415 protein-coding genes, 7 tRNA genes and 5 pseudogenes (2 of these 427 cut by a window edge) are annotated in these 452,403 nt (G+C 70.3%); 210 read left to right on the top strand and 217 right to left on the bottom strand.

The window, feature by feature from the left end:
• Nucleotides 1–187: the end of an ornithine carbamoyltransferase gene (gene argF / locus H4281_RS03855; RefSeq protein ID WP_182889457.1), read on the top strand. It extends 809 nt beyond the left edge of the window; 187 of the gene's 996 nt are visible here — the last part of the coding sequence; its start codon lies off the left edge, out of view; it ends in the stop codon at nt 185–187.
• Nucleotides 184–1,101 (top strand): carbamate kinase, encoded by a 918-nt coding sequence (locus tag H4281_RS03850; RefSeq protein ID WP_182889456.1) that lies wholly within the window; start codon nt 184–186, stop codon nt 1,099–1,101. Before argF ends, H4281_RS03850 begins: the two co-directional genes overlap by 4 nt.
• Here the strand turns inward: H4281_RS03850 and H4281_RS03845 are convergent.
• Nucleotides 1,094–1,837, bottom strand: coding sequence for a CPBP family intramembrane glutamic endopeptidase (locus H4281_RS03845; protein WP_182889455.1), 744 nt, complete (start codon nt 1,835–1,837; stop codon nt 1,094–1,096). The genes H4281_RS03850 and H4281_RS03845 overlap by 8 nt on opposite strands.
• A gap of 31 nt (nt 1,838–1,868) precedes the next feature.
• On the opposite strand from H4281_RS03845, the gene H4281_RS03840 reads away from it, so the two are divergent.
• Nucleotides 1,869–2,963: an acyltransferase family protein gene (locus H4281_RS03840; protein ID WP_182889454.1), complete on the top strand. Its 1,095-nt coding sequence runs from the start codon at nt 1,869–1,871 to the stop codon at nt 2,961–2,963.
• A 65-nt stretch (nt 2,964–3,028) separates the two neighbouring features.
• Here the strand turns inward: H4281_RS03840 and H4281_RS03835 are convergent, their stop codons facing one another.
• The 4 genes from H4281_RS03835 to H4281_RS03825 form a co-directional block, all read right to left on the bottom strand.
• Nucleotides 3,029–4,504: a multicopper oxidase family protein gene (locus H4281_RS03835; RefSeq protein WP_182889453.1), complete on the bottom strand. Its 1,476-nt coding sequence runs from the start codon at nt 4,502–4,504 to the stop codon at nt 3,029–3,031.
• Between the two features lie 348 nt (nt 4,505–4,852).
• Entirely contained in the window at nt 4,853–5,257 is a 405-nt protein-coding gene (locus H4281_RS46115) for a terpene synthase family protein (RefSeq protein ID WP_220506608.1), read from the bottom strand.
• Nucleotides 5,254–5,754, bottom strand: coding sequence for a terpene synthase family protein (locus H4281_RS46110; RefSeq protein WP_220506607.1), 501 nt, complete (start codon nt 5,752–5,754; stop codon nt 5,254–5,256). The genes H4281_RS46115 and H4281_RS46110 overlap by 4 nt, the downstream gene beginning before the upstream one ends.
• Before the next feature lie 327 nt (nt 5,755–6,081).
• Nucleotides 6,082–8,064 carry an APC family permease gene (locus H4281_RS03825; protein ID WP_220506734.1) on the bottom strand — a complete coding sequence of 661 codons (1,983 nt, stop codon included), beginning with the start codon at nt 8,062–8,064 and terminating at the stop codon, nt 6,082–6,084.
• Nucleotides 8,065–8,221: 157 nt separating this feature from the next.
• Here H4281_RS03825 and H4281_RS03820 point away from each other — a divergent pair, with 157 nt between their 5' ends.
• The 5 genes from H4281_RS03820 to H4281_RS03800 all read left to right on the top strand — a co-directional run bounded on the left by H4281_RS03820 (nt 8,222) and on the right by H4281_RS03800 (nt 13,882).
• Complete coding sequence (locus tag H4281_RS03820; RefSeq protein ID WP_182889451.1) at nt 8,222–8,530, top strand: hypothetical protein; 309 nt, start codon at nt 8,222–8,224, stop codon at nt 8,528–8,530.
• A 159-nt stretch (nt 8,531–8,689) separates the two neighbouring features.
• Entirely contained in the window at nt 8,690–9,916 is a 1,227-nt protein-coding gene (locus H4281_RS03815) for a cation:proton antiporter (protein WP_182889450.1), read from the top strand.
• A 39-nt stretch (nt 9,917–9,955) separates the two neighbouring features.
• Complete coding sequence (locus H4281_RS03810) at nt 9,956–10,402, top strand: CBS domain-containing protein (protein WP_182889449.1); 447 nt, start codon at nt 9,956–9,958, stop codon at nt 10,400–10,402.
• 16 nt (nt 10,403–10,418) lie between these two features.
• On the top strand, nt 10,419–11,708 hold the full coding sequence (locus H4281_RS03805) for an ArsB/NhaD family transporter (protein ID WP_182889448.1): 1,290 nt from the start codon (nt 10,419–10,421) through the stop codon (nt 11,706–11,708).
• A gap of 377 nt (nt 11,709–12,085) precedes the next feature.
• Complete coding sequence (locus H4281_RS03800; protein WP_182889447.1) at nt 12,086–13,882, top strand: chloride channel protein; 1,797 nt, start codon at nt 12,086–12,088, stop codon at nt 13,880–13,882.
• On the opposite strand, the gene H4281_RS03795 is transcribed toward H4281_RS03800, so the two are convergent.
• Nucleotides 13,879–14,445, bottom strand: a complete 567-nt coding sequence (locus tag H4281_RS03795) for a TetR/AcrR family transcriptional regulator (RefSeq protein WP_182889446.1) — start codon at nt 14,443–14,445, stop codon at nt 13,879–13,881. The two genes, H4281_RS03800 and H4281_RS03795, sit on opposite strands and share 4 nt — an antisense overlap.
• A gap of 78 nt (nt 14,446–14,523) precedes the next feature.
• Here H4281_RS03795 and H4281_RS03790 point away from each other — a divergent pair, with 78 nt between their 5' ends.
• On the top strand, nt 14,524–15,465 hold the full coding sequence (locus tag H4281_RS03790) for an NADP-dependent oxidoreductase (RefSeq protein WP_182889445.1): 942 nt from the start codon (nt 14,524–14,526) through the stop codon (nt 15,463–15,465).
• Between the two features lie 184 nt (nt 15,466–15,649).
• Here H4281_RS03790 and H4281_RS03785 read toward each other — a convergent pair whose 3' ends face one another.
• Both H4281_RS03785 and H4281_RS03780 read right to left on the bottom strand, forming a co-directional pair.
• A complete protein-coding gene (locus H4281_RS03785) occupies nt 15,650–16,660 on the bottom strand; it encodes an FAD-binding oxidoreductase (protein WP_182889444.1) in 1,011 nt (336 codons plus the stop codon).
• 1 nt (nt 16,661) lies between these two features.
• A complete protein-coding gene (locus H4281_RS03780; RefSeq protein WP_182889443.1) occupies nt 16,662–17,891 on the bottom strand; it encodes a cytochrome P450 in 1,230 nt (409 codons plus the stop codon).
• A gap of 135 nt (nt 17,892–18,026) precedes the next feature.
• On the opposite strand from H4281_RS03780, the gene H4281_RS03775 reads away from it, so the two are divergent.
• Nucleotides 18,027–18,962, top strand: a complete 936-nt coding sequence (locus H4281_RS03775; protein WP_182889442.1) for an AraC family transcriptional regulator — start codon at nt 18,027–18,029, stop codon at nt 18,960–18,962.
• Here H4281_RS03775 and H4281_RS03770 read toward each other — a convergent pair.
• The 11 genes from H4281_RS03770 to H4281_RS03720 form a co-directional block, all read right to left on the bottom strand.
• A complete protein-coding gene (locus tag H4281_RS03770; protein ID WP_182889441.1) occupies nt 18,948–21,224 on the bottom strand; it encodes a hypothetical protein in 2,277 nt (758 codons plus the stop codon). The genes H4281_RS03775 and H4281_RS03770 overlap by 15 nt on opposite strands.
• A 23-nt stretch (nt 21,225–21,247) precedes the next feature.
• A tRNA-Asn gene (locus H4281_RS03765) sits at nt 21,248–21,320 on the bottom strand.
• A 10-nt stretch (nt 21,321–21,330) separates the two neighbouring features.
• Nucleotides 21,331–21,405: transfer RNA gene (locus tag H4281_RS03760), tRNA-Pro, on the bottom strand.
• A 141-nt stretch (nt 21,406–21,546) separates the two neighbouring features.
• Nucleotides 21,547–22,782: a multiple monosaccharide ABC transporter permease gene (gene mmsB, locus H4281_RS03755; protein WP_182889440.1), complete on the bottom strand. Its 1,236-nt coding sequence runs from the start codon at nt 22,780–22,782 to the stop codon at nt 21,547–21,549.
• Nucleotides 22,779–24,299, bottom strand: coding sequence for a multiple monosaccharide ABC transporter ATP-binding protein (mmsA, locus tag H4281_RS03750; protein WP_182889439.1), 1,521 nt, complete (start codon nt 24,297–24,299; stop codon nt 22,779–22,781). The genes mmsB and mmsA overlap by 4 nt, the downstream gene beginning before the upstream one ends.
• Complete coding sequence (chvE, locus tag H4281_RS03745) at nt 24,296–25,402, bottom strand: multiple monosaccharide ABC transporter substrate-binding protein (protein ID WP_182889438.1); 1,107 nt, start codon at nt 25,400–25,402, stop codon at nt 24,296–24,298. Before chvE ends, mmsA begins: the two co-directional genes overlap by 4 nt.
• A 17-nt stretch (nt 25,403–25,419) precedes the next feature.
• Nucleotides 25,420–26,925: an L-arabinose isomerase gene (araA, locus tag H4281_RS03740; RefSeq protein WP_182889437.1), complete on the bottom strand. Its 1,506-nt coding sequence runs from the start codon at nt 26,923–26,925 to the stop codon at nt 25,420–25,422.
• Between the two features lie 26 nt (nt 26,926–26,951).
• Nucleotides 26,952–27,629, bottom strand: coding sequence for an L-ribulose-5-phosphate 4-epimerase (locus H4281_RS03735; protein ID WP_182889436.1), 678 nt, complete (start codon nt 27,627–27,629; stop codon nt 26,952–26,954).
• Nucleotides 27,629–29,308: a ribulokinase gene (gene araB / locus H4281_RS03730; RefSeq protein ID WP_182889435.1), complete on the bottom strand. Its 1,680-nt coding sequence runs from the start codon at nt 29,306–29,308 to the stop codon at nt 27,629–27,631. The genes H4281_RS03735 and araB overlap by 1 nt, the downstream gene beginning before the upstream one ends.
• 101 nt (nt 29,309–29,409) lie before the next feature.
• Nucleotides 29,410–30,426 (bottom strand): LacI family DNA-binding transcriptional regulator, encoded by a 1,017-nt coding sequence (locus tag H4281_RS03725; RefSeq protein ID WP_182889434.1) that lies wholly within the window; start codon nt 30,424–30,426, stop codon nt 29,410–29,412.
• A 154-nt stretch (nt 30,427–30,580) separates the two neighbouring features.
• Nucleotides 30,581–31,567, bottom strand: a complete 987-nt coding sequence (locus H4281_RS03720; RefSeq protein WP_182889433.1) for a LuxR C-terminal-related transcriptional regulator — start codon at nt 31,565–31,567, stop codon at nt 30,581–30,583.
• A gap of 182 nt (nt 31,568–31,749) precedes the next feature.
• Here H4281_RS03720 and H4281_RS03715 point away from each other — a divergent pair, with 182 nt between their 5' ends.
• Nucleotides 31,750–32,916: a glycosyltransferase gene (locus tag H4281_RS03715; protein WP_182889432.1), complete on the top strand. Its 1,167-nt coding sequence runs from the start codon at nt 31,750–31,752 to the stop codon at nt 32,914–32,916.
• 6 nt (nt 32,917–32,922) lie between these two features.
• Here the strand turns inward: H4281_RS03715 and H4281_RS03710 are convergent, their stop codons facing one another.
• Nucleotides 32,923–33,717: an IclR family transcriptional regulator gene (locus H4281_RS03710; protein ID WP_182889431.1), complete on the bottom strand. Its 795-nt coding sequence runs from the start codon at nt 33,715–33,717 to the stop codon at nt 32,923–32,925.
• A gap of 104 nt (nt 33,718–33,821) precedes the next feature.
• On the opposite strand from H4281_RS03710, the gene H4281_RS03705 reads away from it, so the two are divergent.
• From H4281_RS03705 to H4281_RS03680, 6 genes are all read left to right on the top strand, one after another.
• Nucleotides 33,822–34,772 (top strand): DUF1177 domain-containing protein, encoded by a 951-nt coding sequence (locus H4281_RS03705; protein WP_182889430.1) that lies wholly within the window; start codon nt 33,822–33,824, stop codon nt 34,770–34,772.
• Nucleotides 34,769–36,109 carry a cytosine permease gene (locus H4281_RS03700; protein ID WP_182889429.1) on the top strand — a complete coding sequence of 447 codons (1,341 nt, stop codon included), beginning with the start codon at nt 34,769–34,771 and terminating at the stop codon, nt 36,107–36,109. The genes H4281_RS03705 and H4281_RS03700 overlap by 4 nt, the downstream gene beginning before the upstream one ends.
• Nucleotides 36,106–37,395: a M20/M25/M40 family metallo-hydrolase gene (locus H4281_RS03695; protein WP_182889428.1), complete on the top strand. Its 1,290-nt coding sequence runs from the start codon at nt 36,106–36,108 to the stop codon at nt 37,393–37,395. The genes H4281_RS03700 and H4281_RS03695 overlap by 4 nt, the downstream gene beginning before the upstream one ends.
• A gap of 29 nt (nt 37,396–37,424) precedes the next feature.
• A complete protein-coding gene (gene pepE, locus H4281_RS03690; protein WP_182889427.1) occupies nt 37,425–38,159 on the top strand; it encodes a dipeptidase PepE in 735 nt (244 codons plus the stop codon).
• Nucleotides 38,160–38,404: 245 nt separating this feature from the next.
• Nucleotides 38,405–39,685 carry an MFS transporter gene (locus H4281_RS03685; protein ID WP_312872046.1) on the top strand — a complete coding sequence of 427 codons (1,281 nt, stop codon included), beginning with the start codon at nt 38,405–38,407 and terminating at the stop codon, nt 39,683–39,685.
• A 22-nt stretch (nt 39,686–39,707) separates the two neighbouring features.
• A complete protein-coding gene (locus H4281_RS03680; RefSeq protein ID WP_237599713.1) occupies nt 39,708–40,226 on the top strand; it encodes a MarR family winged helix-turn-helix transcriptional regulator in 519 nt (172 codons plus the stop codon).
• Nucleotides 40,227–40,330: 104 nt separating this feature from the next.
• On the opposite strand, the gene tcuA is transcribed toward H4281_RS03680, so the two are convergent.
• From tcuA to H4281_RS03665, 3 genes are all read right to left on the bottom strand, one after another.
• Nucleotides 40,331–41,824 carry an FAD-dependent tricarballylate dehydrogenase TcuA gene (gene tcuA / locus H4281_RS03675; RefSeq protein ID WP_182889426.1) on the bottom strand — a complete coding sequence of 498 codons (1,494 nt, stop codon included), beginning with the start codon at nt 41,822–41,824 and terminating at the stop codon, nt 40,331–40,333.
• Nucleotides 41,821–43,224 (bottom strand): MFS transporter, encoded by a 1,404-nt coding sequence (locus H4281_RS03670; RefSeq protein WP_182889425.1) that lies wholly within the window; start codon nt 43,222–43,224, stop codon nt 41,821–41,823. The genes tcuA and H4281_RS03670 overlap by 4 nt, the downstream gene beginning before the upstream one ends.
• 71 nt (nt 43,225–43,295) lie before the next feature.
• On the bottom strand, nt 43,296–44,471 hold the full coding sequence (locus tag H4281_RS03665; RefSeq protein ID WP_312872045.1) for a PrpF domain-containing protein: 1,176 nt from the start codon (nt 44,469–44,471) through the stop codon (nt 43,296–43,298).
• 108 nt (nt 44,472–44,579) lie between these two features.
• Here H4281_RS03665 and H4281_RS03660 point away from each other — a divergent pair, with 108 nt between their 5' ends.
• A complete protein-coding gene (locus tag H4281_RS03660; RefSeq protein WP_182889424.1) occupies nt 44,580–45,494 on the top strand; it encodes a LysR family transcriptional regulator in 915 nt (304 codons plus the stop codon).
• Between the two features lie 67 nt (nt 45,495–45,561).
• Here H4281_RS03660 and H4281_RS03655 read toward each other — a convergent pair whose 3' ends face one another.
• The 5 genes from H4281_RS03655 to H4281_RS03635 all read right to left on the bottom strand — a co-directional run bounded on the left by H4281_RS03655 (nt 45,562) and on the right by H4281_RS03635 (nt 51,055).
• Nucleotides 45,562–46,767, bottom strand: a complete 1,206-nt coding sequence (locus H4281_RS03655; RefSeq protein ID WP_182889423.1) for a PucR family transcriptional regulator — start codon at nt 46,765–46,767, stop codon at nt 45,562–45,564.
• Nucleotides 46,768–46,920: 153 nt separating this feature from the next.
• Nucleotides 46,921–47,286, bottom strand: a complete 366-nt coding sequence (locus tag H4281_RS03650) for a RidA family protein (protein WP_182889422.1) — start codon at nt 47,284–47,286, stop codon at nt 46,921–46,923.
• A gap of 108 nt (nt 47,287–47,394) precedes the next feature.
• The gene (locus H4281_RS03645) at nt 47,395–48,618 is read right to left on the bottom strand and encodes an NAD(P)/FAD-dependent oxidoreductase (protein WP_182889523.1); all 1,224 of its coding nucleotides are present in this window, start codon (nt 48,616–48,618) and stop codon (nt 47,395–47,397) included.
• 5 nt (nt 48,619–48,623) lie between these two features.
• Nucleotides 48,624–49,610 (bottom strand): dipeptidase, encoded by a 987-nt coding sequence (locus H4281_RS03640; protein ID WP_182889421.1) that lies wholly within the window; start codon nt 49,608–49,610, stop codon nt 48,624–48,626.
• Complete coding sequence (locus H4281_RS03635) at nt 49,607–51,055, bottom strand: amidohydrolase family protein (RefSeq protein WP_182889420.1); 1,449 nt, start codon at nt 51,053–51,055, stop codon at nt 49,607–49,609. The genes H4281_RS03640 and H4281_RS03635 overlap by 4 nt, the downstream gene beginning before the upstream one ends.
• Before the next feature lie 224 nt (nt 51,056–51,279).
• Between H4281_RS03635 and H4281_RS03630 the strand changes: the two genes are divergently transcribed.
• A complete protein-coding gene (locus H4281_RS03630; RefSeq protein ID WP_182889419.1) occupies nt 51,280–52,674 on the top strand; it encodes a serine hydrolase domain-containing protein in 1,395 nt (464 codons plus the stop codon).
• A 37-nt stretch (nt 52,675–52,711) separates the two neighbouring features.
• Here H4281_RS03630 and H4281_RS03625 read toward each other — a convergent pair whose 3' ends face one another.
• Complete coding sequence (locus tag H4281_RS03625) at nt 52,712–54,088, bottom strand: sensor histidine kinase (RefSeq protein WP_182889418.1); 1,377 nt, start codon at nt 54,086–54,088, stop codon at nt 52,712–52,714.
• Nucleotides 54,085–54,765, bottom strand: a complete 681-nt coding sequence (locus H4281_RS03620) for a response regulator transcription factor (protein WP_182889417.1) — start codon at nt 54,763–54,765, stop codon at nt 54,085–54,087. Before H4281_RS03620 ends, H4281_RS03625 begins: the two co-directional genes overlap by 4 nt.
• A gap of 214 nt (nt 54,766–54,979) precedes the next feature.
• Between H4281_RS03620 and H4281_RS03615 the strand changes: the two genes are divergently transcribed.
• Nucleotides 54,980–55,537, top strand: coding sequence for a DUF4232 domain-containing protein (locus tag H4281_RS03615; protein WP_182889416.1), 558 nt, complete (start codon nt 54,980–54,982; stop codon nt 55,535–55,537).
• A 40-nt stretch (nt 55,538–55,577) separates the two neighbouring features.
• On the opposite strand, the gene H4281_RS03610 is transcribed toward H4281_RS03615, so the two are convergent.
• The 6 genes from H4281_RS03610 to H4281_RS03585 are packed head-to-tail and all read right to left on the bottom strand — an operon-like array spanning nt 55,578 to nt 62,887.
• Nucleotides 55,578–56,261 carry a class II aldolase/adducin family protein gene (locus H4281_RS03610; RefSeq protein WP_182889415.1) on the bottom strand — a complete coding sequence of 228 codons (684 nt, stop codon included), beginning with the start codon at nt 56,259–56,261 and terminating at the stop codon, nt 55,578–55,580.
• Entirely contained in the window at nt 56,258–57,019 is a 762-nt protein-coding gene (locus H4281_RS03605) for an SDR family NAD(P)-dependent oxidoreductase (RefSeq protein WP_182889414.1), read from the bottom strand. The genes H4281_RS03610 and H4281_RS03605 overlap by 4 nt, the downstream gene beginning before the upstream one ends.
• Nucleotides 57,016–57,300, bottom strand: a complete 285-nt coding sequence (locus tag H4281_RS45415; protein WP_182889413.1) for an acetone carboxylase subunit gamma — start codon at nt 57,298–57,300, stop codon at nt 57,016–57,018. Before H4281_RS45415 ends, H4281_RS03605 begins: the two co-directional genes overlap by 4 nt.
• Complete coding sequence (locus tag H4281_RS03595; RefSeq protein WP_182889412.1) at nt 57,297–59,270, bottom strand: hydantoinase B/oxoprolinase family protein; 1,974 nt, start codon at nt 59,268–59,270, stop codon at nt 57,297–57,299. Before H4281_RS03595 ends, H4281_RS45415 begins: the two co-directional genes overlap by 4 nt.
• On the bottom strand, nt 59,270–61,381 hold the full coding sequence (locus H4281_RS03590) for a hydantoinase/oxoprolinase family protein (protein ID WP_182889411.1): 2,112 nt from the start codon (nt 61,379–61,381) through the stop codon (nt 59,270–59,272). Before H4281_RS03590 ends, H4281_RS03595 begins: the two co-directional genes overlap by 1 nt.
• A gap of 24 nt (nt 61,382–61,405) precedes the next feature.
• A complete protein-coding gene (locus H4281_RS03585) occupies nt 61,406–62,887 on the bottom strand; it encodes an aldehyde dehydrogenase family protein (protein WP_182889410.1) in 1,482 nt (493 codons plus the stop codon).
• Nucleotides 62,888–63,070: 183 nt separating this feature from the next.
• Here H4281_RS03585 and H4281_RS03580 point away from each other — a divergent pair, with 183 nt between their 5' ends.
• A complete protein-coding gene (locus H4281_RS03580) occupies nt 63,071–63,862 on the top strand; it encodes an IclR family transcriptional regulator (protein ID WP_182889409.1) in 792 nt (263 codons plus the stop codon).
• A 45-nt stretch (nt 63,863–63,907) separates the two neighbouring features.
• Here the strand turns inward: H4281_RS03580 and H4281_RS03575 are convergent, their stop codons facing one another.
• Genes H4281_RS03575 through H4281_RS03560 form a run of 4 tightly spaced genes read right to left on the bottom strand, consistent with a single transcriptional unit; the run spans nt 63,908 to nt 67,715 of the window.
• Nucleotides 63,908–65,134, bottom strand: a complete 1,227-nt coding sequence (locus H4281_RS03575; protein WP_182889408.1) for an FAD-dependent oxidoreductase — start codon at nt 65,132–65,134, stop codon at nt 63,908–63,910.
• Between the two features lie 9 nt (nt 65,135–65,143).
• A complete protein-coding gene (locus H4281_RS03570) occupies nt 65,144–65,746 on the bottom strand; it encodes a maleylpyruvate isomerase family mycothiol-dependent enzyme (protein WP_182889407.1) in 603 nt (200 codons plus the stop codon).
• Nucleotides 65,746–66,576, bottom strand: coding sequence for a fumarylacetoacetate hydrolase family protein (locus H4281_RS03565; RefSeq protein WP_182889406.1), 831 nt, complete (start codon nt 66,574–66,576; stop codon nt 65,746–65,748). Before H4281_RS03565 ends, H4281_RS03570 begins: the two co-directional genes overlap by 1 nt.
• Nucleotides 66,573–67,715 carry a cupin domain-containing protein gene (locus H4281_RS03560; protein WP_182889405.1) on the bottom strand — a complete coding sequence of 381 codons (1,143 nt, stop codon included), beginning with the start codon at nt 67,713–67,715 and terminating at the stop codon, nt 66,573–66,575. Before H4281_RS03560 ends, H4281_RS03565 begins: the two co-directional genes overlap by 4 nt.
• Before the next feature lie 65 nt (nt 67,716–67,780).
• Here H4281_RS03560 and H4281_RS03555 point away from each other — a divergent pair, with 65 nt between their 5' ends.
• Nucleotides 67,781–68,539: an IclR family transcriptional regulator gene (locus H4281_RS03555; protein ID WP_182889404.1), complete on the top strand. Its 759-nt coding sequence runs from the start codon at nt 67,781–67,783 to the stop codon at nt 68,537–68,539.
• Here H4281_RS03555 and H4281_RS03550 read toward each other — a convergent pair.
• The 5 genes from H4281_RS03550 to H4281_RS03530 all read right to left on the bottom strand — a co-directional run bounded on the left by H4281_RS03550 (nt 68,536) and on the right by H4281_RS03530 (nt 72,478).
• Nucleotides 68,536–68,793, bottom strand: coding sequence for a hypothetical protein (locus H4281_RS03550; protein ID WP_237599725.1), 258 nt, complete (start codon nt 68,791–68,793; stop codon nt 68,536–68,538). The genes H4281_RS03555 and H4281_RS03550 overlap by 4 nt on opposite strands.
• Before the next feature lie 106 nt (nt 68,794–68,899).
• Entirely contained in the window at nt 68,900–70,117 is a 1,218-nt protein-coding gene (locus H4281_RS03545; protein WP_182889402.1) for an AI-2E family transporter, read from the bottom strand.
• A complete protein-coding gene (locus H4281_RS03540; protein ID WP_312872044.1) occupies nt 70,114–71,544 on the bottom strand; it encodes an MFS transporter in 1,431 nt (476 codons plus the stop codon). The genes H4281_RS03545 and H4281_RS03540 overlap by 4 nt, the downstream gene beginning before the upstream one ends.
• A gap of 90 nt (nt 71,545–71,634) precedes the next feature.
• On the bottom strand, nt 71,635–72,165 hold the full coding sequence (cpt, locus tag H4281_RS03535; RefSeq protein ID WP_220506729.1) for a chloramphenicol phosphotransferase CPT: 531 nt from the start codon (nt 72,163–72,165) through the stop codon (nt 71,635–71,637).
• A 91-nt stretch (nt 72,166–72,256) separates the two neighbouring features.
• Nucleotides 72,257–72,478, bottom strand: coding sequence for a DUF6480 family protein (locus tag H4281_RS03530; RefSeq protein WP_182889400.1), 222 nt, complete (start codon nt 72,476–72,478; stop codon nt 72,257–72,259).
• Nucleotides 72,479–72,596: 118 nt separating this feature from the next.
• On the opposite strand from H4281_RS03530, the gene H4281_RS03525 reads away from it, so the two are divergent.
• Nucleotides 72,597–72,788 carry a DUF2795 domain-containing protein gene (locus H4281_RS03525; RefSeq protein WP_182889399.1) on the top strand — a complete coding sequence of 64 codons (192 nt, stop codon included), beginning with the start codon at nt 72,597–72,599 and terminating at the stop codon, nt 72,786–72,788.
• Nucleotides 72,789–72,915: 127 nt separating this feature from the next.
• Here H4281_RS03525 and H4281_RS03520 read toward each other — a convergent pair whose 3' ends face one another.
• From H4281_RS03520 to H4281_RS03475, 10 genes are read right to left on the bottom strand one after another with little or no spacing between them, the layout of a single operon-like run.
• The gene (locus H4281_RS03520) at nt 72,916–74,064 is read right to left on the bottom strand and encodes a CoA transferase (protein ID WP_182889398.1); all 1,149 of its coding nucleotides are present in this window, start codon (nt 74,062–74,064) and stop codon (nt 72,916–72,918) included.
• The gene (locus H4281_RS03515; protein WP_182889397.1) at nt 74,061–74,873 is read right to left on the bottom strand and encodes an enoyl-CoA hydratase/isomerase family protein; all 813 of its coding nucleotides are present in this window, start codon (nt 74,871–74,873) and stop codon (nt 74,061–74,063) included. Before H4281_RS03515 ends, H4281_RS03520 begins: the two co-directional genes overlap by 4 nt.
• Entirely contained in the window at nt 74,870–76,558 is a 1,689-nt protein-coding gene (locus tag H4281_RS03510) for a CoA-transferase (protein ID WP_182889396.1), read from the bottom strand. The genes H4281_RS03515 and H4281_RS03510 overlap by 4 nt, the downstream gene beginning before the upstream one ends.
• Entirely contained in the window at nt 76,558–77,010 is a 453-nt protein-coding gene (locus H4281_RS03505) for a MaoC family dehydratase (protein WP_182889395.1), read from the bottom strand. Before H4281_RS03505 ends, H4281_RS03510 begins: the two co-directional genes overlap by 1 nt.
• Nucleotides 77,007–78,221: an acetyl-CoA C-acetyltransferase gene (locus H4281_RS03500; RefSeq protein WP_182889394.1), complete on the bottom strand. Its 1,215-nt coding sequence runs from the start codon at nt 78,219–78,221 to the stop codon at nt 77,007–77,009. Before H4281_RS03500 ends, H4281_RS03505 begins: the two co-directional genes overlap by 4 nt.
• Nucleotides 78,214–79,080, bottom strand: coding sequence for an HTD2 family dehydratase (locus H4281_RS03495; RefSeq protein ID WP_182889393.1), 867 nt, complete (start codon nt 79,078–79,080; stop codon nt 78,214–78,216). The genes H4281_RS03500 and H4281_RS03495 overlap by 8 nt, the downstream gene beginning before the upstream one ends.
• Nucleotides 79,077–79,811 carry a 3-oxoacyl-ACP reductase FabG gene (gene fabG, locus H4281_RS03490; protein ID WP_182889392.1) on the bottom strand — a complete coding sequence of 245 codons (735 nt, stop codon included), beginning with the start codon at nt 79,809–79,811 and terminating at the stop codon, nt 79,077–79,079. Before fabG ends, H4281_RS03495 begins: the two co-directional genes overlap by 4 nt.
• A 9-nt stretch (nt 79,812–79,820) precedes the next feature.
• The gene (locus tag H4281_RS03485; RefSeq protein ID WP_182889391.1) at nt 79,821–80,969 is read right to left on the bottom strand and encodes an acyl-CoA dehydrogenase family protein; all 1,149 of its coding nucleotides are present in this window, start codon (nt 80,967–80,969) and stop codon (nt 79,821–79,823) included.
• Nucleotides 80,966–81,793 (bottom strand): HpcH/HpaI aldolase/citrate lyase family protein, encoded by an 828-nt coding sequence (locus H4281_RS03480; RefSeq protein ID WP_182889390.1) that lies wholly within the window; start codon nt 81,791–81,793, stop codon nt 80,966–80,968. Before H4281_RS03480 ends, H4281_RS03485 begins: the two co-directional genes overlap by 4 nt.
• On the bottom strand, nt 81,790–82,959 hold the full coding sequence (locus H4281_RS03475; RefSeq protein WP_182889389.1) for an acyl-CoA dehydrogenase family protein: 1,170 nt from the start codon (nt 82,957–82,959) through the stop codon (nt 81,790–81,792). The genes H4281_RS03480 and H4281_RS03475 overlap by 4 nt, the downstream gene beginning before the upstream one ends.
• A 230-nt stretch (nt 82,960–83,189) precedes the next feature.
• Here H4281_RS03475 and H4281_RS03470 point away from each other — a divergent pair, with 230 nt between their 5' ends.
• Both H4281_RS03470 and H4281_RS03465 read left to right on the top strand, forming a co-directional pair.
• Complete coding sequence (locus tag H4281_RS03470) at nt 83,190–83,867, top strand: GntR family transcriptional regulator (protein WP_182889388.1); 678 nt, start codon at nt 83,190–83,192, stop codon at nt 83,865–83,867.
• A gap of 112 nt (nt 83,868–83,979) precedes the next feature.
• Nucleotides 83,980–85,431 (top strand): amidase, encoded by a 1,452-nt coding sequence (locus H4281_RS03465; RefSeq protein ID WP_182889387.1) that lies wholly within the window; start codon nt 83,980–83,982, stop codon nt 85,429–85,431.
• Nucleotides 85,432–85,478: 47 nt separating this feature from the next.
• Here H4281_RS03465 and H4281_RS03460 read toward each other — a convergent pair whose 3' ends face one another.
• Nucleotides 85,479–86,417 (bottom strand): Lrp/AsnC family transcriptional regulator, encoded by a 939-nt coding sequence (locus tag H4281_RS03460; protein WP_237599738.1) that lies wholly within the window; start codon nt 86,415–86,417, stop codon nt 85,479–85,481.
• 180 nt (nt 86,418–86,597) lie between these two features.
• Here H4281_RS03460 and H4281_RS03455 point away from each other — a divergent pair, with 180 nt between their 5' ends.
• The 5 genes from H4281_RS03455 (at nt 86,598) to H4281_RS03435 (ending at nt 92,553) form a co-directional block, all read left to right on the top strand.
• Nucleotides 86,598–88,091: a peptide MFS transporter gene (locus tag H4281_RS03455; protein WP_182889385.1), complete on the top strand. Its 1,494-nt coding sequence runs from the start codon at nt 86,598–86,600 to the stop codon at nt 88,089–88,091.
• The gene (locus H4281_RS03450; protein ID WP_182889384.1) at nt 88,088–89,293 is read left to right on the top strand and encodes a metal-dependent hydrolase family protein; all 1,206 of its coding nucleotides are present in this window, start codon (nt 88,088–88,090) and stop codon (nt 89,291–89,293) included. Before H4281_RS03455 ends, H4281_RS03450 begins: the two co-directional genes overlap by 4 nt.
• 96 nt (nt 89,294–89,389) lie before the next feature.
• Nucleotides 89,390–90,844 carry an FAD-dependent oxidoreductase gene (locus tag H4281_RS03445; RefSeq protein WP_182889383.1) on the top strand — a complete coding sequence of 485 codons (1,455 nt, stop codon included), beginning with the start codon at nt 89,390–89,392 and terminating at the stop codon, nt 90,842–90,844.
• Nucleotides 90,841–91,923, top strand: coding sequence for a hypothetical protein (locus H4281_RS03440; protein ID WP_182889382.1), 1,083 nt, complete (start codon nt 90,841–90,843; stop codon nt 91,921–91,923). The genes H4281_RS03445 and H4281_RS03440 overlap by 4 nt, the downstream gene beginning before the upstream one ends.
• Nucleotides 91,924–91,953: 30 nt before the next feature.
• Complete coding sequence (locus H4281_RS03435; RefSeq protein WP_182889381.1) at nt 91,954–92,553, top strand: TetR/AcrR family transcriptional regulator; 600 nt, start codon at nt 91,954–91,956, stop codon at nt 92,551–92,553.
• A gap of 64 nt (nt 92,554–92,617) precedes the next feature.
• Here H4281_RS03435 and H4281_RS03430 read toward each other — a convergent pair whose 3' ends face one another.
• The 4 genes from H4281_RS03430 to H4281_RS03415 form a co-directional block, all read right to left on the bottom strand.
• Entirely contained in the window at nt 92,618–93,832 is a 1,215-nt protein-coding gene (locus H4281_RS03430; RefSeq protein WP_182889380.1) for a cytochrome P450, read from the bottom strand.
• An 82-nt stretch (nt 93,833–93,914) separates the two neighbouring features.
• The gene (locus tag H4281_RS03425) at nt 93,915–96,980 is read right to left on the bottom strand and encodes an ATP-binding protein (RefSeq protein WP_182889379.1); all 3,066 of its coding nucleotides are present in this window, start codon (nt 96,978–96,980) and stop codon (nt 93,915–93,917) included.
• A 29-nt stretch (nt 96,981–97,009) separates the two neighbouring features.
• Entirely contained in the window at nt 97,010–97,834 is an 825-nt protein-coding gene (locus H4281_RS03420; RefSeq protein ID WP_182889378.1) for a DUF4097 family beta strand repeat-containing protein, read from the bottom strand.
• 174 nt (nt 97,835–98,008) lie between these two features.
• Nucleotides 98,009–98,794, bottom strand: a complete 786-nt coding sequence (locus tag H4281_RS03415; RefSeq protein ID WP_182889377.1) for a zeta toxin family protein — start codon at nt 98,792–98,794, stop codon at nt 98,009–98,011.
• Nucleotides 98,795–98,997: 203 nt separating this feature from the next.
• Here H4281_RS03415 and H4281_RS03410 point away from each other — a divergent pair, with 203 nt between their 5' ends.
• A complete protein-coding gene (locus tag H4281_RS03410) occupies nt 98,998–99,747 on the top strand; it encodes a M50 family metallopeptidase (protein ID WP_237599747.1) in 750 nt (249 codons plus the stop codon).
• A 151-nt stretch (nt 99,748–99,898) separates the two neighbouring features.
• On the opposite strand, the gene uppS is transcribed toward H4281_RS03410, so the two are convergent.
• Together uppS and H4281_RS03400 are read right to left on the bottom strand one after the other, a co-directional pair.
• On the bottom strand, nt 99,899–100,693 hold the full coding sequence (gene uppS / locus H4281_RS03405; protein WP_312872043.1) for a polyprenyl diphosphate synthase: 795 nt from the start codon (nt 100,691–100,693) through the stop codon (nt 99,899–99,901).
• 239 nt (nt 100,694–100,932) lie between these two features.
• A complete protein-coding gene (locus H4281_RS03400) occupies nt 100,933–101,229 on the bottom strand; it encodes a DUF1905 domain-containing protein (RefSeq protein WP_182889376.1) in 297 nt (98 codons plus the stop codon).
• Nucleotides 101,230–101,547: 318 nt separating this feature from the next.
• On the opposite strand from H4281_RS03400, the gene H4281_RS03395 reads away from it, so the two are divergent.
• Entirely contained in the window at nt 101,548–101,775 is a 228-nt protein-coding gene (locus H4281_RS03395) for a LuxR C-terminal-related transcriptional regulator (RefSeq protein WP_376771809.1), read from the top strand.
• Between the two features lie 163 nt (nt 101,776–101,938).
• Here H4281_RS03395 and H4281_RS03390 read toward each other — a convergent pair whose 3' ends face one another.
• Nucleotides 101,939–103,072: a TolB family protein gene (locus H4281_RS03390; protein WP_182889375.1), complete on the bottom strand. Its 1,134-nt coding sequence runs from the start codon at nt 103,070–103,072 to the stop codon at nt 101,939–101,941.
• Nucleotides 103,073–103,283: 211 nt separating this feature from the next.
• Between H4281_RS03390 and H4281_RS03385 the strand changes: the two genes are divergently transcribed.
• Genes H4281_RS03385 through H4281_RS45140 form a run of 3 tightly spaced genes read left to right on the top strand, consistent with a single transcriptional unit; the run spans nt 103,284 to nt 104,788 of the window.
• Complete coding sequence (locus H4281_RS03385; RefSeq protein WP_182889374.1) at nt 103,284–103,544, top strand: hypothetical protein; 261 nt, start codon at nt 103,284–103,286, stop codon at nt 103,542–103,544.
• Nucleotides 103,545–103,574: 30 nt separating this feature from the next.
• Nucleotides 103,575–104,330: a helix-turn-helix domain-containing protein gene (locus H4281_RS03380; RefSeq protein WP_237599750.1), complete on the top strand. Its 756-nt coding sequence runs from the start codon at nt 103,575–103,577 to the stop codon at nt 104,328–104,330.
• 47 nt (nt 104,331–104,377) lie between these two features.
• A complete protein-coding gene (locus tag H4281_RS45140; RefSeq protein WP_220506724.1) occupies nt 104,378–104,788 on the top strand; it encodes a VOC family protein in 411 nt (136 codons plus the stop codon).
• Nucleotides 104,789–105,013: 225 nt separating this feature from the next.
• Here H4281_RS45140 and H4281_RS45410 read toward each other — a convergent pair.
• Nucleotides 105,014–106,135 (bottom strand): annotated as a pseudogene (locus tag H4281_RS45410) (beta-propeller fold lactonase family protein); the annotation flags it as partial.
• A 360-nt stretch (nt 106,136–106,495) separates the two neighbouring features.
• The gene (locus tag H4281_RS03370; RefSeq protein WP_182889371.1) at nt 106,496–107,842 is read right to left on the bottom strand and encodes an MFS transporter; all 1,347 of its coding nucleotides are present in this window, start codon (nt 107,840–107,842) and stop codon (nt 106,496–106,498) included.
• Nucleotides 107,843–108,019: 177 nt separating this feature from the next.
• On the opposite strand from H4281_RS03370, the gene H4281_RS03365 reads away from it, so the two are divergent.
• From H4281_RS03365 to H4281_RS03300, 14 genes are all read left to right on the top strand, one after another.
• On the top strand, nt 108,020–109,225 hold the full coding sequence (locus tag H4281_RS03365) for a CaiB/BaiF CoA transferase family protein (protein ID WP_182889370.1): 1,206 nt from the start codon (nt 108,020–108,022) through the stop codon (nt 109,223–109,225).
• Between the two features lie 32 nt (nt 109,226–109,257).
• A complete protein-coding gene (locus H4281_RS03360; RefSeq protein ID WP_182889369.1) occupies nt 109,258–110,409 on the top strand; it encodes an acyl-CoA dehydrogenase family protein in 1,152 nt (383 codons plus the stop codon).
• A gap of 25 nt (nt 110,410–110,434) precedes the next feature.
• A complete protein-coding gene (locus tag H4281_RS03355; RefSeq protein WP_182889368.1) occupies nt 110,435–110,941 on the top strand; it encodes a MaoC family dehydratase in 507 nt (168 codons plus the stop codon).
• On the top strand, nt 110,938–112,164 hold the full coding sequence (locus tag H4281_RS03350; protein ID WP_220506604.1) for a thiolase family protein: 1,227 nt from the start codon (nt 110,938–110,940) through the stop codon (nt 112,162–112,164). Before H4281_RS03355 ends, H4281_RS03350 begins: the two co-directional genes overlap by 4 nt.
• Nucleotides 112,164–112,571, top strand: coding sequence for a Zn-ribbon domain-containing OB-fold protein (locus H4281_RS03345; protein ID WP_182889366.1), 408 nt, complete (start codon nt 112,164–112,166; stop codon nt 112,569–112,571). The genes H4281_RS03350 and H4281_RS03345 overlap by 1 nt, the downstream gene beginning before the upstream one ends.
• Nucleotide 112,572: 1 nt before the next feature.
• Entirely contained in the window at nt 112,573–113,781 is a 1,209-nt protein-coding gene (locus H4281_RS03340) for a CaiB/BaiF CoA transferase family protein (RefSeq protein WP_182889365.1), read from the top strand.
• Entirely contained in the window at nt 113,771–114,919 is a 1,149-nt protein-coding gene (locus H4281_RS03335) for a CaiB/BaiF CoA transferase family protein (protein ID WP_182889364.1), read from the top strand. The genes H4281_RS03340 and H4281_RS03335 overlap by 11 nt, the downstream gene beginning before the upstream one ends.
• Before the next feature lie 30 nt (nt 114,920–114,949).
• The gene (locus H4281_RS03330) at nt 114,950–116,302 is read left to right on the top strand and encodes a phenylacetate--CoA ligase family protein (protein ID WP_182889363.1); all 1,353 of its coding nucleotides are present in this window, start codon (nt 114,950–114,952) and stop codon (nt 116,300–116,302) included.
• A 12-nt stretch (nt 116,303–116,314) separates the two neighbouring features.
• The gene (locus tag H4281_RS03325) at nt 116,315–117,247 is read left to right on the top strand and encodes a LysR family transcriptional regulator (RefSeq protein WP_182889362.1); all 933 of its coding nucleotides are present in this window, start codon (nt 116,315–116,317) and stop codon (nt 117,245–117,247) included.
• A 240-nt stretch (nt 117,248–117,487) separates the two neighbouring features.
• Nucleotides 117,488–118,609 carry an NDMA-dependent alcohol dehydrogenase gene (locus H4281_RS03320; protein WP_182889361.1) on the top strand — a complete coding sequence of 374 codons (1,122 nt, stop codon included), beginning with the start codon at nt 117,488–117,490 and terminating at the stop codon, nt 118,607–118,609.
• 17 nt (nt 118,610–118,626) lie between these two features.
• On the top strand, nt 118,627–119,502 hold the full coding sequence (locus tag H4281_RS03315) for an MBL fold metallo-hydrolase (protein WP_182889360.1): 876 nt from the start codon (nt 118,627–118,629) through the stop codon (nt 119,500–119,502).
• A 2-nt stretch (nt 119,503–119,504) separates the two neighbouring features.
• Nucleotides 119,505–120,365 carry an alpha/beta hydrolase gene (locus H4281_RS03310; protein WP_246411397.1) on the top strand — a complete coding sequence of 287 codons (861 nt, stop codon included), beginning with the start codon at nt 119,505–119,507 and terminating at the stop codon, nt 120,363–120,365.
• Nucleotides 120,362–121,495, top strand: coding sequence for an NDMA-dependent alcohol dehydrogenase (locus tag H4281_RS03305; protein WP_182889358.1), 1,134 nt, complete (start codon nt 120,362–120,364; stop codon nt 121,493–121,495). Before H4281_RS03310 ends, H4281_RS03305 begins: the two co-directional genes overlap by 4 nt.
• Nucleotides 121,492–122,283 carry an SDR family NAD(P)-dependent oxidoreductase gene (locus H4281_RS03300; RefSeq protein WP_182889357.1) on the top strand — a complete coding sequence of 264 codons (792 nt, stop codon included), beginning with the start codon at nt 121,492–121,494 and terminating at the stop codon, nt 122,281–122,283. The genes H4281_RS03305 and H4281_RS03300 overlap by 4 nt, the downstream gene beginning before the upstream one ends.
• Nucleotides 122,284–122,467: 184 nt before the next feature.
• Here H4281_RS03300 and H4281_RS03295 read toward each other — a convergent pair whose 3' ends face one another.
• Complete coding sequence (locus tag H4281_RS03295) at nt 122,468–123,340, bottom strand: helix-turn-helix domain-containing protein (RefSeq protein ID WP_182889356.1); 873 nt, start codon at nt 123,338–123,340, stop codon at nt 122,468–122,470.
• Nucleotides 123,341–123,475: 135 nt separating this feature from the next.
• Here H4281_RS03295 and H4281_RS03290 point away from each other — a divergent pair, with 135 nt between their 5' ends.
• From H4281_RS03290 to H4281_RS03190, 21 genes are all read left to right on the top strand, one after another.
• Nucleotides 123,476–124,399, top strand: coding sequence for an alpha/beta hydrolase (locus H4281_RS03290; protein WP_182889355.1), 924 nt, complete (start codon nt 123,476–123,478; stop codon nt 124,397–124,399).
• A 125-nt stretch (nt 124,400–124,524) separates the two neighbouring features.
• Nucleotides 124,525–125,616 carry a LuxR C-terminal-related transcriptional regulator gene (locus H4281_RS45405; protein ID WP_182889354.1) on the top strand — a complete coding sequence of 364 codons (1,092 nt, stop codon included), beginning with the start codon at nt 124,525–124,527 and terminating at the stop codon, nt 125,614–125,616.
• 92 nt (nt 125,617–125,708) lie between these two features.
• Entirely contained in the window at nt 125,709–127,775 is a 2,067-nt protein-coding gene (locus H4281_RS03280) for a hydantoinase/oxoprolinase family protein (protein ID WP_182889353.1), read from the top strand.
• Between the two features lie 11 nt (nt 127,776–127,786).
• On the top strand, nt 127,787–129,712 hold the full coding sequence (locus H4281_RS03275; RefSeq protein WP_182889352.1) for a hydantoinase B/oxoprolinase family protein: 1,926 nt from the start codon (nt 127,787–127,789) through the stop codon (nt 129,710–129,712).
• 8 nt (nt 129,713–129,720) lie between these two features.
• On the top strand, nt 129,721–129,981 hold the full coding sequence (locus tag H4281_RS03270; RefSeq protein WP_182889351.1) for a hypothetical protein: 261 nt from the start codon (nt 129,721–129,723) through the stop codon (nt 129,979–129,981).
• A 5-nt stretch (nt 129,982–129,986) separates the two neighbouring features.
• Complete coding sequence (locus tag H4281_RS03265) at nt 129,987–131,549, top strand: class I adenylate-forming enzyme family protein (RefSeq protein WP_182889350.1); 1,563 nt, start codon at nt 129,987–129,989, stop codon at nt 131,547–131,549.
• Nucleotides 131,550–131,577: 28 nt separating this feature from the next.
• Nucleotides 131,578–132,297 carry a hypothetical protein gene (locus H4281_RS03260; protein WP_182889349.1) on the top strand — a complete coding sequence of 240 codons (720 nt, stop codon included), beginning with the start codon at nt 131,578–131,580 and terminating at the stop codon, nt 132,295–132,297.
• Nucleotides 132,298–132,310: 13 nt separating this feature from the next.
• Nucleotides 132,311–133,114, top strand: a complete 804-nt coding sequence (locus H4281_RS03255) for an SDR family NAD(P)-dependent oxidoreductase (RefSeq protein WP_182889348.1) — start codon at nt 132,311–132,313, stop codon at nt 133,112–133,114.
• Between the two features lie 54 nt (nt 133,115–133,168).
• Nucleotides 133,169–133,510 (top strand): hypothetical protein, encoded by a 342-nt coding sequence (locus H4281_RS03250; RefSeq protein ID WP_182889347.1) that lies wholly within the window; start codon nt 133,169–133,171, stop codon nt 133,508–133,510.
• A 19-nt stretch (nt 133,511–133,529) separates the two neighbouring features.
• Complete coding sequence (locus tag H4281_RS03245) at nt 133,530–134,030, top strand: SDR family NAD(P)-dependent oxidoreductase (RefSeq protein ID WP_182889346.1); 501 nt, start codon at nt 133,530–133,532, stop codon at nt 134,028–134,030.
• Nucleotides 134,031–134,082: 52 nt separating this feature from the next.
• On the top strand, nt 134,083–135,537 hold the full coding sequence (locus H4281_RS03240) for a helix-turn-helix domain-containing protein (RefSeq protein WP_182889345.1): 1,455 nt from the start codon (nt 134,083–134,085) through the stop codon (nt 135,535–135,537).
• A 105-nt stretch (nt 135,538–135,642) separates the two neighbouring features.
• A complete protein-coding gene (locus H4281_RS03235) occupies nt 135,643–137,058 on the top strand; it encodes an MmgE/PrpD family protein (protein WP_182889344.1) in 1,416 nt (471 codons plus the stop codon).
• Nucleotides 137,055–138,413 carry an aldehyde dehydrogenase gene (locus H4281_RS03230; RefSeq protein WP_182889343.1) on the top strand — a complete coding sequence of 453 codons (1,359 nt, stop codon included), beginning with the start codon at nt 137,055–137,057 and terminating at the stop codon, nt 138,411–138,413. Before H4281_RS03235 ends, H4281_RS03230 begins: the two co-directional genes overlap by 4 nt.
• A 176-nt stretch (nt 138,414–138,589) precedes the next feature.
• Entirely contained in the window at nt 138,590–138,856 is a 267-nt protein-coding gene (locus H4281_RS03225) for a hypothetical protein (RefSeq protein ID WP_182889342.1), read from the top strand.
• Nucleotides 138,857–139,062: 206 nt separating this feature from the next.
• On the top strand, nt 139,063–139,272 hold the full coding sequence (locus tag H4281_RS03220) for a hypothetical protein (RefSeq protein WP_182889341.1): 210 nt from the start codon (nt 139,063–139,065) through the stop codon (nt 139,270–139,272).
• Nucleotides 139,273–139,287: 15 nt separating this feature from the next.
• Nucleotides 139,288–141,318 carry a hydantoinase/oxoprolinase family protein gene (locus H4281_RS03215; RefSeq protein WP_182889340.1) on the top strand — a complete coding sequence of 677 codons (2,031 nt, stop codon included), beginning with the start codon at nt 139,288–139,290 and terminating at the stop codon, nt 141,316–141,318.
• 5 nt (nt 141,319–141,323) lie between these two features.
• Nucleotides 141,324–143,285: a hydantoinase B/oxoprolinase family protein gene (locus tag H4281_RS03210; RefSeq protein ID WP_182889339.1), complete on the top strand. Its 1,962-nt coding sequence runs from the start codon at nt 141,324–141,326 to the stop codon at nt 143,283–143,285.
• Complete coding sequence (locus H4281_RS03205) at nt 143,285–144,019, top strand: hypothetical protein (protein WP_182889338.1); 735 nt, start codon at nt 143,285–143,287, stop codon at nt 144,017–144,019. Before H4281_RS03210 ends, H4281_RS03205 begins: the two co-directional genes overlap by 1 nt.
• A complete protein-coding gene (locus tag H4281_RS03200; RefSeq protein ID WP_182889337.1) occupies nt 144,019–145,476 on the top strand; it encodes an aldehyde dehydrogenase family protein in 1,458 nt (485 codons plus the stop codon). The genes H4281_RS03205 and H4281_RS03200 overlap by 1 nt, the downstream gene beginning before the upstream one ends.
• 16 nt (nt 145,477–145,492) lie before the next feature.
• Nucleotides 145,493–147,091 (top strand): class I adenylate-forming enzyme family protein, encoded by a 1,599-nt coding sequence (locus H4281_RS03195; protein WP_182889336.1) that lies wholly within the window; start codon nt 145,493–145,495, stop codon nt 147,089–147,091.
• Nucleotides 147,088–147,894, top strand: a complete 807-nt coding sequence (locus H4281_RS03190) for an SDR family NAD(P)-dependent oxidoreductase (protein WP_182889335.1) — start codon at nt 147,088–147,090, stop codon at nt 147,892–147,894. Before H4281_RS03195 ends, H4281_RS03190 begins: the two co-directional genes overlap by 4 nt.
• Before the next feature lie 222 nt (nt 147,895–148,116).
• Here H4281_RS03190 and H4281_RS03185 read toward each other — a convergent pair whose 3' ends face one another.
• The 4 genes from H4281_RS03185 to H4281_RS03170 all read right to left on the bottom strand — a co-directional run bounded on the left by H4281_RS03185 (nt 148,117) and on the right by H4281_RS03170 (nt 151,217).
• Nucleotides 148,117–148,605: a DinB family protein gene (locus H4281_RS03185; protein WP_182889334.1), complete on the bottom strand. Its 489-nt coding sequence runs from the start codon at nt 148,603–148,605 to the stop codon at nt 148,117–148,119.
• Nucleotides 148,606–148,788: 183 nt separating this feature from the next.
• Entirely contained in the window at nt 148,789–149,859 is a 1,071-nt protein-coding gene (locus H4281_RS03180; RefSeq protein ID WP_246411257.1) for a hypothetical protein, read from the bottom strand.
• 231 nt (nt 149,860–150,090) lie between these two features.
• Entirely contained in the window at nt 150,091–150,426 is a 336-nt protein-coding gene (locus tag H4281_RS03175) for an SH3 domain-containing protein (RefSeq protein ID WP_182889333.1), read from the bottom strand.
• Between the two features lie 152 nt (nt 150,427–150,578).
• Entirely contained in the window at nt 150,579–151,217 is a 639-nt protein-coding gene (locus H4281_RS03170) for a helix-turn-helix domain-containing protein (protein WP_182889332.1), read from the bottom strand.
• Between the two features lie 163 nt (nt 151,218–151,380).
• Between H4281_RS03170 and H4281_RS03165 the strand changes: the two genes are divergently transcribed.
• Nucleotides 151,381–151,881: a hypothetical protein gene (locus H4281_RS03165; RefSeq protein WP_182889331.1), complete on the top strand. Its 501-nt coding sequence runs from the start codon at nt 151,381–151,383 to the stop codon at nt 151,879–151,881.
• Between the two features lie 4 nt (nt 151,882–151,885).
• Here H4281_RS03165 and H4281_RS03160 read toward each other — a convergent pair whose 3' ends face one another.
• Both H4281_RS03160 and H4281_RS46510 read right to left on the bottom strand, forming a co-directional pair.
• Entirely contained in the window at nt 151,886–152,866 is a 981-nt protein-coding gene (locus H4281_RS03160; protein WP_182889330.1) for a GNAT family N-acetyltransferase, read from the bottom strand.
• 38 nt (nt 152,867–152,904) lie between these two features.
• Nucleotides 152,905–154,176, bottom strand: a complete 1,272-nt coding sequence (locus H4281_RS46510) for a cytochrome P450 (protein WP_220506603.1) — start codon at nt 154,174–154,176, stop codon at nt 152,905–152,907.
• 245 nt (nt 154,177–154,421) lie between these two features.
• On the opposite strand from H4281_RS46510, the gene H4281_RS03150 reads away from it, so the two are divergent.
• The gene (locus tag H4281_RS03150; RefSeq protein WP_182889329.1) at nt 154,422–155,165 is read left to right on the top strand and encodes an AfsR/SARP family transcriptional regulator; all 744 of its coding nucleotides are present in this window, start codon (nt 154,422–154,424) and stop codon (nt 155,163–155,165) included.
• Here H4281_RS03150 and H4281_RS46100 read toward each other — a convergent pair.
• Entirely contained in the window at nt 155,162–156,052 is an 891-nt protein-coding gene (locus H4281_RS46100; RefSeq protein ID WP_182889328.1) for a LysR family transcriptional regulator, read from the bottom strand. The genes H4281_RS03150 and H4281_RS46100 overlap by 4 nt on opposite strands.
• A 132-nt stretch (nt 156,053–156,184) precedes the next feature.
• Here H4281_RS46100 and H4281_RS03140 point away from each other — a divergent pair, with 132 nt between their 5' ends.
• Complete coding sequence (locus tag H4281_RS03140) at nt 156,185–156,886, top strand: flavodoxin family protein (RefSeq protein ID WP_182889327.1); 702 nt, start codon at nt 156,185–156,187, stop codon at nt 156,884–156,886.
• Between the two features lie 84 nt (nt 156,887–156,970).
• Here the strand turns inward: H4281_RS03140 and H4281_RS03135 are convergent, their stop codons facing one another.
• Entirely contained in the window at nt 156,971–158,092 is a 1,122-nt protein-coding gene (locus tag H4281_RS03135; RefSeq protein WP_182889326.1) for an FAD-dependent oxidoreductase, read from the bottom strand.
• 78 nt (nt 158,093–158,170) lie between these two features.
• Between H4281_RS03135 and H4281_RS03130 the strand changes: the two genes are divergently transcribed.
• Nucleotides 158,171–158,866, top strand: coding sequence for a TetR/AcrR family transcriptional regulator (locus H4281_RS03130; RefSeq protein ID WP_182889325.1), 696 nt, complete (start codon nt 158,171–158,173; stop codon nt 158,864–158,866).
• Nucleotides 158,863–160,026 carry a tyrosine-type recombinase/integrase gene (locus tag H4281_RS03125; RefSeq protein ID WP_182889324.1) on the top strand — a complete coding sequence of 388 codons (1,164 nt, stop codon included), beginning with the start codon at nt 158,863–158,865 and terminating at the stop codon, nt 160,024–160,026. The genes H4281_RS03130 and H4281_RS03125 overlap by 4 nt, the downstream gene beginning before the upstream one ends.
• On the opposite strand, the gene H4281_RS03120 is transcribed toward H4281_RS03125, so the two are convergent.
• The 3 genes from H4281_RS03120 to H4281_RS03110 form a co-directional block, all read right to left on the bottom strand.
• Nucleotides 160,027–160,821: an MBL fold metallo-hydrolase gene (locus H4281_RS03120; RefSeq protein WP_182889323.1), complete on the bottom strand. Its 795-nt coding sequence runs from the start codon at nt 160,819–160,821 to the stop codon at nt 160,027–160,029.
• Nucleotides 160,822–160,902: 81 nt separating this feature from the next.
• On the bottom strand, nt 160,903–161,646 hold the full coding sequence (locus H4281_RS03115; RefSeq protein ID WP_182889322.1) for a hypothetical protein: 744 nt from the start codon (nt 161,644–161,646) through the stop codon (nt 160,903–160,905).
• Between the two features lie 27 nt (nt 161,647–161,673).
• Nucleotides 161,674–162,360 carry a TetR/AcrR family transcriptional regulator gene (locus H4281_RS03110; protein ID WP_182889321.1) on the bottom strand — a complete coding sequence of 229 codons (687 nt, stop codon included), beginning with the start codon at nt 162,358–162,360 and terminating at the stop codon, nt 161,674–161,676.
• An 83-nt stretch (nt 162,361–162,443) separates the two neighbouring features.
• On the opposite strand from H4281_RS03110, the gene H4281_RS03105 reads away from it, so the two are divergent.
• Nucleotides 162,444–163,580, top strand: coding sequence for an FAD-dependent oxidoreductase (locus H4281_RS03105; protein WP_182889320.1), 1,137 nt, complete (start codon nt 162,444–162,446; stop codon nt 163,578–163,580).
• A 21-nt stretch (nt 163,581–163,601) separates the two neighbouring features.
• On the opposite strand, the gene H4281_RS03100 is transcribed toward H4281_RS03105, so the two are convergent.
• Nucleotides 163,602–164,537: an AraC family transcriptional regulator gene (locus H4281_RS03100; protein ID WP_182889319.1), complete on the bottom strand. Its 936-nt coding sequence runs from the start codon at nt 164,535–164,537 to the stop codon at nt 163,602–163,604.
• 205 nt (nt 164,538–164,742) lie between these two features.
• Nucleotides 164,743–165,582, bottom strand: a complete 840-nt coding sequence (locus H4281_RS03095; protein WP_182889318.1) for an alpha/beta fold hydrolase — start codon at nt 165,580–165,582, stop codon at nt 164,743–164,745.
• A 113-nt stretch (nt 165,583–165,695) separates the two neighbouring features.
• Between H4281_RS03095 and H4281_RS03090 the strand changes: the two genes are divergently transcribed.
• Complete coding sequence (locus tag H4281_RS03090; protein WP_182889317.1) at nt 165,696–166,172, top strand: anthrone oxygenase family protein; 477 nt, start codon at nt 165,696–165,698, stop codon at nt 166,170–166,172.
• A gap of 16 nt (nt 166,173–166,188) precedes the next feature.
• On the opposite strand, the gene H4281_RS03085 is transcribed toward H4281_RS03090, so the two are convergent.
• From H4281_RS03085 to H4281_RS03065, 5 genes and pseudogenes are all read right to left on the bottom strand, one after another.
• Complete coding sequence (locus H4281_RS03085) at nt 166,189–166,677, bottom strand: GyrI-like domain-containing protein (RefSeq protein ID WP_182889316.1); 489 nt, start codon at nt 166,675–166,677, stop codon at nt 166,189–166,191.
• 31 nt (nt 166,678–166,708) lie between these two features.
• Nucleotides 166,709–167,032: a YciI family protein gene (locus H4281_RS03080; protein ID WP_182889315.1), complete on the bottom strand. Its 324-nt coding sequence runs from the start codon at nt 167,030–167,032 to the stop codon at nt 166,709–166,711.
• A pseudogene (locus H4281_RS03075) lies at nt 167,032–167,760 on the bottom strand (alpha/beta fold hydrolase); the annotation flags it as partial. The gene H4281_RS03080 and the pseudogene H4281_RS03075, both read right to left, overlap by 1 nt.
• 144 nt (nt 167,761–167,904) lie before the next feature.
• Nucleotides 167,905–169,155: pseudogene (locus tag H4281_RS03070) on the bottom strand (RNA polymerase sigma factor); the annotation flags it as partial.
• 86 nt (nt 169,156–169,241) lie between these two features.
• A complete protein-coding gene (locus H4281_RS03065; RefSeq protein ID WP_182889314.1) occupies nt 169,242–169,991 on the bottom strand; it encodes a TetR/AcrR family transcriptional regulator in 750 nt (249 codons plus the stop codon).
• Nucleotides 169,992–170,199: 208 nt separating this feature from the next.
• On the opposite strand from H4281_RS03065, the gene H4281_RS03060 reads away from it, so the two are divergent.
• From H4281_RS03060 to H4281_RS03050, 3 genes are all read left to right on the top strand, one after another.
• Nucleotides 170,200–172,566, top strand: coding sequence for a DEAD/DEAH box helicase (locus H4281_RS03060; RefSeq protein ID WP_446680380.1), 2,367 nt, complete (start codon nt 170,200–170,202; stop codon nt 172,564–172,566).
• Nucleotides 172,563–173,210: an SWIM zinc finger family protein gene (locus tag H4281_RS03055; protein ID WP_182889312.1), complete on the top strand. Its 648-nt coding sequence runs from the start codon at nt 172,563–172,565 to the stop codon at nt 173,208–173,210. The genes H4281_RS03060 and H4281_RS03055 overlap by 4 nt, the downstream gene beginning before the upstream one ends.
• Nucleotides 173,211–173,523: 313 nt before the next feature.
• Entirely contained in the window at nt 173,524–174,003 is a 480-nt protein-coding gene (locus tag H4281_RS03050; protein WP_182889311.1) for a hypothetical protein, read from the top strand.
• A 36-nt stretch (nt 174,004–174,039) separates the two neighbouring features.
• Here H4281_RS03050 and H4281_RS03045 read toward each other — a convergent pair whose 3' ends face one another.
• The 3 genes from H4281_RS03045 to H4281_RS03035 all read right to left on the bottom strand — a co-directional run bounded on the left by H4281_RS03045 (nt 174,040) and on the right by H4281_RS03035 (nt 176,125).
• Complete coding sequence (locus H4281_RS03045) at nt 174,040–174,774, bottom strand: SDR family NAD(P)-dependent oxidoreductase (RefSeq protein WP_182889310.1); 735 nt, start codon at nt 174,772–174,774, stop codon at nt 174,040–174,042.
• A gap of 121 nt (nt 174,775–174,895) precedes the next feature.
• On the bottom strand, nt 174,896–175,492 hold the full coding sequence (locus tag H4281_RS03040) for a TetR/AcrR family transcriptional regulator (RefSeq protein ID WP_182889309.1): 597 nt from the start codon (nt 175,490–175,492) through the stop codon (nt 174,896–174,898).
• 45 nt (nt 175,493–175,537) lie between these two features.
• Nucleotides 175,538–176,125, bottom strand: a complete 588-nt coding sequence (locus H4281_RS03035; protein ID WP_182889308.1) for a TetR-like C-terminal domain-containing protein — start codon at nt 176,123–176,125, stop codon at nt 175,538–175,540.
• A 103-nt stretch (nt 176,126–176,228) separates the two neighbouring features.
• On the opposite strand from H4281_RS03035, the gene H4281_RS03030 reads away from it, so the two are divergent.
• From H4281_RS03030 to H4281_RS03015, 4 genes are all read left to right on the top strand, one after another.
• The gene (locus H4281_RS03030; RefSeq protein ID WP_182889307.1) at nt 176,229–177,743 is read left to right on the top strand and encodes a CocE/NonD family hydrolase; all 1,515 of its coding nucleotides are present in this window, start codon (nt 176,229–176,231) and stop codon (nt 177,741–177,743) included.
• 9 nt (nt 177,744–177,752) lie between these two features.
• On the top strand, nt 177,753–178,535 hold the full coding sequence (locus H4281_RS03025) for a cyclase family protein (RefSeq protein WP_182889306.1): 783 nt from the start codon (nt 177,753–177,755) through the stop codon (nt 178,533–178,535).
• Nucleotides 178,532–179,467 carry a fumarylacetoacetate hydrolase family protein gene (locus H4281_RS03020; RefSeq protein WP_182889305.1) on the top strand — a complete coding sequence of 312 codons (936 nt, stop codon included), beginning with the start codon at nt 178,532–178,534 and terminating at the stop codon, nt 179,465–179,467. Before H4281_RS03025 ends, H4281_RS03020 begins: the two co-directional genes overlap by 4 nt.
• A 180-nt stretch (nt 179,468–179,647) precedes the next feature.
• Entirely contained in the window at nt 179,648–180,424 is a 777-nt protein-coding gene (locus tag H4281_RS03015) for a PE-PPE domain-containing protein (RefSeq protein WP_220506602.1), read from the top strand.
• Between the two features lie 66 nt (nt 180,425–180,490).
• Here the strand turns inward: H4281_RS03015 and rox are convergent, their stop codons facing one another.
• The 4 genes from rox to H4281_RS02995 form a co-directional block, all read right to left on the bottom strand.
• Complete coding sequence (rox, locus tag H4281_RS03010) at nt 180,491–181,918, bottom strand: rifampin monooxygenase (protein ID WP_182889303.1); 1,428 nt, start codon at nt 181,916–181,918, stop codon at nt 180,491–180,493.
• Nucleotides 181,919–182,094: 176 nt separating this feature from the next.
• On the bottom strand, nt 182,095–182,739 hold the full coding sequence (locus tag H4281_RS03005) for a class I SAM-dependent DNA methyltransferase (protein WP_182889302.1): 645 nt from the start codon (nt 182,737–182,739) through the stop codon (nt 182,095–182,097).
• 52 nt (nt 182,740–182,791) lie between these two features.
• A complete protein-coding gene (locus H4281_RS03000; protein WP_182889301.1) occupies nt 182,792–184,408 on the bottom strand; it encodes an acyl-CoA dehydrogenase family protein in 1,617 nt (538 codons plus the stop codon).
• Complete coding sequence (locus H4281_RS02995; protein WP_182889300.1) at nt 184,392–184,997, bottom strand: TetR/AcrR family transcriptional regulator; 606 nt, start codon at nt 184,995–184,997, stop codon at nt 184,392–184,394. The genes H4281_RS03000 and H4281_RS02995 overlap by 17 nt, the downstream gene beginning before the upstream one ends.
• A gap of 122 nt (nt 184,998–185,119) precedes the next feature.
• On the opposite strand from H4281_RS02995, the gene H4281_RS02990 reads away from it, so the two are divergent.
• Both H4281_RS02990 and H4281_RS02985 read left to right on the top strand, forming a co-directional pair.
• Nucleotides 185,120–186,118 carry a DMT family transporter gene (locus tag H4281_RS02990; RefSeq protein ID WP_312872041.1) on the top strand — a complete coding sequence of 333 codons (999 nt, stop codon included), beginning with the start codon at nt 185,120–185,122 and terminating at the stop codon, nt 186,116–186,118.
• 84 nt (nt 186,119–186,202) lie between these two features.
• On the top strand, nt 186,203–187,069 hold the full coding sequence (locus H4281_RS02985) for an LLM class flavin-dependent oxidoreductase (RefSeq protein ID WP_182889299.1): 867 nt from the start codon (nt 186,203–186,205) through the stop codon (nt 187,067–187,069).
• On the opposite strand, the gene H4281_RS02980 is transcribed toward H4281_RS02985, so the two are convergent.
• Nucleotides 187,066–187,659, bottom strand: a complete 594-nt coding sequence (locus H4281_RS02980; protein ID WP_246411255.1) for a hypothetical protein — start codon at nt 187,657–187,659, stop codon at nt 187,066–187,068. The two genes, H4281_RS02985 and H4281_RS02980, sit on opposite strands and share 4 nt — an antisense overlap.
• Nucleotides 187,660–187,719: 60 nt before the next feature.
• Between H4281_RS02980 and H4281_RS02975 the strand changes: the two genes are divergently transcribed.
• The 4 genes from H4281_RS02975 to H4281_RS02960 all read left to right on the top strand — a co-directional run bounded on the left by H4281_RS02975 (nt 187,720) and on the right by H4281_RS02960 (nt 190,904).
• A complete protein-coding gene (locus H4281_RS02975) occupies nt 187,720–188,430 on the top strand; it encodes an SDR family NAD(P)-dependent oxidoreductase (protein WP_182889297.1) in 711 nt (236 codons plus the stop codon).
• Nucleotides 188,431–188,449: 19 nt separating this feature from the next.
• The gene (locus H4281_RS45125) at nt 188,450–188,746 is read left to right on the top strand and encodes a S1 domain-containing protein (RefSeq protein WP_220506600.1); all 297 of its coding nucleotides are present in this window, start codon (nt 188,450–188,452) and stop codon (nt 188,744–188,746) included.
• A gap of 663 nt (nt 188,747–189,409) precedes the next feature.
• Nucleotides 189,410–190,435, top strand: a complete 1,026-nt coding sequence (locus H4281_RS02965; protein ID WP_182889296.1) for a tyrosine-type recombinase/integrase — start codon at nt 189,410–189,412, stop codon at nt 190,433–190,435.
• 4 nt (nt 190,436–190,439) lie between these two features.
• Nucleotides 190,440–190,904 carry an SRPBCC family protein gene (locus H4281_RS02960; protein ID WP_312872040.1) on the top strand — a complete coding sequence of 155 codons (465 nt, stop codon included), beginning with the start codon at nt 190,440–190,442 and terminating at the stop codon, nt 190,902–190,904.
• Between the two features lie 299 nt (nt 190,905–191,203).
• Here H4281_RS02960 and H4281_RS02955 read toward each other — a convergent pair whose 3' ends face one another.
• From H4281_RS02955 to H4281_RS02945, 3 genes are all read right to left on the bottom strand, one after another.
• Nucleotides 191,204–192,028 carry a helix-turn-helix domain-containing protein gene (locus H4281_RS02955; protein WP_220506599.1) on the bottom strand — a complete coding sequence of 275 codons (825 nt, stop codon included), beginning with the start codon at nt 192,026–192,028 and terminating at the stop codon, nt 191,204–191,206.
• Nucleotides 192,029–192,072: 44 nt separating this feature from the next.
• Entirely contained in the window at nt 192,073–192,894 is an 822-nt protein-coding gene (locus H4281_RS02950) for an RNA ligase family protein (RefSeq protein ID WP_182889294.1), read from the bottom strand.
• 92 nt (nt 192,895–192,986) lie between these two features.
• Nucleotides 192,987–193,367, bottom strand: a complete 381-nt coding sequence (locus tag H4281_RS02945) for a hypothetical protein (protein WP_182889293.1) — start codon at nt 193,365–193,367, stop codon at nt 192,987–192,989.
• A gap of 66 nt (nt 193,368–193,433) precedes the next feature.
• Here H4281_RS02945 and H4281_RS02940 point away from each other — a divergent pair, with 66 nt between their 5' ends.
• Together H4281_RS02940 and H4281_RS02935 are read left to right on the top strand one after the other, a co-directional pair.
• Complete coding sequence (locus tag H4281_RS02940) at nt 193,434–194,210, top strand: glycerophosphodiester phosphodiesterase family protein (protein ID WP_182889292.1); 777 nt, start codon at nt 193,434–193,436, stop codon at nt 194,208–194,210.
• Between the two features lie 40 nt (nt 194,211–194,250).
• Nucleotides 194,251–195,249 carry a helix-turn-helix transcriptional regulator gene (locus H4281_RS02935; protein ID WP_182889291.1) on the top strand — a complete coding sequence of 333 codons (999 nt, stop codon included), beginning with the start codon at nt 194,251–194,253 and terminating at the stop codon, nt 195,247–195,249.
• Here H4281_RS02935 and H4281_RS02930 read toward each other — a convergent pair.
• Entirely contained in the window at nt 195,182–195,886 is a 705-nt protein-coding gene (locus tag H4281_RS02930) for a transglycosylase family protein (RefSeq protein WP_182889290.1), read from the bottom strand. The two genes, H4281_RS02935 and H4281_RS02930, sit on opposite strands and share 68 nt — an antisense overlap.
• A 250-nt stretch (nt 195,887–196,136) precedes the next feature.
• On the opposite strand from H4281_RS02930, the gene H4281_RS02925 reads away from it, so the two are divergent.
• From H4281_RS02925 to H4281_RS02915, 3 genes are all read left to right on the top strand, one after another.
• Nucleotides 196,137–197,537 (top strand): MFS transporter, encoded by a 1,401-nt coding sequence (locus H4281_RS02925; protein WP_182889289.1) that lies wholly within the window; start codon nt 196,137–196,139, stop codon nt 197,535–197,537.
• Nucleotides 197,538–197,559: 22 nt separating this feature from the next.
• Complete coding sequence (locus H4281_RS02920) at nt 197,560–198,321, top strand: thymidine kinase (RefSeq protein WP_182889288.1); 762 nt, start codon at nt 197,560–197,562, stop codon at nt 198,319–198,321.
• A 226-nt stretch (nt 198,322–198,547) separates the two neighbouring features.
• Nucleotides 198,548–198,895 carry an RNA polymerase-binding protein RbpA gene (locus H4281_RS02915; protein WP_009078445.1) on the top strand — a complete coding sequence of 116 codons (348 nt, stop codon included), beginning with the start codon at nt 198,548–198,550 and terminating at the stop codon, nt 198,893–198,895.
• A 137-nt stretch (nt 198,896–199,032) separates the two neighbouring features.
• Here the strand turns inward: H4281_RS02915 and H4281_RS02910 are convergent, their stop codons facing one another.
• Nucleotides 199,033–200,232, bottom strand: coding sequence for an MFS transporter (locus H4281_RS02910; protein ID WP_182889287.1), 1,200 nt, complete (start codon nt 200,230–200,232; stop codon nt 199,033–199,035).
• Nucleotides 200,233–200,281: 49 nt separating this feature from the next.
• Between H4281_RS02910 and H4281_RS02905 the strand changes: the two genes are divergently transcribed.
• The 3 genes from H4281_RS02905 to H4281_RS02895 all read left to right on the top strand — a co-directional run bounded on the left by H4281_RS02905 (nt 200,282) and on the right by H4281_RS02895 (nt 202,261).
• Nucleotides 200,282–200,758 (top strand): winged helix-turn-helix transcriptional regulator, encoded by a 477-nt coding sequence (locus H4281_RS02905; protein ID WP_182889286.1) that lies wholly within the window; start codon nt 200,282–200,284, stop codon nt 200,756–200,758.
• Between the two features lie 79 nt (nt 200,759–200,837).
• Complete coding sequence (locus tag H4281_RS02900) at nt 200,838–201,182, top strand: ArsR/SmtB family transcription factor (protein WP_182889285.1); 345 nt, start codon at nt 200,838–200,840, stop codon at nt 201,180–201,182.
• Nucleotides 201,179–202,261, top strand: a complete 1,083-nt coding sequence (locus H4281_RS02895; protein WP_182889284.1) for an SRPBCC domain-containing protein — start codon at nt 201,179–201,181, stop codon at nt 202,259–202,261. The genes H4281_RS02900 and H4281_RS02895 overlap by 4 nt, the downstream gene beginning before the upstream one ends.
• A gap of 3 nt (nt 202,262–202,264) precedes the next feature.
• Here the strand turns inward: H4281_RS02895 and H4281_RS02890 are convergent, their stop codons facing one another.
• From H4281_RS02890 to H4281_RS02880, 3 genes are read right to left on the bottom strand one after another with little or no spacing between them, the layout of a single operon-like run.
• Nucleotides 202,265–203,032, bottom strand: coding sequence for a polyprenol monophosphomannose synthase (locus tag H4281_RS02890; protein WP_037806192.1), 768 nt, complete (start codon nt 203,030–203,032; stop codon nt 202,265–202,267).
• Nucleotides 203,033–203,055: 23 nt separating this feature from the next.
• Complete coding sequence (gene lnt, locus H4281_RS02885) at nt 203,056–204,681, bottom strand: apolipoprotein N-acyltransferase (protein ID WP_182889283.1); 1,626 nt, start codon at nt 204,679–204,681, stop codon at nt 203,056–203,058.
• A 10-nt stretch (nt 204,682–204,691) separates the two neighbouring features.
• Entirely contained in the window at nt 204,692–206,293 is a 1,602-nt protein-coding gene (locus H4281_RS02880; protein ID WP_182889282.1) for an amidohydrolase, read from the bottom strand.
• A 121-nt stretch (nt 206,294–206,414) separates the two neighbouring features.
• Between H4281_RS02880 and H4281_RS02875 the strand changes: the two genes are divergently transcribed.
• Nucleotides 206,415–207,806 carry a KamA family radical SAM protein gene (locus tag H4281_RS02875; protein ID WP_182889281.1) on the top strand — a complete coding sequence of 464 codons (1,392 nt, stop codon included), beginning with the start codon at nt 206,415–206,417 and terminating at the stop codon, nt 207,804–207,806.
• Nucleotides 207,807–207,865: 59 nt separating this feature from the next.
• Here the strand turns inward: H4281_RS02875 and H4281_RS46745 are convergent, their stop codons facing one another.
• From H4281_RS46745 to H4281_RS02855, 4 genes are all read right to left on the bottom strand, one after another.
• The gene (locus H4281_RS46745) at nt 207,866–208,423 is read right to left on the bottom strand and encodes an aldehyde dehydrogenase family protein (RefSeq protein ID WP_376771807.1); all 558 of its coding nucleotides are present in this window, start codon (nt 208,421–208,423) and stop codon (nt 207,866–207,868) included.
• Nucleotides 208,351–208,803 (bottom strand): nuclear transport factor 2 family protein, encoded by a 453-nt coding sequence (locus tag H4281_RS02865; RefSeq protein WP_182889279.1) that lies wholly within the window; start codon nt 208,801–208,803, stop codon nt 208,351–208,353. Before H4281_RS02865 ends, H4281_RS46745 begins: the two co-directional genes overlap by 73 nt.
• 124 nt (nt 208,804–208,927) lie before the next feature.
• The gene (locus H4281_RS02860) at nt 208,928–209,791 is read right to left on the bottom strand and encodes a helix-turn-helix transcriptional regulator (RefSeq protein WP_182889278.1); all 864 of its coding nucleotides are present in this window, start codon (nt 209,789–209,791) and stop codon (nt 208,928–208,930) included.
• Nucleotides 209,792–209,933: 142 nt separating this feature from the next.
• Nucleotides 209,934–210,878, bottom strand: a complete 945-nt coding sequence (locus H4281_RS02855) for an alpha/beta hydrolase (RefSeq protein ID WP_182889277.1) — start codon at nt 210,876–210,878, stop codon at nt 209,934–209,936.
• 338 nt (nt 210,879–211,216) lie between these two features.
• Between H4281_RS02855 and H4281_RS02850 the strand changes: the two genes are divergently transcribed.
• Nucleotides 211,217–212,557, top strand: a complete 1,341-nt coding sequence (locus H4281_RS02850; RefSeq protein WP_182889276.1) for an MFS transporter — start codon at nt 211,217–211,219, stop codon at nt 212,555–212,557.
• 132 nt (nt 212,558–212,689) lie between these two features.
• Here the strand turns inward: H4281_RS02850 and H4281_RS02845 are convergent, their stop codons facing one another.
• Genes H4281_RS02845 through H4281_RS02835 form a run of 3 tightly spaced genes read right to left on the bottom strand, consistent with a single transcriptional unit; the run spans nt 212,690 to nt 216,290 of the window.
• Nucleotides 212,690–213,850, bottom strand: a complete 1,161-nt coding sequence (locus H4281_RS02845) for an acyl-CoA dehydrogenase family protein (RefSeq protein ID WP_182889275.1) — start codon at nt 213,848–213,850, stop codon at nt 212,690–212,692.
• Nucleotides 213,847–215,796, bottom strand: coding sequence for an AMP-binding protein (locus H4281_RS02840; protein WP_182889274.1), 1,950 nt, complete (start codon nt 215,794–215,796; stop codon nt 213,847–213,849). Before H4281_RS02840 ends, H4281_RS02845 begins: the two co-directional genes overlap by 4 nt.
• A 17-nt stretch (nt 215,797–215,813) precedes the next feature.
• Nucleotides 215,814–216,290, bottom strand: a complete 477-nt coding sequence (locus H4281_RS02835; RefSeq protein WP_182889273.1) for a MaoC family dehydratase — start codon at nt 216,288–216,290, stop codon at nt 215,814–215,816.
• Between the two features lie 199 nt (nt 216,291–216,489).
• Here H4281_RS02835 and H4281_RS02830 point away from each other — a divergent pair, with 199 nt between their 5' ends.
• Nucleotides 216,490–217,476, top strand: coding sequence for an AraC family transcriptional regulator (locus H4281_RS02830; protein ID WP_182889272.1), 987 nt, complete (start codon nt 216,490–216,492; stop codon nt 217,474–217,476).
• A 16-nt stretch (nt 217,477–217,492) separates the two neighbouring features.
• On the opposite strand, the gene H4281_RS02825 is transcribed toward H4281_RS02830, so the two are convergent.
• A complete protein-coding gene (locus H4281_RS02825; protein ID WP_182889271.1) occupies nt 217,493–218,644 on the bottom strand; it encodes a CaiB/BaiF CoA transferase family protein in 1,152 nt (383 codons plus the stop codon).
• A 163-nt stretch (nt 218,645–218,807) separates the two neighbouring features.
• On the opposite strand from H4281_RS02825, the gene H4281_RS02820 reads away from it, so the two are divergent.
• Nucleotides 218,808–219,638: a thioesterase family protein gene (locus H4281_RS02820; protein ID WP_246411372.1), complete on the top strand. Its 831-nt coding sequence runs from the start codon at nt 218,808–218,810 to the stop codon at nt 219,636–219,638.
• 79 nt (nt 219,639–219,717) lie between these two features.
• Entirely contained in the window at nt 219,718–220,413 is a 696-nt protein-coding gene (locus H4281_RS02815; RefSeq protein ID WP_220506598.1) for a GntR family transcriptional regulator, read from the top strand.
• 140 nt (nt 220,414–220,553) lie between these two features.
• Here the strand turns inward: H4281_RS02815 and H4281_RS02810 are convergent, their stop codons facing one another.
• Both H4281_RS02810 and H4281_RS02805 read right to left on the bottom strand, forming a co-directional pair.
• Nucleotides 220,554–221,447 carry an HpcH/HpaI aldolase/citrate lyase family protein gene (locus H4281_RS02810; protein WP_182889269.1) on the bottom strand — a complete coding sequence of 298 codons (894 nt, stop codon included), beginning with the start codon at nt 221,445–221,447 and terminating at the stop codon, nt 220,554–220,556.
• Between the two features lie 20 nt (nt 221,448–221,467).
• Nucleotides 221,468–222,637 (bottom strand): CaiB/BaiF CoA transferase family protein, encoded by a 1,170-nt coding sequence (locus H4281_RS02805; protein ID WP_182889268.1) that lies wholly within the window; start codon nt 222,635–222,637, stop codon nt 221,468–221,470.
• 162 nt (nt 222,638–222,799) lie between these two features.
• Between H4281_RS02805 and H4281_RS02800 the strand changes: the two genes are divergently transcribed.
• Both H4281_RS02800 and H4281_RS02795 read left to right on the top strand, forming a co-directional pair.
• On the top strand, nt 222,800–224,263 hold the full coding sequence (locus tag H4281_RS02800; protein WP_182889267.1) for an aldehyde dehydrogenase: 1,464 nt from the start codon (nt 222,800–222,802) through the stop codon (nt 224,261–224,263).
• 12 nt (nt 224,264–224,275) lie between these two features.
• A complete protein-coding gene (locus H4281_RS02795; RefSeq protein WP_182889266.1) occupies nt 224,276–225,670 on the top strand; it encodes an MmgE/PrpD family protein in 1,395 nt (464 codons plus the stop codon).
• Between the two features lie 61 nt (nt 225,671–225,731).
• Here H4281_RS02795 and H4281_RS02790 read toward each other — a convergent pair whose 3' ends face one another.
• Genes H4281_RS02790 through H4281_RS02765 form a run of 6 tightly spaced genes read right to left on the bottom strand, consistent with a single transcriptional unit; the run spans nt 225,732 to nt 233,643 of the window.
• Nucleotides 225,732–226,781 (bottom strand): zinc-dependent alcohol dehydrogenase family protein, encoded by a 1,050-nt coding sequence (locus tag H4281_RS02790; RefSeq protein ID WP_182889265.1) that lies wholly within the window; start codon nt 226,779–226,781, stop codon nt 225,732–225,734.
• Nucleotides 226,782–226,798: 17 nt separating this feature from the next.
• Nucleotides 226,799–228,286 carry a sugar ABC transporter ATP-binding protein gene (locus tag H4281_RS02785; RefSeq protein WP_182889264.1) on the bottom strand — a complete coding sequence of 496 codons (1,488 nt, stop codon included), beginning with the start codon at nt 228,284–228,286 and terminating at the stop codon, nt 226,799–226,801.
• Nucleotides 228,283–229,341 (bottom strand): hypothetical protein, encoded by a 1,059-nt coding sequence (locus H4281_RS02780; protein WP_182889263.1) that lies wholly within the window; start codon nt 229,339–229,341, stop codon nt 228,283–228,285. The genes H4281_RS02785 and H4281_RS02780 overlap by 4 nt, the downstream gene beginning before the upstream one ends.
• A complete protein-coding gene (locus H4281_RS02775) occupies nt 229,338–231,530 on the bottom strand; it encodes an ABC transporter permease (protein ID WP_182889262.1) in 2,193 nt (730 codons plus the stop codon). The genes H4281_RS02780 and H4281_RS02775 overlap by 4 nt, the downstream gene beginning before the upstream one ends.
• A gap of 16 nt (nt 231,531–231,546) precedes the next feature.
• A complete protein-coding gene (locus H4281_RS02770; RefSeq protein WP_182889261.1) occupies nt 231,547–232,623 on the bottom strand; it encodes a sugar ABC transporter substrate-binding protein in 1,077 nt (358 codons plus the stop codon).
• Nucleotides 232,624–232,659: 36 nt separating this feature from the next.
• Nucleotides 232,660–233,643 (bottom strand): ABC transporter permease, encoded by a 984-nt coding sequence (locus tag H4281_RS02765; RefSeq protein ID WP_182889260.1) that lies wholly within the window; start codon nt 233,641–233,643, stop codon nt 232,660–232,662.
• Nucleotides 233,644–233,856: 213 nt separating this feature from the next.
• Between H4281_RS02765 and H4281_RS02760 the strand changes: the two genes are divergently transcribed.
• Together H4281_RS02760 and H4281_RS02755 are read left to right on the top strand one after the other, a co-directional pair.
• On the top strand, nt 233,857–234,927 hold the full coding sequence (locus H4281_RS02760; RefSeq protein WP_182889259.1) for a LuxR C-terminal-related transcriptional regulator: 1,071 nt from the start codon (nt 233,857–233,859) through the stop codon (nt 234,925–234,927).
• A 37-nt stretch (nt 234,928–234,964) separates the two neighbouring features.
• Nucleotides 234,965–235,639 carry a nitroreductase gene (locus H4281_RS02755; protein ID WP_182889258.1) on the top strand — a complete coding sequence of 225 codons (675 nt, stop codon included), beginning with the start codon at nt 234,965–234,967 and terminating at the stop codon, nt 235,637–235,639.
• A gap of 272 nt (nt 235,640–235,911) precedes the next feature.
• Here H4281_RS02755 and H4281_RS45120 read toward each other — a convergent pair whose 3' ends face one another.
• From H4281_RS45120 to H4281_RS02740, 4 genes are all read right to left on the bottom strand, one after another.
• Nucleotides 235,912–236,274, bottom strand: a complete 363-nt coding sequence (locus tag H4281_RS45120) for an alpha/beta fold hydrolase (RefSeq protein ID WP_220506597.1) — start codon at nt 236,272–236,274, stop codon at nt 235,912–235,914.
• Nucleotides 236,252–236,581, bottom strand: a complete 330-nt coding sequence (locus H4281_RS45115; RefSeq protein ID WP_237599888.1) for an alpha/beta fold hydrolase — start codon at nt 236,579–236,581, stop codon at nt 236,252–236,254. The genes H4281_RS45120 and H4281_RS45115 overlap by 23 nt, the downstream gene beginning before the upstream one ends.
• Nucleotides 236,582–237,156: 575 nt before the next feature.
• Nucleotides 237,157–237,762 carry a response regulator transcription factor gene (locus H4281_RS02745; protein ID WP_182889257.1) on the bottom strand — a complete coding sequence of 202 codons (606 nt, stop codon included), beginning with the start codon at nt 237,760–237,762 and terminating at the stop codon, nt 237,157–237,159.
• Nucleotides 237,759–238,931: a sensor histidine kinase gene (locus tag H4281_RS02740; protein WP_220506596.1), complete on the bottom strand. Its 1,173-nt coding sequence runs from the start codon at nt 238,929–238,931 to the stop codon at nt 237,759–237,761. Before H4281_RS02740 ends, H4281_RS02745 begins: the two co-directional genes overlap by 4 nt.
• A gap of 86 nt (nt 238,932–239,017) precedes the next feature.
• On the opposite strand from H4281_RS02740, the gene H4281_RS02735 reads away from it, so the two are divergent.
• The 3 genes from H4281_RS02735 to H4281_RS02725 all read left to right on the top strand — a co-directional run bounded on the left by H4281_RS02735 (nt 239,018) and on the right by H4281_RS02725 (nt 241,217).
• Nucleotides 239,018–239,434 (top strand): hypothetical protein, encoded by a 417-nt coding sequence (locus H4281_RS02735; protein ID WP_182889255.1) that lies wholly within the window; start codon nt 239,018–239,020, stop codon nt 239,432–239,434.
• Between the two features lie 46 nt (nt 239,435–239,480).
• Nucleotides 239,481–240,299 carry a pentapeptide repeat-containing protein gene (locus H4281_RS02730; RefSeq protein WP_182889254.1) on the top strand — a complete coding sequence of 273 codons (819 nt, stop codon included), beginning with the start codon at nt 239,481–239,483 and terminating at the stop codon, nt 240,297–240,299.
• A 423-nt stretch (nt 240,300–240,722) separates the two neighbouring features.
• Nucleotides 240,723–241,217: an SRPBCC family protein gene (locus H4281_RS02725; RefSeq protein WP_182889253.1), complete on the top strand. Its 495-nt coding sequence runs from the start codon at nt 240,723–240,725 to the stop codon at nt 241,215–241,217.
• 767 nt (nt 241,218–241,984) lie between these two features.
• Here H4281_RS02725 and H4281_RS46740 read toward each other — a convergent pair.
• On the bottom strand, nt 241,985–242,389 hold the full coding sequence (locus H4281_RS46740; RefSeq protein ID WP_182889251.1) for a peptidase inhibitor family I36 protein: 405 nt from the start codon (nt 242,387–242,389) through the stop codon (nt 241,985–241,987).
• 427 nt (nt 242,390–242,816) lie between these two features.
• Here H4281_RS46740 and H4281_RS02710 point away from each other — a divergent pair, with 427 nt between their 5' ends.
• Nucleotides 242,817–245,393 (top strand): nSTAND1 domain-containing NTPase, encoded by a 2,577-nt coding sequence (locus tag H4281_RS02710; RefSeq protein WP_182889250.1) that lies wholly within the window; start codon nt 242,817–242,819, stop codon nt 245,391–245,393.
• Between the two features lie 266 nt (nt 245,394–245,659).
• On the opposite strand, the gene H4281_RS02705 is transcribed toward H4281_RS02710, so the two are convergent.
• The 5 genes from H4281_RS02705 to H4281_RS02685 form a co-directional block, all read right to left on the bottom strand.
• Nucleotides 245,660–245,733, bottom strand: a tRNA-Lys gene (locus H4281_RS02705).
• Between the two features lie 16 nt (nt 245,734–245,749).
• Nucleotides 245,750–245,821: transfer RNA gene (locus H4281_RS02700), tRNA-Gln, on the bottom strand.
• Between the two features lie 4 nt (nt 245,822–245,825).
• Nucleotides 245,826–245,897 (bottom strand) — tRNA-Gln (locus H4281_RS02695).
• Between the two features lie 142 nt (nt 245,898–246,039).
• A tRNA-Arg gene (locus tag H4281_RS02690) sits at nt 246,040–246,113 on the bottom strand.
• Nucleotides 246,114–246,141: 28 nt separating this feature from the next.
• A tRNA-Gly gene (locus tag H4281_RS02685) sits at nt 246,142–246,214 on the bottom strand.
• Between the two features lie 611 nt (nt 246,215–246,825).
• Here H4281_RS02685 and H4281_RS02680 point away from each other — a divergent pair.
• A complete protein-coding gene (locus H4281_RS02680) occupies nt 246,826–247,353 on the top strand; it encodes a CGNR zinc finger domain-containing protein (protein WP_182889249.1) in 528 nt (175 codons plus the stop codon).
• Here H4281_RS02680 and H4281_RS02675 read toward each other — a convergent pair.
• Both H4281_RS02675 and H4281_RS02670 read right to left on the bottom strand, forming a co-directional pair.
• A complete protein-coding gene (locus H4281_RS02675; protein WP_182889248.1) occupies nt 247,350–248,117 on the bottom strand; it encodes an SGNH/GDSL hydrolase family protein in 768 nt (255 codons plus the stop codon). The two genes, H4281_RS02680 and H4281_RS02675, sit on opposite strands and share 4 nt — an antisense overlap.
• 56 nt (nt 248,118–248,173) lie before the next feature.
• Nucleotides 248,174–248,743, bottom strand: coding sequence for a TetR/AcrR family transcriptional regulator (locus H4281_RS02670; protein WP_182889247.1), 570 nt, complete (start codon nt 248,741–248,743; stop codon nt 248,174–248,176).
• Between the two features lie 166 nt (nt 248,744–248,909).
• On the opposite strand from H4281_RS02670, the gene H4281_RS02665 reads away from it, so the two are divergent.
• Nucleotides 248,910–250,253, top strand: coding sequence for an MFS transporter (locus H4281_RS02665; RefSeq protein WP_182889246.1), 1,344 nt, complete (start codon nt 248,910–248,912; stop codon nt 250,251–250,253).
• Nucleotides 250,254–250,275: 22 nt separating this feature from the next.
• Here the strand turns inward: H4281_RS02665 and H4281_RS02660 are convergent, their stop codons facing one another.
• The 5 genes from H4281_RS02660 to H4281_RS02640 form a co-directional block, all read right to left on the bottom strand.
• On the bottom strand, nt 250,276–250,857 hold the full coding sequence (locus tag H4281_RS02660) for a dihydrofolate reductase family protein (protein ID WP_312872039.1): 582 nt from the start codon (nt 250,855–250,857) through the stop codon (nt 250,276–250,278).
• Entirely contained in the window at nt 250,854–251,276 is a 423-nt protein-coding gene (locus tag H4281_RS02655) for a VOC family protein (protein WP_182889245.1), read from the bottom strand. The genes H4281_RS02660 and H4281_RS02655 overlap by 4 nt, the downstream gene beginning before the upstream one ends.
• A 187-nt stretch (nt 251,277–251,463) precedes the next feature.
• Nucleotides 251,464–252,810 carry an SPFH domain-containing protein gene (locus H4281_RS02650; protein WP_246411364.1) on the bottom strand — a complete coding sequence of 449 codons (1,347 nt, stop codon included), beginning with the start codon at nt 252,808–252,810 and terminating at the stop codon, nt 251,464–251,466.
• A gap of 116 nt (nt 252,811–252,926) precedes the next feature.
• Entirely contained in the window at nt 252,927–253,361 is a 435-nt protein-coding gene (locus H4281_RS02645) for an NfeD family protein (RefSeq protein ID WP_182889244.1), read from the bottom strand.
• Between the two features lie 92 nt (nt 253,362–253,453).
• A complete protein-coding gene (locus tag H4281_RS02640; RefSeq protein ID WP_182889243.1) occupies nt 253,454–254,260 on the bottom strand; it encodes a DUF3097 domain-containing protein in 807 nt (268 codons plus the stop codon).
• 162 nt (nt 254,261–254,422) lie between these two features.
• Here H4281_RS02640 and H4281_RS02635 point away from each other — a divergent pair, with 162 nt between their 5' ends.
• The gene (locus H4281_RS02635; RefSeq protein WP_182889242.1) at nt 254,423–255,415 is read left to right on the top strand and encodes an aldo/keto reductase; all 993 of its coding nucleotides are present in this window, start codon (nt 254,423–254,425) and stop codon (nt 255,413–255,415) included.
• A 127-nt stretch (nt 255,416–255,542) separates the two neighbouring features.
• Here the strand turns inward: H4281_RS02635 and H4281_RS02630 are convergent, their stop codons facing one another.
• Genes H4281_RS02630 through H4281_RS02620 form a run of 3 tightly spaced genes read right to left on the bottom strand, consistent with a single transcriptional unit; the run spans nt 255,543 to nt 257,826 of the window.
• Nucleotides 255,543–256,421, bottom strand: a complete 879-nt coding sequence (locus tag H4281_RS02630; protein WP_182889241.1) for a phosphotransferase — start codon at nt 256,419–256,421, stop codon at nt 255,543–255,545.
• 11 nt (nt 256,422–256,432) lie between these two features.
• Complete coding sequence (locus H4281_RS02625; protein WP_182889240.1) at nt 256,433–257,242, bottom strand: Rv2133c family protein; 810 nt, start codon at nt 257,240–257,242, stop codon at nt 256,433–256,435.
• 8 nt (nt 257,243–257,250) lie between these two features.
• Nucleotides 257,251–257,826: an Rv2134c family protein gene (locus H4281_RS02620; protein ID WP_009078616.1), complete on the bottom strand. Its 576-nt coding sequence runs from the start codon at nt 257,824–257,826 to the stop codon at nt 257,251–257,253.
• 130 nt (nt 257,827–257,956) lie between these two features.
• Here H4281_RS02620 and H4281_RS02615 point away from each other — a divergent pair, with 130 nt between their 5' ends.
• The 6 genes from H4281_RS02615 to H4281_RS02590 are packed head-to-tail and all read left to right on the top strand — an operon-like array spanning nt 257,957 to nt 262,722.
• Complete coding sequence (locus H4281_RS02615) at nt 257,957–259,897, top strand: S9 family peptidase (RefSeq protein ID WP_182889239.1); 1,941 nt, start codon at nt 257,957–257,959, stop codon at nt 259,895–259,897.
• Nucleotides 259,894–260,793, top strand: coding sequence for a S66 peptidase family protein (locus tag H4281_RS02610; RefSeq protein ID WP_182889238.1), 900 nt, complete (start codon nt 259,894–259,896; stop codon nt 260,791–260,793). Before H4281_RS02615 ends, H4281_RS02610 begins: the two co-directional genes overlap by 4 nt.
• Before the next feature lie 6 nt (nt 260,794–260,799).
• Entirely contained in the window at nt 260,800–261,213 is a 414-nt protein-coding gene (locus H4281_RS02605) for a TIGR03668 family PPOX class F420-dependent oxidoreductase (protein ID WP_182889237.1), read from the top strand.
• 46 nt (nt 261,214–261,259) lie between these two features.
• Complete coding sequence (locus H4281_RS02600) at nt 261,260–261,934, top strand: hypothetical protein (protein ID WP_182889236.1); 675 nt, start codon at nt 261,260–261,262, stop codon at nt 261,932–261,934.
• 6 nt (nt 261,935–261,940) lie between these two features.
• A complete protein-coding gene (locus H4281_RS02595) occupies nt 261,941–262,531 on the top strand; it encodes a hypothetical protein (protein WP_182889235.1) in 591 nt (196 codons plus the stop codon).
• Nucleotides 262,532–262,533: 2 nt separating this feature from the next.
• On the top strand, nt 262,534–262,722 hold the full coding sequence (locus tag H4281_RS02590; RefSeq protein WP_182889234.1) for a hypothetical protein: 189 nt from the start codon (nt 262,534–262,536) through the stop codon (nt 262,720–262,722).
• A 2-nt stretch (nt 262,723–262,724) separates the two neighbouring features.
• Here H4281_RS02590 and H4281_RS02585 read toward each other — a convergent pair whose 3' ends face one another.
• Nucleotides 262,725–263,195: a nuclear transport factor 2 family protein gene (locus H4281_RS02585; protein WP_182889233.1), complete on the bottom strand. Its 471-nt coding sequence runs from the start codon at nt 263,193–263,195 to the stop codon at nt 262,725–262,727.
• A gap of 127 nt (nt 263,196–263,322) precedes the next feature.
• Here H4281_RS02585 and H4281_RS02580 point away from each other — a divergent pair, with 127 nt between their 5' ends.
• The 4 genes from H4281_RS02580 (at nt 263,323) to H4281_RS02565 (ending at nt 267,302) form a co-directional block, all read left to right on the top strand.
• Nucleotides 263,323–264,855 (top strand): hypothetical protein, encoded by a 1,533-nt coding sequence (locus tag H4281_RS02580; protein ID WP_182889232.1) that lies wholly within the window; start codon nt 263,323–263,325, stop codon nt 264,853–264,855.
• Nucleotides 264,856–264,916: 61 nt separating this feature from the next.
• A complete protein-coding gene (locus H4281_RS02575; RefSeq protein ID WP_182889231.1) occupies nt 264,917–265,786 on the top strand; it encodes a helix-turn-helix domain-containing protein in 870 nt (289 codons plus the stop codon).
• On the top strand, nt 265,783–266,388 hold the full coding sequence (locus tag H4281_RS02570; RefSeq protein WP_182889230.1) for a short chain dehydrogenase: 606 nt from the start codon (nt 265,783–265,785) through the stop codon (nt 266,386–266,388). Before H4281_RS02575 ends, H4281_RS02570 begins: the two co-directional genes overlap by 4 nt.
• A 104-nt stretch (nt 266,389–266,492) precedes the next feature.
• Nucleotides 266,493–267,302: a hypothetical protein gene (locus H4281_RS02565; RefSeq protein WP_182889229.1), complete on the top strand. Its 810-nt coding sequence runs from the start codon at nt 266,493–266,495 to the stop codon at nt 267,300–267,302.
• A gap of 42 nt (nt 267,303–267,344) precedes the next feature.
• Here H4281_RS02565 and mptB read toward each other — a convergent pair whose 3' ends face one another.
• The 5 genes from mptB to H4281_RS02540 form a co-directional block, all read right to left on the bottom strand.
• A complete protein-coding gene (gene mptB / locus H4281_RS02560; protein WP_182889228.1) occupies nt 267,345–268,895 on the bottom strand; it encodes a polyprenol phosphomannose-dependent alpha 1,6 mannosyltransferase MptB in 1,551 nt (516 codons plus the stop codon).
• Nucleotides 268,896–268,985: 90 nt separating this feature from the next.
• On the bottom strand, nt 268,986–270,641 hold the full coding sequence (locus tag H4281_RS02555; RefSeq protein WP_182889227.1) for an ABC transporter ATP-binding protein: 1,656 nt from the start codon (nt 270,639–270,641) through the stop codon (nt 268,986–268,988).
• On the bottom strand, nt 270,638–271,558 hold the full coding sequence (locus H4281_RS02550; RefSeq protein WP_182889226.1) for an ABC transporter permease: 921 nt from the start codon (nt 271,556–271,558) through the stop codon (nt 270,638–270,640). The genes H4281_RS02555 and H4281_RS02550 overlap by 4 nt, the downstream gene beginning before the upstream one ends.
• Nucleotides 271,555–272,583, bottom strand: a complete 1,029-nt coding sequence (locus tag H4281_RS02545) for an ABC transporter permease (RefSeq protein ID WP_182889225.1) — start codon at nt 272,581–272,583, stop codon at nt 271,555–271,557. Before H4281_RS02545 ends, H4281_RS02550 begins: the two co-directional genes overlap by 4 nt.
• 142 nt (nt 272,584–272,725) lie before the next feature.
• Nucleotides 272,726–274,510: an ABC transporter substrate-binding protein gene (locus H4281_RS02540; RefSeq protein ID WP_182889224.1), complete on the bottom strand. Its 1,785-nt coding sequence runs from the start codon at nt 274,508–274,510 to the stop codon at nt 272,726–272,728.
• A gap of 188 nt (nt 274,511–274,698) precedes the next feature.
• Between H4281_RS02540 and H4281_RS02535 the strand changes: the two genes are divergently transcribed.
• Entirely contained in the window at nt 274,699–275,526 is an 828-nt protein-coding gene (locus H4281_RS02535; protein WP_182889223.1) for a M55 family metallopeptidase, read from the top strand.
• A complete protein-coding gene (locus tag H4281_RS02530) occupies nt 275,519–276,823 on the top strand; it encodes a M20/M25/M40 family metallo-hydrolase (protein WP_182889222.1) in 1,305 nt (434 codons plus the stop codon). Before H4281_RS02535 ends, H4281_RS02530 begins: the two co-directional genes overlap by 8 nt.
• 3 nt (nt 276,824–276,826) lie before the next feature.
• Here the strand turns inward: H4281_RS02530 and H4281_RS02525 are convergent, their stop codons facing one another.
• Nucleotides 276,827–277,459: a class I SAM-dependent methyltransferase gene (locus tag H4281_RS02525; protein WP_182889221.1), complete on the bottom strand. Its 633-nt coding sequence runs from the start codon at nt 277,457–277,459 to the stop codon at nt 276,827–276,829.
• On the bottom strand, nt 277,459–278,115 hold the full coding sequence (locus H4281_RS02520; protein ID WP_182889220.1) for a class I SAM-dependent methyltransferase: 657 nt from the start codon (nt 278,113–278,115) through the stop codon (nt 277,459–277,461). The genes H4281_RS02525 and H4281_RS02520 overlap by 1 nt, the downstream gene beginning before the upstream one ends.
• Before the next feature lie 328 nt (nt 278,116–278,443).
• On the opposite strand from H4281_RS02520, the gene H4281_RS02515 reads away from it, so the two are divergent.
• Nucleotides 278,444–282,751 carry a GH92 family glycosyl hydrolase gene (locus H4281_RS02515; protein WP_182889219.1) on the top strand — a complete coding sequence of 1,436 codons (4,308 nt, stop codon included), beginning with the start codon at nt 278,444–278,446 and terminating at the stop codon, nt 282,749–282,751.
• A gap of 75 nt (nt 282,752–282,826) precedes the next feature.
• Here H4281_RS02515 and H4281_RS02510 read toward each other — a convergent pair whose 3' ends face one another.
• Complete coding sequence (locus H4281_RS02510; RefSeq protein ID WP_182889218.1) at nt 282,827–283,285, bottom strand: hypothetical protein; 459 nt, start codon at nt 283,283–283,285, stop codon at nt 282,827–282,829.
• 56 nt (nt 283,286–283,341) lie between these two features.
• On the opposite strand from H4281_RS02510, the gene H4281_RS02505 reads away from it, so the two are divergent.
• Genes H4281_RS02505 through H4281_RS02495 form a run of 3 tightly spaced genes read left to right on the top strand, consistent with a single transcriptional unit; the run spans nt 283,342 to nt 288,962 of the window.
• The gene (locus tag H4281_RS02505; RefSeq protein ID WP_182889217.1) at nt 283,342–283,740 is read left to right on the top strand and encodes a GNAT family N-acetyltransferase; all 399 of its coding nucleotides are present in this window, start codon (nt 283,342–283,344) and stop codon (nt 283,738–283,740) included.
• Between the two features lie 39 nt (nt 283,741–283,779).
• Nucleotides 283,780–286,878, top strand: a complete 3,099-nt coding sequence (locus tag H4281_RS02500; protein ID WP_182889216.1) for a GH92 family glycosyl hydrolase — start codon at nt 283,780–283,782, stop codon at nt 286,876–286,878.
• Nucleotides 286,875–288,962: an FUSC family protein gene (locus H4281_RS02495; RefSeq protein ID WP_182889215.1), complete on the top strand. Its 2,088-nt coding sequence runs from the start codon at nt 286,875–286,877 to the stop codon at nt 288,960–288,962. Before H4281_RS02500 ends, H4281_RS02495 begins: the two co-directional genes overlap by 4 nt.
• A gap of 1 nt (nt 288,963) precedes the next feature.
• Here the strand turns inward: H4281_RS02495 and H4281_RS02490 are convergent, their stop codons facing one another.
• Nucleotides 288,964–289,914 (bottom strand): aldo/keto reductase, encoded by a 951-nt coding sequence (locus H4281_RS02490; RefSeq protein ID WP_182889214.1) that lies wholly within the window; start codon nt 289,912–289,914, stop codon nt 288,964–288,966.
• A gap of 129 nt (nt 289,915–290,043) precedes the next feature.
• Here H4281_RS02490 and H4281_RS02485 point away from each other — a divergent pair, with 129 nt between their 5' ends.
• Nucleotides 290,044–291,810, top strand: coding sequence for a WD40 repeat domain-containing protein kinase family protein (locus tag H4281_RS02485; RefSeq protein WP_182889213.1), 1,767 nt, complete (start codon nt 290,044–290,046; stop codon nt 291,808–291,810).
• Nucleotides 291,811–291,937: 127 nt separating this feature from the next.
• On the opposite strand, the gene H4281_RS02480 is transcribed toward H4281_RS02485, so the two are convergent.
• Nucleotides 291,938–292,357 carry a nuclear transport factor 2 family protein gene (locus H4281_RS02480; protein WP_376771806.1) on the bottom strand — a complete coding sequence of 140 codons (420 nt, stop codon included), beginning with the start codon at nt 292,355–292,357 and terminating at the stop codon, nt 291,938–291,940.
• Nucleotides 292,358–292,427: 70 nt separating this feature from the next.
• Here H4281_RS02480 and H4281_RS02475 point away from each other — a divergent pair, with 70 nt between their 5' ends.
• The gene (locus H4281_RS02475; RefSeq protein ID WP_182889212.1) at nt 292,428–292,865 is read left to right on the top strand and encodes a MarR family winged helix-turn-helix transcriptional regulator; all 438 of its coding nucleotides are present in this window, start codon (nt 292,428–292,430) and stop codon (nt 292,863–292,865) included.
• A gap of 37 nt (nt 292,866–292,902) precedes the next feature.
• Here the strand turns inward: H4281_RS02475 and H4281_RS02470 are convergent, their stop codons facing one another.
• Entirely contained in the window at nt 292,903–293,541 is a 639-nt protein-coding gene (locus tag H4281_RS02470) for a DUF4360 domain-containing protein (protein WP_182889211.1), read from the bottom strand.
• A 556-nt stretch (nt 293,542–294,097) separates the two neighbouring features.
• Here H4281_RS02470 and H4281_RS02465 point away from each other — a divergent pair.
• Entirely contained in the window at nt 294,098–295,087 is a 990-nt protein-coding gene (locus tag H4281_RS02465; RefSeq protein WP_067588822.1) for a malate dehydrogenase, read from the top strand.
• Nucleotides 295,088–295,226: 139 nt separating this feature from the next.
• Here H4281_RS02465 and H4281_RS02460 read toward each other — a convergent pair whose 3' ends face one another.
• Nucleotides 295,227–296,315 carry a Gfo/Idh/MocA family protein gene (locus H4281_RS02460; RefSeq protein WP_237599922.1) on the bottom strand — a complete coding sequence of 363 codons (1,089 nt, stop codon included), beginning with the start codon at nt 296,313–296,315 and terminating at the stop codon, nt 295,227–295,229.
• A gap of 66 nt (nt 296,316–296,381) precedes the next feature.
• On the opposite strand from H4281_RS02460, the gene H4281_RS02455 reads away from it, so the two are divergent.
• On the top strand, nt 296,382–297,020 hold the full coding sequence (locus tag H4281_RS02455; RefSeq protein ID WP_182889210.1) for a TetR/AcrR family transcriptional regulator: 639 nt from the start codon (nt 296,382–296,384) through the stop codon (nt 297,018–297,020).
• On the opposite strand, the gene H4281_RS02450 is transcribed toward H4281_RS02455, so the two are convergent.
• On the bottom strand, nt 296,944–297,378 hold the full coding sequence (locus H4281_RS02450) for a MarR family winged helix-turn-helix transcriptional regulator (protein WP_182889209.1): 435 nt from the start codon (nt 297,376–297,378) through the stop codon (nt 296,944–296,946). The two genes, H4281_RS02455 and H4281_RS02450, sit on opposite strands and share 77 nt — an antisense overlap.
• 101 nt (nt 297,379–297,479) lie before the next feature.
• On the opposite strand from H4281_RS02450, the gene H4281_RS02445 reads away from it, so the two are divergent.
• From H4281_RS02445 to H4281_RS02430, 4 genes are all read left to right on the top strand, one after another.
• A complete protein-coding gene (locus H4281_RS02445; RefSeq protein WP_182889208.1) occupies nt 297,480–298,298 on the top strand; it encodes an MBL fold metallo-hydrolase in 819 nt (272 codons plus the stop codon).
• Nucleotides 298,299–298,898: a P-loop nucleotide/nucleoside kinase family protein gene (locus H4281_RS02440; RefSeq protein ID WP_182889207.1), complete on the top strand. Its 600-nt coding sequence runs from the start codon at nt 298,299–298,301 to the stop codon at nt 298,896–298,898. It abuts the gene before it with no gap.
• Between the two features lie 277 nt (nt 298,899–299,175).
• On the top strand, nt 299,176–300,804 hold the full coding sequence (locus H4281_RS02435) for a beta-ketoacyl reductase (RefSeq protein WP_182889206.1): 1,629 nt from the start codon (nt 299,176–299,178) through the stop codon (nt 300,802–300,804).
• A 46-nt stretch (nt 300,805–300,850) separates the two neighbouring features.
• Nucleotides 300,851–301,849: a hypothetical protein gene (locus H4281_RS02430; RefSeq protein ID WP_182889205.1), complete on the top strand. Its 999-nt coding sequence runs from the start codon at nt 300,851–300,853 to the stop codon at nt 301,847–301,849.
• Nucleotides 301,850–301,929: 80 nt separating this feature from the next.
• Here H4281_RS02430 and H4281_RS02425 read toward each other — a convergent pair whose 3' ends face one another.
• The 3 genes from H4281_RS02425 to H4281_RS02415 form a co-directional block, all read right to left on the bottom strand.
• Nucleotides 301,930–303,648: a glycosyl hydrolase family 18 protein gene (locus tag H4281_RS02425; RefSeq protein ID WP_237599926.1), complete on the bottom strand. Its 1,719-nt coding sequence runs from the start codon at nt 303,646–303,648 to the stop codon at nt 301,930–301,932.
• Between the two features lie 201 nt (nt 303,649–303,849).
• A complete protein-coding gene (locus tag H4281_RS02420; RefSeq protein ID WP_237599927.1) occupies nt 303,850–305,103 on the bottom strand; it encodes an MFS transporter in 1,254 nt (417 codons plus the stop codon).
• Nucleotides 305,104–305,321: 218 nt separating this feature from the next.
• A complete protein-coding gene (locus H4281_RS02415) occupies nt 305,322–306,719 on the bottom strand; it encodes an FAD-dependent monooxygenase (protein ID WP_220506594.1) in 1,398 nt (465 codons plus the stop codon).
• Between the two features lie 115 nt (nt 306,720–306,834).
• Here H4281_RS02415 and H4281_RS02410 point away from each other — a divergent pair, with 115 nt between their 5' ends.
• The gene (locus tag H4281_RS02410) at nt 306,835–307,251 is read left to right on the top strand and encodes a winged helix-turn-helix transcriptional regulator (protein WP_182889201.1); all 417 of its coding nucleotides are present in this window, start codon (nt 306,835–306,837) and stop codon (nt 307,249–307,251) included.
• A gap of 17 nt (nt 307,252–307,268) precedes the next feature.
• Here the strand turns inward: H4281_RS02410 and H4281_RS02405 are convergent, their stop codons facing one another.
• The 4 genes from H4281_RS02405 to H4281_RS02390 form a co-directional block, all read right to left on the bottom strand.
• Nucleotides 307,269–307,421 (bottom strand): hypothetical protein, encoded by a 153-nt coding sequence (locus H4281_RS02405; RefSeq protein WP_182889200.1) that lies wholly within the window; start codon nt 307,419–307,421, stop codon nt 307,269–307,271.
• A 215-nt stretch (nt 307,422–307,636) separates the two neighbouring features.
• The gene (locus H4281_RS02400) at nt 307,637–309,688 is read right to left on the bottom strand and encodes a M3 family metallopeptidase (protein WP_182889199.1); all 2,052 of its coding nucleotides are present in this window, start codon (nt 309,686–309,688) and stop codon (nt 307,637–307,639) included.
• A 79-nt stretch (nt 309,689–309,767) separates the two neighbouring features.
• Nucleotides 309,768–310,472, bottom strand: coding sequence for a histidine phosphatase family protein (locus tag H4281_RS02395; RefSeq protein ID WP_182889198.1), 705 nt, complete (start codon nt 310,470–310,472; stop codon nt 309,768–309,770).
• A gap of 29 nt (nt 310,473–310,501) precedes the next feature.
• The gene (locus H4281_RS02390) at nt 310,502–311,344 is read right to left on the bottom strand and encodes an undecaprenyl-diphosphate phosphatase (RefSeq protein WP_182889197.1); all 843 of its coding nucleotides are present in this window, start codon (nt 311,342–311,344) and stop codon (nt 310,502–310,504) included.
• Between the two features lie 162 nt (nt 311,345–311,506).
• Here H4281_RS02390 and H4281_RS02385 point away from each other — a divergent pair, with 162 nt between their 5' ends.
• The 6 genes from H4281_RS02385 (at nt 311,507) to H4281_RS02360 (ending at nt 316,043) form a co-directional block, all read left to right on the top strand.
• Nucleotides 311,507–312,469 carry an aldo/keto reductase gene (locus H4281_RS02385; RefSeq protein ID WP_182889196.1) on the top strand — a complete coding sequence of 321 codons (963 nt, stop codon included), beginning with the start codon at nt 311,507–311,509 and terminating at the stop codon, nt 312,467–312,469.
• A 98-nt stretch (nt 312,470–312,567) separates the two neighbouring features.
• A complete protein-coding gene (locus H4281_RS02380) occupies nt 312,568–313,581 on the top strand; it encodes a YncE family protein (protein ID WP_182889195.1) in 1,014 nt (337 codons plus the stop codon).
• Nucleotides 313,578–313,802 carry a DUF5703 family protein gene (locus tag H4281_RS02375; protein WP_182889194.1) on the top strand — a complete coding sequence of 75 codons (225 nt, stop codon included), beginning with the start codon at nt 313,578–313,580 and terminating at the stop codon, nt 313,800–313,802. Before H4281_RS02380 ends, H4281_RS02375 begins: the two co-directional genes overlap by 4 nt.
• Before the next feature lie 18 nt (nt 313,803–313,820).
• A complete protein-coding gene (locus tag H4281_RS02370; protein ID WP_182889193.1) occupies nt 313,821–314,402 on the top strand; it encodes a dihydrofolate reductase family protein in 582 nt (193 codons plus the stop codon).
• 14 nt (nt 314,403–314,416) lie between these two features.
• A complete protein-coding gene (locus H4281_RS02365; RefSeq protein ID WP_312872038.1) occupies nt 314,417–315,619 on the top strand; it encodes an RNA polymerase sigma factor in 1,203 nt (400 codons plus the stop codon).
• A 10-nt stretch (nt 315,620–315,629) separates the two neighbouring features.
• Nucleotides 315,630–316,043 carry a VOC family protein gene (locus H4281_RS02360; protein WP_182889192.1) on the top strand — a complete coding sequence of 138 codons (414 nt, stop codon included), beginning with the start codon at nt 315,630–315,632 and terminating at the stop codon, nt 316,041–316,043.
• Between the two features lie 194 nt (nt 316,044–316,237).
• On the opposite strand, the gene H4281_RS02355 is transcribed toward H4281_RS02360, so the two are convergent.
• From H4281_RS02355 to H4281_RS02335, 5 genes are all read right to left on the bottom strand, one after another.
• The gene (locus H4281_RS02355) at nt 316,238–316,600 is read right to left on the bottom strand and encodes a YciI family protein (RefSeq protein WP_182889191.1); all 363 of its coding nucleotides are present in this window, start codon (nt 316,598–316,600) and stop codon (nt 316,238–316,240) included.
• A 70-nt stretch (nt 316,601–316,670) separates the two neighbouring features.
• Nucleotides 316,671–317,399, bottom strand: coding sequence for an SRPBCC family protein (locus H4281_RS02350; RefSeq protein ID WP_182889190.1), 729 nt, complete (start codon nt 317,397–317,399; stop codon nt 316,671–316,673).
• A complete protein-coding gene (locus tag H4281_RS02345; RefSeq protein WP_182889189.1) occupies nt 317,392–317,994 on the bottom strand; it encodes an ArsR/SmtB family transcription factor in 603 nt (200 codons plus the stop codon). Before H4281_RS02345 ends, H4281_RS02350 begins: the two co-directional genes overlap by 8 nt.
• A 33-nt stretch (nt 317,995–318,027) precedes the next feature.
• Entirely contained in the window at nt 318,028–318,921 is an 894-nt protein-coding gene (locus H4281_RS02340; protein ID WP_182889188.1) for an alpha/beta fold hydrolase, read from the bottom strand.
• Complete coding sequence (locus tag H4281_RS02335; RefSeq protein WP_182889187.1) at nt 318,921–320,243, bottom strand: M20/M25/M40 family metallo-hydrolase; 1,323 nt, start codon at nt 320,241–320,243, stop codon at nt 318,921–318,923. The genes H4281_RS02340 and H4281_RS02335 overlap by 1 nt, the downstream gene beginning before the upstream one ends.
• A 266-nt stretch (nt 320,244–320,509) precedes the next feature.
• Here H4281_RS02335 and H4281_RS02330 point away from each other — a divergent pair, with 266 nt between their 5' ends.
• From H4281_RS02330 to H4281_RS02270, 13 genes are all read left to right on the top strand, one after another.
• On the top strand, nt 320,510–321,370 hold the full coding sequence (locus H4281_RS02330; RefSeq protein WP_182889186.1) for a TetR/AcrR family transcriptional regulator: 861 nt from the start codon (nt 320,510–320,512) through the stop codon (nt 321,368–321,370).
• Nucleotides 321,370–322,263, top strand: a complete 894-nt coding sequence (locus tag H4281_RS02325) for a beta-keto acid cleavage family enzyme (RefSeq protein ID WP_182889185.1) — start codon at nt 321,370–321,372, stop codon at nt 322,261–322,263. Before H4281_RS02330 ends, H4281_RS02325 begins: the two co-directional genes overlap by 1 nt.
• Nucleotides 322,256–323,197, top strand: coding sequence for a 3-hydroxyacyl-CoA dehydrogenase NAD-binding domain-containing protein (locus tag H4281_RS02320; protein WP_182889184.1), 942 nt, complete (start codon nt 322,256–322,258; stop codon nt 323,195–323,197). The genes H4281_RS02325 and H4281_RS02320 overlap by 8 nt, the downstream gene beginning before the upstream one ends.
• Nucleotides 323,190–323,615, top strand: coding sequence for a thioesterase family protein (locus H4281_RS02315; RefSeq protein WP_182889183.1), 426 nt, complete (start codon nt 323,190–323,192; stop codon nt 323,613–323,615). Before H4281_RS02320 ends, H4281_RS02315 begins: the two co-directional genes overlap by 8 nt.
• 82 nt (nt 323,616–323,697) lie before the next feature.
• Nucleotides 323,698–325,290 carry an ABC transporter substrate-binding protein gene (locus H4281_RS02310; protein ID WP_182889182.1) on the top strand — a complete coding sequence of 531 codons (1,593 nt, stop codon included), beginning with the start codon at nt 323,698–323,700 and terminating at the stop codon, nt 325,288–325,290.
• A complete protein-coding gene (locus H4281_RS02305; protein ID WP_037805897.1) occupies nt 325,287–326,243 on the top strand; it encodes an ABC transporter permease in 957 nt (318 codons plus the stop codon). The genes H4281_RS02310 and H4281_RS02305 overlap by 4 nt, the downstream gene beginning before the upstream one ends.
• Nucleotides 326,240–327,136 (top strand): ABC transporter permease, encoded by an 897-nt coding sequence (locus H4281_RS02300; protein WP_182889181.1) that lies wholly within the window; start codon nt 326,240–326,242, stop codon nt 327,134–327,136. The genes H4281_RS02305 and H4281_RS02300 overlap by 4 nt, the downstream gene beginning before the upstream one ends.
• Nucleotides 327,133–328,698 carry an ATP-binding cassette domain-containing protein gene (locus H4281_RS02295; RefSeq protein WP_182889180.1) on the top strand — a complete coding sequence of 522 codons (1,566 nt, stop codon included), beginning with the start codon at nt 327,133–327,135 and terminating at the stop codon, nt 328,696–328,698. The genes H4281_RS02300 and H4281_RS02295 overlap by 4 nt, the downstream gene beginning before the upstream one ends.
• A gap of 8 nt (nt 328,699–328,706) precedes the next feature.
• On the top strand, nt 328,707–329,807 hold the full coding sequence (locus H4281_RS02290; RefSeq protein WP_182889179.1) for a serine hydrolase domain-containing protein: 1,101 nt from the start codon (nt 328,707–328,709) through the stop codon (nt 329,805–329,807).
• Nucleotides 329,808–329,821: 14 nt separating this feature from the next.
• Nucleotides 329,822–330,727: a cobalamin-binding protein gene (locus H4281_RS02285; protein ID WP_182889178.1), complete on the top strand. Its 906-nt coding sequence runs from the start codon at nt 329,822–329,824 to the stop codon at nt 330,725–330,727.
• 136 nt (nt 330,728–330,863) lie between these two features.
• A complete protein-coding gene (locus tag H4281_RS02280) occupies nt 330,864–331,454 on the top strand; it encodes a hypothetical protein (protein ID WP_182889177.1) in 591 nt (196 codons plus the stop codon).
• Entirely contained in the window at nt 331,451–331,654 is a 204-nt protein-coding gene (locus tag H4281_RS02275) for a DUF6186 family protein (protein ID WP_182889176.1), read from the top strand. Before H4281_RS02280 ends, H4281_RS02275 begins: the two co-directional genes overlap by 4 nt.
• Before the next feature lie 48 nt (nt 331,655–331,702).
• Nucleotides 331,703–332,176 carry an SRPBCC family protein gene (locus H4281_RS02270; protein ID WP_182889175.1) on the top strand — a complete coding sequence of 158 codons (474 nt, stop codon included), beginning with the start codon at nt 331,703–331,705 and terminating at the stop codon, nt 332,174–332,176.
• Here the strand turns inward: H4281_RS02270 and H4281_RS02265 are convergent.
• The 5 genes from H4281_RS02265 to H4281_RS02245 form a co-directional block, all read right to left on the bottom strand.
• Complete coding sequence (locus tag H4281_RS02265; RefSeq protein WP_182889174.1) at nt 332,173–332,949, bottom strand: SDR family oxidoreductase; 777 nt, start codon at nt 332,947–332,949, stop codon at nt 332,173–332,175. The genes H4281_RS02270 and H4281_RS02265 overlap by 4 nt on opposite strands.
• A gap of 77 nt (nt 332,950–333,026) precedes the next feature.
• Complete coding sequence (locus tag H4281_RS02260; protein ID WP_237599947.1) at nt 333,027–333,377, bottom strand: hypothetical protein; 351 nt, start codon at nt 333,375–333,377, stop codon at nt 333,027–333,029.
• A 77-nt stretch (nt 333,378–333,454) separates the two neighbouring features.
• Entirely contained in the window at nt 333,455–334,396 is a 942-nt protein-coding gene (gene ligD / locus H4281_RS02255; RefSeq protein ID WP_182889172.1) for a non-homologous end-joining DNA ligase, read from the bottom strand.
• Between the two features lie 102 nt (nt 334,397–334,498).
• Nucleotides 334,499–336,601 (bottom strand): DUF6541 family protein, encoded by a 2,103-nt coding sequence (locus H4281_RS02250; protein WP_182889171.1) that lies wholly within the window; start codon nt 336,599–336,601, stop codon nt 334,499–334,501.
• A 241-nt stretch (nt 336,602–336,842) separates the two neighbouring features.
• Nucleotides 336,843–339,827 (bottom strand): arabinosyltransferase domain-containing protein, encoded by a 2,985-nt coding sequence (locus H4281_RS02245; protein WP_182889170.1) that lies wholly within the window; start codon nt 339,825–339,827, stop codon nt 336,843–336,845.
• Between the two features lie 378 nt (nt 339,828–340,205).
• On the opposite strand from H4281_RS02245, the gene H4281_RS02240 reads away from it, so the two are divergent.
• Nucleotides 340,206–341,597 carry an amino acid permease gene (locus tag H4281_RS02240; RefSeq protein ID WP_182889169.1) on the top strand — a complete coding sequence of 464 codons (1,392 nt, stop codon included), beginning with the start codon at nt 340,206–340,208 and terminating at the stop codon, nt 341,595–341,597.
• Nucleotides 341,598–341,687: 90 nt separating this feature from the next.
• Here the strand turns inward: H4281_RS02240 and H4281_RS02235 are convergent, their stop codons facing one another.
• Both H4281_RS02235 and H4281_RS02230 read right to left on the bottom strand, forming a co-directional pair.
• Nucleotides 341,688–342,149: a nuclear transport factor 2 family protein gene (locus H4281_RS02235; protein WP_182889168.1), complete on the bottom strand. Its 462-nt coding sequence runs from the start codon at nt 342,147–342,149 to the stop codon at nt 341,688–341,690.
• A gap of 13 nt (nt 342,150–342,162) precedes the next feature.
• Nucleotides 342,163–343,074 (bottom strand): pyridoxamine 5'-phosphate oxidase family protein, encoded by a 912-nt coding sequence (locus H4281_RS02230; protein ID WP_182889167.1) that lies wholly within the window; start codon nt 343,072–343,074, stop codon nt 342,163–342,165.
• Between the two features lie 104 nt (nt 343,075–343,178).
• Between H4281_RS02230 and H4281_RS02225 the strand changes: the two genes are divergently transcribed.
• Entirely contained in the window at nt 343,179–343,742 is a 564-nt protein-coding gene (locus H4281_RS02225) for a CGNR zinc finger domain-containing protein (protein ID WP_182889166.1), read from the top strand.
• Between the two features lie 4 nt (nt 343,743–343,746).
• On the opposite strand, the gene H4281_RS02220 is transcribed toward H4281_RS02225, so the two are convergent.
• Complete coding sequence (locus H4281_RS02220; protein WP_182889165.1) at nt 343,747–344,307, bottom strand: TetR/AcrR family transcriptional regulator; 561 nt, start codon at nt 344,305–344,307, stop codon at nt 343,747–343,749.
• 36 nt (nt 344,308–344,343) lie between these two features.
• Between H4281_RS02220 and H4281_RS45110 the strand changes: the two are divergent.
• Nucleotides 344,344–345,165: pseudogene (locus H4281_RS45110) on the top strand (DMT family transporter); the annotation flags it as partial.
• A gap of 22 nt (nt 345,166–345,187) precedes the next feature.
• Here H4281_RS45110 and H4281_RS02215 read toward each other — a convergent pair.
• Nucleotides 345,188–347,443 carry a glycoside hydrolase family 15 protein gene (locus H4281_RS02215; protein WP_182889164.1) on the bottom strand — a complete coding sequence of 752 codons (2,256 nt, stop codon included), beginning with the start codon at nt 347,441–347,443 and terminating at the stop codon, nt 345,188–345,190.
• Between the two features lie 445 nt (nt 347,444–347,888).
• Here H4281_RS02215 and H4281_RS02210 point away from each other — a divergent pair, with 445 nt between their 5' ends.
• Nucleotides 347,889–348,347 (top strand): single-stranded DNA-binding protein, encoded by a 459-nt coding sequence (locus H4281_RS02210; protein WP_182889163.1) that lies wholly within the window; start codon nt 347,889–347,891, stop codon nt 348,345–348,347.
• Nucleotides 348,348–349,188: 841 nt separating this feature from the next.
• Nucleotides 349,189–349,833: a hypothetical protein gene (locus tag H4281_RS02205; protein ID WP_182889162.1), complete on the top strand. Its 645-nt coding sequence runs from the start codon at nt 349,189–349,191 to the stop codon at nt 349,831–349,833.
• 10 nt (nt 349,834–349,843) lie between these two features.
• Here H4281_RS02205 and H4281_RS02200 read toward each other — a convergent pair whose 3' ends face one another.
• From H4281_RS02200 to cmtR, 3 genes are all read right to left on the bottom strand, one after another.
• Entirely contained in the window at nt 349,844–350,584 is a 741-nt protein-coding gene (locus H4281_RS02200) for an SDR family oxidoreductase (protein WP_182889161.1), read from the bottom strand.
• A gap of 275 nt (nt 350,585–350,859) precedes the next feature.
• Nucleotides 350,860–351,531 (bottom strand): cation efflux transmembrane domain-containing protein, encoded by a 672-nt coding sequence (locus H4281_RS02195; protein ID WP_220506590.1) that lies wholly within the window; start codon nt 351,529–351,531, stop codon nt 350,860–350,862.
• The gene (gene cmtR / locus H4281_RS02190; protein WP_182889160.1) at nt 351,528–351,860 is read right to left on the bottom strand and encodes a Cd(II)/Pb(II)-sensing metalloregulatory transcriptional regulator CmtR; all 333 of its coding nucleotides are present in this window, start codon (nt 351,858–351,860) and stop codon (nt 351,528–351,530) included. The genes H4281_RS02195 and cmtR overlap by 4 nt, the downstream gene beginning before the upstream one ends.
• Before the next feature lie 44 nt (nt 351,861–351,904).
• On the opposite strand from cmtR, the gene H4281_RS02185 reads away from it, so the two are divergent.
• Complete coding sequence (locus H4281_RS02185; protein WP_182889159.1) at nt 351,905–352,711, top strand: helix-turn-helix transcriptional regulator; 807 nt, start codon at nt 351,905–351,907, stop codon at nt 352,709–352,711.
• 48 nt (nt 352,712–352,759) lie between these two features.
• Here the strand turns inward: H4281_RS02185 and gcl are convergent, their stop codons facing one another.
• The 7 genes from gcl to H4281_RS02150 all read right to left on the bottom strand — a co-directional run bounded on the left by gcl (nt 352,760) and on the right by H4281_RS02150 (nt 361,683).
• A complete protein-coding gene (gene gcl, locus H4281_RS02180; RefSeq protein ID WP_182889158.1) occupies nt 352,760–354,454 on the bottom strand; it encodes a glyoxylate carboligase in 1,695 nt (564 codons plus the stop codon).
• A 2-nt stretch (nt 354,455–354,456) separates the two neighbouring features.
• Nucleotides 354,457–355,347, bottom strand: a complete 891-nt coding sequence (locus H4281_RS02175; RefSeq protein WP_182889157.1) for a 2-hydroxy-3-oxopropionate reductase — start codon at nt 355,345–355,347, stop codon at nt 354,457–354,459.
• Nucleotides 355,347–356,171: a hydroxypyruvate isomerase family protein gene (locus H4281_RS02170; protein ID WP_182889156.1), complete on the bottom strand. Its 825-nt coding sequence runs from the start codon at nt 356,169–356,171 to the stop codon at nt 355,347–355,349. Before H4281_RS02170 ends, H4281_RS02175 begins: the two co-directional genes overlap by 1 nt.
• Nucleotides 356,172–356,437: 266 nt before the next feature.
• Nucleotides 356,438–357,418 carry a 2-dehydropantoate 2-reductase gene (locus tag H4281_RS02165; RefSeq protein WP_182889155.1) on the bottom strand — a complete coding sequence of 327 codons (981 nt, stop codon included), beginning with the start codon at nt 357,416–357,418 and terminating at the stop codon, nt 356,438–356,440.
• 585 nt (nt 357,419–358,003) lie between these two features.
• Nucleotides 358,004–358,951 carry a ferredoxin family protein gene (locus H4281_RS02160; RefSeq protein WP_220506589.1) on the bottom strand — a complete coding sequence of 316 codons (948 nt, stop codon included), beginning with the start codon at nt 358,949–358,951 and terminating at the stop codon, nt 358,004–358,006.
• 269 nt (nt 358,952–359,220) lie between these two features.
• Nucleotides 359,221–360,408 carry a cupin domain-containing protein gene (locus H4281_RS02155; RefSeq protein ID WP_182889154.1) on the bottom strand — a complete coding sequence of 396 codons (1,188 nt, stop codon included), beginning with the start codon at nt 360,406–360,408 and terminating at the stop codon, nt 359,221–359,223.
• Nucleotides 360,409–360,678: 270 nt separating this feature from the next.
• On the bottom strand, nt 360,679–361,683 hold the full coding sequence (locus H4281_RS02150) for a pyridoxamine 5'-phosphate oxidase family protein (protein WP_182889153.1): 1,005 nt from the start codon (nt 361,681–361,683) through the stop codon (nt 360,679–360,681).
• Between the two features lie 426 nt (nt 361,684–362,109).
• Here H4281_RS02150 and H4281_RS02145 point away from each other — a divergent pair, with 426 nt between their 5' ends.
• Entirely contained in the window at nt 362,110–362,844 is a 735-nt protein-coding gene (locus H4281_RS02145) for a GntR family transcriptional regulator (protein ID WP_182889152.1), read from the top strand.
• Between the two features lie 135 nt (nt 362,845–362,979).
• On the opposite strand, the gene H4281_RS02140 is transcribed toward H4281_RS02145, so the two are convergent.
• From H4281_RS02140 to H4281_RS02125, 4 genes are all read right to left on the bottom strand, one after another.
• A complete protein-coding gene (locus tag H4281_RS02140; protein ID WP_182889151.1) occupies nt 362,980–364,374 on the bottom strand; it encodes an OFA family MFS transporter in 1,395 nt (464 codons plus the stop codon).
• A gap of 162 nt (nt 364,375–364,536) precedes the next feature.
• Nucleotides 364,537–366,675, bottom strand: a complete 2,139-nt coding sequence (locus H4281_RS02135) for an acetate--CoA ligase family protein (RefSeq protein ID WP_182889150.1) — start codon at nt 366,673–366,675, stop codon at nt 364,537–364,539.
• A gap of 2 nt (nt 366,676–366,677) precedes the next feature.
• Entirely contained in the window at nt 366,678–367,907 is a 1,230-nt protein-coding gene (gene frc, locus H4281_RS02130; protein ID WP_182889149.1) for a formyl-CoA transferase, read from the bottom strand.
• A 16-nt stretch (nt 367,908–367,923) separates the two neighbouring features.
• A complete protein-coding gene (locus H4281_RS02125; protein ID WP_246411248.1) occupies nt 367,924–369,894 on the bottom strand; it encodes a thiamine pyrophosphate-binding protein in 1,971 nt (656 codons plus the stop codon).
• Nucleotides 369,895–370,755: 861 nt separating this feature from the next.
• Between H4281_RS02125 and sucC the strand changes: the two genes are divergently transcribed.
• The 3 genes from sucC (at nt 370,756) to H4281_RS02110 (ending at nt 373,720) form a co-directional block, all read left to right on the top strand.
• Nucleotides 370,756–371,916, top strand: a complete 1,161-nt coding sequence (gene sucC, locus H4281_RS02120; protein ID WP_182889148.1) for an ADP-forming succinate--CoA ligase subunit beta — start codon at nt 370,756–370,758, stop codon at nt 371,914–371,916.
• Nucleotides 371,917–371,919: 3 nt separating this feature from the next.
• Nucleotides 371,920–372,804 carry a succinate--CoA ligase subunit alpha gene (gene sucD, locus H4281_RS02115; protein ID WP_182889147.1) on the top strand — a complete coding sequence of 295 codons (885 nt, stop codon included), beginning with the start codon at nt 371,920–371,922 and terminating at the stop codon, nt 372,802–372,804.
• Nucleotides 372,805–372,865: 61 nt separating this feature from the next.
• Entirely contained in the window at nt 372,866–373,720 is an 855-nt protein-coding gene (locus H4281_RS02110; protein ID WP_182889146.1) for a LysR family transcriptional regulator, read from the top strand.
• A 21-nt stretch (nt 373,721–373,741) separates the two neighbouring features.
• On the opposite strand, the gene H4281_RS02105 is transcribed toward H4281_RS02110, so the two are convergent.
• Entirely contained in the window at nt 373,742–374,383 is a 642-nt protein-coding gene (locus tag H4281_RS02105) for a GntR family transcriptional regulator (protein WP_312872036.1), read from the bottom strand.
• A gap of 93 nt (nt 374,384–374,476) precedes the next feature.
• On the opposite strand from H4281_RS02105, the gene H4281_RS02100 reads away from it, so the two are divergent.
• Nucleotides 374,477–377,812: a molybdopterin-dependent oxidoreductase gene (locus H4281_RS02100; RefSeq protein ID WP_182889145.1), complete on the top strand. Its 3,336-nt coding sequence runs from the start codon at nt 374,477–374,479 to the stop codon at nt 377,810–377,812.
• A gap of 72 nt (nt 377,813–377,884) precedes the next feature.
• Entirely contained in the window at nt 377,885–379,228 is a 1,344-nt protein-coding gene (gene gdhA, locus H4281_RS02095) for an NADP-specific glutamate dehydrogenase (RefSeq protein ID WP_182889144.1), read from the top strand.
• A gap of 473 nt (nt 379,229–379,701) precedes the next feature.
• Here the strand turns inward: gdhA and H4281_RS02090 are convergent, their stop codons facing one another.
• Nucleotides 379,702–379,923, bottom strand: coding sequence for a hypothetical protein (locus H4281_RS02090; protein ID WP_182889143.1), 222 nt, complete (start codon nt 379,921–379,923; stop codon nt 379,702–379,704).
• Nucleotides 379,924–380,139: 216 nt separating this feature from the next.
• On the opposite strand from H4281_RS02090, the gene H4281_RS02085 reads away from it, so the two are divergent.
• The 4 genes from H4281_RS02085 (at nt 380,140) to H4281_RS02070 (ending at nt 383,376) form a co-directional block, all read left to right on the top strand.
• The gene (locus H4281_RS02085) at nt 380,140–380,973 is read left to right on the top strand and encodes a DUF6597 domain-containing transcriptional factor (RefSeq protein WP_182889142.1); all 834 of its coding nucleotides are present in this window, start codon (nt 380,140–380,142) and stop codon (nt 380,971–380,973) included.
• A 155-nt stretch (nt 380,974–381,128) separates the two neighbouring features.
• Complete coding sequence (locus H4281_RS02080) at nt 381,129–382,361, top strand: FAD-binding oxidoreductase (RefSeq protein ID WP_312872035.1); 1,233 nt, start codon at nt 381,129–381,131, stop codon at nt 382,359–382,361.
• Nucleotides 382,362–382,380: 19 nt separating this feature from the next.
• Nucleotides 382,381–382,983, top strand: coding sequence for a dihydrofolate reductase family protein (locus H4281_RS02075; protein ID WP_182889140.1), 603 nt, complete (start codon nt 382,381–382,383; stop codon nt 382,981–382,983).
• Between the two features lie 12 nt (nt 382,984–382,995).
• Nucleotides 382,996–383,376 carry a PPOX class F420-dependent oxidoreductase gene (locus H4281_RS02070; protein WP_182889139.1) on the top strand — a complete coding sequence of 127 codons (381 nt, stop codon included), beginning with the start codon at nt 382,996–382,998 and terminating at the stop codon, nt 383,374–383,376.
• Here H4281_RS02070 and H4281_RS02065 read toward each other — a convergent pair whose 3' ends face one another.
• A complete protein-coding gene (locus H4281_RS02065) occupies nt 383,377–384,189 on the bottom strand; it encodes an SDR family NAD(P)-dependent oxidoreductase (RefSeq protein WP_182889138.1) in 813 nt (270 codons plus the stop codon).
• 89 nt (nt 384,190–384,278) lie between these two features.
• Here H4281_RS02065 and H4281_RS02060 point away from each other — a divergent pair, with 89 nt between their 5' ends.
• On the top strand, nt 384,279–384,875 hold the full coding sequence (locus tag H4281_RS02060) for a TetR/AcrR family transcriptional regulator (protein ID WP_182889137.1): 597 nt from the start codon (nt 384,279–384,281) through the stop codon (nt 384,873–384,875).
• Here H4281_RS02060 and H4281_RS02055 read toward each other — a convergent pair.
• Complete coding sequence (locus H4281_RS02055) at nt 384,836–385,759, bottom strand: LysR family transcriptional regulator (protein ID WP_182889136.1); 924 nt, start codon at nt 385,757–385,759, stop codon at nt 384,836–384,838. The genes H4281_RS02060 and H4281_RS02055 overlap by 40 nt on opposite strands.
• An 83-nt stretch (nt 385,760–385,842) precedes the next feature.
• On the opposite strand from H4281_RS02055, the gene H4281_RS02050 reads away from it, so the two are divergent.
• Genes H4281_RS02050 through H4281_RS02040 form a run of 3 tightly spaced genes read left to right on the top strand, consistent with a single transcriptional unit; the run spans nt 385,843 to nt 389,220 of the window.
• Entirely contained in the window at nt 385,843–386,550 is a 708-nt protein-coding gene (locus H4281_RS02050; RefSeq protein ID WP_312872034.1) for a succinate dehydrogenase cytochrome b subunit, read from the top strand.
• A gap of 1 nt (nt 386,551) precedes the next feature.
• Nucleotides 386,552–388,480 (top strand): fumarate reductase/succinate dehydrogenase flavoprotein subunit, encoded by a 1,929-nt coding sequence (locus H4281_RS02045; protein ID WP_182889135.1) that lies wholly within the window; start codon nt 386,552–386,554, stop codon nt 388,478–388,480.
• Nucleotides 388,477–389,220, top strand: coding sequence for a succinate dehydrogenase/fumarate reductase iron-sulfur subunit (locus H4281_RS02040; protein WP_182889134.1), 744 nt, complete (start codon nt 388,477–388,479; stop codon nt 389,218–389,220). Before H4281_RS02045 ends, H4281_RS02040 begins: the two co-directional genes overlap by 4 nt.
• 66 nt (nt 389,221–389,286) lie before the next feature.
• Here H4281_RS02040 and H4281_RS02035 read toward each other — a convergent pair whose 3' ends face one another.
• Nucleotides 389,287–390,159: a DUF2382 domain-containing protein gene (locus tag H4281_RS02035; protein WP_182889133.1), complete on the bottom strand. Its 873-nt coding sequence runs from the start codon at nt 390,157–390,159 to the stop codon at nt 389,287–389,289.
• A 459-nt stretch (nt 390,160–390,618) separates the two neighbouring features.
• Between H4281_RS02035 and erm the strand changes: the two genes are divergently transcribed.
• Both erm and H4281_RS02025 read left to right on the top strand, forming a co-directional pair.
• On the top strand, nt 390,619–391,380 hold the full coding sequence (gene erm / locus H4281_RS02030) for a 23S ribosomal RNA methyltransferase Erm (protein WP_182889132.1): 762 nt from the start codon (nt 390,619–390,621) through the stop codon (nt 391,378–391,380).
• Nucleotides 391,381–391,482: 102 nt separating this feature from the next.
• A complete protein-coding gene (locus tag H4281_RS02025; RefSeq protein ID WP_182889131.1) occupies nt 391,483–392,943 on the top strand; it encodes an aldehyde dehydrogenase family protein in 1,461 nt (486 codons plus the stop codon).
• Here the strand turns inward: H4281_RS02025 and H4281_RS02020 are convergent.
• The gene (locus tag H4281_RS02020) at nt 392,934–393,542 is read right to left on the bottom strand and encodes a TetR/AcrR family transcriptional regulator (protein WP_237599975.1); all 609 of its coding nucleotides are present in this window, start codon (nt 393,540–393,542) and stop codon (nt 392,934–392,936) included. The two genes, H4281_RS02025 and H4281_RS02020, sit on opposite strands and share 10 nt — an antisense overlap.
• A gap of 126 nt (nt 393,543–393,668) precedes the next feature.
• Here H4281_RS02020 and H4281_RS02015 point away from each other — a divergent pair.
• Together H4281_RS02015 and H4281_RS02010 are read left to right on the top strand one after the other, a co-directional pair.
• Nucleotides 393,669–395,576, top strand: a pseudogene (locus H4281_RS02015) (primary-amine oxidase); the annotation flags it as partial.
• 14 nt (nt 395,577–395,590) lie between these two features.
• Entirely contained in the window at nt 395,591–396,502 is a 912-nt protein-coding gene (locus H4281_RS02010) for a LysR substrate-binding domain-containing protein (protein WP_182889128.1), read from the top strand.
• A gap of 13 nt (nt 396,503–396,515) precedes the next feature.
• Here the strand turns inward: H4281_RS02010 and H4281_RS02005 are convergent, their stop codons facing one another.
• A complete protein-coding gene (locus H4281_RS02005) occupies nt 396,516–397,109 on the bottom strand; it encodes a TetR/AcrR family transcriptional regulator (protein ID WP_182889127.1) in 594 nt (197 codons plus the stop codon).
• Nucleotides 397,110–397,173: 64 nt separating this feature from the next.
• On the opposite strand from H4281_RS02005, the gene H4281_RS02000 reads away from it, so the two are divergent.
• Nucleotides 397,174–398,112 carry a beta-ketoacyl-ACP synthase III gene (locus tag H4281_RS02000; RefSeq protein WP_182889126.1) on the top strand — a complete coding sequence of 313 codons (939 nt, stop codon included), beginning with the start codon at nt 397,174–397,176 and terminating at the stop codon, nt 398,110–398,112.
• Between the two features lie 261 nt (nt 398,113–398,373).
• Here the strand turns inward: H4281_RS02000 and H4281_RS01995 are convergent, their stop codons facing one another.
• Complete coding sequence (locus tag H4281_RS01995) at nt 398,374–399,654, bottom strand: flavin-containing monooxygenase (protein WP_182889125.1); 1,281 nt, start codon at nt 399,652–399,654, stop codon at nt 398,374–398,376.
• A 226-nt stretch (nt 399,655–399,880) separates the two neighbouring features.
• Here H4281_RS01995 and H4281_RS01990 point away from each other — a divergent pair, with 226 nt between their 5' ends.
• From H4281_RS01990 to H4281_RS01965, 6 genes are all read left to right on the top strand, one after another.
• Complete coding sequence (locus H4281_RS01990) at nt 399,881–400,303, top strand: RidA family protein (RefSeq protein ID WP_182889124.1); 423 nt, start codon at nt 399,881–399,883, stop codon at nt 400,301–400,303.
• The gene (locus H4281_RS01985; RefSeq protein WP_182889123.1) at nt 400,300–400,977 is read left to right on the top strand and encodes a DUF1028 domain-containing protein; all 678 of its coding nucleotides are present in this window, start codon (nt 400,300–400,302) and stop codon (nt 400,975–400,977) included. The genes H4281_RS01990 and H4281_RS01985 overlap by 4 nt, the downstream gene beginning before the upstream one ends.
• Complete coding sequence (locus H4281_RS01980) at nt 400,977–402,101, top strand: M20 family metallopeptidase (protein WP_182889122.1); 1,125 nt, start codon at nt 400,977–400,979, stop codon at nt 402,099–402,101. Before H4281_RS01985 ends, H4281_RS01980 begins: the two co-directional genes overlap by 1 nt.
• Before the next feature lie 25 nt (nt 402,102–402,126).
• Nucleotides 402,127–403,533: an aspartate ammonia-lyase gene (locus H4281_RS01975; protein ID WP_182889121.1), complete on the top strand. Its 1,407-nt coding sequence runs from the start codon at nt 402,127–402,129 to the stop codon at nt 403,531–403,533.
• A 154-nt stretch (nt 403,534–403,687) separates the two neighbouring features.
• Nucleotides 403,688–405,031, top strand: a complete 1,344-nt coding sequence (locus H4281_RS01970) for an MFS transporter (RefSeq protein WP_182889120.1) — start codon at nt 403,688–403,690, stop codon at nt 405,029–405,031.
• 31 nt (nt 405,032–405,062) lie between these two features.
• Nucleotides 405,063–406,544 carry an APC family permease gene (locus tag H4281_RS01965; RefSeq protein ID WP_182889119.1) on the top strand — a complete coding sequence of 494 codons (1,482 nt, stop codon included), beginning with the start codon at nt 405,063–405,065 and terminating at the stop codon, nt 406,542–406,544.
• Here the strand turns inward: H4281_RS01965 and H4281_RS01960 are convergent, their stop codons facing one another.
• Nucleotides 406,545–407,399 (bottom strand): SAM-dependent methyltransferase, encoded by an 855-nt coding sequence (locus tag H4281_RS01960; RefSeq protein ID WP_037805777.1) that lies wholly within the window; start codon nt 407,397–407,399, stop codon nt 406,545–406,547. It abuts the gene before it with no gap.
• A gap of 58 nt (nt 407,400–407,457) precedes the next feature.
• On the bottom strand, nt 407,458–408,126 hold the full coding sequence (locus H4281_RS01955; protein ID WP_220506586.1) for a hypothetical protein: 669 nt from the start codon (nt 408,124–408,126) through the stop codon (nt 407,458–407,460).
• Nucleotides 408,127–408,269: 143 nt separating this feature from the next.
• Between H4281_RS01955 and pip the strand changes: the two genes are divergently transcribed.
• Entirely contained in the window at nt 408,270–409,214 is a 945-nt protein-coding gene (pip, locus tag H4281_RS01950; protein ID WP_182889117.1) for a prolyl aminopeptidase, read from the top strand.
• A gap of 112 nt (nt 409,215–409,326) precedes the next feature.
• On the opposite strand, the gene H4281_RS01945 is transcribed toward pip, so the two are convergent.
• Genes H4281_RS01945 through H4281_RS01925 form a run of 5 tightly spaced genes read right to left on the bottom strand, consistent with a single transcriptional unit; the run spans nt 409,327 to nt 415,170 of the window.
• Complete coding sequence (locus H4281_RS01945) at nt 409,327–409,848, bottom strand: dihydrofolate reductase family protein (RefSeq protein WP_182889116.1); 522 nt, start codon at nt 409,846–409,848, stop codon at nt 409,327–409,329.
• 53 nt (nt 409,849–409,901) lie between these two features.
• Nucleotides 409,902–411,518, bottom strand: a complete 1,617-nt coding sequence (locus H4281_RS01940) for a dipeptide ABC transporter ATP-binding protein (RefSeq protein ID WP_182889115.1) — start codon at nt 411,516–411,518, stop codon at nt 409,902–409,904.
• A gap of 4 nt (nt 411,519–411,522) precedes the next feature.
• Nucleotides 411,523–413,211 (bottom strand): ABC transporter substrate-binding protein, encoded by a 1,689-nt coding sequence (locus H4281_RS01935; protein WP_182889114.1) that lies wholly within the window; start codon nt 413,209–413,211, stop codon nt 411,523–411,525.
• A 19-nt stretch (nt 413,212–413,230) separates the two neighbouring features.
• Nucleotides 413,231–414,232, bottom strand: a complete 1,002-nt coding sequence (locus H4281_RS01930) for an ABC transporter permease (protein WP_182889113.1) — start codon at nt 414,230–414,232, stop codon at nt 413,231–413,233.
• The gene (locus H4281_RS01925) at nt 414,229–415,170 is read right to left on the bottom strand and encodes an ABC transporter permease (protein WP_182889112.1); all 942 of its coding nucleotides are present in this window, start codon (nt 415,168–415,170) and stop codon (nt 414,229–414,231) included. Before H4281_RS01925 ends, H4281_RS01930 begins: the two co-directional genes overlap by 4 nt.
• A 321-nt stretch (nt 415,171–415,491) precedes the next feature.
• Here H4281_RS01925 and H4281_RS01920 point away from each other — a divergent pair, with 321 nt between their 5' ends.
• Nucleotides 415,492–416,136, top strand: a complete 645-nt coding sequence (locus H4281_RS01920) for a S1 family peptidase (RefSeq protein WP_182889111.1) — start codon at nt 415,492–415,494, stop codon at nt 416,134–416,136.
• A 105-nt stretch (nt 416,137–416,241) separates the two neighbouring features.
• On the opposite strand, the gene H4281_RS01915 is transcribed toward H4281_RS01920, so the two are convergent.
• Complete coding sequence (locus H4281_RS01915) at nt 416,242–418,527, bottom strand: FUSC family protein (RefSeq protein ID WP_182889110.1); 2,286 nt, start codon at nt 418,525–418,527, stop codon at nt 416,242–416,244.
• Nucleotides 418,528–418,582: 55 nt separating this feature from the next.
• Between H4281_RS01915 and H4281_RS01910 the strand changes: the two genes are divergently transcribed.
• Entirely contained in the window at nt 418,583–419,032 is a 450-nt protein-coding gene (locus H4281_RS01910) for a MarR family winged helix-turn-helix transcriptional regulator (protein ID WP_182889109.1), read from the top strand.
• A gap of 34 nt (nt 419,033–419,066) precedes the next feature.
• Here the strand turns inward: H4281_RS01910 and H4281_RS01905 are convergent, their stop codons facing one another.
• On the bottom strand, nt 419,067–419,582 hold the full coding sequence (locus tag H4281_RS01905) for a GNAT family N-acetyltransferase (protein WP_182889108.1): 516 nt from the start codon (nt 419,580–419,582) through the stop codon (nt 419,067–419,069).
• Nucleotides 419,583–419,637: 55 nt separating this feature from the next.
• The gene (locus tag H4281_RS01900; RefSeq protein WP_182889107.1) at nt 419,638–421,227 is read right to left on the bottom strand and encodes an acyl-CoA synthetase; all 1,590 of its coding nucleotides are present in this window, start codon (nt 421,225–421,227) and stop codon (nt 419,638–419,640) included.
• A 90-nt stretch (nt 421,228–421,317) separates the two neighbouring features.
• Here H4281_RS01900 and H4281_RS01895 point away from each other — a divergent pair, with 90 nt between their 5' ends.
• Nucleotides 421,318–423,525, top strand: coding sequence for a serine/threonine-protein kinase (locus H4281_RS01895; RefSeq protein ID WP_220506585.1), 2,208 nt, complete (start codon nt 421,318–421,320; stop codon nt 423,523–423,525).
• Between the two features lie 4 nt (nt 423,526–423,529).
• Here the strand turns inward: H4281_RS01895 and H4281_RS01890 are convergent, their stop codons facing one another.
• From H4281_RS01890 to H4281_RS46505, 3 genes are read right to left on the bottom strand one after another with little or no spacing between them, the layout of a single operon-like run.
• Nucleotides 423,530–423,979, bottom strand: coding sequence for a hypothetical protein (locus tag H4281_RS01890; RefSeq protein WP_182889105.1), 450 nt, complete (start codon nt 423,977–423,979; stop codon nt 423,530–423,532).
• A 53-nt stretch (nt 423,980–424,032) separates the two neighbouring features.
• Nucleotides 424,033–424,398, bottom strand: coding sequence for a YrdB family protein (locus H4281_RS01885; RefSeq protein WP_182889104.1), 366 nt, complete (start codon nt 424,396–424,398; stop codon nt 424,033–424,035).
• A 59-nt stretch (nt 424,399–424,457) separates the two neighbouring features.
• Entirely contained in the window at nt 424,458–425,750 is a 1,293-nt protein-coding gene (locus tag H4281_RS46505; protein ID WP_182889103.1) for a GH25 family lysozyme, read from the bottom strand.
• A gap of 652 nt (nt 425,751–426,402) precedes the next feature.
• Here H4281_RS46505 and H4281_RS01875 point away from each other — a divergent pair.
• The 4 genes from H4281_RS01875 to H4281_RS01860 are packed head-to-tail and all read left to right on the top strand — an operon-like array spanning nt 426,403 to nt 430,953.
• A complete protein-coding gene (locus tag H4281_RS01875) occupies nt 426,403–427,695 on the top strand; it encodes a sugar ABC transporter substrate-binding protein (protein ID WP_182889102.1) in 1,293 nt (430 codons plus the stop codon).
• A complete protein-coding gene (locus tag H4281_RS01870) occupies nt 427,692–428,678 on the top strand; it encodes a carbohydrate ABC transporter permease (RefSeq protein WP_182889101.1) in 987 nt (328 codons plus the stop codon). Before H4281_RS01875 ends, H4281_RS01870 begins: the two co-directional genes overlap by 4 nt.
• The gene (locus tag H4281_RS01865; RefSeq protein ID WP_182889100.1) at nt 428,675–429,505 is read left to right on the top strand and encodes a carbohydrate ABC transporter permease; all 831 of its coding nucleotides are present in this window, start codon (nt 428,675–428,677) and stop codon (nt 429,503–429,505) included. Before H4281_RS01870 ends, H4281_RS01865 begins: the two co-directional genes overlap by 4 nt.
• 2 nt (nt 429,506–429,507) lie before the next feature.
• Nucleotides 429,508–430,953, top strand: a complete 1,446-nt coding sequence (locus tag H4281_RS01860; protein WP_446680378.1) for a glycoside hydrolase family 3 protein — start codon at nt 429,508–429,510, stop codon at nt 430,951–430,953.
• A 48-nt stretch (nt 430,954–431,001) separates the two neighbouring features.
• Here H4281_RS01860 and H4281_RS01855 read toward each other — a convergent pair whose 3' ends face one another.
• Nucleotides 431,002–431,964, bottom strand: a complete 963-nt coding sequence (locus H4281_RS01855; protein WP_182889098.1) for an SDR family oxidoreductase — start codon at nt 431,962–431,964, stop codon at nt 431,002–431,004.
• 180 nt (nt 431,965–432,144) lie between these two features.
• Between H4281_RS01855 and H4281_RS01850 the strand changes: the two genes are divergently transcribed.
• A complete protein-coding gene (locus H4281_RS01850; protein ID WP_220506583.1) occupies nt 432,145–432,792 on the top strand; it encodes a TetR/AcrR family transcriptional regulator in 648 nt (215 codons plus the stop codon).
• Between the two features lie 120 nt (nt 432,793–432,912).
• Here H4281_RS01850 and H4281_RS01845 read toward each other — a convergent pair whose 3' ends face one another.
• From H4281_RS01845 to H4281_RS01820, 6 genes are all read right to left on the bottom strand, one after another.
• Nucleotides 432,913–433,251 (bottom strand): P-II family nitrogen regulator, encoded by a 339-nt coding sequence (locus tag H4281_RS01845; protein WP_182889096.1) that lies wholly within the window; start codon nt 433,249–433,251, stop codon nt 432,913–432,915.
• Nucleotides 433,248–434,555: an ammonium transporter gene (locus tag H4281_RS01840; protein ID WP_182889095.1), complete on the bottom strand. Its 1,308-nt coding sequence runs from the start codon at nt 434,553–434,555 to the stop codon at nt 433,248–433,250. The genes H4281_RS01845 and H4281_RS01840 overlap by 4 nt, the downstream gene beginning before the upstream one ends.
• 226 nt (nt 434,556–434,781) lie before the next feature.
• A complete protein-coding gene (locus H4281_RS01835; RefSeq protein ID WP_182889094.1) occupies nt 434,782–434,982 on the bottom strand; it encodes a ferredoxin in 201 nt (66 codons plus the stop codon).
• The gene (locus H4281_RS01830; protein WP_182889093.1) at nt 434,979–435,659 is read right to left on the bottom strand and encodes a TetR/AcrR family transcriptional regulator; all 681 of its coding nucleotides are present in this window, start codon (nt 435,657–435,659) and stop codon (nt 434,979–434,981) included. The genes H4281_RS01835 and H4281_RS01830 overlap by 4 nt, the downstream gene beginning before the upstream one ends.
• 5 nt (nt 435,660–435,664) lie before the next feature.
• Nucleotides 435,665–436,885, bottom strand: coding sequence for a cytochrome P450 (locus H4281_RS01825; protein ID WP_182889092.1), 1,221 nt, complete (start codon nt 436,883–436,885; stop codon nt 435,665–435,667).
• 229 nt (nt 436,886–437,114) lie between these two features.
• Complete coding sequence (locus tag H4281_RS01820; protein WP_237599996.1) at nt 437,115–437,567, bottom strand: ATP-binding protein; 453 nt, start codon at nt 437,565–437,567, stop codon at nt 437,115–437,117.
• A 325-nt stretch (nt 437,568–437,892) separates the two neighbouring features.
• Here H4281_RS01820 and H4281_RS01815 point away from each other — a divergent pair, with 325 nt between their 5' ends.
• The 5 genes from H4281_RS01815 (at nt 437,893) to H4281_RS01795 (ending at nt 442,380) form a co-directional block, all read left to right on the top strand.
• Nucleotides 437,893–438,069, top strand: a complete 177-nt coding sequence (locus H4281_RS01815) for a CsbD family protein (RefSeq protein WP_182889091.1) — start codon at nt 437,893–437,895, stop codon at nt 438,067–438,069.
• Between the two features lie 170 nt (nt 438,070–438,239).
• Nucleotides 438,240–439,061 carry a GAF and ANTAR domain-containing protein gene (locus H4281_RS01810; protein ID WP_182889090.1) on the top strand — a complete coding sequence of 274 codons (822 nt, stop codon included), beginning with the start codon at nt 438,240–438,242 and terminating at the stop codon, nt 439,059–439,061.
• Nucleotides 439,062–439,334: 273 nt separating this feature from the next.
• On the top strand, nt 439,335–440,948 hold the full coding sequence (locus H4281_RS01805; RefSeq protein ID WP_312872033.1) for a SpoIIE family protein phosphatase: 1,614 nt from the start codon (nt 439,335–439,337) through the stop codon (nt 440,946–440,948).
• Nucleotides 440,945–442,021, top strand: a complete 1,077-nt coding sequence (locus H4281_RS01800) for a cobalamin B12-binding domain-containing protein (RefSeq protein WP_182889089.1) — start codon at nt 440,945–440,947, stop codon at nt 442,019–442,021. Before H4281_RS01805 ends, H4281_RS01800 begins: the two co-directional genes overlap by 4 nt.
• Entirely contained in the window at nt 442,018–442,380 is a 363-nt protein-coding gene (locus tag H4281_RS01795; protein WP_182889088.1) for an STAS domain-containing protein, read from the top strand. Before H4281_RS01800 ends, H4281_RS01795 begins: the two co-directional genes overlap by 4 nt.
• Before the next feature lie 9 nt (nt 442,381–442,389).
• Here the strand turns inward: H4281_RS01795 and H4281_RS45380 are convergent, their stop codons facing one another.
• The 4 genes from H4281_RS45380 to H4281_RS01770 form a co-directional block, all read right to left on the bottom strand.
• Nucleotides 442,390–444,525: an ANTAR domain-containing protein gene (locus H4281_RS45380; protein ID WP_312872032.1), complete on the bottom strand. Its 2,136-nt coding sequence runs from the start codon at nt 444,523–444,525 to the stop codon at nt 442,390–442,392.
• 276 nt (nt 444,526–444,801) lie between these two features.
• Complete coding sequence (locus H4281_RS01780) at nt 444,802–445,773, bottom strand: L-threonylcarbamoyladenylate synthase (protein WP_182889087.1); 972 nt, start codon at nt 445,771–445,773, stop codon at nt 444,802–444,804.
• A gap of 70 nt (nt 445,774–445,843) precedes the next feature.
• The gene (locus H4281_RS01775; RefSeq protein ID WP_312872031.1) at nt 445,844–446,773 is read right to left on the bottom strand and encodes an anti-sigma factor RsbA family regulatory protein; all 930 of its coding nucleotides are present in this window, start codon (nt 446,771–446,773) and stop codon (nt 445,844–445,846) included.
• Nucleotides 446,774–446,959: 186 nt separating this feature from the next.
• Nucleotides 446,960–447,910, bottom strand: coding sequence for a zinc-binding dehydrogenase (locus tag H4281_RS01770; RefSeq protein ID WP_220506582.1), 951 nt, complete (start codon nt 447,908–447,910; stop codon nt 446,960–446,962).
• Between the two features lie 107 nt (nt 447,911–448,017).
• Here H4281_RS01770 and H4281_RS01765 point away from each other — a divergent pair, with 107 nt between their 5' ends.
• From H4281_RS01765 to H4281_RS01735, 7 genes are all read left to right on the top strand, one after another.
• Complete coding sequence (locus H4281_RS01765; protein ID WP_182889085.1) at nt 448,018–449,478, top strand: aldehyde dehydrogenase family protein; 1,461 nt, start codon at nt 448,018–448,020, stop codon at nt 449,476–449,478.
• A 24-nt stretch (nt 449,479–449,502) separates the two neighbouring features.
• On the top strand, nt 449,503–449,913 hold the full coding sequence (locus tag H4281_RS01760) for a four-helix bundle copper-binding protein (RefSeq protein WP_182889084.1): 411 nt from the start codon (nt 449,503–449,505) through the stop codon (nt 449,911–449,913).
• A 6-nt stretch (nt 449,914–449,919) separates the two neighbouring features.
• Nucleotides 449,920–450,321 carry an SRPBCC family protein gene (locus tag H4281_RS01755; RefSeq protein WP_182889083.1) on the top strand — a complete coding sequence of 134 codons (402 nt, stop codon included), beginning with the start codon at nt 449,920–449,922 and terminating at the stop codon, nt 450,319–450,321.
• 44 nt (nt 450,322–450,365) lie between these two features.
• Entirely contained in the window at nt 450,366–450,851 is a 486-nt protein-coding gene (locus H4281_RS01750; RefSeq protein ID WP_182889082.1) for a hypothetical protein, read from the top strand.
• Nucleotides 450,852–451,028: 177 nt separating this feature from the next.
• Nucleotides 451,029–451,412, top strand: coding sequence for an STAS domain-containing protein (locus tag H4281_RS01745; RefSeq protein ID WP_182889081.1), 384 nt, complete (start codon nt 451,029–451,031; stop codon nt 451,410–451,412).
• A gap of 80 nt (nt 451,413–451,492) precedes the next feature.
• A complete protein-coding gene (locus tag H4281_RS01740) occupies nt 451,493–451,933 on the top strand; it encodes an SRPBCC family protein (RefSeq protein WP_182889080.1) in 441 nt (146 codons plus the stop codon).
• Between the two features lie 226 nt (nt 451,934–452,159).
• Nucleotides 452,160–452,403, top strand: the 5' portion of a protein-coding gene (locus tag H4281_RS01735; RefSeq protein WP_182889079.1) for a LysM peptidoglycan-binding domain-containing protein. Its footprint extends 251 nt past the window's final position; 244 of the gene's 495 nt are visible here — the first part of the coding sequence; it begins with the start codon at nt 452,160–452,162; the stop codon falls past the right edge of the window.

Genomic DNA, 452,403 nt, shown 5'->3' with positions numbered 1-452,403 from the left:
GCACTGCCTGCCCGCGCTGCACGGACGGGACACCGAAATCGGGAAGCGGCTCGGCGACCGGTACGGGCTCGACGCCCTCGAAGTCACCGACGAGGTTTTCGAATCGGCGGCGTCGGTCGTGTTCGACCAGGCGGAGAACCGGATGCACACCATCAAAGCCGTCATGGTCGCGACGGTGGGAGCATGAGGATCGTCGCCGCGCTCGGCGGCAACGCCCTGCTGGAACGCGGGGAACCGGCCGAGTCCGACATTCAGGAGCACCACGTCCTCGCCGCCGCCGAAGCGCTCGCCGCGGTGGCCCGCGAGCACGAACTCGTCCTGACCCACGGCAACGGCCCGCAGGTCGGGCTGCTGGCGCTGGAGAGCGAACGCGATCCGGCGCTGCGCAGGCCTTATCCGTTCGATGTGCTCGGCGCGCAGACCCAGGGGATGATCGGCTACTGGCTCGCGCAGGCACTGCAGAACGCCACCGGCCGCCCGGCGGCGGGGCTGGTGAGCCGCACGCTGGTGCGTGCCGACGACCCGGCTTTCGCTGTCCCGGCCAAGTTCGTGGGCCCGGTGTACGACCGCGCGACCGCCGAGCGGCTCGCCGCGGAACGGGGGTGGGAGGTCCGGCCGGACGGCGCGGCGTGGCGGCGGGTGGTGCCGTCGCCGGAACCGGTCGAGCTGATCGAGTTGCCCTTCGTGAAAGCCCTGATGGAATCGGGCGCGATCGTGGTGTGCGGGGGAGGCGGCGGGATCCCGGTGGCCGCCGCCTCCCCGGGGTTGCGGGGCGTCGAAGCGGTCGTGGACAAGGATCTGACCGCCGCGCTGATCGCGCGCGAGATCGGGGCCGACGCTCTGGTGCTGCTGACCGACGTCGAGGCGGTGCAGGACGATTACGGCACGCCGCGGGCACGGCCGATCCGGGACGTCGGCAGCCGCGAACTGCGGTCCCGGGATTTCCCCGCCGGTTCGATGGGGCCGAAGGTCGAGGCCGCCTGCCGGTTCGTGGAGAACGGCGGGAAGTTCGCCGCGATCGGCAGGCTGACCGCGGCGGCCGGACTGGTGGCGGGCACAGCGGGAACGATCGTCCGCGCGTGCGGCCCTGGCTTCAGCTGACGAGCGCCCAGGCCAGCACCAGCCCGCCGGAGTTGGTGGCCAGGTGCACCAGCATCGGGGCGAGCAGCCCTCGCCCGGTGTAGCGCCACCAGCACAGGAACACGCCCGCTCCGGCGGCAGCGGCCATCGCCAGCACCGAAACCATCGCGAGCGGCAGCCCGCCGACCGTCTGGTGCACGGCCGCGTTCTGGGTGAGTGCGAGCGACGGCAGCAGATGCCAGAGCCCGAACAGCGCGGACGCGCCGAGCACCGGCCACCATCGCCACCGCTCGCCTGCTCCGAGCAGCGCCGGGAGCACGCCGCGGAACGCGACCTCTTCGACGAGCACGGTGCCGAGCGGAATCCGCACCAGCGCGAGCCACATGAGCTGGCCGAAGCCCGGCGAACCGATCCGGCCGTCGTGGAACAGCACGCGCAACGACGGAATCGCGGCCGCGAGGCCGAACCCGAGCGCTACGGCCGCGAACCCGCCCAGCCCGAACCACAGCATCCGGCGCGCGTGCGCGCGGCCGAATCCGATCTCGGCCCAGCGGACCCCGGCGAAGCGAGCGAGGACCAGGAGCACGGCGGCGGTGACCGCGCCGCAGACGGGGTAGGCCCAGCCGGGCAGCACCCGGTTGGCCAGCACAGTCGCCGCCGCGAGCAGCAGGACGGCGGGAACCACAGTGAGAGCACGACGCCGGAGATCGGTGACTTCCGGCAGTTTCGGGACAACGGCGGAGACAGACATCGTCATTCCAGTGTGCCTGCCGAAAGGGACAATGGCGATGACGACCATGGAACGCGAACCGTATCTGGACTTTCTGCGTGCGGTCAGCCTGGTCGTGGTCGTGCTGTGGCACTGGGCGTTCACGATCCTGCACTGGACGCCGACCGGGCCGCAGCCCACGAATCCGCTCGCGTACTTCCGGGGCCTGTGGGTGCTCACCTGGTTCCTGCAGGTCCTGCCGGTGTTCTTCTACGTCGGCGGGTCGGTGCACCTCGCGTCGTGGGAGCGTGCCCGGGCCAGGGGCCAGTCACGGCGCTCGTACGTCTGGCTCCATGTAAAGGAACTGGTCGCGCCGGCCGGGATGCTGGTCCTTTTCTGGACCACAGCCGGGATCGTGCTGGCCGAGGCGTTCGGCGTACGGTGGATCGGCGGCGCGGTAATGCTGATTCTGAGCCCCCTGTGGTTCCTCGCGGTTTACGTCGGCCTGCTTCTGCTGCTGCCGCTCATGGCGTGGCTGCACGAGCGCTTCGACATCCTGGTCCTGGTGTGGCTCGCCGGGGCCGCCCTGCTGATCGACGTCCTGCGGCTGCGCTTCGGCTGGGACGCGGTGAGCTGGGTCAACGTCGCCGCGGTGTGGGGCTTGGCCTACCAGGCGGGTTTCTTCCATCGGCGCATCGTCGCGGCCTCGCGACACGTCGCCGGAACGCTGCTGTGGGCGGGCTTGTTCGCTCTCGCCGGACTGGTGCTGTCGGGCTTGTATCCCGGTTCGATGGTCGGAGTTCCGGGGGAGCGGATGTCGAACATGTCGCCGCCGACGTTCGTCATCGTCGCGCTGCTGGCCTTCCAGATCGGGCTGTGCGAGATGCTGCGCCCGGCCGTCGAGCGTGCTTTGGCCAAGCCACGCCGGCAGCGCGCGACCGCAGTCTTCACCCGATACGCGCTGCCGCTGTTTCTCTTTCACACCACGGGAATGGCCCTGGCCCGCGCAGTCGTGTACTTCGGCTTCGACCGGCACCTGGCCGACGACCGGGCGCCGGACTGGATCTGGTGGGCTGAGCGCCCGCTGGCGATTCTCGGTCCGCTGCTTTTCACCGTGCCGCTGATCGCCCTCTTCCGGCAGCGACATGCCGTGCACCAAGCGGCGCACGAGTAGGGCCGCGGCTTTCCGCGCCACTGGCTGCCCGACGTGGAGCGTGTCCGGGCGGCGCGGCGCCGGGATCAGGTGCAGTTGAACAGGGTCATGAAGCCGTAGTCCATGTGCAGTTGCTGGTGGCAGTGCAGCAGCGAGAGGCCCGGTTGGTCGGCGACGAAGTCGAGGTCGAGTTTCTGGTAGCCGCCGAGCATGACGACGTCCTTGAACAGCCCCGCGGTGGGAGTGCCGGCGACGGCGGCGACCTCGACGGTGTGCCGGTGCAGGTGCACGGGGTGCACGTCGTCGGTGGCATTGCGCAGCCGCAGCCGGTACCGCTTGCCGCGCTGGACCGGGATCACCGGCTGGTTGAGGGCCGTTGAGTAGGACTGGCCGTTGAGGGTCCAGGCGTTGAAGCCGCCGACGGCGGCGTTGCGCTTCTCCACCAGCAGGTCGATCGTCTGGTCCGGGGCCGCGGCGGCGGCTCCGGCGCGGGCGAAAGTCCGGTAGTCCCAGGTGAACGGGCCGGGTGCGGTCCACTGCGGGGGACCGGCGCGGCCGGCGTATTCGACGGCGATGCCCATCCCGGCGCCGCGGTCGCTGTCGGCCAGGTCGCCGAGGACCCACACTCCGGGACGGTTCATCTCCACCACCGCGGAGACGCGTTCCGCCGTGCCGATCCACAGCACCGGAACCCGCGCCGGGGCGGGCACCGGATTGCCGTCCAGCGCGACGACGCGGAAGACATGGCCGGGCAAGGCGAGGCTGCGGATCTCGGTGGCGCTGCCGTTGAGCACGTGCAGCAGCATCCGCTGCCCGGCCCGGACCTTGATCGGTTCGCCTTGGCCGAGCTTGCGGCCGTTGACGCTGAACGCGCCGTAGCCGACCTCGTAGCCGCGCGGCATCCCTCGGCCGAGCGAATCGGCCATCGCTTTCTCGCCCCGCTCCTTGAGTTCCGGATCGGGCGCACCGGCCAGGAAATCGGCGGCCATGTCCCCGGCGCGGCTGAACGTGGGCGCGAATTCCTTCAATACCAGGAAAACTTCCTGGTCGTAGGCGCCGGGATTGAGCTTCGGCTCGATGTAGACCGGTCCGACGAGCCCACCGTACTGGCCCTTCGCCAGATCGCTCCCGGCGATCAGATGGCTGTGGTAGAAACGGAATCCCGCCGGTCCGGGCGTGAACGAGACACGTCGCATGCCGTGCGCGGGAACGAACGGAGTGCCCTCCTCCGCGGATCCGTCGACGTCCGCGGGCACCTGCTGGCCGTGCCAGTGCACCTGCTCCGGGACGTCGGTGTCGTTGTGAACGTCCACCACCGCGGGGCGGCCCTCGGCGAACCGCAGCAACGGACCCGGGAACTGCCCGTTGTAGGTCGTGGTGGAGAAGATCGCGTCCGGAGCGAGTTCGACCAGTCCGCTGCCGATCCGCAGCGTATAGTCGGCTTTTCCTTCCGGCAGGGGCGCGGAGGGCGACGTGTCGCAGCCCGCGACAGTGTCGCCTGCGCTGGCGGTGGCCGCGGCCCCCACGGTGATCTTCAACAGGTCACGGCGATTGATCGGCATCGAGCACACGCTCCCTTGGGTGAGCACGTCCAGCCGTCAGCGGAGAGACCCGAGGCCGCGATCTGTGCGGCACGGCCGCGAGTCTCAAGCATCGTACTCCGATGACGGCACCCGAAAATGGGCTCGAACACGGGAAACCGGGTACCCGGCCCGGGTGCCCACAGGGTCGGCGAACCTCGCCGGAGTCCGGTTCGGTCAAGGGTGGACGGTGCGTCCTGCTTTGCTGAGAGCAGGCATTCCGCGGCGGACAGGACGTTCGATGAAGGACTAACGCGGGCGGCGCCGACCGGCTGAGGGCCAGCGGGTGCGGTGCGCGGGCCGGGACGGACGAGTTCCGGCGGATCCTGCTCAGGGTTTCCAGTCTGAAGGGACGACGGTGCGGTCGTCGGCATCGTGCTCGGCGTGCGCGGTGGCGTAGCGCTGTGTGTCGTGGTCGTACCAATCCTGATAGCCGCGCATCCAATCCTGCATTCCCTCGATGTACCCGGCCAATGCCGGGCTGGCCCAGTCGCGGGTCGCTCGCGCCAGACTGCTGAACGCGACGATCTCCGCGCGCACTCGTCCGGCGGTCGCTTCGACAGCCTCGGTCAGGGTGCGGCCTTGGGAGGCGTAGAGGGTGACCATATTGCGGAACTGCCCGGGCTGCCGCGCCTCGACCGGCAGGCTCTGGATGTCGTTGGCCCAGCACACCACGTTGTTGGCGTGCATGCGCAATTGGTGGACAGCCGGATGGTGGTATTCGTCGGCGGTCACGGGTGCGCAGCCTGCAGTCCGGCGGTGGACGCCCAGAGCCGCATGCCGGTGGCGAACCGGTCGAAGTGCTCAGGCGACAGCCGGGCACGCAGCCGGCGGCACACGTCCAGCCACGCCGTTTCGCCGTAGACCGGGCACGCCCGGGTCCGGTCGTGATCGAGAACGTCGATCATCGCGGTGAGGTTGGCCAAGGTGTCAGGCGTGTCGGTGTCGACGCGGTCCACGAAGAGGTCGTCGGCGAGGAAAAACCACAGAAAATAATCGGCGATGATCTGCAGCAACGCCGTATCGGCGCGGGGATAGCACCGGGCGGCGAGGTAACTGTAACGGGTACGGGCCACCCGATCGCGGTAATCGGCGGTCGGAATGAGCCCGTTGTCTTGTCCCCAGCCGATCATGGTCTGTTCCACCGCGGCGGCCTCGGGATGGCAGGCGCCAGGCCAGGGGAACTGAAAACCGGGAACCTCGATCGCGGCGAATTCGGTGGCGTCGTCCATGGCTGCCTTCCGGTCGTGCGCGGAACTCAGGGGGTCCGGCTCTCGATCGCGGAGTCCCTGGCCGCGAACGCCGGTTTCCTGCGGTGACTCGCCTCGTCGTGATCGAGCCATCTTAGCTCTCGAGGACGCCTGCCGCGCGGGTCGGGGCGAGAGCGCCGACGATGCGCGGTATGCAAGATTTCCTGATATAGCTCGGCATACGATGCCGCGCGCGGGTGTCCGGCATCAGCTGATCGGCCACGGCGGCGGAGATGCGTCCCGATCTGCTCGACGGCGCACCTGTCGACGACCCAGCTCTCCTGCTCGGACCTGAGGGCACCGACGCCATCAGCTGCGCCGAGCGGTGACCCCCCTGCGGAGATCGCCCGGCAACGGACGGACGCGCTGGAGATCGCGGCGTCTGCTCGACCGCAGCTGCCACGGGACGCTGGTGACCATGACGCCGGGTTCGAACAGCAGTCGTCCCTTGAGCCGCAGGGAGCTCTGGTTGTGCAGGATGTTCTCCCACCAGCGGCCGACGACGTACTCCGGGATGTAGATGCACACGACGTCGCGTGGGCTGGACCGGGCGAAGTTCTTCACGTAGGCGACGACCGGGCGGGTGATTTCGCGGTAGGGCGATTCCACGACCTTCAACGGGATTTTGATGCCGCGGCGTTCCCATTGCCGTTGCAGCTCGCGGGTTTCGGCGTCGTCGACGTTCACGGTGATCGCGGTGAGCGTGTCGGGCCGGGTGGCGCGGGCGAAGGCGATCGCACGCTGGCTCGGTTTGTGCAAAGTGGACACGAGCACGATGGCGTGGACGCGACTGGGCAGCAGTTCGCTTTCCTCGTCGGGAAGCAGTTCTTCGCGGACGTGGGTGTAGTGCCGGTGAACGGCGCGCATCATCACGTACAGCGCGGGGATGGCGATGACGACGAGGTAGGCCCCGTGGGTGAACTTGGTGACCAGCACGACCGCGAGGACGATCGCGGTGAGGGTCGCGCCGAGGGCGTTGATGGCGCGGGAGCGCTGGATCGCGTGCCGGCTTCCGGTGCCCGCGGCCAGTTCGCGGTTCCAGTGCCGCACCATGCCCGCCTGGCACAGCGTGAACGAGGTGAACACGCCGAGGATGTAGAGCTGGATGAGCCGGGTGGTCGAGCCGTCGAACGCGTAGATCAGGACGGCGGCGATGAGCGCGAGCGCGATGATGCCGTTGGAGAACGCCAGCCGGTCGCCGCGCGTGTGCAGTTGGCGGGGGAGATAGCGGTCCTTGGCGAGGATCGAGGCCAGCAGCGGGAAGCCGTTGAACGCGGTGTTCGCGGCGAGGATCAGGATCAGCGCGGTCGTGGCCTGGAGGAAATAGAACAGGACGGCGTGGTCGCCGCCGAAGACCGCGGCGCCGATCTGGCTGATCACCGTGCGCTGCGGGTCGGTCGCGCACTGGCCGGCGAACCCGGCCAGATCGCAGGCGTTCTCGGCGATGTGCACCTTCGCGATCAGCGCGAGCGCGGTGATGCCGCCGAACATGACGACCGCGATGACGCCCATCGCGGTCATCGTGCGGGCCGCGTTGACGGCTTTCGGCTTGCGGAACGCGGGCACGCCGTTGGAGATGGCTTCGACGCCGGTGAGCGCGGTGCAGCCGGACGAGAACGACCGCAGCAGCAGGAAAATCAGGGCGAATCCGGTCAATCCCACTTGTTCGGGACGGATCGCGTAGCCCGCGCTCTCGGCGACCGGTGCGTGCCCGGCGAGCGTGCGGGAGAAGCCGACGGCGATCATCAGCAGCACCGCGACCACGAAGAGGTAGGTCGGCGCGGCGAACGCGCGCCCGGATTCGCGGAGGCCGCGCAGGTTCATCGCGGTCAGGACGACGATGAAGCCGATGTCGAGTGCGATCCGGTAGCCGTTGAGGCCGGGCACGGCGGAGATGATGTTGTCGACGCCGGAGGCGACCGACACCGCCACGGTCATGATGTAGTCGACCATCAGCGCGCCGGCGACGACAAGCCCGGCGTGGCTGCCGAGGTTGCGCGAGGCGACCTCGTACGAGCCGCCCCCGCTGGGATAGGCCTTCACCACCTGCCGGTAGGACACGACCACCACGCTGAGCAGGACCGCGACCGCGAGTCCGACCCACGGGGCGAGCACCAGATACGTCAGCCCGCCGATCGAGAGGATCAGCAGGATCTCCTGGGTGGCGTAGGCGACCGAGGACAGCGGGTCGCTGGCGAAAATGGGCAGGGCGAGCCACTTGGGCAACAGCGTTTCGCCGAGGGTGTCGCTCCGGAACGGCCGCCCGAGCACCAGCCGTTTGAGCCATGACATAGGTGCTGGCACGTACCGCAGCGTCCCTCGGGGACCGGTGCGGCAGCGTATGGATCTCGTCAGGATCCCGGCCTGGCCGTAGAGATTCCGTTAACGCGCGTCAGAAATCCGTCAAAGTCGGACCGGCGGGTTCGGCGGGTGCTTACTCTCCCGCGCCATGGTCGACGACCGCGTCGTGCGGATCCTTCGCCGCACTGGCGCGGCGGAGGTGATCGACGCGCTTCTCACCGGTCCGGCGTGCCTGTCCCGCCTGCGCCGCACGGTGCCGCGCCGGACGCTGGAGCGGTCGGTCCGCGCGCTGGCGGCGGAGGGCGCGCTCGTCCGGGCCGACGCGGGCAGCTGGGACACCGGTCTCCGTGCGGACACGGAGTTGCGGCTTACCGCGAGCGGCCTGGCGGTCGCGGCCGTTTTGTCCGATTGGGACGTCTGGGTCCGGGTGTACGAGGACTATCTCCGCGATCGGTAGCTCCGCGTGTCCCGTCGTCGGCGGACGCGCGCGAGGGGACCTCGGTTTGCCCGGGGCGGGTCTTTGCGGCATCTTTACGCGTGGAGTGCCGGGAAGTCTGGTCGGCCTGCCCGTGCCCAGCCGGGCGACGGGCGGTCGAGCCGACCCCCGGGGAGTCCGATGGCGCTGGTGCTGGCGTTCGGCGTGGTGCTGCTGGTCAGCGTGTCGCTGTCCGGCGTGGCCGCGCGGACGGTGCTGTCGACGGCGTTGCTGTTCCTGCTCGCGGGCGCTCTGCTGGGCGACGGCGGGTTCGGCCTGATCCACATCGCGCCCCGGGATCCGCTGGTCACGTCGCTCGCCGACATCGCGTTGTTCACGGTGCTGTTCACCGACGGCCAGCGGGCGAGCGTGCCCGCGCTGCGGGAGAACTGGCGGCTGTCCGGGCGGGCGCTCGGGCTGGGGATGCCGTTGACGATGGTGGGCATCGCGGTGCCCGCGCATTTCCTGGTCGGACTGGACTGGCCGACGTCGTTGCTGCTGGGCGCGATCCTCTCGCCGACCGACCCGGTGTTCGCGGCGGCGATCGTGGGCCGCGACGACGTGCCGTTGCGGCTGCGGCGGCTGCTGAACGTGGAGTCCGGGCTGAACGACGGGCTCGCGCTGCCGTTCGTGCTGATCTTCCTGGCGACCGCGACGCACACGTCGTCGGATCTGGGCACGGTCGTGTTCGAGCTGGTGCTGGGATTGGTGCTGGGGATAGCGATTCCCGCGCTGGTCGCTCTCGCGTGGCGGCTGCGGGTGCTGACCGCCGAGCCGCGGCTGCAGGCGCTCGGTCCGCTGGCGGTCGCGGTGCTGCTTTACGCGGCGTGCCACCTGACCGACGCGAATCCTTATCTGGCGGCGTTCGCGGCCGGCTCCACACTGGCCACTGTGGACAAGACAGCGGCCGAGCACTTCGAGCCGCTGGGGGACCTGCTTTCGGAGATCACGAAGTTCGCCGCGCTGCTGGTGTTCGGCGCGCTGATCACGCCGGACCGGCTCTCGCACTTGAGCGTCGGCGCGTGGGTGCTCGCGGTGCTGGCCATCGTTCTGGTGCGGCCCGCGGCGCTGGCGCTGTCGCTGCTGCGGACTCCGATGTCGGGACGCGAACGCGCGACCGCCGCGTGGTTCGGGCCGAAAGGGTTCGCGTCGGTGGTGTACGGGCTGCTGGCGCTGCAGTCCGGGATCGCCGACAGCGAGCTGGTGTTCGATCTGGTCGCGGTGACGATCGCGCTCTCGATCGTGCTGCATTCCTCCACCGACGTGCCGATCGCGAGACTGCTGCGGATCGAGCCGCCGGACAAGCTGCCTACCGGCCGTCCGGCGAGCGCGGGCGGCGACCGCAAAGAGAAAGGAAAGAAATCATGAGTTCCGGCGGAGCCGCCCGGCTCGTCGTAGCCTGGGGGCATGCGCGCAGCGGAGCTGGCCGAGGAGTTCCCGGTCGTCGACCTCGATTCGGACGCGCTGGCGGCCGCGCGCCTGCTCGCCGAGCACCGGTTGCCCGGGCTGGTGGTGACGGAAGCGTCCGGGTGTCCGCACACGGTGCTGCCCGCCTCCGACGTCGTGCAGTTCCTGGTTCCGCCTTATGTGCGCGACGATCCGTCGCTGGCCGGGGTGCTCAGCGAGTCGATGGCGGACCGGGTCGCGGACAAACTCGGCGGGCGGACCGTGCGCGAGCTGCTGCCCGGCGAACCGCGCGAGCTGCCGAGGGTGGACGCGGACGACACGATCGTGGAGGTCGCCGCGACGATGGCCCGGCTGCGGTGTCCGCTCGTGGCGGTCATGCGGGACCGGACGCTGCTGGGCGTGGTGTCCGCGTCGCGGCTGCTGGAGCACGCGTTGACGCCTCGCTGATCCCGGCGGTCCGCCGATGAGCACGGTCATCGCGGTCGTCGTGTTCGTGGTGGCCTACGTTTTCATCGCGACCGAGAAGATCCCGAAAATGACGGCCGCGCTGGCCGGGGCGGGCGTGGTGCTCGCGACCGGGGTCAGCGGGTCGGCCGACGCGTTCTTCTCCGAGGACACCGGCGTCGACTGGAACGTGCTGTTCCTGCTGCTCGGCATGATGATCATTGTCGGGATCCTGCGCCGCACCGGAGTGTTCGAGTTCGTCGCGATCTGGGCGGCCAAGCGCGCCAAGGGGTCGCCGCTGCGGATCATGCTGCTGCTGGTGCTGATCACCGCGGTCGCCTCGGCGTTCCTGGACAACGTGACCACGGTGCTGCTGATCGCGCCGGTGACGCTGCTGGTGTGCGACCGGCTCGACATCAGCCCGGTGCCCTTCCTGATCGCCGAGGTGCTGGCTTCCAACATCGGCGGCACCGCGACCCTGATCGGCGACCCGCCGAACATCATCATCGGCAGCCGCGCGGGCCTGGCGTTCAACGACTTCCTGCTCAACCTCGCGCCGATCGTCGCGCTCGAACTCGTCGTGCTGGGGCTGGTGCTGCCGTGGCTGTTCCGCGGTTCGTTCACCGTCGACCCGCAGCGGGTCGCCGACGTCATGGCGCTGAACGAACGCGAAGCGATCCGGCAGCCGAAGCTGCTGATCAAGTCCGGCGCCGTGCTGCTGCTGGTGTTCGCGGGGTTCGTGCTGCATTCGGTGGTGCACCTGGACCCGTCGGTGGTCGCGCTGCTCGGCGCGGGCCTGCTCGTGCTGCTGTCGGGCACGCCGCCGAAGCAGTACCTGGACGGCGTCGAATGGGAAACCCTGCTGTTCTTCGCCGGCCTGTTCATCATGATCGGGGCGCTGGTCAAGACCGGTGTGATCGACTGGCTCGCGAAGCTCACCGCTGGCGCCACCGGCGGGAACGCGCTGCTGGCGGTGTTCCTGATCCTCGGGGTGTCCGCGCTGCTGTCCGGCGTCATCGACAACATCCCTTACGTGGCAACGATGAGCCCGCTCGTGCTCGCGCTCACCCACGACATCCCGGACCCCGCGCATTCCGAGGCGCTGTGGTGGTCCCTGGCGCTGGGCGCGGACTTCGGCGGCAACATGACCGCGGTCGGGGCCAGTGCGAACGTGGTCGTGCTGGGTCTCGCCGCCCGGACGGGCGCGCCGATCTCGTTCTGGGAGTTCACGAAGAAGGGCGCGGTCGTCACGGTGATCACCGTGCTCGTCGCCGCGCCGTACCTGTGGTTGCGCTACTTCGTCTTCTGATCCGCCGTCCGCGGGCGCGAGCGCTGTTCGCTGTGAGGCGTGGCTGTCCAGCTCGCAGGGCCTGTCGGGACCGCGGTGGCTCGGCGAAGTATGTGAAGGGAACCCTGAGGAACTCTGAGTACGCAAGGATTCCCCTCACGTCTCTACTAAGCCGGATATACGGGCGGATCGGGCATTTCGCCGACCATTTGGGGCCGTTGTGGACGGTAGTCGAGCGGAAACGCCGCGGCTTAAGTTCCGGGCGCAGGGATCAGGCGCCCTCGCGGACTTCTGCGGACAGGGAGCCGCGCACCGCTGCCGAAAAATGTCCTTGCCGCCCGGTCCGGTGTGAGCGATCCCGCAACCATGTCCGTGCGCAATTGTTGCATACTGCATCAATGTCGTCGGGTGAGAGTGCGGGGAAACGCGGGCTGGTCGTGCCGGTGCGCCAGCCGGTGGGCCGGTGGGTGCGGGAGAGCCGGGCCGGGCTGGTCGGGCTGGCGGTGCTGATCGGGGCGGGCGCGGGTTTGGGCGCGGTGGTGTTCCGGTGGTTGATCACCACGTTCACGCACGTGTTCTCCGGGCATGCGGACTATTCGGACGCCGGGCGTGCGGCGCATTCGTGGTTCCCGGCGCTGGGCCCCTGGTTCCTGCTGCTGGCCCCGGTGATCGCGGGCTTGGTTTACGGGCCGCTGGTCTACCGGTTCGCCCCGGAGGCGCGCGGGCACGGGGTGCCGGAGGTGATGTACGCCGTGGCCGAGCGGGGCGGGCGGATTCCGGTGCAGGTGAGCGTGGTGAAGGCGCTGGCGTCGGCGTTGACGATCGGGTCCGGCGGTTCGGTGGGCCGGGAAGGCCCGATCGTGCAGATCGGGTCCGCGCTGGGCTCGGCGCTGGGACGGGCGGCGCGGCTGCCGGAGTCGCGGCTGCGGGTGCTGGTGGCGTGCGGTGCGGCGGGCGGGATCGCGGCGACGTTCAACGCGCCGCTGGCCGGTCCGTTCTTCGCGATGGAACTGATTCTCCGCGATTTCGCGGCGGAGTCGTTCGGTGCGGTGGTGCTCGCGAGCGTGACGGCGAGCGTCGTCGGGCGTGCGGTGCTGGGGAACGCGCCGTTTTTGGATCTGCCGCCGTTCACGCTGCGGAATCCGGTGGAGTATCTGCTGTTCGTGGCGCTCGGCTTGGTGGTCGGTGCGTGCGGAGTGCTGTTCACCAGGGTGTTGTACTGGATCGAGGATCTGTGCGACCGGCTGTGGCGGGGCCCGGAGTGGCTGCGCCCGGCGGTGGGCGGGGTGTTCCTCGGCGGGTTGCTGCTTCTGCTGCCGCAGATGTACGGGGTGGGCTATCCGGTGCTGCAGAACGCGGTCGAGGGCAAGTACGTCCTCGGGTTCCTGCTGGTTCTGATGCTGGGGAAGATCGTGGCGACCAGTCTGACGATCGGGATCGGCGGCTCGGGCGGGGTGTTCGCGCCGTCGCTGTTCATCGGCGCGATGGCCGGCACCGCGTTCGGGATCGCTGTGCATACGTGGTTTCCGTCGGTGACGGCGTCGCCGGGGGTGTACGGGCTGATCGGGATGGGTGCGGCGTTCGCGGGTTCGGCGCGGGCCCCGATCACGGCGGTGATCGTGCTGTTCGAGCTGACCGGCCAGTATTCGGTGATCCTGCCGATGCTGACCGCCATCGTGATCGCGACCGCCGTGAGCCGCGCGCTGAGCCGGGACACGATCTACACGCTGAAACTGCGCCGCCGCGGCATCGACCTGGACAAACACCCCTCCGCGCAACGGCTGGCGGGCACGAAGGTCGCCGCGGTCACCGAACCGCTGCCGGAGCCGCTGAGCGCGGACCTGCCGCTGGAACTGGCCGCGCACGCACTCGCATTGTCCGGCCACGGAATCCTCCCGGTGATCGACGAGGAGGGCCGCTACCAGGGCTGCGCCACCGCCCGCGCGGTCGCCGAGGCGGTCGCCGAGGACCAGTCGGGCCAGGTGGGAGACCTCGCCGAGTTGCCGCCGCTGGTGACGAGCGATTCCACGCTCGCCGACGCGCTGGACGCACTCGCCCAAGCTCCGGGAACCGGTCTTCCGGTGCTGACCGGCGGCGATGAGCTGACCGGGTGGATCACGCACCAGTCGGTGCTGAGCGCGCTGGAGCCGGCGGCGGTGAGCGCGACCGGCCGGACCTCGGCGGGGCTGCCCTAGGCGGAAACGCGGAGTCCGTCCAGCAGAAGGTCCAGCAGCCGGGCCGCCATTGCCTTGTGTTCGGCGGAACCGGCCACGGTGAAGATGCCGATGAGCGCTGCCGCGATGTCTTCGGCAGGGACATCGCCGCGGAGTTCGCCACTGCTGCGGCCTGCTTCGAGGAGGCCGTCGATGGCCGCGAGCAGTTCGGTTCGGGTGCGGGCGTGGGCGATCTCGCCCGACTCGACCATCGCGAGCAGCGTCTCGAGCATTCCGTTCTTGGTCGCGATCCAGTCCCCGAACAAGTCCATCCAGCGGCGCAGCGCCGCGGCCGGGCCGAGTTCCGCGAGCAGGTCCTTGGCTCCGGCGGTGAGGCGCGAGACCTGGTCTTGGTAGACCGCGTCGACGAGCGACTCGCGGGTGGGGAAGTGCCGGTAGAGGGTGGCGATGCCGACTCCGGCCTCGGCGGCGATCGCGCGCATCGAGGGCTCGGTCCCGGCCGCTGCGAACAAGCGGGTCGCGACGTCCAGCAACTGCTGGCGGTTGCGGGTCGCGTCTGCCCGGGGGGTCTTCGCGGCGGCCAAAACGGATCACGCTCCACTTGTGCTAGCTTCGAGGATGTAAACGGAGCATAGTCCGTTTACCTGACCCCGAGGAGACAGATGAGCGGGAAAGAAGCGAGCCGGGCGGTGCGATTCGAGGCGTTCGGCGGTCCGGAGTCGTTGCGCGTCCGCGAAGTGCCGGTGCCGCAGGCTGGTCCGGGGCAGATTCGCGTACGGGTGGCCGCGGCTGGGCTGAACCCGATGGACTGGTTCATGACCTCGGACTCGGAGACCGCCGCGCGGTTCGGGCTCAGCCTGCCGTGCGGATTCGGGACCGACTACGCCGGGACCGTCGACCAGATCGGCGACGGAGTAAGCGAGTTCGCGGTCGGCGACCGCGTCTTCGGCGGCGCGCTGTCCCGTGCGGTGGCTGACTATGTCGTCGTGGACGTCGCCGGGACCATCGCGGTGGGCGGCGAGGCGCACCGCACTCCGGACGGTGTCGACGACCGCACCGCAGCCGCGCTTGCGATCGCGGGCTGCACGGCGGCTGCGGCGCTGGCGGTGGTCAGTCCGGGCCCGGGCGACACGGTGCTCGTCGGCGGCGCCGGAGGCGGGGTCGGCGTGTTCGCGGTCCAGCTCGCACGCCTTGCCGGTGCGCGAGTGATCGGGACGGGGTCGGCGTCCTCGGCCGAGGCGCTGCAAGCGCTGGGGGCTGAGCCGGTCGCGTATGGCGAGGGCCTGGTCGACCGGGTCCGTGCGTTGGCTCCCGCCGGCGTCACCGCCGCGATGGATCTGCACGGGGCGGAAACGGCGCAGGCGGCCCGCGAACTCGGCGTGCCGGACGGACGCATCACCACCATTGCGGGCCAGATCGACGGGATCACTCCGGCGAACGGCGCCAACGCAGCGCCCGGAGCCATCGAGGAGATCGCCGGTCTGGTGGCGGCGGGACAGCTCCGGGTGCCGATCGCGGCGAGCTTTCCGGTCGAGGAGATCCAGACCGCGGTCGAGCTTCAGGCGGGGCGGCACGTGCACGGCAAGGTCGTCATCGACCTCTAGGCGGCCGGGGTGGTTCGCGACCAGGGGTAGCGACCGGCGTCCGCGTCGCCGTAGTCCGGGGCGAGAAGATGTGCAGGCGCTGGCGGCCGAACGGCTTCGCGACCACATCGCGCACACGGCGCAGCTGCTGATCAGCTGCGCCGAGGACGAACCGAACCGGCCGTTGCAGTCCCGACCGCGCCGGTCAGGGCGCGGCCGGGGTGAAGTTCTCCCGGTGGATCATGCGCGGCGCCATGCGGCGGCGTTTGAACGCCTTCACCCCGGCGTCGACCATCGGCGGCGGCCCGCAGAGCCAGCCCGACCAGCCGCGGGCGCTGGGGACGTCGTCGAGGAACCGGTCGGTCGGGAAACCGGTGCGGTGCTTGCTGTTCCCGGGTTCGTGCGACAGCACCGGAAGGAACGAGAAACCCGGGTAGCTGTCGGCGAGTTCGGCCATCAGGTCGAGGTCGTAGAGATCGGCCGCGCCGCGAACCCCGTGATACAGCACCACTTTCCGGTTCGGATCCCGGGAAAGCGCGGTGCGGGCGAGGCCGATCAGCGGGGCGAGCCCGGTGCCGCCGCCGATGAGCGCCATCGGGCCGCCGTCGTCCTCCTCGGCAGGCGGCAGGAAGAAGTCGCCGAGCGGGCCGGTGACCTGAACCTGCTCTCCGACGGCGAGCCCAGCGAAGATCCACTGCTCGGTCGCCGCCCCGCCGGGCACCAAACGGACGTGCAGCTCCAGGACTTTGTCCTCGTCGGCGGTGTTGACCAGCGAGTACTGGCGGCGCACGCCGGTGCCGGGCACGGTGAGCTCGACGTACTGGCCCGCGTTGAACGCCAGCGGTTCGGGCAGGCCGAGCCGCAATCGCCGGGTGTCGCGGGCGATGTCCTGGATTTCGCGGACGGTCGCGGTGAGGTCGCGCAGCGGGTGCGTGGCCCGGCCGCCGCCGCTCGCGGTTTCGACGACGACGTTCGAGCGGAGCCGGGCCTGGCAGGCCAGTGCGAGGCCCGCCGCCCGCTCGTCCTCGGTCAGGGTGTCGGCGGGGGAGTCGCAGTGGTCGACAGCGCCGTCGACCACGCGCAGTTTGCAGGTGCCGCAGGTGCCCTGGTTGCACGAGTTCGGCATCCAGACGCCGGCGCGGAGGAAGGCGTCGAGCATCGGCTGGTCTTGCCCGCACGGCACTTCCCGGCCGCCGACGGTCGCGGTGAACGACATGTCAGGCCTCCCAGGCGACGTGCAGCGACGTCGGCCCGCGGAAGCCCCAGCCCCAGAACTCGACGTCCGAGGAGGTGTCGCGCTCGAGATTCGGAATCGACTCGAACAGTTCCTCCAGCGCGATCCGCATGACGTGGTTGGCGAAGTAGATCCCGGCGCAGGCGTGGTTCCCGGCGCCGAACGCCAGGTGCGGCAGCGGAGGACGGTGCAGGTCGTAGCGGGTCGGGGCCTCGTAGACGCCGGTGTCGTGGTTGGCCGATCCGTAGGACAGGATCACCGGCGTGCCCGCGGGCAGGCCGACCCCGGCGACGGTGACCGCCTTGGTCGAGATGCGCGCGGTGGCCGACCAGATCGGCGAGGTCCAGCGCATCCCCTCGGAGATCGCGCGGGGGATCAGCGCCGGGTCGTCCACCGCCTGCTCGAGCTGGTCGGGTTCGCTGAACAGGCCGGTCAGGGTCGAGGCCATGCCGTGGCCCGGTTCCTGCATCGCGCCGAGCAAGTACACGTAGATCGTCGGGTAGATGTACTCGCGGTCGCGGGTTTTGCCCGGCGGCATCCCGTCGTGCAGCCAGTGCGAGATCGCGGTGTCGGCGGGCTCGACGATCCACTTGTCGATCAGCGGGTCGACGGTCGCCTGGATCTCGGCCTTCGCCTCGTCGCCCTGGACGAAGCCTTCCGGGTTGGCGAATTCGCCGTCCTCGGTCATGGCCGCGTTGGTGAAGGACCGGCTCAGTTTCGCGAACCATTCGCGCAGTTTGTCCGAGCTGACGTCCTGCAGCCCCAGAAGATCGCCGAGAGAGCGGACGCTGACCGGCTCGCAGTACTGGGACACGAGTTCCGCGCGGCCGTCGTTCTCGAACTTCTCGAGGTAGCGGCGGGCGATGGGGCGGACGAGGTCGTCGATCCACCGGTCGACCTCGACGGGCTGCAGCGCGGGCTCGACCATCGAACGCAGGTCGGCGTGGATGTCGCCGTTGACCCCGATGATCGCCGGATGGCCGAAGGTGCGCCCGCCCGCCGGGGTGATGACGGCTTCGAAATCGGGGCTGGTGGCGATCTCGCGGCAGATCTCCGCTGTCGTCGCCACATATGAGCCGAGCACCGGCACGTACGCCAGCGGGGCCTCGCGGCGCAGCCGTTCGTAGGGCTCGTACGGATTGCGTTCCAGCTGGGCCATGGTGATGTCGCCGATCCAGGAAAGGTCCGGGACGGTGGTGCTGTTCGTCGTCATTGACGCGGCCTCCTTCGTGCGTGGTGGGGCGAAGGTAGGTCCGCGCCGGCCGGGCCCACGACACGCTAAGCGCGGATCCGGTACGGATCGCGCGACGAATCCGGCACGTCGCCGCTGATCAGCTAGCATGCGTCCATGTCCGCACGCCGTGGTGCGGCGCCGCGGGACTGGGAGCGAGTCTCGAAGTCGGTGGCCGACGCCTACTTTCCGCATCAGCTGACGCCGCTGCGCGCCGGCCGCGAACCGCGGCTGACCCTGCGGACGCTCGACCTCGGCCCGGTGCTGATCGGATACGTCGGATGGGGAGCCGACGTCGAGATCGCCTGCGACTACCCCTCCGCGTACGAGGTCAATCTGCCGCTGACCGGCCACCTCGCCAGCCGCGCCAGGCACGGGTCGGTGACGTCGGTGCCGGGGCAGGCGACGGTCTTCCGGGCCGACACGCCGTCGCTGATCACCCACTGGGACGCGACCTGCACCGTGCTGGGCGTCAAATTCGACCGGGACTGGCTGGACCGCGAGGCCGAACGGGTGCTCGGCGCCGGGACCGTCCGGGTGGCCGGTGCGCTTCCGGACCAGTTACCTCTTGAGCACGGTCCGGCGCGCGACTGGCGGCATCTCGTCGCCGGGCTGTCGTCGCAGATGCGCGACGGCTCGTTGTTCAGCGACCAGCCGATCGTGCGGGAACAACTGGCCGGCGCGGTCGCGGCCGGGTTTCTCCTGGCCGGCTGCCCGGATTCCGGCCGCGTCCCGGCGCCGCGGCCGCGGGCGATCACGCGGGTGGTCGAGGCCGTCCGCGCCGATCCGGCCCGGGCGTGGACGGCGGCGGAAATGGCGGCCGTCGCCGGGACGACGGTCCGCCGGTTGCAGGAGAGCTTCCGGGACTGGGTCGGATGCACGCCTACCGAGCATCTCGTCGGGGTGCGGTTGCAGCATGCCCGCGCGGATCTCGAAGCGCACCACGAGCTGTCGGTCAGCGAGATCGCGGCCCGGTGGGGATTCTCGAGCGCCAGCCGGTTCGCTGCGGCGTTCAGGAATCGCTACGGGCACCCGCCGTCACAGGCCCGCTGAACCCTTCTTCCGGACCACGGGCAGGCACCAGTGCTTGCCCGTGGTCCAGCCGAGGAAACGCCGTCCTGCTCCGTCGTCCGTCCGGCCGTCCGCCGTGAACCGGCCGCCTTCCACGACGTGCGCCAAGCCGTTCACTGCCGGGGCGAACCGTTCGGCCAGGCCCGCGCGGGCCACCTGCTCGGCGAGCCGGCGGACGGTCGCGCGCTGAGCGTCTTCGTCGCAGAAGCTCAAAAAGAACAGCGCCTGCCGCCAGGCGTAGGCGGCGTTCTTGACCGCTTGCAGGGCTGCGTGGTGATGGTCGGTGCGGGTCGCCAGCCGGGTCACCGTCCACGTCAACGACTGTGCGGCCAGTTCGGGCGCCGCTGCCTGGAGCCGGTCCCGCAGATCGAGCGTGTGCACCAGGACTGCCAGATTCTGCGTGGTGAGAATCTGGCTCTGTTCCAGCACGGTGCCGTTCACGGCGACCGAACGGAAGCGCCACGACGGCCGCGCTCCGCCGGCTCGGGCCACGCACACGTCGGCGAAGTCGTCGGCGGTGCGCTTGGCGAGCGCGCGGAACGGGCGCGGGCGTGGTGCCGACGCCCAGGACTCCGGCAGGTCGTAGTAGCGGGCGTAGACCGTGCCCGCCATCGTGCGGCTCGCGAATTCTGCTGCCGTGCGCCATTTCGCGGTGAACGTACCCATGAAGATGTCCGCGGCGACCTCCTCCACCAGCGGCATCGGCATCCCGGCCTGTTTCGCCAGCGCGCCGAGTTCGCGCACCAGCGTGTTCGGCAGGATCGCCTGCGGGAACGCGGTGAGCGCGAGCAAGACTGTCTGGTCGAGGGTCTGGCGGGCCGCCCGGGTGGCGTCTGGACGCCGCGCTCGCAGCGGGTCGATCGCGTGGACCCAGGGCAGTTCCTCGATCCGGACCTGGTTTTCCAGGTCGAGCAGCAGCAAGCCGCGCCGGCGGCGGAAGGCCGCGTAGGTCTGGGCGTAGAGCGTCGAAAGCTGCTCGTCGTCGAAGTTCGCGGCCAGCAGTTGCGCGGTGATCTGCGGCAGGACCGTCGCGAGGACGTCGGCCGAAGTGATCACCTTCCGCGCGACCAGCTCCTCGATCGGCGCCTCCAGCGCGCGGGCGACCTTGGCGACCAGGTGCGCCGGAGCGTCCTCCGCGACCGGCTCGATCGACGGCAGCCCGCCGTCGGCCGGGAAGCGGTCCAGCCGTTCGACCATCGCGGCGGCGAGTTCGGCGTGGATGGGCCGTGCGGCGACCGAGGCTTGCAGCGCCCGGAGTGCTGCGCGCGGTTCCGAGTCCGGCTCGCCGTGCTTGGTGATCGTGTTCGCCAGGGCACGGCGGATCCAGCCGACGTCCCGGCCGGTCAGTTCCGTGCTGTCGTGCTCGCACGCCAGCAACGCGCGATGCAGCCGGGCGAAGTTGCTCTTCGGGTGCGCGTGCGCGGTCGACGCGGTGTGCTGGGCGCTCGCGCTCGCATAGTCCGCGAGCCATTCGCCGCGGCGCTGCTGCCAGTCCCGCGGCCAGGTGCGGCACGGCCAGCCGCCGGTGACGCCGGTTTCGTCCAGCCGCGGCAGGTCGCCTTCGACGGTGTCGCACCACAGCGCGACCAGCCGGTCGAACAGCGGATGCCAGACCTTGAGCGTTTCGAGCATTGCCGCGACCGCGGGCGGGGTGCTCGCCGACCGCAGCGATTCCCGGACTTCGCCGACGGTGCTCAGCCGAACCGACGCGCCAGCCGGTCGCGGCGCCGCGCCGGGCAGCGGGGCGAGGCGCAAGCGATGGAAGTACGGACGAAGCTCCTCGATCAAGTCGAGCGCGGATTCGGCGTGCCCGTGCTCCAGCAGCCACGCCACGGTCGGCAGCGCGGCGTCCTCCGGAACTTCGATCCGGTAGGACTCGGTGGCGAGCATGCCCCGCAGCGTGGCGAGCCCGCCGTCGGTGAGGTACCAGAGGTTGAGCCGCTCGCGGTCGTTCGTGCCCGACAGCGCTGCTTCCTCCGGAGACAGCGGGACCTCGGCCAGGAACCGCCCGGTGGCGAACCCGCCGTGCACGACCTCGAGGGTGATCCATGCCGGAGTGTCCGCGACCGGAGTCCGCGAGCCGATCCGCAGGGAACCGGCGGCCATGCCGGTGAGGACGTCCTGCCACTGGCTGGCTTTCGCCTGCGCCCGCTTGCGGGTCGCGCCGTCCTTCGCGGACAGGGCGGTGCGGACGGCTCGCTGGAGCTGCCCGTAGGCGTACGTCGGCGACGCGGTGTGTCCCATGTGGATTCCCCCCGGTGGTCAAGACTTGGAGGCAGGATTCGAACCTGCGCCTTCCCGGGGAACAGCCGGGTGTTCTGCCTGCTGAACTACTCCAAGAGGCGGGGGATGGACATGGAGGCGGGACTCGAACCCGCGCCTTCCCGGTCCCGAGCCAGGCGATCTGCCGCTGATCTACTCCATGTCGTTCCCCGCGCCGGAATCCTATGCTGCCGGGGGATGCTGCTGCTACTGATATAGCGCTTTGGCTGTGGGGCAGGGAAAATCCCGCGGGCAGGCAAGACCGCCGAAGCGGCTGGCGGGTCGCCCGCCAGCCAGCCCCGGGTCAGCGAGCCGCGGCGCGGCGCTTGGTCCAGATGTCGTACGCGACCGCGGCGAGCAGGACGGTGCCTTTGACCAGCATGACGCGTTCGCTGGGCGCCCCGATCAAGGACATTCCGTTGTTGATGACCGCCATGATCAGGCCGCCGGTGATGGCTCCGACCACCTTGCCGACCCCGCCCTGGACCGCCGCGCCGCCGATGAACGCGGCGGCGATGGCGTCGAGTTCGAAGTTGACGCCCGCGGTGGGCCCCGCCTGGTTGAGCCGTCCGGCGAAGATGATGCCGGCGAGCGCGGCGAGGACGCCCATGTTGACGAAGACCCAGAACGTCACGGATTTGACCTTGACCCCGGACAGGGTCGCGGCCTGGAGGTTCCCGCCGATGGCGTAGACGTGCCTGCCGAACACCGATTTCCCGGCGACGAGGGAGTAGCCGAGCACAAGCACCGCGAGCAGGACGAGGACCCAGGGCAGATTGCGGAACCGGGCCAGCTGCACGACCACGGCGAGCACCAGCGCGGCGGCGACGGCGATCTTCAGCACGAACAGCGGGAACGGATCGACTTCCTGGCCGTAGCCGAGCCGTGCGGCGCGTTTGCGCCATTGCGTCAGCACGATTCCGGCGACCACGACGACCCCGGCGAGCAGGCTGACGAGGTCGGCGCCGCCGAGCGGACCGAGTCCGATGTTGCCGAGGTAACCGCCGGTGAAGCCGTTGGACAGGGTGCGGATCGCGTCGGGGAAGGGACCGATGCCCTGGTTGCCGAGCACGGTGAGAGTGAGCGCGCGGAAGGCGAGCATCCCGGCCAGCGTCACGATGAACGCGGGGATGCCGAAGTACGCGACCCAGTATCCCTGCCAGGCCCCGATCACCGCGCCGACGACGAGGGTCAGCACGACCGCGAGCGGCCAGGGCAGCCCGAGATTGACCGTGAGGACCGCGGCGACCGCGCCGGTCATCGCCACGACCGAGCCCGCGGACAGGTCGATGTGCCCGGAGATGATCACCAGGATCATCCCGATGGCGAGGATCAGCACGTAGGAGTTCTGCACGATGATGTTCGAGATGTTCTGCGGTTCGAGCAGCGCGCCGCCGGTGATCACCTCGAACAGGACCACGATCAGCGCGAAGGCGACGTAGATGCCGCTCTGGCGGAGGTTGATCGAGATCCGCCGGGGGCTGCGCCCGGCGGGCGGGGCGGCCGGATCGGCCGGCCGCACGGGGTTGGCGGTGGTCATGGCCATTCCTTCGTCATGTGTCGCATGAGCAGTTCCTGGGTGGCGTCGGCGCGGGCGACCTCGCCGGTGATCCGGCCCGCGGAAAGCGTGTAGATGCGGTCGCAGAGGCCGAGCAGTTCGGGCAGTTCCGACGAGATGACGAGGACCGCTTTCCCTTGCGCGGCCATCTCGTTGACGATCGTGTAGATCTCGTATTTCGCGCCGACGTCGATGCCGCGGGTGGGCTCGTCGAGGATGAGCACGTCCGGGTCGGTGAAGATCCACTTGGCCAGCACGACCTTCTGCTGGTTGCCGCCGGACAGCTTGCCGGTGACGCTGCGCACCGACGGCGCCTTGATCCGGAGGTCGCGGTGGAACCGGGTCGCGACGTCGTGTTCGGTGTGCTCGTTCACCCAGCCGCGGCGCGAGAGCGCGGGCAGCCCGGCCGCGGAGGTGTTGCGCTGGATGTCGTCGATCAGGTTGAGCCCGTACAGCTTCCGGTCTTCGGTGGCGTAGGCGATGCCGTTGCGGATGGCGTCGCGGACGGACCGCAGCGTGACCTCCTTGCCGTCCTTGACCAGCCGGCCCGAGATGTTCGTGCCGTAGGACCGGCCGAAGACGCTCATCGCGAGTTCGGTGCGGCCCGCGCCCATCAGCCCGGCGAGCCCGACGATCTCGCCGCGGCGCAACGTCAGGTTCGCCCCGTCCACCACGATCCGGCCGGGCTGGCTCGGGCTGTGCACGGTCCAGTCCTCGATCCGGAGCACCTCGTCGCCGATGTCCGGTTCCCGCGGCGGGAACCGGTGTTCGAGGTCGCGCCCGACCATTCCGGTGATGATGCGTTCCTCGCTCAGCCCGGCCGCGTTGAGCGTTTCGATGGTCTTGCCGTCGCGCAGGATCGTGACGGTGTCGGCGATCGCGGTGACCTCGCCGAGCTTGTGCGAGATGATCACACAGGTGACGCCGTCGTCGCGCAATTCGCGCAGCAACCCGAGCAGATGCGCCGAATCGTCGTCGTTGAGCGCCGCGGTCGGCTCGTCGAGAATGAGCAGTTTGACGCGCTTGGACAGAGCTTTGGCGATTTCGACCAGTTGCTGTTTGCCCACGCCGAGTTCGCGCACCGGCGTGACGGCGTTCTCCCGCAGGCCGACCCGGCGCAGCAGGTCGGCGGCCTCGTGATTGGTCCGGTTCCAGTCGACCCAGCCGCGCTTGGCCCGCTCGTTGCCAAGGAAGATGTTCTCGGCGATCGAAAGCTGCGCGCACAGCGCGAGTTCCTGGTGGATGATCACGATCCCGCGGCGTTCGCTGTCGCGGATGGACCCGAACGCGCAGGCCTGACCGTCGAAGGTGATCTCGCCGTCGTAGCTGCCGTGCGGGTGGACGCCGGACAGGATCTTCATCAGAGTGGATTTCCCGGCGCCGTTCTCGCCGCAGACGGCGTGGATCTCCCCGCGCCGCACCGAGAGCGTGACGTCGGACAGCGCGGTGACGCCGGGGAAGGTCTTGGTGATCCCGCGCATGCCGAGCAGTTCGGTCATTTCAGCTGGCCCGCCGTGTAGTAGCCGGATTCGAGCAGTTCCTTCCGATAGTTGGACTTGTCCACGACGACCGGCTGCAGCAGCTGGGCCGGGACGACCTTCTTGCCGTTGTCGTAGTCGGTGGTGTTGTTGACCGCGGGCTTCTGTCCTTTGAGGACGGAGTCGGCCATTTTCACCGTGACGTCGGCGAGTTTGCGGGTGTCCTTGAACACGGTGGAGTACTGCTCGCCCGCGATGATGGACTTGACCGACGCGACTTCGGCGTCCTGTCCGGTGACCACCGGGTAGGGCTGTCCGGCGGTGCCGTAGCCGTTGCTCTTGAGCGCGGACAGGATCCCGATCGACAGGCCGTCGTACGGGGAGAGCACGCCCTGGACCTTCGCGCCGCCGGTGTAGGTCTTGGTGAGCAGGTCTTCCATCCGGCGCTGCGCGGTCGCCGGGTCCCAGCGCAGGATCGCGGTCGGCGCGAAGTCGACCTGGCCGCTCTTCACAACCAGCTTCTTGCTGGCGATCAGCGGCTTGAGCACCGACATGGCGCCGTTGTAGAAGAAGGTCGCGTTGTTGTCGTCCGGCGATCCGCCGAACAGTTCGATGTTGAACGGACCGGGTCCGTCGCCGAGGCCCTTGAGCAGCGAGTTCGCCTGTTCGACACCGACCTTGAAGTTGTCGAAGGTGGCGTAGTAGTCGACCGCGGGGGAGTTGCGGATGAGCCGGTCGTAGGCGATCACCGGGACCTTGCGGTCGGCGGCCTCCTGCAGTTGCGTGGTGAGCGCGGTGCCGTCGATCGAGGCGACGACCAGCAGTTTCGCGCCCTTGGTCAGCTGGTTCTCGATCTGGTTGACCTGGGTGGGGATGTCGTTCTCGGCGTACTGCAGGTCGACCTGGTAGCCGAGCTTCTCCAGCGCGGCCTTGATGTTGTCCCCGTCGTGGATCCAGCGTTCGGACGATTTCGTCGGCATCGTCACGCCGACCAGCGCGCCGGCGGACCCGCCCGCCTGCTGGTCGACGGTCTTCGCACTGGACCCGCAGGCGGCGGCGCCGAACGCGAGCACGGCGGCCCCGGCCGTCGCGGCGACGGTGCGGATTCCTCGAATGAACCTCATTGTTCGTTCTCCTTCTTTCAGAAACCCTGGGCGAGCCGGTGGTAGGCCTGGTTCCAGCGGATGCGGTCGCTGAAGTCCGCGGTGGTGGTGGTTTCGTCGATGACCAGCAGTTCGACGTCGAGCATCCGGGCGAAGTCCCGCACGGTCTCGGTGCCGACCGCCTGGGTGAGCACGGTGTGGTGCGGTCCGCCCGCGGTGATCCACGCTTCCGCGGACGTGGCGAGCGACGGCGCGGGCTTCCACACGGCGCGGGCCACCGGCAGGTTGGGCAGCGGCTCGTCGGGCGGGACGACGTCGATCTCGTTGGCTACCAAGCGGAATCGGTCGCCGAGGTCGATCAGGCCGAGCACCGCGCCGCGACCGGGCGCGGCGTCGAAGACCAGCCGCACCGGGTCTTCGCGGCCGCCGATGCCGAGCGGGTGGATCTCGCACGACGGGCGGTCCGCGGCGATGCTGGGGCACACTTCGAGCATGTGCGCGCCGAGGATTTTGGGTTCGCCGGGGCCGAAATGATAGGTGTAATCCTCCATAAAGGACGTTCCGCGGTCCGAGTCGCGGCCCATCGCTTTCACCGACGCCAGCAGCGCGGAGGTCTTCCAGTCGCCCTCGCCGCCGAAACCGTAGCCGTCGGCCATCAGCCGCTGCACCGCCAGTCCCGGCAGCTGGCGAAGTCCGCCGAGATCCTCGAAGTTCGTGGTGAACGCGCCGAATCCGCCTTCGGCGAGAAAGGACCGCAAGCCGAGTTCGATTCGCGCGGCGTAGCGCAGCGACTCGTGCCGTTCACCGTCGCGCTCCAGTTTCGGAGCGAGCGCGTACTCGTCGGCGTATTGCGCGACCAGGCTGTCGACGTCGGCGTCAGCGGCCGCGGCGACCCGCTCGGCGAGTTCGGTGACGCCGTAGGTGTTGACCGACACCCCGAACCGCAGCTCGGCCTCGACCTTGTCGCCTTCGGTGACCGCGACGTCGCGCATGTTGTCGCCGAACCGGGCCAGTTTCAAGGTCCGCAGATGCGCGGTGCCGATCGCCGCGCGCGCCCAGGCGTCGATGCGGGCGATCACCGCCGGATCGGCCGCGTGCCCGGCGACGGTCTTGCGCGGGATCCCGAGCCGGGTCTGGACGAACCCGAACTCCCGGTCGCCGTGCGCGGCCTGGTTGAGGTTCATGTAGTCCATGTCAAGAGTGGCCCACGGCAGCGCCGCGTCGAGCTGGGTGTGCAGGTGCAGCAACGGTTTGCGCAGCGCGTCCAGTCCGCTGATCCACATCTTCGCCGGGCTGAACGTGTGCATCCACGCGATCACTCCGACGCACGCGGGGTCGGCGTTGGCCTCTTGCAGCACTTGCCGGATCCCGGCGGATTCGGTCAGCACCGGTTTTCCGGCCAGCTCGCACGGGAGCCCGCCGGAATCGGCCAGCAGCTGCCGGATCCGCAGCGACTGCCCGGCGACCTGGTCGAGGGTCTCCTCGCCGTAGAGCGCCTGGCTGCCGGTGAGGAACCACACCTGCGGCTTGGTCGCGGAAATCATCTGTTCTCCTTGCTGGCTCAGCGGGTTCAGCGCTGGCCGTAGACGTTCTGGTAGCGCGCGTGCAGCCGGTCGACGTCGGTTCGCGACAGCGGGACGGGCGTGCCGAGCTGGTGTGCGATGTGGACGGTGCGGGCCACGTCCTCGACCATCACCGCGGCCTTCACCGCGTCCCGGGCACTGCGGCCGACGGTGAACGGGCCGTGGTTGCGCATCAGGACCGCGGGGGAGCGGGTGGCGCGCAGGGTTTCCACGAGGCCGCGGCCGATCGAGTCGTCGCCGATCAACGCGAACGGGCCGACCGGGATCTCGCCGCCGAACTCGTCGGCGATCATCGTGAGCACGCACGGGATCGGCTCGCCGCGCGCGGCCCAGGCCGTGGCGTAGGTCGAATGCGTGTGCACGACCCCGCCGACCCCGGGCAGATGCCGGTAGACGTAGGCGTGCGCGGCGGTGTCGGAGGACGGGGCGAGTTCGCCGTGCACGAGCTTGCCGTGCAGGTCGGTGACGACCATGGTGTCGGCGCTCAGGTCGTCATAGGACACTCCGGACGGCTTGATCACCATCAGGTCCTCGCCGGGCACCCGCGCCGATACGTTGCCCGCGGTCCAGACGACCAGCTCGTTGCGCGTCAGCTCGCTGTGCAGCCGCGCGACGGATTCCCTCAGCTCCGCGATCGTCCCGCGCGCCTGAGCGGTCAGCGTCATCAGTTCTGTCCTTTCGCGACAGTGGCCAGTTCGCGGCGGCGCGCGGCGAGACGGTGCAGCACGTCGTTGCCGCCGCGGCCGAAATAGTCGTGCAGCGCGGTGTATTCCGCGTACAGCTCGTCGTAGGCGGACACATTCGCCAGCACCGGTTGGTGTGCCATCCGCTGGACCGAGCCCATCGCCGCGGCGGCTGCGCGCACGTCGGGGTAAGCGCCGGCGGCGACCGCGGCGTGGATCGCCGAGCCGAGCGCGGGTCCTTGCGCCGAGCCGATCACCGAGAGCGGGAGGCCGGTGACGTCGGCGTAGATCTGCATCAGCAGCGGGTTCTTGGTCAGGCCGCCCGCGACGATCAGCTCGGTGACCGGAACTCCCGCGGCCTCGAAGGTCTCGATGATCTTGCGCGTGCCGAACGCGGTGGCTTCCAGCAGCGCCCGGTAGACGTGCTCGGGCCGGGTGCTCAGGGTCTGCCCGACGAGCACGCCGGACAGCTCGTGGTCGACCAGGACCGACCGGTTGCCGCTGTGCCAGTCGAGTGCGACCAGGCCGTGCTCGCCGATCTCCTGCTGAGCCGCGAGCCGGGTCAGGAATGCGTGGAGTCCTTCCGATCCCGCGGCATCCGAACAGGACTGGGGGACGCAATGCTCGACGAACCAGCCGAAGATGTCGCCGACCCCGCTCTGGCCCGCTTCGTAGCCCCAGAGCCCGGGGACGATGCCGCCGTCGACGACCCCGCACATGCCCGGGACCTCGCGCAGGTCGGCGCCGTTCATGACGTGGCAGGTCGACGTGCCCATGATCGCGACCATCTGGCCCGGCTCGACCGCCTGCGCGGCCGGCGCGGTGACGTGCGCGTCGACGTTCCCGACCGCTACCGCGATCCCGGCGGGCAGCCCGGTCCAGGCCGCGGCCTCCGGGCTGAGCTTCCCGGCGAGCGAGCCGAGCCGGCCGACCGGACGGTCGAGCTTGTCGTGCACAAAGGACTCGAAGCCGGGGTTGAGGCTTCGGAGGAATTCCCGGCTCGGATAGCAGCCGTCCTGGTAGATCCCCTTGTATCCGGCCGTGCAGGCGTTGCGGACGTAGGTACCGGTGAGCTGCCAGACGATCCAGTCCGCCGCCTCGACCCAATGCCGCATGGCCCGGTAAACCTCGGGGGCTTCCTCGAACAGCTGCAGCGCCTTGGCGAACTCCCATTCCGACGAGATCAGCCCGCCGTACCGCGGCAGCCACCGTTCGGCGCGTTCGCGGGCGAGGGTGTTGATGCGATCGGCCTGCGGTTGCGCGGCGTGATGCCGCCACAGTTTCACGTAGGCGTGCGGATTGCCCGCGAACTCCGGCAGTTCGGACAAGGGAGTGCCGTCCGCGGTGGCCGGGATCATCGTGCAGGCCGTGAAATCGGTGCCGATGCCGATCACGTCGTGCGGATCGGCGCCCGCTTCGGCCAGCGCGGCGGGCACGGCCGTGCGCAGGACGTCCACGTAATCCGACGGAACCTGCAACGCCCAGCCCGGCGGCAACTCCTCGGCCGTGGCGGGAAGCCGGTCGTCGACGACCCCGTGCCGGTACTCGGTCACGGCGGTCCCCAGTTCGGCGCCGTCGCGCACCCGGACGACCACCGCGCGTCCGGACAGGGTGCCGAAGTCGATGCCGACGACGAGGGAATCTGCTGGCACTGGAGGCATTTCCTTCCGGATTCCACGCCGCGCGACGAGTTGCCGCCCGGCTGTTAGCGCTAACATTCGGAGGTGCCGACCGGTTGTCCAGAGGCGGTCGTGCAGTGCTGCTACCGGGGCCCGGTGCTGTCCCGGACGATCAGATCGGGTGCGACGAGATGGCGGACGCCGGGGTCGCCGCCGTCCATGCGTTCGACGAGCAGCTTGAACGTCCGTCGTCCGACCTCGATGAAGTCCTGCCGGACGGTGGTCAGCGGCGGGCTGAAGTACGCCGCCTCCGGCACGTCGTCGAACCCGGCCACGCGAACCTGGCCCGGTACCGAGAGGCCCGCCTCGGCGAACGCGCGCAGCACGCCGAGCGCCATCTGGTCGTTCGCGACGAACACCGCGTCCGGCGATCCTTCGGCGACCAGCCGACGTCCCGCGTCGTAGCCGGACCGAGGACTCCAGTCCCCGCGCAACGGCGGCGGCACCCGCGCCCCGCGCCGCTCGAGCGCTTCCCGCCAGCCGCGCTCGCGCTCCAGCGATTCCAGCCAGTCCTCCGGCCCCGCGACGTGCCACACCGTTTCGTGCCCGAGCGACAGCAGATGCTCGGTCACCCGGCGGGCCCCGTCGTACTGGTCGACCGAGATCACCGGCACCGGAACCGATTCGCCGCCGCCGACCGCGACCATCGGAATGTCGCCGGTCACCTGCCGCAACGCCTCGCCTGCCGCGACGTGCGGCGCGATCACCACGATCCCGCCGACCGCCTGCCGCCGCAGATTGTCCACCGCCTCGGCGAAAGTCGACCGCCGCGGCCGGCTGACGCTGGAGATCGTGACGCCGTAGCCCTCCTCGCGGGCGGCGTGCTCGATCCCGTACAGCGTGCTCGCCGGACCGTACAAATTGGACTCCAGCGCCACGACGCCGAGCACGCTCGACCGCCCGGTGGCCAACGTCCTGGCCGCCGAGTTCGGCCGATACCCCAACTCCTCGACCGCGGCGAGCACCCGAGCCCGCGTCTCCGCGCGAACCGGCCCGGTGTCGTTGACGACCCGGGAGACGGTCATGTGCGAAACACCCGCCATCGCCGCCACTTCGGCAAGCCCGGGCTGGCGTTTGGCTGAAGACCCGTCGGCGGGCATGTCCGCACCTCCTCGCTGAAGTCCGCGGCGTGAGCATGGCAATGTTAGCGATAACACGCGGCTGGTCAAGGCTTTGTTTCGGAACTGGTGCGAGCAAGGGCGGGGCTGACGGGTGACCTCGCGCGCGGCGTGCCGACGTCTGCCGGCGGCTTCGTCAGCTGGTGATCGCCGCGACGAGTTCGTCCCGGCCACCGGCGGCTGTCTTGCGGAAGACTGCCTTCAGGTGCTCGTTCACGGTGTGCACCGACAGGCCGAGACTCCGAGCGATGTGCTTGGCTGCCGCGCCCTCGCACAGCTGGTGGACTATCTGGCGCTCGCGGGGAGTGAGGCTGTACCAGTCGCAGAACGACGGCAGCAGCCGCTTGCCGGTAAGCGCTTCGATCACTACGGCCACGTCGCCGGAGTCATCGTCGAGAGGTTGTGCGTGGCAGCCGACCCACCGGCCGTGGCTGGCGGCGGGCGCGGCCAGCACGGGGCGGCGGGCGTGCGGGTCGTTCAGGCGCCGACGGGTTTGCAACGACAACCCGGCCAAGTGCGCGGCATCGGTGAAGTCCGGTGTGCGGCGGCTGGTTCGCAGATGTTCCCGCCAGGCGTAGGCCTCGGGTGTGGCCGCGCGCATCCGGTGGTCCGGGCCCACGAGGATCACTCCAGGAGCCAGCATCGGCGCCCGCGGCGCCAGCGGCCCCGCAGTGACGTACTGGCGCAGAACGCGCGCCAGCGCCGGGCCCAGCCGGACTGCGCGGCGTGCGTCCTCGGCGTCGAATTGCCTGCCGCCGTGGGAGCGCAGCAACTCCAGCGTGCCCCAGGCACCCCGGCGGTCCCGGATCGGGACCAGCAGTTCACTGCCGACGCCGTACGCGCGGTACAAGTCGTCGCCCGGCACCTGCGGCGCGCTCTGGTTGCCGCAGGCGTACGCACGGTGCAGCAGCGCCAACCCGAGGCCAGGGTCGAACTTGTGCCAGAAGCTGAAGGCCGCCGGTCCGAACTCGGCTGCTGGGTTCGTCGCGGCTACGCGCAACGCGTCGTGCGCTACCAGCGGCACCAGAGCGCGGGACAACGCTTCTGCCACCGCGTCCGAGCTCGCGCCCTGCTCGACCGCCTCGTGCACGGTGCCCAGCGAACACTCCGCCACCTCGCCCATGCGACCAAGCGTGGTCGCCTCGCACCGGACCGGCAACAAAGTTTTCCGCGGACCTCTCTCGAAACAACCGAACGTGTTGGCACCCCCTAATTCTTGGTATGCCGCGGCGCGCCGGAACTGTGCCAGCCTGACGAGCTGGGCCGCCTTCGTTGAAGGCGACTGAACTCTGGAGGAGTCTTCCGATGCGTGTCCTGCTGACCGGTTTGCCGATCCGCTCGCATCTCGTACCGGCCCTCGTCCCGATGGCGAACGCGCTGCGCCGGGCCGGGCACGAGGTCGCGATCGCCACCGGCGGCGCGATGCGTGCGGAACTCGAACGGCTCGGCGTTCCGGTGCTGGTGCTGCCGGAGGTCCTGGCACCCGAAGAGATCCAGCCGGAAACGATAGGCATGCCTCAAGAACAGCTGCGCGGGTGGTGCCCCGAGCTATCCGGTCCGATCAGCGTTCCGCTGTTCCACGAAGGCATGACCGCGACCTTCACCGCGAACCTGCTCGACGTCGCGGAGCCGTGGCGCCCGGACGTGATCGTCCGGGAGACCAACGAGTACGGCGGCTTCCTTGCCGCCGAGATACTCGGCGCCGAACTGGCGGTGCTCGACATCGCGCCGCTGATCGTGCGACTGGTGCCGGATCTCGTCAAACGGCTCAACGTCGTGCGCGCGAAGTTCGGCCTCCCCGCGATCGCGTCCCTGGCTCCGGCGTACGGGAGGATCGTCGCGGGCCTGCTGCCCGAATCGTGGTACCCGCAAGGGTCGCGGACCTCCCGGCACCGCTGCTACCGCTTGCCCGACCAGTCCGGCGATCCGCTCGACGCCTCAATCGCGGAGTTGCCCGCCGACGCGCCGCTGGTGCTGATGAGCCTTGGCTCCAACGTGCGCACGCTGCTGTCCGCCGAATCGCGCCTGCTGACGATCGCAGCCGAAGCACTGGGCAGGTTGCCGATCCGCGCCGTCGTCGCGCTCGGCCACGACCCGGCGGCCTGGACTGGCCCGCGCCCGGCGAACGTGTGCTTCGTGCCATACGTGCAGCAACAATTGCTGCTGGGCGCGTGCGACGTCTTCCTCACCCACGCTGGGTTCAGCGGGATCCGGGAAGCGCTCTCCCGCGGCGTGCCGATGACGGCCTTGCCGCTATTCGCCGACCAGCCCGCCAACGCCGCCCGCGTCGAAGAGCTGGGAGCGGGCATCCAGGTGGACACTGCGGGGCTGACCCCGGACAAGCTGGCCTCCGCGCTCAGCCAGGTCATGGACAAACCGTCCTGCCGGCTCGCCGCGCGCGGACTGCAACGCCAGATCCTCGCCCTGCCTTCGCTCGACCGATTCGCTGCTGACCTTGAAGGACTGCGCTGAGGCGGTTCACCGCCGAGGAACCGGCCGGGAGAGCCGCAGTTCGATCAAATCCGCGCCGCGCCGCAAAAGCTCCACCCACTGCTCCGGATCGTGCTCAAAGCGCGAGGAAGACCACCCCACGGACAAGCTCCCGTACGGTTCCCCGCGCAAGAACACCGGCACCGCGAGCGTCGCCACCCCGGTGTCGTACTCGCCGGTCGTGAACGCCCAGCCTCGCTGAGCGACCTCGGCCAGCTGCTCCCGCAGGACGGCGAGGTCGGTGACCGTATCCGGGGTGAACCGGGCCATCGGGCGGTCGGCGAACAGGCGGTCGCGCTCTTCCTCGGGCAGGAACGCGAAGTACGCCTTGCTGGTCGCGCCCGCGTGCGCCGGGTACAGCTCGCCGACCAGCGAATAGCCGCGCAGGCGGCCGTCCGCGCCTTCGGCGGCCAGCATGCACCGGGTGTGCGCGCCGTCGGGCAGGGACAGCAGGGCGGCGTGTCCGGTCTGGGCGGCGAGATCCGACAGGACCGGGATCACCAGCAGGTCCAGCGCCCCGGCCCGGTCCCACAAGCGGCCAAGGTGGAGAGCGGCCGGGCCGATCCGGTACTTGCGGGTGCTGTCGTCGCGGACGAGGAAACCGCGGTGGGCCAGCACGGCCAGGAGCCGCTGGGCGATCGACGTGTGCAGCCCGAACTCGCGGGCCACCGCGGTGACGCCCCATTCCGGGCGGGTGCGGTCGAACGCGAGCAGCACTTGCAGCGCGCGGTCCGCGGTCTGCGGCAGGCCGGGCGGGGTGGCGCGGTCGTCGGGGTCCGGCATCCGGCCATTGTGCGAATAACGGGAAATGTTTGTAAAGCCGGGGCGCCCGGACGGAATCTGGTCGGACCAATCCCCGGCGGCCTTGAACTCTCCAGAGGAACCACATGCTCAAACACGTCCTGGAACTGCTCGAAATCCTCGACGACCCGGCGGTGACCGGGAAAGAGGTCGTCGCCTACCTCGACGCCGTCGCCGGCGCGGACGGCAGCGGCGCGGAGATCACGACGGTGCCCGGCCCCGCCGGGAAGACCGATTTCGTCCGGGTGCGCGTGTCCGGCAGCCGCGGCCGCACGGCGGGCGGCGACGCGCCCACGCTCGGTGTGGTGGGGCGGCTCGGCGGGGTCGGCGCCCGGCCGGAGGTGACCGGGTTCGTGTCCGACGGGGACGGCGCCGCCGCGGCGCTCGCCGCTGCCGCCAAACTGCTGTCGATGCGGGCGCGCGGGGACGTGCTGGCCGGCGACGTGCTGATCGGGACGCACATCTGCCCGGACGCGCCGACCCTGCCGCACGATCCGGTGCCGTTCATGAACTCGCCGGTCGACATCGCCACGATGAACAGCTACGAGCTGTCCGACGAGATGGCCGCCGTGCTGTCGATCGACACCACCAAGGGCAACCGGGTGATCAACCACCGCGGGCTCGCCCTTTCCCCGACCGTGCGCAGCGGCTACATCCTGCGGGTCTCCGAGGGCCTCGGCGAACTGCTGGAAGCGGTGACCGGTGCGCCGCTGGTGACCTACCCGATCACCACGCAGGACATCACGCCCTACGGCAACGGCGTCTACCACCTGAACTCGATCCTGCAGCCGGCGACCGCGACGGACGCGCCGGTCGCCGGGCTGGCGATCACCTCGGCGGCGACGGTGGCGGGCTGCGCGACCGGGGCCAGCCACGAGACGGACATCGCGGCCGCCGCGCGCTACGCGGTCGAGGTCGCCAAGCAGTTCGGCGCGGGCGCGCTGCACTTCCACGACGAGACGGAATTCGCCAATCTGCAAGCCCGCTACGGCTCGATGGCGCACCTGCAGACGCTGGGCACGGAGGTGGCCGGATGAGCACCGCGACGACAACCGCGAAGCACGCGAAGAAGCGGATCGGCAACGACGACTACTCGCTGCGCCGCGTCCCCGAAAGCGCCCGTTACGGGTTCGGTTCGATGCTGCTGCAGTGGCTCGCGCAGTCCGGCTCGCTGTCGCAGTTCGTGCTCGGCGCGACGCTCGGCGTGGGAATGCGGTTCTCCGACGCGTTCTGGGCGTTCACCCTCGGCGCGGTGATCCTGGAGGTGGTGATCTTCCTGATCGGCCTCGCCGGCCAGCGCGAGGGGCTCACCATGACCATGCTGACCCGGTTCACCGGATTCGGCCGCAACGGCTCCGCGCTGGTGAGCCTGGTGATCGCGATCAGCCTGGTGGGCTGGTTCGGCGTGCAGAACGGCATCTTCGGCAAGAGCATGCACGCCCTCGTCGGCGGGCCGCCGTGGCTGTGGTGCGCGGTGTCCGGCGTGGTCCTGACGCTGCTGGTGATCTACGGCTTCAAGTACATGATGTGGCTGGCGAAGATCGCGGTGCCGCTGTTCTTCGGCCTCGTCGCGTGGAGCGTCGTCTCGACCCTGTCCGACCACTCGGTGGGCGCGCTGATGTCGGCCGCGCCGACCGCGACGGCGATCTCCATCCCGGCCGCGGCGACGATCATCGCGGGCGGCTACATGACCGGCGCCGTCGTCGCCCCGGACATGACCCGGTTCAACCGCAAGGGCTGGCACGTCCTGCTGCAGAGTTCCGCGTCGATCGTGCTGTCGGAGTACATCGTCGGCATGACCGGCGTGCTGCTCGGGCACCTCGTCGGCAGTTCCGACGTCACGCACATCGTGCTGTCCACGTCGGGCTTCGTCGGGCTGATCGTGGTGGTGCTGGCGACCGCGAAGATCAACGACTGGAACCTCTACGGCTCTTCGCTGGGCGTGGTCAACTTCGTGCGGACCGTGTTCGGCCGCCCGCTGCACCGCGGCGTCGTCACGCTGGTGATCGGGATCGCCGGGACGGTGCTGTCCGCGATCGGGTTCCTGCAGCACTTCACCGCGTTCCTGTCGGTGCTGGGCGTCGCGATCCCGCCGGTGGGCGGGATCATCGTGGCCGAGTACTTCCTGGTACGCCGGCTTTCCACGCCGCTCCGAGAGACGCGCGCCGCCGGACGGGTCCCAGCGACGATGCCGGTGTGGGTGCCCGCGACGATCGCGGTGTGGGCAGTGGCGTTCTGCGTCGGCGAGTTCGTGCACTGGGGCATCCCCGCGCTGAACTCGCTGCTGACCGCCGCGATCCTGTACACGGTGCTGGGCAAGGCCGGGCTGATCCGGCCGGTGGGCTCGGCGGAACTGGAGGAGGTGGCCCGGTGACCGGTGCGCAGGACGAGGTGGTCGACCTCTGCCGGGACCTGATCCGGATCGACACGTCCAACCCGGGCGCGGCCGAGCGGCCGGCCGCCGAGTACGTCGCGGAGAAACTCTCCGACGCCGGGCTGGAACCGACGTTGGTGGAAAGCGCGCCCGGCCGGGCCAGCGTGTTCGCCCGGCTGTCCGGAGTGGACTCGTCGCGGCCCGCGCTGCTCCTGCACGGACATCTGGACGTGGTGCCCGCCGACGCCGACGAGTGGAGCGTCCCGCCGTTCTCCGGCGAGATCGCCGACGGCATGCTGTGGGGCCGCGGCGCGATCGACATGAAGGACTTCGACGCGGCGATTCTCGCGCTGGCGCGGCAGTTCGGCCGCACCGGCGAGAAACCCGCGCGCGACATCGTGTTCGGCTTCCTCGCCGACGAGGAGGGCGGCGGGAAATTCGGCTCGCACTGGCTGGCCGAGAACCGCCCGGACCTGTTCGACGGCGTGGGCGAGGCGATCACCGAGGGCGGCGGGGTGTCGTTCGACCTCGGCAACGGCAGCAGGCTGTACCCGGTCGAGTGCGCGCAGCGCGGGCAGGCATGGCTGCGGCTGACCGCCGCCGGCCGGGCCGGGCACGGTTCCTCGCCGAACGACGAAAACGCGGTCACCGATCTCGCCGAATCGCTCGCCCGGATCGGGCGGCACCGGTTCCCGGTCCGGCTGATCGAACCGGTGCGGGCGCTGCTGGAGCGCGCGGCGGAGCTGCTCGGCGTCCCGTTCGATCCCTCCGATGTGGACGGAAGCCTGGCGCGGATGGGCCGGGTGGGGGAGCTGGTGAACGTGATCCTGCGCAATTCGGCGAACCCGACCATGATCTCCGGCGGGTACCAGGTCAACGTCATCCCCGGCCGGGCCACCGCCGCGGTCGACGGCCGGTTCCTGCCCGGGTACGAGCAGGAGCTGCTGGACACGATCGACGAGCTGCTCCTGCCGTCGGTGCGCCGCGAGTTCATCCATCGCGACATCGCCATGGAGAGCGGCTTCGACGGCCCCCTGGTGGACGCCATGTGCGCGGCCGTCACCGCGGAGGATCCGGACGGCCACCCCACGCCGTACTGCAACGCGGGCGGCACCGACAACAAGGCGCTGTCCGGGCTCGGCATCCGCGGCTTCGGGTTCAAGGCGCTGCGCGTCCCGCCGGAACTGCCCTACAACCGGCTGTTCCACGGCGTGGACGAACGGGTGCCGGTGGAGTCGCTGCGGTTCTCCGTGCGGGTCTTGGACCGGCTGCTGCGGACTTGCTGAACAATGGCGGGCGAACCGAGGAGAACCGCGTGACTGACTTGCTGTTACTGTCCAATTCGACCAACCACGGCCGCGCTCCGCTGGAGCACGCGCTGGACGCGGTGGCCGAGGTGCTGGACGGGCGTGCCGAGTTGCTGTTCGTGCCGTTCGCGCTGGCCGACCACGACGGCTACACCGAGCGCATCGCCGCGGCGGTGGCACCGCTCGGGGTGCGGGTGCGCGGGCTGCACACCGCCGACGACCCGGTCGCCGCGGTGCGCTCGGCCCAGGCGGTGTTCACCGGCGGCGGCAACACGTTCCGCCTGCTGGCCGAGCTGTACCGGCGCGGGTTGCTGGCACCGTTGCGGGACCGGGTGTCCGGGGGAATGCCGTACCTCGGCGCCAGCGCGGGCACCAACATCGCCGGGCCCACCGTGCGCACCACCAACGACATGCCGATCGTGGAGCCGCCGAGCCTGACGTCGCTGGGCCTGGTGCCGTTCCAGCTCAACCCGCATTACGTCGACCCCGACCCGGGCAGCACGCACATGGGCGAGACCCGGGAGAAACGGCTCGCGGAATTCCACGAGTGCAACGACATTCCGGTGCTCGGCCTGCGCGAGGGCACGTGGCTGCGGGTCCGGGGCGGCTGGGCGGAGCTGGCGGGGGTGTCGACGAGCGGCGGTGCGCCCGGGCGGTTGTTCCGGCGCGGTGTGCCCGGGGAGGATCTTTCCGGTGATGTGAGCGATCTGCTCGCGCCGGCGAGCGAACCGGTGTGGGGCTGATCGCCCCGCTCCCGCAAACGTACGTGAGGGGACCTTGACGGAATCTGATTCCGTCAAGGTCCCCTCACGTACGTTCACCGCGTTGGGCACGGGGGAGAGGACCCTGCCGAGATAGCTTGACATAAGCATCTTAGGACAAAGATACTTCCGGACGACCCCGCCGGCCGAGGCGGCCGGTCTGGCGGCGCGGCGGGTCCGCGCGGTCCGGGCCGCCTCGCGATGGTCCGGCCCGGAAAGGAACCGCGGTGACCGTGCCGACCGAAGACCGGCGTCCCGGCGCGCCGATGACCGCGTGGCTGGGTGTGCTGGCGCTGCTCGTGGTGGTGGCGATCTCGTACATCGACCGGGTCAACGTGTCCGTGCTGATCACCGATCCGGCTTTCGCCCAGCACTTCGGGATCGCGGGCAACCGGGCGGCGCAAGGCGCTCTGATGACGCTTTTCCTGGCCGGCTACGGAATCGCGGCCATGCTGATCACGCCGTGGTACGAAGCGGTGTTCGGGGTGCGGCGCGGGTTGCTGGTCAGCCTGGCGTGCTGGGCGTTGTTCACCCTCGTGTCCCCGTACGCCGGCAGCGCGCTGCTGCTGCTGACGCTGCGGTTCCTGCTCGGGGCCAGCGAGGGCCCGCTGTTCTCGCTGAAAACCATGTACGTCAAGGACAATTTCGCCGAAGGCGCGTGGGGCAAGCCCAACGCGGTCAGCTCGATGGGCGTTTCCCTTGGCACGGCGCTGGGCATTCCGGTGATCACCTTCGCTCTCGTGCACTTCGGCTGGCACGGCTCGTTCCTCCTGCTCGCGGCGCTCAACCTGGTGGTCGGGCTGCCGCTGGTCGCCGTGTTCGTCCGAGCCTCGCGACGCCGGACGACCGTCCGCGAGCCGGCCTTGCGGCGGTACGCGGGAGCGCTGCGCACGCCCAAGCTCGGCTGGATCCTGCTGATCGAGGTGGCGACGCTCGGCTATCTGTGGGGCAGCACGTCCTGGCTGCCGTCGTATTTGCTGCAAGCACGGCATTTCTCGCTGGCGCAGATGAGCGCGCTGTCCGCGCTGCCGTTCGTGGTCAGCCTCGGGTCCGGGTTCCTCGGCGGATGGCTCATCGACCGGATGCCGGGCCGCCGGGCACCGCTCGTGCTCGTGATCGGGAGCATCGGCACCGCACTGTGCGCGACGACCGTGACGTTCGCCGATTCGCGCTGGCTCGCGGCGGCGACCCTGATCCTCGCCAACGCGTTCTGGGGCCTGCAAGGACCCGCGATCCCGACGCTGGTGCAGCAATACGCACCGGCGGGCTCGGTAGGCAGTGCCTACGGAATGATCAACGGGGTCGGCAACCTGGTGTCCGCGCTGCTTCCGGCCTTGATGGGCGTGGCGATCGCGGCGGGCGGCGACCACGGGTTCGCCGCCGGGTACGCACTGCTCGCCGCGACGCAGCTGCTCACGCTGCTCGGTGCCGTCGTGCTGCTCCGCGGTCGCGCTCCGGCCGGGAAACAACCCGCTGCCGCCGATCAGCCCGCGGCGCAGTCCGGTTAGGACGCGGATAGGCTCCGTCCGCATGCCGCGGAACGAGGAGCCGATGACGATGGACCCGGTCGACCAGGTGGTGGCGGACTGGGCACGGCAGCGCCCGGACCTGGACGCCTCTCCGATCGCGATCTTCGGCCGGGTCCGGCGGATCGCCGACCTCGCCGCAGGCGGCCTGCGCGCGTACCTGGCCCCGTACGGCCTGACCCCGGGCGCGTTCGACATCCTGTGCAACCTGCGCCGGGCCGGCCGTCCCTACCGGAAGACGCCGTCCGAACTGGCTGCCTCCTCGTTAGTCACCTCCGGCGCTCTCACCGGACGGCTGGACGCCCTCGAACGCGACGGCCTGATCCGCCGCCGCGACCACCGAGGCGACCGCAGGGTCAGCTACGCCGAACTGACCGCCGCGGGCCGCAAGCTGATCGACCGGGTCCTCGAAGGACATCTCGACCGGGAAGAAGCCCTCCTCGCCAACCTGGACGAAGCGGACCGCAAGGACATCGAACGGGCGCTCGCCCTGCTGGAAAACGCGGTCCGGCGCGGTAGCTGACCGGCCGGACGGCGGGACACCTCCGGTGCCCGCCCCCGCCGACGCCGTTGACGCGGTGAGCCGAGCTGCTGATCGAGCTGGCCTAGGCGAGAACTGTCCGGATGTCAGGCCAGCGAACCCGCGCGGCGGCCGAAGACGACCCCGGCCGCCAGGCCCGAGCCGCCGGGATAGTTGCCGGAGAAGAGGCCGCCGAGCATCTCGCCGCACGCGTACAGCCCGGGGAGCGCGCGGCCGCGCTCGTCGAGGACCCGGCCGTGCGGGTCGCAGTTCAGGCCGCCGAAGGTGAAGGTGATGCCGCAGGTGACCGCATACGCGTAGAAGGGCCCGTCGCTGAGGGGAATCGCCCAGTTGCTTTTCGGCGGCGTCGTGCCGGCTCGGCGGCCGTCTTTGACGTTGGGGTCGAACGGGATCGAAACGTCGATCGAGCGGTTGTAGTCGTTGACGGTCTTGGCGAGGCGTTCGGGGTCGACCCCGATCCGCTCGGCCAGCTCCTCGACGCTGCCGGCGCTTTCGACGGAAACGCCCGGCATGTCGTATTCCTCGGCGCGCAGCATCGGACGGAGGCCCGCGTCGAAGATCTGGTAGGCGACCGAGCCGGGCTGTTCGAGGATTTCCTTGCCGTACTTGGCATAGGTGTAGTTCCGGAAGTCCGCTCCCTCGTCGAGGAACCGTTCGCCGGCGCGGTTGACGATGATTCCGAGCGGATAGCTTTGCCGGGTGAGCCGGTTGGTCAGTTCCCGGTTGGATTCGTTGCCGGGCGTGAAGGCGTCCCACTGGGTGGAGTGACACGACTGCCAGTCGCCGCCCTTGGCCGCGCCGAGCGCGAGCGCGGCGGTGATCATCTGGCCGGTATTGAACGGGGTTCCCCGGACTTTCGCGTTTTCCCAGCCCGGGCCGAGGTGTGCTCGCCGCAGCTCCCGGTTCGCTTCGAAGCCGCCCGCGGCGAGGACGACCGACTCCGCGCGCAGCTCCTGGACGATCCCGTTGTCCTGCCGGACTTTCACTCCGGTCACGGTGCCGTTCTCGGTCAGCAGATCGAAGACGTCCTGTCCGTACCGGACTTCGGTGCCGAGCCGGTCCGCGACCCGGAGGTGGTCATGCATCAGACCCGCCCCGCCGCCGACGTTTCCGACGTGCAGGCCGCCCCAGAACAGGTAAGTGCCGTCGGCGCGTTCGTAAGCTTGCCGTTCGTACATCAGCCGGTACTTCAGGCCGAGGGAGTGCAGCCAGCGCAGGCCGGGCGCCGCCTCGTTGACGAGTGCTTCGGTGAGACCGGGGTCGTTGCGGCCGTTCGTGACTTTCGCCAGGTCCCGGGCGTAATCGGCGGGCGAGTACGGCGGCACGTGCGTGGCGGCATGGCGCTCGTCCGGCTCGATGAAATCGAGGAGATCCGCTAGACCGCGGTGGGCGATCCGCGTGGCTCCGGCGGTGTAGTAGCTGTTTCCGCCGAACTGCGCGCGCGGAGCCTTTTCGAGAAGCACCACTCGGCGGCCGCGCACCGCGGCGGCGTGTGCGGCGGTGAATGCCGCGTTGCCGCCGCCGACGACGATGACGTCAGCGGCTTTTCCGGGAGCAGCGGTTTCGGCAGAGGTGTTCAACGAAGTGTCCCTTCGGCGTTATTGGCGGTGTGCACCGGATTTGCCGCTTCGGCTTGGGCTCCGGTCCGCGCGGACAGCGATTCCAGCGAGCGTTTTCCGGTGCGCGGCCCGAAGAACGCGATCGCCAGCGCGACGATGAGCCAGCAGGCCGCGATGTACACGAACACCGCTTGGTACCCGAGTCCGGCGAAGATCGACGCGACGAGCATCGGGCCGAAGATGTTGGCGAGCCGTCCGGTTCCGTACACCAGCCCGTGTCCGGCGTTGCGCAGCCCGGTGGGGAAAAGTTCCGGGCTGTAGGCGTAGAGCAGGGTCGCGAAGGTCTGGATCAGGAGGTTGACGCAGAACCCGAAGACCACGATGGCGACCGGGTTGAAGGTCAGGCCGTAGGCCAGCCCGCTCGCCGCGGTGGCGAGTGCGGCGACCACGAGCGGAAGCTTGCGGCCGAGCCGGTCGGTCACCGGCCAGGCGAGCAGCGCACCGGGGACCGCGCCGATGGTGGTGAGGGCGGAGAACCCGAGGGATTTGGCGACGCTGAAGCCGTGCTGCGTCAGGAGGGTCGGCACCCAGGCGACGAAACCGTAGAAGCCGAGGGTCTGGAAGATCCATACGACCGCGAGGAAGAGGGTGGTGCGGCCGTACGGGCTGGCGAACAGCTGCCGGTAGCCGCTGGGGCCCGCCGGAGCGGCCGGTGCGGACGGGACGTCGGCGATCGGGGGCAACGGCCCGGCCCGCCGCTCCAGCTGGGAGAGGACGGCCTCGGCCGCGGGCAGCCGGTCCTTGTGGACGAGCCAGCGCGGGCTTTCGGGCAAGGCCGCGAGCGCGGGAAGGGCCAGCAGCGCCGCGGAGCCGAGCACGAAGACCAGCCGCCAGGCTCCGGAGCCGAGCGGGACGATGCCGCGCGCCGAGAACGACATGAACGGGATGCCCGCGAGACCGACGGCCATCACGGCCGATTGCATCCGCCCGCGGCGCGCGGCAGGCATGACCTCGGAAATGTAGGTGGTCGCCGCGACCACCATCGCCGACAGGCCGACTCCGGTCAGGAACCGGAACACGACGAACGTCGGCACGTTGACCCCGGCCGCGTTGACCAAGGAGAACAGCGAGAACAACGAAGTCGAGCAGAGCAGGGCCCGTTTGCGGCCGATGAGGTCCGAGACCCGTCCGCCGAACGCCGCGCCCACCGCCATGCCCAGGAACGCGGCCGAGGTGACGACCGCGATGTCCCCGACGGAGAATCCGAGGTGCTTGACCAGCGCCGGCGCGACGTAGGCGAAGGTGTTCAGGTCGCCGAATTCGAACAGGAACACGAAGGCCAGGGTGGCCAGTGCGAATTTGTGGGCTCTGGTGATCGGGAGACGGTCCAGTCGGGCGGCCGTCGTGAAGGGCGTGAGCACTTCTATCCTCCTTGATAGACGTGGCGTCCCGGCGCCGGGGGAGAGCGGGCTGGCGGCTGCGGGCGCGCAGTTCAGCGTGACACCGCGAGTGCGGCGGCGACAGCGGGACGTTTTTCCGGTTGGTGCTGCGGGCGGCCCGAGAACGGGATGTGCACGACGGCGGTTGCGAGCCTTCGAGCCGCCCGGCGCAAGGAGACCGCCTCGACCGCCCCGTCGGGGGAACGGGTCCAGCGGACCTCGACCACGCCGGCGAGGGTCCCGATTCGCAGCGACTGGCGGCCGTCGCCGACGAGGGAGTGCACGACGCTGCCGTGCGTCGCGGCTGCGGTCGCCACAGCCACCGCTGAGGTCAGTCCGATCGCGGGGTGCGCGGCGTGCATCGAAAGCATGCGGACCGACATGTCGTAGTCCTGTGCGCGGATCAGCTTTCCGTTGGCTGTCCGGTAATCCGCCGCGGGTCCGGCTACTCCGGTCTTGGGCACCGCGTTGGGCGCCGGGCGGCCCGGCGGCACCAACCCGTGCAGGACGGCGCCTGCCGCGCGGAAGGCGGTGAGCATCGGCAGCCGCTCGGCGACCGCTTCGGCGGATTCGGTCGCGGTCATCGCGACGCTGTGCGCGTCGAGAAGGATCGCGGGCGCTCCGGCGTTGACGAGGGTGGCGTCGGCGGTCGTTCCACCGGCGTCGACGACCTGGCTCGGGCGGCGAGTGGGGAACGAACGGTCGAGATCGAACGGGCCGCGGAAGGTCAGTTCCACCGGCACCCCGCCCGATTCGACGCCTGGCACGAGAGTTTTCCCGCTCCGCGGCGCGCGGCCGCCCGGGGTGGCGATCGCGGTCTGCAGCACTGCGCCGGTGTTGAGGTTGCGGAGCCGCACGGTCGTCACCTCGCCCTCGACGGCGACAAGACCTTCCTGCACCGCGTAGAGCCCGACCGCGGTGGCGCAGTTTCCGCAGTTGCTGCCCCATTCGACGATCCGTTCGGCGATCCCGACCTGGCCGAAGAGGTACTCGACGTCGGCGCCGGGTCCGGTCGCACGGGAGACGACCGCTGCTTTCGACGTGGTCGACGTCGCTCCGCCCACGCCGTCGATCTGCCGGAGATCGCCGGAGCCGAGCGCGCTGGCGAGCACGACGTCGAGATCGAGCGGCAGGGCCGTCACCGCGTCCGCGGCGAAGATCCAGCACTTGCTCGTGCCTCCGCGCATCCACGCACCCGCCAGATCGACCGTGCTCGCTTGGGGATTCACCTCGAACTCCTTCGGTTGGCGGCTTCCCGAGCAAGCGTGCGGCACCGCCTCGGTTCAAACCAGCTAAAGTTGCTCAAGGTGCCTTTAGCTGAGCTGTAGGCTGCGGGGATGAGGATGGACATCCGGCGGATGCTCGTGCTGGTCGAGGTTTCCCGCACGGGCTCGCTGACCGCGGCGGCGGAGAGCCTCAGCTACACGGTTTCCGCGGTTTCGCAGCAGATCGGGCAGCTGGAGGACGAGGCAGGGCAGCCGCTGATCGAGCGACGGCCGCGGGGCGTGACGCTCACCGAGGCAGGCCGCGCCGTGGTGCGCCACGCGGAGAAGATCGAGCGGATCGTGTCGGCGGCGCACGAGGAACTGCGCGACCTCGCCGGGCTGAACACCGGGACGTTGCGGCTCGGCACGGTCCCGACGGTGACCGAATCGTTCCTGCCCGCGGCGATCTCCGCGTTCCGCGCGCACCATCCGGGAGTCGACCTGCGGATCCACAGCGCCCAGCTGTCCGGCCTCGAGCATCTCCTCGAATCGCGCGAAATCGAACTGGCCATCACCTGGGACCGCGAGCGGCCCGCCGACGGACCCGGGAAAAGCCTGACCAGCGAACTGATCTTCCGCGATCCGAGCGTGCTGCTGGTGCCCTCCAGCCACCGCCTGGCCGCCCGGTCGTCGGTCCGGATGGAAGAACTCCGGCACGAGCCGTGGATCATCCGCACCTCGCCGAACGTCCTCGCGCTGCTCAACGCTGCCTGCGAAGCTGCGGGCTTCGAACCCATCGTCACCTTCGAAGCGCGCAGCTACCAGGAAGCACAGGCGATGGTCGCGGTCGGCATGGGCATCGCGTTGGTGCCCCGGCTGTCGCTCTACAGCCTCCGCGACGACATCCGGGTCCTGACCGCGGTCTCGCCGCGCCCGCCGAGCCGCCGGATCGTGCTCGCCCATCGACGCGGGGAACGGCTTTCTCCCGCCGGATCGGCAATGCGGAAGCTGCTGATCGAGACCGGCCGCGCCTGGGCGCCCGCGTAGCCAGGGTTTCAGCGGCGGCGGATCCGACTGCGCACGGGATGCGGGCTCGCTTCTCCGCCGGGAGTGGTCAACCGTCGCCGAGGAGCCGTGCCGCCTTGATGCCGAGGTGCAGGACGAGGCGGCGTTCCCCGTCGCTCAGGTTGAAGCCGGTGAGTTCCTCGATTCGGCGCAGCCGGTAGTAGACCGTCGCCCGGTGCACGCCGAGCCGCTCGGCCACCGCGCGAGTGTCGCCCGCGCGGTCGAGGAACGTCTCCGCGGTGAGGAGGAGTTCGGGATCGGCGCCGACGAGCGCGGCGATCGCCTGTTCAGCCCCCATGCCGCGGAGCTGTTCGCGCGGCTGGGCGGCCAGCAAGGAGTAGATCCCGAGCGCGTCGTGGCGGGCGACCGGCCGGAACCGGGGGATGACGTCGGCGACCCGGATCGCGTCGAGCGCCTGCCGATACGAGGTCGCGGTGTCGGCCAGCCGCGCGACCGGACGCCCTACCCCGGCGACCACAGCCCGCCAACGGCTGGCGCGTCCCAGCCGCCGCGCCGCTGACTCGCACAGATCGTCCGCGAGCCGGGGGATCCGTTCCATCGCGCGTTGCGTCACGACGAGCAATCCGTGGGCAGGGCGGATGAGGATCATGCTTTCGCGGACCGGTGCCGCGGCGGCCGCCGCGCGCAGTGCTGCGCCGAGCGCCAAGCGGTCGCCGTTGCCGACTTCCTGACTGGCTGCCGGCAACGGCGCGACGACGACGGCGACGACTTCGCCGCGTGCCGCGAAGAGGTCTGATTCGACGAGTCCGTCGGCAGCGAGGACGCGGGCCGCGTGGTCCTCGGACAGCAGGTCCCGGAGGAACTCCCCGACGCGGGCGTCGTGCAGCTCGCCGAGAGCCCGCTCGCGGAAAAGCACCTCAGCGGCTTCGTCCGCCGCGGCGCCGGCGAGAGCGAGCCCGGCGTCGTTCACTGGTTCGCCCGCGTCGATGAGCCACAGATAGCCGAACTGCACGCCCTGGAACCGGATCGGGATGGCGACCCGCGGCAGCAGGTCGAACTCCGCGGCCGCGGGTAGGCGTACCGGTCCGTCAGCGCGGGGAAGCCGAAACCGCCGCAGCCAGGCGACGGCCTCCGGCGGAGCCTCGCGGTCCAGAATCACCCGCGCCCGCATGTCGTCGATCGGACCGGCCTGCGCGCTGTAGGCGAGCAACCGGAAATGGACGTCGTCGACCGCGACCGCCCGGCCCAGCTGCCGAGCGAGCGCGTCCACGACCCGCTGCAGGTCCTCGCTCACCGAACCGCGTTCAGCCGCATCGCGCGCCGTACCTTCCTTGTCCGCGGCGCCGCTCCGGCACCATCGGGTTCGCCGCTGAATGTAACCCGGCCGGGCCCGTCGCTCAGCTCGCTCCGCCGGTCAATGACAAAACCGGCGGCAAGGCGTTGCCGGTCACGGGGTACCGTCGAGCCAAGCGACCACATCGAGCTCGACGCGAAAGGGTGCGACCAGTTGCGCGCCGATGGTCGTGCGGGCAGGGCGCGTGCCGGGGAACTCTCCGGTCCAGACCTCGTTGTAGCGGGGGTAGTCCTCGAGATCGGCGAGATACGCGGTGACCTTGAGGACGTCGTCGGGCCGCGCGCCCGCCTCGGCGAGCACCCGCCGGACGTTCGCGAAGGCGGCGCGGGCCTCGTCGTGGAACGTCCCGGACACCGGACGCCAGTTCTCGTCGACCCCGACCTGGCCGGACAGCAACAGCAGATTGCCCTGCCTGCGGAACGCCGGCGCGGGCGGCGGGGTGAACGCGTCATGACTCATCGAAGCCTCCTGGCGAGCGGCGGATCGCCGCTGTGATCGTCTGCTGGCGCAGGCCCGGGGCGAGCGCTCGACCGAGCATTCCGGGTCGGCGGCTCCGGCCCAAGCCGTTCAACTGCGGCGGAGCGGATCGAACGGGACGAGCTCGGGCGCGCCGGCGCCGGTCATGATCTGCCTTGCGAGCAGCTTCCCGGTGATCGGACCCAGCGTCAGGCCCCACATGCCGTGGCCGCCCGCGACCTGGACGCCGGGGATCTTGGCCGCGCCGATCACCGGAAGTCCGCAGGGCGTCAGCGGCCGGGACCCGGACCAAGGTTCGCGCACGTCGTCCCAATCCGCGTCGAGCAGGGGGCGGATCGAGCGCAGGACGGCGTCGAGGCGGCTGCCGTCGAAGGGCGCGTCCCGGGCGGCGATCTCCATGACGCCGGTGATCCGGACCCGGTCCCCGTACGGCGTGAGCGTCGCTCGGGCACCGGGCAGGTAGACCGGACCCGCGAGCGGTTCGGCCAGCCGCACGCTGCACGAGTAGCCGCGTCCGGCCTGCACTGGCATCCGCACCCCCGACCGGCGTCCGAGTTCCGGCAACCACGCCCCCGTCGCGAGCACGACAGCGTCGGCCCGGTGCGGCGGCCCCGCCCAGGTATCCGCCTGCAGCCCGCGCGGCCCGAATCCGATCGCCCGCACGCGGGCGCCCTCGACGATCTCGCCGCCCCGCTCGCGCACTGACGCGGCGAGCGCGTCAAGAAACGTGCCCGGTGCGAGGAACCGCTGCCCTTCCAGATGCAGCACCTGCGCGATCCGGCCGGAGAACGGAGCCTCGTGCCCCGTCGTGGTCCGGTAGGACATCTCCTGTCCGGAGGCACGGGCGAGGGCCAGTTCATGCTCGAGCCCGGCGGTGTCCTGTCCCGCGGTGAACCCGATCCGAATTGTCTGCTCGTGGATTTCTGCGGCGACCCCGCCCTTGGCCAGTTCGTCGAAAGCGCTGAGGCTGCGTGCCGCCAATGGTCCGAGCGCGGCCATTCCCCGCCGCCATCGAGCGGCTGTCGCGTTCCGGGCGAACCCGGTCAGGAATGCCATGGTCGCCGCCGACAGCCGTGCGCTCACCGAGACCGGCGAGCCGGGAGTGAGCAAGCTTCGCACGCCCTCGCGCAGCAGCGCCGGCTCCGCGAGCGGTGCCACCATGGCAGGCACAAGGTAGCCGGCATTGCCCCAAGAGGCGCCCGCCCCCACTTCCGACCGCTCCAGGACAGTGACCTCCGCGCCGTGCTTCTGCAAAAACCACGCGCACGAAAGCCCGACGACGCCGGCGCCCACGACCACCACGCGCCGAGGCATCCGGTTCACTGCCACACCTTCTCCGCCACCCGAAGGAAGTTCCCGCCGAGAATCCCCGCGACGGCCCCCGGCGCGTGGCCGCGGTCCAGCAGAGCCGCGGCGATGGCGGGCAGCCGCTCGGGCTCGACGAACTCCAGCCGTTCCCACCGCGAGTAGCTCGGCGGGAACAGTTCGGGATTCGCGGCCAGTTCGGCGTTGAGATCGTCTTCGGCGAAGCAGTAGTCCAGCCCGAGGCCTACGTGTTCCCAGCCGACCAGCTCCACGGCGTGGTCGATGTGGCGGACGAGTGTCTCGGTGCTCGCGTCGTTGGCCCCCAGGAACATCCCGACGCCGTTGATCCCGACGACGCCGCCGGTGGCCGCGCAGGCGAGCATCTGGTCGTCCCATACGTTCCGCTCGTGATCGTGCACCGCGCGAGCGGCCGTATGGGACAACACCACCGGTGCCGTCGACGCGGCGAAGAGGTCCATCGACGTCCGGTACGAGCAGTGCGCGGCATCGACCGTCATTCCCACCCGGTTCATCTCGGCCACCACCTCGCTGCCGAACCTCGTCAGGCCGCCGTCGGACTCGTCGTGGCAGCCCGAACCGGCGGCGTTGCGGTGGTTGTAGGTCAGCACCATGGTGCGCACCCCCAGGTCGTAATAGGTCTGCACCAGCTCGATCCGCTCGTCCAGCGGACGGGTGTCTTCCAGGTCGAACGCGACCGCGAGCCGTCCGGTGGCCTTGGCCGCGCGCACGTCCCCGGCCGTGCGGGCCAGGAGGTAGCGGTCGGGCCTGGCAAGCAACTGGCGGCGGAACCCGGACAGCACTCGGATCGTGTCCGCTATGCCGTGCGGAGCGTAACCGGCGTTCACCGACACGAACGACGCTCCCGCCTCGGCGTACCGCCACAGGGCGTCGACGTCGGCGTCCGGGTCGAGAGGAAGACAGCAGTGCTGTTCCCATACCGGTGCCTTGGCGTGGCACGCGGCGGAGTTCGACTGGGTCATCGGTGGTTTCCGTTCGCGCAAGCGGGGCAGCCAGGCATGCGTGCGCCGTGCTGGAGGGCTTTCTTGTAGCGGGTTTCTTCTTCAAGCGGCGGAGAAAGTTCCGCGGTCAGCAACGGCCGCTGCGGCAGCGCGTCGAGATCGACGATGGCGCCGTCCTTGATGACGGCGTGAATGGTCTGGTAGTTCTTGGCGCTGCGCAAGGGATCCTCGTCGAGCACGACCAGGTCGGCGATCTTGCCTGCTTCGATGGTCCCGAGGTCGTCGTCGACCCGGTAGGCCTCGGCGATGTTGCGGGTCGCCGCGTGCAGCAGCGCCATCGGCGACATGCCCTTTTCCTCCATCGCCCGGAGCCAGACGAAATGACCGGTCGCCAGGCGGCCCAGCGCTTCGTCTTCGGGCAGCCCGTTCCAAGTGCCCTTGATCATCGGCTCGTTCATGACTTCCGGGGCGAAAATGCCGCCGTCGTTGGCGAGCAGGATCGACGCCCCCGAGCCGACGAGGTTGCGGGCGTTGACGTCCGAGGCTTTCCACATCGTCCATTCGTGGTCCGAAACGGACTCGCGGAGAACCTTGAAACCGTTGTCAGTCAACGGGAAGACGACCGCACCGCAGTTCTTCTCGGCGAACAGTTCGAGGGTAGCCCGCGGGATTTCGGCGGGACCCGTCGCGTTGGCGTGCTGCACGAGGTCGCAGCCCGCCTCGATCGCCATCCGCAGGCCCTCGACCGTCGAGGTATGCGACTGCGCGGTCAACCCGGCTCGGTGAGCTTCTTCGACGATGACGCGCTGCGTGCGCTCCGAGAACTGGATGAAGGCCCCGGCAGCGGCCCCGCCGTGCTCGTTCGACGCGTACTTGACGAAGTCCACGCCGCGCCTGAGGTAGGCGCGGACCTCGTTGCCGACCTCCTCGGCCGTCAGCCACATCAGGTGCCGCCCGACGTTCTCCACCCACGCCGCGTTCACCCGGTCGACGAAACGGGAGCTCCCGACACCGGGGATGCGCCGGTCGAAGTCGTCGGAGAACGGTCCGTCGAATCCGATGATGTTGCCCGCACAGCGGATACGGCTGCCGGGCGTCGCGCCCCGGTCGATCCGGTCACGAGCCGCCGTCAGCGCGCGGCGCGGCCCCCAGGTGTCGAACACCGTCGTCAATCCGTTTTTCAGCGCGACCTGCGCGGCCTCGACGATCAAGTCCTCGTAGCGGCCTTCGTATCGGACGAGCGTCTCGAAGAGAACGTTGACGAGGAGATGCACGTTCGCGTTCATCAGCCCGGGGATGAGGAACTTCCCGCTGAAGTCGACGGTCTCGGTTCCCGCGGCGACCGCCAGTTCGTCCGGGCGGCCGATCGCCGCGATGCGGCCGTTCTCGATCAGGATCGCGTGCCCGTCGATGCCCTTGTCGGAAACGCCGTCGATGACGGTCGCACCAGTCAGCAGGAGTGACATCGTCGTCTTCCTTCCGTGGTCCAGCACGCCGTGCTCTCACGCCGTCCCTTGACGGTAGGTCCCGCAGGCGCGGTCACGGTATGGACAGGAGTCGCGCGGCTGAGAGGGGCCGTTCGACAATGTTCGCATCCGGTTCCGCCGTCCTGAGACGAGTGACGATGGCCGGCACCGGACCGCGCCTGACAGCATCGGAGCATCGAGCACCTGCGGAGAGGGCATGACCGATGATCACCTCGAACGAACTCGCCGATCGTCTTTCGCGGCTGGCCGAGAAGTTCACCGTGACCGGCGCGTCGGCCGCGCTGTGGCACGACGGCACGCTCGTCCGGGCCGAGACCGGAACGGTCAACGCGGCGACCGGCGCTCCGGTGCTGCCGGACACGCTGTTCGCCGCCGGATCCGTCACGAAGACGCTCACCGCTTCCCTGGCGATGACCCTCGTGGACGAAGGGCGGCTCGACCTCGACACGCCCGTCGTGCGGTACCTGCCCGGCTTCACCGCAGCGAACCCCGCCCGCTCTGCGACGATCACCGTGCGGATGCTGCTCAACCACTCGTCCGGCCTGCCCGGCAACTACCTGCCGAACCTCGCCCCGGGCGACGACGTGCTCGAGCGATTGCTTCGAGAGCTCGCGGCGCTGGACGTCACGGGCGTCCCCGGCCGGCGGTTCTCTTACAGCAACATGGGAATGAGCACACTCGGCCGGCTGGCGGAGGTGCTCACCGGCGAACGCTTCGACGTCGCACTGAGCAAGCGCGTTCTCGAGCCGCTCGGCATGAACGCGAGCTCGGACGCCGAGGAACTGCTGCTCCGCTCAACCGCCGTCGGACATGTCGTCGACCCGGCGAGCGGGGCCGTCTCCCGGGTACCGCGCCTGCGCGTGTGGCCTGAGTACGGTCCCGCCGGCTCGCGCTTGTGGGTCGACGTCGAATCACTGATCCGCTTCGGTCGGATGCACCTCGACGGCAGGACACCCGGCGGACACCGGCTCCTGTCGAAGGCGGCCCTGGAACAGATGCGCACGCCCCAGTACGCCGACTTTTGGGGCTGTCTCCGCGGATGCGCGAACTTCGGACTCGGCTGGGGCATCTTCCGGGAGGGCGACGACCCAGTTCTTACCCACTCCGGCGCCAACCTCGGCATGCATTCGACCCTTTACGTCATTCCCCGGCAGAATGTCGTGCTCGCGGTGCTTACCAACAGCACTACCGGAGCGATGCTGCATTCCACGCTGTGCGCTGAGCTGCTCGAAAAGTGCTTCGATGTTCCGGGACCGGCCGCCATCGACCCGCCGAAGGGGAGCGCGGAGGTCGAGATCGAACGGTTCACCGGGCTCTACCGTGCCCCGGACGGCGAGGTGTCGGTCGAGGCGCTCGGCGGACAGCTCCACGCCCGGCTGACACCCGACCCCGGGCTGGCGGAATGGGACCGCCTGATGGGCAGCGCCGCGGGCGGAGGGCAGGCCATGCCGCTCGCGTGCGTCGACAGTGCGCGGAGCCGATTCGTCATGGACGCCGGCGCTCCGGGGGGTCTGCTGGCGGTGCAGTTCTACGAACCGGGCCCGGACGGACGTCCCACCCTGGTGCGGCTGGGGACGCTCTACGAACGGAGACCGTGAGAGAGCCCGTGATGCCGAAACCGGGTCCCTGACCGCGTCACCCGTGCGCTTGCGGGAGTTCGACGACGAACCGCGCCCCGCCGCCCGGGCGGCCCTCCGCCCACACACGTCCCTCGTGGCGGTACACGTGGTCGGCGACGATCGCCAATCCCAGGCCGGTCCCCGAGCCGGGGTCCCGTCGTCCGGCGTGCACGCCGCGGGAGAACCGTTCGAAAATACGTTCCCGGAGTTCGGCGGGCACCCCGTCGCCGGCGTCGTCGACTTCCAACCGGACGACGCCGTGGCACGCGTGCGCGGCCACGCGGACCGCGCCGCCGCCGTAGCGGGCCGCGTTGTCGAGCAGGTTCGCGAGGACGCGGTCGAGGCGGCGGCGGTCCGCTGCCACCAGCAAGGGTTCCGAAGGGAGTTCCAGGGCCGGGCGCGGGGCGGGGCTGCTCGCGACGCCGCTGCGGACGAGCGAGCCCAGATCGACCAGTTCGCGTTCCTCGCCGTTGTCGGCTTGGTCGACGGCTGAGATCTCCAGCAGGTCGAGCACCATGCCGCGGAACCGGTGGAGTTCGGCCAGCAAGAGCTGCAACGCCTTCTGCGCGGGCGCGGGCATGGCGTCGCGACGGCGTTCGAGGACTTCCGCGACGGTCGTCATCGTGGTGAGCGGCGAGCGCAGTTCGTGACTGACGTCGGCGGCGAAACGCGCGTCACGGCGGACGCGTCGTTCCAGGGCATCGGCGGTGGCGTTGAACGTCGCGGCGAGGGGAGCGAGGTCGGGTCCGGCTTGTTCGGGCAGTCGCGCGCGCATGTCGCCGCGGGCGATCCGGGCTGCGGTTTCGGTGAACGCGGCCAGCGGACGGAGCGCGCGCCGGGCCGCCCACGCGCCGAGGACGACGCCGAACAGCCCGCACGTCACGGTGCCCGCGACGAGGATCATGCGCAGCTTGCGGAAGGTCCGTTCGAGGCCGAGCAGCGGATGGAGTTCGACGTAATAGCCCTTCGACTTGGCGAGTTGCTGCGCGACCACGAGGACCGGGACCCCGTCGGCGGTGAACCGGTCGTGCGCGGGCGCGCCGGGGCGGGTGCGGGAGAGCAGGCCGGGCGGGAGGTCCGCGGGGCCGATCGGGCGTCCGGCGGTGTGCCAGCCGCCGGGAAGCGACACGAGGATCGTCGAATTCGGTCCGGACGTGAGGCCGGACAGCAGTTCGCCGAGACCGTCGGTCCGGTCGCGGACCTCGTTCTCGACCAGCCGCGCGTTGATCCGGGCATGCCGGTCGGCGCTCTGCTGGCGCTGGTTGAGCAGGTAGTCGGTGGCGAGGTGCCAGGTCGCCGCCGACAGCACGCTGACCACCACCAGCAGGCCGAGCCCGAACGCGGCGGAAACCCGGAAGCGCAAGGAAAGGCGGGACACGGAAGCGGCGCTCACGGGCGGGGCTCGGCGCGGTAGCCGATGCCCCGGACGGTGAGCACGAGACGCGGACAATCGGGATTAGGCTCGACTTTGCGGCGCAATCGCCGGATGTGGACATCGAGCAGGCGCGTGCCGCCGAAGTAGTCGCGTCCCCAGATCCGGTGCAGCAACTGCTCCCGGGTGACGACCTCGCCCTCGGCGGCGGCCAATTCGGCCAGGAGACGGAATTCGGTACGGGTAAGGCGAATGGGGACGCCTTCGCGCGAGACCGTCTCGTCGTGCGTGCTCAGCAACAGGTCGCCGACCTGGAGACAGCATCGGCGGACCGGCGCCGCGCGGCGCAACAGCGCGCGGATGCGGGCCGCCAGTTCGCCGGCGACCAGCGGCTTGGTCACGTAGTCGTCGGCACCGGCTTCCAGACCGGCGATGACATCCTGGCTGTCGGCCCGTGCGGTGATGACGATGACCGGCAGCTCGCCGCGCACGCGCAACTCGTGGCAGACGGCGAGCCCGTCCATGCCCGGCAGCATCAGGTCGAGCAGGACGACGTCCACGCTCACCGATCCCAGCATCGCCAACGCGTCTTCGCCGCACGCGGCCTGCAGCACCGTGCAGCCCTGGTCAGCCAGCGCGAGGGAAAGCGCTTCGCTGATCAGGGCGTCGTCCTCGACCAGCAAGACTCGGACCGTCATCGAGCCGCCCCTCCGCCGCGGAACCTGCCCTAGAAATTGTTCCCTATCGCGGCAAGTCCGCGGCGGGTGCGGATTCCGGCGCGCATCTGGGCGGACAATGGGGTTTCCGGCGGAATGGACCGGTACCGGCGGCCGGCCGCCGACGCGCCGGTGACGCAAAGCCCTGCCGCACAGGGTCCTTGGCCTCTCGGGCCGCGGGCAGCGGCTTGCCAGGATGAGAAGCATCGACGGAATCTCGGACGACGGGAGAACGACAGTGATCTCGGCCCGGTACCTCATGATCGGCGGCGTCGCGGCCGCACTCGCCGGCACCGCCTGGGTTCCCCAGCCGGCTGCCCGGGCAACCGCGCCATGCCGGACCAGTGGACTGGATGTCGCGCTGGGCCAAGGAGAAGGGGCGGCCGGGCATTACTACGTGCCGATCGTCTTCACCAACTCCGGCGGCGACGCCTGCGCGCTGCGCGGGTATCCGGGCGTTTCCTACGTCGTGGACCGGCGTCAGGTGGGCGATGCCGCGAAACGGGAACCCGGCCCGGTGCCTGCCTTGACACTGGCGCCCGGCCAGTCGGCCACGGCGTGGCTCGACCAGGTCAACGTCGATGTCTACGATCCGGCAAGCTGCGCGCCCACTCCCGTCGACGGGCTGCGGGTGTATCCGCCGGACAACACCAAGCCGGTGTTCTTGGCCGAGCCCAACGCTCGCGCGTGCGCGAAGCACATGCCGGACCAGCATCCGCTCGTTGTCCGCGCCGTGCAGGACGGCAACGGCTGAAGGTGCGCTGCCCACGCATCCGGACAGCGCACCCGTCGCCTCAAGGCAGCTGCCGCACCAAGTAGTCCCACACCGCCCGCACCGCGCGCGGGTGATAGATGTGCTCGCGCTTCGCGTGCGATTCCTCCGGCGGCGACCAAGCAGGCCACCCGCCGAACGACTGCGTCAGCAACTGCTGCTCGCACGCCCGCTCCAGCACCACCGCGGCTACGGTCGCGCTTTCCACCGAATCGCCGACGGCGACGATCCCGTGGTTCACCAGGAACACTGCCCGGGCATCGCCGAGTTCCGCCGCCAGGGACTTGCCCAATTCCGGCGTCAGGATCAAATCGGCGGTCTCGGTGTAGCGCGGCACCTCGGGCGGCACGAACAGGTTCGCGGCGTGGCTCACCGGCCGCAGCTCCTGTCCCGTCGCGGCGAGGGCGACGGCGTGCGGGGCATGGGTGTGCACCACCGCGTTGACGTCCGGCCGTGCGGCGATGACCTCGGTGTGGATCGGGTATTCGCTGTGCCGCGGCCCGGTTCCGGAGACGACCTCGCCGTCCGCGTCGACCAGGTGGACCCGCTCCGGCGTTACCTCCTCCATGCCCCATTCCGCCGACTTGATCCACACGCCCCGCCCGTCGGCGTCACGGCACGAGACGTGGCCCCAGATGAGGTCGCCTTGTCCGGCGGCGGCCAGGATCCGGGACGACAGCGCGACGAGTTCCTGGTGCGTGCTCATCGGTGCACCAGCCCGCCGTTGACGCTGAGGGTCTGGCCGGTCAGGTAGCCCGCGTCGTCGCTGAGCAGGAACGCGGCCAGTCCGGTCATGTCGTCGGCCCCGGCCGGGCGGTGCAGCGATTGGGCTCGCAGCATGGCCTCGCGTTGTTCCGGCGTCACGGTTTCCCGCGCGACTTCGGTGTAGACCGGCCCCGGCGACAGCGTGTTGACCCGGATGCCGAACTCGCCGAGTTCCCGCGCCATCGAGAACGTCATGCCGTGCACGCCGCCCTTGCTGGCCACGTAATGCAGGTAGCCGGGGCGGCCGAGCTGCACCGCGTCGGAGCCGATGTTGACGACACTGGCCGACGGCGAAGCCTGCAGCAGCGGCAGCAGCGCCGACACGAGCAGCCACGGACCGCGGAGGTTGACCGCCATCAGGCGATCCCATTCCTCGTCGGTGATCTCCCAGAACGGTTTCATCTTGATGGTGGAGAAGATCGCGGCGTTGTTGACCAGGCCGTCGACCCGGCGGTGCGCCTCGGTCAATGCCGCGGCGAACTCGGCGCAGCTGGTGCGGCTGGAGACGTCGAGTGCGTACGCGCTGGCTTTGCCAGGGCCGTCGAAAGACGCGGCGGTGGCTTGGACGCCTTCGAGGTTGAGGTCGGCGAGCGCCACGGTCGCGCCTTCGGAAACCAGGCGGCGGGCGTAAGCCGCGCCGATGCCTTGGGCCGCGCCGGTCACGACGACGACCTTTCCGGCGAGTCCGTTGAGGGTCATGTGAGGCTCCAGCTTCGGTAGGAGGGTTCGCCGTCCGGGACGATCTCGGTGGCCAGCAAAGTCAGGCAGCCGGGGCAGAATGCCTGGCGCAACAGGACTTCCCGGTCGACGAACGCGGCCGGGTCGGCGTGGACGCCCGGTCCGGCTTCGGTCGAGGGGCGTTCGTGGCGCAGCGCGTGCGCCATCGGTTCGGCGGTGGTGTCTCCGATCCGGGCCGCGCAGTGGCGGCAGACGACCGCGCCGGTGGCTTCGTCCACGCGGAGGTTGAGGTCGAGGTTCACTGGTGCGCTCCTTCCGGCGGCGTGAGCCCGGCGCGCTGGTACCGCAGCCGCTCGCGTTGTGCCGCGGTGGCAGCGCGGTCCGGTTCGCCGTCAGCCAGCACGACGCCGTAAACGTCGAGCGCAGCGAGAGCGGACACCTTGCCGTCGCGGACATCGGCGGCGACGCGGTCGGGTTCGCGGTGCAGCGGATCGCCGATTCCGCCGCCGCCCTGCCAATGGGTGAAGTAGACGTCCGCTTCGGCGAGGTCGGTTTCCAGGTGCGGCGGGAGGGTGTCCGCGCGGCCGTGCAGGTCGTCGATCGTCTGCGGGATCCGGCCGCTTGCGAGCTGGTCGCGCACGGTGGTGTCGCGGACGAGGACGTCCCATTGCGTGGCCGCGGGATAGCCGCCCGAGATGCCGGGAGCCTGCGGCACCGCCTTGCCGTTCGCGGAGACGACGAGATGCACGCTGCGCGTGGGGGAGTCGTAGGGAATGAAGCAGCTCGACGCTCCGACGCCGCCGCGCCACCGGCCCGGTCCGCCGGAATCGACCTCCTCGCGCCGCCACAGGTAGAGCATCGGGAAGCTGAACTCGTTGATCTCGATGTCGGCGATGCGGCCCATCGGAATGCAGTTCTCGCCGCCGGTGTCGACGCCGTCGCCGTCCACCTTCGCGCCGAGGCCGCCGGACATCGCGTCGCACAGCATCGTGGCGAAACCGCCGCCGCGCTGGTCCACGCCGGCCAGCAAGGTGAGGTCCCAGGTGCCGCAGCAGACGCTCATCGCCGACCGGCTCAGTTCGGCGTGCGTGCTCAGCATCTGCGCGACGGTTTCGGAGACCGCGTTCTGCGTGGACCAGGCCGAGTTGACCGACGCCTTCCCGATGCCCGCCGGGAAGGTGCAGTTGTTGATCGTCCCGGGTTCGCTGACGATCTCGACGCACCGGTAGATCCCGCCGGGCGACCAGGAGATGTCCGGGCACAGCATGGTCAGCAGGATCGGCAGGATGCCGCCGCGCAATCCGGCGAGGGTGCAGTTGATGATCCCGTCGACCTGGGGGTCGGTGCCGGTGAAATCGAAGGTGAGCGTGTCGTCCTGTTTGGACATCGCCACCACGATCTTGTGGATGTCCCGGTCGCCCGCCCGCGCCCCGTCCTGGTGCGCGACCGCCGACCACGTTCCGTCCGGCAGCGCGCGGAGTTTCGTGCGCAGCTGGGATTCCGCGTCGCCCATCATCTTCTTCATCACCGCCTTGACGGTGTCCGGGCCGTACTTGTCGATGAGCGCGGTGAGCCGGTCCTGTGCGACGTTGTTCGCGCCGATCTTGGCGCGCAGGTCCAGTCCGACGAGCCGCGGCACGCGGGACCGCCGCAGGTACATGTCCTCCATGTCCGAGCGCAGCCGACCGCCTTCGACGATCTTCACCGGCGGGATCGGCAGCGCCTCCCAGAAGACGTCGTGTCCCTCGACCGACCAACTGCCCGGCGACACGCCGCCGAGGTCGACCTGGTGCGCGACCGCGCCGGTCCAGCAGAACAGCTGACCGTCGTAGAACAACGGCGCGAGGACGGTGACGTCGTTCTGGTGCAGACCGCCGCCGATCCACGGGTCATTGAGCAGGAACTGGTCGCCCGGCGCGATTCCCGGGTTCTCGGCGCGGTGCTCCAGCGTCCAGCGCACCGCCATGTCCAAAGCGGACCCGAGCTGCATGTTGTACAGCCCGACCTGGACGGTTTCGCCGGTCTCGTCCATGATGCCCGCGCCGAAGTCGTTGCAGTCGGTCACGACGACCGAACCGGACATGCGCTTGATCGCGTCGCCCATGTCGTCGGTGATGGCGACCAGCCGGTGCCGGACCACCTCGTAGGTGAGCGCGTCCACGGCGCCGGAGCTGACGCGGTGCAGTTTCAGGTCGCCGAACCGGGCTTCCGGGTCGAGGGGAGCGCCGGACTGGACGAATCGCTCGGATCCGGCGACGGGGATGACAGCCATCAGGAGTGTTCCTTCCGTTCGGGGAAACGGATCACGAGGTTGCCGAGACGGTCCACAGTGGCCTGAGTGCCCGGCGGCAGGGCGACGGTGGTGGTCGGCGCTTCGACTACGGCCGGGCCTTCGATCTCGTGGCCCGCGCCGAGTGCGCGGTAGTCGTAGATCGCGGCGGGCTGGCGGCCGGTGCGGACGTCGAGCAGGACCTCCCGTTCGCCGCTCGTGGCGGGATTGCCGGGCAGGGTGCCGTGTTCGGGCAGTTCCGGCTGGATCTGCAGGATCCCGGTCGCGCGGACGCGGTAGGTGATCAGCTGCAGCCCGGCGTCGGGGAAGCCGGATCCCTTGCCGTACAACGCTTCGTAGCTCGCTTCGAAGTCTCGGCCGAGCTGCTCCACCGACTCGTCGGACAGTTCGCCGCCCGGTACGGGAGTGGCGACTTCCGCGAGTTGCATGGTGTAGCGGATGTCGGCTTCGCGTTCGTAGCTGATCGCGGAGAAGGTCAGGCCTTGTTCGGCCAACCGGCGTTCCAGTTCCCGTTCCAGGCCGGTGAACACCTCGTTCGCGGTCTCCGCCGCGACCGGCATCGCGACCGGCTGCGACTGTTCGGCGGTCAGCACGATGTCCGAGGCGGCCAGGCCGTAGGCGGAGAAGACCGCTGCCGTGGACCCGAGCGGGACCACGACCTCCTTGACACCGAGGTCGGCCGAGTAGCTCGCGCAGTGCATCGGGCCCGCGCCGCCGAACGCGTAGAGCGTGAAGTCTCGCGGGTCTTGGCCGGAGTTCACCACGACCTTGCGGACGAGGTCGGCGGTCTGGGCGTTCTGGATCGCGTAGATCGCCGCCGCGGCGTCCTCGACGGACATGCCGAGCGGGGTCGCGACCACCTTGTCGATGGCGTCCCGCGACAGCTGGACGTCCAGTTTCTTGCGCCCGCCCAGGAAGTTGTCCGGGTTGATGATGCCGAGGACGAGATCCGCGTCGGTGACCGTCGGCTCCCAGCCGCCCTCGCCGTAACAGGCCGGGCCCGGGCGGGCGCCCGCGCTGCGCGGCCCGACGCGGAGGTTGCCGCCCAGGTCGACCCAGGCGATCGCGCCGCCGCCGGCCCCGATCGTGTGCACGTCGACCATGGGCGTGCTGATCGTGTACTGGTTGAGGATCGTGCTGGTGGTGGTCACCGGTTTGCCGTCGACGACCAGCCCGACCAGGAACGTCGTGCCGCCCATGTCGGTCGAGATCACCTTGTCGTGGCCCAGTGACGCGGCCATTCGCGTGCAGCCGACGACGCCGCCGGTGAGCACCGAACCGATGGTGGTGATCGCGTGCGCCGGAGCGTCCGCAGCGGTGACGCAGCCGCCGGAACCCTGCATCACCAGCAGTGCGCCGGTGAGCCCGCGTTCCCGCAGTTCGGCTTCGAGCGGCCGCAGATAGCTGCCCAGCCGCGGGCCGACCTGGGTGTTCATGATCGTCGTGACGTTGCGCGGGTACTCCCGGATGCGCGGGCTGACCTCGCTGGACAGCGCCACGTACACCTCCGGTGCTTCCTCCCGCACGATCGCGCGCACCCGCTGCTCGTGCGCCGGATTGCGGAACGACCACAGCAACGACACCGCGATAGCTTCGGCACCGTCGGCGAGCAGGTCGCGCACTGCGGTCCGGACGCCGTCTTCGTCGAGCGGGACGACGACGCGGCCCTGGTAGTCCACGCGTTCGTCGATCTCGCGGATCCGGTGCCGGGGCACCAACGACGCGGGTTTCGCGGTCCGCGCCATGTGCTGGATGTCGTCGCTGCCCAGACCGGCGTAGCGGCCTTCGAGGTTCATGATGCTGATCGAGTCCGCATGGCCTCGGGTGGTGAGGAAGCCGACCTGCGCGACGTCCCCGGTCACGAGCGCGTTGAGCGTCGAGGTGGTGCCGTGCACGAGATAGTCGGTGTTGGCGAGCAGTTCGCGGACCGGGATGCCGAGTTCCGCGGCGAGTTCGTCGATCGCGGTGAGGAAGCCGGTCGCGAAATCCGGGGGAGTGGACGGGGTTTTGGCCGCGGCGAGCCGGTTGTGCTGGTCGGCGACGAACGCGTCGGTGAACGTTCCGCCGGTGTCGATGCCGATGACGTACGCCATGAGGGCCCCTTTGCCTTCGGATCGTCAGAACATGACGTTGATGGATTTGGTTTCGGTGTAGCTGAGCAGTTCCTCGAGGCTTTCCTCGCGGCCGACGCCGGAGCCCTTGACGCCGCCGAAGGGCACGTTGGGGAAATGCCGGGACGAGCCGTTGATCCAGACGAACCCGGCCTCGAACGCGCGGGCGACGCGGTGCGCGCGGGTGACGTCGGAGGTCCAGACGCTCGCGGTCAGCCCGTAGTCGACGCTGTTGGCGATGCGGACCGCTTCCGGCTCGTCGGCGAACGGGATGACCGACAGCAGCGGCCCGAACACCTCCTCGCGGGCGATCCGCATGTCCGGGCGCACGCCGGTGAACACCGTCGGGGCCACGAACAAGCCGTGGCCGACGCCAGCCGGACGACCGCCGCCGGTCGCGATCCGGGCGCCCTCGGAGACCGCGATGTCGATGTAGGACAACGACTTCTCGTACTGCGCCTGGTTGATCATCGTGCCCTGTTCGGTCCGCTCGTCGAACGGATCGCCGATCCGGCGCGCCTCGATCGACTCGACGACGCGGGCGACGAGCGCGTCGTGGACGTCCTGGTGCACGAGCAGCCGCGAGTTCGATCCGCAGGACTGCCCGGACCAGGTGAAGTTCATGCCGAACACCGCTCCGGCGGCCGCGGCTTCGAGGTCCGCGTCGGGGAACACCACCATCGCGTTCTTGCCGCCGAGTTCGAGGCTGACGTCCTTGACGCCGCTCTCGGCCGCGGCGCGCTGGATGGCGCGTCCGGTCGGTTCGGACCCGATGAACCCGATCCGCCGCACGTGGCGGTGCCGCACCAGCGCGTCCGGCACCGCCGGTCCGTCGCCGACGATCACCGACAGCACACCGGGCGGGAAGATGTCCTTCGCCAGTTCGGCCAGGCGCAGCGCGGACAGCGGCGCGGCCTCCGGCGGCTTCAGGATCGTCGGATTGCCCGCGACCAGCGGCGCGGCGACCTTGCCCGCGAACATCAGCGGATGGTTGTAGGGCACGATCCGCGCCACCACGCCGACCGGTTCGCGCGTGGTCACGTGCAGTGCGGTGCTGGCGGGCACCGTGGTGCCTTTGAGTTCCAGCGCTTGCCCGGCGAACATGCGCAGCTGCGCCACCGTCACGCCGACGTCGACGCGCGAGTTCGAGATCGGCGAGCCGGCGTCCACGGTGTCGAGCAGGGCCAGCTCTTCGCCGTGGCTCTCGATCGCGTCAGCCAGTTCCGCGACCAGCTTCGCCCGCTCGACGGGCAGGGTGTCCCGCCAGACCGCCCTCGCGTCGTTCGCGGCGCGCACTGCCTCGTCGACGTCGTCGGGTCCGGCGTCGGGAACCTCGGCGATCACCGTGCCGGTGTAAGGCGACACCCGGGAGAAGGCGGCGCCGGACCGCGCCGGGACGAGTTTGCCGTCGATGAGCAGGCGCCACTCGCGGTCGAGAAGTTCGGCGACCCGGGTCGGGATTTCCGGGCCGGAATGTGCTTCGAGCATCGTCGCTCCTGCGCTTCCTGAGTCCCGCGGGGACCTGGAGCCCCGCGTGCCGTCGGCTCATGCTAACCCCGCGACCCGGCTCGAAGTCTAGCTTGCAGACTCCAATTCTGTTCTCAAGAAACTTTGCCAACTCTTGTCCTGGAAAGAGCCCGCGAACACCCTGGTCCAGATACCATGTCTGCTATGCAGACATCCGCTGCCGAAGCCGGTCCCGCGCGGCCCGCTCCCCAGTACCCGATCGAATCCGTGGACCGTGCGCTGCGGCTGCTGCGGATGTTCAGCGCCACGAGGGAGCTTCGGCTGTCCGACGCCCGGGACGCGCTGGGCGTGGGCCAGTCGACCGCGCACCGGCTGATGGCGATGCTCGTCCACCACGGGTTCGTCGACCAGGACCCGGCCAGCCGCGTCTACCGCGCCGGGCCCGCGCTGGTCGAGATCGGACTGTCCGTGGTGAACCAGATGGACCTGCGCGCGGTCGCGCGGCCGGTGCTGCAATGGCTGTCCGAAACCACCGGCGAAACCGTGCACCTCGGTTCCCTGGAAGGCAACCAGGTGCGCTTCCTGGACGTGATCGAGAGCGACCGGGCGCTGCGGGTGTCCGGCCGCGTCGGCCGCACCCTTCCCGCGCACGCGACGAGCCTGGGCAAGGCGATGCTCGCCCGCCTGCCCGACGACCAGATCGCGCAACGCTACCCGGACGAGGTCCTCGGCCAGGTCACCACGAAGACCATGACGAGCCGCAGCACGCTGCTGGCGGAGATCGAACGCATCCGGCGGCGGGGTTACGCGCTCAACGCGGGCGAAAGCGAGGACGGCGTCAGCTCGATCGGCTGCGCGGTCGCCCGGCCCGACGGTCCGCTGCTGGGCGGGCTGAGCGTCGCCGCGCCGACCGGCCGGATGACGAAAGCCCAGCGGGACGACCACGCGGTCGCGCTGGTGGAGGGCTGCCGGCGGCTTGCGGAGAAACTGGTCTGATCAAGAAAACCGGCGGTGAACGGGTTGTTCACCGCCGGTTTCGGGTTATCGGGTGGCAGTCAGATCGTCCGCTGTGGACAGCGGGACCGGCTCGAACATCGCCGGTTCGTCCTCCGGGAACAAGGCCGTCGGACCGTACAGCCAGTCGGTGAACGAATAGTCCTCCGTCGCACGGGCGCGCAGCAGGGTGTTGCGTTGCTCGCGCTCGACACCGCCCAGATGCCACAGGTTTCCCCAGGACCGGGCGGTCAGCACGACTCGGCGGCAGTGTTCCGTGCGGACCGCCTCGTACGCGGCGAGCGCCCTGTCCCAATCTCCCCATCGTTTCCGGTGTTCGGCCAGGACCCAACCGTCCTCGATGGCCATGATCGCGCCCTGCGCCAGATACTGCAGCGGCGGGTGCGCGGCGTCGCCGAGCAGGGCGAGGCGGCCGTCGACCCACGTGGAGATCGGGTCGCGGTCGTACATCCGCCACCACTTGTCCCGCCACATCCGCGGGATCCCGGCCTGCACCTCTTCGCAGGTCGCGGCGAAGGCGGTGTCCAATTCGTCCGGCGTGCCCCAGTCGTCCAGGCCGGCCACGGCCTTCGGCGACTCGAAAACGGCTACCTGATTGAGCAGATCGCCACCGCGGAGTCCATAGTGGACAAAGTGGCACCGCGGGCCGACATAAACCACGACCTCGGACAGATCGACCGGACGGCCGACCTCGGCGATCGGCACGGTGCCGCGGTAGGCCACGTAGGCCGACGAGACCGGCTGGTCGTCCGCGAAATGCTTCCGGGCGACCGAGTGCAGGCCGTCGGCGGCGATCACGACTGGCGCGGTGTGCACGGTGCCGTCGTCGGTCACCGCGGTCGCGGGGTCCGGTGTGTACGACACGATCCGTTGCTCGGTGCGGAGTTCGACGCCCGCGTCGCGGCAGGCGCCGAGGAACAGCCGGTGCAGGTCGCTGCGGTGGATGACCAGGTACGGGAAACCGTAGCGCCGTTCGAGGTCGCGCAGGTCGAGCGCGGTGAGATCGCGGCCGTCGACGGCGTCGCGCATGACCATCCGGTCCGGGACGACGCCGCGCGCCTTCGCGCTGTCCAGCAGGCCGTAGGCGTCGAGGATCCGGGTGCAGTTGGGTGCGAGCTGGATGCCGGCCCCGACCTCGCCGAATTCCTTCGCCTGGTCCAGGACCCGGACCCGCAGGCCGAGCCGGGACAGCGCGAACGCGGTGCTCAGCCCGCCGATCCCGCCGCCGACGACGAGCACGTCAGGGGTGTCCATGGGATCTCCTCACAGCCAGGGGCCGAGGTCGGGGACCCCGGTCAGCGAATGCGGCCGTCCGGCCAGGTACGCCGCGACGTCGGGCAGCGGACCGTCCGGCAGCGTGCCGAGACCGCGTTTGGCCCGGATTTCGGCGACGAGCGCGGACAGGAACCCTTCCGGCAGGTCAGCGAACGACAGTCCGGTGCCGAGGTCGACCGCGTGCACGCACACCTCGCGCGCCCGCAGCCACGGGATCTCGGTGGCGGCAACCGTCCGGCCCTGCGCGGTGACCACCTCGGCCCGCCACTGCTCCGGAGCCAGCGCGGCCATCGCGGAGTCCAGCGAGCCCGCCGAATCCCGCAGCCGCGAGGTGAGCTCGGCTTCGGACAGCTGCGAGCCCGCTTCGATATCGGCGTTCCGCTGATCCGGCGACGCGTACATCGGGGTGCGTTCGCCGGTCCGCGCCCAGTGCACGAGGTTGCCGAGGGCGTCCGCGTTCGCCGCGACGTGCGCCGCGAGGTGCTTGCGGGTCCAGCCGGGCAGCGCGCTCGGTCCGGACAGTTCTTTCGCGTGGGTCAGGAAAAGCTCGGTCCCGAACGAGACCCAGTTCCGTGCGTCGCCGGGCGCCATCAGGATTCCTTCACGATCTGGTTCACGCACGCACCGATCCCGGCCACCTCGGTGACGACGGTTTCGCCGCCGGTCAGGTAGACCTTCGGATCGCGGGCGTGGCCGACCCCGGCGGGCGTGCCGGTCGCGATCAGGTCGCCGGGGTTGAGCTGGACGATGGTGGAGATGTACTGCACCAGGTACACCGGGTCGAACAGCAGCGTGCCGGTGTCGTCCTGCTGCATGACGCGACCGTCCACAGTGGTCTTCACCTCGAGCGCGGGCCGGACGCCGCCGACCTCGTCCGGCGTGACGACGTACGGGCCGACCGGGGTCGAGGACTGCCAGATCTTGCCCTGAGTCCACTCGATGGTGCGGAACTGCCAGTCGCGGACCGAGACGTCGTTCATGACGGTGAACCCGGCGATCGCCGCAACAGCCTCGTCCTCGCTGGCCCGCCGGACGGGCTTGCCGACCACGACGACGAGTTCGACCTCCCAGTCGAGCGCGTCGGTCTCGGCCGGCTTCACGATCGGGTCGGCCGGGCCGGTCAGGGTGTCCGCGAACTTCGGGAACAGCGTTGGGTGCGAAGGCAGCTCGCGGCCCATTTCCTTGATGTGGTTGGTGTAGTTGTGCCCGACGCAGACCACTTTGGACGGACGGGGCACGACCGGGGCGAGGTCCGCGCCCTCGGCGGGCCAGGTCTGGCCGGCCGCCTCGGCGGCGCGCGCTTCCCAGCCGTCCTGGGCGAAGAGCGCGCCGAGGTCGGGGGAGCCGAGGTCGACCAGGACATCGCCGTCGAGGCGGACGGCGCGCGTGCCGCCGTCGACGCGGAGGGTGACGAGCTTCATCGGAGGGTCTCCTGACGGTCGAGGTGGAGCGCCTCGAACACGGGCGCGTCCGAGAAACGGAACAGGTCAAGGGCACCGGAGTCGGAATCCGCGGCACCGGACTCCGACTTCACGGAGAACGGCTGCCACGACGGGACGACGAACAGGTCCCCGCGCGAAACCGCCCACGACGTGTCGCCGACGGTCACCGTGCCGGAGCCGTCGAACACCTGGCAGACCGACGAGCCGGTCTCGCGCACCGGTGCGGTCTCGGTGCCCCGGGCCACGCGGTGGAACTCGGCGCGGATGGTCGGCAGCACGTCGGAACCGTTGTGCGGATTGGAGAACCGGACGGCCGCGTGACCCGGCTCGACCGTCCCGCCGTACCCTTCTTTCTCCAGTTGCAGCTGGTCGCGGAGGGCGGCGTCGGTGTGCTCCCACTTGTACGCCAGCAACGGCGAACCCGGCGCGACAGTGCCGACGGACAGCGGCCGCAGACCCGGATGCGCCCACAGGCGTTCCGAACGGGACCGCTCGGGCGTGATCCGCTCGTCGGCGCTGAGCTGTTCGCGGCCGAACTCGAAGAACTGCGCGTCGATGCCGTACTGGAACGGGATGTCGAGGCCGTCGAGCCAGGCCATCGGCTCGCGGGTGGCGTTGTGGTGCGCGTGCCAGTTCCAGCCCGCCTGCGGCAGAAAATCGCCGCGGCGCATCGCGACCGCGTCGCCGCCGACGACCGTCCACACGCCCGAGCCTTCGACGACGAACCGGAACGCGTTCTGCGTGTGCCGGTGCTCGGGCGCGTCCTCGCCGGGCATCAGGTACTGGATCGCCGCCCACAGCGTCGGGGTCGCGAACGGACGGCCGCCGAGCCCGGGGTTGGCGAGCGCGATGGCCCGTCGTTCCCCGCCGCGCCCGACCGGCACGATCTCGCCCGCCTGCTCGGCGAGCCGGAGCAGGTTCGCCCACTGCCATCGGTGCGCCGACGCGCGCGAGCGCGGATGCGCGGGCATCAGGTCCCCGATCTCCGTCCACAACGGAACGAGCAGCTCCTGTTCGAAGCCGCGGTAAAGGTTCCGCAGGGCGGGCGTGACCGCGGGCTGGCCCGGAGCGTCGACCGCGGCGAGCTGAACGGGAGTTCGCGCTGGAGTGCTGGTCATGGGGTTATGGTGGGCGCGTCCCGGTCTGCGGAAAACGGGATTCTGGTGTGCGGAAAGGCAGCCCGATGGAGAAACGGTTCAAGGCCCCGCCGCCGTACGCGGTGGCCAGCGTCGACAACGCCCTGCGGATCGCGGCGATGCTGCAGCTCGAAGGCCCGTTGACGGTCTCCGAGGTGGCCGAGCGGATCGGCGTCGCGCCCTCGACCGCGCACCGGCTGCTCGCGATGCTCGTCTACCGCGACTTCGCCGTTCAGGACGCCAACCGCGCCTACCGGGTCGGTCCGGTGCTGGAGCTCGCCGCGCATTCGCAGTCGGCCGCGTCGAAGCTGCGCGCGGCGGCGCTTCCGCACCTGCGGCGGCTGGTGGACCTGCTGGACGAGTCGGTGAACCTGACCGTCCGGACCGGGGACACCGCCCGGTTCATCGCGAGCGTCGAATGCTCGCAGGCATTGCGGGTAGGTTCACGCGAAGGGATGGTTTTCCCGGCGCATCAGACGACGGCCGGCCTGCTGCTGCTCGCCGAACTGCCACCGGAACAGGTGGCGGAACTGTATGCGGCCGACAAGCCCGGGGAGCGGCCGGATCCGGCGGAATTGCGGGCTGAGCTGGCTCGGGTGCGGCGCAGCGGTTTCGCGCTCAACCAGGGCCGGTCGGAACGGGGAGTGGCCGCCGTCGGCGTGCCGGTGCACGGAGCGGACGGGGTGGTCGTCGCCGGGTTGTCGGTGTCGATGCCGAGTGTGCGCTACCGGAAAGACCAGCTGCCGAGACTAGTGGCGTCGCTGCGCGCGACCGCGGCCGCGCTTGAGGCGGACCTGCGCGGTTAACGCCGGTCTTCTCCGGCGAGTGCCGCTGCGAAAGCGGCGTGCACGCTGAGGAATTGCTGCACCGGCAGTTCCGCCGCGACCCCGGGATGCTGCGGGGCCAGCCGTTTCGCCGCCCAATCGCCCCACCGCACGTGTGCTTCCTCGACGCTCAGGTGAGCCGCTTCGGCAGCATGGCGCGCGTTCACGCCGTCCAGGATCGCTTGGTGCATCAACGCGGGAGTCGAGCGTTGTTCCCACGCGCGCAAGGACGCCATCGAGGAAAGCCTGTGCAGCGTCGCGGAAACCGTCGGCGGTGCCGGCCGGGGTAGCGGAAACCCGCGTTCGAGCGGTCCCCTTCGCGGTGCTGCGCCATCGGCGTTGTCAGTGATCAAGCTCGTCATCAGAGTCCCTCCGACGTGCGGTTACCCGCCTCCGCACGGCCGAAACCCTTGATCGTCCGGCGGTGCGGGCGTTGGCGGGCAGCAGTGGGTCGATGTCGACCGGATCCAGCCGCGGGTCGCGCAGCAACGACCCGAACGCGGCTTTCGCGACGGCCAGGATCGGCACCGCGAGCAGGGCCCCGACGATCCCGGCGACCTCCAGGCCGAGCGCGATGCCCAGCACCACGGCCAGCGGATGCAGCCGGACCGCGCGGCCGAGCAGGAACGGCTGCAGCACATGGCTTTCCAGCTGCATCACCGCGACGACGACCGCGAGCACGATGCCCGCCGCGACGAATCCGTTGGCGACCAGTGCGATCAGCACGGCGACCGCGCCGGTCACCACTGCGCCGAGGATCGGCACGAACGCCCCGATGAAGATCAGCGCCGCCAGCGGCACCGCGAGCGGGACCCCGACCAGCCAGATGCCGAGTCCGATGCAGACCGCGTCCACACAGGCCACCGCGACGGTCGCGCGCACGTAGCTGACCAGCGAGGCGAATCCGCGGCGCCCGGCGACGTCGATCTCGTCGCGGGAGGAGGCGGGCACGATCCGCAGCAGGAAGCGCCAGACCTGATTGCCGCTGTACAAAAAGAAAACGAGCACGAACAACGTCAGCAGCATCTCGGTCAGCACGCCGCCGACGGTCGCCGCGGTGGAGAGCACCCGCGAGGTGAGTTCGGCGGTGTTGCCCTGGATCGTGTTGACCGCCTTGTCGAGGAGCTGCTGCACCTGCGGCAGGTGCAGCGGTCCGTGCTGCAGCCAGTTGTTGATGCGCGCGAGGCTCGCTCCGACCTGGCTGCCCAGCTGCGGAAGGCTCGCGGTGACCGTGGTGATCACCAGCGCGAGAACCCCGCCGAGGACGGCAAGCCCGACGACGATCGCGATGAGCGTCGCCAGCGCGCGGGGCACGTGCCAGCGCACCAGCCGCTCGACCAGCGGCGCGAACAACGCCGACAGGAGCAGGGCGATCCCGATCGGGACAGTGACCTGCGCGAGATAGCCGAGCGTCCACGCGACGACCCCGAGCATCGTCAGGACGACCAGGAACCGCCAGCTCGCTGCCGCCGCGACCCGAAGCGACCACGGCACCGCGTCGGCAGCGTCCCGGCGTCGATGGCGGTTCGCTCCCGCGATCTTGCGGCCCGGGGCGGTCATCCGGTCGCTGCCTTGGCCGACAACGGTTCGGCGACCGATTCGAGCGAACGCCGCTCAGCCCGGATCCCCAGCACCGCCTCGGCCAGGCCGCCAGCGATCATCATGCCCGCGCCCAGGTAGTAGCCGAAGGCCACGTTCGCCACGACGCCGCTTTCGACCAGGCTGCCGAACAGCACCGGCCCGATGATCCCGCCGAGCCCGGTGCCGACGGAGTAGAAGATCGCGATCGCCAGCGCGCGCACCTCCAGCGGGAAGATCTCCGACACCGTGAGATACGCCGAGCTGGCACCGGCCGAAGCCAGGAAAAACACCGCGCACCAGGCGATCGTCAGGGTGAGCGCGGACAGCACGCCGGCTTGGAACAGCAGCCCCGTCCCGACGAGCAGCACGCCTGAGCCGAGGTAGCTGGTGATGATCATCGGACGGCGGCCGATCGAGTCGAAAAACCGCGCGAGAACCAGCGGCCCGACGAAACTGCCCGCTGCGAGCGGTACCAGGTAGAGCCCGACGGATCCGCTGGAAACGCCGAAGAACCGGCTCAGCACCAGACCCTGGGTGAAGTAGACGGCGTTGTACAGGAACGCCTGCCCGACGAAGAGGGCGAGCCCGAGCAGCGTCCGTCTCGGGTAGCTGCGCACGAGGGTCACCGCGACTTCGGTCAGGCTGGTGCGCGTGCGTTCCTCGACCTCGATGGTGTCGTCGACCGGTTCGAGCTGTTCCCCGGTCGCTTCGCGGACGTGCTCTTCGATCCCGGTGACCACTCGGTCCGCTTCTTCGGCTCGGCCGTGCGTGAACAACCAGCGCGGACTTTCCGGGACGGTGCGGCGGACGATCAGGATGAACAGGCCGAGCACCGCGCCCAGCCCGAACGCCAGCCGCCAGCCCAGCCACGCCGGGATCAAGCCGACGTCGAGCAGAACCAGGCTGAGCGCCGCACCGCCGGCCGCGCCGAACCAGTACGAGCCGTTGACCGCGAGACTGACCGTCGCGCGCCAACGGGCAGGCACGAGCTCGTCGATCGCGGAGTTGATCGCCGCGTACTCGCCGCCGATGCCCGCGCCGGTGAGGAACCGCATGACGAAAAACCACCATGGGGCAAAGGAAAACGCGGTCAGGACGGTGGCGAGCAGGTAGAGCGCGAGGGTCAGCAGGAACAGGCGTTTCCGGCCCCAGCGGTCGGTCAGGTAACCGAAGAACAGCGAACCGCAGACCGCGCCGGTGACGTAGCACGAGGTCGCGAGCCCGACCTGGGTTTCGGACAGGACCAGCCCGCTGCCCGGTTCAGTCAGCCGATCCGACAGGGCACTGACGATGGTCACCTCGAGCCCGTCGAGGATCCATACCGTGCCCAGCCCGACGAGCATCAGCCAATGCCACGAAGACCAGGGCAGCCGATCCATCCGCGCCGGCACATCGGTTCGCACCACGTCGATCACCTCGTGGCGCGAATTCCCGGCGGAGATCACTCGCAAACGGCTCGGTCGGTCGCGCTCGCCGGAAGTTCGCCGGGTCACCGATCAGCTGACGTGTGCGGCGATGGTCCGCGCGCACTCCAACGATTCGGTACGCGTGGTGTCCACCTCCAGGTCATAGACCATGCCCCGGTGGACCACCTCCGCCTGGGCCGCCGCCATGCCGACGACCCGGTCACCTCGTGCGATCTCGCGGCCCGCGGCAACCGCGCTGTCGCAGCGGACGCCGACCCACAGCACCCGCAGGTCGCCAAGGGCCTTCTGCCATCGCTTCCGCGAGTCCGTTCCGCCGAGGAAGACCTCGTCGACGATGACCCGGGCACCCGCGCGGGCCATCGCGGCGACCCCCTCGATCCATGCCGCTTCCAGCGTCCGGAACTCCGGCCCGACGCTCACCTGTCCGTCCGGAGCGAATTCGATCCCGGCGTTCGACGCCCGCACGGACGCGGGCATCGCCTCAACGAAGGTATCCGTCCCGAAGGCCAGCCACGGATCAGGCAGGAGTGCCTGCAGACACCGGACGATCCCGGACTTCCCCGAACTGGAACCACCGTTGAGAAGGATCACCTGCGTCATCACCACGCCACGGTAAAGCCACCGCGGCACCGCTTGAAACGGATTTCCGCGAACGCCGCGCCGCTTGCCTGAGGCCTGCGAACCTTGCTCGTCAGAACCAGTCGACGGCGCGGAGCACGAAGAACGCGGCCACTCCGAGCACGATGATCGCGACCACGACGAGCCAGAGAACAGGCAGTTTGCGCGACGGCATCGGTTGCGGATGCGAGAGTCCCGAAGTCTGCCCGGCGTCGGGCGGGGTGTCGCCGGGCGGCACGGAACCGCCGGGTTCGAGACCCGGCGCGTCGTCCGGTTCGGGCCCGGGTGCGGTCATGTCCGGTCTCCTCGTCGTCGGTGCGGTCACTGGCGGGATTTCCGCCTCAGACGGGGATAAACCTGGGCGCTTTGCCGCGCGGGCGTTTGTTCCCGATCGGCAGGGGTAGGCGGACGCCATGGCTGACATCAACCCCATCCAGTTGCAGAAGGACCTCGCCGGCGTCGACTACCCGGCCAACCGGGACGACCTGGTCTCCGCCGCCGAGCGCAACGACGCGGATTCCGGCACGCTCGACGTGCTGCGCGGCCTGCCCGACCGCACGTACGACGGACCGAGCGGCGTCAGCAAAGAAGCCGCACAGAAGTAAGTACCTGCCACGGCTCGAGGCGGACCCGCTGCCTCGAGCCGGTTCGGGTGCGTCGTGGATTTCCAGCGCCCGGCGTGCACCCGTTCCGCGATCACGATCACGGCTTCGGTCTGCGAGCCCGACGCCGTCAGCCCGCAGACCCGCCCAGCACCTCGTCATTGTGCTGGCCGACCTCCGGCGCGGGCCGTGGATCGAGCCGGCCGCCGTCCACCTGCACCGGCGACTTCGGCGCCCAATGCGCCCCGGCCCCCGGCTGATCCACCTTCCCGAACAGCGCCAGATCCCGCAGCGCCGCGCCGCCGTCCCGGCCGAGTTCGGCGAAGCTGCGGTACCGTTCCCACAAAATCCGGTGCCGGGCAAGCACTTCCGCCACCTCGTCGTACGGTGTCTGCCCGAACCACCGGGCCAGCAGCGGCGTGATCACGTCCCGATGCCGGTACCGGTCGGACTCGGTGGCGAACGAGATCCCCAGCGCCTCGCTCAGCCCGGCGAAGGCGCCGGCCAGTCCGGTCGCGGCGAGCATCTTGTGCCAGTGCCGTTCGGTGAGCAGCACGATCATCACCCGGACACCGTCGGCGGTCTCGAAATCGTCGCCGTAGGTGCCGTAGATCTCGTTGCCGGACTTGGTGCGCGAGTGGTCGGTCAGCTGCGCTTCGGCGAGATAACCGAGGTTCCCGGCGGTGGCGAGGGCGACGTCCTCCAGCGCTACCCGGATCGACCGGCCCTCGCCGGTGACCTGCCGGTGCCGTTCGGCAGCGAGCAGGCCCACCGCGAGGTACAGTCCGGCGCACACGTCCCAGGCGGGCACCACGTGGTTGACCGGCTCGGTTCCGGTGCCGGTGAGCAGCGGGAAGCCGGTCGCGGCTTGGACGGTGTAGTCGACCGCGGCACCGCCGTCGGCTCGGCCGTCCAGCAGCACGTGGATGAGATCCGGCCGCCGCGCGCTCAGTGCCTCGTACCCGAGATCGGCGTGCCGGGAAGTGTTCGTCACGACCGCGCACGGGCCGCCGTCGACAATCAGCTCGGCCACCCGGCGGCGGTCCGCTTCGGACTCCAGGTCGACCGCGACGGCCCGCTTTCCTTTGTTCAGCCCGGACCAGTAGAGGCTGGTCCCGGAGTCGGACAAGGGCCAACGCGTGCGGTCCGCGGCGCCGCCGAGCGGTTCGACGCGCACGACGTCCGCGCCGAGCTGGGCGAGCGTGAGCCCGCACAACGGCGTCGCGACGTATGCGGACAGCTCGACCACCCGCAATCCGTCCAGCAGTGCGGGGTTCATGCGTCGTGCACCCGGGAGAAGTCCGGCTTGCGGCGTTCGCGGTGGGAAGCGAGGCCTTCGTGCACTTCAGGACCGCCGAACCCGTAGAACTCCAGTGCCAGCGAGGAATCGAAGATCGCGCCGGCGAGCTGGCGGTACCAGAGGTTGAGGCTCTGTTTGGTCCAGCGGATCGCGGTGGGCGCGCCGTTCGCCAGTTCGTGCGCGATCTCGCGGGCGGTGGGCAGCAGGTCGGCTTCTTCCTCGACGCACAGCGACACCAGGCCGATCCGCTCGGCTTCGGCGCCGTTCAGCGGGCGGCAGGTCATCAGGTAGTACTTGGCTTTCGCCATCCCGCACAGCAGCGGCCAGCACACCGCCGCGTGGTCGCCCGCGGCGACGCCCAGCCGGGTGTGGCCGTCGATGATCTTCGCGTTCGCGGTGACCACGGAGACGTCCGCGAGCACTCCGGCGACGAGTCCGGCGCCGACGGCGGGGCCGTGGATCGCCGAGACGATCGGCTTCGAGCAGTCGATCACGTTGTAGACGAGGTCGCGCGCCTCGCGCATGGTGCGGGAGCGGGCCTCGAAGTCGGTGGCCAGCTTTTCGACCAGGTCGAACGACCCGCCCGCGGAGAAGCCCTTGCCTTCGCCGCGCAGCAGGACGGCTTTCACCGAAGGATCGCGGTCGAACTCGCGCCAGATGTCGGCGAGCTCGGCGTGCGCGGCTTCGCTGACCGCGTTGAGGTTCGGGGCGTCGAGGACGAGTTCGATGACGCCGTCCTCGTCCGGCCCGTCCACTCGCAGGTTCTCGAATCGTGCGTAGCGACTCATGCCGCTCCCTTCTTGCCGTCGCGGAGGAACAAGCCTTCGCGGTCGTATTTGCGCAGCTGTTGTGCGTCGTCCGCGGTCACCTCGGGCAATTCGCGCAGATCGTCGGCGACAGCGAGGTCCCAGCCGCAGCGCGACCGGACCTGCGCGACGCGTTCGGCCAGCGGCTCCGGCCCGGGAGCGATCGCGGTGAGCACGAGTTCGCCGTCGCGCTGGGCGAGGATGCCGAGGTCGGTGACCACTGCCCGGACCCGCGCGCCGGGACTGGTGATGTAGCTGCACTTTTCGATGAACCGCCGCGGGCTCATCGTGCCGACGACGTACGTCTCGTCGGCGCCGGTCACGACGTCGTTGCCGCCGCCCGAACCGACGAGATACGGACCGCCGGCGACGCGGGTGGTGTTGATGTTGCCGTGCCGGTCGATTTCCGCGGCTCCGACGCAGGCGATCGACCGCGTGGCCGGGCCGTTCACGAGATTTCCCAGCGCCTGTTCGGTGTCGAGCAGCATCGAGGACGACGGGAAATTGGCGAAGCTGAAGATGAACGGGTCGCCGGGGGTCGGCGAGTAGTCCCAGAGGCCGAGTTCGGCCGCCAGCGCGACTTCGTGTCCCTCCGCCTTCGCCTGTTCGACGGCTGCCCAGGCGGCGAGGTTCGCCAGTCCGGCTCCGGCCAGCACCCCGTCGGCGCCGGTTTCGGCGATCCGCGCCCGGACGAGCGCGGCGAGCCACGTCGCCGCGCGTTCCGGACGGGTCACCGGCCCGGTGTGCTCGCCGCGGCCGGTGGGCGGCGTCGGCTGCCCGAGGGTCCGGGTCAGCGCGTTGAGCCGCGCTTCGCCGAGTTTGGCCAGGTAAGCGTCGTGATCCAGGAGGATCCACTCGCGGATCCAGTCGTCGAAGTCCGCCGAACGGCTGGCTTCCCGTGCCGCGATCCAGAACTCGACGTCCTCGGCGTAGCCGTCCACCGGCAGCCGCGCGCCGTCCGTACCGGGGAAGACTCCGCCGGGATGCGCGCCGAAGGGAGCCTCCGCCACGGCCAGCACCCGGTGCGCCGGAATCCGGACGAACGATGCCCACGGCCGCAGGTCGTCGACGACTTTCTCCACCGTCGCCAGCACCCCGCGACGCGCGGCGAACGCGCCGATCGAGCCCTCGAACATCGGCGGGGCGACGGCCAGATTGCCGTGCCGGTCGGCGACCGCCGCGTGCAGGATCGCGACGTCGGGGGTGAGCGGCGCGACCAGGCCGATGCGGCCGAACGGCGTGTCGACCTCCGCGTAGCCGGGGTTCTCGGCCATCGAGGAGTCGCGCACCGAGCCGGTGACCACTGCGGGCACGCCGGTCGCCGCGGCGCGCAGACCCTGGATGTAGCTCAGGAAAGACCAGTTCTCGACCTCGACCGAGCCGTCCGCGTAGGCCTGCTGGAACACCGGATTCGGGGTGAACACGGGAAACGAATCTCCCGAGTAGACAGTCACGACCTTCTCCAGGCACCCGGAACGGAACAGCACCGCGCCGAGCGACGACAGGCTCGCCATGATCAGCGTGAACCGCGACGGCTGCTGCCAGTGCTGCCGCGCGATCTCGCGTACCAGCGCGCTCCACCGGCTGTGGCCCAGGATGACGTGCAGCGCGTCGCCCTCGCGGACGTGGCGGGAGACGGCTTCGTCGAGACGGCAGAAATCGGTCATCAGGCCACGACCACCAAGGTTTCGGCGACGCACGCCGGTTTCCCGGCGCCTTCCAGCTCCACCGTGTACCGCGTGGTCACGGTGACTCCAGCGGCGCCTTCTTTCACCTCGGCGAACGACGCGCTGGCGCGCAGCCGCGAGCCGACCGGAACCGGCGCCGGGAAGCGGACCTTGCCCAGCCCGTAGTTGATCCGCGCGGACCCGAAGTCGAGCCGGACCAGCTGCGCGCTGAAGTACGGGATCAGCGACAGGGTGAGGAAACCGTGCGCGATCGTCGACCCGAACGGCCCGTTCGCGGCCCGCTCGGGATCGGTGTGGATCCACTGCCGGTCGCCGGTGGCCTCGGCGAACGCGTCGATCCGCGCCTGGTCGACGGCGAACCACCCGGTCGGCCCGATTTCCTCGCCGAGCGCGGCCCGTACCTCGTCCGCCGAGCCGAAAACCCGGGTCACTCCGACACCCGCTCGAAGACCGCGGCCAGCCCCTGCCCGCCGCCGATGCACATGGTTTCCAGCCCGTAGCGGGCTTCGCGGCGCTGCATTTCCCGCGCCATCGTGGCGAGGATCCGGGTCCCGGTCGCGCCGACCGGGTGGCCCAGCGAGATCCCGGAGCCGTGCACGTTGAGCCGGTCGAAGTCGGACTCGCCGAAACCCCATTCGCGGGTGCACGCCAGCGCCTGCGCGGCGAACGCCTCGTTGAGCTCGATCAGGTCGATGTCCGCGATCTTCAGCCCGGCACGTTCCAGCGCGAGCGCCGAAGCGGGCACCGGCCCGATGCCCATCACCTTCGGCTCGACCCCGGCGACGCCGTGCGAGACCAGCCGGACGAGCGGGCGCAGCCCCAGTTCCGCGGCGCGTTCGCGGGTGGTCACGACGCACACGGCGGCGGCGTCGTTCTGGCCGCTGGCGTTGCCCGCGGTGACCGTCGCCTCCGGATCCTGCTTGCCCAGCACCGGCCGGAGCTTGGCGAGGGTTTCGACGGTCGTGTCCGGACGCGGGTGCTCGTCGGTGTCCACGACGACGGTGCCCTTCCGCGTCTCGACCGGCACCGGGATGATCTCCTCGGCGAACACCCCGGACTGCTGCGCGGCGACGGCCCGCTGATGCGAGGCGGCGGCGAGCCGGTCCTGCTCTTCGCGGCTGATGCCGTACTGCCGCCGCAGGTTCTCCGCGGTCTCCAGCATCCCGCCGGGCACCGGGTAGTGCTTGCCGCCGGGCGTCTGACGGCCGCGCGTGAGCGAGTCGTGCAGGTGGACGCCCGCGCCGCTCGCGCCCCACCGCAGGTCGTTGGCGTAAAAGACGGTGTTGGACATGCTTTCCGCGCCGCCGGCGACGATGAGGTCGCTCGCACCCGCCTGCACTTGCAAGGCGGCGAGCAGCACCGACTGCAGTCCGGATCCGCAGCGCCGGTCGACCTGCATGCCGGGGACAGTGACCGGCAGCCCGGCGTCGAGGGCGACGACGCGGCCGATCGCGGGGGCTTCGGCGCTGGGGTAGCAGTGGCCGAGGATGACGTCGTCGATCGCGTCGGCGGGCAGGCCGGTGCGTTCCAGCAAGCCCTTGAGCGCGATCGTGCCGAGGTCGGCGGCGGGGACGCTCTTCAGCGCTCCGCCGAAGCGGCCGATCGGCGTGCGGACAGGTTCGCAGATGACGGCGTCACGCATGGGAAGTGCCTTCCTCGTGATAGTCGGCTTCGAGGCTGGTGCGCGGTCCGGCGTCCCCGACGAGGGTCAGGGTCGCGCCGCCGGGACGCGGTTCGGTGCGCAGGTGCGCGGGCTGGCCGCAGAACAGCGGGGCCAGGTTGCGGTGCGCCAGCCGGGTCACCCGCGCACCGGGGGAGTCCAGCCGCAGCACCTCGGCCAGCGCGAGGGACATCAACGGGCCGTGCACGACCAGGCCGGGATAGCCCTCGGTCCGGGTCGCGTAGGGCCAGTCGTAGTGGATGCGGTGCGCGTTCGCGGTGGCTGCGGAGAAACGCATCAGCAGGGCGGGATCGGTGGCGAAGCCCCAGCCGTCGTCGCCGCGGCGGAACGGGGCTCCCGCCAGTTCCGCAGGTTCCCCGGGCGCCGCTTCGGAGGCGGTCGCGCCCGCTTCGCGGTAGATGATGTCCTGTCGTTCTTCGACCAGCGGTGAACCGTCCACACCGGACAGAACGGTCCGCACCACGACGATCACCAGCTTCCCGGAGCGACCGGATTTCTCCGTCACCGAGTCCACAATGGAGCGGCGGGTCACCGTCTCGCCGATCTTCGGGGCCCGGCGCAGCAGGACTTCCCCTCCGGCGAACATCCGCCGCGGCAGGTCGATCGGCGGCAGGAACGTGCCGCGCGCGGGGTGTCCGTCGGGGCCGAGTCCGGAAGAGACCGGCCAGCGGGGGAGTGCGACCCAGTGCCACAGCGGCGGCAGGTCGTCGCCCGGCCGCGGCGCCGGCAGCCCGTTGTCGAACAGCGCGGCCAGGGCCGCGACCGGGGCCGGGTCCACCAGCTCAGCGGTCGTGACCGCGTGCGGTTCCCATCCGGTCACATGAACCGCCCGCCGGTCACCTCGAGCACCGTGCCGGTCATGTAGGAGGACAGATCGGACGCGAGGAACAGCGCCACCGAAGCGATTTCGCCGACCTCGCCCGCACGGTGCATCGGGATCTCGGCCATCTTCTGGTCCCACGCCTTCTGCGGCATGGCCTCGGTCATCGCGGTGCGGATCAGGCCGGGCTGGATCGCGTTGACCCGGACGCCGTGGTGCGCCATCTCCTTCGCGGCGGCCTTGGTCAGCCCGACGATCCCGGCCTTGGCGGCGGAGTAGTTGGTCTGCCCGACCATGCCGACCTTGCCCGACAGCGAGGACAGGTTCACGATCGCGCCGCTCTTGCGTTCGCGCATGATCGCGGCGGCCTTGCGGGTGCCGTTCCAGGTTCCCTTGAGGTGTACGGAAATCACCTGGTCGAACTCGTCCTCGGTCATGGTCCGCATCGTCGCGTCGCGGGTGATGCCCGCGTTGTTGACGAACACGTCGACCGGGGAGAACGCCTTGTCCGCGGCGGCGAGCAAAGCGTCCACATCGGATGCTTTGGTGACGTCGCAGGCGACGCCGACGGCTTCCCCGTCCAGGCTCTCGGCGGCTTTCGCGGCCGCTGCGCCGTCGATGTCGCCGAGCACCACGCGGGCGCCCTGGGCGACGAACAGCTGGGCGATGGCGAGTCCGATGCCTTGCGCGCCGCCGGTGACGACAGCGGTCCGGCCGTTGAGCAGAGTCATGGGATTCCCTCAGATCTTGTTGCGCGCGACGAGTTGCGCGGCGATGACGTTGCGCTGGATTTCGTTGGTGCCTTCGCCGACGATCATCAGCGGCGCGTCGCGGAAGTAGCGTTCGACGTCGTATTCCCGGGAGTAGCCGTAGCCGCCGTGGACGCGGATGGCGTCAAGCGCGACCTGCATCGCGGTTTCCGACGCGAACAGCTTCGCCATCCCGGCTTCCATGTCCGCGCGTTCGCCCGCGTCGAGCTTCTCCGCGGCGTCCAAAGTGAGCAGTCGCGCCGCGCGCATCTTCGTGGCCATATCGGCGAGAAGGTTGCCGACGGACTGGTGTTTCCAGATCGGCTTGCCGAACGACTCGCGTTCCTGGGCATAGCGGACGGCGTCGTTCAACGCGGCCTGCCCGACGCCCAACGCGCGCGAAGCGACCTGAATCCGGCCGACTTCCAGCCCGCGCATCATGTGCGACCAGCCCTGGTTCGGCGTGCCGCCGAGGACCGCGTCCGCAGGCACCTGCTGGCCGTCGAAGACCAGTTCGCAGGCTTCGACGCCGCGGTAGCCGAGTTTCGGGAGCTTCTTCGAGATGGTGAGCCCGTCGCCGGGTTCGACCAGCAGCACGCTCATCCCGCGATGGGCGGGGGAAGCGGCGCGATCGGTGATGCACAGCAGGCCGATCAGGCCGGAGTGCGCGGCGTTGGAGATCCAGGTTTTCGACCCGGTGACGGTGTAGCCCTTTTCGCCCGGCACCGCCTGGGTGCGCATCGCCTGGAGGTCGCTGCCGCCGCCGGGTTCGGTCAGCGCCATTGTCGCGCGGATCCGTCCCTCGGCCATGGCGGGCAGGTACTTCTCGCGCTGCTCCGGCGTGCCGAACGTCTTGATCAGATAAGTGATGACGGAGTGCCCGCCGATCGCGCCCGCCAGGCTCATCCAGCCGCGCGCGAGTTCCTCGGTGACGCGGGCGAAACACGCGGTGCTGACGTCCACGCCGCCGTATTCGGCCGGGGCGAGCAGCCCGAAGAAGCCGAGTTTCTTCATCTCGTCGATGAACTCGGCGGGGTAGATGTCGTCGGCCTCGAATTCGCGGACCCGGGGCCGGACCCGTTCGTCCACGAACTCCGCGACCAGGGCGACCATCTGCTGTTCGTCGTCGGTGAGCGTCATCGCCCGTTCCCTTCTCGTGCCTGCCGGAGCACCCGCTGGGCGCGCTCCAGCACCGGCTTGTCGACCATCTGCCCGTTCACCGCGACCGCGCCGTCCGCGCCGGCGTCGAGGATCGACTGTGCCCAGCGGACTTCCTCGCGCGTCGGCCGCAGCGCCGCGGCGGCGACAGGTACCTGTTTCGGGTGCACGCACAGCTTTCCGGCGAACCCGAGCCGCCGCACGTAGTGGACCTCGTCGGTGAGGTGCGGCTCGTTGTCCAGCTCCGCGGTGACGCCGTCGATCGGTCCGGGCAATCCCGCTGCGGCGGAGGCGAGGACGAGCGCACCGCGCGCGGCGACGAACGCGTCCCGGTCAGCTGGATCGGCGCCGAGCTCCGCGGCCAGATCGAAGCTGCCGAACGCGAGGCGCTGCACGTTCGGCACGGTCGCGGTCTCGCGCGCGTCCAGGACGCCGCGCGCGGTCTCGACCAGCGCGATCAGGACCGGCAGGACGCCGAGCTGCTCGGCCGCCGCGCGCGTCGTCGCCGGCTCGGCCTTCGGCAGCATCACGGTGCACCGGCGCCGCCTGAGCACGGCGAGGTCTTCGTCGTGCCAGGCGGTGCCGGCGGCGTTTACCCGCACCGCGCACTCGGGGTTCTCCTCGAGCCACGCGACGACTTGTTCCCGCGCGTACGCCTTGCGGTCGGGTGCGACGGCGTCCTCCAGATCGAGCACGACCAAGCTCGGCCCAGCCGCCATCGCCTTGCCGAACCGCTCCGGCCGGTCGCCCGGGACGAACAGGAGCGTCGTGGCCTCCCGCGCCCGCGTGGCCGCGCGGCTGGTCATTTCTGCGCCTTCTTCGCCTGCCGGACCAGGCCGCCGCCGATGATGAGACGCTGGATTTCGCTGGTGCCCTCGTAGAGCCGCAGCAGCCGGATGTCGCGGTAGATCCGCTCGACCGGCACGTCTCGCATGTACCCGGTGCCGCCGTGGACCTGCACCGCGAGGTCGGCGACCTTGCCCGCCATCTCGGTGCAGTACAGCTTCGCGGCCGAGGGCCCGATCCGGCGGTCTTCGCCGGACACGTAGCGCGCCGCGGTCTCCCGCACCAGCGCACGTCCGGCCAGCACGCCGGTCTGCTGATCCGCCAGCATCGCTTGCACCAGCTGGAAATCGCCGATCGGCTGACCGCCCTGCGTCGCCGAAGCGGCGTACGCGACGGATTCGTCCAACGCCCGCTGCGCGGAACCCACGGCGAGCGCGGCGATGTGCACGCGACCCCGCGCGAGAGAGGTCATCGCGGCGCGGTACCCGTCGTCTTCGTTGCCGCCGACGAGCGCGGAGGCAGGCACTCGGACGTTGCTGAAGGTGACGTCCGCGGTCCAGGCGCCCTCCTGGCCCATCTTCTTGTCCTTAGGCCCGACCTCCAGCCCCGGCGTGTCCGCGGGCACGAGGAACACCGCGATGCCCGGCCCGGAGTCGTCGGCGGGACGGGTGCGCGCGAAGACGACGAACAGATCCGCGATCGGTGCGTTGGTGATGAACCGCTTCTGCCCGTCGATGACCCAGTCGTCCCCGTCGCGCACCGCCTTGGTGCGCAGCCCGGCGGGATTGGACCCTGCGCCGGGCTCGGTCAGCGCGAACGACGCGACGACCTCGCCCGAGGCGATGCGCTCCAGCCACTGGCTCTTCTGCTCGTCGGTGCCGAAGCCGACCAGCACCTGCCCGGCGATGCCGTTGTTGGTGCCGAACATCGACCGCAGCGCCAGCGACGTGTAGCCGAACTCCATCGCCAGTTCGACGTCCTGGGTCAGGTCGAGCCCGAGACCGCCCCATTCCTGGGGGATCGCGTAGCCGAACAGGCCCATCTCCGCGGCCTGCGCGCGCAGATCGTCCGGGATGGCGTTGCCGTCCATGATCTCCTGCTCGCGCGGGACGACCTTGGTCCGGACGAAGTCGCGCACCAGCTCCAGGATGGGCCGGAAGTCCTCGGGGGTAACCGCTGCTGCCATGCCGCCCACTATGACCCAGATCGCCCGCTGAGAAAATACTTTATCAGAAATCATCGAATGTCTCACACTGCCGGGCGACGCAGGCTGCCGGTGAGTGCGCAGGTCAGCGGCAGTTTTTGGAAGCGAAGGGCGCTCCCGGCGGAGGCGGCTCACCCGCCTGAGCGAGCCCCTGCCGTGTAATACTTCATCCGATACCGCCGCCGACGCAGGGATGGGAGAAGGTCGTGGCGATGCCCGAAACCACGAGTGCCGGACCGCGCCGCACCGGTCCGGGGAATCTCAAGGCGATGGCCGCCCAGGAGATCCGGCGCCGCGTCTTCTCCGGCCAGTTGCGCGCCGGCGCGAAGATCGACCAGGAAGCGCTGGCCGACGAACTCGGCATCAGCAAACTGCCGATCCGCGAAGCCCTGATCACCCTCGACCACGAAGGCGTGGTCGAGCACATCGCCCGCCGCGGCGCATTCGTCGCCCGGATGACGCGCGACGACATCCGGGACCATTACCGCGTGTTCGGCGTCGTGTCCGGACTGGCCGCGGAGCGCGCGGCGAAAAACCTCTCTCCGGAAAGCCTCCAGGCGCTGCACGATCTCGCGGACCGGATGGAGTCCGCGGTGGACCGGACCGAACAGGAACGGCTGAACTACGAGTTCCACCGGAGAATCAATTACGCCGCCGACTCGCGGCGGCTCCTGTCGCTTCTCGGCATTCTGGCCAAAACCGTGTCGCACGGTTTTTACGAGGCACACGAGGACTGGCCGGTCAAGGCCCGGGGCGACCACCGGCTGATCCTGGACGCGCTGTCCGCCCGCTCGGCCGCCCGGGCGCGCACGCTGGTGGAGAAACACCTCGCCGACGCGGGCGAGCGCGCGGTGGCTTTGCTGGAACAGCAAGGATTCTGGGACCGCTGACCGGTTCGCGCGGCTCATCTCGCAGCGGCCGGACTGCGTCCGTCGACGAAAGGTCGTCGTTGCGGAAAATAATGTTTTATGGCTCCACCGGGTGCCCGTTACGGTCGAATTCATGGAGCGGAACTTTCACTCGGCCGAAGAACTCACGGCCGCCATGCGGGCAGGCGAAGCGACCTCGGCGGAGCTGACCGACGAGGCGATCGCCCGCATCGAGCGGGAAGACAAAGCACTCAATGCGATGTGCGTCCCGGACTTCGACCGTGCCCGCGCCGCCGCGCAGGAGGCCGACCGGGCGCGTGCCCGCGGCGAAGACCGGCCGCTGCTCGGAATCCCGGTGACCGTCAAGGAGTGCTACAACGTCGCCGGTCTGCCCACGACCTGGGGCATGCCGCAGCACCGGGACTTCCTGCCCGCCGAAGACGCGGTCCAGGTCTCGCGGCTCAAGTCCGCAGGCGCGGTCATCCTCGGCAAAACCAATGTGCCCCTTGGTCTTCAGGGCTTGCAGAGCTCCAACCCGGTTTACGGCACCACCAACAACCCGTGGGACCACGACCGCACGCCAGGCGGTTCTTCCGGCGGGTCGTCGGCGGCACTGGCGGCGGGTTTCGGCACCCTGTCCATCGGCTCCGACATCGGCGGCTCGCTGCGCACCCCCGCGCATTTCTGCGGTGTCTACGGGCACAAGCCGTCGCGGGGCCTGGTGGCGAACCGCGGCATGGTGTTGCCGAACGAACTGCCGTTGCCGCACGACCTGGATCTCGCCGTCGTCGGCCCGATGGCGCGCACCGCCCGCGACCTGGCGCTGCTGCTCGACGTCATGGCCGGACCGGACCCGCTGACCTACGGCGTGGCGCACGACCTGGCCCTGCCGCCCGCACGCCACGAGCAGCTGGGCGACTTCCGAGTTTTGCTCCTCGAAGACCACCCCCTCATCCCGACCGGCAGCGCAGTACGAGCCGGAGTGAACCGGGTAGCCGACGCACTCGCCGACGCCGGCGCCCGGGTCGAACGACACAGCCCGCTGCTGCCCGACCTGACCGAAGCCGCGACGCTCTACACGCAACTGCTGTTCTCCGGCTCCGTCGCGCGCTTCCCAGTCGACGCCTACGAACAACTGCAGGCCCGTGCCGCCGGACTGAGCGCGGACGACGAGAGCCTGGACGCGGCGCGACTGCGGGGAATGGTGCTCACCCACCGCGACTGGCTCGGAGTGAACCACCGCCGAGAACTGCACCGTTACGGCTGGCGACAGTTCTTCGCCGAGTTCGACGCCGTGGTGTGCCCGGTGACGCCGACGCCCGCGTTCCCGCACGACCACAACCCGGATCTGCTGGCCTGCCGGATCGACATCGACGGCGTCGAGTACCCGTTCTTCGACCAGCTCGTCTGGGCCGGCGTGGCCACCATGCCCGGTCTGCCCGCCACGGCGATGCCCGCGGGCTTCTCGCCGGAGGGGCTGCCGGTGGGGGTGCAGGTCGTCGGCCCGATGTTCGAGGACCGGACGCCGCTGCGGCTGGCGGAGCTGCTGGAGGAGCGGATCGGCGGGTTCCAGCCCCCGCTCTGAGCGAGCGGCAGCGGTTCCGGAACGTCCGCTGTGGATAGACCGCCCGCTCAGCCCTGTCCGGGGTCGACGGCGGTGAGCGGGCGGTCATTCTCCTCCTTGACCGCCCGCAGATGGCTCCAGGACTCGACAGTGCGCACGCCGGGCAGCTCCCGCAGCCGTTCGAGCGTGTCCAGCACCTCGTCGGGGGACTGTGCCTGAATGCTGCCGATTCCGTTGCACCAGCCCACTCCGGTCGCGAAACAGTCGATGTTCTCGAACTCCGCGATCCGGCGGGCCACCGGTTCGGCATCGCCGGTCACGTGCACCGCGAAACCGATGGTGCGGGTGCGCGTCGAGCGGCTGAGCCGCACCAGCGCGCCGATGTGGACGACGCCGGACTCCAGCAGCCGGAGCACCCGGGCCCGCGCGGCCCCGGGAGAAAGGCCGGTCGCTTTCGCCAGTTCGGCGAACGACGCGCGCCCGTCGTCGCGCAGCTGCGCGAGCAGCGTGTGATCGACGTCGTCCAGTTCGAGGTCCGCGAGCGGCCCCGGGCTCTCCAGCGGTCCCGGCGGGAAATAGGGGTCCTTCCAGACCCGCAGATACGTGATCGCCTGCACCGCCCGGACGCCGGGGACGGCCTGTACGCGGGCCAGTCCCGCCGCGAAGGCCTCCAGGTCGGCGGCTCGCAGCTCGGCCGTCACCGCGAACCGGCCCGCGGTGGTGGTGACGAACGAGGTTTCGCCGAGCGCCGCGATCCGCTCGGCGACCGGACGGGCGGCGCCCTCGGTCTCGACTATCACGTGCCCGAGCTGGTGGAGACCGAACACCGCCGGGTGGATCGCACCGACCAGCCGGAGCCCGCCCTCCTCGATCAGCCGCTGCACCCGCGCCTTGGTGGTCGAGCGGGCGAGCCCGACCAGGCGGGCCAGCGTCTCGAACGACGCGCGCCCGTCCTGTTGCAGTGCACGGACGAGCAGCTCGTCGACGTCGTCGGAGGTTCCTGGCACGGGGAAGAACCTAGCCGATCTCCCCGAACTCGGCGAATATTCTGCACTTAAGGCATGTCGAAAGACGATGCGGCGGCTCAGGTAATACCAGGCCGACGAATCGGCTATTGATTGGCGCATCTGGCAGATGTACCGTCTGCTCCCATCGGAGCGGCGGTCGACGCGGAAGGTGCGGTGGGCATGGGGAAAGAACGGGCGTTCTTCGGTCAGCCCCGCGGCCTGGTGGGGCTGTTCTTCGCCGAGGCGTGGGAGCGGTTCTCCTACTACGGCATGCGCGCGCTGCTGCTTTACTACATGACCGACCGGCTCTCCGACGGCGGCCTCGGCCTCCGCCCGGAGAGCGCGAAGCCGCTGATCGCGGTCTACGGTTCGGCCATCTACCTGGCGGCGATCCTCGGCGGCTGGATCAGCGACCGGCTGCTCGGCGATCGCAGGACCACTCTCGTCGGCGGGTTCCTGATCATGTGCGGGCACATCTGCCTGGCCGTCCCGGCGGGCGCCGGAGCGCTGTTCGCCTCGATGGTCTTCATCGCCGTCGGAACGGGACTGCTGAAACCGGCGATTTCGTCCTCTGTCGGCGATCTGTACCCGGCCGACGATCCGCGGCGCGACTCCGGGTTCAGCATCTACTACATGGGCATCAGCGTCGGAGCGGTGGCCGCCCCGCTGGTCGTCGGCACTGTGGGCCAGGATTACGACTACCACGCCGGTTTCGGGATCGCCGCGGCGGGAATGGCGGCCGGCCTGCTGGTCTATCTCCGGTCGCGGCGGCGCCTCAACCCGGTGGGCAATCGCCCGAAGAACCCGTTGCGGCCGGCCGAGATCCCGCGGGCGCGGCTTGTCGCGGCCGTCGCCGGAATCGCTGTTCTGGCCGTGTTGGCGGTGCTGACGGTCAGCACCGGAATCCTCGACGCCGACGGCGCGGTCAACCTCATCAGCGTGCTGGCGATCGCGCTTCCCATCGGCTACTTCACGGTCATGCTGCGCAGTTCGCGCACCACCCGGGCCGAGCGCGCCAGGGTGCGCGCCTACATTCCGATGTTCGTCGCGGCGGTCGCGTTCTGGTGCATCCAGGAACAGGGCGCGACGGTCATCGCGCAGTACGCGGGCGAAAGCACCGATCTCGACGCGTTCGGGTTCGCGATCCCGGCGTCGTGGTTCCAGTCGGTCGGCTCGCTGGTGCTGATCGTGCTGACTCCGCTGTTCGCGATGCTGTGGCTGCGGCTGGACCGCTCGCCCCGTTCGCCTTCGACCGCGCACAAATTCGCCGCGGGACTGGCGATCGCCGGTCTGTCGTACCTGCTGATGGTGGTGCCCGCGGCGCATCCGGGGCAGGCCAACCCGCTGTGGCTGGCCGGCAGCCTCGCGGTGGTCACCGTCGGCGAGATGTGCCTCTCGCCGATCGGGCTGTCCGCGACGACGAGGCTGGCGCCCGCGGCGTTCGCGACGCAGACGATGGGGTTGTGGCTGTCGTCGAACGCGGCCGGGCAAGGCATCGGCGCCCAGCTGGTGAAGTTCTACGACGCCCGTTCGGCGGCAGGCTACTTCGGCGCGCTCGGCGCGGGCGCGGTCGTGCTGGCTTTGCTTTTGTTCGCACTGGCTCCGCTCATCCGGCGGCAAGCGACGAAAAGGGGGTCCACAATGGACCGCAACCAGGCGGCGGTGAGCCGGTGAAGCGGGTCGTTTTCCGGGGCGGAACTCTGTTCGACGCGGAGTCCCGGTGCGCGGACCCGGCGGACGTAGCGGTGGAAGACGGCCGGATCGTCGAAGTCGGAACCGGCCTCGACGGAGACGAGGAAGTCGACTGCGCCGGCAGGGGAGTGCTGCCCGGCCTGATCGACTGCCACGTGCACGTCACGATGACCAGTTCGGATCTCTTCGAGAGCGTGCAACAGCCGTTTTCGCTCCAGTTCTACGAAGGCGCGCGGAACATGGCGCGGACGCTGGCCGCGGGCGTCACGACCGTCCGGGACGCCGCGGGCGCCGACCTCGGGATGCGCGTGGCGCAGGAGCGCGGCCTGATCGCCGGGCCCCGTATGCAGATCTCGCTGAACATGCTGAGCCAGACGGGCGGGCACGGCGACCCGTGGTGGCCCTCGACGTGCGTGGTGGACCTGCTGCCGCCGCACCCGGGCCGCCCGCCCGTGGTGGTGGACGGCCCGGAGGAGATCCGTCGCAAGGTCCGGGAACTGGTCCGCGCGGGCGCCGACGTCATCAAAGCCGCGACCAGCGGCGGCGTCGTGTCCGGCGGCGCCGGGCCGAAGATCGCGCACTTCCGCGACGACGAGATCGCCATGATGGTGAACGAGGCCGCGGCGGCGGGACTGCCCGTGATGGCCCACGCCCACGGCGACGGCGCGAAGGCGGCCGTCCGCAACGGAGTCCGCTCCATCGAACACGGCCATTTCCTGGACGACGAGACACTCGAGATGATGGCCGCGCGCGGCACCTGGCTGGTCCCGACCCTCAGCGCCGGAGTCGGTCTGCGGCAAGCGGTCGAAGCCGGAGCCGGGTATCCCGAGCACATCGTCGAGAAGATCAAGGAACGCACCGAGAGCAGCGTCCGGCGCGCGGTCGAGGCAGGCGTCCCGATCGCGATGGGCACCGACGCGCCGCTGTACCCGCACGGGGAGAACCTGCTGGAGCTGGAGCTCCTCGTCGAACAGGGCATGCGTCCGGCCGACGCCTTGCACGCCGCGACACTGTCCGCGGCGAACCTGATGGGCCTCGGCTCGTCGCTGGGCTCGCTGGCTCCCGGCAAGCGCGCGGATCTCGTCGTCGTCGACGGCGATCCTCTCGACGTGCGGGATCTGGGCAAGCGGGTCCTCGCGGTGTACCAGGACGGACGGCTGGTGCACGCGGCCGACCGCGGGTAACCCCGGGCTGGTCGCCGACCGGGCCGATTGACACACCGGGCCGCCATTCATACATTGTCTCGAAAGTTGTATGAATGACGAGCGGAGCTGGTTCGGATGAATCTCGGCAAGACCGCTGTCGTCCTCGGCGGAAGCGTCGCGGGCCTGTGTGCCGCCGGGGCGCTGTCCCCGTATTTCGATCAGGTGCTCGTGCTGGAGCGCGACGAGCTGCCGGAGGAGGCCGAGCACCGGCGCGGGGTGCCGCAGAGCAAGCACCCGCATTTTCTGCTGAACTCGGGCCGCCGGGCGATCACCGCGCTCTTCCCCGGTTTCGAGGACGACCTCGTCGCGGCGGGCGGGCTGCACCTGATGCCCTCGATGGACGCCGCCTACCTGGACCGCGAGGGCTGGTCGGCGCGCAAACGCAGTGCGATGACGATGGTCTACAGCTCGCGCGTCCTCATCGAGCGCGTGCTGCGGGACAAGGTGCGTGCACTGTCTAATGTGGACCTCCGGGAGCGCGTGGCGGTGCGTGGCCTTGCCACTGCGGCCGGGGCGGTCACCGGCGTGGAAATCGCCGCGCCCGGGGGAGAGGAGCATCTCGACGCCGACTTCGTCGTGGACGCGATGGGCCGCGGCTCGCCCGTCGCGAACTGGCTGGTGGCGGCGGGCTGGCCGGAGCCGGAAGTGCGGACCCTCGACGCCAAGGTCACCTACACCTCGCGCTGGTACGAACTTCCCGCACGCCGTCCGGCGTCCTGGTGGTGGCAGCACCTGGTGCTCATGCCGACCCAGGACCGCGGCGAGCACCCCGCGGAGCACGAGTTCCTGGTGAACTTCTTCCCGATCGAGGGCGACCGGGTCATCGCCTGCATGGGTTCGTGGGGCCGGGAGATGCCGCGGACGGCCGAGGACTTCGTCGCATCGGCACGCCGGACGCGGACGCCGCTGTTCGCCGCCGCGATGGACCGGTGCACGCCGTCCTCGGAGGTGCACCTGACCCGGTCCACCGGCAACCGGTGGCGGCGCTACGACCGCTGGCCGAGCCCGCCGCGCGGCCTGGCGTTCGTCGGCGACTCGATCTGCGCGTTCAATCCGTTCTACGCCCAAGGCATCAGTTCCGCGTCGAGTTCGGCGCTGCTGCTTCGCGAACACCTGGCCCGCGCGCGCGATCTCGACGCGAGCTTCGGCGCTCGATTCCTTGCCGCGCAACGCGACTTGCTCAAGGTGCCCTGGACTCTGGCGATGGCCCGGGACCGGGGTTACGAGTGCGCGGAGGGCACCGAACGGCTGCCCGGGTGGCAACGTCGCCTGCTGGCGGCCGTCTCCGCTCCCGCGTTCAGCCTGATCGTCGGCGCCGCCCGGGAGGACGACGTCGTCGACGAGCATTTCGCGAAGGTCTTCAACCTCGACGAGTCGCTGGGCGACATGATGCGCACCCCGCGCGTGCTCGCCGGGCTCGCCCGCTACTGCGTCCGCTCCATGCTGGGCAGGCACCGGGTGCCCTTCGGCTTCGATCCCCAGGCCGAGCCGCCGGCCACCGACTACTCGCCGCCCGCGGTCGCCGGATGAGCGCCGGCTGCGGACCGGAGGCGGAGGACGTCTCCCGGCGGCTCGGTTTCGACTGCCACGACGCCAGCCCGGTGGTCTCGGTCCGCGCGCCGTGGGACCTCGCGCACTGGACGATGCCGCTGCTGGAGGTGCTGATCGTCGGCGGCGCCGTGTTCGCGCTCTGGCACGCCGTGCGCCGCTATCGCGCGGGCGACCCGGTCAACCTGGCGCTGTGGTGGGCCTCGCTGGTCTATCTCGTCGTCACCGAACCGCCGCCGTACTTCCCCGAATGGTTCGGCCTCGACCGGCTGTACGGATTCATCTTCGCGCACAACCGGTTCACCGTGCAGTTCATGGGGGACCGGCTGCCGCTCTACATCGTGGCGTTCTATCCGGTGATCAGCCAGCTCGCGTACGAACTCGTGCGGTCGCTGGGGGTTTTCCGCCGCCGCGGCCCGCTGACCGGAGCCGTCGCCGTCGCGTTCGCCTGCCAGGTCTTCTACGAGGTCTTCGACCAGGTGGGCCCGCAACTGAAGTGGTGGGCCTGGAACCCGGCCAACCAGGTCGTCAACCAGCCTGCGCTCGCCTCGGTTCCGATGACCAGCATGCTGCTGTTCGCCTCGGTGTCGATGGCGGCCATGACCTACCTCGTGGTGCGCTTCACCGGCGGCCGGCCGCACCGGGGCCGGCGGCTGGTTCCGCGCATTCTCGCGGCGGGCGTCCTCACCCCGTTCACCATGGCGGTCGCCGGGCTCCCGGCGAGCCTGTTCGGCGGCGACCATCCCAACCAGGTCGCGCAAGCCTGGATACTCGGCGCGGAACTGGGCTTGGTGTGGCTCGCCGGCGCGTGGATCGTCGTCGCACAGCTGCGCTCCGGCGAACGCGGCACCGGCGAGCCGCCGTCGGCTTTCGGCCGGTACTACCCCGCGATCTACCTGGGCGGCATGGCGGTGTGCTGGATCGGCGCGCTGCCCGCCTACCTCGGCGCCCGGGACGGCGTCACCAGCGACGGGTCCCCGATCGGGAGCGGACCGTACGCGCTCGCGTGCTTCATCGCCGCCGGTTCGCTGGTGGCCGCCGCGCGCCCCGCCCGTCGGTGACCTGCGGTCTCGTCTGGAACGATGAGCGCCATGGGGTACCACGGATGGCAGGGCGACCCGCCCGGCGCCGAAGACGAGGCACGCCGCCGGATCGTGCAGGCGGCGATCGCGTGCATCGACCGCGCCGGGCTGGCCAAGACCAACCTCTCCCACATCGCCGCCGAAGCCGGAGTCACCCGGCAGACCGTCTACCGCTACTTCCCCAGCCTGGCCGAAATCCTGCGTGCCGTCGCCCACGCGGGCGCCGAGGAGTTCGCCGAACGGATGCGGCGGCACCTGTCCGCGTTCGACAGCCCGGTCGAGGTCGCCGTCGAGTCCGTCGTGTTCGCCGTCCGCAGCCTGCCCGACGAGCCCTATCTCGGTTTGCTCCTGCGGGCCGGGGAAGCCGACTACTTCACGGCCGGGACCGCCACGCCGCCGTCCTTTTCCCTCGGCGCGCGAATCCTGCGCGACACCGAGGTCGACTGGTTCGCCGCCGGGGTGCGCACCGACGCTGAACTCGAGGAACTCGCCGAAATCCTGATGCGGCTGTTCATGTCGTTCCTGCAGTACCCGTCGACGCCGCCGGCGACCGACGACGAACTGCGAGAGATGGTTCGCCGCTGGATCGGCCCGGCACTGCGGGGCTGATTCCCGGGAGTCCGCGAAGGACGCCCGGTCCTCGTCTTTCCGCCTGGAGTTCTTGAGCGGACGCTCAGGACCAGGTGATCGGAAGCTCGTGCACCCCGTAGATGTTCATGTTGGTCCGCAACGGCACCTCCGCGGCCGGAACCGCCAGCCGCAAGTCCGGGAAACGGCGCAGCAGCCCCTCGAACCCGGCCCGCATCTCGATCCGCGCCAGCTGCTGTCCCAGGCACTGATGAATCCCATGCCCGAACGCGACCTGCCCGCGAACCTTGCGGTGCACGTCAAGCACATCAGGGTTCTCGAAGCGGCCCGGATCGCGGTTGGCCGCGAGCAGCGAAACCACCACAGTCGAACCGGCCGGGATCGTCTCGCCGCCGAGTTCGACGTCCTCCGTCGCGTAGCGGTAGAAGATGTCGGCCACCGACAGGTAGCGCATCAGCTCTTCCACCGCGTTGGCGAACAGTGTCGGGTCGGCGCGCAGTTCGGCCAGTTGGGTCGGGTGTTCAAGCAGCGCGAAGGCGCCCAGCGACAGCATGTTGGCGGTGGTCTCGTGCCCGGCCAGCAACAGCAGGAACGCCATGCCGGTCAGTTCTTCGATGCTGAGGTCCTCGTCGCGGGCGAGGTCGGAGAGGATGTCCTCGCCCGGCTCGGCACGCTTGTCCGTGCACAGCTGGCCGAGGTAGCCCATCATGGCGCCGAACGCGGCCATTTTGTCTTCGAGGTTGACGTCGCGTTCCATGAACTTCGACGAGTTCGCCTGGAAGGTTTCGCGGTCGGCGTAGGGAACCCCGAGCAGTTCGCAGATCACCAGCGACGGCACCGGAAGCGCGAACTCCCGCACGAGATCGATCGGCGGCGCGAGCTGCGCGACCGCGTCCAGTCGCTGTTCGGTGATCGCGATGATGCCGTCTTCGAGCTGCTTCATCCGCTTGACGGTGAACGCGCCGGTGAGCTTGCGCCGCAGCCGGGTGTGGTCGGGGGCGTCCATGCTGATGAACAGGCCGGGGATCTGCGGCGACGGTTCGGTGGCGACCGGCATGCCCGGCGTCTCGTACGGCACGTGGACCACGCCGATGTCCTGGCGGCTGCTGAACCGGGCGTCGGACATGACGTGGCGGACCGCGTCGTACCCGGTGACCAGCCAGCCCTCGTGGCCGTCCGGGAAGAGCATCGGGCTGACCGGGCGGGTCTCGCGCAGCGCGGTGATCGCCGACGGCGGGTCGAACGGGCCGGCGTCGCGGTCCATCGGCAGGCCGTTGACCGGGGAAAGCTGCTGGCTCATCGGGAAATCCTCTCGTGGTGGCTTGATGTCACCACGATCTCCGAGAGGCCAGACACCGAGCCGTCACGGCGCTGACACGGGATCAGGCCCGCGTCAGCGGCACCGCCACCAGCTCGGTCCACACGCCCGCGGCGCCTTCCTGAGCGGCTTGGTCGAACGCGGCGTCCCCGAGGCGGTCGCGCGCCTCCTGCTCGATTCGCGTTACGTCCGGGTTCGCCAGGTCTTTTCGGCCGAGCACCTGCGCGCTGGCGGCCAGCAGCCGTGCGGCGTGGTCGTACTGCGCGCGCCGCAGTGCCAGGTCAGCGACTCCGACGACCGCTTGGGCGATCTCGGGAGCCCGTCCGGTTTCCGCCGCCGCGTCGCAGGCCGCGGCACGGTGTTCGCGTGCCTCGTCGAGGTCGGCGGCGAACCAGGCGTGCAGGTCGTGGGCCGCGGCTCGCAGATGTGGTTGCCGCGCTTCGTCGCCGAGCAGGCTCATCGCGTGGCCGAACTGGCCGAAGGCGTCTTGCTCGTCGCCGTTCCACCGGGCCAGTTCTGCCCGGACGAGCGCGAGCGACGCCAGGGTCCCGGGCCAGGTGACGCCTTCCGCGAGTCTTTCCGCTTCGGCGACCGCGGCGGCGCAGGCGTCCTTGTCTCCCGCGAGCCAGTGCAGTCGTGCCTGCCGCATGCGCAGCTGGACGACGTCGTCGAGGGCGTCCAGTTCTGCGACGACGGCGATCGCCTGGTCGAAATGCTCGCTGGCCTCGGCGAATTCGCCGCGCATGGCCAGACAGCCGGCCAGTTCGGTCTGCGCGAACGAGATGCCGAACCGTTCGCCGAGCACCCGGAACTCGACCAGAGATTCGTCGAACCAGGATTCGCAGTCCTGGCCGAGCATCATCCGCAGCTTGCCGATGTGCAGCCGGGACAACGCTCGCACCCACGGATCCTCGTCGTCCAGCAGCGACTCCCACGCGGGCAGCAGCGCGTCCGTGTCGCGCAGCATCATTTCCAGCGGCACCACCAGACGCAACGCCGCATGGCGGTGCCTCCCGTGCTTGCCGAACTCGTACGCCTTGTGGATCCACTGCGCGGCTTCCGGCATGTCGCCGGGCCCGGACGTGACGAACATCGAGGTCAGGGCGTACACGATCGCCCTGGTCTCGTCGGGGACCTCGCCGGGAATCGCGATCGCGGCGGTGATCAGCTCCATGCCCTCGGCCTTGCGGCCCACGAGCCACCAGTACCAGCCGCAGGCGGCCGCGAGCCGCATCGCCGCGTGCGCGTCGCCGGACGCGAGCGCGCCGCGCATCGCCGAGACGAGATTGTCGTTCTCTGCCTTGAGAACGGTGAGCCACTCCAGCTGCTCGCCGCGGCGCAGGCGCGGTTCCGCGGTTTCGGCCAGCTCCGTGAAGTACGCGAGATGCGCTTGCCGGGCCGGCTCGGTCTCCCCGGCCTCGGCGAGGCGTGCGGCGCTGTACTCCTTGATCGTGCCGAGCATCCGGTACCGCGGCGCGCCTTCGCCGAACGCGACGAGCAGGGACTTGTCGCTGAGCGCGGTGAGCAGGTCCAGCACCTCGTACTCGTCGACCAGCTCTCCCGCGCAGACCCGTTCCGCCGCCTCCAGGCTCGCGCCGCCGGCGAACACCGACAGCCTGCTCAGCACGAGCCGTTCGCCGTCGCTGAGCAGTTCCCAGCTCCAGTCGACCATCGCGCGCAGCGTCCGGTGCCGGGGGAGAGCGGTCCGGCTGCCGCCGGTCAGCAGCCGGAACCGGTCGTCGAGGCGGTCCGCGAGCTGCTCGGCGGACATCGTGCGGAGCCGGACGGCGGCCAGCTCGATCGCGAGCGGCATCCCGTCGAGCGCGGTGCAGATGCGGGCCAGCGTCCGGTCGTCGGCGAGGTCCTGGTTCCGCGTCGTCGCCCGGTCGCGCAGCAGCTGGACGGCCTCGGCGCGCGCGAGCGGCTCGACCGGCCACAACGCCTCGCCGGTGATTCCCAGCGGTTCCCGGCTCGTCGCGAGGATCCGCAATCCGCGGCACTCGCCGAGCAGCCGGTGCGCGAGAGCGGCCGCGGACTCGATGACGTGCTCGCAGTTGTCGAGCACCAGCAACGTTTCGCGGTCGCGGATCGCGGAGACCAGCCGGTCCACCGGATCCGCGGAGGACGCTTCGCCGAGCAGCGCGTCGCGGAGGCCGAGCCCGGACAGCGTGGCCTGCGCGACGTCGTCCCCGCTCCCGACGGCGGCGAGTTCGACCAGCCAGGCGCCGTGGTGCAGGTCGCCGACCAACGTGCGGGCGGTTTCCGTCGCCAGCCGGGTCTTTCCCGATCCGCCGGGCCCGGTGAGGGTGGTGAGCCGATGCCGCGACACCAGGTCGCGGACCGCGGCTACGTCGGCTTCTTTCCCGACGTAGCTGGTGAACTCGGCGCGCAGATTGGTCTTGCGGCTTTCCTCGCGCCGCCCCACCTCGCCGCGCAGCAACGCGACGTGCAACGCGGACAGTTCGGGCGAGGGGTCGGCGCCCAGTTCGTCGGCCAGTGTTTCCCTGATGCGCTGGAACGCTTGCAACGCCTCGGTGTTGCGGCCCGCGGCGGCGAGCGCGCGCATCAACGCGGCGACGAGCCGCTCCCGCACCGGGTGCGCGGCCACCAGGTCGGTCAGTTCCGCGACGAGATCCGCGCCGCGGCCGAGGTCGAGCTCGGCTTCGAACCGATCCTCCATCGCCGCCAGCCGCAGGGCTTCCAGCCGCGTGGCCGCCGCGTCGAACGCGTCGCTGTCCTGCAAGCCGACGTCCTGCATCGCCGGACCGCGCCACAGCTCCAGTGCCTCGCGCAGTCGCCCGGACCCGTGGTCCCGGGCCTGGGCGGCTAACCGTTCGAAGCGCACCGCGTCGACGGCGTCCGGGTCGATCGCCAGCCGGTAGCCGTCGGTCAGCCCTTCGACCACTGCGCCCGGGAGCGCCTTGCGCAGCCGGGAAACCAGGCGTTGCAAGGCGTTCGCGGCGTCGGCGGGCGGCTGCTCGCCCCAGATCCAGTCGATCAGCGACGCCTTCGGGACGACCTGGCCCGGCCGGAGCGCGAGGGCGACGAGCAGGCCGCGCAACCGAGCGCCCGGCACCTCGGCTGCCTCGCCGTCGCGGACCTCGAACGGGCCGAGGATCTTGATCTGCACCCGTCCGATCCTGCCATCCGATCGGGTGGTCAGGCAGCGGAATGGACGACGATGTCGTCGAGCCGCGTGCGGGCGTGGACCTTGATCGTGTCGCGCGGGCTCTCCGGTGTGCCGAGGGTGTTGCGCACGGCGCCCTTCGTGCTCTTCGCGTCCACGTCGGCGGCGGTGCCCGCGCTGACGCCGACCTCGATCCCGCCGGCCGCGTTCGACAGCTCCACCTGGCCGCGCGTGACCCGCCCGATCCGGATCGGGCAGTCGGCCGCCTTGGCGACGACACTACCGTCCGCGGTGCCGATCTCGAAGCTGCCGTTGGACCCGCCGAGGTCGACGTCGGACCGGGCGTGGCCGATCCAGACCTTGCCGCTGGTGCCCTGGTAGCGGATCTCGCCGTCGGCCTCGCCGATCCGCAGGCCCGCCGCGCTGCCCTCGACGACCGCGTCGCCGGCGACGTGCCCGACCGCGAGCCCGCCCGCGCCGAGGTTGGCGCGCAGTGCGGCGACCCGGTCGAGCCGGACCTCGCCCGAACCGATGTTGACCTCGCAGTCGCCGAGGGCGCCGTCCGCCCGCACCTCGGTCCAGGCCGTGTTCAGGACCAGCTTCGACCCGGCGGGCAGGTCGATCGCGATGTCGACCGAGCCGGTCTGGCGGCCGGACTTGGTCGTCTTGACCGCGAGGACGCCGTCGGCGAACTCGACCTTGGTCTTCTCCGCGACCTTCACGTCGGTCGAGTTCGCCGCGTCGACGGGCAGCACCCGAACGACGGTCTCGGCTCGCTCGCCCGCGGTGATCCGGACGCGAGCGCCGGCGGTGGTCAGCGCGGCGGTGATGGGGTTGGGGGTGGTGAACGTGGACATTTCCGGTCTCCCTAGCTGGCTTGGCGGTTCGTTGTGACCACATTCGCCTGCCCGGCGGACACGCCTCTGTCACGGCTCAGACGCAGGGGAAGGCGCCCGTGTCAGTGCCGGTGTCAGCGGGACAGCTTGTCGCGGTGTCGATCGGCGAGAGCTTCGGCAATGGGCGCGACAGTTTCACCGGGGCGGGCGGGGCGGCGGAGTGCCGAGGGGGCTGCGGTCGATGCAGCCGCTTGCTCCGCATTCGCAGGCCCATCGGTAGGGAACCGTGGTGCTGCCGGGGAGCACGTCGCGATTGGTGGCCGAGGCCCAGAGCCGTCCTTGACGGGCGGCGGTGTCGTTCTCGAACGCGCGCTGCGCGGCGAGTTCGCGCCCAGCGGGGAGGCGGGCAGTGACCGCGGATGCGAGGGCGGCCTGCACGGCATCGTAAGTCGCTGGCCAGTCCGGGTTTTCGGGCACTTCGATGACGAGATGGCCGGTGTCGGTGGCCTGGCTGCGGATCAGCCCGGCGATGACGGTGTCGCGAGCGACGAGGCGTTCGAGGCGCTGCGGATCCGCGTCCGGCCGGGAGGCACGCGCCGCCCGTGTCCGTTCTGGCGTGGGAAGGAGAAACACCGCGTTGCCCGTCGGCAGGGGATCGGCCATCGAGGGCAGGAGTTGCGGCCCTTCGACGAGGACGGGCACGGGTTCGGTGGCCCGGGCGCGGACGTCGGCGATCACGAGCGGCAGCCGAGCGTGCGCAGTGGCGACGAACGCGGCGGCGGCGTGCTCCGGGCCTTGGGCGAGTTCGTCGTCGAGTGTCGCGGTCGCTGGGGGCAGCCGTTCGCGGTGGTCGTAGGTCCACAGGTCGACCGGGTGGAGCGGGAGGTCGAGCTGCCTGCTGAGCATCCACGCGATGGTCGATTTGCCGGATCCGGGTGCGCCGCCGAGCCAGATCATGGCCGGCCAGGACGTTTCGTCCACCAACCCGACGATACCGGCGACCTGTCGGGGGTACGAAATTGTCGTACCCCTGTGTGATCGTAGGGGGGCCCGTTGTTCCTCGGGGGAGGAGAACCGACGATGCCCGCAGCGTGGGTGAAGCAGGAGGCCGCGGCAGAGGTGTTCCGCCGTGGCGACCATCTGGGGCTCGACGAGCACTCCGGTTTCGCCGCGGGAGCGGTCCGGTGAGGCTCGCAAGCGGCGGTGTGTTCAGCGTCCTCAACGAACAGCTCGCCCCGCCCAGCCTCGGGCTGGTGCTGGCGGCAGGCGGATTCGCGGTCGCGGTGTCGGCGGCGACGTTCGCGCTGATGCTCGCCGGTCCCGCGCGGTGGCGGTCGCTGAGCCGGGCCAACGTCCTGAGCACCGTCGTGCACGAGGGCGGCCACGCGCTGCTGAGCATCGTGACCGGCGGCGGCGTGTTCCAGATCGAGGTCACCAGCGCCGAAACCGGGCTCGCCCACACCTGGAGCACGTCGCGCTGGTCGCGGGTGCTGACCCTGGCCGCCGGATACGCGACGCCGCCGCTGGCCGGGCTCGGGGCGGCCGCATTGCTGCACCGGGGGCTAGCTCCGGCGGTGCTCGCGCTGACCGTGCTGGCGATGGCTCTCGTGCTGCTCGCGACCCGGGACCTGCTCACCCTCGCGATCGTGGTGACGCTGGGCGCGGCCGCGTTCGCGACGCTGAAGTGGGCGCCGGGCTGGCTGCAGAACACCGTCGCCTACCTGGAAGCGTGGCTGCTGCTGACCAGTGAACTCGGCGGCGTCGCGGCGCTCGTGGTCGCCCGGGTCCGCCACGGTTACTACAGCCTCGAAGACGACGCCGCCGGGCTCGCCGAAGCGAGCGGAATCCCGGCGTTCGCGTGGATCCTGGGCTGGGCCGCGCTGATCGGCTGGACGGCTTGGACCGCGGTGCCGATGCTCTGGCCGGACGCCTGAACACCGCGAGCGGGCGGCAAAATCGGCGGGCATCTTCTCCCGAAGACCTCGAAGGAGCTGGCCCCGCAGTGAGGGCGACCGTCGAAAGCGTTCCCGGCGGCCGAGCTGCCTCTCTGCCTGACCGTCGAACGCGACCCTCCGCCGTCGACGGTCAGCGGCCGTAGCGGCGGTTCCGTCGCGCGTAACTGCGCAGCGCCCGGAGAAAGTCGACCTCGCGGAAGGCGGGCCAGAAGGTGTCGCAGAAGTACAGTTCGGAGTAAGCGCTCTGCCAGACCAGGAAGTTGGAGAGGCGTTGTTCCCCGCTGGTGCGGATGACCAGGTCGGGGTCGGGTTGCCCGGCGGTGTAGAGGTGCCGGGACACGTCTTCCATGGTGATGGTGTCGGCGAGTTCGTCCAGCGTCCCGGCGGCGGCGTGTTCGGTGAGCAGCGAGCGCAGCGCGTCGACGACCTCCTGGCGGCCGCCGTAGCCGATGGCCAGCGTGATGTGGTAGCCGGTGTCGCAGTCGCGGGTGACTTCGACCGCGTTCTTCAGTGCGTGCGCGGTGGTGTCCGGCAGGGCGTCGAGGCTGCCCGCGACGTGGACCTGCCAGCCGGCGTCGGGCTGCGCGAGCTTGTCGGTGATGACTTGCTCGATCAGGTGCATCAAATAGGACACTTCGGCGTCGTCGCGGCGTGCGAGGTTCTCTGTCGAGCACAGGTAGATCGTCACGTGCTGCACGCCCGCGCGTTCGCACCAGGACAGCACGGTTTCGACGTGCTCGGCACCCCGTTTGTGACCGATGCTGAGATCGGCCATGCCCATCTGCCGTGCCCAGCGGCGGTTGCCGTCCATGATGATCCCGATGTGCCCCGGCAATTCGGCGCCCACGAGCTGCTTTCGCAGCCGGTGCGTGTAAACGCCGTAGATGATTCGCTGGACCGGGCCGGGCAGCAGCACGATGTGCACTCCGTTCGCCGTTGTGTCACGCGGGTTCCCGGCGAGCCTATCCGACCTCGTTTCCCTGCTGCGGGCGGTGTTTGAATTCTCCGGAAATGTTCGAAAGGCGGCCTGTCGTCTCCGTGTTTTGCGCCGTGCGTGCGAAATCCGCTGTTTCCGCGCGAATAAGGGAGACTTGCGATGTTCGGACGGCGAGCTGGGAACCGTGCCCGGTCTGACGAGTCGCGGGCGGACCGGCTTCGCTGGGGTCAGAGTTCGAGGATCGTGACGGTCACCCGGGCGACGTCGCCGGGATCGAGCTTCTCGGCTTTGCGCACCGCGCGTTTGACCGGCAGCACGTAGCCGCGCTTGCTGTCCGGGAAGATCGAGGTCCGCCAGATGGTGGCGCCGACCCGGGCCTGCACGCGCAGCGATCCGAACCCCCGGCGCGGTCCGCCCAGCTCGCGGATTTCGTCCGAGATGTCGGAAGGCAGGCTCACGAAGGTCCAGGTCTCGGTCCGCCGTGCGTCCCAGATCCACAGTTCTGCGTCGAAGTGCACTTCCACGCGATCAGCTTCGCACGCGGCACCGACAGTTTCCGGGAGCGGAGCAGCGATCAACCGCCCGATTGCCAGCCAGGCGAGCGAGGGCCTTCCTCCGGGGCCCAGAACGGCACGACCCGAACGTGCCGACGCAGGATTCCTTCGCCGAGCTTCCCTGCCAGAGCTTCACGTGATCCGCGGTGAAGAAACCGACCACGACGTACCGGCCGTAACGGATGCCGGCGAACGCCTTGCGGTACTCGAAAGCCAGATCGCGGATGATCCGCACCGCGACGTCGGCGGGCGCCGCGGCGATGGCGCGTTGGGCGCGGAGGCGCGGCCTTGGACCGCGTCCGGCAAACCCTCGCCCGCCGCGAACTCGAAGTGCTCGGCGAGATCGCCGCAGGCCTGTCGCACGCGGAGATCGCCGAGAAGCTCAGCATCACCACGGAAACCGAGAAGACCTATGTCTCCTGGATCCTGACCAAACTCGACCTGCGCGACCCGGTGCGGGCGGTGGTGCTCGCCTACCGGGCAGGGCTGGTCGCCGCCGACCGTCCCCTGGCGTAGAACAACGGCGCCTTTTTCAGCTGCAGCGCCGCTCGGCATGTCAGCTCGTGGACTTGTTCTTCCGCTGACCCGGCGGGGCGCGGCCAGCCCGGTCAGTGTCGCGGACCTTTTCCGGCCCGATGGTCGTGTCCCGCACGGCACGCCGCGGCAGGAACGCCGAGTCCTACTTGGCGGTCCAGCCGAGCACCTTCGTGGCCTCGCTCCACGGCCCGTCCAGCCGGCGGGCACCGCCGGTGGTCAGGTCCGCGACGACCAGCTCGTGCGTGTTGTCGTCCGCGTAGGCCGCGGCGAGCGCGCCTGGCACCGGTGACGGGACGAACGAGTTGCTGCCGGCGGGTTCGCGGATGCCGCTGTCGCCGCCCAGCGCCATCGGCAATGTCCGGGAGTTGCGTTGCTGCCCGGTGACCGGGTCGAACAGCTTGACGGTGTAGTCGTAGCTGTCCTCGTCGCCGGGGTACGAAACGACCACGAGCGCGCAGGTTCCCGGCTGGAAGAACCACGCGACGTCGCCGGCACCCAGCGGCACTTCGGTGGTGTGCGACAGATCGGAGGCGTCCGCGAGGAGCGTCGGGCCGGTCACGATCGGATCGGGCGACCGGTGCAGCAGCACGTGCCCCTGGCAGGCGTGCAGGAGGTTCTCCTCCTCGGGAAGGTCCTGGACAGTGCCCGCGGCGACGTGGCCGACGACTGTCGTGTTCGGCGCGAGGCCGCCGCCGGCGGACGGGATCGCCGAAGGCAGATCGCCGTTGTAGCGGCTGAGGATCACCGTGTCCGGGTCGGTCCAGCGGGCGCACGTCATCCCGGACACGACTTCCCGGTACTGGCCCGAGGAGCCGGGTCCGGTGTCGCGGTAGTTGCCGCTGGGCCGGGTGACGAGGCCAGCCACGGCGCCCTTGCGGTCGGCTGTGTAGACCCCTTGTTCGGAGGTGAACGCGACGTGCGCGCTGTCGGGCGCCCAGGACGCGCACAGCGCACCGGTCACCGAGGCTTGGGCGACGATCTCCGTGCCGGCGCCGACATCGTGCAGCACGATCCGGCCGGAGCCGTTGACGTAGGCGAGCGTGCGACCGTCCGGTGACAGCGCCACGGCGGGCAGCTTCGGCGCCGTGTTCCCGGTCAGCAACGGCGTCGCGGCGCCTTCGGTCACCCGCCACACCGCGGGCTGCCCCGCCTTGTCCTTGCCGGCCACCACCAGCGATCCGCCGACCACCGGCGGGGCGATCTCGGGCGACGACGAACACCCGGCGACGAGAACAGCGAGGGCGCCCAGCAGGACGGCGGTCTGGCGGCATGACATGAAACGATCATCGTCAGATCGGCGCGGTCCGGTGACGGCGGAAATGCCGACCGCCGCGGATCAGGTTGCTCCGGGACCGCGCCGCGTACCGACACGGTTCCAGGTCGGCGCGAACGTGCCCGCTCCGTCCTCGACAGCACGGTCCGCGACTCATGCCATGGACACCGCAGGATCCATTCGCCGCGATGGAGATCGCGCAGCGCCAGGAGGCATGGAGGAAACCGCACGGCCTTCGCCGGAGTCCGAGCGCTGGCAGGCGCGCCGGTCTGTCCCTCGTGAAGGGAAGACGGTCTGGAGCAAGACCCGGCCCCTGCCGGTCCGCCAAGCCTTGCCGGTGTGCGTCAATCCCGGCGCGCTGGGGGAGTCGTATCCGGTGGAGAAGACCAGCCGGGGCATGCTGGGGTGTTCGTTCGTCGTCATGGCCGCGTTCTGCCCCGGCTCGTTCTTCCTGCGGATGCTCGTCGCGAGCTGACCGCGCAGGCTGCGCGCTACGATGCCGGGCGTGTCGCTCGACCGGGTTGAGGGGATTCCAGGGCTGGAGTACCGGGTGTCGGACTCGCCCTATGTCGAGGGCGTGTATCGGGTGGGGCCGCATGGCGGCTCCGTGCCGGAACGCATGGTGTCGGTCGTGAACTCGAACTGGGAACTGCTGGTGTGGGCGTCGGCCGGGGTGACCGCCGTGTCGGTCCGCGGTCCCGAAACGCGGCCCACCGTGGTTTCGTTGGGCGAGGGGCTGGGCAGCGCCTTCGGCGTGATCTTCCGGCACGGCGCCTTCCTGCGGAATCTGCCGGTGGGCGGCCTGGTGGACGGCACCGTGTCGAGCCCGTTCACGACGCCGCGCTCGTTCGTGCTGCAAAACACCGAGTGGGAGATCCCCACGTACGAGAACGCGGAGACGTTCGTGGACCGCCTGGTCCGGGCGGGGCTGCTGGTGCGGGACCCGCTGGTTGCCGACGTCCTCGCCGGGGAGCGGCCGGTGCTGGTCACCCCGCGCTCGGTGCAGCGCCGGGTCGCCGCGGCCACGGGCCTGACGCAGAGCATGATCCGGCAGATCGAGCGGGCCCGGCAGGCCACGATGCTGCTGCGCCAGGGCGTGGCCGCGACCGAGGTCGTGCATCTGGTCGGGTATCACGATCAGCCGCATCTGGCGCGGTCGCTGACCCGGTTCGTCGGCCGGACGGCGACGCAGCTGCGTCGTCCGGACGCCGGCGAGGTGGTGTCGCTCCTGTACAAGACTGACGCCGAGGTCGCTCCGTAGGTTCTCAGTCAGCCGGAACGACCGGCTGCCAGAACCGAGGAGCACCGATGGCTTTCACGCAGATCTATGTCAACCTGCCGGTCGCCGACCTGGACGCGAGCACGGCGTTCTACGTGGCGCTGGGCGGTGTGGTCAACCCGCAGTTCACCGACGAGACTTCCGCGCAGGTCGCCCTCGGCGAGACGGTGGCCGTGCAGATCATGACGCACGAGCAGTTCAGCCAGTTCACCTCGCGGCCGGTCGCCTCCGGTGCGATCGAGTCGATCCTCGCGTTGCCCGCGGAGTCGAAGGAGGAGGTCGACCGGCTGGCCGACGCCGCCGTCAAAGCGGGCGGGTCCGAACCGCGTCCGCCGCAGGACATGGGCTGGCTCTACAACCGTGCGGTGGACGACCCGGACGGCCACAGCTGGGAGCTGCTTTCGTTCGACGCTTCGGCGATGCCCGGCACGCCGGAATGACGGCGGGTGCGGGCGGGCGGATTCGCTTTGCCCGCACCGGGCCTGGCCAATCGTCGAGAAGCGAGTGACGCTCTGGGACCGAGAAGGGGCGGGGCCGGAACCGATGTGGTTTCGACCCCGCTTCAGCGGACTTCCGATCGCTACGTCGTGATCGTCGTTCGTGCCCGCGCGCGGGCCGCCGCCGCAAGCGACCGACGTGCCCTCGTAAATCAAGCTGGTGGAACAACCTTCGTCATCGGTGACGGTCACCGTAACGGTCCAGGTTCCGGGCTTGGCGTACGTGTGCGAGACGTCGGGTGTGGTGGTCAGCAGCCGCTGGCCGTCGCCGAAATCCCAGGCGTACTGGGCCACCGTTCCGTCCGGGTCGGAGGAAGCCGCCGCGGAGAATCCGCGGGTTGCGCCGAACGTGGACCCGGTTTCGGCCAGTGCGGCCAGCGGGCCTTGGTTCGGGGTGAGGAACGCGTTCGAACCGTCGTGCCAGACGAGGCCGGTGTCGGCGGGCGGGAGGCCGCTGGGGACTGGCTGGCCGTCCGGCTGCAGCAGATAGCTGTACACCTGACTGTGCAGCGTCGGGTTGTTCACCGCGATCGCCTGGATGACGAACAGGTGCTTGCCGTCCGCGCTGAGCGTGACCCGGCCCGGCATGACCGGCATCTGATACGGCGAACCGGGCAGCGGAGTCAGCCGGCCACCGGTGCTGATGCTCCAGCCGGTTACCGTGTTGGCGGTGGTGTTGGGCACGTAGAGCCGGTGCGAGTCCGGCGTGCTGACGGCACCGTGCGTGGTTCCGCCGCTGGGATACGGCGATCCGGGGACCGCCGTCAGCGAACCGTCCCGGCCGACCGCGTAGGCCGAGAGGTCACCGCTGCCTTCGTTGCTGACGTAAAGGTATTTGCCGTCCGGCGTGAACGCGGGGATGACCGGCTTGTTCCCGGCGGGTGCCGGTGTGCCGACCTGGGCCAGCGTCGCGTCCGGGGCGATCGCGAAGGACGTCACGCTGTTCGCGAGGTAGTTCGTGACGATGAGGTGGCTGGCGTCCGGCGCTATCGCGATCTGGCTGATCGGGCTGTCGATCGGTGCGTCGGGAGCGCCGGTCCGGCTGAGCGTGCCCGACGGCGAGATCGCATACGAGCGTACTGATCCAAGGCTGGTCGTGCCGCCTCCCAACGTGACGAAGAGCCGGGAGCCGTCCGGAGTGACGGCCGCCCCGACGACTGGGAGACCCACGAGGACGATGCCGCCGTCGATCGGGGTCAACGTGCCGTCCGAGCCGATGCGGTAGCCGATGATGGCGCCCGATCCGCTGTCGACGGAATACACCTTCTGCGCGTCGGGCGTGATCGCCATGCCCAGCGAGCCGAGGCCCGCGGCGAAGGGGGATCCGGGCACGGTGGTCAGCGCGCCGTCCCGGGTGACGCTGACCGAACTGATCCCGGGCGAGGCGAACCCGCCGACCAGGAGGTAATGCCGAGGGGGGAGTGGGGTGTCCGCTCGCGACTGCGGTGCCGTCGGCCCCAGCAGGAGCGCCGTGACACATCCAGCGGCGGCCAGGGCGGCGGATGTGCGCTTACGTCGTGCTGACTGGGCCTTGTCCGTCACCATCGTCGGTTTCCCTTCCGCCAGACCAGATTGCCCGCAGTCGCAATCTAGGCCGGTCCAGGGGGCCTGACTGTCCAGCTTCCCGGACAGTCAGGCCCCCTGGACCGCTCAAACGGCCTGCGGGGCGGAATCGGACTGTGCCGCCGACGTGGTGGTGCTCAGCCGGGGAAGTTCCCGCAGCGCCAACCCGGCCACAACGGAAATCAGCGCCGCACCGCCGTTGTAGATCGCGACGGTCGTCCAGCTGCCGCTCGACTTGAACAGGGCGGCGGAGATCAGCGGGGCGAACGAGCCGCCGAGCACCGCGCCCAGGCCGTAGGACACCGCGAGCCCGCTGTACCGGATCGAAGGCGGGAAGGACAGCGCGAAGAAGGTCGGCTCGGCGGCGGAGTTCGCGCTGACCGCCATGAACAGCAGCACGAAACCGGCGACCATCGGCAGGTAGCTGCCGCTGCCCAGCAGCGGGTAGAACGCGAACGGGGTCAGCACCAGAGCGATCGCCGAGACCACGAAGACCTGTTTGCGGCCGAAGCGGTCGGACAGCAATCCGAACAGCGGCGTGGTGACCATGTACATCGCGGTCACGATGAGCAGCATCGACAGCAGCGTGGTCTTCGGCTGGTGCAGCACCGAAGTGCCGTAGGTCAGCGAATACACCGTCACCACATAGAAATTGACGTGCGTGCCGAGGCAGCACAGCATCACCAGGATCATCGGACGCCAGCCGCGCTTGATCGCGTCCGCCAGCGGGACTCGTTTCACCGCTTGGGCGTTTTCCACGCGGACGAACTCGGGGCTTTCGTCGAGTTTGACCCGGATGTAGAGGCCGACGAGGACAAGCACCGCGCTGAGCAGGAACGGGATGCGCCAGCCCCAGGCGAGGAAGGCGTCGCCGGGGAGTTCGTTCAGCACCAGGAACAGCAGGTTCGCCAGGAGCAGGCCCCAGCCCGCGCCGGAATTGACGAACGCGCCGGCCAGGCCTCGGCGTCGGTCGCCGGAGCTTTCCACGCTCATGACGAAACCGCCGGCTTGTTCGCCGCCGAGGGCGAGGCCCTGGACCAAGCGGCAGAGCACGAGCAGGATGGGCGCGAAGATGCCGATCGTGCGGTAGGTCGGCAGCAGTCCGATCGCGAAGGTGCCCACGCCCATCAGCATCATGGTCAGGAACAGGACGCGTTTGCGGCCGACGCGGTCGCCGAGGTTGCCGAAGACGGCCGCGCCGATCGGGCGCATCACGAAGGCGATCGCGAAGGTGGACAGCGAAAGCAGGACCCCGGCGGCCGGGTCGACCTGCGGGAAGAACAGCTTTCCGAAGACCAGCGAGGCGGCGACCCCGTAGACCAGGAAGTCGTAGTACTCGACGGTGGTGCCGACCATGCTCGCCACGACGGCGCGACGGCCGGAGCGGGCGCGGGCGGCGGGTTCCGGTGCGGACGGGGATTTCGGCGTCGTCATTGAACGCCCCTCTCCGAATGGGGTGCGGCGGACCGGGGAATGTGGTCGAAATAGGGCCCCGAGCGGGGTCGCCGTAGCGTAAGCAGGACGTTCGGGGTAATCAATTCGGAGTTCTCGAAGTGCGGCTTCGGGTTTGCGAAATAGGTTTCGCTCGCCCGCGCGCGTAGCGTCGCGAGGATGGAAGACACGCATTCCGGACCGCTGGCCGGGGTACGGATCGTCGAGCTCGGCGGGGTCGGGCCGACGCCGTTCGCCTGCATGCTGCTGGCCGATCTCGGCGCCGAGGTGCTGCGGATCGAACGCCCGCCCGGCTACGACGGCGGCGCGCCGATCGAACCGCGCTTCAACCTGATGCATCGCGGCCGCCGGGGCGTGCCGCTGGATCTCAAGGCTCCGGAAGCGGTCGCGGCCGTGCTGCGGATGGTCGGACAGGCCGATGCGCTGGTCGAGGGGTTCCGTCCCGGTGTCGCGGAGAAGCTGGGACTCGGACCGGACGAATGTCTCGCGGCGAACCCGGCGCTGGTCTACGGCCGGATGACCGGCTGGGGCCAGGACGGTCCGCTCGCGAAAGCCGCGGGACACGACGTCAACTACGTGTCGCTGACCGGCGTCGTGCACTCGATCGGCGAGGCAGGAGGCCCGCCGGTGATCCCGCTGAATCTGACAGGCGACTTCGGCGGCGGATCGCTGTACCTGGCTCTCGGCTTGGTGTCCGCGCTGCTGGAAAGCCGCAGGTCAGGCGAGGGTCAGGTGGTGGACGCGGCGATGGTCGACGGTTCGGCGTCGCTGATGACGGCGTTCTACGGGTTCCGCGCGGCGGGCTACTGGACCGACGAACGCGGCACGAACCGGCTCGATTCCGGCGCGCCCTGGTACCAGGTCTACGAGACCGCGGACGGCGGCTGGATCAGCCTCGCCGCGAACGAGACCCGGTTCTGGCGCAACACCCTGCGGATGCTCGGCCTCGCCGAGGACGACCTGCCCGGCCAGCATGACCGGCGGCATTGGCCGGAAATGAAAAAGCGCTTCGCCGAGGTGTTCCGCACCCGGACGCGCGACGATTGGTGCGCGCTCGCCGAAGGACAGGACGTGTGCCTCGCGCCGGTGCTGTCGATGGCGGAGGCCCCGGACCATCCGCATCTGCGGGCTCGCGGCACGTTCGTCGAGGTCGACGGCGTCGTGCAGCCCGCTCCCGCGCCGCGGTTCAGCCGAACGCCGGGAGCGATTCAGCGGCCGCCGGCCGCGCCGGGGGAGCACGCGGACGAGGCGCTGGCCGACTGGGGCTTTTCCGCCGAAGAGGCCGCGGCCCTGCGCGCCGGGTTCGGAAAACCCGAATCCCGGCTTCGGGAATCGTCAATTGGCTTTCCGGGCCGGTCGCATTAATCTGATGGAAACCGCGATGGGAGTACGAGAAAATGTGCGCGAATTTCCTGGACGAGGCGCAGTCGGAGTGGCTGAAAACCGTCAATGACTTCATGGACAACGAGGTCACCGTCGAATATGTGCGCAAGTGCGATTTCGAACGGCAGTACCCGTACGAGGCGTATGCCAAGATCGCGAAGCAGGGCTGGCTCGGCATCCTGATCCCGGAGTCGGAGGGCGGCTCGGGCGGGGACATCTTCGACTACTCCCTGATGGCCGAGGGGCTCGGCAAGTTCGGCTTCGACTTCGCCTGCTCGGTGCTGGTGCCCACGTTCACCGCGATGAACATCATCAAGTACGGCACCGCGGAGCAGAAAGCCCGCTACGTCAAGCCGTTCATCGACGGCGAGATCCGGTTCTCCGTGTCGATCTCCGAGCCGGACGCGGGGTCGGACGCGGCCAACACGAAGACCCACGCGCGCCAGGACGAGAACGGCGACTGGATCGTCAGCGGCTCGAAGCTGTGGTGCAGCGGCGCCGCGGCCAAGGACACCGTCATCGCGATGCTCGTCCGCACCGACAAGAACGACAAGCACAACGGCCTGTCCGTCTTGCTGATCCCGAACGACACCCCGGGCCTGGACATCCGCAAGCTGCCGACGCTGTCCCGGCACGCCACCGGCACGACCGAGATCTTCCTCGACGAGGTCCGGGTGCCCGCGGACGCGCTGCTCGGCGAGGTCGGCCAGGGCTGGAAGATCATCACCGAACACCTGGAGCTGGAACGCTGCGCGGTCGCGGCGGCCTACGTCGGCAACGCGCAGGAGGCGGTCGAGAACGCCAACCGCTACGCCCACCAGCGCACGCAGTTCGGCAAGCCGATCCGCGATTTCCAGGTGCTCAAGCACATGCTGGCGGAGAACCAGACGCGCGTCGATGCGGCTCGGCTGCTGTGCTACCGCGCGGCGCAGATGAAGGCGGACAACCTGCCGGCCGCCCGCGAGACGTCGATGGCCAAGCTGTATGGCTCGGAAACCCTGAAGCAGTGCGCGCTCGACGGCATGCAGATCCTCGGCGGCTACGCGAACCTTCCCGAGGGCGACATGGAGCGGTACCTGCGCGAAAGCATCCAGTCGACGATCGGCGGCGGCACGTCCCAGATCCAGCGCACGATCATCGCGAAGTCGATGCGCCTGCCTGCCTGAATCCTGTTCTGAGGAGAGAAGATCAATGGGGATCAACAACCGGATCGACATGCCTTGCGACGAGCTGGAGGTCGGCCAGACCTTCCGTTCGGGCGGGCGGACGATCACCGAGGCCGACGTCGTCAATTACTGCGCGCTCACCGGCAACTGGATCGAGATCCACTCCAACAAGCACTACGCCGAGCAGACCCGGTTCGGGAAGCGGCTGGTGCAGGGCTCGCTGACGTACTCGATCATGACCGGGCTGATCCAGTTCGGCCCGTCGATCCAGGCGAACTACGGGATCGACAACCTGCGCTACCTCAAGCCGGTCGCGATCGACGACACGATCTACGTGACCGCCGAAGTCACCGCGAAGAAGGAAAAAGACGAGAAGTACGGCGTCACCACGTTCCTGATGAAGGCGCTCAACCAGGACGGGTACGTGGTGCAGCGCAGCGAATGGAGCCTGCTGATGCTGCGCCGCCGCGAGGACCTCGAAGCGCTGCTCGCGGCGTCGCTGCCCACGGAGAAGCAGCCGGAGCGCAAGTGACCGCGGGCGAGCCGGTCGCCGCGATCGTCGGGATGGGCGACGCGTACGCGTCGAAGGCCGACCGGAAAGACCCGCTGCAGCTGGCCACCGAGGCGACGATGGCCGCGCTGGCCGACGCCGGAATCGGCAAACACCAGGTGGACGCGGTGTTCACCGGGCGCTCGCCGTGGGCGGACAAGCGGTCCCAGTGGAGCAACATCTTCATCTCCCACCTGCAGATGCCGGTGACGCTCAACAGCGAGATCACCCTGCACGGCGCCGGACTGACGTCCACCATCGCGGTGGCGTCGCAGATGATCGCGGCCGGTGCGGCGGAGTACGTGCTGTGCGTGCAGAGCGACGCGACCGAACTGTTCGTGGACGCGGTGGCGATGGGCTCGGAGGCCGATTCGGACCCGCAGTACGAAGTGCCGTACGGGCCGACCATCCCGTCGCTGTACGGGCAGGCCGCGCGCCGGTACTTCCACGAATACGGGCTGACCGAGGAAGACCTCGCCGACGTCGCCATCGCCAGCCAGCGGTGGGGCGCGCGGCATCCGCACGCGGCGAAGCGCAAACACGGCGAGATCGACCGGGAGAAGGTGCTGTCCTCGCCGTACGTCGCCACGCCGCTGCGCCGGTGGATGTGCTCCACCTGGGGCGGCGGCACGGGCGGGGCGCTTGTAGTCACCTCCCCGGAGCGCGCGAAGGAAGCCCGCGATCCGGTGTGGGTGCGCGGTTACGGTTCGGCGACCACGCACGAGTACCTCACCGACCGGATGAACATGCGGTCGGGCCGGTTCGCCGGACTGGGCGAGTTCCCGAACCTCACGCACACCGCGACGGTCGAGGCCGCCCGGCAGGCGTTCGCCCGGTCCGGGCTCACTCCGTCCGATGTGGACATGCTGCAGCTGTCGGTGAACTTCGCGCACATGGGTCCGATCATCATGGAGGACCTGGGTTTCGCGAAGAAGGGCCACGGCATCGACGTGTACCGCGAAGGCCGCACCGGCGTCGACGGCGACCTGCCGACCGACACCAACGGCGGCTGGCTTTCCTTCGGGCAGCCGGGGATCTCGTGCAATATGGACAGTCTGGTCGAGGCGGTCCGGCAGTTGCGCGGGACCGCGCTGGGGCTGGCGCCGAAGCGGAAACCGCGCACGGTGCTGGTGCAGGGGGCGGGCGGAATGCTCGCCGCGGCGGGCGTGCTGGTGTTGTCCGGCGACGAAGCGGGGAGGCCGTGATGAGCGAGGACTGGCCGCAGCCGTACCGGCTGCCGGACGCCGAACCGTACTGGGCGGCGCTCGACGAGGAACGGCTCACTTACCAGCGCTGCGATTCGTGCAGCGAGGTCGTGTGGCCCGCGCACTCGTACTGTCCGCACTGCTCCGCCCGCTCGCTGGGCTGGGAACAGTCCCAGGGGCGCGGCACAGTGTGGTCCTACAGCACGATCATGCGCGGTCCGACGCCGGTGTGGGCCGCGATCGTGCCCTATACGGTCGGGTTCGTCGAGCTCGCCGAGGGCTACCGGCTGTTTACCCAGATCGAAGCGGAACCGGACGCGATCGAGATCGGCATGCCGGTCGAGGTCCGCTTCGTGCGGCGCGGGGAGCAGACGCTCCCGGTGTTCGCCCCGGCAACGGAGGGATGACATGGCAGGCCCGCTCGACGGGGTGCGGATCCTGGACCTGACCTCGAACTTCATGGGGCCGTACGCGTCCCTGTTGCTCGCGGATCTCGGTGCCGACGTCGCGAAGGTGGAGTCCCCCGAAGGCGACACCACCCGCGGCGTCGGCCCCCGGCGAAATCCCGGGATGGCCGCGATTTTCCTGCACCTCAACCGGAACAAACGCAGCCTCGTGCTCGATCTGAAGCATCCGGACGGCCGGGACGCGCTCGTCCGCATGCTGCGCTCGGCCGACGTGCTGCTGCACAGTCTGCGCCCGGCGGCGATGCGGCGGCTCGGACTGTCCTATGCGGACGTGCGCGAGATCAATCCGCGGCTGGTGTACTGCGGCTGCTTCGGGTTCGGCCAGAACGGTCCCTACGCGGACAAACCGGCTTACGACGACCTGATCCAGGCGGCGGTCGGGATGCCGGTGCTGCAGAGCCGCGGACAGGGCGAACCCGCGTACGTCGCGACCGCGATCGCGGACCGCGTGGTCGGCATGGCGGCCTCGTCGGCGGTCGCCGCCGCGTTGTACTACCGGGAACGCACCGGGCACGGGCAGGAGGTACAGGTGCCGATGTTCGAGACGTTCGCGCATTTCGCGATGGGCGACCACCTCTACGGGCACACCTTCGTACCGCCGATCGGGGAGTGGGGCTACGCGCGGATGCTGAACGCGGACCGCCGCCCGTACCGGACCCTGGACGGCTACCTGGGCGTCAACATCTACACCACCCGGCACTGGCAGCGGTTCTTCGCCGCGGTCGGCCGGGCGGACCTGGCGCGGGACCCGAGGTTCGCCGACATCCACGGCCGGACGGAGAACATCGGCGAGCTGTACGCGTTCCTGGCCGAGGTGTTCGCCACCCGGTCCACCGACGAGTGGCTGAAGGTGCTCGCCGAGGCGGACATCCCGGTCATCCGGATGAACACGCCGGAGACGCTGCTGAGCGATCCGCACATGAGCGACATCGGGTTCTTCGCCGAACAGGACCATCCGTCGGAGGGACGGCTGCGCACCATCGGCATTCCGCAGCAGTGGAGCGAAAGCTCTCCTGAGCTGCGGCGCCCCGCGCCTCGGCTGGGCGAGCATTCGGCGGAGCTGCTGGGGGAATTCGGGTTCGGCGAGGACGAGATCGGTGCGCTGGTCGCTTCGGGCGCTGCCGGGATTGGAGTGCGCGATGACGCGTGAGCTGCCCCTGAGCGGGATCGTCGTGGTGGAGCTGAGCGACAGCGCGTCGGCGCCGTTCGCGGGCAAGATCCTGGCCGAACTCGGCGCCGAGGTGTGGAAGGTGGAGCGGCCGACCGGCGACTCCGCGCGCGGCTGGGGGCCGAGCCAGTGGAAAGGCGACGGGGCCGCGTTCCACGCGCTCAACCGCGGCCGCCGCTACCTCAGCCTCGACATCAAAGACCGCGAGCAGCTGGCGACGCTGCACCGGCTCATCGCTGAGCGAGCCGACGTCTTCCTGCACAACCTGCGGCCCGGCAGCGCGGCGAAGTACGGCCTCGACGCGGACAACCTGCGGGTGACCAAACCGGAGCTGGTGCACTGCGAGATCGGCGCGTTCGGCAAGGCCGGGCCGCTGCGCGAACTGCCCGGTTACGACCCGCTGATGCAGGCGTTCTCCGGGATCATGGACATCACCGGCGAACACGACGGCGGGCCGGTGCGTGCCGGGGTGTCCATTGTGGACTTCGGCACCGGGATGTGGGCGGTGATCGGCATCCTCGCGGCTTTGAATCGGCGCCACGTGAAGCACACCGGGGCCGCGGTGGACGCGTCGCTGCTCGAGACGGCGATCGCGTGGAACTCGGTCGGCATCGCCGGCTACGCGGCCGACGGCTACCCCGGCAGCAGGCACGGTTCCGGCGTGGCGTTCATCGTCCCGCACCGCGCGTTCGCGGCTTCGGACGGCGCGCTGATCATCAGCTGCGCCAACGACGCGCTGTTCGCCCGGCTGTCCGCCGCGCTTGGACACCCGGAATGGGCGGACGACCCGAGGTTCGCGGCGAATGCCGCGCGGCTGGAGAACCGCGCCGAAATCGACCGGCTGATCGGCGAGCGGATCGCGACCGGCACTCGCGCCCAGTGGCAGGACCGGCTGCAGGCGGCCGGGATCCCGTGCGCGCCGGTGCAGACGACCCCGGAGCTGGTCGGCCACGAGCAGACCCGGGAACTCGGCATCATCGGTTCCGCCGACGAGGGCGAGATCGGCGTGGTCGGGCTGCCGCTCTCGTTCGACGGCAGGCGCCCGCCGCCGCTGCCCGCGGTCCGCCCGATCGGCGCGGACAACGACCTGCTCGGCTCGGTGCTCCCGACCCGGGCCTGACCCCGTCCCCGGACAGAAGTGGAAAGTGTCATGGCTGCGCCGTATTCGGAAAAGCAGTGGAGCGCGATCGAGTCCGCGCCGGCGAGCGACGCCCGGGCGGTTCAAGAGGACCGGTTGCGGGAGCAGTTGGCGTACGTGGCCGCGAACAGTGTCTTCTATCAGGAGAAGTTCGCGGGGATCGACCTGGCGAAGGTGCGGACGGTCGAGGACCTGGCCGGATTGCCGTTCACGGAGAAGCAGGAGTTGCGCGAGAGCCTGGCCGCGGCACCGCCGCTGGGCGCGCACGCGGCGGCGAACCCGGACGAGATCGTGCAGATCCAGGCCTCCTCGGGGACCACGGGCAGCCCGTCCTACGTCGGGCTGACCCGCGGCGACATCGCAACGTGGTGCGAACTGGGCGCGCGGGCCCTGTACGCGAACGGGTTCCGGCCGGGCGACCGGCTGCTGCACGCGTTCGGCATGAGCAAGGGATTCGTCGGCGGGCTGCCGGTGGTGCAGATCCTGCAGCACATGGGAATCGTCGACATCCCGATCGGCGCCGAGGCGGGCGCGGAGCGGCTCCTGCGGGTGCAAGCGGACCAGCGGCCGAACGCGCTCATCGGGACGCCGTACTTCCTTGCCTATCTCGCCGAGCAGGCCCCGTCGATCGTCGGCCTGGACGCCCGCGACCTGGGTGTTCGCGCGATCAGCGTCGGCGGCGAACCCGGCGGCGGGCTGCCCGCGGTGCGCGAGAAGCTGGAATCGCTGTGGGGCGCGACCTCGCGGGAGATGCTCGGCGGCACCGACATCGCGTGCACGTACTGGGGCGAATGCGAGGCCGCGAACGGGATGCACTTCCTGTCGCCGGACCTGATGGTCGCCGAGCTGATCGACCCGGACACCGGCGAGCAGATCGCTCCGGCGGAGGGCGCCCAGGGCGAGCTGGTGTACACCGCGCTGCGGCGGCAGGCCTCGCCGCTGGTGCGGTTCCGGACGCGGGACCACGTGATCGTCACCGGCACGGACTGCGCGTGCGGGCGGACCGGGTACACGGTGCGGTGCATCGGCCGGACCGACGACATGCTGATCGTGCGGGGGATCAACGTGTTCCCGTCGGCGATCAAGCAATTGGTGGCGGAGCTGGCCCCGGTCACCACCGGGGAGATGCGGATCCGCGCGGACTTCGAGGGGCATTCGACGCAGCGGCCGCTGCCGCTCGTGGTGGAGCACGCGGCCGGGCTGGCCCCGGAGAAACAGGCTGATCTCCGGACGTCCCTGGAAAGCCGCATCCGGTCCGCGCTCAACGTGAAAACAGCCGTCACGCTGGTCCCGGACGGCACTTTGAAACGTCCTGACCACGTGAAAGTCAACCTCGTGGAACGGGTGCCCGCGCAGGCGACGTGATAGAGGTTATGCGTGAGCGCGTTCAACAGGCTGCACCTGATCCGGCAGGTCGACCTCCTGACCCTGCGGCTGTTCCTGTCCGCGGTCGAGGAGAAGCAGATCGGGCTGGCCGCGATCCGGGAGAACGTCTCGGCGTCGACGGCGACGAAACGGATCCACGATCTGGAGGCCATCGCCGGCATCGAACTGCTGGACCGCGGCCCGCGCGGCGTGGCGCCGACTCCCGCGGGCGCGGTGCTGGCGCGGCACGTGCGCAAGATCTTCGGCAGCCTCGAGGACATCCGGTCGGAAATCGCGGCGTTCACCGAGGGAATGCAGGGAGATCTGACGATCGCGTCGGCCCGGTCGATCTTCGCGCCGTTTCTCGCCCGGGAACTCGGTGAATTCTACCGGCAATATCCGCAAGTCCGGTTGATCGTCCACGAAATCGAAAACAAGGAAATCCTGCACGAGATCGCGCGCGGCGAAGCGGACCTCGGCGTGTTCGCCGCCGCGCACGAGCTCGACCTGACCGGCGTGGACGTCACGCCGTACCGCCGCGACCGGATCGTGGTGGCCTTGCCGCGCGGGCACCGGTTCGCCGACCGGCTGAGCGTGACGTTCGCGGAGCTGCTGCCGGAGCCCCTGATCGCGGTGGGTCCGATGGCGGGCGCGTTCCGGGCCGCGGCGCGCCGGCTGGGCGAGGAGTTCGAGCCCGCGTTCAGCGTGCGCAGCGGAGAGGTCGCGCTGAGCCTGGTCCAGGCCGGGCTCGGGGTCGCGGCACAGCCGGAGTGCATGGTGCCGCGGGAGTTCCTCGACCGGGTCGCGGTGGTCGAACTCGCCGAACCGTGGGCGGAGCGGAAGATTCACCTCGCCACCGCCGCGGGCCGCCGTCCGGGTCCGGCGTGCCGGGCGCTGATCGAGCAGTTGCTGGACCGGCCGGTGGACGAGCCCCCGGTCTCGTGACAGCTCGCCTGCCTTGGCGCGCGGCTGTCGGGCCGGAGTCGCCGACGGTCTGGGTTTCCGTTCCTCGAAATGCCGCTTCGGAGATTCCGAATTGATTCTCGCCGGACGACCTGCCTAACATCGAAACCGCAGCGAGAAATCCGTTGACTTTGCATTTCACAGCGCTCACGAGTGCTGTTTTGTGCTGCCGGAAAGAAGGAGGCCGAAAACGATGGACGCACAGCGGGGTGCGGTGGTCGGGTGCTGACCCGCGCAGCGGTGCTGCGGGAAACACCCGGCCGGTACGAGGTCGTCGAACTGGAAGTCGAGGACCCGCGGCCGGGCGAGCTGCGGGTGCGGATGGTCGCGAGCGGCCTGTGCCACTCCGACGACCACTTCGCCACCGGCGACCAGATCCCGCCGATCCTTCCGTTCGCGGGCGGGCACGAAGGCGCCGGCATCGTCGAGGCGGTCGGGCCCGGCACGCCGGGATTCGCCGAGGGCGACCACGTCGTGTTCTCGTTCCTCCCGGTCTGCGGCCGGTGCCGGTTCTGCGCCCGCGGCCTGCAGAACCTCTGCGACCTCGGCGCCTCGCTCGGCACCGGCGCGCGCCCGGGCGATCCGACGTCGTTCCGGCTGTCGCTCGACGGGCAGCCGGTCGGCCAGATGGCCGGCCTCTCGACCTACTGCGAGCACACCACCGTCTCCACCGCGTCGGTGATCAAGATCGACTCGGACATCCCGCTCGACGTCGCGTGCCTGACCGGCTGCGGCGTCGGCACCGGATGGGGCGCGGCGGTCAACTCGGCTGCTGTCCGGCCCGGGCACGTCGTGATCGTGATGGGCATCGGCGGCATCGGCATCAACGCCGTCCAGGGCGCCGCGCACGCCGGAGCGGCCGCGGTGATCGCGGTCGATCCCGTTGCGTTCAAACGGGAATCCGCGCTGAAGCTCGGCGCGACCCACGCGGTCGCGGACATGGCCGAGGCCACCGAGCTGGCGCGCTCGATGACCAACGGGCAGGGCGCCGATGCGGCGATCGTGACCGTCGGTGTCGTGACCGGGCGGCACCTCGGCCAGGGACTCGAAGCGGTCCGCAAGGCGGGCACGTGCGTCGTGGTCGGGCTGGGGGAGAGCTTCGTCCGCGACGGCGACTTCAACCTGCACGAGCTGGTCCTCTACCAAAAGCGCCTGCAAGGTTCGCTGTTCGGCGCGAGCTCGCCGACCGCGGACATCCCGGCCCAGCTCGAGATGTACCGCCAGGGCGCGTTGAAGCTCGACGAACTGATCACCGCCCGGTACGCCCTTGACGACATCGCCGCCGGGTTCGACGACCTGAAAGCGGGCCGCAACATCCGCGGCGTCGTCCGCCACGACTCCTGACCGCAGGAAGGACAACGATGTCCGCACAAGCATCGCCCCGGGAAACGGTCTCCGTCGGCGACATCAGCATCAGCTATCTGCCCGACGGCGAGGCCAGCGTCTCCGCGGCCGCGCTGTTCCCGGCAGGCACCCCCGAACTCTGGAGCGCACACCCGGAACTGTTCGGCGCCGACGGCAAACTCGTGCTGTCGCTGGGCACCTTCCTCATCCGCACCGGCGACCGCAAGATTCTCGTCGACCTCGGTTTCGGCGATCGCACCGTCGCCTTCCCTGCCGCCGACGGCGAGTTCCGGTCCGGCCGGCTGCTCACGAGCCTCCGCGAGGAAGGCTTGGCTCCCGAGGACATCGACACGGTTTTCTTCACGCACCTGCACATCGACCACGTCGGCTGGACCGCGCGGAACGACGTCCTCACCTTCGGCAACGCCCGGCACCTCGCCGGCGAAGGCGAAGTCGAGTACTGGCAGTCCCTCGGCGACCATCCGCTGGCCGCGGTCGGTCCCGACCCGCACGGCGTGCTGGCTCCGCTGGAAGGCCGGGTCGACGCGGTCGCGGACGGCACCGTGATCGCGCCCGGCGTCTCGGTCGTCGCGACACCCGGACACACGCCGGGGCACTGCTCGCTGGTGGTCTCGTCCGGACCGGACCGCGCGCTGATCCTCGGCGACGTCCTGCACTGTCCGGCGCAACTCACCGACAACGAGGTCGCGCTGGCCTTCGAAGTGGACGCCGAACTGGGCAAGAAGACTCGCGCCCGGATCATGGGCGAACTGGAGGGCGATCCGAACACCGTTGCCGCGCAATGCCATCTCACCGGATCAGCGTTCGGCCGGGTGGTGCGCGGCCGCTCCCGCCGGACGTGGACCTCGCTCGCGTCCCAGGGGGCGTCGTGACGATGCCCGCCGAGTACTTCGAGATCGACTCGGTCGCGGTCGGCGCCAGGTTCGCAGTGAGTGTCTTCCTCCCCCGCGGTTACGACCGCGGCGGAGATTGGCCGCTGGTATACGCCACGGACGGCAATATCGTCGGGCCGCTCACCGACGGCCTGCGCGGCGCACTCACCGACCGGCAGCAGGCGTCCCCGGTCGAGCCGTACGTCCAGGTGAACGTCGGCTATGTCGCGGCAGACGCACCGAACCAGCTGGTCTTGCGCAACCGCGACCTGGTTCCTCCAGGCGAGGGCGTGCCGGACTTCATGCGTGCGCACATCCGTGGTCGGCTCGGCGTGGACTCGGGCGCGGCGCCGGAGTCGGTGTGCGACGAGTTCTTCGCTCAGCAGAAGAACGCTCGCGCGGACAACTTCCTCGCCTTCCTGGAGACCGAACTGCATCCGGAGATCAAGTCCCGCTATCGGTTCCGTGCCGACGACGTCGGGTTGTTCGGCTACTCCTACGGCGGCCTGTTCACCCTGTTCGCCTTGACCTCGGGTTCCGCCCTCTTCACCCGGTTCGGCGCCAGCAGCCCCGGAATCGTCGTGCCGGACAGCCGGATCTACGAACGCTACGAAAACCTCGACCGGCTGCCCCGGGAAACGTTCCTGCACCTGACCGTCAACGCGTACGAAATGCTCGGCCCGAGCAAGTTCTACCGGCACCTGGCGCTCGAGTTCCTGCGCTTCCTCGACGTGGTGACCGAGCGCCCGCTGCCAGGTCTGCGAGTCAGCACCGCCCTGATCCCGGCCGAATCGCACAGCAGCGGTATGACCGACGCGTACCGGAGTTTCCTGCGTGCCTGCTACCCCGGAGGTGCTTCATGAAAACAACCGCCGCGCTGCTGTGGGAGACGCCGGGCGCCTGGGACGTGCGCGAAGTGGACCTGGATCCGCCCAAGGCGGGCGAAGTCCTCGTGCAGGTGATGGCGTCCGGTCTGTGCCACTCCGACGACCACTTCGCCCAGGGCGACATCCCGTTCCACTCTTATCCGGCCTGCGGCGGCCACGAGGGAGCCGGCATCGTCCGCGAAGTCGGGCCGGGCGTCACCCGGGTCGCGCCGGGCGACCACATCGTCACGTCGTTCATCCCGGCGTGCGGGCACTGCCGGATGTGCGTGGCCGGTCGGCAGAACCTGTGCGACAACGGGGCGCTGATCACCGTCGGCACCCAACTCGACGGCACGTTCCGGATGCACGCCGACGGTCGCGGCGTCGCGCAGAACGCGTGCATCTCCACGTTTTCCGAGTGGACGGTCATCCCCGAAGTCTCCGCGACGCCGATCCGCCGCGACGTCCCGTTCGAGGTCGCCGCGATCGTCGGGTGCGCAGTCCCGACCGGCTGGGGCTCCGCGGTGCGCGCGGCCGGGATCGATCCCGGGGACGTGGTGATCGTGATGGGCGCCGGCGGCATCGGAATGAACGCGGTACAGGGCGCGCGCTACGTCGGGGCCGAGCACGTCCTCGCCGTCGACCCGGTGGCGATGAAGCGCGAACTCGCGGTGAAACTCGGGGCTACGGAGGCGTTCGCGGACATGGCCGAGGCAACCGAACGAGCCCGTTCGCTGACCAACGGCCAAGGCGCGGACGCGGCGATCGTGTGCGTCGGCGTGCTCGCCGCCGACCACCTCGCGCAGGGACACGCGGCGATCCGCAAGGGCGGCACGCTCGTGGTGACCAGCGCGGCGAAGCACGACCTCGCCGGGATTCCGGTGCCGCTGCTCGAATTCACCATGTCGGAAAAGCGGATTCAGGGCGCGCTCTACGGAATGGGCGGCCCGGCCCGGGAAATCCCGCTCATGTTGGATCTCTACCGGAACGGCTCGCTGAAACTGGAAGAGCTGATCACCCGGACCTACGACCTCGAACAGGTCAACGAGGCGTACGCGGACCTGCACGCCGGGCTGAACATCCGGGGCGTGGTGAGTTTCGCGGACCGGCACGGAGGATCCCGATGACCGCATCGGCCGGAAAAGTCGCCCTGATCACCGGCGGCACCGGCGGGATCGGCCTGGGCGCGGCGCGTCGTTTGGCCGCCGCCGGGGCGACGGTGGTGCTGAACGGCCGGGACGAACGCAAAGCCGAAGCCGCGCTGGCCGAATTGGGCGGCAAAGGGCATTTCGTGGCAGGAGACGTCCGGTCCGCCAAGGACATGGCCGCGGTGGCCGCGGAAACGGCGGAGCGGTTCGGCGGCATCGACATCGTCGTGCCCAGTGCGGGCGGCAACGACGACGAGGCCCGCACTACCGCGGTGCGCGGGCCGTTCGCGGAGATCGACCTGGCGCGCGTGACGGGGTTCATCGGTTCGGCTGTCGCGGCGAAGCTCAACGTCGTGCAGGCGGCCCTGCCTTACCTTCGGGCGCGCGGCGGCGGAAGCGTCGTCTTCGTGACGTCTGAGGGCGGCCGGGTCCCGACTCCCGGCCAGACCGCCATCGCGACCTTCTCCGGCGGCCTGATCATGGCGAGCAAGGTGCTGTCGAAAGAGCTTGCGCCCGACCGGATCCGGGTGAACTGCGTCTGCGTCACCGTGGTCCGCGACTCTCCATCGTGGACTGCCGCCTTCGAGTCGGAAGACGCGGTGAGCGACCGGCACCGCAGGCAGTACGAGAAAATCCTCGAACGCAGCCCGCTGGGCGTCGCGGCCCCGGAAGACATCGGCGACGTCGTCGCGTTTCTGGCTTCCGGCGCGTCCCAGTACCTCACCGGCCTGGTCGCCAGCCCGACCGGCGGACTCACCGTCCACTGAGGAGCCCGCGTGCCGCTGCCGGACGCGCACGGCGGTGGTGCCTGTGCGTTAAGGCGGCTCGCAAGGAGCGGTCAGGCACCCCTGCTCAGGTCGAGAGTTCGGCGAGTCCAGCCGACGGCACGAGCCGGGGGTCCCCTCACAGACCTCGGTCAACGGACATCACCGCGCCGCTTCGCCCGCCGCGTCAGCCGCCCAGCCGGTTGCTGTCGAGGTGGGTCTCCGATTCGGGCGCGGTGATCCAGCTCGACAGCAACCGCAGCGCCTCCGCCGAAGCCGATCCCGCCTCCGCGGTGTAGCCGATCATCGTGAGCCCCGGCGCGCTGGTGACCGCCAGGCCTTCGAAGCGCAAAGTCAGCTCGCCGACGACCGGGTGGCAGAAGCGTTTCGTGCCGCGCTGGTGGGCTTTGACGTCGTGGGCCGCCCATCGGGTGCGGAACGCCTCGCTGCGGGTCGCGAGATCGCCGATCAGGCTCGTGACCGCCTTCGCATACGGCGACCGGGCGGCTTCGACGTGCAGCAGCGCGACCGCGTCGTCGGCTGCCTTCGCCCAGTTCGGAAAGATTTCTTCGGCGTGGCCGTCGAGGAAGATGAACCGCGCGAGGTTAGGCGGGGTGTGTTCGTAGACGGGGGCGTACAGCGCACGGCCGAGCGCGTTGGCCGCGACGAGGTCGAGGTGTCCGTTCTGGACGATCGCGGGGGCGTTGACCATCGAGTCGAGCAGGGCCTGGACGCCTTCGGGGACCGGATGGCGGACCGTGCGGCCCGGTCCGGCGCGCTTCCCGGCGGCACGGGCGAGGTCGAACAGGTGCGTGGTCTCGGTGTCGTCCAGCTGCAGCGCGGTGGCGATGGCGTGCAGGACTTCGTCGGAAACACCGGACACGCGGCCGCGTTCGATCTGCACGTAGTACTCGGTGCTGACCCCGGCCAGCCGCGCGACTTCCTCACGGCGCAGACCGCTCACCCGCCGCCGTCCGCCCGCGATCAGCCCGGCCTGTTCCGGAGTGACCTTCGCGCGCCGGGTCATCAGGAAGTCCCGGAGGTCGTTCGCGATCGCCATGTCTCGAGGGTAAACGGGTTCCGCGCCGGGAAGGAGGGGCTGCCGGTACCCCCGATAGACGGCATCTGCCACGGCCGCGCGGACCGCTCCAGAGTGGGTCGCAGGACTTCAGAACTTCTCAAAGGAGTGACTGCGATGCAGACGGTGACCTTCCCCAACGGCTCGATCGCCATGGCGGGCAACCTGTACTTGCCTGAGGGCTTCGACCCGAACGGCAGCTACCCGGCGGTCGTGGCCGTGCACCCCGGCGGCGGCGTGAAGGAGCAGACCGCGGGGCTGTACGCGGGCAAGCTGGCCGAGCAAGGGTTCGTCGCGCTCGCGTTCGACGCGTCCTTCCAGGGCGACAGCGGCGGCGAGCCGCACCACCTGGAGGACCCGGCCGCGCGGGTCGAGGACGTGCGCGCGGCAGTGGACTACCTACAGACCCTCGGTTATGTCGATGCCGAGCGGATCGGCGGCCTCGGCGTCTGCGCGGGCGGCGGCTACCTGGTGAACGCGGCGCTGACCGACTACCGGATCAAGGCCCTGACCACGATCAGTGCGGTGAACATCGGCACCTCGTTCCGGCGCGGCTGGTACGGCACGGACTCCGACGCGGCCGCCGTGCCGACGCTCCGAGCGCTGGCGCAGCAGCGCACCGCCGAGTCGAACGGCGCCGACGCGGCGTACCTGCCGTATGTGCCCGCCGAACCGGACGAGGACACCCCGCGCGACCTGGTCGAGGCGAACGACTACTACCTGACCCCGCGCGCCCAGCACCCGAACGCGAAGAACAAGTTCCTGTTCACCAAGAGCGTGTCGCGGATCTTCACCTTCGACGCGTTCCACCTGGTGGAGGACCTGCTCACGCAGCCGGCCCTGATCGTCGCGGGCAGCGAGGCCGGTTCGCTGTGGATGTCCACCGAACTGCACGGCCGGGTGCGCGGCCCGAAGAAGCTCGTCGTGGTCGAGGGCGGGACGCACATGGACTTCTACGACGTGCCGGAGTACGTGGACCGCGCGGTGGCCGAAGCGGTTCCGTTCTTCCGGGAAAATCTCGCCGCGACCGCGGCGGAGTGACCGGGAGGGCCCGCAGGCGATCCCGGCGGGCCCTCCCGGCCGCGTTTGAATCCACCTCCGGTGGCGCATATATTGTGCATGAACACGGCGAGGACGCCGTGCCTCGGAAGTACCAGAGGTGGCCGATGGACGTGGAGAACACCGTCTCGGGGGCCGCCGGGCTGGGCGCGCGGTACCGGGACCTGTGCGTGGACGTCGGGGCCGCACTGGGGCTCGACGTGCCGGTGCCGCGGCTCGACGGCCCGTGGGCCGACGAGGCGGCGAGTGTGCTCGGGCGGCTGTGGAACGCGGTGCTGGCCGAAACCCTGCACGCCGCCGACGAAACGGAGATCCCCGGTGCGCGGCGGCGCGAACTTGCCGAACTGCTCGGCCGGATCCGCGCGGCCGAGGCCGAACTCGCGGAAGCACGCCTTGCCGACCGGCACGTGTTGCTGCGCCGGGTGGCCGCTTCGCTGGCGTCGGTCCGGGAGGCGAAAACGGTCGACGAATTCCTCGGCCGGGTCCCCGAAGCGGGTTGCCGGCTGGGGTTCGACCGGGTCCTGGCCTCCCGCGTGGTGGATTCCGTGTGGCGGCTGCACACGATGTGCGTGGTGCACGAGCCCCGGTGGGCGGACGAGATCGTCGCCGTCGGGAAAGCGTCGCCGCCCGAGTTGCGCGGCGGGCTGATCGAGGCCGACGTGGTCGACCGGGGCGAAACCCGGCTGATTTTCGACACACAGCACAGCCAGCGGGTGGACCGCGACCTGATCCGCGTCACGAAGTCCACTTCGTACGGAATCGCGCCGCTGACGGTGCACGGCGAGGTGGTCGGCCTGCTGCACGGGGATCGCTACCACCAGGGCCGCGACGTCGACGAGACCGACCGTGCCCTGCTCACGCTGATGGCCGAGGCGTTGAGCCATTCGCTCGGCCGCCTCACGATGCTGGAGGGCCTGGCGTTCCTGCGCGACACCGCGGACGGCCTGATGACGCGTCCGGCGGCCCTGCCCGCACCGGCCGCGCCGCCCGCACCGAGCCCGCGGATCCCGTTGACCGCAAGGGAAAACGAGGTGATGGAGCTGCTCGCGGCCGGACGGTCCAACCGGCACATCGCGCGCGAGCTGGCGATCACCGAGCGCACCGCGAAGTCTCACGTCACGCAGATCCTGCGCAAGCTCGGCGTGGCCAGCCGGACGGAGGCGATCGCGCTCTGGCTGCGCGGCGGGGGACTGTCCTAAGGTCCCATTCCGTCTCGGACCCTTGGCCGATGTGACCGCGGTCGCACCGCGCACAGAATCACCTCACACACCACGACCCGTGGAGGCAAGAGGTGACTGAGCAACGAGGCTCGGCAGGCTGGCTGGTCGGCATCGACGTCGGCGGGACCTTCACCGACATCATCGGCCTTGACCGCGCCACCGGGGAAATCCGGGACGGCAAAGTGCTGTCCACCAAGGAACAGGAGCACGGCGTCCTCGAGGCGCTCGCCGCGATCGGCGTCGAACCGGCCGAGGTCGCGGAGATCGTGCACGGGCACACCGTCGGCATCAACGCGCTGCTGAGCCGGGCGGGCGCGAAGACCGCGCTGCTGGCCACGCGCGGCCACCGCGACCTGCTCGACATCGGCCGGATGCACCGCGAGTTCGGCGACCGGTTCTACGACCCGACCTGGCTGCGCCCGCACCAGGAACGGCCGATCGTGCACCGCCGGGACCGGATCGGCATCCCGGAGCGCATCGGCTACGACGGCACGGAGTTGCTGGCGCTGGACGAGGACGCAGTCCGCACAGCGGCCCGCGAGTTCGCCGCGCAGGGTGTCCAGGCGGTCGCCGTGTGCTTCATGAACTCTTACCGGGAACGCGGCCACGAGCGGCGCGCGGCGGAGATCCTCGCCGAGGAGATTCCGCACGCCTACGTGCAGACCTCGGACTTGTATCCGGTCACGAAGGAGCACGAGCGGACCACGACGGTCGCGCTGGACGCGTACGTCGGCCCAGCCGTGGTCGGCTATCTTCAGCGGCTCACTGTCGCGCTGGAGGAGCGGCGGTTCGGCGGCACGCTCTGGATCATGACGACGAACGGCGGCGTCGCGACCGTGCAGGACGCGGGCAAGGCTCCGGTCTTCCAGCTCGTGTCCGGGCCGGTCGGCGGCGTGACCGGCAGTCTTCAGCTGGCGCGCGAATCGGGCAAGCGGAACCTGCTGACCATGGATGTGGGCGGCACGAGCACCGACGTCGCGGCGATCGTCGACGCACAGACCCCGCTCACCGACCTGTGGACCTTGGAAACCGGCCTGACGCTCACCCTGCCGCTGGTCGACGTGGAAAGCGTCGGTTCGGGCGCGGGCAGCATCATCGGCCCGAACGCGCTCGGGCAGGTGGCGGTCGGCCCGAAATCGGCGGGTTCCAACCCCGGCCCAGCCTGTTACGGCCGCGGCGGCGCCGAGGCAACGCTCACCGACGCCTGCCTGCTGCTCGGCGTGCTGCAACCGGACCTGTTCGCGAACGGCCGGATCTCTCTCGACGTCGAGGCCGCGCGCACCGCGCTGGCCCGGACCGGCGAACAGTGGGGGCTTTCCGCGCTGGAGCTCGCCGAAGCGGCCTACCAGATCGCGTGCGAGGACATCGCGGCGAAGATCCGCACCATCTCGGTCTACCGCGGGCTGGACGTCCGCGAGTTCGCGTTGCTGCCGTTCGGTTCGGCTGGCCCGATGCTCGCCGATCGCGTCGCGCGGATCCTCGGGCTGGACACGGTCGTCGTGCCGTCGACGCCGGGCCAGTTCTCCGCGCTGGGGCTGTTGCAAAGCGACCTGCGGACCACGCGGGCACAGTCGCTGATGGTCCCGCTCACCGCCGATAACGCCGAGACGGTCGAAGCGGAATTCGCCGCCATGGAACGGAGCCTCGCCGAGGAACTGGCCGCGCAGGGCGTGGAACTGGACGGGCTGGCCTTCGACCGCGCGGTGTTCGCCATGTACCGCGGGCAGACCTGGGACAACCGGCTCCCGCTCGCGCCCGGCCCGATGTCCGAGGAGCGCGTGCCCGGCGTGGTCGCCGACTTCCACGCGTTCTACCAGGATTCCTACGGGTTCTCCGCGGCCGAGATTCCCGTTGTCGTTTCCACGCTCGAAGTGACGGCGGTGATCCCGAGGCCGAACAAGGTGCCGTCCATCGCCGCGGAAACCGGCGAGTCCCTGCTCGGGGAGCGCGATCTGCGCGTACCCGGTTCCGGAGAAACCGTGCGCGTCCCGGTGCACGTCCGCGAACGGCTCGCCGCGGGCGAGGTGGTCGACGGACCGGCGATCGTCTCGGAGAAGTTCGCCACCACGGTCGTGCTCCCGGGCCGTCGCGCCCGTGTGGACCCCGACCGCCTCCTGATCATCGAGAACCAGGACTGAGGAGCACCGACATGACTCTTTCCGCGGAACCCGCCGCCGGGACAGCCGAGTTCGAGCTGGACATCCTGCGCTACGGCCTGATCGAGGTCGCCCGCGAGATGAACGAGGCGCTGATGCGCAGCGCGTTCTCCCCGGTGTGCCGCGACATCCTTGACTGCACCACCGCCATCCACGTCCGCAGCGGCGACGGGTGGGAAACCGCCGCGCAGTGGGAGGGGTGCATGCAGCACGCCTTCACCTCGCCGCACATCGTCAACTTCGTGATGGACGAGTTCGACCTGGACACGCTGCAGCCCGGCGACGTCATCTTCGTCAACGACCCGTGGCGCGGCACCATCCACCAGTCCGACGTCAACCTGCTCCGGCCGGTGTTCGTGGACGGCCGGATCGAATTCATGCTGCATTCGACCTCGCATCTGGTCGACCTCGGCGGTCCGATCCCCGGCGGCTTCTCCAACGGCACGCAGACGTCGTTCGAGGAACAGATCAAGCTGCCGCCGTCGCTGCTGTACGCGAACGACGTGCCGGTGCGGCCGTTGTTCAACTTCATCCTGGAGAACAACCGGGTGCCGCACCTCGTCCTCGGCGACCTGCGCGCGTTGCACGGCTGCCTGGTCGTGGGGGAGCGGCAACTGCAGGCGCTCGTCGCGCGCGGCGGTCTGGAGAAGGTGCAGGAAGCCGGTCGCTACGCGATCGAGGCCACTGAGGCGAGCATGCGCCGCGGCATCGCGGGCATCCCGGACGGCGACTACACCGTGGAGGACTTCCTCGACGAGGACGGCGTCACCGACGAACCAATCCCGGTGCGCGTGACGGTGAAAGTGCGCGGCGACAGCATGGAGATCGACTTCTCCGGTTCCGGCCGGCAGCCGCTCGGCAACTGCGGGACGGCCTGGTGCGAGGCGGTCCGCTGCATCGAAGCGGTCAAGCTGATGGTCGACCCGGGCACGCCGGTCAACAGCGGCACCCTCCGTCCTATTGAGACACTCCTGCCGCAGGGCAGCGTGGTGTGCGTGCTGCCGCCGTCGAGCTGCTCGAACCACGCGGACATCGGCGCCCGCGGCATCAACGCCGTCGCTAGCGCACTGAGCCAGGCTGTCGGAGACCGCGCCATCGCCTGCGACACCGGTACCGCGCTGGTGGTCAGTCTTGGCGGGATCGACACTCGCGCCGGGCACGAGGGCATGCCGTGGGGCGCGTTCGCGCTCGCCGGCGGCGGGTGGGGCGGAACGTGGAAGGAAGACGGGATTTCCTTCTGCGTCACGCCGATCGGCAACTGCCGGACTTCGGTGCAGGAGCACGTCGAGATCGAAAGCCCGTTGATCGTCGCGCAGCACGAGATGGTGCTCGACACCGCCGGAGCCGGCGAGTACCGCGGCGGGCTCGGCTCGGTGTACACGCTCACCGCGCAGTCGGACACGATGGTCACGATCACTTGCGACCGGGTGCGCGTCGGTGCGCCGGGCGCCGCCGGAGCCGGTCCGGGTGCGCCCGCATTCGGCTGGTACATCGAGAATTTCGACCTGGCGCGGCACGCGGATCCGCTCGACCTGCGCGGCGCCGAACCGCTGTTCGGCATGTTCGACGCCGACGGCCGGCCGGACCCGAACGACGGCGGGTTCTGCCAGGGCGCGCGGTACCGGACCGGCAAGTTCTCCGGCCTGGTGCTCAAAGCGGGCGACGCGGTCCGCTTCGTGATCGGAGGAGGCGGCGGCTGGGGCGATCCGCTCGCCCGGGACCTCGACCGGCTCGGCCGAGACCTCGCCGATGGGCTCTACAGCGAGGACTTCGCCGCGAAGGCGTTCGGCGCCGTGGTGCGCGACGGCCGGATCGACGAAGCCGCGACCGGGCAGCGCCGTGCCGAACTGGCCGCCCAGCGCGACGCGGGCGCCTGGTCGGTGCCGGTCGCCACGCCCGTCAACTGGATCCTGGGATAGGAGCACCCATGTCTGTCGACCGCCTTCTCTTCCCCCGTCCGGAAACCCCGCGCGTGTCCGTCGAGCGGACCCCGGTGGACGCCACCTGCCCGTCGTGCGGGAGCACGGACGTCAAGCGGTACCCGGTGGCCAACTATCTCGGCCCGCGCATGGTCGTGAAGTGCCAGGACTGCTTCACGCACCTGTCAGTGACCCGCCCGGAGCCCGAGGACCACTGGCCCGCGCGGCGCTCGCCGACGCGCGACTGGGCGCCCTCGCGGCTGGGGTGACGCGCATGTCCCCGACCCCACTGGCCCGGCTGTACACCCAGGCGTACGCCGAGTTCGCCGACCGGCCCGCGATCCGCGACTCCCGGCGCGAGCTGACTTACCGCGAACTCGGCAGCCGCGCCCGGCGGATCGCCCAAGCGTTCCGGGCGCTGGGCGCGGAACGCGGCACCCGCGCGGTGCTGCTCGGACCGAACAGCTGTGAATGGGCCGAGGCGTACCACGGGCTCGTGCTCGGCGGCGGGGTGCGCGTGGGGCTGCTGCCCCGGCTGCACCCCGCTGAACTGGCGCAGATCGCCGCGGACGCGGAACCGGCGTTCGTGCTCGTCGACGGCGCGTGGCTCGCTGAGCACGGGACGGCGTGGATCCCGCCGCTGGTCAAAGAGATCATCGTGCTCGGCGAAGGCGCCGAGGGTATCCCGTTCGAGGAGTTCGTCGCGTCCGGGACCGACGAGGAGCTGCCGCCGCCGGCCGCCGAGGACGACGCGTGGCTGCTTTACACCTCGGGTTCGACCGGGTTGCCGAAGGGCGTGCGGGTGCCGCACCGGACGGTCGGCGCGCTCGTGCGCAATGCCCGCGAGGTCCTGCCGCCGCTCGGCCTGGGCGACGCGGCCCTGCACACCGCGCCGATCAGCCACTTCAGCGGCGGGATCGCCGACGTCGTCACCGCCAGCGGCGGGCTGAATATTTACGCGCCGAAGTTCGACGCGGCCGAGGCCGCGGACGCGGCGGCCGGCGGCGAGGTGACGGTGCTGCCGCTGGTCCCGACGATGATCACGATGCTGCTGGAGGAACTCGCCAGGCGCGGAGAGCCGTCCGGCCGGGTCGGCAACGTCCGGATCCTGCCGTACGCGGGTTCGGCGATCCAGCCGGACCGGGCGGCCAAGGCCCGCGCGTACTTCGGCGAGGCGATGCAGCAGCTCTACGGTGCGAGCGAAGCCCAGCTGCCGATCGCGACGCTTCGTCCGGAGGACCACGTCGAGACGCTCAACGAGCGCGGTCTGCCCCGGCTGGCTTCCGCGGGCCGGGTGACCGCGCACGTCGAGGTCGAGATCGTGGACGCGGACCGTCGGCCGGTCCCGCGCGGGACGACCGGGGAGATCCGTACTCGCGGCGCACACGTGAGCGCCGGGTACTGGCGGAAGCCGGAAGCGACAGCCGAGACCTTTGCGGACGGCTGGGTGCACACCGGCGACGTCGGCTGCCTCGACGAGCACGGGTACTTGTTCATCCTCGACCGGCGCAAGGACATGATCATCACCGGCGGGTTCAACGTGTACCCGCGGGAGATCGAGAACGTCGTCTCCGAACTGCCCGGGATCCGGGAAGTCGCCGTGGTCGGCGCTCCGGACGAGCGCTGGGGCGAGGCGATCACCGCGTTCGTCTCGGCGGAACCCGGGAACGCCGTGTCCGCCGACGGAGTGCTCGCGCATTGCCGGGCCCGGCTCGGCGGCTACAAGGTGCCGAAGAGGGTGGTCTTCGTCGAGGACCTGCCGAAAACCGGCACCGGGAAGATCCAGAAACAGATCCTGCGCGAGAAATTGTGGACCGGCCTGCGACGCCGGGTCTGAATTCCGCGCGACACAAGGGAGAAAACACATGGCGGTGCCGACTTTCGACAGCCGGAGCCTGTTCTTCGCGTGGAGCACGTACAGCACGGACTACGACACCTACGCGAAGTGGTACGACGAGGAGCACATCCCGCAGGTGATGGACGTGCCGGGAATGGTGGGAGCGCAACGGTTCCTGCTCGCGGACACCAAACCGCTGCCGGGTGTGCGCGCGCTCGATTTCGGGCACCTCGCGATCTACGAGACGGAGGGTTCGCCGCAGCCGTTCCGGGAGGAGGTCAAGCGGAAGCTGATCTCCGGCGAGATGGTGCTGCCGGACTTCATGAACCAGCCGTTCCAGGCGCTTTTCCTCGACGCGGTGAGCGAGCCGTTCCGGTCCGACCGGTTCGCGAAGGAGGAAAACCTGGACAACCGCCATCTGTTCTTCGCGTGGAGCCGCCACACCGGCGACGACGCGACGTTCGCGAAGTGGTACGACGAGGAGCACATCCCGCAGATCATGTCCGCGCCGGGAATGCTTCGCGCACAACGGTTCGAGGTCTCCGCCGTCAAACCGCTGCCCGGCGTCGAAACCCCGGATCTCGGTCATCTCGCGATCTACGAGGTCGCCGGGGATCTCGAAGGTTTCCGCGCTGAGGTGAAGCGGCAGCTGATCTCCGGGGAAATGGTGCTGCCGGACTTCATGATCCCGCCGTTCGCGGCGATGTTCCTGAAACCGGTCAGCCCGTTCTTCCCGGCCGCGAACTGACAGGGAGTTGTTCATGAGCTATCCACCACGGCGCGCGAAGCCGGAACTCGCGCTGATCACCGGCGCCGCGGGCGGGGTCGGCTCGGCGACCGCACGACGGCTCGCGGAAGGCGGTGCCAAGCTGGTCGTCACCGATATCAACGAGGAGCGGCTGGCCAAGGTCGCGAGCGACACAGGCGCGCTCGCTGTCCCGGCCGACGGCTCCGATCGCGAAGCCATCCACGCCCTGGTCGCGAGAGCGGTCGAAGAACTGGGCGGCCTGGACACGGTGATCGCGACCCAGGGCGCGGCGATCGGCGGGGGAGCGAACCCCAAACACGTCGACTCGTACCACCGGGCGCTCGACGTCAATCTGCACGGCTGCTTTTACCTGGCCGGCGAAGTGCTCCCGCACCTGGCGGCCAGCGAAGGCTCCCTGGTCTTGTTCGCCTCGACCGCGGGACTGATCGCCGGACCGCCCGGAGCGGCGGGCTACACCGCGGCGAAAGCAGCGATCATCGGCCTGACCCGCTGGCTCGCCCGCGATTACGGGCCGAAAGGCGTGCGCGTCAACGCGGTGTGCCCGGGGTTCGTCCGGACCGCGCTCGCCGAGGGCAGCATGGCCCACCTCGCCGAGCGCGAAGGCATCAGCCTGGAAGAGGCTTACGCGCTGAGCGCGGCGCACGTTCCGCTGCGCCGGGTCGCGGAGCCGGAGGAGATCGCGGCCTGCTGCGCGTTCCTGGCCTCGGGCGACGCCTCGATGGTCACCGGCCATGTGCTGGTCGCCGACGGCGGCGGCGCGGCGGTGGACGCCTCGACGGTGGCCTTCGACGGCTGAAATGTCCAAGTATCCGGACAGTCGCGCGGTCAGCGGGCGCTTAGCGTTCTCCGCATGTCAACGAAGACCAATGAAGAACTGGCCAAAGGCTGGATCCGCGCGCTTTCGGACGTCGATCTCTTCTACACGCTGTGCGCGGACGACTGCAAGGTCTGGCACAGCGCCGACGACAAGTGGATGTCGGTCAAGGAAGCAGTCGACGCCGTCCACGAACGCGGCGGGCTGCCGGAGTTCGAGAACTCCCGCTACACCCTGACCGAGAAGGGTTTCTTCGTGCAGACCTCGGCCACCCTGCCGGCCGCGCGGGTGCACCTGATCCAGCTGGTGACGGTCAAGGACGGCAAGGCGGTCTCGGCCGAGGAGTACATCGGCCCCGAGATGGACATCGCCGTCTGAGGTGGGAACGGATCTTTCGATGAGCCCCATTTCGGGACGCTCGATCATCGTCACCGGCGGTGCCAGCGGAATCGGCGAAACGGCCGCGCGGCTCTTCGCCGAAAACGACGCGCTGGTGACCATCGCGGACATCAGCACCGAAGCCGGCGAAGCGCTGGCGGAGGAACTGTCGGGCAAGGGCTGCGAGGTCCAGTTCGTCACCACCGACGTCGCCGACGAGGCCCAGGTCGCGGCAATGGTGGATGCGGCGTCGGTCGGGTCGTTCGTCTGCATTCCGCTGGCGGCCGAGTACGGCGAGCACGGCATCCGGGTCAACGCGATCGGCCCGTCCACCGCGCGGACGCCGATGTACCTGAAGCTCAATCCGGAGTACGAGAAGACCGTCGCCGCGACGCCCGCCCTGCGGCGCGGCAGCGAACCGGTCAAACAGGCGCAGGCGGCGATGTGGCTGCTCTCGGACGCGGCTTCGTTCGTCACCGGCGTGACGGTTCCGGTCGACGGCGGCTGCCTCCTGTACTGAACGGGGCCCGCCGCATTGACCTGGTTTACGGAAACATGAAATATTATGTGGCATGAGTGCGGTGCTGACCCGCGGCGCGCTGGCCCGCGCCGCGGGGCCGGTGCTCGACCGCGTGCAGACGGAGCTGCGGGGCAGTTCGGTCGCCGTGCTGCTGGCCGACCACCGGGCCAAGGTGGTGGACATCCGCTACGGCGAGCGCGCTTTCGGGCGCGAGGTCACCTCCCTTGGAGTGGTGCTGGGCGTGCGGCTGGGCGAGGACGAGGTCGGCGTGAACGCGATCGGCACGCCGCTGGAAACCCGCCGGAGCCTGCTGCTGCGCGGAGCCGAGCACGCGATGCCCGCGTTCCACGGCTTCACCTGCTTCGGGCACCCGATCGTCCATCCGGGCACCCGGCGGCTCGCCGGCGTGCTCGACTTCGCGGTGCCGGTGAGCCGGGACGAGCGGCTGGCCCCGGCGCTGGTGCGCCATCTGGTCACGGAGATCGAGAGCAGGCTGCGCACGGACGCCGCGGAGGCGCAGCAGCGGCTGCTCGCCGCGTTCCAGTCCGCGGCCCGGCGGCGGGACCGGCGGGTGCTGGTCGTCGGGCACGGCCTCGTGCTGGCCACCCAGCCCGCGCTCGACCTGCTGGCGCCGGCCGACCACGCCGCGGTGCAAGCCTGCATCGAGGACGACCGCGAGAACGCGCGGATCACGTTGGCGTCCGGCCAGCCGGTGCGGCTTTCCTGGGCGCCGGTGGACGGCACCGAGGGGACGATGGTCGACCTCGTCGTCGAGCCGCGTCCCCGCCGTCCGCGCGCCGCGGTCCCCGTGCGATGGCCGTTGCTGGTGGCGGGGGAGCCGGGCACGGGCAAGACGACCGTCGCGCGGGCGGCCGCCGGAGACCAGGCGGCGGTGCTGGACGGGGCGGAAACGGTCCGGGTCGGCGACGCCGAATGGGCCGAGCAGGCCAGCCGGCTGCTGGACGGCGCCGGTCCGGCCCTGATCGTCGAAAACGTCCAGCTGCTGTCGGAGCCGCTGGCCGCGTTGGTCGCGGCGCGGATGCGGACGTCGCGGCGGAACCTGGTGCTGACCTCGACCCCGGGGGAACGCGATCCGTCGATCGAGGCGTGCTGCGGCGAGCGGCGGGACCTGGTCCCGTTGCGCGTCCGCCGCCACGAGGTTCCGCGGCTGGCACAGCGAATGCTGACCGAGGAGTGCGCTGCCCGGTTCACGCCGGAGTCCTTGCGGTTGTTGGCGGCTCAGCCGTGGCCGGGGAATCTGGCCGAACTGCGCCGGGTGGTCCGTGCGGTGGCGGAGCGGCGTTCGACCGGCGACGTCGTCCCGGCCGACCTTCCGTCCTCGCACCGGAACGGATCGGTGCTCGCCTCGCCGTTCGACCGGGCCGAGCGCGAGGTGATCGTCGCGGCCATCGCCGCGGCGGGCGGCAACAAGCTCGAAGCCGCCCGGGCGCTCGGGATCAGCCGCTCGACGCTGTACAACCGGATGAACGCGTTGCGCATCCGCTGATTCCGGCGGTTTCCCGCCTGCTTGACGCGAGTTCTCGGCTAGATATTATATATTTAATGTGGTCTGCGGTGCGGCGGGCCGACCTGACATCAACGAGGAGCAGGCATGGCGACGATCATCGACCAGCTCGCGGCATTCGCCGCGGGCGCGGACGCCCGGGAACTCCCCGACGAGGTGATCCGGGAATCCCAGCGCATCCTGCTCGACTCGCTGGGCTGCGCGGTGGCGTCCCTCGGCGACGAAGGAGCGCAGCGCGGCGTCGACTACGCGCGCTACCTCGGCGGCTCAGCCGGCCAGGCGTCGATCCTCGGCACCGGCACCAAGACTTCGGTCCCCGCCGCCGCGTTCGCCAACGCCGAACTGATCAACGCGCTCGACCAGGACGCCGTTCTCCCGCCCGGCCACGTCACGCCCTACGTGCTGCCCGGTGCGCTGGCCACCGCGGAATCGCTGCGCGTGTCCGGCACGAAGCTGCTCGAAGCGATCGCGGTGGCGCACGAAATGTCGTATCGGATCGGGAACGCGACCGACTACCTGCGCGACATCAAGGACGGTGTCGTCACCATCCCCGACATCATCGGTTACAGCAGCACGCTTTTCGGCGCCGCGGCCGCGGTCGGCGTCGTGAAGGGCCTCGACGGCGAAACCCTGGCCGACGCGCTCGGCATCATGGGCTCCACCGTGCCGACCAACACCCAGCGCGCGTGGATGATGCATGCCCCGTCGACAACGATCAAATACCAGCTCGCCGGAGGAATGGCGCTGTCCGCGGTCACCGCCGCCAACCTCGCCGAACGCGGCCACACCGGCGACCGGCAGCTGCTCGACGACCGCGAGTACGGCTTCCCGCGCTTCATCGGCACCTCCCGCTGGGAACCCGCGCCGATCACCGCGGGCCTCGGCGCGGAGTGGACGTTCACGCCGTTCCAGTCCTTCAAGCCGTATCCGCATTGCCGGGTCATGCACGCGCTGTTCGACGCGCTGACCGAGATCGTCGAAACAAACGACCTCCGCCCGGACGAGATCGACGCGATCACCGCGTACGGCGAGAGCTTCGTCATGCAGCCGGTGTGGGTGAACGAAACCATCCGCAACCCGCGCGACGCCCAGTTCAGCATGACGCACGGCCTGGCCCTCGCCGCGCACCGGATCCCGCCGGGCAAGGACTGGCAGACCCCGGAAGCGGTGCTGGACCCGTCGGTGCTCGACCTGACGAAGAAGGCCGAGTTCAAGGCGCACCCGGACTACACGGAGGCGCTCAAGAACAACCCGGCCGCTCGCCGTTCGCTGGTCGAGGTCGAGGCTCGCGGCACCACCTACCGCGGCGAGCGGGCCTACCCGAAGGGCAGCCCGTCGCCCGACCCGGCCACGTATCTGACTGACGACGAACTCGTCGCGAAGTTCCGGCACAATGTCGAGGGCGTCGTGGCCGACCCGGATGCGATCGTCCAGGCAGTCTTCGATCTGCAGAATGTCGAGGACGTCTCGGCGCTGCTGAACCAGGTCGGAGGTGCGGCGTGATCGACGTCGTCAACCCGGCCACCGAGGAAGTGATCGGGTCCATTGTGGACAGCGACGCGGCGGCCGTCGATGCCGCCGTGTCCGCCGCCAATGCGGCCCTCGGCCCGTGGTCGGCTCTGTCGCCAGCCACGCGCGCCGGGTACTTGCGCGCTCTGGCCGACGAATTCGAGAAGCGGTCCGACGAGATCTCGGAACTGGTCACCCGGCAGAACGGCACTCCGATCAGCATCACCCGCGCGATGCAGAGCCAGGTGCCGGTCTGCTACCGGTACTTCGCTTCACTGGCGGAGAAACTCTCGGTCGAGCAACACGTCGAGACGGCCAGCGGCGACGCGATCGTGCTGCGGGAACCGGTCGGCGTGGTCGGCGCCATCACCCCGTGGAACGGCCCGCAGCCGCTCATCGCGTGGAAGCTGGGCCCGGCTCTGGCGGCGGGCTGCACCGCGGTGATCAAACCGGCGCCGGAGACCTCGCTGGACGCGTTCGTCTTCGCGGAAATCGTTGCCGCGGCCGGAATCCCCGAGGGTGTCGTGAACATCGTGACCGGCGGACGCGAGACCGGCGCGGCGCTGGTCGCGCACCCTGGCGTGCACAAGGTGGCGTTCACCGGTTCGACCGTGGCGGGCAAGGCGATCGCCGCCGAGTGCGCGAAGCAGTTGAAGCACGTCACGCTGGAGCTGGGCGGCAAATCGGCGGGCATCCTGCTCGACGACGTCGACCTCGACGCGTTCCGGCCGCTGGTGCTTTCGGCCTGCTCGCCGAACACCGGGCAGACCTGCCGGGCACTGACCCGGGTGCTGGCTCCGGCATCGCGCTACGACGAGGTCGTTGACCTGCTCGCGGACACGATGGCCGGGATCCCGCAAGGGGATCCGCTCGACCCGGCGGTGTTCTTCGGCCCGCTGGTGAACGCGACGCAGCGGGAGCGGGTGGAGTCCTACATCGAACTCGGCAAGGCAGAGGGCGCCGAGATGGTGCTCGGCGGCGGCCGCCCGTTCGACCGCGGGTACTACGTGGCGCCGACGATCTTCCGCGGGGTCACGAACGACATGCGCATCGCCCGCGAGGAGATCTTCGGCCCGGTGCTCACCGTGATGCCGTACCGCACGGTGGACGAAGCGGTGGCCATCGCGAACGACTCGGAGTACGGCCTCGGCGGGGGAGTGTTCTCCCCGGACCGCGAGCGCGCGACCGAGGTGGCTCGCCGGATCGTGACCGGAAGCGTCGGGGTGAACACGTCCACGCTGCCGATCGAGACACCGTTCGGCGGGGTGAAGAACAGCGGGATCGGCCGGGAACTCGGGCCGCAGAGCGTGGACGCGTACCTGGAATACAAGACGATCTTCCGCGCGTAGCACCGCCGGTTCGCGGGGCTTGTCGTCCGTGAGGGGAACCTTGAGGAAATCTGATTCCCTCAAGGTTCCCCTCACGGACATTTGTCGGTCTCGCTCGCGCTGCGGGGCCGCTGAGCCTTGACTTCCTGCACCACCGAAGGATAATATAAAATATTATCTACCTCAGGAGGTGCGCGATGGCGCCTCGAACGGATTCCGAACTGAGCAGCCGGGCGCTGGCCCTCCTCCGGGTCGTGGCGGCCGGGCGGGCCGAGATCACCTGCAGCAGCGAGCCGGACATGTTCATCGACGGCGTGCCTTGCTGCGACCAGTACGCCGCGCACGCGCTCGCCCGCCGGGGCCTGATCGTCCAAACCGGACCTGCGGAACTCGGCAAGCGGGTGCGCGCGCGCCTCACCCCGGCCGGCGCCGCGGTGTTGGGCGTTGTCGGCGAGGCGGCCTGAAACAAAGAGCAACGGGCGGTGCGACGGCCGAAGAGGCTGCCGCACCGCCCGTGACCATTTCGGGCCCCGGCACGTTCGCTGTCCTTCGTTTTGCGGACTCGACCGTGCGGTGAGCGGCTGTTGCCCCGGTCTCGTCCGGCTTACCGTTCGAGGAGCGGCGGCGCACCAGCGCCGGCCGGATCAGCCAACGACGGAGTTGTGCCGAGATGAGCCAGGAACCGACCCCGCCCTCCCTCGAGCGGGAACCTGTCGAGGGAAACTGCCCGCGCTGCGGCGCCGCCGAATTGTCCCGCTATCCGGTGAATTCCGAGGGCGGCTGGTTCGACGTCGTGAAGTGCCAGGCGTGCCTGTTCTCAGCCAGCCGGGACCGCGGCCCGCGCCTCGGGCCGGTCCAGCTGCTCTCCGACCTCCTGTAGCGAAAAGGATCAACGATGATCGCAGTCGACGTGGGCGGCACCTTCACCGACGTGGTCGCCCTGCAAGACGGGGAAATCCGCACCGCGAAGGTCTCCACCGACTACACCGACGTGACCCGTCCGGTGCTCGAGGGCGCCGCGCTGCTCGGCGTCGCGGGCGCCCCGGTGTTCAACCACGCCAGCACGCACGGGCTGAACGCGGTGATCACCCGCGACGTGCCGAAGATCGGGTTTCTCGCCACCGAGGGGCATCGCGACATCCTGGACATGGGCCGGGTGTGGCGGCCCGCGGAGGCCATTTTGGACCCGGGCTGGCGGCGAAGCTTCGGCGACGCCGCACGGCCGCTGGTGCCGCGGTACCTGCGCCGGGGAATCCGGGAACGGCTCACCGCTTCGGGCGATGTCCTGTTCGAATTGGACGAAGCGCAGGCGCGGGCCGAACTCGAGGTGCTGCGCAAGTGCGGCGTGGCCGGGGTGGCCATCTGCCTGATCAACGCTTACGTGAACCCGGCGCACGAACTCCGCCTGCGCGAACTGGTCCGCGAGGTGCTCGGCGACGTGCCGTGCTCGCTGTCGAGCGAAGTGTCGCCGCTGGCAAAGGAGTACGCGCGGGCCTCGACGACGATGGTCGACGCGCTGATGAAGCTGATTTATGCCGACTACACCGCGCGGCTGGAGAAGGGCCTGGCCGAACTCGGGTTCACCGGGCAGCTGAACTTCGCCGACTGCGCGGCGACCCTGGTGCCGTCGCACCGGGCGATGGAACAGCCGTTCCGCATCGTGTTCTCCGGACCGGCGGCGGGCACCGTCGCCAGCGCGCATTTCGGCTCGCTGATCGGGGAATCGCAGCTGCTGTGCGCGGACGTCGGCGGCACGTCGTGCGACATCAGCGTCGTCACCGGCGGCGAGCCGTTCGTGGACACGACCTTCGAACTGGAGCACGACCTCGTCGTGAACGCGTTGGCGAACGACGTCAGCGCGATCGGGGCCGGGGGCGGGAGCCTGGTGACGATCGGCGCCACCGGCGAGATCCAGGTGGGTCCCGGCAGTGCCGGTTCGACGCCCGGCCCGGCCTGCTACGGCCGCGGCGGCACGCAGCCGACCACAACGGACACTTGCCTGCTGATCGGCATCATCGACCCGGGCACCTTCGCCGGCGGCGAGCTGGCCCTGGACCCGGCTCTGGCCCGCCAGGCGTTCGAGAACCTCGAATCGGACTTCAGCCTCGCCCAGCGCGTCCGGTACGCGTACGAGATGGCGGTGCACAACATCGCCGAGGGCGTGTTCAACGTGGCGATCAAAAACGGCGTCGACCCGCGCGACTACAGCCTGATCGCGTACGGCGCCGCCGGGCCGATGCTGCTGCCCGCGGCCATGGATGCGGTGCACTGCAAGCAGGTCGTCGTGCCGCCGAACCCGGGTTTGTTCTCCGCGCTGGGCCTGCTCTCGGCGGATCAGGTGTTCACCGTGAACCGCAGCGCCTACACCGTGCTCACGCCGGACGTCGCGGAGCGGATCGACACGCTGTTCACCGAGATGGAGGCGCAGCTTCGCGAGCGGCTGAGCGCGGACGCCTCGGTGACTTTCGAGCGCAGCTACGACGGGCACCTGGTCGGCCAGAGCTGGGACACGCCGTTCGTGCCCGTCCCGGACGGGACCCTCGACGAGTCGGCGGTCGCGGCGATGATCGTGTCGTTCCACGACACCTACCAGGAACGTTCGGGCAACCGCTTCGAGATGGTCCCGGTCGAGGGCGTCACGTTCCGGGTCCGCGCGGTGCTGGACACGCCGAAGGTCGAGTACCCGCAGCTGCCCGCGCGCGCCGAGGACGAGCCGCTCGCTCCGGTTCGCACCACGATCCTGCGGTACCTGGGCGAAGGGGCCGAAGGCCAGGAAGCGCCGGTGTACGACCGCACCGCGCTCCGGGCGGGCGACGAGTTCGACGGCCCGGCGATCGTCCACGAAGGACTGTCCACGACTCACGTCGGCGCCGGCCAGCACCTGGTCGTCGGCCGCTACGGCGAGCTCGTCATCCGGAAGAAGTGAGCGCCATGACTACCCTTGACACTCCGTCCGAGCGCATCCGGAACCGCACCGACGAGCAGTTCCAGGCGGCCTACCACGCCGACCGGTTCACCGGTTCGGTGATCGTGAACCGGCTGAAGTACGCGGTGGGGCACATGAGCACCGCGTTCCTGCGGGAAGCGTTCTCGCCGATCATCCGCGACTGGTACGACTTCGCCTGCACGATCAGCGGCCCACCGGCCCAGGACTACCGGATGGCCGTGGTCAGCAACAGCCTGACGCCGTTCCTCGGCACGATGCCCGACGCGACCCGCAACGCGGTCGAGGAGTTCGGTCCGGAGAACCTTTCCCCGGGCGACGTGCTGATCTGCAACGACCCGTACCGCGGCGGCCGGCACGTGAACGACGTGCTCTTCACCCGGCCGGTGTTCGTGGACGGCGAGATCGTCTCGTTCGTGACGATGTGCGCGCACCAGCTGGACATGGGCGGCACCGTGCCCGGCGGGTTCTCCGCGACCAAGACCAACGTCTACGAGAACGGCCTCGTGCTGCCGCCGATGCTGCTGTGGGCCAAGGACAAGCCGGTGCGGTCGACGTTCAGCCTGATCTTCGACAACACCCGCTGGGGCGGCCTGCTGCTGCCGGACTTCCACAGCATGCACCAGCAGTTGCAGCTCGGCGAGCGGCTGGTGCGGGAGAACATCGAGCGCTACGGCCTCGACGCCTTCCTCGGCTCGCTCGCCTACGCGTGCGACACGTCCGCCGAGCAGATGCGCGAAGCGATCGCCCGCATCCCGGACGGGGACTACTCCGGCAGCGCGCTGATCGACGCCGACGGGCTCGACGACACCGTCGACTACCGGGTGCACGTGACGCTGCGCAAACGCGGGCACGACATCGAGGCCGACCTCTCCGGCACCTCGGCGCAGGCGCGGACCTGCATCAACTGCGGTGTCCTCGACGCGAAAACCGCGCTGGGCGTGGCGCTGACGATGCTGCTCGACCCGGCGATCCCGTTCACCTCCGGCACCTGGCGCAACGTCGACCTGGTCGCGCCGCCGGGAACGCTGCTGAGCGCGTTGCCGCCGGAGGGCGCGCCGATGATGTTCTGGGAGCCGTCCGGCGCGCTGATCTCCGCGATCTTCGCCGCGCTGAACCCGGTCCTCGGCGAACGCGCGATCGGCGGCGACTACGGCTCCACCAACACGCACAACGCCAGCGGAGTACGGGACGACGGCACCCCGTGGACGAGCGCGACCCAGTGCGGCGGCGAGCACGGGCCGTGGGGCGCGACCAAAGAGGGCGACGGCGACAGCTACACCGTGCTGTACAACCTCAACAACCTCGATCCCGCGACCGAGACGATCGAGCACGATTCGCCGGTCGTGATGCTGCGCAAGGAACACGCGGTCGACACCGGCGGGCCGGGCAAGCACCGCGGCGGCGCGGCGAACCTCAAGGACACGCTGTGGCTGACCGCCGCCGCCCAGCACTTGTCGCCGTTCCGGACCAAGGAGCCCAGCGGGGTCGGAGCCGACGGCGGGCGGCCGGGCCCGACCGGGGCGATGTGGATTTTCCCGCCGGAGGAAGGGACTTCCGGGCCGGGCGGGCTGCTGGGCGTTTCGAGCGACGTCTACGCCCGAAGCACCCCGGTGGCCGGCGTGCTGGACCCGGAGACCAAGGCGCTGGACCCGGAAACGGGCGTATACCACTACTTCGCGAGTCAGAAGGCGTGGCTGACCGAGGCAGGTTCGGTCCTGCGCTGCCTGACGAACGGCGGCGGGGGATGGGGCTCGCCGTTCGAGCGCGAACCGGCCAAGGTGCTCGCCGATGTGCGCGACGAGTACGTGAGCGTCGAAGGGGCGGCGCGGGATTACGGAGTGGTCGTCGTCGGCGACCCGCACTTCGATCCCGAAGGCCTGCGGGTCGACGAAGAAGCAACAACCCGGCTGCGTTCCGGCCGGTCGGACGAACAAGGAGTGAGCTGATGGTTTCCGCCGCAGTCCCGGCTTTCGGGGACCGCAACCTGTTTTTCGCGTGGAGCACTTACACCACCGACTACGGGACCTACGCGAAATGGTACGACGAGGAGCACATCCCGCAGGTGATGGACGCGCCCGGGATGGTCGGCGCGCAGCGCTTCCTCATCGCGGACACCAAGCCGCTGCCCGGCGTGCGCTCGCTGGATTTCGGGCATCTCGCACTGTACGAAATGGACGGAAGCGCGCAGGGCTTCCGGGAAGAGGTCAAGCGGAAGCTGATCTCCGGGGAAATGGTGCTGCCCGACTACATGGTGCAGCCGTTCCAGGCGCTGTTCCTCAAGCCGGTCAGCGAGCCGTTCCACTCGGACCTCTTCGCCGACGCGGAAAACCTGGACGACCGGCATCTGTTCTTCGCGTGGAGCCGGCACACCGGCGATGACGCGACGTTCGGGAAATGGTACGACGAGGAGCACATCCCGCAGATCATGTCGGCTCCGGGAATGCTTCGGGCGCAACGGTTCGAGGTCTCCGACGTCAAGCCGCTGCCCGGGGTGAAGCCGGTCGACGAGGGGCATCTGGCGATCTACGAGACGGCGGGCGGCCTGGAAGGTTTCCGCGCTGAGGTGAAGCGGCAGCTGATCTCCGGGGAGATGGTGTTGCCGGACTTCATGATCCCGCCGTTCGCGACGATGTTCCTCAAGCCCGCCAGCCCGTTCTTTCTCTCGGATCGCGGGGCGTGATGCGCGAGATCGAGATCGCCGGAGTCACGGTGCCGCACCTCGGCTCGGTCTACGTGGCCGGGGAATGGCTCCCGGCGACCGGACCCGCTTACGAGGTCGTCTCCCCGTCGACCGAACAGACCGTCGCCGAGGTGACGCTGCCGTCGGCGAAGGAAGCGGACGCGGCCCTGGCGGCGGCGACGGACACCGGCTGGGGACGGCTGCCGGTCGAGCAGCGGGTCGAGATCTGCGCACGGTTCTGCTCGGCACTGGAGGCGCGGTTCCCCGAGCTGGGCACGGTCTGGGCCGCGGAAGCGGGCATGCCGGTGCGCTACAGCGCGACGCTGCACAAGTACGGCGCGGCCGGAGCGTGGAACTCCGTTCTGGAGTGCGCGGCGGACGCGCTGCGCGACGACCACCGCAGTTCGCTGCTCGGCGACGTCGTGGTGCGGCGCGAACCAGCTGGCGTCGTGGTCGCGATCCTGGCCTACAACGGCCCGGTGGTCACGATGGCCACGAAGGTCGTCCCGGCGTTGCTCGCGGGCTGCCCGGTAGTGGTGAAGGCGGCGCCCGAGTCACAGCTGATCATGCGGCTGGTCGCCGACTCCGCCGCGACGGCAGGCTTCCCGGCCGGTGCGCTGAGCATCCTGTGCAGCGACGTCGAGGTGGCTCGGCAGCTGACCGCGGACCCGCGCGCCGACCTCGTTTCGCTGACCGGCGGCCGGGTCGCCGCGCAGCAGATCATCGAGTCGACGCGGGACCGGTTCGCCCGCACGCACCTCGAACTCGGCGGCAAGTCCCCGGCGCTGATCCTCGACGACGCCCCGCTCGACCGGGTGCTGAAGTCGCTGGTGCCCGGAGCGACCGGCGGCGCCGGGCAGGTGTGCGCCGCGCTGTCGCGGGTGCTGATTTCGCGGCAGCGCCACGATGAACTGGTCGACCGGCTGCGCGCTGCTTGGCAGGGAATGCGGATCGGGGACCCGTTCGACCGGGAGACGCAGATCGGTCCGGTGGTGAACCCGGCCGCGTTGCGGCGGACCGAGGGCTTCGTGGACCGCGCGCTCGCCGCCGGGGGAGAGGTCGTCACCGGAGGCAAGCGGCCGGAAGGCTCCTCCGCGGGCTACTACTACGAGCCGACGCTGATCACCGGCGTCGCCCGGGACGCGGATCTGGCCCAGAACGAGGTGTTCGGCCCGGTCACCGTCGTACAGGCCTACGAGGACTTCGCCGACGGCCTGCGGCTGGCGAACGACACGAGCTTCGGCCTCGCCGCGAGCGTCTACACCACCGACCGGGACCTCGCGTTGGCGGCCGCGTCCGCCATTTCCGCGGGTTCGGTCGCGATCAACACTTTCGGGCCCGCGGTGAGCGCCCCGTTCGGCGGGGTGAAGGGCTCAGGATGGGGTCGCGAGTCGGGGCCGGAGGGCGTCCACGAGTTCACCGAACTGAAGCAGATCGTCGTCGGACCGGGCGTATGAGACAGGAGGGCAGGCCATGACGTTCACCAGGCTGCTCGACGCGGTGGCCGACCAGCTTCCGCCGCCCGGCGGCGACCGGATCGCGGTCAGCTTCGACGGCCGCGAACGGCTGACCTATCCGGAGCTGCGGGACAAATCGCTGCGCTACGCGACGGCGTTGCGCGAACTCGGCCTCGGCAAGGGCGACCGGCTCGGTCTGATGCTGTTCAATGACGCCGAGTACGTGCCGCTGTGCTTCGCCGCGATGCGGCTCGGCGTCGTCGCGGTCCGGCTCAACTTCCGGCTCGCGCCCGCCGAGCTGAAGTTCATCCTCGCCGATTCGGGCAGCAAAGCGGTGATCGTGCACAGCAGCCTGCTCGACCGGGTCGAGCCGGTGCGCGCGGAAACCGGGGTCGAGACCTTCGTGGTCCGTCCGGATTCCGCCGATCCGATCCCGGATTGGGCGCTTCCGTTCGAGGTGCTGCTCGGCCGCGAACCACTGGCCGACGCGCCGGAGGTGACCGATGCGGACCCGATGTCGCTGCTCTACACCTCGGGCACGACCGGCCTGCCCAAAGGCGCGGTGTGGACGCACGCCAACACGGTCAGCACGGCCACCGCGCAGGCGCTGCGCTGGCGGTTCTCGCCGGAGACCGTCGCGCTGGTGCCGGGCCCGCTCTACCACGCGGGCGGCTTCGAGGCGGTGACCGCGCCGGCGTTCCTGATGCACGGCACCGTCGTGTGCCTGCGGTCCGGCAACTTCACCGTCGACCGGTTGCTGGAGGTGCTCGAAACCGAGCAGGTGACCGACTGCCTGCTGTTCTCCTTCATGCTGCACGACCTGCTGCGCGTGGACGGGATCGAAGACCGGCTGCCGAAATCGGTCACGCACTTCATCATCGGCGGCGACACGATGATGCCGTGGGTCGTCGAAGAAGTGCGGCGGAAGCTGCCGTGGGTGCGGCTGACGCAGGTCTACGGCCTCACCGAAGGCGGAGCGATCGCGACGACGCTGGACGACGCGGACTTCGACGCCCAGCCGAAAAGCGTCGGCCGCCCGGTGCCGCTCACCGAGGTCCGGGTCGCCGGCCTCGGGCTCGAACCGGCGGAGCCCGGCGAAGTCGGCGAGATTCTGGTCCGCGGCCCCTCGGTATGCGGCGGGTACTGGAACCGGCCGGACGCGAACCGGGACACCTTCGTGGACGGCTGGTGCCGCACCGGGGACCTGGGCTTCGTCAACCCGGACGGCTTCCTCGTGCTCGCCGGCCGGGCGAAGGACATGATCCGCAGCGGCGGGGAGAACGTGTACCCGGCCGAGATCGAACGGGTGCTGACGCAGCATCCGGCGGTGCTGGACGCGGCCGTTGTCGCGGTGCCGGACCCGAAGTACCTCGAAGCCGGCTGCGCGGTGCTGGTGCTGGCCGAGGGGACCGCGCTCGACGAAGCGGAGTTGCGGGCGTATTGCCGGGAGAACCTGGCGACCTACAAGGTTCCCCGGTATTTCGTGGCGCAGCCGGAATTGCCGCGCAACGCGTCCGGGAAGATTCTCAAGTTCACCCTGCGCGACAAGTACGAAAAGCTCGGCACCACCACGGAGTCCGGGGTCACCCGGCCGGGAGAGGAAGGCACCCGATGAACCACCCGGTGCGGCGGCGCAAGCCCGAACTGGCTCTCGTGACCGGCGCGGCGGGCGGGGTCGGCTCGGCCACCGCGCGGCGGCTGGTCGAGGACGGCGCGAAAGTCGCCCTCACCGACCTGAACGCCGAACGGCTCACGGAGCTGGCGGACGAACTCGGCGCGGTCGCCTTGCCCGCGGACGGCACCGACCGCGCGGCGATCCACGACGTGGTGGAGCAGGCCGTCGAGCGGCTGGGCGGGCTCGACACCGTGATCGCGGCTCAGGGCGCGGCAGTATCGGGCACCGCGCGGCCTCAGCACGTCGAGGCGTATCAGCGGGCGCTGGACGTCAACCTGCACGGTTCGTACTACCTGGCCGGGGAAGTGCTGCCGCATCTGGAACGGCGGCAAGGCTCACTGGTGCTGTTCGCGTCGACGGCCGGGCTGATCGCGGGGCCGCCCGGAACCGTCGGCTACACGGCGGCCAAGGCGGGGATCATCGGCATCACCCGGTGGCTCGCGCGGGACTACGGGCCGAAGGGCGTGCGAGTGAACGCGGTCTGCCCAGGCTGGGTCCGCACCCCGCTCGGCGAGGGCGCGATGGCCTATCTGGCGAAGCGCGAGGGCATCACGCTCGACGAGGCATATGCGCTGACCACGAAGCACGTGCCGCTCCGCCGTGCCGCGGAACCGGAGGAGATCGCGTCGGTGTGCGCGTTCCTCGCCTCGGGCGACGCGTCCATGGTCACCGGCCACGTGCTGGTCGCGGACGGCGGCGGCGCGGCGGTGGATTCGTCCACTTTGGTCTTCGACGAGCTGTGAGCCGGGCGGCGGCGGGTCGTGAGGGCGGCCTTCCCGGACTCTGATTCCCGCAGAGTCCCGCTCGCCTACGGTGCTCACCGGCCGGACCGGCGGGCGATGTTCGTCGACGCCGAGCGGAATCGGCAAGCGGCGCAACGGAAACTGGAGAGCCCCGTCCTCGCGCTCGGCGGATGGCGCGACGCGCTCCTTCCCTTCCTCGCCAAGCACCAGTGACCGCCGAGGTCAGGGGAGCGGCTGGTCGATCTGCTCGCGCAGGATGTCCCCGTGTCCCGCGTGCCGGGCGAATTCCTGGATCATCGCGAGCAGCGTCCATCGCATGCTGACGGTGCCCTCGCCGGGGAACTCCTTGGTGTCGTCGAGTTCGAAGCGCGCGGCGATCTCCCTTGACCGCTGGCTGGCGCGTTCGTATTCGGCGATCACGTCGGCCACGGTCTCGTCGTCGGCGACGGCGAAGGTGCCGACGTCTCGCTTCGAGTACCCGTCGCATTCGGACTCGTCGAGCCCCGCCCAGAACCGTTGAAACCAGATCCGTTCCGCCGCGGCGGCGTGCTTGACCACGGAAATCGGCGTCGACAGCGACGCGACGAGCCGTCGCCGGGCGTCGGCCTCGGACAGGCCGCGGAGGGTCTCGGCCAGTGCTTCGCGGTTGCGGTCGAGCGTGTTCTCGAGCAGTGCTCGTTCGGCGCCGTTGGTGATGCGTTCGGTGGGCATGGTTCTGCTCCGTTCTCGGGCATGACGGGGGACGGCCTGGCGAGGCCGGGATCGCTGAGGTGCTGCGCCTGCGCGGGCCAGGAAAAGCACCGCGGGCGATGACGGTCAGCCGGTCGAACCCGGCGACGGGAGGTATTCAACCACAACCCGGCCGGGTGCGGTGGCCGCTGCCACCGCACCCGGCTACTCGGTTTCCTCCGGTTCCTTCGCCTTCTCCGCCTCGCGAAGCCGCTGCAATTCCTCAAGTTCCGCCTGCTGCGCACTCACACGAGCACGCAGTTCCCCCAGCTCAGCATGCAGCGGTGCCAGCGTTTCGGCGTACGCCTTGGTCGCCTGGCTCAACTGCGCAGCGGACTCCGCGACCCGCTGATCAGCCGCCGACTGAACGCCACGCACACGTTCGTCCGCCTCCGCGGCCTGCTCGCGCAACCGCTGCTCCTGCTCCCGCATCCGGGTCTCGTGCTCGCCGGTCAGCGCTGCCCGAAGTTCCTCCTGCGCTTCCGCCGCCACACGACGCGCCTGTTCCAGATCCTCGACCGCCGTCGCCCGCAACGCGGAGATCTCGCGCTGCAACGCCGTGACCCGGTCATGCGCGCCTGCCGCCTGCTCGAGCGCACGCTGCCGGTTGTTCGCGGCTTCATCACGGACCGCCAGCGCGGCTTCCTGCGCTTTCCGCGCCGCAGCGGCGTTCGCGAGCGCAGCGTCACGCTCTTCCCGGTCCACTTCGGACTGTTTCCTGGCCGCTGCCTCGGCCGCACGCGCTTCCTCCGCCTCGGCTAACGCGTGCGCGCGCTCCGCGTTCGCCGCCCGGGCCTCCGCCAACGCCTCGTCGCGGGCGGCTTCGGCCTCTTCCCGCGCTTTGAGGGCGGCCGCGGTCTGGTCGGTGACGTGCGTGCGCAGCGCCGACAGCTCCGCGTGCAGCGGGTCCAACGCCGACAACGCCGACCCGAGCTGCTCGTCGAGCGCCCGGGTGTCGAGCTGGGTCATCGGCTGGTCGGGGCCGTAGACGGTCACCCAGATCTCGCGCTGCTCGTCGAGCATCGCGCACGTGACGACCTTCGCGCCCCACCTTCCGTACCGCTCCGGATCGGCCGGGCAGTACGGCGTCGGCCGCCCGCCTTGCCGGGGGATCGGCGGCAGCGGCCGGCCGCAGTACGCGCATCCCGCCTCGTCCCCGGCGGCCAGCGCGCGCACGGTCGCCTCCCGGCGTTCCTCGCGGCTTCCGCGCCGGATCGGCGGCCCCATCGTCTCCATCAGTGCCCCTTTCCGCAGGTGACACCCACTCTACAGTTATGGTTTACATACCGAAACACGAGGTAAGACTTGAATAACTTAAACCGGGAGACAGGAGCGAGAAGCTAGAACTATATGGATAACTGAGATTATTCATATAACTGTGCCACAGGCGGCTTCGAGAACGATCAGGGCGGCGATCCGCAGCGGTGCCCCGCCTGTCCGAGCCAGGCGGGGCACCTCGAGAAGACGTCAGCCGCACTGGGTCCCGACGCCGCCGGTCACTCCGCCCTTCAGGTAGTAGGCGGCCACGTAGCCCTGCTTGTAGGTGTCGCCCAGCTGGCGGACCCAGATGTCGTTGCCTTCGATGTTCTCGCCGTGGGTCCAGCAGTAGGCGTCGTAGCCGTTGTCGGCGGTCACGTAGTCGACCTGCTGGCTGTGGGTGGTCGGCAGCTGGCGGACCCGCGCGTCGTGCCACGGCGTGACGCGGTAGGGGGCCAGCGCGGGTGCGGCGAGCGCCGGGCTGATCGTCGCGGCGGCGGCCGCGAGGGTCAGTGCGGCCGCGGTCAGCGTCTTCGAGATCCTCATCGTGTTCCTCCCTGGTGATGGCTTTCCCCGGTCGCCACGGGTGGTGGCCGATCGAGAACAGCACCGGGGCGGGGAGCGCGGCCAGATCGACGGGTGTCCTGCCGTGTCCCGTTCTGCGCCGGACACGCTGAGCTGGGGGAACCCGGGCTCGGTCAGCTGTGCCGGTAGGACCGGACGGAGGTCGAGCGTTCCGTGCCGCCGAGGTGGTTGAGCACGGTGTGCCATCCCGTGCAGTCCGGGGCGGGGAAGCCGAGCTGGCGTTCTTTGCTGCTGTTCATCTCCGAGCGGGCCTCGAACGGCAGGGCGGCGCAGTGGTTCGCACTGGCCCAGACCGGGTCGAGGGTGATCTTGTGCCCGCCGAATTCCGGTTCGCTCCAGAAGCACACGAAGCCGGGCGCGCACTCGGCGACGGTCGCGGACGGACGGTCAAGCGCCCAGAACGTCGCGGTCGCGGCAGCCAGCAGCACCGCGGCGGCCAGGGCGCCGATCGCGGCGAACTGCCACCGGCGTCCTGGCCCGGCCGGTTCCCCCGACGCCGGACCGGACTCGCACAGCCGCTTGCGGACCGCGTCGAGTTCGTCGAACAGGTCCGCCCGGTCGCACCCGCGCAGGTAGCAGCGAAGCTGACCGGCGGTCGGCACCTGGCCGTTCTCGAGGTAGGAGACGCGCTGCCTGGTCAGCGCCTCGGAGCCGATCGCCGAACGCCGGGCGAGCGCGTGCTGGGTTATCGGCCCGCGCAGTTCGCGCAGGCGTTCGCCGAAGGTTTTCGCGTCCGAACCGCGCTCCGCCATGCTTCGCCCCTCGCCAAGCCGTCCGGACCGCGGATCAGCGTAGCGAGCGAAACGCCCAGGTCCCGGCGGCGAACTCGGCGATCAGCCGATCCGGGGACTCCGGAGCGGGGGAACTGCCGTGCCAGGATCAGCCGGCACGGCGTCGGAAACACGGGGGACACTGATGGCTCAGAGCGGGCTGCGAGGCTTTGCCTTCTCTCTGCGGCCCGCCACGCGCGCACCTGGCAGGGTCGCGCCGGCGCCGGACGGCGATCCCGGCTTCGACGCCCTGGTCATCGAGGCCTGCCAGGTCCTCGCCGCGACGGATTGCGCGTTCACCGTCCGCGGTTTCGGCGGGAGCTGGCCGGTGGACGTCGCCTATGACCTGTCGACCCTGGTCGAACAGCTTCCCCGACTGCTGCGAGACCTGCGCGCCCGCCGCGACGGCCAGATCGGCTTCTACGGCCAGGGCATCGAGCGGACCGTGCACTTCAGCCCGTGCGGGGAGCGACTGCGGCTCACCTGCACGTCCAGGACTTCCTGGACTCCGGATCCCGCCGTCGAGATCGCCGGCGCCGCCAGCCTGGAAGAGATGATCCTCCGGTTGATGTCCGCGTTCAGCAGTTCGCTGGAGACCGCGCGCTCGCCGCTGGCCGACGCGTCCCCGTTTTCCTCGTGGCGATGAATCCTCACAACTCCCGGCTCACCACGCTGCCCGCCTGCACCGTCGCGAACCCCAGCCGGTGGTTGACCGCGATCATGTGCGTGTTTCCCGCACCCGTGGCGGTCCAGACTTGCGCCACGCCAGGTCGGTCCGCTGTGAACCACCGCAGCATCGCCGACTTCATCGCCAGTCCGAGACCGTGCCCGCGATGCGCGGCGAGCACCGCGGTGTCGCCCTGGTGCAACCTATCCGGCAGCAGCGGCCGCGATTCCATCTCCGTCAGGCCGACCACCTCGCCCCCGGAAGAAACCGCTGCCACCGTCCGGTGCTCGATGCCCCGCTCGCGATACGAGGCTTCGATCCGCCGGACCCGGTCCGCCGACCAATCCGGCGCGCCGAACTCGGACTCGCCCAACGGTGCGTCGCCAATAGCCGCGCGAGCCTTCGCGTACTCGGAGACGAGCGGCTCCGGAGCAGCGCCGGCCCACCGCATCAGCCGGTATCCGGGAGGCGGCGCGACGTCCCACCGCGCGCGGTCGGCCTCGCTCAGCTCCATGATCTGCAGGACCGCCGAGTGCACGATCCGGAACCCGAGATCTTGAGCCCAGCGCTCGCCCGGGCCGCCGAGGGCGAGGTTCCACGCCTCCACCCGCGTCCGCCCGAGTGCCCGCAGCTTCGGCTCCAACGTGTGCAGCAGCTCCGTCCCGATGCCTTGGCGCCGCACGTCCGGGTGGACGTGGAGCCGCACGAGTGCGAGGTGTTCGTTCCCGTCGGCGGGCAGGGTCGCGATCGCCCTGGCGACGAGCCGGTCGTCCCGGTGGGCGGTCCACACCAGCTGCTCGCCCGCCTGGATCTGCGGCGCGCGCACGCCGGAGATCGTCTCCTCCCGCGTCATCGGCGGACGCTCCGGGAAATCCAGCCGGTAGGCGGAAAACTGCAGCTCGTGCAGTGCGTCCCAGTCCGCGTCGCTCGCCCGGTCGGCGTCGAAAAGCCGCACGTCCAGCACGGTCGCCCCCCTGATCGAAACCAGCCCCTCCTCGCAACCTACCGCCAGTGCAGCGAGGTTTTCCGCCGAATCGAGACCTGGACCGGAAGCGACGTCAGCCCGCGCAGGGTCGCGGTGTCCTCCCAGACCGGGCAGCCGGCCAAGGTCAACGTGATTCCGTTGTCCCGCAGGCAATCGAAGAGGGTCCTCAGCTGGAGGTTGACCAGCGCGGCGCCGAGGCAGGAGTGCGCGCCGCGGCCGAATCCGAGGTGCAGGCCGCGCCGGGGCCGCGGATTCACCTCGTCCGGGCAAGGAAATACCGCGGGATCGCGATTCGCGGCCGCCAGCAGCACGATCACCACGTCGCCGCGCCGGACGCGCTGGCCGCCCAGTTCCCCGTCGGCGACGCACATCCGGCCGTCGGCTTGCACGGATCCGTCGAGGCGGACCAGTTCGTCGGCGAGATCGTCCGCGCCGTCCAATCCGGACAGCAGATCCAGCAGACCGGGCCGGCGCGCCAGGCGCAGCAGAGCGGCGCCGAGCAGGCGGCTGGACGACTCGTACCCGGCGTGCAGGACCGCGCGGAGCGAGTTCGCCAGCAGGTCCGCGGAAATGCCGGGGCGGGCGCGGCGGGCGGCGGCGACGAAACCGGTCTGGTTCTCCGAGGCCAGCCAGCCCGCGACGAGTTCGCTGAGCTGGGCCCTGGCCTCGTTCCCGGCTTCCGCGCGGGACGGGTCGAGACCGGCGTCCATGCTGCGCACGATGGCATTGGAGTAACGCTCGAACTCTTCGCCGCCCGGCGGTTGCACGCCGAGATACCGGCAGATCGCGTCGAGCGCGACCGGACGCGCGAAGCCCCGGACGAGGTCGGCCGGGCACGAATCGGCCAGTCCGAGGAGCCGGGAAGCCATGCTCGCGCGCAGGTGCCCGGCCATGGCGCGCTGCGGCGTCTGGTGCAGCGCGGAGATCAGCAACCGGCGGATCCCGGTGTGCTCCGGCGGGTCGAGCCGCTGCAGGCTGACCGACGCGGCGGGGACGTCGAGCCCGGCCCGGCGGAAGTCCGAGGCGTAGCGGGCGGGATCGGCGAGCACCTGACGTCCGGCGGCGTGCTCGGTGACGACCCAGGAGTCCAGCATTCCGTGCCAGTACACCGGATGCGCCTCGCGCAGCGCGCGGTAGACCGGGTGCGGATCGGCGGGCACGCGCGGGTCGAGCGGCTCGTAGTACGGGTCGTCGTGCGGCTTGTCGTGCGCGGCCAAAACGTCCTCCGGTTCCCCGGCGAGCACGCCGCGGTCGGGTCGGAGCAGGAGCGTCGCGGCCGGTCCGGTCACGACGCTCCCGCGGTGCGGCTTGCCGGGTCAGTGGACGTACAGCATGGGCATTCACCTCCCGAATCCCGTTCGCAGCAGCGGGAAATCCGTGCCGGGGGCGAAAGCGGGCCGGCGCGTTTCCGGTGACGGAGCGGCGCTGCCCGGGCTGTGGCCCATCGTGGCCGGGGCGCCTTGTCGAAACCTTGCAGCGACCTTGAACCCTCGGCGGCGGGACTGGTATCCCGGAAAGGACCCAGGGAGGTTCCGTGTGCGGCACCGAGGTCAGGGTTCTCGGAGAGGTCGAAATACGGGTCGGCGGGCGGATTCTCGCCTTGGGCCCGCCGCGGCAGCGCAGGCTTCTCGCGGCGCTGCTCATCCAGCCGAACGTCCAGATCTCGACCGGCGAGCTGATCAGCCGGGTCTGGAACGGCTCCCCGCCCGCGCGCGTGCACAACGCGCTCTACAGCTACGTTTCCCGGCTTCGCGGGGTGCTCCAGGGCAGTGATCGGCTGGTCCTGACGCGCGGGCACCGCGGATACGTGCTGCTGGTCGACGAGGACGACATCGACCTGTGCCGGTTCCGCGGCCTGGTGGCGCGGGCGAGGCAGTCCGGCACCGACCGGCGGCGGGCGAAACAAACCTACGAGAAGGCGTTGTCGCTGTGCCGCGGCGTTCCGTTCGTGGACGTCGACGCCGCGTGGCTGGTCGACCTGCGCGCCCGGTTCGCCGCCGAGCGGCTGGGCGCGGAACTGGACCTGTTCGACATCTGCCTGCGCGAAGGCAAGTCTTCGGAACTGCTCGGCCCGCTGAACCATTACGCGGCCGAGCATCCGCTGGACGAACGGATCGCCGCGCAGCTGATGACGGTGCTGTGCCGGCACGGCCGCCAGGCGGACGCGCTGCGCAGGTACGCCGGGCTGAGCCGCCGTCTCCGCAACGAGCTGGGCGTCGACCCGGGAGCGCGGCTGGTGGAACTGCACGGCCGGATCCTCTCCGGCGCGTGCCCCTAGCCCGGCACGGAAGCGCGCAGCAGGAGCTCCCGCAGCGCGAGCGCGGCGTCCGAAGGGTTTTCGGGCAGGAGGACGACCTGGTCGGCGGTGGTCGACGGACCGGTCAGCGGGATGATCCGCAGCCCCGGCGGCTGGTGGTCCAGTGCCGACTCGACGGTGATCCCGATTCCCGTCCCGGCCGCGACATGGGCGGCGATCGCCTGGACGCTGTCGGCGGTCCGGATGATCCGCAGGTCCGCGCCGCTGATCCGGAACGCCGACAGCAGCCGGTCGCAGAGCCCGCTGTTGATCTGGTGCGGCCAGGTCAGCAACGCGGTCGAGGACAGTTCGGCGGCGCTCAGTTCCGCGTGTCCGGCAAGGGAATGCGCCGCGGGCACCAGCGCGACGAACCGTTCGGCGGACAGCACCCGCGCCCGCACGCCGTCGATCCCGCCGGTCGCCCAGCCGATGCCGAGCCCGACGGTTTCCGCGCGCAGGGCGGCGAGCTGCGCGGTGGTCGGCATCGGCTCGGGCACGATCGTGACGTCGGGGAACTGCTCGCGCAGCAGAGGCAGGCAGCGCAGCAGCACCTGGTGGGCGGTGTATTCGGCGTGGGCGACGACGAGCGTGCCGCGCTTCGGGTCGCCGCCCGCCAGAGAGCGACCGCGTTGCCGGAAGCGGCGCAGCTGGGCGAGGGTGGCGTGCGCGTCGGGCAGGAGGGCTTCGCCGAGGCCGGTCAGCGAGACGCGGCGGCTGGTGCGGTGGAACAGCTTGCCGCCCAAGGTTTTCTCCAGGCGCCGGACGGCGTCGCTGACGGTCGGCTGCCCGCGGTGCAGGCGCTCGGCGGCGCGGCCGAAATGCAGTTCCTCCGCGACCGTGACGAACGCTTCCAGTTCGATCCTGTCCACCGGATCAGGCTAGCTCGATCGATCGGTTTCACCGATCGCTGGGTGGTGGAGAACGGCGTTGATGGTGCCCGGGGATCGGGATGAGATGGGGAGCAAGCAGGGGATTCCCCCACGAACGGAAGAAGATTTCGCATGACAGCCACTGCCGTTGACGGCATCCCGCAGGCCACGGTCGCCGTGGTCTGCCATTCGGTCCACGGGCACACCCGCCTCCTGGCCGATCATCTCGCCGAAGGGGCGCGACAGGTGCCGGGCGTGCGGGTGCACCTCGTCGACATCCGGGCCGAGGACGTCTCGGCGGGCCGTTGGCACGACAGCGAGGTTATGGCGCTGCTGGGCCGTTCCGACGCGATCGTCATGGGCTGCCCGACGCTGATGGGCAGCGTGTCCGCGGTGTTCAAGGCGTTCATGGAGGCCGCGTTCACGCCGTTCACCACACAGGCGTGGAAGGACAAACTGGCCGGCGGGTTCACCATGTCCGCGTCGCAGAGCGGCGACAAGCTGGCGGTGCTGCAGCAGTTGTCGGTGTTCGCCGCGCAGTTGGGCATGCAGTGGATCGGCGTGGGCGACATGCCGGGCAACAACTGGAGCGGCGGGTCCCGCGACGATGTCAACCGGCTCGGCTCGTGGCTGGGGCTGATGAGCCAGAGCCACGCCGACCTCGGCCCGGAGGAGGCCGGATCGCACGGCGACCGCGCCACCGCCCAGCGGTACGGCGAGCGGATCGCGCGGCTGACGCAGCGCTGGGTCAACGGCGTGCCTTACGAAACCGGCCGGATGACCGAGCACGAGGCCCGCGCGCTGTCCGCCTCCCTCCGCGACGCTGCGTCCTGACGCAGGTGAGTTTGCGGTCTGTGAAGGGTTCCTTGAGGGGATCAGGTTCCCTCAAGGGCTCCTTCACAGACCTGCCGAACTGTCCTACGTTCCGGCGACGAACTCGGCGAGCAGCCCGTGCGGTGCGTCGGGGCCGAACATCTGCCGTTGCAGGTGCGCGCCCTCGGCGGCGGTTTCCGCGCCGCGCGGGAACATCGCCTGCTCGTACTCGGCGAGGGCGCCCTCGACGTCGCCGGGATGGGCGGCGAGCGCGAGCCCGAGTTCGGCGCCGTCGAGCATGGCCAGGTTCGCGCCTTCGCCGTTCGGCGGCGCGAGGTGCGCGGCGTCGCCGATCAAGGTCACGCCCGGCACCCGCTCCCACCGATGCTCGATCGGCAAGCCGTAGTGCGGCCGCAAGACGGGTGCGGTGGCGCTTTCGGTGATCAGCGTGGTCAACGCCGTCGACCAGCCCTCGTACTCCGCCGCGATCCGCGCGGTCGCGGCCGCCGGGGCAGTGAAATCGATGCCGTCGAACCATTCCAGCGGCCGTTGCAGCCCGATGTAGGCGTGCAGGATTCCGTCTCGCTCGCGGTGCGCGGTGATCCCGTGCCCCGGCGCGAGCACCAGCAGCATCCCGCCGCCGACCGCTTCGGCCGTGGCCGGGAACAGGCGGTCGGAGTCGTGGAGGAAGGTCTCGACCGAGGACACCCCGCTGTACTCGGGTTTCGCCGAGGACAGCAGCGGCCGGACCTTCGACCAGGCGCCGTCCGCGCCGACCAGCAGATCTGTGGTCACCGTGCCCCCGTCGGCGAACGCGACTTCGCAGCCCTGCGCCAGGGCGCGCACGCCGCTGACCTTGTGTCCCCAGTGGACAGTGCCCTCCGGCAGCGAGTCGATCAGCAGCTGCCGCAGCTCGCCGCGGTGAACTTCGGGACGGCCGCCGGTGCCGTCGTCGGGTTGTTTGAACAGCACGGTCCCGTCATGGGACACCAGCCGCAGCTCTTGTCTCCCTTCCAGGATCAGGCTGCGGAATTCGGCGGTCAGCCCGGCGGCTTCGACGGCGAGCTGACCGTTGTAGTCGTGGATGTCGAGCAGGCCGCCCTGGGCGCGCGAGGCCGGGGACGGCTCGGCCTCGTACACGGCGGCGGGGATTCCGTGGACGTGCAGGACGCGGGCGAGCGTGAGTCCGCCGAGCCCGGCGCCGACGATCGTGACGGACGTGTTCATGGCACAGCTCCTACTGGTGACAGTTCTGGTACGCCATTCCATATTGGAACGGCGTACCAGATGTGTCAAGATGAGCGCATGGCTACGGGGACGCGCCGGGCACAGCGGCGCACGGAGGCACTCTCTCGGGAGCGCATCGTCGAGGCGGCGGTGGAACTGCTGGACGCGGCGGGCGAGAGCGGCCTGACGTTCCGGGTGCTCACCGAGCGGCTCGCGACCGGGCCCGGGGCGATCTACTGGCACGTCGCGAACAAGGGCGAGCTGCTGGTCGCCGCGACCGACGCGGTGGTGGCCGACGCGCTGGCAGCGGAGCCGGCCGGCTCGCCGCGCGATGAGGTGCACGCGGTCGCGCTCGGCCTGTTCTCCGCGATCGACGCGCATCCGTGGCTGGCCGCGCAGCTGCTGCTCCAGTTGTCCCGCAGCCCGGGCGGGCCGGTGACGCCGCGGATCCTCGAAAGCCTCGGCCGCCGGGTCCGCGCGCTGGGCGTGCCCGAGGAGCACTGGTTCACCGCGACGTCGGTGCTGATGCACTACGTGCTGGGCGCGGCCGGGCAGAACGCGGCCAACAGCCGGGTCGCCGAGCCGGACGCGGACCGGGCGGAATTCCTCGCCGCCACCGCGGAAGCGTGGGAGGACCTCGACCCGGAGGAGTACGAGACGACCCGGTTGATGGCGAGCCAGATGCGCGAGCACGACGACCGCGCGCAGTTCCTCGCCGGGATCGATCTCGTGCTCGCCGGGGTCGCCGCGCTGTATCCGGGCGGGCGCGCATGACCCTCGCGCTCACCGATGCCGGGGGAGCGGGCAAGGACGCGCGGGAGCGGTTCGGGGAATTCCTGCGCGTGTACGCGTCGCTCAACACCCGGGTCGCGTACGCGACCGATCTGGGCATTCCGCTTGACTGGGTGCCCGGCTACCAGCCGCCCGATCCGGGACGCCGCCGCGGCCGTGCGCGGCGGGCCGATCCGGACGCGCTCGCGTGGCTGCCGTGGTGCCTGCGCAACGGGTTCACGTCGTTCGCCGACGTCCGGGTGGAGCACGTCGAGCAGTGGCTGGACGAGCTGGCGCGGGCCGGGTACCGCGACGCGACGCGCGGCCGGATGCTGTCGGCGGTGTCCGCGTTCTACCGCAAGTACCTGTTGCGCGAAGGTCTGGCCGGGCACAATCCCGCCGCGCTCGTGGACCGGCGGGCGCAGCATCTCAACCGGCCTTCCGGCGTCCCGTCGCAGACCGCGCGCTGGTCGTTCGACGCGTGCCGGGCGTTGCTGCTCGCGGCGTGGCTGCTGGCCGGCCACAGCCGAAACGGGCTGCGCGACCGGGCGATGGTCGAGATCCTGATCGGCACCGGGGTGCGCGCGGAGGAACTCGTGGGCGTCGATCTGGGCGACTACCGGCGGCCGGCCGCGGGCGGCTTCGGCGTGCTTCGCGTGCACGGCAAGGGATCCAAGGACCGCGAGGTCGCGCTGGCCGCGCCGGTGGCCGACGCGCTAGACGCCTATCTGGCCGAGCGGGTCACGCCGCAGGTCCCGGCGCTGCGCAGCCAGGTCGGCGCGAAGCGGGCGGAGCCGTTGTTCGTCACCAGCACCGGTGCGCGCGTGCACGTTTCGCACGTGACGGCGTTGCTGCGCCGGTTGTGCGCGACGTTCTGCCAGCCGGCCAGGACCGCGCGGCTGCAGGAGGTGCTCGACACCGCCGAGGCCCGGTTCGTCGCGACGCACCTGCAGCCGTTGTGCGACACGATCCATCCGCATTCGGCGCGCCACTCCTACGCGACGCACGCGATCGAGCGAGGGGTCCCGCCGCGCCAGGTGCAGCGCGACCTCGGGCACGCCGCGTTGTCGACCACCGAGGGGTATCTGCACGACGAGAACGCCGTCCGGGACTCGGCCGCGCACGAGCTGGCTCCGGCGCTGCATCGCGGCTGGCTCGGCTGATCAGCCGAGTTTGGCGGCCTGTGCCCGGTGCAGATCGCCGACCCATTCCCAGCCGGGCTTGGCCGACGGGCCGATCCGCGGGTCGTCGGGTTCGCGACCGTCGCGCAAGGCCTGCACGTACGCGCGGTCGAGTTTGATTCGCGCGCGCACCTGACCGGCTGCGACGGACCCGTGGCCGGGGATGACGACGTCGGCTTCGTCCGCCGCGGCTTCCAGCAGCCGCAGCCCGGTCAAGTAGTCCTCGATCGGATCGGCGGTGGTGTCGAACATCGGGACCAGGACGTCGGAAAGCATGTCGCCCGCGACGAGAACCCCGCGTTCCTCGATCAGCAGCGCGGCGTGGCCAGGGGCGTGCGCCGGGTGTTCGATGATCCGGGTTCGCGGGCCGACCCAGGGGAGATACGCGGTTCCGGCGGGCAGCGCGGTGACGCGGCCGAACAGGTCCAGCGGCACGTCGCCGGCGATCTCCGGCGGCAATCCTTCTGCGACAAGGGATTTCCAGTCCGGCTTCGCGAGCAGATCCTGCAAATAGGCGGCGCACCGGGCAGTTCCGTAGCGGGGGACGTCGCCGAATTCGGCGTGCCAGAGCGCGTGATCCCAATCCGGGTGCGTCGCGAAGCCCGCCGCGACCGGCTGGCCGAGTTCGCGGAGATCGCGGGCCAGGCAGGCGAGTTCTCCGTTCGTGAGCCCGGGGTCGACGAGCAGCACGCCGTCCCGGCCCTGCACGACGACCGCGTTGTTCTCGAGCACCTCGCTCTGGTGGACCAGCACGCCTTCCGCTGCCTGGCTCAGCATGGCACCCCCTTCGCTCGTGGAGCGCGACAGTAGCCCGAAGTGATAGCAAAGTGCAAGCACTAAGTGCACCCGGAGCAGCGGTCAAGCCTCGATGAACGGCTCGGAACACAGCGTGCAGGTGATCGGCCCCAGTTCCAGGATCGACCGGGCCGCGCGGATCCGGCGCGGGGGTTCGCAGCGGCAGATCGCCGCGACGTAGTTCGGCCCGCCGCGGTGCGCGCCGCGCCCGTCGACCGGGGCGATCACCACAGGCGGCGCGGGCGGTTCGGCCACCTCGTCCGGCCCCTCCGGGTCGTCCGGCGGGGCAGCGACGGCGCGTCGGGCGACCTCCTGCTCGGTGTGCCGCCACACGGTCAGAGCGGCTTCGAGCCGGGAGAGTTCTCCAAGGTAGGCCTCGAGAGTCGCGGGGAGCGCGGTGGTGGAGGACCAGCCGATCCGGTCCGCCTGTTCGGCGCGCAGGCCGAGTTCGGCGGCGAGCGCGGCGAAGCGTTTGTTGTGATAGCGGCCGTCGCTGACATCGACGATGTCGCGCGTGGCGGCGAGTCCGTGCGCGGCCTCGTGGAGCGTGGTGGAGAGGATCTCGGCCGCGCTGCGCCGGAGGCCTTCGGCGCCGAGGAAGAACTCGGCGCGGGGTTCGACGCCGTCTCCGACGTGCCAGCGGGACCGCGCGAAGTGGCCGTGGATCTCGGTGGTGGTGCCCATCGTTCCCGACGCCAGCACGAGGATCGCCTCGGGAACGTCCGCGTGCCGCCTCCGGATCTCGGCCCAGAGCTGTTCCATCGCGTGCATGACACGGGTCGTGGGCCCCAGTGCGGCGGTGTCCATGCGCCTATCTTGCCGCTTAAGCGGTAACTAGCTCAGCGAGAGTCCGGAAAGCACCCGCTCGAGACCGGCGGCGAAGACGGCGTCGCCATCCGGGTGGACGGCGTCGCGGGCGGTGCGGAAAAGGGTGGGGTAGCGGCCGGTGTCGAACATCCGCTTGAGGTAGGGCGCGGCGGCGCGGTGCCAGCCTTCCTCGTCGAGGCCGGTGTCGCTGATGAGCCGCCGTTCGCGGATCTCGCTGCGCACCGCGCCGGTGACGTAGGAGTGCACGGTGAACACCGTGATCATGGCGTCCTCGATCGGGCCCGGACCGGCCGCGGCGGCAAGGGAGGCCTCCAGGTACGCGAGCGCGTTCGGGCCTAGGCCGGGCCGTCCGCCGATCAGGTCCGCGAACCATTCGTGCCGCTGGACGGCGGCGCGGCAGCCGTGGGCGAGCGCGCGCAGGGCGGCCACGCCTTCGGTGTCCGGGTCCGGCAGCGGGATCTCGCCGTAGACGGCGTCGGTCATCAGGTCGAGCAGTTCTTCTTTGGTGTCGAGGTAGCCGTAAAGCCGCATCGGCCCGGCACCGAGCGCGGCCGCGACTTTGCGCAGCGACACTGCCTCCAGTCCGCCTTCGTCGGCGAGCGCGCAAGCCGTCTCGACGATGCGGGCGCGGCTCAACGGCACCGGCGTCGCGCGCGCCGGCGGTTCGGGCCGTTCCCACACCAGTTCGTCCATGCTCGCTCCTTTTCGGGTGACAGTACCGGGGCGGTTCCGATACGGTGTATTTCGCCTATACACTGTATCGAGGGGATGTCATCATGCGAATCGTGATCGCCGGGGGCGGGCTCGGCGGGCTCACCTGCGCGCGGGTGCTGCACGCGCACGGCGTCGAGGCCGTGGTCTGCGAACGCGACGCCAGCCGAGAAGCGCGGGTTCAGGGCGGCACGCTGGACCTGACGGTCGACGAGGGCCAGTGGGCGCTGCGCGAGGCCGGCCTGGAGGCGGGTTACCGCGCGATCGCCCGTCCGGAGGGCCAGGACATGGTCCTGTACGACTCCGCGGGAACCCCGCTGCGGCGGGAAATCACCCCGGACGAGGGAGAAGAACGCTGGGGCCGTCCCGAGGCGGACCGTCCGGCGCTGCGGAAACTGCTGCTCGACGCGCTTCCGGAGGAGACCGTCCGCTGGGGGCACGCGGTGACCGGGGCGGAGCCGCTCGGCGACGGACGCCATCGCGTGCACCTCTCCGGCGGCGAAACCCTGGACTGCGATTTCCTGATCGGCGCGGACGGCGCCCGGTCGAGGATCCGGCCGTTGCTCGCCGACGCGGAACCGGCGTACTGCGGGGTGCACGGGATGGAGCTGGTCATCCATGACGCGGACCGGGCGCACCCGGCGGCTTCGGCGCTCGTGGGCCGCGGCAGCTTCTCCGCGATCGGGGATCAGCAGACGCTTTCCGCGCAACGCAACGGGGACGGCACGATCCGCGTCCATCTGACCCTGCGGTGCGCCGAGGATTGGACGGAGACGTCGGGGATTCCGTTCGACGATCCGGATCGCGCTCGTGCCGCGTTGAAGGAGCTCTACGCCGGGTGGCCGGCGGAATTCCTGGCATTGGTGGACGCCACGTCCGGGCCGATGCTGGTGTATCCGTTGACCGCGTTGCCGGTCGGGGTGCGCTGGGACAGCACGCCGGGTGTGACGCTGATCGGGGACGCGGCGCACTTGATGTCGCCGTTCGCCGGGCAGGGCGCGAACCTCGCGATGCGCGACGGCGCCGAACTCGCCCTGGTTCTGGCTGAGGGCGGCGACGTGGCGAAGTTCGAGCAGGCGATGCTCGAACGCGCTGAACCGGCGGCGCGGATGTCGGCGGACAACCTGGAGCTGTTCCTGTCCGACGGCGCGGCGGAGAAGGTGCGGCACCTGTTCGCGAAGATGTCCGGGGAGGAGGATTGACGCTGTCGGCGGGCCGGGCGGTCAGGCAGGTTCGCGCAGCCGGTAGTGCTGCGGACTGCGCCCGTACTCCCGTTTGAACGCGGCGCTCAGCGTGAAGGGGCTGCGGTAGCCGACCTGGCGGGCGATCGCGGTGAGCGTCGCGTCCGGGTGCTGGCGCAGCAGGTCGGCGGCGAGGGCGAGCCGCCAGGTGGCGAGGTAGGTCATCGGCGGTTCGCCGACCGCGTCGGTGAACCGCCTCGCGAGCGCGGCACGGGAGACGCCGGTCGCGCTCGCGAGGCCGGCGACGGTCCACGGGTGCTCGGGCTGGTCCTGCAGCAGCCGCAGGGCGTGCCCGGCCACCGGATCGCCGTGCGCGCGGTACCAGGCGGGCGCGGCCGGGCGGTCGAGCCATTCCCGCAGGACGCGGACGAGCAGGAGGTCCAGCACCCGGTCCAGGACGGCTTCCTGACCGGGGACGTCGCGGTCGATTTCGTCGGCGAGCATCGCGACGAGCGGATCCGGGCTGGTCCCGGCGCGAGCGGTGACGACGTTCGGCACGGCGGCGAGCAGGCGGCGCGAAACCTCGCCGACTGTCGGGTAGGTGCCGGTGAGCAGCACGGTCGGGCCGTCGGGGTCGTCGCCCCAGGTGCGGACGCCGAACTCGGTCAGGTCGGTGAGATGCCCGCCGTCGGGCGTGCCGCACTCCTGTCCCGGGCGGATCACGGCCTGCGGCGGCGTTTCCGGATCGTCAGCGACGAGATACGGATCCGGTCCCCGGACGACGGCCACGTCGCCCCTCTCAAGGCGGACGGCTTCGGCGTTGGCGGGCACCAGCCAGGCGTCGCCGCGCACGACGGCGAGCACGGTCAGCGGCGCTTCGTCCTCGATCCGCAGCGACCACGGCGGGCGCAGCACGGACCGGAGCAGGAACGCGCCGTGCGCGCGGGGTCCTTCGAGCAACGCGGTGAGCGGATCCACCCGGCCGAGACTAGCGCCGCGGCAAGGGAAATCCTGGTGTTTTCCGGGGGTTCCCTTGCCGCGGTCCGCTTCCCTCCGCCCGAGCCGAGCGCTGGCCCGCCGCCGAGGAGCCAGCTATTTCCGCGTTGCCAAGCAAATCCCGCGAGCAACCGTCTGCTGCCCCTGTCGCGCCTCAGCCGGGCAGGGCGAAAACCGGCGCTTGGTGTCAGACGGCGAGCATCGCCGCGGCGACCTCGTCGGCCGCAGCGTCCGGGATCGCGCTCGCGGCGTCTTCCAGGACGACCAGCCGCGCACCGGGGATCTCGCGGGCGAGGGCTTCGCCGTTGCCCACCGGGAAAAACACGTCCCGGCGGCCGTGCAGCACCACTGTCGGGATCGCGAGCTCCGGCAGGCGTTCGCGCCAGCGCGGCGTGCAGTCGAGTTTGGAGAACACCATGCCGAGATGGTTGGCCATCTGCACGACCGGTTCCGTGCTGGCGGCACGGTCGAAGACGCGGGCCGCGACGGTTCGGGCCGTGTCGGGGTCGTTGCCGAGGACTTCGGCGATGGCGGCGGCCCGGTCGGCGACGGAGGAGCGGTCCGACCAGTCCGGCATCGGCAGCGCGAACAGTGCGCGCATGGCTTTCGCGTCGTGATCGGGCAGGTCCGCGTCGACGGGCCCCGGGGCGACGGGGCGGGTCCCGCAGAGCGTGAGGGCGGAGAACGCCTCGGGATGGTCGAGGGCGGCGACTTGGGCGACCATCCCGCCGACGCCGATCCCGGCCAGGTGAGCGGGCCGGTCGTCGAGTTCGCGGGCGAGCGCGGCCGCGTCGGCGGCGAGGTCGCGCAAGGTGTAGGCCGGTGCGTCCGGGTCGAGCGTGGTCGAGGCGCCCGCGTCGCGGAGGTCGTAGCGCACGACATGCCGTCCGCCGCGGGAAAGGGCTTCGCACAAGGCGTCGGGCCAGGAAAGCATCGTGGTGCCGCCGGCGAGCAGGACCAGCGGCGCGGCCGGATCGCCGAAGTGCTCGGCGCCGAGCGTGACGCCGCTGGGGAGCGTGTGCTGCATGGGGTCTCCTAGCGAGACGATGACGCATGGCTCCGAGCGGCTAAGCGATGGATCGTCTCGCGGTCTGCGGGTTGACTGGGGCGCGTTGGGGGACAAGACGAAAGGCAAGAGCGATGGTGATCGTTTCCAAGGCGGTGCTCGTGGCCGCGGTGGTCGCGGCCGGGCTGATCGCGGGGTTGTTCTACGCGTACACGGTTTCGGTGATGCCGGGCCTCGCCCATGCCGACGACCACACGTTCGTGACCGCGATGCGCCGCATCAACGAGGCGATCCTCAACGGCTGGTTCATGCTGTCGTTCCTGGGTGCGCCGCTGCTCGCCGTCGCGGCCGTGGTTCTGCACTTCACCAGCGGAGCGCAGGGCGGATTGCCCTGGCTCATCGCGGGCGCCGTGCTTCTGGTGGCGACGGTGGTGGTGACCGGCGCGGTCAACGTGCCGATGAACAACGCCCTCACCGCCGACACGGTCGACTTCGCCGCGCTGCGCGCCCGGTTCGAGGAACCGTGGGTGCGGTGGAACCTGGTGCGGACGGTGGTGTCCGCGGCCGGATTCGGGTGCCTGGTCGGCGCCGTGGTGTCCCGGGGCGCGTGACCCCGGGACACCACGGTCAGCCGGCGAGCCGGAAGCAGAGGTCGGTGTCCCAGTTGTTCGCGTCCGGCTCGAACTGCGGGTTGGTGCGGTAGATCTCGAGCCGCGCGGCCCAGTGCTCGCCGTCGGCCTCGACGGTGCGGTCCCAGCGCACGCCTTCCTTTTCGCCCCAGGCGAGCAGGTCGGCGGTCGCGGCGAAAAGACCGCTCGGCGCGCCGTGGTGGGTGGCCTGTGCGTATTTCCCGGCGGGCAGGACGTCGTTGAAGTACTCGTCGCCGAGGTCGAGGGGCTCCTTGACCGGGACGCCGGCCTCGACGGTGACGGTCTCCCTGTCCGTGCCGAGCACCAGGTACCGGAAGAACGGCGCGCAGGCGGGTTCGAGGCCGCGTTGGGCGAGGGCTCCGATGATCGCGGCGATCCGGTGCGCGACCTCGGCCATGCCGTCGGGCCCGACCGTCGCGCGGTAGCCGACGTAGCGCTGTTCGTTTCTGTCCACGATGGTGGGCAAGGGGGGTTCCTTTCCTGGACGGATGCGGGAGTCAGCCGAGCAGCGGGCGGACTTCAATGGTGCCGTAGGCGGCGGCCGGATGCCGGGACGCGTGGTCGACGGCCTCGTCGAGGTCGGCGCATTCGAGCACGGCGTAGCCGCCGATCTGGTCTTTGGTTTCGGCGAACGGCCCGTCGGTGAGCAGGACTTCGCCGTCGCGCACGCGCACCGTGGTGGCCGTCGCGGGCGGGTGCAGTCCGCCGCCCCCGACGAGGACGCCGCGTTCGACCAGGTCCTCGGACCAGCCGCCGCAGCCGAGCGCGAGCTGTTCGGCGGTCGGCTCTTCGGAGCCGGCGATCATCAACAGGTAGCGCATCAGTTCTCCTCGGTGAGAATTTCGGCGAGGCGGGAGGCGAACGCCTCGGGTTCGCCGGCGAAGCCCCCGTGGTCGCCCGGGAACCGGACCGGCTCGCCGCCGAGCGCGCGGGCCAGGCCGGCGCCCGCCTCGTACGCCGGCGTCCCGACGGCGTCTCCGACCGCGACGACGATCCGGGTGTCCGCGGCGGCGAGCGCTTCGAGATCGGGCTCCCATGCTCCGACGGCGCCCATCAGCTTGCCGAAGAACACCTCGAAGTTGCCGCGCATCTGCTTGCCCTGCTCGATCTGCTCGGCGGTGGGGTGCTCGGGCGGCGGCGGGATCTCGAATCCGCTGGCGGCCATGAACGCGCCGACCGCCGCGTCGACGCCCTGCTCCCGGTAGATCGCCGGGATGTCCGGGAAATCGGCCAGCAGGGCGCCGAGGTAGCGGCTGACCGGCGGTTCGTGCGCGACGAGCGTCCGCACCGCGCCCGGATAGCGCGTGGCGTGTTCGAGCATGGTGATCGCGCCGCCGCTGTTGGCCAGCACCGAGACCGGTCCGGCGGCCAGTTCGGTCAGCAGCCGCTGGACGTCTTCGGCGTGCTGGCCGACCAGGTCGTCGTCGAGGTCGGTGGTCCGGCTGCGGGAGATGCCGCGCGGGTCGAAGGTGACGACGGTGTAGCGGTCGGCCAGGCACGGGCGCAGCGCGGCGAACGCGGTGGCGTCCGCGGGCCCGCCGGGCACCAGGAGCAGCAGCGGTCCGGATCCGGCGACGTCGTAGTGGATCTGGGCGCCGGGCGCGCGGAGGGTTTTGGTGATCATGGCGGTCCTTCCGGAGTCGGTTGTGCCTACCCGACGAACGGACGAGACGCAGACAGACACCTCCGGCGAAGAAATTTCCGAAAGTCTCCTGCGGAGGTAGCCGCGCTCGGCTCCGGTGGGGGCCAACGCGAGTGCTTCGGTGTACGCGACCTGGGCTTCTTCGGTGCGGCCGAGCCTGCGGAGGAAGTCCGCGCGGGTGGCGGGCAGCAGGTGGTAGCCGGCGAGGTCTCCGGCCAGCCGGTCGGCGAGAGCGAGCCCGGCTTCCGGCCCGGCGGCCATGCCGACCGCGACCGCTCGGTTCAGTTCGACCACCGGACCCGGCCGGAAACGCCGCAGCTGGAGATAGAGCCCGGCGATCTGCGCCCAATCGGTGTCCCCGGCGCGGGCGGCACCGGCGTGGCACGCGGCGATCGCGGCCTGCACTTGGTACGGGCCGGGGCTGCGCCGCCGCAACGCTCCTTCCAGCAGCGCGGTGCCTTCGGCGATCGCCGTGCGGTCCCATTGGCCGCGGTCCTGTTCCTCGAGCGGGACCAACTCGCCGCCGGGACCGTTTCGCGTACTGCGGCGGGCATGGTGGAGCAGGAGCAGCGCGAGCAGTCCGGTGGCCTCTGCTTCGTCCGGCATCAAGGAATGCAGCAGCCGGGCCAGCCGGATCGCTTCGGCCGCCAGATCGGGACGCTGGAGTTCGTCGCCCTCGCTGGCCGAGTAGCCCTCGTTGAACAGCAGGTACAGCACGCCGAGCACGGCGGCGGTGCGCTCGGGCAGCAGATGCGCGGGCGGCACCCGGTACGGGATCGCGGCGGCGCGGATCTTGCGTTTCACCCGGACGAGGCGCTGCGACATGGCCGATTCGGAAACCAGGAACGCGCGGGCGATCTCCGCGGTGCTGAGCCCGGCGAGCGTGCGCAGCGCGAGCGCCACCTGTGCTTCGAACGCGAGCGCGGGATGGCAGCAGGTGAAGATGAGCCGGAGCCGGTCGTCCTCGACCCCGCTGTCTTCGCTGTGTCCACTGTGGACGGCTGTTGGTTCGTCCGGGACCGCCAGCCGCGCCGCTTCCCGGAGTTTGCCCGCTCCCGCGGAGGCGCGCCGGATCCGGTCGACGGCACGGTTGCGGGCGGCGGTGGTGAGCCATGCTCCGGGGCGCTCGGGCACGCCGTCGCGCGGCCAGGTGCGCACGGCGAGCGCGAATGCGTCCTGGGCGCATTCCTCGGCCAGGTCCCAGTCGCCGGTGACGCGGATGAGGGTGGCCACGACGGAGCCCCACTCGTCGCGGAACGCCTGCGCGACCGCGGTTTCGGCCGCGTCGTGCTGCCCGGTCACTGCGTGTCCCTCCCTGTTCGCGCCTGCGGGCGGGTTCCGCCCGCACTCTCCGCACGGTAGACCGGGGGACTGACAAGTTCGCGCGGTCAGGCTCCGGCGAGCTGGCCGATCCCGTCGAGGATGCGGGCGAGCCCGAACCGGAAATGGTGCTCGGGATCCGCGGGTCCGCCGTAGGTCTGCCCGGCGGTGGCGCCGACCCGGCTCGCGCGCGGGAAGCGGACCGGGTCGGCCGCCGGGATCTCGGCCAGTACCGGCGCGGAGCGGTTCCACCAGTCGGCGTCGGTCATCCCGCTGCGCCGCGCGGCGCGGGTCGCGTCCACCGAACCGCGCGCCGCGCCGGCGACCAGTCCGTTGAGCAGGCTGACGATCGCGTCGAGCTGGACGTCGTCGAGGTCGAGTCCGTCCATCGCGGCCAGTTCGCGCTCGTATTTGGCGAAGGTGTGCGGGCCCAGCGTCGGGCGGCCGACGCGGATCTCCAGCAGCCACGGATGCCGGTGGTAGAGCCGCCACAGGTCCTCGGCGACCGCGGTGAGCCCGGCCCGCCATCCGTCCGGCAGTTCGCCGGGGAGTTCGCCGTGCGCGTGGTCGAGCATCAGCTCCAGCAGTTCGTCGCGGCCGGGCACGTAGGTGTAGAGCGACATCGTCGCGACGCCCAGTTCGTCGGCGATCCGGCGCATGGTGACCGCGTCCAGCCCTTCCGCGTCTGCGACCCGGATCCCGGCGAACACCACGTGCTCGACCGAGAGCTTCGGTTTCGGGCCGCGGCGCGGGGGACCGGGCACGCCCCACAGCAGCTCGATGGTCCGCCGCGGATCGCCCGGTTCCTCGGTCTCCATTTCGCTCCTCGTACGCAGTACAGAGTTTTCCGGTAGACTATCCCGCAGAGGCCAGCCAGGGGAGGGCGGAGCACTGAATTCAGTGGTGGTGGAGCCGGGCCGGGTCGTGTTCTGGAGACCGGACGGATCAGAGCCGGACGGTCCCGGGGCGCCCGGCACCGTCGAGGTCGTGCTGCCGGGCGGGGTGCGCACGGTGCCCGCGCTGCGGGTGCCGGCCGCGGACGCGGTGCCGGTGCTGCGGACGCTGACCGATCCGTCGGCGCGGTTCTGGGCGCTGGCCGCCGAAGCCGCGGAACGGCTCGCGTCGGCCGGGTGGACCGGAGCGCTGGACCCCGACGAGGAAGCCTGGCTGCGCCGCCTCGCCGACGCGATGCCGCCGCACGCCCACGCGACGCCGATCCCGGGCGACCCGACGCGGTTGCCGGAGCCGTATCCGCTGCTGATGCGGTTCCTCGGCGACGTCGCCGGGGTGGAGCCCGCGCTGCGGGTGTCGCTGCGGATCGAGTCCGACGACCTTGCGGGCGGCCGGTTCCGCGCGGTCGTCCAGGTGCACGGCGGGGCCGAGCCGCTGGTCGACGCGGAAGAGCTGTGGCGCACCGGCAGCCAGGAGGCGCGGCACGAGGTCCTGCTGACTTTGCGGCACGGCGCCGAGGTGTGGCCCGCGCTGGCACCGCTGCTGTCGGCGGCGGTTCCCTCGTCCGTCGCGCTGGGAGACCGCGAGATCGCCGAGCTGCTCGCCGGCGCGCTCGACGCCGCGGAGCTGGCGGTGCACTGGCCCGCGGAGCTGACCGGGCTGGCCGCGCGAGCGGTCGTCCGGCCGGGCGACGCGCCGTCCGACGCGCGGTCGTTCTTCGGCGGCGACCGGGTGCTGCAGTTCGACTGGCAGCTCGCGCTCGGCGACAGCGAGCTGAGCGTCGCGGAACTCGACGCGCTCGCCGAGGCCCAGCGTCCGGTCGTCCGGCTGCGGGACCGGTGGGTGCTGCTGGACCGCAAGACCGCCGACCGCGCGCGGGATCGCACGCTCAAGCCGCTGACCGCGATCGAGGCGCTGGGCGTCGCGCTCACCGGCCGCACCGAGGTCGACGGCGACCAGGTGGAGGTCCGCACCGACGGCTGGCTGGAGGACCTGCGCGAGCGGCTGTCGGCCGATCCCGCCCCGGTGCCGCAGCCGGAGGGGCTGGCCGCGACCCTGCGCGACTATCAGCTGCGCGGCCTGCACTGGCTCGACACCGTCACCGGCCTCGGGCTCGGCGGCTGTCTCGCCGACGACATGGGGCTCGGCAAAACCGTCACGCTCATCGCCCTGCACCTGCATCGCGGCGCCGGCCCGACGCTGGTCGTGTGCCCCGCTTCGCTGCTGGGCACGTGGGAAACCGAGATTCGCCGGTTCGCTCCCGCGACGCCGGTGCGGCGGTTCCACGGCACGGCGCGGTCGCTGGACGAGCTCGGCGGCGGGTTCGTCCTGACCACCTACGGCACGCTGCGCACCGATCCCGCGCCGCTGGCCGAGGTGAACTGGGATCTGCTGGTCGCCGACGAGGCCCAGCACGTGAAGAACCACCGCTCGGACACGGCGAAAGCGTTGCGGCTGCTGCCTTCCTCGGCGAAGGTGGCGCTCACCGGCACGCCGGTGGAGAACACGCTGACCGAACTGTGGGCGATCCTCGACTGGACCACGCCCGGTCTGCTCGGCCCGCTCGCCGATTTCCGCAGGCGCTGGGGGAAGCCGGTCGAATCCGGAGCCGACCCCGCGGTCGCCGAGCAGTTGTCCCGGCTGCTGCGGCCGTTCCTGTTGCGCCGCCGCAAATCCGACCCGGGGATCGCGCCCGAGCTGCCCGCCAAGACCGAGACCGACCGGCCGGTGTCGCTCACCGCCGAGCAGGCGGCGTTGTACGAGGCGACCGTGCGCGAGCTGATGGCGGACATCGCCGCGAGCGACGGGATGGCCCGCCGCGGCCGCGTGGTCAAGCTGCTCACCGCGCTCAAGCAGATCTGCAACCATCCCGCGCAGTTCCTCGGCGAGCCCGAGAACAGTACGCTCGCCGGCCGGTCCGGGAAGCTCGAGCTGCTCGACGAACTGCTCGACACGATCCTCGCCGAGGACGGCGCGGTGCTGGTGTTCACCCAGTACGTGGTGATGGCGCGCCTGCTCGAACGGCACCTCGCCGCGCGCGGCGTCCCGTCGCAGCTGCTGCACGGCGGCACCCCGGTCGCCCGGCGCGAGGAGCTGGTCCGCGGTTTCCAGAACGGCGACGTGCCGGTGTTCCTGTTGTCGCTCAAGGCCGCGGGCACCGGGCTCACCCTCACGCGCGCCGATCACGTCGTGCACTACGACCGGTGGTGGAATCCGGCGGTCGAGGACCAGGCGACCGACCGCGCGTACCGGATCGGGCAGACCCGGCCGGTGCAGGTTCACCGGCTGGTCGCGGAGGGCACGGTCGAGGACCGGATCGCGGCGATGCTGCGGGAGAAACGCGCGCTCGCCGACGCGGTGCTCGCCTCGGGCGAGGCCGCGCTCACCGAACTGACCGACGCCGAGCTGGCCGAGCTCGTCACCCTCCGGAGGCAGCGATGACCGACCGGGTCCGCGGATTCCCCGCGTTCCCCGCCCGCCCCGGACGCGGCCCGTTCGCCCGCACCTGGTGGGGCCGCGCCTGGCTGCAGGCGATGGAGGACACCGCGCTCGACCTGCGGCAGCTGAAGAAGGGCCGGAGCTATGCCGCGGCGGGCCTGGTCGGCCCGATCACGGTCAGCCCCGGCCTGATCACCGCGACCACCGAGGACGCCGACGACGGCCCGTACCGCACCGGCGTGCACCTGGCCGAACTGTCCACAACGGACTGGGAGCTGCTGCTCGACCGCGCCGCCGACCACTCCGGCCACCTCGCGGCACTGCTCGACCGGCACTTGCCGCCGGAGCTCGCCGAGGTCGTCCCGCTGCTGCCCGGCATCGGCGACCTCGACCCGGACTGCGACTGCCCCGGCTGGGAACTCCCGTGCCGGCACGCCGCCGCGCTGTCGTTCCAGGTCGCGTGGCTGCTCGACGCAGACCCGTTCCTGCTCCTGCTCGCCCGCGGCCGGACCGAGCAGGAAATCCTCGACGAACTCGGCCGCCGCACCGCCACCCGGGTCACCACCGGGGTGCCGGCCGCCGACGCGTATGCCAGGGAGGTGCCGCCGCTGCCGGATCTCGCGGAGTTCACGCCGCGCGTCCGCTGACCCGCACGCTCGCATGGCCGGGTCCCCGACCGGGGCGAGCGTCTGTTCACCTGTCACGAGTTCCCCGAGGTTGCGAAGGTGAGCGACCACGGGACGGTTTCCGGTATTGCCTGCTTTCGCGGCGAGCTTTGTGCTCGGGTTGCGGTGGCAGCCGCAGGCTTCGGCGACGAGCTGGGCACGCGAGTGCGGCAAGTACCGTCCGATCGTTGCGCGGCGGGTGGCACCGGAACGAAGCCAACGCTGCGTGTTTCGGGCGATGGGCTCTCGTTGTCGTCCGGGACCGGTCCCATGCCGATCGGATTAGCGTCCCCGCATGCGAAAGATGATGGTCAGGACGGCCCTCACGGCATTCGGAGCGGCCGGGGCCACCGCCGCGTGCGGCGGCACGGCGACCGCGCCCCCGGCTGCGCCGCCGTCGTCTCCGGCCGCGGCGAGCACCAGCGCGAGCGCGGCGCCGAGCAGCACCGCGCCCACGACCAGTTCGGCGCCCAAACCGTTCCCCGCGGCGGCGGACGGGACCAACCTGCGCGCCTGCGCCGACGGCGACTGCGAAATCCTGGTGACCGGGCCGGTGACCATCCGCTTCGACAAAAGCCTCGGGATGAGTTCGCTGGACATCACCGCGGTCTCGCCCGCCGGCGTCGACTTCCAGTCCGTTTCGCCGTCCGGGACGGTGGTGTCGGCGATGGGGCAGACCCCGAGCCAGGGCGGGGCGTCCACTATCAACAGGCTGTCGTTCGAGGTGGTCGCGCTCGAGGGATCGAAGGCGGTCGTGAGGTTCACGCACACCTGACCGAGCGCCCGGTCCGGCGGCTGCGGACGAGAGCGCTCACACCTGCGCGAAACCACCGTCGGCGAACACCTCGGCGCCGTTGACGTAGCTCGACGCGTCCGAGGCGAGAAACGTCGTGACGGCGGCGATCTCCTCGGGTTCGGCGAGCCTGCCGAGCGGGACTTCGCCTTCGGACCGCTTGAGCGCCTCGGGCGGGACCAGTTCGAGGAGACCGGGGGTCCGGGTGCCGCCAGGGGACACGACATTGACCCGGAAACCGTGCGCACGCGAACTGAGCGCCCAGCCTCGGGCCAGGTTGCGGATCGCGGCCTTCGATGCCGCGTAGACCTCGAGTCCCCGGCTGGGCCGGGTCGTGGCGGTCGAACCGGTGAGGATCACCGAGGCGTTCGCGCTGAGCAGCGGCAGCGCTTGCTGCACGGTGAAGATCGTTCCCTTGACGTTGGTGGCGAACACCGAGTCGACCAAGTCCTCCGTCACTTCGCCGAGGGAAGCCATGATGCCGATGCCCGCGTTGGCGACCAGAACGTCGACGCGACCGGCCTGCTCGCGCACGATTCCGTAGAACGCGTCGAGTTCCGCGGGCACCGAAACGTCACAGACCACGCCAGTCACGGCGGGTCCGAGTTCGGCGACCGCCGCGTCGAGCGCGTCCTTGCGGCGGCCGGTGACGAAAACCTGGGCGCCCTCGTCGCGGAACGCGCGTGCGGTCGCGAATCCGATGCCGCTTCCGCCGCCGGTGACCACGGCGATTTTGCCTGCCAAGACGGGCATGCCGTTCTCCTTCAATGTTATTGACCGTTAGGTCCATAACCCTCGCAGATCTGGACCGTACGGTCAATAACATTGCGGCAGCGGGGAAGACGGCTTCTCGACGTGAAGGACGGAGTTGCCGCTACCGCGCCGGGACGGGCAAGAGCCGCGCCAGGGCGGACTGGGCGGCCTGGACGAGCACGTCGATGTCCACGCCGGTGCGCCCGAGCGCGATCAGGCCGAGCTGCGAGACGAGGACCGCGCGGGCGGTCTCGGCGGGGTCGGCGTCAGGGGAGAGGTCGCCTTCGCGCTGGGCGCGTTCCAGTGCCTCGGCGAGAATCCCCGCGATCGCGTCATAGCTGCGCCGTGCCTCGGCAGCCACGTCCGGAGTGCTCGTCGCCAGTTCGGCGTTGCTGTTGGCCAGCAAGCACCCTCGGCGCGCGACCGCTCCGGTCGGGTCGGCGGTCGGGCCGAGCAGGAACGTGCGCACCAGGTCTGTCCCGCGCGCCGCGGACGCCAGGCCTTCGCGCAGCGTCCGCAGGTTCGCGTCGTCGTAGTCGCGCAGCACTCGCAGGAACAGGCTTCGCTTGTCGCCGAACGCCCCGTACAGGCTGCCTTTGCCGAGACCGCTCACGCGCAGCAGGTCGTCCAGCGACGTCGCCGCGTAGCCCTTGTCCCAGAACTCGTCGCGGACAGCGAGCAGCACGCGATCTTCGTCGAACTCGCGAGGCCGGGCCATGCGCCGACCCTACTGGTTCTGGACCGCACGGGCCACAATGGCGGCTCAGGAGAGCGCGAGCCCGTGGAGGAGCGCGTCGACCACGCGGGCGGGCAAGTCCGGTTCGAGCGGCTCGCGGGTGAGCACGATCCGGAAATGCAGCGGCGCGACAAGCATCTCCAGGACGAAGCGCGGATCGGTGTCCTCGGGCAGTTCTCCGCGTTCGACCGCCCGCTCGGCGATCCGGCCGGACTGGGCGTAGCGGGCCTCCCAGTACCGGTCGCGCAGCTGCCGGGTGATCGGGTCGTCGCCGGCCGAGGCCAGGGTGCGGTCGAGGGCGTTGCCCGCGGGCGAGGTCAGGTATTTCGCGAGCGAGGCGGCGTAGGCGATCAGGTCGTCGCGCACATTTCCGTTGTCGGGCACCGGAAGCTGTTCGGCGGCGTCGGCGAGCAGGGCGTCGATGACGAGGTTCTCGCGGTTGCCCCACCGCCGGAAGATCGACGTCTCGTTCACCTGCGCGCGCCGCGCCACCTCGGACACTTTCAGACCCGTCAGGCCCTGGTCCCGCAGGAGCTCGTTGGTCGCCTCGATGACCGCGGCGCGCACCCGGGCCGCCCGTCCGCCGGGCCGTCGCCGGACTTCCGAATCGCTCACCGGCAGCACTCTAATACAAGTCCACTTGCTTTAGCGTGTGCCAGTCGCCATACTCCCTGACGCAAGCTGACTTGCTTTAACGGTGACCCCCTGGAGTACTGAGATGCGCATCGAACGGGACATCGAGGTCCCCGCCCGCACCGGCTCGCCGATCCTGGCCGACCTGTTCCTCCCCGACGAGCCCGGCGGCGCGGTCCCCGTGCTGGCCTCGATCAGCCCGTACGGCAAGGACGTGCACTGGCCGGACCGCTATCCGCTCTACGACCTCGTGCCGCAGAGCGAGCACATGGTGTGGGAGACGCCGGATCCGGAGTGGTGGACGGCCCGCGGCTACGCGGTGCTGCGCGCCGACACCCGGGGCACCGGCAAGACGCGCGGCAGGATGGACCTGATGAGCCCGGGCGATTCCGAGGACTTCTACGACGTCGTCGAGTGGGCGGCCGGACAGCCGTGGTCCAACGGCAAGGTGGCTTCCAGCGGCATCTCGTGGCTCGCGATGATGGGCTGGCGGGTGGCGGAGCTCCAGCCGCCGCATCTCGCCGCGATCGTGGCCTGGGAAGGCGCGACCGACTTCTACCGCGACTTCGTCTACCAGGGCGGCCTGTACGCCCACGGGTTCGTCGAATTCTGGTGGAACCGCCAGATCACCCCGCAGCGCAACGGAGAAGACGGAGACGACTGGCGCGAGGTGCTCCCGCAGCGCCTCCTGCTCGACGACTACCACCAAGCGCACATCGTCGACCTCGACCGGGTCACGGTGCCGGTGCTGTCGGCAGGCAACTGGGGCGCCCTGCACGTCCACCTGCGCGGCAATATCGAAGGCTGGGCCCGCGCGGCGTCGCGGGACAAGTGGCTGGTGGTGCACACCGGCACCCACATCGATCCCTACTACGCCGACTGGGCGCTGGATCTGCAACTGCGCTTCCTCGACCGTTTCCTCAAGGACCAGCCCGACCGGATGGACGGCGTGGCCCCGGTGCAACTGGCGATCCGGCACGGCCGAGAGGTCGAATGGCGAGACGCCACGGATTTCCCGCTCCCGCAGACGCAGTGGCGCGAGCTTCACCTCGGCGAAGGCGTTCTCGACTGGGACCCGCCCGCGCACGCCGCGACGGTGGCGTATCCCGCCAGCTTCGACACCGCCCCCGTGACCGAGCCGCTCGAGCTGACCGGTCCGGTCGCGCTGCGCCTGTGGCTCAGCGCCGAGCAGGACGACCTCGACGTCTTCGCGCGGGTGCAGCACATCGGCGCGGACGGCGAGCCGATCCCGGGTGTCGGCCCCCAGGGCGATCCGGTCCCGATGACCATGGGCTGGCTCAAGGCTTCGCACCGCGAGACCGATCCCGAGCGGTCGCTGCCGCACCGGCCGTGGCACCCCCATGCCCGCGAGATTCCCCTCGTGCCCGGCGAGCCGACCCTGCTGGAGGTCGAGATCTGGCCCACCAGCATCACTCTCGCGCCGGGCGAGCGGCTGCGCCTCGAACTGGTCACCGGGGACAGCGACCTCGGTTTCCTGACCCACGACCATCCCGGTCTCCGCCGTCCGGCGACCGGCGCTGTCGTCCATCTCGGCGGCGACCACGCCTCCAGCCTGCTCGTCCCCGTCATCCCGCGATAAGGAACCGCCATGCGACAGCTCGTGGACATCTCGGTTCCGCTGCGGGGCGGGATCGCGTCCGACCCGCCCGGCCACCGGCCCTCGATCACCTACGTCGACCACCAGGAGTCGGTCCCGGACCTGCTCGCCTTCTTCCCGGGCGCGACGGCCGCGGACCTGCCCGACGGCGAAGGCTGGGCGATCGAGCGGATCGAGGCCACCACCCACACCGGCACCCATCTCGACGCCCCGTACCACTACGCGTCCACTATGGACGGAGGCCGCCGGGCGATGACGATCGACGAGGTGCCGCTGCACTGGTGCTTCCAGGAGGGAGTCAAGCTGGACTTCCGGCACCTGCCCGACGGCCACGTCGTCACGCCCGCCGACATCGACGCCGAACTGGGCCGGATCGGCCACCGGCTGCGCCCGCTCGACATCGTGGTGGTCAACACCCGGGCCGGGACCCGCTACGGCCAGGACGACTACGTCGCTTCCGGCTGCGGAGTCGGCCGCGCCGCCACGCTGCACCTGCTCGAACAAGGGGTGCGGGTGACCGGAACCGACGCCTGGAGCTGGGACGCCCCGTTCCGCTACACCGCCGAGCGCTACGCCCGCGACCACGACCCCTCGATCATCTGGGAAGGCCACCGGGCCGGCCGCGAGATCGGCTACTGCCACCTCGAAAAGCTGCACAACCTGGAAAGCCTCCCGGCCACCGGATTCCAGATCGCCTGCTTCCCGGTCAAGATCCACGCGGCCTCGGCGGGCTGGACCCGCGCGGTGGCGATCTTCGACGAGGAGGCGGCATGAGAATCGGTTCCGTGCACGTCGACGGGGTGCGCCGGTACGGCGTTGTCGACGGCGACCGCATCGGGCTGCTTCCCGAGACTGCGGACGTCTTCGAGGTGCTCGCCGCCGGGGATGCCGCGGCGGCGAGCGAGTCGGTCTGGGACGAAACCGCATCGATCGGCGTCCCGGTGCCGGTCGCCAGCATCCGCGACTTCATCGCCTTCGAACAGCACACGGCAGGCTCGCTGCGCGCGATCACCGGAAACAGCGAGGTCCCGGACGCCTGGTACGAAGCCCCCGCCTTCTACTTCACCAACCCGCACGCGGCGATCGGCTCCGGCTCCCCGGTCCCGATGCCGCCCGGGTGCGAAGTGCTGGACTTCGAACTCGAAGTCGCGGCTGTGATCGGCAAAGCGGGCTTCAACCTGTCCGTCGCCGAGGCCGCGGACCACATCGCCGGGTTCACCATCCTCAACGACTGGTCGGCCCGCGATCTGCAGAGCCGCGAAATGCGCGTCGGGCTCGGACCGGCCAAGGGCAAGGACACCGCCACCACCCTCGGCCCCGTGCTGGTCACCCCGGACGAACTGGCCGACGGCGAAAGCGGCGGCCGGTACGACCTCGCCATGGAGGTCTTCGTCAACGACACCCCCATCGGCGGCGACACGCTCGCCAACATGGCCTGGACCTTCGCCGAACTGATCGCCTACGCCAGCCGCGGCGCGTGGGTCCGGCCCGGCGACGTACTCGGCTCCGGAACCTGCGGCAGCGGCTGCCTGGCCGAACTGTGGGGATGGCACGGCGAGCGGCAACCGCCGCCCCTGCGCGTCGGCGACACCGTCCGCATGACCGTGCAAGGGATCGGCACCGTCCACAACACCGTCGTCGCCGGACCGCCCCTGCACGACGTTCCCCCTGCCCGGCGCACACGTCGGGGGAGAAACCCGGCCTGACCTCGCCGCGGGTCACCCGATCCGGTGGACCCGGATTCGGCGCCGATGCCGCCTGACCAGCGGCATCGGCGGACGCACCGGCCTGGCGGCGATCATGCTTTCAGCAGGATTTCATGGCTTCTCCGTAGCTTTCCGGACGCGTTCAGTAACGTGCTGACCATTCGACGCGGAGGGGACCCGATGGGGAAGAAAGCCAGGAGGATCGCGCTGACCGGCGCCGTCGTCGCCACGCTCGGCGCGGGATTCGCCAGCGCCGCACCGGCGCATGCCGACGACGCGCACTACTACATCCTGATCGGCGGCACCTGCGACGGGAAGGCGTCGGTCTACCGTCCGGAGTGGCTGCGAGGCGGCATCGCGCGGGTCGTGGACTATCCCGCCGGAGCCGCCGGCGCGCCCAACTGCGACCAGACCCCGATGGACCAGAGCGTCGCGATCGGACACGACCGCGGCCGCCAGGTCGTCCAGGACGCCTACCACGAGAACCCGAACGCCGAGTTCACCGTCGTCGGATACTCCCAGGGCGCGATCGTCGCGAACATGGTCCTCAACGACATCGCCGACGACCAGCTCGGCGTCGACAAGACCAGGTTCAGCGCCAAGCTGTTCGCCGACCCGATGCAGCCGCCCGGCCCGGCCGGGACCGGGATCAGCGCGACGCTCCCGCCGGGCACCGGCCTGCCCTCGCCGTTCGGCGGCTACGTGTCGTTCGGCGCGGGCCGACCGGACTTCAACGGCGTCCGGTCCATCCGCTACTGCATCCAGACCGACGGCATCTGCGACTTCGACCCGATCCAGGCGGCGGGCGGCTACTTCGCCCAGCACTGGTGCTACCAGTGGCCGCGCCCGACGGACCAGCGGTCGATCATGGGCGACACGATCGCCGACGGCGTCTACACCAACACGTCCGTGCGGCTGGGCAAGCAGGACTGCTGGGGCGGTCCGGTGCATCCCTGACCGCCCGAGCGGGTTTCCCGGCACCCCCAGCGAAGCCGGGAAACCCGCTCCGCCCCCGCTACGACCTCATCGCTTCGCGCCGAACCAGCGCGACAAGTGCTTCTCCAGGTCTTGCTGATCCTCGCCGGTCCAGACCACGTGCCCGTCCGGCCGCAGCAACGCGGCGGGCACGTCGAGGTCCTCGCTGACGTCCACGACGCGGTCGACCCGGTCCGCCCAGCCTTCCGCCGACAGCTGCCCGTTCTGGTCCAGCAGCAGCCCGCGGCCCTGGTGCATCAGCTCGTACAGCCGTCCTCGCTTGAGCGCCAGGTCCCGCATCCGCCGCCCGAGCAGCGGATGCCCCTCGCCGAAGTCGTAGCGGATGTCGAGCGCGAGCACCTTCTCCAGCAGCAGCTGGTTGACCTCCTCGAACGCCATCAGCTCGGTCAGCAGCCGCCGCATCGCGCGCCCGTCCGGATCGGGCGACATCACCACGCCCTGCGCGCGGACGTTGTCCAGCACGGCGTCCGCGACCGGGTGCCGTTCGGTCTCGTAGGTGTCGAGCAGCCCCTCCGGAGCCCAGCCGTTGACCTCCGCGGCAAGCTTCCAGCCGAGGTTGAACGCGTCCTGGATCCCGAGGTTGAGCCCCTGCCCGCCCAGCGGCGGGTGGACGTGCGCCGCGTCCCCGGCGAGCAGCACCCGGCCGACCCGGTAGTGCTCGGCCTGGCGGGTCGCGTCCCCGAAGCGCGAGAGCCAGCGAGGGGAGTGGACGCCGAAGTCCGTCCCGGCGTACTCGCGCAACTGCTGTTTGACCTCGTCCAGCGTCGGCGTCCGCGCTTCCCGGTCGTCGATCACTCCGGCCGCGGGCACGACCACGCGGAACATCCCGTCGCGCAACGGCCCGACCCCGAACCACAGCTGGGTTTTGCGGATTTCCATCACCCGCGCGGTGATCTCGGCGGGATCCGCGGTCGCCTCCATCTCGCCCAGCAGCACTTCGCGCCGGGCGGGCTCACCCGGGAACGCGACGCCGAGCGCCTTGCGCACCGTGCTCCGCCCGCCGTCGCAGCCGACCAGATAGCGCGCCCGCAGCTCGCTGCCGTCGGCCAACGAGACACTGACCCCCTCGTCGTCCTGGCTCAGCCCGACGACCTCGCATCCGCGCCGGATCTCCGCGCCCGCCTTGACCGCGTGCTCGGCCAGCAGCCGGTCGGTGATGGGCTGCGGAAGCCCCAGCACGTACGGATGCGAGGTGTCCAGCCGCTCCGGCGCGGGCCGCGCGATGCCCGCGAAGAAACCCCCGACCGGGTGCGTCGAACCCTCGGCGAGGAACGGCTCCAGCATTCCCCGCTGGTCCAGGACCTCCATGCTGCGCGAGTGCATCCCCAGCGCGCGCACGTACTTCGGCGGTTCCGCGTCCTTTTCCAGCACGACCACGCGCACTCCGTGCAGCCGCAGCTCCGCGGCCAGCATGACGCCCGCCGGCCCGGCCCCCACCACGATCACGTCCACCATGAACTCTTCGTCCCCTGTACCGGAGCCGATTCCCGCCCGCGGTATTTCCGCAGGCAGTGGCTCCGGCGGACGATTGTGGAGCACCACCCGGGCCTTGCCGCAAGCCCCGGGGTGCGCTATATGTTGAAGGGGGGCAGGGAAAAGTCCCGCCCCTTTCTGTCCCCAGCGGACCTCCCTCAGCCCTCCTTGCGGGCCATCAAGTACGCCTGCCGAGTCGCTTCGAAGCTCGGTCCCGGTTCGCGCACCAGACGCGCGTCCACCACGAAACCGGCGTCGGCGAGCAGTTGCGCGATGAAGTCCGGATCCAGCCGGTACGCATCAGCCGCGATGTCGTGCCCGTAAGCGTTCTCGATGCGGCGGCGCTGGTTGTCGCCCACCTGGAACGCGGTCAGCAGCCAGCCGCCCGGCCGCAGCACCCGCGCGAGTTCCTTGGCCAGCACCGGAAGCTCCTCGGGCGGCGTGTGGATCAGCGAGTACCACGCGAGCGCCCCGGCGAGCGAGCCGTCGGCAAGGTCGAGCGCGGCCATCGAGCCCACCTCGAAGCGCAGGTGCGGATGCGTCCTGCGAGCCACCTCGACCATCGCGGGGGACAGGTCGACGCCGAACACGTCGAGTCCGAGCGACTTGAGATACCCGGTCAGCCGTCCGGGGCCGCAGCCCAGGTCGCCGACCGGCCCTTCGCCGACGAGTTCGGCGAAGGCGGTGAGCGCCGCGCGGTCCCAGATGGCGTCCTGAAGGAAGTCCTTCAGCAACTCGGCGTAATTCTCGGCAACAGTGTCGTACGCGGTCCGCGTCTCGGTCACGTAAACAGGTTCGGTCACGGGCAGGGACAGTAGCGCCCGCCGCCGCGCCCTGTCCGGCGAAACGCGCGGACTAGACGCGGGCGCGGGCGATGATCGCGGAAGTGTCGGTTCCAGCGGGCAAAGTACCGAAAGCCAGGCCCCAGTCGCCGCCGAACCGCGTGCCGCAGAACGCGTCCGCCACCGCGCGCGGCGCGTGCCGCACCAGCAGCGAACCCTGCAGCACCAACGCCATCGACTCGACCACCCGCCGCGCCCTGAACTCCAGATCGTCCACATCGGACAGATCCTTCTTGAGCCGGTCGACCGCGTCGTCGAGCCGCGCGTCCCCGCCCGCGGCCTGGCCGACCTCTGCGAAGAACGCGGCCACCGATTCCGGCTGCCGCCCCATCGCGCGCAACGCGTCGAGCGCCGCGACGTTGCCCGACCCCTCCCAGATCGACATCAGCGGCGCTTCCCGGTACAGCCGCGGCATGCCCGATTCCTCGACATACCCGTTGCCGCCAAAGCACTCCAGCGCCTCGGCCGCGTGCATCGGAGCCCGCTTGCAGACCCAGTACTTGGTCACCGCGAGCCCGAGACGGCGGAACGCCTGCTCCTGCTCGTCGTCGCGCCGGTCGCCCGCGGCCGCCAGCCGCATCGACGCCGCCACCGCAGCTTCCGCCTCGAGCACCAGGTCCGCCAGCACATTCGCCATCAGCGGCTGGTCCACGAGCGCCTTGCCGAACGCGTACCGATGCGTCGCGTGGTGCACCGCGCGGACCGCGCCCAGCCGCATCCCCGACGAACTGCCGAGCGCGCAGTCGAGCCGGGTGTTGTTGACCATCTCGATGATCGTCCGGACCCCGCGGCCCTCCTCGCCGACGAGCCAGCCCACCGCGTCGTCGTACTCGATCTCCGACGACGCGTTCGACCGGTTGCCGAGCTTGTCCTTCAAGCGCTGCAACCGGATCGGGTTCCGGCTGCCGTCCGGGAGCACCCGGGGGAGCAGGAAGCAGGACAGCCCGCCGGGCGCCTGCGCGAGCGTGAGGAACATGTCCGACATCGGCGCGCTGGTGAACCACTTGTGCCCGACCAGCCGGTAAGTGCCGTCGCCGGCGGGCCGCGCCGCGGTGGTGTTGGCGCGGACGTCCGAACCGCCCTGCTTCTCGGTCATCGACATGCCCGCGATCAGCCCGCGCTTCGCGCCCGGCTCGCGCAACCCGAAGTCGTACTCGGTCGACGCCAGCAGCGGCTCGTACTTCTCGGTCAGCTCAGAATTCGCGCGCAACGCCGGAACCGCCGCGTACGTCATCGAGATCGGGCAGGTGTGCCCGGCCTCGGACTGGCTCCACACATAGAACTTCGCCGCCCGCGCCGCATGCGCCCCCGGCCGCTCGTCCCGCCACGGCGCGGCCTGCAACCCGTGCGACACCGCGACGTTCATCAGGTCGTGCCAATGCGGATGGAACTCGACCTCGTCGATCCGGTGCCCGAACCGGTCGTGCGTGCGCAGCACCGGCTCGTTCTCGTTGACCAGCCTGCTCCATTCCTGCACCTGCTCGCTGCCGGCCAGCCGCCCCAGCTCGTGCAACTCGTCGCCGACCCACGTCGCGTCGGTGCGCCCGACCGCCTCCGCCAGCGCCGGATCGGCCGCGACGTCGTGCTCCAGCGGCGGAACCTGATTGACGACCTCATGCGTTGCGGGCATCCGAACCTCCCAGTGACCGCACGACGAACGTGCTCAACTCGCTGACCTCCGCCGACCCGCCGCTGGTCAGCGGACCGATCAACACCTCAGCCGCAGCGCCGACCAACGCCGCCGCGGTCACCGCCGCGTCCTGCGCGGGCAACACCCCGGTCCGCACGCCCTCGGCGACGTGCTCGGCCACGACGTCCCGGAACACCCGCCGGAACTCGAGCCGCTCCGCGTCGATCACCGCGTCCACCGGCTCGGCCAGCAGCGCGTACGCCAGCCGCGGCGCCTTCAACGCCCGCATCGCGAACGTCTCGAACACCGCCACGACCCGCGCCACCGGGTCGACCGGCCCGGCCGCAGCCGACCGCACCGCCTCCACCTCGCGCGACACGACCTGCCGGAAGACCCGCACGACCAGATCGGCCTTGGTGGGGAAGTGGCGGTACACCGTCCCGACCGCGACACCGGCCCGCTCAGCGACGGCGGCTACCGAACAACCGGAATAGCCGTGCTCGGCGAGCTGCCGCACCGTGGCGTCCAGGATGGTCTCCCGGAGCGCGTCGAGGCGCTCCTGGACTTTGGGCGTTCTGCGGTAGGCCACGGGAAGAAGTGAACCATCGATTCACAACTTGCGTCAACGGTCGCTTCCCTAATCGGCTTGCCAAGCCCAGGACACTTTCCTTGACCGCATCCGACAAGCAGTCCAGCCCGGGGGACCCTGCCGTGCCCGAAACTCCCAGAACGCGGCTGGTGCGGGGGCTCGCACCGCTGACCGGCTTCGCGTTCCTCACCGCCGCGCTGGATGTCTTCGCGGGCAATCAGCTCCAAGCGCAGGACCCGGCGACGGTCGCGGCCATCTCGTTCACCCTCGCCGCCCTGTTTTTCCTCGGCGGCGACATGCTCAGACGTGGCCCGGCGGCGACCTTCCGGCCACTGCGGGACCACCGCTACGACGTGCTGATGATCAACGTGACGACCGCAGTGACGTGGCTGTCGATGCTGTACGCGCTGAAGTTCCTGGAACCGGCGATCGTGAACGTAGTGGGGCTCGCGCTCGGTCCGTTGCTGACCGTGCTGGTCAGCCCCGTGCTCCGGCCCGGGACAAAGCTCCTGCGCACCGAGGTCGTCATCTCGCTGTTCATCGGCGTGATGATCGCGATGCTGGTCTGGGGATCGTTCACCGGGCACAGCGCCGTAGGCGAACGGTCCACCGCGGACACAGCGATCGGCATCGCGCTCACCCTGCTCACCGGCCTGGGCTCGGTGACGAACGTGATCTACTCCAAACGGCTCAGCGACGCGGGACTGAAGCCCCAATCGGTGCTGGCGGTGCGCTTCTTCCTGATGCTGGCCCTCACCTGGACGCTCGTCGCGGTCAACGATCATCCGGCCGTGGGAACAGCATTCCTCCCGTCGCTGATGATCGCCGTCGTCGGCGTCGCGGCCCCGCTCTACCTGCTGCAGGTCGGCATCAAGCACACCGAGCCGATCACCGCGTCGATCCTGCTCACGCTCTCGCCCCTGTTCGCGTTCTTCCTCCAGCTGCCAGACCAGCGGCTCACCCCGTCCGCGCTCACCTTCGCCGGCGTGGCAGGGATCGTCGCGCTCGTCGCGATCAGCACGGTCGTCCGCACCAAGCACGATGCCGCGGCCCGCGCCGCGGAGGAAGCAGAGCCAGCCGAGGCCCCAGTCCGCCAGCAGGTCCGGCCCTGCACCGGATGACCGCGGCGGCGTGCCGCCCGGCGACGAGACCGGATCCGGCAATTCATTTGCCGCGCCGCCTCGGCTGCCGGGACCATGCCCGGTATGCGCTTCTCGATCAACATCCCGAACTTCGGCGACTTCGCCGACGCCCGGACCGTGGCGAGAGTGGCGGCAGCGGCCGAACAAGAAGGCTGGGACGCGCTGTTCCTCTGGGACCACGTCGTGCACGACAAGGAAATCCGCCGCGGCCAGCCGTTCGGCGATCCCTGGATGCTGCTGACCGCGGCCGCGCTCGCGACCTCCACGCTCAAGATCGGCACGCTGGTCACCGCCGTGCCCCGCCGCCGCCCCGAACACCTCGCCCGCCAGGTCGCCACCCTCGACGCCCTCAGCGGCGGACGCGTCATCTTCGGCGCCGGCCTGGGCGGACCGATCGAGGACGAGTTCGGCAGCTTCGGCGAACCCACCGACCCGGTCGTCCTCGCCGAACATCTCGACGAAAGCCTCCGCCTCCTCGACCGCTACTGGTCCGGAAACCCCGTCGACCACGACGGCAAGCACTACCAAGTCCGCGACGTCACCCTCCGGCCCGCCACTGTCCAGCAACCGCGCCCGCCGGTCTGGCTCGCCGCAGTCTGGCCCAACCGCAGGCCAGTCCGCCGCGCCGCACGCTGGGACGGCATCGCGCCGCTGTTCAAAAACGCCACCCACGGCGTCGCCCCGGCCGCGCAAGACGTCCGCGACGTCGTGTCCTACGCCCGAAAACACGGCGCGGGGGAGAAGTTCGAGTTCGTCGTCGGCGGAGCCACCCCCGCCGACCCGGCCCGAGCCCGCGACCTGATCGCCCCGCTCGCCGAAGCCGGCGCGACCTGGTGGGACGAACGGCAGCTCATCACCACCAGCGACCTCGACCGCCTCGAACCCACCCTGCGCCGCATCAGCCAAGGCCCGCCAAGGGGAGTGGACTAGACCTCGACCACCAGCACCTCGCTCAACCGTTCGGCCAACGGCCGCACCGACTCCGCGGACACCTCGCCGCCCAGCCCTTCCGCCGGAAGAAAACGCACAGTCGTCCCGGTCGTCCCGTCTGACGGCACCGAAACCAGCTCGTCAGCCGGGACACCGTGACGATAAGGCTGCGTCCACGCGCCCTCGGCCCGCCGGTTCGTGTGTACCAGCCACTCGCTCAACGCCGCGACCACCGACATCCCGTACCGCGGATGGCCATCGGGGAGGGGAGCGGCGGGCGGAGAATCGAAGTACCGGAAGTCTTTCGTCGCCATCACCGGCTTCCGCACCGGCCGCCCGTCGTCGCCGACCGCCATCTGCGTCCCGCGCCCGTCGTCCGACACCGAAACCGAACCGTCCGGGTGAAATTCGACGACCGCCCGGCCCGCGCCCCGATCCTCGGCCTCGTCCGCGGCGTAAGCGAGCACCTCCAGGATCAGATGACACATTCCGGTCGGCGCGTACCGCTGCGGGTTCTCCCGGATCAACCGCAAGTGCTCAGGATCGTGATCACGGCACCAGTCGTGCGTCGTCGGCTCAGGCAGCGGCATCCACCCATCCTGCCACCGACGCTTGACCTGGTCCGCGCTCCAGCACATACGTTCGCCGCCATGACCACAACGCTCATCACCGGTGCCACCAAAGGACTCGGCTACGAAACCGCCCGCCGCTTGGCCGCTGCCGGACACACCGTCTACATCGGCGCCCGCGACGCCGCCCGCGGTCAGCGAGCCGCGGAGGAACTCGGCGCACGGACCGTTCAACTCGACGTCACCGACGAAGCATCGGTTCTCGCCGCGGCGAAAACCGTCGAGGCCGAAGGGGGACTGGACGTCCTCGTCAACAACGCAGGCATCGCCGTCGAACTGAAGAGCGACGGGGAATCGGTCGACGCAGCCGAAACCACTGCCGACCTGATGCGGGAAACGTTCGATACCAACGTCTTCGGCGTCGTGCGGGTGCTGCACGCGTTTCTGCCGCTCCTGCAACGATCGTCCGAGCCGGTGGTGGTGAACGTCAGCAGCGCGCTCGGATCGCTGGGCAGGATGACCGACCCGGCGACCCACCAATACGCGTACCGCGGCGTCGCATACCCGGCGTCGAAGGCCGCGGTGAACCTGGTGACCGTGCAGTACGCCAAGGCGTTTCCGGGGATTCGCATCAACGCCGTCGAGCCCGGCTACACGCGAACGGACATCAACGGACGTCGCGGGGGACAGTCGGTCGAGCAGGGCGCGGAGATCATCGTCCGGATGGCCCAGATCGGAACCAGCGGACCGACCGGCACCTACACCGACATCGACGGCCCGCTGGCGTGGTGAGTGCTGCCATGATCGGTTCATGAACGAGTACCGCTGGCCGGACGACCAAGGCCTCGCGGATCGGGCTCGCCAGGCATGGGCGGCGACAACCGGGGCATTGCCGCCCGGGACGCCCGTCACGGGCAAGGTGATCGGACCGCAGCCATTCGGAGTATTCGTGCGGATCGACGGCACGCCTGATGCGGTCGGCCTGGCCGAGGTGACGACCATGCCTCGCGACACATCGATGCCAGCTGTCAGGGCCGCGGTCGCGGGCGAGGTCATCGGGCATGCCATCCAGAACCACCAGATCAGGCTCCGGCTGTCCGAGCGCTGAGTCTGTAGGCAGACGGCCGGGCGAGTGGGTCCGGGCGTGGTCTCACCGCTTACTTGACATAATGTACATTATCGGCGTTTTGCTGACCTGCTGATAGACAGGTTGAGGAGAGGCTCCCTGAGGGCCCAGATGCAGTCAGGCGACTCGTCTCCGCGCGCCTCGCCATGCGAGGCGCGCGACTCAGTCGGCCGCGTTCTTCTGAGGGCACGTCGTCAGCTGAGCTCTCTGGATGAGCCTTGAGGTTGGTTCCCGTCGGAAAGCAACCCAAGATCCCCGACGGGAACCGCCGTCCCAGTCGTGCTTAATTCGTCACCGTGACGAATTAAGCACGACTGGGAGGACATCGAGGTTGGAGCACAACAACTTTTCCGAACGTGCTGACGCTGGCTCAGGCACCTGAAGATCCACTCGACCAGATGAACGCGTCGCAGATCCAGCCCGTCGCCAGGCAGGCTCAAGCTGCTGAAGCCAGCCGGAACACTGACTTTCCGGGCCGCACAGGGCGTCCCGGGACACGAGCGGGCCAGTCGGAAAGCGCTGTCCCCCAAGGGGATTCAGCCCCTCCTCAAGCCTGGCGGAACCCCTCCCGCGGCCATGTTTCATGCATAATCGCTATTATGCATCATATATCAGACAACGGGTAGCGTCGAAATTGTCGGTGCCGTGCGGTACAAGATCACTATGCTCGTTTCCGAGGCACAGCAAGCGTTCTTCGCGGCACGGCGGCCGCGCAAGGACTCGCCGCACACCACTGCCGCCTATCGGCGCGACCTCGCCGGGATCACCGCTCTCCTGCTGGCGGAGCTGGGTCGCGACGAGGTGGACGTCGAAGAGCTGACAGCGCCGGTGCTGCGGGCTGCCTTCGGCGCGTTTGCCGACAACCACGCGAAAAGCTCCGTGCTGCGCGCGTGGTCGACGTGGAATCAGTTCCTCACCTTCTGCGTCTCGGACGGACTGCTCCCCGGCAATCCGATGGGAGCCGTCGCGCGGCCCAAGACTCCCCCGCTTACCCCGAAACCGTTGCGGGGCGAGGAAACGCCCGAGCAACTGCTCACCGCGGCGGCCGACGGCGCCCGGCGCGCGCGGGATCCCTGGCCGGAGCGCGACGTGCTGGTCCTGGCGCTGGGACTGGTCGCGGGCCTGCGGGCAGCGGAAATGCGCGCCCTCACGCCGCGGTCGGTGGTCGGCCGAGACGGCGAGTTGCGGTTGCACGTCCACGGCAAGGGCAGCCGGGACCGGTCGATCCCGGTGCAACCGGCGATGGCGAAACTGATCGAGGACTATCAGGCTTCGTGCCGCCGGCGGTTCCCCCGGCAACGCTTCCCGGCGAGCGAACCTCTGCTGCGGGACCGAGCGGGCGATCCGATCGGCCGCGGTGCACTGGAGTACCTGGTGAAGTCGTGCTACCGATGGGCGGGCTTGCACGACCGGGTGCCGACGGGCGCGAATCTCCACGCTCTGCGGCACACCTTCGCCACGCGGCTGGCCGAAGACGGCGCCACCGCGTCGGAGATCATGTCCTTGCTGGGTCACGCGAGCTTGGCGACGAGCCAGAACTACATCGAAGCCACCGGCCGGGAGCAGCGAGCGGCCGCCGCGAGCAACCGGACCTATCGGGCGCTCAACGGATTGGCTCGGGACGATGCTCCGCAAGAGGGCACTGCGCGGGAGGCCGATGTGATTGCATGAGCGTGTGACTGACGAACCCTCGCGCGTCGTGCGCGCCAGCCGTGAGATCGAGGCCCCCGCCGAGCGGATTTTCGAGCTGATCGCCGACCCGTCGCAGCAGCCCAGATGGGACGGCAACGACAACCTGGCCGAGTCCAAGCCGGGCCAGCGCGTCCACGCCGTCGGCGACGTGTTCGCCACGACGCTCACGAACGGCTGGGTGCGGGAGAACCACATCGTGGAGTTCGAGGAGGCGCGCCGGGTGGCGTGGCGTCCGGCGGAACAGGGTCAGCAGCCTCCGGGGCATTTGTGGCGCTGGGAGCTGAACCCGCTCAGCGCGACGCGCACGGAGGTGACGCACACCTACGACTGGTCGGATCTCGACCCGAACGACACGATGCGGAACACCCGTGCCCGCTCCATGACGACGGAGAACCTGGCGGCGTCGCTGGAGAACCTGGCGAAGGCGGCGGAGCGTCCGCAGTCGTAGGCGGATTCGCGCGGCGTCCGAGTGCTGGCTCGCTCCGCAGGCGAGCTTGACGTCCGTGGCTCGTCGGCAGTGAGTCGGGCAGACGCCGGCGCGGCTCACTGCCGAGAGAGCAATGGCCGGGAGGCCAATGTCAGCCTCTCCCCTACGTCCGGCACCGCCGAGCAGGAGATTCGGCGAGCACCGAGAGTTCTCGCATCGCGGTGAGGGTGCGGTGCGCTATCGGTGTGCACGCAAGGCCGCCGCAACCCAAGCGAAAGCGGGCACGCTCCGCGCTTCCGGCGGGCGATTGTTGATCAGGCTCACCAGCTCCCAATAGCGTTCGACGCGCGGTTCGGCGACCAGGTCGAGCCATTCGAGCAGCGCCCGCGACTCGTTGTCGCCGAGATCGGCGGGCACGATGCGGTCGAGGATCGCCCGTCCGGGCGCTGACTCCGCCGCGATTCCCTTCTTGACCGCCGGGCCAGCGTGCTGGAGAACCAGCGGCCGGACGGTGAGGCCGAACTCGATGCGGTTGTCGGCTTCTCCGCGGAGCCCATCTCCCGCAGGGTGTGCTGGAAGTCGTCGTCGGAGACGAGTTCCGCCAGTTCTATCCAGGCGTCCGCCTGAGCGGAAGTCGGATCGGCGGGCAATTGCGGGGGCACCTCTCGCATGAACTCGGCGATGACCAGCGCGTCCGGATCGTCGACGCCGGCGAAGGCGTTGCCGACGAAGCCGTCGATGAACTGTTGCCGTTCGCGGGCCGGCAATCGGGCGAGTTCGTGCGTCAGGGCGAGTCCTTCGGTTTCGGTGTCCCGGCTCAGGGCGTTGCGCAGGACCGCACGGTTCAGCCGCAAGATCTGGATCTGGGCTTCGAGTGCCTCGACGTGGCTCGCGGCGGCTTGGGCCAGCGTGGTGTGGCGCTCGAGTACCTCTCGCACCGAGTCCAGGCCTAGTCCGAGTTCGCGAAGCGTCTTGATCAGGTGCAGGCGGCCGACCGCGTCGGCGCGGTAGAGCCGGTAGCCGCCCGCGGACCGTTCCGCGGGCGGCAGTACTCCGCTGTCGGACCAGTACCGGATCGTCCGCGCGGACAAACCGGTGCGGCGGGCAAGCTCCCCGATCGGGCAGCGGTCGGTCGACTCGTCCATGGACTCGATCTGCACCTTCCACCCGCTGGAAGGTCAACCCGAATTCAGGCCGCGGCCGCGCTCCGGGGAAAGTCCTTGCGCTTGATCTTCGCCCGCCGCCCGTCGGGATGGTGGAACACGATCCCCTCCGCGAGATGGCCAGGCGAGAACTTGCTGTCCAAAGTGGTCAGGAACTCGCGCAGTCCTTGATAGCTGCGCGGGACGTCCAGCACTGTGGGTGCTTGGAAGTCGAACGGCACGCACAGGTGGTCGTCCAGGGCAAGCGGGTTTCCCTGGATCCGGGGCCCGAGTGCTTCGCACGGGTGCTCGCCGTCCGGCCATTCCGAGACGTCGGTGTTCCCCGCGGCGGCGAGGATCCACTTGTCGTCGGCGGAGGATTCGTCGGTGTCGACGTACCAGCCGTCGACGATCCCTTGCTGTTTCTGGGCTTTGCTCGGGTTTCGGCGCTTTTCGACGCGGACCAGGCGGCCGGAGCGGACGGTCAGGCGGACGTTGGTTCCGTCGAGTTTCTCGGTCCCCACTCCGGCTCCGTCGAAGACCCACGCGCATTCGGCGCGGGGCCGGTCGACCACCTGGAAGCGCTCGTCGCGTTCGAAGAGCGTGGGGATCTTCTCCATGACTTGTTTCCCTCTGCTGACGTGCCCCAGTAGTTCTTCATGGCTGATGACGCCCTCGGCCAGTCCGCTCGCCAGTGACCGGACGAGGTCCGCCACTGACACGTCCGCTTCGACCGCGACGTGTTTGAGTGCCTTCTTCTCCTCCGGGGAGATCCAGGCGACGAGCCGCGACCAGCCTTCCGGGGGCGTCCAGCGGGCCGGGGCCGCGGGGTTTTTGCGGGGCCTGCCTCGCCCTCGGGGTTCGTCCACGGCGCGAACGCTAGAGCACGGGCGAGACTTGTGTCAATTGGCATAACTGAAAATGAGCAGCAGGTCAGGAGGCACTTTTTCGACAAGAAAGCTCAGCGGAGCTGTTCGAGATCCTTCGCCGCCGAGGCGATCTCCTCCGCGAGCTGCCGCAGCTCGCTCGCTGACGCGCCGTCCTGCGCGGCGGTCACGATGTCCTCCGCGGCGCAGCGGAGCTGGAAGAGCCGGTCCTGCAGGGCGGCGATCTCGGTGTCGGACAGCACGACCGCGTCCTCGGGCAGGCCGCTGCGCTGCAGGGCGGTCCGGCGTTCGTAGGCGCGCTGACGGCAGGACTGCCCGCAGTAGCGCCTGCGGCGTCCGACGTTGCCTGCTTCGGGCAGGCGGCGTCCGCACCAGCCGCAGTGTTTCGGGGCGTTCGTGCGGCGCGGCACGACGCGTTCGTCGCCGGTCAGGGCGTGTTCGGCCAGTTCCCTCACCCGCCGGACTCTAGCTGTCCATCACGTTCTCACGACGGGGCCACACCGATGGCGCAGACTGGAACCATGCGTCCACCGTTTCCGTACCTCGCCGACTCGCTCCCCCGCGCCTTCGCCCACCGCGGCTGGCACATCGGCGACCTGGAGGGGCTGGAGAATTCGCTGCCGGCGTTCCAGCGCGCGGTCGCCGAGGGGTACCGCTACCTCGAGACCGACGTGCACGCCACGTCCGACGGCGTCGTGGTCGTCCATCACGACGCGACGCTCGATCGCACGACCGACGGGCGCGGGGCGATCGCGACCCAGACCTGGGCGCAGCTCAAGGACGTCAAGATCGACGGCCGGGCGCCGTTGTCGCGGCTGGAGGATCTGCTCGAGGAGCTGCCGGACGCGTTTTTCAACATCGACGTGAAGGCCGACAGCGCGGTGGTCCCGTTCGTGCGGACGTTGCAGCGGACGGGCGCGGTGGAGCGGGTCGCCGCGGCGTCCTTTTCGGACTCGCGGCTCGCGAGGCTGCGCAAGCTGGCCGGGCCGAAGCTGCTGACCGCGATGGGGCCGCGGTCGGCGTTCCTGTTGTGGGCGAACGGCTGGGCTCCGCTGCTGCAGATCAGCCGGTTCTCGGCGGGCTGGCTCGCGCAGGTCCCGGTGCGGCAGGGGCCGTTGAAGGTGGTCGACGAGGCGTTCGTGAAGTCGGCGGTGCGGCGCGGGTTCGAGGTGCACACGTGGACGATCGACGAGGCGGACGAGATGCGGACGCTGCTGGACCTCGGCGTGCACGGGATCGTGACCGACCGGCCCGATCTGCTGCGCGAGGTGTTGCGGGAGCGGGGTTCGTGGAAGTAGCGGACAGGATCTGACCGCTGCTCCAGACAGGATCGACGACGTGCCGAAGACCTCCGCGCGGCTGCTGTCGCTGCTCTCGTTGCTTCAGGCCCGGCGGGACTGGCCGGGTGCGCTGCTGGCCGAGCGGCTGGAGGTCAGCCCGCGCACGGTGCGCCGCGACGTCGACCGGTTGCGGGAGCTCGGGTATCCGATCGTCACGACGAAGGGGCCGGACGGCGGTTACCGGCTGGACGCGGGTGCGCAGCTTCCGCCGTTGCTGTTCGACGACGACCAGGCTGTCGCGCTGGCGATCGCGTTGCAGGCGGCGACCGGGGCCGGGATCGAGGAGGCGGCCAGGCGGGCGTTGCAGACCGTGCGGCAGGTGATGCCCGCGCGGTTGCGGCATCGGGTGGACGCGTTGAGCTTCACCGCCGTCGAACGTCCGGCGCCGAGCGCGGATCCGCAAACGCTCATGGCGTTGAGCGCCGCCGTGCGTGCCCGGGAGGTGCTGCGGTTCGATTACGCCCCAACGGATACGCCGCCCCGCCGGGTCGAGCCGCATCATCTCGTCACGTGGGGCCGGCGGTGGTATCTGGTCGCGTGGGATCTCGATCGCGCGGACTGGCGGATCTTCCGCGCGGACCGGATCACGCCGCGTACGCCCACCGGGCCTAAGTTCGCCGAGCGCGGGCTGGCCGACGTCGCCGCGTTCGTGGCCGCGCGGTTCCGCGGGACGGAGCTGTCCGGCGAGTGGCCGTGCCGCGGCGAGGCGATCCTGCGTCTGCCGGCGACGGAAGCGGCGAGCTACCTGGCCGACGGCGTCATCGAGGCGCTCGGGCCGGACCGGTGCCGGGTGAGTCTCGGGGCTTGGTCGTGGCGCGGGCTGGCCGCCTCGTTCGGCCGGGTCGACGCCGCCATCGAGGTCGTCGGCCCGGCCGAATTGAAGGAAGCGTTCCGGCAGCTCGCCGCGCGTTACGCCGAGGCGGGGCGGGTCAGCGCGGAGCCTTGCCTTCCCACGCGGCCTTCCACGTCTTCGGGCCCAGCCGGCCCGAATCGTTGATGCCGTTGGCGCGCTGCAGGTCGAGGACCGCGGTGCGGGTCTTGTCGTAGTAGCAGCCGGTGCCGCTGAAGCCGTAGCCGAAGGCGTTCATCCGCAGCTGGAACGTGCGCAGCGCGGGCGCGCAATCGCCGTAGGCGTAGACGAGGCCGGGCCACGCGGGGGTCGCGCCGGGCGGTCCCGGCGGCGGGGCGGGCTGCGGCTTGGGCGCGGGCGGGGTCGGCAGTCCGCCGCCGCCGATGTAGGCGGCTTCTTCCCAGGCGGGGACGCGCTTGCTGCGGGCGTCGCCGTCGTTGGACAGGCCGAGCATGCCGCCGCATTCCCAGGGCTGCCAGCCGCGCATCCGGTACAGGTACAGCGCGCGGTAGTCCTGCTCGCGGGGGCTGGCCTGGTCGGGGCGGCCCTGGCCGCCGACGCTGCGCCAGGTGGGGAGGTCGAACTGGTAGGCGCCGTAGTAGCCGTTGCCGGTGTTGATCGAGTAGCGGCCGCTCGACTCGCACATGCGGAGCTTGGCCCAGGTGCCCGACGCGGGGTCCGCGGAGGCGGCGCCGGTGACGACGAGTTCCATGCCGAGGACGGCGACGACGAGCAGCAAGGCTCTGGCGGCGGCCCGTCTGGCAGTGCGAACGCGGTTGGTCATGCCACGCACACTAAGCACGTGACCCATCGACCACAAGAGTCACACCACACACAGCAGTCTCACATGACACGCCCGGAAATCCCGGGAGCGACACGCCCGGCCCGGCGTGTCGCGCGGTGCGCCGCACGGCGCGGCGGAAACCGGAAGCGACGAACCGGACACGGTTTGCCCCCTTCGGCGGTACCCGTTGCCCTCGCGGCAGTAATGTCCGGCGCGACCTGGAGATTCGCCCTGATTCGAGGAGTCGTGGATGACGCTGGCCGAGACCCGGGACAGCAAGCGGGAGCGGTGGGGCTGGTACTTCTACGACTGGGCCAACTCGCCGTTCTATTCGTCGGTCACGACAGTGTTCGGGGCGCTGTACATGAGCACCGTCGCGGCCGCGGACGCGAAGCAGAACATCACCCTTAACGGGGACAGGGCTTGTCTCAACGCGTCCGGTGCGGACGACAAGCTCAACCACTGCGACGTGTCGCTGTTCGGCCTCCACTTCCCCGCCGGCTCGCTGTGGGGCTATCTGCTGTCGGTGGCGACGATCGTGCAGGTCCTGGTGCTGCCGATCGCGGGCGCGGTGGCCGACCGCAGCCGCAACAAGCGCAAGATCCTCGGCGGGTTCGCCGTGCTCGGCGCGGCGGCGTCGGCGCTGATGTTCTTCATGGCCGGTTCGGACTGGCAGCTGGGCGCGGCGCTGTTCATCCTCGCGAACATCGGGTACGGCGGTTCGCTGGTCGTCTACTACTCGTTCCTGGTGGACATCGCGACGCCGGACGAGCGCGACGACGTGTCGGCCAAGGGCTGGGCGTTCGGCTATCTCGGCGGCGGACTCGCGCTCGCGCTGCAGCTCGCCTTCTACCTCAGCCGCGAGTCCCTCGGCATCGACACCGGTCTCGCCGTGCGCATCTGCTTCCTGACCTCGGGCATCTGGTGGGCCGTATTCACCGTCCCGACCCTGCGCCGGCTGCCCCGCATCCACGTGCCGACGGCGACTGCGCGTGGCGTCTCGGTGCTGCGGGCCGGTTTCCGCGAACTTCGCCAGACGCTCGGCGAAGCGAAGGCGTATCCGCTCACGCTCGCCTTCCTCGGCAGCTACCTCCTCTTCGCGGACGGCATCAACACGGTCGTCACAGTCTCGGCGCAGTACGGGAAGGACGAGCTGCGGTTCTCCGACGAGGTGTTGATCATCACGGTGCTGGTGATCCAGTTCCTCGCCTACGCGGGCGGCGTCCTGCACGGCCTGCTCGCGCGACGCCTCGGCGCGAAGTGGACGATCCTGGTCAGCCTCGTGCTGTGGGGCGTGGTCCTCGGCGGGGCGTACTTCGTGCAGCCGAGGCAGCCGTTGCAGTTCTTCGCCGTGGCGATCGGGATCGGGCTCGTGCTGGGCGGGACGAACGCGCTGGCCAGGTCGTTGTTCAGCCAGATGATCCCGGCCGGGAAGGACGCGCAGTACTACTCGCTTTACGTCGTCGGCGAGAAGGGCACGTCGTGGCTCGGGCCGCTGGTGTTCGCCGGGGTCGGGCAGGCGACCGGGTCGTTCCGGCTGGCGATCATCGCGCTCGTGGTGTTCTTCGTGCTCGGGTTCGTGTTCGTCGCGCTGGTGCCGGTGCGGCGCGCCATCGCGGCCGCCGGCAACCGTCCGCCGGAGGTGCTGTGAGGCCCAGATAGGGTCGGTCGTCGTGACCGCTGCAGACGACGTTGTGCTCGACGACCCCACCGACGCGCTTTCCGCGGCCCCGCCCGCCGGGGCCCGGCGCAACGGTCCGGCCCGGGGACGGCTGAAGTTCTGCTACGGCCCGATGGACTGCGGGAAGTCGACGCTCGCGCTGCAGATCGACCACAACCACGCGCGCCAGGGCCGCCGCGGTCTCGTGCTGGTCCGCCACGACCGGTCCGGCGCGCCGCAGATCACCAGCCGGATCGGCATCGCGCGGCGGGCGACGGAGGTCGCGACCGGCACCGACCTGCGGGATCTGGTGCGCGAGCAGTGGGCGCGCGGGCAGCACGTGGACTACGTGATCGTGGACGAGGCGCAGTTCCTCTCCCCCGCCCAGGTCGACCAGCTCGCCGAACTCGCCGACGAGGCGGGCATCGACGTCTACTGCTTCGGCATCGCGACCGACTTCCGCAGCAGGCTGTTCCCCGGGGCGGGGCGGCTGTTCGAGATCGCCGACGAGCTCCAACCGGTCCAGGTCGAGGTGCTCTGCTGGTGCGGGCTGCCCGGCCGGTTCAACGCGCGGGTCCGCGACGACGTGATTCTCCGTGACGGAGACACCGTTGTGGTGGCAGATACCGAACACTCCGTAGTTGAACCTTCAGCTTCAGCACGGTCTGATGCCGAAACGGTCACGGTCCGTTATCAGGTACTGTGCCGTCGCCACTTCCGCTCAGGGGATCTGGGACCCGCTGCCGCCCAGCACGGTCAGTTACGGTTGTCCTAGAGCTAACCTAACTAGCCCGACTGGGGGATATCCGCACTAAGAAGGCGGTATCCGCGTCACGTCAGAGGGCGAAACGACTCCCTCTGGAGGAAGCTGAAGACCACGGGTGACGCAGCTCATCGTGAGCAGCGACATGGTGTGCCGGGAATCCCTCGGATGCCTCGTTCGTTGCATAGGGTGAGCATCACCCTGGCTCCACCCGGAGCTGACTGAAAGGAATCCCACTATGGCCGACCGTGTTCTCCGTGGAAGCCGGCTGGGAGCGGTCAGCTACGAGACCGACCGCAATCACGACCTCGCTCCGCGCCGTACCGTGCGCTACTCCTGCCCCAAGAACCACGAGTTCGAGGTGCCGTTCTCCGACGACGCCGAGATCCCGACGGTGTGGGAGTGCCGCCTGCACGGCAGCGAATCCGAGATCGTCGACGGCGGGCAGCCCGAGCAAAAAAAGGTCAAGCCCCCCAGGACCCACTGGGACATGCTGCTGGAGCGCCGCTCCATCCCCGAGCTCGAGGACCTGCTGAACGAACGTCTCGCCGAGCTCAAGGGACGCCGGACCAGCCGGTCCGCTTGAGCCTCGGCCAGTAGCTGGCTCCCACCACCGAACAGGAACGGCCCCCGCGACCTCCCCCCGCGGGGGCCGTTCCGCGTCCTGCGGTGGCTCGTGAGTGTTGGCGCCGGTTAGAACCGGCGCCAACACTCACGAGCCACCTACTTGCCGCACCCGATTCGGCTAGCCCTCGCGGGCGTCGGCCGCGCTTCCGCGGTGAACCGCCGGGCAGCGGCCCACGCTGCGAACGCACAGCCGGCAAATGCAGCGCCCAGGACGCTGGAGCCGGTCCAGCCCGCCGCCGCGAAGGCGGTGGTCGTCGCGGCCGCGCCCAGCGCGGAGCCGAGCGAGTAGAAGATCATGTAGCCGCCGATGACGCTGCTGGTGCGGTCCGGATGCACTGCGGTGAGCAGGTGCTGATTGCTGACATGCACCGCCTGCACGGCGAAATCGAGCACCAGCACGCCCAGCCCCAGCAGCCACAGCGACGGCTGCCCGACCGCGAGCCACGACACCGCCAGCAGGACCAGCGCTCCGCCGGTGACGAGTCCCGCGTGTCCCCTGTCCGCCCAACGTCCCGCGCGGGCCGCCCCGAGCGCACCTGCCAAGCCGACCAGCCCGAAGAGACCGATCTGCGCGGTGCTCAAATTCCACGGGGCGGCGGCGAGCGGCAGCGACAGACCGCTCCACAACGCGCCGAACGACGCGAACAGGAAGAACGCGATGAGTCCCCGCGAGAGGAACAGCGGCTCCCGGAACAGCCCGCCGAGCGAGCTCAGCACCTGCCGGTACGTCGTGCCGTCGCGGCGCGGATCCGGCGGCATCGTCTTCAGCGCGAGACCGGCGAGCGCCGCCAGCAGCACCGCGAGCGCGACGTAGACGCTGCGCCACCCCCACAGTCCGGCCAGCGCGCCGGCTGCGACGCGGGCGCCCAGGATGCCGATGACCACCCCGGAGGTCACGGCGCCGAGGGTGCGTCCGCGTTCCTCCGAAGTGGACAGTGCGGCGGCGTAGGCGACCGTCGTCTGCACGACCACCGCGAACAGGCCCGCGAGCGCCAATCCGGTCAGCAGCAGCCAGGTTTGGCTTGCGGCTGCGGCGATTCCGGCCCCGACGGCGGTCAGCAGCAGGTGTGCGGCGATGAGCTTGCGGCGGTCGGCGAGGTCGCCCAGCGGGACGAGCGCGGCGAGACCGGCGAGGTAGCCGAGTTGCCCGGCGGCGACGATCCAGCCCAGGCTCGCGTCCGGCACGCCCAGGTCCGCGCCGATCTCGGCCAGGACCGGCTGAGCGGCGTAAATGCTCGCGACGGCGACCGCACACACCGCGGCGAACACCGTCCGGCGGCCCGTGGCGAGGCCCATGAGTCCCCCAATCAGTAGCGAATTGCAACTAATCGCACCGTACGGCAGAATGGTTTCAAAGAGCAACTCATCGAGGAGGCACGCGATCGTGGGCGACACCCCGGCCTGGACCGACCCGACGTGCCCGGTGGCGCGCACCCTCGACCTCGTCGGCGACCGGTGGAGCCTGCTGATCGTCCGCGACGCGATGGACGGCGCGCGGGCGTTCACCGACTTCCAGCAGCGCACCGGCATCGCCCGCAACATCCTCACCGACCGGCTGCGCCGCCTCGTCGAACGCGGCGTCCTCGACCGGCGGACCGCGGAATCGGGCAAACGGCAGGTCTACTCGCTCACGCCGGCCGGACGCGACCTGTTCACCGTCGTCGTCGCCCTCCGGCAGTGGGGCGAGCGGCACGCCTTCTCCCCCGGCGAAGACCACTCCGTGCTCGTCGACGAGTCCGGGCAGCCGATCCCGCCGCTCACGCCGGTCGCGGCGAACGGCGCGGCAGCCGACGTCGAGACGACCTCGGTGCGCAAGATCTGAAACCCGCCGGGCTCTTGCCCTGGCGACGCGACGGGCTTATTGTCAACGTACTGCTTGATAAAGAGATCGGTTGATAAAGATGACCGTTGACAACGTCGACGACCGGCTGGACCGGGCGTTCACCGCGCTGGGCGACCCGATCCGGCGCGCGCTCGTCGCCCGGCTGTCGCGCGGGGAAGCCACGGTGAACGAACTCGCCGAGCCGTTCCCGGTGACGAAGCAAGCCGTGTCCCGGCACGTCCAGGTGCTGGAGGCGGCCGGGCTCATCACGCGCAGCCGCGACGGCCAGCGCCGCCCGTGCCACCTCAACGCCGCCGCTCTCGAAGAGCTGACCAGCTGGATCGACACCTACCGGCTGACCCGCGAACGCGAGTTCCGCCGCCTCGACAGCCTTCTCGAAGAGACCAAGGAGCAGGACCGATGAACCCGACCACCATCACCGCCCAGCCCGGCAGCCCGTTCATCGAGATCGTCCGCGATTTCGACACGACGCCCGCGCGGCTCTTCCGCGCCTACACCGACCCTGACCTGATCTCCCGCTGGCTCGGCCCGCGCGACGTCGAAATGCGGCTCCTCGAGTTCGACGCGCACTCCGGCGGGGCGTACCGCTACGTCCACGTCGACACCGACGGCGGCGAGCATCTCTTCCGCGGCGTCTTCCATGCCGTGGACAGCGCCGAGCGGATAGTCCAGACCTTCGAGTACGAGGGCGCGCCCGGCCAGGTCAGCCTGGAAACCCTGACCTTCGAGGAGGTCGACGGCCGGACCCGGCTGCGGACCCGGTCGGTGTTCCCGAGCGTCGAGGCCCGCGACGCGATGGTCGCGAGCGGGATGGAACGCGGGATCCGCGATTCGATGGACCGGCTCGACGAACTCGCGCGCGACGCGGAGCAGCCGGGAGCGAGCCGCGTGGTCGTGGACATCTCGATGTCGCTGGACGGCTACGTCACCGGGCCGGAAGCCGGTCCCGGACGCGGGCTCGGCATCGGCGGCGAACCGCTGCACGGCTGGGTGTCCGACCCGACGCCGCGCGACGCGGAGATCCTGCACCGCTCGTTCACCGAAACCGGAGCGGTGGTCATGGGCCGCGCCATGTTCGACGTCGTGGACAGCCCGGACGGCTGGGCCGACGAGGACGGCTACGGCGAGGGCGAGGACCGGATCCCCGCACCGCCGGTGTTCGTCGTCACCCATGCCCGCCCGGAGAAGATCCGGCTGGGCGAACGGTTCCGGTTCGCCACCGGCGGCCTCGGGGACGCGGTCGCCCAGGCTCGCGCGGCAGCCGGCGGCAAGGACGTCATGGTGATCGGCGGCGGGTCGATCGCGTCGCAGGTCCTGCACGCCGGACTGGCGGACGTGCTCCGGATCCACCTCGCGCCGATCGTCCTCGGCGGCGGAACCCCGTTGTTCCCCGGGGGAAATCCCGGACCGGTGCGGCTTGAAGCGCTCGGTGCGGTGTCGACGCCGGGCGCCGAACACCTCACCTACCGCGTGCTGAAGTAGCGATCAGCCTCGGCCCAGCAGCTTCTTCAGCTGGGCCAGGCGGCGCTGCACGCCCCACTCCGCGACCCGGAAGAACGCCTCGGACATGATGCCGCCGCTCATCTTCGACACGCCGATCTCCCGGTCGGTGAAGGTGATCGGCACCTCGACGATGTCGAACCCGGCGTCCGCGGTGCGGCGCGTGAGGTCGATCTGGAAGCAGTAGCCGTGCGAGGCGACCTCGTTCAGCGCCAGCTTCTCCAGCACCGGACGGCGGTACGCGCGGAACCCGGCGGTCATGTCCGCGACCTTGATCCCGAGCGCGATCCGCGAGTACAGGTTCGCCCCACGCGAGAGCAGCGTCCGGCGCAGCGGCCAGTTCACCGTGCTGCCGCCGGGCACGTACCGCGACCCGATCGACAGGTCCGCGTCGCCGACCGCGTCCAGCAGCCGAGGCAGGTCCTCCGGCGCGTGCGAACCGTCGGCGTCCATCTCCACGAACGTCGCGTAGCCGCGCTCCATCCCCCAATGGAACCCGGCGATGTAGGCCTTGCCGAGGCCTTCCTTCGCGGTGCGGTGCAGCACGTGCACCCGCTTGTCGGCGGCCGCGCGCTCGTCGGCCAGTTCGCCGGTGCCGTCCGGGCTGCCGTCGTCGACGACGAGCACGTCGACGTCCGGGAGTGCCTTGTGGAGCCGGTCCAGCACCGGGCCGAGGTTGTCCCGCTCGTTGTAGGTCGGGATCACCACCAGCACCGGTTCGATCGTTTCGGCCCCCCGCGGCGCCTGCGCCATCCGTGTCCTCCGCATCCGGCGGATCAGCCCGCCGCTTCCCCTGCTGTGGTCCCCGTTGTCACTGTCTTGCCGGTACTGCGCCGGGTGCGAAAACGGAGCACGAACCCGCCGGCGACACCCGCGATCGCCAACGCCAGCAGTCCGTACTCCGTCCACGCACCGATTCGATCCGACAGCGTAGTCTGCGTGCGCAGCGGCACGCGCCCGACCAGGGCATCCGCCGTGAAAAGCCCGGTGGAGCTGGTGATCGTCCCGTCCGGGGCGACCAACGCGCTCACCCCGGAGACCGCCGACACCACCACCGCGCGCCCGTGCTCGACCGCGCGCAGCCGCGCCATCGCCAGCTGCTGGTAGCTCATCTCCCCCGGCCCGTACCACGCGTTGTTGGTCGGCACGACGAGCAGTTCGCCGCCCGCATTGGCCGCGTCGCGAGCGGGAGCGTCGAACGCCGATTCGTAGCAGATGAACACGCCGATCTTCGTCCCCGCGACCGACAGCGCCGCGTTGGAGCCGTCGCCGGGACGCATGTCGCGGGTGTCGTCGATGAACGGCGTCACCAGCCGCGCGACGGCGCGCGCGGGCACGTATTCGCCGAACGGCACCAGATCCTGCTTGACGTAACGCTGGCCCGGGCCGGTGTTCGGATCCCAGACGACCGCGGAGTTCTCCGCCGCCCCGTCCGGGGTGCGCACGAGCGCGCCGATGATCGCCGGGGCCCCGAAAGCCGACACCATCTGGTCGACGCCCGGGTCGTCGCCGTCGAGCGGGGTCGAGGTTTCCGGCCACAGCAGCAGATCCGGCTTCGGCGCCTGTCCTGATTGGACCTTCTGCAGCAGCCGGGCGCTTTCGGCGAGGGCGTTCGCGCGCAGCACGCCGCGTTGTCCCTGCAAAGCGAGGCCGATGTCCGGAGCGTTGCCCTGCACGGAGCCGACGGTGAGCGAACCGTTCTGCGCCTCGGCGCCGATCGTCGGCCACATCGCGAGCCCGGCCGCGGCGGGAAGCACGGTGAGCACGGCAGGCCAGACCAGCGCGCGGTCCCAGGCTTTGCGCGTGCGCCAGAGCCGGGCGACGACCGCGGCTAGGCCGAAACCGGTGAGCACGACGGCGAAACCGACCAGCGGCGCGCCGCCGACCGACGCGAGCGACAGGAACGCGCCCTCGGGCTGGCTGAACGCGACCCGGCCCCACGGGAACCCGCCGAACGGGAACCACGTGCGCGGCGTCTCCAGCGCGATGAACACCAGCGCGCCCCAGAGCGGCGCCAGCGGCAGCCGCGCCACGACCCGGATCAGCCATCCGGCGAGTCCGAAGTAGAGCGACAGCGCGAACGACAGCGCCAGCCACGGCAAGGGCCCGAAGTCGCGGCCGAGGAAGTCCTGCAGCCACACCAGCAGCGGCACGAAGAACGCCATGCCGAACACGAAGCCGTACCCGAACGCGCCGCGGAACGACCGCCCGCGAAGGAGCAGCGCGAACGCGGCGAACGCGATCGGGGCCAGCCACCACAGCGGGCGCGGCGCGAAGCTGAGGTAGTAGCCGTAGCCCGTCGCCGCCGTCGCCAGGACGCGCGCGAGCCACGGCTTCCACGCCCGCTTTCGCTTGGTCTTGTGCGAAACGCCCGAATCGGCGTCCGCCACGCTCACTGCCACACCCGGAACTCTAAGCGGCCGGTGTGAACTCGTCGTAGATGACCGTGCCGCCGCGGACCGTGCGCAGGCAGCGCGGCAGCGGCGTGCCCGGCTCCAGCCTCGGCAGCGGCGGCACGCCCGAACGCGGGTCGGTGGACCAGCGCTGCACGCGGCTGTCCGCTGTGGCGACGACGAGGTCGGCCGCGTCCCAGATCGCGTAGTGCGCGGGCGCGCCGGGGACGAGACTGCCGGTCACGCCGTCGTTGACGCCCGCCGCGCGGTGTCCGGCGCGCGTGTGCGCGGTGAACGCGGCACGGGCGGAAAGCCGCGCTTCGGGTGTGTGGTGGTGCACGGCCGCGCGGACCGCCGCCCACGGGTCGACCGCGCACACCGGGGCGTCGCTGCCGAAGGCGAGCACGACCCCCTCGGCGGCGAGCTGCGCGAAGGGGTTCAGCGCTGCCGCCCGGTCGCCGAGCCGTTCGGAGTACATGCCGGAGCCGCCGCCCCAGGCTTCGTCGAACAGCGGCTGCACGGATGCGACGACGCCCCATCCGGCGAGGGCGCGCGCCTGGTCCTGAGTGACCATCTCCAGGTGCTCCAGCCGGTGGTGCCGCGCGGCGAGGGGACGCTGTCCGACCTGCTTCTCAGCCAGCCGGAAGCCCTCGATCACCTCGCCGGCGGCGGCGTCGCCGATGACGTGGAATCCCGCCTGCAGCCCGGCTTCGGTGCAGGCCACGAGATGGTCGGCGATGACTGCGGCGTTGGCGTAGAGGGAACCGGAGGTGCCGGGCTCGTCGGAGTACGGCGCGCTGAGCGCGGCGGTGCGGGAGCCGAGGGCCCCGTCCACGAAAAGGTCTCCGGCGACGCCGTGCGCGCCGAGACGGCGGGCGGTGTCGAGGCCGTCCAGCTGGCCCCAGTAGCCGACGACCTCGGGCAGTGTCGGGTCGGCGAGCGCGAGGAGGTCGGCGAAGTCTTCCTCGCCGGAGATGTCCGGGCCCGCGCATTCGTGCACCGACACGATCCCGCGCGCGGCGGCCGTGGCGAGGAAGGCGCGCTGGGCTGCCCGGCGCTGCGTCCGGGTGACCGCGTCCCGGGCCGCGCCGCGGACGAGGTGGTGGGCGGCGCGGGTGAGCGGGCCGTCCGCGGACCATCCTGCGGCCGACTCGACGCCGGGCGCGATTTTGACGAGCGCGCTCGACACCAGGGCGGAGTGGACGTCTACGCGGCTCAGGTAGACGGGAGTGTCCCCGGCGGCGGCGTCCAGCTCGGCGCGGCTCGGCAGCCGCTGCTCGGTCCAGGACGACTCGTCCCAGCCGTGCGCGAGCAGGACCTGCCCGGGAACGACAGCGCCGCGCACCGCGGCGAGCAGTTCGGCGGAGCTGCGGACGGCGGTCAGATCGAGTCCGGTCAGGTGCAGGCCGGTCGAGGTGGCGTGCACGTGCGCGTCCACGAACGCCGGTGCGACGAACGCCCCGCCCAGGTCGACGACCTCGGCGTCCGGATGCAGCGCGCGGGCCGGGGCGTCCTGGCCGACCCACACCACGGTGCCGCCGGAAACCGCCATCGCGGTCGCGTCGGGCGAGGACGGGGTGTAGACGCGGCCGCCGAGCAGGAGCGTGGTGCTGTCGTTCACTCCCCGAGTCTCCCGCCTGGTCCTCCGAGCAGGGCAGACCGGGTCATCGTGCAGAAAGATTTACGGTCGACTAACGTTATGGCAGGATATTTTCACGCGTTCCCGACGACTAGGAGTACAGATGACTGCGATCCAGGAACCTGTGCCGACTGCCGCCGCCTTCGACCAGCCATACGAGTACGTCCGCGCCGAGTTGGCCGAACCCGACTGGCGCCGCTTCCCCGGCTGGCACGACGTGACCGAAGCAGAGTGGCGGGACGCCCAGTGGCAGCGCGTGCACTGCGTGCGCAACGTCAAACAGCTGCGCGCCCTCATGGGCGACCTGCTGGAGGACCGGTTCTACGAGGACCTGGTCGCCGACCAGCGCGAGATGGCCACGATGTCGATGCTGCTGCCGCCGCAGATGATCAACACGATGGCCCCGCACGCGGGCACCGACCCGGCGAAGGTGACCGAGGCGTTCTACGCCGACCCGATCCGCCGCTACATGCTTCCCGTGCGCAGCGACCGGCACCCGGTGTGGCCCAGCCACCCGCACGCCGAACGCGACTCGCTGCACGAGGCCGAGATGTGGGTGGTCGAGGGGCTCACCCACCGCTACCCGACGAAGGTGCTGGCCGAGATGATCTCGACCTGCCCGCAGTACTGCGGGCACTGCACCCGGATGGACCTCGTCGGCAACTCGACCGAACAGGTCGAGAAGCACAAGCTCGCGCTCAAGCCGGTGGACCGCCAGGACGCCATGATCGACTACCTGAAGCGCACCCCCGGAGTCCGCGACGTGGTCGTCTCCGGCGGCGACGTGGCGAACGTGCCGTGGCCGCAGCTGGAGTCCTTCCTGATGCGCCTGATGGACATCGAGACCGTCCGCGACATCCGCCTCGCCACGAAGGCCCTCGCGGCGCTCCCGCAGCACTGGCTCCAGCCGAAGGTGACCGAAGGCTTGCAGCGGGTCGCTCTGACGGCGCAGGCACGCGGGGTGAACCTGGCCATTCACACGCACGTGAACCACGCGCAGTCGGTGACGCCGCTGGTGGCGGAGGCCGCGCGGACGGCATTGCAGGTCGGAGTGCGGGATGTGCGGAATCAGGGCGTGCTGATGCGCGGGGTCAACGCCACTCCGGCGGCGCTTTTGGATCTCTGCTTCGCATTGCAGGGCGAGGCCAATATCCTGCCCTACTATTTCTATATGTGCGACATGATTCCCAATGCTGAGCACTGGCGGGTTTCTGTGCATGAAGCGCAGGAATTGCAGCATTCGATCATGGGATATCTGCCCGGATACGCGACGCCGCGGATCGTGTGCGACGTTCCTTACGTCGGGAAGCGGTGGGTGCACCAGCTCGCCGAGTACGACCGTGATCTGGGGATTTCCTACTGGACCAAGAACTACCGGACCGGGATCGAGCACGAGGACCCGGAGGCGTTGCAGCGGAAGTACCCGTACTACGACCCGATCCAGACGCTGCCCGAGGCCGGGCAGAAGTGGTGGGCTGACCGGAAAGCCAACTAACGCCGAGCGCTGATCCCGAACACTTGCCCCGTACTGGGCGACAGACCGGCAAGCCGCGGCTAAAGCTCACGGGATCCGCGCCCTGCCGCAGGCGAACCGCGCCCGGGAAGAAGACCTCGAAGTGGTGCCTGGTCAGCGGAAGTACCGCCGGCCAGGCACCGCCAAAGCGCCGCGCCGTCGCCTGCCGCCGGCGCTGACCTCCGGGATGCCCTCGCGGTGCGCCACGCGGCTTTCGCCGCGAACCGGTGCAGGGTCCGGATCCAGCGGACCGGGATGCCCGCCTCGGCCGCCCACACGAGACCGATCTCATCGGATCGTTCCTCGATCAGATCGCAGAACCGTTGGCACACCTCGATTCGTCGGGCGACCGGGAGCCGCGGCCACGGGCAGTCGAACACTTCCGCTGCCGCCGCGGCGGCAGCGTCCGCTGTCGGTGCGACAACGCGCTGTCCGGGCCAGGCACCGCGGCGACAGCGCCGCGGGCGGAGCGCGGGCCGCGGCGCTGTCGCCGGTGTTCTCTCCGCCGAAGCTCTGACCGGGACAGCTAGGCCGGGTTCCCGGCGAACACCGGACTGGTCGAGACGAACGGGCTGAACTCCATCCGGCGCGTCTTCCATTCGCCGTCGCGGCGCACGAACTCCAGCTCGTACCCGCCCGACAGCAACTGGGCGACGCCGTCGTCGGTCAGCCGGAAGTAGAACACGTCGGTTTTCGCCGCCGCGGTGTCGCCGTCCACTTCGATCACCGCGTTGGTGATGTGATGGTGACAGCGAGGCACCTGCTCCCACACCTTCCGCACCAGCGCGCGGACACCGTCGATGCCGTGGCCCTCGCCGCGCGGCAGCACGTAGTCCGCGTCCTCGGCCCAGATGCTCAGGAACGTTTCTTCGTCCTGTTTGTCGATCCCGTGGCAGTACTTGGCCAGCACCGCCTTGATCTCTTCGACGTCGATCGCCCACTGGATACGTTCTTCGCGGGTGCGTGCTTCGCCGGTCAAGGGAATTCCTTCCGTCGCTGTCCTTCCGTCGAAGACAGACCGCGACGGTAAGCGGGGTCGGCGAAGCAGGTCAATTTCCCTTTCCCGAAGCGGCGTTTCGGGAAATCCGAAGCTCCGGTAGCCCTCAGCCGTTCCGCTCGACCGTTTCCCGCAGCCGGTCCAGCCGTTCCGCGGACTCCGAACCGGGTTCGGCCGACCAGATCACCAGCTGCTGCTCGACGTTCCCGGCCTGCTGGAAGCTGTCCCAGTCCAGCGACATCTCCCCCACCTCCGGATGCGCGACCGTCTTCGTGCCGAAATTCTGGTGCGCCACCCGCCGTTCGGCCCACCAGCGGCCGAAATCCGGGCTCGTCAGGGACAGATCGCCGACCAGCCGCGACAACGCCGGATCGGTCGGGGTGCCCGCCGCGTTCATCCGCAGCACCGCGACGCACGTGCGCGCGACCTGCTCCCACTCCGGGTACCGCGCCCGCATCTCCGGGTTCGTGAAGACCAGGCGGATGTAGTTGCGGTCCCGCTCGGGGATCTGGGCGAAATCGAGCAGCAGCGCCGCGGCGAGGTCGTTCCAGGCCAGGATGTCCAGATACCGGCTGAACACCAGCGCCGGCACCCGGTCCAGCTGCCCCAGCAGCCGCTCCAGCTGCGGGCGGATCGCCCGGCGGCGCCTCGCCGGTTCGCGCGGTGCCGATGCACCGTCGGTGCGGGTCAGCAGAGTGCGGACGTAGTCGCGCTGCTCGTCGTCCAGTCGCAGGGTGCGTTCCAGCGCGGCCAGCACTGGTTCGGACGGGGCGAGGCGGCCCTGCTCGATCCGCGTGTAGTAGTCCGTGCTGATCGAAACCAGCTGCGCCACTTCTTCGCGGCGCAGCCCGGGGACACGACGGCGTTCGGCGGCCGGGGCGTCGAGGCCGACCTGGTGCGGCTGCAGTTCGGCGCGGCGGTGCTGGAAGAACTGTCCCAGCTCGCGCAGTTCCGTCGTCGCCTCGACCATGCTCGCCATCTTACGGCCCTCGCTGTCGCGTATCCGGGGAAGACTTTCCCGGGTTGGCTCTTCCGTCCTCGCGGACGCCTGATCGCTGCACGGTCGAGCGAATCGTGCTCGGCCGTGCAGCAATCGCCAGTCGCCCGGAGGATCAGAGCTTCTCGGTGAAGAAGGGGACGATCGTCTTCAACGCCTCGCCCGCTCCGTTCGGCCGGTCGTACAGGTCGTAGTGCGACGCGCTGTCGATCTCGAGGAGCTGCTTGTCGGTGGACGCGGCCTTCTCGTAGATCTCGTGGCCGTCGCGGTACGCGCCGAACGCGCCCTGCTTGTCCTTGTCGCCGATCACGATCAGCAGCGGCTGGTCGAGCAGTTCCTCGGCCAGGTAGAACGCGTCCCAGCCCAGCACCGCCGAGCCGTGCGCGGCCTCGAACAGGACACAGCCGTTGTCCGCCTGGCCGCGATCGGTGCGGTAGTACTCGAAGGCCTCGATGATGTCGATGTCGCCGGTCTGCTTCGCGCCTTCGGCCGTCTCGGGCAGGAAACCGTTGACCGCGCTCTGCTCGCCGCGCGCCTCCGCGGTGCGCTGCTGGCCGATCGCGGCGAGCGCCTGGAGAACGCCGCCGTTCTGGCCCGCCGTCTCCCGCTGGAGCCGCCCGAAGTTGGCACCAGTCACGGACACCACGACCTTGAAACGCTTCTCGGTCTTCGCTGCCGCGAGGGTGTACCCGCCGCCTCCGCAGATGCCGAGCACGCCGATCCGGTCGGCATCGACGTACGGGAGGGTCACCAGGTAGTCGACGACGCGGCTGAAGTCCTGGACGCGCTGCGCGGGGTCCTCGAGGAACCGCGGCTCGCCGCCGCTCGCGCCCTGGAAGCTGGCGTCGAACGCGATGACCACGTTTCCGGCCTCGGCCAGCGCCGGGGCGTACACGTTGCCCGAGGTCTGCTCCTTGCAGCTGCCGATCGGGTGCGCCACGACGATCGCGGGGTAGGTCTTGGACTCGTCGAAGTCCGGCGGGAAGTGCAGATCCGCCGCGATGTCCCAGTACATGTCGCGGTTGCGGAACTTGACGTGCTCGACGGTGCCGGTGGCCATACTGCCTCCTCTGTCTTGCTCGGGGCGTTTCCCCGGCCTGTCTTCCACTCTCGGCCTCCGCGGGCACCGGTACCAGTTCGGGTTCTTTCCTAGGAAGGATTTATCCCTGGATACCCCGCGACGCCGAGACGCTGACGGGAGCGCGCGTTCGCGGGCGGCCGGGCAGACTTTTCCGCACCGCCGCGAAAGTCGCGAAAAACTCCCGAGGTAACGCTTCCCGCCCGAATCCCGCCCGCCGGCGACCCGCCGGTTGACACCCGCGCCTCCGGCACGGACAGTGTGACTCTGCATTTTATATTTTACTTCTGACTGACACTCGGCCCCCTCAAGGAAGAGCTATGGACCAGCCTCAGCAGACCGTCGGCGTCCAGCCGCCCGGCACCACCGCGCCGTCGAAGAAGGACATGCGGCGCATCGCGATCGCCAGCGCCACCGGAACCGTGATCGAGTACTACGACTTCCTGATCTACGGAACCGCCTCCGCGCTGGTGTTCCCGCACGTGTTCTTCCCCGCCCTCGGACCGGCCGCGGGCACCGTAGCCGCATTCGCGACCCAAGGCGTCGCCTTTCTCGGGCGGCCGCTCGGCGCGATCCTGTTCGGGCACTTCGGCGACCGGGTCGGCCGCAAGAAGACCCTGATCACCACGCTGTTCCTGATGGGACTCTCGACCGTCCTGATCGGACTCATGCCGACCGCCGCCCAGATCGGCGTGGCCGCTCCCCTGCTGCTGCTGCTGCTGCGCATCCTGCAAGGCCTCGCCGTCGGCGGCGAATGGGCGGGCGCGACCCTGCTCGCGGCGGAAAGCGCGCCCAAGGGCAAGCGCGGGTTCTACTCGATGTTCGGCTCGCTCGGCGGCGCGATCGCGGTCGTGCTGGCCAACCTGACGTTCCTGATCGCCGGGCTCACTATGAGCAACGAGGACTTCATCAGCTACGGCTGGCGCATTCCGTTCGTGGCCAGCGTGGTGCTGATCGGCGTCGGCCTCGTCGTGCGGTTGAAGATCGAGGAGTCCCCGGTGTTCCGCCGCGAGGCCGTCCGGTCCGGAACCGCGTCCGCACCGCTCGCCGAAGCGTTCCGCAAGCAGCCGCGCCAGATGCTGTTCGGCTCCGGAGTGCTGGTCATGGTGTTCGCCTTCTTCTACCTCAGCGGCAGCTTCCTCGCCTCCTACGGGACCGCCCACCTGCATCTGGCCAAGACCACCGTGCTTTCGATCGGCGTGCTCGCGGGCGTCGTGTGGTGCATCTCGATGATCCTCGGCGCGGTGCTGTCCGACCGGTTCGGCCGGCGCCGGGTCATCCTCGTCTCCACCTTCGTCTCCGTGGCCTGGGCGCTCGCCCTGTTCCCGGTGCTGGACATCGGCACCGCCTTCTCCTACGGCGCGGGAGTCTGCCTGACGCTGGTCTTCGCCGGGCTCGTCTTCGGGCCGGTCAGCGCGTTCATGCCGGAGCTGTTCATCACCCGCTACCGCTACACCGCAGCCGGGTTCTGCTACAACGTCGCCGGCATCCTGGGCGGCGCCGTCCCGCCGCTGGTGGCCGCCCCGATCATCGGAGCGGCCGGATCGCTCGCGTTGGGCGGGTTCCTCGCGGTGCTGGCGTTGATCAGCGCCGTCTGCACGATGGGGCTCAAGGAGACCCGCCACTACGAAATGGACCGGGGAGAACTCGTCGCCGGGTGAATCGCCGGGCCGCTGGCCGGGAGTCTGCCGCAGGGCAGGCTCCCGGCCAGTTTGCTATGCACTTGCTCGCACAACGCGAAAACGGGCGGGCTCCCGGCAATCCGCCGGGAGCCCGCCCGTTCTTCGCTGGCCTCAGTACGAGCGCGGCAGCCCCAAGACCTGCTGCGAGACGTAGTTCCGCACCATCTCCTGCGAGAACGGCGCGTTGCGCAGCAACCGAACCTCGCGCCACAACCGCTCGACGTGGTACTCCTTCGCGTACGCGTACCCGCCGAGCGTCGAGAACGCCCGGTCGCACGCCTCGAAACCGCCCTCAGCGCCCAGATACTTCGCCGCCGCGGCTTCCGGACCGCATGGTTTGCCCTCGTCGAACAACCGCGCCGCCCGCATGACCATGCCCTCCGCGGCTTCCAGCCGGATCCACGAGTCCGCCAGCGGATGCGCCACGGCCTGGTTCTGGCCGATCGGCCGGTCGAAGACCACCCGGTTCTTGGCGTACTCGGTGGCGATGTCCAGCGCGGCCCGGCCGAGGCCGATGCCTTCCATGCCGACCACGATGCGTTCCGGGTTCAGCCCGTCCAGCAGGTAGTAGAACCCCTTGTCCACCTCGCCGACCAGCCGGTCCTCGGGCACGAACAGGTCGTCGATGAACAGTTCGTTCGTGTCGATCGCCGCGCGGCCCAGCTTCTCGATCTCCCGCACCGTGATCGCGTCGCGGTCCAGGTCCGCCAGGAACAGCGACATGCCGTACAGCGGCTTGTCCTCCCGACGCGGCGAGGTGCGGGCCAGCAGCAGGATCTTCTGCGCGTTCTGCGCGTTGGTGATGAAGACCTTCTTGCCGTTGACCTTCCAGCCGCCCTCGACCTTGGCCGCCTTGGTCTTGATCCGCGACGTGTCCACCCCGGCGTCCGGTTCGGTCACCCCGAACGCCATCAGCAGTTCCCCCGCCGCCAGCTTCGGCAGGTATTCGCGCTTCATCTCCTCCGAGCCGTACTTCACGATCGGCGCGGGCGGGAACACGTAGAAGTGGATCGCCGAACCGCCTGCCATCCCGGCGCCCGACGCGGAGATCTCGCCCATCATCACCGCGGCCTCTTCCAGGCCGAGGCCGATGCCGCCGTATTCCTCCGGGATCATCGCGCCCAGCCAGCCGCCCGCGGCGAACGCCTTCACGAACTCCCACGGGTATTCGTGGTTGCGGTCCTTGTCCAGCCAGTAGTCGTGGTCGAACTTGCGGGCCAGCTCCCGCGTCGCCTTCCGGACGATCTCGACATTGCTTTCCGGATCGGTCATTGCGCGTTCTCCTCCGCGAGTACCGGGATGTCTTCCAGCGGCGTGGCCGGGTCCAGCGAGGACAGGTCGCCGACCGGGGCCCCGACGAACCGCGCCCGGATGGCGCGCCGCATGATCTTGCCGTTCTTGGTTTTCGGCAGCGTCGGCACGACGTACACCTGCGGGGCGAACGACTTTCCCGCGTTCTCCAGCGCGACCTCGTGCAGGTCGGCGGGTTCCGCGCCGCCGGCGCGCAGCACCGCGAACGCCACTGCTCGCTGGCCGCGCAATTCGTCCGGCGCGCCGATCACGGCGACCTCGGCGATTCGCTTGTCCCGCAGCAGGGCCGCCTCGATCTCCGCCGGGCCGACCCGGCGGCCGGCCAGTTTGAGCGTGTCGTCGGAGCGGCCGTGGATCCGCCACTGCCCGGCACTGTCCACACTGCACAGATCGCCGTGCACCCAGACGCCGGGGAACCGGGCCCAATACGTGTCGAGGTAGCGCTCGCGGTCGTGCCAGAACGCGTGCGTCATCCCCGGGAAGGTGTTGCGCACGGCCAATTCGCCGATCGCGCCGACGAGCGGCCGGCCTTCGTCGTCGAGTACCGCCGCGTCCACTCCGGGCAGCGGGCCGGTGAACGCGGCCGCCTCAGCGCGCAGGAACGGGTAGCCGATCAGCAGCCCGCCGCCGACCTCGGTGCCGCCGCTGTAGTTCACGATCGGCACCCGGCGCTTTCCCACCTGGTCGAACAGCCACCACCAGGTCGGCTCGTCCCACGCTTCCCCGGTGGAGACGAACGAGCGCAGGGTGGCCAGCTCGTGGCCCGGCTTCTCTTGTGCCGCCCGCAGCGCGCGTGCCGCGGTGGGCGCGATTCCCTGCACGGTGACGCCGTTGCGCTCGGCCACCTCCCACATCCGGTCCGGCGTGGGATGCGTCGGGAGCCCCTCGATCATCACGATGGTGGCGCCGAGCTGCAGCGGACCGGTCATCAGCATCGGCCCGACCAGCCAGCCGAGATCGGTGATCCAGCAGACGACGTCGTCGGCGTGCACGTCGAAGCCGTAGGCGAAATCGACGGCGGTCTTCACCGCGAACCCGCCGTGGGAATGCACGATCCCCTTCGGCCGGCCAGTCGTGCCCGACGTGTAGACGACAGTGAGCGGGTCGTTCGCCTCGGTCGCGGCCGTCTCGACCGGCGCGGGCGACTGGTCCAATTCGTCGTAGTACCGGTCACGGCCGTCCGTCATCGGCACGTCCGTGCCGAGATGGCGGACCACCACGACCGTGCGCACCGACGGCGCGTCCGCCAGTGCCGCGTCCGCGGTCGCCTTCAGCGGGACTTCCTTGCCGCGCCGCGTCGTCCCGTCCGCGGTGACCAGCGCGACCGCTTCGGAATCCTGCAGCCGGGTGGCGAGGGCGTCCGCCGCGTAGCCGCTGAACGTCGGCACCGCGATGGCACCGAGCATGGCGATCGCGAGGAACGCCACGACGGCCTCGGGCACCACTGGCATATAGAGCACGACCCGATCGCCCCGGGAAACGCCGAGCGCGGCCAGGTTGGCCGCGAACCGGCGCACCTGCTCGTCCAGTTCGCCGAAGGTCAGCGTGCGCCGCTGCCCCGAATCTCCCTCGTAGACCACTGCGGTCTTGCCCGCGAGCTCGCCGCGGGCGTGCCGGTGCGCGCACAGCTCGGCGACGTTGACCCGGCCCCCGCGGAACCAGCGAGGGAACGGCTTCCCCTCGGACTCGTCGAGCACCCGCTCGAACGGCTCCGCGAAGGCGATGTCCAAGTCTTCGACTACCGCGCGCCAGAACCACTCCGGGTCAGCGATCGCCCGCCGGTTCGCCTCGGCCACACCCTCCGCGTCCGCGGGCAGGCCCCACCTCCGCAGCGCGGCGAGATAGCGGCTGCGGTCCCGCACCTGCCCGGGCGGGAGCCAGGCGAAGCCCGTCTCGTCCTGAGCCATGTCCGGCCCCTTTCCGTTCAGCTTCGCGCGGCGGACGCCTCGGCGGCGGACCGCTTCAGCATCAGGCCCGCGCGCAGGGCGTCGCACACGATCTCGTCGCGCTGGTTGATGCCGAGGTGGCGGAACATCACGATGCCGGAATCGCCGCGGCTCTTGGACTCGCGCTTGCTGACGATTTCGGTGCGCACGTGGATCGTGTCGCCGTGGAACACCGGCTTGGGGAAGGTGATCTTCTCGAAGCCCAGGTTCCCCAGCGTGGTCCCCTGGGTCGTCTCCGGCACCGTCACCCCGGAGACCAGGCCGAGAATGAACAGGCTGTTCACCAGCCGCTGGCCGTAAATGGTGTCCTTGCTGTACTCCGCGTCGAGGTGCAGCGGAGCCAGGTTCAGCGTCATGACGCTGAACAGCGTGTTGTCCGCCTCGGTGACGGTGCGGCGGGTCGGGTGGTCGATGACCATCCCCGGTTCGAATTCCTCGAAGTACAGGCCTGCCATCCGGTGTCCTCTCCCCGCCGCGCGCTCGGCGCGGCTCCTGATCGATCGTCTCGGCTGCTGCGGTCCGGGCAGGCCCGCGCCTCCGCGGCCGCCTCGCACGCAACAAATATAAAATATACTCTTGACCGGTCACCGTCTAGCCGGGTTGTGCATATCATATATTCTTGACGCTCGGCTGGGACAATCCGAGGAGGCACAGATGCCCGATCGCTCACCGCCCGCCGCGCCGCCCGGGCCGGTCCGTTTCCGCACCGCTGACCTCGAGACCGCGCGGGAGCAGGTGACGCGCACGTTCGCGAGCCATGACGTGCGCGTCTCCGACCGCGCCGGCATGCGATTCCGGCTCGACCTCGCGCCCTCGGCGCACCTCACGATCGGGCGGATGGGCTACGGCGCGGACACCACGATCGTCGGTCCGCCGATGCGGCTGTGCTACCACGTAAACCTCCCCGCCACCGGCACCAGCACGGTGGAGCAGCACGGCGCGCGCCGCACGTTCGCGGCGGGCGAGGCGGGAGTGACCTTCGTGCCGCAGTCCCCCGTGCTGGTGCAGTGGAGCGCGGATTCGTGGCAGTACCACGTCAAGCTGCCGAAAGACCTGCTCGAGGCGCACGCGGCGAAACTGACCGGGCACGCGGTCCGCGAGGAGATCGACTTCGACCTCACGTTCTCGCTCCGGTCGAGCACCGCGCAGGCGTTCCTCGCGACAGTGAGCTTCCTTTACGCCGAACTGAGCCGCGACGGCGGACTCGCCACCGTTCCCGCCGCGTGCCACGAGTTCGAGTCCGCGCTGATGACCCAGCTGCTCATGACCGTGCCCAGCAGCCTCAGCGCGCGGCTGCACAGCCGCCCCGCCCACACCCGGGGATCGCGCATCCGGGAAATCGTCGACTATCTCGACCGGAATCCCGAGAAGACCCTCACCACCGCGGACCTGGCCGCCATGGCCGCCATCAGCCCCCGCGCGCTGCAGGCGGGCTTCCAGGAGGCGGTCGGCAAGTCCCCGATGGCCTACCTTCGCGCGGTCCGGCTGGACCGGGTGCACCGGGAGTTGCTGTCCGGCGCGGCGGATTCGGTCACCGACGTCGCGGCGCGCTGGGGGTTCTATCACCCCGGCCGGTTCGCGCAGCAGTATCGCGAGCGGTTCGGGATGCTGCCGTCGGAGACCGCCCGCCCGCGCGGCTGACGGGCGGTCTCCGGGGTCAGGCCGACTGTTCCCGCGGCTGCGTCCACGCGGTCAGCAAGCGGTCCAAATCCAGCACCGCGGCGTCCGGCGCGGACGGCTCGCGCGCCGGAGTACGGCTGAACCGCGGGGCAGGCCGCGGGTGCAGCACGCCGCCGACCCGGCCGAACACCGCCCGCTCGGCGTTGTGCGGATGCCCGGCCGCCTCGTCGAACGTGAGCACCGGCGTCACGCACGCATCGGTCCCCGCGTAGATCCGGGCCCATTCGTCCCGGTCTTTTGCCGCGAAAGCGGCCGCGATGAGCGAGCGCAGCCGGGGCCACGCCGCGCGGTCGTCCTGGTCCGGCCACCCGGTCAGGTCGACGCCGAGCCGGGAGACGAACTCGCGGTAGAAATCGGGCTCCAGCGCGCCGACCGCGACATACCGGCCGTCGGCGCAGCGATAGGTGTCGTAGAACGGCGCACCCGAGTCGAGATAGTTCGTGCCGGGTTCGTCGGAGTAGCGACCGGCCGCGCGCAGGCCCTGAAGTTTGGCGGTCAGCAAGGCGACGCCGTCGATCATCGCCGCGTCGAGCACCTGGCCGCGGCCCGACGACCGTGCTTCGAGCAGTGCGCTCACGATGCCGAAGGCGGCCACGAGCGCTCCGCCCGCGTAGTCGCCGAGCAGGTTGACCGGCGGCCGCGGCGCCTCCCCTTTCCGGGCCATCGCGTGCAGCGCGCCGGTCTGGGCGACATAGTTGATGTCGTGGCCTGCCTGCTGCGCGAGCGGACCGGACTGGCCGTACCCGGTCAGCCGCGCGTACACCAGCGCGGGGTTCCCGGCCAGCAGGACCTCCGGCCCCAGCCCGAGGCGCTCCGCGACGCCGGGCCGGTACCCCTCGATGAACACGTCGGCCGCTTCGGTGAGCCGCCGTACCGCCCGCACGCCCGCCGGCGATTTGAGGTCGGCCTGGACCGTGCTGACCCCCCGGTTGGCGAGATCGTGCTCGGCGGCCATGCCCTCGGTCTGCCCGAGCGCGCGGCCCCGCTTGTTCGCCGGCCGCGCCACCCGGATGACCTCCGCGCCGAGGTCGGCCAGCAGCATGCTGGCGAACGGCGTCGGCCCCATCCCGGCGAGCGCCACCGCACGCACCCCGGCCAGCGGTCCGGGCGGGGTCGTCTCGGTCGTCATCGGCACTCCTCGGGGATCCATCTCATGATTGCATATTATGTATTATTTATCGGCTGCGGCAAGAGTGAACCAGGTCGCGGGACGAACCCGGCGGGACGCCGGGTCCGCGCATCCAGCACTGTTCACAGCATTACATATAAAATGTTATATTTGCTAGGTGACCATGGCCTTCTTCACCGCAGAACCGGGCTCCGGCAGCGAACTGCTGCATCCGCTGCCCGAAGCACGCGCCAGCTGGGGCGGCGGCAATCAGCTGCGCGGGATGGCGACCAGCGGCGCGCTCGCCCGGGCCGCCGAGCACGCCGTCGGCCCGGGCCTGTTCCGTCCTGCCCGGTGGACGGTCGACCTGTTGCGCCCGGCCGGATTCGTCCCGTCCGTCGCGCGCGCGGAATTCGTCCGCCGCGGACGTCGGCTTTGCCTCGTCGAAGCGACGCTCTGGCAGGGAGAGGTCCTCGTCGGCAAGGCGTCCGGATTGTTCCTCGCCGCCGGCTCCCCCAGCACCGGCACCGTCTGGGCCCAGCCGGAGCGCCCGCGAACGCCGCCGCCGGACCTGCGTCCCGCGACGGAGGAGCCGCGTGTGTTCTACAGCGAGGGCGTCGGCTGGACCGGCTCGCCCGAGCAGCACCAGAACTCCGCGCGCAAGACGCTGTGGGTGTTCCCGCAAGAGATCGTGCGCGGAGAACGGCCCACGCCGTTCCAGCACGCGGCCACCGCCGCCGACCTGGTGAACCTCGTGACCAACTGGGGCGATACCGGACTGGAATTCATCAACGCGGACCTTACGCTCACCCTCGGCCGGGTGCCCGCGGACGACCTCGAACTGGGCCTCACCGCCGGCCATCGCGTCGAACACGACGGCGTGTCGGTCGCCACCGCGACGGTATTCGACCGCAGCGGACCGCTCGGCACGGTCAGCGGGACCGCGCTGCTCGCCGCCGCGCCGGTCGATCCCCGGCAGGTCGGTGCGCCGTCGAGCCTGCCGGCCGTGCCATAATCACCCGCCGTTCATATATCATGTTCTTTGCTGAACTACAGGTCCTCGAAGCTGCTTCGAGGCATTGGGGAGGTGGCCCGTGGCCGACGAGCTGACCCGGCTGCGCGGCGGCGACCGCCGCCAGCAGCTGCCGGAGGAAGTCGCGACCTACGTCCGGGAACTGATCATGTCCGGGGATGTCAAACCGGGCGAGTTCCTCCGCACCGAGCCGATCGCCGAGGCGGTCGGGGTGAGCAACACGCCGGTGCGCGAAGGCCTGCTCTCCTTGCGCAGCGAGGGCTTCGTGGAACTCGTGCCGCGCCGCGGGTTCGTCGTGGCGCCGGTGTCGCGCCAGGACGTGCGCGACCTGTTCTGGGCGCAGGCCCAGTTCTCCGCCGAGCTGGCCGCGCGGGCGGCGAAGAAGATCACGCCCGAGCAGCTCGACCGCCTCGAAGCGATCAACGAGAACTTCGCGAAGGCCGCCGGCACCGGCGACCAGGACGCCATCACCCGGCTCGGCCACGAGTTCCACCGCCAGCTCAACCTGGCCGCCGACTCCCACCGGCTGACGCTGCTGCTCAGCTCCGTGGTCAAGCACCTGCCGAACCGCTTCTACGCCTCGATCGAAGGCCACGTGAAGCACACCCTCGACGACCACGCGGAGCTGCTGCAGGCGTTGCGCGGGCGGCACGTCCGCAAGGCGCGCACGATCGCCGAACGGCACATCCTCGACGGCGCCGACAACGTCGTGCGGATCCTCGAGGAACGCGGCCTCTGGGCCGACGAGGCGGAATAAGTCCACACAGGACGGCGCCGGGTTCCGCACGACGGGCTTGCGCCCACGAGCGAGATGTCCGTGAGGAGAGCCCTGAGGGAATCCGATTCCCTCAGGGCTCTCCTCACGTACCACAAGAACCAGCCGGCGCGGCTGCTCGATCAGGCGTTGGCCGCGATCGCCTCCGCCTGCGCGACGATCCCCTCCGCCGTCTTCACGTGCGCGATGTCGATGTGCTGGCCCTCGAAGTCCACCGCGGCGCTGCCCGCCGCCTCCGCCTTGCCGAACGCCTCGATCAGCCGCCGGGCGTGGTCGACCGCCTCCGGCGTCGGCGTGAACACCTCGTTGGCGATCGCCACGTGCGACGGGTGGATGCACACCATGCCGCGGTAGCCCAGCTGCTTGTTGTCCAGGCAGAACTGACGGGCGCCGTCCAGGTCGCGGATGTCCTGCCAGACCCCGGCCACCGGATGGTGCAGCCCGGCCGCGCGGGCGGCGAGCACGATCCGGCTGCGCAGGTACAGCGTCTCCAGCCCGGCCGGGGTGAACTCGAAGCCCACTTCGCGGCCGACGTCGGCGCTCGGGCCGGTCGCGCCGAGCAGGCTGGACACTCGCGGGGTCGCGGCCGCGATCTCCTCGCAGTGCGCCATCGACGCCGCGGTCTCATAGCTCACGATCAGCCCGACGCTCCCGGCGGGCAGACCCTCGCGCGCCTCCAGGTGCGAAACGACCGCGTCGATCCGCACCAGTTCCTCGGCGTCGAACACCTTCGGCAGGAACAGCCCGGCCAGCCCCGGCCGGACGACCGCTTCCAGATCCGCGCCCTGCAGACCGCTGACCGACGCGTTCGGCCGCACCCAGAGGTCGGCGCGCACGCCCTGGGCGTGCAGCCGGTCGATCGTCTCGGCGACGACCGGGCGCGCCTCGTCCTTGTTCGCCGCCGGCACGGAGTCCTCGAGGTCGAGGATCAGCGCGTCGGCGCCGGACGCGAGACCCTTGTCGGCCCACGACGCCTTGTGGCCGGGCACGAAGAGCATGGAACGGTACGGCTTCATCGAAGTTCTCCAGTGATCGGTCAGGATTCGTACAGGACGCCGGTCGCGAACAGCTTTTCGACGTCTTCGGCCGCCAGCACCTCGCTGGCGACCGCACGGGAGTCGGCGCCCACCTTCGGCGCGACAGGAGAGCGGTCCGGGCGCGCACCGTCGAACGTCCACGGCGGGCGGAGCAGCGCGAGGCCGTCCGGCTGGTGGTCGGCGATCTCCAGGTGCCGCATCTGCGGATGGCCGAGGTAGCCGGTCATGGACAGCACCGGAGCGAACGGCACGTCGTGCTCGGTCAGCACGCGCTCCCAGTGCTCCTTGGGCTTGCGCGCGAACTCCGCCTCGACGATCGGCACCAGCTCGAAGTAGTTCGCCTCGCGCGGCCGGTATTCGGCGAAACGCGGATCCTCCAGCAGATCCGTGCGCTCCAGCGCGCGGCACAGCGATTGCCAGAATTTCTGCGACGACGACAAGTGCACCGCGAGATACTCGCCGGTCGAGGTCGGCACGCAGAAGTTCTGCGCCTGCGGATGCCTGCTGGTGCGGCTGGGATCGTGGCCGAGCTCGAAGGCCTGGGTGATGCCGTCGGCGGTGAGGACGCTGACCGCTTCCATGATCGAGGTCTCCACCCGCTGCGGCTGGCCGGTCTTGAGCCGTCCGACGAGCGCGGCCAGCACGCCCGCCGCCGTCGTCAGCCCGGTGACCAGGTCCGCGCTCAGCCCGCCCGCCAGCTGCGGCCGCCCTTCGTCGCCGAACAGCGAGTACAGCCCGCCGAACGCGTGCCCGATCGTGTCGTAGGCGGGCCGGTCGGCCAGCGGCCCGGTGGAGCCGAATCCGGTGACCGAGCCGTAGACCAGGTCCGGCCGCAGCGCCCGGCATTCCTCCGGGCCGAGGCCCATCGCGGCCAGTTTGCCCGGGCGGAGGTTCTCCAGCACCACGTCGAAACGGGGCACCAGCGCCTTGACCAGATCGACCCCCTCGGCCGTCTTGAGGTCGACCGACAGGCTGCGCTTGCCCGCGTTGTACTGGCGGAAGTACGGGCTCTCCTCGTTCATCCGCCGCCGGAAGTCCTCGCCGAAGACCGGCTTCTCCACCTTCACGACCTCCGCGCCGAGGCCGCACAGCATCGAGGTCCCGAACGGGAGCGAGATGTAGCCCCCGATCTCCAGGATCCGGATGCCGTCGAGTGGCTTGTGCTGCATGTCGCCCGCCTTCGCTCCAGGGGGTGGCTTAGATAATATTTTATATTATCTGGCGGACGTCTCGTCAACCCGGCGAGCGGAGCCCATCGAAGCCTGGTCTAGATATTTTATATTACGTATGCTTGATTGAGGCTTCCCCGGACAACCTAGGAGCGTGCCCTGATGCCCGCGCAACTCCCGCTGTGGCAAGGCCACTACGACAAGCTCTTCCTCGGCGGCAGGTGGGCCACGCCCGCGTCCGGCCAGGTCTTGGAGGTGATCTCGCCTTCGACCGAGGAGGTGGTGGCCCGGGTCGCACAGGGCGCCGAGGCGGACATCGACACCGCCGTCGCCGCCGCGCGGGACGCGTTCGACCGCGGTCCCTGGCCCCGGATGCCGCTCGAAGAACGGATCGCGGTCCTGCGCAAGCTCAGCGCCGCGCTCGCCGAGCACGAAACCGACATCGCGCACCTGGTGAGCGCCGAGATGGGCTGCCCGATCACGCTCTCGACCAAGATGCAGGCGATCGGCCCCCGGCTGCTGCTCGACGCGTTCCTCGGCCTCGCGCCGGACTACCCGTGGCAGGACACCCGGCGGTCGGCGACCGGGCACGCCCTCGTCACGCGCGAGCCGGTCGGCGTGGTCGCCGCGATCGTGCCGTGGAACGCGCCGCTGCTGATCACGATGATCAAGCTGGCCCCCGCGCTGCTGGCCGGCTGCACGATGGTGCTCAAACCGTCCCCGGAAACCCCGCTCGACGCGTATCTGCTGGGCCACCTGCTGGAAAAGAGCGGGCTGCCCGACGGGGTGGTCAACATCGTTCCGGCGGGGCGGGAAGTCAGCGAGTACCTGGTCCGGCACCGCGGCGTGGACAAGGTGTCGTTCACCGGTTCCACCGCGGCCGGACGCCGGATCGGCGCGCTGTGCGGGGAAGACCTGCGGCGCTGCACGCTCGAACTCGGCGGCAAGTCCGCGGCGGTACTGCTCGACGACGCCGACCTGGACGCCGCGATCGCCGCGGTGCGCGCCGTGTCGCTGCGCAACACCGGCCAGGTGTGCAGCAACAAGACGCGGATCGTCGTCGCTCGCTCGCGCCGGGACGAACTGCACGACCGGCTGATCGACTTGATCGGGTCGATGCCGGTCGGCGATCCGTTCGACCCGGCGACCGAGATCGGCCCGCTCGCCAGCGCGGCCCAGCGCACCCGCGTCGAGGGCTATCTGGCCGACGGCAAAGCCTCCGGCGCGTCGCTGCTCGTCGGCGGCGGCCGGCCGGACGGGCTGGAGCGCGGCTGGTACGTCTCCCCCACCGTTTTCGCCGACGTCGACCCGGACGCGAAGATCGCCCAGGAGGAGATCTTCGGCCCGGTGCTCACCGTGCACACCTTCGACACCGAGGACGAGGCGATCGCCATCGCCAACAACTCCGACTACGGCCTCAACGGGTCGGTGTTCTCCGCCGATCCCGAACACGCGCTGGCCGTGGCCCGGCACATCCGCACCGGCACGGTCGAGGTCAACGGCAACCCGGTCGGTTTCACCGCGCCGATCGGCGGCTTCAAGAACAGCGGCATCGGCCGCGAGGCGGGCCCCGAGGGCTTCGACGCCTACGTCGAGCTCAAGTCCTACGGCCTGCCCCTCTCCTGAAAGGCAATTTCTGTGAGCACCTTCTCCCCCGTCGAAGAAGCCGCCGCCCGGCTCGTGACCGACCTGACCTTCGACGCGATCCCGGCCGAAGCCCTCGCCGGGGCCCGCCGGCTGCTGCAGGACCAGCTCGCCTTGCAGGTGGGCAGTGCGGCATTGCCGTGGAGCCAAGCCGTGCTCGACGTGACCCGCGCGTCCCACGCCCCCGGCACGGCGCACGTCGTCGCGAGCGGCGACGCGATGAGCGCGGCCGACGCGGCGTTCGTCAACGCGACCTTCGGCCACGGCTTCGAATACGACGACGCGCACCGCGCCAGCTCCGCGCACCCGGGCAGCTGCGTGGTCTCCGCGGCGCTGGCCGTCGGCGAAGAACTCGGCGCGGACATGCGCGACGTGCTGACCGCCGTCGTCGCGGGATACGAGGTCTACACCCGGATCGGCACGCTGGCAAACCCGGACCTCCTCGTGCGCGGGTTCCATCCGCACGGGCTGCTCTCGACCTTCGGCGCCGCCGCGGTGGTCGCCAAACTGCGCGGATTCGACCTGGAGACCACCGGGCACGCGCTCTCGATCGCGCTCAGCCACGCCTCGGGGACCACCGAGTACACCTCCGGCGGTGGCTCGATCAAGCGCGTGCACTCCGGCATCGGGACCCGGGGCGGCATCCGCGCCGCGGAACTCGCCGGTGCGGGCATCACCGGCCCGACCACGTTCTTGACCGGCGGCAAGGGCTTCTTCCGGGCGTTCGCGGGGCGGGAAGTCGGCGACGAAGCAGCCGGTGCGTTCGGGCTCGGCCAGACCTTCGAGATCTCCCGCATCTGGCTCAAGCCCTACTGCTGCTGCGGGATCAACCACGCCTACATCGACGGCGCGCGGCAGCTGACCGGGAAGCCGGATCAGGTCGAATCGGTGCTGCTGGGCATCCAGACCGGCGGCGACGTGGTGATCGGCAACCAGAACCGCAACGCGTACGCGCCGAAGATCATCGAACACCTCCAGTACAGCCTGCCGTTCCAGTTCGCGCTGTCGATGCTGGGCCGCGGCAACGGGTTCTCGACGCATCAGGCTTATCTGGCCGGGCAGCTGGACCTCGGCGAGGACAGCGACGTCGCCGCGCTGGCCAGGAAGGTGAAGATCGAGGTGCGGCCGGACCTCGACGAGCAGTACCCCGGACGCTGGGTCGCGGACCTGACGGTGACCTATCAGGACGGCCGGACCGAGCACCTGTTCGTGGACAACCCGATCGGCACCGCGGAAAACCCGATGTCGCAGGCGGATCTGGACGCGAAGTTCCACGACGTGCTGTCCTCCGCGCTCACCGAGGACCGGCGCGCCGAGCTGCTGCGCGCGATCAAGGACGGCGATCTCGACCAGCCGGCCGCCGAGTTCGCCAAGCTGCTGCGGGTCTGAACCGACGAAAAAGCGCCGACGGGTCCGGAAGATCCCGTCGGCGCTTTTCCGCTGCCGCGAATCAGAACTCGATGACTGCCTTGCCGCCGGTCTGCTTGTCGAACGCCGTGTAGGCCTCGACCGCGTCGTCCAGCCGCCAGCGGTCGGTGAAGACCCGGTCCGCCTCGACCCCGTGCCGGGCGATGAACCGGGCGCAATCCGCCTGGCCGACCGGCGAGAACGTGTACGAGCCGACCACCGTCAGCTGCTTGCGGATCAGGTCCGGGCTGACGTCGAGCGTCACCGTCGAACCCTCGCCGACAAACGCCACCGAGCCCCACTTCGCCGCCGACTTCACGGCCGCGGCCCGGGCGGGCGGAGCGCCGGAGCAGTCGAGCGCCTTGGTCACGCCCTTGCCGCCGGTCAGTTCCCGGATCGCTTCGACCGGATCGACCGACGTCGAGTCGATCGCGTGCGCCGCACCGAAGTCCTTCGCCCGCGCCACGCGTTCCGCGGCGATGTCCACCGCGATCACCTCGGCGCCCATCGCCGCGGCGAGCTGCACCGCGGCCTGACCGACCGGGCCTTGGCCGAAGACTGCCAGCGTGTCGCGCGCGTTGACGTCAAGCCGGGTCAGCGCGCCGTAGGCGGTGCCGGTGCCGCACGAAATCGCGGCCCCGGCGGCGAAACTCAGCTCGTCCGGCAACGGCACGAGCGTCCGCGCGGGCACCTTGAGGTAATCCGCGTGGCCGCCGTGCGCGGTCGCGCCGTAGATGACGTTGCCGCGTTCGCACATCTGCGGCCAGCCGGTCCGGCACAGGTCGCAGAACCCGCAGCCGTCGTAGTGGTGGACCATCATCCGGTCCCCCACCCGCACCGCCCGGGGGTCGACCGCCGTGCCGAGCGCGGCGACGATGCCGCACGGCTCGTGCCCGCCGATGAACCCGGCGTCGTCGCCGGTCATCCCGAACGCGGCCAGCGCCTGTCCGGCCGGCGCCCGGTAGAAGTGCAGGTCGCTGCCGCACATGCCGGACGCCTTCATCTCCAGCACCACCTCGTCCGGCCCCGGTTCGGGGTCGGCGAACTCCTGGATTTCGAGCACCCGGTCGCCCTTGAAAATGACTCCGCGCATGAGTTTTTCCGTCCTTTTCAGTGCACTGCGGCGAACATCAGGCTTTCCTCGTCGGCTTCCTCCGGCGAGAACTCCGCGGCGATGCTGCCCGCGCGCGCCACCAGGACGCGGTCGGACAGCGCCTGGATCTCCGGCAGGTACGACGAGATCACCACGACCGCGACCCCGTCGTCGGCCAGTGCCCGGATCATCGCGTGGATCTCCGGGATCGTGCCGAGGTCCACGCCCCGGGTGGGCTCGTCGATGATCGCCACGAGAGGTTTCCGGGTCAGGCCCTTGGCCAGCACGATCTTCTGCTGGTTCCCGCCGCTCAGCTCCTCGACGGTCGCCTTGGTCGGCCGCAGCGTCCGGACCTGGAACTGTTCGACGAACCGTTTCGCGACCGACTTGCGCGAACCGGGCCGGAAGAAGAACGGCAGCCGGCGCGCGCTGCAGAGGTGCCCGAGGTAGATGTTGTCGGCGATGGTGAGGTGGCTGAAGAAGCCGGAGGCCTTGCGGTCCTCGGTGATGTACACGATCCCGGCCTTGCGGGCTTGCCGGGGCGTGCGGAACCGCACCGGCTCCCCGTTGAGCCGCACCCGGCCGCCGCGCAGCCGCCGCCGTTTCATGATCCCGCTGACGATCATCGCGGTCTCGCTGCGCCCCGCGCCGACCAGCCCGTAGATTCCGACGATTTCCCCGGCGTAGGCGGAAAACGCCATGTTCCGCACCACCGGCAGCAACGTCACGTCCTCGACCTGCAGCGTCGGCGTCGGCTCGGGCGCGCGGTTCGGCTCCACCCGGCCCATCTCGACAGTGCGGCCGACCATCATCTTGACCACGCGGTCGCGGCTGAACTCCGGCCGCGCCAGCGTCCCTTGGACCACGCCGTCGCGCAGCACGGTGATCCGGTCCGCCTGCTCGAACGCCTCGTCCAGCATGTGCGTGATGAAAATGACGCCGATGCCGCGCTTTTTCAGCCGCTGCATCGACAGGAACAGCTGCAGCCGTTCCTCCGGGGTCACCGACGACGTCGGCTCGTCCAGGATCACCAGCTTCGCGTTGCGGTGCACCGCGCGGGCGATCTCCACCATCTGCTTCTGCCCGACGCCCAGCGCGCCCGCGGCGACGTCCGGGCGGATGTGGAAGTTGTGCGATTCCAGCAGTTCGCGCGCGACGACGTTCAGGTGCCCGAGATTGTTGAACACCTTCTCGTCGCCCATGAACAGGTTCTGCGCGACGGTCATCGACTCGACCAGCGAGCCCTCCTGGTACACCATCGCCACCCCGGCCTCGACCGATTCACGCGGCGTGGTGAACGCCCGCGCGACCCCGTCGACCTCCAGCGTGCCCGAATCGTGCGCGACCGCTCCCGAGACGATCTTGACCATGGTGGACTTCCCGGCGCCGTTCTCGCCGAGCAGGGCGTGGATTTCGCCCGGCCGCACGTCGAAGTCCACGCCGTCGAGCGCGTACGTTCCGCTGTAGCGCTTGCTGATGTTCGTCAGCCGCAACACCGTGCTCATGCGTCCTCCAGCCGCAGCAGGTTCCGGCCGCCGCGCGCCGCCGCGACCACATGTCCGTTGTGGACAGTCAGGCCCGTGACCCCGTGCCGGGGGCTGTCGACCCTCGCGTGCGCGCTCTCGGCGACGCGGCCGGTCGGGTCCATCCGGAACACCAGCCCGCAGGACCGGGCCGGAGCCCAGCTCTTGACGACGCCGAGCACGCGCAGCTGGCCCATTTGCATCGTGTCGGTGAACGGGTCGCCCGCCCGCAGCCGCGGCACGAACCATTCGTCCGGGCTGATCTTCTCGGTCATCTCGGCCAGCAGCGCGGGTTCGTCGAGCAGCAGCTCGGTCACCCGGTTGCGAATGTAGGGCGCGGCGAACCACCAGCCGTCCCCGCCCACGTGCACCCGTCCCGGATAGACGGGCAGGTTCGAGCCCAGCGCCCGGCCTCGCTTGCCCGGCGCGGATCGCGCTTCCACGCGATGGTCCAGGCTCAGTGACAGGAGCACTTCGTCCTCGGCGATGCCGACGCCCGACGGCCACGCGAGGCGCTCCGCGACCACTTCGGCCTGCGCGCCGTCGACCCGTACGAGCAGTCCGGACCGGTCGCCGGTGACCAGTGCACGGGGCCACTCCGCGACTTTGGTCGAGCCGACAGTCGCCAGCAGCGCGGAGCCGTCCGTAGCGAGCGCAGTCACGCAGGCGGTGACCGGTGCGTCCGTACACAGATCCTCGGTTTCGCCCGAGCGCGCCACCGAGACCAGGCCACGTCCTTCGACTGCCACGACGATCTGCTCGTCTCGCACGGTCAGCGCCGTCACCGGGCTGCCGAACGAAGCCAGCCGCGCCACCTCGTCCTCACGCACCGAGAAGACCTGATTACCGCTGCTGAACACCAACCCCGTGGCGGTCACGACCACGTCGTCCGGCTCGTACTCGCCCGCCGGCAGCAGCTCCGCCGCGCCGTCGAGCCGAAGGTTCGGCCGCAGTCCGGTGTCCATCGGGGGCACCGTCCGGGCGCGGCCCCAGTTCGGATTGATCCATTCCTTGACGGTGTCGAGTACCGGGCTCATCGCAGCGCCTCCGCGGCCTCGCGGACCCCGGCGGTACCCGGCACGGCGGCCGGGTCGAGGTCGCCGACCTCGCTCGGGTCGAGTTCGAGCTTGCCGATCCGGTTGTTGCTGACGCCGCACAGGTACAGGTGCCCGTCGCGTTCCTTCACCGCGGTCACCATCGGGTAGTTCTCCATCGTCTCGTCCCACAGCACGGCGAGGATCTCGCCGCGGTCGCTGAACTTGATCGCGCAGGAGGTGTTGAGCTGCGGCACCACCCAGTTGTCGACCGCCGCCTCGCGGGTCATCCGCCGCCGCACCGCCGGGTAGCGGCCGAGCAGGTCGGACATCTGCGTCCGCATGGCGCACAACGGCATCCAGTAGTTGCCGTCGGAGGACCGGTTGATGTTGTCCGGATAGCCGGGCAGGTTCTCCAGCACCGGTTCCAGCTGCCCCTTCTTCGGCCCGGCGATCCAGAGCCGGTCGACGCGGCACAGCCCGGTGCTGGCGATCAGGATCGACTCGCCGTCGTGCGCGGTGCAGATGCCGTTCGGGAAGACGTAGTTCGACACCACGACCTCGGTCTTGCCCTCGGGCGTCACCCGGATCACCCGGCCGTTCGGCCGGAATTCCACCAGCTCAAGCAGGAAGTCCGCGGTGTTCGTGCGGGTGGAGAAGTCCGAGGCGTAGATCGAGCCGTCCGGCGCGATGTCCAGGTCGTCGATCGCCCGCAGTCCCGAATCGTCGATCAGCGACAGCGGGCTGCGCTTGACCTTGTTCGCGACCAGTTCGGGTTCGCCGTCGGCGCCGATGCGGTAGATGCCCATGCCGCCGACCGCGACGACCAGGCGGCCTTCGGCGTCCCACGCGTGTCCGCACGGGAATCCGCCGGTGCGCGAGAAAATCTCGCCCTCGGTGTCGTCCAGGCCGCGGAACCGCCACACCCAGCCGCGCTGGTCGCCGCAGTACACGTTGCCTTCGCCGTCCACCGCGCAGTCCTCCGCGCCGCGGATCTTGCCGAGCCCGACCGGCGGCGCGTCGGTGAGCCGACGATTGAGCGACCAGACGGTGCCCGGTCGCGTGACGTCGACCAGCGGACCGAGGCTGAGCCGGGCCGGGTCGATCTTCAGCTTCTCCACCGCGCGCTGCCGGTACTTGCCCCATTTGAGGTCCAGCACGGTGAACACGAGCAGCACGGCGGCGAGGATGACGGTGTAGTACGAGCCTTGCGCGCCGTCCGAGACGGTCGCCTGCTCGATGATCGTCACCACCGCCACGCCGACCGCCGCGCGCAGCACCGAACCGCGGCCGCCCTTGATGCTGACGCCGCCGAGCACCACCGCGGTCAGTGCGATGATCTCCCAGCTGTTGCCGACGTTCGGGTCGGTCCGGGCCAGTCGCGCCGACGTGAGGATCGCGGCTGTTCCGGAAAGCGCGCCGGACAGCACGTAGGTCCAGAACGTCACGGCGGTGACCGGAATGCCGTTGCGCCGCGCCGAGCGGCGGTCCGAGCCGGTCGCGGTGACCCACCAGCCCCAGCGGGACCGGGTGAGCGCCAGGTGCACGACGATCAGCACCACCGCGAAGAGGAACCACGCGGTCGGGATGCCCAGAATCCGGCCGTCGTTGAAGAAGTCCCAGACGAGCGACGGTTTCGTGACGCCGATCTGCGTGCTGTTCGCGTTCTGCAGCACCGAAGCCGCGCCGCCGAAGGCGATCAATGTGACCAGGGTGGTGATGAACGGGCGCATCCGCAGGATCGCGATGAGGTACCCGTTCACCGCCCCGAGCACCGCGCCCGCGACGATCGCGGCCGGAACGACCAGGGCCGTCGGCCACAGCCACACCCGGTCCGCGACCATCGCGCCGAGCCCGCAGAAGCCGACGATCGACCCCACCGACAGGTCGATGCCGCCGCCCACCAGCACCACGGTCAGCCCGATCGCGAGCAGCCCGTACTCGGACACCTCGTCGAGCACCAGCGGCGCGTTGGCAGGCCCGACGTTGGTCGTGGCGATCACGTAGACGCACAGCGCGAGCGCGAGCACCAGCGGCACCGCGCCTTCCATCCACCGCTTCTCGAACAGATCCGAGACGGTGCGGTAGCGGGCGATTCTTTCCGTGGGACGGCCTCCGGTCATGCCGAAGGCGTCCAGCCCGCGCCGCAGCGGACGGAAACCGCTGCGGCGCATCGGAGACGACGTTGTCATCAGGCCTCGTCCTCGCTCACTTGCTCTGGTAGCAGGCGATGGTGGTCTGGTCGATGTTCGACTTGTCCACGACCGTGCTCGACACGTACGCGACCGAATGCGAGGCGCCCGGCTTGACCCCGTTGGTGAGCAGGTTCTGCACCGCGACCGCACCGGCTGCCCCGATGCCTTGGACGTCGTAGGCGGCCGAGGCGGTCACCACGCCCTGCTTGAGCGCGTTGCACCAGTCCTTGTCCGCGTCGAGCGTGTAGACGCCGACCGAACCCGGAACGATCTGGCCGCGCCCTTCGGCGGCCTTGACGGTCTGCCCGACGGTGACCGAGTTCAGGTCGAAGGTGACCATGAAGCCGCACACCTTGCCCTGCTGCTGTTGCAGCACCGACTCGGCGGCGGCCTGCGCCTGCGCGTTCTGGAACTGCGAGTGCGCGACGAGGGTGTGGTAGCCCTCCTTCTCCACGACGTCCTTGATGCCCTGGTCCCACAGGATCGAGGCCGGGTCGTTGCCGGGGCCGTCGATGATGGAGATGGTCTTGGGGGCGTTGCGGGAGTTGCAGTCCGAGACCGCGCGCTTGGCGATCGACTGGGCCGCGCCGTAGACGTCGACGCCGACGAACGCGTCCCCGAGCCGGGTGGAGGGCATGTTCAGCATGACGGTGTAGATCCCGGCCTTCTGCGCGCGGTCCACCGCGTTGTCGAGCAGCCCGAGGTCCTGGTTCTGCAGCACGAGCACGTCGGCGGCCTTGCGCGCGATGAGGTCGTTGATCGTGTTGATCATCCGGTCGCTGCTGAAGTTCGAGTCGTAGACCTTGAAGTCCGCACCCAGGTTGTCGAAGGTGCGCTGCATCGTGGTGCCCCAGTTCTCGGTGAGCTTGTAGCCCTTGTAGAGAATCGGGACGAAGGCGATCTTCTTGCCCTTCAACGCGTCGTGCGACTTCTGCCGCATCGGCATCAGCTGCTCGTTGCCGCTGAACACCGCGTTCGTCGCGGCCGCGGCCGAGTCCGAGGACCCGCCGCCGACCGAGCACGCGGACAGCCCCGCGGCGCCCAGCGCCGCCGTCGCGGCGAGCACGGACAGCTTCCTGGTGATCTTCATGTGCTTCCTACTTCCGTTCCCCGGCGTCGTTGCCGGTCACAGTTCCCCGGATTTCTCGGTTTCCTCGTTGCGCGGATGCAGCCACGCGTCGAACGCGATCGCGGCGGCCAGCACCGCGCCGCGGATGAGGTCCTGCACGGCGGTGCTCAGCCCGTGCAGCACCAGCAGGTTGTTGAGCACGCCCACGAACAGCGCGCCGGCGAGGACGCCCAGAATCGTGCCGCGCCCGCCGGACAGCGAGACGCCGCCGATCACCACCACCGTCAGCGCGGTGAACAGGATCGGGTCGAACGACGTCACGGTCGTCTGCACGCTGCCCTGGATCGACACCGTCACGAACCCGGCCACCGCGGCGAGCAGCGCGGACAGCACGTAGGTGAGGATCTGCAGCGGCCGCACCGGCGCGCCGGTCGAGCGGGCGGTCTCGAAGTTGTCGCCCATCGCGCGGACCAGCCGCCCGGGCGAGGTGTAGGCGATGAACAGCCAGGCGAGCAGGAACGCGCCGCCGGCGATGAGCACCGGCCTCGGCACGCCGAACACCCCGCCCCCGCTCAGGTGCGACAGGAACGACCCGGCGGGCACCCCGTAGACGTTCTGGCTGAGGAACAGGATGTCGATCCCGCCGATCGCCAGCATGCCGGTCGCCAGCGTCACGAACAGCGCGGGCACCTCGAAGACGGCGACGAGGATGCCGTTGACCAGCCCGATCGCCAGCGCGAGACCGGCCATCAGCGCGATCGCCTGCCATTCCGGCATGCCCTCGCTGATGAACGCGAGCGTCGCCTGCGCACAGCCGAGCCCGATGCCGGCCACCGACAGGTCCAGCCCCTTGCCGAGGATGACGATCGCCTCGCCGATCGCGAGGATGCCGAACGCGGCGGACAGGTTGAGGATGCTGCCGAAATTGCCTGCGGTGAGGAAATTCGTCGTGGTCGCTCCCGCCACGAGGGCGAGCAGCACGGTGATGACGAGTACCAGGTAGGTCTGGTCGAAGCCGCCGAGGCGTGCCCGGAGCGGCACGCGTGGCTTCGTTGCCACTGTTGCGGTAGTCATGGGATTCCCGGTTCGATGGGTGGGACAGCGCGGCCAGTGTGTCGGCCGTCACCCGGGTGCCGCATCTGCCGCCGGTCGTATTCCGCTACCCCGTACGGCCGATGCGAGGAGTGGCCCGGCAGGCACCGCCGGTATATAATGTGCAAAATTTCCCTTGCGAACGTTCCCGAGGGGCTGCCCATGAGCACGACCGGTTTCCCGCGGCTCGACAGTGTCCGGCTGAGCGCGGAGCTGGCCGATCAGGTCCGCGAGCTGGGGCTCGACGCCTGCGCCGTGCTCGACCGGCTGCTGCCGGTCGGCCGCTGCGCCGAGGTGCTGCCCGCGAAACGCCTGCTCGGGCAGGTCTGGGACGCCACGATGGCGCAGCTCGGCGCGACCCCGGGGCCGGATCGCCTTCCCCGGCTGACCGCGCTGCTGACCAGGGTCCGCGAACTGGAGTCCCGGGTGGACGATGCCAGAGTCGCCGACGGGGTCTCGACGATGCGCCGCGTCCGCCGCGCGCTGACCCGCCTGCACGACTCCTCGACCGCCGAAGAACTCCTCACCCGCGCCGCCGAGGAGGCCTGCACGATCGGGTTCGACCGGGTGCTTGTCTCCACTGTGGACGATGCGACCTGGGTACTGCGGAAGATGGTGATCGAGCAGGATCCCCGGCTGGCCGAGGAAATGCTCGCCGCCGGCCGCGAAGCCCCGCCGCGGCTGGACGGCTCGCTGGTCGAATCCGACGTCGTGCGGCAGGCGCGCGCGGGCCTGGTGTACGACGTGCAGGAGAACCCGCGCGTGAACCGCCAGCTCGTCTCGCTGTCGGGCTGCACGTCCTACGCCATCGCGCCGTTGCAGGCGTACGGGAAAGTCGTCGGGCTGCTGCACGCGGACAGCTACTACTCGCCCCGCCGCGAGGTCGACGCCAGCGACCGGGCCGTGTTGAACCTCTACGCGGAGGGCGTGAGCGAGACGCTGGCCCGGGTATCCGTCCTCGAAGGACTGGCCTCGCTCCAGGAAGGGATGACCCGCCTCGCCGCCGACGTGCGCATCGCTCCCCCGCGCGAGCCGGCCCTGACGCGGCATCCGCTGCTGTCGGTCCGCGAGGTCGAGGTGATCGAGCTGATGGCGCGCGGAGACGCGAACCGGGCGATCGCCCGCAAGCTTTCGATCTCCGAGGGCACGGTGAAGACCCACATCACGCACATCCTGCGCAAGCTCGACGCGGCGAACCGCGCGGAGGCGGTGGCGTACTGGCTGCGGAACTGAGCCACGGCGACTCGCTAATATATTTTATACTAAAGGCATGACCTCCGACGAAGCCCTCGAAGACCTCCTTGCCACCCGGTGGAGCTGTCGCGCCTACCACGACCGGCAGGTGCCGAAGCCGGTCATCGAACGGCTGCTGAAGCTCGCGCAGCGGACCCCGTCCTGGTGCAACACCCAGCCCTGGCAGGTGATCGTCACCAGCGGAGCGGGCACCGAGCGTTTCCGCGAAGCGATGGCCGACTGGGCGCGCGACCACCCGGCGGAGTTCGATTTCGCCCCGCCCGCCGAATACCGCGGCGTGTACCGCGACCGTCGCCGGGCGAGCGGCTGGCAGCTGTACGAGGCCGTCGGCATCGAACGCGGCGACCGGGAAGCCTCGGCGCGACAGGCCTTCGAGAACTTCCGCTTCTTCGGTGCGCCGCACGTCGCGATCGTCACGACGGACGCCGTGCACGACCTGTACGGCGCCGTCGACAGCGGACTGTACGTGGGAACTTTCCTTTTGGCGGCGCGAAGCCTGGGGCTGGGCGCGATCCCGCAGGCCGCCCTCGCCGGGCACGCGACGTTGATCCGCAAGCACTTCGACATCCCGGAAGACCGGAAAATCCTGCTGGGCATCTCGTTCGGCTACGCCGACGAGGACCATCCGACGAACAGTTACCGCACCGCCCGGGCCGGCCTGGACGAAGTGGTGACCTGGGCCGACGAATGAGTCAGCCGACCGCGCCAAAGCCAAGCGTCCCAGTGAGTTTTCTCAGGAGCGCCTTGCGGGTGCCTGGCGAGGCGCGGATGAAGCCGCACCCGGCCGATGCCCGCCGGTGAGCACCGTAGGTAAGCGGAACCCTGACAGAATCAGAGACAATGAGGGTTTCCTCACGTACGTCGGCGGAGCCGGGCGTTGCGAGTTGCCGCAGCGAGGCCGCACACCACAGCTACCCGGAAGGGCTGCGCTTTTGTCACTTCTCACGTGAGATCGCCGGTTTCTCAACCAAGTTCGTTGCTGTCCTTGCCGTTGAAGAAGCGGGTGATGACCGGGACGACAGCCTCCGGGTCGGCGACGTGCCCCTGGTTCGGAATGACCGCCCGCTCGACCCCTGGGATGGCGGCCGTGACCGCGGCCGTGTCGAAGAATCCGTTGCCCAGCCCGGTCATCGTGTCGTCGGCAGTGCCGCCGGTGGCCATCAGCACCGGCTGCCTGATGGCGGCCAGCCGCTTGGTCGGCGGGGTGCCGTCGCCGAGACATACCGCGTCGTAGGCCAGGGTGTGCGCGAGGGCGATCGAACCGGCCCACATCGGCGAGTTGTGCGCCCGCGCGATGGCCTCCTCAGGCGCGCCGGCCAACCGCATGAACAACCCGCATGGCGTCGTCCCGGCGGTCGTCGGCCAGCAGCGACTGCACCTTCTCGGTGTACTCGAGGTGCCGCTGCTTGGCACCCTCGGACACGTCGTAGGGCACCTCGTAGACGGCCTTGGCGATCGGCAGACCCGCGGCGGCGGCCTCCAGGGCAAGCGCCGCACCGGAGGAGACGCCGTAGAGGTACGCCGTGCCGCCGGCTTCGTCGATCAAGGCCGCGAGATCCTCGAATTCGCGTTGCAGCGCGTAGGGCATGGTGTCTGCGCTGCCGCCGCGGCCCCGACGGTCGTAGTTGTACACGGTGAAATGCTTGGCGGGGCGTTCTCCGACCGGTCGACGATGCCGCCGCCCACCAGGATCACCGCCGGACCTTCCCCTGACCGGTCATCCGCGATCGACGTGCCGTCTTTCGACGTTACCCGATGCATCCCATCCTCCTCAATGGCATGGCGGACCCGCAACGGGCCTGTTCGCCCTGGTCAGGACCGCCAGCGCATAGCACCGTCCGGTGCCGCGCTGACCGCTTCAGAACTTTGCGACCAGCTCCGGCGTCGTCCACGCCCGGTACAGCCGCTGCCGCCCGTCACCACGCACCTGCACCACCCCCGCCTCCCGCAGAACCCGCCACCGCGTTGAACGCGTCCGTTGTCGATGCCGCTCGCGCCACACCGCAACCATATGCCCATATGGGAATACGTCAAGACTGGCCGAACTCACGATCGATGGCCGGCCCGGCACACCGCATGGCCGGCCCCGCATGCGGATGGGGCGGCATCGACGAGAGCCGGTCACGCGGCGGACGGGCATTCCGGAAGATCAACGGCTCGCGGTCGATGGTCCGCCTGGTTCTCCACGGACTCGCCACGTCCCGAGCGCTACAGCCACCCGCTCGTCTCGGCGACCCTGACCGCCTCCGCGCGCGTGCGGGCCTGCGTCTTCCCTATCGCGGACGACAGGTGGTTGCGCACCGTTCCCGCCGAGAGGCCCAGCGCCAGCGCCATGTCCGCGACCGTTCCGCCTTCGGCCGCGGCGCGCAGGACGTCCGCCTCGCGGTCGGTGAGCGGGCTCGCGCCGCTGGCCAGCGATTCGGCGGCGAGCGCCGGGTCCACGAACCGCAGCCCCGCGTGGACCCGCCGGATCGCGTTGATCAGCTGTTCCGGGCGCGAATCCTTCACCACGAACCCGGCCGCGCCCGCGGACATCGCGCGCGACAGGTAGCCAGGGCGGCTGAAGGTGGTGCAGATCAGCACGCGGCAGTCCGGCAGCGCGTGCCGCAGTTCGGCGGTCACGGCGAGGCCGTCCCGGCCGGGCATCTGGACGTCGACGAGCGCGATGTCCGGGGCGGTCCGTTGCGCGGCGGGCAGGACCTCGGGGCCGGAACCCACCTCCGCGACCACCTCGAGGTCGGACTCCATGCGCAGCAACGAAGCCAGCGCGCCGCGAACGAGCGCCTGGTCGTCGGCCAGCAGGACCCGGATCACGCGGCACCTCCTGTCGCCGGGCCGCGCGCCAGCACCCGGAAGCCGCCGTGCGGGCCGCGCCCGTGTTCGAGCGAGCCGGACACCGCTGACATCCGCTCGGCGAGGCCGGTGAGACCGTGTCCGGGCACGATCTCCGCCGGAACGGTGCCGTCGTCGGCCACCTCCAGCCAGTCGCGGCCGACGCGGACGACGCAGCGCTGCGCGTCGGAATGGCGGAGCACGTTGGTCACGGCTTCTCTTACTACGTAACCGAAAACGCCTTGCAGTTCGGGAGCCACGGCATCGGCCGCGGCGGGCAGTTCGGCGTGGACTCCGGCGGCGCGCAACGCCATCCGGGCACCGGCGACTTCGGTCGCGAACGACACCGTGCGGTAGTCGGACACGGTCGCGCGGACGTCGGAGAGGGCTTCCCGGCAGAGGTCGTCCAGGTCGCGGATCTCGGCGAGCGCCGCGTCGGTGTTGTCCGAAGTCTCGAGGATCCGCCGGGTCAGGCCGAGTTTCAGGGTCATCGTGGAGAGGCTGTGGCCGAGGACGTCGTGCAGGTCGCGGGCGACGCGCTGCCGTTCCTGGTCCACCGCCATCCGCCGGATCTGCTCGCGGGCGAGCCGGAGGTGGCCGATGGTGAACGTCAGCGCGTAGACGATGCCGAGAATCGCGGTGACGGCCACCAGGGTGAGGACCTGGCCCCAGGCGACGACGCCGTCCCTGACGATCATCCACGCGATCTGGGCGACGGCCGCGCCGACGCCGAGGAGCAGGGAAATCCGCAGCGGCAACAGCATGAGGCCGGTCGCGATGGCGTAGGTGAGTCCGGTCAGGTAGGCCGGGGAGCCGAGGATCAGCGCGGGCGTGGCGCCGAGCGCGAACATCGCCGCGACCATCGCGATCCGCTGCCGCCGCAGTGCGAGCGGGCCGAACCACAGGACCAGCAGGTACGCGACGGCGTAGCAGCCGAGGAAGCCGAAGACGAGCCCGGTGCGCACCGGGCCGTACCGTCCGTCCGCGATGGCGATGACCCAGGTGGCCAGGAAGCCCATCATCAGGCCGTTCACGACCACCGACCGGACGCGGCCGCGGTGCACGCCGGACCCACCGCCGCGCGGGTCCGTCCAGAAGCTCCAGTCCGGCCACTGGCGGGCCGAGAACCGGTCCGGATCGGGTTCGCGCATGTCGATCATGGTACGGCCGGCTCACCGGTGATCACCCATGACAAACGGCACGGGCGGTTCGGGCGCGGCGATGCTGGAGTGGCTCCATGCTGCGCATCGAGAAATCGGGCTTGACCAGGTACGAGATCACCAGCGACGGCCGCCTGCTCACCGTGGTCGAAGGCCGCTCCGGAGGGCAGTTCCGGCTGGACGGCACCAGCTACCGGATTCGTCGCCGATTCCGCACCTACCAGCTGCTGACGGCGGACGGGTCGGTGCTCGCGAGCACTCACCGGCCGGGCACGCGCACCTGGAGCGTCGAGAGTGGCGGCTCGGAGCTGCGCTTCCGGAGGACCGGCCGTCGTGACCACGCGCAGGTCGACGAGGCCGGGAACACTGTCGGCACTGTCGCCGCGGGCACCGCTGACTTGTCCGGCGTCAAACCCGCGTTGCAGGTCTTCGTGCTCACGGCGCTGGCGATGCGCTCGCGCCGCCGACGCGTCGTGGTCGTCGCGGGCAGTTGAGCGGCGACTACGCTGGACGGGTTCGCCCGCCTTCGCTGGAGAGACCTTGCCCGACCGCCGTACCCTGACCGCTGACTGCTCGAGCTGTTTCGCCCTCTGCTGCGTGGCGCTCACGTTCACCAAATCAGCTGATTTCGCCATCGACAAGCGGGCGGGCGACCCGTGCCCGAACCTGCGGTCCGACTTCCGCTGCGGCATCCACGACCGGTTGCGCCCCAGGGGTTTCGCGGGCTGCACCGGGTACGACTGCTTCGGCGCCGGACAGCAGCTGTCGCAAGTGACCTTCGGCGGCCGGAGCTGGCGCGAGGCCCCGGAGACCCGCGAGCGGATGTTCGCCGCGCTCCCGGTGATGCGGCATTTGCACGAACTGCTCTGGTACCTCACCGAGGCGCGCTCGCTGGCCGCGACCCGCGAAATCCACGCGGACCTGGACACCGAGATCGCCGAACTCGAACAGATCACCGCAGGAGACGCGGACGCAGTGCTCGCCATCGACGTCGACGCCCGTCGGGCCCAGGTGAATCCGCTGCTGGTGCGCACCAGCGAACTGGTGCGCACCGGAGCCGGGCGCAAGAAGGACCGCCGCGGCGCCGACCTGATCGGCGCGAAACTCGCCGGCGCGGACCTCCGCAGCACGAACCTGCGCGGCGCCTACCTCATCGCGGCCAACCTCCGGGGCGCGGACCTGCGCCGCGCCGACCTGATCGGTGCGGACCTGCGCGACGCCGACATCCGCGGGGCGGACCTCACCGACAGCATTTTCCTTACCCAGTCCCAAGTGAACGCCGCCCGCGGCGACGCTTCGACCAAGCTCCCGTCGCGGCTGACTCGCCCCTCGCACTGGCTGGTCAGCGCGGCCGGGTAGACCCGACGACGACCCCGCCGAGCCGGGCGATCCAGCTGCCGCACACACAACGCACATAGTCGGCCCGGCTGCCCGCCGATGCGGAAACGATAGCGGAGGCGGGCAGTTCGGCCAGCGGCCAGCCACAACGGGGGCAACGGTTCTCTTCCATGCCCGCCATCGTGCGGTAATGGTTCAGTGCAGTTCAACCCTTACGGATTTCCCGCGCAGCGGAGCGTCGGAGTTTCAAGTCGGTGGCTGGATGCCGAGCGCGCTCGCGAAACTGCCGAAGCACACGAGGCGCGGGCAGAATCGGGACAATTTCCCGCAGGCCCTGTCAAGTTGCGGCCGATCCGTTCGTCATCCATTTGTCAACGCACCAACGAGCAGACGACCGTCCGCGTCCACCGGGAAACTCGACCCCTTCGGAAAGGACACCATCCGATGAGCACCACGCCTCAAGACCCGACCGCCTTGCACGTCGACATCGTTGTCGACGTTCCCCGCGAGCGCGCCTTCCTCTTCTTCACCGAGCGGTTCGACGAAGTCAAGCCTCGTGAACACAACCTCCTCCCGGTGCCGATCGAACGGACTGTGCTGGAACCCGCGGCCGGCGGCACGGTGTACGACGTCGGGACCGACGGCAGCCGGTGCACTTGGGCACGGGTGCTCGCCTACGAGCCCGCAGACCGGCTGGTCCTCAGCTGGGACATCAGCCCGCGCTGGCAGTTGGAGCCCGATCCCGGTCGCACCAGCGAGGTGGAGATCCGATTCACCGCCGAGGACGGCGAGCGCACCCGCGTCGCGCTCGAACACCGCCACCTCGACCGGCACGGCGAAGGCTGGGAGAGCTTCACGAGCCTCGGCTCCGGTTCAGGCTGGCCGCTCTATCTCGGCCGGTTCCGCGCTGCGACGCAACGGGATGCCGCACGGAACTGAAGCGGATACGCTCGTTGCCGTGCCGGGTCGTCGACAGGCTCGCCGGTGGAACCTGACCGTGAGCAGATCACAGCCTGAGCTGACAGTTCCGCGGCCGCCAGCTCGCACGCCGTCGCGACCCGGCAAGGCCGGACGCGTCCAACCGGTCGGGTCGTCGGTGTTCGCCACCGTTTCCGCCATGCGTTCGGCGAGGCGCAGTGCCCGGCGGTCGTCGAACCGTGCTCCTTGGACGGTCAGCCCGACCGGAAGACCTTCCGCGGGGATGGCCAGCGGGAAGGTGACCATGGGCGCCCCGAGCATCGCGCCCGGCGTTGTGTTCCGGGTGTACAGCTCGAAAATGTCGATGCTGCTGCCCAGGTGCTCCACCGACTCGTCGCTGTCGGCGGGCGGTGCCAGTGCGAAGGACGGTTCAATCGCCGCTCGCGTACTGGGGTGCAACTCGTGGACCAGTACCGCGGGCACCCTGGCCTCAAAAGAACGTCTTCGCCCCACGAGCATGCCCCGGCGGGTGGTGAACGGAACAGTCGCGGAGCGAGGCTGGACCCGCGCGATGTCCGGAGCGAAAGAAATTAGTCGAAGGGGATGCAGACTGCGGCCCATGCCCCTGAAGCTGACATTTCTCTGAACCTCGTGCTGAGAACCGCGCAAGCTCCGCGCGACCGTTTCGCCGATCCACTCCTCAACACTCCGCAGGAAATGCCTGATCCTGTCATCTCGCGACAGGATCAGGCACCTTCATTCGTGGTTGACGTGTGTTACGCGGGACTTCAGCAGGGTTTTATGTCGGCGACCGGTGTCCAGTCGAAGCGCGGGTAAGAGCTTGGTGCAGGGTACGTTATATATTTGGACCCGTCGCCGTTGCTGAAGACCGCCCGGGTCCCGCGCGTCTGGTTGTTGGACCAAGATCCGATACCGGAGAAGGCCACTGGGTAATCATGGCAGTCGTGCAGTTTGTACATTGTTCCGGTGTAGCCCGGGTTACTGTAGATGCAAAAGTTGGTGTAGGGACAAGGGATGATGGCTGGGGCCGCCTGGGGTGCTGCGGCGGCGGGGCCGACGAGAGCGAGCAGCCCGACGGCCGCGGCAGCCACTGCTGCGGAGATTCGCCGGAGCCGTTGAGCGCCGGAGCCACGCTGCGGACGTGCTGTCGCCGTGCCAAATCGTGATTTCATGACAGATCCCTCGATTCTGGACAATGAACATCGATTTACCCCACAGGCCAGGGCGTCTCCCGACGTCTCCCCGACCGACTCGGACCCGTCCGTCTCCCCGTACGGCCGGGCGGTGGATACCCGCTGCTCACGCTGGGCGGTGCAACCGGAGTCATGTCTAGCCCGATGAGTTTGTTCTGTGTCGGCCCCTGGACTCCGAACACCGACACCCGAACAATGGGCAGCGGCCGGGAGGGGATGACGCATGCCGAGACGAGAGCGGCCTTTGGATCCTGATGGCGACGCGTTGTCGCAGTTCGCGCAAGGTCTACGGAAACTGAGGGAGAAGGCCGGCAGCCCGACATACCGAGAGCTGGCGCGGCGCGCACACTACGCTGCGGGCACGTTGTCCGACGCTGCGGGCGGGCGGAGACTGCCGACACTCACGGTGACACTCGCCTACGTCCGAGCATGCGGCGGTGACGTCACCGAATGGGAGAGTGCCTGGCACGGCCTCGCTGCGGAACTGGCCGCCGACGTAGCGGGGTCCGGAGCACAAGAAACGACGGAAGACGGACCGTATGTCGGGTTGGGCGCCTTCCGGGCAGAGGACGCATGTCGGTTCTTCGGCAGGACACGGGTACTCGACGATCTGGATGTCAAACTCACTCAGCACCGGTTCCTCGCGGTATTCGGGCCGTCGGGAGCGGGAAAATCGTCGTTGTTGCGGGCTGGATTCGCGGCCCGCCGAGCGGATTCCACAATCCTGTTTTTCACTCCGGGGCCGTGCGCTTTCGAAGAATGCGCTCTTCATCTCGCCCGAATTCTCGGGTCCCCGGCGAGCCAGGTCCTGGACGAGTTGAAGTCGGCACCGGGCAATCTGAAGTTGCTGCTCCGGCAAGCCGCGCACGACCGGACCCCGATCGTGGTGGTCGACCAATTCGAGGAACTGTTCACCCTGTGCGCGGCCCCCGCCGAACGTGCCGCATTCCTTGACGCGCTGCTCGCCGCGTCCGATGCAGCCGAAGTCGTCATCGGCGTCCGTGCCGACTTCTACCCCCGGTGCGCTGAACACCCGGCGCTGGCTGAGGCGATCTCCGAAACACACCTGTTGCTAGGCCCCATGACCGCCCCCGAACTGCGTGACGTCATCGTCAGACCCGCCGCCATGGCCCGGCTCAGCGTCGAAGGCGCGTTGGTGAACGAACTGGTCGCCGAAGCCCACGACAAGCCCGCTGTGCTTCCCTTGCTCTCCCACGCGCTGCGAGAAACGTGGCACCGCCGCCGCGGCACCACGCTGACCTTGTCGGGCTACCACGCCACCGGCGGCATCCGGGGCGCGCTGGCCAACACCGCGGAATCCGAATACACCTCGCTCGACGCGGGTCAGCAACTGATCGCGCGTAACCTGTTCCTGCGGCTGATCGACCCTGGGGGGTACGCCGACGACACCAGCCGACGATTGAAGCGCGACGAACTGGACACCGACGCTCCCGGCGTGAACGCTGTGCTCGAGCGGTTGGCTGCGGCCCGGCTCATCACGCTGGACGTCGCCACTGTCGAACTCGCCCACGAAGCGCTCATCCGGCACTGGCCTCGGCTCAGGGATTGGGTCGCCGAAGATCGTGAGGGTCTGCGGGTCCATCGGCGACTGACCCGCGCTGCCGAGGAATGGGAGAGCCTCGATCGCGATCCGGGCATCCTCTACCGCGGCGCGAGACTTGATAGTGCGCTGACCTGGCGCGCGGAGAAGGCCCCCGCTCTGAACACCGTCGAGAGTGCCTTTCTGCACGCAGCAACAGCGCTCAGGGAGCAGCAGTCACAACTTGAACGACAGCGAGCACGCCGTCACCGCCGAGTAGTCACGCTTCTCTCGGTCCTGTTCCTATTTGTGGCGGCCGCTATCGCCTACGGCGTGTCCGAACAGCAGCAGGCGGCACAGCAAGCGGCACTGGCGTTGTCGCAACGGATGGTCTCGCAAGGGCGGGGCTTCCTGCCGACAGATGCCTCCGAGGCTGCACGGCTGGGGTTGGCTGCTTACCAGGTTGCGCCTACCGACGAGGCGCGGGACCTGGTGCTCAGTGCTGATGCCATGCCGAACCGGATCGATTTCTCCGGCAACATCGAGGCGGTACAGGCTGTCGCTCTCACCAGCGACGGCCGCCTTATCGCCCTCGCGGACGCCAACGTGGTGCAACTGTGGGACCTGCCCCACTACCGCAAGCTGGCGACCATCACCGGTTCCCTCGGCGAGCGCGCTGCCATCAGTCTCAGCGCTGACGGCCGTTGGCTCACCTTGTCCCGACCGCACAGCGTGGTTGACCTGTTCGACCTCAGCGACCCAACAGCCCCAGCGCTGAAGGCGACCATTACCGACGCTAGTTCGGCCAGCGTCGACCCTTCGGGGACAGTCGTGGCCGTGTGGGGCTTCGGCCAAGCCTCGCACTTGCTGGCGATCGACCGCAACAGCGGCGTGCGCACGCTCGCCGAGCTGCCCACGACCAATTCGCTCAGCTTCAGCTCTGACGGTCACACAGCGTTTGCCTATCAGGACGAATGGCCGACGGAATCGATCCAAGTCTGGCAGTACAGCAGCAAGCACTCGACTGCGCGGAAAATTGCTACGTGGACCGGGGTCGGCAACGTGGTCCTGAGCTCGACCCACGGCATCACCGCCACTACCGACACACGAGGAGACGAGAAGCTGCGCTTGTGGGACACCAGCAATCTCGCCAAGCCTCGCGAGCTTCCCCCGCCTCCGCTGCCCCCGAGTTCCTTTCAGAACGCCCTTTTCACCTCTGACACTCGAACTCTCGCGGTAACCGACCAGAGCGCGACGATCCGTGCCATCGACCTGTCCGACAGGCAGCACCCCCGAGTGGAAGCAACCCTCACCGGCCATACGTCATTGATCCGCGCCATGTCCTACCTCCCGGACGGCCGCCTGCTCAGCGCGGGGCTGGACGGTGCCGCACGCCCATGGGACCTCAACCTGGACGCCGCGACGGGCCATCTGCACCCATGACATCGCCGCATCCGCAGCCTGCCCGTGTTGAAGCCCCGAGGGCGCACCATGGGGTCGGTCCCATCGACCCAGACACACTCCGTCGACGCGCGGAACTCCTTCCCGTACAGCACCGCCCTCGCGGACCCGAAAGCGCCCGCACAGATGAACGAACTCGCTACATGCCCCGCTGCCCTCGCAATGGACAGTGCAGTGTCTGCGGAAGATCGTCCGAACAGCACAAATCCCCAGGTCACCAACACCTCCGGTGACCACGGGGGCGGAAGTGGGCCGCCAGGGATTCGAACCCTGAACCCGCCGGGTAAAAGCCGGCTGCTCTGCGCGATTGAGCTAACGGCCCGAGGGGAGGCGGGGTGCTGCCCGTCGAGGGTTCGAACCTCGGTTTCCGCGTCCAGAGCGCGGCGTCCTGCCAGTTGGACGAACGGGCATCGGCTCCCGGTCCAGGATTCGAACCTGGGCCCGCGGATCCAAAGTCCGCGATGCTGCCGGCTACACCAACCGGGAACGAGGGCTGACGAGGTCGGATGCCCGCGGGTCGAACGCGGTGTCTCCTGGTCCCGAACCAGGCGGGGTCGCCGGTGCCCCTCGCATCCGGGTGCGGCCGGAGCCGCAGGAAGGCGCCGGCGCCCCCTCCGCGCCGGGCCCGTACCCCTGCCAGGATTCGAACCTGGGACCTCCGCATTCGTAGTGCGGCGCTCTGTCCAGCTGAGCTACGGGGGCGTGCGGCCAACGCCATGGCGGCGCCGCGAGCGGCCGGAGGGCATCGAACCCTCTGCTTCGGCTTGGAAGACCGACGTGTCCGCCGAGTTCACCACGGCCGCGGGACGCGCCCTGGGCTGGGCGCAGTGGTGAAGGAGGGAGTCGAACCCTCATTGCCCGCAAGGGCACCCGGGTTACAGCCGGGTGGGGCCGCCACCGCCCCGTCTTCACCGTGCGGGTCCGGCGGCGCGTGACTGCCGGACCCGGCGCTCGTCCTGGCCGCGGGTGAGGCGACGGGGACGAGTCTCGGAAATGTCTTGCTCCGCTGTGCAGTTGTCAAAGAACCGCCGCCGATAAACGGGCAGCAGGGAAATGCCTTCGCGAAAAGGCGACGGGAATTGATTGCGTTCAGCGGCTCCACAAAAGAAGCCGCCCGGATCGGTTTCCCGACGGGCGGCTCCCGGTGCGCAGCGGCTGCTGCGTCAGGTCAGGGAGCGGATACCGCCCGGGCGACCGCCTTTTCGGCCGGTTTGGCGCTGCTGAAGCGGCGAACACCGGACAGCACGGAGTGCGGCCGGATAGTGGCCTCGCATCTCCCGCATCCGCATGTTCGTCATGACCGCTCCTTCATCCGCTGTGGTGGAATCATCTTCACCTACGGCGAAACGCTGCGTCAATCTTATTTTCCGGACGGGCATTTCCGGAGCAAGAAGACGTGTGCTGTAATGGTCGAGTGCACTTCAATCCTTACGGCGGCGCGGGCGCGCAAGTAGCCGCCGACCTGGCGACCTTGGCCCAGCGCGACGACGTCACGGCCGCCGAGGTGCGGGCCGCGGGGCAGGCGCGCGACATGGTGCTGCCGCGGATCACCGCGGACGAGGCGGGGCGGATTCTCGCGTGGGGGCGGCGGCTGCAACAGGTGTTCGTCGCCGAGACGACGGCCGAGCGGATCGACCTCCTCAACGAGCTGCTCGCCGTCGCCGCGTGCCGGCCGAATATCGCCAGTCACGACGGGAAAACGCCGCATCTGCACTACTCCGGCGAGGGCGCGGGCGTGGTCGAGCGGTTCTACGCCTACACGGCGGGCGGGCTCGCGCATCTGGTGTGCGAGGAGCCGCACCGTCTCGGCGTGTGTGCGCGCGAGGGGTGCGGCGTCGCGTTCGTGGACACGTCGCGCAACGGACGCCGCCGGTTCTGTTCCACTCGCTGCGGCACGCGGGTCAACGTCGCCGACCATCGCGCGCGGCAGCTCGCGGGTTAGACGGTCTCCTCGAACGACCGCAGTTCCGGGTATTTCGGGGCGATGGTGTCGCCGGAGGATTCGCCGCGCAGGCGTCGGCCGATCCACGGCAGCGCGTGTTCCCGGCCCCAGCGGAGGTTCGCCGCGCGCTGTTCCCGGGTGGACAGCCGGGGGCGCGGTCCCAGTGCGGCGTGCGCGAGACCGTGCTGCACGCCCAGCGCGTCGAGGACTGCGATGGCGATTTCGGTGTGGCCGGCGGCATTCAGGTGCAGCCGGTCCGGGGACCACATGCGACGGTCGCGCAGCTGACGCATCGACCACATGTCCACCAGCAGTGTCTCGTGCCGCGCCGCGATGCCGCGCACGTGCTCGTTGTAGATCGCGACCCGGCCGCGGATCTGCCGGAACAGCGCGTCCTCGACGCCGTCGACGCCGGTGAACAGCAGCACCTGCGCACCGGCCGCGCGGAACCGGGCCACGGCGCGTTCGTAGGAGTCGGCGAGGCTGTCGATGTCTACCCGCGGCCGCATCAAGTCGTTGCCGCCCGCGTAAACCGTGACGAGGTCCGGCTTCATCGCCAGCGCCGGTTCGACCTGTTCGTTCAGCACCTGCGGCAGAAGCTTCCCGCGCACCGCCAGATTGGCGTAGCGGAACCCCGGCTCCCCGGCGGCCAGCACCTCGGCGACCCGGTCGGCCCATCCGCGCACCCCGTTGCGCGCGGACGGGTCGTCGTCCCCGACGCCTTCGGTGAACGAATCGCCAATACAGACTAAGCGGTTGGTCATCAGCTCAGTTTAGGCCCGGCTCCCCCGCCCTCCTCACGGCGCCCGCGGCCGGCGGCTCAGGTGCGGAGGCCGTCGAACAGGATGGCGATCGTGCGGTCCCGCAGCTCGCGATCGGACCCGACGTGCTCGGCCGCTTTCGCGGTGCCGATGATCACCGGGATCAGCTCGGTGGTGGTGACGTCGCGTCGCACCGCACCGCTGTCCTGGGCGCGGCGCAGGAGCACGCCGAGGGATTCGCGCAGCCGCTCCCCGATCACCGAACCGGTGCTGGGGACGCACACTCCGGCCGAGGTGAGCGCTTCGAAGTAGGCGTTTTTGGCGCTGGACATCTCGATCCAGCTGGTGAGGAAGGTGAAGAACGCGGCTCCGGCGTCCTCGGCGTTCTGCGCGACGACCGCGTCCGCCTCGTCGACGAACCGGTGCAGCCGCGCGTAGAGCACGGCTTCCAGCAGCGCTTCTTTTGTGGGGAAGTGCCGGAACACCGTGCCGATGCCGACGCCGGCCTCGCGCGCGACCTCCTCGGTCGGCGCGCCGGTGCCCTTGGCCGCGAAGACCGTCTCGGCGGCTTCGAGCACCTTCGCGCGGTTTCGCCGCGCGTCGGCGCGCAGCGGTTTGTCCTCCGTCACGGCTGTGATGGTAGTCGCGCGTCCTGGCCGCGCGGCGCCCGATCCTGCTCCGTCCGGTGGGCCGGGCAGTCGGAAACAACCCGTCCGGAGCAGGCGTCAGGAATCGTCAAACCTCTGCCTGTCGTTCACACTGTAGTGTGACGACCGTCACGAGAGGTGCACGACCATGACTCTAGGCGACAACGAGGTCACCCAGTCAGTCCACGCTTCGACCGGCGACCGCCGGGTGCAGGTACGCCGGGCGGCCCTGGCGGGTTCGATCGGAACCACCATCGAGTGGTACGACTTCTTTCTCTACAACACCGCCGCGGCGTTGGTCTTTCCCCATCTGTTCTTCCCGGCGTCCTCGTCCTACGCCGGGGTCATGCAGTCGTTCGCGACCTACGCGGTCGGTTTCGCGGCGCGCCCGGTCGGCGCGGCGATCTTCGGCCATTGGGGCGACCGGCTCGGCCGCAAGGCGACGCTCATCGTGACCCTCCTGCTGATGGGCCTGTCCTCGGCGATCGTCGGCCTGCTTCCCGGTGCGGCGACCATCGGAGTCGCCGCGCCGCTGATCCTCGTCCTGCTGCGCCTGGTGCAAGGCATCGCGATCGGCGGCGAGTGGAGCGGTTCGGTGCTGCTGGCGATGGAATGGGGCGACCAGCGGCGGCGCGGGCTGCTGGCGAGTTTCGCGCAAGTCGGCGTCCCGGTCGGGCTCGTGCTGGGCACCGGCGGAATGACCCTGCTGTCGGCGACCCTTTCCCCGGACGCGTTTTCCTCGTGGGGCTGGCGGATCCCGTTCCTGCTGAGCCTGGTCCTGGTGGCGATCGGCCTGGTCATCCGGCTGCGCATCCTGGAAACGCCCATGTTCGCCGCCGCGGTCGCGGCCAAGCGCACCTCGAAAGCCCCGGTGAAGGACGTGGTCCGGCATCACTGGCGGGAAATCCTGCTGTCGGCCGGCTTGCGCTTCAGCGAGCAGATGCCGTTCTACCTGTTCACCAGCTATGTGCTGGTCTATGTCGTGCAGCGACCGGAATTCAGCAAAACGTTCGTGCTCAACGCGGTCCTGGTCGGCGCGGCCGCCGAATTGGTGCTGATCCCGCTGTTCTCCCAGTTCTCCGACCGGATCGGCCGCAAACAGGTGTACCTGACCGGCGCGGTGCTGACCGGGATCATCGCGTTCCCCTACTTCACCGTCCTGACCCACAGCGGGCACGCGATGATCTTCCTCGCCATCATCGTGTCCCTGGTGGCGCACTCGATGCAGTACGGCCCGCAGGCGGCGTTGATCGGCGAGAGTTTTCCGACGCATTTGCGTTACGGCGGCGCGGGATTGGGTTATCAGCTGGCGTCGGTGTTCGCGGGCGGTCCCGCGCCGTTGCTGGCGACCTGGTTGCTGCACGCCACCGGCACGCCGTACTCGATCTCGATTTACATCGTCGCGTCGGTCGTGGTGACCGTGGCGTGCGTGATCGCGCTGCCTGACCGTTCGAAGGCCGACATCGACGACGTCGGCGTGTACGCCCGCTGACCGTTACCGCGTAGTCCGGGGCTCACCGGGCATTCCGGACTACGCGGTAACGGAGATGGGTGACGCCGCGGCCTTCGAGCCGCCGCACGGGCTCGAGTTCGACGCGGCCGATGCCGGCCGGTTCGAACAGCCGCCGTCCCGCGCCCAGCAGCACCGGAATGAGGTGCAGTTCGATCTCGTCGAGCTGGTCCGCTGACAGCAGCGCCTGTGCCGCGCCCGCGCCGTGGACCAGCACAGCCCGCTCTCCTGCTTTGTCCCGGGCCTCGTCGGCGTACGCGTTGACGTCGGTGTAGAACTTCGCGCGGCCCGGCGGCACGTCGCCCGGGTCGACGTGGTGGGTGAGCACATGGATCGGGACGCCGTCGTGATGGTCGCCGTGCCACCGTTTGGCCAGCTCGAAGGTGCGGCGTCCGGAGATCACCGCGCCCGTCGCCGAGGCCTCGGCATACACCTGCCCGTTGACCCCCTCCGCCGCCCGGTCGTCGAGCCAGTCGAACAGCCGGAATCCGCCGCGGCCGAGTTCCTGGCCGGGCCGGTCGTCCGGCCCGGCGATGTACCCGTCGACCGACACGGACATGTACAGCCGCACTGGCGTCCTGCTCACTTCTCGATCTCCTTGTGCGAGAAGTCGACGGCGGTCATGCCGTCGGCGTGCCCGGCGGGCCACTGGACGAGTTCGATCCGGCGACCGTCCGGGTCGGCGAGGAACGTCGTCTTCATGCCCTGGTCGTGGTCCTGAACCGGAGCGACCGGCTCGATCCGGTGGGCGGCGAGCACGGCGAGCGTGTCGGCCATCGACTCGACCTGCACGACGAGGTGGCTCACGTCGCCGCCCCGTTCGACCGGGTTGCCGTCGTGCACGAGTTCGACGGAGACGAATTCGTCGCCGGGGAGCTTGAGCATGGTCAGCTGCCCGATCGGCGTCTCGGGCACCGTGCCGACGGTCTCGTAACCGATCGCCGTGTAGAACGTCAGCGACCGATCGAGATCGGTCACCCGCAGCCCGAGGTGCAATGTCCGCATTTCAGTGCCTCCGTCGCGTGCGCCTGGCTTCCTGCGAGCCGCGCTCACCAGTGCGTCGAACGCGCGGCGCCGGATTCGACAACCGGGTGCGGAATTCTTGCCGGCCGAACGTCTTCGCCAGGCGACGGGCACGAAAAAAGGGGCTGCCACTCCGAAATCGGAGTGGCAGCCCCTTCGCGTCACGCGATCAGCGCTGCGGCGGAGGCCCGCCCTGCGGTCCGCCGAACGGTCCTTGCTGCGGGAACGGCCCGCTTCCCGGCCCGGGGCCCTGCGGTCCGCCGAACTGCTGCGGCGGCGGTCCCTGGTAGGGCCCGCCCGGCGGGGGCCCGGCCGGCGGCTGCGGCTGCGGCAACGACTGCTGCTGCTGAGCGGGCGGCGGCGCGCTGGGCTGCGGACGCTCCGGCGGTGCGGGCGGCTCTTCCTCCCGCACCGGCTCGGAAGCCTCCGGCTTCGCCGTGGCCCCGCCGATCGCCCGCCGGGACTCGCCGGAGGAAGCTCCCAGCGGCCCCTCGACTTCCTTGCGTGCCACGGCCTCCGCGGCGGCGACCGCTTCGGCGACCTTCGGGTCGCTGCTGGTGTCGAACCAGCTGGCGACCTCGTCGTCTTCGAGATCCGGCTTGGCCGGGCTGTCGTCCTGCGGCGGCTCGTAGCGGAACACGCCGTCGTCGCCGGGAGCCCCCAGCGCGCGGGCGAACCCTTCGAGGGCCTTGCCGTAGTCGCTGGGAATCATCCAGACCTTGTTGGCGTCGCCCTGCGCCATCTGCGGCAGCGTCTGCAGGTACTGGTAGGCGAGGACCTCCGGCGTCGGACGGCCTGCCTTGATCGCCGCGAACACCTTCTCGATCGCCTTCGCCTGGCCCTGTGCCTGGAGGTAGCGGGCGGCTCGTTCACCCTGCGCGCGCAGGATCCGCGACTGCCGTTCCGCCTCGGCGGCGAGGATCGCGGCCTGCTTCTGGCCTTCCGCGGCGAGGATCTGGCTCTGCTTCTGGCCTTCCGCCGTCTTGATCGACGATTCCCGCTGGCCTTCGGCGGTGAGGATCATCGCGCGCTTTTCCCGGTCGGCGCGCATCTGCTTCTCCATCGAGTCCTGGATGGAGGGCGGCGGCTCGATCGCCTTCAGCTCGACGCGGGCGACGCGGATGCCCCAGCGGCCGGTGGCCTCGTCGAGCACGCCGCGCAACTGGCTGTTGATCGCGTCGCGGGAGGTCAGCGTCTCCTCCAGGCTCATGCCGCCGACCACGTTGCGGAGCGTGGTGGTGGTGAGCTGCTCGACGCCGATGATGTAGTTCGAGATCTCGTAGACCGCGGCGCGCGAGTCGGTGACCTGGAAGTACACGACGGTGTCGATGTTCACCGTCAGGTTGTCCTCGGTGATCACCGGCTGCGGCGGGAACGAGACGACCTGCTCGCGCAGGTCGATCCGCGCGCGCACCTTGTCCAGGAACGGGACGAGGAAGGTCAGGCCGGGCGAAGCGACCGTGCGGAACCGGCCGAGCCGCTCGATCACCGCCGACTGGGCCTGTGGCACCACCATGATCGCCTTGACCACTGTGATGATGACGAACAGAGCCAGCAGTGCGACCACGACGATCGCTATTGTCGACAAGAGCGTTTCCCCTTACCTAGTACCGGTTTTCCTCGGACGGCGCCTCACGAGACGATGTCCACCACGGCCGTGGCGCCGGAGATCTCGACGACCGTGACGCTGGTGCCCGGGGCGATCGGCGGCTGGGATTCGTGCACGGCGCGCGCCGACCACACCTCGCCGCCGATTTTCACCTGGCCGGCATCGTAGTCCACAGTGGACACCACGACGGCCCGGGCTCCGACCAGCGCGTCGATGCCGGTGGGGACGCCCGATCCGGACAGGAAGCGGCGTTTGAGCGCCGGGCGGACGAGCGCGAGCAGCCCGACCGAGCTGACCGCGAACACGGCGACGTCGATGTAGATGTTGCCGGTGAGCGCTTCCGAACCGGCCCCGAGCAACGCGCCGACGCCGAGCATGATCAGCACGAAGTCCCCGGAGATCACCTCCGCGATCATCAGGACGATGCCGATGATCAGCCAGATCAGAGCCGCTGCCATGCCCTCATGCTCTCAGATCGCCTCGTTTCGCACCGGGCAAACTACTCGACGTGACCGACGCGTGACCTTGCATTTTTCCGGCATACCGGACACTACGGAGTGTCGTCACCCGGTTCGGTCACGAAGTCGATGAGCCGTTCGACCGCCCCGATCAGCGGCGTTTCGAGATCGCGGAAGCTGCGCACCCCGGCGAGCACGCGCTGCCATCCCTCGTACGGTTCGCCCCAGCCGAGCGCGTCGCAGATGCCGGTCTTCCACTCGACGCCGCGCGGGATCTCCGGCCAGGCGCGGATGCCGACCGACGCGGGTTTCACCGCCTGCCAGACGTCGATGTACGGGTGCCCGGTGACCAGCACCTGCTCGTCGCGGATCTGCCCGACCAGCCGGGATTCCTTGCTGCCCGCCACGAGGTGGTCGACGAGGACGCCCAGCCTGCGGCCGGGTCCGGTGCCGAATTCGGCGATCCGGTCGGCGAGGACGTCGACGCCGTCGAGCGGTTCCACCACGACGCCCTCGACGCGCAGGTCGTGTCCCCAGACGCGTTCGACCAGTTCGGCGTCGTGCTTGCCCTCGACCCAGATCCGGGAGTCGCGCGCGACCCTCGCTTGCAGCCCCTGCACGCGGACCGAACCGGACGCCGAGACCTGCCGCACGGGGGCGGCGGTCTTCTTCACCGGCACGAGCGTGACCGGTTTGCCTTCGAGCAGGAAGCCGGCGGGCGCGAGCGGGAAGACCCGGTGGCGGCCCTTGGCGTCCTCGAGGACGACGAGCTCGCCCTCGATCTTCACCACCGCGCCGCAGTAGCCGCTGGCCGGGTCTTCGACCACGAGACCTGGTTCGGCGGGGACCTCGGGGATCTTCCGCTTGCGGGGCCCGGACAGCACGTCGTGATAGCGCACGGTCGGGCACGTTATCGGCGCGGCGAGGGCGCGTCCCGCCGCCACGCCGGAAGGAGCCGGTCCGCCGGCTTGACGTGGAGCGCGCTCCAGCTCCTAGCGTCGGCGGCGTCGGTCAGTCTTCGAGGCACCGCCCGGTCGGCCGGGCAGGAGGAGTATCCGCGCATGATCACCCGAACCACGCTCGGCTCGCCCGGTCTCGCTGTCAGCGCGATGGGGCTGGGGTGCATGGGGATGAGCGAGAGCTACGGCTCCGCCGACTGGGACGGCGGTCTGGCCACCATCGGCCGGGCCCTGGAGCTGGGCGTCACGTTCCTGGACACCGCCGACGCCTACGGCGCCGGGCACAACGAGGTGCTGGTGGGCCGGGCCGTCCACGGGCGCCGGGATCAGGTGCAGCTGGCGACGAAGTTCGGCATCGACCGCAGTGCCGGCGACCGGGCGCGGCGCATCCGCGGTGCCCGGGACTTCGTGCTTCGGTCCTGCGACGCCTCGCTGCTGCGGCTGGGCGTCGACACGATCGACCTGTACTACGCCCACCGACCGCCTCAGGACGTGGAGATCGAGGAGACCGTCGGCGCGATGGCCGAACTCGTCCAGGCCGGCAAGGTCCGGCATCTGGGCCTGTCCGAGGTGGACGGCGAGCTGCTGCGCCGTGCGCACGCGGTGCATCCGATCGCCGCGGTGCAGAGCGAGTACTCGCTGTGGACCCGCGACGTCGAGGCGGTCGCTCCGGCGATGGCGGAGCTGGGGGTCGGGCTGGTGCCGTACTCGCCGCTGGGGCGGGGGTTCCTGACCGGCGCGCTGGACCGTTCCGCGCTGGGCGAGAAAGACTTCCGGCGCACCAATCCCCGCTTCGCCGGAGAGGCGGGCGACGCCAACGAGAAGATCGCGCGCACCGTGCGCGAGGTGGCCGACCGGCTGGGCGCCACCCCGGCCCAGGTGGCGCTGGCTTGGGTGTACGCGCAGGCCGAGCGGCTCGGGGTGGCGGTGGCCGCGATTCCGGGCACCCGCAGCCCGGCCCGGCTGGAGCAGAACGCGGCCGCGCTGGAGCTCGCCCTGGACGCCGAGGCGCTGGCCGCGCTGGAGCCGCTGAGCGATCAGGTGCGGGGCGAGCGCTACACCCCCGCGCACACCGCTGAGGTCGCTCGGGGCTAGCGGGCTCGACCTGAGGCGAGGCTGCGGGCGAGGTAGGAACCCTGGGGAATCTGAGTGCGTGAGGGTTCCCCTCACGCACGTTCGCCTTGCCCGTGGTGCGGGTTCCTGGCATTGGTCCCGGGCCGGGTCAGCCAGCCATCCGCAGCACCGCGTCGGTGAAGGGTGTCGGTCCGCCGCGGCGGAGCGGGCCCATCGCGACCAGCGGGGCGAGCGCGACGCACCACGCACGGACCCGGTCGCCGTCGAGGTGCGGGAGTTTGGCGATCCCGTCCTCGACCGCGGCGCCGTCGGCCATCGGCAGCACCGCCCAGTCGACGGCGTCGAAGGCCGGGTCGCCGACGCACGGGCGCGGGTCGATCGCGACCGCGCCGCGCGCGGGTCCGGCGTCCAGGACGTTGCCGGGATGCAGGTCGCCGTGCACGAGCGCGATCGGGCCGCTGGCGGCGAGTTTCTCGGAGCGGGCGAGTCCGGTGCGCAGTGCTTCCAGCGGCAGGTGCGCTTCGGCCGGGGATCCGGCGAGGCGTTGCTCGGCGAGGCCGAACATGAACCGGACGCGTTCGAGCTGGGTCGGGAACGGCCCGGCGACCGGGACCCCGTGGACGTCGGCGAGCAGTTCTCCGATCTGGTCCCACGGGACATCGGCGCCTCGTTCGGTGAACGTGTCTCCGGGTTCGAGTCCTTCGAGCAGCACCGCGCCGTGGTCGAGGTCGGCGTCGAGGATCTGCACGACCCTCGACAGCCCGGCCCACGAGCCGAGTGCGGTGGCTTCCGCGGTCGCGATCGCGCGGTCCGGGCAGAGTTTGAGCACCTTCAGCGTGCCCTCGCCGTCGCGGCAGAGCAGGGTGCGGCCGGTGTTGCCGGGCCGGGCTTCGGACACGGTGAGGCCCCATTGGCGGCAGAGCCGTTCGACCAGTGCGGGCAGCGCGTCGCACCACGCTTCGGCGGCGGGGCCGAAGCGGTTGACGAGGCGGGCGCGGGCGGCGGCGTCCAGCACAGCGTTGTCCATCGGGCCCGCCATCAGAACAACGGCCAGGGGATCGCGCGCCAGTCGTCGCCGGGCTCGGGGAACACCGCCTCGGCGAGCAGGTAGTCGGTGCGCTGCGAAAGCGCCCGGATCTCGAAGGCGGTCAGGTGTTCGCCGAGTTCCGCGCCGAGGCGGCCGTCGAGGTCGGCGCGGAGTTTCCGCAGTTTCTCGACGGCGTCTTCGGGCAGGTTCTCGCCGATCCAGCCCCACAGCACGGTGCGCAGCTTGGGGTCGGTGTGCAGGCAGATGCCGTGGTCCACGCCGTAGACGCGGCCGTCGGTGCCGGCCAGCAGGTGCCCGCCCTTGCGGTCGGTGTTGTTGACGACGATGTCGAGGACCGCGAGTTCGCGCAGGTCCGGGTGGTCGGCGTGGACGAGCACCGCCGGTTCGCCGAGCCGGTCGTGCGCGTGCAGCACGGTGCGCCAGCCCTCGGGGACCTCGTCGGGCGCGCAGACGTCGACCACTTCGCTGTCCTCGTCGGTCTCGACCCACAGCTGCACCATGCCGGGCCCGAACGGGCCGTCGCGCAGCACGGTCGGCGGGATCGCGCCGAGGCCGCAGGCGTCGGAGATCATCGCGGTCGCGACCTCGCGGCCGGCGAGGGTGCCGTCCGGGAAGTCCCACAGCGGCCGCTCCCCCGACACCGGCTTGTACACGACGCGGCCGGTGACGCCGTCGAGTTCGATCGCGCAGAAGAGCGTCACGTTGGAGGCGTCGACGAGCCTGCCCTCGACGTCGATGCGGCCGCGGGAGACGAAATCGCGGGCGGCGGGGTCGGCTGGCCCTGGCGCGGTGGTCGCCACGGCCGCCCTCAGTCCTCGGTCACGTCGACGTCGCGCCGGTACCCGTTCTGCCGCGGGCAGATGTGCCCGGCCGGGTCGAGCGGTTCGCCGCACAGCGGGCACGGCTTGCGGCCTGCGTTCACGACGCGGTCGGCGCGCTCGGCGAAGGCGCGGGCGGCGACCGGGGTGAGGAACACGCGGACCGCGTCCGGGCCTTCCTCGGTGTCGTCGAGCACGACGGTCTCGTCGATTTCGCCCTCGGTGATCGCGAGCAGTTCCACGACGACCGCGCCGGAGTCGGCGTCCCAGCCGAGCCCCATCGTGCCGACCCGGAACTCCTCCTCGACGGGCACCGTGAGCGGGTCCACGTCGACCTCGTCGTCGGGGGCGTGGCTGGGCACGTCGGCCCCGAACCGGCTGGCGACTTCCTCGAGGAGCGAGCCGAGCCGCTCCGCGAGGACGACGACCTGCTGTTTTTCGATCGTGACGCTGATCGTCCGCACGTCCTCCGTCGCCTGGAGGTAGAAGGTGCGGTCGCCGGGCTCGCCGACCGTGCCGGCCACGAACCGGTCGGGCTTGCGGAAGACGTGGATTACGCGTGACATAGCGTCTTCGACCCTAGGCCACGGACGCATGATCGGCATCCGCCGCCCCGGGTTGAGGGGAGTTCCCGCGCGATTCCTGCGCGGTGCGTGCGGATCCGGACACGCAGCGGATCCTCGTTACGCTTTCCGGGTGCCTCGCATCTCTCCTCATGGAACCTGGACCTCTCCCGTGACAGCGGCCGACGCCGCGGCTGCCGGCGGCGGCGCGCAATGGCTCGCCGCGGTCGACGGCGCGCTCTGGTGGGCGGAGGCGCGGCCTGCCGAAGGCGGCCGCGTCGCCCTCGTGCGCGCTCTTCCCGGCGGCGGTGTCGAGGACGTGCTGCCCGCGCCGTGGAACGTCCGGAACCGGGTCCACGAGTACGGCGGACGGCCGTGGCTCGCGGTCGGCGGCGTCGTGGTGTTCACGCACTGGGCCGATCAGCGCGTGTACGCGCTGAAGACCGGCACAGGCGGCGAAGTCACCCCGCTCACCCCGGAACCGGCCACGCCGCAGGGGGTCCGGTACGGCGACCTCCGGCCCGGCCGGGAGGGCGAGGTGTGGGCGGTCCGCGAGCGCAGCACCGGGCCGCGGCGCACGGACATCTCCCGCGAACTGGTCGCAATCCCGCTGAACGGCTCCGCCGAACGGGTGCTCGTGGAGGGGCACCGGTTCTTCACCGCGCCGCAGCTGTCGCCGGACGGCGCGCACGCCGCGTGGATCGCGTGGGACCACCCCGCGATGCCGTGGGACGGGACGGAGCTTTTCGTCGCGCCGGTGGCGGCCGACGGGTCGTTCGGGGACGCGCGCGTGCTGGCGGGCGGGCCGAAGGTCGCGGTGTGCCAGGTGGCGTGGGAGTCCGCGGACCAGCTGCTCGTGCTCGCCGACCCGGACGGCTGGTGGAACCTGCACCGGGTCGGGCTCGACGGCGCGGTCGCGAACCTGGCGCCAGCGGAACGCGAACTGGGCGGGCCGATGTGGAAGCTCGGCACCAGCTGGTTCGCCCCGCTGGGCGGCGGGAAGCACGCGGTGCTCGATTCCGGCAAGCTGGCGATTCTCGACGAGAGCGACGGATCGGTCGCGCGCGTCGACACCGAGCTGACCGTGTGGTCGTCGAGCGGGCTGGCCGTGACGCCGGACGGGATCGCCGGGATCGCGGGCGGGCCCCGGCACGAGAGCGCGGTCGTGGTGCTGGACCCGGACACCAGGAAGTGGCGCGCGTTGACGCCGCAGCCGGCCTCGCTGCCGCCCGCGGAGTACCTGCCGGTGCCGCACGAGCGCGTGTTCACCGGGCCCGACGGCGCGGAGATCCCGGCGTACGTGTTCCCTCCGACGAACCCGGACTTCGCCGCGCCGGAGGGCGAACTGCCGCCGTACGTGGTCCACGTGCACGGCGGGCCGACCGGGCACAGCGACGACTCGCTCGACCTGGACTTCGCGTACTTCACCAGCCGCGGCATCGGCGTCGTCGCGGTGAACTACGGCGGGTCCACCGGCTACGGGCGGGCGTTCCGGGAGCGGCTGCGGGAGCAGTGGGGCGTGGTGGACGTGCGCGACTGCGCTGCGGTCGCCGAAGCGCTTGTCGCGGAAGGGATCGCCGACCGGGCCCGGCTGGGCATCCGGGGCGGCAGCGCGGGCGGGTTCACCTCGGCCGCGTCGATCACGATGACCCGCACCTACGCGGCGGCGACGGTGAAGTTCCCCATCCTCGATTTCGCGGGCTGGACCGGCGAGGGCGGCGAGACGCACGACTTCGAGTCGCAGTACCTGGTCAGCATGGTCGGCCCGTATCCGGAGGCGGCTGAGCGGTACCGGGAGCGCTCGCCGATGACGCACGTGGGTTCGCTGGCCGGGCCGGTGCTGTTCCTCCAGGGCCTGGAAGACGAGATCTGCCCGCCGGAGCAGGCGGACCGGTTCGTCTCCGAAATCGACGGCAGCGGGATCCCGCACGCGTACCTGAGGTTCGAGGGCGAGCAGCACGGGTTCCGGAAGGCGGAGACGATCGTCGCCGCGCTGGAGGCCGAACTTTCCTTCTACGGCCAGGTGTTCGGCTTCGAGACGCCGGACGTGCCGCGGCTAGAGCTCTCCCGATGAGGCCCGCCAGACTTTCCGCCGGGGACACGGTCGCGCTCGTCGCGCCGTCCGGGCCGGTTCCGCAGGACCTGCTCGACGCCGCGTTGCCGGTGCTGGGCGACTGGGGCGTGAAGGTGCGGGTCGGCACGGGAGTGCGGGCCGCGGGGCAGTCCTACCTGTCGGCGCCGGACAAGGCGCGGGCGGCGGAGTTCACTGAGGCGTGGCTGGACCCGGAGGTCCGGTGCGTGCTGGCGGCGCGCGGCGGCTACGGGACGCAGCGGATGATCGATCTGGTGGACTGGGCGGCGTTGCGGGCCGCCGGTCCGAAGGTGCTGGCCGGGTCGAGCGATGTCACTGCCCTGCACCGGGCCGTGCACACGCATCTGGACCTCGCGACGCTGCTTTCGCCGATGCCCGCGAGCGTGCTGTTCGACGAACCCGCGGCGGAACACCTGCGGCGGACGTTGTTCGAACCGGACCACGCCCGGGTGCTGCGGGCGCGGGAGCCGGACGTGGTGGTGCCCGGCCGCGCGCTGGGCGTGCTGGTGGGCGGGAACCTGTCGCTGCTCGCCTCGGGCGTCGGCACGGCTGAACAAGGTTCGGCGCGCGGCGGGATCGTGCTGCTGGAGGACGTGACCGAGAGCCCGTACCGGATCGACCGGATGGTGACCCAATTGCTGCGCTCCGGCTGGTTCGAGGGCGTGCGCGGGGTGGTGCTGGGTTCGTGGGCCGCGTGCGGCGACCCGGCCGAAGTCCGCGAACTGCTGGCGGAACGGTTGTCGCCGCTCGGGGTCCCGGTGCTGAGCGGGTTCGGCTTCGGGCACGTGGCCGGGTCGCCGACGCTGCCGCTCGGGGTTTCCGCCTCGCTCGACACCGAACTGGGCACGCTGACCCTCGACTCCCCCGCGCTGGACTGAGCCCGCATGCGACTGTCCACTGTGGAAACCCGGGCCCGGTTCGCGGCGGCGCGGGTGGCTCGGCTGGCCACAGTGGACGGTCGCGGGGTCCCGCATCTGGTGCCGGTGACGTTCGCGGTGCGCGGCGACACGGTCGTGTTCGCGGTCGACCACAAGCCGAAGACCACGACTTCGTTGCGGCGGCTGGCGAATATCGCGGAGAACCCGGCGGTGTCGTTCCTGGTCGACGAGTACGACGAGGACTGGTCGCGGTTGTGGTGGGCCCGCGCGGACGGGGTGGCACGGGTGATCGCCGACGCTTCGCGGGATTCGTATGTCGAGTGGCTGGCAGTGAAGTACCCGCAGTACGCGGAGCGGCCTCCGGAGCACTCGGTGGTCGTCACCGAGGTGCGGGCCTGGCGGGGCTGGGCGGGTTCGTAACACTGGACCGGAGTCCGGCGATCTTTCTCCCGTAATGGGGAGGATCATGCGTATTGCGCTCGCGGTGACCGGTCTTGTCCTGCTGCTCGCGGGATGCGCGGCGGAAACTCCGGTAGCGGCTCCGGCGCCGAGCGCGGACCCGCCGTCCAGTTCGGCAGTCGGTTCTGTGCCGGTGTCCGCTTCGGCTTCGGCTGCTCCGGTCGCGAAAGACCTCACGAAGTATCTGCCGAGCGATGAGCAATTGTCCGCGGCCCGGGTCCGCATCCAGCGGCGCCGGACGCCCGTCTCCCCCGGCGCTTCGCTGCGTGTCGTGCGGGCGTGTGGCGCGGACCAGCCGTGGGATTCCGCCGCGCAGAACGGGGCGCAGGCGGTGTCCGTGACCGATCAGATGCAGATCGGCGAACTGCTCGCCGAGTACCGGGGGTTCTCCGGCGAACAGGTCGTTTCCGGTCTCCGTACCGCGCTGGACTGCGGGAACGCGGTGGTCGAAGGACGGCGGCTGGCGGTGAAGTCGCGGTTTTCGTTCCCCGGGGTCGACGACCCGCACCTCGGTTTCTGCGGTCAGTTCAACGCGCGAGTGGCCGGGTGCGTCCTCGTGTTCGCACACGGCAACCGCGTGCTCGCGCTCACCGCCGCAGGCTGGCTCGCGACCGCCGAGGACCAGCAAGCCGAACTGAAGCGGCTGGCCCCGACCTTCACCGCCGCGTTCGACCAGGATTGACGAGCCGTGCGGAAGAGAACCACGCTGCTGGGGCTTGTCCTGCTTGCCGGGGGCTGCGCGAGCGCCCCTTCCCCCGCGTCGTCCCCCGCGGACGACCTCACCAGATACCTGCCTGACGAGAACCAGTTGAGGGCCGCGGGCGCCAAGCAGAAACAGGCGCCGTCTTCCTTCGCCCTCAAGTGGATCACGCCCCTGCACGTCGTGGCGCCGTGCAAGGGCGAGATGCCGTGGGAATCCGCTCTGCGGAACAACACGCAGGCTTCTGCCAGCGCCGGAGAACTGGACGTCTGGCAACTGGCAGCCGTCTACCAGGGCTATTCCGGCGAGCAGATGGTCGCCGTCCTCGACAAGGCGCTGGGCTGCGGCGAGAACGCCTCCTCGACCACCCGGTTCTCCGTACCCGGTCTCGCCGACCGGCAGCTCGGGTTCTGCCGCCGGTTCCGGGAGCCCAGGTTGTCCAGCTGCGTCGTGGTGCTCGCCCGCGGCGACCGGCTGCTCGCGGTCCGGATCGGCAGCACCAGCGCGGAAGCGCCGCCGCTGCGGGCGAAGCTGAGGCAGCTGGCCCCGACCTTCGCCGCGGCGTTCGACAAGGACTGACAGTGGCGAAGCGGCGTTACGTGGCCCGCGGCGTGCCCGACGGGTACCGGATCTGGGACAACCGTGCGCGCCGCTGGTGGGGCGATCATTACCAGCGCTGCCCGGACGACCTGGTCGCCGCGCTCAACGGCGGCGCGGACTACGCGACCCTCACCGCGCTGATCAACCGCTACCGCGCGGCGAAGCGCTGAACTCAGCGGGTCGGCGCCAGATCGCCGAAGTACCCGGTCCGCCACAGGATCCGGGTCCGGACTTCGGCGATGCGCCAGCCGTCCCCGGTCTGGCTCAGGCCGGCGGTGACCACGCCGCCCGCGGTGAACGCGCGGTCTTCCATCCGCACGGTGACCGGACGGTCTTTCCACAGGTGGATCGCGACGAGGTTCGCCCGCACCTCGGCGGCGGCGCCGTCGAGGTCGACGTCGTGGCCGGTGAGCAGGTGCTGGCTCGCCTCGAAGCGGGCGAAGCTGCGGGCGTGGCTGTCGGCGATGTCGGCCGGTCCGGAGATCTCCGCGCCGTTGGGGCGCACGATCTTCCCGTCCGGCGCGAAGACGCGGCGGAATCGCGCGGCGTCGAACTGCTGCTCGTCGACGGCGCGGTAGTAGCTGTTGAAGGTGCGGATGATCCGGGACGTGGCGAGCAAGGCGTCGAGTTCGTGGTCCTGCACCGGCTTCTCCCCTCGGGGTTCCGCTGCCATCGTCCCGCGCCGGGCGGCCGTGGCATCATGCTGTGACGGCGGTCGCACTCCCGGTGCGGGCCGGGCGGGGGGCGTTTTGGGGTGTGCGATCGCGGCCGTGATCGTCGTGGTGCTGATCGCCGCGGCTGCCGACAGCGATGTCGACCACGCGGTGACCGGCGGGTTCAACGTCGTCGTCTGGATCGCGTTGATCGGCGGCGGGCTCTGGCTGGCGTCGAAGGCGTACGAGAAGAACAAGACGACGGTCGCGGCGAACGCCAAGTCCGCCAAGGACAAAACCCTTGGCGAGCGGTCCTCGCGGGCGGCCGAATGGCAGCGGGCGACCCGGGAGGCGAAGCTGCCGGCGGCCCGGCATCCGGGGCCGTTGAAGCTGTCGCTGGACGGCACGGTGCGCGAAGCCGTGTCCGGGGCCGACCGCGCCCGGCGGACGATCCGCGAGGTGATCGCGGCGATCCCGGTCCGCGTCTCCGAGGAAGCCCGCGCCCACGCGAAGGTGCTGAGCCCGCCGGCCGAGCGGCTGTGCGAACCGGGGCGGTACTTCCAGGAAGAGGAGGACTGGGGCCGCTTCAACGTCTGGTGGGGTCCCGAGCGCACCGGCACCCGCCTGACCCGCGAGGCCGCCAGCCAGGTCAAGGACATGCTCGCGTGGGCCGCCGCCCGCCGGAATCTGGTGTCGGACGTCCATCCCGGAGCCGAGCGGCTGCTGGCCGCGCTCACCGGCGAGCTGGCCCAGCGCTTCCGGGACAGCGTGCACACCCGCTACGGGCGGGCCGACGACGGCGCGGGGATCGCGGTCCTCCCGCCCGGCGAATGGGAAACCCTGCTCGGCGACCTGCACGCCGCGCTCGTCGCGGTCGCGGACGGGCTGGCCGCGCTCCCCCGGCCCAAGCTGCTTCCGCTCATGCACCGGCCCAAGGAGGCCCGGTTCAAGGAGCACGTGTCGGGCGAGGCGATGGAGCAGGACCTCCGGGAGTTCCTCGCGAACGCCGCCAAGCTGCGGGAGAGGGCGCTCACCGGGGCGTGGCCCGCGAAGTTCCGCGCCGGCTGGCGGTTGGACGGCGGGGTGCTGGACGGGTTCGTGACCGAGGAGATCCGCCGCCGGCTGGCCAAGGGCGCCGAAGGGTTCCAGCGGGTCGCGCGGTGGAACACCGACCAGCTCAGCGCCGGGAGCTTCGCCCGCGTTTATCTGGCTTACGTCACCATCGCTCTCGACTACCTGACGGAGGTGCTCGGCAACATGGCCGACTACAAACGGGATTCCGCGCCGCAGTCCGGCCACCGCATCGAAATCGGCGGCGACGTGACGCACAGCAACTTCGTCCTCAACAGCACGGTCCGGGACATCACGACCGTGCTCGCCCCGGTCGCCGGCCGGGACGACCGGCTCGCCGAGGCGATCGAGGCGCTGTCGGCCGCGGTGCGCGAGGATCCGGAGCTGCCGGACGACGAGCGCGAGGAACTTCTCTACCACGTCAAGGACATCGCCGAGGCCGCCGCGGAACCCGGCGAGAAGCAGAAGCGCGGCCGGGCGAAGCTGGCGCTGAGCGCGGTGACCGAGGCCGCCAAGACCGGCGCGCAGCTCGCGCAGACCGTCACCGCCTGGCACGACGTGCTGAGCAAGATGTTCTGACGCCGCGGGGTATCCCGGTCTGGGGCAGGCGGCGGATCCGGCGGTTCGCCAGGATGGTCTGGTGAGCAACGGAAGCAACGAACTCGGCGGTTTCCTGCGCAGCCGTCGCGAGCGGTTGACGCCGGAGGCCGCGGGCATCGCGCCCGGCGGGACCCGGCGCGCGGTTCCCGGGCTGCGCCGGGAGGAACTGGCCGAGCTGGCCGGGGTCAGCGTCAGCTACTACACGCGGCTCGAACAAGGGGCCAGCAGCAGTGCCTCGGACGCGGTGATCGACGCGCTGGCCGCGGCGTTGCGGATGGACCCGGCCGAGCACGAGCATCTGCGGGCGCTGGCGGCGCCTCGGCGGGCGGTTCGGCCGGGGCACCGGCGGACGAAGCTCAGGCCCGCGGTGCGGGATTTGCTCGCGGCGATGCCCGCGATGCCCGCCGTGGTGGTCGATCACCGGGCCGATGTCCTGGCGTGGAACCGGCTCGGGCACGCGCTGCTGGCCGGGCATGTCGCGTTCGAGGCGCCGGACGAGCGGATCCGCCCGAACATCGCGCGGATGCTGTTCCTCGACCCGCATCATCGCGCGCTGTACCGGGATTGGGCGGACAAGGCGTCGGTCACCGTCGCGGCGTTGCATCAGGCGGTCGCGCGGCATCGGGACGATCCGGTGCTGGAACAGCTTGTCGGGCGGCTGGCCGTGGAGAGCCCGGAGTTCGCGCGCAGGTGGGCGAAGCGGCCGGTCCGGACCTGTTCGTATTACGTGCGCGAACTCGACCATCCAGTGGTCGGACGTCTGACGCTCGCGAACGAGACGGTCACGCTGCCGGACGACGATCAGCAGCTCGGCCTGTTCTACGCCCTGCCGGACACTCCGGACGCCGACGCGCTCGCGTTGCTGGCCCGAGGTTTTGCGGAACCCGTGGCGAAGGAGAGGGTGCAGTGAGAATTCTTGTGGTCGGCGGCGCCGGGACGATCGGGAAACGACTGGTGCCGGAGCTGCGGTCGCGCGGGCACGAGGTCGTCGTGGCCGCGCGGGCGTCGGGCGAGGTGCGGGTCGATCTGGCCGAGCCGGAGACGATCGCGGCGATGTACCGCGAGGTCGGAGCCGTGGACGCGGTCGTGAGCATCGCCGCGCACGGTGCGCTGGACGAGTTCGCGAAGCTGACGTCGGCGGAGCTGCACGAGAACATGCGCGCGAAGTTCTACGGGCAGGTCGAGCTGGTCCTGCAGGGGCAGCACCACGCGGCGGACGGCGCGTCGTTCACCCTGACGTCCGGGATTTTCGCCGACGAGGCGTGGCCGCACGTCACCGGCGGCGGGGTGATCAGCGGGGCGCTGCACAGTTTCGTGCTCTCGGCGGCGATCGAGCTGCCGCGCGGGATGCGGGTCAACGCGGTCAGCCCGACGATGGTCGGCGATTCGGCGGACGAGTTCGGCGGGCAGTTCCCGGGGATGCGGCCGATTCCGATGGACGAATTGGTGCGGCACTACCTGGACTGTGTCGAAACGGACGGCACGGGGACGGTCGTCCGCGCCTACGCTTGACCCCGTTCGGCAAGACTCTTACCTTTGACCTGCTAGACATCGGATGTACGACGCCGCCGGCCGATGTGCCCCTTTCGTTCCTGTTCGGAAAGGCCACTCCCGTGATGCCGGATTCCCCTGGTTTCCCGCGCCGTACGGCGCTGCGCACGATCGCCGGATCAGCTCTCGCCGTCCCGTTCTTGACCGGTCCGCTGGCGCGTCGCGCGACCGCCGCGAGCCCGTTGTGGCATCCCGATCCGGTGAAGGACGGGCTGGAGGCGTTCGAGGGCGTCGAAGCGGATCGCGGCGGTCTGCACCCAGGCCGCAAGTACGTGGTGGTGGAGGGGAATCACTACCGGTTCAACATCTGGCGCGACGACCGCGACACCACGGGCGGCGGTGATCGGCAGCGGACCGAGACGAAGGGCATGGTGCAGAACGGTTCCGCGCTGAAGATGCACAACGGCGAGACGTGGAAGCTGTCCTACGAGATGTTCGTTCCGGCGAGCCTGCACGGGACGAGCCGGTTCACGCACATCTTCCAGACGAAGACCCCGGCGACGAACGACGGTCCGTGGGTGACGCTCGATCTGGTCCGGGACGGCGGCGTGGAGATGATTTCCGCTCGCGCCTACGCGAATCCGGGTTCCCCGTCGATCGCGGCGGCGAAGCTGGCTCCGTTGCGGGAGAAGTGGATCAGCGTCGAGTGGACGCTCACTCCGGGCGATGCGGGCGCGGCGGCGTGCGTGATCCGCAGCGGCGCCGGTGCGGGTGCGCCGATCGCCGCGCAGGGTGCCAAGACCGGGGTGAAGCTGCCGGATCAGGGCGACTACGTGCGGCCGAAGTGGGGGATCTATCGGTCGGTGGAGAGCGATCCGGCGGACATTCTCGACACGTACCTGCTGTTCCGGAACTACCGCGCGGACCGCAGGTAGGGGCTCGTGAGTGTTGGCGCCGGTGAGAACCGGCGCCAACACTCACGACTGCTTCGGGAGGAACTCCTCGTCCTTCGGCTTCTTCCGCCACGCGGCGACGAGCCCGAGCGGGTCGGGGCGCAGCAGGGACGCGGCGGCGTAGAGGCTGACCACGACGACGATCGCGATGAACCACCAGTCGTAGAGCGCCTGCTCCCCCGTCGGGTAGTACACGAGGGTCACGAACACCGAGATCGCCACGATCGCCGACAGGTTCCGCCGTTCCCACGGGAACGCGGAGATCAGCACGAAGCCCCAGGTGAGATACCAGGGCAGCGTCGGCGGCATGAGGATCGCGACGGCCAGCAGGGTGATCGCGGCGCGGTAGACGGCTTCCTTGCCGCCGCCGCGGGCGAGCCACCACTGGCGGACGCCGAACACGACGAGGCCGACCATCGCGATGGCGCGGGCGACGGTGACGAACGGCGAGGGCTGGACGTTGGCGATGAGGTGGACGAGGTTGTAGACCGCCTCGCCGATGCCGCTGGGGAAGTTCAGCCAGTTCGTGATGAGCTGCGGGGCCTTGAGGCCGGACCACCAGCCGAGGTTGAGCGAGCCGAGCGAGACCCAGGTGCCGACGACGAACACCGGCAGGAACAGCCCGACCGACGCGGCCCCGGCCTTGAAGAAGTTCTTCGTCTTCGACGGGCCCTTCATGTCCGCGGCCCACATCCACACCATGAACGGGAGCGCGACGGCGGCGGTCGGCTTGATCAGCATGCCGATGGTGACGAGCACGACCGCGACGACGTGCTTGCGTTCGAGGGCGGCGAGCATGCCGATGGTGAGGAAGCCGAGCATCATCAGGTCGTTGTGCGGGCCGCCGAAGAGGTGGATGACCATCATCGGGCTGGCGACCGCGACCCACAGCGCGACCGGGAGCTTCCCGCCGAGGTGCTTGACGAGCCGCGGCAGCGCCCACAGCGTCATGCCGAGCCCGACGAGCAGGACGAGCCGCGTCAAAATGACGCCGGCGATCATGTGGTCCTGGGTGATCGCGACGATGCCCTTGGAGATCAGCAGGAACAGCGGCCCGTACGGAGCGGGCGTGGTCTGCCACAGCGGGTGCACGTTCTGCACGACGTTCGGCAGCACGGGCAGTTCGGCGGGGCCGTTGGCGTACGGGTCGAGCCCGTAGAGCAGTTGCGCGCCCTGGCCGAGGTAGGAGAAGACGTCGCGGGTGAACAGCGGCGGCGACACGATCAGCGGCGCCATCCAGCACAGCGCGGCGATGAGGATCGGCTTGCTGCCGATGCGCCCGGCGAGCGCGTAGCGGCCGAGCCGGACCCACGCCCACACGACGAGGCCGAAGCCGCTGTAGAGCAGCGCGTTGGCGAGCGCCCGGCCGTGGCCGTAGCGGACCCACGAGAGCGGGCCGTGGCCGAGGACGGGGTCGCGGATGAGGATGCCGCCCGCGCCGAGCGCGGCGAGCATGAGGAGGGCGCTCCCGACCGTGCCCATGGCGATGGTCCGGTAAGGGAAGCGCGAAGGCGTCAGGAACTGCCGGTCGAGACTGCCGGCGTTCGGCTGCGCGTCGTCGATAGTAGTGGCCATTTCGATCCAGAAGATTACCGGGTGCAGTCGGCTGGCCCCGCGCGGGCTCCGGGCGCGGCCGGTTCGGCGCGCGCCCGGAGCGGGCCGCGGTCAGCGGTCGGCCGCGGTCCGCTGCGCGGTGCCGCCGGGGAGCGCCGCGAGCAGCGACTTCGTGTACTCGTGCCGCGGGTCGAGCAGGACTTGTTCGACGGTACCGGTTTCCACGAGCTCGCCGCGGAACATCACCGCGACCCGGTCGGCGATGTTCCAGGCCAGGCCGAGGTCGTGGGTGATGACGAGCGCGGAGAGGCCGAGCCGGCGGCGCAGCCGGAGCAGCAGCGCGAGGATTTCGCCGCGCACGGACGCGTCCAGCGAGGCCACCGGCTCGTCGGCGAGCAGCAGCGAGGGTTCGAGCGCGAGGGCCCCGGCGATGACGACGCGCTGGCGCTGGCCGCCGGACAGCTCGTGCGGGAGCCGGCCGAGGTATTTCTCCGGAGGGCGCAGTTCGGCGGATTCGAGGGCGCTGAGCACGATGTCGCGTTCGTTCGGCAGCCCGTGGATGCGCGGGCCTTCCGCGACCGCCTCGTACACCGTGTGGGCCGGGTTCAGCGCGCTCGTCGGGTCCTGGAGCACGAGCTGGACTTCCCGCCGGTACGCGCGCAGCCCGGCCCCGCCCGACGGCACCGGCTTGCCCGCGTAGCGGACCGTGCCGGAGTCGGGTTTCTGCAGGCCGAGCAGGGTGCGGGCGAGGGTGGTCTTGCCGGAGCCGGACTGGCCGACCAGCGCGACGATCTCGTCCCGGCGGACCTCGAGGTGCACCCCGTCGACCGCGTGGATCCGCTTGCCCTTGCGGTCACGGAACGTGACGTGCAGGTTCTCGGCGGCGAGCAGCGGCGCGTCTTCCTCGGAGCCGGCGCGCTCTTCCGGTTCCGGCGGCAGCGGCGTGGCGGTGGCCGGGGCGTAGCGCGAGACCGGGTCGCCGACCGTCGGGAACGCCGCGGCGAGCGCTTTGCTGTGTTCGTGCCGCGGCGAGGACATCAGCTCGGCGCTGGGGCGTTCCTCGACGAGTTCGCCGTCGTACATCACCGCGATGCGTTCGCAGGTGGCGGCGAGCACGGACAGGTCGTGGCTGATCATGACCAGCCCGATGCCGCGTTCGGCGACGAGCTTCGACAGCACGGACAGCACCTGGGCCTGCACGATGACGTCGAGCGCCGTCGTCGGCTCGTCGGCGATCACCAGCCGCGGTTCGCAGGCCAGCGCCATCGCGATCATCACGCGCTGTTTCTGGCCGCCGGACAGTTCGTGCGGGTACGCGCCCGCCCGCGAGCGCGGCAGGTCGACCTGTTCGAGCAGTTCGGTGACGCGTGCCCGCACCTGCGCCTCGGACGGGGTCTTGCCCTCGGGCGCGTGCAGCCGGATCGGTTCGGCGATCTGCTCGCCGACGCGGCGGACCGGGTTGAGCGCGTGCATCGCGCCCTGGAACACGACCGACGCCTCGGCCCAGCGGACCGCGCGCAGCCTGCCCCAGCGCATCTCGTTGACGTCCTCGCCTTCGAGCAGGACCTCGCCGGTGATCTTCGCGCTGCGCGGCAGGAGCCGGAGCACGCTCATCGCGACGGTGGACTTGCCGGAGCCGGACTCCCCCGCGACGCCGAGCGTGCCGCCCGCGTCGAGCCGGAGGTCCACGCCGCGGACGGCCGGGACGTCGCCGCCGCCGGTGCGGTAGGTGACGCCGAGGTTTTTCAGTTCGAGCAGCGCGGTCACGAGTGCCGTCCTTTGAGCCGCGGGTTGAGCACGGTTTCGAGGCCGCGGCCGACGAGGGTGAACATCAGGACGACGGCCACGATCGCGATGCCCGGCGGGAGCAGGTTCCACCAGGCGCCGCGGGTGACCGCGCCGTTGTTGAGGGCGGTTTCGAGCATGCCGCCCCAGGAGATCGCGGTGGGGTCGCCGACGCCGAGGAACGACAGGGTGGCGTCGGCGATGACCGCGTTGCCGACCACGAGGGTGGTGTTGGCGAGCACGAGCGGGGCGACGCCGGGCAGCACGTGTTTCGTGATGACGTGCAGGTGGCCGCCGCCGAGCGCGCGGGCGCGTTCGATGTAGGGGCGGCTTTCGATGGTGAGCGTCTGCGCGCGGACCAGCCGGGCGGTGCTCGGCCAGGCGGTGACGCCGATGGCGAGCACGATCGTCCAGATCCCGCGCGGCAGCACGGCCGACAGTGCGATCGCGAGCACCAGCGAGGGCAGCACGAGGAAGAAGTCGGTGAACCGCAACAGGATCGCCGACACCCAGCCGCCGAAGTGCGCGGCGGTGATCCCGATGAGGGTGCCGATGAACACGCTGAGCACGGTGGCGCAGAACCCGACGAGCAGCGAGATCCTGGTGCCCCACAACGTCATCAGCAGCACGGAGCGGCCGTCGATGTCGGTGCCGAGCCAGAACTGGCTGTCGGGCGGGCTGAGCGGTGTGCCGGTGACGCGGGTGACGTCGAGCCCGCTCGGGTCGCTGATCAGCGGCAGCGCCAGGGCGAGCAGCACGGTGAGCGCGAGCAGGAAGAGCCCGGCGAGCGCGGCTTTCTGCGTGGCGAATTCGTGCCAGGTGCGGGCGATTCCGGCGCGGCGGCGGCGCCAGGCGATCGCGCGGGCGCTTTCGTTCGCGGTTCCGGTGGCGGCGGTCATGCGGTACGCACCCTCGGGTCGAGCACGCGGTAGAGCAGCTCCGCGAACAGGTTCATCAGGACGACGGCGCCGGCGAGGACGATGAAAACCCCTTGCAACACCGGAAGATCCGGGCCGTGCAGCGCGTCGTAGGTGAGCTGGCCGAGTCCGGGCCAGCTGAACACCGCCTCGACGGTGACCGCGCCGGCGACCACCATGCCGAACTGCATGAAGATCAGCGTCACGGTGGGCAGCAGCGCGTTCGGGACGGCGTGCCGCCGCCGGACGAGGTCGTCGCGCAGGCCTTTGGCGCGGGCGGTGGTGAGGTAGTCGGCGTTCATCTCCCCCAGCAGCGATGAGCGCATGACCAGCATGTACTGCGCGTAGAACACCGCGAGCAGCGTCAGGCACGGCAGGAACAGGTGGTGCAGCACGTCGAGGCTCTGCGCGAGGAATCCGGGCGCGGCGTCGGGCGAGTGCATGCCGCGGCTGGGGAACAGCCCGTTGGTGGCCACGAGCAGCAGCAGGCCGAGCCAGAACTGCGGGACCGACCAGAAGGTCAGCGCGATGCCGGTCTGCGCGCGGTCGAAGAAGCTGTCGCGCTTCCACGCCGCGCGAACGCCCAGCCACAGCCCGAGCGCGACGGCCAGGACGGTCGCGCTGCCGACGAGCAGCACGGTCGGCCACAGCCGTTCGCCGATCATGTCCAGCACCGGGCGGCGTTCGATGTAGGACTCGCCGAAGTCGCCTTGGAACAGGCCGACGAAGTAGTTCCCGAACTGCGCCAGGACGGGCTTGTCGATGCCCAGCCGTTCCCGCAGTTCGGCGATCTGGCCGGGGTCGGTGGGCCGTTCGCGGGCCATGAACGCGACCGGGTCGCCGGGCAGCAGCCGGAACAGGAAGAACCCGAGGACGATCACCAGGAACACGCTGGCCGCGGCTTCGGCGATCTTCGTGAGGACGAACCGGAGGGTCCCGGTCCCGCCCCGGTGCTCGTCGGGGTCGGCGAGCACCGAGGCCTGGTCCGGGGCTAAAGCTTGGCTCACCCGCGGTTCCCCTTCCGCTGGACGGTCCGGGTTCCCCGCACGGACTCGCGCGCCGGGAAGGACTCCTTGCGGGACTTGGATTCCCGCAAGGACTCCTTCCCGGGCCGCCGGGGCGGAGCAGGCGACTGGCGGAACATCGGATTCACTCCCGGTCGTCGGCGGATTTGCCGCGGCGGGACAGCGCGATGCCGCCGCCCACGAGCACGACGAGCGCCACCGCGCCGACGACGATCCACACCGTCGTGCCGGAACCGCTGTCCGAGGACGCGGCCGACGCGTCGGCCGGGACCGCACCGTACACGCCCCAGTAGGCGGTCTGCTCGAGGATCGAGCCCTCGGGCTGCGGCTGCTTGCCGAACGAGGAGAACTTGTCGGAGCGGTAGGCCTCGAGCGCGTCGTCGTAGTCGTAGACGACGTTCACGGCCTGGCTGTAGAGCCGCGCCTGGGCCTGCTTGACGTAGCCGGCGCGGACGGCCGGGTCGGTTTCGGCGAGTTGCTTGGCGTAGAGGGCGTCGTACTGCGGGTCGCAGAAGAACGTGTCGGTGGTGGCGCCCTTGCCCTCGGCGTTCGGCCGCGCGGCGCAGGTGTGCAGGGCCAGCGAGTAGTCCGGGTCCGGGTTGTTCGCGTAGCCGGAGATCGCGAGGTCGTAGTTGCCCGCGTTGGTGCGGTCGTTCAGCTCGTCGTCGGAGACGAGTTCCTGTTTCACCGAGATGCCGATGTCGTGCAGCCAGCCGGTGATGTACTGCGCGAGCCGCTGGTCGCCCGCGCGGTTCGCGTGTCCGGTGAGCCGCAGTTCGAGGCGGGCGCCGCCGGGCGCGGTGCGGATGCCGTCCTGGCCCTTCGGGTAGCCGGCGGCGTCGAGCGCGGCGTTGGCGGCGGCGAGGTCGAACTTGCGCGCCTCCCCCGGCGCCGGATCCCAGTGGTAGGCCGAGTAGATCGGCGGGATCACGCCGCCGCCGGGCTGGGCGTAGCCGCCCGCGACCTTGTCCACGATCGTCTTCACGTCGATCGACTGGGCGATCGCCTGGCGCAGCCGGATGTCCTTGAGCACCGGGTTGCCGTTGCCGATCGGCTTGTTCTCGGAGTTCTGGACGCCGAAGTTGATGTTGAGCGCGTTGTAGCGGCGGCCGGGGGCCTTGTTCAGCTCGATGTTCGGCTGGCCCTTGAGCGCGTCGAACTGGGTCGGGGTGAGCCGGTTGATCACGTCGACCTCGCCCTGCTTGAGGGCATTCACCGCGGCCTCGACGTCCTTGAACACCAGCAGCTGCAGCTCGTCGACCTTGGGCGCGCCGCGCCAGTAGTTCTTGTTGGCCTTGAACTTGACGTATTCGTTCTGCTTGTACTCGGTGATCTGGTACGGCCCGTCGTCGACGCCGACGACCGGGATCGTGTCGGTCTTGGGATCGCTCAGGTCCTTGATCTGCGACCACACGTGCTCGGGCACGATCGGGACGTCGAGCAGGGTCATCGACGACTGGACGGTCTTGGTCTTGATCACCAGCGTCGTGTCGTCCGGAGCCTTCACCGATTCGAAGCTCGCGACGTAGTTGCCGTTCGCGGTGCGCGCGGTGGAGTCGGTGAGCATCCGGTTGAAGGTGAACGCGGCGTCCTTCGCGGTGACCGGCTGCCCGTCGGACCACTTCGCGCCCTTGCGGATCTTGAAGGTCCAGGTCAGCTTGTCCGGCGAGGTCGTCCACGATTCGGCGAGCGCCGGGGCGGGCTCGGCCTTGTCCTGCGACGGGATCGTCAGGAACTCGTAGATGAACCGGCCGACCTGGGTCGACGCGGCGAGCCCGGCGGTGAACGGGTTCAAGTGGTCGATACCAGTGGTCAACGCGACCCGCAGCACCTTCGGCTGCCCCTGCTGTTGTGCCGCTTGTGCCGTCGCAGTGCCCGCCAGCGGCAGAATCGCCAGCGTTCCTGCCATCACGACACCGAAAACGCGGCGCAACCCGTGCCGCCTGTGCTTATTTCGCACTTGAGAACCACCCCATCGTCAATCCCCGACCCCAGAGACGAAAAGTAACCACATACGGCGGGAAGCGCGCAATATGTGACGGCGCCGCTGCGTGTCCGATCGTTATGGTCGCGGCGCGGATCACTAGAGTGCCCGGCATGCGGATCCTGATCTCGGCCGACATGGAAGGCGCCACGGGGGTCACCTGGACCGACGACGTCGTGCCCGGGAGCCCGCAGTGGCAGCGGTTCCGGGGCATGTTCACCGGCGACGTCAACGCGGTGCTGGCCGGCCTGTACGCGGCGGGCGCGACCGACGTGCTCGTCAACGAGGCGCACTCGTCGCAGCGCAACCTGCTGCTGGAAGACCTCGACGAACGCGCGCGGATGCTGACCGGGCGGCACAAGCCGCTGTCGATGATGCAGGGCATCGATTCCGGTGTGGACGGTGTGGTGTTCCTCGGCTACCACGCCGGGGCCGGGTTCGACGGCGTCCTGTCGCACACCTACCTGGAGAACCAGATCACCGGCGTGTGGCTGGACGACGTGCCCGCGAGCGAGGGCAGGCTGAACGCCGCGATGGCCGGCGAGTACGGCGTGCCGGTGCTGCTGGTCAGCGGCGACGACCAGACCTGCGAGGACGCGCGCGACTACGCGCCGGACGCGGAACTGGTGCAGGTCAAGGAATGCGTGAGCCGGTACGCGGCGATCTGCCTGCCGCCGGCGCGCACCGCGCACCTGCTGGAAACCGGCGCGCGCGAGGCGATGGGGCTCGCCGGGCGGACCGAGCGGACGCCGGGGCGGCACCGGATCGAGGTCGAGTTCGACGCGAGCCATCTGGCGCAGGCGACCGCGGTCATCCCGACCGTGGAGCAGACCGGGACGCGGCGCGTCGCGTTCGAGGCGCCGAGCATGACCGAGGCGATGAAGGCGTTCAAGGTGGTCACGGCCATCGCGGCAGGGGCGGTGCAGGGCATTTATGGCTGAGATCGACGTTGTTTCGCTGTGCGCGGACCTGATCCGGTTCGACACCACCAACTACGGCGGCGGAGAGGCGGCGGGCGAACGGCTCGCCGCCGAGTACGTCGCCGAATTCCTTGACCGGCACGGGGTTCCGTCGCGGATTCTGGAGCCCGAGCTCCAGCGGTCGAACGTCGTCGCACGGATCCCGGGCGCCGATCCGGCATTGCCCGCGCTGCTCGTGCAGGGGCATCTGGACGTGGTGCCCGCGCGGGCCGCCGATTGGTCTGTACCGCCGTTTTCCGGCGAGGTCCGCGACGGGTTCCTGTGGGGCCGCGGCGCGGTCGACATGAAGGATTTCTGCGCGATGGTGCTGGCCGCCGTCGCTTCCGGGCTGCGGCCGCGGCGGGATCTCGTGCTGGCGTTCGTCGCCGACGAGGAGGACCGCGGCGACTACGGCGCGCACTGGCTGGTCAAGGAGCACGCGGACCTGTTCGAGGGCTGCGCGGCGGCGATCAGCGAGTCCGGCGGGTACAGCTACCACGTGCCCGCCGCGGACGGCCGGAAAGTGCGGCTGTACCCGGTCGGGACGGCCGAGCGCGGCACCGCGCACCTGCGGCTGACCGCGAGCGGGCGGGCCGGGCACGGGTCGCGGCCGAACGCGGAGAACGCGGTCGTGCGGCTGGTCGGGGCGTTGCAGCGGATCGCGGACCACCGCTGGCCGGTGCAGCTGACGCCGACCGTGCGGGCGTTCCTGGAACGGACCGGCGCCGCGTTGGGGGTGCCGGTGGACCTGTCGTCGGGCGACGCGGTCGACGACACCGTGGCGCGGCTGGGAGCGGCCGGGTCGCTGGTCGTGCCGACGGTGCGCAACAGCACCACGCCGACGATGCTCGAAGCCGGGTACAAGGTGAACGTGATCCCGTCGACGGCGACCGCGCAGGTCGACGTCCGGGTGCTGCCGGGGACCGAGGACGAGCTGTTCGCGGTGGTGGATTCGTTGCTGGGCGAGGGTGTCGCGCGGGAATTCGTGGCGCATCAGCCGCCGGTGCAGGCTCCGGTCGATTCGCCGTGGTTCGACGCGATGGCCGAGGCGCTGCGGGCGGAGGACCCGGAGGCGGTCGTGGTGCCGTACTGCATGGGTGGCGGGACGGACGCGAAAGCGTTCACCCAGCTGGGGATGGCGTGCTACGGCTTCGCTCCCCTGGCGCTGCCGGAAGGCTTCCCGTACCGGGCGATGGCGCACGGTGTGGACGAGCGCGTGCCGGTGGACGGGCTGCGGTTCGGGACGCGGGTGCTGACGCGGTTCCTGGAGTCCTGCTGAGGTTCACGCAGTGACGCGCTGGACGGTCGCCAGCCAGGCCGGAAGACCGTCCGGCGCGAATCTCGCGACGATCCGGCTGTCGCGCAGGGTTTCGATGCGCCAGCCGGTTTCGCGCCGGAAAGGCGCTTCGAGCTCGGCGCGGGCGACCGGATGCGGTCCGGCGGCCGCGCCGGTTTCGCGGAAGCACAGGATGTGCAGCCTCGCGCCCGGTTCGGTGACGGACGCGAGGCTGGCGACGTAGGTCTGGCGCTCGCCGGCGTCGAAGGTGTGGAACAGGCCGCAGTCGAGGACGGTGTCGAACGTCCGGTCCAGCGCGGACAGCCGGAACGCGTCGCCGATCGCGAACTCGGCCGCGATTCCCCGGTCGCGGGCCTTCTGTTTCGCTTGCGCGACCGCGGTTTCCGCGACGTCGATGCCCACAATGGACAGTCCGGCGGCGGCGAGGTGCAGCGTGTTCTCGCCGGTGCCGCATCCGGCGTCGAGGACCGTGCCGCGGAACGCGCCCTCGGCGGCGAGTTCGACGATCGCCGGTTGCGGGCGGCCGAGGTCCCACGGCGCGGGACCGTCCTGATAGGACTCGTCCCACGGACGGCCCGCGTGGCGTTCGTGGCTGGTCGCGGGACGGTCCTCGGGCATCAGCGGCTGAACTCCGCCCACCAGCGGCTGTCGTCGCGGACGCGGTCCAGCGAGGTCACGGTGACGCCGTCGCGGGCGAAGGATTCGACCTCGGCCTTGCTGAGCGGCCATGGCGGCCCTTCCCAGGTGTCGAGGTCGATGCTTTCCTCGGCGACCGCGCCGACGACGAGGGTCCCACCCGGGGCGACGAAACCGGACACCGAGGCGATGGCCGGGTCGTGGACGTCCTTGGGCATCGACTGGACGGTCATGATCTCCACGACCAGGTCGAAGGCGTAGTGGAATTCCGCGGGCGGGGTGAGCAGGTCCGCGGTGCGGTAGGAGACGACGGTGTCCGGGAAGCGGTTGAGCACGGCTTTGATCGCGCTGGGCGAGACGTCGAAGGCGGACGTCTCGTATCCGGCTGCGGCGAGGAGTTCGGCGTCGTCGGCCATCCCGCAGCCGACGACGAGCGCGCGGCGTCCGTTGCCGGGCCGCCCGGCGACCCAGGCGGCGAGTTCCGGCGAGGGCTCGCCGCGGTACCACGGCAGGACGGCCTCGCCGGCTTCCGCCGCGGCGTAGAGGGGCTCGAACCACCCGGTGGGGTCGCCGTTGGCGAGGGCGAGTCCGGCCCGGCGGCGGGCTTCCTCGTCGGGATCGATGGCGTCGTCTGGCATGGACTCTGTTATACCCGCCGGGCCTCGGCTCCGGTGCGCTCGACCGGGCTAGCGGCGGCTTCGCGGACCGGCTGGGTCGCGTGGGTCCCGGTGAAGTACATGAGGGAACCCGCCGCCCCGCGCGCTCCCGAGAAAACCCCAATGCCGTGGCGGGGCGGTCCGAGGGCAGCGGCACCCGGTTGCCGTAGCCGGGCCGCCGCGGGTTGTCCGTTTCCGGTCAGGTTTGCGGGGCGGCCTTGACATCGATGTCACCCGCGCGTTGAGCTTCCGGGGCCCCGGGACGTCCGAAGTCCCGGGCCCCCGATCCCCTGACGAACTGGGAGCAACGATGCCCCGAAGCGCCAGACCGTTGCACGCCGTGCTCGCCGCGGCGGTGGCGGCGGCGGGCCTGGTCGTCCTGCCCGCCGCGGCCGGTGCCGCGCCGGGCGAGGCCGCCCCGCCGGACTTCGTTTCGTCGTTCGAACCGAACGACCCGCAACCGATCCAGGACGCTGTCGACACCGACGCCGCCGGGAAGCCGCGGGCTTCGGGCGTGGACGGCGCGAACGGGACCGCGATCCCCGGCGACATCCGGGGCAAGGTCACCGACATCAGCGCGACCAGCGAGAACACCGGCGGCGGCGAGGTCGCCGCGAACCTGATCGACGGCAGCACGGGCACGAAGTGGCTGTCGTGGGATCCGGCCGCGTCGGTGACGTTCACGCTGTCGGAGCCGGTGAAGATCACGCACTACGCGGTGTCCTCGGCCAACGACGCGCCCGGCCGCGACCCGCAGGACTGGACGCTGCGCGGTTCGGACGACGGCAAGACGTGGACCGATCTGGACAAGCAGTCGGGCCAGTCGTTCGACAAGCGGTTCCAGCAGAACGACTACAAGCTGGCCGCGCCGAGCGCGCCGTACCGGTATTACCAGATGGACGTCACGCGCAATCACGGCGACGACATCATGCAGTTCTCGGAGCTGCTGCTGGCCAACGACGATCCGGCCCCGCCGCCGCTGCCGAACATGCGCAGCGTCGTGGATTCCGGCCCGAATTCGGGCTATACCAACAAGAACCGGGTCGGGTTCACCGGCAAGAAGGCGTTCCGGTACTCCGGGAGCCAGCCCGAGGCCGGGCACGGCTACTCCTACAACAAGGTCTACGACGTCGACCTCCCGGTGACCGAGACGACCGAGCTGTCGTACAAGGTGCAACCGCAGTTCGCCGAGGGCGATCTGAAATACCCGAGCACGAATGTCGCGGTCGACCTCGACTTCACCGACGGCACGCATCTGCGCGATCTCGGCGCGACCGACCAGTACGGGTTCCCGCTGACGCCGGAGGGGCAGGGCGCGAGCAAGGTCCTGTACGCGAACCAGTGGAACCTGGTGCGGTCGGCGATCGGGCGGGTCGCGGCGGGCAAGACGATCGACCGGATCGCGGTCGGCTACGACAACCCGAACGGCCCGGCGCAGTTCGCGGGCTGGCTGGACGATCTGAAGATCTCCGTGACGCCGACGCCGCCGGCCAGCACCCGGCCCAGCGACAATGTGCTCACCACTCGCGGCACCATGGCGAACGGCACGTTCTCGCGCGGCAACAACTTCCCGGCGACCGCGGTGCCGCACGGCTTCAACTTCTGGACGCCGGTGACCGACGCGGGTTCGGCGAGCTGGCTGTACAACTACCATTCGCAGAACAACGCGGACAATCTTCCCGCATTGCAGGCGTTCAGCGTGAGCCACGAGCCGAGCCCGTGGATGGGCGACCGGCAGAGCTTCCAGGTGATGCCCTCGGCCGCGACCGGGGTGCCGGACGCCAGCCGCGACAAGCGGGCGCTGCCGTTCACGCACGACAACGAGGTGGCGCGGGCGCATTACTACGGCGTCACGTTCCAGAACGGGATCAAGACCGAGATCGCGCCGGCCGATCACGCGGCCATGATGCGCTTCTCCTTCCCGGGCAACGATTCCAGCCTGATCTTCGACAACGTCAACAACTCCGGCGGGCTCACGCTCGACCCGGCGCACGGCACGCTCAGCGGGTACTCCGACGCGAAGAGCGGGCTGTCCGCGGGCGCCGGGCGGATGTTCGTCTACGCGACGTTCGACAAGCCCGTCACGACCGGCGGCAAGCTGACCGGCCAGAACCGGGACAACGTGACCGGCTACCTGCGGTTCGCCGCGGGCGCGGACAAGACCGTGACGATGCGGATCGCGACGTCGCTGATCAGCGTGGACCAGGCGAAGAAGAACCTGGAGCAGGAGATCGCCCCGAACGCCGGGTTCGACGCGGTGCGGGACGCGGCGCAGCAGGCGTGGGACAAGCAGCTCGGCGTGATCGAGGTCGAGGGCGCGTCGAAGGACCAGCTGGAGACGCTGTACTCCAACCTGTACCGGCTGTTCCTGTACCCGAACGAGGGCTTCGAGAACGTCGGCACGAAGGAGGCGCCGAAGTACCGGTACGCCAGCCCGGTGTCGCCGAAGACCGGCACGGACACCGCGACGCAGACCGGGTCGAAGGTCGTCGACGGCCAGACGTATGCGAACAACGGCTTCTGGGACACCTACCGCACGACCTGGCCGGCGTATTCGCTGCTCACGCCGGACATGGCGGGCAAGATGGTGGACGGTTTCGTGCAGCAGTACCGCGACGGCGGCTGGATCGCGCGCTGGTCCTCCCCCGGTTACGCCGACCTGATGACCGGCACGAGCTCGGACGTCGCGTTCGCCGACGCCTACCAGAAGGGCGTGACCAACTTCGACGTCAAGTCGGCCTACGACGCGGCGCTGAAGAACGCGACGGTGACGCCGCCGAACTCGGCGGTCGGCCGCAAGGGTCTGGACCAGTCGATTTTCCTCGGGTACACCCCGAATTCGACCGCCGAGGGCTTCTCGTGGGCGATCGAGGGCTATGTCAACGACTTCGGCATCGCGAACCTGTCGAAGAAGATGTACGACCAGGCCAAGGCGGACGATCCGCGCAAGGCGGAGTACCTGGAGAACTACCAGTACTTCACCAGCCGGGCGCAGCAGTACGTGAACCTGTTCGACCCGGGCACCGGGTTCTTCCAGGGCAAGGACGCGAGCGGCAAGTTCACCAAGGCCAAGGCCGATTACGATCCGCGGCAGTGGGGCGGGGACTACACCGAGACCGACGGCTGGAACATGGCCTTCACCGTGCCGCAGGACGGGCAGGGGCTGGCGAATCTCTACGGCGGCAAGGACAAGCTGGGCGCCAAGCTCGACCAGTTCTTCGCCGACCAGGAGACCGCGAACTACCCGGGCAGCTACGGCGGCGTGATCCACGAGATGCGGGAGGCGCGGGACGTGCGGATGGGCCAGTACGGCCACTCCAACCAGCCCTCGCACCACATCCTCTACATGTACGACTACGCGGGCCAGCCGGCGAAGACGCAGGCGAAGGTGCGCGAAGCGGTGTCGCGGCTCTACACCGGCAGCGAATTGGGCCAGGGCTACGCGGGCGACGAGGACAACGGCGAGATGTCCGCGTGGTACGTGTTCAGCGCGCTGGGCTTCTACCCGCTGCAGATGGGCAGCCCGGACTACGCGATCGGGTCGCCGCTGTTCACCAAGGCGACCGTGCACCTGCCCGGCGGAGACCTGGTGATCAACGCGCCGAAGAACTCGGCGAAGAACGTCTACGTCCAGGGCCTGAAGGTCAACGGGAAGAACTGGACGTCGACGTCGCTGCCGCACGACGTGCTCGCCCACGGCGCCACGCTCGACTTCGACATGGGCCCGAACCCGTCGACGTGGGGCACCGGCGCGGGCGACGCGCCGAAGTCGATCACCACGGGCGACGCGGTTCCGACGCCGCTGCACGACGAGACCGGGCCAGGGCTGGGCACGCTGTCCACTTCGGACGGTTCGGACGCGTCGACGCTGCTGGACAACACCTCGCGCACGCAGGCGAAGGTGACCGGTGCGGTGCAGTACCAGCTGAAGTCGACGGACGAGGCGGTCACGCACTACACGCTCACCTCCGGCACCGGCGCGGGCGACGCGAAGAGCTGGACGCTGAAGGGTTCCTACGACGGGAAGACCTGGACGGTCGCCGATCAGCAGACCGACCAGTCCTTCCCGTGGCGACAGCAGACCCGGGCGTTCGCGGTGAAGAACCCGGCGCATTACGCCTACTACCGGCTGGAGGTCACCGCGACCGCCGGCGGTCCGGCGACGCTGGCGGAGTTCGAACTGCTGGGCCGCCCGGACGCTTCGTGCGGCAAGACGCTGACCGGCGTGCAGAACGGCCCGCTGACCGTCTCGAGCGGTGTGGTGTGCCTGAACGGCGCGACGGTGTCGGGTCCGGTGAACGTGGCGCGCGGCGCTTCGCTGGTCGTGCGCGGCGGCCAGATCACCGGTCCGGTCGCGGCGGCCGGGGCGGCGCAGGTGGTGCTGAACCGGACGAAGGTGGCCGGTCCGGTGTCGATCACCGGTTCGACCGGTCCGGTGTCGATCGAGCTGACCGACATCTCGGGCCCGGTGAACCTGACGGGGAACCAGGGGCCGGTCATCGCGAGCAGCACGGTGGGCGGGCCGCTGGCCTGCACGGGCAACTCGCCCGCCCCGACCGATCACGACCTCGCCAACACCGTCCGCGGTCCGTCCGCGGGGCAGTGCGCGAAGCTCTGATCGGCTGAATTCCAGCAGATAGCCGCAGGCCAGGGGCTCGGATCCGTTCCGGGTGCCTGGCCTGCGGTGTATCGGCTACTTGTCCGGGCAGTCGGCTTCGGTCCAGGTCGCGGTCAAGTCGCGGCTTAAGACGGTGAGGGATCCGGCGAGGAAGCCGATCTCGTGGCTGCAGCCTTGTTCGCGGGGCAGGATCTCGTCCAGCGTGACCGGGCCGAAGCCGGTCCAGCCGGCCGGGACGGCCGCGAGACTGCTGAGGCCGATGTAGCGGATGCTCAGGTCTTCTTCGTGTTTCCAGCAGTTGTGGCGGAAGCCGAGTCGCAGCCAGTCCTCGCCGTCCGTCGTGCCTCGCTCCAGCGTGTCGAGCACGAGGTCTTTGACGCATCGCTTGCCGGAGAAGTTGTAGTGGTCCGGGTCGGCGGCGAATGCGCGTGCGCCGGGCGGAAGCTCGGCCGAGAGCGAGGGCAGCAGGCCGAGATACGCGCGAGGATCGAGATAGTTGCCCGTCCCGGTCGCCTCCACTCTGACGTGTTCCATCGCCGACCAGCTTATTCGGTGGCCTGCCCGCCGAGCGTCGTGGGAGCGTCGAACCCATGAAGATCACCTACGCCTGGCGCGCCGATCTGACCGACGCGCAGCTCGTCGCGCTCACCGAAGCGCACGGCGGAAACGCGGAGCCCGGCTGGTGGGACCGGGCGAGGCGGCACAGTCTCGGCTGGATCAGCGCCCACGACGGCGCCACTCTGGTCGGCTTCGCGAACCTGGCCTGGGACGGCGCCGACCACGCGTTCCTCCTTGATCCGAAGGTGCACGCGGACTGGCAGCACCGCGGCATCGGCACCGAGCTCGTCCGCCGGGCGCGGGACGCGGCGAAGGAAGCGGGCTGCGAGTGGCTGCACGTGGACTTCGAACCGCACCTGCGCCCGTTCTACTTCGGCGCTTGCGGTTTCGCCTCCACCGACGCGGGGTTGATCCGGCTCACCGCGAGCTGATCCGGCACAGCCGGTGCGGGAGCGATTACCGTGGGGGCCGTGACCACGGCTGCGTTCTTCTCCTCGTTCGAAGCGGGCGATCCGCAGCCGGTCGCGGGGGCGCGGGTGGACAGCGGGCCGCGCCGGTCGCCGACCGCGAAGACCGGTGTCGGGTTCACCGGGCGGAAAGCCTTGCGGTACGAGGCCGGTCCGCCCGTGCCGCTGTTCGAGGTGGACATTCCGGTCACTGACCACAGTGCACTGTCGTATGTGGTCTTCCCGGCCTCCGACGGTCCGGTCCCGAGCTACCGCAGCACGCAGGTAGCGCTCGATGTCGAGTTCGACGACGGCAGCCGCGCCGGGTTCTCCCCGGCCGCGAAGGCGCTGTACGTCGACCAGTGGAACCTGGTGCGTCGTCCGCTGAAGGCGTTCGCGGGGCGGCGGGTGCGGCGGATCCTGCTGACGACCGCGTTCGACGGAGACGGGACGGGCTGGCTGGACGACGTCCGGATCGCCGAGCATCCGCCGGAGCACCGGGACCCGGTCGACTGGGTCCGCACGACTCGCGGCACGCATTCCAGCGGCGAATTCTCGCGCGGCAACACCTTCCCGGCCGCCGCGGTCCCGCACGGGTTCAACTTCTGGACCCCGGTCACCGACGCGCGGGCGCTGAACTGGTTCTACTCCTACCACCGGCACAACGACGCGCGGAACGAGCCGCGGCTGCAGGCGTTCGGGCTCAGTCATCAGCCGAGTCCGTGGATGGGCGACCGGCACACCTTCCACCTCATGCCCGGCGCCGGCCCGGTCGAGCCGGACCGGGTGCGGCGGTCGCTGGCGTTCGGCCACGACGACGAGACCGACCGGCCGCACCATTACCGCGTCCGGTTCCGCGGCGGCATCACCGCCGAGGTCGCGCCGGCCGAGCACGCGGCGATGTTCCGCTTCGCTTTTCCCGAAAGCAGAGGCTGGGTGCTGTTCGACAACGCCCGCAACCGCGGCGGTCTCCGGATCGACGCGCAACGCGGGGTCGTCACCGGGCACACGTGGGTGCGGAGCGGGCTGTCGGCCGGCGCGCGGCGGATGTTCGTCTACGCCGAAGCCGACCAGCGCCCGGAGAAAGGCGGGCGGATCCGGCGGCCGTTCTGGCGGACGGTGACCGGCAGCCTGGAGTTCGCCGCGCCCGAGGTCACGCTGCGAATCGCGACGTCGCTGATCAGCCTCGCGCAGGCGAAACGCAACCTGGCGCTGGAAATCCCGGCGGGCACCACGTTCGACCAGGTCCGGGACCAGGCGCGGCGACGCTGGCAGGACGTACTCGGCCGGGTCGAGCTGGAAGGCGCGTCCGAGGACGAGCTGACCACCTTCTACTCGTGCCTCTACCGGCTGTTCCTGTACCCGAACGTCGCGCACGAGAACACGCCGCGCGGGATCCGGCACGCGAGTCCGGTCGTGCGGAGTTTCCGGCCGAGCACGCGGCGGCGCACCGGCGCGAAGGTCGTGGACGGCGAGTTGTACGTCAACAACGGCTTCTGGGACACCTACCGCACCGCCTGGCCCGCGTATGCGCTGCTCGCGCCGCGCCAGTGCGGCCGGATGATCGACGGTTTCGTGCAGCAGTACCGCGAAGGCGGCTGGATCGCCCGCTGGTCCTCCCCCGGCTACGCCGACCTGATGACCGGCACCAGCTCCGACGTCGCGTTCGCCGACGCGTACCTGAAGGGCGTCACGAACTTCGACGTCGAGGCTGCCTACGACGCCGCGCTCAAGAACGCCACCGTCGCCCCGCCGCGCAAAGGCGTCGGCCGCAAGGGGCTCGACCGGTCCGCGTTCCTCGGCTACACGCCGGCCTCGACCCGCGGCGGCCTGTCCTGGGCGCTGGAAGGCTGTCTCAACGACTTCGGCCTCGCCAACCTGTCCGACGCGCTCGCCCGGGAAAGCGGCGGCGCGCGGGCCCGCCGGTTCGCCGACAACGCCGTCTACTTCCGTCAGCGCGCCCAGCACTACGCCAACCACTTCGACAAGCGGATCGGCTTCTTCCAGGGCCGCACCCTCGACGGCGGCTGGCGGTGCCCGGCTGAAGGATTCGATCCCACCGGGTGGGGTCCGGATTACGTCGAGACCAACGCCTGGAACACCGCGTTCTCCGCGCCGCACGACGGTCCCGGCCTCGCCGCGCTCCACGGCGGCCCGAAAGGTCTCGAGGCGAAGCTCGACGAGTTCTTCCGGACCCCGGAAACGGGCCAGGGCGGCCGGATCCACGAGATGACCGAGGCCCGGGACGTGCGCATGGGCCAATACGGGCACTCCAACCAGCCCTCGCACCACATCCCGTTCGTCTACGCCTTCGCCGGGGCCCAGGCGAAACTGCAGCGGACCGTCCGCGAGGCGCTGCGGCGGCTGTACCTCGGCAGCGAACTCGGCCAGGGCTATCCCGGGGACGAGGACAACGGGGAAATGTCGGCCTGGTATGTCTTCACCGCCCTCGGTCTCTACCCGCTGACCGTCGGCAGCCCGCGGTACACGGTGTGCGCGCCGCTGTTCCGCTCCGCCACCGTGCACCTCGAGAACGGAAAGGACCTGGTGATCCGAGCACCCCGCGCCGCGGCCGCCGACAGCGGACCCGACACGCCCTACGTGCACGGCCTGACTGTCGACGGCGAACCGCATCATTCGGCCACCCTCGCGCACGCGGTCCTCGCGCGCGGCGCGGTGCTGGAGTTCGACGTCCGCGCCGAACCCGGCGGCTGGGGCACGGAACCGGTCACCCCGGTCGCCCCCGCACCGCTCAGCGACCTCGCCGTCCACAGCGTCCACGCCGTTCTGGCGGACAACACCAGCCGCACCCAGGCGGTCTTCCGCACGCCCAGGCCGACCATCACCTTCACCGCGGAAGGCGAGCCGCGCGAGGTCGTCCTCTACACGCTCACCTCCGGCGCCAGCGCGGGCGATCCGAAGGACTGGGTGCTCGAAGGCTCCGACGACGGCCGACAGTGGCGGACCCTGGACGAACGCTCCGGCGAGGTGTTCGGCTGGCGGCGGCAAACCCGGCCGTTCGCGCTCGCCGATCCCGCCGCGTGCCGGCACTACCGGCTGCGGGTCCGCGCCTCGACCCGGCGGCGCGTCGCCCTCGCCCAGTGGGAGCTGCTCGCCCGATGATCACCGACGTGCGCAACGCCTTCCTCGACCGGCTGGCGGCCGCCGACCCCGGCCTCGTCCGGCTGCGGCTCGCCGCGTCCGCGGTGCTCGGCATCGTCATCGCGGTCCTCGCGATGCAGCCGCTGCATTTCCCGCTGACCACCACGCTCGTCGCGGCCATCGCGGCGATGATGAGCGCGTTCACCGTCAACGACGCCACCAGCGGCGGCCAGGCCGTCACGCTGCTGCTCGCGCTGCTGGTCGGGGCCGCCTCGATCACGGCCGCCTGTTTCGGCTCCGCCTACGCGCCGCTCGACAGCGTCGTGTTCGTGCTGCTGATCTTCGTCGCGGTGTACGTGCAGCGGTTCGGCGCGCGCGGCATCGCGCTCGGGTCGATGGCGTTCTTCCTGTTCTTCTTCCCGATGTTCCTGCAAGCGCACCTCGCGCAGGTGCCACATCTGCTGCTCGCGCTCGCGATCGGCGTCGCGGCGAACGCGGTCGTGCGGTTCCTTCTGTTGCGCCGCAACGCCGAAAGCGAGCTGATCCGCTACCGGCAGGCGTTCCGGGCGCGGCTCGGCGCGGCGGTGCGGGCGACCGAGGCGTACATCTCGTCCGGTGGTTCGGACCGCAGCGACCGGCAGATCCGCACGTCGGTGGAGCGGCTGCACGAGGTGGTCCTGCTGATCGAGGACCACGCCCCGGACGTGGTCGACGACCGCCGCGCCGACCAGCTGCGCCGCCGGGTGATCGAGGTCGAACTGGCCGTGCAGTGGCTGGTGATCACCGTGCGCCGGACCTGCTCGCACCCGCTGCCCGAAGGCGTCGCGGACGATCTCGTGGCCCGGCTGTCGCGGTTCCGGTCGCTGATGGAACGCGACCCGCGCGACCTGCCGCTGATCAGCGAGACCGGCGAGTACAGCCGGATGCTCGTGGAAGGCAGCCGGATCGACGAACGCGCGCACCCCGGCGACGGCGTGCGCCGTGCGATCGCCGAACTGGCCGTCGCGGACGACCGGGCGCAGCGCATCGCGAGCCTGCGGTCCACAGTGGACTTCCCGGCCGACGAAGACGAGGAAGCCGAACCGACCAAGGCGTTCGCCTACGACAACCAGACCCGCGGCGCGATCCAGGCCGTGCTCGGCGGCGGGCTCGCGGTGCTGGCCGGGCAGCTCATCTCGCCGCAGCGCTGGTACTGGGCGGTGCTGACGGTGTTCGTCGTCTTCATCGGCACGTCCAGCGCGGGCGCGCGGTTCGTGAAGGGCATGCGCCGCACCGGCGGGACCCTGCTGGGCATCGTCGGCGGCGTCGCACTGGCGCTGCTGGTCAGCGGCAACACCCCGGCGATCCTCGCGCTGCTGCTGGTCTGCGTCTTCGGCATGGTCTACACCGCGCGGGTCTCGCAGTTCCTCATGGCGTTCTTCGTGACCAGCATGCTGGGCTTGCTCTACAGCCTGCTCGGCACGTTCAGCATCGAAGTGCTGTGGATCCGGGTCGCCGAAACCGCGGTCGGCGCCGCGTGCGGACTGCTCGCCGCCGTGGTGGTGCTGCCGGTCCGCACGCGCGCGGTGATGCTGGACGACATCGCGATCGCGCTCGACGAACTGCACGAGTTCGTCGAATCGGCCGCGACCCTGCTGTCCGGCCGCGAGAACGTGAACATCATCGAGATGTCCCGCGACCTCGACCGCGCGGTCGAGCAGGTGCGGCTGACCATCGAACCGCTCACCCACCCGATCAACCTGCGCAGCGCCCGCCGCGACTACGGCTGGCACGTGCTGACCACGTTGGAGGGCATCGCCTTCCGGGCCCGGCACGTGGCCGCCCGCGCGCAGCCCGGCCAGCTCGCCGGTCCGGTCTCGGAGCGGCTGGACCAGTTCGCCGGCCGGATCATCGCGAACGTCGACCTCGTGCACGAGGCGGTCAGCAACCCGAACGGCAGCCGGCCGCGCAAACTCGTCCGCGACGACGGGACCCCGGTCGCCGACCGGATCGACGAGGCCGAGACCCGCGCCGTGCTGTCCAGCCTGAGCCACCTCGACGAGGGACTCATCGCACTCGGCCGCGTGCTCGGCGTCGGCGCCCAGGACCCGCCTCGGCACAGCTGACCTACTGTGCCGAGGCGGCGTCCAGAATCCGCAGTTCCTCGTCGCTCAGCTCCACGTCGTGCATCGCGACCAGCGCGGGAACCTGCTCGACCGTGCGCGCGGACGCGATCGGCGCGACCACAGTCGGCTGCTGCGCGAGCCACGCCAACGCGACCGTCGGCATCTCCGCGCCGCGCGCCTTCGCGACCTCCTCCAGCGCCGCGAGCACCTTCATCCCGTGCTCGCTGTCCGCGTAACCGCCCGCGAGCCCGGGCAGATTGCGGATGTTGTCCACCTGCTGGCCCGGCCGGTACTTGCCGGTCAGGAACCCCGACGCCAGACCGAAATACGGCACGCAGGCCAGCCCGTGCTGTTCGACGATCCCCCGCCGCTCGCTCTCGTACTCCCGCGAAACGAGGTTGTACTTCGGCTGCAGCGCGACGTACTTCGCCAGGCCCTCGCGATCGGCGAACTCCAGCGACGCGGCCAGCCGCTCCGGGCTGATGTTCGACGTCCCGATCGCGCGGACCTTGCCTTCCTTCACCAGTTCGTCGAGCGCGGCGACGACGTCGCCGACCGGGACGGACTCGTCGTCGAAATGCGTGTAGTACAGGTCGATCCGCTCGATCCCCAGCCGCCGCAACGATTCCTCGGCCGCGGCCTTGACGTTCGCCGGCGCGAGCCCCTTGAACCGCGGGTTGTCCCCGACCTTCGTCGCGACGACCACGTCGTCCCGGTTCCCGCGCGAAGCGAGCCATTTCCCGATGATGCGCTCGGACTGCCCGGCCTCGTTGCCCGGGAAGTGGTACATGTACGAATCGGCGGTGTCGACGAAGTTCCCGCCCGCCTCGGCATACGCGTCCAGCACCGCGAACGACGCCCGTTCGTCGGCGGTCCAGCCGAACACGTTCCCGCCAAGGCACAGCGGGGAGACGGCGACGTCGGACGAGCCCAGTGTGCGAAGTGCGACCATGATCGCATTCAAGCACTCCCCGCCCGGGTCGTGCCCCGCGACGGCGAGAAATTCTGCCCGCACGTACCTAGCCCGGCCGCACGCCTGGCAGGATCACCCTTCTCGCACAGCTTTCTGGGGAGGCAGCTGATGAGAAGACCAGCGGTCGGCGACCCGCTCTGGCTCGGGCAGTACCGAGTCCTCGCGGAACTGCACCGGGACGAGACGACCCGGGTCTTGCTCGGCAGCGGACCGGACGACCGCCTCGTCGCGCTCACCCTCTCGGAATCTGCCGGATTCCGCGCCGAGACCGCCGCATTGAGCACGGTGCTCGACGCCGATCCGGACGCGTCCACGCCGTGGCATGCCTCGGAATTCCATCCCGGCCCCTTGCTGCAGGACGTGCCCGCCCCGCTGCCCGAACCGGCCGTCCTCCGGCTGGCCGCCGGAATCGCGGCCGATTTGACCCGGCTCCACAGCGCCGGACTGGCGCACGGACACCTCGACGCGTCCCACATCCGGCTCACCAGCAGCGGGGCCAGGCTCATCCCCCGCGCGGCTGGCGAAAACCCGGCCGACGACCTGCTCGCGCTCGGCGCCCTGCTCGCCGCGCTTCCCGAGGCACTTCGCCTGCGTCTCGCGGAGAACGCCACCGCCGCCGAACTCCTCGAAGCGATCGGCCCGGCCACCGCCCCGTGGCCGCCCGCGGTCGAAAAGCTCATCGCGGACCGCGCGGCCGAACTCGCCCCCTTCCTCGACGGCCAGCCGACACCGCAGGACCAACCCGACCCGGTGATCTACCAGGTCACCGACACGCCAGCCACCCCGCGGCGCCCGCTCTCGCGTCGGCGGATCCTGATCGGCGCACTCACCGTGGTCGTCGCCGGACTCGCCGCCTGGATCGCGTGGCCGAACCCCGTACCCGACACGCTTCCGCCCGCACCGCAGCCGCCGCTCGTCGAAGCCGGATTCCTCGTGTCCCGCGCGCATCCGCAGTTCCTCAAGTTCAGTCCCGACGGACGGCTGCTCGCCACGCTGAACGACGACTTCTCGATCGACGTCCTGGACGTCGCGACCCGCAAACCTGTCGGCAAGCGCATCGGCCCCTTCCCCCGCACCGGCTTGGCCGGAATGGCTTTCCGCCCCGGCAGCAGCACGCTGGTCGCCTCCCGGGTCAGCGAAAAGCAGCTCACGACGCAAACCTGGGACGCGCGAACCGGCCGGGAAACCGGCACCCCGCTCGTGTTCGAAGACATCGACCGCGAGGGCGGCTGGCCCGCGCTCAGCGCTGACGGCAGCGTGGAGGCGGTGCCGATGACCTCGCCGCGCAGAGTGGAACTGTGGCGGGTCGCCGACCGCACCCGCATCGCGCGCATCGACACCCCGCCCACCTTCCGCTATTCGGAATTCAGCCCCGACGGGCGCACGCTCGCCCTGTACCAATGGGACGGCCACTCCGCCCACACCAGCCAACTCGGCCTGTGGGACATGGCTTCGCTCAAACCGGCGGGCGATCCGATCACCCTCGCCGACAACGCCCAGATCGCGTCCATCGACTTCGCCCCCGACGGCCGGACGCTCATCACCACCACCGGCGCGGCACGCCGGCCCGCGCAAGTGCAGCAGTGGGACGCGGTCACGCACAAGGAACTCCGGCCCGGCTTCCCGCTGGCCCCCACGCAGACCGACCTCCAAACCGGGACCGTCTGGTTCACCATGGCCCTCGCCGGGCTGGACGACCAGCACCTGCTCGCGGTCTCCGCGGGAACGCTCGCCGTCGTCGATCTCGACGGGAAACAGGAGGGCGCGGGCCTGCCCGGAATCGCCGCGATCACCGTCAGCCCGGACCGGAAGACCGTCGCCACGGCCTCGGGCGCGACCGCGGACAACACCGTCCATCTGTGGCACAAACCCTGACTCCGCACCATCCCGCCTTGGCGGCGAACGTCCGGGAGGGGAGCCCTGGCGGAATCAGCGTCCGTCAGGGCTCCCCTCCCGGACCGCTCCCTGGCAGATGCGGTCGATCGGCGCGAGACAGCGCAGGTCAGCGAGCGAAAGCGGGCGGCGCGCCCATCGGACTGAGGTGCATCCCCGCGATCCGCCAGCCGTCCCCTCCGCGGACGAGGACGTGCGTCGCCCGGAAGGTCCCGTCGACCCGGTTCCCCTGATGGGTCGCCTCCTGGTCGTGCACGCCGATCGCGATCGCCGTGTCGCCGTGCACGCGCACCTCGACGTCGCGCCAGTCAAGCCGCTGCGTCGCCAGCGCGCCCGACTGGCAGCGACCCAGCCACTGTCCCCGGTCGAGCACGAAACCCAGCGGGCCGACGAGCCGGAATCCGTCGGCGATCATGCCGCCCAACGCGTCCGTGTCGCCTGCGACCTCGGCCGCTGCCCAGCGTTTGCCCAGTTCAGTGATCTCCGCGGGGTCCATGATGCCCTCCAGTGCCGATCGATGAGACACCACAAACGTTAGACTACTAACCGTTCGACGTCAAACGGTTAGCATACGATGATCCTGCGGTACCGTCCTCTCCGTGCCCCGACCCGCCACGCCGCCGCTCGGCGTTCTCCTCGCCCGCACCGCCAAGACCGCGGGCCAGGCGTTCGACCGCGCACTCGCCGAGGTCGGCGGATCGCAACCGGTCTGGCAGATCCTCATCGCACTCAAAACCCGCCGGCACGCGAGCCAGCGCGAACTCGCCGACGCCGTCGGCATCCAGGGCGCGACACTCACCCACCACCTCAACGGCATGGAAACCGCGGGCCTGCTCACCCGCACCCGCGACCCGGAAAACCGGCGCGTGCACCAGGTCGAACTGACCGACTACGGCGAACGCACCTTCCACCGCCTCGCCGACGCCGCGATCGCGCACGACAAACGGATGCGCCACGGCTTCACCGACGACGAGATCACGACCCTGGCCGCATTGCTGAGCAGGCTCGCGGAAAACGTGACACAGCCGGACCCGTGAGCGCCCGAGGAAGCGCTCACGGGTCCGCGTCACACAGTTACCGGGTTCCCGGGCAGGTCTTCCAGGCGAAGTGGTAAACCGTCTGGACACTGCCGTCCGTCGAGTCCATCGTCAGGAAGCTCGTCGTCTTCGCCGGGTCAGAAGTCCCGGCGTACGTGCGCAATTCCGTATTGATGTTCAGGTTGCGCTCCTGGCCGCACGGTTCATAGATAATCGCGTCGACGTCCGTCTGGTCAGAGAACTGCCAGTCATTGTCGTAGAACCCGTCGAGCCGGTGCGTCACGTAGGCGGTCGGGGAGTTTCCCTGGAAATAATAGTTCGCGCGCTCCACGCCGTACGCACCCTTTTCGAGATGCCCGAATCCGCGGTAGTCCGCCGAGGCGATCCCGTACGTGAACCCCTGCGGGACGTGCACGCGAAGGCCGATCTGGCAGTTCTTCCTGAAGTCCGTCGGCTGCGCGCCGACGCCGACCTGCGCGGTGTATTGGCTGTAGGTGACGGTGAACGCGGTGTTGTCCGCCGAAACCGAAACCGCGGCCGTGTCCGGCGGGCAGCCGGTCCCGTTCACGGTCGCCACGTCGATGATAATTTTGTCCGGCGGAGGATTCTGCGGCCAGGAATGCGGAGTAATCGTCGACGAAAGCGCCAAAAGCGCAGCTGCCATTGTGGTAAGCATGGGTTCCTTCCCATTACTTCCGGTGTGGGTGGGGGTTTCGACAGGGTAGCGCAACAACTGTGCCGCTAGTCCCACTGAATGGAGCAACGCCGTTGCTTAGCTGCACACAGCAACGTGTTAACAAGCCGTTGACAAAAGCTATTATGGACAATTGACGAATCAACAAAAATGATTCAAAAATACACGACACAGAACCACCCGCCCCGGCTGGTCCGGACAATCCGGCGAAAAAGACCGCGAAAACCGGGGCAATCAGGACGGTTCGCACGGCGCACCCGCTACCGCGCCGACCCGCGCTTCCCGGGGCGATTCGCCGGACCGCCCCGGCGCCGCCGCCCGAGCCGGCCCTCGACCGTCCCGGGCCCGCCGCCCCCGCCCACGCCCGCAACTCGATCGTGATCTCGAGTTACCCCCTTCGCCCCACGACTTAAGGCGGATCGCCCCGCGGGCGCGAACGTGATCCTGGCTACCGTGACTGGACGCACCCGGACGACGCCCGCCGGTAGGGCTAGCATCCTCGGTACTAGCCAAAGTCGTCTCAAGCTGGAGAAGCGCAATGACCCAAGCCCCTGTCAACGTCACCGTCACCGGTGCGGCCGGCCAGATCGGCTACGCGCTGCTGTTCCGCATCGCGTCCGGTCAGCTGCTCGGCGCCGACACCCCGGTGAAGCTGCGGCTCCTGGAGATCCCCCAGGCGGTCAAGGCGGCTGAGGGCACCGCGATGGAACTGGACGACGGCGCGTTCCCGCTGCTCGCGGGCATCGACATCTTCGACGACCCGAAGCAGGCCTTCTCCGGCGCGAACATCGGCCTCCTGGTCGGCGCCCGCCCGCGCAGCAAGGGCATGGAGCGCGGCGACCTGCTCGAGGCCAACGGCGGCATCTTCAAGCCCCAGGGCGAGGCGATCAACGCGGGCGCGGCCGACGACATCAAGGTCCTCGTGGTCGGCAACCCGGCCAACACCAACGCGCTCATCGCCCAGTCGCACGCCCCCGACGTGCCCGCCGAGCGCTTCACCGCGATGACCCGCCTCGACCACAACCGCGCGCTGGCCCAGCTGGCCAAGAAGCTGGGCGTCGCCGTGACCGACCTGAAGAAGGTCGCGATCTGGGGCAACCACTCGGCCACGCAGTACCCGTCGGTGCAGCACGCCGAGGTCAACGGCAAGAACGTCGCCGAGACCATCAACGACGAGGCGTGGCTCGCCGACACCTTCATCCCGACCGTCGCCAAGCGCGGCGCCGCGATCATCGAGGCGCGCGGCCTCTCCTCCGCCGCCTCCGCCGCGTCGGCCGCCATCGACCACGTCTACACCTGGGTCAACGGCACCCCCGAAGGCGACTGGACCTCGGCCGGCGTCGTCTCCGACGGCTCCTACGGCGTCCCGGAGGGCCTCATCTCCTCCTTCCCGGTCACCGCGAAGGACGGCAAGTACGAGATCGTGCAGGGCCTGGAGATCGACGAGTTCTCCCGCCCGCGCATCGACGCTTCCGTGGCCGAACTGGCCGAGGAGCGCGACGCGGTCCGCAAGCTGGGCCTGATCTGAGGTTCGTTTTCCGCGATGGCCGCCCCGGTTTCGGGGCGGCCATCGTTCGTTTTCGCGTCCCGTGCGGTTGTTTTGGAGGTGCGGGATGATCCGTGTCTCGTGCTGGTGCTCGTTTTGCAGCCGCCAGCCGTATACGTCGTTATACAGTTGAAAGTAGTTCGTGCAGTCGTCGGGCGGTGGCGAAGTCCGGCACCATGTGCGTCCCGTCGCGGAGGTCCGCCGCCAGCTGGGCGTAGACCCGGCCCACATTCGCCGCCTGGATGGGCAATGCGCTGGGGTCGCTCACCGGGATCACCGTCCACTCCGGACTGCCGGGGCGGGACGTCCGAAGCTCGAACGTGCCGATCTGCGGTTGCGCGGCCCACGGATCGGCCTCCGGTGCGGAAGTCAGCGCGAGATTTCCTTCAGTGCCCGCGATCTCGATGCGCGTGCGGGGCATCGCCGCTTCCCCGTCGTGCAGATGGACGGACACCACTGCTCCACCGTCGACTTCGGCGTGCGCGAGGAAGTGATCCGGCGCCGTGACGTCGATCGGCTCCCCCGTCTCGGCGACGTGATGCGAACCGTTCCGGATCGCGGTCCGCGCGGTCAGCTCGCGGATCGGTCCGAGCAGGTACTGCACCAGATCGAGCGCGTGCCCGCCGAGGACTTCGACCAGCCCAGCTCCGGAACGACGGTCGTAGGTGTAGGCCGTCCAGCCGGGGACGTCACGAGCGTTTCCCTTGCCGCGCGCGCTGTAGACGGTCGCGGACTGCACCGCGCCGATCTCGGCGAGCATTGCCTGGGCCTGGCGGACGGTCGGCGAGAACCGCGCCTGCAACCCCACGGCCGTGTGCACCCCGGCCCGCTCCCCCGCCACAGCCAGCGCTGCGGCCTCCGCCGCGGTCGTCGCCAGCGGCCACTCGCAGTAGACGTGCTTGCCCGCCTCCAGCGCCACCGTCACCAGCTCGACGTGCGCGGGCACCTTCACCGTCACGACAACCAGATCGACGTCGGGGTGCTCGGCGAGATCTCGGGCGTCGGTAAACGCATGCTGCGCCCCGAATCGGGCGCGCGCCTCTTCCGCGCTGCTGGCACGCGTGGTCGCGACGGCGGCGAGCGAGAAGTCGGGCGACGCGGCTATGGCGGGAATGTGCGCCCGTGCGGCCCAGCCCCGATCCGGGTTCGCGCCGACGATTCCGACGCCGATCGGCTTGGTCAATGCCCCTGCCTCCACTAAGCGGGTCACGATGTTCCGGTTATTCCAAGGTAGCAGAAGCGGAACACTGTGACCCGCTTGGTTTAGACTGCGGGAATGCCGGACTCCGCCGTCGCAGCGCTGCTCGCCCAAGGCCGGCCGCGGGCCGACGCGCAGCGCAACGTCGAACGCCTGGTCGCGGCGACCCGCGAAGCGCTCGACGAACTGGGCCTCGCGGTCACGACCCGCGACATCGCGCAGCGCGCGGGCGTCGGCCTCGGCACGCTGTACCGCCGGGTGCCGTCGCTGGACGCACTCCTCGCCGCGATCCTCACCGACACCATCGACGAGATGACCGACCGCGCCGCGCACGCGCTCGACTCCCCCGACCCATGGCAGGGATTCGCCGAATTCGCCGAGACCTACGCGCAGCTGCGCGCGTCCAGCTGCGGACTGCACGACGCGCTGTCCGGCCGCGGCGAACGAGTCGACCTGGAGCCGCGCATCACCCGGCTGCGGCGGGCGATGCGTCAGCTGGTCCAGCGAGCGCAGAAGGCCGGGACGCTCCGCACGGACCTCGACTGGCGGGACGTCCCGTTCGCGCTCGCCACCGCGATCCCGCCGGACCACACGATCGGCCTCGCCCCGGGCGAGGACCAGTGGCGGCGGAATCTCCGGATCATCCTCGACGGCCTGCGCCCGGCACGATCGCCCGCTCCAGCAGGCCCTGCAGCACCCGCTGCTCCTTCGGAGTGAGCCCGGCCAGCGGCGAATCCCGGGTCAGCAGGTCGAGCAGCCGCTCGCGCAGTGCCGTGCCGTCCTCGGTGAGCAGCAGATGCCGGGCGCGCCGGTCGGTCGGATGCGCGCGCCGCTCGATCAGCCCCTGCTTTTCCAGCTTGTCGACGACGAACGTCGCGTTCGAGGGCTCGCAGCTCATCCGCTCGGCCAGCTCGCGCATCGTCATCGGACCGGTCAGCTCCCGCAGCGCGGTCGCCTGCGCGGCGGTCAGCCCCAGAGCGACCGCGCGCTCGCGGACGTGATCGGCGATCTGCTGCGCCAGCCCGTTCACCAGACCGCACAGCTCCCGTTCGGCGATCGCCCGAGGTTCCGTCATGAGCCCATCCTAGCAACTCCATCAAGTCATAATATTTATAGCTTGAATGTTTCTAGCTTGATGCTTATGGTCGGGGAAGACCGAGGGAAGGGAACGAAGCCGTGCTCGACGACCGACTGCGCCGGCCCGCGCGAATCCAGACCGTCCGCCTGGGCGAGACGAAGGTGTCCTATGTGCCGGACGGGGCGGTGCAAGGGAATCCGCGGCTGTGGCTGCCCGGCAGCACTGCCGGGACCTGGGCCGCGCATCCGGAGTACCTGGACGACGACGGGTATCTCGTCGCGAGCATCGGAGGCCTCCTCGTGGAACGCGACGGGCGGGCGCTGCTGATCGACGCCGGGTTCGGGCCGCAGACGGTGCCCGCTGAACCGGGAGCGCCGAACGGCGTGCTGTACGGCGGCGCGCTGCTCGACAACCTCGCCGCGCTGGGGCACCGGCCGGAATACATCGAGGCAGTGGCGTTCACGCACTTGCACTCCGACCACATCGGCTGGGCTGCGCACCAAGCATTCCCTCAGGCCGAGTATCTGGTCGCGGGACCGGAATGGGCGCGGCGTGAGCCCTCCATCGAGACAGACGCGCTGGCGCCGCGAGTGCGCACCGTCGAGGACGGACAGGAGGTGTTTCCCGGAGTCCAGGCGCGCTTCGCCGCCGGGCACACGCCGGGACACGCGGAGTACGTCATCAGCGCCGGCGAGCACCGGCTGATCGCGTTCGGCGACGCCGTCCATTCCCCGATCCAGATCGAGAACCCGGACTGGTCCTGCGTGTACGACCACGATCCGGTCGAAGCCGCCAGCCACCGCCGGAAGCTCGTCGCCGAACTGGCCGAACCCGGCACGATCGGCTACGGGAATCACTTCGCCGACGTCCTTTTCGGGCACGTCCGCGACGGCCGCTGGACCGCTATCGTCGGGTGAATGGCCCGGCTGATCCACCTCAACGGCCCGTCCGGCATCGGGAAATCCACCGTCGCGCGCCGCTACGCCGACCTGCACCCGGGAGTGCTCGCTCTCGACGCCGATCAGGTGGTCACGATGATCGGCGGCTGGCGGACCGCGTTCTGGGACACGCTGCCCGCCGCGCGGCGGCTCGCGCTCGCCATGGCGGAAACCCATCTGCGGGCCGGGTACGACGTCGTCATGCCGCAACTGGTGGCTCGCGCCGAGCAGGCGGAACGGTTCGAGGAGGCCGCCCGCGCGGCCGGCGGCGAGTACGTCGAGATCATGCTCGCCGCACCCCGGCCGCAGGCGAAGGCCCGGTTCGCCGCCCGAGGCGACCACGCGGCGACCGACGCGATGGCCGCATTGGGCGGCCCGGTCGTGCTCGACCGGATCCACGACCACGTCGCGGAGTACCTTCCGCTCCGTCCACAGTGCACAGTGCTGGACACCGAGCACCTCGACCCGGACGAAACGTGTGCGAAGGTCGCGGAAATCGTTGCCCGCCGAGCAGCGGCGGAGGCACCGCGTGCACGGAACGGGGACCAAAGGGGAAACCTGCCGCCCAGCCCGGACTGAGCGCGGTATATGTCGAGGAGTGCCAGGACACAGAGCCGACGCGGTCCGGCCGCCGTTTTCCGGGCGGACCGCGAGCCCCGCGCGAACCGGATCCGGTGTCGCCGCGCGCACAGCTGCCGCGGAAATTGCGGCTGATTCCGGCGCATTCCTGATTCTCGACGACCAACGGCAGCCTGGAACGCAGCAAACACCCTTCACCGGCCCGGTTTCCGCTGCGAGTCCCGGCCGGTCGACGGCATTCCCCGACCCGCGCAGGTCCTCCCGGAAGAGGCTCCCCATGCCCGAACCCGTTGCCCGCACGGATTTCCCCACGCCGCCCTGGCTGCTCAGCGCGCGCGACGGCGTCGCCCTGCGCGCCCTCGCCGCGGGCCTCCTCGACAGCACGGCGTCCGACCTCGACCTCGCCTACTCCCTCGCGACCAGGACCCCGAGCGCGCTCCGCGTCCTGGTCCCGGCCGGCGACCGGACCGCCCTTGAAGCGGTCGCGAGCGGCGAGAAGCCCGGCCAGCCCGTGCCGGCACGTCCGCGGCTGACCTTCGCCTCCCGCGGCAGCAAACTCGCTCCCGGCCGAGAAACCGAGTTCTCGCAACGGTTTCCGCTCTTCTCCGACACCTTCGACACGATGTTGGGCGATTATCACGATTGGCTCTTCGCCTTCCAAGCCGCACTGTGCTGTCTGCTGGAATCCTGGGGCCTCCGCCCGGAAGCCGTCGCCCGCGTGACCAGACGCCCCTGGGACGACACCAGCCTCGTCCTCGACCTCACCCCGCCTTCCGTCCGGGACCTGCTGGCCGAACTCGCCCGGCTGCACACCGCGGGCATCCCGGTCGCCTGGAACGAGGTCTTCGCCGGAAGCGGAGCCCAGCGGGTCGACCTGCCCGCCGAAACCCTGCTCTACCGCACGCGCTGGGTCCCCGTCCCACCGCGGTCCGGCCAAGCGGAACTCCTTGAAATTCCACCCGGCGCCGACATCCGCTCCCACGCCCTGGAGACTCTGCGCCATCGCGAGGACCGGCTCGTCGTCACGACCAACGCCACCGGACCCGACCCCGATCTCGCGAGCGCCGCCGTCTGGGGCCTGCTCAACGCGGCGGCCGCCAAGACCACCGTCGTCGACCTCGACCGGCCCACCCCCGCCGCCGAACTCCTCGACCTCGTCGGCGGCAGCACCGAACCCCGGCTCGCGATCCGCGACGGCGTCCCGCACGCCTTCCGGGTCGCGCCCGCCGCCGACTCCCCCACCCGCCCGATCGATCCGTCCGGCACTGTCCTCGTCACCGGCGGCACCGGCCGAATCGGCAGCCTGCTGGCCGCACATCTCGTCGCCGAGCACGGTGTCCGCCACCTCGTGCTGGCGAGCCGCAGCGGCCCCGCCGCCGAACGCCTCCCGACCGATCTCGACGCGGACGTCCGCGTCGCCGCCATCGACGCCGCCGACCCGGGCCAGGTCGAAAGCCTCATCGCGTCCTGCACTCCGCCGCTGACCGCCGTCATCCACTGCGCCGCGGTCTTCGACGAACCCTTCGCAGCGGGGCGAACCCCCGAATGCCCCGACCCGGTCCTGCGCGCCAAAACCGACTCGGCCTGGGTCCTCCACCAAGCGACCGAGCACCTGCCGCTGTCCGCGTTCGTCCTCTTCTCGTCCCTTGCCGGAACGTTCGGAGAAGCCGGAGAGAACTACTCCGCCGCCAACCGTTTCCTCGACGCCCTCGCGACCCGCCGGCGCGCGCACGGGCTGCCGGCGGTGTCGATCGCGTGGGGCCGATGGGATCCGGCTGTTTTCGACGCCGCCCTCGGCAGCGAGGAACCGGTCGTGTTCGGCCCCGGGGAGTCACCCGTCGAACAGACTCGGCTGCCCCGGGAAATCGTGCCCGCATTGCTGACGAGTGTCCCGGCCGGAAGATGACATCCGTCATCGGTCCGGCCCGCGGCGAGCTCCAATACTCAGTGCCATGAAGAAAATCCGGCTCGCAGCCGCCGCCCTCGCCGTCGGACTCACCATGCTCGCCCCGGCCGTCGCCGACGCCACGCCGATGCCGCTGACCTTCGGCATCTACCCGGGCGGGTACGCGGGCGGAGGCTCGACCACCGGCAAACCAGACAATCCGGCCGAGATACGGAAAGCGCTGGCCCAGCTGCAATCCGGGCACACACCGTTTCTGCTCCGCGACTACCTCGGCTGCGACAGCGCCTTCCCCGACGACGAAATGCAGTACCTCGCGCCGGGACGCCGTCTCGACGTCGTGCTCGGCTACTCCGGCCAGAGCATGCCGGAATGGCAGACCTGCGTGGAACGGACCGTGCAGCGCTACGGCCCGATCGCCGACACGATCTCGGTCACCCTGGAACAGAACGCGGTGCCCCAGCCGAACGGCGACACCGCGCTCGTCCAAGGCGTCATCGCCGGCAAGAAGGCAGCCGGCCGGGACGGATTCGACCGGTTGCAGATCGGCTTCGACGAGGTCGCCTACGCCCGGCCGTTCACCCAGTTCTGGCAGCACCTCGCCCAGCTCGGCGGAGCGGAGTTCAGCCGCTCGGTCGGCTTCGTCGGCGTCGACCTCTACCCGGATTCCGGACTGCCCGGCGTCCCGCCGGTACCCGACCTGGCCGGGTTCGTCCGCCAGACCCTGCACACCGTCCGCACCCAGGAGATGCCGATCGCGGGCCTCGGCCGCGACGTGCCGATCCGCGTGTCGGAGAACGGCTGGGCGACCCACACCGCCCAGCGCACGCCGGCCGACCAGGCCCGCGCGCTGACGACGGAAATCCTGGCGGTGAACCAGGATCGTGCCGCGGACAACGTGGCCAGCTACGAGCTGTTCGCCCTGCGCGACGACGTCACCGGCTCCCCCAGCTCATTCGACAACTTCGGCATCATGACCGACGACTACACCCCGAAGCCCATGTATTGGCTGTACCAGGGCTTGATCTCCGGCCTCTCCCGCTCCTGAGCGTTTTTGCCTGAAACGGAGCCGGGCGCTGGGCGAATTTTCTCGCTCAGCGCCCGGTCGTATAGATCGTTATACACCAATCAGCCGACAGCGATGTCGTCCGCGTAGATCGGGCTCTGGCCGTACCAGCCGTGGACGTACACCGTCACCGCGCCGGACGCGCCGGTCGTGAACGGGACGGTCAGCTTGGTCCAGCTGGAGTTCGCGGTCCACGAGCTGGCCGTCGCTCCCCCGCGGACGCCCGCGTAGGCGTATCCGCCTTGGACCCACGCGGTCAGCGTGTACGCGTGGTTCGGCGCGAGCGTCAGGTTCTGCGTCGCTTCCCCGGTGGTCGACGCCGTCGGCGACACCTGGAGTGCGTGGCTGCCGGAGTGCACCGGCGAGGACACGATCGTCCCGCCGGTCCACGGGCTGAGCGCACCGGTTTCGAAGTTGCCGTTGACGACGCTGCCGGTCGGGCTGGTTCCGTTGACCGTCAACGTGTACGTCGCGGTGTGGCTGCCGCCGCCCGCGACCGAGCCGGTGATCGTCAGCGGGTAGACGCCCGGCTGGGTCGCCGCGGTCGTGGTGATCGACAGGTTCGCGCTCTCCCCCGCCTTCACCGCGGCCGGGCTGACCGTCGCGGTCACGCCGCCGGGCGCGCCGCTCACCGAAAGCGAAACCTGTTGCGCAGTACCGGAAGTCACCGCGGTGGCCACCTTGCCGGTCGCCGAACCGCCCGGGTCGACCGAAGCCGAGGCGGGGCTCGCCGTCACCGAGAAGTCGTTGCCGGGCACCGGGGTTCCGCCGGTGAACGGGGCGAACGTGTGGCTGAAGTACCACTTGTCCTGCGGAATGCCGGAGCAGGTGTCCTGTGCGCCGGTGCCGGGGCAGCTGCCGTTGTCGCGCTGGAGCGCCCAGAACGACAGCATGTTGATGCCCTTGGACACGGCCCAGTTGTAGACGGTGACCGCGTCGGCGGTGGTGAACGTTTCAGCCGCGCCGAAGTCGTCGATGCCCGGCATCTCGGTGACGCCGACCATGCCCCACAGCTGTTCCTGCGTCTTGTCCGGATACAGCGACGCCAGCTGCGACACCAGCCCGGCCGCCGCGGTCTGGGTGTCCTGGGCCATGTTGTGCGTGGCGTTGTCGTAGTAGTCGAAGGTCATCAGGTTGACCACATCGACCTTGGCCCCGTTGGAAACCGCGTTCCGCAGCACGTCCAGCGCGCTGGCGAGACCGCTCGTGGTGGTCGGCAGCGTGTAGGAGATCTGCAGCTGGCGCCCGTTGGCCGCGGCCCAGTCCTGGACCTTCTTGATCGCCTTGTTGCGGCGGTCGATGCCCGCGGAGTTGGTCAGCGAGTTGTCCTCGATGTCCATGTCCAGGCGCGGCACGTCGTAGGTGGTGATCAGCGATTCGTACGCGGCCGCGATCTGGTCGACGTTCGTGCAGCTGTCGGCGATCTCGGTGGCGTTGTGGTCGGCGGTGTAGCCGCCGAACGACGGGATCACGTCCCCGCCGCGCGAGCGGATCGTGCGGAAGTCCGCACCGAACGTCGAATCCGACACCGGCATGCTGGCGTCGCCGTTCCAGAGGACGGTGCACGAACCCGAGGAGGCGGTCTGCAGGAACGCCATGGTCAGGTGCTTCACGCCCGCTTCCTGGGCCATCGCGGCCGGGCTCTGGCCGTTCCAGGATTCGAAGTAGGGCGCGAACACGTGGTTCGGCAGCGGCGTCGCGGCGTGCGCGGGCGCCGCGGTGGCGACCAGCACGCCGAGCGGAGCCGCCGCGGCGGCCAGGACGGCGGACAATCGTGACAAGTGACTTCTTCGTCGCATGCGGGCTCCAGTGCCGAAAAAGGGGCCGTGCGGCGGCGGCGCACGGCCGGAACCTTCTCAGAATTGGACTGGACCAGTCACCCGTCAAGGTCTAGACCACTAATGCGGCCGAACGGCCGGGTCGGATCGTCGGGCGCCACCGGGGGCCGGTGGTCCGCTGCCGGACCACCGGCCCCCGGTGGGTCAGCCCACCTGCTCCTTCTTCGCCGGGGCCGGCGCGCCGAGCGAGAGCTTCGTCGACCGGGTGGTCAGCGAAATCGCCGCCGCGGCGAGCGTCGACACCGCCAGGAACCCGAACGCCGCGGCGAACCCGAAGCGGTCCGCCAGCCAGCCCATCACCAGCGGCGCGAGCACCCCGGCGAGCTGGCCGCCGGTGTTGACCAGGCCCATCCCCGCGCCGACCAGATCGCGCGGCAGCACCCGCAGCGGCAGCCCGACGATGCCGATCGAGGCCAGGCCGCTGATGAACATCGCGACGGTCTGCAGCACGGTGAACCCGGTCGCCGAATCCGACAGCAGCATCGCCACCAGCACCCCGGCCGCGGCGACGAGCGCGGGCACCACGAGCCAGCGCGGCCGGTGGTCGAAGTACCGGCTCATCAGCCAGCCGCCGAGCAGCACCGCCGCCGCGCTCACCAGCTGCGGGATCGCCGCCGAGATCCCCGCCGCGACCAGCGAGAGCCCCTTGGTCTCGACCAGGTACGACGGAACCCAGGTGATCATCCCGTAGGCCAGCATGTTGAAGCAGGCGAACATGGCCGCGCAGCGGATCACCAGCCGGTTCCGCAGCACCTGCGAGACCGGCACCTTCACCGGGGCGACGTGCGCCCCGGGTTCGGTCAGCTCGCGCGGCAGCGGCGCGGGCAGCAGCCGCCACAGCGCCAGCCCGACGATCAACCCGGCCACCGCGACGATCCAGAACGTGTGCCGCCAGCCCGCGGCGACCACGAGCGGCGCGACCAGCAGCGGCCCGAGCCCGGCCCCGACCGAGTTGGACGCCAGCAGCAGCCCCGCGCCGCGGCTGCGGCCTTCCTGCGTCGTGCGTTCGGCCAGCGCCTTGAACGCCGCCCCGGGGAACAACGCCTGCGCGAACCCGAACGCCGCGCGCAGCACCAGCAGCACGACGAGGCCGGGCGCGAACCCGGTGGCGGCGGTGAACACCGACCAGGCCGCCAGCGAGATCACCAGCAACGGCCGCGCGCCCACGCGGTCCGCGAGCAGCCCGCCCGGCATCTGCCCGACCAGATAGGCGATCGCGAACGCGGAGACGACCAGCCCCTGCGTGGTCTTGGACAGCCCGAACTCCGCGCCGATCAGCGGCAGCGCGACCGCGATCATGACGCGGTCGATGTAGTCGATGATGAAGACGCCGACCAGCAGCGCCAACGTGGTCCGTTCGGTCCGCCGCACGACCGGGGCGGAACTCGGAATGCTCACCGTCGGATCCTCCTTGATTCGGCGACGCCGCATTGTGCGGTCATGCACCCCCTCCGCGGCTTCGTCGGATCCGCCGAATCCCGGGCCCTGGCGTCAGCCGATCCGACGAAGAGGCGGTTCCGCACCCGCCGCAGGACCCGGGTTTTCCGCGCTCCCCCGCTGGTCAACGCAGGTTTCGGCGGCAACGGCGCAGGCGCGGCCCGAACCGGCCGCCGGGGTCAGGCCAAGGGCAGTTCCGCCATCGATTCCGCCAACTGCCCAGCAGTGTCCCCAGCGGCCCATACGTGCCCGTCCGGGCGCATCAGCACGGCAGCCGCCGACCAGGGCAGCTCGGTTTCGTACAACTGGAAGCCCGCGCTCGCGGCCAGGTCCTTCCACCCCGGGCCGGCTTCCTGGGCCAGCAGCACGGGCCGGCCTTCGCGCAACAGGTGCAACTGCTCGCGGGTGGCCGGGAGCCGCTCGCCTGCCCAAGGCCGGGCGCCCGGATAGCGCACGTCCAGCGCGGTCACCGTGTTCGCCAGCGCGGTCGCCACGTCGGGATGGGCGCGCAGCAGGTCCGTCATGAACCGGCGCAGTGCCAGGCCTTCCTCGGTGGTAGCGGTGATCAGCGCGGTCTGCGCCTTGGTGTGCTCGCCCAGCGCCGCGCCGACCGGGTGGCGCTCCGCGTGGTAGGTGTCCAGCAGGACCGGATCCGCCCAGCCCCGCTGGACCGCCGCCAGCTTCCAGCCCAGGTTCATCGCGTCCTGGAGGCCGACGTTCAGCCCTGCTCCGCCCGCCGGGAAGTGCATGTGCGCGGCGTCGCCCGCCAGGAACACCCGGCCTTCGCGGTACTGCCCCGCGAGCCGTGTCGCGTTGCCGAAGCGGGACAGCCACACCGGCGAGTACGGGCCGAAGTCCGTGCCCGCGATCAGTTTCGCCGTCTCCCGGAGGGATTCCAGGGTCGTGGCGAAATCCGCCGCGGCGTATCCGGTGACGCGGTAACGCCCGCCAGGCAGCGGGGCCACGATCAGCGCTCCGTGTTCGTTGTGCCAGAAGCCTGGTCGCTCGGGCGGGTCGGTCAGCTCGACGTCGCCGAGGAAGCCGAAGACGGTCGAGTCGGTGCCAGCGAAGCCGATACCCGCCGCGCGGCGCACACTGCTGCCCGCGCCGTCTGCGCCGACCACGTGGTCGGCGGTGATCTCGTACTCGCCCTCCGGTGCGCTGACCCGCAGCGTCACGCCCTGGTCGTCCTGGCTCAGCCCGGACACCTGGTGGCCGCGCCTGATCACCGCACCGAGAGCCAGCGCGCGTTGTTCGAGCAGTTCTTCGGTGCGTCGCTGCGGATGCGCGAGCATGAACGGAAACGGCGTGGCCAGCTCCCGGAAGTCCAGGCGAGCGGGCAGCATGCCGAAATGCCCGTCGGGCACGGAAAACCCGCCGTCGAGGAAAGCCTGCTCCTGCTCGCGCATCGCCAGCACCTCGATCGTGCGCGGATGGACGGCCAGCGCCTTCGAATGCGGACTGCGTCGCTCAGCCTGTTCCAGGACCAGCGGTCTGCCGCCGCCGAGTGCCAGTTCCGCCGCCGTCCACAGCCCGGCCGGGCCGGCGCCGACCACAACGGTGTCTTGTGCGTGCACAGTGCTCACTCTCCGCTGAAGGGAAGGAATGCCCGGACGAATCGGGCCGGACAGGGCCGGCGCGCGGGCGTTACATACTGGTAGTGCGGTTGCACCCGGACGAGAGGAATTCGAGATGGCGGCAGCACGGCAGATCGCCGGCCCGTGCCAGGCGTGGCCAGAGGACGGCGCCTTCGTCCGCGAGGTGCTCGACCGCATCGGCGACAAGTGGACGATGCTGACGATCAGCACCCTCGGCGCCGGTTCCCTGCGCTACTCGGACCTGCAGGCGAGCATCCCGGGGATCTCCCAGCGGATGCTGACCCAGACGCTCAAACATCTCGAGCGCGACGGCCTGATCACCCGGACCGCTTACGCCGAGGTGCCGCCGCGCGTGGAATACGCGCTGACGGACCTGGGCCGGTCACTGACCGACGCGGTGCTGGCGATGGCCGATTGGGCCGTTGTCCACCACAGCGAGATCGCGGGCAACCGGGCCGCCAGCGAGCGGACCGGGGTCGGCAGGGCGAAGGCCAGCACGACGGCGGACTGAGGCGGTGTTGGCCGCGCTCATGGCGCCCGCTCGTTCGGTACGGGTCCGGCCGGTTCCACGACGTCCGCCAGCGCGTCCGCGTCGAAGGGATTGAGGACTTCCGCGAAGCAGCCGTCCGGCACGTCGGAGAAGAACCCGAATCCGCGGTCCTGATCGTCGGCGTAGTGCACGACGCGGTCCGCGTCCGGCCGATTCTGCTGGGTTCGTGCCCGTCTCCTCGGCCATTTCCTCACCTCACTGGTAGTGCGTAACACCATCATGGGTGAGTAATGAAGGACGTACAAAAGGCACTTTCACGTGCGTATGCGGCCTGGAAACGCGAAAACGCCCTATACGGCAAGGCCGGTCGTTCAAGCCTTGCCGTATAGGGCGTTATACACCTAGCTTACGCGCCGGCGAGTCCCCGGCGCTTCAGCAGCGGCTCGATCTCCGGCGCGCGGCCGCGGAAGGTCGCGAACGCCTCCATCGGGTCGACGCTGCCGCCGAGGCCCAGCAGGGTCGACCGGAAGTGGTCGCCGTTCTCCCGCTTGAGGCCGCCGTTCTCGGTGAACCACTCGACCGTGTCCGCGTCGAGCACCTCGCTCCAGATGTAGGAGTAGTACCCGGCGCTGTAGCCGCCGGAGAAGACGTGGTTGAAGTACGTCGTCCGGTAGCGCGGCGGGACGCTTTCCAGTGCCACGCCCGCCTTTTCCAGCGCCTCGGCCTCGAACCGCTGCACGTCCTCCACCCGGTCGTCCGGGCCGAGGCGGTGCCACGCGAGGTCGAGCAGCGCCGCGGCGAGGTACTCGGTCGTGCGGAAGCCCTCGCCGTACTGCTGCGCGGCCTCCAGCAGCTCGACCTGCCCGGCGGGCAGCGGCTCCCCCGTCTCGTGGTGCTTGGCGTAGTTGGCCAGGATTTCCGGCCACAGCATCCACATCTCGTTGACCTGCGACGGGTACTCGACGAAGTCGCGCGGCACGTTCGTGCCGGTGAACGTCGGGAACTCGACGCCGGACAGCAGCGAGTGCAGCGCGTGCCCGAACTCGTGGAACGCGGTGCGCACCTCGTCGAGCGAGAGCAGCGTCGGCTCCCCCTCGCGCGGCTTGGTCACGTTCAGCACGTTGACCACGACCGTGCGCCGCCCGAGCAGCCGCGACTGGTCCACGAAGTTGTTCATCCACGCGCCGCCGCGCTTGGAGTCGCGGGTGTAGTAGTCCATCAGGAACAGGCCGAGCCCGCTGCCGTCGGCGTCGAAGACCTCGAAGATCCGCACCTGCGGGTGGTACTTCGGCAGGTCGTTCCGCTCGGTGAAAGTCAAGCCGTACAACCGGTTCGCGGCCACGAACACGCCGTCGTGCAGCACCCGGTCCAGTTCGAAGTACGGCCGCAGCGCCGCGGTGTCCAGCCGGAACCGCTCGCGCTCCACCTTCGAGGCGTAGAACGCCCAGTCCCACGGCTGCAGCGTCGCGCCGGGCACGTCCGCTTCCAGCAGCTTCTGCAGTTCCGCGGCCTCGGTGCGCGCGTTCGCGACCGCCACCGGCGCGAGCCGCTCCAGCAGTCCCCCGGCGGCCTCGACGGTCTTGGCCGTCTCGTCCGCGATCACGTACGCCGCGTGGTTCGGATAGCCCAGCAGCGCGGCGCGCTCGGCCCGCAGCCGGGTGATCTCCTCGACGATCGCGTTGTTGTCGTAGGCGTTTCCGCGATTTCCGCGCGACACCGAAGCGGTGAAGACGCGCTCGCGCACCTCTCGGTTTTCCAGCGACGCCACGGCCGCCTGCGCGGTGGGCAGCGTCAGGGTCAGCACGTACTTGCCCTCGAGACCGCGCTCGGCCGCCGTCTGCGCCGCCGCCGCGATCGCGCTTTCGCCGAGCCCGGCCAGTTCCGCCGCGTCGTCGAGCACGACAGCGAGATCATTGGTGTCCCGCAGCAGGTTCTGCGAAAAACGGGTCTGCAGCGTCGAAAGCTGCTCGTTCAACGCGCGCAGCTTCGCCTGGTCCGCCTCGGGCAGCCCGGCGCCCGCGCGGCTGAAGTCGGTGTAGCGGCGCTCCAGCAGCCGAAGCTCCTCCGGGTTCAAGCCCAGCTCCGCGCGCTTGCGGTACAGCGCGTCGATGCGGGCGAACAGCCGCGGGTTCAGATGGATCGCGTCTTCGTGCGCGGCCAGCTTCGGGGCCAGCTCGGCCTGGATCTCCTGGACTTCGTCGGTCGCGTTGGAGCCGGAAATGTTGAAGAACGTGCCGGACACCCGGGTCAGCAGCGCGCCTGCCCGATCGAGCGCCGCGATCGTGTTCTCGAAGGTCGGCTCCGCCGGGTCGTCGGCGATCCGCTCCACGTCGGCGGCGTGCTCGGCGAGCCCCGCCTCGAAAGCGGGCCGGTAGTGCTCGTCGGCGATGCGGTCGAACGGCGGCAGCTCGTACGGCAGGTCGCTGGGGACGGCGAACGGGTTGTCCGGGGAAATCATTCGGGTTTGCGCTCCTGGTTCTCCACGTGGTTCCGCCCACCCTACGGGGTCTGGCATCCGACGGAAGGACTGTCGATCGTCAGCGGCCCGTGCTTCCGCCCACGACGGCGTCGCTGGAAGCCTTCTTGCCGCGGCCGCGTTTCTTCGGCGGGGGCGGCACGATCCCGGCCAGGTCGCCGCCGTGTTCGTTCACCCGGAGCACGAACGGCCGCGTTTCGGTGTAGCGCACCACCGACACCGCGGCCGGGTCCACCACGATCCGCTGGAACGCGTCGAGGTGCTGGCCCAGCGCGTCGGCCAGGATCGACTTGATCACGTCGCCGTGGCTGCACACGACCCACACCGCGTGGTCGCCGTGCTCGGCGGTGATCCGGGCGTCGTGCGCGCGGATCGCGGCCACCGCGCGCGCCTGCATCTCGGCGAGCCCCTCCCCGCCCGGGAAGACCGCCGCCGACGGATGCGCCTGCACGACGCGCCACAGCGGTTCCTTGACGAGGTTCTTGAGTTCCCGGCCGGTCCACTCGCCGTAGTCCACTTCGGACAGCCGCGGTTCGACAACCTTCGCCAAGCCCTGCGCGGCGGCCAGCGGCGCGACGGTCTGCTTGCAGCGCAGCATCGGCGACACGACCAGCTCGGCGACCGGCACGCCGGCGAACCGCCCGACGAGGGCGTCGGCCTGTGCCCGGCCGGTGTCGTCCAGCCCGACCTTCGGCGTGCGCCCGGCGAGGACGCCCGAGCCGTTGGCCGTGGACTTCCCGTGCCGGAGCAAGATGACCGTACTCACGACGCCACCCTAACCGGTGATCCGCCGGTTCAGCCGCCCGCGGGTCCCGCGTTCGGGTCAAGCACGCCGCCGAAGACCAGGCCGAACAGCACGACGCCGAGCACGACGCGGTAGATCACGAAGGGCACGAAGCTGCGCTTCTTGATGTAGGCCATCAGCCACGCGATCACCAGGTAGCCGACGCCGAAGGCGACCAGCGTGGCCAGGATCGTCGGCCCCCACTGCGCGTTCTCGCCGTTCTTGCCGATGTCGGTCAGCTTGTACAGCCCCGAACCGAACACCGCGGGCACCGCGAGCAGGAACGAGTACTCCGCGGCTTCCGACCGGGTGTAGCCCATCAGCAGGCCGGCGCTCGTCGTGCCGCCCGAACGCGAGACGCCCGGGATCAGCGCGAGCGCCTGCGCGAAGCCGTACACCAGGCCGTGCGGCACGTTCAGGTGGTCCAGCGTGCGCTGCTGCTTCGCGGTCCGGTCGGCGAACAGCAGGATCAGGCCGAACACGATCAGCGTCGTCGCGGTGATCCGCAGATCGCGGAACGCCCGGTCGATCTCGTCCTGCAGCAGCAGGCCGAGCACGACGATCGGCAGCGAGCCGACGATGATCAGCCAGCCCAGCCGCGCGTCGGGGTCGCGCCGCCAGTCCGGGCGGTAGAGGGAGAAGAACCAGGCGCGCAGGATCCGGCCGATCTTCGGCCCGAAATAGAGGACCACCGCGAGCTCCGTGCCGATCTGGGTCACCGCGGTGAACGCCGCGCCCGGATCGCCCCAGCCCGCCAATGCGGCGACGATCCGCACGTGCGCGCTCGAGGAGATCGGCAGGAACTCCGTGAGCCCCTGCACCAGCCCCAGGACCAGGGCCTCGAACCATCCCATCAGGCCGCTCCCGCCGGTTCGCCCGCCCGCTCGGGGCGCAGTCCGATTCGCACGGTCGGGAACCTATCGGGTGGTTCCTGAGGACTCCCTCCGAGGGCGCCGGTGCGACACGAGGTCACCTTCGTCCGGCCGGAGGGGGTGCGCCCACTAGGCTCGGCGGTCGTGGAAAAGCGACAGCTCGGCCGGTCGGGACTGCGGATATCGCGGATGGCCCTCGGCACCATGACGTGGGGCGGCGACACCGATCCGGACGAGGCGGCCAGCCAGCTGGTCGCGTTCGTCGACGCGGGCGGCACGCTCGTGGACACCGCCGACCTCTACGCGGGCGGCGAGGCCGAGCGGATGCTCGGCGAACTCCTGTCGGACCTGGTGCCGCGCGAGGACGTCGTGCTGGCCACCAAGACTGTCGCGCGCCGCACCGACGGCCCGTTCGGCGGCGGCGCTTCGCGCGGCGCGCTGCTGTCCGCGCTCGAAGGGTCGCTGCGCCGGCTTCGCACCGACCACATCGACCTGTGGCAGCTGCACGCGTGGGATTCCTGCGTTCCCGTCGAGGAAACCCTCTCCGCGCTCGATTACGCGGTGACGAGCGGCAAAGTCCGTTACGTGGGCGTGTCCAATTACGCGGGCTGGCAGCTCGCCACCGCCGCCTCGCTCGCCACGGTGCCGCTCGTGTCCGGGCAGTTCGAGTACTCGCTGCTGGAACGCGGCATCGAACGCGAAGCGGTTCCGGCCGCGGCGCACCACGGAATCGGCATCCTGCCGTGGGCCCCGCTCGGCCGCGGTGTCCTCACCGGGAAGTACCGCACCGGAACGCCCGCCGACTCGCGCGGCGCGTCCGAGGAGTACGCCGGATACGTCGAACACCACCGCACCGAACGGGCGGCGCGGATCGTGCAGGCCGTCGTGACCGCCGCCGAGGGGCTCGGCACGTCGCCGCTCGCCGTGGCGCTGGCCTGGGTCCGGGACCGGCCCGGAGTGGCCGCTCCCGTCGTCGGCGCGCGCGACACCGGCCAGCTGACCGGCTCGCTCGCCGCCGAAGACCTCACGCTCCCGCCCGCCATCCGCAGCGCGCTCGACGACGTCAGCGGCGTCGAATTCGGCTATCCGGAACGGGGCACCCGGTGAGCCGCAGGTGTCGGGTCGGTGACACGGGCGTGACGGTTCGGCGATCCTGGAGGATGCTGGGAGGACCTGCTCGCCGGAGCTTTGCTGGAGGTTTCAAGGTGCGTCGGCTCACCGCCGCCTCGCGGATCGCGATCCCGCTGGCCGGTGCGCTCGCGCTGTCCGCCTGCTCGTCCTCGGAGCAGCCGAAGGACAGTCTGCAGGTCGTGGCCAATCCGACGGCCGCCAAACCGGCCGCCTCCCCCGCCCGCGCGGCGCCTCCCGCCGGGCAGGTGCTGCCGATGCCGGTGGTGTCCGCGATCGCCGCCGACCAGCAGAGCCACACGCTCGTCGTCGCCCTCAAACAGCCCGCTGAGCTGCGGATTTACGATCTCGCCGCGCTCGGCGCGCCGAAGAAGACCGTCGCGCTGCCCGGCCCGGCGGAATCGCTCAGCGTGTCCGGGGGCCAGGCGCTCGCCGGGATCCCGGCCAAGGGCGTGCTCGCCCGCGTCGCGCTGCCGAGCGGACAGCTGACCGCCGAGAAGGTCGCCGGGCAGCCCGCCGCCGGGGTCGCCGACGGGCCGGACACGCTCGTCGCGGTCCGCGACCGCAAGGCGGTCGAGGTGCTGGCGAACGGTTCGGTCGCGAAGACGATCACCGGTCAGCTCTACAGCGCCGACGACGTGGTCAACACCGGAAACGGCGTCGTGGTCCTCGACCGGCTGCGCACCGCTGTGTTCAGCGTGGACGTCCAAGCCGGAACGATGGACGAAGGGCTGCGCGCGGGCGACGGCGCGGCCAACGCGGTCGCCGATTCCTACGGCCGCGTCTTGGTCACCGACGCACGCGCGGGCGCGCTGCTCGCGTTCTCCACCAACCCCCTGATCCTCCGCCAGCGCTACCCGGTGCCGGGCGGCGCGTACGGCCTCGCCTACGACGCGAAGCGCAGCCTGGCGTGGGTCACCCTGACCGCCCGCAACGAGGTCGTCGGCTACGACGTCCGCGGCGGAGAGCCCGTCGAGAAGTACCGATTCCCGACCGTGCGCCAGCCGGACACGGTGGGCGTCGACGACCAGAGCGGCCGCGTGTTCGTCGGCTCGGCCGCAGGAGAAGGGACCCAGGTGATCCAGCCATGACGACAGTCGACGAGGCGGTGGTCGAAGGGGATTGGGAGTATCGCCGCCTGCGCCTCCCCCCGGCGGTGTCCCGGCGCGCGGCGATGATCCAGCTCTCCATCCACGCGGAGTTCGCGGGCTGGGAACTGCGCACGGTCCGGCTTTACGCGGACGGCACGAGGAGAGTGTGGCTGCGCCGGAAGCGCACCGCGGCCGGCCACTCGACGGGGCTCGCCACCTGACCTGGTTGACTGTCCGTTATGCGCAAATTGGTCTATCTCGTCGCGTCCACGCTCGACGGCTTCATCGCCGCCCCGACCCGGGAGGACCCGACCGGCTCGGTCTTCCAGTTCGAGGGCGACCACGCCGAGCCGCTGCTGCGCGAGTATCCGGAGATGGTGCCGACGCACCTGCGGCCGGTGCTCGGCATCGAGGACACCCCGCACCGCCATTTCGACACGGTCGTCGAGGGCCGCGTCTCCTATCAGATGGGTGTCGATCTCGGCGTTCCGGACGCCTACACGCATCTGCGGCACTACGTCTTCTCCCGCACCATGACCGAGGCTCCCGGCCCGGCCGTTCAGGTGGTCGGCACTGACCCGGCCGAGAAGATCCGCGAGCTGAAAAAGGAAGACGGCAAGGACATCTGGCTCGTCGGCGGAGGCGCGCTCGCCGGGGCGCTGCGCGACGAAGTGGACGAGTTGCACCTGAAGCTGTACCCGGTGGTCATCGGCTCCGGCGCGCCCCTGTTCGATGCCGGGTTCTCGGTCGACAGCTACCGGCTGGCCGACAGCCGGACGTTCGAGAGCGGCGTCGCCTTGCTGCGGTACGTCCGCGCCTGAACCAGGATGGCGTGGTGAACGAGGTCGCCGCACTGACCGAGCGGATCTGGCGTACGGACGCCGCCAGCATGCTGGGAGCACTCAGCCGTCGGCTCGGCGACTTCGACCGGGCCGAGGAAGCGCTGTCGGAAGCTGTCGCCGAAGCTCTCAAGCGGTGGCCCGCCGAAGGAGTGCCCGCCAGTCCCACCGGATGGCTCGTCACGACCGGCTGGCGCAAGGCGATCGACCGGCTTCGCCGGGACGCGGCCGGGCACGAGAAAGCCGTTCGGGCGGCCTCGGAACCTCCGCCGGAGCCAGGGGCCGACGACCGGCTCGCGATGATTTTCGCTTGCTGCCACCCGGATCTGCCGGAACCAGCACAGATCGCGCTCACGCTGTACGCCGCGGGCGGGTTGACCACCGCCGAGATCGCCGCCGCGTTCCTGGTGCCGTTGCCGACGATGGCGCAACGGCTTTCGCGGGCCAAGCGGCTGCTGCGGGAACGCGGCATCGGCTTCGCACCGCCGCAGCCGCACGAGTACGCCGACCGGCTGCAAGCCGTGCTCGCCGTGCTCTATTTGGTCTTCAACGAGGGTTATCTCTCCAGCGGAAATTCGGCGCAGCGGCGGGAATTGGCGCGCGAGGGCGTCGAACTGGCCCGGCAGCTCGCCGATTCGCTGCCTCGCGAACCGGAAGTCGCCGGGCTGGCCGCGTTGCTGGAGTTGCAGCAGGCGCGCGTCGCGGCGCGGTTCGACGCGCAGGGCCGGATCGTGGTGCTGGAACAGCAGGATCGGCGATTGTGGGACGGCCCGGCGATTCAGCGGGCGCTGCTGCGGTTGCGCGAAGCGGTGCGGCTTGGCCGGCCCGGGCCTTGTCAAACCCGGGCCGGCATCGCCGCGATCCACGCTGTCGCAAGCAGTTTCGGGGACACCGACTGGGCTGGCATCCGCGCGATGTACGACCGGCTTTACGCACTGGATCCGTCGCCGGTGGTGCTGCTGAACCGAGCGGTGGCCACGCGGTACGCCGTCGGCCCGGCCCCCGCGCTCGACGAGGTAGAAGCGCTCGAGAACGAGCTGCCCGGCTATCACCTGTGGCACGCCGCTCGGGCCGAACTGCTGGCCGCGCTGGACCGGCCGGGCGACGCGCTCGCGTCGGCGGAACGAGCACTGGAGCTGGCCTCGAATCCGGCCGAGCGCGAGCTGATGACGCGCCGGGTGGCCGAGTTCTCGCGGTAGCCTGACCCGCATGGCCGACGCTCCGCCGCCGCAAACCGTGTACCCCAACCTCACCTACGAGGATCCGAAAGCCGCGCTCGAATTCCTCGTCGAGGCCTTCGGATTCGAGTCGCATTTCGTGGTCGACGGAGAGAACGGCGTCGAGCACGCCCAGGTCCGCGCGGGCGCGAGCCTGATCTTCCTCACCCGGGACCACGACGCCGACCAGTACGGCATGCACAGCCCGCTCGCGCTGGGCGGCACCAGCCACGCGTTGTGCGTCTGGGTGCCGGACAGCGCGCTCGACGGCCACCAGGCCCGCGCCGAGGCCGCCGGCGGGCGGATCCTCAACCCGGTGCACGATTCCCCGGCCGGGGTCCGCGAGTACTCGTGCGCCGACCCCGAAGGCCAGGTCTGGACCTTCAGCAGCTACGCGGGCGAGTGACCGTCGAACGGCAGTGCGTCCGCCCGCTGACGGTAGCGGCGCTCACCAGCGCCATCCCGGCCCCGCGCCCAGCACGAGCACGCCGCGCAACGGAGCATCCCCGCGAGAGGGCTCGCCTCCCGCGGGGAATGCGTTGCCGGGATGGGCTTTCTCGCCGTCATCCGGGAATCATGGCACTCCGGACAGCCGGTGGCTCACCCTTCTTCGCGGCTCGTCACCGGCCGGACCTCCACCGCGCTCATGCCCGGACCCAGCGGCCAGCTCGCCGCGACCTCGACCGCCTCGTCCATGTCGGCGCACTCCAGCAGGATCACCGAACCGACGACCTCCTTCAGCTCCACGTACGGCCCGTCGGTGACCACCGGTTTCCCGTTCGCCCCGGACCGCACCGTCTTCGCGGTCTCCCGCGGCTGGAGTTCGACGCCGTTCCCGACCTTCCCGGCGGGCTGCCAGCGCTCGAACCACGCGTAGATCCGCTGCATCGCGTCCTCCTCGTCCGCCGGGGACAAGGCGGCCCATTCGCGGTCGTCGCCGCAGATCAGCATCGCGTACTGCACGGTTTCTCCTCCTGGTCGGAAATTACTCTCGACCGGATGACGAACGGGCGGCCCCGGTTTTCGACAAGGCTCAGCCGAGCGCGGCCATCCACTCCGTCCACTTGGCTTCCTCCGCCGCCGCGTCGACGTCCGGCGCGACGATGTGGTGCGTCGCCACCAGCGGTCCGCGGAAGCCTTGCATGAAGCAGAAAAGCCCCTCGCCGGTGCGGATCCCGACGGTCTGGTCGTTCACCGCGTACACCACGCCGTCGGCCCCGGCGAGCCGGACTTTCGCGCCCGCGGTCACCTGTTCGACGCCCACTGCTTTCGCCAGCGCAGCCCACAAAGCGGGCCAGTCCGTGACGACTCCCGGCCCGAACGCGGTGACCGGTTTCGCCGTCCGGCCCGGGAAGTGCCGCACGAACTCCACCAGGTTGCGGAAGAACAGCGCGCCGCCCGCCTGCATGGCCTCGAACTCGTCCGCCCAGTCGTCGCCGGGCAGGAAGCCGCTCGTTACGCAGCGGATGACCGAACTGCCGCCGTCGCGACCCTCGACGAGGAATTCGTAGGCGATCCGCCGTCCGTCCGGCTCCGGTTCGCCGCCGTAGGCCAGCCGGTTCGGCGGGTCCCACGCGGTGATCGCGTGCGTCGGCTCGTAGGCCGCGAACGCGCCGCGCACCGCACCGCCGGCCCCGCCTTCGACCTCGTTGCGGCCCATGAACCACGAGTCGATGCCGGGCCCGGTCGCGATCGCCGCCCAGACCTCCTCCGGCTCGACCGGGACCTCGGCGACGTCGATCTCCCGGAATTCCTTACCCATCCTGGTCTTCCTCCCCCATCGGCACGCTCGGATGCACCGCCAGCACCACCCGGTGCGCACGGCCGTTCTCGGCTTTCTCGTCGTGGTACTTCCCGACCAGCGTGGTCACCGCCGTCGCCAGTTCCTCCGCGAACGCCGCCCGGTCGGCCGCCGAAGCGAACCGGACCTCGCCGTCGAGCGCGAAGGTGGCGACGCGCTTCTTCGCTTTCGCCGCACCGGTGATGAGGATTCCGACGTCGCGCACCAGCCGTCCGGCGACCGCCAGCAGCCAGCGCGCGGACAGCCGGTCCGGCGACTGCGCCGGGTCGGGCTGCACGGCCGCGAGCGCGGACGGCGAGATCACGTACGACGCCGCGGTCGCCCGCATCATCCGCTCCGTGACGTTGCCCTTGCGCCGTTCCTCGACCAGCTCTACGAGCCCGTGCTTCTCCAGCGCGCGCAGGTGGTAGTTGACCTTCTGCCTCGGCAGGTCGACGCGGGCGGCCAGCATCGTCGCCGAGGCGGGCTGGGCCAGTTCGGCGAGCAGCCGGGCCCGGACCGGATCCAGCGACACCTCGGCCGCGGCCGCGTCCTCGATCACCGCAACGGGAAACATGCGTTCCATCGTCGCGCCTGAACACTCAGATTGTCAAGACAGGTTTTGTTGTCGGTAGACCTCGTGCACCACCGCGGCGATCCGCGGCACCACCTGCGCCGCGGCCTCCAGCGGCACGACGTGCCCGACGCCGGGCAGCACCACGGCGTATCCCTGGGCGAGCCCGCGCACGAACTGCTCGACGTCGGCGGGCGCGACGATCCGGTCCCGCTCCCCCACGATCGCCGTCACCGGCAGGTCTCCAGCCAGCGACAACGCTGCTTCACGCGCGTAGGCGTCGAGCGCCGGCCGGAACTGCGCGACGGTCTGCGGCCAGTTGCCGCGGATCATCTTCACGGTCAGCTCGACGAGGTCCGGGTCGGGATCGTCGCCGAACAGCCACCAGCGCAGCCCGGCGCTCACCGCGCGGCTGGTGTGCTCGCGGAACACGCCGTACAGCTTCGCGCCCAGCACCATTTCGAGGTCCTGCGCGAGCTTGCCGAGCGCGTTGGGCCAGGCCGCGGACGCCTCGGTGGCCAGCCGTCCGGACGACGTCGACAGCAGCACCAGGCCGCCGACGCGCTCGGCGAACAGCACCGGATGCCGCTGGGTCAGCGACATGACGGCGAGCCCGCCCATGTCGTGGCCGACGAGCACGACGCGCCCGCGCGGGACGGCCCGCTCGATCACCTCCGCGAGGTCGTCGGCGAGGCGCCCCATCGTCGCGGCGCCGCGCGCGGCCCGGCCGGATTCGCCGTGCCCGCGGTGGTCGTAGCTGACCACCGCGAGCGGATGCTCGACCGCGTCCGGCAGCACCGGGGCGATGCGGCCCCAGCTGCGCTGGTCGAGGGCGTAGCCGTGCAGCAGCACCACGGTCACGGCCGCCGCCGGGTCGCCCCTGCGCACGAGGTGCAGGGGCGTGCCGTCGGCCAGCCGGAACCCGGACATCAGGACGAGCGGAGGAACCGGTCCAGCACGCGGACGCCGAACTTCAGCGCGTCGACCGGGACGCGCTCGTCCACGCCGTGGAAGAGCCCGGAGAAGTCCAGGTCGGCGGGCAGTTTCAGCGGCGCGAAGCCAAAGTTGCGGATGCCGAGCTGCTGGAAGGACTTCGCGTCGGTGCCGCCGGACAGCATGTAGGGCAGCGTGCGCGCGCCCGGGTCCTCGGCGAGCACGGCGGCGGTCATGGCGTCGACGAGAGCCCCGTCGAACGTCGTCTCGACCGGCGGCAGCTCCATCCACTCCTTCTCGATGTCCGGCCCGAGCAGTTCGTCCAGCTCGCGGTCGAACGCCTCGAGCCGCCCCGGCAGGATCCGGCAGTCGACCGCGGCCTCGGCCACCGAAGGAATCACGTTCGACTTGTAACCGGCGGTGAGCATCGTGGGGTTCGCGGTGTCGCGCAGAGTCGCGCCGATCATCCGCGAGATGTTGCCCAGCTTCGCGACCGCGCCTTCGATGTCATCCTCGGGAAAATCCCAGCCGGTGATCTCGGTGACTCCCGCGAGGAACTCGCGCACGGAATCGGTCAGGACCAACGGGAACTGGTGCTGCCCCAGTTTCGCCACCGCTTCGGACAACTTGGTGACCGCGTTGTCGCGGTGGATCATCGACCCGTGGCCCGCCGTGCCGCGCACGCGCAGCTTCATCCAGCGGATGCCTTTCTCGGCCGTCTCGATCACGTACGCGCGGACGTTGTCCTTCAACGTGATCGAGAACCCACCGACCTCGCTGATCGCCTCGGTGACCCCCTCGAACAGTTCGGGCCGGTTCTCCACCAGCCACTGCGCCCCGTACTTGCCGCCCGCTTCCTCGTCGGCGACGAACAAGAACACCAGGTCGCGCGGCGGGACGATATTGTTGATCTTGTAGTGCCGGGCCAGCGCCAGCGTCATGCCGACCATGTCCTTCATGTCGACCGCGCCGCGCCCCCACACGTACCCGTCCTGGACCGCCCCCGAGAACGGGTGCACCGACCACTCGGCCGGATCGGCGGGCACGACGTCGAGATGCCCGTGAATCAGCAACGCCCCGCGGCCGGGGTCGGCCCCCGGCAGCCGCACGATCACGTTGTGCCGGTCCTTGCCGCCGGACTCGACGTAGGTGATCTCGTACCCGGCGTCAGTCAGCTTCTCCGCGACGTACTCGGCCGCGACCCGCTCGCCCACGAGGGTTTCGGGGTCGCCGGTATTGGTGGTGTCGATGCGGATCAGCTCGCTGGTAAGCGTGACGGCCTCGTCCGCGGCGGCGTCGATCAAGTTCGGTTGGGTCACCGGCCATTCCTATCATCCGCGGCGAGGAGACGCCGCCGTCCCGGCGAGCGGAACCAGCACCGGGCCGTCAGAGCAGCACCAGCGGACAACCCGGACCGCAGCCGACGCACTCAACCGCCGAGGCACCCGCCCCTCCCCCGCACCGACTGATCCGCCAGTCAACCCAAGATCGCAACTCCCTTTCACAAAAAGAAAATCAAATGCCGTTACACCCCCAAGCCTCCAAGAGTTGCGATTTTCGCAACCCGCAACTACGGTCCCACCCCATGGACGAAACAGACCGGCTGAGAGAACGGGTCCGCCAGCTGATCCAGTCCATGCCCGTCCCCCAACGCGAATTCGCCGCCGCCATCGGCCTGGACCAGACCAAGCTCTCCAAGGCCCTCAACGGCGCCCGCCGCTTCTCCCCGCACGAACTGGTCCGCGTGGCCGAATACTCCGGCGTCACCGTGAACTGGCTGCTCAACGGCAGCGACGACGCCAAAACCGTCACCGCCGTCCCCGCCCCCGCCGCGGGAACCGCCAGCGACCCGGACGACCTGGCCCACTCCGAACCACGACGGCGAATCCTCGAAACCGCCTGGCGGCTCATCGCCGAACGCGGCTATCACCGGGTGCGCATCGCCGACATCGCGCAAGCCTGCGGCACCAGCACCGCGGCCATCCACTACCACTTCCCCACCAAAACCGAAGTCCTCGACGAAGCGTTGCGGCGCAACGTGAAGCTCGCTTTCGACCGGCAGGTCGCCGAGCTGCACGCGGTGCCCGGCGCGCACGACCGGCTGCTCAAACTGGTCGAACTGCAGCTGCCGACCGAGGGCCTGCTGCGCGCCGAATGGTCGGTGTGGCTGCAGGTCTGGAACGAGGTCGCGCTCGACCCGCGGCTGCGTTCGCTCTACACCGATTCCTACGACCGCTGGTACCAGACCATTCTCATGACCATCCGCACCGGCCAGGAGCAGGGCGTGTTCCGCCTGGCCGACCCCGAGGCCGCCACCGCCCGGCTCACCGCGCTGATCGACGGCCTCGGCATCCAGGTGCTGACCGGGCGCCCCGGCAGCACGGTGGGCGCGATGCGCGCGCACCTGCACGACTTCATCGACCGCTCGATCGTCCAAGGAGCCTGATGAACCACGAGGTCATCGTCACCTGCGCGCTCACCGGCGCGGGGGACACCACCCGCCGGAGCCCGCACGTCCCGGTCAGCCCGGCGCAGATCGCCGAGAGCGCCGTCGAGGCCGCCCACGCGGGCGCGGCCGTGGTGCACATCCACGTGCGCGAGCCCGAAACCGGAGCCCCGTCGCGAGACGTCGCGCTGTATCGCGAGGCGGTGCGGCTGGTCAAAGAGTCCGGTGTGGACGTCGTCGTCAACCTCACCGCGGGCATGGGCGGCGACCTGGTCATCGACGCCGAGGACCCGCTCAAGCCGGTCGACGGCACCGACCTGGTCAACGCGCACGACCGGCTCCCGCACGTCGAAGAACTGCTGCCGGACATCTGCACGCTCGACTGCGGTTCGCTGAACTTCGGCGAGGGCAACCAGCTCTATGTGTCCACTCCGGACATGCTGCGCACCGGCGCGAAGCGCATCCAGGAGCTGGGCGTGAAGCCCGAACTGGAGATCTTCGACACCGGCAACCTCTGGTTCGCCACGAAAATGGTGGAGGAGGGCCTGATCGACCCGCCGCCGCTGTTTCAGCTCTGCATGGGCATCCCGTACGGCGCGCCGCCGGACCCCGGGCTGCTGCAAGCGATGGTGCACCTGCTGCCGGAAGGCGCGCAGTGGGCGTCGTTCGCCATCGGACGCGACCAGATGCCGTGGGTCGCGCAGTCGGTGCTGCTGGGCGGGCACGTCCGGGTCGGGCTGGAGGACAACCTTTACCTGGCGCGCGGCGTCAAGGCCACCAACGGCCAGCTCGTCGAGCGCGCGGTGGACATCGTGCAGAAGCTCGGCGCGGACATCGCCACCCCGGACCGGGCGCGCGAAATCCTGGGACTCAAGGAGCGCGTGCATGCCTGAGACCACTGTGGACACTGTCGCCTGCATCGGGGCCGGGGTCATCGGCGGCGGCTGGGTCGCGCACTTCCTGGCCCAGGGCTTCGACGTCCGGGCCTGGGACCCCGCGCCGGACGCAGCCGAGAAGCTCGAACGACTCGTCGACGCGGCCTGGCCCGCCCTCACCGAACTGGGCCTCAAGCCCGGTGCGAGCCGCGACCGGCTCACCGTCGCCGCGACGCTCGCGGAAGCCGTCGACGGTGCGGGCTTCGTGCAGGAAAGCGCGCCGGAAGACCTGGCGCTCAAGCAGAAACTGCTCGCCGACATCGACGCCGTCACCGCGCCGGACGTCGTGATCGCCTCCTCCACCTCCGGCTACGGCATGACCGAAATGCAGGTCGCCGCGAAGACGCCGGAACGGCTCGTGGTCGGGCACCCGTTCAACCCGCCGTACCTGATCCCGCTGGTCGAGGTCGCGGGCGGGAAGCTCAGCGCGTTGTGGGCGGTCGAGCAGGCCGCCGCGTTCTACCGGCGCGTCGGCAAGTCCGTGATCACGATGGACCGCGAGGTGCCCGGTTTCATCGCGAACCGGCTCCAGGAAGCGCTGTGGCGCGAAGCCCTGCACATGGTCGCGAACGGCGAGGCGACGGTCGAGCAGATCGACCTCGCGATCACCGACGGCCCGGGCCTGCGCTGGCCGGTCCAGGGCCCGATGCTGACGTTCCATCTGGCGGGCGGCGAAGGCGGCATGGCGCACATGCTGGACCACTTCGGACCGTCGCTGAAGTCGCCGTGGACGCGGCTCGAAGCGCCGGAGCTCACCAAGGAACTGCGCGACGCCGTGGTCGCCGGCTGCGACGACGAGGCGGACGGACGGACGATCGCCGACCTCGTCGCCGAACGCGACCGGGCGGTGATCGCGATCCAGCGCGCGGTCGGGCAGGCCCGCCGTGGCTGAGTACCGCGACCGGGTCCGTCCAGAGTGGATCGACTACAACGGCCATCTCTCCGAGCCGTACTACGTGCTCGTCTTCGGGGACGCGACCACCGCGCTGATGGACATCGTCGGCCTCGGTCCCGGCTACCGGGAGAGAACCGGGGCGTCGCTGTACACAGTGGAGGCTCACGTCCGGTACCTGCGCGAAGTCGGCGCGGACGCCGAACTCGAGGTGACGACCTCCGTGCTGTCAGCCGGCGCGAAAAAGGTGCGGCTGTGCCACGAAATGCGCGTCGGCGGCGAGCTCGTCGCGACCGAAGAGCTGATGTGCCTGCACGTTTCCGGGGGCCGCGCGACGCCGTTCCCCACCGAGGTGGCCACCGCGCTCGACACGCACCTCGCCCCGGTCCCGGACTACGCGGGACGCGCCATCGCCTGATCCCCTCCCCCCACCGTCTCGTGAGTGGCAATCGCGGTTCTAACCGGGATTGCCACTCACGAGACCCGCTCGAAAGTCACCCATGGAAGCCCGATGTAAACCGACCAACGTTTCCCGCCGCCGATTCCTCACCACCGCGCTCGCCGGCGCCGCGCTCGCCGGCACCGCGCCCCTGCTGGCCGCCTGCGGCTCCACTGTCGCCGCGGCCGTGCCCTCCGGGCCGCCCAAACGAGGCGGCACCCTCCGCGTCGGAGTCACCGGCGGAGGCGCGTCGGACACCCTCGACCCGCACATCCCCGCGACGAACCCGGACATCGCCCGGGTGCTCAACCTCTACGAACCGCTCCTGCTGCGCGATCACGACTACCGGCTGCGGATGCTGGTGGCCGAATCGCTGAAATCCTCGCCGGACGCGCGCACCTGGACCGCCGTGCTCCGGTCGGGCATCCGCTTCCACGACGGCCGCCCGGTGACCCCGGCCGACGTCGTCGCGACCTTCCGCCGGATCACCGACCCGAAGGACCCGAAGAGCGGCGCGGCCGGGCTGACCATGCTCGGCGAGGTCGCCGCCACCGGCGACCGGACCGTCGAATTCCGCCTCACCTCCCCGAATTCCGGCTTCGACGACCTGCTCGGGCAGTACAGCCTCGGCATCGTCCCGGCCGATTTCGACGTCAAGCGCCCGATCGGCACCGGCCCGTTCAAAGCCGACACGTTCACCGCCGGGCTGCAGAGCACCTTCGTGCGCAACGAGCACTACTGGCGGCCGGGCCAGCCGTACCTGGACCGGCTGTCGCTCATCAACTTCGCCGACGACGACGCCCGGATCAACGCCCTCCTCTCGTCCCAGGTGGACGCGATCGACCAGGTCCCGGTCGCGCTCGTGGACGTGCTCCGCAGCGATCCGCGGATCCAGGTGCTGCGGTCGGAAACCGGGACCTGGCTGCCGTTCACCATGCGCGTCGACCGGCCGCCGTTCGACGATGTCCGGGTGCGCCAGGCACTGCGCCTGGTGGTCGACCGCGAGCAGATGATCAACCAGGTGCTCAGCGGGCAGGGCCGGGTCGGCAACGACCTGTACGCGCCCTTCGACCCGGCGTACAACCGGCAGCTGCCGCAGCGGAAGCAGAACATCGCCGAGGCGAAACGGCTGCTCGCCGAGGCGGGCAAGCCGAATCTCGACATCGAACTGGTCACCGCGCCGATCCAGGCCGGTGCGGTCGAGGCCGCGCAGGTGTTCCAGCAGCAGGCCAAGGCGGCCGGCGTGAACGTGCGGATCCGGAAGATCGACACCACCACGTTCTACGGCGAGAACTACCTGTCCTGGGATTTCGCGCAGGACTTCTGGTACACGCGCAACTACCTGCCGCAGGTCGCGTCCGGCGCGCTGCCGAAAGCGCCGTACAACGAAACCCATTGGAACGACCCGGAATTCACCGATCTTGTCACGCGGGCGAGCGCCACGGTGGACCCGAAGGCGCGCACGGAGCTGCTGCACCGGGCGCAGCAAATCGAATACGAACGCGGCGGGCTGATCGTCTGGGGGTTCGTCGACCAGGTCGACGCCTACCAGTCCTACGTGGCCGGATTCGTGCCGGACCGGACCGGGATCTCGCTGTCGGGCTACCAGTTCCGCCAGGTCTGGCTCGGCACGGCGGAAGGAGGCGCGGCATGACCCGGCTGATCCTCAAACGGCTGCTCGTGAGCCTCGTGGTGCTGTGGCTGGTCACCCTGCTCGTGTTCGTCGCGACGCTGCTGCTGCCGGGCGATCCGGCGCGGGCGATCCTCGGCCAGCAGGCGACTCCGGAGCGGATCGCCGCGCTGCAGCACCAGCTGCACCTCGACGAACCGGTCTGGCAGCGCTATCTCTCGTGGCTGGGCGGCCTGTTCACCGGTGACCTCGGCACGTCGACCTCGACCCAGGGCCCGGTCACGACGCTGCTGGCGGACCGGGTGTCGGCCTCGCTCGTGCTGCTCGTGCTCGCCGCGGTGATCGCCACCCCGCTCGGGCTCGCGTTCGGCACCTGGACCGCGATGCGCCGTGGCCGCGCCAGCGACCAGGTCGTGTCCGGCATCAGCCTGGTGATCGCCGCGCTGCCGGAGTTCGTGATCGGCGTGGCGCTGATCGTTCTCTTCGCGACGACGGTGTTCCGCGTCCTGCCTTCCGTCACCCTCACGCCACCAGGCGAAGCGGTATGGGCACAACCGAGTCAGCTCGTGTTGCCGGTGCTCACGCTGGTGCTCGTCGTGACGCCGTATATCACGCGGATGATGCGCGCGACGATGAGCGAAGTCCTCGACTCCGGGTACGTGGAAATGGCGCGGCTCAAGGGAATGCGCGAGCGGACGGTGCTGCTGCGGCACGCCCTGCCGCACGCGGTCGGACCGGTCGCGCAAGTCGTCGCGATCCAGCTCGCGTGGCTGGCCGGCGGCGTCGTGGTGGTCGAATTCCTGTTCCGCTACCCCGGCATCGGCCAAGCGCTGATCGACGCGGTCGGCAAACGCGACGTCGCGGTCGTCCAGGCGGTGACGCTGCTGATCGCCGCGGTCTACATCGTGGTGAACCTGCTGGCCGACGTGATCGGCATCCTCGCCGATCCCAAGCTCCGGACGGAGGCAGTGCGATGACCGCGGTCGAAGAAGAACAGGTGGTGCCCGCCGTCCCGGAGACACCGGCGCGCGCGGCCGGGCTGATCCGCACCGCTTGGGCGTTCCCGCAGGCCAAGGTCGGCACCGTGCTGGCCGGAGTCGTGATTCTCGTGGCTCTGCTCGGCCCGTGGCTGGGGCCGGTCATCACCGGGCACACCACGACGGACTTCGCCGGAAAGCCGTTCAAACCGGACGGTCTGATGGGCACCGACGGTCTCGGCCGCGACGTCCTCACCCGCTTCCTGGCGGGCGGCACGACGCTGCTGCTGTACGCCGTCCTCGCCACCGCGCTCGGCATCGTGCTCGGCGCGCTGCTCGGCATGATCGCCGGGTACGGCGGCGGCTGGCTGGACAGCCTGCTGATGCGCGGCAACGACGTCCTGCTGTCGTTCCCGCAGCTGGTCATCGCGCTGCTGGCGATCGCGGTGATCGGCCCGAAGGGCTGGCTCCTGGTGCTGGTCATCGGCCTGACGCACGCGCCGCGGACCGCGCGGGTCGCCCGGCAGGCGACGGTTTCGGTGCGCAACCACGACTACATCCGCGCGGCCGAGATGTACGCCGTGCCGCGCAGCCGGATCCTGCTGCGCGAGATCCTGCCGAACATCACCGGCCCGCTGATGGTGGAGCTGGGACTGCGGCTGACGTATTCGATCGGATACATCGCCTCGCTGTCGTTCCTCGGGCTCGGCATCCAGCCGCCCGCCGCGGACTGGGGCCTGATGATCAACGAGAACCGGATTGCGCTCGTCGTGCAGCCGTGGGGCGTGCTGCTCCCGGTGGCCGCGATCGCGGTGCTGGCCGTCGGCACGAACCTCGTCGCCGACTCGCTCGCCTCGGCCGCGGCCGGGCGGACCCGGGAGGTTCGCGCATGACGAAAGCGCTGGAGGTGACCGGGCTGGCCGTGCGCACGACGGCGGGCTGCCCGGTGCTGCATTCGGTGTCCTACGAGATCGCTCCCGGCGAGGTCCTCGCGCTCGTCGGGGAATCCGGCTCCGGCAAGACGACCGCCGGACTGGCCGCGCTCGGCCATTTCCGCCGCGGGCTGGCGTCCGGCGGCGGCAAGGTGGTGCTGCGTCCGCGCGACGGCGAACCGGTCGACGTCCTGACGCTCGACGACGCCGCACGCCGCCAGCTGCGGGGCAACGCCGTCGCGTACATCCCGCAGGACCCGGCGTTGTCGCTGAACCCGGCGTTGCGGGTCGGCCGGCAGATCGCCGAGGTGCTGGAAACGCACGGTTACGCGGGTGCGGCGGACGAGCGCGTGGCCGAGGTGCTCGCCGAGGTCGGATTGCCGTCCGACGAGGCCTACCAGCGGCGATACCCGCATCAGCTGTCCGGCGGGCAGCAGCAGCGGGTCGGGATCGCGATGGCTTTCGCCTGCCGCCCGAGCGTCGTGGTGCTGGACGAGCCGACCACCGGCCTCGATGTGAAGACGCAAGCTCTGGTCCTGGAAACGGTCCGGCAGCTGACATCCGAGCACGGTGTCGCGGCCCTCTACATCACGCACGACCTCGCCGTCGTGGCACAGCTCGCGGACCGGGTTGCCGTGATGTACCAGGGAGATCTGGTCGAATGCGGCGAAGCTGATGACGTGTTGCGGCGGCCGAAGCACGCATACACGAAGCGGCTCCTCGCTGCGGTGCCCGACCTCGGTGCGGAGCCGGGCGCTGCGCCCCCGCCGGACGACGCGGTACTGGCCGCCCGCGACATCCGGGTGTCCTACGGACAGCAGAAGGTGTTGCGCGGCATCGACCTCGCCGTGACGCGCGGCGAAAGCGTGCTGCTGCTCGGTGAGTCCGGTTCCGGCAAAACCACGCTGTCGCAGTGCATCGCTGGGCTCAATCGCGGTTTCACCGGCACCGTCGCACTCGAAGGAACCCCGCTGGCTCCGGCGGCCCGGCAGCGCAGCACCGACGAACTGCGGCGGATCCAGTACGTCTTCCAGAGCCCGTTCTCGTCGCTGAACCCGCGCAAGACGATCGCGCAGTCGATCGAGGTCCCGTTGGTGCGCTTGACGTCCCTCTCCCGCACCGAGCGCCGGAAGCGCGTCGCCGAGACCCTGGACCGGGTCCGGCTGCGGCAAGACCTCGCGAACCGCCTGCCGGACCAGCTCAGCGGCGGCGAACGGCAACGCGCCGCGATCGCCCGCGCGCTCGTCACCACGCCGGACGTGCTGGTGTGCGACGAGGTCACTTCAGCGTTGGACGTGTCCGTGCAGGCCACCATCGTCGAACTGCTCGGCGAACTGCGCCGGGAACTCGGCATGGCGATGCTGTTCGTGACGCACAACATCGCCCTCGCCCCGGAGGTGGCGGACCGGATCGCGGTCCTGCGCGGCGGCGAGATCGTCGAGGAAGGCGCCGTCGAAGCGGTGCTGAACTCCCCGTCGCACGAGTACACCAGCGAACTTCTCGCTACGACGCCGAGGCTGTGAGGAGCCGGATGACTGTCAACGGTGCGGTAAAGCCCGGTTACGAGAGCGTCCGGGAAGCGTTCGGGGACCTCATCGAGGCGACCCACGGCGGAGCCGCGTTCAGCGTGTTCCGCGACGGCGCCCCGGTGGTGGAGCTGTGGGGCGGCTCGGCGGCGGACGGCGTGCCGTGGACCGAGGACACCCGTGCCGTGTTGTTCAGCGGCACCAAGGGCGTGGTCGCGACCGTCCTGGCGATGCTGACCGCGCAGGGGAAGCTCGACCCGGACGAACGCGTCGCCCGCTACTGGCCGGAGTTCGCCGCGGCGGCCAAGGAGGACGTGCCGGTCTCGCAGGTCCTCTCGCACACCGTCGGCCTGCCCTACGTCGAGCCCGACCTGCCCATGCTGGACAACGCGGCGAACGCCGAGGCCCTCGCCGCCCAGCGTCCATTGTGGACTCCCGGCACGAAGGTCGCGTATCACGCGCTCACCTACGGCTACCTCGCCACCGAACTGGCCCGGCGCGTCACCGGCGCGGACCTGGGCACGCTCATCCGCGGCCAACTCGCCGAGCCGCACAGCCTCGACCTGCGGCTCGGCACCCCGCCGACGGTCCCGGTCGCCACCCTGCGGCGCGCGCCCGGGTACCGGATCAGCACGTTCCTCCAGGACGAGGAACGCCGCCGGATCGTCGAACGGATGTACCGCGGCCTGCTCGACTCCGGCGACTCGATGAACTCGCCGGAGTACCGCGGCGCGACGCTGGCGGCGGGCGGCGCAGTCGGCACCGCAACCGCGATGGCCCGCCTCTACGACCTGCTGCGCTCCGGCGAACTCGTCCCCGACGACGTTCTCGCCCAAGCCACCCGCACCTGGTCCGAAGGCGTCGACGCGATCAACGACCGCCCGCTGCGCTTCGGCCTCGGCTTCGAACTGGCCGATCCGATCGGCACCTACGGCCCCGCCGACGCCGACCCCGCCGCCTTCGGCCACTCCGGCGCCGGCGGCGGCCGCCACGGCGCGTGGCCGACCCGGGGGTTGTCGTTCTCCTTCGTGACGAACGAGCTCCAGGCCGAGGACGTCGACCACCGGGCGTCGTCGCTGCTGCGGGCGCTGCACGAGGCCGCCTGACCTACCGTGGGGAGATGCGGATCGTCTCCCTGCTGCCCGCCGCCACCGACCTCGTCGCCATCCTCGGGAAGGCGAGCGACCTCGTCGGCCGCACCCACGAATGCGACTGGCCGGCCGAGATCGCGTCGGTGCCGGTGGTGACCGCCGCCGACCTCGATTCCGACACCCTGACCAGCCGCGAAATCTCCACCGCCGTCGGCTCGTCCCACCAGGGTTCGTCGCTCTACTCGGTCGACGTCAACCAGCTGGCCGCCCTCGCGCCGGACCTTGTGCTCACGCAAGACCTGTGCGAGGTCTGCGCGGTGTCCTACACCCGCGTCGCCGCGGCAGTGCGGATGCTCGACGCCGGACCGCGCGTCCTCAGCCTGGAACCGCGCACCCTGGACGAGGTCCTCGACTGCCTGACCACCCTCGGCGACGCACTGGGAGTGCCAGACATCGCCGCTGCCCGGACGACCGAACTCCGCTCCCGGCTCGCCGCGGTCCGGCATCAGGTCGCGGGACTGCCGACGCCCCGGGTGGTCGCGCTGGAATGGCTCGACCCGCTCTGGCCGGCCGGGCACTGGGTGCCCGAGCAGATCTCCGCCGCGGGCGGCATCCCGTTGCTCGCGGAACCGGGCGCGCACACGAAACCGATGACCTGGGACGCCGTGGCCGCCGCCCGCCCGGACGTCCTGCTCGTCCTCCCCTGCGGCTTCTCCCCGGACCGGACCGAGAGCGAACTGGACGTCCTCGCCTCGCTGCCCGGCTGGAAAGACCTTCCCGCGGTCCGGAACGACCGGGTGTGGCTCCTCGACGGCCCGTCCTACTTCAACCGCCCCGGCCCCCGGGTGGTCCGCGGCGCAGAAATCCTCGCGACGGTGCTGCACGGCCTTCCCGCCAGCCCACCGGTCAGCGCTGCGGAGGCCCGGCGGATCTGACTGAGGGTCGTGCGTGTTCATGCCGGTTAGAACCGGCATCGCCGCGCACGACCCGAAAAGATCGCCCGGCCGGGAAGCCCACGGCCCCCTTTCGTGTTGTCCTCCAAGCAGGACCGGCACGGAACGGGGGCGTCGCATGGCACTACCCGAGCGGCACGCGGCGGACTACCCAGCGCCCCGCCTGGCCGTCGATCTCCCGATCGCTGCCCTCCTCATCGCCTCCCTCGCCCACTGGATCCGCGGCGCTCCCGCCGACGGCGTGATCTTCTTCGCCTCCGCCATCCTGCTGCTTTTCACCGAACGCCACAGCACCCCCGCCGACCCCCTGTTCCCCGCCGTCCGCCTGCCCGGCACTTCGCTGATCGTCGCCGTCGCCCTCGTAGCCCTGGTCTTCGGCCGCCAAACCGTGCCGATGTTCCTGGCCGTCACCGCGATCGGCATCGGTGCGCTCATCGCGGAGTGGCGGGACCCCTCGCTCCCGCCGCGCCCCGTCCCGCGCCGCGGCTGGCTGTGGGTCGCGCTGGCGATCTCCTGGTGCCTCTGGGAACTCGTCTCCTTCATCTACGAGCAAGCCGCGGGCGGGCTCTCCCTGACGCATCCGACGATGAGCGACCTCGTCGACCCGATGCTCGGCAACCGCGTCGTGCAGGCTCTCGCGCTCGGCGTCTGGGTCGCCGCCGGGCTGGCGATGCTGCGCGCCGCCGCCACCGCGAGGAGAACGGCGTGAACAGCAGGCTGATCACCGAAATCGGCTTCGGCGCGATCGTGGCCGCCGCCCTGCTGCTGTGGCTGGGCAGCCACTTGTTCCCGAAGAGAATCCCGCCGTTGACCCGCGTCCTCTCCGCGCTGATGCGCAAGCGGTCCACCCTGATCGCGCTCGTGCTGGCCTGGTGGTGGGTCGGCTGGCACTTCTTCGTCCAGAGCTGACCGGCGACCCCGAGCTAATCATCGATTATTTCTGATATGGTCGATGATGTGAACGAACGTATCGAGGTTTCCCGGATCATCCCCGCCCCCGCCAGCGCCGTCTTCGCGGTCCTCACCGACCCGCAGGGCCACGTCGACATCGACGCGTCCGGCATGCTCATGGCCGCCGAAGGCGAACCGGTCGCCCAGGCCGGCGACCGGTTCGTGGTCCACATGGACCGGGAAGCGCTCGGCGACCGGCCGCTCGGCAAGTACGACGTCGAGGTCGTCATCACGAAACTGGTCCCGGACGAGGAAATCGCCTGGACCGTCGAAGGCAGCCTCCGCCCGCACGTCCGCCACGTCTACGGCTACCGGCTGGAGCCCGCCGAGGACGGCACCCGCGTCACGTCCTACTACGACTGGTCCGAACTCAGCGAGGAGTGGAAGGAACGGCTGACCTTCCCGATCGTCCCCGAATCCGCCCTCAAGGCGACCCTCGGCATCCTGGAGCGCACCGTCCGCCGCCGGGCCGCCGGCTAGCGGTACCGCAGCGCCGTCGGCTTGCCCCGCTCCGCCAGATACTGCTCGAAGGTCACCACGCCGTCCGCGTGCTCCGGCGCCAGGTTCGCACCGGCCGCGTAACCCCGGGCGATCCGCCCCGGCGCCGGCACCGGAACGAGCCGTTTGTCCTTCCCGGACGCGGCGAGCAGGGCACGCGCCAGATCAGCCGTCGTCCGCACCTGCGGTCCGCCGAAGTCCGCGACCCGCCCCCGCGGTTCGCCTTGAGCCAGCCCGACGAGCCGAGCCGCGACATCGCGCACGTCAACGGGCTGGAAGCGGAACTTCGGCACCGGCACCACCGGCAGCCGCGCGGCGCCGGCGAGGATCGTCCGCACCAGCGAGTGGAACTGCGTCGCCCGCAGGATCGTGTGCGGCATCCCGGAACCGGCGATCAGCTTCTCGGCGGCCAGTTTCGCCTGGTAGTACCCGAGCGGGAGCTTGTCCGCGCCGACGATCGAGACGTACACCAGATGCGGCGCCTGCCCGCTCCACCGCGCGGCCTCGACGAGCGTGCGGACCGTCTCGACCTCCCGCCGGTAGTCCGTCGCGCAATGCAGCACCGTGCCGACCCCGGCGACCGCGACGTCGATGCCCCGTCCGGTACGCAGGTCGCCGGCCGTCCACTGGACGCCTTCGCTGGACCGCCTCCGCCTGCTCAACGCCCGAACCGGAACCTCCGCGGCCCGCAGCCGCTCCACGACCGCCCGGCCCAGTTGCCCGCTTCCGCCGGTGACGAGGATCTGCTCGGCCACGTGGTCCTCCCGCTGCCGCACCGCCCGGGCTCAGCCGGCTTTCGCCCGCCATCCTGGCATGCCTCGCACCGCGCGGGTCAAAACTTCGAACGCCACCGGACCGTCGGCTCGTCCGCGGCGTCCCGGCGCGGCGTGTCTTTCCGCAGCAGCACCGACAGCCGTCCGTACGCGGTGATCAGCTCCGACGTCGCCTCGTTCCCCCGCCCGGCCCGGGCATGCTCGAATCCCTGCCGCAACGCGGCCAGCGCGGCCGGTTCCGCGGTCGCGAGCAGGCCAGCGGCCTCGGCAACGGTCTCGGCGAGGCCGTCGAGCATGGCCTTCGTCTCCGGCCGTCCGGGCGCGACGGTGAGCACCGGCGACAGCACGCGCAGCTGGTGGTGCAGCCGGTACAGCACGGCAAGCGGATCGTTCTGCCCAGCACCGTCCATCGTGGCATCCTCCGCTCCGTCCCCGGGGAGACGGACGGAAGGTTCCCCCATGACGCCAGGCGCCCGATTGACTTCGTTCAGGAGTCCTCTGCCTCCAACCCGTCCCGGTCGGCCCACTCGAGCAACGGCTCGAGCGAGTACGCCGTGTCGTCGATCCCCGCGTGCAGGTCGCCGAGTTCGGCGAACCGCGCGGGCACGGTCGCGATCGTGCAGTCGTGCGGGTCGACGTCGTCGACCTCGTCCCAGCGGATCGGCGTGGACACCAGCGCCTCGGGCACGCCGCGCACCGAATAGGCGCTGGCGATCGTGTGGTCGCGGGCGTTCTGGTTGTAGTCCACGAAGAGCTTCTTCGGGTCGCGGTCCTTGCGCCACCAGGTGGTGGTGACCTCGTCCGGAGCCCGCCGCTCGACCTCGCGCGCGAACGCCAGCGCGGCCCGGCGGACGTCGGCGAACCCCCAGCGCGGCTCGATCCGCACGTAGATGTGCATCCCGCTGCCGCCGGACGTCTTCGGCCAGCCGCGGATGCCCAGCTCGTCCAGGATCTCCTCGGCGACGTGCGCGACCCGGCGCACCGTGCCGAACCCGCATTCGGGCATCGGGTCGAGGTCGATCCGCCATTCGTCGGGCCGTTCGGTGTCCGCGCGCCGGGAATTCCAGGGATGAAACTCCACTGTGGACATCTGCACCGCCCACGCGACGTGCGCCAGCTCGGTCACGCACAGCTCGTCGGCGTGCCGCTGGTAGCGGGGGAACTGCACCCGCACCGTCTCCAGCCACGGCGGCGCGCCGTTCGGCACCCGCTTCTGGTGCACCTTCTCGCCGGTCACCCCGGACGGGAAACGGTGCAGCATGCACGGCCGTTCCCGCAGCGCGCGCACGATCCCGTCGCCGACCGAAAGGTAGTAGCGGACGAGATCGAGCTTCGTCTCGCCGCGCGCCGGGAAGTACACCCGGTCCGGGTTGGACACCCGGACCGTCCGGTCCCCCACCTCGAGCTCGACGGCCTCGCCCTTAGCCATGGCACCGACCGTATCCGGAAACGCCGGTCGCGTCAGCGGCCGAACGGCACGAGGGTGAAACGCCCGCCCGCCGCGGAACCGGCGGCTCGCCTCCGCGCTCGGTCAATTCGGCATCGCGGCGAGCACGGAGCGGTCCAGCTTGTACACCGTCACCGTGCCCGACTGGAAGGCCACCGACAGGCCGGGCAGGCCGTCCAGGTTCTGCAGTCCCGGCGCCAGCTCGAACGTCGGCGCGGTGTACCAGCTGTTCGGCGAACCCGGTCCGGCGCCCATGGTGGGAGCTTTGCTGTCGACGTAGACGTAGCCGATGTTCAGCGACAACACGGTTTTCCGGATGTTCGGGTCGGTCGGATAGTCGCGGAACGAGCGCAGCAGCTCATACGTCACCGGTTCCAGCGCCGAGCCGAGCGTGACCACGTTGACCACCGGCACCCGGTCCTCGACATAAGCGTAGGTCGAGCCGTCGTTGGCGCTGTTCATCAGCCGCTCGCCGGGCTTGATGTGCTCCTCGACGAATTTCGCCGCTCGTTTGTCGTCGTCGTTGACCCTGGTGAACTCCGGCTTCGCGTAGCGGCTCGCGATCACCTCGGCGTTGCGGTGTTCGTAGGGAACCGCGGCGTAGAAGACGTATCCGGCCAGCACCGCGGCGAGCAATGCGACGGAAATCGGACCGGCGAATCGGCGGGCGCAACCGAACACCGCCGCGTTCTTCGGTTTCCCGGCCAAGCGAATGATTCCGGCCGTCACGAATACGACCGCGATAGCCGCCAGCACCGGAATGAACAGGGAAATGTGCGACTGAATGCGCACATACGATTTGTAGAACGGCGATCCGACCATCGAGCCGATGCCCGACCACGGGTGCACCTTGAAATCGACGACGATCGCCAGCCAGAACAGCCACATCGCGGCGACGCCCCAGGCGCGGCGCAGCACCAGGACGACCAGCACCCCGGCCAGAGCGAGCACGCCCGCGCTGAGCTGGGAGAAGATGCCGTGCGGATCGAAGTACCCGCCATACGTGAGCTTCAGGTTGGTCGACAGCGCGTCGCCGAACCGGCCGGGCGGGATGTCCGGCGACCAGGTCCCGGTGCGGGTGGCCTGGCTCGCCGAACCGAGCAGAGTGGTCGCCGACGCGAGCGCGGCCACCACCCCCGCGGCCAGCAGCACCGGCCATTGCCCGCGCAGGATCTGGCGTCCCCGCTTCGTGCACGCCTCGACGATCCAGAACACCACGACGCTGAGGCCGACGGTCGCGGCCACGCTCGGGTGGACCGAGAACACCCCGGCCACCCCGATGCCCAGCACGACGGCCCGCAGCCAGCGCGAACCCGGACCCCATCCGCGGTGCCCGCCCACGCTGATCAGCGCCGCGATCACGCCCGGAGCCATGCTCATCGCGGCCGCGTTCGGCGCGATCCCGCCGTCGTGCAGGAGCTGCACGCCCGGCCGGTACAGCCCGGCCGCGACCAGCGCGGCCGCCCCGCCGGCGAGGGCGGTCCAGCCCGATCCGGCGCGCAGCCTGCGGAACACCGCGGCCGCGAGCGCCGCCGAGCCGAGCACGAACACCGGCCCGGTGATCAGGGCGTTCATCACGTTGAAGCCGGTGATCGGCCCGCCGGTCAGCTCGCCCGACAGCGCGGCGGGCAACGGCAGCCCGGACGGGTAGAACGACACCGGCTGCCCGGTGAGCACGTCGATCGGCAGGAGGTCCCACGGCGCGGCCCGGCCGGTGTCGCTGATGTAGGCCACCAGCACCATGTGGATGATCGTGTCGTGTTCCTGCGGATAGGTGTCCCAGGAACCGAGGCCGCCGTGCCATTGCTGCAGCGCGAGCGCGATGCCGCCGAGCACCAGGACCGCGGCGCCGATCTTGGCCGCCAGCAGCCAGCGCCCGGTCAGCGCGGGCAGCAGCGAGGTGTCCGGCTGCTCGACCGGCGCCGGTTCGCCGCGGCCGCGGCGGAACCAGGCGATGCCGAAGACGATCGCGGACAGCAGCAAGGTCACCGCGAGCGCGAGCGGAATCCCGAAGGACAGCCCCGGAATGCCGGACGCGAGGCCGGCGAGGCCGTAGACGCCGACGCTGACCGGGGCGGTCAGCGCGGCCAGCCACAGTTTGTCCCGGATGCCCGCGGCGAACTGCACCAGAAGTCCCGGCAAGGCGAGAACGGCCAGCCCCGCCAGCGGGTACAAAAGCAGACTCACGGCGAAGACCACCCAATCTCGTGAAGAACTCGTTGGATTCCACGGGGAACTGCGGCTGTGCTGAAGACTGGGGCCGCCGGTCGCGCGTCGAAGACGGAACTTCCGTTTCGCCTTCGATTTCGACGTGCTGCCTTCCGGCCAATACGGAGAATACGACACCGGCCCCGAGATCCCGGGACCGGCCCGCGGAAGTCGATCGACGGCTCCGGAACCACGATGCGCCCGGCCGCCCGCCGTGCGGCTACCCGCCGCCAGGCGCCGCGTCCGGGTCCAGCACCGCGGTCTGTTTCGCCAGGCCGGACGTCGACCGCGTGCCGTGCTCGACGGTCAGCCCCCGCATCGCCACCGGGTAGTCGAACCGGAAGACCGCGACCGGCTCCCGGACTTTGTCGCCGCGAAGGTACGTCGGCACTTCGGTCGCCTTCGCGTCGGCGTACAGCGGCACGTACGGTCCCCCGGCATCCGCGGAGTAGGAAACCCCGACCAGCGACTGCGCGTCCTGCCCCGGCGCGAACCGGTAACGCACCGGCTGCACGATGCCGTCCGACAGCGACGCCGGGGTCCGGCACGGCAGGACGAACGCGTTGGTCCAGTCCAATGTCACCGGCTCGTTCACCGGGATCACGTTCGTCAGCGGCGTCAGCCGCGGAATCCGCGGCGCGGTGACCCCGACCCAGCCCGACGCGCTGGGGTCTTCGTCCCGCGCGACCACCCGGACCCGTTGCGCCCCTGGCGCCTGCCAGCGGGGATCGAAGCGTGCGTCGAGCCATTTCCCGGTGTCGTCCGCTTTGGCCTTCGCCGTCGCCAGCACGGTCCCGTCCGCCTTCGCGAACTCGACCGACACCTGCGCTTTCCCGTGCGCGGCGCGGGAAATCACGACCGGCGGCGAATCCGGCGACCCGATGCCGGCGGGCAGGTCGTACCACCCGCTCACGAACGTGCCGGTCCGGGAGGGCGCGCCGTAGGAACTCCACGCCGGATGCTCCGGGTCGCTGCCGAACGGCGCGCGCGGCGGGGCGTCCGGCGGGAACGCGGTGTTCATCGCGAACCCGTCCGCCGAGGCCGGGGTGGACGGCCGGAGCACACCGGCCGCGATGTCCGGCTCGACGTCCAGCCAGTCCTCGACGCCGCAGGAGTTTCCGGCTTTGCCGGCGCTGGCGGCGAGGCCCAGCGAAGCCAGATTCGACCGGCCGACGGAGTAGGTGCCCCAGCGCACCTTCACCGCCTGCGCCTGCCCGACCACTTCGACCGCCACCGTCGCGGCCGCCACCGCGACGATCACCCAGCTCGTCCTCGGCAGCCAGCGCGGCGCCCGCCCCGCCCCGTCCCGTCGCTTCGCGGTCTGCCAAGCCCCGGCGACCACGCCCGCGAGCGCGACGGCCAGCCCGGCCCAGAGGGCGAGATCCGCCAGCCGCACTCCCTTGACCGTCGGGACAGTGTCGCCCCAGCGGACGTCGTAGTCGGACTGCATCCACCACCAGTTCGGCGCGGACCACGCCAGCCACGTCGTCGCCGCGACCAAACCCAGCGCCGCCGCCCGTTCCCACACCGAGGCCAGCGCTCCCCTTGCGACGGTGTGCACCAGCATCGCGATGACCACCGTGCCGAATCCGGCCAGCGCGCCGAAATGGTGCGTCCATTTCGTCGGCGTGAACGCGAGCACGACCAGGCAGAGAACACTGATGACGACCATGCGGCGAGCAGGCCCGACGGCCAGTCCCGGAGCGCGGCGCCAGATCAGCAGCACGGCGGTCAGCGCCATCGCCAGGAGCATCAGCAGCACCGGGACCCGGCGGTTCAGCGCACCCTCGACCACCGACGGGTCGAGCAGGGTGGCATACCGGTTGATTTCGGCCTGCCACGGCAGATCCGGTCCGATCTTCTGCCGGACAGCAGTCGACTCCAGGACCGCGGTCAGCGGCTGGTCGTAGAACGCCGTCAGGAGCGCGCTGGCACCGGCGCCGACGACCACCGCGATCGCGCCGGGCACGCGCAGGTCTCCGCGCCTGCGCGCCAGCCGCGCGAGGGGGCGCACCCCGGCGATGAATGGCAGGAACGCCGCGATCCCGAGCGGGTTCGTCGTCGCGGTGGCGCCGGCGACCGCCAAACCGATCGCGACCGGCGTCAGCGCACCGGTCGCCAGGGCGCGCTCGACCAGCGCGAACACCGCCAGCGAGCCGAACACGATCCACGGCTCCGGACGCAGCCCGACGTCGAAGGCCACATACCAGGCCAGGAACAGGGCCGCGGTCGCCCAGCGGGTCCACCGGGCCGGCCGGTTCACCAGCCGCGGCAGCACCACGCGGTCGATCAGGAACCAGGACGCCAGCCCGAGCAGCACCGAAGGCAGCCGCATCCACACCATGGCTGGCGTGACGCGGCCGAGAAGCGCGTACAGTTCGTAGTACCAGCCCCACGGCGCTTCCGGCGCGTTGAACCAGCGGAAGTAATTGCCGGTGAACCCGCTCGTCCCGCGAGCGCGCAGCATCGTCGAGATGTACCCGTCGTCCACGGTGAGCGCACCGACGACGGACCAGACTCCGAGCACGCCGGTCACCACGAGGTCCGCCGGCCGCGGCACCCACGCCCGCCGCGGAAGCAGCCGGACGCGGCGTGCGGCGGCCCGGTCGCGCCGGACCAGCAGCACGATCATGGCGAGCACCGCGAGCACCGACACCACGCCGAGCGCGATCTTCGCCGCGCTTGCCGTGCTGACCCATCGGGTGTCGGGTTCGATCTGCGCGGACACCGTGCCGGGGTGTTCGGTGTACAGCCCGGTGACGGTCGGCCTGCCCGCCGTCTTGCCGGTGCCGACCGTGGTGCCTTCGCCGTCGGCGTGCACCTTCAAGTGGCAGTCGCCGCCGACCGGTTGGCGAAACAGTTCCGTGCCACCGAGTTTCGCGCTGACGATGCCGTCGGCCGCCCGGACCTCCAGCCCGCCCGCGGCGCGCTCCGCTCCCTGCTTGCCTTCCGGCGGGGTGGTCGCGAGCAGCAGCCCGTCCGGGCCGGCGCAGCGGACGGTCGCGTCGAGTCTGGCCGGGTGGTACGGGTACAACGGCAGCGCGGTGTCCTGCGCGCCGTCCCATCGGTACGTCGTCGTCTCAGTGTTCACCGGCGCGACGGTGAACAGCACCGCGGTCAGCGCGGAGACGAGCCCGAGCCCGATGATGAGCCAACGGTGGCCAGCTTGCCTGCGTGCGGAGGCGTCGGAATCTGGGGTTGGCACGGCGCGGAGTTTAGTGTTCCGGCGTATCTCCGCCGTGAAGCGGCCCAGCGCCGCCGCGTCGTCGCATGTGAGGCCAGCCGCGCTCGCGCACCGGGCGCTTCCGTCCACTGTGGAATGGCCGCCGCGGCCCTTCGTCGCCCGTTCCGGTGACTCTCGCGGGCCTTGCCGCCCGGATACCCTCGAGGACGCCCCGGGTTACCCGAAAGTCTCCGGCCGGACCGTCCACGGTGGACATCCACGCAGCTCCAGCACGCTTTCCGGAAGTCAAACGGGTCCTGCCCGGTTTGCCCGGTTCCTCCACGGTGATCTGGAGCACACCTTAAGTCCAGCCTAGGTGTGCTGCGTCACGCGGTGCGCTACCGCTAGCGTCACGCAACCATGGAATCCACAGTGGTCGCCAAAGAGGGCGACAACTACACGAAAGCACTGGGCAACCGCCAGGTGCAGATGATCGCGATCGGCGGGGCGATCGGGGTCGGGCTCTTCCTCGGCGCGGGCGGGCGGCTCCACGAAGCGGGTCCGTCGCTCGTCCTTTCCTACGCGCTGTGCGGCATCGCGGCCTACTTCGTGATGCGGGCGCTCGGCGAGCTCGTGCTGCACCAGCCCAGCTCCGGCAGTTTCGTGACCTACGCCCGCAAGTTCATCGGACCGTGGGCCGGGTTCGTGTCCGGCTGGATGTACTGGCTGAACTGGGCGATGACCGGGATCGCGGAGATCACCGCGGTCGCGATCTACGTGCACAAGTGGCTGCCGGACGTGCCGCAGTGGATCACCGCGCTGATCGCGCTCGGCGTGCTCATGGCGGTCAACCTGCTGAGCGTGAAGCTGTTCGGGGAACTGGAGTTCTGGTTCTCCGTCGTCAAGGTCCTCGCGATCATCGTCTTCCTGGTGACCGCGCTCGGGCTCGTGTTCACCGGCGCGAACATCGGCGGCACCACGGCCGGCGTGCACAACCTGACCGATCACGGCGGGTTCTTCCCGGCCGGCGTCGGCATCGCGCTGATGACGCTGCAGGCGGTCGTGTTCGCCTACTCCGCGATCGAGGTGGTCGGCATCGCGGCCGGCGAGACCAAGGACGCGCGCAAGGTGCTGCCCAAGGCGATCAACGGCGTCGTGTGGCGGATCGGCGTCTTCTACGTCGGTTCGGTGCTGCTGCTGGCGATGCTGCTGCCGTGGCCGTTCTACAACGGCGGCGAAAGCCCGTTCGTCACCGTGTTCTCGCGCCTGGGCATCGGCGGCATCGGCGACGTGATGAACGCGGTCGTCCTCACCGCCGCGCTCTCCTCGTGCAACTCGGGCCTGTACTCCACCGGCCGCATCCTCCGCGCGCTCGCCGACGAGGGCGAGGCGCCGAAGTTCGTCGGCAAGATGAACTCGCGGCATGTGCCCTACGGCGGAATTCTCTTCACGTCCGTCGCCTACGTGTTCGGCGTGGTGCTGAACTACTTGCTGCCGAAGGAAGCCTTCGACATCGCCACCGCGGTCGCGTCGCTCGGCGTGGTCGCGACCTGGGCGACTCTGGTGTACTCGCAGATGCGCATGCGCCAGGCGGCGTTGCGCGGCGAACTGGAGCGGCCGAGCTACCGCATGCCCGGCGCGCCCTACACCGGCTGGGCCACGCTCGGATTCCTCGTGCTGGTCGTGGTGCTGATGGGATTCTCCGACGGAGCCGAGAAGATCGCGTTCTACTCGATCCCGGCGATCGTCGTGGTGCTCGCCGTCGGCTGGCGGCTCGTGTCCCGCAAACGGCAGGCGCGCACCGGCGCCTGAGCGGAGCCCGCGTTCCCCCATCCCCGCGAACGCGGCACCGGCCCGGCCGTCCTTCCTATACCCACCGGAAGGACGGCCGGGTTCTTTCTTTCACCACAACGGGAAGTCGGCCCCGCGCTCGGCCTCCGGCCGCGGCCCGAAGATCCGCCGCTGCGATTCGCCGATCCGCCGGTCGTTGATGGACGCCTCGCGCCTGCTCATCAGGCCGTTCCCGGCGAACTCCCACAGCTCGTTGCCGTAGCTGCGCCACCATTGCCCCTCCGCGTCGCGGCTCTCGTACTGGAACCGCACGGCGATGCGGTTCTCGCGGAAGCCCCACAGCCCCTTGCGCAGCGCGTAGTCCTGCTCGCGCTCCCACTTCGCGGCAAGGAACTCGACGATCGCGGCGCGGCCGACCACATGGGTGTCGCGGTTGCGCCACACGGAATCCGGCGTGTACGCGAGCGAGACCTTCTCGGGGTCCCGCGTATTCCACGCGTCCTCGGCGGCCTGGACCTTCCGCAGCGCAGCGGCGAGGTCGAACGGCGGGAACGGGGGCCGCGATTCGGTCATGACAGGGGTCCCTTCACTTGACGAGCCGAGGATTGCGCGGGTACGGCGCGTGCGCGACTTGCCGGGCCACCGGACGGCCCTCGACGACGCGGTGCACTTCCAGCCGGACGATCCGGCCGGTATAGCCGTCGTCGCCGGAGCGGCCGGCTTCGCCCCATTCGATCGCGGCGGTGCCGGAGACCTGGAGGACGCGGCCGGTGGCGAAGTCGAAGAAGAGCAGCGCGGCTTCCGGGTTCGCGGCGATGTTGCCGAGACTGTTGAAGAGATTGTTTCCCGGATAATCGGGCCACCGCAAGGCATTCTCCTCGACGCGGACGAATCCGGGCGCGCCGCCGCGATGGGACGCGTCCGCGCCGTGCGCGGGATTGATGGTGCCGAGGAAGAACGTGTCCGCCGCTTGGATCAGCTCGGTGTCGCCCGGACTCAGTTCAGCGCGTTCTCCTGCTGGTGCTGCCGGCTCGACGTCTTGCGTGAGGTCCCGCTGCTGGATGTACTGCGGGCAGTTGCCGTAGGCCTGCTCGACCTCCACGATCAGGTGGTCTTTCGCGGTGGTCGCGAGCGTGCCGTTGATCCGGACCCGGCGGCGGGTCGCGAACTCGACGCTGGTCATGCCGAGCATCTGCCCGGCCGGAAGCCGGTGCAGCGGATCGCCTTCCGGCAGCGTGCGATGGATCGCGAGCGTCGTCTCCGACCTGGTCTCCAAGAACCCGGGCGGGCCGGTGATCGGCGACGTCCACAGCCGTCCGCCGGCGTCGCGTCCGGTCACGACCAGAAACGTCCGCTCGGCCAGAAACCCTGCCGTTCCCGGGGAAATCCCGGCCGGTTCGGCCATCCGGGACAGGCGCGCGGCCTGGCGTTCGACTCCCGCCTCCCGCTGGACGGCGAGTTCGCCGGAGTGGAACGCCGGCCGGATCGCGTGGCTCATTGCACCCTCCCTTTCTCACGGGTTTAACCGTGAGATTCCGTGAGAAGTTCTAGCATCCGCTTCTCACGGATGCAACCCGTTCCATCCGTGATACCGTCTCGGCCATGGGCATGCTGCCGGACGAGGTGGTGCCAGTCCGCCTGATGGCGACCGTCTGGGCCGACACGAGCGGGCTCCACGACGATCTCCGCACCCGTGAAGACCTCGACGCGTGGCTTGACGACGTCGGCATCGAGCGCGGTTCGCGCCCGCCCTCGGCCGCCGAACTCGCGCTGGCGCGCCGGCTTCGCGACGCCGTCCGCCGGCTCGCCGCCCAAGTCACCGCCGACGAGCGGCAGTCCCCCACCGTCGACCTCGACACCGCGCTCGGCGACCTGAACGACCTGGTGACCCGCCTGCCAGTCCCCCAACTGACCTTCGTGGCCGGGAAACTGCAGGAAGGCTCCTCCCGCGGCACTTCGCCGGTCGTCACCGGATTAGCCCGCGTGGCACGAGAATCGATCGCACTCTTGGGCGGACCGGACGCGGCGAAGCTGCGCGCCTGTTACGCGCCCGGCTGCGTGCTCTACTTCATGAAGACGCATCCGCGCCGCGAATGGTGCTCCGTCGCCTGCGGCAACCGAGCGCGCGCCGCACGGCATTACGAGAAGATCCGCTCGACGCGCTGACCGCTCAGCCCAGCAGCACCACCGCCGTCTGCGCCGCCCGCGCGAAGACGTTCTCGGCGACCCGCATTCCTGCCATCACGGTCGCGCCTTCGTGCAGCAGCATGATCTGCTCGGCCACCTGGCGCGGCTCCGGAACGCCCGCCGATTCGGCCAATTCGACGAGGACGCCGAGAAGCCACCGCTTGCTCTCGGTCATCACCGCGTACGCCGGATGCGCCGGATCGCTGATCTCCGCGTGTGCGTTGATCATGCTGCAGCCCTTGCCGCCGTACTTCTTCGCCCACGCTTCGGACGCGTCGAACACCGCCAGCACCCGGTCCCGCGGCGTCGTTCCGGCCCGCTCCAGCCACTCGCCCAGGAACTCCCGCCAACGTGCGTCCCGGGCGGACAAATACTCCACGACCAGGCGATCCTTCGAGCCGAACCGGTCGTAGAGCGTTTTCTTCGCGACGCCCGCCTTCGCCGCGATGACGTCGACGCCGACCGCGTGGATCCCGCGTTCGTAGAACAGTTCCGACGCGGCGGTCAGCACCGCTTGCGCTTTCGGCGTCCAGTCGATCGTCATGGCCCCAGTGTATACCGATCTGTATAGTCCAGCGCCATGGGTAAACAGAGCGGTATAGTCGGGGCGGCCGTCCTGTTCGTGGTGTGCTGGTCGTCCGGGTTCATCGGTGCGAAGCTCGGCGCGGCGGACGCGTCCGTGCCGACCGTGCTGATGTGGCGGTTCCTGCCGCTGGCGCTGCTGTTGGCGCCTTTCCTGCGCCCTGGTTCGATTGGCGAACTGGGCAGGCATGTCTTGATCGGCCTGCTGTCCCAGTCGGGCTATCTGCTCACTGTCTACTGGGCCATCGGCGAAGGCGTCAGCACCGGCACGACCGCGCTCATCGACGGCGTGCAACCGCTCGTCGCCGCCGCGCTCGCCGGTCCGCTTCTCGGCGTCGCGGCGACCGGACGGCAATGGGCCGGGCTCGCGCTCGGGCTGGTCGGCGTGGTCCTGGTCAGCTGGTCGGACGCCGCTTCGCACGCCCCCGCCTGGGCGTACCTGATCCCGTTCGCCGGAATGCTCGGGCTAGTCGCCTCGACCGTGCTCGAACGCCGGGCTCGCGTTCCCGCTCCCCCGTTGCGCGCGCTGGCCGTCCATTGCGCCACCTCCGCGGTCGTGTTCACCGCGCTCGCACTGGCGACCGGGAGCGCGGCGCCGCCCGCGTCCGGGCACTTCTGGTTCGCCCTCGCGTGGCTGATCGTGCTGGCGACCTTCGGCGGGTACGGGTTGTACTGGCTGCTCGTCGGACGGATCGGCATGACGGCGGTGAACAGCCTGATGTTCCTGATCGCGCCAGTCACGTCGGTGTGGGGCACGGTGTGGTTCGGCGAGCCGTTCACCGTGCTGACCGGCGTGGGACTCGGGCTGGCCCTGGTCGCCGCCGTCGTCGCGAACGGCCGGGTCAGCCGCCGTAGCGCTGCCGCACCACCTCCGGGGTCTCCAGGTTCTTCCCCGCGTCCGTGTTCTGCGCGAGCCGGAGGTACTGGCCTTCCGCCCACATCAGCGGCGCCGCGCTCCCGGTCGGACGGCCCAGCCCGAAGCACGCGACATCGGCGCGATCCCACACCTGCTCGGGAATGAAGTACCCGTCGTTCGCCGCGTCCGCCATCGACTTCAGGTAGACCGCCGCCGGACGCCCGTTGGCCAGCTCGTACTCGCCGCGCTCGCCCGACAGGACCGGCCAGAGCCGCCCGAACCGCTGCGGCCCGTTCGCCGGCCAGCCGGTGCAGGCGGTGGTGCTCTCGCCGTAGTTGTCGTGCGGGTAGCGGTGGAAGTAGATGTCGCCGTTCGGGGTCCTCACCTGCATCGACGCGTTGCCGTCGCGGGCCGCCGCCGTCGGAGCCACCGACTCGGCGACTTCGGGGTCCGCCGGTCCGCGGATCCCGAGCCGGACGAGGTCGAGGAATCCGAAGTCGACTACGTCGTGCTCGTAGAAGCACCCTTCGTCGAAACAGATCTGCCCGGTGTCGTTCGGGTCGGTTCCCTTGTCGATCCGCTCGTAATACGTGTGGCCGCCCCAGTAGCCGGCGGTCGTCCGCGTCCAGCTGTCGAGCTGCGCCCGCCACGAGTCCGCGGTGGACTCCCACTGCTGCGCCGCCGCCGTATCGCCGTTCGCCCGCGCGATCGCCCCGGCCGTCACGAGCCCCGCGACCTCGGCCGCGATCGACGACGGCGACCGGCCGTACTGCTCCTCCCACCGCTCCGTCGTCGCGGGCCCGCTCGTGCGGATGTGCTCCGCCGTCACCTTGACCCGCGCGTACGTCGCCGCGTCGGTGAGCCCCGTCGTCCAGGCGAGGATGATCGCGTCGGAATCCTGGTCGAGCTGCTCGCAACAGCCGAGTTGCTGCGGCGTGGCCCCCTGGACCCCGCTCACCGGGCTGTACCGCGGAAACGCCCCCGCCGGATACGTCGTCCCGTCGCCCTGGGTGGGCGCGGAGATCCACTGCGAGGTCCACAGGAACTGCGCCATCCGCTTCGCCTGCGCCGCGTCGCCCGCCGCGAGCAGTCCGGTCGCCTGCTGGTACAGATCCCGGCCCCACACGCGGTGGTACCCGTCGTTGAGCACGTCGCCGTTCACGACGTCGCCCCACGGCGTGGCCAGCCCCGCGACACTCGCGCCGCGATGCGCCTTGTCCTCCGCCGCGTGCAACGCCATCAGCGCGACGTAATACGCCCTCCGCTGCCGCTCGTCGCCCGCCACGCTGCCCGGCGCCGCCTTCAGGCTGCCGACATACTCCTCCCACCCGCGCCGATACGCCTGCTCCAGATTGCCGAACCCACTGGCCAACGACCCGTCCGCGGCCGCCGCCGCGCCCTGGACGTCACTCCCGTACCCGAGCGCGACCGAAAACGTCGTGTCCTGCCCGACCGGTATTTGTCCACACTGGACTACGTTGCCGTGATCAGTGGAATCGAAGTGATTCGCAAGAGTTCGATGTGCCCGCAAGTCTACCAGGCAATCGCTGGCGGCACCGGAATATCCGTTGTCATGCGCGACGAATCCGGTCGACGCCCGCAACGCCGACGCCACAGTTGTCGTGGCCCCGAACAACTGCTCCGTCCCGCTGGCCGTCAGCCCGGTCCCGTCCCACGCCGCAATGTCGTTCGCCGCGCCACCCGCCATCGACGGATTCGCCAGCAGATAAACCTGGTACTGACCCCCGTCAAGCGACTGAAACCGCGTACGGGTAAGGAGAGTCGGCTGCCCAGCGTCAGTCACGTACGTCGTGGTGATCCGATAGCGCCCGCTCTTAGCCGTGTTCGTGACCGTGTACTCAAGCGCCTTCTCGTCCGGCATCGAAACGACGTGCTCCGTCGCGTCGCGCTCAAGGTCCACAAAGGACTTACCGTCGGTGACCACGTACTGCATGTCCTGCATGTTGGCCACGTCCGCGCGCGGATAAAACACCTCCGACGCGACCCCTCCCGCGACGGTGAACCACAACGGGCTGGCAGTCCCGGCCGCCGTCCCGAGGGCGGTTTTGTCCCCGGTTGTCCACGATGACGGACCGCCGCAACAATCCCCCGGCGGCTGCGCCGCGCTTGTCGCCGAACCGGCCTTCGCCCCGACCTCCGCGGGCGCGATCCCCTGCCCTGCCACCGAAATCCCCACGACGGCGACCACCGCCGCCGCCCGACCCCACGTCCCACCGACCATGCCGTTCATGCTGCCCGCCGCCCCACCCCGGAACAACAGCCGAACGGCGGGAACCCGCTCTGTTTCGGATCCCACCCGATGGAGTGACCGAGAACCCCCGGAAACTGTCGTACCCGGATGGTCTCCTGGTTCCCGAAGCGGCGCCCGGTCCCGGGTCCGCACCGAACAGAGGAGCCGTCACCATGGCCGGAGGACCCGTCCGCACCGTCATCGAAACCCTGACCGCACCCGCCTTCGCCCCGTCGAGTTCCGCAGCGTCTCGGAGGGCCGCCTTACGCACTAGCGCTTCCTCCCGCCAGCTCTTGCCAAGACCACGGCAGAGGCTCAAGAGACGCGACTTTCCACCGCACTCGTTATTCAGCAGTACCGAACGGCTGATTCACCAACAATCGACCCTCAGATCGGTCGCCATGGATTTGGCTGCACACAACAAAGGAGTTTGAGCATGGCCGGAGAAACCGTCATCACCGTGGTCGGAAACCTGACTTCGGACCCGGAGCTGCGCTTCACCCCGTCCGGAGCAGCGGTCGCGAATTTCACCGTCGCGTCAACACCTCGCACTCTCGATCGGCAATCCGGCGAATGGAAGGACGGCGAGGCCTTGTTCCTCAGGTGCAGCATATGGCGGCAAGCAGCGGAAAACGTCGCAGAGAGCCTCACGCGGGGAGCAAGGGTCCTCGTCACCGGACGGTTGGCGCAGCGGTCTTTCGAGACCAAGGAGGGCGAAAAACGCACCGTCGTCGAACTGCAGGTCGACGAGATCGGCCCTTCGCTGCGGTACGCGACCGCCCGAGTCACCAAGGCCAGCCGAAACAGCGCCGAAACGAACGGACCAGGCGGGGACGCCTGGGGCGCCGCGCCGGTGGCCGCCGGCGCCGGCCTGGGTGAGGAGCCGCCGTTCTGACCCTTCTGGTGTCGCTGCCCAGCGAGATACCCGGTCGGCGGCACGGCCGACCGGAATCCCCGCGACCGCCGACGGCTCCGCTTTAACCGGAGACTGGCTGGAATACCCGAGAGCCGAGTATTCCGGCCAGACCCCGGGTACGCCGCCGCCATTGCCGCCGTCATTGCCGACGGCACCTCCGTGGCACGCACCCGCGGCGCACCGGGGGCGCTCCGCTACGGACCGGCTGCCGACGCTGCGAGGCCGCCGCACGCCCCGCGCGGCGTCCGCGCCTCGGGGCGGCACCAGGCTGGTGCTCGACCGCCGCCCGGCAGACGAGCACCGGCCACCGCAGCCGCACGCCACCGGCGGCAGTCGAACGCCAGCCACCGCAGTCACGTGCTAGCCACCGCGGCCACACGCCACCGGCCGCAGACGAGCGCCAGCCACCGCGGCCGCACACCACCCACCGCAGTCGAGCGCCAGCCACCGCGGCCACACGCCACCGGCCGCAGTCGGACGCCAGCCACGGGCGGCCGCGCACCGACCATCGGTGGGCGCATGCTGACCACCAGCAGCGCAGGCCAGCGACTCGAAATCGGGTGCGACCCCGCAGCAGCCGGGCACCGCCGGCCGGCCACCGGGTTCCTGCAACGAGCGGCCGCACGCCAGTGAAACGCATAGCGCTGCCAATGCCCGGCCGCCACGCACCGGCCGCCAGCGGGCCGAACCCGACGGACCGCCTGCCCAGCGACCCCGACCCACAGTGGTCTGATCCTTTGCCAGAAAGGTCCATACCATTTGCCCAGAAGCCGACTAACGGCCCTGACCGCCCGGAAATCCCGCTGGTAGCTTCCGAACCATGCCCGCATCTCGCCGGACCAAGGCCGGAACCACTGTCCTCGCCGCGATTTCCGTACTGCTGCTGGCCCCGCTTTCCGCCCCAGCCGCCCAGGCTGCCCAAGCCGCGCCCGCCGCGCAGCACCGCGCCGACGGGCAGGACGAATGCAGCACCCCGTCGATCAACCGGCTGCAGAAATGGCTGGCCAGCGGCGAAGGCACGACCGTCCCGCCCACCGGAAGCCTTCTCGTCCCGGAAGGCGACGGCTACGCGGCGAAAATCGCCTTCCAGAACAACGAGTGGCACGTCGCCGTCGTCTGGCTGGGCAACCAGTTCGACGCGCAGGCCGACCTCAGCCACTCCGCCGGATTCTGGCTGACCTACAGCGCCGACGACGACTTTTACGTCCAGTTGCGCCCCGCCTCGCACTGGAGCGGCGGCGACAAATGGCTCACCCGCATCCCCTCGACCGGCGGGCAGCTGGTCCGCACATTCTTCCCGTTCGACGCCTCTTCCTGGACCTGGCTTCCCGAACTGGGCCAGCCGCAGTACACGTTCGCGTCCGCGCTGACCGAAGCCCGCGGGCTGGTCTTCGTCGGCAAAACCCCCAACTCGCTCGACTTCCGCGAACTCCTCATCGACGGTTACCAGCCGCCGTGCCTCTGACCCTCGCGCGCTAGTTCTGCACAGCGGGCCGGATGGTGATGTCGCCGATCTCCACATCGTCCGGCTGCTCGACCGCGAACGCGATCGCCCGCGCCACCGCTGCCGGATCCAGCGCGAACTCCTCGAACCGCCGCCGGATCTGCTCCCGCTCCGCCGGATCGTCGATCGAATCCGCCAGTTCCGTCCGGACGAACCCCGGCGACACCGACGTCGTCCGCAGAACACCGTCCGTGGATTCCTGCCGCAGCGCCTCCAGAATCGTCCGCACCGCGTTCTTCGTCCCCGCGTACACCGCCTGCCCGGGCACGATCTTCAACCCGGACGTCGACACCGTCGTCACCAGATGACCCCGTCCCTGCCGCCGGAACACCGGCAACGCCGCCGCGATCCCGTTCAGCACACCGCGCACGTTGACGTCGATCATCGCCGACCATCCGTCGACGTCCCCGTCCGCCACCGGCCCCAGCTTCGCGATCCCGGCATTGCCGATCAGCACGTCGAGCCGGCCGAACTCCTCGACCGCCCGTCGCACCAGCCGTTCCAGGTCCGCGCGCCGGGTCACGTCGGCAACGCACGCGATCGCGCGACCGCCTCCGCCGCGAATCTCCTTCACCAGCGCGTCGAGCCGATCCTCGCGGCGCGCGCCCAGGACCACCGCCGCGCCCCGTGCGGCGAGCAGCCGGGCGGTCGCCTCGCCGATTCCGCTGCTCGCCCCGGTGATCGCGACGACTTTCCCTGCCAGAACTGGCATTCCCTACCCCTGACCTTCATGCGGACACGTGTCCGGTCAGCTTAACGGACACGTGTCCGCATAAGTCAAGGCATCAACATCGGCTGAAGCGCAGTCAAGGAAGCGTGAGCGTCGGCGAAATCCAGGCCCGCGTCAGGTCATGCTTTCGATCCGAGACGACCCACCGGAGAAAGGCCCGCCAAGGTGAGCGATCTAGCCGCCGCACTGATGCTGATCGGCGTGTTCATCGCGCTGGCCATGAGCTTGCGCGCCGTCCAGCAACGCCTGACCCGCGATCAGCAGCAGTGCTCGCCCCGCCAGGCCTCGAACCCCTCGCGGACCGCGACCGCCGCGATCGCCAATCCCGCGACCGGATCCGCCCAGTACCAGCCGAACAGCGCGTTCGCCAGCAGCCCGACCAGCAACACGCCGGAGAGGTAAGCACAGAGGAGCGTCTGCTTCGAGTCGGCGACCGCACTCGCCGAGCCGAGTTCCCGCCCGGCCCGGCGTTGCGCGCCCGAAAGCACCGGCATCACGACCAAGGACACCGCGGCGAGCACGATCCCGACCGTCGAATGCGAAGCCTCATCGCCGAACAGCGACCGCACCGCATCGACCGCGACATAAGCCGCCAGCAGAAAGAACGACACCGCGATCACCCGCAGCGCAGCCCGCTCCCGCCGCTGCGGATCCGCGCTCCCGAACTGCCACGCCACCGCCGCCGCGGACAGCACCTCGGCCACCGAGTCCAGCCCGAACGCGATGAGCGCCGACGACGAGGCGATCGTCCCGGCCGACACCGCGACGATCGCCTCGACCACGTTGTACGCGATCGTCCCGGCGACCAGCCACCGCACTCTCCGCCGCAAGACCGCCCGCCGCGCGGCATCCACCACCGGAGGGCCAGCCACCGACACGGCCTCGCCACCCGACGAATCCGCGCAACAGTCCCGGCAGGGCTCGGTCATCGCGCCGCCTGCGTCTCGCCGGCACACGCGTCCGTCGGAGCGACAGCCAAAACCACCCGCGTCAGCTCCGCCAACGCGTGGGCGAGGTGCGGATCAGCGATCGCGTACCGGACCTGCCGCCCCTCGTACGTCGCGATCACCAGCCCGCACCCGCGCAGGCACGCGAGATGGTTCGAGACGTTCGACCTGCTCAACTCCAGTTCCGCGGCCAGCTGTGCCGGGTACACGACCCCGTCCAGCAGCGCCACGAGAATCCGGCAGCGCGTCGGGTCCGCCAGTGCCCGGCCGAGCCGGGCGAGCGCCCGTTCGCGAGTCTCAGAGGTCAGCACTGCCGCAACAGTACAGCACTCACTGAATCAAATACACTGGTGCGGTGGACAACCTCCTCGGCGACTTCCTCCGTGCCCGGCGAGAGCGGATCTCCCCGGCCGACGTCGGCCTGCCGGACAACGGACGACGCCGTGTGCGAGGACTGCGCCGCGAGGAACTCGCGCTCCTGGCGGGAATCAGCAGCGACTACTACATCCGGCTGGAACAGGGCCGCGACCAGAACCCGTCAGCACAGGTGCTCGACGCGCTGGCCCGGGCACTCCGCCTCGACGAAGCCTCCCGCCAGCACCTGCACCAGCTGGCGGCCCCAGCCCAGCCCGGCCGAGCCGAGCCGCGAGTGCCCGCGAGCATCGCCGAGCTGATCTCCACCTGGGCGACGAACCCCGCCTACGTCCAGGACCGGCTCACGAACGTGCTCGCCGCAAACCCCGTCGCCGCGGCGGTTTCGCCCAACTACGCGGTCGGGCGAAACCTGCTCCGCGCGGTTTTCCTCGACCCGGCCGAACGAGAGCTCCGCCGGGACTGGGACCAGACGGCGGCCGACGGCGTCGCCGGTCTGCGCGCCGCGCTCGGCCCCAGCATCGCCGACCCCGCGGCAGCCGGACTCATCGCCGGCCTCACCGCCGGCAGCGAAGAGTTCCGGGATCTCTGGTCCCGGCACGACGTCAGGCCCCGTACCGGCCACCTCGTCCGTTTCCGCCACCCCACAGCCGGAAATCTGGATCTGCACAGCGACAAACTCGACATCCCCGGCCCGGTCAGCTTGCAGCTGGTGGTCTTCCACGCGACGCCAGGAACCCGCGACGCCGAGGCGCTCGCTTCCCTGGCCGGCCTGATTCCCGCGCGCTAGCACCGGGAACCGGGCCGGAGCACCTCGATGCCCCGGCCCGGTTCCCGGTCAGTCAGCCGCTTCGAACTCGCGCACCGCGTCCAGTGCGGCGCCCATCGCGGCGTTGCCCTCGCGTTCGATCATGATCTCGACCAGCACCGGCCGCCGGGTGCGTTCGGCTTCCTTCCGCGCCCATTCCAGCGACGACCGGATCTCGCCCGGGTCTTCGACGCGCGTGCCCGAGCAGCCGTAGGCCTCCATGATCTTCACGTTGTCCGTGCCGTGGTCGTCGTAGTGGATGTCGACCTGGTAATTCATCTCGTAGGGCAGCTCGGACTGGCGGATCAGCCCCAGGTACTCGTTGTTGAGCATGACGAGCACGAACCCGACGTCGTACTGCGCGGCGACCGCCAGCTCCTCCACCAGGAACTGGAACGAGTAATCGCCGACCACGCCGACGACCTCCGCGTCCGGCCGGGCCTTCTTGACCCCGATCGCGGCCGGGATCTCCCAGCCGAGCGGGCCTGCCTGGCCGCACACCTGGTAGTGCCGCGGCAGATGCGCGCGCTGGAACTGCCCCGACCAGATCTGGTACAGCCCGATCGCCGTCACGAAGTACGTCTCGGGGCCGTAGAACTCGTTGAGCTCCTTGAACACCCGCGGCGCCTTGATCGGCGTGCAGTCGAAGTCCTCCTTGCGCGGCAGCTCCGCCTTGAGGTCGCCGAGCCGCTTGACCCACGCGCGGTCCCGCGCCGGAGCGGTGCGCGCGTCGAGCGCCGCCAGCAGCGCTTCGAGGAACTCCCGCGTGTGCGAAACGACGCCGAGGTCCGGTCCGAACACCTTGCCCAGCTGCGTGGGCTCGATGTCGACGTGGATGAACTTCCGGTCGCCGCGGTACACCGACAGCTCGCCGGTGTGCCGGTCGCCGAACCGCGCGCCCAGCGCCAGGACCAGGTCGGATTCCAGGAACGCCGCATTGGCCCAGCGCTGCGACGTCTGGATGCCCGCCATGCCGGCGAACAGCTCGTGGTCCTCCGGGAAACTGCCCTTGCCCATCAGCGTGACCCCGACCGGGACGCCGAGCCGCTCCGCCAGCCGCCGCAACGGGTCGCTCGCCTCGCCGAGCACGACGCCGCCGCCGGCCAGGATCAGCGGACGTTCGGCGGCGAGCAGCATGTCCAGCGCCCGCTCGACCCGCGCCGGAGCCGGTTTGACCGTGCTGACCGGCAGGGCCGAATCGATCGACGAATCCCACTCGATCATCTGCTTCTGGACGTCGATCGGGAGGTCGATGAGGACCGGACCGGGACGGCCGGACCGCGCGATCCGGAACGCCTCGCGGAAGATCCACGGCAGTTGCGCCGCTTCCTTCACCTGGACCGCCCACTTCGTGACCGGCCGCGCGATCTCGACGATGTCGACCGCTTGGAACGCTTCCTGGTGCAGTTTCGTCGTCGCGGCCTGCCCGGTGATGCACAGGATCGGGACGGAATCCGCGTGCGCGGTGTAGAGACCGGTGATCATGTTGGTGCCCGCCGGACCGGACGTGCCGATGGCGACGCCGACGTTGCCGGTGGTGCGCGCCCAGCCGTCGGCCATGTGCGTCGCGCCTTCTTCGTGGCGGACCACCAGATGGTCGATGCCGCGGCCTTGCATCGCGTCGTAGAGCGGCAGGATCGCCGCGCCTGGGCAGCCGAAGGCGACGTCGATGCCTTCGTCGACCAGCACGTCGACGACTGCCTGCATAGCGGGGACCCGGGCCATGGTCAAACCTCCTCGGACGAGCGGCCGGACAGTTCTTCGACGACCTTCAGCAGCGCGGAGTGGTCCAGCGAGCCGTAGCCCATCGCCCGCCCTGCCGCGACCAGCTGCGCGACCAGGCCGGTCAGCGGGAGCGCCACGTCGGACTGCCGGGCCGCGGCCAGCGCGATGCCCATGTCCTTGTGGTGCAGGTCGATCCGGAAGCCCGGCTCGAACTGCCGCGCGACCATCGACTTCCGTTTCAGTTCCAGGATCCGGCTGCCGGCGAGACCGCCGGCCAGCACGTCGAGCCCGGTGCCCGCGTCCACTCCGGACGCTTCGAGCAGCACGATCGCCTCGGCGACCAGCCCGTAGATCCCGCCGACCACCAGCTGGTTGGCCGCTTTCACGACCTGGCCCGCGCCGTGCGGGCCGACGTGCACCACGGTCTTGCCGAGCGTGTCGAAAACCGGCTTCGCCGCGGCGAAATCGGCCTCGTCGCCACCGACCATAATGGACAGCGTCGCCTGCTCGGCTCCCGCTTGCCCGCCGGAGACCGGAGCGTCCAGCACGCGGATCCCCTTGGCCGCACCGGCTTTCGCGACCTCGATCGACGTCTCCGGCCGGATGGTGCTCATGTCGGCCAGCAGCGTGCCGGGCGCGATCGTGTCCAGCACGCCGCCCGGGGCGAGCACGACCTGCTCGACCTGCGGGTGGTTCGGCAGCATGGTGATCACCACCTCGGCCGCGGACACCGCGTCGGCGACGTCCTTCGCGGCGCGGCCGCCCGCCGCTTCCAGTTTGGCCAGCGCGTCGGCGTTGAGGTCGAACCCGCTCACCTCGTGTCCGGCGGCGGCCAGGTGCGCCGCCATCGGCGTGCCCATCACGCCCAGTCCGATGAACCCGATCCTGCTCATCAGTTTCCCCTTCGCTCGTACGGCAGCCAGGCCAGCGAGTCCACAGTGGAGCCGTCCGGTTTGTACTCGACGCCCACCGGTCCGGCGTAGCCCGCCGCCTGCAGCTTTTCCAGATGTCCTTCGAGATCCAGCTCCCCCGTGCCCGGCTGGTGCCGGCCCGGCGCGTCGGCGATCTGCACGTGCCCGGTGCGCGGGGTGTAGCGGGCGATCACGGTGTCGAGGTCGTCGCCGTTGACCGCCAGGTGGTAGAGGTCCGCGAGCAGCCGGACGTTGTCCAGGCCCAGCTCGTCGAGCACCGCGACCGCGTCGGCCGCGGTCTTCAGCGGGTACGCCGGGGTGCCGGACAGCGGTTCGAGCACCAGCTGCGCGCCGATGCCCTCGGCCGCTTTCGCCGCGGCAGCGAGGTGCGTGCGGGCGAGGTCGTCCTGTTCGGACGGTGCCACCCCGTCGATCCGGTTGCCGTACAGCGCGTTGAAGCTGCGGCAGCCGAGCCGTTCGGCGAGCCCGAGCGCGACCGTCAGGCTCGTCGCGAACTCCGCCTCGCGACCGACCCACGACACGAGCCCGCGCTCGCCCGCGGCCATGTCGCCCGCGTAGAAGTTCAGCCCGGTCAGCTGGACGCCCGCCTGCTCGACCGACCGTGCGAACCGGTCGACGTCGGCCCCGGACGGGTCGGCGCTCTCGAACGGCCACCAGTACTCCACCTTGGTGAAGCCCGCTGCCCGAGCGGCCTGCGCGCGCTCGAGCAGCGGGAGTTCGGTGAACAGGATCGACAGGTTGGCGGTGTAGGGCAGCGAGTGCCGCTCCCCGGCGGGACCGGTCATGAGTACCTCGGCTCCTCACATCTCGATCAGCTAATTTCGCTTTGTGGAAGTTTTCTTCCGTAGTTCGAGAATAGCTGGACGCGGAGGCTTCGGTCAACGGGAAGCACGCAGGTTTCCGCGACGCACTGGGCGCGCCGCGGCGCGGCCCGCGTCGGACACGGTCGAGTGCACACGCCTCTGGCGGCGCTCTCCGGGAGCAGGTTCGACCCAGACCGTCCACAGTGGTCATTCTTTATTCCACAGTGGACAGACTGATGATTTTCTTTTCAGCCGACCGGAATCGCCGTCCGGTTGAGCAATCCGATCGCGGCGTGCACATGCCGCAGCGCAGGAGCCTCGACGCCAGTCAGGTCCGCGAGTTCCACGACCGCCCCGATGATCGCGTCGATCTCCAGCGGTTTGCCCGCTTCCAGGTCCTGCAGCATGGACGTCTTGTGGTGCCCGACGCGCCACGCGCCGTCGATCCGCTTCTCCACCGACACCCGCGGGTCCGCACCCGCCGCCCGCGCGATCGCGAGGGTTTCGGTCATCATCGCCGCGACCAGCGCGCGGGTTTCGTCGTGCTCGCACATCTGCGCCATGGTCGCCCGGGTGAGCGCGGACAGCGGATTGAACGCGACGTTGCCCATCAGCTTGACCCAGATGTCGTCCCGCAGCCTCGGCTCGACCGGGGCCTTGAGCCCGCCCGCGACCATCGCGTCGGCGAGCTTCCGGCAGCGGACGGAGCTGTCCCCGGACGGTTCGCCGAGGGAAAACCGCGTGCCCTCGAGATGCCGGATGACGCCCGGCTCCTCGATGACGGTCGAGCAGTAGACGACGCATCCGATCGCCCGCTCGACGTCCAGCACCCGGCTGGTCGCCCCGCCCGGATCGACCGCTTCGACCCGGCGGCCGGCCAGCGGATGCCCAGTCAGCCCGTGGAAATACCACCACGGAATGCCGTTCTGCGCCGCGACGAGCGCGGTGCTCTCGTGCAGCAGCGGTTTCAGGAGGGCGCCGCAGTCCGGGTACGAATGTGCTTTGAGGCCAAGGAAAACGTAGTCGACCGGCCCGACCTCGCGCGGGTCCGAAGTGACGTGCGGACGCGCCGTGAAGTCCCCGCGAGGACTCCGGACCGCCACCCCGCCCGCCGCCATCGCCGCGAGATGCGCGCCGCGGGCGATGAGGTGGACTTCGGTGCCGCCGCGATGGAGGGCCGCGCCGACGTACGCGCCGATCGCTCCTGCGCCCAGAACCGCCACCCGCATGGTCGCCTCCCGGTCGGGATACCGCCGATGTTAGATTGCATACAGTATCCCGTATCGTGACGACGGGCCAGGTTCTGGTCATCGGAACCGGCGATGACGAACTCCGGGTCGATGAGGTCGGCCAGGTGGCCTGCACGGGACTGGAACGGCTTCCCTGACGAGACCGCCCGCACCGCAACGCCTCCCCGGCGGGGCCGCCCACACCGCAACCCCTCCCCGACGAACCCGCCCACACCGCAACCCCTCCCCGACGAGACCGCCCGCAACGCAACGACCCCTCAGCCGGGACCCCAGTGCCGCGGCGAATGGGTTCGCCGCGCTCCCTGCGCTGGAACGACGCCGCTGGCGCGGGCGGCCAGCCGAGCACCGCGGGCGGGGCAGGGAACGATGCCGGTGGCGGCGGCGCGCCGCCGAGCAGCGTCGTGAGTGTCTATGCCGGTTCTAACCGGCATAGACACTCACGAGCGCGAGATGCCGGGCACCTCCGTGTCCGGCAATGCGAAGCCGCCGCCCGGCCAGCCGCCCGCGGACGGTCAGTCGGTCGCATGGCCAGCTCTCCTCGCCGAGCGACCCCGAGCACCGGCGTCAGACTTCGCGCACCGACTCCGCCACGAACCCCGACAGCACCAGGCGCGCGGTGCATCGGCTGTGCGCGGAGGCTGTCGGCGCAGCCCGCCGGACCACCACCTCGTACCGCCGCCCGCCCGCGTCGACCAGCACACTCCGGGCGTCACCCCGGGATTCCTCCGTCACGGCCAGCACCGCGTCGAGGCCCCGCAGGCCAGTGCGTCCGCGAACCTCGATCTCGGCGAACTGCGACCACGCACTCCCCGCCGAGGTCCGGCCGCGGAGGTTCTCCAACCGGACATTGCCGCCGAGTGCTTCCTTGGCCGCCAGTTCAGCGTCGGGAACCGCGAGGCTGCCGTGGAGAAAGCCGTCGGGCACGGTCAGGAGATTTCCGGCCCACCGGTCCCCGCCGACATGGCTGACCTCCCACACCCGTCCGGGATGGTTCTGCGCGAGGCTCGTGGCCAGCGGACGGCCGAAAACGGCGCAGCACATGTCCTTGCTGCCGTGAGTGCAGACGAGAAAGAGCGGCCCCGACACCGGTTCCCCGTGCCCGCGACGTCCGGCAGCGACCGCCTCAAGATCAAGGTGGGCGAGTTCGGCCAGGTCTGCGAGGTCGAGTCGCTCCGTCCAGCGGGCGCCGGGCTGTCCGCTCGCGACGTAAACCGTGCGCGGCGCACCCGGCGTCCGCGCGTGCCGACCCGGCTTGCGGATCAGCAGCGGACGGAGGCCGGCAGCACGTGCGGCGTCGAGACGCTCGGCGGGGAACACGGCGGACAGCGCGTCTTCGAGCGCGTCCGGCCCCCATGAACCCGGCTGCTCGACCAGCAGCCAGGACGTCATGCGCGCGGCGGTTCCCGCGGGCTCGCCGCCGAGCTCCCGAGTGAGCGCGGCGCATCCGGGCGCGGCATTCCGGCCCGGGAAGCAGATCCCCGGGCCCGAGTGCGGCACGTCGGGCTTAGGCATGCCTAAGTATAGCTGACGGCCCGTCCTGCTCTTTCGAGGCAACCGTCACTCTCGCGCGACATCACTCGATCGGGCAATGCTCGCGAGGACTCCGGACCGACATGCCGGTGGCTCAGCCCAGGCCGAAACGGCGGATGACCAGCGCGCGCACCGTCCCGTCAGATCAGGGCCGGATCAGCAACGGGGCAGGCGACCTGCCCCGCAAGCCCGGCGTCGCACCGCCGACTCACCTCGACGGCACCCGCACCACCGCTCGGCGAAGCCCGTGGTCAAGCCCGAGCCACCAGCCCCTGAACCACCAACTCCCGCAACAAAGCCCGCACAGTCGCCGGAGGCACCCCGGGCGCGGCGTCGACGAGAACCTTGAACGGCTGCGGACCGCACCCGAGCAACGCGGCGAGCACCGGTCGCGCGGCTTCGGCGAACACCAACCGTTTCCCGGCTCCGACCAGGGCAACAGTCCCGTCGTCGTCGACCAGCGCGGCACGCGGGACGAGCAGCCTGACCTCGAAGTCGTCGTCCGGCGGCAGCAGGTCCGCCGTCGCCGCCCACGGCAGGCCGACGCGGGTCTGGGCCGGGGCCTGGGCGTCCCGGTCGGCAAGGAAACGGCCGACGACGTCGCCCGCAGTTGCCTCGGCGAGCCGGCGGCGGAGAGCTTCGGCCCGCTCGGCCCGCGCGTCCGGACCGGCGAACCGCGGCAGATCGGCGCGGAACAACTCGTCGGACCGCAATTGGTCGGCCAGCCACGCGACGAGGTCCACACCGGTGGCGGCGTTGAACCCGATCGTCAGGTGCAGCGACTCCTCGCCGACGGCCGACACGTCGTGCCAGTGCCCGCGCGGCAGGTAAAGGACGTCGCCGTCCTCCAGCAGGAAGTCGTCGGACGGCTCGCCTTCCGGGCGTTCCGGAAGCTCGACGTCCCGTTGCAGCGGCGAACGCCGCGTGACCCCGTGCAGGCGCCACCGCTTCCGCCCGGAAAGCTGGATGATGAACGCGTCGTGGTCGTCCCAGTGCACGTCGAAGCCGTGCGTGGTACCCCAGCCCGCGTACAGGTTGACCTGGATGCGCTCGCGCAGGTCGTGTTCGAGCCTGCTCGCCAGTTCGCCGACCTCGCCGACCAGTTCGTTGACCGAATCGAGCACGAGCGTCGCGCCGGAGCGCAGGTGTTCGGCGAACGGGGCCGGCAGCACGCGCGGAACCAGGCCGTTGCGCCGGGTCGACACCATTTCGGTGTACGTGTGCGCGGGGACGACGTCGCCGTCGAGCGCGAGCCGCAGCCGAGGGAACTCCAGGCGGTGCTGGCGCAGCACACGGTCCAGTTCCGGCCACGGGAGCAGCGACGCGAACCGGCCCTTCTCCCCCGGGAACCGCCGCGGTTGCTTGCCCAGGACGTCTGCGAAGAACTGGCCGGCCTCGAGCGGTGCGACGAGGCCGGCCAGTCCGGGAATCTCCGTCATGGAGCGCGGCAACGGCTAGTCGTTGCCGTCGTTGTCGGCCACGGCTCCGTTGGCCTTGCCGCGGTCGACCGCGGCGGTCAGCGGTTCGACGCTCAGCAGCAGGCCGCTGGCGGCCGTGTCGGTGTCGGTTGTCATGCGTTCTTGAGCCATCCGGACCTCGCAACGTCGACGACTGGGCGCGCCTCACGCTACGGGAGATCGCCGGGGCGGACATCGGTCATTTGAGTAGTCTTCGGCGCGCCGTTGATCACCCTCGGCCGAACCGCCCGGTCAGAGATTCTGCCGGTAATCCTCGTCGAGACCCGCTCGGAGCAGGCGCTCGTCCACCCCGTCCCGCACCAGTTTCGCGGCGGCGCCCGCGGTCTCGTTCAGCTTGAGGTGATCGGTCCAGACGGTCGACGGCCGCGGCAGGTCGGCGGGGTCGACGTGCCGGGCGGGGTCCCACGACCCGGAGTCACGCAGGGCACTGTTCTGTGCGAGCCGGACGGTCTCGACGTCCACTTTGAGCACCGCTTTCGGGGTGCGGTTGCGCTCGGCCATCGACTCGCGCAGCCCGGCGTCCGTGCTGACGGCCGCCTTCCCGGTGATCTCCAATGTCCGATAGTCGCCGGGGACGACTGCCAGGACAGCCACCTCCGGGCGCTCGACGACATTGTGGAACGTGTCCGTGCGCCGGTTGCCGGGCCGATCGGCGAGAACGACCGTCGCCGGGCCGATCATCCTGGCCGCTCCGGGCGGATCGCCCTTGGGACTGACGTCCGCGCGCCCGGCGCCGTCCCGCGACGCGATCACCGCGAACGGTGCGGCCGCAAGGAAATCGGCCGCCGCCGGTCCGAGGACGGAGCCCTCCTCGACGGCGTCCCCTGGCGCCGCTGCCGGTCCCCACAGGTTCGAGCGGATCACTGCTTTGCCGCAGTGCAAGAACGCTTCCTCGACGAGAAGACCGTCTTCGGCGAGAGTTCCGTTGATCCGCAAGGTCTCGCGCCAGCCCGGGACGAGCACCAGCAGCGCGGCGCCGGTGCCCGGCGCTGCCGATGGCGGGGCGGGGAGCCGCAGCCGCGACGTGCTCTCCGCCTCGGCGAACCCGGGAGTTCCGCCGACCAGTCCGGCCCGCTGACGCCCCTCGGCGTCGACATAACCGAGCACAGCGGCCGGACTGTGCGCGAGCAGCGCCAGGCAATGCGGGTCGAGACGGTCGATCGACTTCATCATGACCGGCAGCGGCCGCTCGCCCACGACGCGTTCCAGTTCCGGCACCGCACGGATGATCCCCATGGAGTTAGGTTAGCCTAACAAGATCGTCGGCGAGCGTCCCCGCGGCGGGACCCGTTCGCGCGCCAGGCGGATGCAGCGCTGGACGGCCCCGGGTTCGGCCCGCCGCCAGGCGCGCACGATGCCAGGCGCGGCCGGATCCGCTTCGCCGCCGAACGCGAGCGGCAGCCACTCCCGCCCGGCCCGATCCCTGCCAGCAAGCCACTCCCGCCCGGCCCGATCCCTGCCAGCAAGCCACTCCTGCCCGGCCCGATCCCTGCCAGCAGCCGCTTCTCGGGCCCTGCCCCGCGCCAGAGACCACCGCCCGGTCGCCCCCTCCGAGGGAAGATCGCACACCTGATCCAGAATTCTGGGATTTTGCATACCAAAACCTGTATCCTGAAAACTGAGTTCCTCGAATCCCGCCGCTGATCCCACCCGAGGTGCACCGTGACCGAGTCCGTTTCCCCCCTGCCCGAACGCGGGCCCACCGGCCGCCGGACGGCCAAGGGGTCGCTCTCCGGCAAGAGCGCCAACCGGGTGGAGCGGCCCGCGCCGCTGCGGCAGGTCGTGTACGACGCGCTCGCCGAGCTGATCATCAACCGCACCCTCGAACCCGGGCAGCATCTCGTCGAGGCTGACCTGGCCGAATACCTCGGGGTCAGCCGGCAGCCGGTGCGCGAGGCGTTGCAGCGGCTGCAGAGCGAGGGCTGGGTCGACCTCCGGCCGGCGCAGGGCGCGTTCGTGCACCTGCCCACCGACGAGGAAGCCGACCAGCTGCTCGGCGTCCGGGCGGTGCTGGAGACCCACTCCGCGCGTCTCGCCGCCGCGTGCGCGACCGACGACGACATCAAGCGCCTCTGGGAACTGCAAGACGTGGGCATGAAAGCCCTCGCCGCGGACGACAGCGAACGGCTGGTCGCGGCGAACGCCGACCTGCACGCGTACATCACCGAACTGACCGGCAACGCCGTCCTGACCGAGCTGATCGGCCTGGTCGACCGCCGGGTCCGTTGGTACTACACGCCGATCGCCCGGCCCCGGGGGCGCGACGCGTGGCAGGAGCACGCCGCGCTGATCGAGGCGATCGCGGCGCACAACGTCGAAAAAGCCGAGAAAATCATGGCGCAGCACACCGAACGCACGCGCCAGGCATTCCACGAACGGCCGGAAGCGTCCGAATAGGTCACCGCACTGGGGTCCCGGTACGCCTCGCCGAACCGCTGCGAGGTCAGCCGGCCCCGCTGGGGAACGAAGCAACCCGGAAGCGACGGGGCGGATGCCAGCCGTCCCGTCGCTCCCGGGCCCGCTCAGGGAAATTCAGCTTCCGGCCGCCGGAGCGGTGCGGGCGATCTGCTTGCCCGCCTTTTCCGTCGAGCCGCGACCGGACCGTCCCGGCTGCCGCAGGAACAACGTCATCACCGCGGACAGCAAGGCGATGCACCCGGCCAGCACGTACGCGCCGGTGTATCCCCACGCGGCGATCACTCCGGCCGCCAGACCGCCGCCGCCGACGCCGCCGACCAGTTTCGCGCTGTAGACGATGCCGTAGTTGGTCGCGTTGTGGTTCTCGCCGAAATAGTCCGGCACCAGCGCGGCGAACAGCGGGTAGAACGCGCCGCTGCCGAATCCGGTCAGCACCGCGAATACCATGAACCAGAACAGACTGTGCGTCTTGCCCGACCACAGCACGCCGAATTGCGCGAACGCCGCGATCACCAGCACCCAGAATAACGTCGCCTTCCGGCCGATCCGGTCGGAAGCCCAGCCGACGATCCCCCGGCCGACGCCGTTCACAATGGCCAGGATGCCCGCCGAGGAAGCCGCCACGAAAGCGCCGAACTGGCTTTCCTTGGCGAAATCGACCTGGAAGTTGATCCCGAACAGCGAAACCCCGCCGATCACCACGAGGGTCACCCACATCAGCGGCAGCATCCCGGTGCGGATCGCCTCCATCGGCGTGAACTGCCGTACCGCGGGCGGGTTCTTTTCCAGGCTGCGGGCCTTCCCCGCCGCGCTGCCTTTCAGCCAGGCGATCGGGTCGACCTCGGCGGGCCACCAGTTCTTCGGCGGGTCCTTGAACACGAAGCCGCACAGCCCGACCACCACCAGCATGTACAGGCCGATCGCGTCGAGCGTGATCGTCACGTTCTCATGGCCGAGGAAGGCGCTGAACAGGTAAATGAACGGAACCGAACCGTAGGCGAACCCGCCGTTCACGAAACCGGTGCGAGCGCCGCGTTTCTCCGGATACCATTTCCCGACCATGTTGATGCAGGTCGCGTACACGAGTCCGGCGCCGATGCCGCCCAGCACCGAGTACCCGATGAACGCCACCACCAGATTTCCGCTGTGCGCGATGGAGAAGTAGCCGATCCCGGAACACACCGCCCCGGCCAGCATCGCCGTTTTCGCCGACACGATGTTCTTCTCCCGGAGCCGCCCGGCCGGGAAAGCGACCCCCGCCTGGAACACGGCCCAGATGCTGGCCAGCCAGAACGCGTCCGACAAAGACCAGCCGTATTTCTCCTCGAGCGTCCCCTCGACGGCTCCCCAGCCGTATTCGAAAACGCTCACCGCCATCATGGCCACCCACGGCAGCCAGACCATCCAGCTGCGGGACCGGCCCATCAGGTCCCGGGGGCTCTCCCCGATCCGGTATGTCCGCCCGTTGTCGTCGACGATCTCCTGGTATGTCGGTTGGGCTGCGGTCATGAGAATTCTCTTTCGTCACCGTTGACTTCGGTTCCCGTGCCGGGCTGTCTCCGTTCTTCCCCCGAGCCGGGACGCGACCGCGCGTCCCGGCGTCCCTTCCTCGCCGCACTCCGCTGACCAGCGGTTAGGTGTCGGGCAACGTACGCCTCCCTCCGGACTTGATCAAGGCAGCAGACCGGCCGAACGCGCCCAGCGGTACTTCGCGCCGAGCACCGCGACCGGCTTCTCGGTCGTGTACGGATAGGCGACGACGCCGTGCGCGTACAGGTGCTCGCTGGCCTGCTCGACCTCGACGTCTCCGGACAGCGAAGCCACCACCGGCTTGTGGATCCCCTTGCGCCGGAACTCCTCCACGACGTCCGCGACCAGCTCGGCGAACACCATCGGCGGCGTGACGATCGTGTGCCAGTAACCGAGAACCAACGAGTGAATACGATCGTCGGACAGTCCTAACGCGATGGTGTTCCGATAGGTGGACGGCGGTTCCCCGCCGGTGATGTCCACCGGGTTCCCGGCCGCGCCGAACGGGGGGATGTATTCGCGGAACGCGGCGTCGAGGTCGTCCGGGATCCGCATCAGCGTGAGCCCGTTGTCCACACAGGCGTCCGACAGCAGCACCCCGGAACCGCCCGCGCCGGTGATGATCACGACGTTTTCGCCCTTCGGCGTGGGCAGTTTCGGCACGCCTCGCGCGTATTCGAGCAGGTCGTTGAGCCCTGGTGCGCGAATGACGCCGCTTTGCCGCAGGATGTCGTCGTACACGCGGTCGTTGCCGGCCAGCGCGCCGGTGTGGGACCCGGCCGCTTTCGCGCCTTCCGACGTCCGGCCCGCCTTGAGCACCACCACCGGTTTCTTCGCCGACACTCGTTTCGCGGTTTCGGCGAACGCGCGCCCGTCCTTGAGGTCTTCCAGGTGCATGGCGACGAGTTCGGTGTTGTCGTCGTGCTCGAAGAACGTGAGCAGGTCGTCTTCGTCGATGTCGGCTTTGTTCCCTACGCCGACGATCGCCGACACGCCCATCCCGGCCGACCGGCTGAAACCCAGGATCGCCATCCCGATCCCGCCGCTCTGCGAGGACAGCGCGACACCGCCTTTGACGTCGTACGGGGTGCAAAACGTCGCCGACAGATTCTCCGGCGTGTAGTAATAGCCGTAGATGTTCGGGCCGAGAATCCGCACGCCATGCCTGCGCGCTATGGCGAGAACCTCGTTCTGCAGCTCGATGTTCCCGGTCTCGCCGAAGCCGGACGGGACCAGGATCGCCCCGGCGACGCCCGTCTCCCCCGCCTCCTCCAGCGCCGACGGCACGAACTTCGCCGGGATCGCGAAGACGGCCACGTCCACGTCGCCGGGCACGTCCGAGATGCTCGGATACGCCTTGCGATCGAGGATTTCCGCGGCCTTCGGATTGATCGGGTAGATCTCGCCCGCGTAGCCGCCGTTGACGAGATTCTTCATCACCGAATTGCCGATCTTTCCGTCCTCGGCGGACGCGCCGATCACCGCGACCGCGGCCGGTTTCATGATCCGGTTCATCGCGGCGAGGATCTCGTCTTGGCTGAACCGCACCGGTTCCGCGGCGGCCGCCGGATCGACCAGAATCCGCACGTCCACCGCAGTCGCCCCGGCGCCGGTGGCGAGCACCGGGTTGAGATCGACCTCGGCGAGCTGCGGAAAGTCGGTGACCAGCTGCGACAGCCGGTGCACGATGCCGGCCAGCGCCGTCTTGTCCACCGCTTCGCCGCCGCGCACTCCGTTGAGGATTTCCGCCGCGGCGATGCCGTCCACCATGGACAGAGCTTCGCCGGTGCTGGTGGGGGCCAGGCGGAAGGTGACGTCCTTGAGCACCTCGACCAGGACGCCGCCGAGTCCGAACGCGACAATCTTGCCGAAGCTCGGATCGGTGACCGCGCCGATGATCACTTCCTGCCCGCCGGTCAGCATCTGCTGCACCTGCACGCCGGTGATCCGCGCCGAGGCGTCGTAAGCCTTGGCATTGGCCAGAATCGTGGCGTAACCGTCGGCGACTTCCTGTTCGCTGCCAAGGCCGACGAGCACGCCGCCGGCCTCAGTCTTGTGCAGGATGTCCGGCGACACGATCTTCAGCACCACTGGCAGGCCGATTTCCCCAGCCCGCGCCACCGCTTCCGCCGCCGAAGCGGCGAGCCGTTCCTGCGGCGTCGGAATCCCGTAGGCCTCGCACACCGCGCGACCTTCCGGTGCGGTCAAGGCGGAACGGCCTTCCTCGGCGACTCGCTTCAAGATTTCTCCGACCGCCGCGCGGCCCGTTTCCGTGGTCATCCTCAGATCACGCCCGCCGTGCGCAGCCGATCGACATCCGCCGCGCTGTAGCCGAGTTCGCCGAGCACCTCGTCGTTGTGTTCGCCGAGCAGCGGGGAACGCTCGACGTCCACCGGCGAATCGGACAGCTTCAACGGACAGCCGACGGTCTTGAACGCTCCGCGCTCCGGATGCGGCACCTCGACCACCGACCCCAGCTCGGCCAGCGTCTCGTCCTCGATCAGCTCCTTGGTGGACAGAATCGGACCACAGGGGATGTTCCGGGCGTTGAGCAGTTCCATGACCTCCCATTTGGTGCGCTGCTCGGTCCATTCCTCGACCATCGCGAACACTTTGTCCAGTTTGGACAGCCGCGCCTCCGGCGTCGCCCAGTCCGGGTCTTCGGCGAGTTCCGGCCGTCCGATCAGCTCGGTCAGCGGGGCCCAGCCGACCGGCTGGACGATGACGTAGATGTAGTCGTTCGGCCCGCCCGGCGCGCAGCGCACCGCCCAGCCCGGCTGTCCTCCGCCGGACGCGTTGCCCGACCGCGGCACCTCGTCGCCGAACCGTTCGTTGGGGTACTCCCCCAGCGGCCCGTGCGCCAGCCGCTGCTGGTCGCGCAGCTTGACCCGGCACAGGTTGAGCACGGCGTCCTGCATCGCGACCTGCACCCGCTGGCCGCGTCCGGTGCTCGTGCGCTGGTACAACGCCGCCAGAATCGCCGCTACCAGGTGGATGCCGGTGCCCGAATCGCCGATCTGCGCGCCGGTGGCGGTCGGCGGTCCCTGCTCGAAGCCGGTCGTGCTCATCGAGCCGCCCATCGCCTGCGCGATCACCTCGTAGGCCTTGAAATTCGCGTACCGGCCCGGTCCGAAACCCTTGATCGAGGCGTAGATCAGCCGTTCGTTGATCTCGCGGAGCCGCTCCCAGGAGAACCCGAAACGGTCCACCACGCCGGGCCCGAAGTTCTCCACCAGTACGTCCGCAGAGGACACCAGCTTGGTGAAGACTTCCTTGCCCTGTTCGCTTTTCATGTTGAGCGTGATGCTGCGCTTGTTGGCGTTGAGCATCGTGAAGTACAGACTGTCCACTCCGGGCAGATCGCGCAGCTGGCCCCGGGTGATGTCGCCGCGGCCGGGGGTTTCGAGCTTCACGACGTCCGCGCCGAGCCAGGCGAGGATCTGCGTCGACGACGGTCCGGATTGGACGTGGGTCATGTCGAGGACGCGGACGCCCTCCAGTGCCTTTCCCATCTTCGGCTCCTCCCGACTACTTGTACATCGTCTGGTTCATGGTTCCGGGGGCGTAGGCGTCCGGGTCGACCCAGACGTTGATCAGCGACGGCTTGCCGGATTCCCGCGCACGGCGCAATGCCGGGGCGATGTCCGCGGGGTCGCGGACTTCCTCGCCGTAGCCGCCGAGCATCCGCGCGAACTGGTCGTAGGGAACATCCCCGAGGGTGTTCCCGACGCGCTCGCGGGCCAGGCCGTATTTCTGCGCCTGGCCGTAGCGGATCTGGTTCATCGACGAGTTGTTGCCGACGATCCCGACGAACGGCAGATCGAACCGCACGAGCGTCTCGAAATCCCAGCCGGTCAAGGAAAACGCCCCGTCCCCGAAGAGCGCGACGACCTCTTGGTCCGGCCGCGCGTGTTTCGCGGCCAGCACGAACGGAACGCCGACGCCGAGCGTCCCGAGCGGACCGGGATCCATCCAGTGTCCCGGCGCTTTCGGCTGCACGACCTGGCCGGAGAACGTGACGATGTCGCCGCCGTCGCCGATGTAGATCGAATCCTCGGTCAGGAACTCGTTGATCTCGTGCACCAGCCGGTACGGATGGATCGGATTCGCGTCGGAATGCTGCTGCGGCAAGCGCTTCTGCTTGGCTTTGTCCTCGACCGCACGCAGTTCCTCCAGCCATGGCTTGCGCCCCACCGCCCCGTTGTCCACCCGGCCGGACGCAGCGTCCGCGACCGCGGCGAGGATCTGCCCCGCGTCGCCGACGATGCCGAGATCGATGTCGCGGTTCTTGCCGACGGTCCGGTAGTCGAGGTCGATCTGCACCACCTTCGCGTCCGGGGAAAGCCTTTTGCCGTAACCCATCCGGAAGTCGAACGGCGTGCCGACGATGACGATCACGTCCGCGTTGTCGAACGCGTAACGGCGGGAGAGCTGGAAGTGGTGCGGATCGCCGGGCGGCAGAGTTCCGCGGCCGGCGCCGTTCATGTACGCCGGGATGTTCAGCGTGCGGACAAGTTCGGTCGCGGGCTCGGTGGCTCGCGTCGTCCAGACCTGGCTGCCGAGGAGTACGGCCGGTTTCTTGGCGTGCACCAGCAGATCGGCGAGCTTTTCGACATCCGCCGGATCACCCGCGTTCCGCGTTGAGGCGCGATACCGGCCAGGCTCCGGGATGCGCGCGTTCTCCGCCGGCACGCGAGCGTCAAGGACGTCTCGGGGAATCTCCAGAAAGGACGGTCCCGGCGCGCCCGCGAAGGCTTCCCGGAACGCCATCGACACCAGGTCAGCGGCCCGCGAGGTGTGCGGGACGGTCGCGGCGAACTTGGTGATCGGGGTCATCATGTCCACGTGCGGGAGGTCCTGCAGGGAGCCCATTTTGTGCTGGCTCAACGCGCCCTGGCCGCCGATCAGCAGCATCGGGCTCTCCGCGCGCAACGCGTTCGCGACGCCCGTGACCGCGTCGGTCGTCCCCGGCCCCGCCGTGACCACCGCACAGCCGGGACGGCCGGTGATCCGCGCGTACCCGTCGGCCGCGTGCGCCGCGACCTGCTCGTGGCGGACGTCGATGACGCTGATGCCCTCGTCGACGCAGCCGTCGTAGATGTCGATGATGTGGCCGCCGCAGAGGGTGAAGATGGTGTCGACGCCTTCGGCTTTCAGGGCTTTCGCGACGAGGTGGCCGCCGGAGATCGTTTCCGCCGCTTCGCCGGTGGCGGCCCGGTGCTGACCTGCGGGCGCGCTGGCCTTGTCCGGGGCGGTTCGCCCGTTCTCGCCGGCTTCGCCTCCGGCGCTTCGGCTCGTCGACCGCTGCTCGTTGGCCTTGCCTCCGGCATTCTCGCCGGTTTGCTGGTTCTCACCGGTCTTCTCGCCAGCGCTCCGGCCGGTTGACCGCTGCTCGCCGGCTGCGCCGGCAGGGTGCTCACCGGCCGTGTCGCCGGTCTTCCCGCTGGCGTTCTCGCCGGTGTGCCGGCCTGGTTGCCGGCCGGTCGTGGTGGGCGACATGCGCAACTCCTCCTGTCCGCGCCGGACCTCTCTGACCCGCGCGCTCGTCCCGGTCTGCTCGTGTCTCTCCGCGGCCCGCCGGATCTGTCGCCGCAGGTCAGCGGCTCGTCGCCGGAAGACTGTAGATTGCATACCGTATGAGGTAGGCATTAGACTTACTCTTCGAGCCGCCCGCTGTCCAGGGGCATCCGCAGGTTTGTCCGGCCGGCCGGCCGGGCGATCCGCCGCAGGCTTCGGCGGGCGGCTTGCTGGCTGATTCACGGGTCGGCCCGCCGCGCGGGACGCTGCGGGATGGCTCGTCGGCCGAGGTGCTCGACGGGACGGCGGCAGGCACGTCGGACCACCCGCCGGGTCGTCCGCGGCATGGCGGGTCACTCGCCAGACTGCCTGCGGCACGTCGGCTGGGTCCGCCGTGCGGGCGGCAGAGCGGCTTACCGCTCAGGCTGCTTAAGGCCACTTCGCAGTCGTGCTGTCGTCGAGCACGGCGGCGAGGCGGGTCGCTCGGCCGATTGCCGTCCGGCGCGGCGGACGTTCGTCGGCAGCGCGGCACCGAGCGGCCGCCCCGTGCCACAGGGCACGGGGGCTGGCTAACGAACGGCCAAGCCTGTCGCGCTGGACATGGCGGCCGGAGCTCACGACGAGTCGGGTCGAGCGGTGCGGATCGGGCGCATCGACGGGCTGGCTCCGGAACCACGCGGCCAGCCGCCCTCCGCGACCGGGCAGCCAGCCGCGCCCCAACCGCCAACCACCGGCCCCGAGCCACCAGCCAGCAACCGCAGCTAAGCCGACAAACGCCCGCTACCGGTCCACGACACCCACCAACGAAGAACCCGCTCCCCCGCCCGCAAGGAAGGAATTCCGATGGACCTCTTGGAACACCAAGCGCGCGACCTCTTCGCCGCGCACGGCGTGCCGGTTCCCCGTGGCTGCGTCGCAGCGACGCCTGACGAAGCCCGCGCCGCCGCTGTCGAGATCGGGGGGCCGGTTGTCGTGAAGGCGCAAGTCAAGACCGGCGGACGGGGCAAGGCGGGCGGGGTCAAACTCGCGGCCCAGCCGGAAGACGCGGCGAGGGTCGCGCACGAGATCCTCGGGATGGACATCAAAGGGCACCGCGTGCATCGGGTCCTGGTCACCGAGGCCAGCGATATCGCCGAGGAGTACTACGTCTCCTATCTCCTCGACCGCACGGACCGGAGTTTCCTCGCGATGGCGTCGGCGGCGGGCGGGATGGACATCGAGGAGGTCGCCGCGACCCGGCCGGAGGCTGTGGTCAAGGTGCCGATCGATGTCCGCGTCGGGGTCGACCTCGTGAAGGCGCGCAGGATCGCGGCGGCGGCACGGCTTCCGGTCGAAGCGGCGGGGGTCTTGGTCCGGTTGTGGGACGTGTTCACGGCCGAGGACGCAACCCTCGTCGAGGTCAATCCGCTCGCTCGCACGCGCGATGGGGAGATCGTCGCGCTCGACGGGAAGGTCACGCTCGACGGCAACGCCGCGTTTCGGCATCCCGGGCATCGGGCGTTCGCGGAATCGGAGGTCGGGGATCCGCTCGAACAGCAGGCCGCCGAGCAAGGGCTCAATTACGTGAAGCTCGACGGCGACATCGGCGTGATCGGCAACGGTGCCGGGCTCGTGATGTCCACTCTGGACGTAGTGGCTGCCGCGGCGCGGGACGCGGGGGCGGTCGGGCCGGCGAACTTTCTCGACATCGGCGGCGGTGCGTCCGCGGAGATCATGTCGGCCGGGCTCGGCGTGATCCTCGGGGATCCGGCGGTGCGCAGTGTGTTCGTGAACGTCTTCGGCGGGATCACGGCGTGCGACGCGGTGGCGGACGGCATCGTGAAAGCGCTGGCGCTGCTGGGCGATCGCGCGACGAAACCGCTGGTCGTCCGGCTCGACGGGAACAACGTCGCGGAAGGAAGGCGGATCCTCGACGAGGCCGCGCATCCGCTGGTGACAGTCGTCGCGACGATGGACGACGCCGCACGCGAGGCGGCCGGGCTCGCGGCCGGGACGGAGGCCTGAACGATGGCGATTTTCCTCGACAACACCAGCCGGGTCCTCGTTTCCGGCATCACCGGCGCGGAGGGCGCCAAGCACACCCGGCGGATGCTGGCCGCGGGCACGAACGTCGTCGGCGGGGTGAATCCGCGGAAGGCCGGCCAGACAGTTTCCTTTGACGGACCCGAGTTGCCGGTCTTCGGGGGCGTGGCCGAGGCGATGGCGGAGACCGATGCGGACGTAGTGGTCTTGTTCGTGCCGCCGCCGTTCGTCAAGGACGCGGTGCTCGAGGCGGTCGAAGCGGGCATCGGGCTCGCGGTGGTGATCACCGAGGGCGTGCCGGTGCACGATTCCGCCGCGTTCTGGGCGCACGCGCGCGACAGCCGTACCCGGATCATCGGGCCCAACTGTCCCGGGCTCATCTCCCCCGGGCTCTCGAACGCCGGCATCATTCCGGCGGACATCACGGGCCCGGGACGGATCGGGCTGGTGTCGAAGTCCGGCACGCTCACCTATCAGCTCATGCACGAGCTCCGCGACATCGGGTTCTCCAGCTGCATCGGCATCGGCGGAGACCCGGTCATCGGCACCACGCACATCGACGCGGTCGAGGCGTTCGAAAAGGACCCTGACACCGACGTGATCGTGCTGATCGGCGAGATCGGCGGCGACGCGGAGGAGCGCGCGGCGGCGTACGTGCGGGAGAACGTGCGGAAGCCGGTTGTCGGCTACGTCGCGGGGTTCACCGCTCCCGAGGGCAAAACCATGGGGCACGCGGGAGCGATCGTGTCCGGGTCCTCCGGGACGGCAGCCGCCAAGAAGGAGGCGCTCGAAGCGGCCGGGATCCGGGTGGGGCGCACGCCGAGCGAGACTGCGCGACTGGTGCGCGAGGTGCTCGCCGGAACGAGCTGACCTCGCCCGGCAGGCGCAGTACTACGACCGGAGTGGTTCAAAGGCGAACCCGGGAGGATGGATGGACCTGCGGCAGCTGGAAACCGTCGTCGCGGTGGCGGAGGAGGGTGGATTCACGGCTGCCGCGCGTCGGCTGCATACGGTGCAGTCGACAGTGTCCACTGTGGTCCGTGCGCTCGAACGCGATCTCGGCACCGAGTTGTTCGAGCGCACTACCCACCGGGTCGCGCTGACGCCTGCGGGCAAAGCGTTTCTCCCGGCGGCGCGAGCGGCACTGGAGGCGGCCAGCCACGCTCGCGCGACCGTCGACCGGGCACGCTGGCAGGTCACCGGCGAGGTCCGGATCGGGGTCATGCCCGGGGCCTGGCCGGAACCGCACCGGGCGCTGAGCGCGTTGCGCCGGGACCATCCCGGCGTGCGAGTGCTGGTGCGGACCGCGCCGCCGCATCAGCTGCGCGAGGCGGTCGTGACGTCCGCTGTGGACATCATGGTCGCGGTCGCGGGCTGCGCCCCGAGCGGCGGATTGGTCAGCCGCCCGGTCCGGCGGGAGGAGATGGTGCTGGTCACCGCGGCCGGCGACGGAGCGGCGGACCGGCCGGTGTCGGCCGCCGAAGCCGCCGGTGCCGCGGTGGTCGATTTCGCGCCGGGCTGGGCGATCCGGGAGGCCACCGACCGGACGTTCCAGTCGGCTCGGGTGCGCCGGACGGTCGTGCACGAGGTCACCGACGCGCCCGCCGCGGCCGAACTGGTCCGCCACGATCTCGGCGGCTGCGTGCTGCCGGTGTCCGTCGCCGCGCAGTTCCCCGACCTGACCGGCCGCCGGTTCACCCGGGGCGGCCCGACATGGAACATCACGGCGACTCACACCGGCGATCCGCGTCCGGCGGTGGCGGCGGTACTGCGGCACCTGACCTGACCCAGCGGGCGCCGCCCCGGGTCAGCCAGCCGCCCATTCCGCCCGTACGTGCTTCAGATGCGCCTTGACCTGTCCCTCCAGCCGCGCCCAATCCCGCTCCGCGATCGCCGCCAGCATCTCCCGGTGCTCCCCCGCCGAATCCGCCAGCCGACCGTGCTCCGCGAGCTTTTCCAAGCCGTACAACCGCGTCTGGTCGCGCAGCGTGGCGATGGCGCCGGTCAGCCGCCCGTTTCCGGACAGCGCCAGCAAATCCAGATGGAACCGGCGGTCCGCCTCCAGGAAGCGCGCGACATCGCCTGCCTCCGCAGCGGACTCGATCTCGGCGGCCAGCCCGTCCAGCCGGACGAGGTCGTCCGGGCTCGCGGCAGCCCCTGCGGACAACGTCGCCGGGACCTCCAGCAGCAGCCGCATCTCGTAGATCTCGTCCAGATCGCGTTCGGTGACCGCGACGACCCGGTAGCCCCGGTTGCGGACGGGTTCCAGCAGGCCCTGGTTGACCAGCGTCAGCAACGCTTCCCGCACCGGGCTGCTCGACACGCCCAGCCGCGTCGCGAGCGCGGCGGCCGAGTAGATGTCGCCGGGACGCAGTTCGCCGGACACCATCGCCTGCCGCACCACTTCGAGCACTTGTTCGCGCAGGTTAGTGCGCTGCAGCTGCGTCACGGGGCGCACCTCCGCTTTCCCGGGCTTGACTTCGCCCGCTCAAGTCCAGCAGGGTACAGGAGTAGCCGGTAGCCGGTTACTAAGGAGTAACTAATGCCTGAGATCCGGGGTTACTGCACGTTGTGCCGGTCGCGCTGCGGCGCGGTCTACACGGTCGAGAACGGCGCGCTGCGCGGCGTCCGGCCGGATCCGGCACATCCGACGGGCGCCGCGCTGTGCCCGAAGGGCCGCGCCGCGCCTGAACTGGTGCACTCCCCCGAACGGCTGCGCAGGCCGTTGCGCCGCACGACGCCGAAGTCGGACCCGGATCCGCGCTGGCGCGAGATCAGCTGGGACGAAGCCCTGTCCGAGATGGCCGAGCGGCTCGGCGGCATCCGCGAGACCAGCGGCGCCGAGGCCGTCGCGTTCTCCGTCACCTCGCCCAGCGGCACGCCGATGTCCGACGCGATCGACTGGGTCGAGCGGTTCATCCGGCTTTTCGGCAGCCCCAACACCTTGTACGCGACGGAAATCTGCAACTGGCACAAGGACTACGCGCACGCGTTCACGTTCGGTTCGGCACTGCCCGCCCCGGACTACGCGGGTACGGAGTTCGCGGTGCTGTGGGGGCACAATCCGGCCAAGGCGTGGCTCGCGCAGTCCGCCGCGCTGGCCGAGGCCGGCCCGCCGAAACTGGCGGTCGTCGATCCCCGGCGGACCGCGAGCGCGGTGCGGGCTGACCACTGGCTCCGGGTCCGGCCGGGCGCCGACGGCGCGCTCGCGCTCGGCGTCGCGCGGGCTTTGCTCGAACGTCGGGGGCACGACGAGGCGTTCGTGCGGTCGTGGACGAACGCTCCGTTGCTGGTCCGCGCCGACACCGGCCGGTTTCTCCGGGCGGCGGAAATCGACCCCGCCGCGACCGGTTTCGCGGTGTGGGACGAGGTCGCGGGCCAAGCCGAGCCGTACGACACGGACTATTCAGCAAGTGGTCCGGAAAGGTTTGCCCTGCACGGAAAACGCCGGGTGCGCACGTTGGCCGGCCCGGTCGACTGCGTTCCCGCGTTCGAGCACTATGCGCAGGCTTGTGCCGCGTGGCCGCTTGACCGGACCGAAGCGGTGACGACCGTGGAAGCGCCGGCGATCGACGCTTTCGCGGCCGATCTCGCCGAGGCGAAGTCCGTGACTTACGCGGCTTGGTCGGGCGTCGGTCAGCACGCGAACGCGACGCAGACTGAGCGCGCGATCGCCACGCTTTACGCGCTCACCGGCAGCTACGATTCCCCCGGCGGCAACGTCGTGCTTCCGAAACTCGCGGTCGCGCCGGTCACGTCGGCGGACCAGCTCGCGCCTGAGCAGCGAGCGAAAGCACTTGGCCTGCAAGAGTTCCCGCTCGGGCCGCCGGAGCAAGGGTGGGTCACCGCACGCGATTTCTGCCGCGCGGTCCTCGACGAAAAGCCTTATCCGGTCCGGGCGCTGGTGTCGTTCGGCGGGAATCTTCTGCTGTCGCAACCGGATCCGCAGCGAACCGCGGAAGCGTTGCGACAATTGGAATTCGCGGTGCATCTCGATCTGTTCGAGAACCCGACCGCGCGATTCGCCGATCTGCTGCTGCCGGTTCAGACGCCGTGGGAGCACGAGGCGGTCAGGGCCGGTTTCGAAATCAGCCAGGCGGCACAGGAACACGTGCAGCTGCGGCCGAGAATGGCCGATCCGGTCGGCGAGTCGCGTTCGGACACTGAGGTCGTGTTCGACCTGGCCGGCCGGCTCGGGATGGGCGCGGAGTTCTTCGACGGCCGCATCGAGGACGGCTGGGATCACCAGCTCGCCCCGCTCGGGCTCACCGCCGCGCAGTTGCGCGAACAGCCCGGCGGCGTCGGTCTGCCGTTGCGGACCGAGTACCGGAAATACGCCGAGCGTGCGGAAAATGGTGCGGTAGCTGGGTTCGCGACGCCGACTCGCCGGGTCGAGCTGTATTCCGAACGGCTCGCCGAGCATGGCCAGCCCGCGGTCCCGGCCGCTGAGCCGGCTGTCCCGGACGCCCGGCATCCGCTGGTGCTGACCTGCGCGAAGAACGGATACTTCTGCCACAGCCAGCATCGCGGGATTTCGTCGCTGCGCAAGCGTTCTCCCGAACCGGCCGTCGACCTGAGCACGGAACTCGCCGCGGCGCGCGGAATCGAGGACGGGCAGTGGGTGCGCATCACGACCGCGTCGGCGGACGTCCGGATGCGGGCGCGGATCGATCCCGCGCTGCATCGCGACGTGGTCGTGGCGGAGTACGGCTGGTGGCAGCCCGCCCCCGACCTCGCGCTGCCCGGTTCGAACCCGCTCGAGGACGGCGGGACCAACTACAACCTGCTCGTCGGCGACGACGCCCATGACCCGGTGAGCGGATCGGTGCCGTTGCGCTCGACGTTCTGCGACGTCCGGCCGGACGAGCCGGAACCGTGGACCGGGCAGCGGGAGTTCGCGGTCGAGCGCGCGGAACTGGAGACCGAGGACATCCGGTCGGTGCGCCTCAAGCCGGTGGACGGCCTGGCGGTCCCGGAGTTCCGCGCCGGGCAGCACATCACCGTCGCTTGGCCGGACGCTCCGGGGCTGACCCGCAGTTACTCGCTGACCGGGCCGGCTCAAGCCGCCGACGGCGGATACGCGATCGCGGTGCGGCGGGTGCCGGGCGGGCAGTTCTCGCCCGCCGTGCACGACCGGCTTCAGCCCGGGACCCGGTTGCTGGTCACAGCTCCCTCCGGCGGGTTCGCGGTGCCGACCGTCCATTCGCGACCGATCGTGCTGCTGGCCGCCGGGATCGGGATCACGCCGTTCCTGAGCTATCTCGAGTCCCTCGAACCCGGGTCCGCGCCGGAGATCGTGCTGCACCACGGCAGCCGCGACCGCTCCCGGCACGCGTTCCGCGAGCGCATCGCCGAGTTGGCGGCCCGGCTGCCGAGTGTCCGGACAGTGGACCACTACAGCCGCCCCGGTCCGGAGGAGCCCGGCGATTTCACCGGCCGGATCACCGCCGACCGCGTCGAGGCCGACCTGATCCGGCGGCGGGCCCGATTCTACCTGTGCGGTCCCGAAAGCATGCTGGACGAACTGACCGCCGGACTGACGGAACGGGGCGTGCCGCGCTTCGACATCTTCACCGAGAAGTTCCACGCCGCGCCCGCCCCGGTCCACATCCCGGACGACGCCACGGCCACCGTGCGGTTCGCGCGATCCGGCCGCGAGGCCACCTGGCGGGCCGGCGACGGGGACCTGCTGCGCTTCGCCGAGGCGTCCGGGATCTCGCTGCCCAGCGGATGCCGGCTCGGGCAGTGCGAAAGCTGTGCCGTGCCGGTGCTGGCCGGAACGGTCGCGCACCTGGTCGCGATCGCCGACGATCTGCCCGCTGACCAGTGCCTTTCCTGTCAGGCGATACCCACTGCGGATGTAGTGCTCGATGCGTGAGCCTGGTCACCCCTAACCTCGCAAACCCCATCAGGGGTGCGAAATCCGGCGCCAGGACGGCATCATCGGCGGATGGCACTCGACCAGGCATCGCGCGAAGCGTACGAGGAGATCGTCCGGAAGAACCCGGCCGAGCCGGAGTTCCACCAGGCCGTCTTCGAAGTGCTCGAAGCGATCCGGCCCGCCCTGCAGCGGGATCCGGACCTGCGCGACGCGGCGATGCTGGAGCGGCTGTGCGAGCCGGAGCGCCAGGTGATGTTCCGGGTGGTCTGGACCGACGACGCCGGCGCGGTGCACGTCAACCGCGGCTTCCGGGTCGGGTTCAGCTCGGCGCTCGGGCCGTACAAGGGCGGGCTGCGCTTCCGCGGCGACGTCACGCTCGGCACGGTCAAGTTCCTCGCCTTCGAGCAGATCTTCAAGAACGCGCTCACCGGCCTCGGCATCGGCGCGGGCAAGGGCGGGTCCGACTTCGACCCGGCGGGCCGCAGCGACGCCGAGATCATGCGGTTCTGCCAGGCGTTCATGACCGAACTCGTCCGGCACATCGGCCCGGAGACCGATGTCCCGGCGGGCGACATCGGCGTCGGCGGGCGCGAGATCGGCTACCTGTTCGGCCAGTACAAGCGGCTCACCAACCGCTACGACGCGGGCACGATCACCGGCAAGAACCCGGTGCTGGGCGGCATTCCGGCGCGTCCGGAGGCCACCGGGTACGGGACGGTGTACTTCCTCGAGGCGATGCTCGGCGCGCGCGACGACTCGTTCTCCGGCCGCACCGCGGTGGTGTCCGGCTCGGGCAACGTCGCCTACCACGCGATCGCGAAGCTCAAGGAACTCGGCGCGAAACCGGTCGCGTGCTCGGATTCGGGCGGGTATGTCCATGATCCGCGCGGGATCGACCTGGACCTGCTGCACGATTTGAAGGTCGCGCGGCGCGGGCGGCTCGCCGAGTACGTCGACCACGTGCCGTCGGCGAAGTACGTCGCCGACGGCACGCCGTGGGACGTGCCGTGCGATCTGGCGCTGCCGTGCGCGACGCAGAACGAGCTGGACGAGCAGTCCGCGTTGCGGCTGGTGAAGAACAACGTCCGCGCGGTCGCCGAGGGCGCGAACATGCCGTGCACGCCCGGTTCGCTGCAGATCTTCCGCGAGGCCGGGGTCGCGGTCGGTCCCGGCAAGGCCGCGAATGCCGGCGGGGTCGCGGTGTCCGCGCTGGAGATGCAGCAGAACGCGGCGCGCGAGCGGTGGACGTTCGAGCGCACCGACCGCACGCTGCGCGACATCATGACCGACATCCACCGGACGTGCCTCGAAACCGCCGACGAGCACGGCGTGGCCGGGGACTACGTCAGCGGGGCGAACATCGCGGGGTTCCGCAAGGTGGTCGCCGCGATGGACGTGTGCGGCTACATCTGAGCCGGCTTCCGCGGCCGGTCGTTGTCCGGCGGAATGTTGTATGCAGTATTTGGTCGTGAGTCTGCCGGTCTACGGTCGGCGGTCTTCCGGTCGGCGGTCTTCCGGTCGGCGGTCTGCGAGTAGACAGCCTGCGGGTCGGCAGTCGGCGATGTGCGGTGTTCCGGTCGACGATCTTCCGTCGACAGTCGGCTGGTCGCCAGTCTGCCGTCGGCGGTCTGCAGTCGGCAATCTGCCGGTCGGCGGTCTGCAGTCGGCGATCTGCCGGTCGGTGATCCGCGGTGTTCCGGCCGACAGTCGGCCGGTCGACATCCGACAGTCTTCGGGTCGGCAGTGTGCCGGTCAGCTGACTACCGCATGGAGTGCACTGTGGACAGGATTCCCTGCGGTCCGGGCACCGGGACGGCGAAACCCCGGTGCCCGGACGCGCCGCTCGGCAGGCGGACCGGGTCGGCGTTTCCCGTGCCCCGGCGGGATTATCGTACGGAAGACAGCGTGATCAGGAGATAGAGCAGGATCAACAGCCCGGCGACGCCCAGGACCGCGGCGACCGCGCTGCGCACCCAGGTGATCAGGCCGGTCGCGGTGCGCTGCCGGTAGCCGGTGAAGCGGGCGTGGGTCTGGCTGGCTCTGTCGAGCAGCCCTCCGACGAACAGACCCGCGCCCAGGACAAGCAAGATGATGAGCAACGTCGGCATGACCGGGCGCCTCCTTCGGTAGCACGCTGTTCCCAGTTCAAAGAGCGAGAGTCCCGGGCTCGGCGGCCGGCGGCTACAGGAGAAGGTCTCCCGGTCCAGGGACTTGTGGCCTGGCGGCTGTTCCCCTACTGGCGGCGCGTCTGGAAAAGCGTTGGCGGGCAAGCCTGCGGCCTGTCGGTGCTTGACGCGCCACCGGCGGAGCGCTTCGGTACGGGGATGACCGCGTATGTGGAGCGTCCGCCGGTGCCGGAGCTGGCGGGAGTCGTGCGCACGGTGTGGCTCCAGCGCACCGGCGACGCGCCGTACGTGCAACGGCATCTGCCGACGGGCGGTGTCGAGATCCACTTCCCGGTCGGCGGGCGGCCGCAGTTGCTCGGGCCGTTGACCGGGCCGCGGATCGAGGTCATTCCGGCGCGTACCACCATCGTCGGCGTGCGGTTCCGGCCCGGTGCCGCGCCGCCTCTGCCCGCGGGGCTCGACGAATTGGCCGACCAGCACGTCGGGCTGGCCGACTTGTGGGGCCGCGCCGTGGATCGGCTCGTGGAAACCGTTGCCCTCGCGGCGACGCCCGAGCTGGGGCTGGTCGCGCTGCAGGCGCACCTCGTGCAGGAGTTTCGCCGGGTCGGCGGGCTGGATCCGCTGGTCGGGGAGGCGGTGCAGGTGCTCATGCCGTGGGACCCGGTCGGGGTGGACGCGGTCGCCGCGCATCTGGCGCTTTCGGCCAGCCAGTTGCGGCGGCGGTGTCTGCAGGCGGTGGGGATGAGCCCGAAGGTGCTGCAGCGGACGTTGCGGTTTCAGGGGTTTCTCGCGCTCGCCCAGTCCGGCGCGATCGCGACCGGGCGGCGGGGTGCGGACGGGATGGCGGGTCTCGCGGTCGACGCCGGTTATGCGGACCAGGCCCACCTGAGCCGGGAATGTCTTCGGCTGACCGGGGTTACGCCGAGGCAACTGCTTGGGGGCGACCTCGATCGGTGCGCTTGCGGGCATGATCATTCGGCTTCGTACGCGCCGTTCCTCGCTACGCGGAGACGGTCGCTGGTCCGGGTTTGAGTGCTTCCCAGGGTGCCTGCTCCGGCTTCTCCGCGCACCGTCGGCCCTCTCCGCTGAGGCGGCGGGCCTGATCGGTCTCGCGCAACTCGGCCGCAGCACCTCCCGTGCGCGTTTTGTTCAAGAACGACCAGCCGGATCTCCGTAGCGTCAGCTCCGTGATCGACCTGACCGCGCTCGACGTCATCTCCCCCGGTTCGCCGGGTTACGAAGCCTGCGCCCGATCGAGCGCCGTCGTCCGGTGCCATTCGGTCCCGGATGTCGTCCAAGTCGTCGCCTGCGCGGCTGCGACCGGCCGACAGGTCATGCCGCGCGGCGGTGGGCATTGTTTCGTGGACCGGTACCCGGCTGACGGGATAGTGGCGGATCTGTCCGGAATGAACCAGATCGTGGGCGACGACAATGGTGTCGCGGTGATCGGAGCCGGTGCCAATCTGGGTGCGGTGTACGCGACGTTGCACGAGTCCGGCCGGACGATCCCGGCTGGTTGCGGCGACACGGTCGGCATCGCGGGGCTGACGCTCGGCGGCGGCATCGGGCTCCTCGGCCGCCGGTACGGGCTCACCTGCGATCGGCTCGTCGGCGCGCAGGTCGTGCTCGCCGACGGAAGCGTCGTGGAGTGCGACGAAAACCGGGAGTCCGAGCTGTTCTGGGCGTTGCGCGGCGCGGGCGGCGGGCAGTTCGGCATCGTGACGGAGTTGCGGTTCGCGACGGTGCCGGAGCCGTCGGTCTGCCGGATCGAGGGGAACTGGACGGAAGGGGACCTCATCCAGGCCTGGCAGGACTTCGCGCCCGACGCACCCGACGAAATGACCGTGAACCTCACTGTCCAAGAGGGACGCGCGACCCTCTTCGGCGCTTCTGCCCTGCCGCCGGCGGAAACCGAGAGTCTGCTCCGCGAGATCACCGCGCGGGCCGGTGTTCTGTATGCAATAGACATCCGACTGGATGTTCCCTACAGCATGGTGAAGCCGACCTTCAGTACGCTTGATCCAGACCAAGGAGCCCGCCGGGTTCGGTCGGAGTTCTTCGCCCGCACGATGTCGGAGCGGACGACCGCCGGGCTTCTCCAGAGGTTGGAGGGCGACCGGCGGCTGGCGTTCACGGCGATGGGCGGGGCGTACAACCGGGTCGCGGAGGGGGACACCGCGTTTGCCCACCGGGGTGAGCGGTTTCTGCTGGAGCAGGTCGCCGGCCCAGGCGATCCGTGGGTGGACGAGGCGTGGAGCACGGCACACGCCGACGGATCCGGCCGGGTTTATCCGAACTTTCCCGATCTCGCGCTCGAGAATCCGGGGCTTGCGTATCACGCGGGCAACCGCGCCCGGCTCGCCGCGCTCAAGAAAGCCCGCGACCCCCACCGCATTTTCGACTTTCCCCAGGCTCTCTGAGCGACTACTAAGGAGCGTCATGACCAAAGTGTTCAGTGCCCTTTCCGTCTCGGTCGACGGCTACATCAGCGGCCGCCGCCCGGCGGGGGCCGACGAGGTCGGTAGCGGGCTCGGCGACGCCGGGGCGCTGTTCGACTGGTACTTCACCGGCGACACGCCCAGCAAGGTCTTCGGCGGGTTCAAGCTTTCCGAACCCAGCGCGCGGGTTTTCGACTCGCTCGCGGCGCGCGTCGGGGCGACCGTGGCCGGGCACGCGACGTACGACCACTCAAGCCACTTCGGCGGCAGTGGTCCGCATCCGACGGCTCCGTTGTTCGTGGTCAGCCACCAGCCGGTGCCGGAGCTGAGCGAGGCGCAGACCCAGGCGACCAGCGTCGAAGAGGCCGTCAAAGGCGCGCGGGCGGCGGCGGGCGGCAAGGACGTCGCGCTCATGGGCGGCGTCCTGGTCACCGAGGCGATCAAGGCCGGGCTGGTCGACGAGGTCGTGCTCCATCAGGTGCCGATCCTGCTGGGCGGCGGGCGGAGTTTCTTCGGCGAACTGGCGGAGCACGTCCGGCTGCGGCTGGTCGAGGCCGTCCCGGCGCCCGGCGTCACCCACCTTCACTACGAAATCATCCGCTGAAAGGAACCCCCGATGCTGAACCCCGAAGTCCGCCGCGTCCTCGACGGCGCCCCGATCGCCCATCTCGCCACCGTGCTCCCGGACGGGTCGCCGCATGTCGTCCCGGTGTGGATCGGCACGCGGGGCGACCGGATCGTCTTCCTGACCGGTCCGGAGAGCCGCAAGGCCCGCAACCTCCGCCGCGACCCCCGCGTGGCGATTTCCCTTACCCCGCCGGACAACCCGTTCGAGCCGATCATCATCCGCGGCCGGGTGGCGGAATGGATCGAGGGCGACCCGGCGTGGGAGATCGTCGACGAGGTCGCCAAGAAGTACATCGGACAGGCGTACACCCGCGAGCAGGTGCGCGTCGTCGGCCTGATCGAGCCGGAGAAGCAGTCGGTGGGGATGTAGTCAGAAGGCGACGGACGCGGCCAGTTCCCGTTGCGACTCAAGCAGTTCCAGCCGTCCGGCGAGCGCGTTGCGCACCAGTTCGAAGGTGTCCGAGCCCAGGGCGAGGCGCAGCGGCGGATTCGGCTGGAGGGTGGTCTCGTAGAGCAGCGCGGCGATTTTGGCCGGGTCGCCGGGAAGCTCGCTGTCGTCGAGGGATTCGAGGTAGCGACGGGTCCGGCCGACCGCGTTGTCGCGATAGGGGGCCGTTTCGGCGGTGTACCGCAGCGCGGCGGCGAAGCCGGTCCGGGTCGCGCCGAGCTGCGCCAGTGTCAGGTGGATGCCGAAGTCGGCGACCTCCCGGCCGACGCTCTCGGTGTACCCCTCCAATCCCCACTTCCCCGCGTGGTACGCGCTGTGCGTCGGCGAGCCGAGCTGGCCGCCCATGCTGGAGATCTGGACGATCCGGCCGCCGCCCTGCTCGCGCATCGGGCCGAGGAAGGCGCGGGTGATCAGGATCGGGGCGAGCAGCAGCACTTCGATCTGGTCCCGGATCTGCTCGGGCGTCATCTCCTCGGCCGCGCCCACGACGGCATAGCCCGCGTTGTTCACGACGACGTCGACCGGCCGCCGGCGCAGCGTCCGCTCGACCGTGGCGGCGACGTCGGCCGGGCGCGTGAGGTCGAGCTGTTCCACGGTGAGGCGCGGCGAGTCCGGCAGCGCGCCCGGCCGCCGGACTGTGGCGGTGACGTGGTCGCCGCGCCGGAGCGCCTCCTCGACCAGATGACGGCCCAGACCGCCGGAAGCGCCGGTGACGAACCAATGCCGTGCGGACATGGCGGGGTCCTCCAGAGGTAAGGTCGTCCGGAATGCGTTCCGGTTAAGCTATCCGGAATTCATTCCGGTTAGCAACCCCGGAGGAACCGATGCCCGACGCCCCGCGCCGCCCCCGGCGAGACGCGCTCGAGAACCGCGCCCGGCTCTTGGAGGTCGCGGCACGGGCCTTCGCCGCGGAGGGGCTAGCCGCGGCTCCGGCGGCGATCGCCAAACAGGCCGGCGTCGGCGTCGGCACGCTCTACCGGCACTTCCCGACCCGCGAGGCCCTGATCGACGCCGCCTACCGGCATCAGCTCGCGGTGGTCTGCGAGCAGGCATCGACCCTCCTCGCGCAGTACCCGGCCGCGGAAGCGCTGCGGGAGTGGCTGACGCATTTCCTCGCCTACGTCGGCGCGAAACACGGGATGTCCGAGGCGCTCAACGCGGTCATCGCATCCGGCGTCGACCCCTACTCGGACAGCCGGAAGCTGCTCGTCGACGCCGTTAGCGGACTCCTTTCCGCGGGCGCGCGGGACGCCACGCTCCGCGACGATGTGCACGCCGAGGACGTCTTGGTGCTGATCGGCGGGATCGCGTATTCCGCGCAGCACTGCGAAAAACCGCAAGCCCAGCGGTTGATCGGCCTGGTGCTCGACTCTCTCGCTGTTCACCGGCCGACGAGCGGGCGCGTGCCAGGCGGCAGCTGAGCCGCCCCGCCGCCCAAGTACTGCACCACCGCCTCCTGCAACGCCCGCACCGCGCGCGGCTGCTCGACATCTCGCCGGTACGCCAGCCGCACCACGCGGCTCAGCCCGGGCGCGGTGAACTGCGTGCGGCGGAACCGATCCCCGACCACGGTGCTCGGCACGACCGCGAGGCCCAGTCCGGCCTGGACCAGCTCCAGCACCGCGTCCATCTCGCCGCCCTCGATCGCGAACAGCGGGTCGAAACCTTCGGCACGGCAAGCGGCCACGGTCGCTTCGCGCAGGTCGTAGCCCTGCCGGAACATCACCAGCGGCCGGTCCCGCAGCGCCGCGATCGGCATCCGGCCGCGCACCGGCGCGGGCGCGTCCTTCGGCGAGACGACCACCAGGTCCTCGACGAACAGCGCGCGGCTCTCCAGCCGGGAATCGTCGTGCACCCTGCTGTCCACGATCATCGCCAGGTCCAGGCCGCCCTCCGACAGCGCGGTCTGCAGGTCCCGGGAGCCGCTTTCGTGCAGCACCAGTTCGATCCCGGGGTAGTCCCGCCGGAACGCGGCGAGCATCGCGGGCAGCAGGCCGGTGCACAGGCTCGGGGTCGCGCCCAGGCGCACCCGGCCGCGGCCCAGTTCGTCCAGCTCCCGGATCGCCCGGTAGGCGGTCTCCGTCTCGGCGATGATCCGGCGCGCGATCGGCAGCAGCGTCTCCCCCGCCTCGGTGAGCGTGACGTTCCCGCGGATCCGGTGGAACAGCCCCGCGCCGACATCCCGTTCCAGCGCACGGATCTGCTGCGACAGTGAGGGCTGCGCCACCCGCATCTGCTCCGCGGCCCGGGTGAAGTGCCGCGTCTCGGCCACTGCCAGGAAATACGCCAGCTGCTGGAACTGCATGACCAGCATCATAGGTGCTGCCTATCCTGTCGAGAGAAATCATGTGTTTGCCCTCTTGTCAGGGCCGACTTACCGTCGGTTCCGTGGCACTCGCTCCCGCTCCGCCCCGCCGTCGCCCGGCCCTCGTGACGTTCTGGCGTTCGACCATCGGCAAGAAGGTCGTCATGGCCGTCACCGGGCTGATGTTCGTCGCGTTCCTGTTCGTGCACATGGCCGGGAACCTCAAGGTTTTCCTGGGACCGCAGCACTTCGACGACTACGCCGCCTGGCTGCGCACCATCGGCGAACCGGTGCTGCAGAACGCCTGGTACCTCTCGATCCAGCGGGTCGTGCTGCTGATCGCGTTGGTGCTGCACGCGGTCGCGGCGGTGCAACTGTCCAAACGGGACCGGCAAGCCCGCCCGGTGAAGTACGCGCACGGCCAGCGGCGCAAGGCCGGCTTCGCGACGCACACCATGCGCTGGGGCGGCGCGACGCTCGCGCTCTACCTCGTGTGGCACATCCTGGACCTCACCGTCGGCGTGGCCAATCAGGACTTCCGCGACGGGCAGCCGTACCACAACATCGTCGCGGACTTCCAGGTCTGGTGGGTCAACCTGATCTACATCGTCGCGCTGCTGATGCTCGGCCTGCACATCAACCACGGCTTCTGGAGCGCGGCGCAGACCCTGGGCATCACCAGCAAAACCCGAGACCGGGCGTTGAAAACCGCGGGCTCTGTGCTCGCCGTCGTGATCACCGGCGGCTTCCTGATCGTGCCGATCGCCGTGATGGCGGGATGGGTGGCCTGACATGAGCGACTACACGCTCGGCGAGCCGATCGCCGACACGCAAGCGCCGGACGGTCCGATCGAGGACCGCTGGGACAGCCGCCGCTTCGGCGCGAAGCTGGTCAACCCGGCCAACCGGCGGCGGCACCGGGTGATCGTGGTCGGCACCGGTCTCGCGGGTGCGTCCGCCGGGGCGACGCTCGCCGAACAGGGCTACCACGTGGTTCAGTTCTGCTTCCAGGACTCGCCGCGGCGCGCGCACTCGGTCGCCGCGCAGGGCGGCATCAACGCGGCGAAGAACTACCGCAACGACGGCGATTCGGTCTACCGGCTCTTCTACGACACGGTGAAGGGCGGCGACTTCCGGTCCCGGGAGTCCAATGTGTACCGGCTGGCGCAGGTGTCCGCGCAGATCATCGACCAGGCGGTGGCGCAGGGCGTTCCGTTCGCCCGGGAGTACGGCGGGCTGCTCGACACCCGCTCGTTCGGCGGCGTCCAGGTGCAGCGCACGTTCTACGCGCGCGGCCAGACCGGACAGCAGCTGCTGCTCGGCGCGTACCAGGCGCTGGCGCGGCAGATCGACGCCGGCAGCGTGGAAATGCACCCGCGGACCGAGATGCTCGACCTCGTCGTGTCCGACGGCAAGGCACGCGGGATCGTCGCGCGCGACCTGGTGACCGGCGAGGTGACCACGCATCTCGCGGACGCCGTCGTGCTCGCGACCGGCGGCTACGGCAACGTCTTCTACCTGTCCACCAACGCGAAAGGCTCCAACGCCACCGCGATCTGGCGGGCGCACAAGCGCGGCGCGTACTTCGCGAACCCGTGCTTCACGCAGATCCACCCGACCTGTATCCCGCGTTCGGGCGAACACCAGTCGAAGCTGACGCTGATGAGCGAATCGTTGCGCAACGACGGCCGGATCTGGGTGCCGAAGCAGCCGCGCGACCCGCGTCCGCCGCGGGAGATCCCGGAGTCCGAACGGGACTATTACCTGGAGCGGATGTACCCGAGCTTCGGCAACCTGGTGCCGCGCGACATCGCGTCGCGGGCCGCGAAGAACGTCTGCGACGCCGGGTTCGGCGTCGGTCCCGGCGGGCTCGGCGTGTACCTCGACTTCGCGGACGCGATCGAGCGGATGGGCCGCCCGGCGGTGGAAGCCAAGTACGGCAACCTCTTCGACATGTACGAGCGGATCACCGCGGAGAACCCGTACGAGGTCCCGATGCGGATCTACCCGGCGATCCACTACACGATGGGCGGGCTGTGGGTCGACTACGACCTGCAGAGCACGGTGCCCGGCCTGTTCGTGATCGGCGAGGCCAACTTCTCCGACCACGGCGCGAACCGGCTCGGCGCGTCCGCGCTGATGCAGGGCCTCGCCGACGGCTACTTCGTGCTCCCGGCCACGCTCAACGACTACATCGCCCGCGGCGGCTTCCCCGCGCTCGACCCGGCCGATCCGGCGGTCGCGCAGGCCGAGACCGCGGTACGCGACCGGCTGGAACGGCTGCTGTCCGTGCGCGGCACCCGCAGCGTCGACTCGTTCCACCGCGAACTCGGCCACCTGATGTGGGACCACTGCGGGATGTCCCGCTCCGCCGAAGGCCTGCGGAAAGCACTCGACCGCATTCCGGAGCTGCGCGCCGAATTCTGGCGAGACGTCCGGGTCCCGGGCACTGGCGCCGAACTGAACCAGGAACTGGAGAAGGCCGGTCGCGTCGCCGATTTCCTGGAACTCGCCGAATTGCTATTGCTCGACGCACTGGTGCGCGAGGAATCGTGCGGCGGCCATTTCCGCGAGGAACACCAAACCGAAGACGGCGAGGCCCAGCGCGACGACGAGCGGTTCTCTTGCGTCTCGGCCTGGGAGTACGGCGAAAAGCCCGTGCTGCACCAGGAAATCCTGAACTTCGAGCACGTCCACCCCACCCAGCGGAGCTACACGTGAAACTCACCCTGCGGGTCTGGCGCCAGTCCGGCCCGGACGACGACGGCGGGCTGGTCGACTACCCGGTCGACGACGCCAGCCCGGACATGTCCTTCCTGGAACTGCTCGACGTCCTCAACCAGCACCTCATCGAGGACGGCGCCGAGCCGATCGCGTTCGACCACGACTGCCGCGAGGGCATCTGCGGCTCGTGCGGCGTCGTGATCAACGGCCGGGCGCACGGTCCCGAACGCACCACGACCTGCCAGCTGCACCTGCGCTCGTTCCGCGACGGCGATGTGCTGGACGTGGAACCCTGGCGCGCCAAGGGTTTCCCGGTGATCAAGGACCTGGTGGTCGACCGCTCGGCGTTCGACCGGATCATCGAGGCGGGCGGCTACGTCACCGCCCCGACCGGCAGCGCGCCCGAAGCGCACGCGACGCCGGTGCCCAAGCCGGACGCGGACCTCGCCTTCGACAACGCGACCTGCATCGGCTGCGGCGCGTGCGTCGCGGCCTGCCCGAACGGGTCGGCGATGCTGTTCACCTCGGCGAAGGTGGCGCACCTGAACTCCCTGCCGCAGGGCCAGCCGGAACGTGCCCAGCGCGTGCTGGACATGGTGGAAACCATGGACGCGGCGGACTTCGGCGGCTGCACGAACACCGGCGAATGCGTCACGTCGTGCCCCAAGGGGATTCCGCTGACCAGCATCGCGAACCTCAACCGCGAGTTCCTGAAGGCGAGCCGCTCGCGGCGCTAGCCGGGCTCGCGCGGCTGTCTCCCGCCCGGAATCGCTCCGGCGGGAGACAGCCGCGGCGCGGGCCGGTCAGGACTTCCTGCCCCGCTTGGTGTCGTCGTCGATGTCGATCTGCTCCTTGCGGACCTTCCCCTGGACGGTCTGCTCCTCGGTGACCTGCTCGGTTCCCAGGCGCACCCGCTCCACCGGCACGGTTTCCTTCTGCACCACCGGTTTCTCGGCGTGCAGCACGACGTCCTGCTCCGCCTCGCCGATCTCGGCCTTGCCCGCTGCCTTGGCGTCGGTGATCGGCTCGCGCTCGACGCGCACTTCCTCGTGCGTGACCGGCACGGTCACCTGCTCCTCTTCGGTCACCACGTACTTGCGCAGCCGGACGTGGCCGGTTTCGACCTCTTCGGTGCCGACCCGCAGCCGTTCCTCGGAACGCACCACGTCGCCCGTGCCGGACGCGTCGTGCCGTCCGCCCTTGGCCGCGGCGGTGTCCTGGCCGGTCGGCTGGCCGCGGCCCGCGGCGCCGCCCATCGCCGCGTCGCGACCCTTGCCCGCGGCACCGCCTGCCACACCGCCCGCAGCGCCGCCTGCTGCCGCGTCGCGGCCGCGGTTGCCAGTGTTCTCGCCGGTCCCGCGCGGAGCCGGCAAGCCGTAGTACTTGTACAACTCGACGCTTTCCTTTTCGGAAAGGTGGCCCTCCGCGTCGATGCGCGGCGCGTCGGACACCTGGTCCTTCGCGACCTGGACGTGCAGGCCGTCGTTCTCCATGCCCGCACCCGACAGCGGCACGAAGCTCTCCTTCTGGCCGAACAGCCCGGTTTTCACCGTCACCCACTCCGGCCGCCTGGTGTCGTCGGCGAGATATACCGTGCCCACCTTGCCGATTTTGCTGCCGGAATTGTCCATCACGGTGCTGTCGACGAGATCCTGCGGCTGGATTGCGCGTACCATGGATCCACTCCATTTCCCGAATCGGATTGTGCGCTTCGGTTCCTACTGTCCGGCGGGACAAAGTGCTGCGCAAGCGGCGCACCCCTCAAGCGAGCGACCCCGTTTCGTGTCAGTTTGCGGGCCGGAATCACCGGGTACTTCCGTCGTAAGCGGTCCGCTCGATACCCGGGCGAAATTGCCGAAAATAGTTCATCTGCCGGGTCGGGAAAGGCCGCGAGCGAATTCGGGAGGCAGCGCACGGCCCGGGAAGAAGACCTGCCCGGAAAACCGGATGCGACCCGTCGGGCCGGTCGGCTAGGCTCCCCGCCCATGGGTGCCGCTTTCGCCGCGTACGCGTTGACTCGCCTGCGCAACGCCTGAGCGCCGGACGCACACCGCTCCGTCGCGCTCTCCCGTTGTCCGTCCGGGCCGCCAGTCTCGGCACCCGGGTCGCTTCCTCATGCGCGGAGTCCCCACCCTATGTCTGCCCAATCCTTCGGCGGACGGCACGAGCTCGGCCAGAACTTCCTGGCCGACCCCGCCGTCATCGCCGCTGTCTGCACTGCCGCCGGCCGCACGACCGGTCCCCTCGTGGAACTGGCCGCGGGCGACGGCGCGCTCACCATCCCGCTCAGCCGCACCGGCCGCCCGCTGACCGCCGTCGAACTCGACCCCCGCCGCGCCCGCCGCCTGGACCGGCGGACCGGCGAGCACGTCAAGGTCGTCCACGGCGATCTGCTCCGGCACCGGCTGCCCGACGTTCCGCACACCGTCGTCGGCAACCTTCCGTTCCACCTCACCACCGCGACGCTGCGCCGGTTGTTCCGGCAGCCGCACTGGGAACTCGCGGTGCTGCTCGTGCAATGGGAAGTCGCCCGCCGCCGGGCCGGAATCGGCGGCGCCTCCCAGATGACCGCCGCCTGGTGGCCGTGGTTCGAGTTCGCCGTCCCCGCCCGGGTGCCGGCGCACGCGTTCCGTCCTCGCCCCGCCGTGGACGGCGGGATCCTCGTGCTCACCCGCCGCCCGGAGCCGCTGGTCGAGGATCGGGCGGAGTACCAGGAGTTCGTCCGCGAAGTCTTCACCGGACGCGGTCGCGGGCTGGGCGGGATCCTGCCCCGCACCGGCCGCCTCAGCGTCCGCGCGGCCCGGACCTGGCTTGCCCGGCAAAGGCTGTCGCCGCGAGCACTCCCCCGCGACCTGACCGCCGGGCAGTGGGCGTCGCTGTGGGAGCTCGCCCGGTGAGCTTGCATCGATCAGCCCGATGCAGCGCAGCGAAAAGCTCTGCTTTCCCGCAAACCGGCCGCTGGCGATAGTGAACGGAAGCGACGAAAGGCGGTTCCGGGAATGAACCACGGCGACTGGGTGCACGAGGCCGCGCGGCTGCGCCCCCGTACCGCGGCCTTTGTGGACGGAGATTGGCTCGAAGCCGAGTCCGGCAAGACTTTCGCCGACGTCAACCCCGCCACCGGGCACCCAGTCGCGCAGGTGGCCGAATGCGGCCGGGACGAGATCGACGCCGCGGTCGCCGCCGCGCGGCGCGCGTTCGAGGACGGCCGCTGGTCCCGGCTCGCCTTGGCTGAGCGCAAGAACCGCCTGTTGAGGCTGGCCGAACTGATCAGTGCGCACGGACCGGAGCTCGCGCTCTGCGACACCCTGGACGTCGGCCGTCCGATCTCGGACACGTTCGGCCAGGACGTGCCCGCGACCGCCGAGTGCTTCGCCTGGTACGCCGAGGCGCTCGACAAACGCTACGACGAGGTCGCGCCCGCCCCTCCGGGCAACTTCGCCGCGATCCGGCGCGTGCCGCTCGGAGTGGTGGGCGCGGTCGTGCCGTGGAACTTCCCGCTCGACATCGCCGGATGGAAGCTCGCTCCGGCCCTGGCCGCGGGCAACAGCGTGGTCCTCAAACCCGCCGAACAGTCGCCGCTGTCCGCGCTGCGGCTGGGAGAACTGGCCGCAGAAGCGGGAATCCCGGACGGGGTGCTCAACGTCGTGCCGGGTTTCGGCGAGACCGCGGGACAGGCGCTGGGACGGCATCCGGACGTCGACGTCCTCGCCTTCACCGGGTCGACGCCGGTGGGCGGGCTGTTCCTGCGCTACGCCGGGGAGTCGAACCTCAAACAGGTCTGGCTCGAATGCGGCGGCAAGAGCCCGGTCGCGGTGTTCGCCGACGCGGACCTCGACGCCGCGGCGGACCTGGTCGCGTTCGGGTTCTGCGCGAACTCCGGCCAGGTCTGTTCGGCGACCACCCGGCTGCTCGTGCAGGCGCCGGTCGCAGACGAATTCCTTGCCCGGCTGCGCGAAAAGGCCGCCGCGTGGGTACCCGGAGATCCGCTGGACCCGGCCACGAAACTGGGTCCGATGATCGACGAGAACGCCGCGGCGCGGGTGCTGGCGGCCGTCGAAGCCAGCAGCGGAACCGTCGTCACCGGCGGCACCCGCCGGGGTGCGTTCCTGGATCCGGCCGTCGTGACCGACGTGGCCGCCGACGACCCGCTGGTCACCGACGAGTTGTTCGGGCCAGTGCTCGCCGCCCTCCCGTTCGAGACCGAAGCCGAAGCGATCCGGCTCGCCAACGACACGCCGTACGGCCTCGCCGCGTCCGTCTGGACCCGCGACCTCGCCCGCGCGCACCGCGTCTCCGACGGAATCCACGCCGGGACGGTCTCGGTGAACACAGTGGACGCGCTCAGCACCGCGACCCCGTTCGGCGGCTTCAAGCAGTCCGGCTTCGGCCGCGATCTTTCCCCGCACTCGTTCGACAAGTACACCGGTCTCAAGACGGTCTGGACGGCCTACGCCTGACCGAGGTCGCGCCCGGTTTCCGCGGCCAGGTACCCGAGCAGCAGCTCGCGCGTCCTGGCCGCGGACAGGCTGGTGTTGCGGCCGGCGAGATGCAGGCCGTAGGCGTCTTCCAGGGCCACCGCGTTCGCCGCGATGTCCGCGGCGGGCGACCGCAGCCGGAACGCTCCGGTGTCCTGACCGTGCGCGAGCGCGGCCGAGTACAGCGACACCTCGCGATCCCAGAGCGCCGTCATCAACACCGCGTGCGCCGGGTTGCGCGCAGCGTGGACGTGCATTTCGTACAGCACCCGGCTCAGCGGATCGCCCTCCCTGTCCGGAAGCCCCGCGCCGGCCAGCCGCACGAGCCGCCGGACCGGATCGTCCTCGGCCTCCGCGGCCCGCGCTCGCGCCCAGTAGAACCGGTCGACCGCGTCGCGGTGCAGTTCGAACAGCAGGTCGTCGAGGTCCGGGTAGTAGTAGCTGACCGAGCCTGCCGACAGCCCGGCCTCCTCGGCGACGTCGCGCACGCGGAGACCGGCCAGCCCCCGCGTCCGGATCGCGCGGGCGGCAGCCGCCACCAGCTCGTCGCGCCGCTTCGCCTGGTCCTTGGGTCGTGCCACGTCCAGGATTATTGATGACGTGCATCGAAAAACCCAGTACCGGTTCCGCAGAACCGCACCATCAAGGGTCTTGCCTCCCGCATCGGCAGCGCGCATTCTTTGCGCTAGACCGCAAAGAACGAGGAGACGCGCATGGCCCACCCCCTCTCGCGCCTGACCGAGGACGAGGTCGCCCGCAACCGCGAACTGCTGGCCGGCGCCGGGATCGCGACCGAGAGCACCCGGTTCGCGCTCGTCTCGCTGCTGGAACCGGCGAAGGCGGCCGTGCTGGCCTGGCAGCCGGGCGGCCCGGTGGACCGCCGCGTCCGTTCGCTGCTGCTCGACCGGCGGACCGGCGCGGTGCGCGAGGTGGTCGTGTCGCTGACCAGCGGCGAGGTCGTGGCCGACCGGGCGGTGGACGTGGTGTCCGAGGGGCAGCCGCCGATCCTGCACGAGGAGTTCGACCTGGTCGAGGAGATCCTCTGGAAGGACGAGGCGTGGAACGCGGCCATGCGCCGCCGCGGCATCGACGAGCCCCGGTCGGTCCGGATCTCCGCCCTGAGCGCCGGATGCTTCGACATTCCCGGCGAAACCGGTCTGCGGCTCGTGCGCTGCCTGGCGTTTCTCCAGCTCAACAAGGACGACAACCTCTGGGCGCACCCGATCGACGGCGTCGTGGCCTACGTCGACCTGATCGCGGGCCGCGTGCACGACCTCGTCGACGACGGTCCGGCCGACATCCCGCGCACCGCCTACGACTACCACCTCGACGGGCCGGCCCGCGACACGCAGAAGCCCATCGTGATCACCCAGCCCGAGGGGCCGAGCTTCACCGTGGACGACGATGTCGTCACCTGGGAGAAGTGGCAGTTCCGGATCGGCTTCAACGCAGTCGAAGGCCTTACCCTGCACCAAATCGGCTTCCAGGACGGAGAACGGCTGCGTCCTGTCGTGTACCGCGCTTCCGTCGCCGAGATGGTTGTGCCCTATGGCGACCCGAGCCCGGTCCGGTTCTGGCAGAACTACTTCGACGCCGGTGAGTACTCGCTGGGCAAGGAAGCCAACTCGCTCACGCTCGGCTGCGATTGCCTGGGCGAGATCCGCTACTTCGACGCCGTCCTGCACGATGACGACGGCCGGCCGCACACCATCGCGAACGCGATCTGCATGCACGAGGAAGACGCGGGCGTGCTGTGGAAGCACACTGACCACTACAACGGGAGTGTCTCGACCCGTCGGCAGCGGCGGCTGGTCGTTTCGTTCTTCGTGACAGTCGGCAATTACGACTACGGCTTCTACTGGCATCTCTACCTCGACGGCACGATCGAACTCGAATGCAAGGCCACCGGCATCGTCTTCACCTCGGCCTTCCCCGCCGACGAGGACTACCCGTGGGCCGCTGAAATCGCCCCTGGCATCGGCGCGCCGTTCCACCAGCACCTGTTCTCCGCGCGGCTGGACATGATGGTCGACGGCCTCTCCAACGCGGTCGACGAGATCGACGCGCAGCGAGTCCCGATCGGCCCCGGCAATCCATACGGCAACGCCTTCACCCGCAAGATCACCAGGCTGGCCAAGGAATCCGAGGCTGCCCGGCTCGCCGACGGGACCCTCGGCCGCACCTGGCGGATCAGCAATCCCGAGTCCCGCAACGCCCTCGGCGAACCCGTCGGCTACACGCTGCATCCAGAAGGCCAGCCGCCATTGCTGGCCGACGGCGCGTCGTCCATCGCCCGCCGCGCCGCCTTCACCCGCAAGCACCTCTGGGTCACCGCGTACGCCGAGGACGAGCGCTTCCCGGCGGGCGAGTACGTCAACCAGAACGACGGCAAGACCGGCATCGACACCTGGATCCGGGCCGATCGCGACCTCGACGGCGCCGACCTCGTCGTCTGGCACACCTTCGGCCTCACGCATTACCCGCGCACCGAGGACTGGCCGATCATGCCCGTCGACCGCACCGGGTTCACGCTCAAGCCCAGCGGATTCTTCGACGCCAACCCCGCGCTGGACACGCCCGCGCCGAAACCGCAGCATCCCGGCTGCTGTCACTGAGGCAGGATGTCGGCATGAGCGAGCCCTCCTTCACCCTCGTGCAGTTGCGCTATTTCGAGGCGGCGGCGCGGCACCTGAGCATGACAGCCGCGTCGAAGGAGCTGATGGTCTCGCAGTCGGCCGTTTCGACGGCGATCGCGCAGCTGGAGAAGGAAATGGGCGTGCAGTTCCTGCTGCGCCACCACGCCCGCGGGCTGAGCCTGACCACCGCCGGCGAGGAGTTCTACAAGCGGGTGCTGGATTTCCTGGCGCACGGCGCGGAGCTGGTCGAAACGGCGCGGCAGTCCGGCACCGACCTCGTCGGGACGCTCACCGTCGGCTGCTTCACCACACTCGCGCCGTTCCGGCTGCCGAGTCTGCTGGCCGAATTCGAAACCCGGCATCCGCGCGTCCACGTGTCCCTCCGCGAAGGCGAGCACAAGGCGCTCAAGGGTGCTTTGCGGGCGGGTGAAACCGAGCTGGCGATGCTGTACGGCTACGACCTCGACGACGACATCGACCGCGAGGTGGTCGGCACCGCCGCTCCGTACGCGCTCGTCTCCGAGGACCACCGGCTCGCCCGGCGCAAGAGCCGCAAGGTTTCGCTGCACGAGCTGGCGGAGGAGCCGATGGTGCTGCTCGACCTGCCGCACAGCCGGGAGTACCTGCAGTCGATCCTGAGCGACGCCGGGGTGGCGCCGCGGGTCCGGCACCGGACGAGCGGGTACGAGACGGTGCGGGCGCTGGTCGCTTCCGGGCACGGGTTCGCGCTGCTCAACCAGCGGCCGCCGGACGACACGACTTACGCGGGCGCTCGGGTGGTGCCGCTGACGCTCACGGACGAGGTTCCGTCGCTGGAGATCGTGCTCGCGACGATGCGCGGGGTCCGGCTCACCCGGCGGGCGCAGGAGTTTCGGGAGCTGTGCCGCGCGCAGTACTCCTCGTGAACGAAGGTCCGCGTCAGAACAGCCGTTCCAGCGCCCGGCGCGCGCGGGCCGGAGCCTGGCGGTCGTCGTGCAATTGCAGGAAATGGTTGAGCGCCAGCATGATCCCGACGAACTCGTAGAGCAGCTGGTCGATGTCGGCGTCCGCGGGCAATTCCTCCAGGCTCACCGCACGCCAGATGTTGACGCGCAGCTCCCGCTCCCAGAACGCGCTCATCCGGACGACGGCGTCGCGCACCGGCCCCTCCCGGCCGTCGAACTCGGCCGCCGCCGCGGTGAAGAAGCACCCTCCGGGCAGCAGTTCGCGTTCCAGGTAGGAGATCCACGCCTCCCCCGCCGCCCGGAGGTAGGGCAGGCCGCGCGGCACGCCGCGGGCGCGTTCGGGCACCTCGCGGACGAACATCTCGGCGGCGGTGTCGACGACGGCCAGTTGCAGGCTCTCCTTGGAGCCGAAATGGCCGAGCACGCCCGCCTTGCTCATCCCCAGCTCGCCGGCGAGCCGCCCGATGGTCAGCCCCTCCAGGCCCTCGGCGGACGCGATCGCCAGGCCGAGGTCGAGGATGCGCCGCCGGGTGAGGCCGGTCTCGGCGACGGACTTCCGGGGACTCATGGGAACCATTATAGATTACGAACGATCGGTCGCTATATTGGGCCAAACCCGTGAGGAGAGACAGATGCCCGGTTCCCGCATCACCGCGCTCGGCCACCACCTGCCCGCCCGCGTGCTGACCAATGCCGACCTGGAAGGCATGGTCGACACGAGCGACGAGTGGATCCGCCGCCGCACCGGCATCGCGACCCGCCGCATCGCGGACGGCTCGGTCGCCGACCTCGCCGTCGAAGCAGCCGCCAAGGCGCTGGCCGGAGCCGGTCTCGAACCGGGCGAAATCGGCTTGGTCACGGTCGCCACCTGCAGCGCGATCGACCGCTGCCCGTCGATCGCCGCCCAGGTCGCGGGCCGGCTCGGCATCCCGGACGCGGTCTGTTTCGACCTCAACAACGGCTGCGCCGGCTTCTGCACCGCGCTCGCCACCGCCGACCACGCCGTCCAGGCGGGAGCCGCCCGGCACGCACTGGTCGTCGGCGCGGAGAAAATGTCGGACGTCACCGACTGGACCGACCGCAGCACTTGCGTCCTGCTCGGCGACGGCGCAGGAGCCGCCGTTCTCAGCGCGGCCGAGACGGCGGCGGTGGGCCCGGTCGTGTGGGGCTCCGACCCGGCGCGCCGGAATCTCGTCCGGCTCGTGGACGCATGGCAGCCCGCGTTCGCTCAGGACGGCCAGTCGGTGTTCCGCTGGGCGACCCAGGAACTCCCGGCGGTCGCGGCGGAAGCCTGCCGTCGCGCGGGCATCGCCACCACGGACCTCGCCGGGGTCGTCACCCACCAGGCGAACCTGCGGATCGTCGAGGCGCTGACCGACCGGCTCGACCTGCGCGAGGACGTGGTGATCGGCCGGGACGTGGTCGATTCGGGCAACACCTCGGCGGCGTCCGTCCCGCTCGCACTGTCCAAAATGGTCTCCCGCGGCGAGCTGCCGCCGGGCGAACCGGTGCTGCTCTTCGCCTTCGGCGGCGGGCTCTCCTGGGCGGGCCAGGTAGTGACCTGCCCGTGAAAGACCTGGTCTGCCTGCACGCCGCCGCGAGGATCCGCTGCGCCCGGCGCTGGCCGGACTCGGGTTCCGGCCGCACACCCCGGTGCTGCCGGGGCCATCGCGGCGGCGTGCGGCGCCGGTCCGATCCGCTGACGTCGTTCCGGGACGAGGTCCTGCGTTCGCCTTCCTCAGCCGCGAGCAGCTCGACCAATCCCGCTACGCCTTGCTCGAACAGGCGTTACCGGACGCGAAAACGGTGCCGGTGGAGGTCGGGCACCGGATTCATTCCCGGGCGCCGGAACGCCGGCTGTCCGAAGTCTCGGACTGGCTCTGGTACCCGCGCTGAATCGCGATGTGGTCGGCCACGAACTTCGCGTCGTGCCACACACCCCAGATGAAACTCGACCCGCGCCGCGCCAGCCACGGGAGGCCGATGAAGTACACACCCGGCTCCACCGACACTCCGCGACGGTGCCGCGGCCGTCCGTTCTCGTCGAAAGCGTCGACCTGCAGCCAGCTGTAGTCGACAGCGAACCCCGTTGCCCAGACGATCGAAGTCACTCCGGCCGCGCCCAAATCCAGTTCCAGCACCGGATCGGCGACGCACGCCGGGTCCGGGCCCAGCTCGCGCGCGGACGGTTCCGCGGGCAGGTCGAGTCCGTTGCGAGCCACGTAGGCGTCGGCTTCGTCAAGCAGGGCAAGGTAATTCTCGTCGCCGGCCGCGATGTTCTTCGCCAGGTCCGTCGCGAAGCTGAGCTTGCCGTCCGCGTACGCGCCGGTCATGCCGACGAGCGTGATGCCCAGCCCGGCCAGCGCGCGAAAGTCCACAGTGTGCCCGCCGCCCGCGCCGCTCACCGCGATGGTCACGTGTTCGGCCCCGGCGGGCGGCGTTTCGGCGTCCCACTTGCCCAGAACGCCGAGCCACCAGCAAAAGTCGCGGTCGCGGTAGCTGCGCGGCGGGCGGTCGTGCGGGCCGACGGACAGGTACACCTCGCGCCCGGCCCGGCGGAGTTCCTCGGCGATCTGCACGCCCGACGAACCCGCGCCGACCACCAGCACCGCGCCTGCGGGGAGCTGCTCCGGATTCCGGTAGCCGCTGGAGTGCAGTTGCACCGGACCGGCGTCGGCGGGCACGATCGGCGGGATCACCGGACGCTGGAACGGGCCGGTCGCGGCGATGACGAACCGGGCGTCGAGGGTGCCGTCCGAGGTTTCGACGCGGAATCCGGGCCTGCCCTCGCGCCGCCGCACCGACGTCACCTCGACCCCGGTGCGGATCGGTGCGGCGATTTTTTCCGCGTACGCCTCGAAATAATCCGCGACCTGGTCCTTCGACGCGAATTCGCCGGGGGCGACGTCGGGGAATTCCAGGCCGGGGAACCGGTCGTGCCACGCGGGGCCGTTCGCGACGAGCGAGTCCCACCGCTGCGAGCGCCAGCGTTCGGCGATCCGGTCCCGTTCCAGGACGACGTGCGGCACGCCGCACTCGCTCAGGTGCTCGCTCATCGCCAGGCCGGCCTGTCCCCCGCCCACGACGAGGGCCTCCACCTGTTCGCTCGACATCCCAGACCTCCGCTCCGGCTCCGGCGCGGTTCAGCGCCGTCTCCCCGGATCCTCACGGCCCGCACTGCCCGTGTCCAACAGATGTTTCCGGCACTCAAGATCTGATTTCCCGATGCAGAGTGCATCAGCAGAACAGATGCATTGGTCCGGAAACATCTACTGGACAGAACCTCGGCGGCGCGGTCAGGCTGAGGCGTCCGACGACCGCCGCACGGAAGGCCACGCAGTGACTGTCCACCGTCGCATCCGCCCGTTCAACACGCGGGACACCTACCCGGAGCAGAACCTCGACAACGACCTGTGCCAGGCCGTCGTCGCCAACGGCACGGTCTACGTGCGCGGCCAGATCGGGCAGGACCTCGACACGAGCGAATCGGTCGGGATCGGCGACGTCGCCGCGCAGGCCGAGCGGGCGATGGCGAACATCAGCATGCTGCTCGAAGAAGCGGGCAGCCGGATGGAACACCTGGTCAAGCTCACGATCTACCTGGTCGACCCGCGCTACCGCGAGGCCGTTTACCGCACCGTCGGGCGCTGGACCAAGGGCGTGCACCCGATCTCGACCGGCGTGGTCGTGTCCGCGCTCGCCCGGCCGGAATGGCTGTGCGAGATCGACGCCATCGCGGTGATCCCCGAGGAGGAGAAGTGACCTTTTCGATCGTCGCCCGCGACACGTCCGGCGGCGCTGTCCGGTTCGGCATCGCGGCCAGTTCGTCCAGTCCGGCAGTCGTCGCCCGCGTCGCGCACTTGCGCCCGGGCCTCGGTGCGGCGGCCTCGCAGAACATCACCGACCCGCGGCTCGGCGGGCGCCTGCTGGACCGGCTCGCCGAGCATGGGGATGCGGAGAAGGCGCTCGCTGAAATCACGTCGGCGGCAGAGCACATCGAGTACCGGCAGCTGACCGTGCTCGGCCCCACCGGACCCGGTTTTGCTTACAGCGGCGCGAAAACTCTCGGCACGCACGCGTCGGCGACGGCGGACGGCGTGGTCGCGGCCGGCAACATGCTGGCAGGCGACCACATTCCGCGGTCCATGGCGGACGCTTTCGCCGACGCGACCGGCGAGCTGGAACAGCGCCTCGTCGCGGCGATGCGGGCCGGACTCGCGGCGGGAGGCGAGGAAGGCCCGGTGCGGTCGGCTGGGCTCGTCGTGGTGTCCGCCGCGGACTGGCCGGTCACGGATCTCCGCGTGGACTGGGCGGACGAGCCGATCGAGCAGCTCGCCGAACTCCTCGACGTCTGGCTCCCCCAGCGCGACGACTACGTCACCCGCGGCCTGAACCCCGCCGCCGCGCCGTCCTACGGCGTACCGGGAGACGAGTGATGGCCGCGAGCAAAGCGGCAGCCCGCGCCGCGGTCGAACGGCAGGCCGACGAGCTGATCCAGCTGTCCGAGCGGCTGCACGCCGACCCGGAAACCGCGTGGGAAGAGCATCGCGCGGCCGCAGCGGTGCCGGAACTGCTCGACCGGGCCGGGTTCGCGGTCACGCCGGAATACCTCGGTTTGGACACCGCGTTCCACGCGAGCTTCGGCTCCGGGCCCAAGCGGATCGCGCTGTGCGCCGAGTACGACGCGCTGCCCGGCCTCGGCCACGCCTGCGGGCACAACCTCATCGCGGCCAGCTCCGTCGGCGCCGCACTGGGGCTCGCCGAGGTCGCCGACGATCTCGGGATCACGGTCGAGGTCTACGGCACTCCGGCCGAGGAGGGCGGCGGCGGGAAGATCGAACTGCTGGAGCGTGGCGCTTTCACCGGCGTGGACCTTGCGATGATGGTGCACCCGGCGCCGGTCGACGTCGCCGAGGCGCGGCCGTTCGCCGTCAGCCACTCGAAGATCTCCTACGCCGGCAAGTCCGCGCACGCCGCCGCTTATCCCGAAGCCGGGGTCAACGCCGCCGACGCGTTCACCGTCGCTCAGGTCGCGATCGGCCTGCTGCGGCAGCAACTTCCGGCCTCGGCGCGCGTGCACGGGATCGTGACGCACGCCGGGGACGCGCCCAACGCGATCCCCGAGCACGCGTCCGGCCGGTGGTATGTGCGGGCCGAGACGCTGGTGGAACTGTCCGAATTGGAGCCGCGCGTCCTGCGGGCATTCGAGGCCGGGGCGCTGGCCACGGGCTGCGAGCTGAGCGTCGAGCCGGAAAGCAAGCCCTACGCCGAATTCCGCGCCGATGAACCGGCTTTGGCCGCCTATCGCGCCAACGCCCTCGAACTCGGCCGTGAGTTCGCGCCGGACGGCACGGCGTCCCGGATGAATCGCGCGTCCACCGACATGGGGAATGTGTCGCAGGTCGTGCCCGCGATCCATCCCTACATCGGCATCGGGTCGCTGCCCGCGATCAACCACCAGCGCGAGTTCGCCGCGCACTGCGTCGGCGGCACCGCGGAACAAGCGCTGCTCGACGGCGCGATCGCGCTGGCCTGGACCGGCGTGGACCGTACTTTGTGAACCTCCTGCCCCGGGAAGGACACCGATGTCCAGCACCCGCTCCGAGCACGACATGCTCGGCGAGATCACTGTGCCCGCCAACGTCTATTACGGCGCGCACACCGCCCGTGCGCTGGTCAACTTCCCCATCACCGGCGAAACCCTCGCCGACCGGCCGCACCTCGTCGCCGCGCTGGCCACCGTCAAGGAGGCCGCCGCGCGCGCCAACGCGGAAGTCGGCGCCCTCTCCCCGGAGCGCGCCGCGGCGATCGGGCAGGCGTGTGCGGAGATCCGGGACGGCCAGCTGCACGACCAGTTCGTCGTCGACCTGGTCCAGGGCGGCGCCGGGACGTCGACGAACATGAACGCCAACGAGGTCATCGCCAACCGCGCCCTGGAACTGCTCGGGCACGCCCGCGGCGAGTACGCCGCACTGCATCCGCTCGACCACGTCAACCTCGGCCAGAGCACCAACGACGGCTACCCCACCGCGGTCAAACTCGCCCTCGACCGGCATCTCGCCGAACTGCTGGCCGCGCTCGCCGGGCTGCGGAAAGCGTTCGCGGACAAGGCGATCGAGTTCGCCGACGTCCTCAAGATGGGCCGCACCCAGCTGCAGGACGCCGTCCCGATGACCCTCGGCCAGGAGTTCGGCGCGTTCGCCGCGACGCTCGGCGAGGACGAGCAGCGGCTCGCCGAAGCCCGGTTGCTGCTGCACGAGCTGAACCTCGGCGGCACGGCGATCGGCACCGGTCTCAACGCGCGTCCGGGGTACCGGGAAAGAGCCGTCGAGCACCTGCGGGAGCTGACCGGCATCGCGACGCTCGTCTCCGCGCCCGACCTGATCGAGGCGACCCAGGACGTCGGCGTGTTCGTCCAGCTGTCCGGCGTGCTGAAACGCGTGGCGGTCAAAGTGTCCAAGATCTGCAACGATCTCCGGCTGCTCTCGTCCGGACCGCAGGCCGGGTTCGGCGAAATCGAGCTGCCCGCCCGGCAGGCCGGGTCGTCGATCATGCCGGGCAAGGTCAACCCGGTCATCCCGGAGGCGGTCAACCAGATCGCCTTCGAGATCATCGGCCACGACGTCACCGTCACGCTCGCCGCCGAGGGAGGGCAGCTGCAGCTCAACGCCTTCGAACCGATCATCGCGCGAGCGTTGACGGCCGGGCTCGACCACCTCACCGCCGGTGCGCGAGTGCTTGCTGAACAGTGCGTACGCGGCATCACCGCGCGCCGGGAGCACCTCGCCGCTCGCGTCGCTACCTCGACTGGACTGGTCACGGCGTTGAGCCCCGCGCTCGGCTACGAAACCGCGTGCACGCTCGCCATGGAAGCGCACCAAACCGGCCGCCCCGCCTTGGAGTTGGTCCGGGAGCGAGGGCTGCTGACCGACGACCAGGTGGGCGCGCTGATCACCCCGCAGGCCCTCACCGGCGGGCCGTCCCGCACGTGAACGCTGTGTTGCGCCGTCGTCAGACGCTCGTGTCGGCACAGCTCAGCGCTTCTGCATAACGCGAACAGATGCATTGCTTTGCTTATTACTTCTTGTTAGATGCCGTGGGCCGCTCTTAGCGTCCTCCCGAAGAACCGGTCCAAGGAGGCCACTCATGACCGCACCCGACGCCTCTCCGGCGCCCGATCTCGCCGAACAGAGCGCCGATCCCGCGACGCTGCGCCGCAGTGTCGCCGCCGGTGCCGTCGGCGTTTTCGTGCACTGGTTCGACTGGGCCGCCTACGCCTACCTCGCCAGCACCATCGCGTCGGTCTTCTTCCCGGCGGGCAACTCGACGGCGGGCCTGCTCGCGGTGTTCGGCGTCTTCGCGGTGTCGTTCGGGATCCGGCCGGTCGGCGCGCTGATCTTCGGGCCGCTGGGCGACAAGATCGGCCGCAAGCGGACGCTGTCGGTGGTCATCTTCGTGATGTCCGGGGCGACGCTCGTGATCGGCCTGCTGCCGGGCTACTCGACGATCGGCATCGCGGCCCCGGTCCTGCTGGTGCTGCTGCGCCTGCTGCAGGGTCTCGCGGCGGGCGGCGAATTCGGCAGCGCGGCGAGCTTCCTCGCCGAGTACGCGCCGCGCCGGCGGCGCGGGTTCGGCGTCAGCTGGCTGGAAGTCGGTTCGCTGCTGGGCTTCCTCGCCGGTTCGTTCGTGTTCCTGCTGCTGTCGATCGGCCTGACGAACGCGCAGCTGGCCTCGTGGGGCTGGCGCGTCCCGTTCCTCATCGCCGCGCCGCTGGGCATCATCGGGTTCGTCATCCGCGGCAAGATCGAGGACACGCCCGAGTACCGCGCCCTCGAAGCGACCGACAACGTGCCGCGCAGCCCGGTCCGGGAACTGTTCCGCCACAACAAGAAGCAACTGCTCCAAGCGGCCGGGCTGATGACCATGATGCACGTGCCGTTCTACGCGGTGCTCACCTACCTGGTCACCTACGAGACCGACTACCTCGGCCACTCGTCCGGCAGCGCGGCGGCACTGTCCACAGTGATCTCGCTCGTCGGACTGGTCCTGGTGCCCTTCTTCGGCCGCCTTTCCGACCGCGTCGGACGACGGCCGGTCCTGGTCGGCGCGGGCGCGGCGCTGTTCGTCTTCGCCGTCCCCGCGTACCTGCTGATGCGCACCGGTCTCGTCGGCACCTGGATCGGCGGGCTCGCGCTCGGCGCCATCCTGGCGGCGATCCTCGGCACCTACGCGGTGTGGTCCGCGGAGATCTTCCCGACCCGCACCCGGCAAAGCGGACTGTCCATCGCGTACAACATCACCGCCGCTCTGTTCGCCGGCACCGTGCCGTACCTGATGACCGTCCTGATTTCCGCGACCGGCAGCACGCTCGTGCCCGGCCCGTACCTGATGGCCGCGGCGGCCGTCGGCCTCGTCGCCGCGTTCTCGATGCGCGAGACCGCCGGAACCCCGTTGCTGCACAAGGAAGACCTGGGCAACACCGAAGCCTGACTCCCCCTCGATTCACCAAAGGCGGTGAAGCGTGCCCGAACCCACCTTCGTCAACAGCGAATCCGGAAACCTGCGCCGGAACCTGCGCCGGATCGACTCGATCTTCCTCGCGATCGCGGCCATCATCTCGGTGGACACCATCGGCCAGATCGCGACCTCGGGGGCGGAGGCGGTCACCTGGACCGCTGTGCTCCTCGTGTTGTTCCTGTTCCCGTACGGCCTGGTGATGGCCGAACTCGGCAGTGCGTTCCCGGCCGAGGGCGGCCCGTTCGTCTGGCTGCGGCTCGCGTTCGGAAAGCTGCCCGCCGCGCTCGGCACGCTGCTGTACTGGATCACCAACCCGGTGTGGCTCGGCGGTTCGATCACCTTCCTCGCGGCCGCGACCTGGCAGCAGTACCTCGTCCCGGCCTCGCCGGGCGGGTTCGCCGACTACGCGTTCAAGCTGGTTTTCATCTGGCTGGCGATCCTCGGCGCGGTGGTGAGCCTGCGGTACGGCAAGTGGTTCATCGCCGCCGGGGCGCTGCTGAAGGTCGGCTTGGTGGTGCTTTTCGCCGTCACCGCAGCGATCTACGCCGCGCGCAACGGGGTGCACGGCTCGCTGGCCTTCTCGCCGACCATCGGCGGATTCCTCGCCGTGGTCCCGGTTTTGATGTTCGCCCTCGTCGGGTTCGAGGCTCCCAACGGTGCGGCCGAGGAGATGCACAACCCTCGCCGCGACGTCCCCGTCACAGTCGGGGTTTCCGGTCTGGTGTCGGCGTTGTGTTACCTGGTGCCGGTTTTCGGAATCGTGCTGGTGATGCCGTCGGACAAGATCAACGGGCTCGGCGGCTTCCTCGACGCGGTGCGCCAGGTGTTCTCCGTCTACGGCGGCGCTGCGGACGCGATGCTGACGCTCGCCGCCGTCGTGTTCGTTTTCGTTCTGCTGAACCAGGGTTGCTCGTGGATGATCGCGTCGGACCGCATCCAGGCGATGGCCGCCGTCGACGGCGCGTTTCCGCGCTGGTTCGGGGCATTTCATCCGAAGCTGAACACTCCGTTGCGGGTCAACCTGCTCTCCGGCGTGGTCGCGACCGCGTTCACGGTGGTGGCGACGATCGTGCAGAGCAGTTCGGCTTCGGCGGTGTTCGCGGTGGTGCTCAACATCGCGGTGAGCACGTTGCTGCTGTCGTATCTGCTGATCTTCCCGACGATTCTGGTGCTGCGGCGGAAGTACCCGTCGATCGAGCGCCCGTTCCGCGTGCCGGGCGGACGGGCCGGGCTGTGGGCCAGCTCGGTGCTGATCTACGCGTGGATCCTGCTCGGCGCGTGGCAGACGGTGGCGCCCGGAGTGCTGGACCGGGCGCTGGGGGCGCCGTACGACTTCGAAGCGACCTGGGGCGTGTCGCGGCTGACCTTCGAACTGTTCACGGCCGGAACGCTGGCCGTGCTGATCGGGTTCGGGCTCGTCGGGTACCTCATCGCCCGTCGGCAACCCGCGCCGGCCGCGGAGGTCCCGCAACCGGCAGCGACCTAGTCAGACCTTCCGCCCCACCACACCCGCCACGCATCGGGCGGCGTCGCTCAGCGGCTTCAGCCTCGGTCCGTCCTGCCACCATTCGTCCGCGACCGACAAGCCGGGGCCGTCCGTCCGGCTCGGCGGGAGCAGTTCCAGACCGGGCAGCATCGCCTCGATCTCCGCGCGCGTCCGGAACCGCCCGGCGCCCAGCGGGCCGGACACGAGGATCTCCTCGATCCGCTTGGCGACCGCGGTCAGCTCCGGCACCTCGGGGTCGTAGAAATGCGCCATGGCGACGTACGAACCGGGGGCGAGGGCGTCGATGTACTCGCGCATCACCTCGACCGCGCCGTCGCCCTCGTAGTGGTGCATCGTGCCGATGTGCAGGAGCGCGACCGGCTCCGAGAAGTCGATGTACTCGCGCACCGTTTCGTGCTGCAGCACCGCCCGCGGCTCGAAGATGTCGGCCTCGACCATGTGCGTGAAGTCGTTGTCCTCCAGCAGCGCCCGGCCGTGCGCGAGCACCACCGGGTCGTTGTCGACGTACACCACGTGCGCGTCGCGGTGGTAGCGCTGCACGATCTGGTGGGTGTTCTCGGCGGTCGGCAGGCCCGAGCCGCAGTCGAGGAACTGGCGGATGTCGGTCTGGCTCGCCAGCATGCGCAGCGCGCGGTTGTGGAAACCGCGGTTGCCGCGAGCGATGTGCACCGCCTCGGGGACCGCCGTGCTGATCTTCTCCATCACCGCGCGGTCCACCTCGTAGTGGTGGCTCCCGCCGAGGAACCCGTCGTAGATCCGCGCGATGCTCGGGCGGTTCGGGTCCACCCCCACCGGCACCTGGCTGGGCGACAACGGAGACGACGAGCCGGTCATGGACACCTCGCGGAGCAGTCGGTCGGCAGTGACCTACTGAGAGTAGTACCGCCGCCGTTCAGCCGTGCCAGCGGCGCGGCCGGTCGCCGCCGCCCCATTGCTCCATGTACGAGCTGACCGCCGAGCGGAACGCGTCCTCCATCGAATCCCCGGACTGGTCCTGGCTGTCCTGCCGCGGGTCCTGCGTCGGCTGGACGCGCGGCGGCGGCGCGGTCGTCGCGGGACGGCTGCTGGCCCGGATCACCGTGTCGCGCACCTGGCCGCTCGCCGGGGCAGGGGACGCGCTGAGCGTGCTCACCGCGGGCGGCGCGGACGATGTGGTGCGGACCGGCGCGGGCGGCGGCTGCACCGGCTGCGGGTCCGACCCGCCGGACGCCGACGGCCACAACGCCCACGAGCCCAGCCCCGCGCACACCACCACGGCGGCACCGGCGAAGACGCCGTATCGCGCTGGCCGCCGCTGGCTCGGCGGCGCGGTCTCGGCGGCAGGCGCGGGCGGATCGGCGACGGGCGCCGGGCCGCGTTTGGCGAGCTGTTCGGCCGGGGAGCCGGTCGAGACGTCGAGGACCCCGCCGAACGCCGAGGTCGGTTCGTCGGGGCTGCCGGCCCGGCGGCGCACCAGCGGCGGGGGTTCGCTGCCGTCGATCCGGGGCATCGGCGCCGTCTCCGACAGCCGCACGAGATTCGCGACCGACTCGAGGTCGCTGCCGGACTCCGGGTTCCCCATCCAGACCTCCACCCCGCCGGGGCCGCGCGTCCGCGGCGCTGCCGGCGCCGCAGATCCTAGGGACCCCCGGTCCGCGCTGTAAACCCGTCCCGGGCGTGATCCAGTACGCTCGACGGGTTTCCGGCCCGGGGAGGAGGCCCGCGATGCGGCCGTTCACGGTCGAACCCGACGCGAGCGGCATGCTCGACGCCGGCGAAGGACAGCAGATCTACTGGGACGCCAGCGGCTCCGGCAAGCCGGTGCTGTGCGTGCACGGCGGCCCCGGCGGAGGCGGCGCCGGCTTCGGCCGCAGCGGATTCGACCCGGAGAAGTTCCGCGTCGTGGTGTTCGACCAGCGCGGCTGCGGACGGAGCACGCCGAGCGTCGCGGACCCGGCGGTGAGCCTGGAGCACCAGACCACCGAGCGGCTGATCGCCGACATGGAGAAGCTGCGCGTCCATCTCGGCTTCGAGAACTGGCTGCTCTACGGCGGTTCCTGGGGCGCGACGCTCGCGCTGGCCTACGCGCAGCGGCATCCGGAACGGGTCAGCGGCATCGTGCTGGTGGCCGCCTTCACCTCTTCGCCGGACGAGATCGACTGGCTCTACCGCGGCGTCCGGCGGCTGCTGCCCGCGCAATGGGAAGCGTTCCGCGCGGGCGCGCCCGACCTGGACGGAGACCTCCTCGCCGGGTACTCGCAGCTGCTCGCCAGCCCGGACCGCGCGGTGCAGCTCCGCGCCGCGCGGGATTGGTGCGCCTGGGAAGACGCGGTGATCTCGCACGAATGGGTCGGCGGCCGGACCGGGCAGTTCAGCGCGGGCACGGACGACGAGCTGATCACGCTCGCCCGCCTGTGCGCGCACTACTACGGCCACCACGCTTGGCTGGAGGACGACCAGTTGCTGCGCGACATCCACTTGCTGCACGGCATTCCGGCGGTGCTGATCCACGGCCGGGCCGACCTGAGCGCGCCGCTGCGCAAGGCGTGGCAGCTCGCCCAGGCCTGGCCGGACGCCGAACTGGTCGTGATCGACGACGCGGGGCACACCGGGAGCCCGTCGATGGGGACGGCGGTGCTGGAGGCGATCGCCCGGTTCGAGGATCGCTGACGATCGGCGCGGGAACTCCTGCCGCACGCCTCCGCGCCAGCGGCATGCAGCGGCGTCATGGGCGGCACCGGGGGCGGGATGCGCGGAACCAGCGTCCACGCTGCGGGAATCGCTAGCGCAGGACGCGGTAGCGAAGGCTCGTTCCCCGCTGCGCCAGCAATTCCAGGCGCACCGGCGGTCCCGGCCGTTCGAACAGCCGCACTCCGCCGCCGAGCAGCACCGGCATCAGCATTACCTCGACCTCGTCCAGCAGGCCGGCGTCGACGCAAGCCAGCCCGACCGAAGCGCCCAGGACGTTGACCGTCTTCTCCCCCGCCGCCGCCCTGGCCGCGGCGACGCCTTCCTCCAGCGAGGAACAGAACGTCACCCCGGGCACCGCTGGCGCGACGCCCCGGGTCAGCACCACTTGCGGCCCGTCCCACAAGCCGCCGAAAGCCTTGCCTTCGTTCTCGGTGCCGCGATACGGGTCGTCGCCGGAGAAGGTCCGGCGGCCGACCAGCAGCGCGCCCACCTCCGCGGCCAAGCCGTCCGCGGAGGCATCTCCGGTGTACGGCGCGAGCCATCCCATGTCCCCGCCGGGCCCGGCGATGAACCCGTCCAGCGACATCGCGGCGGAGTACAGCAGCTTTCCCATGCCAGTCCCTTCCGTTTTCCGTACCGACTCCCGGAAGGGCGCAAACTCATCGGTCAGCCCGACAGCGCGCGCCAAGCCTCCCGGCGTTCCCGCTGCCGCTGCGGGTCCGCCACCGGAGCCGCGGCGACCAGCCGTCGCGTGTAGTCCTCCCGCGGCGAGCCCAGCACCGCCGCCACCGGGCCCTCCTCGACCACCCGGCCGTGGTGCAGCACGACGACCCGGTCCGCGACCCGCTCCACCACCGCCAGGTCGTGGCTGATGAACAGGCACGCGAAGGCCAGTTCCCGCTGCAAGTCCGCCAGCAGGTCCAGCACCGAGGCCTGCACCGAGACGTCCAGCGCGCTCGTCGGCTCGTCCGCGATCAGCAGCCGCGGCCGCAGCGCCAGCGCCCGTGCGATGCCCACCCGCTGCCGCTGGCCGCCGGAAAGCTCGTGCGGGTAGCGGTTGCTCCAGCCGGGATCCAGGCGCACGGCGGAAAGCAGTTCCGCGACCCGCTCCCGGTGCTCGCCGCGTTCGCCGTGCACCACCAGGGGCTCGGCGATGCTCGCGCCGATCGTGGCGCGCGGGTTGAGGGCGGAGGCCGGGTTCTGGAACACGATCCCGATCTGCCGCCGGATCTCCCGCTTCTGCCGGGACGACGCCCGCGCGACGTCCGCGCCGTCGATCCGCACGGTGCCCGCCGAGGGCGCGACCAAGCCGGTCAGCACGGACGAGATCGTGCTCTTGCCGGAACCGGACTCGCCCACGAGACCGAGCACCTCGTCGGTCCCGATCGTCAGCGACACGCCGTCGACCGCACGCACCGGCGGGGCGGCGCCGCCGACCCGGTAGGTCACCGCCAGGTCCGTCACCGACACCAGCGGAGCCGACGCCGGCCGCACCGCATTGTCGGGCCCGGAACCCAGTGACAGCACCGAATCCAGCAGTTCCCGGGTGTAGCCGGCTCGCGGCGAGGCGAACAGCCCGGCCGCGGTGTTCTGCTCGACGACCTGGCCCTCGCGCAGCACCACGACCCGGTCCGCGACGTCCGCGACCACGCCCATGTCGTGGGTCACCAGCAGGATCGCCGTGCCGAGCCGGTCGCGCAGCGACCGCAGCAGCTGCAGGATCCCGGCTTGCACGGTGACGTCCAGCGCGGTCGTCGGCTCGTCCGCGACCAGCAGCTTCGGGTCGTGGATCAACGCGATCGCGATGACCACCCGCTGCAACTGCCCGCCGGACAGCTCGTGCGGGTAAGCCCGCAGCACGCGCCGCGCGTCCAGCTCCACGAGCTCCAGCAGTTCCCGGGCCCGCTCCCGCGCCGCGGCCCGCGACGCCTTCCGGTGCGCCCGGACGGCGTCCACGAGCTGCGTGCCGATCCGGAACACCGGGTTCAGCGCGCTCATCGGCTCCTGGAACACCATGCCGATCTCGCCGCCGCGCACCGCGCGCAGCGCCGGACCGTCCACTGTGTACAGATCGCGGCCGTCGAGCACCGCGGAGCCGGTCACCGTCGCGGTGTCCGGCAGCAGGCCGAGCAGCGACAACGCGGTGACCGACTTGCCGGAACCGGATTCCCCGACGAGGGCGACGACCTCGCCGGGGTTCACCTCGAAGCTCACCTCGCGAACCGCGGCGGAGTCGCCGAACCGGATCGAGACGTCGCGCAGGGACAGCAGCTGCTCGGACACGGGATTACTTCGCCAGGCCCATCTGGAGGTAGTTCGGGTACGCCGGGAACGCGCCGATCGCGAAATTGCCGACCTTCGCGCCGTGCAGGAACGAGTTGCGCGTGTAGATCAGCGGGACCACCGGGGAGTCCTGCATGATCCGCTTGTCCGCCTTCGCCCACAGCTTCCCGGCCGCGGCCGGGTCGACCGTGCCCTGCGCCTCGGTGATCAGGGCGTCCACCTCGGGCACCGAGTAGCGCGACTCGTTGTACCCGCCGTTGCCGATCTCCGACGTGCCGAAGAGCGGCTCGATGTTCGCGTTGGCGCTCGGGAAGTCCGGCTGCCACGAACCGAGGGTCAGGTCGTAGTTGCCGTCGTTGCCGGTGACCAGCGTGGTCCACGCTTCGTCGTCGAGCGGGCGCAGCTTCGTGCGGATGCCCGCGCGCTGCAGCGCGGCCTGGATCGCCTGTGCCTTGTCCGCGTCGTTGTTCGCCGTCGACACCGGGAAGTCCAAGTTGTCGATGCCGTTCGGGAAACCGGCTTCGGCCAGCAACTGCTTCGCCTTCGCGACGTCCCCGTTCGGCGGGGCCGGGTAGAGGTCGTACACCTCGCGCCCGGCGATGCCCTCGGTGATCAGCGTGGTGGCGATCGGGCCGGCCAGGTCCGCGCTGCCCGCGGCGGCGACCTGGTAGGCGGTCTTGTCCACGGCGTACTGGAACGCCTGGCGCACCTTGGGATTCGCCAGCGGGCCGCGCTTCGTGTTCAGCGCGAGGTAAGCCAGCGCGCCGGACTTCGACGTGACGAGCTGGTTCTTCGCCGCCGGGTTCGTGCGGATCTGCGCCAGCTGCGCCGGGTTCACGAACGACGAGCCGAACGCGAACGCGTCGTTGCCCTGGCTCGCCAGCAGCCGCTTCGCGACGACGCCGGTGTCCTGGCCCATCTGGATCACGACCGCGTCCGGCAGGCCGGTGCGCGCGAGGTCGGTCTTCGCGTCCCAGTTCGGGTTGCGGACGAACTTGACCTGCACGCCCTTCTGGTACGACTCGACCTGGTACGGGCCGGACGCGACCGGCTTCGTGTCGTAGGTCGCGTCGGTGCCCTTGCCCTTCGGCACCGGGGCGAACGCGGGCATGCTCGCGATCCACGGCCAGTCGCCGTACGGGCGGGCCAGGTGGAACACGATCGTCTTCGGGTCCGGCGTCTCGATCGACGCCAGCTCGCCGCCCTTGAACGGGCCCTTGTAGTCCGGGCCGCCGGCGAGCAGGTTCTTGTGGTAGCCCAGCCCGCCGGAAAACGCCGAATCGAACGACCGCTCGATGCCGTACTTGATCTCGGCGCTGGTGATCGGCGTGCCGTCGGCCATCTTCAGGCCGTCCTTGAGCGTGTAGGTCCAGGTCTTGCCGTCCGCGCTCGCCCGGCCGGTGTCGGTGGCGAGGTCCGGGACCACCGTGGCCGGGCCGTCCGCGGCGGTCTTCCACGCGGTGAGCCTGCGGTGGATCAGGCTGATCGTGGTGATCGCCAGGTTCTGGCTCTTCGCCGGGTCGAGGTGCTGCGACGTGGTGTCGCTGAGGATGTAGAGCGTGCCGCCGGACGACACCGCGACCGCTCCCCCGCCGCCGGACTGCTCGTTCGCGTTGCACGCGGCGAGGAACGCCCCTGCCCCGGTGACCGTGGCGGTGATGCCGAGCGCCTTCAGGAAGTCCCTGCGATCCATGGTTTTTCCGTTCCCTTTCTCACGAACCGAGCCGAGCGCGGGGGTCGAGGACCCCGTAGAGCACGTCCACCGCGAAGTTCGCGAGGACGACGAAGAAGGCGGCGAACAGGCTGACGCCCATCAGCACCGGCAGGTCCACCTGGTGCACGGCGTCGACGAGCAGCCCGCCGAGCCCGGGCAGCGCGAACACCCGCTCGGTGATCACCGCGCCGCCGAGCAGCGCGCCGAGGTCGACCGCGAACACCGTCACCACCGGCAGCAACACGTTGCGCAGCGCGTATTTCCCGATGACCGTCCGCTCCGGCAGGCCGACCGCCCGCGCGGTGCGGATGAAGTCCTCGCCCATGATTTCGAGCATCTGCCCGCGCGACAGCCGGGCGTACACCGCGGCGTTGATGAACGCCAGCACCAGCCACGGCAGCACGAGGTGCCACGCCCAGTCGACCGGGCTTTGCGCGAACGCCACGTAGCCGCTCACCGGCACCACGTCGAGCGTGAAGCCGAACAGCAGGATTCCCAGCAGCCCGACCAGATACGCGGGCGCGGACACCCCGGCCAGCGTCACCGTCATCGCGGCCCGGTCGGCGAACTTCCCGCGGCGCAGCGCGGAGAACACGCCGGTCGCGACGCCGGCGATCAGCCAGATCACCGCCGCGCCGACAGCCAGCGAGACCGTGATCGGCAGCCGGTCCCCGATCAGCGCCAGCACCGGTTCGCTCTGCTGGAACGAGTAGCCGAAGCAGGGCGCGGAGCAGACGATCGCCGTCACGCCGGCACCGAACGTGCGGCCGGTGAAGATGCCGCCGAGGAAGTCGAAGTACTGCTGGATCCACGGCTTGTCGAAGCCCATGAACTCCCGCGCCAGCGCCAGGTTCTCCGGCGTGCACGGCTTGCCGCAGGACATGTACGCCGGATCGGTGGGCAGCAGGTAGAACACCGCGAAGGTGGCGAAGCTGACCACGAGCAGCACGCCGAGCATGCCCAGCAGGCGGATGCCCACGAAACGCAAGGTGCGGTTCACCGGCGCACCGCCGTCTTCGGGTCGAGCGCGTCGCGCAGTCCGTCGCCGAGCATGTTGAACGCGAGCGTCGCGATGAACAGCGCGGCGCCGGGGAAAATGAGGAACATCGGATCGGTCTGCACCCAGTTGATCGCGTCGCTGATGGAACGGCCCCAGCTCGGTGTGGGCGGCGGGATGCCGACGCCGAGGAACGACAGCGCGGCTTCCAGCCCGATGTTGGCCGGGATGCTCACCGTCGCCAGCACGATGATCGGCGCCCACAGGTTCGGCAGCAGTTCGCGGCGGAACACGTGCCCGCCGCCCGCGCCGAGCGCACGGGCCGCCTTGACGAAGTCGCGGTTGCGCAGGCTCAGCGTCTGCGCGCGGACCACCCGGGCCACGCGCGGCCAGCTGAACAGGCCGATCACCGCGATCAGCAGCAGCGGCCGCGGGATCGACTGCGGGGCGACCGCGCCGAGCGCGATCATGAAGATCAGCTGCGGGAACCCGAGCAGCACGTCGGTCACCCGGCTCACCACGGTGTCCCACCAGCCGCCGGCATACCCGGCGCTAGCCCCGAGCAGCACGCCCAGCAGCACCGACACCGCGGTCGCGGCGAGCCCGATCAGGAACGACGTGCGCGCGCCGTACGCGACGACCGCGAAGAGGTCCCGTCCGGTCAGCGGCTCGACGCCGAACCAGTGGCTTCCGCTGATGCCGCCGAGGAATCCCGCGCCGGTGCCGTCGGCCGGATCGAGCAGTTCGGTGTGGTACGTGTACGGATCCTGGCCCTCGATGAGGGCGAGCAGCGGAGCCGCGAGAGCGGTGACGATCACCAGCACGATGACGACCGCGCTGGCTTGCGCCCAGCGGTCGTGCCGCAGCGCGCGCCACAGGTTCCGGGAGGCCGGAGCGGCCGCCGGGACACCGGCGCCGCCCGGCGACAGGATGTCGGACAACGGTTCCCTATGCAGATCAGCGTTACTTGACGACGTGACAGTAAAGAACCCGAAGGAAATTCACCACGACGGCGGTGCCCGTCCCGGATCGTGAGACGCCGACGGCATCGCGCCTCCCCGGGGATTCATGCTGTTCGCGCAGGTCACCGGCGGTCGCGCGGCTCGGGTCAGTGTGCCGTGCGGACAGCTGTCCGGCCAACCTTGTTGTCACCCGTTCGGACGTAGTCCCGGGACGGTCGGCTGACCCGGATTGTGCCGCTGCCCGCCCCGCACTGGACTGGGCGCACGGAGCCAGTCTCATGTGGACGGAAGGACCTGCCGATGTTTCGCTGCTCGCGCCGCACGCTGACCGGAGTGCTCACCGCCGCGGCCGCCTTGCTGGTCAGCCCTCCCGCCTCGGCAGCGGGCACGGCGGTGAACGGCGGCGACGCGATGTACACCGTGTCGCCGGGACCCGGACGCGAGCCGTACTACTGTTCCGCGGGGTTCGCGATCCTCGTCAAGGAGGTCCGGTACATCCTCACCGCGGGGCACTGCACTGAGCACGGGCTCGATTGGAAAGACATCGGCCGCAACGTCGACAGCCACTTCCCGGTGACCGATTACGGCCGCGTCGAGGACCCGTCGGGTTCCGGCCACAGCCAGGTCGATCTCTACGACGGCAGCACCCAGCGGATCGTGCGCGCGGGCACCCCGAGGATGGGACAGCTGGTGTGCCGGAGCGGCATGACGACGAAGAAGACGTGCGGAAAGGTCCTTGGCCTCAACCAGACCGTGAACTTCGGCGACGGCAAGCAGGTCGTCGGGACCATCGCCACCGACATCCCGGTCGGGGCCGGGGACAGCGGCGGCCCGTTGTTCTACGCCGGGGTCGGGTACGGCGTGCTGTCCGGCTGGAACAACCAGGTCAGCTTCTTCCAGCCGCTGCCGCCGGTGCTCGCCGCCTACGGGGCCACGCTGGCCTGAGCGTCCCCGAGCCGCCCCCTTGGCGGCCCGGCCCGGCCCGGCGACGGGGGCCGGGCCGCCAAGGGTTCCCTCACCGCGGACCGTCCGGCCGCCCGGGCCGGGTGGTCAGCCGGCCGAACGCTCCCCCGGGACGCCCGCGCGGACCTGCCGATACAGCCGCGGCACCGTCGGCGCGGGAAGGGCAGGCAGCCGGCGCGGGCCCGCCGGACCGGTCGCCGCGAGATCGCACAGCACGTGGTACAGGTGGCTCAACGCGCGCAGTGCCGGATCGTTCGCCCGGTCGCCGGGAGCGGCTGGGGTGTAAGCGAACAACGCGAGGTCCGCACGGGCCAGCGGGCCCTCGGCGCCCGTCCGGCCGGTGCCCGGCGGCGCCAGGGAGAGTTCCTCGACCGCTTCGGCCAGCGCCGCGCACGCCGCGGCCGGGCCGTCCGGGTGCCGGGCGCACGAACCCGGTGGCATCCGCATCGCGACGGCGAGCGCGCGGCCGTGCGTCGTCAGCGCGGCGTAGAGCGACAACCGGTGCCGCAGCCGCGGCGAGGTGGTGCCGCCCAGCACCGGGCGGGTGAGCGGCCGCGCGACCAGCGCGAGCTGGTACAGCCGGTGGTCCAGGGCCCGGGCGAGCGCGTCGAAGTCCGGCGGCGGGTCGGAGTGCTGGCGTTCCAGCCGTGCGGCTGACGCCTTCAGCAGTTCTCGCAGTGCGGCGAGCAGGTTGTCGCGCGCGGTTCGCACCGTGTCGCGGGTGGACAGTGGGGTGACGAGCACCGCCACCAGCAGGCCGACCGCCGCGCCGATCGCGGTCTCTTCCAGCCGAAGGAAAAGCAGCCCGGGCGAGAACTCGTGCAGCACGCTGTAGAGCTGGCCGACCATGATCGTGACGAAGAAGATCATGTACGCATACGAAAGCCGGATCAGGTAGAAGCCGAGGAACATGCTCCCGCAGATCACCGCGAGCACCGCGGCGGTGCTGCCCGCGGTCAGTTCGGCCAGGCCGATCGACGCGGCCAGCCCGACCAGCGTGCCGAGCACCCGGTTGAAGCCCTTGAGGAAGGTTTCGGTGCGCGTGGCCGTGCCGGTGAACATGATGAACGCGGCAAGCACCGCCCAGTAGTAGCGAGCGTCCGACAGCTGTTTCCCGGCCAGGATCGCCAGCGTGCCCGCGATCGCGCCCTGCACTGCCTGCCGGGAGACGAAGTCCATGCGGGACAACGGGTTCCAGCGCGCGTGCCGGGCCGGGACATCTCCCGCGGCGGCGGCCGAACCCGGCAACGCGCCGAAGACGAGCCCCACCGCCGGTTCGAAATCGTCGACCGGTTCGGAGCCGACGGCTCCCGGCTTCCGCGCGCGCTCCAGCACCGGCGCGATTTCCAGCGCGGCCGCCGCGAAGTGCCGCGCCGGCCACCAGCCGCCCGCCGTTCCCCCAGCCCGTTCGGCCAGCGCCGCCAGCCGATACGCGACCTCGGCCGCACCCCGGTCGTCGTGCCGCGCCAGCCGATCCGCCACCTCAGCGGCGGGCACAGCGAGCCCGGACCCGCTGTCGACGAGTGCACCCGCGGCGGTGGCCAACTGGTCCAGCAGGTGATGCGCGTCGACCATCGCCCGGCGGAGCGCCGCCGCGGAAAACCCGGCCGGGACCGCCCCGGGTTCCGCCGACCACGCTTCGATCATCAACGCCGCTTCGGCGATCCTCGCCTGCTTCGCCTGAACTCGCCGCCGCAGCCGGGTTTCCTGGCGCGGGTCCCGGTTGGCCAGCAGGTCGGCGCAGGCGCGGGCGAGCGACCGGCCGCGCGCGTCGAATGAGCGGACCACCTGGCCGAGGGTGCGTTTCGGGTTGCTGCGCAGCAAGGTCAGCGAAAGCAGCAGCACCCACGCGGACGCGACCGTGACGGCCAGCAAGAGCGCGGGCAGCGCCTCCATCGTCGCGTGCAGGAAGGACGCGAAGAAGTAGCCCATCCAGGCCATGAAGCCGTAGAAGAAGAACACCGGCCCGAAACGGCGGACGAACACCGCGAGGAACATCACCGCGACGAAGACGACGAGCATCAGATCCGGATGCGAGCCGACCGCCGCGCCCGGAGCCATCCCGGCGGCGAACGCGACCGGGAAGAACACCGCGGTCTTGACCTTCGCCCACGAGCCCGCGTCGCCCAGGGCCATCGACCCCATCATCGCCACCACCGCGCCGAGCAGCATCCCGACCAGCGCGCCCTTCGCGTCCGCGCCGGTGAGGAGGGCCAGCAGGTACTCCACGCCGAGCGCGGTGGCCATCGAGACAGTCGCCGCGAGCGCTGAGCGCAGCCTGCTCAGCCCCGGATCCGACGAGACGACGCGGTCCCGGATCTCCGTGCCCCTGGACAGCATCCACCCGCCTTCCGACCCGGTCGCGTCAATCATCGGTATGATACCGGTAATTCCGCTACGCTTCTTCGGCTCATCGGAGGACCCGGGCATGGAGCAGACCAGCGAGGCGCTCGACGTGCTGGAACGCGCCACCGCGGTGCTGGTGCGCAACTTCGAGCTGCTGCGCCGCCGCACGGACGTCTACGCCGAACTGGACCAGGCGGAATACCTGATCCTGCGCACCCTGGACGACCTGGGCCCGTCCGGCATCGGCACGCTCGCCGGCGCGCTGGGCCTGGACCCGTCCACCGCCGGACGGCAGGTGTCGGCCCTGCTCGGCAAGGACCTCGTCGCCCGCAGCCAGGCCAGCGAAGACCGCCGCCGCTGCGTGATCACCCCGACCGAACGAGGTCGCGAGCTCATGCACCTGACCCGCGCACGGCGCCGGTCGTCGGTCGGCGACCTGCTGGACGACTGGACACCGGACGAGGTCCGCGCTTTCGCCGGATTGCTCGACCGCTACAACGCCGCGGTCGCGCGGCGGTACCTGCGCACCTGACGCGCTCGCGACGTCCCGTTGTCCGACGCCGGGGCTACGCGGCAGCGTCCGAGTCGAGCTCGATCCAGAACCGGTCCTCGCCGCGCCTGCGGCCGTCCGGCACCCCGCCGTTCGACAAGATCGCCCGGCGCGAACGCTCGTTGTCCGCCTCGCAGGTCAGCAGCACGCGCTCGAGCCCGAGCCGGCGGCACTCCGTGAGCCCGGCCGTCAGCATCCGCGTGGCATGGCCCTGCCCGCGCCACGGCGACACCACGTGGTACCCGATGCGGCCGCCCGCTTCGGCGAGTTCGGCCGTGAGCTCGTGCCGGACGACCAAGGCGCCCAGGCAGTACTCGCCGGAGACGTACCAGAAGAGAGTGGAAGGCACTCCCCAGCGCGGCTGCACCTCGCGCCGCGCGGCGACGAACCCGGCGAAGCCGACGCTCGCCGCGTCGAGCCAGTCGGTGGGGCGGCCTTCGCACCGGCAGTCCGCCTGTTCGCCGACAAGGTACGACGTGCCCACCTCGACCGTGGGCAGGACAAGACGAGGCGGCTCGACGAGACGGGTCATCGGCCCAGTCTTCCTGCCCAGAGCCGGGCGCACAGCTCGTTTTCGCGGCCGGACCTCAGCCCTGCGCCAGTCCGGCGTGCCCCTCCCGCAGCGCCCGCTTGACGATCTTCCCGCTCGGGTTCTTCGGCAGCGCGTCCACGAACACCACGTACTTCGGGCACTTGTACCCGGCCAAATGCTCGCGGGCATGCGCCAGCACCTCGTCCTCGGTGAGCGTGACGCCCTCGCGCGGGACGACCGCCGCGGCGACCGCCTCGATCCAGTGCGGATGCGCGACTCCGAACACCGCCACCTCGGCGATCCCGTCCAGCAGGTACAGGGCTTCCTCGACCTCGCGGCTCGCGACGTTCTCGCCGCCGGTCTTGATCATGTCCTTTTTCCGGTCCACCACCGAGAGATAGCCCTCTTCGTCCAGCACTCCGAGGTCGCCCGAATGGAACCAGCCGCCTTCGAAGGCCGCGGCGGTTTTCTCCTCGTCCTCGTAGTAGCCGAGCGTCGCGTGCGGACTGCGGTGCACGATCTCCCCGACCTCGCCGGGCGGCAGCTCGCGGCCGTCCTCGTCCACGATCCGGGTTTCGACGTTGATCGACGCCCGGCCCGCCGAACCCGCTTTGGCGAGTTGCTCGTGCGGGCGCAGGATCGTGGCGAGCGGGGCCATTTCGGTCTGGCCGTAGAAGTTCCACAACTGCACGTCCGGCAGGCGGCGCGCGAGTTCGCGCAGCACTTCGGCGGGCATCGGCGACGCGCCGTAGTAGCCCTTCCGCAGGCTCGACAGGTCCGTCGTGTCGAAGGCCGGGTGGCGCAGCAGCGAGATCCACACCGTCGGCGGCGCGAACAGTTTCGTCGCGCGTTCCCGTTCCACCGCGGCCAGCAGCGCCGCCGGGTCCGGGCCGGGCAGGATCACGCTCGTCGCGCCGAGGTAGACGTCGACCGACAGGAAACAGTCCAGCTGCGCGCAGTGGTAGAGCGGCAGCGAATGCACCTCGATGTCGTCGCCGGTCATGCTGCCGTCGATCGCGCACGAGACGTATTGCGCGATCAGCGACCGGCTCGACAGCAGCACGCCCTTCGGCCGCGATTCGGTGCCGGAGGTGTACATCAGCCGCAGCGGGTCGTCGTCTTCCACCAGAACCGCGGGGGCGGTTTCGTCGCCGGGCTGGTCGATCCAGTCCGCGACGCTCTCCCATTCGCCGCCGCTGCCGCCGATCCGGGCGCGCAGGACGTCGGGGCGGCCGGAGCGCTTCACCGCCTCCGCCGCGGTGTCGAGCAACGCGTCCTCGGCGATCAGCCCGGACACCCCGGCGTGGCCGAGGATGAACGCGACCTCCTCCGCGCCGAGCATGAAGTTCACCGGCACCAGCACCACGCCCAGCTTGGCCGTGGCGAAGACCAGCACCGCGTACTCCCAGCAGTTGCGGCTGAGCAGGGCGAGCCGGTCGCCCTTCGCGAGGCCGCGTTCGGCGAGCCGGTGCGCACAGCGGTTGACCGCCGCGTCGAACTCGCGGTAGGTCGCGCGCCGGTCGCCGGAGACGATCGCGAGCTTGTCCGGCAGGCGCAACGCGGTGCGGCGCAGGAGATCCCCGACGGAATGCTGGCGGGCGTGCTGGATCGCTTCCGCCGTTTCGGCGCTGAACGGGCTCGGCATAGCGGGAGTCTCATCCACCGGCGCGGCGCGCGCAAGCAGGACCCTGCGCCGCTCTCGGTAGGCTTTCCGGCACCGCCTGGGGAGGGACGCGTGGACGAGACCGAAGCACCGACGCTCGACCGGCCGGACATCACCGGCAGGCTGCCCCGGTACCGGCTCGTCCGCCAGCTCGCGCGCACCAGGATGAGCGAGGTCTTCGAGGCGGTCGACACGGCGGACGGGCGCGCGGTCGCGCTCAAGGTCGTCGGCCCGGAGTTCATGGCGGTGCCCGGGTTCCGCACCCGGTTCGAGCGCGAAACCCGGATCGCGCGCGAGCTCGGGCATCCGAACGTCGTCCCGGTGCGGGACGCCGGGTTCACCGAAGACGGCTGCCTCGGCTACCTCGCGATGGAGTACGTGCGGGGCACGAACCTCGCGCGGCTGCTGGCCGAGCGGGGTCCGCTGTCGTTCAAGGAGACTGTCGGGATCGGACGCGAGATCGCCGCCGCCCTCGACGCGGCGCACGAACGGCGGCTCGTGCACCGGGACGTCAAACCCGGCAACATCCTGCTCGACGCCGACGGCCGCGCGTACCTGTGCGACTTCGGCATCGCCCGCCGGCTCGACCTCACGCAGCTCACCGCGACCGGGGCGTTCCTCGGCACGGTCGGCTACGCCGCGCCGGAGCAGCGCCAGGGCAAACCGGCCGGATCCGCGGCCGATGTTTATTCGCTCGCCTGCGTGCTCTGCGAATGCCTGGCCGGTGCTCCCCCGGGCCACCACGCCGAACCCGGCCACCCCGGCGTCCGGGCGCTCCGCCGGTCGCTCAGCACGGATCCGGAAGCCCGGCATCCGACCTGCACCGCGCTGATCGAGGAGCTGATCGCCGCCCAGCGCCGGAACACCCGGCGCCGGCGGACGCTGCGCGCGGGAGTCCCGGCGGTCGCGGCCGCCGGGCTGCTCGTCGCCTCGCTGACCACCGGAGGCCTGTCCGGCGTCGACGACGCCACTCTCGCCCGGATACCCGCCGCCTTGCGGGCCGACTGCGCGACCGCGGACACGCCGGTCCGCGGCGCGACCGCGACCGTCACCTGTCACGACCCGTCCGGTCGCGCCGCGACGACCGCGCTGTACGCCGACCCGAAGCAAGCGGCCGACGCCTACTCCGCCTTGCCGCGTCTCGGCGCATCAACCGAGCGAGGAGACTGCGCCGTCGCCTCGTGGGCCGAACACCGTTACCCGGCGACCGGTCCCGCTCTGGGCCGGGTGTTCTGCGGTGTCGGCACCGGACGGTCCATTGTGGTCTGGACGGACGACGCCGCCCGCTCCGTCACCACCGCCACCGCACCGGCGAGCGACGACGCGGCTTTGCGCGCCGCGTGGGTCAGCTGGACCGGAGCGCCCGCGTTCCCCACCCCGGACGAGAAAGGCCTCGCCGAGATCGCCGCCGGAAACAAGTGCCGCCGCGCGACGCCGGCCGATCTCGGCGACTACCCCGGCGCCATCGCCGGAATCACCTGCACACCACGCGGCACCGGCGCGCGCGACGTGTCCTACTACCGTTTCGCCGACACCCAGACCCTGCGCACCAGCTTCGACGGTCTCGTCACCGCCGCGAAGGCGCCGAGCGGGACACCTTGCCCGGGCGCGTCGCCGGGCACCACCCGGTTCGACTGGCTGAGCGTCGACCTCGGGCAGGTGCTCTGCCGTCCCGGCAAGGAAGGCACCGTCGCGATCGACTGGAGCCTCGATTCCTTCCACGTCGTCGGCCACGTCACCGGCCCCGGTCCCGTGTTCGTCGGAAACTGGTGGACCGAATGGCACCTCGCGCCGCTCAGCCGGATCGTCGCGCAGGTCAACCGCGAGGCCTCCCCCGCGTTTCCGACCCCAGCGGAAAACGAGCTGCTGCAACGGATCCCGCCCGCTTCGCGGATCAACTGCGTGCGCCCGTCCGCGGACCAGCGCTGGCAAGACCTCGGCGCGGTGCAGGCCGATGCCGCTGTCGCGTGCGGACAGACGAGCGGCGCCGGATTGGCCGTCTACTACCAGCTGCCCGACGCCGCCACGATGAACCAGGTCTTCAACAGCACGCAGACCACCGAAAAGGCGTGCACCGACCAGCCGCCCGATTTCGCCGCCGACCGCCCCTACTCGCGCGGCGGCCGCACCGGGCGGCTCGCCTGCGCGACCCTCGAACCCAGCGGCGAGCGCTATCTCAAGTGGACGGACGACCAGTCGGGGATCCTCGCGGTCGCGCACCGCGGCGCCTCCCCGTTCGCGATGGTCGACTGGTGGAACCACGACTCCGGCCCGTCCTGAGCGCTCAGCCCGCGACGGAACCGCCGATCGAGGCCGACCCGGTGACGTTGCCGCGCCCGCCGCTCGCGGTGTGCGCGGATTCCTTGCCGTCCACGACGGAATACATCTCCACCTGGCCGCTCGCGCCGGAATAGGTGATCTCCAGCGTCCACTGGTGCGGTTTCCCGTCCGCGGGCACGGTGAGCGACTGGCGCCACGGCATCTTGACCTGCCCGGTTTCCTTGGTGGCGCCGTCCAAGGTGTAGGTGACCTGTTTCAGGGAGCCGGAACCGGTCGCGTTCAGCACGAGCGTGTGCGGCTGCCGATCAGGCACCTGTTCCTTGGCCGGCGCGGCGGAGGACGACGGCGCCGGGTTCGGCGCGGGAGCCGGGGCGGGACTGCCCGAGCACGCGGTCAGTACAGCGAGCAGCGCGACCGGCGCGAACACCGTCCGGGCGGCAGTGCGAAATTCCATGCGCGCACCGTACTGAGCGACAGCCGGGACCGGTCCCGGCTCGGGAAATCCGCTCAGCCGTCCTTCGCCCACACCCGCACGGCCACCGCGACCGCGATCCCGGCGACGCCGAGCACGATCCCCGCGACCAGCAGGCCGGACGCGATCAACCCGAGCGCGGCCACCGCGAACAGCCCGGCTTCCAGGAAGAACCGGGTCGGCTCCGGACTGCGCCGCTTGGCCTTCGGCGCGATCACGAGCCACCAGATCGCTCCTGCCAGCGCGGGCCACAGCACCGCGGACAGGATGTCGAGGAACACGTTCCCGCCGAGCCGCGCGCCGGCGACCGCGAGACCGGCGAGCAGCGCCAGTTCGGTCAGGAAGCGGATGACGAGCACCGCGCCGGGGAAACCGCGCAATTCGGGTCGAGTGGTGGTCACGCCGGAAGCCTAACGGCCGGGCCCGCGCTCCGTGCGCGCAGTCGCGGACCCGGCCGGAATCAGCGCCGGGCGACCATTCGGGACAGCGTCATCAGGATCGCCCCGAACACCAGCAGCGCCGCACCGAACACGGCGAGCCGGGGCGTGCTCACGCCGGTCTTCGCCAGTGCCTGCTGCTTGGGCTGGCCGGCTTCCGGCGCGGAGGTCCGCGCCGGCTGGCTGGTCGTGGCCTGCTGCGGGGCCGAAGCCTTCGGCGTCACCTTCGCGACCTCGTGGACGCGGGCGGTGAGCGAGTCGGCGTGCTTGGCGTCCGACAGCGACCCCGGCGGGTTCGCCTGCTTGCCGCCCGCCCAGACGAGACCGCTGATGTCCTTCTTCGCCGCCGTCGACGAGGTGGACGCGGGCGGTTTCGTCGCCGAGGACGTCGGGCTGCCCGACGTCCTCGGGCTCGTCTTCGTCGTGGTGCTCGGCGAAGGCGACGCGGTGGCCGAACTGGTCGGCGTCTTGGTCGCCGAGGAGGTCGGCGGCGCGCTCGTGGTCGGCTTGGCCGACGTCGGCGGTTTCGTCGAGGTGGTCGGCTTCGGCGGAGCCGGCGCCTCGCTCTTCGGGGCCTCGCCGCCGGCCAGCTTGACCAGCTGTGCCATCGAGCCGTTGAACGAGTCCTGGTCGCCGGGCTTGTTGCCGGAGTCGGAGTACTGCCAGATCGTGTAGTAGCGCCAGCCCGAGGGCAGCGGTCCCGCGCTCTGCGCGTAGCGGGCGATGAACAGCGGATGCGTGTCGCCGAACGCCGCCGAGTTCCCGGTGCAGGTCTTCCACCAGTCGGTCGTGGTGTAGAGCATCGGCCAGCGCGACGTCTTCGCGTGCAGCCGTTCGGAGAACGACTTCACCCACGACACCATCGCCGACTGCGAAAGGCCGAAGCAGGTCGAGCCGTACGGGTTGTATTCGATGTCGAGCATCGGCGGCATCGTGCGGCCGTCCGCGGACCAGCCGCCGCCGTGCGCGACGAAGTAGTCCGCCTGCGTCGCGCCGTCGGACACGTCCGGCCGCGCGAAGTGGTACGCGCCGCGGATCATCCCGACGTCGTAAGAGCCGTTGTACTGCTGCGCGAAGTACGGGTTGCGATACCCGGTGCCCTCGGTCGCCTTGACGTACGCGAAACGCGCGCCGGCGTTCCAGGCCGCCTTCCAGTCCACATTGCCCTGGTGCCCGGACACGTCCATGCCCGGCACCTCGGCAGGCGCTGCCGCCGCCTGGGGCGCGTGCAGCAGCCCCAGCGCACCGGCGGCAGCCACCGCTGCCGCCGCGACGACCGCACCCGCCCGAGCCGCTATCCGCCCGGAGCCCGTCATCCTCTACTCCCTCTTCTTTTCCCGCCCTGGGAGCGCTCCGGCCGTCCGCCTCTCTTCCCCAAGAGCGGCACCGGATCACCTGGGCGAGCCCCAGTGTGTGTGACACGCGGGACGCCTGTAAACCACTGGGAGTGATGTGACGCGTGGTACACAAGAGGTTTTCCGAGGTCACCGGCGGTACGCACCGTCCGCGCCGGAATGAAACTCACCCACCCCGGGTCACTGCGGGCGGCAGGACCGCCACCCATCGCAGCGGGTGATCACGCACGCCGGGAGCACCGTCCGGACCGGACAGCGGTTGTCCCGGAGCCGAAGTCCCGTCCGCGCGCAAGGGCCGAAGGTCGTGCGCCCGGAACTGTTCCGGGACACGCCCGCGGCACGCGACACGCCCGGCCCGGCGAGCCGTTCACGAACAACTCCCCCGCGCCGGAAACCCTTGCCCGCACTGCGGAAACCACCTTCTACCAGCACTTTTCGCTTAAGCGCCGGTAATGGCCCGGACACGCAGCGTCAACCAGGCAGACGTCTTCGCAACATCTTGGCAACCGGCTTGACACCGGCTGTGGTCCGGACCACCCTGCTGGACATTGGTCTACACCATTTGTCATTCAGCCCCGGTCGCCGACGACCGGGCACCGAAAGGACGAGACACGTGAAGCGCTGGCTCAAGCTGGCGGCGGGAGCCGCCGCCATCACGCTCGCCACGGCCGGCTGCGCCGGCTCAGGCGGGAGTGAGAACGCCTCGAGCGCTGGGGGCGCGCAGGACGGCAAGCTGACGGTCTGGCTCATGACCGGCTCGGCGCCGGACAGCCTGACCGCCGCCCTGAACAAGGAATTCGAGGCCGCCCACCCCGGCGTCAAGGTCGACTACCAGATCCAGCAGTGGAACGGCATCCAGCAGAAGCTGACCACCGCGCTGGCGAGCGACACCCCGCCGGACGTCATCGAGGTCGGCAACACCCAGACGCCCGCGTTCGCCGCGCAGGGCGTGCTGGCCGACCTCTCCGGCGACGTCAACAACCTCAACGGCGGGCAGTGGCTCGCCGGGCTCAAGGCGTCCGGCCAGTACGACGGCAAAACCGTCGGCGTGCCGTTCTACGCCGCCAACCGCGTCGTCATGTACCGCAAGGACATGTTCGAGCAGGCCGGCATCACCCAGCCGCCTGCCTCCAACGACGAATGGCTCGCGGACATCGCGAAGCTGAAGACGAAGTTCGGCAGCGACCCGCAGTTCCAGCCGCTCTACATGCCGGGCCAGAACTGGTACGCGCTGTCGTCGTTCATCTGGGACAACGGCGGCGACATCGCCAAGGCCGAGGGCAAGTCCTTCAAGTCGTCGCTCAACACGCCGGAAGCCAAGGCGGGCCTCGAGTTCTACAAGAAGCTCGTGGACGCCTCCGGCACCACCGCGCCCAAGGACAACGACGAGGCCACGCCGCAGCAGGCGGGCATCTACGCCGCGGGCAAGGTCGCCATGTTCATCGGCACCCCGAACGAGGTGGCGACCGCCGCCAAGACCGACCCGGGCATCACCGCCAAGACCGGCGCGTTCCCGATCCCGTCGAAGACCGCCGGGCAGACCGCCCCGGTGTTCCTCGGCGGCTCGAACCTGGTCGTCCCGCTCAACAGCAAGCACCAGGACCTCGCCAAGGACTACCTGAAGCTGCTCACCAGCACCAAGTACATGACGCAGCTCGCCGCGGGCGGCTACGTGCCGGGCACCTCCACCGACCTCAGCGCGCTCGACAAGGACCCGCTGGGCTCGGTGATGGCGAAGGCGTCGAAGAACGGCCACGCGATGCCGGCCAGCCCGAAGTGGGGCGAGGTCGAATCCGGCCAGAACCCGCTGAAGGACATGCTGACCGCCTACCTGACCGGGAAGAAGCCCCTGGACCAGGCCGCGGCCGACGCGAACACAGCCCTCGACAAGATCATCGGCGGATGACCGCGACGAAGGACAAGCCGATGCCGGCGGGGGCGACCCCGCCGGCATCGGCGCACGTCGGGGCGGCACGGAAACGAGGAAGCGGCTGGTTCAGCGAACGGCTCATGCCGTACCTGCTGATCCTCCCCGCGCTCGCCGCCGTGCTGGTGCTGCTCGGCTGGCCCACCGTCCAGATGCTCGGCATCAGCCTCCGCCAGCTCGACCTGCGCGAGCTGGTGACCGGCAAGATGGTGTGGATCGGCTTCAAGAACTACGCCGACGTGCTGTCCGACCCCGAGTTCTGGGCAGTCGCGATCCGCACGATCCTCTTCACCGGCGCGCTCGTCGCCGGGACCCTGCTCGTGGCGCTGCTGATCGCGGTGCTGATGCGCCACCTCCACCCGGTGCTGCGGATCTTCGTGCAGGTTTCCCTGGTACTGGCGTGGGCGGTGCCGGTCATCGCCACCACCACGGTGTTCCAGTGGATCTTCGACCAGCAGTACGGCATCCTCAACAAGACGCTGGACCGGCTGGGCTTCCATTCGTTCATCGGGTACTCGTGGTTCTCCACCGGCACGAGCACCCTCGTCGTGATCGGGCTGCTGGTGCTGTGGCAGGCCGTGCCGTTCGTCGCGTTCACGCTCTACGCGGGCCTCATCGGCGTGCCGCGCGAGCAGTACGAGGCGGCGGGCATCGACGGGGCCGGGCCGTGGCAGACGTTCCGCGCGGTCAGCTGGCCCGCGATCCGGCCGATCCTGACGATGGTGACGTTCCTGTCGATGCTGTGGGACTTCAACATGTTCGCCCAGGTGTGGGCCATCCGCCAGGGCGGCCCGGACGGGGCGAGCACGACGCTGGCGATCCTGCAGTACCTCAAGGGCATCGCGGGCAGCCACTTCGGCTCCGCCGCGGCCATCGCCACCATCATGCTGGTGCTGCTCCTGCTGGTCACCGGCCGGTACGTGCAGCTGCTGGTCCGGACCAAGGACGGGGAGATCGCATGAGGAAGTCCCTGCCCGCCCGGGTGCTGGTGTCGGTCGCCGGCGTTCTCGTGGCGCTGCTGTTCCTCTTCCCGACGTACTGGATGTTCACCACGTCGCTGAAGACGCCGGGCGACGTGCTGTCGCCGAAGTACGACCTGATCCCGACCTCGGCGACGCTGTCGAACTTCGCGTCGGCGCTGACCAAGCCCGGGTTCGTCACGTACCTGACCAACAGCCTGATCGTGACGCTCGGCGCGGTGCTGGCCGCGCTCGTGGTGGGCGTGCTCGCGGCGATCCCGCTCGCACGCTTCCGCTTCCGCGGCCGCAAGGGGTTCCTGCTGCTGATCCTGGTGGCGCAGCTGGCCCCGCTGTCGGCGCTGTTCATCCCGATGTACCTGCTGATGCGGGACATCGGGCTGCTGAACACGCTGCCGTCGCTGCTGCTGGTGTACTTCGCGACGTCGCTGCCGTTCACCGTGTGGATGCTCTACGGGTTCGTCAACGGCATCCCGTACGACCTCGAAGAGGCGGCGATGATCGACGGGTGCAGCCGGGTCGGCGCGTTCCGCCGGGTCACCCTGCCGCTGCTCGGGCCGGGCCTGGTGACCACGTCGGTGTTCAGCTTCATCACCGCGTGGAACGAGTTCCTGTTCGCTCTGGTGTTCATGCGGGACCAGTCGAAGCAGACGCTGCCGGTGTGGCTGTCGTCGTTCAAGACGGCGTTCTCGATCGACTGGGGCGGTGTCATGGCCGCTTCGGTGATCTACGCGATCCCCGCGGTGATCTTCTTCCTGATCGTGCAACGGAAACTCGTGTCCGGCATGACCGCGGGCGCGGTGAAGGGATGACGGTGGCTGAACCCCGCGAACTGGCCGAAGCCGTTCTGCTGCCCGGGTTCGCGGGCACGACCGCGCCGGACTGGGTGCGCCGCCGCCTCGCCGAGGGGCTCGGCGGCGTGATCCTGTTCGGCCGCAACGTGGTCGACGACGAACAGGTCGCCGCGCTCACCTCGGCGCTGCGGTCCGAGCGGGACGGCGTGGTCGTCGGGATCGACGAGGAGGGCGGCGACGTCACCCGCCTCGACGTCGGCAAGGGTTCGTTCGTGCCCGGCCCGCTCGCGCTGGGCGCGGCCGGGGATCCGGAGCTGACCGCGTCCGTCGCGGCCGCTCTCGGCGAGCGGCTGGCGGCGTGCGGGGTCACGGTCAACCTCGCGCCGTGCGCGGATCTCACGCTCGCGGCGGAGGATCCGGGCATCGGCGTGCGGGCGTTCGGCTCGGATCCGGCGGCGGCCTCGCCGCACGTGGCGGCGTTCGTGACCGGCATGCAGAAGTACGGCGTCGCCGCTTGTGCGAAGCACTTCCCCGGCCACGGTGCGGCGACCGAGGATTCGCACCTCTCGCTGCCGGTGCTGCCGCGGACCGCCGCGGAGCTTCGGGAGGTGGAGCTCGTCCCGTTCGCCGCGGCGATCGAAGCGGGCGTCCGGACGGTCATGTCCGGGCACCTCGTCGTGCGGGAATGGGGCGAGGAACCGGCGACGTTCAACCGGACCGCGCTCGTCGACGTGCTGCGCGGCGAACTGGGGTTCACCGGCGCGGTCATCACCGACGCGTTGGAGATGGGCGCCATTTCCGGGGCGTACGGACGGCACGACGGGATCGGCGAAGCCTCGGTCCGCGCCCTCCTGGGCGGTGCGGACGCGCTGTGCCTCGGCGGGGCCGCGTTCGACGCGGAGACGCTGGACCGGACCGCCGAGGCGATCGTCGGGGCGGTGACCGAGGGACGGCTTTCCTTGGAGCGGCTGGCCGATGCCGCGGCCCGGACCGCTTCGCTGGGCGCCTCCCCCGCTCCGGCGACGGTGCGGCCGGTGGACTGCTCGCTCGGCCTGTCCGCCGCGCGGGCCGCCTTGCGGATCACCGGCACGCCGCGGTTGACGGGCCCGTCGCTCGTGGTGGACGTGCAGACCGAACCGGGCATCGCCGCCGGGCCGATGCCTTGGGGTCTGGGCGCGCATCTGGCGGAGCTGGTTCCGGGCACCCGGACGCTCTCGGTGTCCCCTGATGACGTCTCGACGGTTTTGGCCGAGGCCGCGTCGGTGGAGAGCGTCGTGGTGGCGACCCGGGAAGCGCACCGGCATCCGGCGGTGCGGGAGTTCCTGGCCGGTCTGTCCACTGTGGACTACATCCGGGTCGAGACCGGGGTGCCCGGACCGGAAGCCGGCGCCGCGCCGCGGATCGACACGTTCAGCGGCTCGTACGTGAGCCTGCGGGCCGCGGCGGAGTACCTGGCTCGTTCCTGACGCCGGCTGCGCGGTGGGCCCCGGGGGACGCCAGGCCTCCCTCGGGGCTCACGCCGACGCGCGGGTCTGCACCGCCGGAAAGCGCACGCCGGCCAGTTCTTCGGAGATTTCCCAGATCCGGCGAGCGTCGTCGACGTCGCGCAGGCGGGCGTACGGTTTCTGCTCGGACGGCGGCCCGGACAGGTGGCCGAGGCCGCCGGGTCCGTAAAGACGACCGCCTCCGGCCTCGGGAGACGTCGCGGCCCAAAGCGCGGGCAGCAACGCGGTTTCCGCCGTCCCGAACAGAATGCCGCGCGCGGAGAGCGCGCGGATGAGCCGCGCCTTCACCGTAGCCCGGCCCCGGCCGACCTCCGGGCGCGCGGCGAGAAGATTCGTCGCCGCCACCCCGGGATGGGAAAGATTGCTCGTGACGCCCCAGCCGCCCGCCCGGCTGCGCCGCTCGAGTTCGAGGCCGAACAGGCCGACCGCGATCTTCGACTGGCTGTAGGCCTGGTTGCCGGCGTACTTCCGTTCCCACTGGAGGTCGGCCCAGTTGATCGCGTGCCGGTCGGCATCGATGCTGATCTGCGAGGTCACCCGGGCCTTGCCGGCGCGCAGCAGCGGGAAAAGCCGGGCCGTAAGGGCGAAATGCCCGAGGTGGTTGGTGCCGAACTGCAGCTCGAAACCGTCCTTGGTGGACTGACGCGCCGGCGGCGTCATCACCCCGGCGTTGTTCACCAGCAGGTGGATCGGCCTGCCCTCCTCGGCGAGCCGGTCCGCCAGTTCGGCGACGGACGCGAGCGAGGACAGGTCCAGTTCGCGCAGGGAGACCTCGGCCCCGGGATGCCCGCCGCGGATCTTCGCGAGCGCGGCCTCGCCCTTGCGCGGGTTGCGGACCGGCAGGACGACCTCCGCGCCCGCTGCCGCGAGCCGGGTCGCCAGGCCGAGGCCGACGCCGTCGCTCGCGCCGGTGACGACGGCGAGCTTGCCCGCCAGTGCGGGGACCTCGATGTCCGGGGCCGGCTGCGCCATCGTTCTTCCCTCCGCGGGCAACGCTTAATCTGACACTTGTCAGATTAAGCCTGTTCCGCTCGCTGTCAAGCCGGGCGCCGGGCAACCGCGGCGGCGAGGAGAATGAACGCCATGGCGGCAGGGAAACCGACACCCGGGACAGCGCGCGGGCCAGGCCGTCCCGCCGCGGGAGCTCGCCCGGTGCCGGACGAGGCCGAGATCCTCCGGCGAGGCATGGAAACCTTCGCCGAACTCGGCTACGAGCGGACCACGGCGCGAGAACTCACGAGACGCCTCGGGGTGAGCCACAACTTCATCAACGACCGTTACGGGTCGAAAGCCAGCTTCTGGCGGGCGGTCGTGGACGCGCTGCTGGCCGGCGACCAGCGGGACCGCCGCGCGCTGCTCGACGCGGATCTGGACGACGCCCGGCGCGTCCGCGCGATGATCGCGCACCTCTACCAGGCCGCCGTGGAAGCACCGCTGCTCGGCAGGCTGCTGGCCGACGAATTCGGGCAGGAGTCCGAACGCCTGGACTACCTCTACCGGAACTATGTGGAGCCGACGCTCGGCCCGCTGGTCCCCGCCGTCGAACGGCTCACCGCCGCCGGCCGCCTCCCCGCGGTGCCGCTGGACGTCCTCTTCTTCACTGTCCTCAGCCCGGTCGCCGCCCTCGTGCAACTGCCCCTGGCCCACCGCCTCGGCCGCCCCGCGCCGGTCACCCGGGAATCCCAGGAACGCACCGCACGCCAGCTAGCCCGCTTGATCGCCGACGGGCTGCTCGGCCCGGAACCCGGGGACGCCGAACCCCGTCCGGCACGCGCGGACCCGGCCGCTCCTCCAGCCTGATTCCCGCGGAATGCCCGATCAGCCGCCGCACTCGCCGACGACCACGCTCTGCGCCACGGGCTGGCCCGCCGCCTTGAGTTCGCGGCATCGGACCTCAATCCCGCAGCGGGGAAACCGGCCCTACAACGCGTCGCGGCCGCGTTCTCCGGTGCGGACGCGGACGACGGTCTCCACCGGCGTGACCCAGATCTTGCCGTCGCCGATCTTGCCGGTGTGCGCGGCGTCCCGCACCGCTTGGACCGCGGCGTCGGCCTGGTCGTCGTCGAGCAGGATCTCCAGCCGGTACTTCGTGAGGAAATCGACCTCGTACTCCGCGCCCCGGTAGATCTCGGTGTGGCCCTTCTGCCTGCCGTATCCGCGGACCTCGGTCACCGTCATCCCGGCGACGCCGAGCTCCTGCAGCGCGAGCCGGACGTCGTCCAGCACGAACGGTTTGACCACGGCGGTCAGCAGCTTCATCGGTTCTCCTCGCGCGCCGGCCGGTGCGATCCCGGCGCGAAGGGCGCGCTCCCCCGGCGGCCGGACTGGACTGCCAGCTCGTACGCGCCTTCGGCGTGCTCGGCCTCGTCGACACCGTCGATCTCGGCCTCGCGGTCGATCCGGAATCCCATGAACTTGTGCATGACCCAGCCGATCAGGAAGGTCGTCGCCAGCGAATACCCTAGTACCGCCAGGGTTCCGGCGGACTGGCGCCACAGCTGGCCGAACCCGCCGCCGTAGAACAGGCCGTTCACGCCTTGCGGATCCACGCTCACCGTCGCGAACAAGCCGATCAGCAGCGTCCCCACGAACCCGCCGAGCCCGTGCACCGCGACCACGTCGAGCGAGTCGTCGAACCCGAACCGGTACTTCAGCCCCACCGCGAACGAACACACCACGCCGGCCACGGCTCCGATCGCGATCGCACCGATCGGTTCGACGTACGCGCAGCCCGGGGTGATTCCCACCAGCCCGGCGACCGCGCCGGAGGCGGCGCCGAGGGTGGTCGGCTTCCCGTCGCGGACCTGCTCGACGAGCAGCCAGCCCAGCACCGCGGCCGCCCCCGCGACCGCGGTGTTGAGGAACGACGTGGCCGCCAGGTTCTTCGCGGCCAGCGCGGACCCGGCGTTGAACCCGAACCAGCCGAACCACAGCAGCCCGGCCCCGAACATCACGAACGGCAGGTTGTGCGGCCGGACGGCCTGTTTCGGCCAGCCGTGCCTGCGCCCGAGCACGATCGCCAGCGCCAGCGCGGCCGCCCCGGAATTCACCTCGACGACGGTGCCGCCCGCGAAGTCGAGCACGTGCAGCCGCGCGGCGATCCACCCGTCGGGGGCGAAGACCCAGTGCGCCACCGGCAGGTAGACCACGGTGACCCACACGACGGAGAACACCGTCCAGGTCCAGAACCTGGCCCGTTCGGCGATCGCGCCCGCCAGCAGCGCCACCGTGATGATCGCGAACATCATCTGGAAGGCGACGAACGCGAACAGCGGCACCTGGTTGCCCGCCGGGCCGACCGCCTGTTCGGCGACCCCGCGCAGCCCCGCCAGCCGCAAGGTGCCGAGCAGCCCGCCGAACCAGTCGGAGCCGAACGCGAGCGAGTACCCGTAGGCCACCCAGACGAGGCCGACCGTCGCGAGGCAGACGAACGTCATCGCCATCACGTTCAGCACGCTCCGGGCGCGCACCATCCCGCCGTAGAACAGCGCGAGCCCCGGCGTCATCAGCATCACCAGCGCCGCACTGCCCAGCAGCCACGCCGTGCTTCCGGTGTCCACCACCCGCGGACTCACCTCGTTTCGTCGCCCGGACGGTGAAGCTAACCGGGCGGTGTTACCGGGATGTTTCCGTCGTGCTTCCGCCAGTCGCTCCCAGTCCGGCGAAACGGGCCAACCGGCCGAATCGCACGGCAAGCCGGGCAATCGGCCCCGCCGACCTCAACTCGCGTCCATTGTGGACATCCGCCCGCGCGCGCCCGGCGCGGCCGCTCCCGCCACGCCGGGCAATTCACCCGTTCTCGGTCACCGAGATCGCGGCTCCGGGGCAGACGGTGGCGGCTTCGCGGACGGTCGCGTGCAGTTCCTCGCCGGGGTGTTCGTCGAGCAGGAGCACGATGCCGTCGTCCTCGCGCTGGTCGAACACCTCCGGCGCGAGCAGCACGCAGGTGCCCGCACCGCAGCACCGTTCCTCGTCCACGGCGACCTTCATCGGCGTTTCTTCCTTTCGTTCGGCGACGCGGTGACCGGCGCCTGCCACAGCCCGATCAAGGCGTCGATCAGGCCAGTGGCGGCTTCGTTCCAACCGGACCGCGGGGTGGAAGTGTTCTCGGCGAGCGCGCGTTCGCGTTCGGCGGTGAGGTGGACCAGCAGGGTGCGGGTCATGTCGCTGCGTTCGGCGGCCGCTTCGGCCGGAAGGTCGGGCAGCCGCTGCTGCAGGCCGTCGACGATCCGCGCCAGCGACGGCGACGACAGCGACTCCTCGACCACGATCGGCCGCAACGTCGGATCGGCCATCGCCTGTTCGGTGAAGCGGGCATACCAGGTCGGGCTGCCGAGCGCGGCCAGGTGCTCGGCGAGCGGGCGCACCAGGCAGTCGAGCCAGTCCCGCAACTCCGCGCTCTCGCCGATCTCGGCCAGCCTCCGCTGCCGCAACTCCTCGACCGCAGCGGAGTGCTTGCGCGCGATCGCCCGCACCAGATCGGCCTTCGTCCCGAAGTGGTAGCCGACGGCGGTGTTGTTGCCCTGCCCCGCAGCCTCGCTGACCTGGCGGTTGGACACCGCGAGAATCCCGTGCTCGGCGAACAGGCGTTCCGCGGCAGTCAGGATCAGCTCCCGGGTCGCGTGCGCTCGCTCCGCCCGCAACGGCTTGTCGACGGCTTCGTTCATGAAACTCACCATCGCACGGGCAGTTCCCGCAGCCCGCCCACGGCCAGCCCCTCGATCCTGCGCAATTCCTCCGCCGGGACCGCGAGTTCCAGCGACGGCAGCATCCGCAGCAGCACCTCCAGCGCCACTTGCAGTTCGGTGCGGGCCAACGGCTGGCCCAGACAGGCGTGCGCACCGACGCCGAACGCGAGGTGCGGGTTCGGGCTGCGGCGCAGGTCCATCTCGGCGGCGGCCTCGAACGCGGTCTCGTCGCGGTTGGCCGCGGCCATGCTGCACATCGCCGTGGTGCCGCTCGGCAGCACCGTCCCGGCGACCTCGAAATCCTCGGTGAGATACCGCAACATGCCCACGCCCGCATTGGCGTCCCAGCGCAACGCCTCCTCCACCGCCGTGCGCACCAGCGACGGATCCGCGACCAGCTGCTCCCAGCGCGTGCGGTCGGCCAGCAGCATCGCGACCATCTTCGCGATCATGTTCGCCGTCGTCTCGTGCCCCGCGATCAGCAACCCGATCCCGGTCGCGGTCAGCAACGCATCCGACCAGCGCTCGCCCTCGGCGTCGGTGTCGGCGATCAGCGCGCTCAGCAGATCCTCGCCCGGCTCCGCGCGCTTCGCCGCGATATGCGCACCCATGTACTCGCCGAACTCGGCTTGCGTGGCGTCGAATTCTTCCTGCGTGTAGCGAGTCATGCTGAGCATCACGTCGGACCAGTGCGCGAACCGGTCGCGATCGGAGTCCGGGACGCCGAGCATGTCGCAGATGACCCACACCGGCAGCGGAAACGCCAGCCCCGCCTTCAGATCCGCCGGCCCGCCCTTCGCGACCATCTCCCCGATCAACTGCTCCGCCATCGCCGCGATCCCCGGCCGCAGCGCGTTCATCCGCTTCGCGGTGAACCACTTCCCGACCATCCGCCGCCAGTTCAGATGCGCCGCGCCGTGCTGCGGCATCACCGTCGCCATCTCGCTGTTGAACACGCCGCCGCTCTCGGTATCGGCGACCCGCGCCGCGTCGTCCGCCGGAGTCGGACGCGTGAACCGCCGATCCGACAACACGCTCTTCACATCCGCATAACGAGTGATCAGCGCCGCCTCGTCCCCACTGGCCAGCCGCACCTTCGCGACCGGACAGCCCTCCCGCAGCTTCGCCCACTCCACCGGCGGCTCCAGCGCCCCCGGCGCCTCGAAGGGAAACCGCGGCACCTGCTCCGCGTCGCTCTGGCGCATTCACGACCTCCTGCTCGGACCGGCAACCGCCCCGAGCATGGCCGAAGCCGCCAACTAAGTCAATCAGCTGACTTAACTTGAAGGTGCACCGCGACCCCGAAACAAGCAGGACCCACTAGGTCGTTCTGCTCGACCAGGTACGCGCCACCGCACCGGCCCGCCGGCGGCGCGGGCACCCGCATCGCCGGTCAGCGCCCTCGATTCCCCCGGCACCGCGGCAGGCGTCGGCTCAACCGGCTTGCCCGGCGTGAAGGGCCAGTTCGGCCCAGACGGTCTTCCCGCCCGGCCGGGGCGACTGGCCCCAGCGCTCGGCGATCGCGTCGATCAGAACCAAGCCCCGCCCCCCTCCCGCGTACCCTCCCCGGGAACGGGCGAGGTCCGGAAGCGAGTCGGACACCTCGATCAGGATCCGGTCGCCCCGCAGCGACAAGGTCAGTTCGCTGGGCGGGCGAGCGTGCCGCATGGCGTTGCACACCATCTCGTCCAGCACGAGACGCAGATCGGCGACCGCGTCCGCGCCCGTGTGCGGGCGATGGCGCCGCACGAAGGCCACCGCCCGGCCCCGGACCCGGCGCAATGTCGTGAAGTCCTCTTCCAGCGCCATGCGCAGCCGAGCGCCCGCCTGCCGCACCGGCTTCGCTCCGGCAGGCAGACGACTCCGCTGGAACTCGTCCACACTCACGCTCGGCCTCCCTCCCGGGCCCGCTGCACGCCCGCTCCCAGAGCATTCTCGCTCTCGGCTATTCCCCGTCGCCCTCTGCGTACCCAGCGGGCAGAGAAGGCGAAACGGAAACTCCGGAAATGAGAGGAAAGCCGCCGCCGCAAGGGATTCCCGGCCGCAGGCCGGGGTTTCCGGGGCCGGGTTTGACCTGTGCCCCGCACGGGTATCCGCTGCTCGCGGTCCCCGGATTCGTCTCCGCGAACTGTTTCGCGGAGCCGGACGGAACTGTTTTCCCGATCATGACCGCGTTCGGAAACATTCGCTGAGACGAGACGAGGTCATCGACATGAGCGACACCGCCGGAAACAAGGCCGAGGAAATCAAGGGCAAGGCGAAAGAAGCGCTCGGCAACGCCACCGGGAACGAACAGTGGCAGGCCGAAGGCAAAGCAGAGCAGGCGAAGGGCGCTCTCAAGCAGGCGGGAGAAAAGGTCAAGGACGCCGTCAAGAACGTGAAGAATTGACGCGCGCTTTCGGCGGCCGGAACCGCGGTTCCGGCCGCCGAAGCGTGACGGGGCTCTCTCTCCGCGGTCCGAAATGCGCGGGACACGGGCGAGCCCGCAGGCCGCTTTCCCCGGACGGGTAGGATTCTGCGGTGCTGCCGGGTGGCCGGGCAGGGAAAGAGGGGCCCGAAGTGACCGACGCCGACATCCGCGTTGACGACGGCTGGGAAGCCGACCGGATCGCGTTCTGCGCGGAACCGGCCGCGGACGGCTGGGCCCGCAGCGGCGTGGCTCTCGAAGGGCCGCTCGCCCGGCAGTTCGGCACGCTCGCGGTTCTCCTGCTCGACGCGGACTCCCTGCACGAAGCGATGGAGCGCGTGGTGTCCGCCGCGCTGCGGATCGTGCCGCAAGCCGATCTCGCCAGCATCACCCTGCGCTCGGCCGACGGCGGGTTCCACACCCCGGTCCGCACGCACGAGGCCGCCGAGGAACTGGACCGGATCCAGTACCAGGTCGGCGAAGGGCCGTGCCTGGAAGCCGCCCGGCGCGAGCGGCCCGGGTACGCGCTGGCCAACAATCTTCCGGAGTCCGACGGCTTCCCCGAATTCGGCGCGCGCGCCGGACGGCTCGGGTTCGGCTCGCTGCTGGCCACGACGCTGCTGCCGGACGCCAAGTCCGATCTGCCGCCCGGCGCGATCAACCTCTACAGCCACGAGGCCGGGGCCTTCGACGGCGACGCCGTCGACAGCGCGCTCGTCCTGGCCTCCCACGCCTCGCTCGCCCTCTCCGGTTCCGCCGCGCACACCGCGGCCGCCCTCAAGGAAGTCCACCTCAAGCGCGCCGTGGACAGCCGCGACCTCATCGGCCAGGCCAAAGGCATCCTGATGAACCGCCGCGGGATCTCCGCCGACGAAGCGTTCGACGTCCTGCGCCGCACGTCCCAGGATCTCAACGTCAAGCTGGTCGAACTCGCGCACACCGTGACCGAACGGCACCGCGAACTCGACCTCTGACTCCCGTCGGATTGCCCGCGGAAGGCGTGAATTCCCGGCGAGCGGGTAGCCCGAGACCAGGGTCGGCCTCCGGCGCGCAGGAGACCGGGACCGAGGTTCCGCCGGTCAAGACCCGCGGCCGGCGGAACCGCCCGGAAGAGGGTTGAAGAAGACCGCGAGCGGGTATCCGCCGCGGGTCGTGGCCCTTGGGACGGCAAGGGACACTGGGAGCAGTCGACGACCGTCCCCGAGGCGAGAACGAGGTGAAGGACCGCTCCGCGTGTCCTGAGTGTGGTGGATCTGAAGCGGGCGGACACCGATTCGCGCTGGAGTACAGCACCATGTCCGGTGCTGGTCACGGATGCCGATGGCACCCTTGTCGCGCTCAATGCCGCGGCGGAGCGGTTGCTTCCGGGCATTACGGCCGGTGTGGTGCTCGCTGAGGCGATGCCCGGCTGGCCGGTCGGCGTGCACGACGGCGTCCTCGAGGGCGTCCGCGGCGCAGGCGAACCCTGGGAGCGCGGTTACGAGGTGCACCCGGTTGCGCACGACGACGGAACGACCACGTGGTGGCTGACGGAAAACACTGACGCGCGCCTCGCCGAAACGGCTTTGCGCACCGAACGGCGGCGGGCGCAGTTCCTCGCCGAGGCTTCGACGGCGTTGCTGGGATCCCTGAACCTGCAACGGTGCATGCAGGTCGCCGGGAAGCTGGCGGTGCAGCACCTCGCCGACGCCGCGCTCCTGATCACTCCCGCCGGGCGCCACCGCGTGCCGGCGATGCTGTGCGTACGGGACCGCGAGCCGGAAGAAGTCGAACTGGCGGCCGATCTCTCCGAGGTGCCCGGGCTCGCCGAGGCGCTCCAAGGGTTTCCGCCGGTCCCGTCGCGGTGGATCGACCCCGCGTCCGCGCCGGAGTGGCTGATCCCGGCGGGATTCGGCGACGTGGGCTCGATCGTGGTGACGCCGCTGCCCGGGCACGGCGTGCCCGCGGGCGCGCTGGTTCTCCTGCGGAAAGCCGAACGCGCGGCGTTCAGCGAGGACGAGGAGATCTTCGCCCGGTTGTTCGCGGCCCGCTCCGGGGTGGCGATGTCCGCCGCGCGGATGTTCGCCCAGCAGTCGTCGATGACCGAAACGCTGATGCGCGAACTGCTTCCGCCCGCGGTGCGCGAGGTGGCCGGCGCCGAGTTCGCCGGGCGGTACCGCGCCGCGCTCGACTCGGAACGCGTGGGCGGCGATTTCTACGACGTCTACCCCGCGGCCGACGACAGCCAGGAATCGCTGGTCGTGCTGGGCGACGTGTGCGGCAAGGGCATCGAAGCCGCGGTGCTCACCGGCAAGGTCCGCAACACGCTGCACGCCCTGCTGCCGCTCGCCTCGGACCACCATCGCGTGCTGAGCATGCTCAACGACGCTCTGCTCAGTTCGCACCACACCCGCTTCGTCACCCTCGCGCTCGCATCCGTCTCGCGGCCCGACTCGGGCCTCCGGATGCGGCTGACGTGCGCGGGTCATCTGCCGCCGCTGATCGTCCGGGCCAACGGAGAGGTCGAGGTCGTCGAGACGATCGGCACCGTCGTCGGGGTCCTGCCCGAGATCGCCACGACGACGGTCGAAGTCACGCTGGCGCCCGGCGAGACGTGCCTGCTCTACACCGACGGCATCACCGAAGCGCGAGGCGGTCCGCTGGGCAGCGAGATGTTCGGCGAGGACCGCCTGCACGAGGCGTTGACCCGGTGCGCGGGCATGCCCGCCGAGGCGATCGTCGAACACGTCCACATGCTCGCGGCCGAATGGGCGCGCGAACGCAGCCACGACGACATGGCTCTCGTCGCGGTCACCGCGCCGCGCGGCCAGCGGCTGTCCGCGGTCGGCGGTTCGGGCCGCGGGAGGTACACCGCCGCATGAACACCCCGGACAAACCCCGCGGAGCCGTTCTCGACGGCCAGCCCGCGTCGGTCGAGCACGTCGCCGCCCGGCTCTGGGACGCCGCGGTCGACGGCGACGAGGACACGGCAGGCGAAATCGCATTGCGCGCCCTGCGGTCCGGAATGACCGCGGAAACCGTACTCCTCGACGTCATCGGCGCGGTACAACGGAAAGTCGGCGAGGAATGGGCGGCCAACCGCCTGACCGTCACCCAGGAACACTCGGTCACCGCGATCAACGACCGCGTGGTCGCCGCCGTGAGCCGCGCCGCCGGCCCGGCGCCGAATCCGCCGCTCGCCCGGGTGACCGTCGCCTGCGTGGACGGGGAATGGCACGCGCTGCCCGCCCGGCTGCTCGCCGAAGTGCTGCGCTCGCGCGGATTCCGCGTCGACTACCTCGGAGCGCAGGTGCCGGCGTCGCACCTGATCGCCGACCTGCACCGCACCGGCCCGGACGCTGTCGCGCTGTCCAGTTCAATCCCGACGCGGCTGCCCGCGGCGCACGCCACGATCACCGCGTGCCAAGCGGCCGGAGTCCCGGTCATCGCGGGCGGGGCGGCGTTCGGGACCGACGGCCGCTACGCCCGGCTGTTCGGCGCCGACGCCTGGGCCCCCGACGCCCGCGCCGCAGCCGACCTGCTCGCCGGGAGTCCGCCGGGCCCGCCCCGCAGCGCCCACCAGGCCGTTGACGATCTGCCGCACTTGCTCGACCAGGAATACACGATGATCTCGCGGACGTCGGCGCAGCTGGTGAAAGCCGTGTTCGCCGGACTGCGGGAGCGGATTCCCGCCTTGGACCGGTACACCGAACTCCAGTTGCAGCACACGGTCGAGGACCTCGCGAGCATCGTCGACTACCTCAAAACCTCCGTCTACGTCGACGATCCCGAGCTGTTCACGGGTTTTCTCCGCTGGACCGCGGACATCCTCGCCGCACGCGGGGTCCCGGCCGGGTACCTCACGCCCGCCCTCGACCTGCTCGGCGACGAGCTGCGGGACTTCCCCCGCGCCCGCGCCACCCTCGCCCGCGCGCGAGCCGGAGGCCGCCCATGACGCCGCCGAGCCCGCTCGCCTGCACGTGGACCACGCCGCGTCCTCGGACAGTTCGGCTGACCGTGCGCGGCGAACTCGATTACGACAGTCAGCACCTGCTCGTCCGGACCGCCCGGGAGATGCTGGCGGCGCATCCGGAGTGCCGCAGCGTGCGCCTCGACTGCGGCGAATTGGGCTTCTGCGATTCCTCCGGGCTGGCCGGCCTGCTGATGGTCAGCAGGCTCGTCCGCTCAGCCGGTGCCTCGCTGTACCTGGACAACCGGTCCGCCGAACTCGACCGGCTGCTCCGCCGCACCAACCTCCTCGACCACTTCACCGCGCCGACCGCCGAAACCACGCACCGGCGCCAAGATTCCTGACCGCTGCGGTCACTCCCGCTCCAGCTCCCCGTGCCGGCCGGTCAGAGTGCGCGCCACCTCGACCAGCTTCACGTTCAGGTCCTGGGAGGTCCGCCGCAGCAGGTCGAACGCTTCATCGGCGGTGAGGCCCTCCCGGTTCATCAGGATGCCCTTGGCCTGCCCGATGACGTCGCGGGTGTCGACGGCTCGCCGGAACTCCGCGCGGCGCAGTTCGGCGCTCTTTCGCAGGTGGGTGTTCGCCAGCGCCAGCGACGCGTGCGTCGCCAGCAGCAGGGCGATGCGGCGGTCGGTCTCGGCCAGGCTGTCCGGGCGGCGGGAGTAGACGGTCAGCGAGCCCGCCGCCCGGTCGAGGCCAGGAGCGGCCGGGAGTGCGGTGGAAAACGCGGCGCGGCAGCCGAGTGCGCGCGCCGCGGCGGCGAACCGGGGCCATCGGGTCTCGGCCGCTAGATCCGCGCTCGCGACATAGCTCGGGCTGTGCGCACGGGCCGCCTCCACGCACGGGCCTTCTCGGTCGCGGTACTGGATCCGGTCCAGCTCGGCGGCGGTCTTCCCGGTCCGGGCGGCGGTGGAAAACCGGCCGTCGGAGCCCAGCACGGTGACGCTGACCCAGTCCGCTCCGGCGACTGCCGCCGCGGTCGCTTCCACGACCTCTCGCAACACGTCCGCGGCTGAGTTCGCGGATAGCAGCATCTTGCTCAGCGCCTCGAACCTGCTCGCGGCGTCCGGCTTCGCTCGGTCCGGTTCGCCGGTCACCAGGTTCCGTTCCGCCGCACCGGGTTCGCTTTTCAGCGCGATCGCCGTCCGAACGAAGCTACGGCTGCCAGGGAAACGAACTTGCTCGGCTTTGTCCCCGTGCAGCGTCGACGACGGCGACTCGCCGTACGCGGCCCGGTAGTGGGCGGCGAACACACTGGGCGCGTATCCCCATCGGGCGGCGATCCGCGCGACGATGTCCTGCTCCGGCACCGCGGCACGCAGTTCCGCGCGGGCGCGGTCGAGCCGTGCCCGCCGCAGGTAGGCCATCGGGGTCGTGCCGAGGTGCCGGCGGAAGGCCAGTTGCACGGCCCGGGCGGAGACCCGGGCCGTCGCGGCGATCTCCGCGATGTCGATGGGCCGGTGGAGATTCGCTTCGATGAAGGAGATCGCGCGGCGAAGGGTCTGCGAATGCGCGTCGAGACCGTCTCCGGGATGCTCGGCGGACGCCGTGTGCGGGAACGCGTTCAGCACGGCCACGGCGAGGTAGCGCGCGACCGTCGCCACGGCCAGCGGATTCTCCCCGACGCCGGGCACGCCGAGGACGTCGTCGCGCAGATGCGCCACGGCGGACCGCAGGTGCTGGGCGGCGCCGGCGTCGACCGGCCGGTGGCCGAGCAGCCGCACCGGACTGTCGACGCCCGCCGCCTGGCTCAACAGGGCCGGGTCGAACATGGTGATGCTGTACTTGGCGCGCGCGACCCGCCCGGTGTAGGACCGGTCCGGCGGCGAGAACGACACCAGATCCCCGGGGCCGAACGTCTCCGCTTCCGGCCAGCCGTCCACGCGATGGTCCTCGATCGTGCCCGATTCGACGTCGCACAGGCAGATCGTGCCCAGCGGTTCGACGGCGTAGCTCATCTCGAAGGACAGGTCGAGCTGGTCGGCGCTCAGCCCGTCGACCGCGTGCCTGCTGATGTGCGTGCCCGCGCGGCCGGTGTCGCTGCCGATCCGCATCGGCGCGTACGCGCTGCTCAAGAACGCTTCGGTGCGGCTGAGATCGTCGCTGTCGAAGGCGAGCGACCGCACCGCGCCGCCCGCCGCGAACGGCTGCCGGACAGCTTCGGCCAGCGCCTCCGCCGGCGACGCGGCCCGCCGGACGGCCGCGCCCGGATCGGCGCTGTCCAGCACCTCCGCCGTGCCCTGGTCCGATGCCGCCACCAGCACGCAGTCGCGCTCGCGGGCGAACGAGACCAGCGCCCGGGCCAGCAGCGCGGTCAGCGGCTCGACGCCCCGGAGGTCGACCACTACGCGCGTGCCCGGCGGGACAGCGCGGCCCGCTGCGTGCAGGGCCGCCACGATTTCGGCCGAGTGAGTCGTCGCGAGCCGGTCCGGCAAGGTCAGCACCACGGCATCCCCGAGCTGCCGAGGGGTGATCTTCAGGTCCGTCACGGCAGCCGCACGACCACGCCCGGTCCGGACTCGGCTGCGCGTCTGCGCGCTGGACGGGATGCTCGGCACTCGGCGGTCGCCACACGCACTCCTAGGAGCGGGCCGGACCGGGCGCAGGGCGCGCCTCAGCCAGGGGATTGTGGACGCTGCCTGCTTAACGCACCGAGGAAAAAGCCTACCCGGCACGATCTTCCGCCGGAGCGGGGCACGCCGGAACCCGAACGCGGGAGTTCCCCGCCGAACTGTCTACTGTGGACTACCGCCGCACCGGCCCGGTCAGCCGCGCGGCCCGGCGGCGCGGCGAAGCCGGTTCGCGATCGCGAGACCCAGCCCCTTCTCCTCCGGAAGCGACGCGACGATCAAGTCGCACCCCGCCCGGTCCAGCTCGCGCAGAAAGCCGTAAAGACCGCGCGCGTACTCGGCCGGCGAAGCCGGAACCGCCACCACAGCCCGCGCCTCGGGCACTGCGCCGTCCAAGGAAGGCGGCAGGAAGACGCCCACCTGGTGCCCGAGCTTTCGCGCACGTTCCGCTTCGGCGGCCACCCGGCCTGGCTCGACGAGAACGACCCGGGCCCGCGGCGCGTAATGCGACGGATGCTGGCCGGGAACCCGGATCGGGCTCACCGACGGCACCTCGAGGGAACTCCCGAGCACGGCCTCCAGGTCTTCCCGGGGCACGCCGCCGGGCCGCAGCACGCTGAGGGTGTCGCTGGTGGCGTCGACGATGGTGGACTCGACCCCGACCTGGCAGGGGCCGCCGTCCAGCACGAAATCGACGGCATCGCCCAGCTCCGCGCGGACGTGGCCGGCGGTGGTCGGGCTGACCGAGCCGAACCGGTTGGCCGACGGGGCCGCCGCGCCGCCGCCGAACGCCGACAGCAGCGCCAGCGCCACCGGATGGTCCGGGACGCGCACCCCCACCGTCTCCAGGCCGCCGGTCGTCGCCGACGACACCCGGGGGCCGCGCCGCAGCACCAAGGTGAGCGGACCCGGCCAGAAGTGCTGGGCCAGCAGCCGCGCGGGCCCGGGCAGCTTCTCGACCCAGCCGTCCAAGTGCTCGGCGCCGGCGAGGTGCACGATCAGCGGATGCGTGGACGGACGGCCCTTCGCCTGATAGATGCGGGAAACCGCGGCCGGATCCGAGGCGTCGGCGCCGAGGCCGTAGACCGTCTCGGTCGGGAAGGCCACCAAGCCCCCGGCGCGCAGCACCCCGGCCGCCTTCTCGATGTCGCCAGCTGCCGCGGTCACGCTCGCACTCTCCTGCCAGACGGATAGCTTTTCCTCGCCCGTCAGCCTAAGCCGCGCGTGCGCGGCGGCTTCACCCGGCGGCGAACCGGGCCTCCACCGTCGACCCGGCCGGGTCCGAATGCATCCGCACCAGATCCGCGAGGTGGTTCACCAGCAGCAGTCCCCGGCCGCGGACCTGGTCCGGAGAAGCCGGGACGCGCCCGGCCATCGGATCCGCCAGCCATCCCTCGTCCCGGACCTGGCAGACCAGCTCGCCGTCGGCGAAACCCAGCCGCACCACCGCGGATCCGCTGCCGTGCTCGACGCTGTTGACCGCCAGCTCCGACACCGCCATCACCGCGTCCTCGACCCGGTCCTCGGCGAGGCCGTGCCGCCGCGCTGTCTCGGCGGTGACCACGCGGAGGCCGACGAGGTCGGGTTCGGCGACGACGAAGGACCGGGCGCCGGGCGGCGGCGGCAGCTCGCGGTTGTAGTCGGCGACCACCGCGTCGGGCGCGTAGTCGCCGCTCGAGCGCCACTCGCCCGCGCCGTCGATCAGCCAGGGATGCGTCCGGAGCGCGTCGGCCAGCTCGGTCGCGCCCAGCGCTTCGGCGTCGTAGGGGCACAGAATGGTGGCCCAGCGGCCCTCGAACGCCAGGTTGATCAACGCCTCGTGCTGCGCGCACGCCGGGTACTCCGCGGGCGACCGGCCCGCCCAGACCGGCTCCCCGACGATCCGCACGTGCTGGTCCGGATGCCCGTCGGCGAACGCGCGCAGCACGCCCGGGATGATCCGGCCCGGATTGCGGCCCGCCTCGGTCATGTCGACCAGCAGCACCCGGTCCGCGTCCGCGCCCAGCTCGGCGCGCACCAGGCTCACGTGCTCCGGCGGCGCGGCGACCGCGACCGGCTCGCCCGCAGCCAGCCCGTCCCGGACGAACGAGACGACACCGGCCGTGAACTCGTCGGCGCCTCGGTAGAACAGCGCCGGATGCAGGAACGCCTGATTTGCGTACCTCACAGACACCCCGCAGGAAACAACGACCTCTCCGCGGGCACCACGATCACTACCTCGCCTCTGCCGTCCGCCGGACAGCTCGGTTCCCCTGTCCGGTCAAGGCTAACTCAGCCGTCGGACAGTTCCGCACGCCCGACCGGACCGCACGGTGCGGCGGGCCCGCCAGCCTGCCCGGACTTCCTTCGCCGCTCAGGCGAGGTCGAGCACTGTCTTTCCTCGCCCGTGTCCGGAATCGAGCCGTTCGTGGGCCTCGCGCACCTGGCCGAGCGGCAGGACCTGGTCCACGACGGGACGGGCCTGACCTCGTTCGAAAACCGGCGTCAGCTCCTCCAGCCGGCGGCGCTCCCGGGTGAGCATGATCCCGTGCAGCTGCTGATTCCGCTGGTACAGGGAGCGCAGCTCGCCGTCAAGCGGAAGCACCGTCGCGATCCGGCCGAACGCCCGGGTCGCATCCGAGCTCTTCGCGACGTTTTCCCCGCCGACGAGGTCGAGCACCGCGTCAGCGCCCTTGCCGCCGGTGTGCTCGAACGCCGCCTCGACCGGATCGGTCTCGTGGTAGTCGATCGGGACGGCGCCGAGGTCACGCAGCAGGTCCTGGTTGTCCGGACCCGCCGTGGCCAGCACCCGGGCGCCGGCGGCGATCGCGAACTGCACGGCGAACGAGCCGACCCCGCCCGCACCGGCGTGCACCAGCACCGTCTCCCCCGGCCGGACCGCCAACCGGCGGACGATCGCCTCCCAGGCCGTCCCGCCTGCGAGCGGGATCGCCGCCGCCTCGACGTGGCTGAGCCCGCGGGGTTTGAGCGCCGCGATGGCCGCCGACACGACGTTCAGCTCGGTATAGCTGCCCAAACGCGACGTCAGCTCCGGGGTGTAGAACACCTCGTCGCCCTCGGCGAAGTCAGTCACACCGGGGCCGGCTGCCGCCACGACGCCCGAGACGTCGCCGCCCAGCACCGCGGGCAGTTCCAGATCCGGGATCGCGACCCCCTGCCGGATCTTCGCTTCGACCGGGTTCGTCCCCGACGCGAACACCCGGACCAGGATCTCGCCCGGTCCCGGCTCGGGACGCTCGACCTCGCGCAGCGTCAGGACGTCCGGGCCGCCGAACTCCGCCATCACCACAGCTTGCACAGACATTCCGCCCTGATACCCGGCGCCGGCGCGGCGAAACGTCGTCCCCGGGCGGCGTTTGCCGATGCGGCCCCCGGGTAGCCGATCCGCGTACCCGGACGAAAGGACAGGACGTGGGACTGCTCGACGACCGGGGCCGCTGGTCCGGCCGGGTGTTCACCGGCGAGTGGACGCGCACCGGCGCGGCAGCGGCCTCGACCGAACCCGCCACCGGCGACGAACTCGGCCAGGTCGGCACTGCCACCGCTGACGACCTCGCCCGTTCCGCTTCCGCAGCGGCCGAGCACGGACCGGACTGGGCGCACGCCGACTACCGCGAGCGGGCCCGTGCCCTGCGGCGCGCCGCGGCCCTGTTCGAGCAGCACCGCGGCGAGATCGCCGGCTGGCTCACCCGCGAGGCCGGGAAGACCGCCGCCGCCGTCGAGTTCGAACTGGACCTCACCCTCGACGAACTGCACGAAGCCGCGTCGCTGGCGAGCGCGCCGTGGGGCACGCTGCTGCCCACCACGCAGGAAGGCCGCACCAGCATCGCCCGGCGCGTCCCCTTCGGCGTGGTGGCGGTGATCGCGCCGTGGAACTTCCCGCTCGTCCTCGCCATGCGCTCCGTCGCCCCGGCGCTCGCGACCGGCAACGCCGTCCTGCTCAAACCCGCCAGCGACACCGCGATCTGCTGCGGCGTCGTCGTCGCGCGCCTGTTCGAGGAGGCCGGACTGCCCCCGGGCGTGCTGCACATGCTGCCCGGCAAAGGCAGCGAACTCGGCACCGCCGTCGCCGACGACCCGCACATCGCCATGATCTCCTTCACCGGCTCGACCCCGGTCGGGCGCGAACTGGCCGAGGCCGCGGCGGGCGGGTTCAAGAAGTTCGTCTCGGAGCTGGGCGGCAACAACGCGTTCGTCGTGCTCGACGACGTCGACGTCCCGGCCGCCGCGGCCGCTGGCTCGTTCGGCAGCTTCGTCCACCAGGGCCAGGTGTGCATGGCCGTCGGACGCCACCTGGTCTCCGAGAAGATCGCCGACGCCTACGTCGAAGAGCTCGCCCGCCTCGCGGACGGGCTGCGGGTCGGCGACCCCCGTGCGGACGTCGATCTCGGCCCGGTCATCAACTCCGGACAGGCCGACCACATCGAAGACGTCGTCAAGCGATCGGTCGACGCGGGCGCGGAAGTCGTCGCCGGCGGGGATCGCGACGGGCTGTTCTTCCGCCCGACCGTGCTCGCCGGGGTCTCCCCCGACATGCCGGCGTTCGCCGAGGAGATTTTCGGGCCGGTCGCGGTCGTCACCACATTCGCCGACGACGACGAAGCCGTCCGCCTGGCCAACGCGACACCCTACGGCCTGGTCGCCGGAGTCCACAGCGGATCCTCCGCGCACGCGCGCGCGGTCGGCGACCGGCTGCACGCCGGGATGATCCACGTCAACGACCAGACCGTGAACGACGAAACCCTCGCGCCGTTCGGCGGGATCGGCGATTCCGGCGGCAGCAGCCGGTTCGGCTCCTTCGTCAACCTCGACGAATTCACCCGCTGGCAATGGGTGACCGTCCGGGACGAGCAAAGCCGGCCCCAGCTCTGAACCTCGGCGAAAGGAAAAGACGCCATGACGCTGCCCCTGCTCGAAAGCCACCCCGAACACCTGGGCGGACCCGACCCGGCCGCGATCGCGAACTGCGTCGGCGAATGCCTCGCCTGCGCCAGCGCGTGCACGGTGTGCGCCGACGCCTGTCTGTCCGAACGGGATCCGGCCAGCATGGTCCACTGCATCCGCACCGATCTCGACTGCGCGGACCTGTGCACCGCGACGGCGCGCGTGCTGTCCCGCCGGAGCGGGACGAAGACCGTCCTCGACGCACTGCTGCGGGCCTGCGAGCAGGCGTGCCGGGCCTGCGCCGACGAATGCGGACGGCACGCCGCCCAGCACCGCCATTGCGCGCTGTGCGAAGAAGCCTGCCGCAGCTGCTCGGACGCTTGCCAGCAGCTGCGCGACCATCTCGTGGGCGCCGGGGAGTGATCCGCCATGACCGAATTCGAACGCGAGCGGCGAGTCGCCGCCGACGCGGGCACGGTGTTCCGCGCCGCGGCTGATCGGTCCACTTTGGACCGCTGGTTGCCCGGCACGGTGTCGGTGCACCCGGCGGAGCCTCCCGGCGTCGACGTCGACGTAGCCGGTTCGACCGGCGAACCCGGGCTGCTGCGCGAACGCCGCGACCAGCTCCGGCTGGAATGGGGGCGGCGGGGCAGCCCGGACTACAGCGGCTGGCTCCAGGTGGCGTCCGCCGAAGGCGACACCAGCTACGCGACGTTGCACCTGTCCTTCCACGGCGACGATCCGCGCAACCACGGCGGCGAACCGGCCGAAGACGTCGACCGGCAGCTGCGCGAGTCTCTCGACCGGCTGGCCGCGCTGGTCGAGAGTTGAACGGCCGACGGTTGCCCGCGGCCGTGCCGGGTATCTCCGCCCGCATGGAGACGTTGCTCGGGATCTACCTCAACGACCAGCTCGCCATGGGACTCGCCTGGCGCGAGCTGGCCCGCCGGGCCGCCCGCAACAACCGGGGCACCGAATTCGAGACGCCGCTGCGCGAGGCGGCGTCGGCGATCGCGGAGGACGTGGAGACGTTCCGCGGCGTCATGCAGGCGGTGCCGGTGCGGGCCAACCCGGTCAAAGCCGGAATCGCGATCGTGGCCGAACGGCTGGGACGGTTCAAGCCGAACGGCAGGATCACGGCGTACTCGCCGCTGAGCCGGTTCTGGGAACTCGAAGCGCTGGCCATGGGGATCGAGGGCAAGAAGATCCTGTGGACCACGCTGCGGGACTCGGCGAACCTGGGAAAGCGGCTGGCCGACGTGGACTTCGACGCCCTTCTCCTCCGCGCGGACCGGCAGCGCTCGCTGCTGGAACCGGCGCGGGTGCGGGCCGCCGAGGAAGCGTTCACCCGGCGCTCCTGAACGGGCGGCGAAGCGGGCCTGGCACAACGGGATCCCCCGTCGGCCCGGCGCGTGGTTGTCGGAATTCCGCGACGGAGCTACCGTGGCAGCGACACGGTTCAGCCAGGAGCCGCCCGCCCAGCACAAGCGAGGCAGTCCAGCGCCGGCCCGCCTCCACCGGTCCGCAGGAGGCCCCCGATGACCCGCCCCGTTCGTCCTGCCAGGCTGCCCACGCGCGCAGACGTCACCGTCAGCACCACCGATGACGTCACGGTCGTCGCGGCATCCGGCGACCTCGATTCCTCAAGCGCTGAAAGGTTTTTCGAGTACACCGTCGCGGCGATGGCGCACTCCCCCGGCGGAGTGGTCGCCGATCTGGGAGCTGTGACGTTCTGCAGTTGCCGCGGGCTGTCCGCCTTGATGGCAGCCGACCACGCAGCTCACCTCGCGGAGGTGCCCTTCACGGTGCTGGCGCACCAACGCGCCGTGCTGCGTCCCCTCCGGCTGCTCGGCCTCGACCGGACCCTCGACGTCCGGGTCGGCGCCAGCCTCGTTCCTCTGCCCCGCAAGGGAATCTCGTAACGATCGGCGGTTTGCCCCGTCGACAGCCGGGTAACCGGAGAATTCGGCAAGATTCCGCTGAACTCCGAGGAAAGGCGCCCATGGCTGCTGCAGCGCATTACGTCGAGGTCAACGCTCCCGCGCAGGCGTGCTACGACTGGTGGCGTCCGCTGACCCGGCTGCCGGAACTGTTCTCCGACGTCCAGTCGGTCGAAGCCCTCGACCGCGAGGGGACCCGCACCCGGTGGAAGGTCGACGGACCGGCGGGGTCCACAGTGGAATGGCAGGCCCGGATCGTCGAAGACGCGCCGCCGCGCAAGATCGCCTGGACCACCGTGGACGACGCCGATCCGGACGTGCGCAACTCCGGCGTCGTCCGGTTCGAGGACAAGGGCCACGGCCGCACCGGCGTGGAGATCTCGCTCGAATACCAGCCCCCGGCGGGCAAACTCGGCGAGGCGGTCGCGTCGCTGCTGGCCGATCCGCAGAAGAAGGTCGAGCGGGCCGCCGACCAGTTCCAGACCGTCATCGAAGCCCGCTGAGCGCTCTTCGGAAAGGCCGTCCCGCGACCACCGTCCCGCGCCCTTTCGCTGTCAGCCCAGGCCCTCGCGCGGTTCTCGCCCGTCTGCCTGACCATTCCCGAGACCGTCCGCATGCCCCGCGGCCGGTCTCGGGACGAATTCCTCTATCCGCCCGGAGCCGCCGCCCGGCACCATGGACCTCTCTTCGTCCGGCACTCCCCGATGCGCGACGACGAAAGGGCCAACAGTGACGGTCACTCTGGAGCAACCAGCGACATACGACCTGGTAGGACACGACATTCAGCTCGCCGGCGTGGCCGGCGGCGCGTTCGAAGCCGGTTTCAGCTACCGCATCCACGAAGGCCACGACGAGGTGACCGGCGGTTTCCTGGCCGGCGACGGTTCGGGCGGACACAGCCAGTTCCAGCTCGTCGTCGACGTCAGCCGCGCGGCCTTCAAGCTCGACCGTCTCTTCGTCGAGGTCTTCCACG

This window comes from Amycolatopsis dendrobii (assembly GCF_014145675.1).
GTDB lineage: Bacteria > Actinomycetota > Actinomycetes > Mycobacteriales > Pseudonocardiaceae > Amycolatopsis > Amycolatopsis dendrobii.
Note: the sequence above shows the minus strand (reverse complement) of the source record. Positions and strands in the feature narration are given on the sequence as shown.

What these genes read in the sequence shown, in the direction of transcription:
- H4281_RS03850 (WP_182889456.1), top strand. Translation starts at nt 184, where the DNA reads ATGAGGATCGTCGCCGCGCTCGGCGGCAACGCCCTGCTGGAACGCGGG.
- H4281_RS03845 (WP_182889455.1), bottom strand. Translation starts at nt 1,837, where the DNA reads ATGACGATGTCTGTCTCCGCCGTTGTCCCGAAACTGCCGGAAGTCACC.
- H4281_RS03840 (WP_182889454.1), top strand. Translation starts at nt 1,869, where the DNA reads ATGACGACCATGGAACGCGAACCGTATCTGGACTTTCTGCGTGCGGTC.
- H4281_RS03835 (WP_182889453.1), bottom strand. Translation starts at nt 4,504, where the DNA reads ATGCCGATCAATCGCCGTGACCTGTTGAAGATCACCGTGGGGGCCGCG.
- H4281_RS46110 (WP_220506607.1), bottom strand. Translation starts at nt 5,754, where the DNA reads ATGGACGACGCCACCGAATTCGCCGCGATCGAGGTTCCCGGTTTTCAG.
- H4281_RS03825 (WP_220506734.1), bottom strand. Translation starts at nt 8,064, where the DNA reads ATGTCATGGCTCAAACGGCTGGTGCTCGGGCGGCCGTTCCGGAGCGAC.
- H4281_RS03820 (WP_182889451.1), top strand. Translation starts at nt 8,222, where the DNA reads ATGGTCGACGACCGCGTCGTGCGGATCCTTCGCCGCACTGGCGCGGCG.
- H4281_RS03815 (WP_182889450.1), top strand. Translation starts at nt 8,690, where the DNA reads ATGGCGCTGGTGCTGGCGTTCGGCGTGGTGCTGCTGGTCAGCGTGTCG.
- H4281_RS03810 (WP_182889449.1), top strand. Translation starts at nt 9,956, where the DNA reads ATGCGCGCAGCGGAGCTGGCCGAGGAGTTCCCGGTCGTCGACCTCGAT.
- H4281_RS03805 (WP_182889448.1), top strand. Translation starts at nt 10,419, where the DNA reads ATGAGCACGGTCATCGCGGTCGTCGTGTTCGTGGTGGCCTACGTTTTC.
- H4281_RS03800 (WP_182889447.1), top strand. Translation starts at nt 12,086, where the DNA reads ATGTCGTCGGGTGAGAGTGCGGGGAAACGCGGGCTGGTCGTGCCGGTG.
- H4281_RS03790 (WP_182889445.1), top strand. Translation starts at nt 14,524, where the DNA reads ATGAGCGGGAAAGAAGCGAGCCGGGCGGTGCGATTCGAGGCGTTCGGC.
- H4281_RS03785 (WP_182889444.1), bottom strand. Translation starts at nt 16,660, where the DNA reads ATGTCGTTCACCGCGACCGTCGGCGGCCGGGAAGTGCCGTGCGGGCAA.
- H4281_RS03780 (WP_182889443.1), bottom strand. Translation starts at nt 17,891, where the DNA reads ATGACGACGAACAGCACCACCGTCCCGGACCTTTCCTGGATCGGCGAC.
- H4281_RS03775 (WP_182889442.1), top strand. Translation starts at nt 18,027, where the DNA reads ATGTCCGCACGCCGTGGTGCGGCGCCGCGGGACTGGGAGCGAGTCTCG.
- H4281_RS03770 (WP_182889441.1), bottom strand. Translation starts at nt 21,224, where the DNA reads ATGGGACACACCGCGTCGCCGACGTACGCCTACGGGCAGCTCCAGCGA.
- mmsB (WP_182889440.1), bottom strand. Translation starts at nt 22,782, where the DNA reads ATGACCACCGCCAACCCCGTGCGGCCGGCCGATCCGGCCGCCCCGCCC.
- mmsA (WP_182889439.1), bottom strand. Translation starts at nt 24,299, where the DNA reads ATGACCGAACTGCTCGGCATGCGCGGGATCACCAAGACCTTCCCCGGC.
- chvE (WP_182889438.1), bottom strand. Translation starts at nt 25,402, where the DNA reads ATGAGGTTCATTCGAGGAATCCGCACCGTCGCCGCGACGGCCGGGGCC.
- araA (WP_182889437.1), bottom strand. Translation starts at nt 26,925, where the DNA reads ATGATTTCCGCGACCAAGCCGCAGGTGTGGTTCCTCACCGGCAGCCAG.
- H4281_RS03735 (WP_182889436.1), bottom strand. Translation starts at nt 27,629, where the DNA reads ATGACGCTGACCGCTCAGGCGCGCGGGACGATCGCGGAGCTGAGGGAA.
- araB (WP_182889435.1), bottom strand. Translation starts at nt 29,308, where the DNA reads ATGCCTCCAGTGCCAGCAGATTCCCTCGTCGTCGGCATCGACTTCGGC.
- H4281_RS03725 (WP_182889434.1), bottom strand. Translation starts at nt 30,426, where the DNA reads ATGCCCGCCGACGGGTCTTCAGCCAAACGCCAGCCCGGGCTTGCCGAA.
- H4281_RS03720 (WP_182889433.1), bottom strand. Translation starts at nt 31,567, where the DNA reads ATGGGCGAGGTGGCGGAGTGTTCGCTGGGCACCGTGCACGAGGCGGTC.
- H4281_RS03715 (WP_182889432.1), top strand. Translation starts at nt 31,750, where the DNA reads ATGCGTGTCCTGCTGACCGGTTTGCCGATCCGCTCGCATCTCGTACCG.
- H4281_RS03710 (WP_182889431.1), bottom strand. Translation starts at nt 33,717, where the DNA reads ATGCCGGACCCCGACGACCGCGCCACCCCGCCCGGCCTGCCGCAGACC.
- H4281_RS03705 (WP_182889430.1), top strand. Translation starts at nt 33,822, where the DNA reads ATGCTCAAACACGTCCTGGAACTGCTCGAAATCCTCGACGACCCGGCG.
- H4281_RS03700 (WP_182889429.1), top strand. Translation starts at nt 34,769, where the DNA reads ATGAGCACCGCGACGACAACCGCGAAGCACGCGAAGAAGCGGATCGGC.
- H4281_RS03680 (WP_237599713.1), top strand. Translation starts at nt 39,708, where the DNA reads ATGCCGCGGAACGAGGAGCCGATGACGATGGACCCGGTCGACCAGGTG.
- H4281_RS03660 (WP_182889424.1), top strand. Translation starts at nt 44,580, where the DNA reads ATGAGGATGGACATCCGGCGGATGCTCGTGCTGGTCGAGGTTTCCCGC.
- H4281_RS03650 (WP_182889422.1), bottom strand. Translation starts at nt 47,286, where the DNA reads ATGAGTCATGACGCGTTCACCCCGCCGCCCGCGCCGGCGTTCCGCAGG.
- H4281_RS03645 (WP_182889523.1), bottom strand. Translation starts at nt 48,618, where the DNA reads ATGCCTCGGCGCGTGGTGGTCGTGGGCGCCGGCGTCGTCGGGCTTTCG.
- H4281_RS03640 (WP_182889421.1), bottom strand. Translation starts at nt 49,610, where the DNA reads ATGACCCAGTCGAACTCCGCCGCGTGCCACGCCAAGGCACCGGTATGG.
- H4281_RS03635 (WP_182889420.1), bottom strand. Translation starts at nt 51,055, where the DNA reads ATGTCACTCCTGCTGACTGGTGCGACCGTCATCGACGGCGTTTCCGAC.
- H4281_RS03630 (WP_182889419.1), top strand. Translation starts at nt 51,280, where the DNA reads ATGATCACCTCGAACGAACTCGCCGATCGTCTTTCGCGGCTGGCCGAG.
- H4281_RS03620 (WP_182889417.1), bottom strand. Translation starts at nt 54,765, where the DNA reads ATGACGGTCCGAGTCTTGCTGGTCGAGGACGACGCCCTGATCAGCGAA.
- H4281_RS03615 (WP_182889416.1), top strand. Translation starts at nt 54,980, where the DNA reads ATGAGAAGCATCGACGGAATCTCGGACGACGGGAGAACGACAGTGATC.
- H4281_RS03610 (WP_182889415.1), bottom strand. Translation starts at nt 56,261, where the DNA reads ATGAGCACGCACCAGGAACTCGTCGCGCTGTCGTCCCGGATCCTGGCC.
- H4281_RS03605 (WP_182889414.1), bottom strand. Translation starts at nt 57,019, where the DNA reads ATGACCCTCAACGGACTCGCCGGAAAGGTCGTCGTCGTGACCGGCGCG.
- H4281_RS03595 (WP_182889412.1), bottom strand. Translation starts at nt 59,270, where the DNA reads ATGGCTGTCATCCCCGTCGCCGGATCCGAGCGATTCGTCCAGTCCGGC.
- H4281_RS03590 (WP_182889411.1), bottom strand. Translation starts at nt 61,381, where the DNA reads ATGGCGTACGTCATCGGCATCGACACCGGCGGAACGTTCACCGACGCG.
- H4281_RS03585 (WP_182889410.1), bottom strand. Translation starts at nt 62,887, where the DNA reads ATGCTCGAAGCACATTCCGGCCCGGAAATCCCGACCCGGGTCGCCGAA.
- H4281_RS03580 (WP_182889409.1), top strand. Translation starts at nt 63,071, where the DNA reads ATGCAGACATCCGCTGCCGAAGCCGGTCCCGCGCGGCCCGCTCCCCAG.
- H4281_RS03575 (WP_182889408.1), bottom strand. Translation starts at nt 65,134, where the DNA reads ATGGACACCCCTGACGTGCTCGTCGTCGGCGGCGGGATCGGCGGGCTG.
- H4281_RS03570 (WP_182889407.1), bottom strand. Translation starts at nt 65,746, where the DNA reads ATGGCGCCCGGCGACGCACGGAACTGGGTCTCGTTCGGGACCGAGCTT.
- H4281_RS03565 (WP_182889406.1), bottom strand. Translation starts at nt 66,576, where the DNA reads ATGAAGCTCGTCACCCTCCGCGTCGACGGCGGCACGCGCGCCGTCCGC.
- H4281_RS03560 (WP_182889405.1), bottom strand. Translation starts at nt 67,715, where the DNA reads ATGACCAGCACTCCAGCGCGAACTCCCGTTCAGCTCGCCGCGGTCGAC.
- H4281_RS03555 (WP_182889404.1), top strand. Translation starts at nt 67,781, where the DNA reads ATGGAGAAACGGTTCAAGGCCCCGCCGCCGTACGCGGTGGCCAGCGTC.
- H4281_RS03550 (WP_237599725.1), bottom strand. Translation starts at nt 68,793, where the DNA reads ATGGCGTCCTTGCGCGCGTGGGAACAACGCTCGACTCCCGCGTTGATG.
- H4281_RS03545 (WP_182889402.1), bottom strand. Translation starts at nt 70,117, where the DNA reads ATGACCGCCCCGGGCCGCAAGATCGCGGGAGCGAACCGCCATCGACGC.
- cpt (WP_220506729.1), bottom strand. Translation starts at nt 72,165, where the DNA reads ATGACGCAGGTGATCCTTCTCAACGGTGGTTCCAGTTCGGGGAAGTCC.
- H4281_RS03530 (WP_182889400.1), bottom strand. Translation starts at nt 72,478, where the DNA reads ATGACCGCACCCGGGCCCGAACCGGACGACGCGCCGGGTCTCGAACCC.
- H4281_RS03525 (WP_182889399.1), top strand. Translation starts at nt 72,597, where the DNA reads ATGGCTGACATCAACCCCATCCAGTTGCAGAAGGACCTCGCCGGCGTC.
- H4281_RS03520 (WP_182889398.1), bottom strand. Translation starts at nt 74,064, where the DNA reads ATGAACCCCGCACTGCTGGACGGATTGCGGGTGGTCGAGCTGTCCGCA.
- H4281_RS03515 (WP_182889397.1), bottom strand. Translation starts at nt 74,873, where the DNA reads ATGAGTCGCTACGCACGATTCGAGAACCTGCGAGTGGACGGGCCGGAC.
- H4281_RS03510 (WP_182889396.1), bottom strand. Translation starts at nt 76,558, where the DNA reads ATGACCGATTTCTGCCGTCTCGACGAAGCCGTCTCCCGCCACGTCCGC.
- H4281_RS03500 (WP_182889394.1), bottom strand. Translation starts at nt 78,221, where the DNA reads ATGCGTGACGCCGTCATCTGCGAACCTGTCCGCACGCCGATCGGCCGC.
- fabG (WP_182889392.1), bottom strand. Translation starts at nt 79,811, where the DNA reads ATGACTCTGCTCAACGGCCGGACCGCTGTCGTCACCGGCGGCGCGCAA.
- H4281_RS03485 (WP_182889391.1), bottom strand. Translation starts at nt 80,969, where the DNA reads ATGACGCTCACCGACGACGAACAGCAGATGGTCGCCCTGGTCGCGGAG.
- H4281_RS03480 (WP_182889390.1), bottom strand. Translation starts at nt 81,793, where the DNA reads ATGACCAGCCGCGCGGCCACGCGGGCGCGGGAGGCCACGACGCTCCTG.
- H4281_RS03475 (WP_182889389.1), bottom strand. Translation starts at nt 82,959, where the DNA reads ATGGCAGCAGCGGTTACCCCCGAGGACTTCCGGCCCATCCTGGAGCTG.
- H4281_RS03470 (WP_182889388.1), top strand. Translation starts at nt 83,190, where the DNA reads ATGCCCGAAACCACGAGTGCCGGACCGCGCCGCACCGGTCCGGGGAAT.
- H4281_RS03465 (WP_182889387.1), top strand. Translation starts at nt 83,980, where the DNA reads ATGGAGCGGAACTTTCACTCGGCCGAAGAACTCACGGCCGCCATGCGG.
- H4281_RS03455 (WP_182889385.1), top strand. Translation starts at nt 86,598, where the DNA reads ATGGGGAAAGAACGGGCGTTCTTCGGTCAGCCCCGCGGCCTGGTGGGG.
- H4281_RS03445 (WP_182889383.1), top strand. Translation starts at nt 89,390, where the DNA reads ATGAATCTCGGCAAGACCGCTGTCGTCCTCGGCGGAAGCGTCGCGGGC.
- H4281_RS03440 (WP_182889382.1), top strand. Translation starts at nt 90,841, where the DNA reads ATGAGCGCCGGCTGCGGACCGGAGGCGGAGGACGTCTCCCGGCGGCTC.
- H4281_RS03435 (WP_182889381.1), top strand. Translation starts at nt 91,954, where the DNA reads ATGGGGTACCACGGATGGCAGGGCGACCCGCCCGGCGCCGAAGACGAG.
- H4281_RS03430 (WP_182889380.1), bottom strand. Translation starts at nt 93,832, where the DNA reads ATGAGCCAGCAGCTTTCCCCGGTCAACGGCCTGCCGATGGACCGCGAC.
- H4281_RS03420 (WP_182889378.1), bottom strand. Translation starts at nt 97,834, where the DNA reads ATGTCCACGTTCACCACCCCCAACCCCATCACCGCCGCGCTGACCACC.
- H4281_RS03390 (WP_182889375.1), bottom strand. Translation starts at nt 103,072, where the DNA reads ATGTCATGCCGCCAGACCGCCGTCCTGCTGGGCGCCCTCGCTGTTCTC.
- H4281_RS03385 (WP_182889374.1), top strand. Translation starts at nt 103,284, where the DNA reads ATGGAGGAAACCGCACGGCCTTCGCCGGAGTCCGAGCGCTGGCAGGCG.
- H4281_RS45140 (WP_220506724.1), top strand. Translation starts at nt 104,378, where the DNA reads ATGGCTTTCACGCAGATCTATGTCAACCTGCCGGTCGCCGACCTGGAC.
- H4281_RS03370 (WP_182889371.1), bottom strand. Translation starts at nt 107,842, where the DNA reads ATGACGACGCCGAAATCCCCGTCCGCACCGGAACCCGCCGCCCGCGCC.
- H4281_RS03365 (WP_182889370.1), top strand. Translation starts at nt 108,020, where the DNA reads ATGGAAGACACGCATTCCGGACCGCTGGCCGGGGTACGGATCGTCGAG.
- H4281_RS03360 (WP_182889369.1), top strand. Translation starts at nt 109,258, where the DNA reads ATGTGCGCGAATTTCCTGGACGAGGCGCAGTCGGAGTGGCTGAAAACC.
- H4281_RS03355 (WP_182889368.1), top strand. Translation starts at nt 110,435, where the DNA reads ATGGGGATCAACAACCGGATCGACATGCCTTGCGACGAGCTGGAGGTC.
- H4281_RS03345 (WP_182889366.1), top strand. Translation starts at nt 112,164, where the DNA reads ATGAGCGAGGACTGGCCGCAGCCGTACCGGCTGCCGGACGCCGAACCG.
- H4281_RS03340 (WP_182889365.1), top strand. Translation starts at nt 112,573, where the DNA reads ATGGCAGGCCCGCTCGACGGGGTGCGGATCCTGGACCTGACCTCGAAC.
- H4281_RS03335 (WP_182889364.1), top strand. Translation starts at nt 113,771, where the DNA reads ATGACGCGTGAGCTGCCCCTGAGCGGGATCGTCGTGGTGGAGCTGAGC.
- H4281_RS03330 (WP_182889363.1), top strand. Translation starts at nt 114,950, where the DNA reads ATGGCTGCGCCGTATTCGGAAAAGCAGTGGAGCGCGATCGAGTCCGCG.
- H4281_RS03315 (WP_182889360.1), top strand. Translation starts at nt 118,627, where the DNA reads ATGTCCGCACAAGCATCGCCCCGGGAAACGGTCTCCGTCGGCGACATC.
- H4281_RS03310 (WP_246411397.1), top strand. Translation starts at nt 119,505, where the DNA reads ATGCCCGCCGAGTACTTCGAGATCGACTCGGTCGCGGTCGGCGCCAGG.
- H4281_RS03305 (WP_182889358.1), top strand. Translation starts at nt 120,362, where the DNA reads ATGAAAACAACCGCCGCGCTGCTGTGGGAGACGCCGGGCGCCTGGGAC.
- H4281_RS03300 (WP_182889357.1), top strand. Translation starts at nt 121,492, where the DNA reads ATGACCGCATCGGCCGGAAAAGTCGCCCTGATCACCGGCGGCACCGGC.
- H4281_RS03295 (WP_182889356.1), bottom strand. Translation starts at nt 123,340, where the DNA reads ATGGCGATCGCGAACGACCTCCGGGACTTCCTGATGACCCGGCGCGCG.
- H4281_RS03290 (WP_182889355.1), top strand. Translation starts at nt 123,476, where the DNA reads ATGCAGACGGTGACCTTCCCCAACGGCTCGATCGCCATGGCGGGCAAC.
- H4281_RS45405 (WP_182889354.1), top strand. Translation starts at nt 124,525, where the DNA reads ATGGACGTGGAGAACACCGTCTCGGGGGCCGCCGGGCTGGGCGCGCGG.
- H4281_RS03275 (WP_182889352.1), top strand. Translation starts at nt 127,787, where the DNA reads ATGACTCTTTCCGCGGAACCCGCCGCCGGGACAGCCGAGTTCGAGCTG.
- H4281_RS03270 (WP_182889351.1), top strand. Translation starts at nt 129,721, where the DNA reads ATGTCTGTCGACCGCCTTCTCTTCCCCCGTCCGGAAACCCCGCGCGTG.
- H4281_RS03265 (WP_182889350.1), top strand. Translation starts at nt 129,987, where the DNA reads ATGTCCCCGACCCCACTGGCCCGGCTGTACACCCAGGCGTACGCCGAG.
- H4281_RS03260 (WP_182889349.1), top strand. Translation starts at nt 131,578, where the DNA reads ATGGCGGTGCCGACTTTCGACAGCCGGAGCCTGTTCTTCGCGTGGAGC.
- H4281_RS03255 (WP_182889348.1), top strand. Translation starts at nt 132,311, where the DNA reads ATGAGCTATCCACCACGGCGCGCGAAGCCGGAACTCGCGCTGATCACC.
- H4281_RS03250 (WP_182889347.1), top strand. Translation starts at nt 133,169, where the DNA reads ATGTCAACGAAGACCAATGAAGAACTGGCCAAAGGCTGGATCCGCGCG.
- H4281_RS03245 (WP_182889346.1), top strand. Translation starts at nt 133,530, where the DNA reads ATGAGCCCCATTTCGGGACGCTCGATCATCGTCACCGGCGGTGCCAGC.
- H4281_RS03240 (WP_182889345.1), top strand. Translation starts at nt 134,083, where the DNA reads ATGAGTGCGGTGCTGACCCGCGGCGCGCTGGCCCGCGCCGCGGGGCCG.
- H4281_RS03235 (WP_182889344.1), top strand. Translation starts at nt 135,643, where the DNA reads ATGGCGACGATCATCGACCAGCTCGCGGCATTCGCCGCGGGCGCGGAC.
- H4281_RS03225 (WP_182889342.1), top strand. Translation starts at nt 138,590, where the DNA reads ATGGCGCCTCGAACGGATTCCGAACTGAGCAGCCGGGCGCTGGCCCTC.
- H4281_RS03220 (WP_182889341.1), top strand. Translation starts at nt 139,063, where the DNA reads ATGAGCCAGGAACCGACCCCGCCCTCCCTCGAGCGGGAACCTGTCGAG.
- H4281_RS03215 (WP_182889340.1), top strand. Translation starts at nt 139,288, where the DNA reads ATGATCGCAGTCGACGTGGGCGGCACCTTCACCGACGTGGTCGCCCTG.
- H4281_RS03210 (WP_182889339.1), top strand. Translation starts at nt 141,324, where the DNA reads ATGACTACCCTTGACACTCCGTCCGAGCGCATCCGGAACCGCACCGAC.
- H4281_RS03205 (WP_182889338.1), top strand. Translation starts at nt 143,285, where the DNA reads ATGGTTTCCGCCGCAGTCCCGGCTTTCGGGGACCGCAACCTGTTTTTC.
- H4281_RS03200 (WP_182889337.1), top strand. Translation starts at nt 144,019, where the DNA reads ATGCGCGAGATCGAGATCGCCGGAGTCACGGTGCCGCACCTCGGCTCG.
- H4281_RS03195 (WP_182889336.1), top strand. Translation starts at nt 145,493, where the DNA reads ATGACGTTCACCAGGCTGCTCGACGCGGTGGCCGACCAGCTTCCGCCG.
- H4281_RS03190 (WP_182889335.1), top strand. Translation starts at nt 147,088, where the DNA reads ATGAACCACCCGGTGCGGCGGCGCAAGCCCGAACTGGCTCTCGTGACC.
- H4281_RS03185 (WP_182889334.1), bottom strand. Translation starts at nt 148,605, where the DNA reads ATGCCCACCGAACGCATCACCAACGGCGCCGAACGAGCACTGCTCGAG.
- H4281_RS03180 (WP_246411257.1), bottom strand. Translation starts at nt 149,859, where the DNA reads ATGGAGACGATGGGGCCGCCGATCCGGCGCGGAAGCCGCGAGGAACGC.
- H4281_RS03175 (WP_182889333.1), bottom strand. Translation starts at nt 150,426, where the DNA reads ATGAGGATCTCGAAGACGCTGACCGCGGCCGCACTGACCCTCGCGGCC.
- H4281_RS03170 (WP_182889332.1), bottom strand. Translation starts at nt 151,217, where the DNA reads ATGGCGGAGCGCGGTTCGGACGCGAAAACCTTCGGCGAACGCCTGCGC.
- H4281_RS03165 (WP_182889331.1), top strand. Translation starts at nt 151,381, where the DNA reads ATGGCTCAGAGCGGGCTGCGAGGCTTTGCCTTCTCTCTGCGGCCCGCC.
- H4281_RS03140 (WP_182889327.1), top strand. Translation starts at nt 156,185, where the DNA reads ATGACAGCCACTGCCGTTGACGGCATCCCGCAGGCCACGGTCGCCGTG.
- H4281_RS03135 (WP_182889326.1), bottom strand. Translation starts at nt 158,092, where the DNA reads ATGAACACGTCCGTCACGATCGTCGGCGCCGGGCTCGGCGGACTCACG.
- H4281_RS03130 (WP_182889325.1), top strand. Translation starts at nt 158,171, where the DNA reads ATGGCTACGGGGACGCGCCGGGCACAGCGGCGCACGGAGGCACTCTCT.
- H4281_RS03125 (WP_182889324.1), top strand. Translation starts at nt 158,863, where the DNA reads ATGACCCTCGCGCTCACCGATGCCGGGGGAGCGGGCAAGGACGCGCGG.
- H4281_RS03120 (WP_182889323.1), bottom strand. Translation starts at nt 160,821, where the DNA reads ATGCTGAGCCAGGCAGCGGAAGGCGTGCTGGTCCACCAGAGCGAGGTG.
- H4281_RS03115 (WP_182889322.1), bottom strand. Translation starts at nt 161,646, where the DNA reads ATGGACACCGCCGCACTGGGGCCCACGACCCGTGTCATGCACGCGATG.
- H4281_RS03110 (WP_182889321.1), bottom strand. Translation starts at nt 162,360, where the DNA reads ATGGACGAACTGGTGTGGGAACGGCCCGAACCGCCGGCGCGCGCGACG.
- H4281_RS03105 (WP_182889320.1), top strand. Translation starts at nt 162,444, where the DNA reads ATGCGAATCGTGATCGCCGGGGGCGGGCTCGGCGGGCTCACCTGCGCG.
- H4281_RS03095 (WP_182889318.1), bottom strand. Translation starts at nt 165,582, where the DNA reads ATGCAGCACACGCTCCCCAGCGGCGTCACGCTCGGCGCCGAGCACTTC.
- H4281_RS03090 (WP_182889317.1), top strand. Translation starts at nt 165,696, where the DNA reads ATGGTGATCGTTTCCAAGGCGGTGCTCGTGGCCGCGGTGGTCGCGGCC.
- H4281_RS03080 (WP_182889315.1), bottom strand. Translation starts at nt 167,032, where the DNA reads ATGCGCTACCTGTTGATGATCGCCGGCTCCGAAGAGCCGACCGCCGAA.
- H4281_RS03065 (WP_182889314.1), bottom strand. Translation starts at nt 169,991, where the DNA reads ATGGAGACCGAGGAACCGGGCGATCCGCGGCGGACCATCGAGCTGCTG.
- H4281_RS03055 (WP_182889312.1), top strand. Translation starts at nt 172,563, where the DNA reads ATGACCGACCGGGTCCGCGGATTCCCCGCGTTCCCCGCCCGCCCCGGA.
- H4281_RS03050 (WP_182889311.1), top strand. Translation starts at nt 173,524, where the DNA reads ATGCGAAAGATGATGGTCAGGACGGCCCTCACGGCATTCGGAGCGGCC.
- H4281_RS03045 (WP_182889310.1), bottom strand. Translation starts at nt 174,774, where the DNA reads ATGCCCGTCTTGGCAGGCAAAATCGCCGTGGTCACCGGCGGCGGAAGC.
- H4281_RS03040 (WP_182889309.1), bottom strand. Translation starts at nt 175,492, where the DNA reads ATGGCCCGGCCTCGCGAGTTCGACGAAGATCGCGTGCTGCTCGCTGTC.
- H4281_RS03030 (WP_182889307.1), top strand. Translation starts at nt 176,229, where the DNA reads ATGCGCATCGAACGGGACATCGAGGTCCCCGCCCGCACCGGCTCGCCG.
- H4281_RS03025 (WP_182889306.1), top strand. Translation starts at nt 177,753, where the DNA reads ATGCGACAGCTCGTGGACATCTCGGTTCCGCTGCGGGGCGGGATCGCG.
- H4281_RS03020 (WP_182889305.1), top strand. Translation starts at nt 178,532, where the DNA reads ATGAGAATCGGTTCCGTGCACGTCGACGGGGTGCGCCGGTACGGCGTT.
- H4281_RS03015 (WP_220506602.1), top strand. Translation starts at nt 179,648, where the DNA reads ATGGGGAAGAAAGCCAGGAGGATCGCGCTGACCGGCGCCGTCGTCGCC.
- rox (WP_182889303.1), bottom strand. Translation starts at nt 181,918, where the DNA reads ATGGTGGACGTGATCGTGGTGGGGGCCGGGCCGGCGGGCGTCATGCTG.
- H4281_RS03000 (WP_182889301.1), bottom strand. Translation starts at nt 184,408, where the DNA reads ATGCCCGCAACGCATGAGGTCGTCAATCAGGTTCCGCCGCTGGAGCAC.
- H4281_RS02985 (WP_182889299.1), top strand. Translation starts at nt 186,203, where the DNA reads ATGCGCTTCTCGATCAACATCCCGAACTTCGGCGACTTCGCCGACGCC.
- H4281_RS02980 (WP_246411255.1), bottom strand. Translation starts at nt 187,659, where the DNA reads ATGCCGCTGCCTGAGCCGACGACGCACGACTGGTGCCGTGATCACGAT.
- H4281_RS02975 (WP_182889297.1), top strand. Translation starts at nt 187,720, where the DNA reads ATGACCACAACGCTCATCACCGGTGCCACCAAAGGACTCGGCTACGAA.
- H4281_RS45125 (WP_220506600.1), top strand. Translation starts at nt 188,450, where the DNA reads ATGAACGAGTACCGCTGGCCGGACGACCAAGGCCTCGCGGATCGGGCT.
- H4281_RS02955 (WP_220506599.1), bottom strand. Translation starts at nt 192,028, where the DNA reads ATGGACGAGTCGACCGACCGCTGCCCGATCGGGGAGCTTGCCCGCCGC.
- H4281_RS02940 (WP_182889292.1), top strand. Translation starts at nt 193,434, where the DNA reads ATGCGTCCACCGTTTCCGTACCTCGCCGACTCGCTCCCCCGCGCCTTC.
- H4281_RS02930 (WP_182889290.1), bottom strand. Translation starts at nt 195,886, where the DNA reads ATGACCAACCGCGTTCGCACTGCCAGACGGGCCGCCGCCAGAGCCTTG.
- H4281_RS02925 (WP_182889289.1), top strand. Translation starts at nt 196,137, where the DNA reads ATGACGCTGGCCGAGACCCGGGACAGCAAGCGGGAGCGGTGGGGCTGG.
- H4281_RS02915 (WP_009078445.1), top strand. Translation starts at nt 198,548, where the DNA reads ATGGCCGACCGTGTTCTCCGTGGAAGCCGGCTGGGAGCGGTCAGCTAC.
- H4281_RS02910 (WP_182889287.1), bottom strand. Translation starts at nt 200,232, where the DNA reads ATGGGCCTCGCCACGGGCCGCCGGACGGTGTTCGCCGCGGTGTGTGCG.
- H4281_RS02905 (WP_182889286.1), top strand. Translation starts at nt 200,282, where the DNA reads ATGGTTTCAAAGAGCAACTCATCGAGGAGGCACGCGATCGTGGGCGAC.
- H4281_RS02900 (WP_182889285.1), top strand. Translation starts at nt 200,838, where the DNA reads ATGACCGTTGACAACGTCGACGACCGGCTGGACCGGGCGTTCACCGCG.
- H4281_RS02895 (WP_182889284.1), top strand. Translation starts at nt 201,179, where the DNA reads ATGAACCCGACCACCATCACCGCCCAGCCCGGCAGCCCGTTCATCGAG.
- H4281_RS02890 (WP_037806192.1), bottom strand. Translation starts at nt 203,032, where the DNA reads ATGGCGCAGGCGCCGCGGGGGGCCGAAACGATCGAACCGGTGCTGGTG.
- H4281_RS02875 (WP_182889281.1), top strand. Translation starts at nt 206,415, where the DNA reads ATGACTGCGATCCAGGAACCTGTGCCGACTGCCGCCGCCTTCGACCAG.
- H4281_RS46745 (WP_376771807.1), bottom strand. Translation starts at nt 208,423, where the DNA reads ATGGAAGACGCGCCGGATGGAGTTCAGCCCGTTCGTCTCGACCAGTCC.
- H4281_RS02860 (WP_182889278.1), bottom strand. Translation starts at nt 209,791, where the DNA reads ATGGTCGAGGCGACGACGGAACTGCGCGAGCTGGGACAGTTCTTCCAG.
- H4281_RS02855 (WP_182889277.1), bottom strand. Translation starts at nt 210,878, where the DNA reads ATGGCCACCGGCACCGTCGAGCACGTCAAGTTCCGCAACCGCGACATG.
- H4281_RS02850 (WP_182889276.1), top strand. Translation starts at nt 211,217, where the DNA reads ATGGACCAGCCTCAGCAGACCGTCGGCGTCCAGCCGCCCGGCACCACC.
- H4281_RS02845 (WP_182889275.1), bottom strand. Translation starts at nt 213,850, where the DNA reads ATGACCGATCCGGAAAGCAATGTCGAGATCGTCCGGAAGGCGACGCGG.
- H4281_RS02840 (WP_182889274.1), bottom strand. Translation starts at nt 215,796, where the DNA reads ATGGCTCAGGACGAGACGGGCTTCGCCTGGCTCCCGCCCGGGCAGGTG.
- H4281_RS02835 (WP_182889273.1), bottom strand. Translation starts at nt 216,290, where the DNA reads ATGGCAGGCCTGTACTTCGAGGAATTCGAACCGGGGATGGTCATCGAC.
- H4281_RS02830 (WP_182889272.1), top strand. Translation starts at nt 216,490, where the DNA reads ATGCCCGATCGCTCACCGCCCGCCGCGCCGCCCGGGCCGGTCCGTTTC.
- H4281_RS02825 (WP_182889271.1), bottom strand. Translation starts at nt 218,644, where the DNA reads ATGACGACCGAGACGACCCCGCCCGGACCGCTGGCCGGGGTGCGTGCG.
- H4281_RS02820 (WP_246411372.1), top strand. Translation starts at nt 218,808, where the DNA reads ATGGCCTTCTTCACCGCAGAACCGGGCTCCGGCAGCGAACTGCTGCAT.
- H4281_RS02810 (WP_182889269.1), bottom strand. Translation starts at nt 221,447, where the DNA reads ATGAAGCCGTACCGTTCCATGCTCTTCGTGCCCGGCCACAAGGCGTCG.
- H4281_RS02805 (WP_182889268.1), bottom strand. Translation starts at nt 222,637, where the DNA reads ATGCAGCACAAGCCACTCGACGGCATCCGGATCCTGGAGATCGGGGGC.
- H4281_RS02800 (WP_182889267.1), top strand. Translation starts at nt 222,800, where the DNA reads ATGCCCGCGCAACTCCCGCTGTGGCAAGGCCACTACGACAAGCTCTTC.
- H4281_RS02790 (WP_182889265.1), bottom strand. Translation starts at nt 226,781, where the DNA reads ATGCGCGGAGTCATTTTCAAGGGCGACCGGGTGCTCGAAATCCAGGAG.
- H4281_RS02785 (WP_182889264.1), bottom strand. Translation starts at nt 228,286, where the DNA reads ATGAGCACGGTGTTGCGGCTGACGAACATCAGCAAGCGCTACAGCGGA.
- H4281_RS02780 (WP_182889263.1), bottom strand. Translation starts at nt 229,341, where the DNA reads ATGAGCCCGGTACTCGACACCGTCAAGGAATGGATCAATCCGAACTGG.
- H4281_RS02775 (WP_182889262.1), bottom strand. Translation starts at nt 231,530, where the DNA reads ATGACAACGTCGTCTCCGATGCGCCGCAGCGGTTTCCGTCCGCTGCGG.
- H4281_RS02770 (WP_182889261.1), bottom strand. Translation starts at nt 232,623, where the DNA reads ATGAAGATCACCAGGAAGCTGTCCGTGCTCGCCGCGACGGCGGCGCTG.
- H4281_RS02760 (WP_182889259.1), top strand. Translation starts at nt 233,857, where the DNA reads ATGAGCACGACCGGTTTCCCGCGGCTCGACAGTGTCCGGCTGAGCGCG.
- H4281_RS02755 (WP_182889258.1), top strand. Translation starts at nt 234,965, where the DNA reads ATGACCTCCGACGAAGCCCTCGAAGACCTCCTTGCCACCCGGTGGAGC.
- H4281_RS45120 (WP_220506597.1), bottom strand. Translation starts at nt 236,274, where the DNA reads ATGCGGTTGGCCGGCGCGCCTGAGGAGGCCATCGCGCGGGCGCACAAC.
- H4281_RS02740 (WP_220506596.1), bottom strand. Translation starts at nt 238,931, where the DNA reads ATGCGCGAACCCGATCCGGACCGGTTCTCGGCCCGCCAGTGGCCGGAC.
- H4281_RS02735 (WP_182889255.1), top strand. Translation starts at nt 239,018, where the DNA reads ATGCTGCGCATCGAGAAATCGGGCTTGACCAGGTACGAGATCACCAGC.
- H4281_RS02725 (WP_182889253.1), top strand. Translation starts at nt 240,723, where the DNA reads ATGAGCACCACGCCTCAAGACCCGACCGCCTTGCACGTCGACATCGTT.
- H4281_RS46740 (WP_182889251.1), bottom strand. Translation starts at nt 242,389, where the DNA reads ATGAAATCACGATTTGGCACGGCGACAGCACGTCCGCAGCGTGGCTCC.
- H4281_RS02675 (WP_182889248.1), bottom strand. Translation starts at nt 248,117, where the DNA reads ATGACCAACCGCTTAGTCTGTATTGGCGATTCGTTCACCGAAGGCGTC.
- H4281_RS02665 (WP_182889246.1), top strand. Translation starts at nt 248,910, where the DNA reads ATGACTCTAGGCGACAACGAGGTCACCCAGTCAGTCCACGCTTCGACC.
- H4281_RS02655 (WP_182889245.1), bottom strand. Translation starts at nt 251,276, where the DNA reads ATGCGGACATTGCACCTCGGGCTGCGGGTGACCGATCTCGATCGGTCG.
- H4281_RS02650 (WP_246411364.1), bottom strand. Translation starts at nt 252,810, where the DNA reads ATGGTGGTGCCACAGGCCCAGTCGGCGGTGATCGAGCGGCTCGGCCGG.
- H4281_RS02645 (WP_182889244.1), bottom strand. Translation starts at nt 253,361, where the DNA reads ATGGCAGCGGCTCTGATCTGGCTGATCATCGGCATCGTCCTGATGATC.
- H4281_RS02635 (WP_182889242.1), top strand. Translation starts at nt 254,423, where the DNA reads ATGATCACCCGAACCACGCTCGGCTCGCCCGGTCTCGCTGTCAGCGCG.
- H4281_RS02630 (WP_182889241.1), bottom strand. Translation starts at nt 256,421, where the DNA reads ATGGACAACGCTGTGCTGGACGCCGCCGCCCGCGCCCGCCTCGTCAAC.
- H4281_RS02620 (WP_009078616.1), bottom strand. Translation starts at nt 257,826, where the DNA reads ATGTCACGCGTAATCCACGTCTTCCGCAAGCCCGACCGGTTCGTGGCC.
- H4281_RS02610 (WP_182889238.1), top strand. Translation starts at nt 259,894, where the DNA reads ATGAGGCCCGCCAGACTTTCCGCCGGGGACACGGTCGCGCTCGTCGCG.
- H4281_RS02605 (WP_182889237.1), top strand. Translation starts at nt 260,800, where the DNA reads ATGCGACTGTCCACTGTGGAAACCCGGGCCCGGTTCGCGGCGGCGCGG.
- H4281_RS02600 (WP_182889236.1), top strand. Translation starts at nt 261,260, where the DNA reads ATGCGTATTGCGCTCGCGGTGACCGGTCTTGTCCTGCTGCTCGCGGGA.
- H4281_RS02565 (WP_182889229.1), top strand. Translation starts at nt 266,493, where the DNA reads ATGCCGGATTCCCCTGGTTTCCCGCGCCGTACGGCGCTGCGCACGATC.
- mptB (WP_182889228.1), bottom strand. Translation starts at nt 268,895, where the DNA reads ATGGCCACTACTATCGACGACGCGCAGCCGAACGCCGGCAGTCTCGAC.
- H4281_RS02550 (WP_182889226.1), bottom strand. Translation starts at nt 271,558, where the DNA reads ATGACCGCCGCCACCGGAACCGCGAACGAAAGCGCCCGCGCGATCGCC.
- H4281_RS02540 (WP_182889224.1), bottom strand. Translation starts at nt 274,510, where the DNA reads ATGGCAGGAACGCTGGCGATTCTGCCGCTGGCGGGCACTGCGACGGCA.
- H4281_RS02535 (WP_182889223.1), top strand. Translation starts at nt 274,699, where the DNA reads ATGCGGATCCTGATCTCGGCCGACATGGAAGGCGCCACGGGGGTCACC.
- H4281_RS02530 (WP_182889222.1), top strand. Translation starts at nt 275,519, where the DNA reads ATGGCTGAGATCGACGTTGTTTCGCTGTGCGCGGACCTGATCCGGTTC.
- H4281_RS02525 (WP_182889221.1), bottom strand. Translation starts at nt 277,459, where the DNA reads ATGCCCGAGGACCGTCCCGCGACCAGCCACGAACGCCACGCGGGCCGT.
- H4281_RS02520 (WP_182889220.1), bottom strand. Translation starts at nt 278,115, where the DNA reads ATGCCAGACGACGCCATCGATCCCGACGAGGAAGCCCGCCGCCGGGCC.
- H4281_RS02515 (WP_182889219.1), top strand. Translation starts at nt 278,444, where the DNA reads ATGCCCCGAAGCGCCAGACCGTTGCACGCCGTGCTCGCCGCGGCGGTG.
- H4281_RS02510 (WP_182889218.1), bottom strand. Translation starts at nt 283,285, where the DNA reads ATGGAACACGTCAGAGTGGAGGCGACCGGGACGGGCAACTATCTCGAT.
- H4281_RS02505 (WP_182889217.1), top strand. Translation starts at nt 283,342, where the DNA reads ATGAAGATCACCTACGCCTGGCGCGCCGATCTGACCGACGCGCAGCTC.
- H4281_RS02495 (WP_182889215.1), top strand. Translation starts at nt 286,875, where the DNA reads ATGATCACCGACGTGCGCAACGCCTTCCTCGACCGGCTGGCGGCCGCC.
- H4281_RS02490 (WP_182889214.1), bottom strand. Translation starts at nt 289,914, where the DNA reads ATGGTCGCACTTCGCACACTGGGCTCGTCCGACGTCGCCGTCTCCCCG.
- H4281_RS02485 (WP_182889213.1), top strand. Translation starts at nt 290,044, where the DNA reads ATGAGAAGACCAGCGGTCGGCGACCCGCTCTGGCTCGGGCAGTACCGA.
- H4281_RS02470 (WP_182889211.1), bottom strand. Translation starts at nt 293,541, where the DNA reads ATGCTTACCACAATGGCAGCTGCGCTTTTGGCGCTTTCGTCGACGATT.
- H4281_RS02465 (WP_067588822.1), top strand. Translation starts at nt 294,098, where the DNA reads ATGACCCAAGCCCCTGTCAACGTCACCGTCACCGGTGCGGCCGGCCAG.
- H4281_RS02455 (WP_182889210.1), top strand. Translation starts at nt 296,382, where the DNA reads ATGCCGGACTCCGCCGTCGCAGCGCTGCTCGCCCAAGGCCGGCCGCGG.
- H4281_RS02450 (WP_182889209.1), bottom strand. Translation starts at nt 297,378, where the DNA reads ATGACGGAACCTCGGGCGATCGCCGAACGGGAGCTGTGCGGTCTGGTG.
- H4281_RS02440 (WP_182889207.1), top strand. Translation starts at nt 298,299, where the DNA reads ATGGCCCGGCTGATCCACCTCAACGGCCCGTCCGGCATCGGGAAATCC.
- H4281_RS02435 (WP_182889206.1), top strand. Translation starts at nt 299,176, where the DNA reads ATGCCCGAACCCGTTGCCCGCACGGATTTCCCCACGCCGCCCTGGCTG.
- H4281_RS02430 (WP_182889205.1), top strand. Translation starts at nt 300,851, where the DNA reads ATGAAGAAAATCCGGCTCGCAGCCGCCGCCCTCGCCGTCGGACTCACC.
- H4281_RS02410 (WP_182889201.1), top strand. Translation starts at nt 306,835, where the DNA reads ATGGCGGCAGCACGGCAGATCGCCGGCCCGTGCCAGGCGTGGCCAGAG.
- H4281_RS02400 (WP_182889199.1), bottom strand. Translation starts at nt 309,688, where the DNA reads ATGATTTCCCCGGACAACCCGTTCGCCGTCCCCAGCGACCTGCCGTAC.
- H4281_RS02390 (WP_182889197.1), bottom strand. Translation starts at nt 311,344, where the DNA reads ATGGGATGGTTCGAGGCCCTGGTCCTGGGGCTGGTGCAGGGGCTCACG.
- H4281_RS02375 (WP_182889194.1), top strand. Translation starts at nt 313,578, where the DNA reads ATGACGACAGTCGACGAGGCGGTGGTCGAAGGGGATTGGGAGTATCGC.
- H4281_RS02370 (WP_182889193.1), top strand. Translation starts at nt 313,821, where the DNA reads ATGCGCAAATTGGTCTATCTCGTCGCGTCCACGCTCGACGGCTTCATC.
- H4281_RS02360 (WP_182889192.1), top strand. Translation starts at nt 315,630, where the DNA reads ATGGCCGACGCTCCGCCGCCGCAAACCGTGTACCCCAACCTCACCTAC.
- H4281_RS02350 (WP_182889190.1), bottom strand. Translation starts at nt 317,399, where the DNA reads ATGGGTAAGGAATTCCGGGAGATCGACGTCGCCGAGGTCCCGGTCGAG.
- H4281_RS02345 (WP_182889189.1), bottom strand. Translation starts at nt 317,994, where the DNA reads ATGTTTCCCGTTGCGGTGATCGAGGACGCGGCCGCGGCCGAGGTGTCG.
- H4281_RS02340 (WP_182889188.1), bottom strand. Translation starts at nt 318,921, where the DNA reads ATGTCCGGGTTCCGGCTGGCCGACGGCACGCCCCTGCACCTCGTGCGC.
- H4281_RS02330 (WP_182889186.1), top strand. Translation starts at nt 320,510, where the DNA reads ATGGACGAAACAGACCGGCTGAGAGAACGGGTCCGCCAGCTGATCCAG.
- H4281_RS02325 (WP_182889185.1), top strand. Translation starts at nt 321,370, where the DNA reads ATGAACCACGAGGTCATCGTCACCTGCGCGCTCACCGGCGCGGGGGAC.
- H4281_RS02320 (WP_182889184.1), top strand. Translation starts at nt 322,256, where the DNA reads ATGCCTGAGACCACTGTGGACACTGTCGCCTGCATCGGGGCCGGGGTC.
- H4281_RS02310 (WP_182889182.1), top strand. Translation starts at nt 323,698, where the DNA reads ATGGAAGCCCGATGTAAACCGACCAACGTTTCCCGCCGCCGATTCCTC.
- H4281_RS02305 (WP_037805897.1), top strand. Translation starts at nt 325,287, where the DNA reads ATGACCCGGCTGATCCTCAAACGGCTGCTCGTGAGCCTCGTGGTGCTG.
- H4281_RS02300 (WP_182889181.1), top strand. Translation starts at nt 326,240, where the DNA reads ATGACCGCGGTCGAAGAAGAACAGGTGGTGCCCGCCGTCCCGGAGACA.
- H4281_RS02295 (WP_182889180.1), top strand. Translation starts at nt 327,133, where the DNA reads ATGACGAAAGCGCTGGAGGTGACCGGGCTGGCCGTGCGCACGACGGCG.
- H4281_RS02290 (WP_182889179.1), top strand. Translation starts at nt 328,707, where the DNA reads ATGACTGTCAACGGTGCGGTAAAGCCCGGTTACGAGAGCGTCCGGGAA.
- H4281_RS02285 (WP_182889178.1), top strand. Translation starts at nt 329,822, where the DNA reads ATGCGGATCGTCTCCCTGCTGCCCGCCGCCACCGACCTCGTCGCCATC.
- H4281_RS02280 (WP_182889177.1), top strand. Translation starts at nt 330,864, where the DNA reads ATGGCACTACCCGAGCGGCACGCGGCGGACTACCCAGCGCCCCGCCTG.
- H4281_RS02260 (WP_237599947.1), bottom strand. Translation starts at nt 333,377, where the DNA reads ATGGACGGTGCTGGGCAGAACGATCCGCTTGCCGTGCTGTACCGGCTG.
- ligD (WP_182889172.1), bottom strand. Translation starts at nt 334,396, where the DNA reads ATGGCTAAGGGCGAGGCCGTCGAGCTCGAGGTGGGGGACCGGACGGTC.
- H4281_RS02240 (WP_182889169.1), top strand. Translation starts at nt 340,206, where the DNA reads ATGGAATCCACAGTGGTCGCCAAAGAGGGCGACAACTACACGAAAGCA.
- H4281_RS02235 (WP_182889168.1), bottom strand. Translation starts at nt 342,149, where the DNA reads ATGACCGAATCGCGGCCCCCGTTCCCGCCGTTCGACCTCGCCGCTGCG.
- H4281_RS02230 (WP_182889167.1), bottom strand. Translation starts at nt 343,074, where the DNA reads ATGAGCCACGCGATCCGGCCGGCGTTCCACTCCGGCGAACTCGCCGTC.
- H4281_RS02225 (WP_182889166.1), top strand. Translation starts at nt 343,179, where the DNA reads ATGGGCATGCTGCCGGACGAGGTGGTGCCAGTCCGCCTGATGGCGACC.
- H4281_RS02220 (WP_182889165.1), bottom strand. Translation starts at nt 344,307, where the DNA reads ATGACGATCGACTGGACGCCGAAAGCGCAAGCGGTGCTGACCGCCGCG.
- H4281_RS02215 (WP_182889164.1), bottom strand. Translation starts at nt 347,443, where the DNA reads ATGGTCGGTGGGACGTGGGGTCGGGCGGCGGCGGTGGTCGCCGTCGTG.
- H4281_RS02210 (WP_182889163.1), top strand. Translation starts at nt 347,889, where the DNA reads ATGGCCGGAGAAACCGTCATCACCGTGGTCGGAAACCTGACTTCGGAC.
- H4281_RS02205 (WP_182889162.1), top strand. Translation starts at nt 349,189, where the DNA reads ATGCCCGCATCTCGCCGGACCAAGGCCGGAACCACTGTCCTCGCCGCG.
- H4281_RS02200 (WP_182889161.1), bottom strand. Translation starts at nt 350,584, where the DNA reads ATGCCAGTTCTGGCAGGGAAAGTCGTCGCGATCACCGGGGCGAGCAGC.
- H4281_RS02195 (WP_220506590.1), bottom strand. Translation starts at nt 351,531, where the DNA reads ATGACCGAGCCCTGCCGGGACTGTTGCGCGGATTCGTCGGGTGGCGAG.
- gcl (WP_182889158.1), bottom strand. Translation starts at nt 354,454, where the DNA reads ATGGCCCGGGTCCCCGCTATGCAGGCAGTCGTCGACGTGCTGGTCGAC.
- H4281_RS02175 (WP_182889157.1), bottom strand. Translation starts at nt 355,347, where the DNA reads ATGAGCAGGATCGGGTTCATCGGACTGGGCGTGATGGGCACGCCGATG.
- H4281_RS02170 (WP_182889156.1), bottom strand. Translation starts at nt 356,171, where the DNA reads ATGACCGGTCCCGCCGGGGAGCGGCACTCGCTGCCCTACACCGCCAAC.
- H4281_RS02165 (WP_182889155.1), bottom strand. Translation starts at nt 357,418, where the DNA reads ATGCGGGTGGCGGTTCTGGGCGCAGGAGCGATCGGCGCGTACGTCGGC.
- H4281_RS02160 (WP_220506589.1), bottom strand. Translation starts at nt 358,951, where the DNA reads ATGCCTAAGCCCGACGTGCCGCACTCGGGCCCGGGGATCTGCTTCCCG.
- H4281_RS02155 (WP_182889154.1), bottom strand. Translation starts at nt 360,408, where the DNA reads ATGACGGAGATTCCCGGACTGGCCGGCCTCGTCGCACCGCTCGAGGCC.
- H4281_RS02150 (WP_182889153.1), bottom strand. Translation starts at nt 361,683, where the DNA reads ATGGGGATCATCCGTGCGGTGCCGGAACTGGAACGCGTCGTGGGCGAG.
- H4281_RS02140 (WP_182889151.1), bottom strand. Translation starts at nt 364,374, where the DNA reads ATGACCGCAGCCCAACCGACATACCAGGAGATCGTCGACGACAACGGG.
- H4281_RS02135 (WP_182889150.1), bottom strand. Translation starts at nt 366,675, where the DNA reads ATGACCACGGAAACGGGCCGCGCGGCGGTCGGAGAAATCTTGAAGCGA.
- frc (WP_182889149.1), bottom strand. Translation starts at nt 367,907, where the DNA reads ATGGGAAAGGCACTGGAGGGCGTCCGCGTCCTCGACATGACCCACGTC.
- H4281_RS02125 (WP_246411248.1), bottom strand. Translation starts at nt 369,894, where the DNA reads ATGTCGCCCACCACGACCGGCCGGCAACCAGGCCGGCACACCGGCGAG.
- sucC (WP_182889148.1), top strand. Translation starts at nt 370,756, where the DNA reads ATGGACCTCTTGGAACACCAAGCGCGCGACCTCTTCGCCGCGCACGGC.
- sucD (WP_182889147.1), top strand. Translation starts at nt 371,920, where the DNA reads ATGGCGATTTTCCTCGACAACACCAGCCGGGTCCTCGTTTCCGGCATC.
- H4281_RS02110 (WP_182889146.1), top strand. Translation starts at nt 372,866, where the DNA reads ATGGACCTGCGGCAGCTGGAAACCGTCGTCGCGGTGGCGGAGGAGGGT.
- H4281_RS02100 (WP_182889145.1), top strand. Translation starts at nt 374,477, where the DNA reads ATGCCTGAGATCCGGGGTTACTGCACGTTGTGCCGGTCGCGCTGCGGC.
- gdhA (WP_182889144.1), top strand. Translation starts at nt 377,885, where the DNA reads ATGGCACTCGACCAGGCATCGCGCGAAGCGTACGAGGAGATCGTCCGG.
- H4281_RS02090 (WP_182889143.1), bottom strand. Translation starts at nt 379,923, where the DNA reads ATGCCGACGTTGCTCATCATCTTGCTTGTCCTGGGCGCGGGTCTGTTC.
- H4281_RS02085 (WP_182889142.1), top strand. Translation starts at nt 380,140, where the DNA reads ATGACCGCGTATGTGGAGCGTCCGCCGGTGCCGGAGCTGGCGGGAGTC.
- H4281_RS02075 (WP_182889140.1), top strand. Translation starts at nt 382,381, where the DNA reads ATGACCAAAGTGTTCAGTGCCCTTTCCGTCTCGGTCGACGGCTACATC.
- H4281_RS02070 (WP_182889139.1), top strand. Translation starts at nt 382,996, where the DNA reads ATGCTGAACCCCGAAGTCCGCCGCGTCCTCGACGGCGCCCCGATCGCC.
- H4281_RS02065 (WP_182889138.1), bottom strand. Translation starts at nt 384,189, where the DNA reads ATGTCCGCACGGCATTGGTTCGTCACCGGCGCTTCCGGCGGTCTGGGC.
- H4281_RS02060 (WP_182889137.1), top strand. Translation starts at nt 384,279, where the DNA reads ATGCCCGACGCCCCGCGCCGCCCCCGGCGAGACGCGCTCGAGAACCGC.
- H4281_RS02055 (WP_182889136.1), bottom strand. Translation starts at nt 385,759, where the DNA reads ATGCAGTTCCAGCAGCTGGCGTATTTCCTGGCAGTGGCCGAGACGCGG.
- H4281_RS02045 (WP_182889135.1), top strand. Translation starts at nt 386,552, where the DNA reads ATGAGCGACTACACGCTCGGCGAGCCGATCGCCGACACGCAAGCGCCG.
- H4281_RS02035 (WP_182889133.1), bottom strand. Translation starts at nt 390,159, where the DNA reads ATGGTACGCGCAATCCAGCCGCAGGATCTCGTCGACAGCACCGTGATG.
- erm (WP_182889132.1), top strand. Translation starts at nt 390,619, where the DNA reads ATGTCTGCCCAATCCTTCGGCGGACGGCACGAGCTCGGCCAGAACTTC.
- H4281_RS02025 (WP_182889131.1), top strand. Translation starts at nt 391,483, where the DNA reads ATGAACCACGGCGACTGGGTGCACGAGGCCGCGCGGCTGCGCCCCCGT.
- H4281_RS02010 (WP_182889128.1), top strand. Translation starts at nt 395,591, where the DNA reads ATGAGCGAGCCCTCCTTCACCCTCGTGCAGTTGCGCTATTTCGAGGCG.
- H4281_RS02005 (WP_182889127.1), bottom strand. Translation starts at nt 397,109, where the DNA reads ATGAGTCCCCGGAAGTCCGTCGCCGAGACCGGCCTCACCCGGCGGCGC.
- H4281_RS02000 (WP_182889126.1), top strand. Translation starts at nt 397,174, where the DNA reads ATGCCCGGTTCCCGCATCACCGCGCTCGGCCACCACCTGCCCGCCCGC.
- H4281_RS01995 (WP_182889125.1), bottom strand. Translation starts at nt 399,654, where the DNA reads ATGTCGAGCGAACAGGTGGAGGCCCTCGTCGTGGGCGGGGGACAGGCC.
- H4281_RS01980 (WP_182889122.1), top strand. Translation starts at nt 400,977, where the DNA reads ATGGCCGCGAGCAAAGCGGCAGCCCGCGCCGCGGTCGAACGGCAGGCC.
- H4281_RS01975 (WP_182889121.1), top strand. Translation starts at nt 402,127, where the DNA reads ATGTCCAGCACCCGCTCCGAGCACGACATGCTCGGCGAGATCACTGTG.
- H4281_RS01970 (WP_182889120.1), top strand. Translation starts at nt 403,688, where the DNA reads ATGACCGCACCCGACGCCTCTCCGGCGCCCGATCTCGCCGAACAGAGC.
- H4281_RS01960 (WP_037805777.1), bottom strand. Translation starts at nt 407,399, where the DNA reads ATGACCGGCTCGTCGTCTCCGTTGTCGCCCAGCCAGGTGCCGGTGGGG.
- H4281_RS01955 (WP_220506586.1), bottom strand. Translation starts at nt 408,126, where the DNA reads ATGGGGAACCCGGAGTCCGGCAGCGACCTCGAGTCGGTCGCGAATCTC.
- pip (WP_182889117.1), top strand. Translation starts at nt 408,270, where the DNA reads ATGCGGCCGTTCACGGTCGAACCCGACGCGAGCGGCATGCTCGACGCC.
- H4281_RS01945 (WP_182889116.1), bottom strand. Translation starts at nt 409,848, where the DNA reads ATGGGAAAGCTGCTGTACTCCGCCGCGATGTCGCTGGACGGGTTCATC.
- H4281_RS01935 (WP_182889114.1), bottom strand. Translation starts at nt 413,211, where the DNA reads ATGGATCGCAGGGACTTCCTGAAGGCGCTCGGCATCACCGCCACGGTC.
- H4281_RS01920 (WP_182889111.1), top strand. Translation starts at nt 415,492, where the DNA reads ATGTTTCGCTGCTCGCGCCGCACGCTGACCGGAGTGCTCACCGCCGCG.
- H4281_RS01915 (WP_182889110.1), bottom strand. Translation starts at nt 418,527, where the DNA reads ATGATTGACGCGACCGGGTCGGAAGGCGGGTGGATGCTGTCCAGGGGC.
- H4281_RS01910 (WP_182889109.1), top strand. Translation starts at nt 418,583, where the DNA reads ATGGAGCAGACCAGCGAGGCGCTCGACGTGCTGGAACGCGCCACCGCG.
- H4281_RS01905 (WP_182889108.1), bottom strand. Translation starts at nt 419,582, where the DNA reads ATGACCCGTCTCGTCGAGCCGCCTCGTCTTGTCCTGCCCACGGTCGAG.
- H4281_RS01900 (WP_182889107.1), bottom strand. Translation starts at nt 421,227, where the DNA reads ATGCCGAGCCCGTTCAGCGCCGAAACGGCGGAAGCGATCCAGCACGCC.
- H4281_RS01890 (WP_182889105.1), bottom strand. Translation starts at nt 423,979, where the DNA reads ATGGAATTTCGCACTGCCGCCCGGACGGTGTTCGCGCCGGTCGCGCTG.
- H4281_RS46505 (WP_182889103.1), bottom strand. Translation starts at nt 425,750, where the DNA reads ATGACGGGCTCCGGGCGGATAGCGGCTCGGGCGGGTGCGGTCGTCGCG.
- H4281_RS01870 (WP_182889101.1), top strand. Translation starts at nt 427,692, where the DNA reads ATGACCGCGACGAAGGACAAGCCGATGCCGGCGGGGGCGACCCCGCCG.
- H4281_RS01865 (WP_182889100.1), top strand. Translation starts at nt 428,675, where the DNA reads ATGAGGAAGTCCCTGCCCGCCCGGGTGCTGGTGTCGGTCGCCGGCGTT.
- H4281_RS01855 (WP_182889098.1), bottom strand. Translation starts at nt 431,964, where the DNA reads ATGGCGCAGCCGGCCCCGGACATCGAGGTCCCCGCACTGGCGGGCAAG.
- H4281_RS01845 (WP_182889096.1), bottom strand. Translation starts at nt 433,251, where the DNA reads ATGAAGCTGCTGACCGCCGTGGTCAAACCGTTCGTGCTGGACGACGTC.
- H4281_RS01835 (WP_182889094.1), bottom strand. Translation starts at nt 434,982, where the DNA reads ATGAAGGTCGCCGTGGACGAGGAACGGTGCTGCGGTGCGGGCACCTGC.
- H4281_RS01830 (WP_182889093.1), bottom strand. Translation starts at nt 435,659, where the DNA reads ATGAACGAAGCCGTCGACAAGCCGTTGCGGGCGGAGCGAGCGCACGCG.
- H4281_RS01825 (WP_182889092.1), bottom strand. Translation starts at nt 436,885, where the DNA reads ATGCGCCAGAGCGACGCGGAGCAGGTGCCGCGGTTTCCCTTCGAGGCG.
- H4281_RS01815 (WP_182889091.1), top strand. Translation starts at nt 437,893, where the DNA reads ATGAGCGACACCGCCGGAAACAAGGCCGAGGAAATCAAGGGCAAGGCG.
- H4281_RS01800 (WP_182889089.1), top strand. Translation starts at nt 440,945, where the DNA reads ATGAACACCCCGGACAAACCCCGCGGAGCCGTTCTCGACGGCCAGCCC.
- H4281_RS01795 (WP_182889088.1), top strand. Translation starts at nt 442,018, where the DNA reads ATGACGCCGCCGAGCCCGCTCGCCTGCACGTGGACCACGCCGCGTCCT.
- H4281_RS01770 (WP_220506582.1), bottom strand. Translation starts at nt 447,910, where the DNA reads ATGTCTGTGCAAGCTGTGGTGATGGCGGAGTTCGGCGGCCCGGACGTC.
- H4281_RS01760 (WP_182889084.1), top strand. Translation starts at nt 449,503, where the DNA reads ATGACGCTGCCCCTGCTCGAAAGCCACCCCGAACACCTGGGCGGACCC.
- H4281_RS01755 (WP_182889083.1), top strand. Translation starts at nt 449,920, where the DNA reads ATGACCGAATTCGAACGCGAGCGGCGAGTCGCCGCCGACGCGGGCACG.
- H4281_RS01750 (WP_182889082.1), top strand. Translation starts at nt 450,366, where the DNA reads ATGGAGACGTTGCTCGGGATCTACCTCAACGACCAGCTCGCCATGGGA.
- H4281_RS01745 (WP_182889081.1), top strand. Translation starts at nt 451,029, where the DNA reads ATGACCCGCCCCGTTCGTCCTGCCAGGCTGCCCACGCGCGCAGACGTC.
- H4281_RS01740 (WP_182889080.1), top strand. Translation starts at nt 451,493, where the DNA reads ATGGCTGCTGCAGCGCATTACGTCGAGGTCAACGCTCCCGCGCAGGCG.